This is a genomic window from Escherichia fergusonii ATCC 35469 (assembly GCF_000026225.1).
Lineage (GTDB): Bacteria > Pseudomonadota > Gammaproteobacteria > Enterobacterales > Enterobacteriaceae > Escherichia > Escherichia fergusonii.
In genome coordinates, this window is record NC_011740.1 from 3,456,105 (window position 1) to 3,917,477 (window position 461,373).

Sequence of the window (461,373 nt, forward strand, 5' to 3'; positions counted from 1 at the left end):
AGAGTAATAACAATTAGCTTACCGCTACCGAGACGTTTTTCCACCGCGCCGCCGAGATACCACCACCAGAGCAGGTTAAAAAGGATATGCATCAGCGAGAAGTGCATTAATGCATGAGTGAAGTAACGCCAGAACTCAAATTTCAGTGTCGGATCGAATGGCCAGGCCAGCCATAACATCACTTCCTGATCACCGAGAATTTGCATGGCGATAAACACCACCACGCAGGCGATCATCATCACCCAGGTCACCGGACCTGCGCGTTCACGCAAGGCAGCAAAGAAGGGATAACGGCGATAATGCAGGCCGCTGCCGGTATGGCCCGCCTGCCAGCTGGCCGCCAGATAACGAGGATCTGCCGGGTTTTCGAGAAAACGCGCCAGCTCCGACCGCACGCGTTCGGCCAGGGACTCATCCGCCAGCCAGACATCGCTTTGGTTATGTTGTTGAATCGTGAGGATAACACCCTGCGTCGCCATGTAATCAACAAACGCCTGCGCCACGCGGGGGTTAGCAAAAGAGGTAATCATCAACATCGTTGCTGTCGCTTATTCCACACAAAAGGGGACAGTATAAAGCGTTACGCGCCGTACGCCACCTCTGCTGGAAACTGACGCTGCCAGGCTTCAAATCCGCCATCAATGCTGTAGACCACATCGTAGCCCTGTTGTAGCAGATACTGCGCCGCGCCTTTGCTGCTATTACCGTGGTAACACATCACCATGACTGGCGTATCGAAGTCGTTATCACGCATAAACGCGCCCAATGTGTCGTTGGTTAAATGGAAAGCCTGCACCGCATGCCCCATTGCGAAACTCTGTGGATCGCGAATATCGACCAGCACCGCCTCTTTTTCCTGCAACTTCTGGTGCGCGTCGGCAACGTTAATACATTCGAACTGATCCATGCGTCTCTCTTTCTTTACAAACAAGTGGGCAAATTTACCGCACAGTTTACGTCGAAGCGGCAGATAAACGCCATAATGTTATACATATCACTCTAAAATGTTTTTTCAATGTTACCCAAAGCGCGATTCTTTGCTAATATGTTCGATAACGAACATTTATGAGCTTTAACGAAAGTGAATGAGGGCAGCATGGAAACCAAAGATCTGATTGTGATAGGTGGCGGCATCAATGGTGCTGGTATCGCGGCAGACGCCGCTGGACGCGGTTTATCCGTGCTGATGCTGGAGGCGCAGGATCTCGCTTGTGCGACCTCTTCCGCCAGTTCAAAACTCATTCATGGTGGCCTGCGCTACCTTGAGCACTATGAATTCCGTCTGGTCAGCGAGGCGCTGGCTGAACGTGAAGTGTTGCTGAAAATGGCCCCCCATATCGCTTTCCCGATGCGTTTTCGCCTGCCGCATCGCCCGCATCTGCGTCCGGCGTGGATGATCCGTATTGGTCTATTTATGTACGATCATCTGGGTAAGCGTACCAGCCTGCCGGGATCTACCGGTTTGCGTTTTGGCGCAAATTCAGTGTTAAAACCGGAAATTAAGCGCGGATTCGAATATTCCGACTGTTGGGTAGACGATGCGCATCTGGTACTCGCCAACGCCCAGATGGTGGTGCGTAAAGGCGGTGAAGTGCTTACCCGGACTCGTGCCACTTCTGCTCGCCGCGAAAACGGCCTGTGGATTGTGGAAGCGGAAGATATCGATACCGGCAAAAAATATAGCTGGCAAGCGCGCGGCCTCGTGAACGCCACCGGCCCGTGGGTGAAGCAGTTCTTCGACGACGGGATGCATCTACCCTCACCTTATGGCATTCGCCTGATCAAAGGCAGCCATATTGTCGTGCCGCGTGTGCATACCCAGAAGCAAGCCTACATTCTGCAAAACGAAGATAAACGTATTGTCTTCGTGATCCCGTGGATGGACGAGTTTTCCATCATCGGCACCACCGATGTGGAATACAAAGGTGATCCAAAAGCAGTGAAGATTGAAGAGAGTGAAATCAATTACCTGCTGAAAGTGTATAACACGCACTTTAAAAAGCAGTTAAGCCGGGACGATATCGTCTGGACCTACTCCGGTGTGCGTCCGCTGTGTGATGATGAATCTGATTCGCCGCAGGCCATTACCCGTGATTACACCCTTGATATCCATGATGAAAACGGCAAAGCTCCGCTGTTATCGGTATTCGGCGGTAAGCTGACCACCTACCGCAAACTGGCAGAGCACGCGCTGGAAAAACTGACGCCGTATTATCAGGGTATTGGCCCGGCGTGGACGAAAGAGAGCGTGCTGCCGGGTGGTGCCATTGAAGGCGATCGCGACGATTATGCCGCTCGCTTGCGCCGCCGTTATCCGTTCCTGACCGAATCGCTGGCACGTCACTACGCGCGCACTTACGGCAGCAACAGCGAGCTGCTGCTCGGCAATGCGGGGGCGGTAAGCGATCTTGGGGAGGATTTCGGGCATGAGTTTTACGAAGCAGAGCTGAAATATCTGGTCGACCACGAATGGGTCCGCCGCGCCGACGATGCCCTGTGGCGTCGCACAAAACAAGGCATGTGGCTGAATGCGGATCAACAATCTCGTGTGAGTCAGTGGCTGGTGGAGTATACGCAGCAGAAGTTGTCGCTGGCGTCGTAAGGATGATGCCCGGTTGTGAAGTGCAACCGGGCTATCGGGTTGCCGGTTGCCTGAATAACCGAAGCAACTCTTGCCTGTTCTTTTTTAATTTCAGTGTGTCGGGCCATGCTTCATAGAGTGCCAGTTGATATAACGACATATTGGATTCGGTAATCTCTCCTGCAAGCACGGCAATCATAAACTGAAGATGGTGATAATTTATCGCCCATATCCGCTGACCTTTAAATCCGCAGACATACCAGAACGTCCAGGCATCCGGTTGACGTGATTGCATTGGCGTCAGCTGGCGATTAAAACCACAGTGCATACAGGTAATTTGCGAGATGGCAAACCTTATTAACGGCCAGCGATAGGTGCCTTTAGTCCCATTTACTATGGTTTTTCCCGTCGCTTTTGCTGCGCATTTTGGGCAAACCACATCATAGTTTTCCTCATGAAATGCGTTTAAAGCGGATAAAGTCGTCATTGTTATCAATCCCTTCAATCCGCAATTTTGTTAGCACTTATATTTTACATTATCCAACCTGATGGGCTGTAAATTCGCGGTTACCCAAATAACGCTTAACTCAACCAAACGGTGCGGCTCCCCTTTCTTTTTCTTAAGTAGTGCAATAAGCAAGCGAGTTTCTTCCAACAATTGTTTCGGGAGCGCATTTCCCTGGCTGACATATTCCAGAAAGGCATCTGCCATTTTTTTATAATCGGCATCCCAGTTAATACCGCCATTACCGTCAAGTTCATAAATTATTTTTCCAGCAATACGAATAACTTCTCCCTGCAATGAATTGGCTGCGCCAATACCCGGTACGAGTTGCTGCCATAATGCGGCAAAAATATTCTCTTCTTGTGCATTAATTACAATGGGTGAAACACCGTCATGAACATATCGATGCGGTACAGGTTCAACATCAAAAATCTGGTACAGTCGATCCAGCGCGGCGCTGACTTTATCTACACTTTCCGGATTGTAATCTGCACGTAAAAATTCAAATTTCTCACCAATGCGGGTAACAAACTCACGCATACGTGGCGTTCTTTCCGCCCCAGCGTCCAGCAAAATTTCTGCCAGTTGTACCATTTCTTCAATATTAATAGTCCGACAGACACATAGCGCTGCCTCCAGCGGTGTATGCCGTTCAGCATTCAAGACATCGATCTGTGCCCCCCACTGAATAAGTTTCCTGACGTTTTCCGGTTTATGTGATTTCGCCGCGCTATGCAAGGCCGTTCCTCGATGACGGGAAACGGCGTTAACATCAGCGCCTAACTTAAGCAAAACGTCGACATTCTGCGTCCAACAGTGCGCCCAATTATGCAGCGGCGTTGCACCGTATTCATCTGTTGCAGTTAGATCTGCCCCCTGTTCTACCAGCCATTGCGCCCAACTCTCCGGGCATTGCCAGCATTTTGCCAGTGCGGGTTCTTTACCGTAGCCGCCATACGCGTTAACGTCGCAACTCTCAAAGACCGCTTTAAATGCTTCAAAATCCCCAGCCTGGAGAATTTCATCAAAATCTTTGGGTAATTTTTTCTTTTTTGCCTTCGCCATAGCGTGCTGATTCCTTATATTATCCCTTGAAAAAATAAAGAAAAAAATCGAAATGAACTAATCTTGCATATTAATGTTTTCATTTTTCAAAATTCTTTTTAACAGTGTTCATAATTGAGTACAAAGGCACATACCCCACATCCTGCACCAGTTGTTGACCTTGCGGACTTAAAAACCAGTCGACAAATTGCTGAGTTTCCGCCGTAGGGTTTTCGCGTGTCACCATATAGCCATTAATTGTATAGGGATACGTATCATTGCGAATATTATCTATGGTTGGCGAAACACCATTTATTGCCAGTAGTTTTATGTTTTTATCAGCATTCATTACCGTGGCATAATAACGAAACGTATATCCAATAGCACTTGATGTATTTTGATAATCAGCGACTCTTCGGATCACTCCGCCCATTCCTGTAGCCATTTCTGTTTCTTTTGCAGGCAGCATGGGAGTGTTTTTCATTACTTTTCCTAACATTACTGTTTGACTACCTGAGTCTTCCGGGCGCTGCCAAATTTGTATATCTTCATTGTTACCACCTACATCCTTCCAGCGAGTTATTTTTCCACTAAAAATATCACGGACCTGATTTTCAGTAAGTGAATTCACAGGGTTATCTGCATTAACGATAAAGACAAATGCCTCTTTAGCAAAAGGGGTATAATTTAATTTGACGCTTGCTGCTTCTGCATTTTGTTGTTGTTTTTTTGAGGGCATTGCAACAAAAATGAGATCGGCTTTATTTTCAATAAGTCTGTTATAAGCCTCAGGTGTGCGTGAAACTTTCAAACAGCAATGATTAATATTTTCCCTTGTGTTAGTTTCGGGAAATTCATTTAATGCATAAAATGCAGAAGCATAAAGTGGATAAAGTGCTGTGGCACCATCAAGTCGTGGGCGTTCTACTTTATATTGAAATGGCACATTTCCACGTAACGGTGTGAGTTTCTTATTGACGCTATTAGGGTGATAATCTGCATATATGTTGAAAGTTTCTGTGACACTTCGCTCTTTGGTTTCATATGCATATTTATCAGCACGTAATTTCGCTTGCCATGTGGCAATTAGGGCAAGAATAAAAATCACAAGAGTGATGATATTACGACCATACTGAGCATCGCCAGGGAATATATTCTTTCGCTGCGATATATAATATCCGAGTGTAAAAATAACTTGCGAACCCACAGGGATAATCAACATCCCCCAATACCATCCTGAAATAATAAATCCAATATTTAACCCCCACCAGGGTAAAGCCCAGAAAAGGAGATTTGCATAACCTTCACCACGGAAACTGAATTGAGCATTTTGTACAATCATTATCCATGCAATCAGCACCAGTAAAGCTGGTAGCAACATCAGGCAATAACGTAAAGAGGAGTTAAGTTCCGGCCTGGTACACCGTTTCCCCCATACGGCACCTTCAATAAACATTGCCAGGGCACCCAGGGAAAGCCCTCCATAGAGCTGTAAGTTTTGCCCTAATGTACCTAACGTATAATTTAGTGAATCACAGATAAATTCCGTCAGACCAAGAAGCATTAGTACGACTAATGCTACCAAATGGGTCATGATGGGAATAGCGATAAAAGCCAGTACAAACGAAGTAAAAATCCATTTATTGTTTTTCATATTCCATCTCATTTAACTTCACAAAAAAACACTTGCTGCTACATTGCACAATACACCTGTAACAGTAAAGTTTTAGCAGTTAACCCAGGCTGGTAACCTGATTACCATATATCTAATGGTTTTATTTTGTACCGACTATCACATATCACTGGTATTCCACCCTCAAAACAGCCAGAGCGTTATAATGGCCCGCAGCAGGTAGTCGCCCAGTGGTGCTGACGGGGAGAGACAGAAAAGTCACGTCTGCCGTCTGAGCTGACTCTGCCCTGTTTTCAACTAATTTAAATGGCACACCAACATGGGCAGCCAGTGCATTCAAGTCTACGGATTCCTGTTGGCTATCCATAATCATAATTCCAACGTCTGGGTTATCCTCCGCCTGAATAATACTTTGCCGACCATTAATGTCTCTCGTTGATGAAATATTGCCATCAAAAACTAGCGTCATTACGGCATCAACATCTTTATTCGTACAATTTATCGGAATAGTCGTTGCTACCGGAGAAACACCCGTTGGCTTCACTCCAGCCCCCGCCCGACTTAATTCACTGGCCCAAACATCTGGCATATTAACGGTAAAACTTGTACCCTCATTAATTGTGCAGCCTTGTGGAACCTCAATATTTAAGTTGCCAATATAAGCATTAAATACTGGAATTGGTCCATGCTCTGTTGGGAGCTGACTGACATACAAAGAAACCAGCAATACATTATTTATTGATATATCGGATATTATTTTTTTATCAAGTCTAATTTTTATATAACCTTCAGTACCTGACCCCCAACTCGATGGTTTACTTCTATCCAATGGATAATTAGTGCTATAATTGTCAAAAGGTACTGTCTTATCTGTCAGTGAGCCATTTTTATTATAGAGTTTTACATGTGTCGAGACAGATATTTCATGAGTTACAGGAATAAATATATCGCTCCCCTGATAATCACCTGACGCCCCCGACGGATCAATCCCAGACACACCAGAAAAATAAACTTCATAATCATCCAATGAATTACAGTAAGCCTTGTAAGTTCCTATTTTCCAGTTCTGTGAGGGTAGTACTTTTCCGGGTGAGTTATTATTAACATCTGAGATAGTGATAGTGCCAAAATTATAAGAAAACATCGCAGGAGTAGTATTATTACCTGGCGCACCAGGATAACAAAAAGCGCGATCCCGTCCCATATCTTCAGCATATACGATGTTATAGCAACTACAGATCGATAGAACAAACAATAAAATAATTTCTTTTATATGTCCACAAGAATAAGTAAGCATCATGCCTCCAAAGTTATCCATGTATTGCTACTGCACCCATTGCATTATTTTGAAAAACATTTAACTTTACGTTCCATTCAGGTAAGGCATTATTATAAAGATCCAATGTTTGCCAGCTAATCTCGCAATATCCTTGCCGCTGACACCAATTCTGTTGACGATGAGTAAATGGTGCGACCATGCCACCATTTATGCTTTTACCATCAATAGATAAATTATAGAGTGTCACATACCAGGGAGTCGGGTTAAAAATGGTGACAACTTCATTGTTTCGTGACCAGCGTAACTGTTGATAAGCTTCAAGTGCATTACCTGATAACTTCGCTGGGCGATAAAATATTTTCATCCGATTACGTACAGCTACCTGAAGTTGATTCTCGTTCTTAAGCTGTGAGTTTTGTTCCTGAGCAGGTAACGCTGCCACATTCAGTATAAATAAACTCTCACGATCTGCAGGTAATGAAGCACCCATGCCATTAATTCTTATTTTAGTATTTTTATCTTGTTTAAGTACCAATAATGGTGGTGTGACAATAAATGCCTTATCTGGAAGTAAAGGCTGAGATTCCAGCGTCCCTTTTAACTGACGGCCATCATCAGGTGTCACGGAGATTTTAACCAGCATATCTTTACTGGCAGTATTTTTAAGCTCGACCGAAATTGATGACTGCTTTTCTGGGTAAACAAAACGAGTACCGCCAACAACAACTCCTGCTTGCGCATTTGTGCAACATATTAAAATGCATATCAGCACATTAATCATAAGTGACGATAAAGGAAACTGATGCATTCGCATCTCCTGGTTGTACATCATTTTTTATAGCTTTATAAGCAGCAAAGAAATGCAATGTATTATCTACCAATGGTGTAAGGGCAAAACTTGTACTCTTTATACCATTACTAATACTTTGTCTGTTGTTATCAAAAATAGCCAGTGCTAACCCATCGACTGAGCCATCTTCCAGTTTATACAGGGCCGCGTCTTCACTCACTGATGTTCCATCAAACGTGACATTGGCATTACTGACATCACTGCCACAACGGGTTAACTTTACAGAGAAGCCAATTTTTTCAGTAACATTCCCTGAATCTCTCACCATATAGCTGGGAACATCAGGCATGTTAACTGTGAAATTTTTAGATTCATCGGCAACAATACACGTCTTTGCTGTTATTATTCCTTCTATACGTACAACACCTGCATGCGTTATATCATCAGCAATGGATGGCATTGATATCACAGAAATTAACAGAGCAATTAAATTACAGTAGCGTGTCATATCAACCTCACTGATAGTCTATATCAAAGTACAGCAGTGCGTTCGCCTGTCCCGCATGTACGTTTTGCTGAGTTGACTTATAGCGGAGTTTAAAGGTTAAACTGGCATCGCCATTATTATTTAAAATTAACTCTTTGAATCCTGACTCACTATTAATTGCTATAATTTTATCATTACTGTCTAAAATTTCGATGCCCACCCCAGTTGCACTATCGGCACTGGAAGTCAGGCGTAATAAAGTAGTATTTATAGCATCAGCATCCCCGGTAAACTGCACATTAGCACTTACTCCTGAACTATAAACAGTACTGGTTGTTGTAGGACACCCTTCCAGATTGATCGTAAATGTATGGCTGTCAGAAACGTCCCCTACATTCAAAAAATCATTGGCGTCATAAGTTCCCATATTTACTGGCTGATCTTTACTTCCAGCTGTAATGTCACAAGTTTTTGCTAATAATTGTCCTGTAAATGTAACTACTACGGTATCGTTAGCCAGTGCATCACATGAAATCACCATCATGGACAATGATGTAAAAATTAATAGAATAAATTTCTGTAATATATTCATTAGCGGCACTCCAGGTCTGCATAGCTAATAGCATTAGCTAGCTCGCTTTCTGGTAATTGATAGCTTGCCCGACATTGCTGATAAGAATTTTCTCCCCACTGTATATTTATTATGCCTTGTAAAGGCAAACCGGAGAGATATACCTGCCCACTGTCACCCACTATTCCTGTAATCTGAGTTGTCCCCTCAGTGGATACACTGGCCGTCGCACCAAATGGAACTGATTTACTACGATAGCGAATATTAAATAAACCACGAATACCAACATGTGCATTAAACTCAGCACGAACTAAAGCACCTTTGCTAGGTATCACTTCCATAGTAGTAGCATCTAATTCTGTATGCATACTCATAGACATAGGGTCTAAAGAGATATTATTACGCCGATATTCCGTGGCATAAGGTACGACAGCATAGCCACGCCAGTCTGTTTTAACCCCTGTTCCGCGTTCCACATTAACATTATTTGCCCCTGGCGCTTTTATCAGTATATTTGTTTCACCTAACGGCTGACTTAGCGTGAAACCATTTTCGTGAATAACCATGGCACCACTTAAACCATAGTTAAATTGCTGGTTACGATTATTATCGTAGCTGTATCCAGAATTTAGTGAACCATATGTACCACGGTAATTTAAACCTACCGAGCCATTTTCGCCATTATTCTGGTTGGCAAAATTTTGTTGAACATTATAGTTGAGATTATGTTGTTCCAGCAGCGATCCAGATACTCCGACATACTGATTTACATGACCGCTATTATCCTGATTGTAACCATAAGTCGCTGTCATAGAATTTGTCACAGTACGCCCATCGACTGCTGGTGATAACCAATTACTGATCGGCAATGAGACATTTACGGATAAGATTCTGTCCGCATCTGAACCTGGTGACTTGCTATAATTATAAGCAATATTTAAATAAATCCCATGTACGCTCGTATTATAGCCAACCTGATACAAGGTATCTTTATTATTCGTATTCCAGTAAGTTTGTTGACTTGCCGCCAAATACATAGAGCCATATTCGCCCAATGGTTGCGATATATTTGCCTGAAACTTTCCTCTTTTGTTATAACGTAAATTATAAAAATCATTCCAGTTATAAACATAGTCTTTTTCATTAAGGGTATCTGGATCGATAACCGTACCCGACATTTTTTTGTATGTGGTATCACTCAACGAATAAAATCCCTCCGTCGAATAGCGATAACCAATAATCTGAAACGCCGTACCTGTTTGTACTAACGATTTTGAGTATAGAAAACGGTACGATTGCCCTTGATGTTTACTGCCATCAGTAAGGGTGCTATTGGCTTGCGTCAAATCAAATGACGTCGCACCAAACATACCAAAGTTGAATCCAAGACCGAGTGCAATTGCCCGATAATTATTTGAGTATTGCATCCCTCCGTAGGCGGTAATATCCCAGGGTAACCCCCAAATCAAATCTCCTTGAAAGACATTCGGACTGTTTTGATTATAGCTATTGCTACGATATTTACCGACCGTTGCCGAATATTTAATATGCCCTTCTCGTTGAAGAATGGGAACAGCGGCGTAAGGAATGGTATAGATAGTTTCGGAATTATCAGACTCTTTGATCGTAACTTCCAAATCCCCAGCGGAAGACGTAGGGTTCAGATCATTGATTTCAAAAGGTCCGGGAGGAGTATATGTCTGATAAATAACATAGCCATTTTGTTTAATCGTTACCTGAGCATTACTTTTAGCAATACCGCGCACAGTGGGGGCAAAACCACTTTGGCTATCGGGTAGCATGTTTTCATCGGATTCAAGTTTAGCACCACGAATACTCACGCTGTCGAAAACATCCGATGAAGACCAGGTATCACCTAGTGTTAATTCACTTTTAAAAGGAATAATTACTCGTTGTAACGTACTACTCACATGTGCAATTTTACCCGGTGAATTACCTGAACGACTCCATGTAGAATAATCACGAAAACGCCACGCCCCTAAATTTAAACCTGAACGGAGATTTAAATAATAACTATCAGACGCATAGTCTCCACGATCACTGTTGCCAGAAAAATCATAATTAATAAGAATGGCCGGGATACCATTATCCCATTCCTCAGGCGGAATATAACCACGTGCTTCATGCTTTAATATTGCCTGCGGAAAGGTCAGTTTGAGTCGTTGCGCATCCAGTTCAGGAGTATATTGAACTTCTGCAAACCATATACGTAAATCGAGACAATTATTCCCCTCTGCTTGCGCCTGCTCCGGCAATGCACTTTTGTTAATTCCTAAAGTAACTAACTCATCGAGCGAAAAACAGGGGATCAACTGATTCTGCTCATCAGCGTTGAAAGTCACCTTACGTGATGTCAAAGGCGAATCATTGACCCATATTTCAACCTCATAGCTACCAGGCAGATATGTCATCCCTTTCTCAAAACGAGATAAATCAGCAACAGCTTCGGTATCACCCGACAGGAATGCAGGGTTAAAGCGCATACCCGCCACTGAACACGTAGGCAAAAGTGTCAGTAGAAGCAGCATACACCGCCTCATCTGCTTGTGCCTTGCCATCCCGTGTTCGAGTTTTCTGAGCTTTAGGTTCATATCCCTGACCTGAGTTACTTTAATGTTTTATCTTCCAGGTTTATTGCATCGTTCCCTTTTGCCTGGCCGTCGTAGCACCGTAATCATTAATTGTTTGATACGTAATTTCCCCCGCTAACGTCACCGGTGAAGTTACTGTGATGTCACTTTTCGGGGGAACAAACGTATTAGGTAATTTTGTCCCTTGCACCCTGATTCCAGTCACCGTCAGATAATAGGGAGAAGGGTTAATGATTTTCAGTTGTTTACCTTCGTATTTAAATCGCAGCATATCCCGCGCTTTACCAGCCTGGACAGGTAAATTTATTGGACGGTAAAATAATTTAATTCTGTTTTGTAACGCCAGTTGTAACGTGTTTTTCTGGGTATTCTTCTCATCCGTTGGCGGAATCGCTTTCACATTCATCCAGAATAATGTTTCGCGATCAGTCGGTAACTGTGATTTACCAATAAACATTATCCTCAATGATGCTTCTTTTCGCGTTGGCAACATAAATAAAGGAGGCGTAACCACAAAATCCTGACTTTTTTTACTGCTTTGATTGTCATCAACCCATGACTGGATTAAATAGCTGGTGTTAGCCCCACCATTCTGCACATTTAATGTAATTTGCTGACTGTCAGATGGATAAATCAGACGCGTGGAGCCGAGGCCGAAACCACCCGCAGCAATAGAGTTGACAGATATGGCAGACAGTAAAAATAGAGCACCGACCCTTATGACATATTGAGCATTCAGCAAAGAATTAATGTTTCTATTCGTAAAACATTTATTTTTTGAAATCCATCTCATACTGCATCCTTGTAGATGAAACTAATTTTAATTACTGATACGTGTCTATTTATTATAATTCAACACGTAATATTAATTTCAGGCTACAAATAACTGTAACCTGAAATTTTCTTGCGTAATTATTCGTACAGCACGACGAAACTTGCCGTAGATTTAACCAGACCGGGTGCAACGGTATTACCGTTCTGCGCATAGCCCGCAGTAAATGCCGCAGTAAAATCATGTTTGACTGCATCGCCGGGAATCACGTAAGCCGCCGAAGAACCACTACCCTGAGGAGTTTGTGTATTCAGTTTAATCAGACCATCAGCTGTCGTGTTTTTAGAATAAATACGAATCCCTACACCTGTTGCACCTGCTTCGCCATTACCATCAGCATCAGTGTCTCCTTCAACTTCATTGGCAAGCGTCTGATTAGCACTGTCTGCTACGCCAGTAAAACGAAATTCAATATTTTGACTGTCCGTATTGCTACAATCGGTCAGTTTAATGTTGAAGTCAGTCTGGTTACTGGCTCCCGTTGCCTCGGTATCAATGCCTGTGAAAGCGTTAGAAGGTACGACTGGCAGTACCACTTCAATCTGTTTCGATTCTGTAGCAACCTTGCATGTCGCTTTAACCACACGCCCCGTAAAGCGGATGTTTCCGCCCATCGCATCGGTGTTGCTATCCATATCGGTAAGTTTTGGATAATCAACGGTACTCCAGTCTGTATCCGCGCCACCAAATTTTGATGCATCGCCTGGCGCAGCGATTACCGCTGTTGACATCAGCATACCTGATGCCAGTAAAGCTACAGATAAATTAGATAAATGAAATTTCATTTATACCTTTCCTTTTGTTAAAAAATCCAAGTGATATAGGCAATTTTTCATATGTAACTATCATGGGTTACGATACAAAAAAGAATAAATGGGTACTGGTAACCCCACAGGAATGAATGAAGAGAAAGAATGATAGATAAATATTATATTTAGTGAGGATAATTTAACTCTAAAAAAACTGATTCGCAATCAATGGTTTTAAATTATAACCTATCCACTTGAAAAAAAAGAGAATTACATTCACCAGAGTAATTAAACCACGGCAACAACAATAATTAAAATGAATAATCTTCTCTTATTCATATAAAAATAATATCAAATCCTCTTGATTTAAATTAATTCTCACAATTAATTTTCAGAATACATTCACAATGCAAATTCAATGAAAATAATTATTCGTTTTACGTATTATACCAATACAAAAAAATGCCGTGTGTTCCATTAAAGATAATCTTTATGGAAACACCCGGCAGTGTCATTAGGTAATAATTACAATCTCACCGGATCGATATGCCAGATATGATCAGCGTACTCTTTGATAGTGCGGTCAGAAGAGAAATAACCCATATTAGCGATGTTCAGCATTGCTTTTGCAGTCCACTCTTCCTGGCGACCATACAGTTCGTCCACTTTATCCTGACAATCAACGTAACTGCGGTAATCAGCCAGTACCTGATAGTGATCACCAAAGTTAATCAGTGAATCCACCAAATCCCGGTAACGCCCCGGTTCTTCCGGGCTGAAAACACCGCTGCCAATTTGCGTCAGCACCTGATGCAGCTCTTCATCTTTCTCATAGTACTCACGCGGCTTATAGCCCTGACGACGCAGTTCTTCCACTTCTTCCGCAGTATTACCAAAGATAAAGATATTGTCAGCACCGACATGATCCAGCATCTCGACGTTCGCACCGTCCAGCGTACCGATAGTCAGCGCGCCGTTAAGTGCAAACTTCATATTACTGGTGCCGGAAGCTTCTGTGCCTGCCAGGGAAATTTGTTCTGACAGATCAGCCGCTGGAATGATCATCTGCGCCAGACTCACGCTGTAGTTCGGGATAAATACAACCTTCAGTTTGTCGCCAATCTGCGGATCGTTATTGATCACTTTCGCCACATCGTTGATCAGGTGAATGATGTGTTTTGCCATGTAATATGCTGAAGCAGCTTTCCCGGCAAAAATGTTCACACGCGGCACCCACTCTGCATCAGGATCAGCCTTAATGCGGTTGTAGCGGGTAATCACATGCAGCACATTCATCAATTGACGTTTGTACTCGTGGATACGTTTGATCTGCACATCAAACAACGCTTTCGGATTAACGACAACGTTGAGCTGTTGCGCGATAAAAATAGCCAGACGCTTTTTGTTTTCCAGCTTGGCATTGTGAATTGCCCGATTAACCAGCGGGAAATCGCAGTGCTGTTCAAGTTCGCTGAGCTGGCTTAGGTCGGTACGCCAGTTACGACCAATATTTTCGTCCAGCACTTTGGAAAGCGACGGGTTAGCCACAGCCAGCCAGCGACGCGGCGTTACGCCGTTCGTCACGTTGGTAAAGCGCCCAGGGAAAATCGTCGCGAAATCCGCAAATAGCGATTGCACCATCAGGTTTGAGTGCAGCTCGGACACACCGTTGACTTTATGGCTAACCACAACCGCCAGCCACGCCATCCGCACACGTCGGCCGTTCGATTCATCAATGATCGACGCACGCCCCAGCAGACCGGTATCGTTCGGATACTGCTCCTGCACGGTTTTCAGGAAGTAGTCGTTGATCTCAAAGATGATCTGCAAATGACGCGGCAGGATTTTACCCAGCATATCTACCGGCCAGGTTTCCAGCGCTTCACTCATCAGCGTGTGGTTGGTATAGGAGAAGACCTGACAACACACTTCAAACGCGTCATCCCAGCTAAACTTATGCTCATCAATCAACAGGCGCATAAGCTCTGGGATCGACAACACCGGGTGGGTATCGTTGAGGTGAATGGCGATTTTATCCGCCAGATTGTCGTAGGTTTTATGCAGCTGATAATGACGGCTTAGAATATCCTGCACGGTGGCGGAGACCAGGAAATACTCCTGGCGCAGGCGTAACTCACGACCTGAGTAGGTGGAATCATCCGGGTAAAGTACGCGGGAAACGTTCTCGGAGTGGTTTTTATCTTCCACTGCGGCAAAGTAGTCGCCCTGGTTGAATTTACCGAGGTTAATTTCACTACTGGCCTGAGCATTCCACAAACGCAAGGTATTGGTCGCGTCAGTGTCGTAGCCAGGGATAATCTGGTCGTAAGCAACTGCGAGGATCTCTTCGGTTTCAATCCAGCGAGTTTTCTTACCCTCCTGCTGGATACGCCCGCCAAAGCGAACTTTGTAACGGGTGTTGTGCCGTTTGAACTCCCACGGGTTGCCATATTCCAGCCAGTAGTCTGGAGACTCTTTCTGGCTGCCGTTGACGATGTTCTGCTTAAACATGCCGTAGTCGTAACGGATACCATAACCACGACCTGGCAGCCCTAAGGTTGCCAGTGAGTCAAGGAAACAGGCCGCCAGACGCCCCAGACCACCGTTGCCGAGGCCAGGGTCATTTTCTTCATCAATCAACTCTTCAAGATCTAAGCCCATTGCTTCCAGTGCGTTTTTAACATCGTCATAAATACCTAACGATAACAACGCATTGGACAGGGTTCGACCAATCAGAAACTCCATCGACAGGTAGTAAACCTGGCGAGTTTCCTGCGACAACTGCGCACGGTTAGAGCGCAACCAGCGCTCTACAAGGCGGTCGCGCACCGCAAACAGTGTCGCGTTAAGCCATTCATGTTTATTGGCAATGACAGGATCTTTGCCAATCGTAAACATCAGCTTATAGGCGATTGAATGCTTAAGAGCCTCAACGCTAAGTGTGGGCGATGCATAAGTAAATGGAGCATTCATATAGGTGATCCCTGGGATACTATTTCAAGCGATAGTAAAGCTCACGGTACGACTTCGCCGCGACATGCCAGCTGAAGTCCATTGACATCGCCTGACGTTGTACAAACCGCCAAAGAGAAGGTCGGGACCACAACACAAAGGCGCGTCGGATGGCACGAAGTAGTGACCAGGCATTGCTATCTTCAAATACAAACCCACTGGCGATGCCGTCCGCAAGGTTTTCCAGCGAACTATCAGACACCGTATCAGCAAGCCCACCAGTACGCCGCACCAGCGGTAACGTACCGTACTTCAATCCATAAAGTTGCGTTAAACCGCACGGCTCAAAACGGCTGGGCACCAGAATGACATCCGCGCCGCCCATAATGCGATGAGAAAACGCTTCGTGATAACCAATCTGTACACCTACCTGACCGGGATGTTCCGCTGCGGCTGCCAGGAACCCTTCCTGCAAAACGGGGTCGCCCGCGCCGAGAAGAGCGAGCTGTCCGCCTTGCTCAAGCAGGCCGGGTAATGCTTCCAGTACCAGATCCAAACCTTTCTGGCTGGTAAGGCGACTCACAACAGCAAAAAGCGGCGCTTTATCGTCAACCTTAAGCCCCATGGCGATCTGCAACTGACGTTTGTTCTCCGCTTTCTCTTCCAGTGTGTCACGGGTATAGCGTGATGCGAGCAATAAGTCTGTTTCAGGACTCCAGATTTTCTCATCAACACCATTCAACACCCCGGAAAGACGACCTTCCCGATGACGCTGCTGCAACAGACCTTCCATACCATATGCAAACTGAGGCTCGGTAATTTCACGCGCATAAGTCGGGCTAACCGCCGTAATGTGATCAGCGTAATACAGCCCTGATTTCAGGAATGAAATCTGACCGTTGAACTCCAGGCCGTTAATGTTAAAGAACGACCACGGCAACTGAATTTCATCCATATGATGGGCGTAAAACATCCCCTGATACGCCAGGTTATGTACGGTAAACACTGACTTCGCCGGGCGACCCCGCGCTGCCAGATAAGCAGGTGCCAGACCAGCATGCCAGTCGTGAGCGTGGACAACATCCGGACGCCAGAAAGGATCGAGTCCACAAGCCATTTCGCATCCTACCCACCCTAACAGAGCGAAACGGATGACGTTGTCAGTGTAAGCAAACAAGTTTGTGTCATGGTATGGGCTACCCGGACGATCATAGAGATGCGGGGCGTCGATCAGATAAATTCCGACCCCGTTGTAGTGGCCGAACAGCAACGTAATTGGCCCGGCGAACGTATCCCGACGGGTTACCACCTGCGCATCCGTAATACCACGACGAATGTCGGGGAAGGCAGGTAACAATACGCGCGCGTCCACGCCATCCTCGATTTGCACTGCAGGCAACGCACCGATGACATCCGCCAGACCGCCCGTTTTTAGCAACGGGAACATCTCAGAACAAACGTGTAAAACCTGCATTATCGCTCCTGTTTATGCCCTAACTTCCGCAGCATCTCACGGGTTACCAGCACGATGCCTTCCTCTGAACGGTAGAAACGACGTGCATCTTCCTCCGCATTCTCCCCAATCACCATCCCTTCCGGAATGACACAGGCACGGTCAATGACGCAGCGACGTAAACGACAAGAACGTCCTACCCATACTTCCGGCAGCAATACTGCCGAATCGATATTACAGAATGAATTTACACGGACTCTGGAGAAGAGAACGGATTGCACTACGACTGAACCGGAGATCACGCAGCCGCCGGAAACCAGCGAGTTAAGCGTCATACCATGGCTGCCTGAACGGTCCTGAACAAACTTCGCCGGAGGCAGAGATTCGTTATAAGTACGAATCGGCCAGTGCTGGTCATACATATCCAGTTCTGGCACAACAGATGCCAGGTCTAAGTTCGCTTTCCAGTAAGCTTCGAGCGTACCTACATCGCGCCAGTACGGTTCAGAATCAGGATCGGACTGTACGCAAGAGAGCGGGAATGGATGTGCATAAGCCATGCCAGCCTGGGTGATCTTCGGAATAATATCTTTACCGAAATCATGGCTGGAGTTTTCGTCGTTATCGTCTTCTTCCAACAGTTCATACAGGTAATCCGCGTCAAAGACGTAAATCCCCATACTGGCCAGCGAACGAGTTGGATCATTTGGCATTGAAGGTGGATTTGCTGGTTTTTCCACGAACTCAATAATTTTTTCGTCCTGGTCAACAGCCATTACACCAAATGCACTTGCTTCCTGAATAGGCACTGGCATACAAGCTACGGTGCAACGTGCACCTTTTTCGACGTGGTCGATCAGCATACGCGAGTAGTCTTGCTTGTAGATATGATCCCCGGCGAGGATTACCACGTACTCAGCTTTGTAACGACGAATAATATCCAGGTTCTGCGTAACCGCATCTGCCGTTCCGCGATACCAGTTTTCGCCTTTCATTCTTTGCTGAGCAGGCAGCAAATCGACGAACTCATTCATCTCTTCATTGAAGAATGACCAACCGCGTTGAATATGCTGCACCAACGTATGTGACTGGTATTGCGTAATCACGCCGATACGGCGAATACCGGAGTTAATACAGTTAGAGAGTGCAAAATCGATAATACGAAACTTTCCACCAAAGTGGACGGCAGGCTTTGCTCGCTTATTAGTTAAATCTTTCAGACGGGTTCCACGACCCCCTGCGAGAATGAGCGCAACAGATTTGATGGGCAGCTGGCGTGCCAACATCAGCGGATCATTTTTTTCTAGCCCAACCATAATTAACTCCTTTTTCTATGACTTTTGAAACACGCACAGCCCGTGCGCAGACCCATGCCAGACTTCCAAAACGACCGGATTATCCTCTCCGGCGAAAGGAGGAATAGCGCGCCATTCCCCCTCGGGCAGAACAATATCAACCAAATGTGGTGTAGCATTCAGTGCGATAAGCCAGCGGTCGGATAACATGATTTGCATACATGTCATACCATGTTGCCACTCTTCAACACTTAAAACCTGACCATCTTTATTTAACCAACGTACATTGCCATCATTCTCTTGCCACCACTGATTTCGTGTCAGTGCCGGAATTTGTTGCCGTAGATGAATCAATGCCGCTGTAAAATCGGTCAATCCATTGTTTGCCCGCTCCCAGTCCAGCCAGGTCAGCGCATTATCCTGACAATACGCGTTATTGTTTCCATGCTGGCTATGGCCATGTTCATCACCTGCCAGCAGCATTGGCGTTCCCTGTGAAAGCAAAAGCGTCGTTAACAGCGCGTGTACGCTGTCGCGTCGACGCTCAATCAGATCAAGTGATCCGCCTAATCCTTCTTTACCATGATTGTTACTATGGTTATTGTTGCTGCCGTCGCGATTTTCTTCTCCATTTGCTTCATTGTGTTTATTTGTGAAGCAGACACAGTCACGTAACGTGAAACCGTCATGCGCAGTGACCAAATTTATTGATGCGCCTGGCAAACGACCGTTACGATTAAATACGTCGCTGGAGCCAGCAAAACGCCCCGCAAAATCACCCAGTGACAAATTACGTTGCAACCAGAAACGCCGGGTTGCATCGCGGAAGTGATCATTCCACTCCGCAAACAACGGTGGGAAATTTCCCACCTGATATCCACCTTCGCCGATATCCCACGGTTCGGCGATAAGCTTCACCTGCGAAAGTACAGGGCAGTTCTGGATAGCAGTAAAAAGTGGTGCGTCCTGGCGAAACGCCGGAGTGCGCCCCATTACCGATGCCAAATCAAAACGAAAACCATCAACATGGCAGGTTTCAACCCAGTAACGCAGGCATTCGAGCGCATATTCCATCACGCCAGGATTACTCAGATTCAGCGTATTACCACAACCCGTCCAGTTGTGATAATCGCCATCCTCTTTGATCCAATAATAGCTACGGTTGTCAATTCCGCGCAGTGAGAACATCGGCCCGTCGAGATCCAGCTCTGCACTATGGTTGATGACGATATCGAGAATGACTTCGATTCCTGCTTTATGCAGCTCTTTAACGGCATCCCGGAACTCATCCAGCGCACTTTCTGGCGAACAGGCATACACCGGATGCAGCGCAAACATCGCCATCGGGTTATAGCCCCAATAGTTTGTCAATCCGAGTCGTTGCAGACGCGGTTCGCTGGCAAAATGGATAACAGGCATCAGCTCCAGCGCGGTAATCCCCAACCGTTTGAAATAGTTGATCATTACCGGATGGCCCAACGCTTTATACCGCCCACGGATCTCTGCCGGGATTTCCGGGTGCTGGTACGTTAAGCCTTTTACATGGGCTTCGTAGATGACCGTATTGCCCCACGGCGTGCGCGGCGGGGCGTCGTCTTCCCAGTTATAACTATCAGACACCACCACACATTTTGGTGCGATGGTGGCGTTATCCCGGCTATCTGGTGTTTCATAGCCCGCGTGGAATAGCGGGTTATCATGAAGATCACCTTCAACACGACGTGCGCAGGGATCAATCAACAGTTTCGCCGGGTTAAAGCGATGCCCTGCGGCAGGTTGCCACGGACCATGTACACGATAACCATAGCGCAAACCGGGTCTGGCATCTGCTAAATAGCCATGCCAGACATCTCCGCTGCGCCCCGGCAGGTCAAAACGTACCTCATTTCCCTGTGCATCAAAGACACACAGTTCTACGCGTTCGGCATGAGCAGAAAAGAGTGTAAAGTTAACGCCATGCCCGTCATACGTTGCACCATGAGGCGTCGCCTTGCCGGTTGTCAGTTGCGTCATTCCCCCTCCCGAACCAGCCAGACGGTAGCCAGCGGTGGCAGTGTGATGCTCAGAGAGTGCTGACGTCCGTGGCTGGCGATCTCATCGCTCTGTACCACGCCGCCGTTACCCGCATTACTACCGTGGTAGTGCATGGAATCGGTGTTCAAAATTTCACGCCATTTACCAGGTTGATTAATGCCAAAGCGATAATCATGACGCGGTACTGGCGTAAAGTTACTGGCAACTATGATTTCATTCCCGGCTTTGTCGCGGCGAACAAAGATCAGCACTGAGCGTTCTTTGTCATCTACCACCAGCCATTCAAAACCATATGGGTCAAAATCAAGCTCATGCAGTGCTTTGTGGTGACGATAAGTATGATTCAGGTCGCGCACCAGGCGCTGGACACCGTGATGCCAGTTGTCACCGCCTTCCAGAAGATGCCAGTCGAGGCTTGCGTCATGATTCCACTCACGCCCCTGAGCAAATTCATTCCCCATGAACAGCAGCTTCTTGCCCGGAAATGCCCACATCCAACCGTAATAAGCGCGCATGTTGGCAAATTTTTGCCATGCGTCGCCCGGCATCCGATCAAGAATCGATTTCTTACCGTGAACCACTTCATCGTGTGATAACGGCAGGACGAAGTTTTCAGTGTAGTTGTAGAGCATACCGAACGTCAGTTTATCGTGATGATATTGACGATAAACCGGGTCGAGCTTCATATAATCCAGGGTGTCGTGCATCCAGCCCAGATTCCACTTGTACCAGAAGCCGAGGCCGCCCATATCTTGTGGGCGAGAAACGCCTGGGAAGTCGGTAGACTCTTCCGCCATCGTCACCGCGCCCGATACTTGCTCACCGATAATACGGTTGGTGTTGCGAAGGAATTCAATCGCTTCGAGATTCTCGCGGCCACCAAACTCGTTCGGGATCCACTCGCCTTCTTTACGGCTGTAATCACGATAAATCATCGAAGCGACAGCATCGACTCGCAACGCATCGATACCAAAACGCTCGATCCAATACAGCGCGTTACCAACAAGGAAATTGCTGACTTCGCGACGACCATAGTTGTAGATCAGGGTATTCCAATCCTGATGGTAGCCTTCGCGCGGATCGCTATGTTCATACAGATTCGTGCCATCAAATTCGGCCAGGGCAAAGTCATCTGTCGGGAAGTGACCTGGCACCCAGTCGAGAATAACGTTCAAACCTGCTGCATGTGCGGCATCAATGAAATAGCGGAAATCATCGCGGGTGCCAAAGCGACGTGTCGGAGCATACAGGCCGGTTGGCTGGTAACCCCAACTGCCATCAAAGGGGTGTTCGTTAATTGGCAGCAGCTCAAGGTGAGTAAAGCCCATCCATTTAGCATATGGCACCAACTGGTCCGCCAGTTCGCGATAACTCAGCCAGAAATTGTTGTCGGTATGACGACGCCAGGAGCCAAGATGAACTTCATAAATAGAGATTGGTGCATCAAACTGATTCGCTTTTTTGCGCTCTTCGGTCTGTACGACCTTTTCAGGCAGCCCGCAAATAAGTGAAGCGGTTTCCGGGCGCATTTGCGCCTCAAAGGCATAAGGATCAGACTTCAGACGAAGATTGCCGTTAGCATCAATCATCTCGTACTTATAAAGCTGACCGTTATGGGCGCCAGGAATGAATAATTCCCAAATGCCGCTTTCTTTACGCAAACGCATCGGGTGACGGCGGCCATCCCAAAAGTTAAATTGCCCCACAACGGAGACACGACGAGCATTGGGTGCCCAAACGGAGAAGCGAGTTCCGGTCACGCCATCCATGGTATCTGCATGCGCGCCAAGTGTTTCATAAGGGCGCAAGTGAGTTCCTTCGGATAACAGCCAGGCATCCATCTCCTGAATAAGAGGACCAAAACGATAGGGATCATCGATCAGGTTTTGCTGTCCATGCCAGACAACAGCGAGTTGATAGCGGAAAAAATTTTTACGACGTGGTATTACACCACTGAAAAAACCACGAGAATCAAGACACTCAAGTTTAGCGAGTTTACGCCCCGTTTTTGGCTCGATAACCCAGACATCTGTGGCATCGGGCAATAGGGCGCGGACTTCCAACCCGGCGTTGGTTTTGTGCATTCCTAATACGGAAAAAGGATCCGCAAAATGACCTGCGATTAGCGCATTAATCACGTCTCTATCGATACGATCGGACATGGTTGTCTTCCTGTTTTATAGTGTCACCCCTTCCCACTGATTTTCGACATCAGGTAGTGACATTTTTGACCTGAACGGTGCAGCACTCTATGCATCCTCTCTGCGCCGTCCTACCTCCAGGCAATGCTGCAATACCTTCAGGTATTAAGCTGCCTTTCAAGAATAGCCAAACTTCTAAATGACTCCCGGTTTAATGCTTAACATCTGCGTCTACTCCTGTATTACGCAAAAAAAGGGGTGACCCGTCACCCCTGGAAAAGAAAGAAATTATTACGCCAGTTGACGAAGCATCCGACGTAATGGTTCTGCTGCGCCCCAAAGTAGCTGGTCACCAACCGTAAAGGCAGACAGGTACTCAGGCCCCATGTTCAGCTTACGCAGACGGCCAACCGGTGTAGTGAGTGTCCCGGTCACCGCTGCTGGCGTCAGTTCGCGCATGGTGATTTCACGATCGTTTGGCACCACTTTCGCCCACGGATTGTGTGCAGCCAGCAGTTCTTCCACGGTCGGGATTGACACATCTTTTTTCAGCTTGATAGTAAACGCCTGGCTATGACAGCGCAGAGCACCAACACGGACACACAAGCCATCCACCGGGATAGTGGAAGCGGTGTTCAAAATCTTGTTGGTTTCAGCCTGCCCTTTCCACTCTTCACGACTCTGACCGTTATCGAGTTGTTTGTCGATCCACGGAATCAGACTGCCCGCCAGCGGCACACCAAAGTTATCAACCGGCAGTTCACCACTGCGGGTTAAGGTCGTGACCTTGCGTTCAATCTCAAGAATTGCAGAAGATGGTGTTGCCAGCTCCTCAGACACATGACCATATAAGTGGCCCATCTGAGTCAGCAGTTCACGCATATGGCGCGCACCACCGCCAGACGCCGCCTGATAAGTGGCAACAGATACCCATTCCACCAGATCATTGGCAAATAATCCGCCCAGCGACATCAGCATCAGGCTAACGGTACAGTTACCGCCGACGAAAGTCCTGATGCCTTTATTCAGGCCTTCGGTAATGACATCCTGGTTAACAGGATCAAGGATGATGATGGCATCGTCTTTCATGCGCAGCGAAGAAGCTGCGTCAATCCAGTACCCCTGCCATCCGCTTTCGCGAAGCTTCGGATAAATTTCGTTGGTATAATCGCCGCCCTGACAGGTCACAATGATATCGAGCGCCTTTAGCGCTTCCAGATCAAAGGCATCCTGAAGAGTACCGGTCGTGGTGGAGCCGAACGTCGGCGCGGCCTGACCGAGTTGAGAAGTAGAAAAGAAAACAGGGCGAATGGCGTCGAAGTCGTTTTCTTCAATCATGCGCTGCATGAGAACGGAACCGACCATACCGCGCCAGCCGACAAAACCAACATTTTTCATAGCGTTTTTTTCCTGCTGAGATGTGTGCTGTATATATGTGCCGTAATCCTGGGCACATCCTTCACCATACAAAAAGCAGCCAAAGTCGCAAGTGAAATTAATCAATGATCGCTAAGCCATCAGTAATGCGACTAATCGTGCTTTGTTGGCACGCAGAAAGTCCGCGACAATTATCAGGGAATTTGAGTTATGAATGAAATCATTTCTGCAGCAGTTTTATTGATCTTGATTATGGATCCGCTCGGAAACCTACCTATTTTTATGTCCGTACTGAAACATACTGAGCCAAAAAGACGGCGGGCAATTATGGTCCGCGAGTTGCTTATTGCACTCTTATTGATGCTGGTGTTCCTGTTTGCGGGTGAGAAAATTCTGGCATTTCTGAACCTGCGGGCGGAAACCGTCTCCATTTCTGGCGGCATCATTTTGTTTCTGATCGCCATTAAGATGATTTTCCCCAGCGCTTCAGGAAATAGCAGCGGGCTTCCGGCAGGTGAAGAGCCGTTTATTGTGCCGCTGGCAATTCCGCTGGTCGCCGGGCCAACTATTCTCGCCACGCTGATGTTGTTGTCTCATCAGTACCCGAATCAGATGGGACATCTGGTGATTGCTCTGCTGCTGGCCTGGGGTGGCACCTTTGTTATCCTGCTGCAGTCTTCACTATTTTTACGTCTGCTGGGCGAGAAAGGAGTGAACGCACTTGAACGCCTGATGGGATTGATTCTGGTGATGATGGCAACCCAGATGTTCCTTGACGGCATTCGAATGTGGATGAAGGGGTAACGAGGAGAGTTTTTCGAAAAGAGCCCGGTAGCGTCACAACTACCGGGCGAACAAACTTAACTCAACAGCTGGAATGCAATCATCCCGACGATGGCACCAACAGTGCCGAGGATGGTTTCCATCATGGTCCAGGTTTTCAGCGTTTCGGCTTCGGTCGCGCCGGTAAATTTACCGAACAACCAGAAACCAGCGTCGTTAACGTGGCTGACAACAATCGAACCACCGGCGATACAAATCGACAGCGCCGCCATTTGCGCACCGGAGTAGTTCAGTTGTTCAATAACCGGCATCACCAGTCCCACCGCCGTTAAACAGGCAACGGTGGCAGAACCCTGAATGATACGCACCGCCGCAGCCAGCACAAAGCAGGTGATGGCAATCGGCAGGCCCATGCCGGTTAACGCTTCGCCCAGTGCCGGACCTACGCCAGAGTCAACCAGCACCTGTTTGAACACGCCGCCTGCACCAATCACCAGCAGAATGATCCCCGCCGGTTGCAGCGCGTGACCACAAATCTCCATCACTTTGTCTTTTGGCATACCCCGACGCATCGCCAGGCCATAAATTGCTACCAGACAAGCAACCAGAATCGCGGTAAACGGATGACCAATAAACTCGAACCATTCGTAAGCGGTAGAGCCTTCTGGCACAAAACGCGCGGCAATGGTTTTCAGCCCCACCAGCACCAGTGGCAACAGGATCAGCGACAGGCTGAATCCGAAGGACGGCATTTTGCCTTCGCCGAGATGCGGTTCGCTAATATCGTCAGGAATATGCAGCTCCACGTAGCGGCTGATGAAATTACCCCACAGCGGCCCGGCAATAATCATTCCCGGGATTGCCGCACACAGGCCAATCAGGATCATCCAGCCAAAGTCAGCATTCATCTGCGATGCCAGCAGCATTGGCGCTGGCCCCGGTAGTAAGAACGCCGCTGCTGCCGCCACGCCCGCGAATAACGGGATAACCAGCTTCACCAGGTTCGTGCCGGTATGGCGCGCCATTGAGAAAGCAACGCTAATCAGCAGGACAATCGCCACTTCAAAGAACAGTGGTAGCGCACAAACCAGGCCCGCAAGGCCAATGGCATAATGCGCGCGATTGTGACCGAAGGATTTGAGCATTTTGACGGCAATCTGATCGACCGCGCCGGTTTCATGTAAGATCTTGCCAAACATGGCTCCCAGGGCGACAACCACCGCCAGGAAGCCGAGGGTGCCTCCCATCCCTTTTTCCATTGTCGCTGCGATTTTATCGAGCGGCATACCGGAAAAAAGGCCAGCCCCCATAGACACCACCATCAAAGCCAGGAAAGCGTGCATACGCGCCTTCATGACTAAAAACAGCAGCAGTAAAACAGACCCTACTGCTGTTAAAACAAGCGTTAATGTAGTCACTACTTATTTGCCTTTTTTAATAACCTCAATGGTGCTTGCCACAACACCTTCCAGCGGTTGATCGATATCCACCACCAGTACATCGGTTTCGTCCGCACCCGGCTCCTGCAGCGTTTCAAACTGCGTCACCAGCATTTGGGTTTTAAAGAAATGGCCTTTGCGCGCTTTCAGGCGGCTTTCAATCACATCAAAATCGCCTTTCAGGTAGATGAAAGAGAGATTCGGATTGCCCTCGCGTAGCAGGTCGCGATAGTGCTTTTTCAGTGCGGAACAGACGATCAGCGACACTTTATTGGTACGCTGCATGGCAAATGCGGCGTCGTTCAGCGCCTGTAACCACGGTTTACGATCGTCGTCATTCAGCGGTTCACCAGACGCCATTTTTTCGATATTGCGGCGCGGATGGAGGAAATCGCCATCAAGAAACGCGGCATGAAGTTGATGCGCCACTTCACTGGCGACCGCAGATTTCCCGCTGCCCGATACGCCCATTAAGACGTAAATGTGGTGATCATGATTAGTCGTGCTCAAAGTGGTGCCCCCACAGTACAAGAATTAAGAATGTTACGGGTAACTGTTATCGGTAACATTGTCTAGCCGGACCAAAACAGAAGCAATATCCATCCGTGCCTTAAGTGTATAAGTGTGAGCTACTTCAAATTTGTGAGCTTAAATAGATCCGCCCGGTGACAAGGTGAAACCTAAATCTAACATTTTCGGTGTCACAGATTCGCCACGAATACGCGCCAGCAGGCGCTCAGCGCCAATGCTGCCCATCCGCTCACGCGGCGTCAGCACGCTCGCCAGCCGTGGCTCCATCACCTGACCAATGTCATGACCGTGGAAACCGGCAATCGCCATATCGTCAGGAACTTTCAGCCCCAGACGCTGACATTCAAATGCCGCACCGACCGCCAGGTCATCGTTAGTACAAAATACGCCATCCAGCTGCGGATATTCCCGCCGCGCCTGGCGAATCAGTTCAATACCGGAAGAGTAAGAAGAAGATTGCTCGACCATCACGCTATACGGCACCAGGCCTGCATCCAGCATCGCCTGTTCATATCCCTTCTGTTTGATGATAGTACGTTCGTCGAGGCGTGCGCCGAGATAGGCAATGTGACGATGCCCGCGGGCAATAATGGCGGTGGTCATCTGGCGTGCCGCTTCAAAGTTATCAAAACCGACGGCGATATCGAGGCACGGCGACTTACTGTCCATCAGCTCCACCACCGGAATACCCGCTACTTCAATCATCTTTAAGGTGCGGGGCGTGTGGGTACGTTCGGTGAGAATAAGCCCGTCGATATTCCAGGAAAGCATCGACTCGAGACGTTCTTGCTCCATTTCCGGTTTATAACCGTAGTGCGCCAGCATCGTCTGATAACCGTGTGCGTCGGTGACGCTTTCGATACCGCGTAATACTTCAGCGAAAACCTGGTTGGTGAGTGAAGGTAACAGGACGCCAATCGCCCGGCTGGTGGCGTTAGAGAGGATATCGGGCGCGCGATTGGGAATATAACCCAGTTCATCAAGAGCGGCGGCAATCTTGCCACGTAGAGCGACGGAAACCTGCTCCGGGTTGCGTAAAAAACGGCTGACCGTCATTTTGGTCACGCCTACACGGTCAGCCACATCCTGAAGTACGGGTCTTTTCTTTTTCATCGTCCTGAAAGGTACAAAAGGGATAGATTCCTTTAGTTTACCACGGACGCATCAGAACCTTCCCGATTCCTCAGGAAGGTTGTGAGATAAATTTATACTGGCGGTAAATCGAACAACAGAATTTCACTGTCGCTATCAGCATGGATGGAGATTGCCTGCTCATCCCAGATTGCCAGACCATCGCTGGTCGAGGCTTTCACGCCGTTAATGGTAACATTGCCTTTCACTACCTGAATCCAGACGCGGCGTTCAGCGGCAATCTGATGAATCGACTGCTCATCTTTTACCAGCGCCCAGCGGTACAGTTCCATATCCTGATACACTTTCAATGAACCATCACGCGCATCCGGCGAGAGCACCAGTTGTTTGCCCTGTACGGCATCGAAGCGACGCTGTTCATAACGCGGCGTAATACCGTTTTCTTCTGGCATGATCCAGATCTGATACAGATGCAGACGCTCGGTGCTGCTTGGGTTGTACTCTGAGTGACGAATACCCGTACCCGCACTCATAATCTGGAACTCTCCCGCCGGAACCTGCTCTTTATTGCCCATGCTGTCCTGATGCTCAACAGTACCTTCCAGCACGTAGGTCAAAATTTCCATATCTTTATGCGGGTGAGTGCCGAAGCCCTGCCCTGCTTCAATCACGTCGTCGTTAATCACGCGCAGCGCGGAGAAGCCCATAAAGTTCGGGTCGTAATAATTGGCAAAAGAGAAAGTATGCCAGGAGTCCAGCCAGCCATGATTTGCATGACCACGTTCATTTGCTTTGCGTAAGTAGATCATTTGTATTCGCCCCCTGAATGATTTCGATGGGCTTAGTGTGGACCCGATCCGCCTGGGATGATAGAGGGTGAAAATTGACCCCTCTGTTCAAAAAAATTGAACTATTTGAGGGGCCATCAAACTTACTTCGCGAGAGTCACTGTGGAGGGAGAGGCTTGCTCAAATCCGCGTTCAAGGATTTCAAGATTGGTAAGAACTTCAGATTCCTTGACGTAATTTGGCGCCCCGCTGGTGATGGTTTGGTACAACGCATCATAAACGCGTCCGTAATCGCCCATCTCCGGCTTCATCTCTTCTCTGACCGTAACGCCCTCGTCATTGACATACTCCAGCACACCGACCGAATCATCCGCTGCGAATCCCGGCTCGCCCGGCATAATATTAGCCTTCAGGCTGGTTTCCTGCTGGTCGATACCGTATTTAATAAACGAACCTTTCTTACCGTGAACGATAAATTTCGGATAATCGATTTTCACCAGATGGCTGGTTTTGACGATGGCTTTTAGATCGCCATAAAACAGCTGCGCTTCGAAGGTGTCGTCAGGATTGGCTTTATTACGCAGGCTGCGGATGTCATAAGCGACGTGATCCGGGCGACCGAACAGCGAGATAATCTGGTCGAGGGTATGCACACCAAGGCCATAGAACGCGCCATCCTGCGGCAGTCCAGGTTTGGTTTCTGCCACCGGGCGGTAATAGTCAAAATGGCTTTCCACTTCAACAATCTCTCCCAGCTTGCCGCTTTCAATCGCTTTTTTCGCCATCAGAAAACAGGAGTCAAAGCGACGATTCTGATACGGCGTAACGGTCAGCCCTTTGCTTTTCGCCAGCGCAAACAGCTCTTTCGCCTGCGCAAGTGTCGGGGTGAACGGTTTTTCGACCAGCACATTTTTCCCGGCTTCCAGCGCGCGCTTCGCGTACTCGAAGTGGCTGTCCGCGTGGGTGCAGACGACAATCAACTTAACGTCAGGATCGTTTAGCACTTCGTCGAGATCGCTGGTGAAATGAATATGGGAATAAATGGGAGCTTGTTCTTCCGGCTTCGCATGGCGGCGGAAAATATGCGCGACATGCCAGCTATCCTTGCGGTTAAGTACATACGGCAGATGGTAACGGGTGGTGCTTTTGCCGAAGCCAATAAAGGCGCAGTTGATGACCATGATTTCGTCCTTTTTAAGGTGGTTATCTACCACCTTAGCGCAAAGCGGACGCGGTTCCTACAGGAGTGCGCATAACGAACACAAGCACTCCCGTGGATAAATTGAGAACGAAAGGTCAAAAAAAAAGCCAGCACCCGGCTGGCTAAGTAATACTGGAAGCAATGTGAGCAATGTCGTGCTTTCAGGTTCTCCGCGAGGGTCTTCCTGATCGCGAGACAATAATAATCATTCTCATTCGCACTTGTCCAACACTTTTTGCAAAAAAATGCATTTGACTCGCATTTGAAAGTCAATGATGTTGAAAGGGACATTTACCCCAAAGAGGACAAAGGAATGAGTGAGATAGTAATACGCCATGCAGAAACACGGGATTACGAGGCCATCAGGCAGATTCACGCCCAGCCGGAGGTGTATTGCAACACACTACAGGTGCCTCATCCTTCCGATCATATGTGGCAGGAGCGACTCGCCGATCGTCCCGGCATCAAGCAGTTAGTCGCCTGTATTGATGGAATCGTCGTAGGCCATCTCACCATTGACGTGCAACAACGCCCACGCCGCAGTCATGTTGCCGACTTTGGTATCTGTGTCGACTCCCGCTGGAAGAACCGCGGCGTCGCCAGCACCCTGATGCGAGAGATGATTGCAATGTGCGACAACTGGTTGCGGGTAGATCGTATTGAACTAACGGTGTTCGTTGATAACGCGCCAGCAATTAAGGTCTATAAAAAATTCGGCTTTGAGATTGAAGGGACCGGTAAGAAGTATGCTTTGCGTAATGGCGAATATGTCGATGCGTATTATATGGCGCGGGTGAAATGAACATCATTAACTTATTGTAAATTACAATATTTTATTAAGGCTTTGTTGGATATGTTGCGCTTGAAAAAAAGCATGACCTAACTGCCCCATCGGAAAATCCAGAATCATTATGATTAATTATCAGGAAGCATTCGCGAAAGCGAACCATTACCTTGATGATGCAGATCTCGCCGTCGTCATTACTCTACATGGACGCTTTAGCCAGGGCTGGTATTTCTGTTTCGAAGCACGAGAATTTCTCGAAACTGGTGATGAGGCCGCGCGCTTAGCTGGTAACGCACCTTTTATTATTGATAAAGACAGTGGTGAAATTCATTCGCTGGGAACGGCAAAGCCGCTGGAAGAATATCTACAGGATTATGAAATAAAAAAAGCTACCTTCGGCTTGCCCTGACAATACGGCCCTCTTCCCACGAAGAGGGCCGCTAACCTTAGTACCCCGCCGTTAAATCATCCACCGAGCGCGGGTCGGATGCACCGTACAACTCACCGTCCGGCCCAACCATAATACTTTGCGTACTGCCCATCGCCTCTTTTAGCGCCACTTTCTGACCTTTTGCTTCCAGCAGCTTGAGCGTATCCGGGCTAAATCCTTTCTCGACACGCAGCTCGTCCGGCAGCCACTGATGGTGGAAACGCGGCACATTGGTCGCTTCGGCGACATTCATGCCATAATCGATGCTGTTCACCACCATTTGCAGCACAGTGGTGATAATCCGGCTACCGCCTGGGCTTCCGGTGACCAGCCAGGTTTTACCATCCTTGACCACAATGGTTGGTGACATCGACGACAGCGGGCGTTTATTCGGCCCGACGGCGTTGGCATCGCCGCCCACCAGCCCGTAAACGTTCGGTACGCCTGGTTTGGCGGAGAAATCATCCATCTGGTTATTGAGCAAAATACCGCTCTCGCCCGCGACAATGCCCGTACCGAAGGTGGTGTTCAGCGTATAGGTCACCGCCACGGCGTTACCGTCTTTATCCACCACTGAGTAATGGGTAGTTTGATTACTCTCATAAGGCGCAAGCTTGCCAGGACGAATTTCGCTGGATGGCTTCGCTTTATTGATATCGATTTGATCGGCAATAGATTTGGCATAGGCTTTATTGGTCAGCGCCTGCCACGGTACTTTGACAAAATCCGGGTCGCCAAGATATTCCGAGCGATCGGCGTAGGCATGTTTCTCCGCTTCTGCCATGATTTGCATCGCGTCGGCGCTGCCAAAGCCGTATTTCTGCATATCGAAGTTTTCCAGAATATTGAGGATCTGCACGATATGGATCCCGCCGGAGGATGGCGGTGGCATGGAGTAAACCTGATACCCGCGATAATCGCCACTTATTGGTGTACGTTCGACCGCTTTATAGGCCGCTAAATCTTCTTTAGTGATCAAGCCACCGTTTTTCTGCATCTCCAGGGCGATTTGTTCCGCTATCGTGCCTTTGTAGAATTCATCCGGGCCGTTTTCGGCAATCATCTCCAGGCTCTTTGCCAGATTCGTCTGTACCAGCTTGTCGCCCTTTTTCAGCGGTTCGCCCTCTTTCCAGAAGATAGCTTTGCTGTTTTCGTGATTTGGTAGCACTTCACTGCCGTAGGTTTTGAGATCGTCAGCCAGCGCGTCGTTAACAATAAAACCATCGCGTGCCAGTTTAAACGCCGGTTGCACCACTTTATTCAACGGCATGGTGCCGTATTTCTCCAGCGCCAACGAGAAGCCCGCTACCGTACCGGGTGTGCCGGAAGCCAGATGCGAAGTGAGTGATTTTTTGCTGTCCGGGTTGCCCTGGTCATCGAGGAACATATCGCGTGTTGCTTTGGCTGGCGCCATTTCGCGGAAATCGATAGCGGTGGTATTGCCATTTTTCGAGCGGATCAGCATAAAACCACCGCCGCCCAGATTCCCCGCCTGCGGATGCGTTACCGCCAGCGCATACCCCACGGCCACGGCGGCATCAACGGCATTCCCACCCTCCTTAAGGATATCTACCCCCACCTGAGTGGCAGTGGCGTCCACAGAAGCCACCATCCCCTGCTTCGCGCGTACCGGATGGAAGACATCCTCCTCCACACCATATGAAACGGGCGGCGGCGCAGGTGGCGCGGCGACAGCACTAAAACAACATCCTGAAAGCAAAGTAGCAATGGCCACCCGGCGTAAAAACGTCGGTTTTATCATCGTTATTCTCCAGTTATGAGTGGGGCAACCCCAGCTAAGCCTGGTATATAACTCTGAATTAATCATCGTTTTGCCGGGAAGCGAGTAAACTTAAAGGATATCTTCAGAGGAGGATACGCGATGAAACGACTTCTGCTTTTGACGGCACTCCTGCCGTTTGTCGGCTTTGCACAGCCCATTAATACTCTGAATAACCCCAACCAGCCGGGATATCAGATCCCCAGCCAGCAGCGGATGCAAACTCAAATGCAAACGCAGCAAATCCAGCAAAAAGGGATGCTGAATCAGCAACTGAAAACTCAGACGCAATTACAACAGCAGCATTTAGAAAATCAGATTAATAGCAACTCTCAGCGGGTATTGCAGTCGCAGCCGGGGGAGCTAAATCCCGCCCGGCAGCAAATGCTGCCCAACACCAACGGCGGGATGTTAAACAGCAACCGTAATCCGGATAGTTCGTTGAATCAGCAGCATATGTTGCCGGAGAGGAGAAACGGCGACATGCTGAATCCGCCCAGCACGCCGCAGCCTGATATTCCGTTGAAAACTATTGGGCCGTAAAGTTCGGGCCAATCACATCAATCGCATCGGTACAGATGCAATCCACGCCCCAGCGCAGCAACTCTGTCGCGCGCTGGGGTTTGTTGACGGTATAAACCAGAATCCGTAATCCAGCGTCTTTCAACTGCATCACTCGCGCTTTATCGAGCAACTTATGATTGAGATGAATAGAGACGCAGCCCAGCCGCGTGGTCAGTTCGCGCCAATCGTCGCGCCACTCATCCAGCAACAAACCGCGCGGCAGTTCCGGTGCAGCCTGTTGCGCGGCTTCTAAAGCATCAATCTCAAACGATGACAGCAGCGGCGGCGTCATACCAGCCCACAGTTCGCGCGCCGCCAGCGATACCATTTTGCCCGTTAATGGACCAGTGCCAGTGGTGGGTTTGATTTCGATATTTGCCATCATCCCATGTTCACGGCAGCGTTCCGCCACCTGCGAAAGCAACGGCAGCGGCTCACCTTTAAACGCTTTGCTGTACCAACTGCCTGCATCCACGCGCAGTAAATCCTGCCAGTTCAGATCGCCCGCGACGCCCCAGCCATTGCTGGTGCGTTCGAGATTGTCGTCATGAAGCAAGAAGATCTCGCCATCTTTCGATAACTTCGCGTCAAATTCGATCATCTTATGACCGTATTTTGCCCCAACGTCGATTGCCGCCAGGGTGTTTTCCGGGGCCAGCTTACCGCCGCCACGGTGGGCGACAATGCGGGGATAAGGCCAGTTACTCATACTCGTTGTCCTGTTTCACCATCAAAAAGATGTAGCTGATTTTCCGGCAGATGCAGCCACAGCGTGCTGCCTGCCGTCGGGCGCTCCTGATGCGCCAGTCGCACCACCAGCTTCTGTTCGCCCCAGCGTCCGTGCGCCAGGTTATCTGCGCCGAGGATCTCCAGCGTGTCCATCACCAGCGGTATGCCGCCTTCTGCCTGCGAGCTTAACGCAATATGTTCCGGGCGAATGCCAAGAGTCATTTTACGCCCGGCATACTGACGGTAGCCACCGTTTAGCGGTAGCGCCATCCCCCCGTCCAGTTCGAAATGCGTGCCATCGTTATTCACGCGGCCTGTCAGCAGGTTCATCGCCGGACTGCCGATAAAACTCGCCACAAACAGAGTGGCGGGCTTTTCGTAGACTTCAACTGGCGTGCCAATCTGTTCGGCAACGCCGCCGTTCATCACCATTACCCGCTGAGCGAGCGTCATCGCCTCAACCTGATCGTGAGTAACGTAGAGTGAAGTCGTTTTCAGGCGACGGTGCAGTTGTTGCAGCTCAAGGCGCATCTGCACGCGCAGCTTGGCGTCGAGGTTAGAGAGCGGCTCATCAAACAGGAACACCGCCGGATCGCGCACAATCGCGCGGCCCATCGCTACACGCTGACGCTGACCGCCAGAAAGCTCACGCGGACGGCGCTTGAGCAGGTCGTCCAGCTCCAGAATGCGCGCCGCTTCTTTAACACGCTCGGCTATTTGCTGCTTGCCCATGCCGCGAATTTTCAGCCCCCACGCCATGTTTTCTTCGACACTCATATGCGGATAAAGAGCGTAGTTCTGGAACACCATCGCAATCCCGCGATCTTTCGGCTCCATTTCGGTCACGCGTTGGTCGTTAATCCAGATATCGCCTTCGGTGACCCGCTCCAGCCCGGCAACCATGCGCAGCAGCGTGGATTTCCCGCAGCCAGACGGCCCGACCATCACTATAAATTCGCCATCCGCCACATCAAGGGTCAGCGGTTTAATGACCTGGGTTTTGCCATCCCAGCTTTTGGTTACTGCCTGTAATTTCAGTCCTGCCATCTTATTTCTCACTATCGACCAGGCCGCGCACGAAGGCACGCTGCATCACTAAAACAATCACCACCGGAGGGATAAGCGTTAACAACATCGCCGCCATCACTGAGTTCCATTCCGTGGTGCCTTCGCCTGTGGCGATAATCCCTTTGATCCCTGCCACAGTGGTGCCGAGATCAACGTCGGTAATAATCAACAACGGCCACAAATACTGGTTCCAGCCGTAAATAAAAGTGATCACAAACAGCGCCGCCAGATTGGTTTTCGACAGCGGGAAAACGATGTCGCAAAAGAAACGCATTGGTGACGCACCGTCGATCCGCGCCGCTTCCACCAGCTCATCCGGTAGCGTCATAAAGAACTGGCGGAACAGGAAGGTAGCGGTTGCCGAGGCCATCAGCGGCAGCGTTAAACCAGCGTAGCTGTCGAGCATATTCAGGTTGGCGATGACTTCTACTGTCGGGAAGATACGCACTTCAACTGGCAGCATCAGGGTGATAAAAATCATCCAGAAGAAGAGGTTACGCAGCGGAAAACGAAACCAGACAATGGCAAATGCCGAGAGCATCGAGACGGTAATTTTGCCGAGCGTAATGCTGAACGCCATCACGAAGCTGTTAAGCAACATCCGCCAGAACGGCGCGCTATTTGTGCCTACCCCGTTCACCCAGATGTTGTGGATGTTTTCCAGCAGATGCGTGCCGGGGATGAGCGTCATCGGCGCGGCGTAGACGGCCTGTTTATCCAGCGTCGCCGCGACAAACGCCACGTACAGCGGGAAGAGGATCACCGCGATCCCGAGGATCAGCATGGTATGGCTGAATATTGTCAGCCACGGACGGTTCTCAATCATTGGTAACGCACCTTGCTTTCAACATAGCGGAACTGCACCACCGTCAGCACGATGACGAGGAACATCAACACCACCGACTGCGCGGCAGACGAAGCCAAATCCAGCCCGGTAAAGCCTTCGCGGTAGATCTTATAAATCAGCGTCGTGGTAGCCTGTACTGGTCCGCCGGACGTGGCGGCGTCGATCACCGGGAAGGTATCGAAGAAGGCGTACACCAAGTTCACCACCAGCAGGAAGAAGCTCACCGGGGCGATAAGCGGCAACGCAATCTTAAAGAAGCGGCGAATTGGACCTGCGCCGTCGATGGCTGCGGCTTCAATCAACGAACGAGGAATGGATTGCAGCGCGGCATAGAAGAACAGAAAGTTGTAGCTGATTTGCTTCCATACTGAGGCAAACACCACCAGGAACATTGCCTGACCGCTGTTTTGCGCATGGTTCCAGTCGTAGCCGAACTCAGCGAGAAAATGAGTGATCAGCCCGCGACCAGGGTTAAACAGGAAGATCCACAATACGGCGGCAACGGCGGGAGCCACGGCATACGGCAGCAGCATTAAGGTTTGATAGAAACGGCTGCCGCGCACGATGTACTCCACCAGCGCCGCGAAGAACAGCGACACCAGCAAACCGCTGACCGTGACAAAGGTGCTGAATTTTATCGTCGTCCAGAAGGAGTCGAGATAGTAGCTGTCATGAAACAGCGTGACGAAGTTATCCAGGCCGACAAACTGGCTGGAAAAGCCAAACGGATCGACGCTTTGTAGCGAGTACCACAACGCTTCGCCCGCAGGCCAGATAAAAAAGATAACGGTGATGATGAGCTGCGGCGCGACCAACAAATAAGGCAGCCAGCGCGAGCGGAACACCGGACGGGATGATGACATTACGGTTAATTCCTGAACTGTGCCGGATGCGCTTCGCTTTTCCGGCCTACACGCGATGCCAGGTCAGATAAGCGAAACGCATCCGACATTTCACTGGTTAAGACTTCGTAGATTTCTCAAAGCGGCGCAGTAACTGGTTCCCACGCTCAACAGCGGTATCCAGCGCCTGCTGTGGCGTCTTCTTACCAGTCCACACGCTTTCCAGCTCTTCATCCACAATCACGCGGATCTGCGGCATATTGCCCAGACGCAGCCCTTTGGTGAACGGCAACGGCGGCTTGTTCAGCATCTGACGCGTCGCGGTATCCGCCCCGGGGTTTTTCTCGTAAAAGCCCTGCTCACGGGTCAGGTCATACGCCGCTTTGGTGATTGGCAGATAACCGGTTTTCTGATGCCACTCGGCAGCGTTTTCTGGCTTCGCGAGGAAGTCGAGGAACTTCGCCACGCCGGTGTAAGTTTCTTTATCTTTGCCCTGCATCACCCACAGGCTGGCCCCGCCGATAATGGCGTTTTGTGGCGCATCTTTCGCATCGGCGTCGTACGGCATCATGCCTACACCGTAGTTGAATTTGGCATACTCGCGAATGTTGGCAAGAGAACCGGAAGAAGCGGTCGTCATCGCGCAATCACCGTTATAGAACTTCTCGGTGGATTCATCCTTACGCCCGACGTAACTGAAATCGCCCTTCTTGTTCATCTCTTCGAGCATGGCGATGTGTTTCACCTGCTCCGGCTTGTTGAACTCAAGCACCGCGTCCGTGCCGTCAAAGCCGTTGTTTTTGCTGGCAAACGGCAGACCGTTCCAGGCGCTAAAGTTTTCCAGTTGGATCCAGCCCTGCCAGCCGCTTGCGTAGCCGCACTTCATGCCGGAGGCTTTCAGTTTTGCGGCATAGTCCGCCAGATCCTGCCAGGTTTTCGGCGGCTGTTCCGGGTCTAACCCCGCTTTCTTGAAGGCGTCTTTGTTGTAATAGAGAACGGGAGTCGAGCTGTTGAACGGCTGGGAGAGTAAGTGGCCGGTTTTGCTGTCGGAGTAGTAACCTGAAACCGTCGGCACAAACTGCGACTCATCGAATTGAATCCCCGCTTCTTTAAACACGTCATACACCGGTTTAATGGCTTTCGACGCCATCATGGTGGCGGTGCCAACTTCATAAACCTGCAAAATAGCCGGCGCGTTGCCGGTACGAAATGCGGCAATCCCCGCACTTAAATTCTGTTCGTAGTTGCCTTTATAGGTCGGTACAATTTTGTAATCCGGGTTTTCGGCGTTAAAACGTTGGGCCAGAGAATCCACCTCTTTACCCAGTTCCCCTTCCATAGAATGCCAGAACGGAATGGTCGTCACTGCCTGTGCATTCCCCATTAACGCCAGTCCGAGCGCCAGTGCTGAAGCTGTATAATGTAACGGTTTCATCGTTTATCTCTCTTGTTGTACCGAATGCGCGAATTCACGCGTTTTATGCTCGCGGGGTAACATGACATGCTCGAATTACAGAAAAATAACTTTTTTGTTACATTTGTAAGATAGTAAGGTGTCAGAAAGATGACAAGGCGGTGACGGTACGGGTGAGGGAAAATGGGAGATGGGGCACGGATAATGCTACGTTGGGAAAAATTAATGCGCCAGAGACTATCTGGCGCAGCACTTATCGAACAATACTCTGCTTCAGTCGGTCATTGGCGGTCTTAATCCATTCCCGGTGGTGTTTTCTATAATGTGGTCTTGAGCGTTTAGCCGTATCAACCACAGCAACATATTGCTCGTTGGCTTCACGTAGTCGACTCATTTTCGCCAGCAACTCCGCATAGTAAATACGCGCCTGCGGGCTGGGGTAATAAGAAACAAGCACCTCAAACTCGCTTTCCGCATCAGCGTATTTTTCTTGTGCGGCTAACGCTCTGGCAAATAACAAATGCCCGTCTGCCGACTGAAAATCGGGGTTATAACGCATCACATCTTCCAGCGTCTGCTGACAGGCGGCGAACTCCTGAATAGCAAATTGCGCCTGCGCCAGGCTTAACATCATTACCGCTTCATGGGCGAAAATTCCGCTTAACGCCTGCTGATAATGGGGAACGGCTTCGTGATAACGCCCAAGGCGCGCCAGTTCGTTAGCTAACGCATAATGGTTTTGATTGGTCTCGGCAATCGCCAGCTCTTCGGTTAATTTGTGCAGGTGGCGTTCCGGGCTGATTTTGTCCTGCAGGCGCATCAGCAAAGTACGCCCGTGACGGTCAGCGCCCGTTTCAGGCAGCATAACCATGACGAAATACGCCACGCAGCCAATCACCGGAAAACAGAAGATAATAAAAATCCAGTATCGCTCTTGTCCGGAGCGATAAGCGTGAATACAGCAAAGCAGTTCAAGCATGACGACAACGGCATAATGCATGGGAGGGAACCTTTCCGTGGCAAATAAGTGGTCTGGTTTTAATCCTCCCGGTCAGTTGAAACAAGTCTGTATACGGACAAAGAACCCGGCAGAACGTGACTACCGGGTTATTGATAATTTACCCACCTAAATACGCGCTTCTCACCGCTTCATTCGCCAGCAGCGCGTCGCCGGTATCGGAGAGCACCACATGACCGTTTTCCAGCACATAGCCGCGATCCGCCAGTTTTAGCGCCTGGTTGGCGTTCTGCTCGACGAGGAAGATGGTCATCCCCTGCTCGCGCAGTTGCTCGATGGTGTCGAAAATTTGCTGGATGATAATCGGTGCCAGTCCGAGCGAGGGTTCATCAAGCAATAGCAAACGTGGGTTACTCATCAAAGCGCGACCAATCGCCAGCATCTGCTGTTCACCGCCAGACATGGTGCCTGCCCGCTGAACACGGCGCTCATGGAGACGTGGAAACAGTTCATAGACCCACTTTATGCGCTCCTGGAACTGGTCGCGTTCAGCAAAAAAGCCGCCCATCGCCAGATTCTCTTCCACCGTCATGCGTGAGAAGACGCGACGTCCTTCCGGGACAATCGCCACCGCTTCGCGCATGATTTTCGCCGTCTGCCAGTCGGTAATGTCTTTACCATCAAACACAATTCGCCCGCTGGTGGCGCGCGGGTCGCCACATAACGTGCCGAGCAAGGTCGTTTTTCCCGCCCCGTTCGCGCCAATGAGGGTGACAATCTCGCCCTGATTGATATGCAGGCTCACCTCATGCAGCGCCTGGATTTTGCCGTAGTGGGCGCTGACTTTGTCAAAGGACAACATGACTTTTTCCATCTTATGCCTCACCTAAATAGGCACGGATCACGTCCGGGTTATTACGGATTTGCTCCGGTGTACCGTTTGCCAGTGGCGTCCCCTGATTGACCACGTAAATTCTGTCTGAAATCCCCATCACCAGTTTCATATCGTGTTCAATCAACAAAATAGTGGTGTTGTGATGGTTACGCAGTTCGGCAATCAGCTCATCCAGCTCTTTGGTTTCTTTCGGGTTAAGACCTGCCGCTGGTTCGTCGAGCATTAAAATCTCCGGCTGCGTTACCATGCAGCGGGCGATCTCCAGACGGCGCTGGTCACCGTAGGCCAGGTTACTCGCCTGACGGTTAGCGTGTTCGAGCAAACCAATGCGCTCAAGCCAGGTTGCGGCACGGTCGAGGGCTTCGCTCTGGGCGCGGCGGAAAGAAGGCGTTTTCAACAGGCCAGAGAACAGCCCGGTTTTCAGTTGCTGATGCTGCGCCACCAGCAGGTTTTCAATCACCGTCATTTCACGGAACAGACGCACATGCTGGAAGGTTCGCACCACGCCCATGCGGGCAATTTGCTGCCCCGGCAAACCTTCCAGATGCTGATCGCGCAGTAAAATGGTGCCGCCGGTGGGTTTGTAGAATCCGGTCAGACAGTTAAAAACCGTGGTTTTTCCGGCACCGTTAGGACCGATTAACGAGACGATTTCCTGCGGGTACAGTTCAAGATTGACGTTGTTCACCGCCAGCAGGCCACCGAAGCGCATCATCAGGCCGTTAACAGATAATAATGGCTGACTCATGCCTGCTCTCCTTTCGCTGCGCCGTTTTTCAGCTTGAGTTGCGGGCGCGTCATAGGCAGCAAGCCCTGCGGACGCCAGATCATCATCAGCACCATCAAACCACCGAGCATTAACATGCTGTATTCGTTAAAGTCGCGCATCAATTCGCGCGACACCACCAGCAGAACTGCCGCCAGAATCACCGCAAATTGCGAGCCCATACCACCGAGCACCACTATCGCCAGCACAAACGCCGATTCGGCAAAGGTGAAGGATTCCGGGCTGACAAATCCCTGACGTGCCGCGAACAGCGTTCCGGCAAAACCGGCAAACGCGGCACTGATGGTAAAAGCGGTCAGCTTGATACGACGCGGACTTAAGCCCAGCGAACGACAGGCGATTTCATCTTCACGCAACGCTTCCCAGGCGCGGCCCAGCGGCATCCGCAGTAAGCGGTTAATGACAAACAGGCTTAACACCACCAACAGTAACGCCACCAGGTAGAGGAAGATGACGCGATCGGACGGGTCGTATTTCAGGCCAAAGAAATTGCTGAACGTATCCCAGCCGCCTTCGCGGGCGGTGCGACTGAACTCGAGTCCGAAGAGTGTCGGTTTCGGGATCTGACTGATTCCGTTCGGACCGCCGGTGATTTCCGTGTTATTGAGCAGCAATATGCGCACAATTTCGCCGAAACCGAGAGTAACGATCGCCAGATAGTCGCCACGTAAACGCAACACCGGGAAGCCGAGCAGGAAGCCCGCCGCCGCCGCCATCAACCCGGCAATCGGCAAACAGGTCCAGAAGCCAAGACCGTAATAGTGATTGAGCAAGGCAAAGGTGTAAGCGCCGATGGCGTAAAAACCACCGTAACCCAGTACCAGTAAGCCAGACAGCCCCACCACCACGTTCAGCCCGAGGCCGAGGATAATGTAGATCATGGTCAGGGTGGCGATATCCACCGTCCCGCGCGACACCATAAACGGCCACGCCACCGCAAGCACCAACAGTGCGACGAGGAACAGCTTTTGCTTCACCGTGGAGCCATCAATCGCGGGCAGAATAAACTTCGGCCCGGAAACGTTTTTCAATCCTTTCTGAAATGCAGGTCGCACAAGCTGGAAGAAAAAGACCACCGCAGTGCCAATAAACACCCACTGCCAACGGATGTCCGAAGCCGTGTCGACCACCAGTTTGGTGCCGTCCAGCTCCAGTTGCACACCCATAAAGACGCCCGCGAGAACAAAGAACATGGCGGCAGAGAGCAGCGCCATTGCAATATGCATCGGTTTCATACTTTCTCTACCTCCGGGCGCCCCAGAATACCGGTCGGCATCACCAGCAGTACCAGAATCAGCAGGGCAAATGAAACCACATCCTTATATTCCGTACTCAGATAGGCAGAAGAGAGCGCTTCCGCAATCCCCAGGATCAAGCCGCCAATCATCGCTCCCGGAATACTGCCAATCCCACCGAGTACCGCAGCAGTAAAGGCTTTCATCCCGGCCATAAAGCCGATGTAGGGATTAATTACGCCGTAGAACTGGCCGAGCAACACGCCGGCCACCGCCGCCATCGCCGCGCCAATCACAAAGGTCAGCGCAATCACCCGGTCAGTGTTGATGCCAAGCAGGCTCGCCATTTTCAGGTCTTCCGCGCAGGCACGACAGGCGCGCCCCATGCGGGAATAGCGGATGAAAATTGTCAGCGCCAACATGGCGAGGAAGGTAACAATCCAGATCACCGCCTGCATGGTGGTAATAGAGGCAGAGAAGTTTTCACTATGGCCCACAACCCACTGACCGTTAAACAGGCTGGGTAGCGCCACGTCGCGCGAACCTTCGGTCAGGCTGACGTAGTTTTGCAGGAAGATAGACATGCCGATTGCCGAGATGAGCGCAATCAGGCGCTTAGAGTTACGCACCGGGCGGTAAGCCACACGTTCGATACTCCAGCCATAGGCGCTGGCAATGACGATTGCGCCGACGAATCCCGCCGCCACCAGCAGCCAGCCGGTATCAATGCCCAGCATCATCAGTGCGGCGATGATCATAAAGGAGACGTAGCTGCCGATCATATAAACCTCGCCGTGGGCGAAGTTGATCATGCCGATAATGCCGTAAACCATGGTGTAGCCGATGGCTATCAGCGCGTAGGTACTGCCCAGCGTGACGCCGTTAAACATCTGCTGCAAGAAATACAAAAACTGCTCAGACATAAGGTAACCTTTCTAAAACCGCCCGCATTTCACGGGCGGTGGGATGATCACTTGGCTGCCGTCGATGAACCGTCGGCGTGCCACTGGAAGACACCAAAATCAAATCCCTTAAGATCGCCTTTTTCATCCCAGTTCAGCGGCCCAATCACGGTGTTTGCACCGTTAGCTTTTAAATCTTTCACCAGCGCCAGCGGCTCATCGCTGCCGGTACGCTCAAGGGCAGTCGCCAGAGATTGCACCGCCGCGTAGGTGATCCAGACATATGGCCCGGACGGATCTTTCTTGTCTGCTTTCAGCGCATCAACGATGCCTTTGTTTGCCGGGTCCTGGTCATAGCGTTTTGGCATAGTGACCAACATACCTTCGGCGGCATCACCAGCAATGTTCGACAGCGACGCATTACCCACCCCTTCCGGCCCCATAAACTGAGTTTTCAGGCCAACGGAACGGGCCTGGCGCAGCATCTGCCCCATTTCCGGGTAGTAACCGCCGTAGTAAACGAAATCGATGTTTTCTTTTTTCAGGCGGGCGATCAGCGCGGAGAAATCTTTCTCACCAGCGGTAATACCGTCGAAGAAGACGACGTTGGCATTGGCTGCTTTCAATCCGTCCTGCACCGAACGCGCCAGCCCTTCGCCATACTGTTGTTTGTCGTGAATGATGGCGATGCGCTGGGGCTTCACCGTCTCAAGAATGTATTTTGCCGCTGTTGGCCCCTGGGAAGAGTCCAGCCCGGCAGTACGCATGATGTGTTGATAACCGCGTTGAGTCAGCTCCGGGTTGGTCGCCCCCGGCGAGATCATCAAAATACCTTCATCTTCGTAGATATCTGATGCAGGTTGGGTAGAAGAAGAACACAGATGACCAATAACGTATTTAATGCCGTCGTTAACGATTTTGTTGGCGACCGCAACGGCTTGTTTCGGGTCGCAGGCGTCGTCATATTCCACGCCCACCAGCTTATCGCCTTTAATTCCCCCTTTGGCATTAATGTCTTTAATCGCCTGACGCGCGCCGTTAAATTCCATATCGCCCCACTGGGCAATCGGACCGGACATCGCGCCGACAACGGCAACTTTAATATCGTCGGCCATAGCGGTGTGTGAAATTGTCAGTGCAATCATCCCTGCGATGATAGTTTTCGCATTCCGTTTCATAGTCAAAAATCCCCATTCGTGATGTTGTGTTGCTTTGTTTTTATGTGTTAACAAATCAGACTGTTCTTTTTTTATACTGCACTGTTTTTGCCTGTCTGATTAATGGTTTAGCGCAGTATTTTGTGATAATAGCGATTAAAACCCCTATTTTTCAGTCGATTAAGAACAGATAATATTCTGAATTTATTGATAGATAAACAGAAAAAAGTGCCGTTGTCAGCATAAAATAACGGCACAAAGGGCGGAATAATTCACTACCATTCAGGGGATTATGCTGGGTATTTTTCATTCTCTAATGTTTTAACTTTGTAATTATTGCTGAAAAAAAATTAATCACCTGCCAAAAGAAATAAAAAAGAGAAAGCCTCCGATTAAATTATTTCGCTACACTGGTTCCACTTTTGTGATTTACACGGGTTCCCCATGAAGCTGACCATCATTCGATTAGAAAACTTTAGCGACCAGGACCGGATTGACCTGCAAAAGATCTGGCCGGAGTATTCCTCTTCCTCTTTACAGGTTGACGATAACCACCGTATCTACGCCGCGCGTTTTAACGAGCGCCTGCTCGCGGCCGTGCGGGTAACCTTAAACGGCACCGAGGGGGCACTGGATTCCCTGCGCGTGCGGGAAGTCACCCGACGTCGCGGTGTGGGGCAATATTTGCTGGAAGAGGTTTTGCGTAACAATCCTGGCGTTTCAGGCTGGTGGATGGTGGATGCAGGCGTGGAAGATCGCGGCGTGATGACGGCGTTTATGCAGGCGCTGGGGTTTACGGCACAACAGGGCGGCTGGGAGAAGCGTTAATCGTCAAGTTTGATTTCAAAAGTGATGACCAACGAGAAATTGCCTGATGCGCTACGCTTATCAGGCCTACAATGTGTGCTGCAATTTACTGATTTCTTTGGATCTTGTAGGCCGGATAAGGCGTTTACGCCGCATCCGGCATGAAGCATGCGTACTCGATATTAGCAATTTGGCGGCAACCCAAAGTTGCCGATTAATGATTACTTCGCATCGGTCGCCGTGCCGTTGGCGTGCCAGTCAAATACGCCGAACTCAAAGCCTTTCAGATCGCCTTTCTCATCCCAGGTCAGCGGCCCCATCACGGTATCCACGGAGTTCGCTTTCAGGTATTTGGCGATTTCAGCCGGATCGTCAGACTGATTCAGGCCCGCCTGCAAAGATTGCAGCGCGGCGTAGGTGGTCCAGACGAACGCGCCGCTTGGGTCCTGTTTTTTCGCTTTGATCGCGTCAACAATTGGTTTGTTCGCCGGAACCTGATCGTAGTTCTTCGGCTTGGTCACCAGCAGCCCTTCCGCTGACTCGCCCGCAATGTTAGACAGCGAGACGTTAGCCACGCCTTCCGGCCCCATAAACTGGGTTTTCAACCCTGCCGCGCGTGCCTGACGCAGGATCTGCCCCATTTCCGGGTGGTAACCGCCGTAGTAAACGAAGTCGATATTCTCTTTCTTCAAACGCGCCACCAGCGTTGAGAAATCTTTTTCCCCGGCGGTGATGCCATCAAAGAACACCACGTTAGCATTGCCTTTCTTAAGGCCGTCCTGCACCGCTCGCGCCAGACCTTCGCCGTATTGCTGTTTGTCGTGGACGATAGCAATACGCTGCGGTTTCACCTTCTCAAGAATATATTTCGCCGCCGTCGGCCCCTGGTCGGAGTCCAGACCGGTGGTGCGCAGGATCAGCTGATAGCCACGGGCGGTCAGCTCTGGCGCGGTTGCCGCTGGGGTGATCATTAAAATGCCTTCGTCTTCGTAGATGTCAGACGCTGGCTGCGTTGATGAAGAACAGAGGTGGCCAATGACATATTTAATGCCGTCGTTAACGACTTTGTTCGCCACCGCGACCGCCTGTTTCGGGTCACAGGCATCGTCATATTTTACGATTTGCAGTTTGTTGCCTTTCACGCCGCCTTTAGCGTTAATATCCGCAACTGCCTGCTCTGCGCCAGTAAACTCCTGGTCGCCATACTGGGCCACCGGACCGGACATTGCGCCCACGACCGCGACTTTAATATCTTCTGCCAGAGCCATATTGCTGAATGCCAGCGCGATACATCCTGCCAGTAACGCTTTACCCTTTATATTCATCCTGAGAATCCCCATTCATCTGGTTATTACGTGTGTTGTGATGTTGTTGTTCAGCACTTTATTTCGTTTTATGCATGACTACCCGTGCTTTAGCAGCATACTCTGCTAAAACATACCCGATTTTTATGATATTGGAATAGCTATTTTGACAGTTTATTAACAATCTGCGTGGGGATTGGCGTTTTGCCGGAGGGGGTCATTGATTATTGCAGAGGCCCAAAAAATAAAAACCCCGGACTCTCATCCAGGGTTCTCTGCTTAACAGCGGTAATTACGCTTCAATAGCAGCGCGAAGTTTTTTCATCGCGTTCTTTTCCAGCTGGCGCACACGCTCAGCGGAAACACCGTAACGGTCAGCCAGTTCCTGCAACGTGGACTTGTTGTCTTCGTCCAACCAGCGTGCGCGGATAATGTCCTGGCTACGCTCATCCAGGCCCTGCATCGCGTCGGTCAGACGGTTTGCCGCCTGCTCTTCCCAGTTATCATCTTCAATGCCGTCGGCAAAGTTGGACGATTTATCCTGCAGATAAAGCACCGGAGCCATCGGCTGGCTGTCGGAATCGTCATCGGAAGACAGGTCAAAGGTCATGTCCTGTGCCGCCATACGCGATTCCATCTCACGTACGTCTTTGCTGGTTACGCCCAGTTCACGGGCCACCATTTCGACTTCATCCTGATTAAACCAGCCCAGACGCTGCTTGGTTTTACGCAGGTTGAAGAACAGTTTGCGCTGCGCTTTGGTGGTCGCAACTTTGACGATACGCCAGTTGCGCAGAACGTATTCGTGGATCTCTGCTTTGATCCAGTGAACGGCGAAGGAGACCAGGCGCACACCCACTTCCGGGTTAAAACGGCGCACTGCTTTCATCAGGCCGATGTTACCTTCCTGAATCAAATCCGCCTGTGGCAGGCCATAGCCCGCATAATTACGAGCAATATGAACAACAAACCGCAGGTGAGACAGGATCAGCGTTTTTGCTGCTTCCAGATCGCCATGGTAATGCAGCTTTTCAGCCAGCGCCCGCTCCTCGTCAGCCGACAACATCGGCCACGCGTTAGCTGCCCGGATGTAGGAATCCAGGTTGCCAACAGGGGCTAAAGCTAAACTTTGCATTTTGTCAGTCATTCAAATCCTCTCAATCGATATCTTCTGGCGCTTCAGTGGTAGCAACAACTGTGCCAGAGCTTAAGAGCAACGAGGTTATCATTCACTGTTTTATCAGACCGTGATTTTATCCACAAGTTCAATGCAACGCTGTGAATAAATTACGCACAAAATGTGACATAGAGATGAAATACCGGGAAGAGACAACGGGGTCTCTTTCCCTGCTACGGAACCCATTGCAGGGAAAGAGTATAACACGCTTTTATTATTCAGGCGTAAAGTGGCGTAAATGTTGTACCGTGGCAAGCCAGGCTGCCACCCAGCCAATCATCGAACACACCAGCAGCAAAAGCAGACATTCATCGAAAGATAAGCCATTGATATCAAACTTCGTTCCGAAAACCTGTGCCACTTCCGCAACCGCCGAAGACAAACGCAGTACCAGAATCTCTGACAAAATTAATGACAACAATGCGCCAGAAAATCCCAGCAATGCGCCACCGTACAGGAACGGGCGCAGGATGAAACCATCTGTCGCACCAATCAGTTTCTGTACGTTAATGGAGTCACGGCGAGCAAAGATACTCAGGCGCACACTGTTACCGATGACGAGGAACACTGCCGCCACCATCAATACGCCGATCATTGCCGAAACGCGCCCGACCAGCCCGGTCAACGCCGCCAGACGGGCAAACCAGCTGTCATCCATTCGCACTTCGTCAATGCCGTTGATCTGGGTGATACGATCACGCAGCGTATTGAGTGATTCCGTCCCCTGAAAATCGAGTTTCGGGATCACCACCGCCACTGCCGGAAGCGGGTTTTCTTCCAGCATATCCAGCGCACCACCAAAACCAGACCAGTTACGGAACTCGCCCAGTGCGTCTTCACGAGAAAGATAGTTTACTTTCTCTACGCCTTGCTCGGCCTGCAACTGTGCCACCACGCCCGCAGCGGCGTCATCGTCCAGCGTTTTTTGCAGATAAACAGTGATTTGCGGTGACGGATAATACTGCGTCGCCGCCTGATTAACGTTTTTGTACACCATATAACAGACGCTGGGCAGCGTCAGGGAGATGGCGATCACCATCACCGTTAAAAACGTGGCGAACGGTTTGCTTTTCAGATCCTGCAATGCGCCGTGGAAGGCATAGCGCACCTGTTCGTTGAAAACGTTGGTTTTGCGATTTACCGGTTTTGGAGAGGATTTCGCGCGTTTCGGCGCATTACGACCGCCGTCGCCAGAGCCGCCGACCGATTTACGGAAGCGATCCAGACGCCCGCCAAACTGCCGGATATGATTGATTGCATCGCGCTTATTCATGGCCCACGCCTCCATGCAAGTGACCATCGCTCAGGGTGAGCATGCGATAGGAACGCCGCGAAATCAGGTTGATGTCGTGCGTTGCCATCAATACGGTTACCCCAACGCGGTTAAATTCTTCAAACAGACGTAGAATTCCTTCTGACAACGCGTCGTCAAGGTTACCGGTCGGTTCGTCCGCCAGCAGTACCGCGGGCTTGTTCACCACCGCGCGGGCAATGCCAACACGCTGTTGTTCACCGCCGGAAAGCTGAATAGGGAAATTCTTCGCTTTGTCCAGTAGCCCGACTTTATCCAGCGCCGCCGATACACGACGACGAATATCGTCACCGCTGGCACCGGCGATAATCAGCGGGATCGCCACGTTATCGTAGACAGTACGGTCCATCAGTAGATGGTGATCCTGGAAAATCATGCCAATCTGGCGGCGCAGAAACGGAACTTCACGGTTTTTCAGACGCGTGATGTCATGGCCGCTAAACCAGATTTTCCCGGCGCTGGGCCGCTCAATCCCACAGATCAGCTTCAGGAGGGTACTTTTCCCTGCGCCGGAATGACCGGTCAGAAACGCCATCTCACCCGGCTGCATATGGAACGTAACGCCCTGCAGCGCCTGTCTCCCACCGAGATAAGCCTTGCTGACATGTTCAAAGCGAATCATTGTTAATCCTCTCGGGCAAAAAGTGCCTCTATAAAGTCGTCCGCTTTAAACGGACGCAAATCCTCAATACGTTCGCCGACACCAATGTAGCGGATAGGGATACCAAACTGGTCAGCCACCGAGAAAATTACCCCGCCTTTCGCCGTGCCGTCCAGTTTCGTTAGCGTGATGCCGGTTAAGCCAACGGCTTCGTGGAACAGTTTGGCCTGGCTTACTGCATTCTGCCCGGTACTGGCGTCGATAGTCAGCATAACTTCATGCGGAGCTTCAACGTCGAGTTTCTTCATCACGCGGACGATTTTCTTCAACTCTTCCATCAAGTGCGATTTGTTCTGCAGGCGTCCGGCGGTATCGGCAATCAGAACGTCGATGTTACGCGCCTTAGCGGCCTGAATGGCGTCGAAGATAACAGAAGCGGAATCCGCACCGGTATGCTGGGCAATCACCGGAATATTATTACGCTGACCCCAGACCTGAAGCTGTTCAACCGCTGCTGCACGGAAAGTATCGCCCGCCGCCAGCATCACTGATTTACCCTGCTGCTCAAACTGACGTGCCAGCTTACCAATCGTCGTGGTTTTACCCACACCGTTGACGCCCACCATCAGGATCACGAACGGCGTTTTACCTTCAACGTTCAGCGGTTCATCGACTTTCGCCAGAATCTCGCCCATCTCTTCTTTCAGAAGGCCATAGAGCGCCTCGGCATCACGAAGCTGCTTGCGGGTCGCACCTTCTGTCAGATTGGTGATAATTTTACGCGTGGTTTCCACGCCCACATCGGCGATGAGCAATTGCTCTTCCAATTCTTCAAACAGATCATCGTCGATTTTTTTACCGCGGAACAGGCTGATAAATCCGGAACCGAGGTTTTCTTTGGTTTTTAACAGGCTGCGTTTCAGGCGCGCGAAGAAACCTTCTTTGGTCGGTTTTTCCTGCTCCTGAGCGATTTCTTCCACCGGCTGCTCTTCTTCTGCCGGAGGAACCACCATCACCGCCTCTTCTGCCGCTTCGGCAGCCAGCGCCTGTGCTTCCAGCTCTTCGTCGGTGATTTCGTCTTTAGCCGCTTCTTCTTCCGCCGCTTCGACAATCTCTACGGTTTCCGCTTCGGCCTGCCACTCTTCTGGCGAAACCTCTTCGGCTTTGACGTCTTCCGGCAACGGCAGCTCTTCACGCTCGATAGCCACAGGCTCTGGCGTAACTTCAGGTTCAATGACTGACGCTGGCGTTTCTTCAACTATCGTTTCCGGCTCAGTAATAACTTCCGGTTCAGCAACAGCTTCAGGCTGCGCTTTTTCACTTTTAGCAACCTGTTCAGTGACTTCCACAACTTCGGCAGCAAAAGTTTCCGCCTCGGCTTCAGTATGCGCCTGCGGCTGCTCTTCAACGGCTTGTTCAGAAGCCTTCGCAGGATCTTGCGCCTGAACGATTTCTTCTACAACTGGTTGTTCGTTCTGGACTTCTGTCTCTTTTTCCGGGGTCTGCTCTTTTTGACCAAAGCCCAGCCAGGAAAAAAAGCCACGTTTTTTTTCTTTCGCCATTTGCGACTACACTCCTCGCTGTTGCTTCATGGCACAGCGTTAACGCTATGTACATAGCAGCTAAAAAAATGATGAAATAGTCTATCACTTAACTTAATTCACATCACCGCCTGCAAGTATGTGTTATCTGGCGGATTGAGCAATTTATCATGAAAAAACCGAATCATTCCGGCAGCGGCCAAATCCGCATTATTGGCGGGCAGTGGCGAGGCCGTAAACTCCCGGTTCCTGATAGCCCAGGTCTGCGCCCCACCACAGACCGCGTACGCGAAACGTTGTTTAACTGGCTGGCTCCGGTCATTGTTGATGCCCAATGTCTGGATTGCTTCGCCGGGAGCGGCGCGCTGGGGCTGGAAGCGTTATCGCGCTACGCTGCGGGGGCCACGTTGATTGAGATGGATCGCGCTGTTTCTCAACAGTTAATTAAGAATCTGGCGACACTAAAAGCAGGTAATGCACGCGTGGTGAACAGCAACGCGATGTCATTCCTGGCTCAAAAAGGCACTCCGCATAATATCGTTTTTGTCGATCCACCGTTCCGCCGTGGCTTGTTAGAAGAGACGATAAATTTACTGGAAGATAACGGCTGGCTGGCTGACGAAGCCCTGATTTATGTCGAAAGCGAAGTCGAAAACGGGCTACCCACCGTTCCGGCGAACTGGTCATTACATCGGGAAAAAGTGGCAGGTCAGGTGGCTTACCGCCTGTATCAACGCGAAGCACAAGGAGAAAGTGATGTTGATTAATATTGGACGTTTGTTAATGCTCTGCGTTTGGGGATTTTTAATCCTCAACCTGGTGCATCCCTTCCCGCGTCCGCTGAATATTTTCGTTAACGTGGCGCTGATTTTTACCGTGCTGATGCATGGTATGCAGCTGGCGCTGTTGAAATCCACTTTACCGAAAGATGGCCCGCAGATGACCACCGCCGAAAAGGTGCGCATTTTCCTTTTCGGCGTGTTTGAACTGCTGGTCTGGCAGAAGAAATTTAACGTTAAAAAATAACCTTATTGTTTGCTGACAAAGCTGACAAAGCGCGTTCCTTTATAGCTCAGCGTACCTTTATCGCCCACTGTCAGGGCATGGTACTGCTGGGCGTCGAGGCGAAACGTCTGCTCCATTCCTCCGCTTTGCGGTTTGAAGCTTGCCTCATAGCGCATACTGGTGCCTGCCGGAGTTACTTCCTGCTGGCGCGAACGGCGATCGTTAATCGGTTTTTCCCGCTTGTTGCTCACCACCACCAGCTTTTGCTGGAGCGGTGCCATATCATTATCAGCTTTTTCCCGTCGTTGTTGCATAAAACGAAACGATGCGGCGACGATGATTAAGCCAATGATAACAATAAAGAAAAGAGGTGGTTTGCTCATCTTAATCCCTCATCGGAAAATGCGGAAATAAGCATACCCTGCCAGTTATGGTGTTGTCATCCGTCCACCCTCGCCACTAAACTGGAAGCAAGACCGTAGGCATTCCGCTTACGAAAAAATAACGAATTCAAGGAACTAAGATGCTTTGGTCGTTTATCGCTGTCTGTCTTTCCGCATGGCTATCTGTGGATGCATCGTATCGTGGGCCAACCTGGCAACGCTGGGTATTTAAACCATTAACCCTTCTTCTCCTGCTGTTGCTGGCCTGGCAAGCGCCGATGTTCGACGCCATTAGTTATCTGGTGCTGGCGGGACTGTGCGCCTCACTGCTGGGCGATGCGCTAACCCTGTTGCCACGTCAACGTCTGATGTACGCCATCGGCGCATTTTTCCTCTCGCACCTGCTGTACACCATCTATTTCGCCAGTCAGATGACGCTCTCTTTCTTCTGGCCTCTGCCACTGGTGTTGCTGGTGCTGGGCGCGCTGTTACTGGCGATTATCTGGACGCGTCTGGAAGAGTATCGTTGGCCTATCTGCACGTTTATCGGCATGACGCTGGTGATGGTGTGGCTGGCAGGTGAACTGTGGTTCTTCCGTCCGACCGCTCCGGCGCTCTCTGCGTTTGTCGGCGCTTCGTTGCTGTTTATCAGTAACTTTGTCTGGCTGGGTAGTCACTATCGCCGACGCTTCCGTGCGGACAACGCGATTGCTGCGGCCTGCTACTTTGCCGGACATTTCCTCATCGTCCGCTCGCTGTATCTCTGATAAAACTTGACTCTGGAGTCGACTCCAGAGTGTATCCTTCGGTTAATGAGAAAAAACTTAACCGGAGGATGCCATGTCGACTCCTGACAATCACGGCAAGAAAGCCCCTCACTTTGCTGCGTTCAAACCGCTAACCACGGCACAGAACACCAACGACTGTTGCTGCGACGGTGCATGTTCCAGCACGCCAACGCTCTCTGAAAACGTCTCCGGCACCCGCTATAGCTGGAAAGTCAGCGGCATGGACTGCGCCGCCTGCGCGCGCAAGGTAGAAAATGCCGTGCGCCAGCTTGCAGGCGTGAATCAGGTGCAGGTGTTGTTCGCCACCGAAAAACTGGTGGTGGATGCCGACAATGACATCCGTGCCCAGGTTGAATCTGCGGTGCAAAAAGCGGGCTATTCCCTGCGCGATGAACAGGCAGCCGCAGAACAACAAGAATCACGCCTGAAAGAGAATCTGCCGCTGATTACGCTAATCGTGTTGATGGCAATCAGCTGGGGTCTGGAGCAGTTTAATCATCCGTTCGGTCAACTGGCGTTTATCGCGACCACACTGTTTGGGCTGTACCCGATTGCGCGCCAGGCATTACGGCTGATCAAATCGGGCAGCTACTTCGCCATTGAAACGTTAATGAGCGTAGCCGCCATTGGCGCGCTGTTTATTGGCGCAACGGCTGAAGCTGCGATGGTGTTGCTGCTGTTTTTGATTGGTGAACGACTGGAAGGCTGGGCCGCCAGCCGCGCGCGTCAGGGCGTTAGCGCGTTAATGGCGCTGAAACCAGAAACCGCCACGCGCCTGCGTAATGGCAAGCGTGAAGAGGTAGCAATTAACAGCCTGCGTCCGGGCGATGTTATCGAAGTTGCGGCAGGTGGGCGTTTACCTGCCGACGGTAAACTGCTCTCGCCCTTTGCCAGTTTTGATGAAAGCGCCCTGACCGGCGAATCCATTCCGGTGGAGCGCGCGACGGGTGATAAAGTTCCTGCAGGCGCCACCAGCGTAGACCGTCTGGTAACGCTGGAAGTGCTGTCAGAACCGGGTGCCAGCGCCATTGACCGGATTCTGAAACTGATCGAAGAAGCCGAAGAGCGCCGCGCGCCCATTGAGCGGTTTATCGACCGTTTCAGCCGTATCTACACGCCCGCGATTATGGCCGTCGCCCTGCTGGTGACGCTGGTGCCGCCGCTGCTGTTTGCCGCAAGCTGGCAGGAGTGGATTTATAAAGGTCTGACGCTGCTGCTGATTGGCTGCCCGTGTGCGTTAGTTATCTCCACGCCTGCGGCGATAACCTCCGGGTTGGCAGCAGCGGCACGCCGCGGGGCGTTGATTAAAGGCGGTGCGGCGCTGGAACAACTAGGTCGTGTTACCCAGGTGGCGTTTGATAAAACCGGTACGCTGACCGTCGGTAAACCGCGCGTTACCGCGATTCATCCGGCAACGGGTATTAGTGAATCTGAACTGCTGACACTGGCAGCGGCGGTCGAGCAAGGCGCGACGCATCCACTGGCGCAGGCCATCGTACGCGAAGCACAGGTTGCTGAACTCGCCATTCCCGCCGCCGAATCACAGCGGGCGCTGGTCGGGTCTGGTATTGAAGCACTGATTAACGGTGAGCGCGTGTTGATATGCGCTGCCGGAAAACATCCGGCTGTTGCATTTGCTGGTTTAATTAACGAACTGGAAAGCGCCGGGCAAACGGTAGTACTGGTGGTGCGTAACGATGAAGTGCTGGGTGTCATTGCATTGCAGGATACCCTGCGCGCCGACGCCGTAACTGCCATCAGCGAACTGAGCGCCCTGGGTGTCAAAGGGGTGATCCTCACTGGCGATAATCCACGCGCAGCGGCGGCAATCGCCGGTGAACTGGGGCTGGAATTTAAAGCGGGCCTGTTGCCAGAAGATAAAGTCAAAGCGGTGACCGAGCTGAATCAACATGCGCCGCTGGCGATGGTCGGTGATGGTATTAACGACGCGCCAGCGATGAAAGCTGCCGCTATTGGGATTGCAATGGGCAGTGGCACAGATGTGGCGCTGGAAACCGCCGACGCAGCATTAACCCATAACCACCTGCGCGGCCTGGCGCAGATGATTGAACTGGCACGCGCCACTCACGCCAATATCCGCCAGAACATCACCATTGCATTGGGGCTGAAAGGGATCTTCCTCGTCACCACGCTATTAGGAATGACTGGCCTTTGGCTGGCGGTGCTGGCAGATACGGGTGCAACAGTGCTGGTGACGGCGAATGCGTTAAGGTTGTTGTGCAGGAAGGGGTAGTTTTTCGGATTGCTGCCATCCTGACCATGATATACGGTGAGCCCTGCGAAGCTATCTAATACGGGCTTCGCAGGATCTCATTACATAACATATACATGGAATCAATGGATGATTACGTTAAATTCAAATTACTGGGGAAGGCTCGCTGTTGATGAGTCAGAGGGTTTCGCAGAATACGTAACAGTTACGCTTAACAATGAAAAGCGAACTGTCTGGCTAAATATTTTTGAAGATGTCCTGCCAAATACCCCCATTGAGAAAATCGTTCCACTCCTGGATAGCCTCCCTGCATGTACTGAAATTATCCGCAACGTACTTGCGCAAAAGAAAGGAACAAATGCGTTTGTTGATGAGTTTATTGAGTTTCATTTAGATGAACTCGATGCTGAAACATTACAATCTCTTGATATAACTCCACCTACGCACGAGGCCTGTGCAAAGCAACTCACTTTACGTGGCGTTCATCTCTGGTTAGCAGCTCCTGCTCCAGGCAGGTTAAAAATGACCGTGGATTATGGGATATCAAAGGATATCTCGGATCAGTTGCTGGTATTTAATTTTGATGAGCAGGGTGAGTTGCTGGATATTACCTGGGAAAGTTAAGTAATTCTGGGGGCGGTTTCATTTGCCCCTGTCGTTTAAGCTCCTGCACTTAACACGTTTGCTACCTTCCTGTACTTCAAATTTTTTTAGAGCATATAATCCCGAAGGGCAATTAATGCCCTTTGCGAATCAAATAACGATAAGGCAGTCCATCCGTTTCTTTAGCAACCAGTTCGTGTTCCATAAAGGTACAAAACCCAGGAATATCGCGTGTCGTCGCCGGATCATCAGCAATAATCAGCAACGTTTCGCCAGGTTGCATATTGCGCACAGTTTTGCGCACCATCATCACGGGTTCCGGGCAGCGCAGGCCGAGAGCGTCTAAAGTATGGTCAGGGCTGGAAAAGAGATCGGTCATTTTCTTCTCTGTCGCTAAAAAAACGGCGCTAGTTTACGCCCTGTTGTCCGTTAAGCCAATCAGGTTAACGATTGCGTATAAATTAGCCGTTGCAATGTCTTGGCAAAGCAGTATCATGCGGCGGCTTAAAAGTTTAGACGCGTTATTGCGGTAACTCGCTGCGCGTTGGGTTCCCTCACCCCAATTACCAAAAAGGTCACAATATGACGCATTTTTCTCAATCGCAGCGCGTAAAAGCGTTGTTCTGGCTATCGCTATTTCATCTGCTGGTGATCACCTCCAGCAACTATCTGGTACAGCTCCCGATTACTATTTTTGGATTTCATACCACCTGGGGCGCGTTTAGCTTTCCGTTTATTTTTCTTGCCACCGACCTGACCGTGCGTATTTTTGGCGCGCCGCTGGCCCGACGCATTATCTTCGCGGTAATGATCCCGGCGTTGCTGATCTCCTACGTCATCTCATCGCTGTTCTATATGGGTTCATGGCAAGGGTTCGGCGCTCTCGCCCACTTCAACCTGTTTGTCGCACGTATTGCCACCGCCAGCTTCATGGCCTACGCGCTGGGGCAGATCCTCGACGTGCACGTCTTTAACCGCCTGCGCCAGAGTCGTCGCTGGTGGCTGGCCCCGACAGCTTCCACGCTGTTTGGGAACGTCAGTGACACGCTGGCCTTCTTCTTCATTGCCTTCTGGCGCAGCCCGGATGCCTTTATGGCCGAGCACTGGATGGAAATCGCGCTGGTCGATTACTGTTTCAAAGTGTTAATCAGTATCGTTTTCTTCCTGCCGATGTATGGCGTATTACTCAATATGCTGTTGAAAAGACTGGCAGACAAATCTGAAATCAACGCATTGCAGGCGAGTTAAAGGTACGTTATCAGAGTTGTGATAAGATGGGTGAATGAGCCGTTATGGCCGTTTATCGAAAGGAAGAAGTCAATGCGCAATCTGGTTAAATATGTCGGTATTGGTCTGCTGGTTATGGGGCTTGCGGCTTGTGATGACAAAGACACCAACGCTTCAACTGAAGGCACCGTTGCTGAAAGCAATGCTGCCGGGCAATCAGTAAATTTGTTGGACGGTAAACTCAGTTTCCAGCTACCTGCAGACATGACTGATCAGAGTGGCAAGCTGGGCACTCAGGCCAATAATATGCACGTTTACTCTGATGCCAGTGGGCAGAAAGCTGTCATTGTCATTATGGGTGATGATCCTAACCTGGATCTGGCAGTGCTGGCGAAGCGTCTGGAAGATCAACAGCGCAGCCGTGACCCACAACTGCAGGTCGTCACGAACAAAACCATCGAAGTTAATGGGCACAAGTTACAGCAGCTGGACAGTATTATCTCCGCAAAAGGCCAGACAGCTTATTCTTCTGTTGTTTTAGGCAATGTAGATAAGCAATTGTTGACCATGCAAATTACGTTGCCAGCGGACGATCAACAAAAAGCGCAAACCGCAGCGGAAAGCATCATTAACACTCTGGAAATTAAGTAACGACTACGATGATGAAGCGGTCTCCGACAGTGGTTGCGGAGGCCGTTTTTTTAACCGCCATGTTAGTAGTAATGCAATAACCACCAGCCCCGCCGCAGCCAGATAAATCACGGATACACCTGCCCAGCTCATGACCAACCCGGCTAACGGTCCGGTAATACCAAGAGATAAATCCATAAAGACGGTATAAGTCGCCAGAGCCGCCCCCTGATTTTGCTGTGGCACTGCTTTTACTGCCACAACGCCCAACGCCGGAAAGACCAACGAAAAACCCGCACCTGCCAGCAAAACGCCCACTTTCGCCATCCAGGGTACCATCGCAACCCCGACCAGTAGCAAGCCGATTATCTCAACACTAAAGCAAATCATCGCTACGTTTAAGCCGCCGATACGGTTAATGCCGCCAGGGAATAACAATCGTGTACCGACAAACGCACAGCTAAATAGCGTCAGTGCGAAGGCCGCTCCGTCCCAACCTTTCGCGTCATAAAACAGCGTGATAAAGGTGGCGATAACGCCAAACCCGGCAGACGCCATTGCCAGCGCCATCCCATAAAGCCAGACTCGCCCCAGTACTGCACGAAACGGTAGCGGCTTCCCTTTGCTCGCTTTCACCGCTGGACGTGGGATCGCCAGCAGCAGTGCCACCAGGGCAACCGCCATAATAAAAAGTGAAAGTCCTTGTAGCCCAACCCAGTGATAGCACAGAACACCAAGCGGTGCGCCCATCGCCATCGCACCATACGTGACGATGCCGTTCCACGAAATCACCCGACCAATGTGAGTCGATCCCACCGCACCGACGCCCCACAAAGTAGAACCAGTGCCGGTAAAGCTTTGTCCAATTCCCAGAATCACACGCCCAAGACACAACAGTAACAAGCTGAGTACCGGCCAGCTGCTGGCACTCCCCGCCAGAAAATAGGCCCCACCACTGAGCAAACAGCCAGCCAGCCCAAACATCACAATCTTTTTGGGGCCTAATAGATCTGCATACCGCCCGGCATGTGGACGACTGAGCAAAGTGGCGAAGTATTGCAGGCTGATCACCAACCCCGCCCAGAAGGCGCTAAATCCCATCACATCATGGACATAGCCAGGTAATACCGCGAGCGGTAAACCGATAGTGAGATAGCTGGCGAAGTTAAACATGACAATTGAAACAATGCGCAGATTCAGACGCAGACCATTAAGTGCGGGCTCGGGCATCACGATTACCCCGTATTTAGAACAGAGTTTCATTTTTAACATGCAATGGTGTGAAAATCAGCAGGAAGAATCAGATTATTGCCCCGGAGAGTACCACTACACTTAATACAAAAAGTCACAGGAAATCACCGATGGAAACCTCTCAACCCGATAAAACGGGAATGCACATCTTACTGAAATTGGCCTCGCTGGTAGTAATCCTCGCAGGTATTCATGCTGCGGCAGATATCATTGTGCAACTGTTACTGGCGCTCTTTTTCGCCATCGTCCTCAACCCGCTCGTCACCTGGTTTATTCGTCGTGGAGTCCAGCGCCCCGTTGCCATTACGATCGTAGTAGTGGTTATGCTGATCGCACTTACCGCACTGGTCGGTGTGCTGGCGGCATCATTTAATGAATTTATCTCGATGTTGCCGAAGTTTAATAAGGAGCTGACGCGCAAGCTTTTTAAATTGCAGGAGATGTTACCTTTTCTCAATTTGCATATTTCACCAGAAAGAATGCTACAACGGATGGACTCGGAAAAAGTGGTAACCTTCACCACAGCGCTGATGACGGGGCTTTCCGGGGCAATGGCAAGCGTACTTCTGTTGGTGATGACCGTGGTTTTTATGCTGTTTGAAGTGCGCCACGTTCCTTACAAAATGCGTTTTGCGCTGAATAACCCACAGATTCACATCGCCGGATTACATCGCGCATTAAAAGGCGTTTCTCACTATCTTGCATTGAAGACGCTGTTAAGTTTATGGACAGGCGTAATCGTCTGGCTGGGGCTGGCACTGATGGGAGTTCAGTTCGCACTGATGTGGGCTGTACTGGCATTTTTGCTCAACTATGTGCCCAATATCGGCGCGGTGATCTCCGCCGTACCGCCGATGATCCAGGTGCTGCTGTTTAATGGTGTTTACGAATGCATTCTGGTCGGTGCGCTATTTTTAATCGTCCATATGGTTATTGGCAATATTTTAGAACCACGAATGATGGGCCATCGTCTGGGAATGTCGACACTGGTGGTGTTTCTTTCTTTGTTAGTCTGGGGCTGGCTGCTCGGCCCGGTCGGGATGTTACTTTCAGTACCCTTAACCAGCGTCTGTAAAATCTGGATGGAAACCACTAAGGGAGGCAGTAAACTGGCGATTTTACTGGGACCTGGTAGACCAAAAAGCCGATTACCAGGTTAATACGATTTACAGAATTATCGATTGCCACCGTGATGAATACGGTGGCAATTTGAGTTAAGCGCGATAAAAATCATTCGCCAAATGAATTGCAATAACACATTCCCTAAACCAAATATATAAAACCAGCGAATATCTAAGGGCGTTTAATGTCCGATAAGGCACGCTTAATCAGAGCTATTTTTTATTGCCATGCCACTCACCCTCGCATATAGTTGCTACCCGCTGGCTGCAAATTGTATTAGTTGAATATCTTATTTTGCATTTTCTTTCTTTGATTTATTGATTACAGAAATAGAAATTTGCTTTAAATAAAAATACGTTGTCTCACCGGGGCAATAATTTCTGTCAGCATTAAATTCATTCGAATAAACAATACCTTATCAGGGAGTTTTTGATGAAACACTACATGAAATGGTTTGCCGCAATTGCTGTTGTGGGTGCTTTAGCAGGTTGTGCTCGTACTGCACCAATTGACCAGGTCCACTCTACTGTCAGCGCTGGTCACACTCAGGATCAAGTGAAAAAAGCCATTCTTAAAGCAGGTGTAGAACGTCAATGGATAATGTCCGAAGCTGGACCTGGCGTAATTAAAGCACGTCAACAAAGCCGCGCTCACACTGCAGAAATTCGTATTAATTACACCGCATCCAGTTACGATATCAATTATGAAAATAGCCAGAATCTCCAGGCTTCCGGCGGTCAAATTCATAAAAATTATAATCGTTGGGTACGCAACCTCGATAAAGAAATTCAGTTGAATTTATCTGCGGGCGCAGGGCTGTAATTTTTTCTAAAGTCGGGCCGTTTCGGTCCGATAATCATTTAATTCCCCTCTTAACAGGTAGTGCCGAACATGTATCAACAGGATTCACTTAGCGCACTGGATGCGATTACCGAAGCTCAACGCATTGCCTTTGCCCCTATGCTTTTTCAAACTGCATTGTGTCTGCGTAACGCAGGTGTGCTGACTTATCTTGATAAACAAGGTAAATGTGGTGCCTCCCTGGCAGATATCACTGAAAATAGTCAAATCAATGAATATGCCGCCAGCGTTTTGTTAGATATGGGATTAAGCGGGCGAATAATTACCTGTAAAGAGGGAATATATTATCTGGCAAAGATCGGTCATTTCCTTTTGCATGACACCATGACCCGGGTAAATATGGATTTTACTCAGGACGTCTGTTATCAGGGGCTGTTCTTTTTGGCTGAATCTTTGAAAGAAGGGAAACCCTCTGGCTTAAAAGTATTTGGCGACTGGCCAACGATATATCCGGCACTTTCACAATTACCGGATGCCGCACGTGAAAGCTGGTTCGCTTTTGATCATTACTACTCTGATGGCGCATTTGACGCCGCATTGCCTTATGTATTCGCCAACAACCCTGCAACCCTGTACGATGTGGGCGGAAATACGGGTAAATGGGCCTTACGTTGCTGCCATTACAACGCAAATATCAACGTTACCCTATTAGATTTGCCACAACAAATTGCACTCGCGAAAGAAAATATTGAGAATGCAGGTTTTTCTCATCGCATAGATTTCCACGCGGTGGATATGCTAAGCGACGCGCCATTGCCAAATGGGGCTGATGTCTGGTGGATGAGTCAATTCCTGGATTGTTTTTCGCCAGAGCAAATTGTCGCCATTCTGACCAAAGTGGCAAATGTGATGAAACCCGGCGCAAAACTTTGCATTATGGAATTATTCTGGGATGCACAACGTTTTGAAGCCGCTTCATTTAGTCTGAATGCCTCTTCGCTCTACTTCACCTGCATGGCGAATGGCAATAGCCGGTTTTACAGTGCTGAAAAATTTTATGACTATCTGAATAAAGCAGGGTTCCAGGTAGAAGAACGCCACGATAATTTAGGCGTTGGGCATACTTTATTGATCTGCCAAAAGAAATAATTACTCCTTACTGAATTTACGGTTTACCGCGGGCGCGCGTTGATGAAATTTGCATTAAACATTCTCGACTGGCAGGCAAGAGCGCCTGGACTTAGTGAAACGCTGCAATGGCAGGAGTGGTCACGTCAGCCTCAGGCAATTGACCCGACAGCACCGTTGGCAAAATTAAGTGAACTGCCAATGATGACCGCCCGCCGCCTCAGCTCCGGGAGCAAACTGGCTGTTGAATGCGGTCTGGCAATGCTACGCCGCCATCAAATAGACGCCGTTTTGTATACCAGTCGTCATGGCGAGCTGGAGCGCAATTACCGCATTGTTCATGCACTGGCAACCGAACAGGCGCTTTCTCCGACGGACTTCGCGCTCTCCGTACACAACTCTTCCGTGGGTAACCTGACCATTGCGGCCAAACAGCCGATCGTTTCGTCATCGCTTTCGGCTGGTCGCGATAGTTTCCAGCAAGGTTTGAGTGAAGTGCTTAGCCTGCTACAAGCGGGATACCAGCGTGTGTTGATGGTCGATTTTGATGGCTTTCTACCTGAGTTCTATCATCCGCAGCTCCCAGCAGAAATGCCGACCTGGCCATATGCTGTTGCGCTGGTGATTGAAGCTGGCGATGAGTGGCAATGTGAAACACAGCCAGCCATTGCGGGCAATGAAACAACACTGCCGCAAAGCATGTTGTTTTTACAGCACTATTTACAAAATTCAGATGCTTTTTCACTTCCTGGCGAGCGCGTACAGTGGCGCTGGAGCCGTGGATGAGTAATCTGATGTCACGCCTGGAATGGACATGGCGACTGGTTATGACCGGGTTGTGTTTTGCCCTGTTTGGCCTCGGCGGACTACTACTCTCTGTGGTGTGGTTTAACGTACTGTTAGTTTTGGTGTGGAACACTTCCCGCCGCCGTCGTTTGGCGCGTCGCAGCATTGCCGCCAGTTTTCGCCTGTTTTTAACCGCCGCGAAAGGGCTTGGCGTGCTGGATTATCGTATTGATGGGGCTGAAATTTTACGTCAGGAACGCGGTTGCCTCGTCGTAGCTAATCATCCCACGCTTATCGATTACGTACTGCTGGCGTCAGTCATGCCAGAAACTGACTGCCTGGTGAAAAGCGCACTGTTAAAAAATCCTTTTCTTGGCGGCGTTGTGCGGGCGGCAGATTATTTAATCAACAGCGAAGCTGAAACCCTCTTACCCCGCTGCCAACAGCGACTGGCACAGGGTGACACTATTCTGATTTTCCCCGAAGGAACCCGAACTCGTCCCGGAGAAAAAATGACGCTACAACGTGGTGCAGCCAATATTGCGGTCCGTTGTGCCAGTGATTTACGCATCGTAACGATTCGTTGTAGCGAGCATCTACTTGATAAACAAAGTAAATGGTATGACGTTCCACCTGCTAAACCACTCTTTACCGTCGAAGTGGGTGAACGGATACAAATTAACCGTTTTTACGACGCAAACTCACAAGAACCGGCGCTGGCAGCAAGGCAGCTTAACCGGCATCTTTTGCTGCAATTACAACCAGGTACATTACCTCTCTCAGGAAAAAATGATGCAAGCGCTTTATCTTGAAATCAAAAACCTCATTATCTCTACTCTCAATCTGGATGAGCTTTCACCAGATGATATCGAAACCGAAGCGCCGTTGTTTGGTGATGGTTTAGGGCTGGACTCTATCGATGCCCTGGAACTGGGGCTGGCAGTGAAAAATGAATATGGCGTTGTACTTTCTGCGGAAAGTGAAGAGATGCGTCAGCACTTTTTCTCCGTCGCCACTCTGGCCTCTTTCATTGCTGCGCAACGTGCCTGAGGAAAGCCATCATGACAGAACAACAAACCGTCTATCAGGAAGTCTCAGCTCTGCTGGTTAAGCTGTTTGAAATCGATCCGCAAGACATCAAACCTGAAGCGCGCCTGTACGAAGATTTGGAGCTGGACAGTATCGACGCCGTTGACATGATTGTGCACCTGCAAAAGAAAACCGGTAAGAAAATCAAGCCGGAAGAGTTTAAAGCAGTGCGTACAGTCCAGGATGTCGTCGAGGCTGTAGAACGCCTGCTACAAGAAGCCTGATCTGATGTCGGGCATTCGCTCGCTACCGATGATTAAGCTGCTGACTGGATTATTGCTGCTCGCCTGGCCGTTTGTGATTTGGTTTGGCTTAGCGCATAACGGCCTGCACTGGTTGTTGCCGCTGATGGCGCTGCTGTTTTTGTTGCGCTTGCGCCAGACCCGTCGCCAGACCGGGCCACTACAAGCCGTCACGCAAATCGTCGCTGTCGTAGGCATCGCCTTGTGTGCCGCCAGCTTTCTGCTGAAAACGCACCAGCTACTGCTGTTTTACCCGGCAGTGGTTAACGCGGTCATGCTGGCGGTTTTTGGCGGTTCGCTGTGGTCGGCAATGCCAATTGTTGAGCGGCTGGCACGTTTGCAGGAGCCAGATCTCCCGGAAAAGGGCGTGCGCTATACCCGCCACGTCACGCAAATCTGGTGCGGCTTTTTCATCATCAACGGCGGAATTGCCCTCTTTACCGCGCTGCATGGCGATATGTCGTTATGGACTGCCTGGAACGGCATGATTGCTTATTTGTTAATGGGAACGTTAATGGCTGGTGAATGGCTGGTGCGCCGTCAGGTGATGAAAAGAGATCGCTCATGAAGCAGACCTTACCGCTTGCACGCTGGCTGACTGCGCCACGCCCTGATGACACGCCCATTGCGTGGCTGGACGAAAGCACCTGGACGCTGAGCGATTTGCGTCACGATGTCGCGCAACTTATCTGCCGCTTGCAGCAACAGCCAGGTGAACGCTGGGCGCTGTGCTTTGAGAACAGCTATCTGTTTATCGTTGCCCTGCTCGCCACGCTACACGCCGGAAAAACACCGGTGCTTCCGGGGCATAACCGCGTTATCCAGCTTAATGAGCAACGTGAACTTTTTGATGGTGTGCTTAGCGACAGCGAACTTAACTGGCAAGGTTCATTGCTGTTGGTAGCAAGCTCCCCACAAGTCGCGACACAATCATTCACCTTTGCCGCTATAGCGCCTGACGCTTATATCGAGCTGTTTACCTCTGGTTCCACAGGGCAGCCGAAGCGGGTGATTAAACCTGTTCGTTTGTTGGACCGTGAAGCAGAACTGCTGGCTGAACGATTAGGTGCACGTCTTGCCGGAAGTCGTGTCGTCGGTTCCGTATTGCCGCAGCATTTGTACGGCCTGACTTTTCGCGTTTTCCTGCCCATGGCGCTGGGATTACCGCTCCATGCCGCCATGCTCTGGTATGTCGAACAGTTTGCCGCGTTGAGTCATCAGCATCGCTATATCTTCATCAGCAGTCCGGCATTTTTGAAGCGTCTGGATACACAGCTTTCCCCGCCCCCCGTTCAGGTGCTTCTTTCTGCTGGTGGTGAGCTACCGTGGCAGGACGTACAACACACCGCGAGCTGGCTGCGCGTCTGGCCTGATGAAATCTACGGCAGCACGGAAACCGGCGTCATCGCCTGGCGTTACCGCGAACAAGAGCAACGCCGCTGGCGGCCCTTTCCAGGTATGCAGTTCCAGGCCGAAGATGATGCCTTTCGTCTCTTTTCACCTCTGATGGAGGAAGATAGCGGCCTGTTACTCGACGATATCTTGCAGTTTAGCGAAGACGGCCAGTTCCATCTGATGGGGCGTCGCGGACGCATCGTTAAGATTGAAGAAAAACGCATTTCACTCCAGGAAGTAGAACAACGTCTGCTGGCGCTGGACGGTATTCACGAGGCGGCGGCAGTTCCCGTTACGCGCGGCGGGCGTCAGAGTATTGGCGTTTTGCTGGTGCTGAATGACGAAGCTCGCCTGCAATGGCAAAACGGCGGCGGGCACAGCCAGGAAATGGCCTGGCGGCGATTACTGCGCCCGACGCTGGAGCCAGTTGCTATTCCGCGTTACTGGCGCGTTATTGATGAAATGCCAGTAAACAGTATGAACAAGCGTGTCTATGCGCAATTACAGGAGTTATTTCATGAAGCCCCATGAAATCGAGCGCCATCAGGCACAAGCGAATCACCTTGAGATTGTTTTGCATCTCAGGGCAGATCTGTTCTGGTTTCGCGGTCATTTTGCCGTACAACCATTACTCCCCGGCGTGGCACAAATCGACTGGGCGATGAGTTACGCGCTTGCCCTGCTCGCGCCCGGTTGGCGTTTTCACTCAATTCAGAACATCAAATTCCAGGCTCCATTGCTGCCGGATAACCGCGTCACACTCACGCTTAGCTGGCAGGAAGAACGCCAGATTCTGAGCTTTAGTTATCAGCGTCACGACGGTGACGCCCGCCACACCGCCAGTAGCGGGAAGATCCGCCTATGTCGGTAAACTTTTCTCCCTGCGTGTTGATCCCCTGCTACAACCACGGCGCAATGATGCCGGGCGTGCTGGCGCGTCTTAAGCCATTTAATCTGCCCTGTATTGTGGTGGATGACGGCAGCGATGCCGCCACGCAACAGCAACTGGATAATCTGGTTGCCGAACAGCCTGGCGTGACCTTAATTCGCCTGGCAGAAAACGCAGGCAAAGGCGCGGCGGTAATGCGCGGCTTACAGGCGGCTGCAGACGCGGGGTTCAGCCATGCGGTACAGGTAGATGCCGACGGTCAGCACGCGATTGAAGATATCCCCAAACTGCTGGCACTCGCTGAACAACACCCTGCGGCACTGATCTCCGGCCAGCCGATTTACGATGACTCCATCCCCCGCTCACGGCTGTACGGGCGCTGGGTCACCCACGTCTGGGTGTGGATCGAAACGCTCTCCCTGCAACTGAAAGACAGCATGTGCGGCTTTCGCGTTTATCCAGTCGTGCCAACGCTGCAACTGGCAAAACACGCCACCATCGGCAAGCGGATGGATTTCGACACCGAAGTGATGGTGCGCCTCTACTGGCAGGGAAACACCAGTTATTTCGTGCCGACCCGCGTCACCTATCCGCTGGACGGGCTTTCGCATTTTGATGCCCTGAAAGATAACGTCCGCATCTCGCTGATGCACACACGTCTGTTTTTCGGCATGTTGCCGCGTATTCCTTCACTGCTGATGCGCCACTCTTCCAGCCACTGGGCGCGGCAGAGCGAAGTGAAAGGATTATGGGGAATGCGCCTGATGCTGCTGGTCTGGCGTCTGCTGGGAAAAACAGCGTTTAGCGCGCTGCTTTACCCGGTGGTGGGCGTCTACTGGCTCACCGCCAGCCGGGCGCGCAAAGCATCGCAAGACTGGCTCGCCCGTGTGCGCCAGCATCAACCACAGGCAGCAAAACTCAACAGCTATCAGCACTTTCTACGTTTCGGCAACGCCATGCTCGACAAAATCGCCAGCTGGCGCGGCGAGCTACAACTCGGGCGTGATGTGCTGTTTGCACCAGGCGCAGAAGCGGCACTTAACGTCAGCGATCCGCGAGGCAAATTGCTGCTGGCCTCGCATCTTGGCGATGTGGAAGTGTGCCGGGCGCTGGCAAAAATTCAGGGCTACAAAACCATTAACGCGCTGGTGTTTAGCGAAAACGCCCAACGTTTTAAACAGATAATGCAGGAGATGGCCCCGCAGGCAGGCATCAACCTGCTCCCGGTGACGGATATCGGCCCGGACACCGCCATCCTGCTAAAAGAGAAGCTGGATAACGGCGAATGGGTGGCGATTGTTGGTGACCGCATCGCCATCAACCCGCAACGCGGCGGCGACTGGCGCGTCTGCTGGAGTTCGTTTATGGGCCAGCCTGCGCCCTTCCCACAGGGGCCGTTTATTCTCGCCTCTATTTTGCGCTGCCCGGTGAATCTGATTTTCGCCCTGCGCCAGCACGGCAAGCTGCATATTCACTGCGAAACCTTTGCCGACCCGCTGCTGTTGCCGCGTGGCGAACGCAAGCAGGCGCTGCAAAACGCTATCGATCATTACGCCGCGCGTCTGGAACATCACGCGCTCCAGTCGCCCCTCGACTGGTTTAATTTTTTCGATTTCTGGCAACTGCCGGAAGTCCAGGACAAGGAGTAAAGGGTGCTTAACGATCCCCGATTTACCGCTGAAGTCGAGCTGATCATTCCATTTCACGACGTCGATATGATGGGCGTGGCCTGGCACGGTAACTATTTTCGCTACTTTGAAGTGGCCCGCGAGGCGCTGCTCAACCAGTTCAATTACGGCTATCGGCAGATGAAAGAGTCCGGTTATTTGTGGCCAGTGGTCGATGCGCGGGTGAAATATCGCCACGCCCTCACCTTTGAGCAACGCATCCGCGTGCGTGCGCATATCGAAGAGTTCGAAAACCGTCTGCGGATTGGCTATCAGATTTTCGATGCCGAAACGGGCAAACGCGCCACCACCGGATACACCATTCAGGTCGCGGTCGACGAGCAAAGTCGCGAACTGTGCTTTGTCAGCCCCGATATTCTGTTTGAACGCATGGGAGTCAAACCATGAAATTTTTACCGCTGCTGGCGCTGCTGATTAGCCCGTTTGTGAGCGCCCTGACCCTGGACGATCTTCAGCAACGCTTTACCGAACAACCGGTGATCCGCGCCCATTTTGATCAAACCCGGACGATTAAAGATCTGCCGCAGCCGCTGCGATCTCAGGGTCAGATGTTGATCGCCCGCGACCAGGGGTTATTGTGGGATCAAACCTCACCGTTCCCCATGCAGCTATTGCTGGATGATAAACGCATGGTGCAGGTGATCAACGGTCAGCCGCCGCAAATCATCACGGCAGAAAACAACCCGCAGATGTTCCAGTTTAACCACCTGCTGCGCGCGCTGTTCCAGGCCGATCGCAAAGTGCTGGAACAAAACTTCCGCGTCGAATTTGCTGACAAAGGCGAAGGCCGCTGGACGCTGCGCCTGACGCCGACCACCACGCCGCTGGATAAAATTTTCAACACCATCGATCTCGCCGGGAAAACCTATCTGGAGAGCATTCAACTTAATGATAAACAGGGCGATCGCACCGATATTGCTCTTACCCAACATCAACTGACGCCAGCGCAACTGACCGATGACGAACGCCAACGTTTTGCCGCCCAGTAAACGCCCCGCGCTGTTATGGGGGCTAGTCTGCCTGGTCATGGCGGCGGCGTTGCTGATCCTGCTGCCGCAATCACGGCTGAACAGTAGCGTGCTGGCTATGTTACCCAAACAGGCGATGGGCGATATTCCCCCAGCGCTGAATGACGGCTTTATGCAGCGTCTGGACCGCCAACTGGTGTGGCTGGTCAGCCCCGGTAAAGAGGCTAATCCCAGGGTCGCTCAGGAGTGGCTGACGCTGCTGCAAAAATCCGCTGCGCTCGGCGACGTTAAAGGACCAATGGATGCCGCCAGCCAGCAAGCGTGGGGAGCGTTTTTCTGGCAGCACCGCAACGGCCTGATTGACCCCGACACCCGCGCCCGCCTGCAAAACGGCGGCGAAGCGCAGGCGCAGTGGATCCTCTCCCAGCTTTATTCCGCATTCTCCGGGGTAAGCGGCAAGGAGCTGCAAAACGATCCGCTGATGTTAATGCGCGGCTCGCAGCTGGCGATGGCGAAAAACGGCCAGCGTTTGCGGCTGATGGACGGCTGGCTGGTGACGCAGGATCCCCAGGGCAACTACTGGTATCTGCTGCACGGTGAACTGGCGGGATCGTCGTTTGATATGCAGCAAACCCACCAGCTCATCACGACCCTGAATACGCTGGAAAAGGATCTGAAAACGCGTTACCCACAGGCGCAGTTGCTCTCGCGCGGCACGGTATTTTACAGCGATTACGCCAGTCAACAGGCGAAGCAGGATATCTCAACCCTGGGCGTGGCAACGCTGCTGGGGGTGATATTACTGATTGTGGCGGTGTTCCGCTCTTTGCGCCCATTGTTGCTTTGCGTGATTTCCATCGGCATCGGCGCGCTGGCGGGAACGGTCGCCACTTTATTGATTTTCGGTGAATTACACCTGATGACGCTGGTGATGAGCATGAGCGTTATCGGCATTTCCGCTGACTACACGCTCTATTACCTCACCGAACGAATGGTGCACGGCAACGACGTTTCGCCGTGGCAAAGCCTGGCGAAAGTACGCAATGCCCTGCTGCTGGCGCTGCTCACAACCGTGGCGGCATATCTGATTATGATGCTCGCCCCCTTCCCCGGCATTCGCCAGATGGCGATTTTTGCCGCCGTCGGGTTGAGCGCCTCCTGTCTGACCGTCCTGTTCTGGCATCCGTGGCTGTGCCGTGGTCTGCCGGTGCGCCCGGTTCCGGCGATGGCGCTGATGCTACGCTGGCTGGCAGCGTGGCGGCGCAATAAAAAACTGTCGCGGGGTCTGCCCGTTGCGCTGGCGCTGTTTTCGCTGGCGGGGATGTCAATGCTGCGCGTCGATGACGATATCTCGCAGTTACAGGCGCTACCGCAGCATATTCTGGCGCAGGAAAAAGCCATTACCGCCCTGACCGGGCAGAGCGTCGATCAAAAATGGTTTGTGGTTTACGGCGACTCCCCACAGCAAACATTGCGGCGACTGGAGAAATATACCGCCTCACTTGAGTATGCGAAAAAAGAGGGGCTTATCAGCAACTACCGCACTATTCCGCTGAACTCCCTGGCGCGGCAGGAGGAAGACTTAGACCTGCTGAAAACGGCTGCCCCGACGGTAACAAAAGCACTGCAAAATGCAGGGCTGACGGCGGTGAAACCAGATCTCAACGCCATGCCGGTGAAGGTCGATGAATGGCTGGCAAGCCCCGCCAGTGAAGGCTGGCGTCTGCTGTGGCTGACGCTGGAAAACGGCGAAAGCGGTGTACTGGTGCCGGTTGAAGGGGTTAAAAGTAGCGCATTGTTGCAGGAAATCGCCAGCTATTACCCTTGCGGCATTGCCTGGGTTGATCGCAAAAGCTCCTTTGATGAATTGTTCGCACTTTACCGCTACGTCTTAACCGGCTTGTTGCTGGTGGCGCTGGCAGTGATTGCCTGCGGCGCAGTGGCCCGTCTCAGCTGGCGCAAAGGGATTATCAGCCTGGTGCCTTCGGTGCTTTCGCTGGGCTGTGGTCTGGCGGTGCTGGCGATGAGCGGGCAGGCGGTGAATCTCTTTTCGCTGCTGGCGCTGGTGCTGGTGCTTGGCATCGGTATCAACTACACGCTGTTTTTCAGTAATCCGCGCGGTACACCGTTAACTTCGCTACTGGCGATAGCGCTGGCAATGCTCACCACCTTGCTGACGCTGGGAATGTTGGTATTCAGCGCCACCCAGGCCATCAGCAGTTTTGGCATTGTGCTGGTGAGCGGTATTTTCACCGCCTTCCTGCTTTCGCCGCTGGCTATGCCCGATAAAAAGAGAACAAAAAAATGATCAAATCCACCTTCTGGCGAGCGTTCGCCCTGACCGCTACGCTTATCCTCACCGGCTGTAGCCACTCGCAATCGGAACAGGAAGGCCGCCCGCAGGCGTGGCTGCAACCTGGCACACGCATCACGCTGCCTGCGCCGGGGATATCGCCCGCCGTCAATTCCCAACAACTGTTGACTGGCAGCTTCAACGGCAAAACCCAGTCGCTGTTGGTGATGCTTAATGCCGACGACCAGAAAATCACCCTTGCCGGACTGTCATCAGTCGGCATTCGTCTGTTTCTGGTGACCTACGATGCGCAAGGGCTACGCGCCGAGCAATCCATCGTCGTCCCGCAACTGCCGCCCGCAAGTCAGGTGCTGGCTGACGTAATGCTCAGCCACTGGCCGATTAGCGCCTGGCAACCGCAACTCCCCGCTGGATGGACGCTTCGCGACAACGGTGACAAACGCGAACTGCGTAACGCCAGTGGCAAACTGGTCACGGAAATCACTTATTTGAATCGCAAAGGAAAACGCGTGCCAATCAGCATTGAGCAGCATGTCTTTAAATACCACATCACCATTCAATACTTAGGTGACTGATATGATTTATATTTCCGCCGTCGGCATGATCAACGCCCTGGGAAATAACCTTGATGAGATCGCAGCCAACCTGACTCGTGGTTCCGCTCCCGGCATGCGCCCACGCGCAGGCTGGTTGCAGGGGCATCCGCAGACGGTCCTGGCTGGCGTGGATGGCGAGCTTCCGCTTATCCCGGAAAAATTCGCTGCGCACCGCTCGCGCAACAATCAGGTCCTGCTGGCGGCGCTGGCGCAGATCCAGCCGCAGGTTGATGACGCTATCGCGAAATATGGCCGCGAGCGCATCGCGATTGTGCTTGGCACCAGCACCTCCGGCCTGCATGAAGGTGACACGCACGTTAACCTGCGCACCCACGGGCAGCCAAGCACCACATGGCACTATGCACAACAAGAACTCGGCGATCCGTCGCGTTTTCTCAGCCACTGGCTGGCGCTCGACGGCCCGGCATATACCCTTTCAACCGCCTGCTCTTCCAGCGCCAGAGCGATGATCAGCGGGCGCAGGCTTATCGAAGCGGGGCTGGTCGATGCTGCCATTGTGGGTGGCGCAGACACCCTGAGCCGGATGCCGATTAACGGTTTTCACAGTCTCGAATCGCTGTCGCCAACCTTATGTCAGCCGTTCGGCCGTGACCGTGCGGGCATCACCATTGGCGAAGGCGCGGGGCTAATGCTGCTGACCCGTGAACCGCAGCCCATCGCGTTGCTGGGCGTTGGTGAATCGAGCGACGCTTACCATATTTCGGCCCCGCATCCGCAGGGCGAAGGGGCAATCCGCGCTATTAACCAGGCGCTGACCGATGCGCAGCTTACGCCAGATGACGTCGGCTATATCAACCTGCACGGCACCGCCACACAACTCAACGATCAGATTGAATCAATAGTGGTTAACGCCCTGTTTGGCGAACGCGTACCGTGCAGCTCCACCAAACATTTGACCGGACACACGCTGGGCGCGGCGGGCATTACCGAGGCGGCAATCAGTATGTTGATCTTACAGCGTGATTTACCGCTGCCCGCTCAGGACTTCAGCCTGTCGCCACGCGATCCCACGCTACCACCGTGCGGCATTATCGAAAAACCACAGCCGCTGGCACGTCCGGTGATCCTGTCCAATTCTTTCGCCTTTGGCGGCAATAACGCCAGCATTCTGCTCGGGAGGGTTTCGTGAGCCACTATTTATCACCCGGCGCTTATCTGCCCCACGATGCGCCCATGTTGCTGCTGGAAGAAGTGGTGAGCGTCAGCGATGACAGCGCCGTGTGCCGCGTGACGGTTTCGCCCAGTGGTGTACTGGAACCGTTTCTCGACCCGGACGGCAATCTCCCTGGCTGGTTTGCCCTTGAACTGATGGCGCAAACCGTCGGCGTCTGGTCTGGCTGGCATCGCCACCAGCAGGGCAAAAACAGTATTGAGTTAGGGATGGTACTGGGCGCGCGTGAATTGCTTTGCGCCGCTGGCATTCTGCCCGCAGGCCAGACGCTGACCATTACCGTCAAACTGCTGATGCAAGATGAACGCTTCGGTAGTTTTGAGTGCAGCATCAACGACGGCGAGGCAACGGGCCGCATTAACACCTTCCAGCCGACCGCGGAAGAACTTACCACCCTGTTTTAACAAGGAGCGTCCTGATGAGTCGTTCAGTTCTGGTTACTGGTGCCAGCAAAGGCATTGGTCGCGCCATCGCCTGCCAACTGGCGGCAGACGGCTTTAATATTGGCGTTCACTATCACCGTGACGCCGCAGGCGCTCAGGAAACGCTGAATACCATTGTCGCCAACGGTGGTAACGGGCGTTTGCTCAGTTTCGACGTCGCAAACCGCGAACAGTGTCGGGAAGTGCTGGAGCACGAGATCGCGCAACACGGTGCCTGGTACGGCGTGGTTAGTAACGCCGGGATCGCCCGCGATGCCGCTTTTCCGGCTTTAAGCGATGACGACTGGGATGCGGTGATCCACACCAACCTCGACAGTTTCTACAACGTCATTCAGCCGTGCATTATGCCGATGATCGGCGCACGCCAGGGTGGACGCATCATCACGCTGTCCTCGGTTTCCGGCGTAATGGGCAATCGCGGCCAGGTGAACTACAGCGCTGCCAAAGCCGGAATTATCGGCGCAACAAAAGCACTGGCTATCGAACTCGCGAAGCGCAAAATCACCGTCAACTGCATCGCGCCGGGGCTTATTGATACCGGGATGATCGAAATGGAAGAGAGCGCTCTGAAAGAGGCAATGTCGATGATCCCCATGAAACGCATGGGCCAGGCGGAAGAAGTTGCCGGGCTTGCCAGCTATTTAATGTCTGATATTGCGGGTTACGTCACCCGCCAGGTTATTTCCATCAACGGAGGGATGTTATGACACGTCGCGTAGTGATTACAGGAATGGGCGGCGTGACTGCCTTTGGTGAAAACTGGCAGGACGTTTCTGCACGCTTACTGGCGTATGAAAATGCGGTGCGCAAAATGCCGGAGTGGCAGGTCTATGATGGTCTGCATACCCTGCTTGGCGCGCCTGTTGATGATTTCACGCTGCCGGAGCACTACACCCGCAAGCGTATCCGTGCGATGGGCCGCGTGTCGCAAATGTCGACCCGTGCCAGCGAGCTGGCGTTAGAGCAGGCAGGGTTGATTGGCGATCCGATATTAACCAGCGGTGAAACGGGCATTGCGTACGGTTCATCGACCGGCAGTACCGGTCCGGTGAGCGAGTTCGCCACCATGCTGACGGAAAAGCACACCAATAACATCACTGGCACCACCTATGTGCAGATGATGCCGCACACCACCGCCGTTAATACCGGGCTATTTTTTGGCCTGCGCGGACGGGTGATCCCAACCTCCAGCGCCTGTACCTCCGGCAGCCAGGCGATCGGCTACGCGTGGGAAGCCATTCGTCACGGTTATCAAACGGTAATGGTTGCTGGTGGCGCCGAAGAGTTATGCCCTTCAGAAGCGGCGGTGTTTGATACGCTTTTCGCCACCAGCCAGCACAATGACGCGCCGAAAACCACGCCGTCGCCGTTCGATGAAAACCGCGACGGGCTGGTGATTGGCGAAGGCGCAGGCACGCTCATTCTCGAAGAACTGGAGCACGCCAAAGCGCGCGGCGCGACCATTTACGGTGAAATCGTTGGCTTTGCCACCAACTGCGACGCGGCACATATTACCCAGCCTCAGCGTGAGACCATGCAATATTGTATGGAAAAATCGTTAAAAATCGCCGGGTTAAGTGCAAGTGATATCGGCTATATTTCGGCGCATGGTACGGCGACTGATCGTGGTGATGTAGCAGAAAGCCAGGCGACGGTAGCAATTTATGGCGATAACGTACCGATCTCCTCGCTTAAAAGTTATTTTGGGCATACCCTTGGTGCCTGCGGAGCACTCGAAGCCTGGATGAGCTTACAAATGATGCGTGAAGGCTGGTTTGCGCCTACGCTAAATTTGAGCCAGCCAGATGCGAACTGCGGTGCGCTGGATTACATCATGGGTGAAGCCCGCAAGATTGATTGTGAGTTTTTGCAGAGTAACAACTTTGCCTTTGGTGGCATTAATACCTCCATCATCATAAAACGTTGGCCCTGATATGTATCGAATCGTTCTGGGAAAAGTATCGACCTTAAGCGCAGCGGCACTGCCATCCGCGCTTATCGAGCAGGCACCGCAGGGTGCCCGCCGTGCACGCTGGCTTGCTGGCCGTGCACTGCTTTCCCATGCGCTTTCGCCACTGCCAGAAATTGTCTATGGCGAACAGGGCAAACCCGCCTTTTCCCCGGAGACTGCACTCTGGTTTAACCTCAGTCATAGCGGCGACGATATCGTGTTGTTGTTAAGCGATGAAGGCGAAGTCGGTTGCGATATCGAAGTCATCCGTCCGCGTGCACAATGGCGTTCGCTGGCGAATGCGGTGTTCAGCCAGGGCGAACATGAGGAACTGGAAGCAGAACATCCCGATCACCAACTCATGGCGTTCTGGCGTATCTGGACGCGAAAAGAAGCCATCGTTAAACAGCGTGGCGGCAGCGCCTGGCAAATTGTCAGCATCGACAGTACACAACAATCGGCGCTCTCAGTCAGCCATTGTCAGTTTGGTTCATTGATCCTCGCAGTCTGCACGCCCACACCATTTGCTCTTACTCATAACGTTCTACAGCAGGTAGAATCACTGTAATTCCTCTCTGACTGACCTGAACAATAAGGTGTAACTCAGATGCAACGTGTCACCATTACTCTCGATGACGATTTACTGGAAACGCTGGATAACCTGAGTCAGCGCCGTGGTTACAACAACCGCTCGGAAGCCATCCGCGATATTTTGCGCGGCGCCCTGGCGCAAGAAAGCACTCAACAGCACGGTACTGAGGGTTTTGCGGTTCTCTCTTATGTGTATGAGCATGAGAAGCGTGATTTAGCCAGCCGTATCGTCTCGACCCAGCACCATCACCACGATCTCTCTGTTGCCACGCTGCATGTACATATCAATCACGACGATTGCCTGGAAATCGCCGTGCTGAAAGGTGACATGGGCGACGTACAACATTTTGCCGATGACGTTATTTCCCAGCGCGGCGTACGGCACGGGCATTTGCAGTGCTTACCGAAGGAAGATTGAGTGAATTAGAGATCCTTTATTAAGTGATTAATAAAGGATCTCATTACAATTAACATGAAAGAGCACCGCAATAGAAAAAAGTTTACAGGGAAGACGCACGTTTATGGAAATAATCGATAAAAATAAAAAAAGAAGAGAGAACAGAGAAACTTTTTTGTATGCAAAATATAAAGCCTATACCCTTAATCAACTGATTCCTCTTTTATTTAAAAAAAATAGTCTTACACGGCAGGCTGCCATTTTTCGATTACAAATAATTGGAACAGATGAGGTTTTTACCTTTGCTGTTAATCTTTGTCAGTCAGAAGGTAAACAGGAAAGAAAGACAGGAATATCCATTCTAAGTCAACTTTCGATGTCTCCCGAGCACCTGACTCAATCTTTTAATTTAGTCGAAGCGTTATTAGAAAAGGAAACGTCCGCTAACGTAAGAGCTGCTGCGGTTAATGCAATAGGCCATTTTTGCAGAAGAAACCCATCATTCAACAGCCGGGCACCAGAACTACTGACTCGAACAACATATGATAAATCGGTCAATACACGTTGCGCGACTGCGGCAGCGCTATCTGAAATAAATAACATAAAAGCCATTCCGCTGCTCTTATCGTTACTTAACGACAGCAACGGAGATGTGAGAAATTGGGCTGCATTCTCTGTTAATACAAACGAATATGATTCGAAAGAGATACGAGAGGCATTCGTCAAAATGCTTTCAGATGATCATGAACATGCCAGGCTAGAGGCTATTTTTGGATTAGCTGAAAGAAAAGATAGTCGTGTGGTAAAAACAATAATTAATGAGTTAGAGAAAGATATAATTTTTGACGAACTTATTGTTGTCGCGGGAGATTTAGGGAGTAAAAGATTCCTTCCTGTTCTTAAAAAATTATTGTCTGAATTTAATGATGAAAAAACCATTGGGAAAATAAAAATAGCAATACAAAAAATTACAAGTCCCTATGAATTTTAAAACTTCATAAATATTTATGGATTTTTTTCATATATCTCTTAGAACACACCCAATAACGCAGTCATTGGGCAATGTTCTGTGCAGGTCGAAAGAATATAGACTGGAATCATCATGCTTAAAGGGGACACGGGCATTTGCAGTGCCTGCCGCCCCCTACCCACGCGCCGTTATTTCCTGACGGCGCAGTAAATTCCTGCCAAATATCGACTCACGTCACATTTTTTTGATCACGATTTGGTCCCTCAAAATGTGAGACGCTTCGATCCTCTTTTTCTCCCGTTCACCTACTATACGCTTGAAGTTGTCCATGATTGTCCATAGACAACTGTAAATGTTCAGGTGCGCGCCATGAAATCATTAAGTAAGTCGTCACAAATACCGCTCTATCAACAAGTGGTGGAGTGGATAAGAGAAAGTATTTATACCGGGGATCTGGTGGAAGACGATCGCATTCCTTCGGAATACCAGATTATGGATATGCTGGAAGTGAGTCGGGGAACCGTTAAAAAAGCAGTCGCCCAACTGGTAAAAGAAGGCGTGTTGATACAGGTCCAGGGGAAGGGAACATTTGTCAAAAAAGAGAACGTGGCATATCCGTTAGGTGAAGGATTATTGTCATTCGCGGAATCGCTGGAAAGCCAGAAAATACATTTTACCACTGAAGTTATTACGTCACGGATTGAACCGGCTAATCGTTATGTGGCAGAGAAATTAAGAATAACGCCCGGTCAGGATATTCTTTACCTTGAACGTTTACGTTCGATTGGTGATGAAAAAGCGATGCTGATAGAGAACCGTATCAATATTGAGCTATGCCCCGGCATCGTGGAAATCGATTTTAATCAACACAATTTATTTCCAACAATAGAAAGTTTGTCGCAAAGAAAAATTCGTTACTCGGAAAGTCGCTATGCCGCGCGATTAATTGGTAATGAACGCGGTCATTTTTTAGATATCAGTGAAGATGCACCCGTTTTGCATCTGGAGCAGTTAGTCTTTTTCTCCCGAGAGTTACCCGTTGAGTTTGGCAACGTCTGGTTAAAAGGCAATAAATATTATCTTGGCACCGTGCTGCAACGGCGGGAAGTGAGTTAAGTACACTTTTTTAAGAGGAATAAAATGCAAGGCATACAGTTTCAGGAAAATTATATTCAACGACTTCCGGCAGGGTTAAGCGTTGAACAGATCATCCGTCAGTTAGCGCAACCGTTGGTTGCCGCCGAGCTGGTGGTCCCTGATTTTGCCGATCACGTACTGGAACGTGAGGCGACGTACCCAACGGGGCTGCCTACCGAACCACCGTGCGTCGCCATTCCGCACACGGACCATAAACATGTCCGGCACAATGCAATTGCCGTCGGTATTTTGCCAGAGCCGGTAGAGTTTGCCGATATGGGCGGCGACCCTGATCCCGTGCCTGTCAGGGTGATTTTTTTGCTCGCCTTAAGCGAAAGTAACAAACAATTAAATGCCCTGGGCTGGATTATGGAGATGATTCAGGATACGCCCTTTATGCGCGCCCTGCTTACGATGGAAACAACAGAAATACACACAGTAATCTTAAACAAAATGAAAGAACGAGGTGAAATATGAGTCAAACCATTTTATTTGTCTGCGCCACGGGTATTGCCACATCCACGGCGGTAACAGAAAAAGTCATGGAATATTGTAAAGAGCACGGTCTTAACGTCAATTATTCCCAAACCAACGTTGCCTCTTTACCTGGAAATACTGACGGCGTAGCACTGGTAGTCTCAACGACTAAAGTGCCTTATGAACTCGACGTCCCGGTGGTTAACGGCTTGCCGATTATTACCGGTATTGGCGAAGAGAAAGTACTGGCGCAAATTGTTTCGATCCTTAAAAAGTAATTAATAATAATTAATTTCAACCCACTCCATCAGGCGCTAACGCGAGGTGCGCTCTCGCCTGAAAAAGAGGTTTATTATGAACGATATCGCGCATACCCTCTATAATATTGTGCAATATATATTGGGATTTGGCCCGACGGTAATGTTGCCGTTGGTGTTATTTATTCTTGCTCTCTGTTTTAAAGTAAAACCCGCTAAAGCCTTACGTTCGTCATTAACAGTCGGCATTGGTTTTGTCGGTATTTATGCCATTTTCGATATTCTTACCAGCAATGTCGGGCCTGCGGCCCAGGCGATGGTTGAACGCACCGGAATTAATTTACCGGTGGTGGATTTAGGCTGGCCGCCGCTTTCCGCTATTACATGGGGTTCCCCAATTGCCCCATTTGTTATTCCCCTGACCATTCTGATTAACGTGGCGATGCTGGCGTTAAATAAAACCCGCACCGTTGACGTAGATATGTGGAACTACTGGCATTTTGCCCTTGCTGGTACGCTGGTTTATTACAGCACCGGCAGCCTGTTCTTTGGTTTGCTGGCGGCGGCGATTGCCGCAGTGGTGGTGCTAAAACTCGCCGACTGGTCTGCGCCACTGGTACAAAAATACTTTGGCCTGGAAGGGATCTCATTGCCGACGCTCTCTTCGGTGGTGTTCTTCCCGGTCGGTCTGCTGGTCGACAAAATCATCGACCATATCCCTGGCCTCAATCGTATTCATATCGACCCGGAAACCGTACAGAAAAAGTTTGGCATCTTCGGCGAACCGATGATGGTTGGCACTATTCTGGGCATTCTGCTCGGCGTAATTGCCGGATACGATTTCAAAAAAGTCTTGCTGCTTGGCATCAGCATTGGCGGTGTGATGTTCATCCTGCCACGCATGGTACGCATTCTGATGGAAGGTTTATTACCGCTGTCTGAAGCCATTAAAAAGTATCTCAATGCCAAATACCCTGACCGTGACGATCTCTATATCGGCCTGGATATCGCCGTTGCCGTAGGTAACCCGGCGATTATCTCCACCGCCCTGCTGCTGACGCCAATCTCGGTCTTTATCGCGTTTGTCCTTCCGGGTAATGAAGTCCTGCCGCTTGGCGACCTTGCCAACCTGGCGGTAATGGCGTCGATGATCGCTTTAGCCAGCCGTGGCAATATTTTCCGCACCGTTCTGGCGGCGATTCCGGTGATTATTGCCGACCTGTGGATTGCTACCAAAATCGCGCCGTTTATTACCGGAATGGCGAAAGACGTTAACTTCAAATTTGCCGAAGGCTCCAGCGGCCAGGTTTCCAGTTTCCTTGATGGCGGTAACCCGTTCCGCTTCTGGCTGCTGGAAATCTTCAACGGCAATCTCATCGCCATTGGTCTGGTGCCGGTTATCGCCCTGGTACTGTATGGCATTTTCCGAATGACGCGGAGCACGGTTTATGCCTGATAACAGCGCAGCTATCGTTATCGATATTGGCACCACCAATTGCAAAGTCACCTGCTTTTCCTGCCTGGACGCAACGACGTTGGGCGCGCATAAATTCGTGACGGCAAAACAGATCTCCCCACAGGGCGATGTCGATTTCGATATCGACGCCCTCTGGCAGGAGGTCCGCCAGGCGATAGCACAACTGAACGCCGCTTCGCCGCTGCCAGTCAGGCGGATCAGCATTGCCAGTTTTGGCGAGTCAGGCGTGTTTCTTGACGAGCATGGCGAGATCCTGACGCCAATGCTGGCATGGTATGACCGTCGCGGTGAAGAGTTTCTGGCTACACTTAGCGAGGCAGACAGTGCGGCACTTTATGACATTTGCGGATTACCGCTGCACAGCAATTACTCTGCCTTCAAAATGCGTTGGTTGCTGGAACATTACCCACTGCGTAATCGCCGCGGCCTGCACTGGCTACATGCGCCGGAAGTACTGCTCTGGCGGCTGACCGGCGAACAGCGCACGGATATCACCTTAGCCAGCCGCACGCTGTGTCTGGACGTGCGCAAAGGCGAATGGTCAGCGAAAGCGGCGGCGTTGTTACACGTTCCCTGTTCGGCATTTGCGCCATTGGTGCAGCCAGGCGAACACGCCGGATGGGTCAGCGAGTCGCTCTGCAAAACGCTTGGGTTCTCGCAACCGGTCAGCGTGACGCTGGCCGGACATGACCATATGGTGGGTGCACGGGCGTTGCAGATGATGCCGGGCGATATCCTTAACTCGACGGGGACCACAGAAGGCATTCTGCAACTGGATACACAACCGACGCTGGATGAACAGGCCAAACGTGACAAGCTGGCAAACGGCTGTTATTCGCTTGCAAACCAGTTCACCCTGTTTGCGTCGCTGCCCGTGGGCGGTTTCGCTCTGGAGTGGCTGCGTAACACGTTCCGGCTAACCGATGAGGAGATCGCCGCATCACTTACTCGCGGACATGCGGATTACCTGGCGGGGAACTGGTCGCTCGATGACATTCCCCTCTTTATTCCACATCTTCGCGGTTCGGGTTCGCCCTATAAAAATCGCCATACCCGTGGATTATTTTATGGGCTTAGCGATACGTTAAATATTGACATGTTAATTGCCAGCGTCTCACTGGGATTAACCATGGAATTTGCCAACTGCTTCGCCTGTTTTAATGTGCCTGGCACCAGCGCGTTAAAAGTAATCGGCCCGGCAACCCATAATCCCCTTTGGCTGCAATTAAAGGCGGATATTTTACAGCGTCCGGTTGAGGCAATTGCATTTAACGAGGCGGTTTCTGTCGGAGCATTATTAACTGCCGCACCGGATATTCCACCGCCGCAAGTTACCATAGCCCAACGTTTGTTACCGAATCGGGCGAGATACCATCAATTACAGCGTTATCAGCACAAATGGAAAAGCTGGTATCAGTTGAAATTACAGCAAGAAGGCGTGATGCCATTACACCATCGGGAGGAGCACTATGTTGAGTAAAACCGTGGAGGTCAGAAACAGTACTGGCCTGCATGCACGTCCGGCGGCTTGTCTGGTGAAAGCCGCCAAAAAGTTTAGCTGTAAAGTGACGCTGCATTATGAGGGTAATGATATTAATGCCACCAGCATGATGAATATTATGCGCGCCGGAATAAAAGGCGGCAAAACGGTGGAAATACGCTGCGAAGGCGATGATGAAAATGAGGCAATACAAACTCTCACCGCCTTATTTCGTGACCGCTTCGGTGAAGCTGAATAATTAACTGATATTAAAAGATGAGGTTTTCAAATGCCATTAGTTAATGGACGGATACTGCTCGACCGCATTCAGGAAAAACGGGTATTAGCGGGCGCGTTTAATACCACCAATCTGGAGACGACGATTTCAATTTTAAACGCCATTGAGCGTTCAGGATTACCCAACTTCATTCAGATTGCGCCCACCAATGCACAACTCTCGGGATACGATTACATTTATGAAATCGTGAAACGTCACGCCGATAAAATGGATGTTCCGGTCAGTCTTCATCTGGATCACGGGAAAACTCAGGAGGATGTTAAACAGGCGGTGCGCGCGGGCTTTACCTCGGTCATGATTGACGGTGCCGCATTCTCTTTTGAAGAGAATATCGCTTTCACCCAGGAAGCTGTCGATTTCTGTAAATCCTATGGCGTACCGGTTGAAGCGGAGCTGGGGGCGATTCTCGGCAAAGAAGATGATCACGTCAGCGAAGCCGATTGCAAAACGGAACCGGAAAAGGTGAAGACCTTTGTCGAGCGCACCGGTTGCGACATGCTGGCAGTTTCTATTGGCAACGTTCATGGCCTGGACGATATACCGCGTATCGATATCCCCCTGCTGAAGCGCATTGCCGAAGTCTGCCCGGTGCCGCTGGTTATTCACGGCGGCTCCGGTATCGCCCCGGAGATATTGCGCAGCTTTGTTAATTATCGCGTCGCTAAAGTAAATATCGCCAGCGATCTGCGCAAAGCGTTTATCACCGCCGTCGGCAAAGCGTATGTGAATAATCACAACGAGGCGAATCTGGCACGAGTGATGGCATCAGCAAAAAACGCCGTCGAGGAAGATGTGTATAGCAAAATCCTGATGATGAATGAGGGTCATCGGTTGGTTAAATAAATCCTCGCCGGATGCGGCGTAAAACAACTACAATTCAATAAATTGTACCGATGCGTAGACCCTATAAGCTTACGCATCGGGCAACTGTATTTACGCCATTGTCCCAATCGTCTTCCTGAATCGCAGCAACGCGATGGTGAAAAACGCGCCGCCAATTGCCATCAACGTCAGGAACTGCGGCCAGACGATTTCGAATCCGGCACCCCGGTAGAGGATGGCCTGCGCAAGGCTAACAAAGTGTGTCGTCGGCATGGTCAGCATAATGTCCTGCACCATCTGCGGCATACTTTCGCGCGGCGTGGAGCCACCGGAAAGCATTTGCAGCGGCAGCAGCACCAGAATCACAAGCAGCCCCAGTTGCGGCATTGAACGCGCTATCGTCCCCATAAAAATGCCGATTGACGTGGTGGCAAACAGACTGAGCGCCACGCCAAGCATAAACAGCGGGATCGAGCCTTCAATCGGTACGCCCAGCACGCCTTTTACCATCAGCACCAGCGATAATCCCGATACCACCAGCACCACCAGCCCCATCGACCAGACCTTCGCCATCATGATCTCAAACGGCTTTATCGGCATCACCAGTAAGTGTTCCACCGTGCCGTGTTCACGCTCGCGGATCAGCGCCGATCCGGTCAGTACAATCGCCAGCATGGTAATGTTGTTGATGATCGCCATCACCCCGCCAAACCACGCGGGATCGAGGTTCGGATTAAAGCGCATGCGGGTTTCCAGCGATACCAACGGTTCGCTGTTATCACGGTAGCGCGCGACAAAGCTGTTCACTTCACCGTTGATAATATTCTGGATATAACCGTTGCCAGTGAATGCCTGGCTCATGCGCGTGGCATCGACGTTCACCTGAATATCCGGCTGGCGTCCTGCGAGGACATCACGCTGAAAATTAGGCGGAATATTTATCGCGAAGGTATAGCGCCCGGCGTCCAGCCCGGCATCCATCTCATCGGCGGTGATCATCTCCGGGGGCAAAAACCACGGGCGGTAGAAGCTGTTAACGATCCGGTTCGATAACTGCGATTGATCCATATCGGCAATAGCGATCGGTGCCAGGTTCAACGATCCTGGCGTGACGGTCGCTGATGAATAAACCGACACCGTAAACGAGAAAATAATCAGCGTCAGCATCGCTTTATCACCAAGCAGACTGCGCAACTCTTTGATACCCAGATTAAAAATATTGCGTAAATGGCGCATCATCCCTCCTGTTTTTTCAGCAGCAGGATGCTTAAGCCCATCACCAGTGGAATGGCTATCAGCAACGGGATAAAAAGTTGCCATAAATCCGTCAGATCCAGCGCTTTCGAGAACGTTCCGCGGGCGATAGTCAGAAAATGACTGGTCGGGTAAACCTCGCCGATCCAACGTCCTGGACCTTCCAGCGAAGCTACCGGATCGATCATCCCGGAAAACTGCGTCGCCGGAATCAACGTGATAATCGCCGTACCGAAAATGGCGGCAATCTGGCTTTTCATAAAAGTAGAGATCAGCAGCCCCATTCCGGTGGCAATGATGATATACAGCAACGCCGCCAGGGTGAGCGTCAGGAAACTGCCTTTATGCGGCACGCCAAACACAAACACCGACAGGGCGCAGAGCAGGAAAAAGTTCAGCATTCCCAGCCCGATGTACGGTAGCTGTTTGCCAAGTAAAAATTCGCTGCGGGTGGTGGGGGTAACGTAAAGGTTGATAATCGACCCCAACTCTTTTTCCCGTACCACGCTAAGGGCGCTTAACATCGACGGAATCATCATCAGCAACAGTGGGATCACCGCCGGAACAATCGCTGGCAGGCTTTTTACGTCCGGGTTATAGCGATAGCGTGTCTCAATATTCATCAGCCCGCTTTGGCTCGCGGGCGTGGATTGCCGACTCGCCACATCCTGTAACCAGCTCTGGTGCATGGCCTGCACGTAACCTTTTACCGTTTCGGCGCGACTCGGCATCGCACCGTCGATCCAGACACCGAGTTCCACAGGCGTACCACGCGCGATATCGCGCCCGAAATTGGGTGGAATCTCAATCGCCACGGTGATATCGCCCGCACGCATCCGGCGATCAAGCTCGTCATAACTGGTGAGCGGCGGCTGCTCGATAAAGTAACGGGAACCGGAGAGATTGAGCGTCCACGCCTGGCTACTGACGGTCTGGTCGCGATCAAGCACCGCAAAGCGCAGGTTTTCCACATCCATACTGATGCCGTAACCCATTATCAGCATCAGGATCACCGTTCCCATCAGCGCCAGCGTCGAACGTACCGGATCGCGGCGCAGTTCCAGTGCTTCGCGACGGCTGTAGCTAAACAGACGTCGCAGGCTAAATCCCTGACGCGGCGCGTGGGTGGTATCATGTACCACAGGCGGCGCTTCGGCTTCGTTGCTCTGCCCTGCCGCTTCCTGCAAATAGGCGATAAAAGCCTCTTCCAGGCTGGCGGCTCCGCGTTTCTCAACCAGTTCCTGCGGTGTACCGCTGGCGAGCACTTTTCCGGCGTGCATCAGTGAGATGCGGTCGCAGCGTTCCGCTTCGTTCATAAAGTGGGTGGAGATGAAAATGGTCACTTTGTCCTGGCGCGAAAGATCCACCATTAACTGCCAGAACATATCCCTCGCCACTGGATCGACGCCAGAAGTAGGCTCATCGAGGATTAACATTTCCGGGCGATGAATCACCGCCACCGCCAGCGAAAGCCGCTGGCGAATGCCGAGCGGCAATGACTCCGGCAGAACATCCTCAACGTCGTTGAGCTTAAAACGCTCGCTCATTTCAGCCACTCGCGCGGGAATTTCCGCTTCCGGGATGTGAAACAAACGGGCATGTAACTCCAGGTTTTGCCGCACGGTGAGCTCGTTATAGAGCGAAAACGCCTGCGACATATAGCCCACCCGACGGCGGGTATCGATATCTTTTGGATCAACCGGTTGCCCGAACAGCCACGCCTCACCTTCGCTGGCAGGCAGCAGTCCAGTAAGCATTTTCATGGTGGTGGATTTACCGCAGCCGTTCGAACCAAGGAATCCAAAAATCTCCCCACGTGGAATGCGGAAATTGACGTGATCAACGGCAACGAAGGAACCAAAACGCATGGTCAGATCGCGTGCTTCGATGGCAATGTCTGCTTTTTCAGATTGATACGGTGGGATCACTACCGCCTGATGCGCCTGGCGTTGCGCTTGCGGTAACAGATTTATAAATGCTTCTTCCAGCGTGGCGCTTTGCGTTTGCTGCCGCAGTTCTTCGGCGCTGCCAGTCGCCAGCACTTCTCCGGCATTCATCGCTACCAGCCAGTCGAAGCGTTCCGCCTCTTCCATATAGGCGGTGGCAACCAGCACGCTCATATTGCTCTGCCGCTGGCGAATGCTATCGATCAGATCCCAGAACTGGGCGCGGGAGAGCGGGTCAACCCCCGTCGTAGGCTCATCAAGAATCAACAGTTCCGGGTCGTGGATTAACGCACAGCACAGCCCCAGTTTTTGCTTCATCCCGCCGGAGAGTTTCCCTGCCGGACGATCGCGAAACGGTGCTAAACCGGTGCTGGTCAGCAGTTCATTAATTCGTACTTCCCGCTCTGCTTTGTCGTGACCGAACAGGCGGGCGAAAAAATCGACGTTTTCATACACCGACAAGGTGTGGTAGAGGTTTTTGCCCAGTCCCTGCGGCATCCAGGCAATGCGCGGGCAGACGTCACGGCGATGCCTCGGGTCGCGCATATCGCCGCCCAGCACGATCACGTTGCCCTGCTCAATGACGCGGGCACCGGAAATCAGTGACAACAAACTCGACTTCCCGACGCCGTCCGGGCCAATCAGCCCAACCATGCAGCGGGCCGGAATATCGAGAGTGATATTGTTCAGCGCAACAGTTTTTCCATAATGCTGGCTCACGCCCGCCAGTTGCGCGACAGGCGGGACGGGAACCAGTTCCAGATGCGTCATTGCGGCAACCTCACCGCAAGGTCGTCAGGCCACGGAAGTTCTTCATTCACCCGCACCCACGCCACGCCCGGCAAACCGGTTTTGACATATTCCAGATGCTGCTGGAGTAATTCCGGTGGGATACGCGCTTTGACGCGGAACATCAGTTTCAGCCGCTCATCGCTGGTTTCGACGGTTTTTGGTGTGAACTGGGCGACGCTGGCGACAAAGCTGATGGTCGCCGGAATACGCAGATCTGGCGCGGCATCGAGGATCAGCCGGGCTTCGCCGCCCAGTTTCAGCGTACCCGCCTGTTCGGTTGGCAGGAAGAAGGTCATATAGACGTCGCTGAGATCGACCATATTCAGCACCCGACCGCCTGCCGCCAGCACTTCCCCTGGCTCGGCAACCCGATACTGCACGCGTCCGTCACGCGGGGCTTTCAGTTCGCTGTCATCGATATCTGCGGCAATGCGCCGTTCAGTGGCTTGCGCGGCTTCGACGCGCGTTTGCGCCTGAATGATATTGGTACGTGCCGCTTCTATAGCCGCTTTAGAAGCCGAAACCTGGGCTTTTGCCGATTCCAGCGCAGCACGGGCGCTTTCGGCGGCGGCACGGTCGTCGTCCAGCTGTTGCGCAGAAATAGCCCCTCGATGGGCCAGTGAGCGAGAGCGCGTATGACGTTTGGCCACAGAGTCCAGTTCGGCCTGGCGTTGATTAACCAGTGACTGCGCGGCACGAGTTTCACTTTGCCGTTGCTCCAGCAAAGCCTGCGCGGCGGCAACGGCACTTTGTGCCTCTTTGATTTGCGCGATAGCTTCCAGTCGCTGTTCCTGCAACACGCGAGTATCCATCTTCGCCAATACTTCACCTTCACGAACAAACTGGCCTTCTTTCACCAGAATGGTGTCGATACGCCCGGCAATTTTGCTGGCGATATCCACTTCCGTCGCTTCAATACGCCCATTGCTGACGGCAAAGCCTTCCGGCACACCCGCCGGGCGCAACAGCCACCACGCCACGACAGCAGCCACCGCCAGTAACCCGACAACCCACCACGCCAGATGGCGCTTACTCTTATCCATAATCGACCCGCCATAATCCCTGTAAGCAAACGACGCGTGTTACAACTGCCGCCGAACGACGTTCAGCGGATTCATCCATCCGGGATAAGAAGGAAACGGCAAATACGACCAGCGCACAGAGCATTGAGCGCCAACGGGGAAGGCTTAGTGAAAACGGGTAGTAATGTTGTCATCATCAGCATTCCTGGCCGTAAATGAAACACGCATACTCATAATTGAAATCAATTAAATACTAACAGTTATATTCATGTTGTCTATTTGATTGCCATCAGCTTGTGATACATGGCGATGTTCTGCATTTTTATGCTCTTTGCCGCCTAAAAATGCCTTCACCTGTTATCAGATAATGGTGTCTGTTTTTTTACACAAAAGAATATGACTATCACATGGCGTTATTATCCCTTTTGAAACCAAACACATATCGGATATGTCGTTAAGATGCTGCTACTTAAAGGATGAATTAGATGAAAAAAGACAGCGACTTAAATAATTTAATCTTCATCATAGATCATATAAAGTAACAATTAATGAGAGACATTCAGAATTCATCTTAGGATAAATATTTATTTATCAGCATTAATTCTCCTCCAGGACTTGACACTCAGGGCAATAAATCAAGCTATAGTAAAGTTACTTTTTACATTTAGTGGTATCTCATTGTTATATTTAACTGACTAAAAATACTACTGATACGCTTTCTGATATTAGCAGAAGGTAAACATGGAGTTTAAAATGAACATATACATCGGATGGCTATTCAAGTTAATTCCTTTAGTTATGGGTATAATATGTATTGCGTTGGGTGACTTTGTATTATCAGGTTCCGGGCAAAGTGAATATTTTGTGGCGGGGCATGTTCTTATTTCACTTTCTGCAATATGTCTGGCATTATTCACTACTGCATTTATTATTATTTCGCAGCTAACGCATGGTGTGAATAAGCTCTACAATACCCTTTTTCCTGTTATCGGTTACGCTGGATCTGTTGCAACTATGATTTGGGGATGGTCACTGCTGGCAAGTGATAATGTCATGGCCGATGAATTTGTTGCCGGGCATGTTATTTTTGGTGTTGGAATGATTGCCGCTTGTGTATCGACTGTAGCCGCCTCCTCCGGTCATTTTCTGTTGATCCCGAAAAATGCTGCGGGCAGTAAGAGTGATGGTACGCCGTTGCAGGCTTATTCTTCACTCATTGGCAACTGTCTGATTGCCGTGCCGCTACTTCTGACCGTCTTTGGTTTTATATGGTCCGTTACTTTACTGCGAAGTGCTAATATCACACCACATTACGTTGCAGGCCATGTCCTATTGGGATTAACGGCAATTTGTGCCTGTCTCATTGGACTGGTTGCCACTATTGTTCATCAAACACGTAATACCTTCTCGGAAAAAGAGCATTGGTTGTGGTGCTATTGGGTTATTTTACTTGGCACACTGACGGTTATTCAGGGGATCTACGTTTTAGTCAGTTCTGATGAAAGTGCCAGACTGGCTCCCGGTATTATTCTTATTTGTCTGGGAATGATCTGCTACAGTATTTTCTCCAAAGTATGGTTATTGGCGCTGGTATGGCGACGCACATGCGCTTTAGCCAATAGAATACCCATGATTCCGGTATTTACCTGTCTGTTTTGCCTGTTCCTGGCTGCATTCCTTGCTGAAGTGGCGCAAGTCGATATGGCTTATTTTATTCCTTCGCGAGTACTGGTCGGCTTAGGTGCGGTATGTTTCACCCTGTTCTCTATTGTTTCGATATTAGAAGCAGGTTCTGCAAAAAAATAATATTTGCCGCCGGATTGTGCTATTAAGCCAACCCGGCGAACACATTAACAATTACCGTCAAACAGGTGACACGAAGTTCCTTAAATAAAGGTGATAAACACTGGGAAATATTCCAGTAATTGTCACAATGCTTATTTTGCTACTGTGTAGAAATAATAAAACTGTGCCCTTAAATCAGGAAAAGACTTTAAAGTTGTACCATTGCGCCTGTTTAACTATACAACAAAAAGTGAAGTACACATTAATCTATGTGGTAACAGTATCTATAACCCTACTCTTTTGATGCTCATTCCAGGGTTCGTCTGGTTAATGGAGATTAACCTGCACTGAGGCTAACAAAACTGGTCTGACGCCTCTACTCATTCTCCCCCCTGATGTCTGTTATCTCTTTCTATCTTCTGGCTATGCCCGTCATGACAAATGTTTATAAGATGATGCAAAGCATACAACCACAGAATTAATTATCGGATTTTGTATTCCATAACTGATTTGGGGACAATTAGCGATCTTATGTAGCCAGGAACAAAGTGTCTGACCGAAAATATATTCTTCTCACGCCTTGTTTAATTGGATTAAAAAGTCATCAGTATCTTCATCGAAAGAATAGGTTTTACTAATTGAAATCATTACTATTTTTCATAAAATCACAACGCTATCTTATATATTTAACATTAATTTTATAGTGCGAAATTTGCATAAATCTATCTTTCTGACTATATCATCTAATACAAAAGAACTAGTCCATTAAAATAAGACAGGACTTACAAATTAAAATCCAGCTCTCTGCGCCGCACGTAATTAATCGTGTCTAAAAAAATTCATCCAGGATGATGTATGGCATCGCTCGTCTGAAATTTAGACCTGGGCTAGTTGAAAACAGCTAATACGAGAGCAAATATCATCAGGAGTGAAGAAATGCAGCAGCTTACTGTTGTCTCAAAATTGACGGGTGTCTCCAGCGATGTCCAGGCTTCTGAAATTAATCTTAATGCACCGTCCATTATTAAACTTGCGGTATCTCGCGATGAAATCAGCAAACTGGCGCGGATAAATCAGGATCTGGTTATTACTCTCCATTCTGGTGAAACAATTGTTTTAAAAAACTTTTACGTAACCAACGATCAGGGGGCCAGTCAGCTTGTTCTGCAAGAGGATAACGGGACGCTGTGGTGGGTACAGGATACCGACGGGGTATTTCATTTTCAGCCCATTGATGATTTAACACCGCTCATGGCTGGTGAAAGCAGCCATGAAGGGGGAGCAGTTTGGCCGTGGCTTCTGGGTGGCGCAGCGGTCGCAGGAGGTGTGGCAATAGCAGCCAGCAGTGGTGGCGGCGGTGGAGGCTCTCATAATGATGATCCGGGCAACGGCACTCCTGGCGGTGGGAATGGTGGAGAGGATCCCGGAAATGGTAATCCAGGGGGTGGGGATGGTGGAACTGATGACGGTAGTGATCCGGGAAACGACTCTCCTGGCGAGGGAGGATCAGATGATGGAAATGGCACGACGCCTCCCAGTGCTCCAGAGATAACTGGCATTACAGATAATACGGGTTCGATTACAGGAGCAGTGCCTGCCAGTGGCGTTACCGATGACGCTACACCGACCCTGAGCGGTAGAGGCACTGCGGGTAATATCATTTCTGTTTATGACAGTAATGGCGTACTACTGGGTAAAACAGAAGTCGCCAGTAACGGTACCTGGAGTTTTACCCCGAACACCCCGTTAGGCGAAGGCGAACATAATCTGACAATTACCCAGACCGATGCTGACGGTAATGTCAGCACGGCAACGGCTGTTCCACCGTTTACCGTTGATACCACGCCCCCCTCGGCAGTCACTAATCCAACAATTAACAGCGAAGGTACAATAGTTTCCGGTACTACCGAACCGGGTAACACCGTAGTAATTGTCGATAGTAATGGCGATACCGTGGGAAGCGGCATCGCAAACTCAGACGGCAAATTTAACATTTCCATTACCCCGCCTCAGACGAATGGGGAAATACTGGCTATTATCGCCACCGATCCGGCGGGAAATATCGGTACCCCCACAGGTATAACAGCTCCCGACACAACCGCGCCTGCTGCGCCGGAAAACGTCGTGGTATCAGGAAATGGCACCTCAGTCAGTGGGAACGCTGAAGCGGGCAGCATCGTTATCATAAAAGACAGCAACGGCAATACGCTGGGCGAAGCGATAGCAAATGGTAACGGCAACTTCACCATAACCATTTCCCCTGCACAGACGAACGGTGAGAAACTCACGGCTACAGCGACTGATAATGCGGGTAACACCAGTGCTGGTAGTAATGTCATCGCTCCCGACACAACCGCCCCTGCTGCGCCGGAAAATGTCTTAGTCGCAGAAAACGGCACCTCCGTAAGCGGTACTGCCGAACCGGGCAGTACCGTGACCATTACCGACAGCAGCGGCAATAAACTGGGAGATGCGCAAGCGGATGGCGACGGTAATTTCACTGTTCCGCTGTTCCCTAACCAGACAACCGGCGATACGCTGACGGCTGTGGCAACCGATCCTGCGGGTAATAACAGCCCTGGCTCATCCGCCACCGCACCAACAATTGTAGATACTACCGCCCCTGCCGCGCCGGAAAATGTGCTGGTCGCGGTTGATGGTACTTCGGTGAGCGGTACTGCAGAACCAGGCAGCACGGTCCATATTAAAGACAGTGAGGGTAATGACCTCGGTGAAGCGATGGCCGATATTAATGGCAATTTCACCGTTGCGTTGACGCCTGCATTAACCGATGGCGAAACCGTTGAAGCCAGCGCTACCGACAGTAGCGGCAATACCGGGCCGGGAACCACGGCGACGGCACCGGATCTCACCGCACCGCCCGCGCCAGTTATTACCCAAATTACCGATGATGTCGCAGGCAATATCGGCCCGATCGCAAACGGCGGCCTGACCAACGACGATAAACCGCAAATCAATGGTACTGCGGCGGCAGGCTCGCTGGTGAAGATTTATGATAATGGCACCTTACTGACAACGGTCACCGCCGATGGCGATGGTAACTGGTCGTGGACACCGACAGCGGCACTCGCTCAGGGAAGCCACACCCTGAGCTTTACCGCCAGCGATGCCAGCAACAACACCAGTGGCAGCACTACCTGGAGTTTATTTGTCGATAGCGTGGCCCCCACGGCCCCAACCATTACACTGGTGAATGATGATGTCGGTTCGATTACCGGCAACGTGGCGAATAACAATGGGATCACCGACGATACCCGCCCGACCATTTCCGGAACGGGCGAACCCGGCTCGCTGGTAAGCCTTTATGATAATGGCATCCTGTTAACCACTGTACTTATCGGCACGTCTGGCTCCTGGAGTTACACTGTCGCGGCTAATCAGGCATTTACTCCTGGCGAACACCGGTTAACGGTTACTTCACTCGACGCCGCAGGCAACAGCACCGCACAGCCAGCCGTTATCACCATCAACGTTGATACCTCGAAACCCGACGCACCGACCATTGCCACCGCGACGGATGATGTCGGCAGCGTTCAGGGCAATCTCCAGACCGAAAGCCGTTCGGATGACAATCTGCCGGTGCTGAACGGTACAGGCCCGGAAGGGACGAGCATCACGCTGTATGATGGCGATATCCCCATCGCCACCTTTGCTGTTCCGACGGGCGGCAACTGGAGTTATCAACTGACTCAACCGTTGAGCGAAGGTTCCCATACGCTGACAGCCATCGCCACTAACGCCGCGGGAACGGCCAGCAATGCTGGCACCTTTATTCTGACCATCGATACCACGCCACCAACCGCTCCGGTGATCCTGGCGGCCGAAGGCCTTGTCGGCGATACCTCACTCTCTCTCAACAATGGCGGCAGTACAAAAAGCACATCGCCAGAACTCACAGGCAGCGGTGAACCTGGCGCTACCATCACTGTTTACGATAACGACACAGAAATTGGCACAGCCGTCGTTCAGACTGACGGCACATGGAGTTTCACGCCGCCAGAGGCCCTTGACGAGGGGCAGCATATTTTCACCACCACAGCAACTGACGTCGCAGGTAACACCGGCATCCTGTCGCCTGGCTTCACGCTCAATGTTGATAACACGGCACCGACGCAGCCTGGTGCGCCGACAATCAGCGACAATCGCGATCCGGTCATCGGCGTTGTCACTAATGGCAATACCAACGACACCACACCAACCTTTAGCGGAACAGGCACCGCTGGTGATGTCATTTCGGTTTATCTTGATGACAACACCACGCCGCTGGGGACGGCAATCGTCGATGCTGACGGCAACTGGAGCTTTACCCCACAAACTGACCTTCCTGAGGACAGCTATCAGATAACCATCACGGCAACCGATCCGGCGGGCAATATCAGCGAGCCGTCGACGGCAATTTCGCTCAATATCGATCTCACGCCACCTGCTGCGCCAACCATTGATACTGTCAATGATAATGCGGGCACCTACACGGGCAATCTGGCAAACGGGGCGATCACCGACGACAACACGCCGACCATCAATGGTCGCGGCATCGATGGCACAACAATCACCTTATACAATGGCACTACGGTTATCGGCACCGCCACGGTGACCGAGGGTCAGTGGAGTATTACCCCCACAACCCCGCTGACCGATGGCAGCTACACGCTGACCGCCAAAGCGACCGATGCGGCAGGCAACCCCAGCGGCGATTCCAACAGCGTATCGTTTAGCGTGAATACCACGCCGCTGCTGGTGACTGATATTGAGGATGATGTGGCGGCAATTACCGGGCCGTTAACCAATGGCGGCCTGACCAACGATACCTCGCCAACCGTGAGCGGCAGCGGGATCCCCGGCTCGACTATTGCGATTTATAACAATAATGGTCCCGTTCCCGTGGCGACGGTTACCGTCGGGGAAAATGGCACCTGGTCGGTCGATGTTCCATTAACGAACGGAGTAAACGCCCTCACCTTCATAGCCCAGGACAGCAACGGTAATGCCATTTCGTCGGCAACACCCGTCACGCTCAATCTCGATACCACACCACCTGATGCGCCAGAAGTGACATTGGTCGCCGATGATGGCACCAGAATCAGCGGTGTGGCAGAAGCAGGCAGTACGGTCATTATCTATAGCGGCGACACCGTGCTCGGCAGCACCGTGGCTAATGCAACAACGGGCGAATACAGCGTTACGCTCTCTCCGGCACAAACCTCTGGCGCGCCCCTGACAGCTATCGCACAGGATGCGGCAGGCAACCAGGGACCAGGCACACCGTTTACTGCGTCAAACTCGGGTCTGCCGTTACCGCCTACTCTTGAAGTGGTTGATGATGTGGCGCCAGGTCTGGGCGTTACCGGCAACGGAAGCGCCACTAATGATACGCTGCCGCTACTGCGGGGAACCGCCGAAGCGGGGGCTGTGGTGACGATTTATCAAAATGGTGATGAACTGACCACGGTCACCGCCGATGGCAGCGGCAACTGGAGCTACCAGCTAACCGAACCGCTGAGCGAGGGCGGCACTTACAACTTTACCGCCTCGCAGCTCACCAGCGATGGCAGTAGCGGTCAATCACCCAATTATGCCATCACCATTGATACCGTCGCGCCCGTTGCGCCAACGATCACCAGCATTACGGATGACGTTTCGCCAGATATCGGCACGGTCGCTGATGGCGAGGCGACGAACGATCCGCTGCCGACCCTGAACGGCACGGCAGAAGCGAACGCCATTATCACCATTTATGATAACGGCGTGGAAATAGGCACCACCAGCGCCGACGGCAGCGGCATCTGGCGCTTTACGCCGCAAACTACGCCGGGGGAAGGCGACCATACGTTTACTGTCCGCGCCAGCGACGGCGCGGGTAATCTGAGCGATCCTTCCGCACAATACACCATTACCATTACGACAGCGCTGCCGGACGCCCCGTTGATTAATTCGGTAACCGATAACGTCGGCGGCGAGCAAGTTCTGACCTACGGGCAGATTACCAACGACAATACACCTACCCTTGAGGGTACTACGGCAGCCAATGCGCTGGTGACCATCCGCGATAACGGCGCTGTCATTGGCACGACCACAGCCGATGAAAATGGCAACTGGAACTACACCCCCACGACACCGCTGGGTGAGGGCTTCCATGCGCTTACCGCGACGGTCACCGACGCGGCGGGTAACGTCAGCAATCCCACCTCTGCGTTTGAACTGGTCGTCGATACACTGCCACCTGCCATCCCGGTCATTACCACGGTGATTGATGACCAGCCGGGCAGCAGCCAACTCAGTAACGGGCAGCTCACTAACGACACGCAACCCACCCTGAACGGCACCGCTGAAGCCAACGCCACTATTACTATTTTTGATAATGGTACGGAAATTGGCACCACCCGTGCCGACGATGACGGCAACTGGAGCTTTACGCCTGATGAGGCGCTGAATCAGGGCGAGCATCGCTTTACGGTGGCAGCAACGGATAGCGCCGGAAATACCGGCGGAGAATCAACGCCATTCACGATTAGGCTGGATTCCGTGGCACCGCTGGCGCCAACGCTTGTGACAGTGCAGGACCATACCACGCCGGTGACAGGCATCATCGCCAACGGTCAAACCACCAATGAAACCCGCCCGGCACTCAGCGGCACCGGGGAAGTGGGCGCAACCATCACAGTTCTCAGCGATGGCGTCTCAATTGGCACCACCATCGTCAATGCTCAGGGCAACTGGAGCTTAACGCCGCAAACACCGCTGGGCGAGGGCTTCCATACGCTGACCGTTACCGCCACCGACAGCGCCGGTAATACCAGTCCGGCATCGCCAGACTTTACCCTGACAGTGGATACCGTCCTGCCGGCAGTACCAACACTTTCGTCCGTTGTGGATGATGTTGCCGGGGGTGTCTTTAATGGGCCGTTGGCTAACGGGCAAGCCACCAACGACGCGCGCCCTGAACTCAGCGGAACCGCCGAAGCGAACGCCACCATCAATATTTATGACAACGGCACTCTAATCACCAGCGTCACGGCAGATGAGAACGGGAACTGGACTTACACGCCAGCAGAAGATTTAGTCCAGGGGTCACATGCGTTTGCGATTTCCGCGACCGATGCCGCAGGTAATACCAGCGATATGTCGCTGGAAACCACCATTGTGGTTGATACCACACCACCACCCTCGCCCACGGCACAAATCAGTGCCGATGGCAGCACCATCAACGGTATTGCCGAAGCGGGAAGCACCGTCACCATCACCTTACCGGGTGGTACAACCGTCACGGCGACGGCAAACAATAATGGCGTTTACAGCGTAACGCTGCCGGTGCGGCAAATAGATGGCGAAGTGCTTTCGGTAAGTGCAACGGATGCGGCGGGCAACAGCTCTCCGGCCATTTCAGTAACCGCACCGATCGTACCACTGCTGGCTGAAGACAATGTGATTAACCTGGCACTGCAAACCAACGCCAGCATTACCAACGAACACCATAGCGATTACGGTTTCCTGCTGGTTAATGCCCTGGGGACGGTCGCAGATGTGCTGGGCACCGACACCGCAGCGGTGAATTTCAGTATTGATGAAGGCGGTAGCGGCGCTATCACCATCAATGCCGCCGCAACCGGTGTGGTGCTGTCGTTGTTAAGCACAATGGAGATTGTCATTCAGCGCTTTGATACCGAACTCAACGCCTGGGTCACCATTATCGATACCGCCAAACCGCAATTCGCTGATTTGCTCACTCTCGGCGCATCGGGCGTTACGCTCAACTACGACGGTCTCTCCGGTGGCGATTATCGGGTCGTTAGCTATAACACCAGCCTGCTGGCAACCGGTGCGTATACCAGTCTGGATGTTTCACTGGCGAAAACCAGCGCAGGAACGCTTACCGGCGAATTAACCGATACTGGCAACGTGATTACCGATATCGATCCCGGCAATGGTCAGGATAACGCCCCTGCCGGAACCTTAGTGACATCTGTCACCGATGCTACCGGTAATGTGATTACTGTACCTTCTGGCGGTATAGATGTGCAGGGGCAATTCGGCATCCTGCATATCAACCAGGACGGGAGCTACACCTATACACTCACCAATACCTCGGCATCGGTTTATGGGCGTAGCGAAAGTTTCACCTACACGCTCAGCCACGATGGCGCTCAGTCCTCAGCAAAACTGGTCGTGACGCTGGGAGACGCGCCAGCACCGGGTAGCGTCACCGCCGCCGATGACAGCGCCTCACTCATCTTTAATACTCAGGTGAGTGCAACCGACAACGGCCCGTCAGATCAAACGGGCTTTACGCTTGCAAGCGTAGGCCTTGGCAATCTGCTGGATGTCAGCCTGGTGGAAGGGCTGACCGATCCCATTATTTTCAACGTTGAGGAGGGTGAAACCCGCACCATTACGGTTCAGGCAAGCGTACTTGGCGTGACCCTTGGCGGTTTTGATCTCTACATCTATCGCTTTAACGATGCCATTCAACAGTATGAACAATACCGGGTAGAACCTCGCTGGGTCACGGCGCTGCTGGGCGGTGGCTCAACGCCGTTAACCATCACGCTACCGGGCGGTGACTATCTGTTCCTGCTCAACTCCTCCGGCGGTCTGGCGCTGGCGACGTTTTATAATCTCGATATTCAGGCCGATCACAGCTACGCCGTCAGTTCACTTGCCGGAACCACTCAGGGAGACATTCTGACTAACGACTCGGCGCCAGCAGGCACGGTCGTTACCGCCGTCAATGGCGTGGCGATAGCGGCAACGGGCACCACGGAAATTGAAGGGCAATATGGCACGCTGACCATCGACGCTGCCGGGAATTACAGCTATACCCTGCGTAGCGGTATTGGCGCAGACAGCATCAAAACACCAGACAGCTTTGTTTACACAGTAACCGCGCCGAACGGCGATACCAGCAGTGCTTCGCTGAATATCACCGCCACGCCACAGCCGCTGGATGCGGTGAACGACACCAGTAGCCTGATGCCGGTGACCACATTGCAGGATACCTCGCAGAGCTTTACGGATAACAGCGTGGGGAATGCCTCGTGGGCGGCAAAACTGTTATCCGCCACATCCGGCTCCGGTAGCGGAATCATTGAAGTCGCCGCCGGAACCGCCGTCCATAACGCAGTGTTGCACTTTAATGTCTCCTCACTCTTATCGCTGGGCGGTTTAACCGTTAACTGGACGCTGCTTGACAGCAACGGCGCACAGATAACTGCCGGCTCGTTTAACGGTGGTCTGCTACTCGGCGGCAATCTCGATATTCCATTGACCGGCATTGACTTACATGCGGGTAACTATCTGCTGCGTTATGAGGGGAATGTCGGCGCGTTAGGCGTAGGCCAAATCACCGTTACCCCGAGTCTGCGCGGCACGCTGGTTGATCTGGATAACTTCGAAACCAGCGGTAGCAACAGCGTCACGGGCAATATTTATGACGATGACCATATTGCCAGCGTCAATACCCTTCTCACGGTCACTGGCGCGGGCGGCAGTAGCGCAACGCTTGATCCCCAGAGCGGCAGTGAAGCAAACGCCACCATCAACGGTAAGTACGGCGTACTGACCATGGAGCTGGATGGTAGCTATACCTACCAACTCAACAGCGGCGTTTCACTGGCTAACATCACCTCGAAGGAGACCTTCACCTACACCCTCAATGACCAAAACGGGCATAGCGACAGCGCCATGCTAACCATTGAGATGAACCCGCAGGTGGTCAGCACCGCCGAAGCCGACCGCGTTATCGGCAGCGCCTACGGCGATACGTTGATCTATGAGCTACTTAATACCACCGATGCCACCGGCGGGAACGGCACCACGGATAGCTGGAGCAACTTCTCGCTGGCACAGGGCGACAAGATCGATATTGGCGATCTGTTAGTCGGCTGGAACGGCGATAACGCCACGCTTGGCAACTATCTCAGTGTCACCAGTAACGGCAACAACACGGTGATCGCTATTGATCGCGACGGTAGCGGCGCCACCTTCAACTCAACCAATCTGGTAACACTGGAAAACGTCACCACCACGCTCGATGAGTTAATTCAACAAAATCACATTGTGACCTGACAAAAACGCGAAACAGCCCCGGAGGCGATGACCACCGGGGCAACGGTAGTTATTTTGATTTTCAAAGGGATAGATTATGGGAAAAATGGCCTGCGTCGCGGCATTAGTGGCATTGGCGCTCAGTTGCGGGCATCTCAATGCACAAGAACTACCGATCTCCTCTGAAACCCTCGCCGCAGACCAGATGCTGCCTTCTCTCGATGGCTCGGCGGCGCAATTACCGCTCAGCCCGGCAGCACCAGGAACATTAATGCTTAATGAGGCGGTCGGTCGCGCGGTGAACTGGCATCCTTCAATCAGCGAAGCCGTCGGCAAATTGCTGTCGCAAAATGAACAGATTGAAGTGGCGAAAGCAAAATACTACCCACAGATTAGCGCCGGGGTGAACAACGGCTATAGCAATACCTATCTCGACCACGGCTACAGCCCCGCGCTGGTGTTGTCGATCTCCCAAATGCTCTATGACTTCGGCAAAGTCGCAAGCCAGGTGCGCGCCGAAAGCGCAGGCGCTGCCGAAGAGCAGGCCAACGTGTTGTTGAGTATTGATAGCGTGGCGCATGAAACGGCAAACGCCATTGTGCAGGTGCAGGCAGCGCAGCAGATGGTCGAAGCTGCGGAAGAACAACTGGTTGCACTTAACGGTATCGGCAAACTGACCCGGCAGCGCAACGATGAAGGCGCTACGTCGATGTCTGACGTGGTGCAAACCGATGCACGAATCGAGGCGGCACGCTCGCAACTGGCACAGTATCAGGCCGATCTCGACAGCGCCAAAGCCTCGCTGATGAGTATGCTTGGCTGGAACTCGCTCAACGCCATCAGCAATGATTTCCCCCACAAACTGGACGGTAGCTGTGAGCAAGCCAAACCCGACGATCGCTTAGTCCCTGCCGTGTTAGCGGCCTGGGCGCAGGCAAATGTGGCGCAGGCTAATCTCGATTACGCCAACGCACAAATGACGCCCACCATCTCGCTGGAACCGTCCGTTCAGCACTATCTCAACGACAAATACCCCAGCCACGATGTGCTCGATAAAACGCAATATACCGCAATGGTCAAAGTAGAGATGCCCATCTATCAGGGCGGCGGGCTGACCGCACGGCGCAATGCCGCCAGCCACGCGGTGGAATCGGCACAATCGGCAATTCAGCGCACCCGTCTTGAGGTGCGGCGAAAACTGCTGGATTCACGTAGCCAGTCAATGAGCCTCGCCAGCGCGTTACAAATTCTGCGCCGCCAGCAACAGCTCAGCGAACGCACGCGCGAATTGTATCAACAGCAATATCTCGACCTCGGTTCGCGCCCGTTGCTGGATGTACTCAACGCCGAGCAGGAGGTGTATCAGGCGCGTTTTGCAGAACTGCAAATCCAGAGCCAGCTTCGGCAGCTGCAACTGAACTGCCTGTATAACACCGGCACGCTGCGTCAGGCATTTGCCCTCAACAACCGCCGCATTCAGTCCGTGGAGATCCAGCCATGACCCGCACCGCGCCACCGTTTAACCAGACATGTGATGAACGCGTCCTCAGCCAGTGGGCGCGAGCCATCAGCCATACTGCCAGCCATTACCGCATCGCCTGCTCACCGGGAGCGATTCAGGCTAACGCTCCGTGGTTTGCCGGGAAAAATAAAACGCAGGCCCTGACCCAACTGGCGCGCCAGGGTGGCCTCTCCTTTCATCTTCTCGAGGCAGATAATCCCGATTTTAGTCAGTGGCGCTTGCCGCTGGTGGCCGAGTTAAAAAATGGGCATCTGATGGTTATCGAAAATTTTAACGGTGAAGATGTGCTGGATGTGTTTATCACTGGCGAAGAAGAAGGCCAACGCAACCGTCTCACTCTTAGCCAACTAATACCTGAGATCGGCACCCTCACGGCACTGCGCCCGCTCTCGGCGCTGAAAGACCGTCGCGTCGACAGCTATATTTCCCGCTTTAAGCCCGACTGGATGCGCGAACTGGTGATGCAGGATGTTCGCCCGTATCTGCCGGTGATGATTGCCGCATTTTTGATTAATGTTCTTTCGCTTGCCGGGATCGTCTTTTCCATGCAGGTGTACGATCGGGTGATCCCCGCGCAATCTTTTCCCACACTGTATGTGCTCTCGCTGGGTGTGCTGGTCGCGGTGATATTTGGCTTTTTGCTGCGCGAAGCGCGCACCCACATTATGGATGTGCTCGGCAAACGCGCCGATATGCGTATTTCTGACCGCGTATTCAGCCACGCCCTGCGGCTACGAAACAGCGCCATCCCCCGCTCCACCGGCAGCTTTATTTCCCAACTGCGCGAGCTGGAACAGATCCGCGAGATGATCACCTCCTCCACGCTTTCTACCATTGTCGATCTGCCATTTTTCTTCTTGTTTATCATCGTACTGGCGATTATAGCCCCACCGCTGGCGTGGATCGCCCCGGTCGCGGCCTTGCTGATGATTTTGCCGGGGCTTTTGTTGCAGAAAAAACTGGCCGTACTGGCGAATCAGGCGGCGCACGAAGCAACGTTGCGCAATGCCGTGCTGGTCGAGAGCGTACAGGGGCTGGAAGATATCAAACTGATGCAGGCAGAGAACCGTTTTTTGCAGCAATGGAACAGTTACATCCGTATCACGGGTGAGTCTGGTTTACGCACCCGACGACTGACGCAGGGGTTAATCAATTGGGGGATGTCGGTTCAAAGCCTGGTTTACGCGGCGGTGATTATGTTCGGCGCGCCAATGGTGATTGATGGCACCCTGACCACCGGGGCCGTGGTGGCGGCATCAATGCTTGGTTCGCGGATGATTGCGCCGATGGCAAATCTCTGCGGCGTGCTGGCCCGCTGGCAGCAGGTCAAAGCAGCCAAAACGGGTCTCGACAGCATTATGCAACTGCCCAGTGAAACCGGAGGCGACGAAAACCGGGTACATCAGGAGATCTTCCACGGCCACTATGTTTTTGAGAATGCGCAATTTCGCTACCACCATGAAGATCAACGCATTCCACTTCGGATCTCACATCTGGAAATCAGGCCCGGCGAGAAGATTGCGATCCTCGGTCGTAACGGTGCCGGAAAATCAACGCTATTACAGGCGCTGGCAGGCGGCATGGAGCTGGTTGAAGGGGATGTCCGTCTTGATTGTCTCAGTTTATCGCAAATCGATATGGCGGATTTACGCCGCAACATAGGCTTTCTCAGCCAGAACGCCCGCCTGTTTTATGGCACGCTGCGGGAAAATTTAACGCTTGGCGCTCCACATGCCAGCGATGCGCAGCTCTTCGAGGCACTGGAGATAAGCGGCGGTGCAACGTTTGTTAAGCGGCTGGCAAAAGGGCTGGATCACCCGGTGATGGAAGGCGGTAATGGCTTATCGGGTGGGCAGCGGCAGTCAATTCTGCTGGCACGTATGTTATTGCGATCGCCAAACATTGTCCTGCTGGATGAACCCAGCGCCGCGCTGGATGAGCATACCGAGCGGGAGTTTATCCAGCGGATGATCCCCTGGCTTGGCAACCGCACGCTCATCGTCGCAACTCATCGGGTGCCGATTCTTGAACTGGTTGAGCGCGTAGTGGTGCTAAAAGAAGGGCAACTGGTGATGGACGCACCGAAAGCACAGGCGCTTAGCGGCAGCCGGGCAAACGCAAAGGAGTGGAAGAATGAAAACCAGTCCGCATGATATTGCAATGGAAGATCTGGATATCCGCCGCGAGCGCGAGTTTTCCGGGGCCAGCCGGATTATTTTTCTCTGCACGCTATTGTTTGCCATTCTTGGCGTCTGGGCCTGGTTTGGTAAAGTCGATGAAGTCTCCACCGGCAATGGAAAAGTGATCCCCAGTTCCCGCGAGCAAATTTTGCAATCGCTGGATGGTGGCATTCTGGCAGAGCTCACTGTCCGCGAAGGTGACCGGGTAGAGGCGAATCAGGTCGTGGCTCGCCTCGATCCGACCCGCTCACAATCAAATGTTGGAGAAAGCGCAGCAAAATATCGTGCCTCGCTGGCTTCCAGTGCGCGTTTGACTGCTGAAGTGAACGATTTACCGCTCACCTTCCCGGCCTCGCTCAACAACTGGCCAGAACTGATCGCCTCTGAAACCCGCCTGTATAAAAGCCGCCGTGCGCAACTGGCAGACACCGAAGCCGAACTGCGGGAAGCCCTGGTTTCGGTCAATAAAGAGTTGCAAATCACCCAGCGGCTACAAAAAAGCGGTGCCGCCAGCCATGTTGAGGTGCTACGCCTGCAACGACAAAAAAGCGATTTAGGATTAAAGATCACTGACTTGCGCGCGCAATATTACGTTCAGGCGCGCGAAGCCTTATCGAAAGCTAATGCCGAAGTGGAAATGCTCTCGGCAATTATTAAAGGCCGGGAAGATTCCGTCACCCGCCTCACCGTGCGTTCCCCCATGCGTGGCATCGTAAAAAACATCAAAGTCACCACCATTGGCGGCGTCATTCCCCCCAACGGCGAGATGATGGAAATTGTCCCCGTCGATGATCGCCTGCTGATTGAAACGCGCCTCTCACCACGCGATATCGCCTTTATCCACCCCGGACAGCGAGCACTAGTCAAAATAACCGCCTGGGATTACGCCATCTATGGTGGTCTGGAAGGGGTGGTGGAAACCATCTCACCCGACACCATCCAGGATGAAGTAAAACCAGAAATTTTCTACTACCGCGTGTTTATCCGCACGCACCAGGATTACTTGCAAAACAAATCAGGGCGGCATTTTTCCATCGTGCCGGGGATGATTGCCACGGTAGACATCAAAACCGGCGAAAAAACCATCGTCGACTATTTAATCAAACCGTTCAATCGGGCCAGAGAAGCATTACGCGAGCGTTAAAAATCATGACAAAAAGCACGTTCGCAGGCTGGCTGCCATATTGATGCTGCACCGTGGGTAAATCACGTTGAGTGGCTGTGGCATGCACTTCACGACGCCATAGCCTCCCTATGTCACACGGCTTATTTTGCTACCAAATCCTGCGCACAGGCCCAGGCACTCGACCAGGCCCACTGGAAGTTATAGCCACCAAGCCAGCCAGTCACATCCATGACTTCACCAATAAAGTACAAACCAGGCACTTTACGTGCTTCCATTGTCCGTGATGAGAGTTCGTTAGTATCCACACCGCCGAGGGTAACTTCGGCGGTACGGTAACCTTCCGTACCATTTGGCTGTACACGCCATTCGGTGAGCGTGGGGATAAGTGCCTGCTGCTGACGAACATTCAACTGCTTTAAAGCCACATCCGGGATTTGCCCCAGCTGTTGCAGGCACTCTACCAGACGTTTTGGCAGATGAATCGCCAGCGTATTTTTCAGGCTTTGATTCGGATGCGCCTGACGTTGCTCATTGAGAAACGCATCGACATCGATATCGGGTAATAAGTTAACTGTCACAAACTCACCGGGTTGCCAGTAACTGGAAATTTGTAGCACTGCCGGACCAGAAAGGCCACGGTGGGTAAAGAGAAGATTTTCACGAAACACTTTGCCGTTTTCCGCCGTGATAACGGATGGCACCGAAACGCCTGCCAGAACGTGTAGTTGTTCAAGTAATGGCTTATGTAAGGTAAATGGCACCAGCCCGGCACGGGTCGGCAATACCTTAAGACCAAATTGCTCGGCAATTTTATAACCCAATGGCGAGGCACCAAGACCAGGCATCGAAAGCCCACCGCTGGCGATAACTAATTTATCTGCCGCCACGCTGGCACCGTTTAGTTCAATGATGAATCCATCTTCACCACGACAGACACTCAATACTTCACTGCGAAGTCGGAATGTCACGTTTCCCTGTTCACACTCTGCCACCAACATATCGACAATCTGCTGGGCGGAGTCGTCACAAAATAACTGACCAAGCGTTTTCTCATGCCACGCTATGCCATGCTTATTCACCAGATCGATAAAATCCCACTGGGTATAGCGTGCGAGTGCTGATTTACAGAAATGCGGGTTCTGGCTCAGATAAGCAGCCGGTTCGACATACATATTGGTGAAATTACACCGCCCGCCACCAGACATCAGGATCTTACGCCCTGGTTTTTTACCATTATCGATGAGCAGCACCCGGTTACCTGCTTGCCCTGCCTGAGCAGCACAGAACATGCCTGCCGCACCAGCGCCTATAATAACGGTATCAAACCTTTCCACGTTGCACTCCTCTTGAAAAACGGGGGCGAATTGTAAAGTTTCCTAAGTGGTCGCACCAGCAACAATATTGCTTAAATTTAGTATTTGTCTGAATTATATAAGATAATTCTTTAGTGGCAGGTAAATAAGGAGGAGACAAATCAAAAAAAGTCCAGATTTCACTTTGCCCGCGCCGCCAAAGTCCCTGATAATGCGCCGCGTTCATGTCCTCAAAATGGCGTAACGTCCTATGCTACATTTGTTTACTGGTCTGGATTTACATACCGGGCTTTTATTATTGCTTGCTCTGGCCTTTGTGCTGTTCTATGAAGCTATCAACGGCTTCCATGACACAGCCAATGCGGTGGCTACCGTTATCTACACCCGCGCGATGCGTTCGCAGCTGGCAGTAGTAATGGCGGCAGTCTTCAACTTCCTGGGTGTTCTGCTTGGGGGTCTCAGTGTGGCCTATGCCATTGTGCATATGCTGCCAACAGATTTGTTGCTCAATATGGGTTCCTCACATGGTCTTGCCATGGTGTTCTCTATGTTGCTGGCGGCGATTATCTGGAACCTCGGAACCTGGTACTTTGGTTTACCAGCATCCAGCTCCCATACACTGATTGGCGCAATTATCGGCATTGGTTTAACCAATGCGTTAATGACCGGCACCTCCGTTGTGGATGCACTCAACATCCCGAAAGTAATGAGCATTTTTGGTTCGCTCGTTTTCTCTCCTATTGTTGGTCTGGTGTTTGCTGGTGGCCTGATCTTCTTACTACGTCGCTACTGGAGCGGCACCAAGAAGCGTGCGCGTATCCACCTGACACCAGCAGAACGTGAAAAGAAAGACGGTAAGAAAAAACCGCCATTCTGGACGCGTATCGCGCTGATCCTTTCCGCTATTGGCGTAGCGTTCTCCCACGGAGCGAACGATGGTCAGAAAGGTATTGGTCTGGTTATGCTGGTACTGATTGGCGTTGCTCCGGCAGGCTTCGTGGTGAACATGAATGCCTCTGGCTACGAAATCACCCGTACTCGTGATGCCATCAATAACGTAGAAGCTTACTTTGAGCAGAATTCTGCGTTGCTGAAACAAGTGACAGGAACTGAGCAAATCGTACCTATTCCGCAAACGGGCACTGAACAACCTGAAGAGTTCCATTGTCATCCGGCTAATACCATCAACGCGCTGACTCGCCTGAAAGGCATGTTGACTACGGATGTGGAAAGCTACGACAAACTGACGCTTGATCAACGTAGTCAGATGCGCCGCATTATGCTGTGCGTGTCCGATACCATTGATAAAGTGGTGAAAATGCCGGGCGTAAGCCCAGACGATCAACGACTGCTGAAGAAACTGAAGGGCGATATGCTGAGCACCATCGAGTATGCGCCGATTTGGATCATCATGGCGGTCGCGCTGGCGCTGGGTATTGGTACAATGATCGGCTGGCGTCGCGTGGCAACGACCATCGGCGAGAAAATCGGTAAGAAAGGCATGACCTATGCTCAGGGGATGGCAGCACAGATGACAGCTGCAGTTTCCATCGGTCTTGCCAGTTACACCGGGATGCCGGTTTCCACAACCCACGTACTCTCCTCCTCGGTGGCAGGTACGATGGTCGTTGATGGCGGTGGTCTGCAACGTAAAACGGTGACCAGTATTCTGATGGCCTGGGTATTTACCCTGCCAGCAGCAATTCTGCTTTCCGGTGGTCTGTACTGGATTTCCCTGCAGTTTATCTAACAGGCAGTATTGAAATGAGCGGGTCAGGAAACTGGCCCGCTTTTTTTATCCTTAGTGCCAAATCAGCAATGCAATCAAACTAATCACCACCAGCCCACAAAGCGCACTGGTCAGAATGAACTGACGACGGACACGCTCGCAGCGGCGGATAAACTCTTCATCGTGGTGATCACGGTAACGTTGAGCGTAGATGTACCACACCAGCCGTACTTGTTTGTTAGGCTGACCATGTGAGGTGAAAAATCCCCCGCCATCAACATACTGGTAGAGCAATGGATCGCAACCACGAAGTACTACAAGTAGAGCACGTAGTGATGAGAAGTAACGCGCCATGTTGATGATGCAAACGACACATAAACCCCAGAATAATGCGACGGTGCTGATCATATCTCCTCCCCGGCGACCTACCCTCGGAGTCCCCTCTCCGGGGTTAACGCTCTCCGATAACTTTTCATAGAGTTCAGAAAGAGTACTTCCAAAAACCGCTCAATATTGAAGAAATATCCGAACGGCTTAATTAATAGTGTAGGAGATGAGGTAAAAATTTTTCCAGAAGGATAACTACTATCAATGCAATTTACTGGAAAATTTGTTTAACTGAAGGCCAGGCAAGGTTGATTGACGGATCATCCAGGTCACTATAATGTAAGGATGGTCTTATCAATATTGTTTACGGCTGGGCTAGCCCCGCGCTGGAAGTACGCAGGACGCGGGTGACGCGACGGCACAAGAAACGCTAGCTGGCTAGTCATCGACAACTTTATGGAAGGAGTAACACTATGGCTTATAAACACATTCTTATCGCGGTTGACCTCTCCCCGGAAAGTAAAGTTCTGGTAGAGAAAGCGGTCTCTATGGCGCGTCCTTATAACGCGAAAGTATCCCTGATCCACGTAGATGTAAATTACTCTGACCTATACACGGGGCTTATTGATGTTAACCTGAGTGATATGCAAAAGCGTATCTCCGAAGAGACACATCACGCGCTGACTGAGCTTTCCACCAACGCCGGTTATCCAATCACTGAAACCCTGAGCGGCAGTGGCGATCTGGGGCAGGTACTGGTCGATGCTATTAAAAAATATGATATGGACCTGGTGGTTTGTGGCCATCATCAGGACTTCTGGAGCAAGCTGATGTCTTCTGCTCGACAGCTGATCAATACCGTTCACGTAGATATGCTGATCGTCCCACTGCGCGACGAAGAAGAATAATCTTTCCTGCCATTCACTACGCCCGCATCTGCGGGCGTTTTTTTGTCGTAAAAGTCCTAATCAATTCAGTATTGCACTCTGTTTTTATATAAAAAATTAGTGTGATCAACTAATTATTTTGAGAAATAACAGAGCATCAATCTATTCACACATCCAATAACAACAGTCTATAGTAAACGCGACTTTTCGCGCGTTTTGGCTTACGCGTCCATACTTTCTGGATGGTTTTGGAAGGCAATAAATATGAATACAACAACTCCTACGGGCCTGATGCAGCAACCGCGCCCGTTCTTCATGATTTTCTTTGTTGAGTTATGGGAGCGCTTTGGCTATTACGGCGTTCAGGGCGTTCTGGCGGTTTTTTTTGTTCAACAACTTGGCTTTTCCCAGGAACAGGCATTTGTCACCTTCGGCGCATTCGCCGCCCTGGTGTATGGTCTTATCTCGATTGGTGGTTATGTCGGTGACCATCTGTTAGGAACAAAACGTACCATTGTTTTGGGCGCTATTGTTCTGGCACTCGGTTATTTTATGACCGGGATTTCCCTGCTCAAACCTGACCTGATTTTTATCGCCCTCGGTACTATCGCAGTGGGTAACGGTTTGTTTAAAGCTAACCCGGCGAGCCTGTTATCGAAATGCTATCCGCCAAAAGATCCGCGTCTGGATGGCGCTTTCACGCTGTTTTATATGTCCATAAATATTGGTTCTTTACTGTCGCTGTCTCTCGCGCCGGTTATTGCTGAGAAATATGGTTATTCCGCAACCTATAACGTATGCGGGGCAGGCTTGATAATCGCTCTGCTGGTCTATTTTGCTTGCCGTGGGATGGTGAAAAATATTGGTTCTGAGCCAGACTTCTTACCGCTGAGTTTCAGTAAGTTGCTTTATGTGCTGGTTGGCACGGTCGCGATGGTCTATGTCTGCGCCTGGCTGATGCACAACGTCGAAGTCGCCAATCTGGTATTGATTGCCCTGTGTATTGTGGTCACCCTTATTTTCTTCCGTCAGGCACTCAAGCTGGATAAAACCGGGCGCAATAAAATGTTTGTTGCCTTTGTCCTGATGCTCGAAGCGGTGGTGTTTTACATTCTCTACGCCCAAATGCCAACGTCGCTGAACTTCTTTGCCATCAACAACGTGCATCATGAAATTCTCGGCTTTTCCATCAACCCGGTCAGCTTCCAGGCGCTTAACCCGTTCTGGGTGGTGGTTGCCAGTCCTGTTCTGGCTGCGATCTATACCCGTCTTGGCAGCAAAGGCAAAGATCTCTCGATGCCGATGAAATTTACTCTCGGCATGTTTATGTGCTCGCTGGGCTTTCTTACTGCCGCCGCTGCGGGAATGTGGTTTGCTGATACACAAGGGCTGACATCGCCGTGGTTTATCGTGCTGGTTTACTTGTTCCAGAGCCTGGGTGAACTGTTTATTAGCGCCCTGGGGCTGGCGATGGTTGCCGCTCTGGTGCCGCAGCATTTGATGGGCTTTATTATCGGGATGTGGTTCCTGACGCAGGCTGCCGCGTTCTTGCTGGGCGGCTATGTGGCAACATTTACCGCAGTACCAGACAATATTACCGATCCACTTGAGACACTGCCCGTCTATACCAACGTGTTTGGTAAAATTGGCCTGGTTACACTAGGCGTTGCAGTAATGATGCTGTTGATGGTGCCGTGGCTGAAACGCATGATTGAGACGCCGGAAAGCCATTAATTATTCTTGCAGAAAACAGGGTAGCAATAACACTACCCTGCTTTACTTTCACACCGGCGTACCTGCATAAATATCAAAGCGATGTCCTTTGGTAACTACCGCGTTTGGCGTGGCGACATTCGCCAGCGGTGGCGCGTAGTCCGGGCGCTTTACCACCACGCGTTTGGTCGCCAGCAACCGAGCAGGCTCCAGCAACCCATCAGCGTCGAGATCCGGCCCCACCAGCGACTGGAACACGCGCATCTCTTTTTTCACCAGCGCACTTTTCTGCTTATGCGGGAACATCGGATCGAGATAGACCACCTGCGGGCGCGGGGTAATATCAGTCAGCGCCGTCAGGCTGGAAGCGTGAATCAACTGCAAACGCTCCTGCAACCAGCCGCCGATTTCCGCATCCGCATAACCACGCGCCAGTCCATCGTCGAGCAGCGCGGCAACGACTGGATTACGCTCCAGCATCCGCACACGACAGCCGACCGAAGCCAGCACAAAGGCATCGCGCCCCAGTCCTGCGGTAGCGTCCACCACGTCCGGGAGATAATCGCCTTTAATGCCCACCGCTTTCGCCACCGCCTCACCGCGTCCACCGCCAAATTTGCGACGGTGCGCCATCGTTCCGCCAACAAAATCAACAAAGATGCCGCCAAGTTTTGGCTCATCGCGCTTACGCAATTCAAGATGCTCCGGCGTTAACACCAGCGCCATCAGGTTGTCTTCATCGTGCTCCAGCCCCCAGCGGGACGCCAGAACAGATAAGGCGCCGTCTCCGGCGCCTGTTTCATCAATTAAACAGATTTTCACTGAATGATCAGCCCTTAATGCCGTAATGCTCCAGCATCGCATCCAGTTGCGGTTCACGCCCACGGAAGCGTTTGAACAGATCCATCGGCTCTTCTGAACCGCCACGGCTCAGAATGTTGTCGAGGAACGACTGCCCGGTTTCTCGGTTGAAAATACCCTCTTCCTCAAAGCGTGAGAAGGCATCTGCCGCCAGCACGTCAGCCCACAGGTAGCTGTAGTAACCTGCCGCATAACCACCGGCGAAAATATGGCTGAAAGCGTGCGGGAAACGGCCCCATGACGGAGACGGTACAACGGCAACCAGTTTCTTGATTTCTGCCAGAGTTTCGAGGATTTTCGCCCCCTGATCCGGACGGAATTCTGCATGTAGACGGAAATCGAACAGGCCGAATTCCAGCTGACGCAGAATAAACAGCGCCGCCTGGTAGTTCTTCGCCGCCAGCATTTTATCCAACAGTTCTTTCGGCAGCGGTTCGCCAGTCTCATAGTGACCGGAGATAAACGCCAGCGCCTCCGGCTCCCAGCACCAGTTTTCCATAAACTGGCTCGGCAGTTCGACCGCATCCCACGGCACCCCACTGATCCCGGATACACCGGCGGTTTCAATGCGGGTCAGCATATGATGCAGACCATGACCGAACTCGTGGAATAGCGTGATTACTTCGTCATGGGTAAACAGCGCCGGTTTACCATTCACCGGGCGGTTGAAGTTACATGTCAGGTAAGCGACCGGTTTTTGCAGCGAACCGTCGGCTTTACGCATCTGGCCTACGCAGTCATCCATCCACGCCCCGCCGCGCTTGTTCTCACGGGCATACAGGTCGAGGTAGAAGCTGCCGCGCAGTTCGTTGTTCTCGTCATACAGTTCGAAGAAACGGACATCCGGATGCCAGACATCAACATCTTTGCGCTCTTTAGCGGTGATGCCGTAAATACGTTTCACCACTTCAAACAAGCCGTTAACCGCTTTGTTTTCCGGGAAGTACGGACGCAGTTGTTCGTCGCTGATGCTGTAGAGGTGCTGTTTCTGTTTTTCGCTGTAGTACGCGATATCCCATGGCTGCAACTCATCGACGTCAAATTCGGCTTTGGCGAAGGCGCGCAGTTGCGCCAGCTCTTTTTCGCCCTGCGGACGTGCGCGTTTTGCCAGATCGGTTAAGAAATCAAGCACCTGCTGCGGGTTCTCCGCCATTTTGGTAGCCAGAGATTTAAAGGCGTAGTTTTCAAAGCCCAGCAGTTGCGCCAGTTCGTGACGCAGAGCGAGGATCTCTTCCATCACCTTGCTATTGTCCCACTTACCGGCGTTCGGGCCTTGATCGGAAGCGCGAGTGCTGTAAGCGCGATACATCTCTTCACGCAAGGCCTGGTTGTCGCAGTAGGTCATTACCGGCAAATAGCTTGGGATATCCAGCGTCAGCAAGTAGCCTTCCAGTTCTTTCGCTTCGGCCTGGGCTTTTGCCGCCGCCAGCGCGCTTTCTGGCATACCCGCCAGTTCCGCTTCGTCGGTAACGAGTTTGGTCCAGCCCATCGTCGCATCAAGGACGTTGTTGCTGTACTGGTTGCCCAGTTCGGAAAGACGGGTAGCAATTTCGCCGTAGCGTTGCTGTTTCTCTTTCGGCAGACCGATGCCAGAGAGTTCAAAATCACGCAGGGCGTTATCAACTGCTTTCTTCTGCGCCGTATTCAGCGTGGCGTAATGATCGCCATCGCGCAGATCGCGGTACGCTTTATACAGCCCTTCATGTTGCCCTACCCAGGTGCTGTATTCCGACAGCAGTGGCAGGGTTTGTTCGTAGGCTTCACGCAGTTCCGGGCTATTTTTCACCGAGTTCAGGTGGCTGACCGGGGAGAAGATACGCCCCAACACATCGTCCACTTCCGCCAGCGGCTGGCAGAGATTTTCCCAGGTGTACGGTGCCCCTTGCGCTACTACGCGCTCCACATTTTCGCGGCAGTCATTCAATGCCTTCGTCACGGCTGGAACGACATGTTCCGGGAGAATTTTAGAAAACGGAGGCAATTCAAAGGGAGTCAGTAACGGATTCGTCATTAGCGCAGTCCTGGTTAAAGAGGTTAAGGAAGCGCTCAACAGGCGCTTTACATAATGTGTGTAGCATGGGGTTAAGTGTAGTGAATTTCAATGAGAAACGTTACGCTTTCGCGGCGACGGCCTCTTTTCGGTATACTGTCCTGATAGGCTTTTGTGCGCCCCGAATACGGGCCAATTTTTACTTACCGGAACACCTTTACCCATGCTCAGTTATCGCCACAGCTTTCACGCTGGCAACCACGCCGACGTCCTTAAACATACCGTTCAGAGCCTGATCATCGAGTCACTGAAAGAGAAAGATAAACCGTTTCTCTATCTGGATACCCACGCGGGTGCGGGACGTTATCAGTTAGGCAGTGAACATGCCGAGCGTACCGGCGAATATCTCGAAGGTATCGCCCGTATCTGGCAGCAGGACGATCTGCCTGCGGAGCTGGAACCGTACATCAGCGTGGTGGAACATTTTAACCGTAGCGGGCAGTTACGTTACTACCCAGGTTCGCCGTTGATTGCTCGCCAGCTACTGCGCGAGCAGGACAGTCTGCAACTGACCGAGCTGCACCCGAGCGATTACCCGTTGCTGCGTTCTGAATTTCAGAAAGACAGCCGTGCGCGCGTGGAAAAAGCCGACGGTTTCCAGCAGCTTAAAGCCAAGCTGCCGCCGGTTTCCCGCCGTGGTTTAATCCTTATCGACCCGCCGTATGAAATGAAAACCGACTATCAGGCGGTGGTCAGCGGCATTAACGAGGGGTATAAACGTTTTGCCACAGGCGTCTACGCGCTGTGGTATCCAGTGGTGCTGCGTCAGCAAATCAAGCGCATGATCCACGATCTGGAAGCGACCGGTATTCGCAAGATTATGCAAATTGAACTGGCGGTATTGCCAGACAGCGATCGCCGTGGCATGACCGCTTCCGGCATGATTGTGATTAACCCGCCGTGGAAGCTGGAACAGCAGATGAATAACGTGTTGCCGTGGTTGCATAGCAAACTGGTTCCGGCTGGCACCGGGCATGCCACCGTAAGCTGGATCGTGCCAGAGTAATTGCAGCCATTGCTGGCACCTATTACGTCTCGCGCTACAATCGCGGTAATCAACGATAAGGACAATATGTCATGACTAAACACTATGATTACATCGCCATCGGCGGCGGCAGCGGCGGTATCGCCTCCATCAACCGCGCGGCTATGTACGGCCAGAAATGCGCGCTGATTGAAGCCAAAGAACTGGGCGGCACCTGCGTGAATGTTGGCTGCGTACCGAAAAAAGTGATGTGGCACGCGGCGCAAATCCGTGAAGCGATCCACATGTACGGCCCGGATTACGGTTTCGATACCACCATCAATAAGTTCAACTGGGAAACGTTGATCGCCAGCCGTACCGCCTATATCGACCGTATTCATACCTCCTATGAAAACGTGCTCGGTAAAAATAACGTTGATGTAATCAAAGGCTTTGCCCGCTTCGTTGATGCCAAAACGCTGGAGGTAAACGGCGAAACCATCACGGCCGATCATATTCTGATCGCCACCGGTGGTCGTCCGAGCCACCCGGATATTCCGGGCGTGGAATACGGTATTGATTCTGATGGTTTCTTTGCCCTTCCTGCTTTGCCAGAGCGCGTGGCGGTTGTTGGCGCGGGTTATATCGCCGTTGAACTGGCGGGCGTGATTAACGGCCTCGGTGCGAAGACGCATCTGTTTGTGCGTAAACATGCGCCGCTGCGCAGCTTCGACCCGATGATCTCTGAAACGCTGGTCGAAGTGATGAACAGCGAAGGCCCGCAGTTGCACACCAACGCCATCCCGAAAGCGGTAGTGAAAAATGCCGACGGCAGCCTGACGCTGGAGCTGGAAGATGGTCGCAGTGAAACGGTGGATTGCCTGATTTGGGCGATTGGTCGCGAGCCTGCCAATGACAACATTAACCTCGAAGCCGCTGGCGTAAAAACCAACGAAAAAGGTTATATCGTCGTCGATAAATATCAAAATACCAGCGTTAAAGGTATTTACGCGGTGGGCGATAACACGGGCGCAGTGGAACTAACACCGGTGGCAGTTGCAGCAGGCCGCCGCCTCTCTGAACGCCTGTTTAATAACAAGCCGGATGAGCATCTGGATTACAGCAACATTCCGACCGTGGTCTTCAGTCATCCGCCGATTGGGACTGTTGGTTTAACGGAACCGCAGGCGCGCGAGCAATACGGCGACGATCAGGTGAAAGTGTATAAATCCTCTTTCACCGCGATGTATACCGCCGTCACCACTCACCGCCAGCCGTGCCGCATGAAGCTGGTGTGCGTTGGACCGGAAGAGAAGATTGTCGGTATTCATGGCATTGGCTTTGGTATGGATGAAATGTTGCAGGGCTTCGCGGTGGCGCTGAAGATGGGCGCAACCAAAAAAGACTTCGACAATACCGTCGCCATTCACCCAACGGCGGCAGAAGAGTTCGTTACCATGCGTTAAATGTTAAAGGGCAAAGAGTGGTGTGCTCTTTGCCCTTAGCTACGTTTCCGCTATCAGTTCAGAAGCTGAAGCAGGAAGCGGATCAGTTCCAGCAGCGCAATTAACGCCCCAAGAACGATGATTGCTTTATCAATCACCCGTTTTCTCCATGCGATGGAGTGAGAATGCATCCGCTTACTCATCCACTGCCTGTGACGGTGCATGCCTCATTGTTAGATGTGGGCAATCTCACTCCGGCCAGAGCATCAGTTAACGGCACCACCCGTACCACTGATCAGGACTTTGAAAGCGTTTATGCGCATTGCCAGAGTGAAAATGCCTCAGAGCCAACTGGATAATCATACAGTACTTGCGGGTTATAAAACCAGCATGTCCTTGCAATAGTTTCAGTATGGTATTAGCATTGATGTGTTAGATGATGGCTATCTCACTCCAGCCAGAGCCACCAACTCAGGGCTGAAGAGTAAAAAAACCGACGCGAAGTCGGTTTTTTTACGTCCGGATTCGGACAAGGCTTGGTACGGCAGCGACCCGATGAAAGTATATCAATCCTCTTTCACCACCATGTATAGCAAACTGTCCCTTCGCCAGCTGAAGAAATCGCTAACGCTTGCAATGTTAGCCACTGGCTAATAGTATTGAACCGTTAGATGTGGGCATTCTCACTCCAGCCAGAGCCACCAACTCTGGCTGAAGAGTAAAAAACCGACGCAAAGTCGGTTTTTTTACATCCTGATTCAGACTTCCTTTCAAATGAACACCCAACGCTTAATTCACACCTATACCTTTCTCTACACTTACATATTCGTTAAGTCATATATGTTTTTGACTTATCCGCTTCGAAGAGAGACACTAAGTGCAACAATCAGGAGCGTAATATGTCATTTCTGTTACCCATCCAACTCTTCAAAATTCTTGCCGATGAAACCCGTCTGGGCATCGTTTTACTGCTCAGCGAACTGGGTGAGTTATGCGTCTGCGATCTCTGCACTGCCCTCGATCAGTCGCAGCCCAAGATCTCCCGCCATCTGGCATTACTACGTGAAAGTGGGCTATTGCTGGACCGCAAGCAAGGAAAGTGGGTTCATTACCGTTTATCGCCGCATATTCCAGCATGGGCGGCGAAAATTATTGAGCAGGCCTGGCGATGCGAACAGGAAAAGGTTCAGGTGATTGTCCGTAACCTCGTCAGACAAAATTGTTCCGCAGACAGTAAGAACATTTGTAGTTAAAAAATTTATCTAAACACATATGAATATTCGAATGTGTTTTATCCAGGAGGCATGATGTTACTGGCGGGCGCTATCTTTGTCCTGACCATCGTATTGGTTATCTGGCAGCCGAAAGGTTTAGGCATCGGCTGGAGTGCGACACTGGGCGCCGTACTGGCGTTAGTTACTGGCGTGGTCCATCCGGGCGATATTCCGGTGGTGTGGAATATCGTCTGGAACGCGACGGCTGCGTTTATTGCCGTCATTATCATCAGCCTGCTGCTGGATGAGTCCGGCTTTTTTGAATGGGCGGCGCTGCACGTCTCACGCTGGGGCAATGGGCGCGGTCGCTTGCTGTTTACCTGGATTGTCCTGCTCGGTGCTACCGTTGCGGCCCTGTTTGCCAATGATGGCGCGGCGCTTATTTTGACGCCGATTGTCATCGCCATGCTGCTGGCTTTAGGGTTCAGCAAAGGCACTACGCTGGCGTTTGTTATGGCGGCCGGATTCATTGCCGATACCGCCAGCCTGCCGCTTATTGTCTCCAATCTGGTGAATATCGTTTCAGCAGATTTCTTTGACCTCGGCTTTCGCGAATATGCCTCGGTGATGGTGCCGGTGGATATCGCCGCGATTGTTGCCACGCTGGTGATGCTGCATCTCTTTTTTCGCAAAGATATTCCGCAGAACTACGACATGGCGCTGCTAAAATCTCCCGCAGATGCGATTAAAGATCCTGCGACGTTCAAAACTGGCTGGGTTGTTTTACTGCTTCTGCTGGTGGGATTTTTCGTCCTGGAACCGCTCGGCATTCCGGTAAGCGCTATTGCGGCAGTAGGCGCGCTGATATTATTTGCCGTCGCTAAACGCGGTCATGCGATTAATACGGGTAAAGTGCTGCGCGGTGCCCCCTGGCAGATTGTCATCTTCTCGCTCGGCATGTATCTGGTGGTTTACGGCCTGCGCAATGCCGGACTAACGGAATATCTTTCTGACGTACTCAACGTGCTGGCGGATAACGGCCTGTGGGCCGCGACGCTCGGTACCGGATTCCTCACCGCCTTCCTCTCTTCTATTATGAACAATATGCCGACGGTACTGGTTGGCGCGTTGTCCATTGATGGCAGCACGGCGTCTGGTGTCATCAAAGAGGCGATGGTTTATGCCAACGTGATTGGCTGCGATTTGGGGCCGAAAATTACACCGATTGGTAGCCTGGCAACGCTGCTCTGGCTGCACGTACTTTCGCAGAAGAATATGACTATCAGCTGGGGATATTACTTCCGTACAGGGATTATCATGACCCTACCGGTGCTGTTTGTGACGCTCGCCGCGCTGGCGCTTCGTCTCTCTTTCACATCGTAATGAGATACTGATATGAGCAACATTACTATTTATCACAACCCGGCCTGCGGCACGTCGCGTAATACGCTGGAGATGATTCGCAACAGCGGTACAGAACCGACCATTATCTATTATCTGGAAACTCCACCCACACGCGATGAACTGATCAAGCTCATTGCCGATATGGGGATTTCCGTTCGTGCGCTGTTGCGTAAAAACGTTGAGCCGTATGAGGAACTGGGCCTTGCAGAAGATAAATTTACTGACGATCAGTTAATCGACTTTATGCTTCAGCACCCGATTCTGATTAATCGCCCGATTGTAGTGACGTCGCTGGGAACTCGCCTGTGCCGCCCTTCAGAAGTCGTGCTGGAAATTCTGCCAGATGCGCAACAAGGCGCGTTCACCAAGGAAGATGGCGAGAAAGTGGTTGATGAAGCGGGTAAACGCCTGAAATAACTAAAGGGGGATATGCCCCCTTATTTGTTCTTCGTGGCTCCTTCGCCATCTGTTTTGCTGTTTACGCAGCACTCCTCACGTAAAAATTCAATTATCGCTTCCAGCATTGCGTATTGCGAAACACACATCAGCGTCCGACTCTCACGGTTTTGTTTGACCAACCCTACCGATACCAGTGCTGAAATATGGTGACTGAGTGTAGAGCCGGGTATCCCAAGCTGCTTTTGCAACTCACCGACCGGCAAACCTTGTTCCCCCGCTTTGACCAGATGCTTAAATATGAACAAACGGGTCGGATGACCTAACTCTTTCAGTGCCTTAGCGACCTCTTCCAATTGCATGTGTCACCCCCTCTGTCTGGTTGATATTTCGATAATACCAGAAATATCTTGATCTGAATCTCATTTCGATTATTCTGGAAATATAGTTTTATTCAATGAGGTTACGTATGAGTAGTTGGCTTGCGATGCTGCAAGATGCCGCAGAGATGTTTGTGTTTCTCGCCGTCGAGCTTTCTTTGCTGTTTATAGTGATTAGTGCCGGTGTCAGCCTGATAAGACAAAAGGTGCCAGACCATAAAATCCAGCAGATGATGGGGGCCAGAAAAGGGAGAGGCTATCTCCTGGCTGCTCTGTTGGGAGCCGTTACCCCGTTCTGTAGTTGCTCGACAATACCCATGCTACGTGGATTGTTGTCAGCGAAAGCCGGGTTTGGTCCGACTCTCACTTTTTTATTTGTTTCACCGTTACTTAATCCCATTATCGTCGGGTTAATGTGGGTGACCTTTGGTTGGAAAGTTACCTTGTTGTACGCGATTATCGCCGCCGGCGTCTCCGTACTTGCCAGTATTATCCTGGATTCTCTGAGATTTGAACGTCATATCATTGCCAGTAAAAGCTCATCAGCAAATTGTTGCTCTCCAGCCAAAACTTCGCCGGGGACGACATATACGCCAATAAAAGTGAGTTGCTGTAGTCCAGCGGCTAAAGCCATTGAGAAACCTGTAGTAAACTGTTGCAGTACCAAAGCTGTGGTAAGTATTAATCCCATAAAACTAGCCACCAAAGATGCGTTGCAACAGTTTAAAGATGTACTGCCATATCTTTTGTTAGGGGTGTTAATAGGCTCTTTTATTTATGGCTTTATTCCCTCAGAGTGGATTGCCGCTCATGCAGGGGCAGATAATCCCTTCGCCATCCCATTGAGCGCCGTTGTCGGTATTCCGCTGTATATCCGGGCTGAGGCAGTTATCCCTCTGGCATCTGTTCTGATGACAAAAGGAATGGGTCTGGGGGCATTAATGGCATTAATCATCGGCAGTGCCGGAGCAAGTTTGACAGAAGTGATATTACTTAAATCTATGTTCAGAATGCCGATGATAGCTGCATTCCTGACGGTTATATTAGGTATGGCTATTCTTATGGGATATTTGACTCAAGCCCTGTTTTAAAACTGAAAAATTTTGCCAACGGCGTATCATTCTTTGGGCGGCATAAGGATTGAATTTTCTGAAAATAAATAATAGCGAGAGAATATTTTTTCATTAATGTCTATTTATATTAATGGGTTATATTTTTTACTCTGTCAGGAAACGTGATCCACCGCACGCTTTGTCCCCCCACCATCGGAGCGAATGACTACCCTTAAAGGAAAACCCGATTTTAAGTGATCAATTTCGGAGGTCGGATCCTTATGCTCAATCAGAAAATCCAAAATCCTAATCCAGACGAACTGATGATCGAGATCGATCTCTGCTATGAACTGGATCCGTATGAGTTAAAACTGGATGAGATGATAGAAGCAGAACCGGAGCCAGAGATGATTGAGGGGCTTCCTGCCTCCGATGCTCTGACACCTGCCGACCGTTATCTCGAACTGTTTGAGCACGTGCAGTCGGCGAAAATTTTTCCCGACAGCAAAACGTTTCCTGACTGCGCACCGAAAATGGACCCGCTCGATATTTTAATTCGCTATCGCAAAGTCCGTCGTCACCGGGATTTCGATTTACGCCAGTTTGTGGAAAATCACTTCTGGCTACCGGAAGTCTATTCCAGCGAGTATGTCTCTAACCCGGAGAACTCCCTGAAAGAGCACATTGACCAGCTATGGCCTGTACTCACCCGCGAACCACAGGATCATATTCCCTGGTCATCACTGTTGGCGCTACCGCAATCCTATATCGTTCCCGGCGGACGATTTAGCGAAACGTACTACTGGGATTCCTACTTCACCATGCTGGGGCTGGCGGAAAGTGGCCGCGAAGATTTGCTGAAATGCATGGCTGATAACTTTGCCTGGATGATCGAAAACTATGGTCATATCCCTAATGGCAACCGTACCTACTATTTAAGCCGCTCGCAGCCACCCGTTTTTGCTTTGATGGTGGAACTGTTTGAAGAAGATGGCGTACGCGGCGCACGCCGTTACCTGGACCATCTGAAAATGGAATATGCCTTTTGGATGGATGGCGCAGAGTCACTTATCCCTAATCAAGCCTATCGTCATGTGGTAAGAATGCCTGACGGCTCGCTGCTCAATCGTTACTGGGATGACCGCGATACCCCACGCGATGAGTCGTGGCTGGAGGATGTGGAAACGGCAAAACATTCTGGTCGCCCTCCTAATGAGGTGTATCGTGATTTGCGTGCAGGCGCAGCTTCCGGCTGGGATTACTCCTCCCGTTGGCTACGTGATGCCGGACGGCTGGCAAGTATTCGCACAACACAGTTTATTCCCATCGATCTCAACGCGTTTCTGTTCAAACTGGAGAGTGCTATCGCCAATATCTCAGCGCTAAAAGGCGATAAGGAGACGGAAACACTGTTTCGCCAGAAAGCCAACGCCCGCCGCGATGCGGTAAACCGTTATCTCTGGGATGATGAAAATGGTATTTACCGTGATTACGACTGGCGACGCGAGCAGTTAGCTCTGTTTTCTGCCGCTGCAATTGTGCCGCTGTATGTTGGTATGGCGAGCCATGAACAGGCAGATCGGTTGGGCGATGCTGTCCGCAACCGTCTTTTAACACCAGGCGGCATATTAGCGACAGAGTATGAAACAGGCGAACAGTGGGATAAACCCAACGGCTGGGCACCGCTGCAATGGATGGCGATTCAGGGCTTTAAAATGTATGGTGATGACCATCTTGGCGATGAAATTGCCCATAGCTGGTTACAAACTGTAAACCTGTTTTATCAACAGCATCATAAGCTTATCGAGAAGTATCACATTGCGGGCGGTACACCGCGTGAAGGGGGCGGTGGTGAATATCCATTACAGGATGGTTTTGGCTGGACAAACGGTGTTGTCCGGCGGTTAATCAGCCTCTATGGTGAACCTTAAAGCCAGGCAGTACCCGGCTTTAAGCCCAGGATTCAGGAAAGGTGATTTAACATCATCGCCGCCTGGGTACGATTTTTAACATCCAGCCGTCGGTACAGTGATTCCAGATGGGCTTTCACCGTTCCGGTGCTGATATTTAACGCCCGCCCAATCTCTTTATTGGACTCCCCGGCGGCAAGCATCGTTAATATTTCACGCTGCCGGACACTCAGTGTTTTAATATCCCGTGATTCGGTTTCGGGCATACTCAGCCAGTCACCGGGTAAAAACATCATGCCCATCACAACGCTGTTAAGCGCCAACGCAAAAGTTTCGGCACCGGAGTCTCGTGGCACGACTGCCAGCACATTAAACTGAGTGAGTTCAGCCAGGCCTTTTTTGCCGCAATCAGAAGCTGTAACTAACACTTTCAGTTGAGGAAATTGTTGCACAGTCTTCTCAAGTAACCAGTAACAAAACTCTATTTCCAGGTCACCATCAAGCATCATCAATGCCTCGGGGTTTTCTGTCAGTTTTTGCCAGAGCTCATCTGCCTGACTGACACCCTGGATACTTATACCTGGAATACGTTGCGATAAACTGATCTTCATTCCATGAATAAATATTGACTGCCTGTCAAACATTACGATTTGCATAACTCTTTCTCCACCGGGATGCGATAAATGTCTTAGAGAGTGGAAGGGTATTACCCGTGAGGTAAAATAAGAATTCGCCATTTGGCGGGGGCCATTCTACAGATAGTCACGCTGGAAAAAAGTAACGGTTATAAATAGTTACATGTCGTGTCGCAGAATTACATGTCAGGGCACAATCTGGCCTTTTAATTAAGGAATTCCTTATTTTTACCGAAAAAAGATAAGCTCTGATTTATATACGGTGACTGCGCCCAGCACAGGGTGTGTTTTCGCTAAATAATTCTGGTTGCAGCAAATGCTCTCGAATTATTTAGAATAGAGATATTATTCATGAAAATTTTGACTGTGTGGTACGTGTTGGTGCGGTGAATGAACCAGAACTGATGATCTCACTGCTCACGCCATGATCCGCTATATCGCGCAACTCTCTCCGCATCACCGCAATCTTTCCCGTCGTGTACATCTTTTTATGGATGTGGCTGGGCAAGTCAATGAAAAACGATGTGGATTGACCAGGCTATACTTTTTGCAAAATGAGCTACAAAAGGAACAACAACCTGATGACGCAGGAAAATGATCTAAAACGTCCGACTCAGGAACTGGAACATAAGCCGATTCACCCCGTGCAGAACGAAGCGCACTACGAAAATGAGGCGAGCAGTAAAGCCGGTGAAACGCTGAAAATATTGACTTCCACGGCAGAAAAAATTCAGCGCCAGCCAACCATCGCCCATCTAATCCGTGCAACTGAACGTTTTAACGATCGCCTTGGAAATCAGTTCGGTGCGGCGATCACCTATTTCTCATTTTTATCGATGATCCCCATTTTGATGGTGTCATTTGCAGCGGCAGGTTTTGTCCTCGCTTCTCACCCCATGCTGTTACAGGATATTTTTAATAAAATTCTGCTTAACATCAGTGATCCTGCCCTTGCCGCCACATTGAAAAATACCATTAATACCGCCGTGCAACAGCGTACGACTGTTGGTCTGGTGGGGCTGGCTGTCGCACTTTATTCGGGTATTAACTGGATGGGTAATCTGCGTGAGGCCATCCGTGCGCAGTCACGGGATGTCTGGGAACGTACACCGCAGGACCAGGAGAAGTTTTGGCTGAAGTACCTGCGTGACTTTATCTCATTAATTGGCTTGCTGATTGCTTTAATCGTGACACTGTCCATCACGTCAATCGCCGGTTCTGCGCAGCAATTGATCATTAACACACTGCATCTCAACAGTATTGAGTGGCTGAAACCGACATGGCGCTTAATTGGTCTGGCTATTTCGATTTTTGCCAATTATCTGCTTTTCTTCTGGATTTTCTGGCGCCTTCCACGCCATCGCCCACGTCGCAGAGCGTTGATCCGTGGAACATTTATTGCCGCCATTGGTTTTGAAGTGATCAAAATTGTGATGACTTACACTCTGCCATCGCTGATGAAATCCCCCTCCGGTGCCGCCTTTGGTTCGGTACTCGGTCTGATGGCGTTCTTCTACTTCTTTGCCCGCCTGACACTTTTCTGTGCGGCATGGATTGCTACCGCGCAATATAAAGACGATCCCCGAATGCCAGGCAAAAACCACGCATAATCTATTCATCGGGCTGATTAAAAACGTAAAATTCCAGCCCGATTCATCAAGTCAGAATATAAATCCAGTCCTTAACTTTTATTTAACTAAAAACCAGTTTTATTGACTATATTTTCAATTGTGTGAAGCATTTCATGGAAGTTATTATGCTCGCGCAAACATTATCCCCTTTTTGTCGGAATTTTGGCCGCTCACGTGTTTTGTTACACATTGAAATATCACTTTTGCTGTGCGTAATATGACCATTCGTTCGTCAAAAAATAAGAAAATATTATGCAAGCAACAGCCACAACACTCGAAAATAACCAGGAATTCACGCCGGTAAACTCGCGTAATAAAGTTCTGGTCGCCTCACTCATCGGTACTGCCATTGAGTTCTTTGACTTCTATATCTATGCCACTGCGGCAGTTATCGTATTTCCGCATATCTTCTTCCCGCAGGGCGATCCAACCGCCGCCACATTACAGTCACTTGCCACTTTTGCCATCGCCTTTGTGGCGCGACCGATAGGCTCAGCAGTGTTTGGTCACTTCGGCGACCGCGTGGGGCGTAAAACTACACTGGTAGCGTCTTTGCTGACGATGGGGATCTCCACGGTGTTAATTGGCCTGCTGCCAGGTTACGCAACCATTGGTATTTTTGCGCCATTATTGCTGGCGCTGGCGCGTTTTGGCCAGGGGCTTGGGCTGGGGGGGGAATGGGGAGGCGCAGCACTTCTGGCGACCGAAAACGCGCCACCGCGTAAGCGTGCACTGTACGGCTCTTTCCCGCAGTTGGGTGCGCCAATTGGCTTCTTCTTTGCTAACGGCACATTCCTGCTGCTTTCGTGGATACTGACCGATGAGCAATTTATGAGCTGGGGATGGCGCGTACCGTTTATCTTCTCCGCCGTGCTGGTCATTATTGGCTTGTATGTTCGCGTTTCACTGCATGAATCACCGGTGTTTGAGAAAGTCGCTAAAGCGAAAAAACAGGTGAAGATCCCGCTGGGTACATTGCTGACTAAACATGTTCGCGTAACCGTACTGGGTACGTTCATTATGCTGGCAACCTACACGTTGTTTTACATCATGACTGTCTACTCAATGACCTTCAGTACCGCAGCGGCGCCTGTTGGCCTTGGTTTACCGCGTAACGAAGTACTGTGGATGTTGATGATGGCGGTTATCGGTTTTGCAGTGATGGTTCCGTTGGCGGGTCTGCTGGCAGATGCTTTTGGTCGCCGTAAAAGTATGGTGGTGATCACTACGCTTATCATTCTGTTTGCCCTGTTTGCCTTTAACCCACTGTTGGGTTCTGGTAATCCGGCATTGGTGTTTGTTTTCCTGCTGCTGGGCTTGAGTTTGATGGGCCTGACCTTTGGTCCGATGGGGGCGCTTCTGCCGGAGTTGTTCCCGACGGAAGTCCGTTATACCGGAGCATCGTTCTCTTATAACGTATCGTCGATTCTCGGGGCGTCTGTTGCGCCGTATATCGCGGCCTGGTTGCAGACTAACTATGGGTTAGGCGCGGTGGGGTTATATCTGGCGGCGATGGCCGGACTGACGTTAATTGCCCTGCTGTTAACGCATGAGACGCGGCACCAGTCGTTGTAGTCGTTTTAACTGCCGGATGTCAGACATCCGGCAACTATCATCACTTCTTCATCTGCGACAAAATTGTCCGGCACTGATTAGCCTCCCCTTCGGAAGGTGAGATCAGTGCCAGCAATGCTGCCGCTGGCGTAACCAGCGTTGCCAGTGCCGCCGCAACAGCACCACGGGCAATCAACGGCCCGGCTTTCACCCCAGCCTGCGGATTTTTAAACGTCCCACGCACATACAGCGGCGAACGCAGCGTGATAATGCGAATCCCTTTACTTTCTGGATCGATAGTTAAATCCAGCTGTTCCGAAGCAAAACTTGCCGTGCCGGTAACATTGATCAACGCATTCTCGGTATCAAAAGCGAAAATCTGCGGACGCGCCACGCCGTTGGCAATATCCAGATTCGCCGCCGCGCAGTTCACCCGCACCTCATCGTCACCAAATATCGCACCGACAATGTAGTTGCCGACATTCAGCCCAACAATCTCCATCAGGTTGCGGCTCACCAGCCCGTCATTCATCAACAGTTTCAGGTTGCCGTTACTGTTGCCTAAAAGCGCCGCCACCGAGTTACCGCTACCGCGTAGTTCCGCGTCACCGTTCATTTCCCCCAGCGTCTTCTGCATCAGTTCCACATCGGGCATCAGTTCTTTCAATTTCAGCCGACGAGCCTGAATATCCGCCCGCCCCTGCATCGGTTTTTTATCGCCCTCCAGATGAATATTCGCCGCAATGCTGCCGCCCGCCATGCCAAATTTCAGCGGTTGCAGGCGCAGGTCAGCATTTTTGAGGATGATATGAGTAGAAAGATCGCTAATCGGCAGACTACTGCCATGTTCAATGCGTCGCCCTTTGAAGCGAACATCGGCATCCATAACGTCCCATTTATCGGTTTCGAAGCGGTCATAAGGCAGCACTTTGCCCGCAGGCTGAACGCTTTTTTCGCCCTTCTTCTGTTCAGACCGCTTTGATTTTTCTGCCCCTTTCCCGGAATCAACGCCAATTAACGGCCCTAAATCTGCCAGCCGCAATTGCCGCGACTCGACATCACCTGCCAGCTTTGGCCGTGGCTTGCCGGTGGTGTAGACCAGAGAACCGTGAATATCGCTATCACCAATGCGCCCGTTAAAGCCCCGATAATCAAAGACCGACGATTTTCCAGTGTCGATTTTCGCTACCAGCCGACCATCCGTTTCAAACGGCGGGGTATCGGGCAGCAGAACGCCCGTCAGTTCATAGAGATCACCCAGCGAATCGCCAGAAAATTTAAGCCGTAAATCGACCCCGCCCATTTTCATTGGATCATTCACGACGCCATCAAAAGCGACGCGAGTATTCCCGGAGCGAAAATCAGCCTGTACCGGAAACGGTGTACCTTCGCCGCGTAGTGCCAGCATACCGCCAATTTTCCCCTTACCCGTGAGTGGTTCGCCGTTATAACGTCCCTGCGCCTTCAGGCCAAAAACGTAATCGCCGACCTTCTCTTTGTCCGCGTTCCCTTTCGAACCGGTAACTTCGCTGAACGGCAGCGGCTTGCCTAACGGATCGACAAAAATTTCCAGATCCGCTTTGCTTACTTTGTCATCAATGGCGATCCGCCCTTGATCGAACAGAATATTATCCAGCCGAAACGACCACGCCGACGACTTTGCATTCGCGTCTTTGTTGTCATCGTTGGCGAGATTAAACGTCCAGTTATTGTTCTTTTCGGAGAGGCGAATCAGGCGCGCGTCGGGCTTTTCGAGTTTGACCCACGGCAGCCAGACCGTTTTAGTCAGCAGCGCCAGCGGTGCCAGTGTTGCCTCTACGCGTGGCAAATGCACCATTGTGACTTCGGGAATATCTGGTGGGTTGCCGAGAATGATGTCTTCCGCGTGTATATGGGGCCACGGCACCCAGCTGCGCCAGCCGGTTTCCTGTTTTTGCCGCTCCCATATCACGCCTAAATCACCCCGAATAGCGAACGGGCGATTCAGTTCAGTAGAGACTTTCTGGTTGATGGTCGGTTTAAGGCGATTCCAGTCAAAGGTCGCAATCAACACAATAGCCAGGACGATCAACAACAAGAAAGCCCCTACGATGCTGGCGGTTATTTTGCCTGCTCTTGTCATATTCGCTTCCTCAATTAATTCCTTGCCAGTCCTAAAGATAGACCAGCCAGGCAGAAAATGAGGCAGCTACAGCGACAGGATGGCGTCTTCCAGTGTATCCAGCGGGGCGGGGCGTGAAAGAAAATAACCCTGTGCAGCACAGGCTGGTGAACGCTGAACGTCTTGCCACTCTTCCTGCGTCTCGATACCTTCGACGATCACACCGCGACAGTAGCGATTCATCAGATGCAACAACATGTTAAACAAATTGCGCCCTTCGGTGGTCTGGCGCAGCATGATAAACAGCTCCCGCGCCACTTTGATGTAGTCATAACGTACTTCGCTCAGGGCTGAGAAATTCGCCATTCCTGTACCAAAGTCGTCCAGCCACAATGGGCCAAACTCACAGAGGGATGCCAGCGAGGCCTCTTTCGGCAGACGGATATGTTCAACAAGTTCAAAGCGTAGCCAGGGATGACGCTCCATAAATGCCAGTATTTCTGGATGCTGGCGAAGTGCCAGCAGTGTCGGGCCGTCTACATTCACCGAGGCCAGCAGATCGTTCTTTTGAAAAAACGACGCTTTTTGTTCCAGTGCTTGCAACTGTTCCTTTATGACATCTACGCGGTGACGGACGGCAACTTCTGCAAAATACCGATCCGGGGCGATACGTAAATCTGGATTATCTGGATGTGTAACTACCGTCAGTGGCTCAACAGCCATTAGTCGCCCATGAACATGGTAGATAGGTTGCCAGGTATAAGCGCGTTCACATTGCAGCCAAAAGCGCCGTTCCTGTAAGCTTTCAATGTTTGTATCAGGGATGCTGAGTTTCTGAATAACCTGCTTCATCAAATGTCCCGTGATTAAGTATTTGCGCCTGAACCCAACAATGGTTATCGGCGCGCATGTCCGGAACTTTACTCACCGTTATCAGTGAATTCATTGCAGAATCTGTACTGGTTCAAAAAAATAATAAAACAGCGTTTTAATATTGTTGACCATCCCCCTACCGCAGCGCACACTAGCGCTAATTTTCTTCTGAGCAGGTTGCACAACTATGTCTAAAAAAATTGCCGTCATTGGCGAATGCATGATTGAGCTTTCCGAGAAAGGCGCTGATGTACACCGTGGTTTTGGTGGTGACACTCTGAATACGTCTGTTTATATCGCTCGTCAGGTTAAAGCCTCGGATTTGTCCGTACACTATGTCACCGCACTTGGCACTGATAGTTTCAGTGAGCAGATGCTGACCTCCTGGCAGGGTGAAAACGTCGATACTTCACTGATCCAGCGTATGGAAAACCGCCTGCCGGGTCTTTATTACATCGAAACCGACAGCACCGGCGAACGCACCTTCTACTACTGGCGCAACGAAGCTGCGGCAAAATTCTGGCTGGAAAGCGAGCAATCTGCCGCCATTTGCCAGCAACTGGCAAAATTTGACTATCTCTACCTGAGCGGTATCAGCCTTGCGATTTTAAGTCCGGTGAGTCGCGAGAAATTGCTGACTCTACTGCGTGAATGCCGCGCCAACGGTGGCAAAGTTATTTTCGACAATAACTACCGTCCGCGCCTTTGGGCCAGCAAAGAAGAGACGCAACAGGTCTATCAGCAAATGCTGGAATGTACTGACATCGCCTTCCTGACTCTGGATGATGAAGATGCGCTCTGGGGTAACAAACCGGTTGAAGACGTGATTGCCAGAACGCATAAAGCTGGCGTGAAAGAAGTGGTTGTGAAACGCGGTGCGGACTCCTGCCTGGTTTCTATTGTTGGCGAAGCGTTGATTGACGTTCCGGCGGTGAAACTGCCGAAAGAGAAGGTCATTGACACCACCGCAGCGGGTGACTCTTTTAGCGCAGGCTATCTCTCTGTTCGCCTGACAGGCGGCAACGCTGAAGACGCTGCAAAACGCGGACATCAGACTGCCAGCACCGTTATTCAGTATCGCGGGGCGATTATTCCTCGCGAAGCCATGCCTCAGTAAACAACGCATCAATCATAGCGGAGATATTAATGGAATAATTTCTCCGCTAAATAGTTCCGCATTATACTTTCTGTTATTGATCACATGAATTGCGGGTTCAAATGCCCTCTCGCAAATGGATTTTTGCCATTTCACTCATCGTTTTTATCGGCTCTGGATATGGGCTGCTGACCCGGCTTATGCCGCAAAAAACACGCCCCCTCGATCAACAAGTCTATATCTGGCAGCGTTTGTGGACCGCGCAACATGAGGACGCACTAAAACAGAGCCGTAATCTGTTCTCAACACTACGCATTCTGGGGCTGCAAGTTCACCCTCAGGAAGGTATACGCTACACAGCCGTTAATAAAACACTTATAAAACAAGATGGTCGCCCCGTCTGGCTGGTTGCACGACTGGACGGTCAGCTCTCTCATATTAATCAACAAAATGTTGTGCAGAACATTGTACGGACAATGAATGAGTGGAAAGAGGCGGGTATTAAGCTGGCTGGCATTGAAATTGATTTCGATGCGCCAACGGCAAAACTGGTGGAATACCAACAGTTGCTAAGGACATTGCGCCAGAATCTTCCTGCAGAATTAAAACTCAGTATTACTGCGTTACCTGACTGGCTGAATTCACCACATTTGTCTGCGCTCCTGGCTGACGCCGATATTTCTGTTTTGCAGGTGCATACGGTGTTATCGCCGCAACAGGGATTATTCGACAGTAAACTGGCTAAGCGCTGGAGCACGCAATATGCACGTATTTCTCCCCATCCTTTTTACATCGCTCTGCCGGCTTACGGTTCTGCGCTGACGCGCGATAACCGTATTGAAAGCGAAGCCCCACTGTATATTGCACAAGAGTTGCAGGAGCTGAGTGTGGCGCCACAAACGTTGGCTGATTTTGCCCAACAGCTGGAGCAAAAACCGCCCTCAGGGGTACTGGGATTGATCTGGTTCCGCCTCCCGCTGGCAAATGATCGCCGTTCCTGGTCCCTGTCTACCCTGGATGCCGTTATTCACCATAAACCTCTGACGCCGCGCTGGTCTTTGATAATTTCGCCACAGGCTGACAAGCAACTTATTGATTTGGCCATTAAAAACAATGGTGATATTGACGCGCCATTGCCACAACAGATCGAGCTACCTGCTGCTCAATGCACATATGCTGATGGCGCAGGCCATTATCAGGCACAAACCAACGCATCCTCGTTACGTTTTATTCGCATCAGTACCAGGCAGTTGCGTGCTGGTGAAAGCAGTGCGCTGGGATGGGCGCGATGCACCCCAAATTTACAAGGAGAGTTCAATGTTATCCCCTAAAATATCGCGGCTTTCCGTTGTTGTATTTCTCTCGCTAATTAACGCCAACGTTAATGCCTGTGGACCATTTATTCCCAATCATCTGTTAACTGACCGCAATAGCGCACTGCTGGAAATGCCAAATGGCAGTTTTGTCTTTGAAGTACAACAGTTGGTTAAACGCGATCCTGGTTTACCAGTATGGCAAGAAAATACGCCTGAAGAGGCAACGCAGACAGATAATGATGCTGAACCTCCTGTGCAAAATCGGGCTCTGGAACTTTATTATTCAGGAGCTAAGGATTTCCATCAGGGAAAATACGATAGCCCATACTTTCAGCAATTATTAGCCTTGCCGAAAACAGAGCAAGGAGAATGGCGTCTTGCTGCGCTATATAGTCTGGCAAGGGGGGGATTTGATGCCTCTGACGACGAGCTCGATCTTATAATCAATAAAGGCGGCTTTAATCAACAACTTGCTGAGCAGGCCATACAGCGTTATCAGCAAATCATTGAAGAAGTGCGTAATGGAGCAGCCGATCCTGAATTGCTCTCTCTCGCCAGTCTCGGTCAGATTGGGCATTATTATCTGAAAAAAGGTGATGTCGCTGCGGCAGTAAAAATGTATGCCCGGCAAGCGGCCCAGGGTTCGCCCTCCGGGAAAGCGTCGCTACGGATGATTTCGCTGTATATAACCAGGGAGAAAAATTTACCACTGCTGGAGTCGGTTATTAATGATCCTATGGTTCAGCAACTGGTAATCGCAGAGCTCTTTATTCGTCATGACTGGGGGTATGTTAGCGAAGCCTGTACTGAGGACCTTGTAGATTATACCTGTCCAACGCATCGCGACCGTTTAATTAAGTTGCTGAGTCAGCACAGAGTTAAAGGATTTAGTTATAGCGATCGACTGGCAGCACTGGCGTATCGGGCAGGAAATTATTCGTTAGCACAAACGCTGTTGGAGGATGCGCCAGAAAGTGGATTAAGCGAATGGTTAAAAGCAAAAATGGCATTACGAGCCGGAGATATTCCACTGGCAACGCGTCACTATGCTCGCGCAGCCCCGCTGTTCCCGACCGATGAAGTGTGGGGAAGTATGGACCCGGAAAGTCCTTATTATCATGGAGATAAAGTTATTATCCCATCTTGCCGTATTGCCAGTGAGCAGGCGATTTTGGCATTAAAACGCGATGATTATCTTCAGGCCGCCGCATTGTTTTACCAGGCCAAAGATCTCTATTGGGCCGATTTAGCCTGGGTTGCAGAAAACGTTTTGACCTTGCCGGAGTTACAGGCATTTGTTGAAAAAAACGTACCGGCACCTCAGCACCCTTTAAAACCTGTAGATTTAAACAATAGCAGTTACGGTTATTATATTTCGCCAGATATCATTCCAACGGATGTTAAATTACGAGCGCTATTAGGTAGACGACTAATTCGTCATGGCCAGTACCAGCAGGCCATCAATTGGTTTGATATTCCCAATTATCGCCAGGCCGCACAAAAACTGGCTGATTTAATGGCGATAGCAAAAAATAAAAATATCCCTGATAAGCAACGCGCCCAGGCGCAATACGAAGCTGCGCGGCTTTTGCGTTTCAGTGGTATCGAATTAGTGGCTTATGAAATGTATCCCGATTATGCCATTACCAGCGGGCAGTATTCAGAACCCTTTGAATACAGCAATAACGATCAGTGGATAAGTCGTAAAGAAAAACAACGTATTCACCATGCCATCCCCACCGCTGATGAGCATTTTTTGCATTACCGCTGGCAGGCCGTAGCGTGGGCAGAAAACGCCGCTGATTTATTACATCCGAAAACTCAAGCCTGGGCCGCAATATTATGCAATGCTAATAGTTGGATAAAATTTCGCGACCCGGTATTAAACCATGCACTCTGGCAACGCTATGTGCAGAATGGAAAAGCATTTCCATGGGCAGCCAGTTTTGGTCAAGATTGTCCAGAACCTTTTTTTACTGCGCTAATAAAGAGATGAAATTGTAGGGTGCCGGATTTTTGACAAAGTGCGCTTTGTTTATGCCGGATGCGGCACCCAACTCCAACGATTTATCAGGTCTGGAAAATCGAGCAAAGTCTATTCGATTTATTTAGAGTATAGGACTTAAGTTTATTAAAATTACCATGTAAAAATCTTTCCATTACTAACAGGAAATATGTTGTCGATGAAAAACTTATGACAATGTTCAATTTCTTGTAAAAAGTACTTTTCACATTATGGAATAGAATTATATTTTCATAAGTGAATGCCGTCACTCGTTTTATCCCGTCATTATAAAAATAAAATACATCATCATTAAAGAAATAATTATGCCCCCAACACTTAAAACATGCCAGGCTTAATAAATAAGCATAATATTCACATAACATTATTTTAAAATCATCACCGACATTAATCAGCGAAACGGGCTGCAAATAAAGTTAATCAAGACATTTCAGATCGCCATTAATGTTAGTAGAATCATAATAATGGAATGCAATTTGATTGCATTCTCCAGTTAAAACATATGCTATATGCTTCCAGGTATCATCAGGCAAAAAAGGCCATGAAGATATACTTCCATCAGTATGGAATACTGGGTTGATGATAAGTGCAGTATCCATGTTTTTTAATCCAGTCATTTAGAAAAATCAAACCATCAGGAATTCACTCATTTGCCCCATTCCTACAACTCGTAATTATTTAGAATACAAACAGAATAATATATAGCAATGCAACATTTTTAAGATTAATGAATTATTATTTACATGCTACCGTCATGCAATGGAAAAATAAAACTCTGATAAAACGCTAACTGATTAATTACCATTAAACCCGGTAGCATGGGAAAATGCTACCGGGCTTGTTATTACTGTGCTGGCGGAATATCTGAAACTTCCGGATGCACGTCATCTGTCTCAACAGCGGCGGGAGCGGCTGCTGGTTTCGGTGCCATAATTTGATCCCACGTCGCTTGCAGCTCCTTCATGTTGTATTCCGGCTCACCTTTAGGTTGCAACAGAATCAATGCCATTTCTCGGGAGAGCTGCTGACGCAGATCCTGATTCAACATTTCAACAGTCAGGCTATTAAGGAAATCCTGGCGCAGTTTCTGATACTGCTCCGGCGCGATATCCACCACCTGGTTTTGCAGCGAACGCATCCGCTGACTCATTAAAATGTCGGTATCAGCACGCGCATAAGTAGCAAACAGCTTCTGCAGTTCAAGTTTCTTCTGCGCCACCAGCGCATTAAATTCCTCTTCTGGCAGACCATTGTCGCGTACTTTTGCCAGTTCGCGGGCAACCGTGTTCAGATTCGCATTCAGTTTATCATTGGGCGATTCAATATTGATTGCACACTGGGCGCGCAGGTAAAGCACCCGACAGTCAAAGCCCAGTCCGATATCTTTACTGTTGTTTTTGCTCAGCATTTGCTGAACATGCCAGAACAGCGCTTCACGGGCGAGATCCGCACGCCAGTAACGCTGTAGGGCCGAAGACTCACGGATCGGCTGCCATGGGTTATCCCACATGATCGACAACCGGTCATCGCGTACAGCATTGGTCATAATACTGACCGCTTCTGCCCGCAGAGGGGAAAGAGTCGGTACAGGGGCTGGGGTTTGACGTTTACCTTTCAGTTCGCCAAATGTCTTGTTGATTTGCTCCGCGACAGAACGCGCATCAACATTCCCCACCACAATGAGCGTCATCGCATCCGGGGTGTACCACTTTTGGTAGAACTCATGAATTTTCTCTGCATCAATCGGCTGTTTCAGCGGATCTGCCGGATCATGCCCTAACAGCGTTGATCCTTTAAGCCGATAGCGCCACCAACCTTCTTTGGTATCCAACGGCCAGGTTGCCACCATATCCTGGCTTTGCAGTGCATGTGCCACCGTTTCGGGCGTCACTTTTAAGTTGCCAGAGATATTCGCCAGATATGACAACGCTTCTTTCAGTAAGTCGTTGCGATTATTTGGCAGACTAAGATTAAACAGCGTGGAATCGTATGAAACGATTACCGGCGGCATGGGGCGTTTAGGATCAACCCCCTGCTGCCACAATGAACGGGCCTGTGCGGTTTCAAGACCGCCATTTTGTGTCAGCGCAATACGTGGAATGGCATGGCTATAACCGCTCTGTTGGGTACTTTCGGCGAGCGAACCGGTATTTACCAGCAGACGGACCTCAATGCGGTCACTTGGTCGCTGGGGCGTGGCTAACACTTGCCACTGTAAACCATTAGAGAGCGTCCCCTGTTGCCATGCCGGGTCAGGCTGGAGCGCATCTGCCTGCACATAGCCAGCAGTGGCCATCACCAGCAAACCGCCCGCTAAAAGTCGAATTTTTGTGCCCTGCATGTGAACCCCTGATCAACATTCCTGGTAATAAAAGACTGGCCGGATGTGGTCAGCCTGAATATGACGTTAAAAACACTTCGTGTTAGACCGCAAGAACATGAAAATGTCACGGAAGAAGTGAAATAAACCCGAATTCTCCCAGGAGGTGAATTCGGGCACAGGGGTCAATTATGCGCAAACACCCGCACTCGTGGAAGGGAATGCGGGCATAAGTGGTGAGATTAAGAGGATAATTCGTGCGTTTTGCCATCCGGCGCACGATTATTCAGCACATCGTCCAGTTTTTTGTGGTCCAGTTCTTTCACCCACTTCGCAACAACGATGGTTGCTACGCCGTTACCGACCAGGTTAGTCAGCGCACGAGCTTCTGACATGAAGCGGTCGATACCAAGAATTAGCGCCAGACCCGCTACCGGCAAATGGCCCACCGCAGAGAGCGTCGCCGCCAGCACGATAAAGCCACTGCCCGTTACCCCGGCAGCCCCTTTGGAAGAGAGCAACAACACAATTAATAGCGTGATTTGGTGGACGATATCCATCTGACTGTTAGTGGCCTGGGCGATAAACACCGCCGCCATTGTCAGGTATATCGATGTGCCATCAAGGTTAAACGAGTAGCCTGTCGGGATGACCAGCCCCACCACCGATTTCCGGCAGCCAAGTTTCTCCATCTTATCGAGCATACGCGGCAGCGCCGACTCGGAAGAAGAAGTCCCCAGTACAATCAGCAGTTCTTCACGGATGTAGCGGATAAATTTGAAGATACTGAAACCGGTCGCTTTGGCGATTGAACCTAATACCAGCACCACAAACAGGATACAGGTGATGTAGAAGCAGATAATCAGCTGCCCCAGTTGCACCAGTGTGCCGACGCCGTATTTACCGATAGTAAACGCCATTGCCCCGAACGCACCAATAGGTGCCAGACGCATGATCATATTGATGATGCCGAAAATGACCTGCGAGAAACTTTCGATAACGTTAAAAATCAGTTGGCCTTTGCTGCCCAGACGGTGAAGCGCAAAACCAAACAGTACGGCAAACAGCAGCACCTGCAGAATGTTACCGCTGGCAAATGCGCCAATGACGCTCGCCGGGATGACATCCATAATAAAGGCGACAATGCCCTGATCTTTCGCCTGATCGGCGTAAACCGCTACCGCTTTCGCATCAAGCGTTGCCGGATCGACGTTCATTCCGGCACCAGGTTGCACGACGTTAACGATGATAAGACCAATAATCAGCGCGATGGTACTGACAATCTCAAAGTAAAGCAGTGCAACGGCACCGGTACGGCCAACCGCCTTCATGCTTTCCATGCCTGCAATACCGGTTACCACAGTACAAAAGATGACAGGAGCGATGATCATCTTGATGAGCTTAACGAAGCCGTCGCCAAGCGGTTTCATTTGCTCGCCTATTTCAGGATAGAAATGGCCAAGGAGAATACCAATGGCTATCGCTGTCAGGACCTGAAAGTAAAGGCTTTTAAACAGAGAGGTTTTCATAGGGTGTCCTTTAGTAAAACCACAGGTCTTGTAAGGTTATGGGGTACCTGCGGCCCTAAAATAACACCAACACAACATATCAGAAATGTACCTGGATCATACTTGAAACAAGAATGTTAAAAAATTTGATCTGGCTCGCATAAGCCAGACCTTTTTAAAGTTTTGTAATTAGTCCAGGTAACGTTCAGCGAACAAATCTATTGGCACAGCTCGCGCAAACAGGAAGCCCTGAGCGATACCCACTCCCGCCTTCGCCAGCCAGTCGCGTTGCGCTTCTGTCTCCACACCTTCAGCAATCATTTCCAGGCCCAGGCTTTGCGCCAGCATAATGATGGCGCGGATCATGCTGTCATCATCAGGTAAGCCTTCAACAAACATCTTGTCGATTTTCAGGACATCGACAGGTAGTGATTTCATATGCTGTAACTGACGAAGCCCGGCGTAGCCCATACCAAAATCATCCAGCGCAATACGCACTCCGGCGTTACGTAACGGACGCAGGATAGCTACAGCAGCATGTGGGTCGTCAATACGGCGGCTTTCTGTCACTTCCAGAATTAACATGCCCGGTTGTACACGGTAGCGGCTCAGTAACCCAAGCAGCTCTGGCACCATATTCGGGTGCATTAATTGCAGAGCAGAAAGATTCACCGATAGCGGCATATTTATCCCGCGTTCCTGCCAGGCAGAAAGCAAGCGACAAGACTCCTCCAGCACCCACTGGCCCACAGTGACCATTAGCCCACAAGATTCAATGCGCTCAATAAGGCCATCAGGCAATTCCCAGCTTCCATCTGGCTGTTGCATCCGCAATAAAACTTCGGCGCTCAGCACCTTACCGCTGGTCATATCAACCTGCGGTTGTAACCAGAGAGCAAACCGATGATTTTCAAGAGCATTGAGAATATCGCTCTCTTCGGTCAGCCGTTGCTGGGCGGCTTCCATCTGTTCTGGTTCAAAGAACTGAATTTGGTTTTTGCCCTTACGCATTGCGGTAAATGCTGCCGAAACCGCATGACCATACAGTTGCTCAGCGCTTAAATCACCATGGAACATCGCCACACCGATGCTGCCGCTGGGGCGCAGTTGGATAGATTCAATCGGCAGGCGTTCATTCATGATAGTAAGTACTTGCTGACCTAAAGTAATAGCATGCCATGGCTCCTGTACACCGTTGGCGATCACCGCAAAGTCATAACCGCTGATTTGCGCCAGTACCATGCGTGGCGACAACACTGACTTCAACTTCTCCACCAGCGTGAGTAGCAGGATTTCCCGTTGCGCTTCTTTCAGCACACCCGCAGTATCACGTAGCGTTTCACAAGTGATAATCATCAGTGCGGTGGTTTGTTTACGCGCTACCACCTGTTCCAGCATTTCCATTAGCAACGCTTTGTTTGGCAAATCAGACACCGGGAAGCGCAGCGCGTTTTCGCTTTGCTCTTCATAATGGCGTTGCATAAGTTGCTGATTAAGGTTGTAACTGCGTACCAGTAAACCGATTTCATCGTCATGGTGAAGCCGTGGTAACGCCAACTGGTGACCAATCAGTTCCTGTGGCGGAATGGCGTTAAGTTCACGCGCGATATTACGTAAAGGATGTAAAATCAGTCGATTAATGCACCAGCTGATGGCGACGGTCAGGATAAGCGACAAAAGTAAGTAAATGGTCACTAACGTAGATAAGGTGCTCATCACAAACTTGTACATGCGGAAGGAGTCCGCCTGTAATACCAGATAAGCAATCGGCTGCGGGTTAGCCGGGCGTTCCAGCGAGTAAACGCCCAGCGAGATTTGTACCGGTAGCTCAAACAGGCGAGTGACCATTACCGGCACCGGGCGTTCAGGGATAAAGCTCTTACGCAGCGCCTGAAACTGATTAGGCAGCACCACATCAGCGCGACTGACCACGCCAGCAGGTTTGATACTTGAGAGAATGGCCTCCGCCTGGGGAATATCACCCTTGAGAATGGCGGAGGATAAAGGTTCGCGGACAGAGCGAGCAATGCTTTCCAGTTGCGTAGCCGTGTTATAGCGATTCTGCTGGACCAGGTGGAACAGCAAAACGGTGCAAAAAACAAAGACAAACACCAGGACAACGGCCGCAACCACTGCCATCTGCTTGATTGTTAACGAACGACTAACGCGCAAATTGTCTCCCTCCGGAAATCCCAGACTGCCGCCCGAGTATACCTGATCGTAGCGGCATTAAGAGAGGCGCTATCTGAAAACTTACCAGTCGGCGTAAGGTATCAGCGGCTGCGGCGGTAAATCCATGTCACCCTGCCATCCGGCGGCTGAATACCGCACGTAGAGCAGGAAGTGGCTGGGCGCGTAATCCTTCGCTTGCTGGATATCAATTGCCGTACCGATAAACCAGTTGGATGTGACGCGACGCTCAAGTAATGCCCGCGCCGTATAGCCAAAGCCCTGACTGCTGCCGCCACTGTTAGTCTGGTCAGCGGCATCGTCTTTCCATTCTGTCGGAATCAGGTTCATCAGCGGATAACGCGGCATGGTTTTGGTGCGCGAATGCGACCACGAGCCTGAAGCACCAAGTTCCCACGACCAGTTTTCCGTCCGCTCACGCCACATCACCGGCACTGCAAATGACAGGTATTCCTGTGGACTGTAGTAGCCGCCCTGACCAAGTGAGTACCCACTCAGGTCTTTGTCGTAATGCCAGATCATGTTGTTCAGGCCGATTGTCACACGGCGATTATTCTGGTTGATGATCTTATAGTAATAGCCCGTCATCCAGCGCACGCGCCAGTTATCTTCGACATTTTTACCGGTTAACTGGTCGCCGCTAAGCGATGCCCAGACGCCGTTTGCTTCACCTTTATCGTAGCTCAGGCTTAGTCCTACGCCGTCGGCACGCACGCCGCCCCATTTTTTCCCGGTATTGCTCGGGGAGTCTTTTTGCCCGCCAAAGGCCAGCAAAGAACTGGAGATGGGCCGACGATGGGCGTTAACGGTGTAACCCAGCGGCCCGATATCATCGCTGTAACTGATGCCGCCAACCACATCCACCACGTTGAAGCCCATCGGCGTGGTGCCGATATCCCAGCTCCAGGTGTCGTTGCGCCAGCCGACCGCCACGCTGGCACCGGAATCCGACTGGCTGCGGTTGCCACTACAGTCGTGCAACGTACAGGTGCCCCAGTTGTCATTCCATTTGCCATCGGCATTAGTGGAGAAACTGCCGACGTTCATATTGACGAAATCACTGCGAAAGAACATCCGCCCGTCAGAATATGGCGCGTCCACCTGCAACATAGTGGTGTGCGCTTTCAGATCGGAGTAACCACCGGTGCCGCTTGATCCCCAGTAATCGTGCTCGAGGGTGACGTTAAGATCCTGCTGGCGATAGAGGTCCGCTGCATCGCTGCGCACGCCGCGTTTCAGCCAGTCATCTTTCTCGTCGTTACGGGTCAGCCGGGTAAAGGTGTCGTTATCCTGCGGACGCGTCGTGGTCACACCGGATGCGACCATCGCGTCTTTGTAGGTTTCCAGCGCCTGCTTTGGATCGCCCGCCTGCGCTTCAAACTTCGCACCGTCGCGCAGTACCATCGCGCTTTCCATCGACGGAGGCTGAGATTTTGCCTGCGGGATCAGCTTGTTAAACGTCTGCTGCGCCGCTGCGGTATCGCCAAGCTGCGCCTGCGCCAGCGCCACGCGCCGCTGTGTGTTCAGAGAGGCGTTATCGGTGGCAGGCAGTTTCGCCAGCTGGCTACGTGCAGCCGCTTTGTCACCGGCAGCAATATCCACTTCCGTCAGACCAAGAATGGCATCGGCGTTAGTTGGCTCCCGCGTCAGGACATTCTGATATGCAGCACGGGCGGCGGCGTAATCACGTCGCTGCTGCGCCCAGTCAGCCAGCGTCAGATCAATACGCGAGGAAGGCGGTTGCTGGCGCAGCATCGCTTCCGCTTCTGCCTCTTTACCGTTTTCTCGCAGGCGATTAGCGGTTTCCAGCACCTGGTCGCTTTGCAGTCGATTAACCAGCTCCTGAATATTGCTATTCCACTGCGCACGCGGCAGGCTGTTGATATGCGCCAGCGCCGCTCTGTCCTGGTCGTGACCTGAGAGGTACAGCCCGTAAGCGTAAACCTGCTCCGGATCGTTCGGCTTCTGCTGCGCCAGATTGCGCATTAACGTATCGGCCTGGCTGCGTTGTCCGGCCTGCCAGAGATCCTGCGAAAGTCGGTAAGTAATCCACACGCTGCCGGGGTCCAGCGCCAGTCGTTGCCGCTGAAGTGCTGCTGCCTGCCCCCATTTGCCCTGGTTTTCCAGTGCCTCTGCCTGCTGTGCCAGACGATCGTTTTGCAGGCTACGTTCGATATCATCAATGCTGCGCCGCTGGCTGGCAGAGAGCGAGGCGATATACGCTTCGGCTTTTTCTGGCGACTGCTGGCGGTAAATATTCGCCAGCCCGCGCACGGCGTTAGTGTTGCCGCTGTCCATACGCAAGGTCTGCTGGTAATAACGTTCGGCGGCGGGATAATCTTTGCGCGCCATCGCCACATCGCCCAGCCCAAGCACTGCATAGCTGTCAGTATTATCAACGTTACGCGCCTGCTGGAACAGGCGTTCTGCCCGGTCAGGATTATTGGCTTTCAGCGCGGCATCACCCTGCTGGATCGCCAGCCAGTAGCGGTTTACTTTCAGCAGACTGTTCCATTTGTCGTTGTTGCTGCTGTGCGGGTCCAGTGCGAGGGCTTTTTCCAGATTCGCCACCGCATTGGCGCGATCGCCTTTCTGAGAATACGCCTGGCCCAGCGCCCCCAGTGCCTCACTGTCTTTCGGGTTCGCCCGCACTGCCTGTTGTAGTTCGGGAATGGCTTTACCCGCCATGCCAGAGTCCACCGCCGCTAAGCCTTGCACACGAGCGCGGAAAGCAGGATCGGCCAGTTGTTTTTGCTGTTCTGCCAGTTGCGATTGCGCAGCAGCTACGCTATCGCCATCACTAAAGATCGAGAGATATTTTTTCAGCGCCTGCACACTGGCATCGCTGACGGGCATGTCTTTAATCTGCCCGTACCAGATTTTAGAGGCCCCTTCGCGCCCGGCGTTAGATTTCGCCATCTGCTCCAGTACAGCAAAACCTTCATCACGGCGATCGCTACTAAACAGCAATAGCGCCAGATTGTTTTGCAGGCCCGTATTGCCCGGCGTATCCGCATTAATGCGTTTTAGCTGATTAATCGCTTCACTACGGCGAGCCGGAATTTTCGCCACCGTACTCCAGTACTCGACGGCAATATCACCTTCCGGCGGCGCACCGTTGAATAATTTGTTGTAACTCGCCACAGCTTCTTCTGCATGACCGGTAGTCGCCTGCAATCGAGCCTGTTGCAGTGCCTGACGACCATCCGGCGTAGACAGTAACATTGTGCTCCGCGACGATTTATACGCATTTGAACTCGGCGCTAACTGTGACAACCGATCAAGCTGTTTTTGCGCACCATCAATATCGCCCTGACGTAACAGAGAACGAAAACGGGCAGCAATCACTTCCGGGTTATTCGGATCGATAAGCTCCAGCCGATACAACGACTGCTGCACCAGGTCTTCACGATGTGTAGCTTCGCCCAACCGTACCTGTTCCAGTAACTGTTGTTGAGCGGTTGGTGCCGCCACTGCCAGCGGCATCAGCGTAAGACCAAGCGAAAGAGTGAGAAAATTTAGTGTGAATTTGCGCATTCCTGGCCCCAGTCAGGTAATAACTCACCTTTTGAAGAAAAACGAAAACGGTGCTGATCCCAGCCCTGTCCGAACAGAGTCAGCACATAGTTGTAATAGGCATCGCTGCCGGGAAAATTATCGGCGACACGTTGACGCTGAACAGACTGCGCATCGCGGTTTTGTAAAAAGGGCAGCATAGCGGCAGAAAAACCGACCGGTCCTTTACCCTGTGCTTTCCCCGTAGCTACATCGACTTTTTCCGGCGGATAACCATTTTTCTCAGTAAATGTCGCCATCGGTTTAAACCGGTTGAGCATCCGCGCTTTTTGCGGATCGCTGTCAGGCATCATGCCTACCCACATGTAAACGCGGATCGCGTCGTAGCTGCTGATCAATGTTTTTTCAGCTTTTAGCTGCCAACCTTTGTCTTTCTCATAACGCACCCAGTCTGGTGAAAAGCCTTTCGGGGCGGTTTCCAGCAATAAACGTTGATTGGTTTCGCGCAGCGTGGTCCACGGCGCACCAAAGCGGGTGAAATACTGCGCCAGCGTCGGCGGCAGGTAGCTGGGGTTAAAACGCCAGCTGTTATCCTCAGCAAATCCCACTTTGCCCGGCAACAACATGGAACCCAGCCCAGGCACCGTCACCACTTCCTCCCGCGCGATACGTTTTAGCAACGCGCTGCCGATGTCGGTATAACGCTGCTCTTTCCACAAACGCCCCGCCTCCAGCAATGACCAGGCCATCCAGACATCACCATCGGAGGCCGAATTACTGTCCAGCACTTCCCACTTACTGTTCTCTTTCTTGCCCCACAGCCAGGCGGGCAAACGTTCTTTTAAAGAACCCTGAGCGAGATTGTTCTGCGTCCAGTCGAGAAGATTATCGAAAGCTGCACGGTCGTTAGCCGCCAGGGCAAAGAACATGCCATAACTTTGCCCTTCGGAGGTGGTGATTTTGCGCGCGTCGCTGGGGTCAATGACGCGCCCTTCCTGACTGATATAATCCTTTTTGAACTGCTCCCAGGCAGGCCAGGTACAGGCTGCCTGAACACTAAAGGCAGCCAGCATCAGTATCATCACGATTCCACAACGCATAACTTTCATTTTCTATTACTCATGATCCGGGTTAAGACGACGACGGCTGATAATACGCAGCAAACGCCACAGTACCCAGGCCAGCAACACGACGCTGATTGCCGCCAGCACCGCCAGCAGAATCGGATGATTTGCCAGCGCATACCATAAGCGTTCGAACCACGGCAGATGACCAACGTAATAGACGTCGCCAACACGCAGGCTGTTCACACCAGATTCACGAATCACCGCTACCGAACCAAACATGGTGGCGCGTTTGCCGCTATCGTTCACCGCATCGTTAAGCATTTCATAACCGCGTGGGCTGTCTGCCAGTAGCGCAATCACGCTGCGCTGGTCGTTATACGGCGACTGGAAGCCAATCACCGCCGCCATCGCACCAGAAGAAGTCAGCGTTGACTGGGTTTCTGCCGCGCGATCACTCTCGTCCGGCACAATGCCGGGGAACGGGGTCTGGCGCATCGGCGTTTTCACCCAGCTTTCGGTAGCCTGCACCAACAGGTCGATCTGCTTGTCGTCTTTTAATTTGTCCGGGATACCACCGACGATCATGATGTCGGCATCTTTGCCCTGAATGGTGCTGCCATCATCGGTCACCGTCAGGTTAATCGCCGGGAAGCCCGTCTGTGCGCCGATAAAACCAACAGTATTCAGCAAGGTTTCCATCTGTGCTTCGTTTGGCGTTTTCGGCATCACGGTGATGGTTTGCGACAGATCCGCCATCCGGCTGAACGGGAAGCCCGCGTTAGCAAAGGCGCGCAGATCCGGCATCGGGATGAAGTGGTAATACTTCGAGAAGTCGATGGTGGAGTCATCACCAATCACCACATGATTCTGCACCGGCTGGAAGGTAATGCAGTTATCCACCGAACCGCCCGGCATCGGGTTCATATACTCAAAGTCGAAGCGCAGCTGGTTGGTCGCGCCCAGTTTCAGCGCCGGAATAGAGACATCCGTTTTGCCATCCAGCAGACCTTGTAATACCGGAATACGCAGCAGCAGGCGGTTCGCCTCCTGTTTGCTGCTCAGGTTGAAGGATTGCAGGAACTGGTTATTCAGGCTGATATCCATCCGCGAGCTGTCTTTCACCGGCGGCATGGTATAGCGGTAATTAATATCCATATCAATGCCGGTACTGCGCATCAGGTAGAGATCCGGCGGCAGGTTTAGCGAAACATTAATCGCTGCTGGCTCAAGACCGCTGGATTGTAACTGTTCTTCATAGGTTTTCAGTTCACCAAAGGTGACCGGACGATCGGTACGCACCCAGTTCGGCGCATCGTACGGCTTACGCGGTAGCAGCGGTTTCACTTCATTCACTACCACGCTTTCACCACGGAACAGAATGTTACCCTGAGCGATACCTTTCGCTGCCTGCAACAGGTCTTTGTCGTCACGACCAAACACCACCAGCAGTTTGACGTAAGGATTCTGCGGATGGTTAATCATCTCAATCACCGGGGCTTTTACCGCCGGATGATCGCGCAGGAAGTCCGGGCGTTTGTCATTAGTGGCAAAAACAATGGCATTGCGATCCGGCAGTTGGTTATAGAGCACCGGGAAGTTCTGTCCACGCCAACCAGAACGCGAACCAAACCACGAGGCGACAATAGCTGATGCTTGTTGCAATCCAGTATCTGGCGCACCCGCAAAGACCATCGGTAAGGTATTGGTGCGGTTATCACGCGGGTCAAAGAATGGCACCGGGAAGTGTGACAGGTCATTCTTCACATTCAGGGTCTGATAGGTCAGATCCAGTCCACTGCTACGTCCAACATCCAGCCAAAGCGTGGTGCTGGCCGGGTTTTCGCATACGTCCTGATAATGGCCGACAAACTCCAGCCGCACACGGTTGAAGTCGGTAATAAACAGAGGGTTAATGGGTATTTGCGCAAGCGTCTTTTTACCCAGCTGTTCTTTGGTCACTGGCAGCACGCCCATCAGTTCATCATTGAGATAAACTTTTAACTGTGACTGGACAGGCAGTAACGATGGCGATGGCGTGTATTCGAGGTTAAGCATCGCTTTCGTTACTACTTCATCGCTGCGCATACCAAACTCAATGCTGCCGTTCGGGTTGATACCACGTAGCACCATGCTACCCGGTGGCGGTGCTATTTGCGCGAACGACAATTTGACATCGCGCGACGGGCCGTTCTGCGCCACGATGGGGGTATCCGCTCCCTGCACACCTGGCATCACCTGCCCTACCTGCGGATTTTGCTCCGCCTGGGCGGGTACAGCTGGCTCAGCATTGATCAGTGGTTGCGTTGCTGGCATCGCCTGCGTCATGAAAGAGGGGAACGCACTCATTCCCATAGCCACTGCACAAATCCAGAATAGTTTTCTTTTCATCGCGTTATCATCATTGTTGAGCCAAAGCCTGATCCGATGGTTGTACCGTTTCGCTCCGCGCCGGGCGGCGCGGAATAAACGAAACAACCCAGGAAACCAGAGAAGTCAGCGCACGGAAAATGCCCTTCACCGAAGAAGGCGCAAACTCCGCCAGATGGCGGTAGCCACGGAAGCCGAGCTTCAGAATATCCAGCAGACTTTCCAGCGGTTTATCTTCCGGGTAGCTGTCCTGCCAGAGTGCCCATGTATCCGCACGGGCAAACGTACACTGTACAAAATCAATATGTTGCTGGGTGGTCAGTGGCATTAATTGCAGCCCAACTTCGTTGCCGATCACGCGTGCGACTTGCGTCGGAAAGACGTACTCTTGCTGACCACGTTTAAGCAGCAGATTCACCTTCTGCCCTTCCAGAACCTGCGCCTGACCGTTGATCTTGATCCCTAGCCCACCGTCAGAGAAGTCGTGAACGGTGCATGAGAAAAGATGACCATCTTCCCGCGCTATCGCTCCCGGCATGGTCATTTCTACACGGTGCGAACGACGTACCTGTTTACTTTCTACCGATACCGCTACCGCACCACCGAGAATAATCAGGTTGTAGAACACCCACACCATACTGACGATGACAGTGAGCATTTCAGTCGGAGGGCCGTAGAAGTAACGCCAGATACCGACCGCAATCCCAACCAGGTTGAGCAGTACCAGGAAAATATAGGGTCGTGAGATCACCCAGTCGACGTACTCTTCTTCCACCAGTCCACCTTTGGCGGTGACGTTAAATTTGCCTTTATGTGGGTTAATCAGCGCTACCAACGTCGGTGGCGCGATATACCACGCCAGTACCGTTTCGTAGATTTCACTCCAGAAGGAGTGGCGATATTTGCCCTGAATCTTCGAGTTGGTCAGGCTGGCGTGAATCATATGCGGCAGCACAAACAGAGCGATCATCAACGCTGGCGCGTAGATGATGTAGGCATGAAGTAGCAGGAAAGCCAGCGGCGCAGTCAGAAAGATAAGCCGTGGAATGCCCGACAAGAAATGGAACATGGCGTTGACGTAGCACAGTCGCTGGGCGAATTTCAGCCCTTTACCGGTAAGCGGGTTATCGAGACGGAAGATTTGCACCATCCCTCGCGCCCAGCGAATACGCTGACCGATATGCGCCGACAGACTTTCGGTCGCCAGCCCTGCCGCCTGCGGAATACGCATATATGCAGAGGTGTAGCCGCGACGGTGCAGACGCAGAGAGGTGTGCGCATCTTCGGTCACGGTTTCGACAGCAATGCCGCCAATCTCATCCAGCGGCTTACGGCGAATCACCGCACAGGAACCGCAGAAGAAAGTGGCATCCCACATATCGTTGCCATCCTGCACCAGCCCATAAAACAGCGTGCCTTCGTTCGGCGTTTTACGAAAACGCCCCAGGTTACGTTCAAACGGGTCCGGCGAGAAGAAGTGATGCGGCGTCTGCATCATCGCCAGTTGTTTTTCTTTCAGGAACCAGCCCATGGTCATTTGCAGGAATGAGCGCGTCGGCACGTGGTCGCAGTCGAAAATCGACACGAACTCGCCTTTGGCATATTTCAGCGCATTGTTGATGTTGCCCGCTTTCGCATGTTCATGAGTGGTACGGGCGATATATTTCACCCCCACGTTTTGCGCAAACTGGCGAAACTCTTCCCTGCCGCCGTCATCAAGGATCCAGATGTTCAGCTTGTCTTTCGGCCAGTCGATACCCAGCGAGGCGTAAATCGTATTTTTCACCACGTTAAGATCTTCGTTGTAAGTCGGGACAAAGATATCCACCGACGGCCATAGCGACATATCTTTCGGCAGTGGTACTGGCTGACGATTCAGCGGCCATACCACCTGGAAGTAGCCGAGCACCAGCACAATCCATGCGTACGTTTCAGCGAACAGTAGAATAAGCCCGCACACCAGGCTGACCGGATCATCCCAGTTCAACGTCGAAGTGTAGCGCCACCAGATATAACGACAAGAGACGGTCAGCGACAGCACAATCAGCATCAGCGCCGAGAAACGCCCTGGCATACGTCGAACCATCAGCGCTACGCCCCATAGCAGCATCAGGAAGATAAACTGCGACAGCGGGTTAAACGGCTGGGTGATGCAAATCAGTGCCAGAATCAGCGAGAAGGTGACGATTATTCCAAGAATAAAACGCCGCGCACCAGGGCTCAGATGCCCCAGTTCTTTTTTCTCATCAAGATGTTGCGTGTTATGACTGAAACGTTCAGGTAAATTATCCATCCACTGATGATAGCGTTCACGTAAACCTTTCAGATGCGAGAAACCTTGCCAGCGTGTTTTCTGGCGTGGAGTACGCGATGAACTGGCCATCAACCACAACGTCTGAATGGTATAACGCAGTGGATCTAATGGTCTCGGACGCGAAGCATTAATGTGAGGATAAAGCGTTTTGTGCTCAGCGCGGATCAGTTGCCAGCGCGGATGTTCCAGTGGAATAAAAATCCACGCCAGAATAACCCAGAAGCAGGCAAGTGCCGCGCTAAAGGAAGAAGCGCCATGTCGGCGATAATCCCGATAACGCTCAACCAGACGTGCGTTGACCGGCGGGATTAGCAACCACCGGGACAGGATACTCATGATACGCTCCCGACAGGCGTTTGCTGTCCAGCCGTTTTCAAACCGGAATAGTGCAATAAACACCAGTTTGCCAGGGTCATGATCTCTTCTGCAGCCAGTGAATCACTACGATATTCCCCAATGGGTTGTTTCGCCGCCATGCACTCTGCCATCGCTTCATCACGATGAATCACCATCGGCAATAAGCGACGCTGGCTCTGCAACCACACTTGATAGAGATCGTCCTGAATCTGGCTACCAACACGGAAATCATTAATCAAAATATGCGTACCGGTTGGCAGCTGCTGCTGATGCAGCCGAATATGACAGTTTGTGTCGACGTTAACGATCGCCAGTGTATGGTTGCACAAATGCACTAATTGCCGCGTTAATGGTGAGGCGTCATCGGGTAAATCGAGCAAAATCCATGAATAGCGACCACTCTCTTTAATTTGCTGGAGGCCAGCGATTATCCCCCCAAGGCGCTCTTGCCATGCCTGCGACGTTTCGCGCTCTTCAGCGCTCAGTTGTCCATAGGGCAACAGGTGTAATTGAGATGTGTAACGTAACCCGGCGTCACGCCAGTCCTGTCCGTCCAGCAGTGCCCTGGCCCAACCGTTACGATGAGCGAAATCAACATTAAATAGCAGGCGCAGTAAGTTATCAGGGCTGGCATCAATAACCAGTACATTTTCCCCGAGTGTCTGTAACGACCAGGCTAACGCCGCGGTGATGGATGTGGTGCCAACACCTCCCCGCACCCCCTGTAATCCCAGTACGGCCATTCACGACTCCCCTACTTTTGTTGCGCAAATTCAGCCAACAAAGGCCAACGCTTTAATGCCGCCGCCAACTGTTCCCGTTGGGAGATATCGGCGTAATCAATTTCTGGCAGAGAAAAAGCCTTACTTAGCGCCAGAAAATCATTTTGAAAGGTGTAGCCTAATGCGGAATCAGGCAGAGCATCCGGTTCGTTGTTATTCATTTGGGTCGTTCTCTTTGGAATATACTCGCCATGCTGTAGATAATTTCATCTTCCAGCAGTCCGCTCTTTTTAATGTATAACCGCGATTTGAAGGTTCGCTCGTTTTTTAACTTCAGTTTTGTAAAAAATAAAAGTTAAAAACAGAAAAGCAGGAACTACAAGGCTTCCTGCCTGCCGAATTGATTCACATGCTAAATCTGATAACTTTTAATTTCAATGGTAGGTTTATTTCTTAGCTTTCGCTAGTAAACTGATAATCAGACAAAATGGTGATAAGAGGGACGCTGTGAACCCCGTATTCTCTATAGGTATCTCATCTTTATGGGATGAACTACGCCATATGCCAACCGGCGGTGTCTGGTGGGTGAATACTGATCGCATTGAAGATGCCATCAGCCTGGCGAATCAAACGATTGTTTCTCAGACAGAAACCGCGAAAGTCGCGGCCATTAGCATGGGTAGCGAACCACAGAAATTATTCAAATTAGAAGAATCTCAAGGCCCGGAAAAAATAAAATTATTTTCCATGCCAAATTCAGAAAGGGGGCTATACTTTATGCCCCGCGATTTACTTTGTTCTGTTGATCCTCACAATTACCTTTTTATTCTTGTTTGCGCAAATAATGCCTGGCAAAACATTCCCGCAGAGCGTCTGAGGCTTTGGCTGGAGAAAATGAATAAATGGAGCAGATTCCATCAATGTTCACTTTTAATCTTTAACCCCGGAAATAATAACGATAAACAATTTTCACTGCTGATGGAGGAGTATCGCTCCCTTTACGGCCTCGCCAGTTTACGTTTTCTGGGCGATCAGCATCTGCTGGATATTGCTTATTGGTGTAATGAAAAAGGCGTGAGCGCCCGCCAGCAACTTACCGTTGAACACAAAAATGGTAAGTGGGAACTTGCGCAACAAGAAGAAGCAGCGATTCAACCGCGTAGCGATGAAAAGACTATTCTCAGTAATGTCGCAGTGCTGGAGGGTGCGCCACCGTTATCCGAGCACTGGAAAGTGTTCGACAACAACGAAGCCCTGTTTAACGAAGCGCGTACCGCGCAGGCCGCCACAGTTGTTTTCTCTCTACAGCAAAACAGTCAAATTGAACCGCTGGCACGTAGCATCCATACCCTTCGTCGCCAACGCGGCAGCGCCATGAAGATTCTCGTACGGGAGAATATCGCCAGTCTGCGAGCCACTGATGAACGTCTGTTACTTGGCTGTGGCGCTAATATGGTGATTCCGTGGAATGCCCCTCTTTCGCGCTGCCTGACAATGATCGAAAGCGTTCAGGGCCAGCAATTCAGTCGCTATGTACCCGAAGATATCACTACGTTGTTGTCGATGACGCAACCGCTGAAACTGCGTGGTTTTCAGAAGTGGGATGTGTTCTGCGAGGCGGTCAATAACATGATGAACAATACGTTGCTGCCAGCCCATGGCAAAGGCGTGCTGGTGGCTCTGCGTCCGGTACCGGGAATTCGTGTTGAGCAAGCGCTGACACTATGCCGTCCGAATCGTACTGGCGATATTATGACGATTGGTGGTAACCGACTGGTACTATTTTTATCGTTCTGTCGGGTCAATGACCTCGATACGGCCCTGAATCATATTTTCCCGCTACCTACGGGCGACATTTTCTCTAACCGTATGGTCTGGTTTGAAGATGACCAGATCACAGCCGAGCTGGTACAAATGCGGCTTCTGGCACCGGAACAGTGGGGAACGCCTCTGCCATTAACGCAAACATCCAGCCCGGTGATTAACGCTGAACATGACGGACGAAACTGGCGACGCATCCCGGAACCCATGCGCTTATTGGATGATACGGTGGAACAATCATCATGATGAATATCAGCGATATTATTGAAATTGTTATAGTTTGTGCGCTGATTTTTTTCCCGCTGGGTTATCTGGCGCGCCATTCATTACGCCGAGTGCGGGATACCGCACGGTTATTCTTTGCCCGACCTCGTTATGTCAAACCAGCCGGAACGTTAAGCCGCACGGTTAAAGTCAGGACCACCAAAAAATGACTCAACATACTCATAATGTAACCATGCCATCTTCCCTTTGGCAGTACTGGCGCGGGCTTTCTGGCTGGAATTTCTACTTTCTGGTGAAGTTCGGTCTGCTTTGGGCGGGTTATCTCAACTTCCATCCGCTACTCAACCTGGTGTTTGCCGCCTTTTTGTTAATGCCTATTCCACGCTATAGCCTGCATCGCCTTCGCCATTGGATCGCTCTTCCGATTGGTTTTGCGTTGTTCTGGCATGATACATGGTTACCAGGCCCGGAAAGTATTATGAGCCAGGGCTCACAGGTCGCGGGTTTCAGTACCGATTATTTGATTGACCTGGTTACGCGTTTCATTAACTGGCAGATGATAGGTGCGGTATTTGTGTTGTTTATCGCGTGGCTTTTCCTGTCACAGTGGATCCGTATTACTGTTTTTGTGGTTGCTATTCTGGTATGGCTGAATGTCCTGACACTGGCAGGCCCAAGTTTCTCCTTATGGCCTGCCGGTCAACCTACCACGACAGTAACCACCACAGGGGGTAATGCCGCAGCGACTGTCGCAGCCACGGGTGGCGCTCCGGTGGTCGGTGATATGCCAGCGCAAACTGCACCGCCGACAACGGCAAATCTCAATACCTGGCTGAATAATTTCTATAATGCCGAGGCGAAACGTAAATCAACATTCCCATCAGCGCTTCCGGCTGATGCTCAGCCGTTTGAACTGCTGGTGATCAATATCTGCTCGCTCTCATGGTCGGATATTGAAGCTGCGGGATTAATGTCACATCCGTTATGGTCGCATTTTGATATTGAGTTTAAGAATTTCAACTCAGCAACGTCGTATAGCGGCCCGGCAGCAATTCGTTTACTACGTGCCAGTTGTGGTCAACCGTCACATACCAATCTGTATCAACCAGCAAACAATGACTGCTATCTGTTTGATAATCTTTCGAAACTTGGCTTTACCCAGCACTTAATGATGGGACATAACGGTCAATTTGGCGGCTTCCTGAAAGAAGTCCGTGAAAATGGAGGGATGCAAACAGAGCTGATGGATCAAACTAATCTTCCCGTCATTTTACTGGGCTTTGATGGCTCGCCAGTCTATGACGATACAGCGGTACTTAATCGCTGGCTGGAGGTCACCGGGAAAGACAAAAATACCCGCAGTGCCACGTTCTACAACACACTGCCGCTACATGATGGCAACCATTATCCGGGCGTCAGCAAAACAGCAGATTACAAAGCGCGAGCGCAGAAATTCTTTGATGAACTGGATGCCTTCTTCACTGAACTGGAGAAATCGGGACGCAAAGTGATGGTAGTGGTGGTGCCGGAACACGGTGGCGCGCTGAAAGGGGACAGAATGCAGGTTTCAGGACTGCGTGATATTCCCAGCCCATCGATCACTGATGTGCCTGTTGGTGTGAAATTCTTCGGTATGAAATCACCCCATCAGGGTGCGCCGATTGTTATTGACCAACCGAGCAGCTTCCTGGCTATCTCCGATCTGGTGGTTCGCGTTCTTGATGGCAAGATTTTCACCGAAGACAATGTGGACTGGAAAAAACTCACCAGTGGCTTGCCACAGACGGCCCCTGTATCCGAGAACTCAAACGCAGTGGTGATTCAATACCAGAACAAACCGTATGTTCGTTTGAACGGCGGCGACTGGGTGCCTTATCCACAGTAATAACGAAAAAGGCCGCAGAGTTTTACCTCTGCGGCCTGGTCCGGGCGCAAATTGCCATTACGGCAGCATGACACCCGCATGACACGTTACTTCCGCTTGTTCAGCCAGTTCACGATCATACTGGCAAGAATGCCAGCAATGACCGGAGCCGCTAAATCATGCCAGAAGGCCATGCCCAGTTCTGCGAGCGTCATATAGCCGCCTGTGTTGTAATGACAACGTTTCGCGGCTATTCTTGTATTGTTTGGATGCAAGAATGGCCCCCGTGATGTTGTCAGGTGCATACCTGCAACGTGCGGGGGTTTTCTCTCTCCAGCAACCAATGCCACCAGGGATCAAGCCCCCGCAACATTGCGCCTCACCGGAACTCTTCCGGCTTGCCGCTGATTCTACGGCTGTTTCTGTGCTCCGGAATCCGTCACTTCTTCACTCTGTGCTGTGCATTCCGCAGAATATTATCCGCTTGCAACCGTTGCATTTTTCTTACGAAAAAGGCCGCAGAGTTTCACCTCTGCGGCCTGGTCCGGGCGCAAATTGCCATTACGGCAGCTGACGCCCACATGACACGTTACTTCCGCTTGTTCAGCCAGTTCACGATCATACTGGCAAGAATGCCAGCAATGACCGGAGCCGCTAAATCATGCCAGAAGGCCATGCCCAGTTCTGCGAGCGTCATATAGCCGCCTGTGTTGTAATGACAACGTTTCGCGGCTATTCTTGAGTTGTTTGGGTTCAAGATTAGCCCCCTCATATTGTCAGGTGCATACCTGCAACATGCGGGGGTTTTCTCTCTCCAGCAACCAATGCCACCAGGGATCAAGCCCCCGCAACATTGCGCCTCACCGGAACTCTTCCGGCTTGCCGCTGATTCTACGGCTGTTTCTGTGCTCCGGAATCCGTCACTTCTTCACTCTGTGCTGTGCATTCCGCAGAATATTATCCGCTTGCAACCGTTGCATTTTTCTTACGAAAAAGGCCGCAGAGTTTCACCTCTGCGGCCTGGTCCGGGCGCAAATTGCCATTACGGCAGCCTGACGCTCGTCCGACACGTTACTTCCGCTTGTTCAGCCAGTTCACGATCATACTGGCAAGAATGCCAGCAATGACCGGAGCCGCTAAATCGTGCCAGAAGGCCATGCCCAGCTCTGCGAGCGTCATATAGCCGCCAGTGTTGTAATGACAACGTTTCGCGGCTACTCTTGAGTTGTGTAGGTTCAAGAATGGCCCCCGTGATGTTGTCAGGTGCATACCTGCAATATGCGGGGGTTTTCTCTCTCCAGCAACCAATGCCACCAGGGATTAAGCCCCCGCAACATTGCGCCTCACCGGAATCTTTCCGGCTTGCCGCTGATTCTACGACTGTTTTTGTGCTGCGGAATCCGTCACTTCTTCACTCTGTGCGGTGCATTCCGCAGAATATTATCCGCTTGCAACCGTTGCATTTTTCTTACGAAAAAGGCCGCAGAGTTTCACCTCTGCGGCCTGGTCCGGGCGCAAATTGCCATTACGGCAGCATGACACCCGCATGACACGTTACTTCCGCTTGTTCAGCCAGTTCACGATCATACTGGCAAGAATGCCAGCAATGACCGGAGCCGCTAAATCATGCCAGAAGGCCATGCCCAGTTCTGCGAGCGTCATTTAGCCGCCTGTGTTGTAATGACAACGTTTCGCGGCTATTCTTGAATGGTCTAGAGTCAAGATTAGCCCCCGTGGTGTTGTCAGGTGCATACCTGCAACGTGCGGGGGTTTTCTCTCTCCAGCAACCAATGTCACCAGGGATTAAGCCCCGCAACATTGCGCCTCACCGGAATCTTTCCGGCTTGCCAGCGATTCTACGGCAGCGTTTTATTCCTGACAGCAGGCAATATTCTACTCTGCGTATCGCCTCGCAATTCCCTGTCATAAATACTCACACCCATAAATTCTGTTGGAAATTTTTTTGCCACTTGGCAAGTTTCCTGACAGCTGGTTGAAAATAATAAGCATTAACTCACTGATTAAAAACAAATACTCGTCTGGCACAGAGCTTGCTTAGCCAGTAAGACCTTTTTATTTTCGATGACAGGTGAGCAGATGAACCACAATCAAAATTATGGAATGAATACCCGAATCGTCCATGCTGGGCAGCAGCCTGATCCCTCAACAGGCGCTTTGAGTATGCCTATTTTTCAGACGTCTACTTTTGTCTTTGATAGTGCCGAACAAGGAGCTGCTCGTTTTGCGCTGGAAGAGCCAGGCTACATTTATACGCGTTTAGGCAACCCAACAGTCGATGCCCTGGAGAAAAAACTCGCAGTATTAGAACAGGGAGAAGCGGCACTTGCGACTGCATCAGGAATTTCAGCAATTACCACAACGTTGCTGACTTTATGCCAGCAAGGGGATCATATTATTTCCGCCAGTGCTATATACGGTTGTACTCATGCGTTTTTACAGCATAGCATTCCCAAATTTGGTATTAATGTCAGTTTTGTTAATGCCTCAAAACCAGAGGAAATTGTTGCAGCACTACGCCAGGAAACGAAAGTCATTTATATTGAAACACCGGCTAATCCGACACTGTCTTTGGTGGATATTGCGGCTGTTGCTGATATTGCCCATCAAAGTGGGGTTATATTAATTGTCGATAATACTTTTATGTCACCTTATTGCCAGCAGCCACTAACCCTGGGGGCAGATATTGTCATTCATAGTTTAACAAAATATATCAATGGTCATGGTGATGTTATTGGTGGTGTTATTATCGGCAAGCAGGAGTTTATCGATCAGGCTCGATTTGTCGGTCTGAAGGATATTACCGGTGGATGCCTGAGTCCTTTCGACGCCTGGCTAACGTTACGTGGGGTAAAAACCCTGGGAATACGTATGGAGCGCCATTGTCAGAATGCGTTGAGAATTGCCCATTACCTTGAGTCTCATCCGGCAATTACTCAGGTCTGGTATCCGGGTCTACCTTCCCACCCACAATATATATTGGGCAAAAAACAGATGAGTCTTCCGGGAGGCGTAATCAGCTTTGAAATCGCCGGAGGTCTTGAGACTGGCAGACGTATGATCAACTCTGTAGAATTATGCCTCCTCGCAGTCAGCCTCGGTGATACCGAAACCCTCATTCAGCATCCTGCGTCTATGACACATTCGCCTTTTGCACCAGAGGAACGGCTTGAAGCAGGTATTACCGATGGCCTTATTCGACTGTCAGTAGGTCTGGAGGATCCCGAAGATATCATTAACGACCTTGATCAAGCCATCAGAAAGGCAACTCACTGAATATTAGTCAATGAGGTTAATATATTCGTCATACTTCGAGTTGCAGGACAAGCGAGAGAATCCCCAGAAGCTTGACTTCAGTAAGTGGCAGGGATGAGTAACAAACCCGTCAAGGGTGAGGCCCATGGATGGACCGTGTACCCCGTAATCGCAGCACATGCAACTTGAAGCATGACGAGTATTTTTTAAATTTGAAGCATACATGCTCTCTTGTCTCAAAAAGAGCATGTATTTTAGACAGGGGGCTATATGCAGGATAAGGCAGTACCATTAAGCAGTAATACAACTACAACCCGATCATCGTTGAAGAAATTACCCTTCACCAAATATGATTTTGGCTGGTTACTATTATGCATTGGTATGGCAATCGGTGCGGGTACGGTATTAATGCCGGTACAAATTGGATTGAAAGGTGTTTGGGTATTCATTACTGCCGCGATTATTGCTTATCCCGCTACCTATATCGTACAAGAATTATACTTAAAAACCTTGTCAGAAAGCGAAACATGCAATAACTACACCGATATCATCAGTCATTACCTAGGGAAAAATTGGGGGATTTTTCTTGGTGTAATTTATTTTTTAATGATTATCCATGGAATATTTATTTATTCTTTATCAGTTATATTTGACAGTGCCTCTTATATAAAAACATTTGGGCTGGTGGATGCTGATCTGTCGCACTCCATTGTGTATAAAGTGGTAATTTTTTCTCTTCTTGTAGCAATTGCATCCTGTGGTGAAAAATTACTTTTCAAAATATCCGGTCCAATGGTGGTAGTAAAGGTTGGGATAATCATCATATTTGGTTGTGCCATGATCCCTTACTGGAATCTGAGTAATATCAGTGCATTTCCTGCCGCTGGTGTATTCTTCCGCGATGTTCTGTTAACAATTCCATTCTGTTTTTTCTCTGCTGTGTTTATTCAGGTTCTTAATCCGATGAATATAGCCTATCGTAAAAGAGAATCAGATCGGGTGCTGGCAACACGTATGGTGATTCGGGCGCACCGCATTAGTTATATTACCCTGATTACGATAATTTTGTTCTTTTCCTTTTCATTTACTTTTTCTATCAGCCATGAAGAGGCTGTTTCAGCATTTGAGCAAAACATCTCCGCGCTGGCTCTGGCGGCGCAAGTAATCCCTGGTAATATTATTCATATTACGTCTACAGTGTTGAATGTTTTTGCTGTGTTAACTGCTTTCTTTGGCATATATCTTGGATTTCATGAGGCGATAAAAGGCATTATTCTTAATTTATTAAGCCGCATCATGGATATAAAGAAAATTAATTCTCTGCTACTGACAGTAAGCATCTGTATTTTTATCGTGATTACCTTAGTGATTTGGGTATCATTCCGCGTTTCGGTGTTAGTTTTTTTCCAGTTAGGGAGCCCACTTTATGGTATCGTCGCCTGCCTTATTCCGGTATTCTTGATATACAACGTACCGCAACTCAAGAAACTGCGAGGCCTGAAAATTTGGCTTATTTTACTTTACGGTATCCTGCTCTGTTTAACACCTTTCCTGACTTTTATTGAGTGATATTAAATCGCGCCGTCAATCACTGGCGGCGCTGATGCCCTGTTGGTAGCGATGAATTTTATTGAGTACTGTCGTGTGTGAAACACCTAATGTTTTTGCTATTTCTCGCGAGGATACATTGTCAGCCAGCATTTTTTCTATTAACTGTCTCTCTGTATGAAGCACCTGATCTTTAAATGAATTTGGCGAGTTTATTGATACTGAAGACAAACTCTTATCCAGTCCCAAATCATCACTGCGAATAATATCGTTTTCACACATTAGCATCAGGCGGATAATGGTATTTTCCAGTTCTCTGATATTGCCAGGCCACGTGTGCTGACGCAAAGTTTCGTAGGCAGTTTTATCAAGAATGATATTCCGTTTAAATTCCTTAGCATATTTCTGTACAAAATAACGGATTAATAAGTTGAGATCATGTGGACGTTCACGCAATGGCGGTATAGTCAGAGAAAGCACATTGATACGATACCAGAGGTCGGCACGCAAGGTGCGATGAGCAATCATCTCTTCCAGATTAGCGTTAGTAGCGACAATAATACGCGTATTAATTGGAATTATTTGCGTACCCCCGACCCGTCGAATCCCACCTTCCTGTAGTACCCGTAAAAGTTTACCTTGTAAATTAAGCGGTAATTCCCCCAACTCATCAAGGAAAAGTGTTCCTTTGTCTGCCATCTCAAAAAGGCCTTTTTTACCCTGGCTATCGGCCCCACTAAATGCCCCTTTTTCATAGCCGAAAAACTCACTTTCCATCAGCGATTCTGGTAATGCTGAGCAGTTAACAGGGATAAAAGGATAAAAACGTCGGGAACCTGTATTATGAATTGCTCGCGCCAGGAGATCTTTACCTGTTCCAGTTTCACCCCGGATTAATACCGTATATTTGCTATCGACAATTTTTATAGCCTTATCAATAACGATTTTCATCGCAGGGCTATTACAAATAATGTCAGAAAAATACCGTGGGCGCGTTGAATCTGGAGAAGAAAGACTATTTTCCGTCTCAGAAAGATAAGCCACATTAACGATATCAGCATTCTGTTCCAGTCGTGTCTGGAGGACAGGAATATCCTGCACCTGGCGGCACCAGGATTTTATGAGAATTCGTCCTGGGGTGACTTTCATGGAAACTATATTAAGATCGCAACAGGAAAACTCCTTGAGAACATCCTCAACCATTGAGAGGCGATCAATTGTTTTTATATCCCAGCGGATCGTAACCACGCTTGCCTCCTGTCGTGAGCAATAACGAGGTGGTGATTTCTGCAATGGAAAAAGAGATACCCCTATTTTAGTCGCAACGGGAATTTCTTTTGTCTTCTGCTTCACACTCTGTGAGCGCAAACGAAAAAGTGGAACCGGAGCACAAGGCTCCGGTTTTGAACATTACCGCTGCGGATTTTCATCCTGATCAACAGCAAAACAAGCTACCAGTTGACCACCGTAGTCTTTTAGCTGCGGCTGTAACTGAGTGCAGGGGCCGAAGCGCCGACGACAGCGGGCGTTAAAGGCGCAGCCCGGCGGTGGATTGAGCGGGCTTGGCAGTTCACCGGTGAGCTTAATGCGCTCCCGGCGGTCGTCCGGGTTCAGGCGCGGCGTCGCGGAGAGTAGCGCCTGGGTGTACGGATGACGCGGGTTATTGAAGATTTGGTCCTTCGTCCCCTTCTCCACGCAGCGGCCCAGATACATCACCATCACTTCATCAGCAATGTGCTCCACCACCGACAGGTCGTGCGAGATAAAGACATAAGACAGCCCCAGTTCCTGCTGCAAATCCATCATCAGATTCAGCACCTGCGCACGTACCGAGACGTCCAGCGCGGAAACCGGTTCATCGGCAATCACCACATCCGGGTCGAGCATCAGACCACGGGCGATGGCGATACGCTGACGCTGACCGCCGGAGAACATGTGCGGATAGCGATCGTAATGCTCGGTTTTCAGGCCGACTTTCGCCATCATCGACAACGCTTTTTCCCGACGCTGTTCTTTGCTTAAACCGGTGTTGATCAGCAGCGGCTCTTCGAGAATTTGCCCGACTTTTTTACGCGGATTCAGCGAGCCATAGGGATTCTGGAAGACGATCTGGATTTTCTGCCGACGCAACTTCTGCGCCTGCGGATCGTGCTTGAGCAGATCCTGCCCCTGGTAATACAGTTCGCCGCCGGTGGGCGTTTCAATCATCGTCAGCAACCGACCGAGGGTCGATTTACCGCAGCCGGATTCACCTACTACCGCCAGCGTTTTGCCACGTTCAAGATTAAACGAAACGCCATCCAGCGCCTTTACCAGACGTTCCGGCGCGAACATGCCTTTCTTCACCGGATAATGTTTTTTCAGGTCGATAGCCTGCAACAGCGGTTGTTGCAGGGTGGCCTCTTGCGTACTCATAGTGTGGGCCTCCCGGCATCATCAAGTGGGTAATGGCATTTGGACTGACGCCCGTCAGCGAGCATATTCAACGCCGGTTCTTCAGCGCGGCATCTGTCAGTGGCATAGGGGCAACGCGGGTTAAGCAGGCAGCCATTCGGACGGTCGTATTTGCCAGGAACGACGCCAGGCAATGACGCCAGACGTTCTTTGTCCTGGGCAAATTCCGGCAGCGCGCGCAGCAATGCCTGAGTATACGGATGACGCGGTGCATGGAAGATGGCGTGGGCATCGCCCGTTTCCACCACCTGACCGGCATACATGACGATGATTTTATGCGCCGCTTCCGCCACCAGCGCCAGGTCATGGGTAATCAACACCAGCGCCATGTTCTCTTTCTGCTGCAGCTCCAGCAGCAGTTCGATGATTTGCGCCTGAATGGTCACGTCCAGCGCGGTGGTCGGCTCATCAGCAATCAGCAGTTTTGGCCGACAGGCAATCGCCATGGCGATCATCACACGCTGGCTCATGCCGCCAGAAAGCTGATGCGGGTAAACATCCAGACGCGAAGCCGGATCGGGAATACCGACCTGATTCAGCAGGTCAATCGCCCGCTGACGGCGGGTACTTTTGTTGCCCCCCTGATGCACCTTAATCGCTTCCATAATCTGGAAACCTACGGTGTAACACGGGTTGAGGCTGGTCATCGGGTCCTGAAAGATCATCGCCACTTCGGCACCCACCAGATTGCGGCGCTCTTTTTCTGAGATACGCTGCAAATCCTGGCCGTTAAACTCCAGCTTTTCTGCCATCACGCGGCCCGGATAATCAATCAGCCCCATAATCGCCAGTGAACTGACCGACTTACCGGAGCCAGACTCACCCACAATTCCGACCACTTCGCCTTGTTTCACGCTGTAGCTGATACGGTCTACGGCGCGGAACGGTGCGCTTTCGTCGCCGAAATGCACCGATAATTTATCTACATTTAATAACGCCATCTCGAACCTCTTACTGCTTCAGTTTGGGATCGAGCGCGTCACGCAGACCGTCACCCATCAGGTTAAATGCCAGCACCGTCAGCAGGATCGCCAGACCGGGGAAGGTTACGACCCACCAGGCGCTTTGCGCGAACTGCAACACGTCGGAGAGCATGGTGCCCCACTCCGGTGTTGGCGGCTGCGCTCCCATGCCGAGGAAACCAAGAGCAGCCATATCGAGAATGGCGTTAGAGAAACCGAGCGACGCCTGAACAATCAGCGGCGCAAGGCAGTTCGGGAAGATGTTAATAAACATCTGACGCATCGCCCCAGCACCTGCCACGCGAGACGCGGTGACGTAATCGCGATTCACCTCCACCAGCACGGCGGCGCGGGTTAAGCGCACATAGTGCGGCAGCGCAACGAAGGTTAGCGCCAGCGCGGCGTTACCAATCGACGGGCCGAAAATCGCCACCAGCACCAGCGCCAGCAGCAGACTTGGCAGCGCCAGCATGATATCGACCACGCGCATGATGATGTTATCGACCAGGCCGCCAAAGTAACCGGCGATCAGGCCGAGAATAACGCCCATAATCAGCGACAACACCACCACCAGACAACCAACCAGCAGCGACAAGCGCGCGCCATACATCAGGCGCGACAACACATCACGCCCTACGTCATCTGTACCCAGCAAGTGCGCCATACTGCCGCCTTCCTGCCAGGCTGGCGGGGCGAGCAGTGCATCGCGGAATTGTTCCGCCGGGTTATACGGCGCAATCCAGTTGGCAAAGATCGCGATAAACAACACGATGACGACGTAAACCAGCCCGACAACCGCGCCTTTGTTGCGTTTAAAATAGTGCCAAAACTCCTGTAACGGGGTCATCGGCACCGGCGCGCTAATCACTTTATTTTCAGTAACCTGTGACATGATGTCCCCTTACTTCTTATGACGAATACGCGGGTTCACCACGCCGTACAGCAGATCGACCAGCAGGTTGACGAGGATAATCATCGTCGCCACCAGCAATACGCCACCCTGCACTACCGGATAATCGCGGCGTTGCAATGCGTCAATCAACCAGCGCCCCAGACCGGGCCACGAGAAGATGGTTTCGGTCAGAATCGCGCCTGCCAGCAATGTTCCCACCTGCAGGCCGATAACGGTCACCACCGGCAGCATGGCATTACGCAGCGCATGGACGATAATCACCCGCATCCGGGTTAGCCCTTTGGCACGCGCGGTGCGGATGTAATCCTCGCCCAGCACTTCCAGCATCGAGGAGCGCGTCATACGTACAATGACCGCCAGCGGGATAGTACCCAGCACAATGGCGGGCAAAATCATATGGGCGACAGCATCAATAAAGTTGCCGTCTTCACCCCAGATGGCGGTGTCGATCAGCATAAAACCGGTTAACGGATTAGAATCATCGAGGAACACCATGTCGCTCACGCGACCAGAGACGGGCGTCAGGTTCCAGTGCACTGAAACCAGCATGATCAACATCATGCCCCACCAGAAGATCGGCATCGAGTAGCCGGTCAGCGCCAGACCAACCGCCGTGTGATCAAAAATAGAACCGCGTTTAACCGCAGCCAGCACACCAACCGGAATGCCGACTGCGGTCGCAAAAATCATCGCGCAGACGCCAAGTTCCAGCGTGGCCTGGAAGCGCGGCACGAACTCTTCCCATACCGGAATTCGGCTTTTCATCGAAATGCCTAAATCACCGTGCATTACGCCCCAAATGTAATGGAGATACTGCTGCCACATCGGTTTATCCAAGCCGAGTTCTGCCAGCAATTGCGCGTGACGCTCTGGGGAGATCCCACGTTCACCCGCCATGATCATCACCGGATCGCCAGGGATCATGTGGACAAAGGCAAATGTGAGAAGGGTAATACCGATAAACGTGGGGATGACGAGTCCCAAACGTCGGAGAATAAACTGCAACATAACCCGGATTCTCTGTAGTGACCCGCAGCCTGGAACTGCGAGTCTGTATTGCTCACAAATCAATTCCCGCCCTTATAGGACAGGGAATTAAGTATTGCTGCCGGATGGTGCTGTACGCAGAGGTACAGCGCCACCGGGTATGGCTTTTAATTATTCGATAGAGACGTTTTCGAAGTGATGTTTGCCTAATGGATCAACCACATAGCCTTTAACTTCTTTGCGTACCGGTTCAAACACGGTGGAGTGAGCGATGATCAGTGCCGGAGCCTGATCGTGCATCACGACCTGTGCTTGTTTGTACAATTCAACACGCTTGTTGTGGTCGTCGGTAGCACGCGCCGGTTGAATCAGATCTTCAAACGGTTTGTAGCACCATTTTGAGTAGTTGGAGCCTTGTTCAGAGGCGGCGCAGCTGAACAGGGTAGCGAAGAAGTTATCCGGATCCCCGTTGTCGCCAGTCCAGCCCATCATTACCGTCTGGTGCTCGCCATCTTTCGCACGCTTGAGGTACTCACCCCATTCGTAGGTAACGATTTTCGCTTGTACGCCGACTTTCGCCCAGTCTGCCTGAATCATCTCTGCCATGCGACGAGCGTTCGGGTTATACGGACGTTGTACCGGCATTGCCCACAGGTCGATGGAGAAGCCTTTTTCCAGACCCGCTTCTTTCAGCAAAGCTTTTGCTTTTTCTGGATCGTAGGTGTAGTCCTGAACATCATCGTTATAGCCCCACATGGTTGGTGGGATCAGGTTTTTCGCTGATACGCCCGCGCCCTGATAAACCGCTTTGATAATCGCGTCTTTGTTCACCGCATAGGTCAGTGCCTGGCGAACTTTCACGTCATCCAGTGGTTTTTTCTGCACGTTATACGAGAGATAGCCGACGTTCAGCCCCGGCATTTCCATCAGGTTGATGGATTTATCCTGCTTCATGCGGGCGATATCTGCCGGGTTCGGGTACGGCATCACCTGGCATTCATTTTTCTGCAATTTAGCGTAACGCACTGAAGCGTCAGGGGTAATAGAGAAGACCAGCGTATCGATCTGTGGTTTGGTGCCCCAGTAGCCATCAAACGCTTTGTAGCGAATACGGGAATCTTTTTGATACTGCTGTAACTGGAACGGGCCGGTGCCGATTGGGTTGAGATCCAGTTTTTCCGGCGTACCGGCTTTCATCATCGCGTCAGCATATTCTTTTGACAGAATAGAGGCGAAGTCCATTGCCAGGTCAGCAAGGAACGGCGCTTCCGGGCGAGTCAGCACAAACTGAACGGTGTTGTCGTCCACCTTTTTCACTTCGCTAATCAGCTCCGGCAAGCCCATACCTTCGAAGTATTCGTAGCTGCCGCCAGAAACTTTATGGTACGGGTTTTGCGCGTTTTTCTGACGATCGAACGAGAACACCACGTCATCGGCATTCAGTTCGCGCGTCGGTTTGAATTCTTTGTTGTTATGCCACTTCACACCTTTACGCAGATGGAAGGTATAGGTTTTACCGTCTTCGCTGACTTCCCACTTTTCAGCGAGGCCCGGAATCACTTCAGTGGTGCCGATTTTAAATTCAACCAGGCGGTTATAAAGCGGTACGGAAGAGGCGTCATAGGTGGTGCCGGAGGTAAACAGCTGCGGGTTAAACCCTTCAGGAGATCCTTCTGAGCAATAAACCAGAGTTTTAGCCTGAACACTTGCTGCGACGGTCATAGCCACCAGGCTGAGACCAAGCTTCAGCATCCCTGACTTTTTCAAGGAAATACGCATTATTCTGCTCCAATTGTGATGTTTGTTGTTTTAACCCTTTGCAGTGGGTTGTCGCTGCCTGACCTTTTTTGTTTTTTACCCGGTCGGGTCAACGTTATGAGGTGGGGATGCCGTACTAATTAACATCAGTGTAACAGTGCGGATCCTCCATAAAATGCCCCTCGTGACCTACAATCTGTCAACAGAATGTGAAAACGTCAATACAGCCAACCGGGATTTACACCAACGGTGAGAATCCACAAACAAAGATTAAAAAAACTTCAAACAGCTATTTGCAGCAGAGAAATTTGTGCTACGCCAACATAACCAGAACAATCAGCTTAATATTTAGCAACATTTGGTGATTAAGTTTTATGCATTTAATGAAAAAAATCTGAGGAAAAGATGGATATCTGAGCGATTAATACCATGAACGCTAAAACGCACAGCGGAAAATGCCAGCGCCAGCCATAAGTAACGCAAAAAAAGATTTAAGCAAATATAAAAAAAGACAATGGATTCTGTCACAAATCCGTTAATGGATAGTGAGATGTGGGGCGCAAATTTGGCAGGGAAATGGAGGTAGGTCAGATAAAACATTCACGCCGCATCCGACAATAAGTGCGATGGCGTTACCTGATGTGACGCTGCGGCGTCTTATCAGGCCTGGACGGGTCAACAGATGCAAAAAAGCCTGCTCACTGAGCAGGCTTTTTGAATTTGGTCGGTGATAGAGGATTACTCGCCACTTCGTGGCTCGCCCTGCGGGCCGTTGCTGGCGCAACGTTCTCTCGCTTCGCTCGAGTCGAACCTCCCTGCCCCCGGAGGTTCTCATCCTCTTCAGGCCGCAGAAAGCAAAAAACCAGCCCGTGGGCTGGTTTTTCTAAATTGGTCGGTGATAGAGGATTCGAACCTCCGACCCCTTCGTCCCGAACGAAGTGCGCTACCAGGCTGCGCCAATCACCGAATGCGGGGCGCATCTTACTGCGCAGATACGCCCTCGTCAATCCCTTAATAGCAAAATGCCTTTTGATCGGCGAGAAACTCAGCAGTGCATTTAGTTAGCTTCTGCTTTCTTCGCCTGAGGGATTCGACACCAGTTGTTGTTTTCGTTGATACCACCGTCCGGTGAAGTATAACCAAGGCAACCTAAAATGGTGTCGTACAGTTCCACATGACGGCGTGGCACTTTGATATCCGCCTCTTTTTTCAGTTGCGCAAATGCCTGCGCGTTGGCCGGATTCTCCAGATATTTATCCGACATCCAGACCATCATCGGTACGCGGAACTGCTCCGGTGGCGCATATTCACGTGGTGTACCATGCAAGTGCTCACGCTCGTTAATTGACTCACCGTGGTCCGCTGCATAGAAAATAATGGCCTTCTTATCGCGGAATTTGTCGATCACTGTATCGATAAAATGATCAACGTAGGTGATCGAGTTATCGTATGAGTTAATCATCGGCGCTCGTGGGCATTTGCGATCAATTGCATAGCACTCTGGCTGCCACTGGGCAAACTCACGCGGATAACGCTGCGTATAGTTGTAGTGCGACCCTTTGGTATGTAAGACAATCAGATGCTTACCTTCTGGCTTTTTCTCCAGAGAACGCTCGATTTCATTGACCAGCAACATGTCGTCCACCGCTTTCCCACGGTTACGTGGCTCAGCAGCGATTTGCTCACGATAGGCAATGTTGTCAGCCATGGTGTTGCTGTAGAACCACATCTCACTCTGCATGGCGTACAAATCAGAGCTAAAGCCCAACTGTTTGAGAACCGCAAATACGTTCTGCTCTTTAAGCGTACGTTGTGGGTTATCTTCCGTTCCACCTTCACGCACAAACATACAGCGTAGTGATAATTTAGTCGCAGTATCGCAAGAATAACCACGGTACATCACCAGGTTCTTCTCTTTCGCCAGCTTCGGCGTGGTATCACGCTCGTAGCCCAGCATCCCCATATGATCCCAACGCGTGGTTTCACCAATAATGAAAACCACATAGGTATCGTCGAGATTTTGTGTCGGAGTATAGGTGAATTTTTTTGCCGGATTCATCAGCGACCGATTGTCCGACGATTCATCCACTTGCGCCCAAGCGTACAGACCCAGCGCAGAAAGCCAGTTCGAGGGTAAATAAGAGTTCGCCAGCACCCCGCCATAACTTGGCATATCCACCCCAGCCATGCGGTCTGCACGCTTTTGTGCTATATCCATAAGACGGATTGGGCCCCATACCAGTAAACCCGCCAGCAGTACAGTAAGCGCACTACGCCAGCGTGTTTTCGGGGTACACAGCTGACGCCAGAAGGTGTCTTGTGAGCGGTTCATCCAGATAAATAGCAACGGGATAATACTCACCAGTACAACCCATGCGATAAGCGTCCAGCCAACCACTTCTTTCGACAGGTCAATGTCGGTGGTCATCACCGAAGCAACAATCCCGTAGCCAATCATGACATTCATAAATGTCATATAGTAGCTGGCTCCAGCAGAAATCAGCACCAGCAATGAAGCCAGCACTTTCCAGGCCGTTCTGCCAAAGAGTGAAATTAAACGTAAAAAGAAGAAGGTTGCCAGAACCGTCCCTGCCAGTTCGATAACCGCCGAGACGCCATTAAGAAAAGTGAAGTTATGCGCGTAACCGTCAAACCGACGGAAATAGACTGCGCAATTCATAAACAGACCGATATAGACAGCGAGCAAAAAGCTTAGCTTTTGCTGCGTTATCGTTTTGATATATCTCATGCAAACAAACCCTGGAAAAACAGGTGAAAAATCCCTGCGTGATGATCTATGTGACCTGGCAGGTGAAATACGCGGAGGTTGCCGATAGTAATGAAATCCACAGCGCAGGCTAGTAGACCACAGGTTAAAGAAAAAGTGTCTGGAAAGCGTGTGTCTGAAGCACAAATTTACAAAAGCGCAAGTATGAATTGAGACTTATGGTTTAGTGAGGCCGTTAAAAATGTGGGGGTCACCTGACTTGCAATTGATGGTAAATATTCAAGTGATCCCATGACGTTTAAACACGAGTAGTTTTAGTTAACAGGGGGAATTTTACGTCCCCCCTTATTCTATTGGTGAAAAATCGTTTTAAATATGTATCTCACGCAACACTTTCTGCTCAGGCTGACGAATGGTTGTTGAAAGCGCCAGAGAGAGAATCAGCAAGGCAAAAATAACGCAGAAAGTCACATAAAATCCGCCAAACAGTGAGGCGATAATCGAACCGCAAATGCTGCCGATACCAAAGCCGAGGTAAATCACGCCGTAGTTTTTTGCCAGGTTATTGAGGCCGAAGAATTCACTGACCAGTGACGGGAACACTGTGATGGTGCCGCCGAAGTTAAACGCCACGCAGGCAATCGCTGCAAAGAATGTCACTGCATTCAATGGTGCAAACAGCAGTGCCGCCATACCCACCAGCGAAATCACCTGACCAATGGTGATGACACGAATGCGCGAGATTTTGTCAGACAGAATACCCAGCACCAGACGACCGCTAAGGTTGGCGATGGAGATAACCGTTACTGCGTTGGCCGCGGAAATTGCATCAAGATGCGCCAGACTTTGAGCGATATCTTTCGCCACACCAATCACATACAGGCCGCTCATGCAGGCAGTCAGGAACATAACCGCTAACATCCAGTACTGCGGTTTACGCATGGATTGCGCCAGCGTGTAATCCTTCTCTACCACACCATTGCTGGTTTTTACTTCCTGCTTCGGTGCATCTTTCATTAAGGTTGCGCCAAAGACAATCATCACCAGCGCAATCGCCCCCCAAATCACAAAGGTTTTTTCCAGGCCGACCGTTTCCAGCAACTGCGTGTCGATAAATTTGAACCCCAGGCTGCCCAGACCATAAGAACCAATGGCGAATGCGGAGATGAGACCTTTACGCTCCGGGAACCATTTCACACAGTTAGAAAGCGTCAGCAGATAACCTGCGCCATCTGCCAGTCCCACCAGCACACCCGCACTTAGCCACAGCATCATCAGATTATTTGAGTGCGCGGTAAGGAAGAAGCCAAGCCCCAAAAGAATACCTGAGGCCATAGTGACGCGCTTAACGCCAAAACGCTCCTGTAATTTACCCGCCACAGAAGACGAGATAGCCAGCCCCAGGCTTAGTAAACCAAAAGAGAAAGCCACCTGACTAACTGGCTCATTCAGTTTGGCGGAGAGCGCGCCATTAAACAGGCTCCAGGTGTAAACCGACCCCAGTGCAAACTGGGTAATGATGGTGCCGATTAGTGTCAGCCAGCGAGTATGCTGATAGTTTGAAGTGTTCATGGCAGTCTTCCTGCAGTGATAAATGGAAATTCTCTGCCAGTCACAATAACGAAGCGCATTTCGCGCAGGGAGAAAACGGCATGAACTGCCGTCAGGATGGAATGAAATGCCTAATTTCAGGAATGAGTGACACGCAAAATATTCACATGACAAATACTAAATGTAAGTTAGCGCCTACTATCGCCACAAGTATTGTTATTGAACAAGATCATTAGTAAACATATTGTTAAAATTTGGCACTCACTCCCATGGTATAAAGATAGTCACTATTGTTAGTGCTGTTTTCTGCCTGAGACAAAGCCGCATACGCCGCAATATTGGTATTAAGCAGCATATCTGCTCCCACCGTGACATCCAGCCAATTGCCGTTTTGATTAGTGGCAATTATCCGGTTTAATCCCGATTGTGCCTTCCAGAGATTATCGCCAAATTGTTGGTTGTAACTGATCTGCGCCCAGGGCCGCAAATCACCATATTGCGAATTAACCCGCCAGCCTAAGGTGCTGACACTCGCGTGCCATAGCGGATCAGTTTGCACGATAGCGCTGTCGCCAAATTCGTTATAAACCGCTGCGGAAGTACCATCATAATGCAAAGCCGCAACCGGCCCGGTGGTCACCTGACCATACAAAGGAAAGTTCCAGCCAAGCGTTACACCGTGAGTGTCATCAAGGGGAGAATCTTCCGCCAGACTAACCGACAAACCAGGTACATTTTGGCTATGATGAATGCGCTGGGCCAATATTTCGTCGTAATCAGGTTGGTGGTCGCTATCCCATGTATAACGTTCAGAGTTATGCCCTGGCTGCGCATCAACGATATATTCTTGTTGCCAGGCATGAGCTGTGGTGCAAAAAACGGGCAGATCATCACGCTCGCCATGACGCGTAGCGCCCGGCGACCACTGCATATTTTTATAATCATCAACACGACTCCAGAGAAGAGCCGAATTCGGCATTATTATTGTCATTGTGTGATGGAGATCGGGCTGTTAGCCCTGTATTAAATATTGCCTTTTTAGCTGGCGCGTCAAGGCAAGCAGAACAAAATTTATACAAAACAACAAATACGAGGGAAAGTATGGAACGTTGTGGTTGGGTTACTCAGGATCCGCTCTACATCGCCTACCATGATCAGGAGTGGGGCGTACCGGAAACTGACGGTAAAAAATTATTTGAAATGATCTGCCTTGAAGGGCAACAGGCGGGATTATCCTGGATTACCGTGCTTAAAAAACGCGAAAATTATCGAGCCTGTTTTCATCAGTTCGATCCCGTTCGGGTTGCAGCAATGCAAGAAGAAGATGTCGAACGCCTGGTTCAGAACGCCGGAATTATCCGTCATCGCGGGAAAATCCAGGCAATTATTGGCAATGCGCGGGCATATCTGCAGATGGAGCAAAACGGTGAGCCGTTTGCGGATTTCGTCTGGTCCTTTGTGAATCATCAACCGCAGATTCGTAACGCCAAAACTCTCAGCGAAATTCCCACTTCAACACCGGCTTCCGACGCGCTATCGAAAGCGCTGAAAAAACGTGGCTTTAAGTTTGTCGGCACTACCATTTGCTACTCATTTATGCAGGCCTGTGGGTTGGTCAATGACCACGTTACAAGCTGTTTTTGCCATCCGGGAGGCCAAAATGATTCGTGAAGCGCAAAGTTCCGATCTGCCTGCCATTTTAGATCTGTGGATTGAAAGCACGACCTGGGGGCATCCTTTTATTGATGAACAATACTGGCATGACAGCCTGCAAGTGGTGCGGGATGTTTACCTTGCCAACGCAATAACTTCGATGTGGGAAGAGAAAGGCGAATTTCTGGGCTTTGTCAGCATCATAGAAGATCGCTTTTTAGCCGCGATGTTTGTCGCGCCGAAGGCTGCACGGCGCGGTATTGGCAGAGCGCTAATGCAACATGTGCAACAGCGTTATCCATTTCTGATGCTGGAGGTTTACCAGGAAAACCTGCAAGCACTGCGTTTCTACATGGCGCAGGGTTTCCGTGTTATTGACAGTGCATGGCAAGAACAAACCCAGCACCCAACCTGGATTATGAGCTGGCAGGTGGATCAAACGCCGTAAGTGGCAGTTCAGGACCGTTGTATTTTTCCAGCCACGCCAAAGCCGTGTTGCCTGCACAACCATTCCCCAGCCGCGAGCTGGGGAGGTCTTTAGTCAATACATTCACTGCGCCGTTTTTACAAATGCCGTCAGCGGTTAAATCCAGATCCGGCCATGCCCCTTCGTGAATGCAAATCACGCCAGGTTTAATTCCCTCGCTAATGACCGCTCCGGCAAGGATCTGCCCACGGGAGTTCCACACCCGCACTATATCCCCCTCTTTTATGCCGCGCGCCAGAGCATCTTCAGGATGTATGGTAATGGGTTCGCGGTTTGCCACCGCGTATAATTCGCGCAGAGAGCTGTAATTCAACTGACTGTGCAAGCGGTGCGCCGGATGGGCAGAAAGTACCTGCAACTGTTCTGGTTCGGCATTGCCCTGCCACTCATCCGGCTCCAGCCACATCGGATGCCCCGGGCAATCCGGATAAGCGTAATCGGCAATACGCTGCGAGAAGATTTCAATCTTACCGCTGACGGTTTTTAATGGATGTGCCTGCGGATCGCGGCGAAAATCAGCGAAGCGAATAAACCGCTCACCGTCCGGGTGTTCCGGCATCTCAATTAACTGGTTGGCTTCCCAGAACTCAGCAAATGGCGGCAATTCAACCTGCTGGCTTGCCCCACGTTGCCGGGCGACGTTATAAAACGTTTCAAGCCATTGCAGCTCACTTTTCCCTTCCGTAAACCGCGCAAAGCCGCCCTTCTCCCAGCGTTCACTCAACCCGGCAAAAACATCAAAATCATTACGCGCTTCATCACGTGGTGGCACCACTTGCTTCATCGGCACCAGATGCTGATTACTGTAATCGCCGGTCATGGTGAGATCATTACGCTCAAACGAAGTGGTCGCAGGCAGAACGATATCGGCGTGTTTCGCCGCTGCCGTCCAGAAGCACTCGGAGATCACCACCAGCTCCGGTTTTTGCCAGGCACGGATCAGGCGATTGGTATCCTGATGATGAGTAAAGTTGGCGCCGCCCGCCCACCAGATAAAACGAATATCCGGGAAGTGGCGGTTCATGCCGTTATGTTGATACGCGCCGCCAGGGTTTTCCAGTGCTTCAACAATACGGGCTACGGGGATTTTATCTACCGCATCGGTGCCACCTGGCAAGCTGCCCTGCATAGATGAAAGCACCGCAGCGCGGCGCGTGGGGTTACCACCATTGGCAAAATGGTAAGAAAGACCAAAGCCGCCGCCAGGCGTACCTATTTGACCTAACATTGCCGCCAGCGTGACGATCATCCAGTGTTTTTGCTCACCAAACTGTTGGCGCTGCATTCCCCAGCCAGCCATCAGCATGGTGGTATTTTGCTGGAAAATAGCCGCCAGTTCGCGGATTTTCTCTGCGTTAACCCCACAAATCTCTGCCGCCCATTCGGCAGTTTTCGCTATTCCGTCACTCTCGCCCAGCAGATAAGAGGAGAAGACGTCATAACCTGTGGTGCAACGCGCCAGAAACGCTTCGTCGTGCCAGCCATTTTCCACCAGCGTATGGGCGATCCCCAGCATCAGAGCAACATCGGTGCCCATATGCGGTGCTACCCACTCCATTTTATCGCCAAAGAAATCGACGGTTTCCGATCGCATTGGATCAATGCAGATCAGCTTTTTCCCGCTGTCACGCAGTGCGGAAAAGTAAGAAAGCCCCTGCTCATCGGATGCATTCCACGCAATTTTCAGCGTATTGAGAGGGTTAGCACTCCACAACACCACGACATCGCTATGTTCCAGCACCAGCGGCCAACTGGTCTGCTGTTGATAAACTTCGCTGCCCCCCACGACATACGGCATGATCGCCTGTGCGGCGCCGGTCGAATAATCCCCCAGATGCCCGGTATATCCACCCGCCAGCGCCATATAGCGTTGTAATAATGTCGAGGCCTTATGCAGCACGCCGTTTGAACGCCAGCCGTAGGAACCCGCAAAAATCGATGCCGGACCATAAGCCTCACGAATGCGTTTATGTTGTTGGTGAATAAGATCCAGCGCCTCATCCCAACTCACGCGAACAAATTCATCCTGCCCACGAATGCCTTGCGGGTTTTCCGGTGACGCAAGAAAGCCTTTGCGCACCATGGGAAATCGTACCCGCGTATTGCTGTGAACCTGGTCGCGAACCGCGCTCTGCAAGGAGTTATCCATTCCTCTGGCTAACGCGCCACGCGAGCTAAACACGGTTTCGCCGTCAGTTTCAACCAGCATGGGCCCCCAGTGGGCGGCAGTCAGAACGGAATATCGTGAGGATGAGTTGGCCAAACCAAAGGCTCCTGAAAGGTTAGATGTATTGAGCAATTAAATATTACTTACAAATTTCCGAGTAATCCCAGGAAAAATCTTCATGTTCACACGGCATAATCTCCCGCCACGGCAACCGTGGCAAAGAATAAAAAGGTTATTAAGGATTAACGATGAAGAAACGTGTTTATCTTATTGCCGCCATTGTGAGCGGTGCTCTGGCAGTATCTGGTTGTACAACTAACCCCTACACTGGCGAGCGCGAAGCGGGTAACTCTGCCATCGGTGCGGGTCTGGGTTCACTTGTTGGTGCAGGCATTGGCGCGCTCTCTTCTTCGAAAAAAGATCGCGGTAAAGGCGCACTGATTGGCGCAGCCGCTGGCGCTGCTCTGGGCGGCGGCGTTGGTTATTACATGGATGTGCAGGAAGCGAAACTGCGCGACAAAATGCGCGGCACTGGTGTAAGCGTAACCCGCAGTGGGGATAACATTATCCTCAACATGCCAAATAACGTCACTTTCGACAGCAACAGCGCCACTCTAAAACCGGCAGGTGCGAACACGCTGACCGGCGTTGCAATGGTACTGAAAGAGTACCCGAAAACCGCTGTAAACGTACTTGGCTATACTGACAGCACTGGTGGATACGACCTGAATATGCGTCTGTCTCAGCAACGTGCAGACTCCGTTGCCAGCGCATTGATCACTCAGGGTGTGGCGGCTAACCGTATCAACACGCGTGGTATGGGTCCGGCTAACCCAATCGCCAGCAACAGCACCGCAGAAGGTAAAGCACAAAACCGTCGCGTAGAAATTACCTTAAGCCCGCTGTAATTCCCCAATGTCGGATGGCGGTTTCGTCATCCGACATTTATCATCTTGCCAGCGCTAATTTTCGCGTTAAGGTGTTCTCACTTTCAGGCAAGGAATCCCCCTATGGCAGCAAAATCAACGCGCCCCACCATTAGCGATGTCGCAAAAGCCGCAAAAACCGGCAAAACCAGCATCTCTCGTTACCTCAACGGCGAAAAACATCTGCTTTCCGAAGCATTGCTGGCGCGGATTGAAAAAGCGATTGCCGATCTTGATTATCGCCCCAGCCTGATGGCCCGAAGCCTGAAACGTGGCCGTACCCGGCTGATTGGTCTGATTATCGCCGATATTACTAACCCCTACTCGGTAAATGTGTTAAGTGGCATTGAGGCGGCTTGTCGCGATAAAGGATTCACTCCCCTGGTGTGTAATACCAACAATGAAGTGAATCAGGAACAACATTATCTCGATTTGCTACGCAGCTACCAGGTGGAAGGTATTGTGGTCAATGCCGTAGGAATGCGTGAAGAAGGGCTAAATCGTTTGCAACAGTCGGCACTGCCAATGGTGCTTATTGATCGCAAGATCCCCGATTTTGCCTGTGATGTTGTTGGACTGGACAACACGCAAGCTGCAACTACCGCTACCGAGCATTTAATTGAGCAAGGGTTTGAAGCCATACTCTTTCTCAGCGAACCGCTGGGAATGGTAAACACGCGACGTGAAAGGCTAAATGCTTTTCACGCTACTCTGGCACGTTATCCGGGTGTTGTAGCGCAGAATGCAGAAGTTCCACTGGCTGAGAATACACTTCTGGAAAACACGCTTCGCCAGTTCCACCAGCAACATCGGGGAATGCGCAAAGCCGTGATGTCGGCAAACGGCGCACTAACGCTACAGGTAGCACGCGCGCTCAAACGTATTGGCCTGAACTGGGGCAGTGATATCGGCCTGCTTGGTTTTGATGAGCTGGAATGGGCCGAACTGGCAGGCGTGGGGATTACCACGCTCAAACAACCGACCTGGCAAATTGGTTATGCGGCTGTGGAACAGGTGGTACGCCGTATTGAAGGTGTTACAGAGCCTATTCGTGAGCACGTTTTCTCCGGCGAGTTGATTGTTCGCGGATCAACGGCACGTTAAATTCCTTCGTGATAGCGATCATAATTTCAACACAGCGCCCTTTTCTTTGGAACCGGTTCCAACTAGCGTTATATCAATCGCGCTAGCCAGGGAGTTCCCATGCAGAGAAAAATTTTCGTGGTCACCGCCGCTTACGGTTATGAGCACATTCAGGCAGCAGGCGGGCAGAAAGCACTTCTGCCGGTTATTGCAAAATCCGGTGCCGATGGCGTTGAAATTCGTCGAGAACTGTTTACTTCTACGGATTTACTGGCACTAGCGGAACTGGGCCTCGCCATTGAACATGCCGGACTTCAGGCCTGTTATTCCGCTCCCGAACCGTTATTTATAGAAAATGGCGATCTTAACCCGCAACTTCCTCAGTTGCTTCAGGAAGCGAAGGATCTGAAATCTCTGTGGCTGAAAGTCTCTTTAGGTCATTTTGGTCGCCCTGATCAACTCAATACTCTACGCGACTGGCTTGCCAGCAGTGATATGGCGTTAGTGGTTGAAAATGATCAAACCCCCTGCGGACGCTTGCAGCCAATGCTGCGTTTTAAGGGGATTTGTCAGCAATTTGAGCTGCCAGTCAAACTGACCTTTGATATGGGCAACTGGCTGTGGGTGGGGAATTCGCCAGAAGAAGCGGCGTATCAGTTAGCCAATTCTGTGGGCTATATCCATGTTAAAGCGGCCCTTCCTCACAAAGAGAGTTTTCGTGCCGTTCCCCCGGACAACGCCGACAGTCGCTGGCTGAAATTACTCACGATGCTTCCTGCCGATGTGCCACGTGGCATCGAATTTCCCCTGGAAGGGGCTGATTTGGCGGCCGTAACTCGCCGTTATGTCGATTTATTACGTAAGGAGTGAAGAGATGAAACACTCGCTGGATGTCATCACTATCGGTGAAGCAATGGCGATGTTTGTGGCTACGCAAACAGGCGATTTAGCTGAAGTAGAAAATTTTATCACGCGCGTGGCAGGTGCCGAGCTAAATGTGGCAACAGGCCTGGCACGTCTGGGTTTAAAGGTCGCATGGGTAAGTCGCGTCGGAAATGACAGCTTCGGTCGTATGGTTCTCAATACGTTGCAAAAAGAGGGGATTGATGCCCGTGGCGTCAGTTGCGATAGCGACCACGCAACCGGCTTTCAGCTTAAATCTAAGACTGAAAATGGAACCGATCCCATTGTGGAATATTTCCGTAATGGCTCCGCCGCCAGTTATCTCTCATTGGACGACTATGACGAGAGCTGGTTTGCCAGTGCACGTCATTTACACCTGAGCGGCGTTGCAGCGGCACTTTCTGCAAGCTCTTATGACTTACTTAATCACGCAGCTCATACGATGAAATCTCTGGGGAAGACTATTTCGTTCGATCCTAATTTGCGTCCGGTGCTGTGGAAGAGTGAAGCCGAGATGATTGAAAAACTAAACCACCTCGCTTTTCAGGCTGACTGGGTACTTCCGGGGTTGAAAGAAGGCATGATCTTAACCGGACAACAGACACCGGAAGGTATTGCCGATTTCTATCTTCAACATGGCGTCAAAGCGGTTGTACTGAAAACGGGTGCTGATGGCGCCTGGTATAAAACAGCCGATGGCGAGAAGGGCAGTGTTGCCCCGGTTAAAGTCGAAAACGTGGTCGATACCGTTGGGGCCGGAGATGGCTTCGCATGTGGTGTTATCAGTGCACTATTAGAAGGTCGCACACTACATCAGGCGGTCACTCGGGGGAATAAAATTGGCGCACTGGCGATTCAGGTACAGGGCGACAGTGAAGGGCTTCCGACACGTGAACAACTGGGAGAGTAATTCCCCTATAAAAATGAGTAACAAAACAATCTGATACGTACTCCTCTGTCCCTACCTACAGAGGCGCTCTAACCTGAAGCATAGAGGCAGGCCTATGAACAGCTCAACAAACGCAGCAAAACGTTGGTGGTACATCATGCCTATCGTGTTTATCACGTATAGCCTGGCGTACCTTGATCGTGCGAACTTTAGTTTCGCATCCGCCGCTGGCATCAACGAAGACCTCGGTATTACTAAAGGGATTTCGTCGCTGCTGGGGGCCCTTTTCTTCCTCGGTTACTTCTTTTTCCAGATCCCTGGAGCGGTATATGCAGAACGGCGTAGTGTCCGCAAACTGATTTTCGTCTGTCTAATCTTATGGGGCGGTTGTGCCTCGCTGACAGGGATGGTCAGCAACATTCCGGCACTGGCAGCAATTCGCTTTATTCTCGGGGTGGTAGAAGCTGCGGTCATGCCTGCGATGCTGATATATATCAGTAACTGGTTTACCAAATCTGAACGCTCACGTGCCAATACCTTTCTGATCCTTGGAAATCCGGTAACAGTGCTGTGGATGTCGGTTGTCTCTGGCTACCTGATTCAGGCGTTTGGCTGGCGCGAAATGTTTATCATCGAAGGTGTGCCGGCCATCATCTGGGCCTTTTGTTGGTGGGTGCTGGTAAAAGATAAACCTGCGCAGGCAGGCTGGCTTTCTGAATCAGAGAAAGCGGCGTTACAGGCACAGTTAGAGCAGGAACAACAAGGTATCAAAGCCGTTCGTAACTATGGTGAAGCCTTCCGCTCCCGTAACGTCATCTTACTGTGTATGCAGTATTTTACCTGGAGCATCGGGGTATATGGGTTTGTGCTCTGGTTACCATCAATTATCCGTAGCGGTGGTGAAAACCTGGGTATGGTTGAAGTCGGCTGGCTCTCTTCTGTCCCCTATCTGGCAGCGACAGCGGCAATGATTATTGTCTCCTGGGCATCGGACAAATTGCAAAATCGTAAGCTCTTTGTCTGGCCTTCACTGCTGATTGCCGCGATTGCCTTTATCGGCTCCTGGGCCGTGGGTGCTAACAATTTCTGGCTTTCTTATACCTTACTGGTGATCGCAGGCGCTGCAATGTATGCCCCGTATGGTCCGTTCTTTGCCATTATTCCAGAAATGCTGCCACGTAATGTTGCCGGTGGCGCAATGGCATTGATCAACAGTATGGGAGCGCTGGGCTCGTTCCTCGGCTCATGGTTTGTTGGTTATCTCAATGGGGTAACCGGTAGCCCATCAGCATCATTCATTTTCATGGGGGTAGCGCTTTTCGTTTCTGTATGGCTAACATTGATTGTTAAACCAGCAGCCAATCAACCGCTACCCGTTGGCGCGCGCCACGCTTAAATATTAATCACGGAGATTCGCATGAAGCCGTCCATTATTCTTTATAAAAAGTTACCTGACGTTTTACTGCAACGCCTTGAGGAACACTTTACTGTAACGCAGGTAAGCAACCTGAGCCCACAAACGGTAGAGCAACACGCAGAAGCGTTTGCGAATGCGGAAGGTCTGTTGGGTTCAAGCGAAAAAGTGGATGATGCATTACTGGAAAAAATGCCAAAGCTGCGGGCAACGTCAACGATCTCTGTAGGTTATGACAATTTTGATGTTGATGCCCTTAACGCCCGTAAAGTATTGCTGATGCATACTCCTACAGTGCTGACTGAAACTGTCGCGGATACGTTGATGGCGCTTATTCTCGCCACTTCTCGTCGGGTGGTGGAAGTCGCAGAACGCGTAAAAGCCGGTGAATGGACTGCCAGCATTGGGCCTGACTGGTTTGGTAGTGATGTACATCACAAGACCTTAGGGATTGTTGGCATGGGGCGCATTGGTATGGCACTGGCCCAGCGTGCACACTTTGGTTTTAACATGCCGATTCTCTATAACGCTCGTCGCCAACACCCGCAGGCAGAAGAGCGCTTTAACGCCCGCTATTGCGATCTCGATACGTTGTTGCAGGAAGCTGATTTCGTTTGTCTGATTCTGCCGTTAACCGAAGAAACGCATCATCTCTTCGGTGCTGAACAGTTTGCCAAAATGAAATCCTCCGCCATTTTCATTAACGCTGGTCGTGGCCCAGTGGTTGATGAAAAAGCCCTGATAAGCGCATTACAGAAGGGAGAAATTCACGCTGCCGGACTGGATGTGTTTGAGCGGGAACCACTGCCAGTAGATTCCCCTTTGCTTGCTATGCCAAACGTGGTGGCACTGCCACATATCGGTTCTGCCACTCATGAAACACGTTATAACATGGCGGCTTGTGCGGTGGACAACCTGATCGCAGCGCTACAGGGCAATGTCGATAAGAACTGCGTGAATCCGCAAGTCGCGAAGTAAAAAAATACCGGAGGGGTATATCCACTCCGGTATCAGATTGTTGAATAAATAGACTTAATTAATGCCCGAAGCATTATCGGGCATTAAAATTATTATTCAGTTGCGCTTTTTACTTTCGTCCAGGCTTGAATAAATTCCTGATGCTGAGTTGCCAGTGGCGCGATTAGCTTATTGTATTCACTTGCCTGTTGAGAGGTCGGGAATTGAATACCATTTGCCACAAAGCTAACCTGAGTACCCTGCTGAGCAATATAATCACCCACCTGCACCAGCTGCTGGGTAAAGGTCTGCGCTACCGGGATCATCGGCTGCAGTGCTTCGGCTGGAAGCGTCACCACTTTATTAAATGCCTTATCAAATACCGGTTTTAAATCTTCAGACTGCTTAAGTGCGCCATGAGCAGCATCCGCCTGCAATTTTGCATTCTGCAATTGCTGCGCCAGCACACCTAATGAACCATTCAGATCGCGCAGTGCAACACGCTGAGTCATATAGTCCTGCGGTACACGAATCGCATTTACACTATCGACGACCGGACGCAAACCAGAATCAATCGCCTGATTTACCTGCTGTGAGTAACCGTACAAAACGGCGTAATCATTAACAAACGGACCAAACTGCTTTTTCTGATCGGCAGTTAAAGTCGGTATCCGTTCATTACTACGCATGACTGTATTATCCAGGAAATCGATGAACGCTTTGCGCTGATCGCCTTCTTTATCAAAACACCCACTCAGGCTAATAACCATTAATAACGCCGCAATAGGCGCAAACCAGCGAGAGCAGGACTTACCTGTCGCCATTTTTATACTCCTTTCACCCAAAAATGCGCACAACGACACATGCGTGTCTGACGTTGACAAGGATAGTCCAGGTCAGGCTTGCAGGATACCCTTTCCGCATAATCTTGCAGGGAAAAATTCGTTTTCTGGCTGGCACTTTTAAATGTTATAAATTTGTTACTCTCATCACATTTAACACGATAAGAATAATGGCCATGAGTCATAACATCACTATGATTTATTTATCTTTTTCATCCTGCACTGCTCTACAAAGCGCTAAACAGTACGATAATCGCCCGGTATCGCCAGCAGGACGATTGCCCACCAGGAGTTTCAATGTTTTGATTAAATGAACGATTAACGGATAAAGGTTCGGTAATCGCACATTTGAATCACCAATGCGGTCGTGAAGATAAGAACACCCTCCGTTGCCCGCCTTGCTTTGCAGGAATAATCGCATGACAAACAGAACAACTGATATTCAGGCATTTATTAATCAGCATCCTTTTTCCCGCTACCAGTGGATGATCCTGGTACTGTGCTTTGTGACCGTCGCTATGGACGGTTTTGATACTGCAATTATCGGTTTTATTGCTTCCGACCTGGTGCAGGAATGGGGCGTAGAGAAGTCAGCATTAGGCCCGGTAATGAGTGCTGCACTGGTCGGGTTGGCTGTTGGCGCACTCACCGCAGGCCCGATGGCGGATCGTATTGGACGCAAGAAAGTACTGATTATGTCGATCCTGGTATTTGGTGGTTTTAGCTTATTAACCGCCTTTGCCAGTACGTTAAATCAACTTACTGCCCTACGCTTCTTAACCGGGCTGGGGCTGGGTGCGGCAATGCCTAACGCGGCAACCTTAATGAGCGAGTATGCCCCGGAGCGTCGTCGCGCCTTACTGGTTAACCTGATGTTTGTAGGTTTTCCGATTGGCTCTTCGATGGGCGGATTTATTTCAGCCTGGCTTATCCCCCATTATGGCTGGCAGAGCGTACTGATCCTCGGCGGTATAATGCCGTTGATTCTGGCTGTCGTTCTGATTTTCCTGTTACCGGAATCCGCACGTTACCTGGTGGTGAAAAATAAATCTCAGCAGCAAATCGGTACTATTTTACGCCGCATCGCCCCTGTTCCTGAGCAAACGTATTTTGTGTTGCGTGAGGCTGGGCTGGTAAAAGAGAAATCGGCGCTGGGTGTTATTTTCTCCCCACGTTACGCCGTGGGAACGGTGATGCTATGCCTGACCTATTTTATGGGCCTGTTGATTTTTTACCTGCTGACCAGCTGGCTGCCATTACTAATTCGTGAAACAGGCGCGACCTTAAGTCAGGCGTCTATTATCACCGCGCTATTCCCTCTTGGTGGTGGGATCGGTGTCCTGCTGCTTGGCGCGCTGATGGATAAACTGAACCCTAATAAAGTAGTCGCCGTTGGCTGGCTACTGACAGGCATCTTTGTTTGCCTGGTAGGTTTCTCCACCAGTAACCTGGTATTAATGGGAGTGATGGTATTTATCGCCGGAACCATTATGAATGGCGCACAATCATCAATGCCTGCTCTGGCTGCTGGTTTTTACCCTACCCAGGGCCGTGCGACAGGCGTTGCCTGGATGTTAGGCCTGGGCCGCTTTGGTGGGATCCTCGGCGCATTCAGTGGCGCGTTTTTAATGCAGGCCCAGCTGTCTTTCGAAACCATATTTACCTTCCTGGCAATTCCGGCGCTGGTATCAGCACTGGCGCTCATGGTGAAATATTGGGTTGGTAAGCGCCAGTTACCTCTGACGCAATCCGCTACGGAAGATCTGAGTAGCGCAACGCAAAAAGCCTGATTATGTCGCCTGGCGAGAGTTGTTTCGCCAGGCGATTAAGATTTGCGCAAGTTTACATTGGTTATGCAGAAAAAATAAATTTGCGTATATCAATTTGTTAGCGTCCTGGAAATCACGTCTGCGCCATCGCTGAAACGAATCTGCACAATTTGCGTGCAAAAATACCCGCCCGGCTTATCTGATTAAGGCTATTCTTAACTGGCTTCGATGAAATTCACGATCCCGCTGTGTGATTTAGAGGAGTTCTAAATGGAATATAAAGATCCAATGGTTGAGCTGCTCAGCAACCTTGAACAAATTGTTTTTAAAGAAGAAATTTCCAAAACAAACCTGACGAAGAAACCCTGTGCTTTTAATGAATTTGAGCAATTACGCAGAGGAACAGGGCTAAAGATTGATGATTTTGCGAGAGTTTTAGGCGTTTCAGTTGCCATGGTACGTGAATGGGAGTCCAGACGTGTAAGACCTTCCAGCACCGAACTAAAATTGATGCGACTGATCCAGGCCAACCCGGCGTTAAGTAAACAATTGATGGAATAGCATTTTATTTCTTTTTTTTAACATTCACGGTCCTGTTCGAAGGACCGTTTTACATACAATTAACCATAAGTTAGAAAAATAAAAGTTGCTTTTACATAAGTTACGTGGCTTAATGCACTCAACGGTTTGACGTACAGACCATTAAAGCAGTGTAGTAAGGCAAGTCCTCTTCAAGAGTTATCGTTGATACCCCTCGTAGTGCATTTCCTTTAACGCTTCAAAAATCTGTAAAGCACGCCATATCGCCGAAAGGCACAATTAATTATTAAAGGTAATACACTATGTCCGGTAAAATGACTGGTATCGTAAAATGGTTCAACGCTGACAAAGGCTTCGGCTTCATCACTCCTGACGATGGCTCTAAAGACGTGTTCGTACACTTCTCTGCTATCCAGAACGATGGTTACAAATCTCTGGACGAAGGTCAGAAAGTGTCCTTCACCATCGAAAGCGGCGCTAAAGGCCCGGCAGCTGGTAACGTAACCAGCCTGTAATCTCTGCTTAAAAGCACAGAATCTAAGATCCCTGCCAAATGGCGGGGATTTTTTTATTGGAAAAACCGCTTTATATGTAGAGAAGAACAGTCCCAGGAATAATCCAGATCCGGCACCGGGATGTGGCAATCACGACAGACCGCACCATCACACCCGGAACAATCACAATCATTATTCTTCTTTTTACTTATTACCTCGTTCAGGTGTTGCTTCTGCCTGATTGTCTGTGCTGCAAGTCGGCAATCTGCAAAACGCTGACGTATCTCACCCCAGCCTGCAATAACACCTTTCTGTTGAATAATCTCTTTGACTGCTCCCGAACATCCCTGCGTTTGGTACAACACACTGTAAGCACAGCGGTAGCCTTTGCGAGGAGAAAGATGTCGTTGATAAAGCATTATCAACAGTAAAAGCAGTTTATTCATGAAGGCTCCGAACCATTCCTGTTCCCGATTAAAAACTTATTTAATAGCCAAATTCATTCGTATTTTTAAAAAAAACATTCATTAAAGAAATAAATTAGGGTGCATTGAGAATACCCAACGCCATAAGAAAGGCGGGAATAACTTCCCGCCGAAGACTCTTACTCTTTCAATTTGCAGGCTAAAAACGCCGCCAGCTCATAACTCTCCTGTTTAATATGCAATTCACACAGTGAATCTCTTATCATCCAGGTGAAAAATAAAAGCGTGAAACAAATCACTATTAACGAAAGTAATCCGTATTTCTGCGGCATTCCCAGCCTCCTGTGTTGATTTCCAACGAGTAAGAGGCTAACCTTATGTTGTTGAAGCATAGAGGCAGCCTCACTTTGATTTATAGTCAGGTGGGGCTTTTCTCTGTCTGCCTTTCGGTGAATACCTGAGACAAACAGTCTCAAGCACCCGTGGCTATTCTAGCTTAATAAGTTCTTTTCTTCTCCTTTATATAATCCTAAAAAAAACTCATAAAATTAATATATGAGACAATCTTTATTCAGCAGAAGATTATTAAAGGTTGCTCTATTATTTAGCGATAAAAAAGCCTGCCAAATGGCAGGCTTTTTAATAACGACGTTATTACTGCAACAGCGAAATATCCGCAACGCGCAGGAACAGTTCGCGCAGTTTCTCCAGCATGGTCAGACGGTTGATACGCAATTCTTTGTCATCAACCATTACCATCACTTTATCGAAGAAAGCATCGACCGGTTCACGCAGCTCAGCCAGTTCGACCAGCGCATCCTGGTAACGACCTTCGGCGAAGTACGGCTCCAGTTTATCGCGCAGCACAACCACCTGCATCGCCAGTTTAATTTCTTCCGGCTCTTTCAGAGTAGAGGCATTCACGCGGTCGCTCAGCACTTCGTCTGATTTCGCCAGGATGTTAGATACACGCTTATTCGCCGCCGCCAGTGCTGCCGCTGCATCCAGCGTACGGAAGTGCGATACCGCTTTCATACGGGCATCAAAATCTGCCGGGCGAGTCGGACGACGCGCCAGTACCGCCTGGATGGTGTCAACGGTATAACCTTCGTCCTGATACCAGGCGCGGAAGCGACCGAGCATAAAGTCGATAACGTCATCAACCACGTTGGCATTAGTCAGCTTATCGCCATACAGACGCACCGCTTCTTCGGTCAGCGTTTGCAGATCAAGGTTGAGGTTCTTCTCAACGATAATACGCAGCACGCCAAGTGCGGCACGACGCAGCGCAAAGGGGTCTTTGTCGCCTTTCGGATGCTGACCGATACCGAAGATACCCGCCAGGGTATCCATCTTGTCAGCAATCGCCAGCGCACAAGCCACTGGGTTAGACGGCAGGTCATCACCGGCAAAGCGCGGCTGATACTGCTCATTCAGCGCTACGGCGACATCTTCCGCTTCACCATCGTGACGCGCGTAGTGCATACCCATAACGCCCTGAGTGTCGGTGAACTCGAAGACCATGTTGGTCATCAGGTCGCACTTGGACAGCAGGCCCGCACGGGTTGCGTGGTTAACGTCAGCGCCAATCTGTTCAGCAATCCAGCCAGCCAGCGCCTGGATGCGGTCAGTTTTGTCGCGCAGTGTACCCAGCTGTTGCTGGAACAACACGGTTTGCAGGCGCGGCAGGTTATCTTCCAGACGTTTTTTACGGTCGGTGTTGAAGAAGAACTCGGCATCCGCCAGACGTGGACGAACGACTTTCTCGTTACCAGAGATAATTTGCTGCGGATCTTTCGATTCGATATTGGCAACGAAGATAAAGTTCGGCAGCAGTTTGCCGTCGTTCGCATACACCGGGAAGTATTTCTGGTCACCTTTCATGGTGTAAACCAGCGCTTCAGACGGCACCGCGAGGAATTTCTCTTCGAATTTTGCGGTCAGCACAACCGGCCATTCCACCAGCGAAGCGACTTCTTCCAACAGGCTTTCGCTTAAGTCAGCGTTACCGCCAATCTTACGCGCGGCTTCTTCGGCATCGGCTTTAATCTTCGCCTTACGTTCTTCGTAATCGGCGATAACTTTCCCGCGCTCGCGCAGAATTTCCGGATACTGATCGGCATTGTCGATAGTAAATTCCGGCTCGCCCATAAAGCGGTGGCCGCGAATCACGCGATCGGACTGAATGCCCAGAATGGTTGCCGGAATGACTTTGTCGCCCAGCAGCAGGGTCACGGTGTGAACCGGACGCACGAAGTGCACGTCGCTTGCGCCCCAACGCATCAGTTTCGGAATCGGCAGCTTCGCCAGCGAAGTGGCTACCATATTCGGCAGCAGTGCTTCGGTGCTTTCGCCCTTCACATGAGCGCGATACAGCAACCATTCGCCTTTATCGGTGGTCAGACGCTCAGCCTGGTCAACGGTAATACCGCAACCACGCGCCCAACCTTCTGCCGCTTTACTCGGTTTACCTTCAGCATCGAACGCCTGAGCAATTGCCGGGCCACGTTTTTCGATTTCACGATCCGGTTGTGCTTCCGCCAGGTTAGCTACTTTCAGCGCCAGACGACGCGGAGCAGCAAACCATTGAACGGTGCCATGTGCGAGGCCAGCGTTATCCAGCTCCGCAGTAAAGTTCGCAGCAAAGGACTCAGCCAGGCTGCGCAGTGCTTTTGGTGGCAGCTCTTCAGTGCCGATTTCCACCAGAAAAGTTTTCTCAGACATAGCCGCCTCTTACTTATCTTTGTTGCACATCGGGAAGCCGAGGGCTTCACGGGAAGCGTAGTATGCTTCTGCCACTGCTTTGGTCAGGGTGCGAATGCGCAGAATGTAACGCTGACGCTCGGTGACGGAGATGGCTTTACGCGCATCCAGCAGGTTGAAGCTGTGGGCGGCTTTCAGAATACGCTCGTAGGCTGGCAGCGGCAGTGGATTTTCCAGCGCCAGCAACTGCTGCGCTTCTTTCTCGTATTGCTCGAAGCAGGTGAACAGGAAGTCCACATCCGCGTATTCGAAGTTGTAAGTGGACTGCTCCACTTCGTTCTGATGGAACACGTCGCCGTAGGTGGTTTTACCCAGCGGGCCGTCGCTCCAGACCAGGTCGTAAACGCTGTCTACGCCCTGAATGTACATTGCCAGACGTTCCAGACCGTAGGTGATCTCGCCGGTAACCGGTTTACACTCCAGACCACCAACCTGCTGGAAGTAAGTGAACTGCGTCACTTCCATGCCGTTCAGCCACACTTCCCAGCCCAGCCCCCAGGCACCCAAAGTCGGGTTTTCCCAGTTATCTTCCACGAAACGGATATCGTGGATAGTCGGGTCCATGCCCAGCTCTTTCAGAGAACCGAGGTACAGCTCCTGAATATTGTCCGGCGATGGCTTAATAACCACCTGGAACTGATAGTAGTGCTGTAAGCGGTTGGGGTTTTCGCCGTAGCGACCATCGGTCGGGCGACGAGAAGGCTGAACATAAGCAGCCGCCATCGGTTCTGGCCCCAGCGCGCGCAGACAGGTCATTGGGTGAGAGGTTCCCGCGCCGACTTCCATGTCCAATGGTTGAACAATGGTGCAGCCCTGGCGAGCCCAGTAATCCTGTAAGGTCAGGATCAAGCCCTGGAAGGTCCTGGTATCAAACTTTTGCATATTATTTCGTGCTGGATACGTGTGGATTTAAAGGAAGGGATCAGTATACCCGCTGGATGGAAGATATACAGTACGAAACGGGAAAAAGGCAGGCCTTAGCGCATGGAAAGATGCAAAAAATGGCCATCCGCGTCAAAAGAACAGACAAACTGCTCTTTCCGGAAGGTATAACCGCGCATTTCGTAGCTTCCCTGGAACTGTTCGAAGGCGGTGACGTCGATTTTTTGCGCACCTGTATTATAGCGTTTTGCCGCCTGATCTCTGCATAGCTCTTCCATATTCAATGACCGAATGGGATCAACCTTAACCCTTTGAGCTTTCTGTTCTGGTGGTGGTGTTGAACATCCTGCCATCAACATAAGTACTATTGCTGGAAAGCAATACTTCATCATCATCAAATTACCGTCTTTTGCAGGTGAGTCTTATTATTGAGTTCTGTATAGTGGCTGAGGGGTAAGATTTTACTCAAGCCATTATAATCTGTAGCCATAAAACTCAGATTAATCCAGTGCGATGCTTCAATGATTTATCGGTCAGAATTTTTTTAACCAGACACAGAGACACAGATGCCACCCAAAATTTATTGGATTGATAACCTGCGAGGAATAGCCTGTTTAATGGTGGTGATGATTCATACCACCACATGGTATGTCACTAATGCTCATAGCATTAGCCCTGAAAGTTGGGATTTGGCAAATGTACTAAACTCCGCGTCTCGTGTTAGCGTACCATTGTTTTTTATGATCTCAGGCTATCTCTTCTTTGGTGAACGAAGCGCTCAAACACGCCATTTTTTACGCATTGGATTGTGCCTGATTTTTTATAGCCTTGTGGCACTGTTATATATCTCGCTGTTCACATCGATTAATATTGAGTTATCACTCAAAAATCTGCTGCAAAAACCCGTTTTTTATCACCTGTGGTTTTTCTTCGCCATTATTGTGATATATCTCGTTTCCCCGATTATTCAAGTGAGAAACATAAGCGGTAAGATGTTATTGATACTGATGGTTATTATCGGAATCATTGCTAATCCAAATACAGTACCGCAAAAAATCGATGGAGTCGAATGGCTACCAATAAATTTATATATCAACGGTGATACTGTCTATTACATTCTGTACGGCATGTTAGGTAGAGCTATCGGCATGATGAATACCCAAAAGAGGTCGCTAACCTGGATAAGCGCAATACTGTTTGTTGCAGGAGTGTTTATCATCTCACGAGGCACACTGTATGAATTACAGTGGCGTGGCAACTTTGCGGATACCTGGTATCTTTACTGTGGACCGATGGTATTTATTTGTGCGGTGTCATTACTGACATTCGTAAAAAATACGCTTAATACCCATACAGTTCCGGGACTTAACTTAATATCCCGTCATTCTCTGGGAATATATGGCTTTCATGCTTTTATCATTCATGCCTTGCGTACCCGTGGTCTTGAATTTAAAACATCGCCATTGCTGGATATACTCTGGATATTTAGTATTACGCTGATCAGTAGCTTATTACTTTCTGTAATATTACAAAAAATTGATCGCAGAAGACTGGTCAGTTAGCAACCATTAGCCTGAAAAGTAGAATACCTTTCAGGCTTATACTCGAACCAGTGAGAATATAACATTACTCCGCACGCATTAACTTTATTTGACCAAATATACTGACGAAAAAAGCAACAGGATATATCACCATTTCATAAACATTAATGGGGGCATTCCTGACACCGAGAAACAACAGACCAACAGTAAGTAGTGCAACGAACTGGCAGATACGAGAAAATGTTTCATCTATATTGCTGAATCTTTCTGCACGTAGATATGAGTAAGTCACAAATGTGCCTGTCATTAACACGCCCAGAAAATAGCCTTTCCCACTCAACAGAGGGCATGAATACCATAGCCCCGCCAGGTAGACCAACGCACCAGTAAAAAATAATACTCTTGCTACTGCCTTTGAAATTTGCATTGTGACCTCCCTATCTCTATGACGGGGATACATTACGAGCAACTAACACAAGACAAAACTGAAAAATACCATTAACAAATGATTTTCAGAATACATTCATATTAAATTTTTATTGATTTAAAAAATATATAGATTGGATAAATTCCCCTGCCCGGACAGACAGGGGAATTTATTACCCCATAAGAGGCAGCAATTGCTGATAGAGACGACGGAAAGTGTCACGTTGTGGCTGATATGCCACATGACGTTGAGCATCTGGGGTATGGGTTTGCTCCAGTGGGAGTTGTGGTAGCAATTCTGCCAGCGACTTGTCTTTGCCGACGGCAATTTGTGCCAACCTGGCCGCGCCGAGTGCCGGACCAACATCACCGCCTGTACGATAATCCAGTTGCTGACCACTAATATCCGCCAGCATCTGACGCCAGTACGCACTACGCGCACCACCACCAATTAACGTTACGCTTTGCGGTTTAACACCACATGCGTGGACCACATCCATACCATCGGCCAGGGCATATCCCACTCCCTCAAGCACTGCTTTTGCCAGCTCCGCCGGACCATGCTGATGGGTTAGTCCAAAGAAAACACCCTTCGCCTGTGGATTATTGTGTGGCGTGCGCTCGCCAGAAAGATAAGGTAAGAACCAGACAGGATCGGCCTTTTCATCAGCCTGTTGTGCTGCGTTAATCAGTACCGGAACAGATTCCATACCGGTTAATTTCGCCGCCCAGTCCAGACATGATGCCGCACTCAACATCACTGACATTAAATGCCAGCGTTCCGGCAATGCGTGGCAAAAGCTATGCACGGCGCTTTCCGGCTTGCTCAAAAAGCCTTCGCTAACAGCAAAGTACACACCAGATGTTCCGAGCGACAACATCGCCTGGTTTGCGTCAATCATTCCCACGCCGACGGCCCCTGCGGCGTTATCGCCCCCACCCGCAACAACAGGTACAGATGGCATTCCCCATGCACGGGCAACTTCCGGTAATAACGTGCCGGTGATTTCACTGCCTTCGTAAAGCGCAGGCATATGATCACGGGTTAACTGACAGGCCTCCAGCATGACATCGCTCCAGTCACGCTTCGCCACATCCAGCCACATCGTTCCTGCGGCATCAGACATATCGCTGGCAAAATCGCCCGTCATACGCAGACGCAGATAATCTTTCGGCAGTAACACTTTTGCCACCCGGCTGAAAACCTCCGGTTCGTGACGCTGAACCCAAAGCAGTTTTGGCGCAGTAAAGCCAGGCATCATCAGGTTGCCGGTGATAGCCCGAGACTGTGGTACTTTTTGCTCCAGCAAAGCACACTCTTCACCGCATCGACCGTCATTCCACAAAATAGCCGGGCGCAGAATCTGATTTTGCGAATCAAGAAGCGTTGCTCCATGCATCTGCCCGGCAATACCTAACGCTTTAACACCCTGTAGTGAATGCAACTGCCCCAATGCTTTTACAGCACGGTCGGTTGCCTGCCACCACTGTTCTGGATCTTGCTCTGACCAGAGAGGATAGGGGCGTGATACGGTAAGTTTTTCTGTATGCGACGCGACAACCTCACCCTGTTCATTGAGCAGAATAGCTTTTACACCCGATGTACCAAGATCTATCCCGATATACATAGCGATCATTCCTTACAAAAATGCCCGGTATCGCTACCGCTTACCGGGCTCAGGGACTGTCTTTGTTAACGATTATTTATCGAACAAATAATGATTCACCAGACTTTCCAGTAATTCCTGGTGACCGCTCTGATGGACCGGAGACAGATTATGGTCCTGGGCATATTTTGCCAGGTCACTCAGTGACATCTGGCCTTTCAGAATTTGCTGACCCAGCTCGCTATTCCAGCCGGAGTAACGCTGCGCCACACGTTTGTCCAGTTCACCGTCTTCAATCATACGGGCAGCCACTTTCAATGCCAGCGCCATAGTATCCATTGCGCCAATATGACCGTAGAACAAATCGTATTTATCGGTGCTCTGACGACGAACTTTGGCGTCGAAGTTCAGACCACCGGTGGTAAAGCCACCCGCTTTAAGGATTTCATACATCACCAGCGCATTCTCTTCCACGCTGTTCGGGAACTGGTCGGTATCCCAGCCCAATTGCGCATCACCACGGTTGGCATCAACAGAGCCGAACAGCCCCAGCGCGATGGCGGTGGCAATTTCGTGGTGGAAAGAGTGACCTGCCAGCGTCGCATGGTTAGCTTCGATATTCAGTTTGATCTCTTTTTCCAGACCAAACTGTTTCAGGAAGCCATATACCGTGGCGGCATCGTAATCGTACTGGTGTTTGGTTGGCTCCTGCGGTTTCGGCTCAATCAGCAGTGTGCCCTGGAAGCCAATTTTGTGTTTGTGCTCAACAACCATCTGCATGAAGCGCCCAAGTTGTTCGCGCTCCTGACGCAGATCGGTATTCAGCAGGGTTTCATAACCTTCACGACCACCCCACAGTACATAGTTTTCACCACCCAAGCGTTTGGTTGCTTCCATCGCGGTAACCACTTGTGTTGCCGCCCAACTAAAGACTTCTGGATCCGGGTTAGTTGCCGCCCCTGCGCCGTAGCGTGGGTTAGTAAAGCAGTTCGCTGTACCCCATAGCAGTTTCACACCGCTTTGTTCTTGTTTCGCTGCCAGCACATCAACCATTTCAGCGAAGTTATTTTTGTACTCTTTCAGCGATGCGCCTTCTGGTGACACGTCAACATCATGGAAACAGTAGAACGGTACATTCAGTTTGTGGAAGAATTCAAAGGCTACGTCAGCTTTACGTTTCGCCAGCATTAGCGCTTCACCCGGCTGTTGCCATGGGCGATCAAACGCGCCAACACCAAACATATCCGCACCGTTCCAGCAGAAGGTATGCCAGTAGCAGGCAGCAAAACGCAAGTGATCTTCCATACGTTTACCCAGTACCAGCTCATCAGGATTGTAATGGCGGAATGCTAACGGGTTAGTGGTTTTCGGGCCTTCGTAACGAACACGGTCGAGTTGATCAAAATAAGCCTGCATATTGAACTCCCTAATCAGGTAATACGGCGAGTAACTTCGATGCCTTAATACTGGAATTTCCTGATTTGATGCTCAATTACGTTATTTCACACCCGAATTAAGAGAATACGCAATTGTGCGCTGGCTCGCAAAAACAACAAATTAAAAGCTGATCGCTGTCGAATATTAAAAAATAAACAAAAAACCATAACCCGAAGATAAAAAATGGGAATTGCTTTCCAGTTTTGAGTATGGTGAATTCGCAATGCATCATCGTAGTGATAATATCATTTCGCCCATATTTAGCCGTGCAGGATATGTTCACATGTTTGATAAACGTCACCGTATCACTCTGTTATTTAATGCCAATAAAGCCTACGACCGGCAGGTTGTTGAAGGCGTGGGAGAATATTTACAGGCATCACAATCAGAATGGGACATATTCATTGAAGAGGATTTTCGGGCCCGGATTGATAACATTAAAGACTGGCTCGGCGATGGCGTAATAGCGGATTACGACGATGAAGAAATTGAACACTTACTGGCCGATGTTCATGTTCCCATTGTCGGCGTTGGTGGTTCTTACCATCTGGCAGAAAATTATCCTTATGTACATTATGTCGCCACAGATAACCATGCATTGGTTGAAAGCGCCTTTTTGCATTTAAAAGAAAAAGGGATCAATCGTTTTGCTTTCTATGGTTTGCCTGCTGCCAGTGGCAAACGCTGGGCTGCCGAGCGAGAACATGCCTTCCGCCAGTTGGTTGCGAAAGAAAAATATCGTGGAGTGGTGTATCAGGGCCTACAAACCGCACCAGAAAACTGGCAACACGCCCAGAACAGACTGGCGGACTGGTTACAAACTTTGCCGCCGCAAACAGGCATAATTGCCGTCACAGATTCCCGCGCCCGACATATCCTGCAAGCTTGTGAGCATCTGCATATCCCGGTGCCAGAAAAATTAAGTGTTATTGGGATCGATAACGAAGAACTGACGCGCTACTTATCGCGTGTGGCACTCTCCTCCGTGGCTCAGGGAGCGCGGCAAATGGGCTATCAGGCGGCAAAATTGCTACATCGCTTGCTGAACAAAGAAGAACTGCCGTTACAGCGAATCCTTGTTCCTCCTGTTCGTGTCATTGAGCGCCGTTCCACTGACTATCGTTCCCTGACCGATCCCGCTGTTATTCAGGCGATGCACTTTATTCGTAATCATGCCTGCAAAGGGATAAAGGTTGATCAGGTGCTTGATTCTGTGGGAATTTCTCGCTCAAACCTGGAGAAGCGCTTTAAAGAGGAAGTGGGCGAAACCATTCATGCCGTCATTCACGCTGAAAAACTGGAGAAAGCACGTAGCCTGTTGGTCTCTACCACATTGTCGATCAACGAAATTTCGCAGATGTGTGGCTATCCTTCACTACAGTATTTCTATTCAGTGTTTAAAAAAGAGTACGACACGACACCCAAAGAGTATCGCGATCGGCATAGTGAAGTGTTGGTGATTTAAAAGATACAAAAAAGCCGGAGAGCGCATTGAGCGTGTTCTTCCGGCTTTTAGGGTTACATATGTGCGGCAATTAAGCGCTGGTTATCCTGGTACATCGCGTACAGATAGTTATTGTAGCTCTGCCCTTTTGTAGAATACCCCTTCAGCTTATGAATCATCGCGGTAGCGGTGATTTCCTGATCCGCTTTACGCAGCTGCGCACGTGATTTACGGAACGACGAGTAGGCTGGATGCGTATTCAAGTTAGTGACATAAGCACTCACCGACTCTTTGACAGAATCAAAGTGAGAATAGCCTTTCACTTTACCCGGACCATTATTACAACGACCTTTGCCACATTTCATGCCAAACAAGTTGTTGTTGCTACGTGCCAGTTTCGACGTACCCCAACCGCTTTCTGCTGCAGCCATCGTCGCTACCATGCTGGTAGGAATAATGTCTACACGTTCAAGCAGCGTATTCCACGGGATTTTTCGCGTATTGCCAGACCACTTCACCTTGTAGCGTTTGGCGATATCTTTCAAACGAGCCCGTTCTGAAGGCGACCATTTGCCCTGGTACTGTTTTGAAATCAGCCAGTTACGCTCCGCCGTGATAGCAGCATTTTGACTGGTAATATAAGGCATAACCGTCCGGAGAAACGCTTTTTTCCTTGGTGTTCCGGAAGGGTATTTTCGCAAATCAGGAAGTGAACTGCTCTTTACACTATTGCGAGAATACTCTTGTTTACTGCTTACCTGCTTATTACTAGCCTTAGTTATGTGGGACTTTTGACTCGTTGTTGTCGTGTGCGTCTTCGCTAACACCTCACTCGAAAATACCAAAGTGAGTAACATAAGAATCATCGCCCCATATCTTCGCATGGGAGTCAATATCATCAGGTCTCCTGGTCGGATTTAATCATTCCAACACCTTATCTTTTTCACAAATTTGAGAGTTGAATCTCAAATCATATCAAAAATAGCCCTCAAAAGCACCCCAAGGAATAGTCCAATTCTGAAACTATGTCACGTGCTAACGATTCAGATTGGCGCTAAATCGCAGAAAATGTGGGGTTTATCGCAAAAAATACGCTTAAATCCCGGGCCAAATACTCACCCTTTCGCCTCATCCTCGTGCAATGATTACCAGGGAGGAGTTTTACCGGACTTATCACTGGCAAACTGGTGAAATTCGCAGCAATAAGAGCTCATCCATTATGAAACTTGCCGCCTGTTTTCTGCTACTTCTGCCTGGCGTTGCCGTTGCCGCCACCTGGACTTCCGGGGGATTTCCCACCTTTGACGAACAAAGTACAGGTAAATATGCCAGTCACGCGCAGCTGACCAAAGGTACGCGCGCGTTAACGTTAAATTTTGACCAACAGTGCTGGCAACCTGCGGATGCCATAAAACTCAATCAGATGCTTTCCCTGAAACCTTGTGACAGCACGCCTCCCCAGTGGCGATTATTCCGCGATGGCGAGTACACCTTACAAGTTGATACACGCTCTGGCACGCCAACGTTGATGATTTCGGTGACCAGCACCGCACAACCAACAATAAATCTGATACGTGAATGCCCGAAATGGGATGGGCAACCGCTCACTCTGGATGTCAGTCAAACCTTTCCTGAAGGCGCTGCGATACGTGAATACTACAGTCAGCAAATCGTTACGGTGAAAAATGGCCATATCACCTTAAAACCGGTAACTGAAAGTAACGGCTTACTGCTTCTGGAACACGCAGAAACGCATACTTCCGCCCCTTTCGACTGGCATAACGCCACAGTTTACTTTGTACTGACAGACCGTTTTGAAAATGGTGATCCCGGCAATGACCAAAGTTACGGACGCCATAAAGATGGCATGCAGGAAATTGGCACCTTCCACGGTGGTGATTTACGCGGGCTGACCAACAAACTGGATTATCTCCAGCAACTGGGCGTCAATGCTTTATGGATCAGCGCCCCGTTTGAGCAAATTCATGGCTGGGTTGGCGGCGGTACAAAAGGCGACTTCCCGCATTATGCCTATCATGGCTATTACACCCAGGACTGGACGAACCTTGATGCCAATATAGGCAGCGAAGCCGAACTGCGGGCACTGGTTGACGGTGCGCACCAGCGCGGTATCCGAATTATTTTTGATGTGGTGATGAACCATACTGGCTATGCCACGCTGGCGGATATGCAGGAGTTTCAGTTCGGCGCGTTATACCTTTCCGGTGACGAGCTGAAAAAAACACTGGGCGAGCGCTGGAGTGACTGGAAGCCCGCTGCCGGGCAAACATGGCATAGCTTTAACGATTACATCAATTTCAGCGACAAAACAGGCTGGGAAAAGTGGTGGGGAAAAAACTGGATCCGTACCGATATTGGTGATTACGACAATCCCGGTTTTGACGATCTCACCATGTCGCTGGCCTTTCTACCGGATATAAAAACTGAATCCACTACCGCTTCTGGCCTGCCGGTATTCTATAAAAACAAACCGGATACTCACGCCAAAGCCATCGATGGTTATACGCCGCGCGATTATTTAACTCACTGGCTAAGCCAATGGGTACGCGATTATGGTATCGACGGATTCCGGGTGGATACGGCCAAACATGTTGAGTTGCCCGCCTGGCAACAACTAAAAACCGAAGCCAGTGCCGCACTTAACGAGTGGAAGAAAGCTAATCCCGAAAAAGCGTTAGATGACAATTCCTTCTGGATGACCGGAGAAGCCTGGGGTCATGGCGTGATGCAAAGCGACTACTACCGCAACGGCTTCGACGCGATGATCAATTTCGATTATCAGGAGCAAGCAGCGAAAGCGGTAGATTGCCTGGCACAGATGGACAACATCTGGCAGCAAATGGCAGAGAAATTGCAGGATTTCAACGTACTAAGTTATCTCTCCTCACACGATACTCGTCTGTTCCGCGAAGGTGGCAAAAAATCAGCAGAACTGCTTTTACTCGCTCCTGGTGCAGTGCAAATTTTTTACGGTGATGAATCCTTACGTCCGTTTGGCCCCACCGGTTCAGATCCGTTGCAAGGCACTCGTTCGGATATGAACTGGCAGGATGTCAGCGATAAATCCGCCGCCAGCGTCAAGCACTGGCAGCGCATCAGCCAGTTCCGCGCCCGTCACCTGGCAATAGGCGCAGGCAAACAAACCACGTTATCTTTGCCACAAGGTTACGGATTTGTTCGCGAACATGGCGACGATAAAGTGATGGTTATCTGGGCGGGCCAACATTAATGGTTTTGGCTTCCCGTGTGGCAAACTGCCGGGAAGCCTTATCAGAATCAAATTCTATTTAATAGACAGTACCCAGCATAAACCGCCAATCACGCCACTTACAGCTGATTTGCACCCCACCAAATGTAGCGTTATTGTTACCTTCCTTGATACTGAGTTCGACAGAAAATCCGCTATGACATTCTCACTTTTTGGCGACAAATTTACCCGCCATTCTGGCATTACCCAGCTGATGGAAGATCTTAACGACGGTTTACGTACACCTGGCGCGATTATGCTTGGTGGTGGAAATCCGGCGCAGATCCCGGAAATGCACGACTACTTCCAGACGCTGCTGACAGACATGCTGGCAAGTGGCAAAGCCACCGATGCCTTGTGTAATTACGACGGACCGCAAGGCAAGACAGAACTGCTGACAGCACTGGCCGGACTGCTACGTGAGAAGCTGGGTTGGGATATTGAACCTCAGAATATTGCACTAACAAATGGCAGCCAGAGTGCATTTTTCTACTTGTTTAATCTGTTTGCCGGACGACGCGCTGATGGTCGCGTCAAAAAGGTGCTGTTCCCGTTAGCCCCGGAATACATTGGCTATGCTGATTCCGGGCTGGAAGAGGATCTGTTTGTCTCTGCACGCCCGAATATCGAACTCTTGCCGGAAGGCCAGTTTAAGTATCACGTGGACTTTGAACATCTGCGTATTGGCGAAGAAACGGGGATGATTTGTGTCTCCAGACCAACTAACCCGACAGGGAATGTGATCACTGATGACGAATTGATAAAGCTGGATGCATTGGCTAATCAACACGGTATTCCATTAGTGATTGATAATGCCTATGGCGTGCCATTCCCCGGAATTATCTTCAGCGAAGCGCGTCCGCTGTGGAATCCCAATATCGTGTTATGCATGAGTCTCTCCAAACTGGGGCTACCCGGTTCCCGCTGCGGCATTATTATTGCCAATGAAAAGATCATCACTGCCATTACCAATATGAACGGCATTATCAGTCTCGCACCTGGCGGTATTGGCCCGGCGATGATGTGTGAAATGATCAAACGTAATGATTTGCTACGCCTGTCGGAAACAGTGATTAAGCCGTTTTACTTTCAGCGCGTTCAACAGACAATCGCGATTATTCGTCGCTACTTGCCAGAAGATCGCTGTTTGATTCACAAGCCTGAAGGCGCGATCTTCCTTTGGTTATGGTTTAAAGATTTACCCATTACCACCGAGCAGCTTTATCAACGCCTAAAAGCTCGTGGGGTGCTGATGGTGCCCGGTCACTACTTTTTCCCTGGGCTGGATAAACCGTGGCCGCATACGCACCAATGTATGCGCATGAACTACGTACCAGAGCCGGAGAAAATTGAAGAGGGCGTGAAGATTCTGGCAGAAGAGATTGAACGCGCCTGGGCGGAAAGTCATTAATCAAGCACCCCGGCACTGAAACAGGCCGGGGATGTTTTAAACAGGTTGTTGCCGCAGCCGCTGACGCTGTACTTGCATCGCATCCACGCACTGCAACGCATGTGTCGGGCAAGCTTCAACGCAGGCAGGCCCGTTATCCCGATGCCAACAGAGATCGCATTTAATCGCCTGCACCTGAGATTCCTGCGCAACAACTCTCATCGCCCCAAACGGGCAAGCCAACATGCAGCTCTTGCAGCCAATACAACGCGACTGTTCTACAAAGATATGCCCTCGTTCACGGCGAATCGCCTGTACCGGACAGACATTTGCACACGGGGCATCTTCGCACTGATGACAGGCAACCGCCGTGGTAAAGGCTTGATCTTTGATTACCCGAATACGCGACACCATTTCGGCAGGCGACAGTGCGGCACAATCCTGATTTTGTTGATGCGACACCGCACAAGCCACCTCGCAGGTGCGACAGCCGATACACTTACCAGCATCGGCCATAATAAATCGGTTCATTCCCTTCCCCCCGTCGTAAAACGCTAAGAGTGCCAGACGAAATATCATTCTCGCCTTGATCAAAAAAGGGGTACGAGAAAAATTTGTCAGAATTTCATCAAGTTTTGATCGTTCGCTCAATCACGTACCGTAAAGCCAAGCTCGCGGGAAATTGCCTGAGCGGTTTCCTGTAGCGGCTTAAGCAGATTGCTTTCGCCGATTTGTTTAAGACGTGACGTCGAAAGAGAGATAGAAACTGCGTACGGCACCCGCCCGTGAATATCAAATACAGGTACAGCAATACAGGAAACACCTATTTCATTCTCTTCCCGGTCCATCGCCATGCTGCTTTCACGAATTTGCGCTAACTCTTTATACATCTCAGGTAATTCAGTGATGGTATTGCGCGTCAATGGCTGGATCTCCTCCTGATGGCTTTCCCAGTAAGATTTCACATATTCCGGCTGACCAAACGCCATGTAGATTTTGCCCATCGCCGAACAGTAGAGCGGCATATGCTGACCAATATAAGCGCGGGTTCGCAGCATCCCGGTGGTGGGTTCCAGTTTATAAATCAAAATCGCGTGATCATCTTCGCGGCTGGAGAAATTAATCGTTTTACCGGTAGCAATATTCAACGCCTCAAGATGCGGAGCGGCAATATGAATGATATTCAGCGATGACAATGCTTTTTGCCCAACGGCGATAAATTTGGTGGTCAGGCGGTAGCTACCCGCTGCCGGAGCTGTTGTCACATAACCGCAGGACTGTAGCCCCTGCAATAAACGGTGGACGGTACTTTTGTTCAGCCCTGCCAGTTCAGAGAGAAGCGCCAGTGGACATCCGTTGGGATAGTTACTGAGGATCTCAATCAACATCAAACCGCGAAACAGGCTCTGACTTCCGGCTGGCCTTTCTTTTTCTTGCGTCATATCGCCCTCTTTTTTCCCCATATTCGGCTTCCCATTTTGTCGCGCCCTGATGGTAGCGCAAAGTGTGTCGCAGTTCACGATCTCGACAGATAATTTACAACATATTGATTTTGTTTATTTTTTAAAATCATGAATCAGATTGCTTTGTTAAATAGCGATCGATATATTTGAAATCAAATTTCGCATAGTGAAATTTAGCGATAAAAAAGCGATCACACAAAAATAAGGAATCCAGGGATGAAAGTGTCATTTGAACAGTTAAAAGCAGCCTTCAATCGGGTATTACTTTCCCGGGGAGTGGCTGTTGAAACCGCCGATGCCTGTGCTGAAATGTTTGCCCGCACCACCGAATCAGGCGTTTATTCTCACGGTGTTAACCGCTTCCCACGCTTCATCCAACAACTGGATAATGGCGATATCATTCCCGATGCCGAGGCCAAACGTATAACCACTCTTGGCGCTATCGAGCAATGGGATGCTCAGCGTTCAATCGGCAATCTGACGGCGAAAAAGATGATGGATCGCGCCATTGAACTGGCTGCCGATCACGGTATTGGTCTGGTGGCGTTGCGTAATGCCAACCACTGGATGCGCGGCGGCAGCTACGGCTGGCAGGCGGCGGAAAAAGGCTATATTGGCATTTGCTGGACCAACTCCATCGCCGTAATGCCGCCGTGGGGCGCAAAAGAGTGTCGCATCGGCACTAACCCGCTGATCGTCGCCATTCCTTCTACCCCAATCACCATGGTCGATATGTCGATGTCGATGTTTTCCTACGGCATGTTAGAAGTTAACCGCCTTGCAGGTCGTCAGCTCCCGGTCGATGGCGGCTTTGACGATGAAGGCAACCTCACCAAAGAACCTGGTGTAATCGAGAAAAATCGCCGCATTTTGCCGATGGGCTACTGGAAAGGTTCTGGTATGTCGATCGTGCTGGATATGATCGCTACTCTCCTTTCCGACGGCGCATCCGTTGCCGAAGTCACCCAGGATAACAGCGACGAATATGGCGTTTCGCAAATCTTTATCGCCATCGAAGTGGATAAATTGATCGACGGCCCCACCCGCGATGCCAAGCTGCAACGCATCATGGATTACGTTACTACCGCTGAACGTGCCGATGAAAACCAGGCCATTCGCTTACCCGGCCACGAATTTACCACCCTGCTGGCAGAAAACCGCCGTAACGGTATTACCGTTGATGACAGCGTATGGGCTAAAATCCAGGCGTTATAAGGAGATAAGCCATGATTTTTGGACATATCGCGCAGCCTAACCCGTGCCGTTTTCCCGCCGCCATTGAAAAGGCGCTCGATTTTCTGCGCGCTACCGATTTCAACGCCCTGGAGCCGGGCGTTGTCGAAATCGACGGCAAAAATATTTATGCGCAAATTATCGATTTAACGACACGTCCGGCGGAGGAAAATCGCCCGGAAGTACATCGTCGCTATATTGATATTCAATTTCTGGCGTGGGGCAAAGAGAAAATCGGCATTGCTATTGATACAGGAAATAATAAAGTCAGCGAATCACTATTAGAGCAGCGCGATATTATTTTTTATCACGATAGTGAACATGAATCATTTATAGAAATGATACCGGGTAGCTACGCTATTTTCTTTCCTCAGGATGTTCATCGACCAGGCTGTATTCTGCAAACAGCCTCTGAGATACGAAAAGTTGTGGTTAAAGTCGCATTAACGGCGCTAAATTAATCGAATAATCGTCTACGCCAGAACGCCTGGGTAATGTTATTGCTCTAACTATATTAATAATTCAGGTTGCTGCACATGCAACTTGAATTATGACAAACATAGCCTCAAGGAATAGCTATGAAAAAAATACTTGAAGCAATACTGGCGATTAATCTCGCCGTACTTTCCTGTATTGTGTTTATAAACATTATTTTAAGATATGGTTTTCAGACAAGTATTTTATCTGTAGATGAATTGTCGCGTTATTTATTTGTCTGGTTAACCTTTATTGGCGCGATTGTGGCTTTTATGGATAACGCCCACGTTCAGGTTACCTTTCTGGTGGAGAAACTCTCCCCCGCGTGGCAGCGGCGAGTCGCTCTGATCACCCATTCCTTAATATTATTTATTTGTGGCGCACTGGCCTGGGGCGCAACGCTAAAAACAATTCAGGACTGGAGCGATTATTCACCGATCCTCGGCTTGCCCATCGGCCTGATGTATGCCGCTTGTCTGCCCACCAGCCTCGTTATCGCATTCTTTGAGCTGCGCCTTTTATATCAACTCATCACGCGTAGCAATTCCCTAACGCCGCCACCGCAAGGAGCTTAATCATGGCTGTGCTGATTTTTCTGGGCTGCCTGTTGGGTGGCATTGCTATCGGTTTGCCTATTGCCTGGTCGCTACTGTTGTGCGGGGCGGCGCTTATGTTCTGGCTGGATATGTTTGATGTCCAGATCATGGCGCAAACGCTGGTAAACGGTGCTGACAGCTTCTCCCTGCTGGCGATTCCGTTCTTTGTACTGGCGGGTGAAATCATGAATGCGGGCGGCTTATCAAAACGCATTGTTGACCTGCCGATGAAACTGGTGGGGCATAAACCAGGCGGGCTGGGCTACGTCGGCGTGCTGGCGGCTATGATTATGGCGAGCCTTTCTGGTTCTGCTGTTGCTGATACCGCCGCCGTTGCCGCGCTATTAGTGCCGATGATGCGCAGCGCTAACTACCCGGTCAACCGGGCTGCGGGGCTGATTGCCTCTGGCGGCATTATCGCGCCAATTATTCCCCCTTCCATTCCGTTTATTATCTTCGGTGTTTCCAGCGGATTATCCATCAGTAAGTTGTTTATGGCGGGTATTGCCCCAGGCATTATGATGGGCGCAACGCTGATGCTCACCTGGTGGTGGCAGGCCAGTCGTCTTAATTTACCCCGTCAGCAAAAAGCAACGAAACGAGAAATCTGGCAATCTTTTGTTTCCGGTATCTGGGCGCTATTTCTTCCGGTCATTATTATTGGCGGCTTTCGCTCCGGTCTGTTTACCCCTACCGAAGCCGGGGCCGTTGCTGCTTTCTATGCGTTGTTTGTCGCCACAGTTATTTACCGTGAAATGACCTTCGCCACACTTTGGCATGTACTCATTGGCGCGGCGAAAACGACCTCAGTGGTGATGTTTCTGGTGGCCTCGGCACAAGTTTCTGCCTGGCTGATTACCATTGCTGAATTGCCGATGATGGTTTCTGATTTACTGCAACCGTTGGTCGATTCACCGCGTCTGCTGTTTATCGTCATTATGGTGGCTATCCTGATTGTCGGCATGGTCATGGATTTAACGCCGACGGTGTTAATTCTTACCCCGGTATTAATGCCTTTAGTTAAAGAGGCAGGAATCGATCCGATTTATTTCGGTGTCATGTTTATCATCAACTGCTCAATCGGCTTAATTACACCGCCTATCGGTAATGTGCTTAACGTTATTTCAGGGGTGGCTAAACTCAAATTCGATGATGCAGTCAGAGGCGTTTTCCCTTACGTCCTGGTTTTATATTCCTTATTAGCCTTATTTGTTTTTATTCCCGATCTCATCATCCTCCCGTTGAAATGGATTAATTAAAAGGAAAATATTATGAAATTACGTTCTGTAACCTACGCATTATTCATTGCTGGCCTGGCTGCATTCAGTACATCTTCACTGGCGACACAATCATTACGTTTCGGTTATGAAACATCGCAAACCGACTCTCAACATATTGCGGCGAAAAAATTTAATGATTTATTGCAGGAGAGAACCAAAGGCGAGCTGAAATTAAAACTGTTCCCGGACAGTACTCTCGGTAACGCACAAGCGATGATCAGTGGCGTGCGTGGCGGCACTATTGATATGGAGATGTCTGGCTCGAATAACTTTGCCGGATTATCACCTGTGATGAACCTGCTTGATGTTCCTTTCCTGTTCCGCGATACCGCCCACGCGCATAAAACGCTCGACGGCAAAGTCGGCGATGAACTGAAGGCCTCCCTTGAAGGTAAGGGACTGAAAGTACTGGCCTACTGGGAAAACGGCTGGCGCGATGTCACCAACTCACGCCAACCGGTTAAAACGCCTGGCGACCTGAAAGGGCTGAAAATCCGCACCAACAACAGCCCGATGAATATCGCCGCATTTAAAGTATTTGGCGCTAACCCTATCCCGATGCCGTTTGCCGAAGTCTATACCGGACTGGAAACACGCACTATCGACGCTCAGGAACATCCCATCAACGTCGTCTGGTCGGCAAAATTTTATGAAGTGCAGAAGTACCTATCTCTGACTCACCATGCCTATTCCCCGCTTCTGGTAGTGATCAACAAAGCGAAATTTGATGGCTTAAGCCCGGAGTTCCAGCAAGTGCTTATCTCATCAGCACAAGAAGCAGGTAACTACCAGCGCAAACTGGTCGCCGAAAATCAGCAAAAAATCATCGACGGCATGAAAGACGCTGGCGTGGAAGTCATCACCGAACTTGATCGCAAAGCCTTTAGCGACGCTCTGGGTACTCAGGTCCGCGACATGTTTGTAAAAGATGTTCCGCAGGGCGCTGACCTGCTGAAAGCCGTGGATGAGGTGCAATAAGCCATGACGCAATACTGGCTGGGGTTAGATTGTGGCGGTAGCTGGCTGAAAGCCGGCCTGTATGACCGCGAAGGCCGGGAGGCAGGCGTGCAGCGCCTGCCGCTGTGCGCATTAAGCCCGCAGCCAGGCTGGGCAGAGCGCGATATGGCAGAACTGTGGCAATGCTGCATGGCTGTCATTCGCTCCCTGCTTACCCATTCCAGCGTTAGCGGGGAGCAAATTGTCGGCATCGGTATCTCCGCACAGGGAAAGGGCTTGTTTTTGCTGGATAAAAACGACAAGCCGCTCGGTAACGCCATTTTGTCCTCGGATCGCCGGGCGATGGAAATCGTTCGTCGCTGGCAGGAAGATAGCATCCCGGAAAAACTCTACCCGCTGACCCGACAAACCTTGTGGACCGGGCATCCGGTGTCGCTGTTACGCTGGCTGAAAGAGCACGAACCAGAACGCTACGCGCAAATTGGCTGCGTGATGATGACGCACGACTACCTGCGCTGGTGTTTAACCGGTGTCAAAGGCTGCGAAGAGAGCAATATTTCCGAATCCAATCTCTACAACATGAGTCTTGGGGAATATGACCCGTGCCTCACCGACTGGCTGGGGATCAGTGAAATCAATCTCGCCCTGCCGCCTGTTGTCGGATCTGCCGAAATCTGCGGGGAAATCACCGCTCAGACAGCCGCACTGACCGGTCTGAAAGCGGGTACGCCCGTTGTCGGCGGCCTGTTTGATGTGGTTTCTACCGCACTCTGCGCCGGAATCGAAGACGAATTTACCCTCAATGCGGTGATGGGGACCTGGGCGGTGACCAGCGGCATAACCAGCGGTTTAGGTGACGGTGAAGCGCATCCGTATGTCTATGGCCGCTACGTTAACGACGATGAATTTATCGTTCACGAAGCCAGCCCTACGTCTTCCGGCAATCTCGAATGGTTTACCGCGCAGTGGGGAGAAATCTCGTTTGCTGAGATCAACCAGGCTGTTGTCAGCTTACCGAAAGCCGGTGGCGATCTCTTTTTCCTGCCGTTCCTGTACGGCAGCAACGCCGGACTTGAGATGACCAGCGGTTTCTACGGGATGCAGGCTATTCACACCCGCGCGCACCTGTTGCAGGCCATCTATGAAGGGGTGGTGTTCAGCCATATGACCCATCTCAACCGGATGCGCGAACGTTTTACTGATGTTCACACCCTGCGCGTGACTGGTGGCCCGGCGCACTCCGATGTCTGGATGCAAATGCTGGCGGACGTCAGCGGCTTACGTATCGAACTGCCGCAGGTGGAAGAAACCGGCTGTTTTGGCGCGGCGCTTGCAGCCCGCGTCGGCACCGGTGTTTATCGCGATTTCAGTGAAGCCCAGCGCGATCAACAGCACCCGGTGCGCACCCTGTTACCGGATATGACCGCCCATCAGCTTTACCAACAAAAATACCAACGCTATCAGCACCTCATTGCCGCACTACAGGGCTTTCATGCCCGCGTTAAGGAGAACACATTATGAGCAGACCACTTCTGCAACTGGCCCTCGACCACTCATCACTTGAAGCCGCACAGCGCGACGTTGCGCTGTTAAAAGACAGCGTCGATATCGTCGAAGCGGGCACCATTCTCTGTTTAAACGAAGGGCTTGGCGCGGTGAAAGCCTTGCGCGAACAGTGCCCGGACAAAATCATCGTTGCTGACTGGAAGGTCGCCGATGCTGGTGAAACGCTCGCGCAACAGGCGTTTGGCGCAGGCGCTAACTGGATGACCATCATCTGCGCTGCGCCGCTCGCGACGGTAGAAAAAGGCCACGCAATGGCGCAAAGCTGCGGTGGTGAAATCCAGATAGAGCTTTTTGGTAACTGGACGCTGGACGACGCCCGCGACTGGCATCGTATTGGCGTGCGGCAGGCCATTTATCATCGTGGCCGTGACGCGCAAGCCAGCGGGCAACAGTGGGGCGAAGCCGATCTGGCACGCATGAAGGCGCTTTCCGATATCGGCCTTGAGCTTTCCGTTACCGGCGGGATTACGCCTGCTGACCTGCCGCTGTTTAAAGATATCCGCGTGAAGGCATTTATTGCCGGACGAGCACTGGCAGGCGCAGCAAATCCGGCACAGGTAGCTGCCGACTTCCATGCGCAAATCGACGCTATCTGGGGAGGCGCGCGTGCGTAATCATCCGTTAGGGATTTATGAAAAAGCGCTGGCGAAAGATCTCTCCTGGCCGGAGCGGCTGGTGCTGGCAAAAAGCTGCGGTTTTGATTTTGTCGAAATGTCGGTGGATGAAACCGACGAGCGTCTGTCGCGCCTTGACTGGAGCGCCGCACAAAGGACTTCGCTGGTTGCCGCGATGATCGAAACGGGCGTTGGGATCCCGTCGATGTGCCTGTCCGCACATCGTCGTTTTCCTTTTGGTAGCCGTGACGACGCGGCACGCCAGCGAGCACGGGAGATCATGAGCAAAGCAATTCATCTGGCGCGCGATCTCGGTATTCGCACCATTCAACTGGCGGGCTACGACGTCTATTACGAAGACCATGACGAAGGTACCCGGCAACGTTTTGCTGAAGGGCTGACGTGGGCTGTCGAACAGGCGGCGGCATCACAAGTAATGCTGGCGGTGGAGATTATGGATACCGCGTTTATGAACTCCATCAGCAAATGGAAAAAGTGGGACGAGATGCTCGCCTCGCCGTGGTTCACCGTCTACCCGGACGTCGGCAACCTTAGCGCGTGGGGCAATGATGTTCCCGCCGAACTGAAACTGGGCATTGACCGTATCGCCGCCATCCACCTGAAAGACACCCAGCCAGTCACCGAGCAAAGCCCCGGACAGTTCCGCGACGTGCCGTTTGGCGAAGGCTGCGTCGATTTCGTTGGCATCTTCAAAACGCTGCATGAACTGAACTATCGCGGATCATTTCTGATTGAGATGTGGACCGAAAAAGCCAAAGAGCCGGTGCTGGAGATTATTCAGGCACGGCGCTGGATTGAAGCGCGTATGCAGGAGGCCGGATTTATATGTTAGAACAACTGAAAGCCGACGTACTGGCGGCAAATCTGGCGCTTCCCGCTCACCATCTGGTGACGTTTACCTGGGGCAATGTCAGTGCGGTAGACGAGACGCGGCAATGGATGGTAATTAAGCCTTCCGGCGTCGAGTACGACGTGATGACCGCCGACGATATGGTGGTGGTTGAGATAGCCAGCGGCAAGGTGGTGGAAGGTAGCAAAAAGCCCTCGTCCGATACGCCAACGCATCTGGCGCTTTATCGTCGCTATGCAGAAATTGGCGGTATTGTGCATACCCACTCGCGCCACGCCACCATCTGGTCGCAGGCCGGGCTGGATCTCCCCGCCTGGGGTACCACGCACGCCGATTATTTCTATGGCGCAATCCCCTGCACGCGACAGATGACCGCAGCGGAGATTAACGGCGAGTATGAATACCAGACCGGCAAAGTGATCATTGAAACCTTCGAAGAACGTGGCAGGAGTCCGGCACAAATCCCGGCGGTACTGGTGCATTCTCACGGTCCGTTCGCCTGGGGCAATAACGCCGCCGATGCGGTGCATAATGCCGTGGTACTCGAAGAGTGCGCCTATATGGGCCTGTTCTCGCGCCAGCTTGCGCCACAGCTCCCTGCGATGCAAAACGAACTTCTGGATAAGCATTACCTGCGTAAACATGGGGCCAATGCCTATTACGGGCAGTAACCATGCCTGAGTGTGCCCGGCAATACACGCCGGGCAGCTTTTCACATCAGAACAGACCCAACGGTTTATCTGAGTAGCTCACCAGCAGGCACTTGGTTTGCTGGTAATGCTCCAGCATCATCTTATGGGTTTCGCGCCCGATACCCGACTGCTTATAGCCACCAAACGCCGCATGTGCCGGGTAAGCGTGATAACAGTTGGTCCACACGCGCCCTGCCTGAATGCCGCGCCCCATCTTATAGGCCAGGTTACCATTGCGGCTCCAGACACCTGCGCCCAGGCCATATTGCGTGTCGTTCGCCAACTCCAGCGCCTCATCCATCGTTTTGAAGGTGGTTACCGCCAGCACCGGACCAAAAATTTCTTCCTGGAACACGCGCATATTGTTCTGACCAAACAGAATCGTCGGTTCGAGGTAGTAGCCGTCTTTCAGTTCGCCTTCCAGCAGCTTGCGCCGCCCACCGGTGAGCACGTCTGCGCCCTCTTTTTTACCGATATCAATGTAGTTGAGGATGGTTTCCAGTTGCCCGTGCGAAACTTGCGCCCCCATTTGCGTCACGCTATCGAGCGGGTTACCGCTGCGAATGCTTTCGACACGGCGGATGGCGCGCTCCATAAAGCGTTCGTAGATAGACTCCTGCACTAAGGCACGACTTGGACAGGTGCAAACTTCGCCCTGGTTAAAAGCAAACAGTGCAAAGCCTTCCAGCGCTTTATCGAAAAAGGCATCTTCTTCATCCATCACATCAGCAAAGAAGATATTTGGCGACTTGCCGCCCAGCTCCAGGGTTACCGGAATAATATTTTGCGTGGCGTACTGCATAATTTGTTGGCCCACTTCCGTTGAGCCGGTAAACGCCACTTTGGCGATGCGTTTCGAGGTCGCCAGATATTCGCCAATTTCCCCACCTGCGCCATTGACCACGTTCACCACGCCCGGCGGCAGTAAATCACCGACGATTTCCATTAGCAGCAGTACAGAAAGCGGGGTAAGACGTGCGGGTTTCAGCACAACGCAGTTGCCCGCCGCCAGCGCAGGGGCCATTTTCCAGCTCGCCATCAACAGCGGGAAGTTCCAGGGGATAATCTGCCCCACCACGCCTAACGGTTCGTGGAAGTGGTAAGCCACGGTTTCGCTATCCACTTCACTAATACCGCCTTCCTGCGCCCGAATACACGAGGCAAAATAGCGGAAATGGTCAATCGCCAGCGGCACATCGGCTGCACTGGTTTCGCGGATAGGTTTGCCGTTATCCCAGGTTTCAGCCGTCGCTAACAGCTCGAGGTTCTGCTCCATCCGATCGGCAATCTTAAACAGAATCGCCGCTCGATCCTGCACCGAGGTATGCGCCCATTTATCTTTCACTTTATGCGCAGCATCCAGCGCCAGATCGATGTCACGTTTGCCCGAAGACGCCACTTCGCACAGTAGCTGCCCGGTCACCGGCGTCAGGTTCTGGTAATACTCACCGTCGGCAGGCGCGACCCACTCGCCGCCGATAAAGTTATCGTAGCGTGCTTTTAACTTAAGAGGAAAACCATACTCGCCGGGCTGAACACGTGCTGAAGGGGGATTGTTGGTCATGATCGTCTCCTTGCGGTGTGAGGTATAACAAGGGTAGACGTGACTGGCCAAATCTTCGCCAGCTGGTGATAGCTTTACGACGGCTATCACGAATTTACGGGCAAGGATTACAGAGATAACTAAAACTCTCTCAAAAATCGCAAATTTTGAGAGAGTTGAAAAAATGGCTGACAATTAGCCAGCCATTGTGGGAATGATGATTACATCGCCGCGCGATAAATCGCCATAATTTCTTCGTGAGTTGCCTGGATCGGGTTAGTAAAGCCGCAGGCGTCTTTCAGGGCATTGGTTGCCAGCACCGGAATATCTTCTTCTTTCACGTTCAGGTCACGCAGGCCTGCCGGGATATTCACTTTCTTCGCCAGTTCACGGATGGCATTGATGCACGCTTCTGCACCTTCTGCGTCATTTTTACCTGTCACGTTAACGCCCATGGCAGCAGCGCAGTCACGCAGACGCGCAGCAGCGACTTTGCTGTTGAACACCTGAACGTGTGGCAGCAGAACAGCATTACATACACCGTGTGGCAGGTTGTAGAAACCGCCCAGCTGGTGCGCCATCGCATGAACATAACCCAGAGATGCGTTGTTGAATGCCATACCAGCGAGGAATTGAGCGTAAGCCATTGCTTCACGCGCTTTAGCATTGCTGCCATCTTCAACGGCTAACGGCAGGTTTTCGGCAATCATGGTCACCGCTTTCAGTGCGCAAGCGTCAGTGATCGGCGTTGCAGCAATTGAAACATACGCTTCAATAGCGTGTGTTAAAGCATCCATACCAGTGGCGGCGGTTAGTGACTTCGGCATACCGATCATCAGCGAGGAGTCATTGACAGAAAGCAGCGGAGTCACGTGCTTATCAACAATCGCCATTTTGATGTGACGTGCTTCGTCGGTGATGATGCAGAAACGAGTCATTTCTGATGCAGTACCCGCAGTGGTGTTGATGGCGATCATCGGCAGCTGCGGTTTTGCAGAGCGGTCAACGCCTTCATAATCACGGATATCACCACCGTTGGCCGCTACCAGCGCAATACCTTTTGCGCAGTCATGCGGAGAACCACCGCCCAGGGAGATTACGCTATCACAATTATTTTCGGTCAGCAGTTTGAGACCTGCAGCAACGTTTTCTGTCGTTGGGTTAGGCTGAGTACCATCATAAATAACGCTGAAAATATCACGCTCTTGCAATGCTTTTTGTACATCTCCCGCCATACCTAATTGAGTCAGCATGCTGTCAGTAACAATTAATGTCCGGCGAAAACCATATTCCGCCATCATATTCATTGCGTCGTTCAATGAATCAGCACCAATTACATTCACAGAAGGAATAAAAAAGGTTGAAGCTGCCATAACACTCTCCTGATTATTTATAATAAAGGAAGGGGAGCTTACAAGGTTGTATGACTCAAAAATATGATCAGCATTGTTATTTATGGAATGAGAAGAATAAAAAAGCACATTAGATTAAAAAATCTATTGTGCTTTATTCATATCAATAAGATATTTGTATTAATTCATTTTAATTTTGAATTAATTGTTTCATTCTTTTTCAGGAAATAATAACGCATCGCGTAATAAATGATCATTTCCTCGACGACGGGTAAATCCAATACGGTCAAAATATTCCAGAATCTGAATCGCCAGTTTTCGTCCAACACCTAAGCGATCACGGAAATCTGCCGCACAGGTTGATCCGGTTTGCTGATCGAGATCGCGGATCATATTGGCGAATTCAACAATCCGATCATTGCGGTAGTAACGATCTTTAACGATCGCAGTAATCATCCCTTGCTGCGCGGCCTGACGCAGCGTCAGACGCATTGCCTGCTCTTCTGTTCCGGTTTCTTTTGCCAGATCGCGTACCCACCATGGCTCATCGGCGAACAACGGTGCGGCTTTTTGCCAGATCACCTGCTGTTCATCGCTAAACCCGGCTTTGTGACTGGGCAGATGCAGCCAACCGTGGTGGCTATGGATATCCCCACTTTCGCGCATCTTTTCAATCAGCAACAGCACCAGAGCTTCATCTTCCATCGGCAGTGCCATGCGACGCAGACGCTCGCGTCCAGGGCCTGGCTCATCACGATGTTGTTCATGGTACGTTGCCAGCGTATCGAGAATTTTCCGTTGCCAGCGTGCAGCAACAGGAGCGTTTAACAAGCTATAACCGGCCTGAATAAAGCCCGGCTGCTGAATCAGGTGACGCAATCCTTCACCACTCAGCTGCCGCGCCCAGGTAAAATCAGGAAGATTAACCGCGCCGCGTTGCAGGTGAACGCTTAACGCTTCGCTATCATTCTGTGCCCCGGCGAGGGAAGCCAGCCATTGCAGATACTCTGGTTTACGCTTCCCACGACGCGGCGGGTTAAGCATCACGACGCGCGCTCCGGCCAGCGTGTTGCGGGCAGAGATATCGCGCAATACCAGGCGGTCGTTATCCGCCAGCCATAACGGGGTGTCGAAGACCAGTTCTGCAAGGTTATCTTCCAGCAGTGACACGCGCCCGGTAACGTGGCTGGCAGCATGATGAATATGCAGTGGCTGCCACTGGGTCAGCGGCTCGTGAGTGCGTAGCTCAACAATAATCCGGGTGAATGGTTCTGGCGGTGCATCGGTAAGTAACCAGTCACCACGGCTAATCTGATCTTTTTCTGCATCACCAGCAATATTCAGGGCAATACGCTGCCCGGCATGAGCGAATTCAGTAGGTTGATTTTGTGCATGAAGCGCACGCACACGCATCGGTTTATTCACTCCAGTCAGCCATAACGTGTCGCCGACTTTCACTTCACCGCTCAGTGCCGTGCCCGTCACCACCAGTCCTGCCCCTTTAACCGTAAAAGCACGGTCGATGGCCAGACGGAAACTTTGCTGACTGGCATGTTCGCGTTCCGGCAACTGGAGCAAATGTTCACGCAGGGCATCAATTCCCCGCCCTTCGGTTGCTGCGGTGACAAACAGTTTTGCATCAGCAAAACCATATTCCCGCAGCACCTCCTTTACCTGGCGTTCAACCTCACCAACACGCGCTTCATCTACGCGATCCGCTTTAGTGAGTGCCACCGTCAGTGTCGGATTTCCTGTTAACTGCAAAATAGCCAGGTGCTCACGGGTTTGTGCCATTACACCATCATCACACGCCACCACCAGCAACGCATGATCAATACCGCCCACACCAGCCAGCATGTTGGAGAGAAATTTTTCGTGACCAGGAACATCAATAAAACCTAACACGCGACCATCTGGCTGCGGCCAGTAGGCATAACCGAGATCGATGGTCATGCCACGCTTCTTTTCTTCTGGCAGGCGGTCGGCGTTAACTCCCGTAATTGCCTGTAATAGCGTGGTTTTACCGTGGTCTACGTGTCCGGCGGTAGCAATAATCATTTCAGCAACATCTCCAAAAACCGGGTCTCATCTTCGAGGCAGCGCAAATCCAACCACAGGCGGCCATCGTAAATCCGTCCGATAACCGGCACGGGCAATTCGCGCCAACGGGCAGCCAGAGTCTCCAGGCGGCTTCCGCGTCCGTCATGTGGGGTAAACGTTAATGCCGCACTGGGCAGGCGATCAACAGGCAGCGAACCGCTACCAATTTGCGACTGACACGGCATTACCGCAACCGCAAATTCCTCGCCATAATGTGCAAGTAAAGGTGCCAGTAACCGCTGCCCTTGTACCTGAATCTTCTCTTGCTGACGAGTCAGTAAACGTAATGTCGGTAATTTTTCGCTAAGCGCTTCTGGATGCAAATACAGACGCAGAGTGGCTTCCAGCGCGGCGAGTGTCATTTTATCTGCCCGTAGCGCTCGTTTCAGCGGATGGCTTTGCAGGCGGGCAATCATCTCTTTTTTCCCGACGATAATCCCCGCCTGCGGCCCGCCGAGTAACTTGTCGCCAGAGAAACTTACCAGGCTCACGCCTGCGGCGATAAGCTCCTGTGGCATCGGCTCTTTTGGCAAGCCGTACTGGCTGAGATCAACCAGCGAACCGCTACCCAAATCCGTGACCACCGGGATATCAAGCTCTTTACCAATACTCACCAACTCTGCTTCATCCACTGCTTTGGTGAAACCTTCAATGCTGTAATTACTGGTGTGAACTTTCATCAACAATGCCGTATTTTCATTTACGGCCTGTCGATAATCCTTTGCATGGGTGCGGTTGGTGGTACCCACTTCATGTAATGCGCATCCTGCCTGACGCATCACATCGGGAATGCGAAACGCACCGCCAATCTCCACCAACTCCCCACGTGAAACTACCACTTCTTTACCGCTGGCAGTTGCTGCCAACATCAACAGCACTGCAGCAGCATTGTTATTGACGATACAGGCATCTTCCGCGCCCGTAATGCGGCAAAGTAACTCCGCCAGAGCGCGATCACGATGCCCACGACCGGCACCATCCAGGTCATATTCCAGCGTCACTGGCGAGCGCATCGCCTGAGAAACGGCCGCTACCGCCTCTTCTGCCTGTAACGCCCTTCCCAGATTGGTATGTAATACCGTGCCCGTAAGGTTAATTACCGGACGTAACGCGCTTTGCGCCTCTTTTTGTAAGCGAGCATCTGCCTCACACGCCCAGTTATCGCACCAGGCGGGCAAGGCCTGGGTTGCACGAATCATCTCCCGCGCTTCGTCAACCATTTGACGTAGCAGGTCAACAACTCGGGTATGGCCGTAAGTTTCACGCAAAGTGAGAAATGCACTATCACGCAACAGACGATCGATAGCAGGAAGCTGGCTAAATAAAGAACGCGTTTCGGTAGTCATGACGAGGCCCGGCAGTTGGTGCCCTCTCCCCAACGGAGAGGGATTGCGACATGAAGGGGATTGTAACGTGAGATTGTTCAGGCGGACATATTACGCATCAAGCCTTTGGTGGTTCGGTGCGGGCAAAACTTTCGCGATTTAAGTGTATTTCAACCAGTTTTACCAGGTTCTGGCGATCCACACACCAGCCAGGGGCAACACGGCGGTAATTGAGATAGCTAATCGCACAGACAATGGCGATTGTCCCCAGATGAAACGAGTTGTGCCTCAATGTGCCATCCAGCAAATATCCTTCCAGCACATCCAGGCTACGGTTGATTTTATCGCGTTGGCGCAGCAGCTCGGCTTCCGACTGCTGAGCGGCAGGGCGCGCCTGCTCGCGTACAGAGACCAGCGCAGCCTCCATGATGCCATCTGCCAGTGCTTCGATTTGCCGAACTTTCAGAGCTTCTCGCGGTGAATCTGGCAGCATCGGCGGGGAAATATTCAAATGTTCGATATAGGCCGCAATAATGGGTGAATCAAACCAGTATTCACCGTCATCGGTCACCAGCGCGGGGACTTTTCCCAGCGGGTTGTACTGCGCCACGCCGTTTCCCTCGTTATAAGGCAGTTCGTTAACAAACTCGAACGTGATGCCCTTCTCTAACAAGAGAATGGAAATTTTGCGGACAAACGGACTGGTGTAACTACCGATGAGCTTCATTATGTTTCCTTTTTGTTAACAAAATATGAGTATGACTCAGGGTTAAAAAAAAGGCAGCCAATAAAATATCAATGATCTAAATAAAGATAGTGCATCCAACTGGTCATACGCAGGAGTACTTTGCGCATAACGGAAACGTGGCTGAAATGGTCTGAATAAACCGCAACCTGGGCGTAAATGCCGTCGGGCAGAGCATCAACCTCAGCATTAGGTTCCAGATCAATCAGCGCAAGTACGCCGTCTGTTCCTGGCACGACCGTCAGCGATTGCAATACCCCTTGCGCCTGATACGAGCCGCCAGGAACAACGGGCAGAATTTGCGTCAACTTGCCACGAAAGACTTGCCCTGGCAGCGCATTGAACACCACTTCGGCTTCATCGCCAGACTCCAGACGCAGCAGCGAGTTTTGCCGGAACTGAGCGACAATTTGCCGTTTCTGTTCAGGGATAAACACCATCACCGGGCGTAGGGGTAATGCAGCCGCGTAAGTACCAGGGCGAATCAGTACCTGGGTGACGTAGCCATTGCTCGGCGCCCGCACAACAGTTTGCGCCAGGTTATATTCCGCCTCCGCCAGCTGTGCTCTTAAGCTGACAATTTGCGATTGCTCACCATTGATCATGCTGTCTAACTGACTTTGAATTTGTGCCTGTTCCGCCACCGAACCTTTCACCAGGGCATCCTGAGCAAGAAAGTTTTGTCGGGCATCGTCAATATCTCGTTCTGAAAAAGGATTAACCACCGCCTGACTACCTTTCAGGTAACGCTGATAATTTTTATACAGACGATCGCGCTCTGCTGATACCTGCGTCGTGTTCGCCACGGCTTCCGCTAATTGTGCCCTTAGCGTTTTGATGTTGTGGGTTGCTGTCATCAGGTCAGCCTGAAGCCGTGTCACTCGCGCCTGATAACGCACCGGATCAAGCTTAAAGAGCACGTCTCCCTTGTGAATAAGTTGATTATTTTTGTCAGTGACTTCGCTGACGATCCCCGTTACCTGCGGCGTAATCGGAATTGAAATCACCGCTTTTTGTGCCGTAAAGGTGTAAGGATGGTTGTAGTTCATTAATAAAATTAAACCACTCACCAGAAACACACCGCCGAGCGCCGCGGTCGCCAGCGTCCACTGATTCACCGGAATGCGGAAGATTTTAAAGACCGCCCACGCCAGCGCCACGTAAGTTAAAACAATCAATAGATCCATAGTTAGATCTCCGGGAACGTGGAGTAATCAGGTTTTTTGTCAGTGGCGAGCTGCTGCTCCAGCCGGGAAATTCGCGCCGAAAGTGCGGCGATTTCCGGGTCTGGCTCGTTGCCTTGCGGCGTAACATGTGACTGCATACCCCAGCCGCGCTCCGGTTGGTAGAGCGTTGCCCAGATCCACAAAAACGGCCAGATAACATGCAGGGTAAACAAGCTTACCCAGCCCGCGGTATGAATAGCGTCGGCATGGGGATGGTTGCGCTTTTTGGCGATCAGATAGGGGATGTCATGAATGGCGATGATGCCGTAAAAAATCACCAGAAAGACGAATATCAGCACTCCCAACGCGAAATAGTTTAGAAACATATCTGCCTCAGATTCACGCTAATCAGGGTTGTTGTGGGCTGGCAGCCGGATGAAAGTCAGGCTGATAATTTGAACATAATTGCAGGCAGCAATTTTCGCCATCCAACGAAAGGATAATTTTTGCTGGCGAGAAGTTGCTCACTTTCAGAGCGAAAGAAACCAGTCAGCAAAATTTGCCGGGGATCACATTCGGATAATTGCAGGTAAAAATATCTTGTGATGCAGATCACAAACAATCAACAAACCTTCAAAATAAAAATGTGAGTAACTTCACATTTATATGCCATTTTTGGTCAAATTTAGCCGTTTGTGGTTTTCTTACACAGCATTATTGTGACGACGGTCACACCAAATACCTCTCTACCCCCTATATTTATGTGATCAAAATCACACAAAAGGCCGTCGACTGGACAGTTGATCGATTCAGTGCCAGATTTCGCACTATCAACAAGGTCCGGCTACCTCTGCCGCCACATTAACAAAAAACCTCGGGCTTCCAGCCTGCGCGACAGCAAACATAAGAAGGGGTGTTTTTATGTCATCCGATATTAAGATCAAAGTGCAAAGCTTTGGTCGTTTCCTCAGCAACATGGTGATGCCAAATATCGGCGCGTTTATCGCGTGGGGTATTATCACCGCATTATTTATTCCAACAGGGTGGTTACCGAACGAGACGCTGGCGAAGCTGGTCGGGCCGATGATCACTTATCTCCTGCCGCTGCTGATCGGTTATACCGGTGGTAAGCTGGTAGGCGGCGAACGTGGCGGCGTAGTCGGTGCCATCACCACCATGGGTGTTATCGTCGGCGCAGACATGCCGATGTTCCTCGGTTCTATGATTGCAGGTCCGCTGGGCGGCTGGTGCATTAAGCACTTCGACCGCTGGGTAGACGGTAAGATCAAATCCGGTTTTGAGATGCTGGTGAATAACTTCTCCGCTGGCATCATCGGGATGATCCTCGCCATTCTGGCATTCCTCGGCATTGGTCCGATTGTTGAAGCCCTGTCCAAAATGCTGGCTGCGGGCGTTAACTTCATGGTTGTGCATGACATGCTGCCGCTGGCGTCTATCTTTGTTGAACCGGCGAAAATCCTGTTCCTCAACAACGCCATTAACCACGGTATCTTCTCGCCGCTGGGTATTCAGCAGTCCCATGAACTGGGTAAATCCATCTTCTTCCTGATTGAAGCTAACCCAGGTCCTGGTATGGGCGTGCTGCTGGCGTACATGTTCTTTGGTCGTGGTAGCGCTAAACAGTCTGCGGGCGGTGCGGCAATCATCCACTTCCTCGGTGGTATCCACGAAATCTACTTCCCGTATGTGCTGATGAATCCGCGTCTGATCCTGGCCGTTATCCTCGGCGGTATGACTGGCGTGTTCACGCTGACTATCCTGGGTGGTGGTCTGGTTTCGCCGGCATCTCCGGGCTCTATCCTTGCGGTACTGGCGATGACGCCAAAAGGTGCTTACTTCGCTAACATCGCGGGTGTGTGTGCGGCGATGGCAGTCTCCTTCGTTGTCTCTGCCATTCTGCTGAAAACCAGCAAAGTGAAAGAAGAAGATGATATTGAAGCTGCTGCACGTCGCGTTCAGGAAATGAAAGCTGAGTCTAAAGGCGCGTCTCCGCTGTCTGCGGGCGATGTGACTAACGACCTGAGCCACGTACGTAAAATCATCGTTGCCTGTGACGCCGGTATGGGTTCCAGTGCGATGGGTGCAGGCGTGCTGCGTAAGAAAATTCAGGATGCAGGTCTGTCGCAGATTTCTGTTACTAACAGCGCGATCAACAACCTGCCGCCAGATGTGGACCTGGTCATCACTCACCGTGACCTGACCGAACGCGCTATGCGTCAGGTTCCGCAGGCACAGCATATTTCGCTGACCAACTTCCTCGACAGTGGCCTGTACACCAGCCTGACCGAACGTCTGGTTGCTGCCCAGCGCCACACTGCAAACGAAGAGAAAGTAAAAGACAGCCTGAAAGACAGCTTTGACGATTCCAGTGCTAATCTGTTCAAGCTCGGCGCGGAGAACATCTTCCTTGGTCGCAAAGCGGCAACCAAAGAAGAAGCGATTCGTTTTGCTGGCGAGCAGCTGGTGAAAGGCGGTTACGTTGAGCCGGAATACATTCAGGCGATGCTGGATCGTGAAAAACTGACCCCGACTTATCTGGGTGAGTCCATCGCAGTACCGCACGGTACGGTTGAAGCGAAAGATCGCGTACTGAAAACGGGCGTGGTGTTCTGCCAGTACCCGGAAGGCGTGCGCTTCGGTGAAGAAGAAGAAGATGACATTGCCCGTCTGGTGATTGGTATTGCTGCCCGTAACAACGAGCACATTCAGGTTATCACCAGCCTGACCAACGCACTGGATGATGAGTCTGTCATCGAGCGTCTGGCGCACACCACCAGCGTGGATGAAGTGCTGGAACTGCTGGCAGGTCGTAAGTAATCCAACCCTACCCTCTCCTCACGGAGAGGGTTTGGGTGAGGGAAAAGCCTCACCCCAGCCCTCTCGGGTAAAAACATTGATGAAGGTTAATACTATGAAAGCATTACATTTTGGCGCAGGTAATATCGGTCGTGGTTTTATCGGTAAACTGCTGGCAGACGCGGGTATCCAACTGACGTTTGCCGATGTCAATCAGGTGGTACTTGATGCCCTGAATGCCCGTCATAGCTATCAGGTTCATGTGGTCGGTGAAACCGAGCAGGTAGATACCGTTTCCGGTGTTAATGCCGTCAGCAGCATTGGTAATGATGTCGTTGATCTGATTGCTCAGGTCGATTTAGTCACTACCGCTGTTGGCCCGGTTGTGCTGGAACGTATTGCCCCGGCAATCGCCAAAGGGCTGGTGAAACGTAAAGAACAAGGTAATGAATCCCCACTGAACATTATCGCCTGTGAAAACATGGTACGCGGCACCACGCAGCTGAAAGGCCATGTGATGAACGCCCTGCCGGAAGACGCCAAAGCGTGGGTAGAAGAACACGTTGGCTTTGTCGATTCCGCGGTTGACCGCATCGTACCGCCTTCGGCTTCGGCAACCAACGATCCGCTGGAAGTGACGGTAGAAACCTTCAGCGAATGGATTGTTGATAAAACCCAGTTCAAAGGCGCGCTGCCGAACATTCCAGGCATGGAGTTAACCGACAACCTGATGGCATTTGTCGAACGTAAACTCTTCACCCTGAACACGGGTCATGCTATAACCGCGTACCTCGGAAAACTGGCGGGTCATCAGACCATTCGTGATGCGATTCTCGACGCGAAAATCCGCGCGGTGGTAAAAGGGGCGATGGAAGAAAGCGGCGCGGTACTGATTAAACGTTACGGTTTTGACGCGGACAAACATGCGGCGTACATCCAGAAAATCCTTGGTCGTTTTGAGAACCCGTATCTGAAAGATGATGTAGAGCGCGTAGGCCGTCAGCCGCTGCGTAAACTGAGCGCAGGCGACCGTCTGATCAAGCCACTGCTGGGTACGCTGGAATATGGTCTGCCACATAAAAACCTGATTGAAGGTATTGCCGCTGCAATGCACTTCCGCAGTGAAGATGATCCGCAGGCTCAGGAACTGGCAGCACTGATCGCTGACAAAGGCCCGCAAGCCGCACTGGCAGAGATTTCCGGGCTTGATGCTAACAGCGATGTCGTCATTGAGGCGGTACGCGTTTATAACGAAAAGCAATGATGTAAGACCAGGCCGCAGGGTAACCTGCGCCTGAAACATAGATTGTCAGATATGCAGGCAACAATGGAACAAACCCAGGCCTTTGAAAACCGTGTGCTGGAGCGTCTGAATGCTGGCAAAACCGTACGGAGCTTTTTGATCACCGCTGTCGATCTCCTGACCGACGCGGTGAATATTCTGGTGCTCCAGGTCTTCCGTAAAGACGACTACGCGGTGAAATACGCAGTTGAACCGTTGCTTGACGGCGACGGTCCGCTGGGCGATCTCTCCGTCCGCCTGAAACTTATCTATGGGCTTGGCGTAATTAGCCGCCATGAATATGAAGATGCAGAGTTGCTGATGGCGTTACGTGAAGAGTTAAATCATGACGGCAACGAATACGCGTTTACCGATGACGAGATTCTGGGGCCATTTGGCGAGCTACACTGTGTGGCGGCACTGCCGCCGCCACCGCAGTTTGAGCTTTCTGATCCCAGCCTGTACGCAATGCAGATTCAGCGCTATCAACAGGCGGTACGTTCAACGATGGTGCTTTCCCTGACCGAGCTGATTTCAACAATCAGCTTGAAAAAAGCCTTTCAGAAGTAAACAAACTCCCGCTTACAGTTTCTCTTCCTGTTTTGGTCGATAGAGCTGTCGATAATAATCCAGGCGTTGTAGATACACCTGCGCGTTTTCCTTCGGTACGCTGTCAGGAATGACATTACGCGGGGGCGTCTTGTTCAGATATTCCCGGAATGCCTGGCTTGATGCCATAAAATCGACAGCTTTATCAATAAGAAGCGGAACGTTTTCACCTAATTTTGTCATGATCGGGCCTCCGTGTTTCTCCGCGTCGGGATGCGCGGCCGCTGATTGTAGTGTAGATGGTAAAAAGTGTGACATTAAGGAAAACGTGCTTTATCTCCCCGTCTGAGGCTACGCCTTTTATCATCAGCTTTTTATGTTTAAATCCTTATCTATCATAAAATTACCAGGCTGATTAGTTAAAAGATGATTAACAAAAGCAATGGTTTTCAATCGATGAGTTGTGATTAAAGTCGCTCTGCGCGCATACTATGGATTGTTATTCTTATATCTATCAGAAGACACCACATGAAAGAAGTCGAAAAAAACGAAATTAAGCGCCTGAGCGATCGTCTTGATGCGATCCGTCACCAGCAGGCAGAGCTGTCGCTGGTTGAAGCCGCCGATAAATACGCTGAGCTGGAAAAAGAGAAAGCGACGCTGGAAGCGGAAATTGCTCGTCTGCGTGAAGTACATAGCCAGAAACTCAGTAAAGAAGCACAAAAGCTGATGAAAATGCCGTTTCGCCGGGCCATCACACGTAAAGAGCAAGCCGATATGGGCAAACTTAAGAAAAGCGTTCGTGGGTTGGTTGTCGTCCACCCAATGACTGCGTTAGGCCGTGAAATGGGCCTTGAAGAGATGACCGGTTTTTCGAAAACGGAATTCTGATTTACACCTTCCCGCATTCATATCCTCTACAGGTTAAGTGCGGGAACTCTCCTCCCCTCCGTATTCACCCCGAACTTTTGTCGCCTCCAGGCAAGCAAACTTTCATGTAATAAGCCATAATCTGAAAAATCATTTCAATCCCCCTCAAATCATATACCCCATCAATAATTTAATATTTCATCCTCTTAAACATATGCATATTCATTCACGATAATACTCTTTTTTTATTGAATGCTGCCGGGATATATTTAGATAATAAATAATTAGACCGTATACATGCCCGTCCAGGAATTAATTTTTTGACATCCTATACCCATAACTATTAGCATCCTGCAAAAATTTAATATTTTTAACTACAATCAGACATATTTTATTGTTTAAGTAACTTTTAATATTCGTAAAACAAATATTTTGTATGACTTCCTTCCCAATACATTCGAAGGATTTATAGCTCGTTGCTGAGCATTAATATCACGGACCTTTCATCTTGTGAGCATTCAACATGATGAATTTAGATAAGGAAATGTTGCCATGTCTGTTAATAAAATACTGACTTGTTTGTTAACTGTATCGTTGATGGGTACGTTAACAGGCTGTGATTATGTCGATAAAATCAAACGAATAGATGAATTACAACTACAGCAAGAAAAGCTAAGCGCAAGATTAGATATCATTGAAAAACAACAAACTACTAGCTTTTCAACAGTTGATAAACAGCAAACATTACTCATTAATAGCACCAAAGCACTAACTCAAATCGTTAAAGACATTAAAAGTCAGCAAGATACCTTTGTCTTCACAGAATTTAACCCAACACAAACAAAATACTTCATTTTAAATAACGGTTCTGTCGGTTTAGCAGGCCGAGTGCTGGCTATTGATGCGGTTGAAAATGGCAGTGTTATTCGTATTTCACTGGTCAACCTTTTAAGTGTTCCCGTATCAAATATTGGCTTTCATGCTACATGGGGCAATGAAAGACCCACCGATACCAAAGCGCTGGCAAAGTGGCAGCAATTACTTTTCAACACCACCATGAATTCCACCCTGCAATTAACACCAGGTCAATGGCAAGACATTAATCTGACATTAAAAGGAGTTTCGCCTAATAACCTGAAGTATCTGAAGTTGTCCATCAATATGGCCAATATCCAGTTCGACACTGTTCAACCTGCTGAAACTCAGCAGCGAAAAAACAAAAAATAAATGCAGCTTCTGCGCTTACTATCAAGGAATTGAGAGCATCAATAATGAACAAAATATTTAAAGTTATCTGGAATCCAGCAACGGGCAGTTACAGCGTTGCCAGTGAAACGGCGAAAAGCCGTGGTAAGAAGTCGGGGCGCAGTAAGCTGTTAATTTCTGCGTTGGTTGCGGGTGGGTTGTGGTCGTCGTTTGGGGCAAGTGCTACAGGTAACGCACCAGGTACCCCAGTTGGTTCTGGCGATAAATGGGTTGCTTTTGGGGAGAACTCAAAAGTAGATGCCAACACTACAAATACAAACGTAGAAAATCCATTAACGGGTGTCACAGAAGATGCCGCATCGGTAGCACTGGGCTATTATGCAGAAGCTCTGGGTTGGCGGAGTACCGCAATTGGCTCACGGAGCGAAGCAAGTGGTGAAAACTCAACCGCCATAGGGGTTGAAGCAAAGGCTACCGCTAAAAATACAACTGCTGTCGGAGATTTTGCTCAAGCAACGGGTAGTCACTCCATGGCTCTTGGCGGCTATAGTGTTTCATCCGGGGTGGAAAGTCTTGCTGTAGGCCACGTTGCCAAAGCTACTGGTGAGTACAATATCGCTATGGGTACGAATGCTACAACCGCAAATACGAATAGCATCGCTATTGGACGAGATACCGAGGCTGCGACACAAGGGGTAGGTGAATCAAATACGGGGTACGCCTTGGCTATCGGCTCTGGTACGAAAGCTTACAAAGATTACACTATCGCATTAGGACGCAATACGAAATCAAGTGCTGATTATGCAACTGCGATGGGATATATGGCAACTGCGTCCGGCACGAGCTCTTTATCATTGGGGCAAAATGCCAAAGCAACTAACACAAACTCTATTGCAATAGGGTTAAACAGTAACGCGTCTACAATAAATGCTCTCGCTTTGGGTACTGATAGCAAGTCTTCTGGAGACAGCACTATTGCAATAGGCTTCGGAAGTAAAGCAGGCGGAACGGGAAGCATTGCCTTAGGTAGTAAGTCTTCTGCAGGTGGTAATAACAGTATTGCGCTTGGTGCAGATTCTGAAGCAAGTGAAGATAATACTGTGTCGGTAGGCTCTAGCTTGCTACAGCGTCGAATCGTCAATATGGCGGCAGGTGCGATTTCGTCAGACAGTAAAGAAGCCATTAATGGTTCCCAGCTTTACGCCATCAGCCAATCGGTAGCAACAAGATTAGGAGGTGGAGCCGGTGTCGCCTCGAACGGAACTTTAACCGCTATAAGCTTCAAGCTTAAACGCAGTGAGTACAGCACCGTTGGTGATGCGCTTCAAGGAATTGACAATGACACTCTTCATTGGGATGAAAATAACTCAGCTTTTAGCGCCAGCTATATTGTCAAAAATGCCGATGGTACGATTACCAGCTCTGAAAAAGAAAACAAAATCATTAATGTGGAAGATGGCACCATTTCAGCCACCAGTACAGATGCCGTTAACGGCTCTCAACTGAACGCCACAAATACGCTCATTAACCAAATTGCCGGGAATACCAGCACAACCTATCTCCAGAATAATGGCGCAGGCATCAACTATGTTCGCACCAACGACACAGGCCTGACCTTTAAAGATGCCAGTGCTTCGGGAGCTGGCGCGACAGCTGTAGGATATAACGCTGTCGCCTCAGGCAAGAGTAGCGCGGCATTGGGCGACTCTTCACAAGCTACTGGCGAAGATGCTTTAGCGCTTGGGCGGAGTGCGCTGGCGAGCAGCGCCGACGCGATTGCGATAGGTGCAGAGACCCAAGCTGCTGAAAATGCTACCGCCATTGGCAATAGTGCGAAGGCAAAAGGGGCTAATAGCATAGCGCTGGGCGCTGGCAGCACCACTCAAGGTAATAACACCATCGCATTAGGTGTAAACAGTTTTGCATTGGGTAATCAATCTTTGTCACTGGGGACCGCAACGCAAGCTAAGGGGGTTAATTCTACAGCCTTGGGTAATGCAAGCCTGGCATTGGGTGATTCCAGCCTGGCACTCGGCGATGCCAGTGAGGCCGAATCTGAATATAGTATCGCTATGGGGGCAACCGCTATAGCATCTGGCATTGACGCCATTGCTATAGGTCATAATAGCAAAGCCAGCGATGCAAATACGATTGCGTTGGGCAATGGCAGCCAGTCAAGCGGCTTAAACTCTATTGCCTTAGGTAAGGCCAGTGCTGTATCAGGCGATAATAGTCTTGCACTTGGTAGTAATACCAGCGCTGTCGGTATTAACTCCGTCGCACTGGGGGCTGGCTCTATTGCAGATCTGGAGGATAGCGTTTCTGTCGGCAACGACTCATTAAAACGCAAGATCGTAAATGTGAAAAATGGCACGATCAAAGCTGACAGCAATGACGCCATTAACGGTAGCCAGCTTTATAGTGTAAGTAACTCAGTTGCAACCTCGTTTGGTGGCGGTGCCACAGTAAGTGATACCGGCGTATTTACCGGCCCTAAATATAATATTGGTGGCAATGAATACACTAATGTTGGCGCGGCCCTTACCGCACTGGATAACGACGCCCTGTTATGGGATGCAACCGCTAAATCCAATGCTGGCGCATTCAGTGCTGGACATGGAAAAGACAATACTCCGAGCATCATTACCAACGTTGCTGATGGTCAGATTAATGAAAACAGCTCTGACGCCGTGAACGGCTCGCAGTTGTATGACCTGAAACAAGATGCCTTGCTGTGGAATAGCACAGCATTCAGCGCCAAACACGGCACCAACGGTACTGACAGCAAAATCACCAACGTACTGGCAGGCACTGTATCTTCCACCAGCACCGATGCCATTAATGGTGGCCAGCTTTATAGTTTAGCCGATTCATTCACAACCTATCTCGGCGGTGGTGCCGATATCAGCGATACAGGAGCTCTCACCGGCCCGACCTACACCATCGGTTCGACGAAATACTACAACGTAGGTGATGCCCTGAATGCAATTAACTCATCGTTCAGCACTTCACTTGGTGATGCCCTGCTGTGGGACGCTACAGCGAAAAAATTCAGCGCCATGCATGACGGCAAAGCCAGCGTGATCACTAACGTTTCTGACGGTGCAATCTCTGAAAACAGTAGCGATGCTGTAAACGGCTCGCAACTCTATGACACGAGCAAGTACATTGCTGATGCCCTTGGTGGTGATGCAGAAGTTAACGCTGACGGTACTATCACTGCACCGACTTACACCATTGCTAATGCTGATTACGATAACGTCGGTGAAGCTCTGGAGGCAATTGACACCACTCTCGATGATGCTTTGCTGTGGGATGCAACAGCTAATGGCGGTAAAGGTGCATTCAGCGCCGGTCGTGGGGTAGATAACACTGACAGTAAGATTACTAACGTCGCAAATGGTGCAATTTCCGCCACCAGCAGCGATGCCATTAACGGCTCACAACTCTATACCACTAATAAATATATCGCAGATGCTCTGGGCGGTGATGCAGAAGTTAACGCTGACGGTACTATCACTGCGCCGACTTACACCATTGCGAATGCCGAGTACAACAATGTCGGTGAAGCTCTGGATGCACTCGATGATAACGCTCTGCTGTGGGATGCAACAGCCAATGACGGCAAAGGTGCCTACAACGCCAGCCATGATGGCAAAGCCAGCATCATCACAAACGTTGCTGATGGTAACATTGGTGAAGGCAGCACCGACGCAGTTAACGGTTCTCAACTGAATGCCGCTAACCTGCTGATCGAGCAAAATAGCCAAATCATCAATCAGCTTGCCGGAAACACCAATACGGACTACATCGAAGAAAACGGTGCAGGTATTAACTATGTGCGTACCAATGACACCGGTTTAACCTTCACCGATGCCAGCGCAGCAGGTATTGGCTCTACCGCTGTGGGTTATAACTCTGTTGCCAAAGGCGATAGCAGCGTAGCCATCGGTCAGGGCAGCTACAGCGACGTTGATACGGGTATCGCTCTGGGTAGCAGTTCAGTCTCCAAGCGCGAAATAGTTAAAGGTTCTCGTGACACCAGCGTGTCGGAAGAAGGTGTTGTGATTGGTTATGACACAACTGACGGTGAACTGCTTGGTGCGTTGTCTATTGGTGATGACGGTAAATATCGTCAAATCATCAACGTAGCCGATGGTTCCGAGGCCCATGATGCTGTTACGGTTCGACAGTTGCAGAATGCGATTGGTGCAGTCGCGACCACGCCGACTAAATACTTCCACGCTAATTCAACGGAAGAAGATTCACTGGCTGTAGGTACTGACTCGCTGGCAATGGGTGCGAAAACCATTGTGAATGGCGATAAAGGTATTGGTATCGGTTATGGTGCCTATGTGGAGGCCAATGCACTTAACGGCATTGCCATCGGTAGCAATGCGCAAGTCATTCATGTCAACAGTATTGCGATAGGTAATGGTTCTACGACCACTCGTGGCGCTCAAACCAATTACACCGCCTACAATATGGATGCACCGCAGAACTCTGTAGGTGAATTCTCTGTCGGCAACGAAGACGGTCAACGTCAGATCACCAACGTCGCAGCAGGTTCGGCGGATACCGATGCAGTTAACGTGGGTCAGTTGAAAGTCACCGATGAGCGCGTAGCGCAAAATACCCAGAGCATTACTAACCTGAACACTCAGGTTACTAATCTGGATACTCGCGTGACCAATATCGAAAATGGTATTGGCGATATCGTCACCACAGGTAGCACCAAGTACTTCAAGACCAACACCGATGGCGTAGATGCTAACGCGCAGGGTAAAGATAGCGTCGCAATTGGTTCCGGCTCCATTGCTGCCGCAGATAACAGCGTGGCACTGGGTACAGGCTCCGTGGCAACCGAAGAAAACACGATCTCTGTGGGTTCCTCCACCAATCAACGTCGTATCACCAACGTAGCCGCAGGTAAAAACGACACCGATGCTGTTAACGTGGCACAGTTGAAGTCTTCCGAAGCAGGCGGTGTGCGTTACGACACCAAAGCCGATGGTTCTGTTGACTACAGCAACATCACCCTCGGTGGTAGCAGTGGCGGTACAACGCGTATCAGCAATGTTTCTGCTGGCGTAAACAACAACGACGCAGTGAACTATGCGCAGTTGAAGCAAAGCGTTCAGGAAAACAAGCAATACACCGATCAGCGTATGGCTCAGATGGATCACAAACTGTCGAAAACCGAAAGCAAGTTAAGCGGTGGTATCGCTTCTGCAATGGCGATGACAGGCTTGCCGCAAGCTTACGAACCGGGTGCTAACATGGCCTCCATTGGTGGTGGTACATATAACGGTGAATCTGCCGTGGCATTAGGTGTGTCAATGGTCAGTGACAACGGTCGTTGGGTCTACAAATTACAAGGTAGTACCAATAGCCAGGGCGATTACTCAGCCGCAATTGGTGCCGGTATTCAGTGGTAATCATCCATTGAATGAGTGTGGCTAAGGGTAAACGCCAAATTACCTGAGACGTTACCTTATCAAGCCTGGAAGATGGTTCGCAAATACTTAAATTTGCACATTCTTGCAGGCAGGGTAAGGCGTTCACGTCGCCAACAATCCAGGGCAATTCTCTGATGAGAATTGCCCTTTTCTTTGCCAATCTTTTTCTTTATCAACCTTAACCCTCGCCCAAATTGGCCCTACCAATTACTCGCCTATCTGACCATTGGTTCACAATTCATTAATAATCATTGTTGTTAATGTTGCCAATGCATAACATTTGATTAACCATTCATTGTCATTATCCCTACAATACAATATTGGCAGGGCCACTTTTACACATAGTGTGACGAAGAAGTGAGCACAGACTCATTGCACTATGCGCACGGCCCTCAGGAGACCTGCAATGAATCTCTGGCAACAAAACTATGATCCGGCTGGCAACATTTGGCTTTCCAGCCTGATCGCATCGCTTCCGATTCTCTTTTTCTTCTTCGCGCTGATAAAGCTGAAGTTAAAAGGCTATATCGCCGCGTCATGGACGGTGGCTATCGCCCTTGCCGTCGCCCTGTTGTTCTACAAAATGCCTGTCGCTAATGCGCTGGCCTCGGTGGTGTATGGCTTCTTCTACGGGTTGTGGCCCATCGCCTGGATTATTATCGCTGCGGTCTTCGTTTATAAAATCTCTGTGAAAACCGGGCAGTTCGACATTATCCGTTCATCAATACTCTCGATAACACCGGATCAACGTCTGCAAATGCTGATTGTCGGTTTCTCCTTCGGCGCATTTCTCGAAGGGGCTGCTGGCTTTGGCGCACCAGTGGCGATAACCGCCGCTCTGCTGGTCGGACTGGGCTTTAACCCGTTGTATGCTGCTGGTTTGTGTCTGATCGTCAATACCGCGCCTGTCGCCTTTGGTGCGATGGGTATCCCGATTCTGGTTGCCGGGCAAGTGACCGGGCTGGACAGCTTTGAAATCGGCCAGATGGTAGGCCGCCAGCTGCCGTTCCTGACCATTATCGTTCTGTTCTGGATTATGGCGATTATGGACGGCTGGCGAGGTGTGAAAGAAACCTGGCCTGCAGTAATGGTCGCTGGCGGTTCGTTTGCTATCGCTCAGTATCTCAGCTCTAACTTTATCGGCCCGGAACTGCCAGACATCATCTCTTCGCTGGTATCGCTGGTTTGCCTGACACTGTTCCTGAAACGCTGGCAGCCAGTGCGTATTTTCCGCTTTGGCGATTTGGGTGCGTCGCAGGTCGATCAGACACTGGCTCGTACCGGATACACCGCAGGGCAAGTTGTTCGCGCCTGGTCACCATTCCTGTTCCTGACAGCAACTGTCACCTTATGGAGTATTCCGCCGTTCAAAGCGCTGTTTGCACCTGGCGGCGCGTTGTATGACTGGGTGATTAACATTCCGGTTCCGTTCCTCGACAAACTGGTTGCCCGTATGCCTCCGGTGGTACACGAAGCGACAGCCTACGCTGCGGTGTATAAGTTCGACTGGTTCTCAGCAACGGGTACTGCCATTTTGTTTGCCGCCCTGCTCTCTATTGTCTGGCTGAAAATGAAACCCTCAGCGGCTATCCAGACTTTTGGCAGCACGCTGAAAGAGTTGGCGCTGCCGATTTACTCCATCGGCATGGTGCTGGCGTTCGCCTTTATCTCTAACTATTCGGGACTTTCTTCAACGCTGGCTCTGGCTCTGGCGCATACCGGAAGCGCATTTACTTTCTTCTCGCCGTTCCTTGGCTGGCTGGGGGTATTCCTGACCGGATCAGATACATCATCAAACGCCCTGTTTGCTGCCTTACAGGCTACCGCAGCCCAGCAAATCGGCGTCTCGGATGTTCTGATGGTGGCAGCTAACACCACAGGCGGAGTTACCGGAAAAATGATCTCCCCACAGTCTATCGCTATCGCCTGCGCCGCGGTTGGCCTTGTTGGCAAGGAGTCAGACCTGTTCCGCTTTACCGTCAAACACAGCCTGATATTCACCTGCATGGTCGGCGTGATCACCACGCTTCAGGCCTATGTTTTAACCTGGATGATCCCGTAATGATTGTTATACCCAGACGCCTGTCAGACGAGGTCGCCTCTCGTGTGCGAGCGCTGATTGAAGAGCAGCAACTGGAAGCGGGTATGAAATTACCCGCCGAACGCCAGTTAGCGGCACAACTGGGTGTCTCGCGCAATTCCCTGCGCGAGGCGCTGGCTAAGTTGATTAGCGAAGGGGTGTTGCTTAGCCGTCGTGGTGGCGGCACGTTTGTTCGCTGGCAACATGAAGCGTGGTCTGAACAAAATATCGTCCAACCGCTGAAAAGCCTGATGGCAGATGATCCCGATTATGGCTTTGATATTCTGGAAGCCCGTCACGCCATTGAAGCCAGCACCGCATGGCATGCGGCAATGCGTGCCACAACTGCCGATAAAGAGAAAATCAAACTCTGCTTTGACGCAACGCTCAGCGAAGACCCGGATCTCGCCTCCCAGGCCGACGTTCGCTTTCATCTGGCGATTGCTGAAGCCTCACACAACGTGGTGCTTTTACAAACCATGCGCGGCTTCTTCGATGTGCTGCACTCATCGGTAAAACAGAGTCGCCAGCGTATGTACCTTGTTCCGCCCGTATTTTCACAACTCACGGAGCAACACCAGGCGGTGATGGAAGCCATTTTTGCTGGCGATGCCGATGGCGCGCGTAAAGCAATGATGGCGCACCTTAGTTTTGTCCACACCACCATTAAACGATTTGATGAAGACCAGGCCCGCCAGGCACGTATTACCCGTCTGCCCGGTGACCAGAATGATATTTCCAGGGAGAACGAAGCATGATTATTTCAGCAGCCAGCGATTATCGCGCCGCAGCGCAACGCATTTTGCCCCCTTTCTTATTCCACTACATCGACGGTGGCGCTTATGCGGAATACACCTTGCGCCGTAACGTGGAAGATTTATCCCAGGTGGCACTACGCCAGCGTGTTCTGAAAAATATGTCTGATTTAAGCCTGGAAACCACGCTGTTTAATGAAAAACTGTCGATGCCAGTTGCACTTGCACCTGTCGGATTATGCGGCATGTACGCGCGGCGCGGTGAAGTGCAGGCCGCAGGCGCTGCAGATGCGCACGGTATCCCCTTTACGCTATCGACTGTTTCGGTCTGCCCAATTGAAGAAGTTGCACCAACCATTAAGCGCCCGATGTGGTTCCAGTTGTATGTGCTGCGCGATCGCGGCTTTATGCGTAACGCGCTGGAGCGAGCAAAAGCAGCAGGCTGCTCGACGCTGGTTTTCACCGTGGATATGCCAACGCCTGGCGCGCGTTACCGTGATGCGCACTCCGGTATGAGCGGCCCGAACGCAGCAATGCGCCGTTACTGGCAGGCGGTGACGCATCCGCAATGGGCGTGGGATGTGGGCCTGAATGGTCGTCCACATGATCTCGGTAATATCTCGGCTTACCTCGGCAAACCAACCGGACTGGAAGATTACATCGGCTGGCTGGCTAATAACTTCGATCCCTCGATCTCATGGAAAGACCTTGAATGGATCCGCGACTTCTGGGATGGCCCGATGGTGATCAAAGGAATCCTTGATCCAGAAGATGCGCGTGATGCGGTACGTTTTGGCGCAGATGGCATTGTGGTTTCTAACCACGGTGGTCGCCAGCTGGACGGTGTACTCTCTTCTGCCCGCGCACTCCCTGCTATTGCGGATGCAGTGAAAGGTGATATCGCCATTCTGGCAGATAGCGGGATTCGTAACGGGCTGGACGTGGTACGCATGATTGCCCTCGGTGCCGATACCGTACTGCTGGGTCGTGCATATCTTTACGCCCTGGCGACGGCTGGTAAGGCGGGCGTGGCTAATTTACTCAATTTGATCGAAAAAGAGATGAAAGTCGCAATGACGCTGACAGGTGCGAAGTCGATCAGTGAAATTAGTCAGGATTCGCTGGTGCAGGAGTTGGATAAAGCACTGCCTGCGGCGCTGGCTCCACTGGCGAAAGGGAATGCAGCTTAAGGGTTAGATGAATATCTGCTATCCTGCCCCCGCACTAAGGGGGCAGTATGCTAAACATCGTACTTTACGAACCAGAAATTCCGCCAAACACTGGCAACATCATCCGTCTTTGCGCCAACACCGGCTTTCGCCTGCATATCATCGAACCGATGGGATTTGCCTGGGACGATAAGCGCCTGCGCCGTGCGGGGCTGGACTACCACGAATTTACCGCCGTTACGCGCCATCATAACTATGCCGCGTTTCTTAAGGCTGAAAACCCGCAGCGTCTGTTTGCCCTCACCACGAAAGGTACGCCTGCTCACAGCGCCGTAAGTTATCAGGATAGCGACTATCTGATGTTTGGCCCGGAAACGCGCGGCCTGTCCTCAAGCATTCTTGATGCCCTGCCCGCTGAACAAAAAATTCGTATTCCAATGGTACCGGACAGCCGCAGCATGAACCTGTCCAATGCGGTGTCGGTCGTGGTGTATGAAGCCTGGCGGCAGTTGGGGTATCCGGGAGCGGTGTTGAGAGATTAGTTACTGTATGCCGGATAGATGATTACATCGCATCCGGCACAATCACAGGACGTCAGATCCCATCCCCATACTCAAAGGTATGGTTAATACCGTTGAAATGTTGATCCATATCCATTGATGGCTTATCGCTGTCTGGTTTACCGACAATGCGTGCCGGAACGCCAGCGGCGGTGGTATGTGGCGGCACCGGTTGCAGCACCACGGAACCTGCGCCAATCTTCGCACCGCGACCAACTTCAATATTACCGAGAATTTTCGCACCTGCGCCAATCATCACGCCTTCACGAATTTTCGGGTGACGGTCGCCGCCAGATTTTCCCGTACCGCCAAGGGTAACGGATTGCAGAATCGACACGTCATTTTCAATCACCGCAGTTTCACCCACCACAATGCCCGTCGCGTGGTCGAGCATGATACCGCGACCAATTTTTGCCGCCGGATGAATATCCACCTGGAACGTCACAGAAACCTGGTTCTGCAGAAAAATAGCCAGTGCGCGACGGCCCTGATTCCACAGCCAGTGACCGATGCGATACGCCTGCAAGGCATGAAAACCTTTCAGATATAACAATGGGGTTGAGTATTTATCGACTGCCGGGTCGCGGGTACGCACTGCCTGAATATCACAGGCCGCAGAAGCAATCATTTCCGGGTCGGCGGCGTAGGCTTCTTCCACCACTTCACGGATAGCAATGGCAGGCATAATTGGCGATGACAGCTTGTTCGCCAACATATAACTCAGTGCACTGCCCAGGTTTTCGTGCTTGAGTAGCGTTGCGTGGTAAAAACTGGCCAGCATTGGTTCACAGTCCGCCAGCGTTCTGGCTTCGGCTTTAATATTGTTCCAGACAATTTCCAGTTCTTCACACGACATTGCTTACTCCACACGATAAGATAATGACCGGCCCGTTCTGCGCGGGCCGGGTCATAGCGGTAACAAAGGTTCCCTGGGTTTAGTGGCTGCTGCGCTCGTCCTTGCGTGCACGACCTAGTAAAGTCAATGCTGCCTCGCGCGCGTTTTTTCCGCAATATAATACTTGATAAATTTCCTCGGTTATTGGCATTTCAACGCCGAAGCGATGCGCCAGTTCGCGAACTTCTTTCGTATTACGGTAGCCTTCCACCACCTGACCAATTTTCTCCTGCGCGCTTTGTACATCCATGCCCTGACCGAGCATCATGCCAAAACGGCGGTTACGAGACTGGTTGTCAGTACAGGTCAGCACCAAATCTCCAAGCCCAGCCATGCCCATAAAGGTGGCAGGATCGGCCCCCAGCGCCGCGCCAAGACGCGACATTTCAGCCAGACCACGGGTAATCAGCGCCGTACGCGCATTCGCACCAAAACCGATACCGTCTGACATCCCCGCGCCAATGGCAATGACGTTTTTCACCGCGCCGCCAAGCTGCACGCCAATGAAATCCGGGTTGCTGTAAACGCGGAAACTTTTACCACAGTGCAGCAACTGCTGAAGATCATCAGCAAAGGTTTGGTCGGTAGAGGCCAGCGAAATAGCCGTCGGTAAACCTGCCGCCAGTTCTTTCGCAAACGTTGGACCAGAGATAACCGCCAGCGGAATTTGATCGCCTAACGCCTCACGCGCCACGTCCTGTAACAGACGTCCGGTTTCCGCCTCCAGACCTTTGGTCGCCCACACCAGACGCGCATCAGGACGCATCAGCGGTTTAATCTGGCGCAGCACTTCACCAAAGACATGGCTTGGCACGACGACAAGAATATTACGGCTGGCTGCCAGTGCGGTAGCGAGATCGCTTTCAAGATGGAGCGTATCGGGAAAAGGCACATCGGGGAGAAACGCGGCGTTACAGCGGTCGCGTTTAAGGGTTGCGATATGTTCAGGGTCATGGCCCCAGAGGACAACCTCGTGGCCATTTCTTGCCAGGGTAATGGCAAGAGCGGTGCCGTACGAGCCGGCACCGATCACAGTCATTGAAGCATTACGTTGGTTCATCAGGCATCCTGATGTTCTTCAGTACCTTCGCCAGCCTGCTGCTGCAAATAGTTCATGAACAGCGCATCGAAGTTAACCGGCGCAAGGTTCAGTTGCGGGAACGTACCGCGTGAAACCAGGCTGGTGATGCACTCACGAGCATACGGGAACAGAATGTTCGGGCAGTATGCGCCCAGGCAATGTGCCATCTGGGTGCCTTCGATACCCGCGATGGAGAAAATACCGCCCTGCTGAACTTCACACAGAAACGCAGTTTCTTCGCCCAAAGAGGCCGTTACGGTTACACGCAGTACCACTTCGTATACGTCATCTGCCAGTTGGGAAGATGCCGTATCCAGATCAAGTTTAACTTCTGGTTGCCAATCTTTCTGGAAAACATGCGGCGCGTTCGGCGCTTCGAAAGAGATATCCTTGGTATAAATACGTTGGATCTGGAAAGTCATTTCAGTGTTGTTTTGTTCTGACATGTTTGAAAAACCCTTTAGTGTTGTCCTTAAAACTACTCATTAATCTGTAAACGATAAGACGTTATTTCAGCAGGGGATCCAGTCCACCACGCGCATCCAACGCATACAAGTCATCACAGCCACCAATGTGCTGCGCATCAATAAAAATCTGCGGAACCGTTGTACGGCCACTGCGTTTGATCATCTCTTCACGTTTTACGGCATCACCGTCAATCGGAAGTTCCTGGAAGCTCACACCTTTGCTGCTCAACAGCGCTTTAGCACGATGGCAATAGGGGCAGGTAGCTTTGGTATAGATTTCAATGTTGGCCATGACTTCGCTCCTGTTGTTAATCTACAGCTTATTTTCCGCGCACCAGAGGCAAATTCTCGCCAGCCCAGCCAGCAATGCCTTCTTTCAGCACGAACACTTTCTCGAAACCGGCCTTGGTTAATGCATTTGCAGCTTCCTGACACTGCATACCAGAACCGTCGACCACAATAATCGGCTTATCTTTGTGCTTATCAAGTTCACCAACATTGTTGGCTTTAATCTCGGTCGGCAACAGGTTGGTGGAGCCCGCGATATGACCTTTACGGAAGTCATCTCGCTGACGCAAATCCACCACAACGGCATCTTCTTTGTTGATAAGACGCGTTGCTTCACCACGGGTAATTACCTTCACTTTTGAGGTCAGGCTTTTGAAGGTGGTGAATAAAACCGCCACCAGTAACGCAACCCAGGCGATACTCAGTATGGGATGACGGCTAACAAATTGCATAATTTCTTGCATGGGGGGTAACAACTCCCGACGTAGTGATTAAAAAAACCAGGACAGGAGTATACCTGCGCGGTGCGGCAAATACAGCCAGCGCGTTAACTGGATTGCATTTTTGCGGGGTGCCACGGAAAAAAAATCGCAAAAGAGTGGTTGCCGTTCCCCGAGCTTCTCCTTTATTTGATCTTCTGAGGCTATTTTATCGATTCAGCTGTAGTAAAATTACGCAAATTTTGACTCTTGAGTATGAGGTTGTCGCAATGTCGGTTTCTAAAAAACCTATGGTACTGGTGATTCTGGATGGCTATGGCTATCGCGAAGAACAGCAGGATAACGCCATTTTTAGTGCTAAAACCCCGGTAATGGATGCACTGTGGGCCAATCGTCCGCATACCCTGATCGACGCTTCCGGTCTGGAAGTCGGTCTGCCTGACCGTCAGATGGGTAACTCCGAAGTAGGTCACGTTAACCTGGGTGCCGGCCGCATCGTGTATCAGGACCTGACTCGTCTGGATGTTGAAATCAAAGATCGCGCTTTCTTTGCTAATCCGGTGTTGACTGGCGCGGTAGATAAAGCGAAAAACGCAGGCAAAGCAGTACACATTATGGGTCTGCTCTCCGCAGGTGGTGTACACAGCCACGAAGATCACATCATGGCGATGGTGGAACTGGCAGCGGAACGCGGCGCAGAAAAAATCTACCTGCACGCATTCCTTGACGGTCGCGACACCCCGCCGCGCAGTGCTGAATCCTCGCTGAAAAAATTCGAAGAGAAATTTGCCGCGCTGGGCAAAGGCCGCGTAGCGTCCATCATTGGTCGTTACTATGCAATGGACCGTGATAACCGTTGGGATCGCGTTGAAAAAGCGTATGACCTGCTGACTCTGGCGCAGGGTGAGTTCCAGGCCGACACTGCTGTTGCCGGTTTGCAGGCTGCTTATGCTCGTGACGAAAACGACGAGTTCGTGAAAGCGACCGTTATTCGTGCAGAAGGTCAGCCAGACGCGGCAATGGAAGACGGCGATGCTCTGATTTTCATGAACTTCCGTGCTGACCGTGCGCGTGAAATCACTCGTGCTTTCGTGAACGCTGATTTCGACGGCTTCGCGCGTAAGAAAGTGGTTAACATCGATTTCGTGATGCTGACCGAATACGCCGCTGACATCAAAACTGCGGTTGCTTACCCGCCAGCTTCTCTGGTTAACACCTTCGGCGAGTGGATGGCGAAAAACGACAAAACTCAACTGCGTATTTCCGAAACTGAAAAATATGCTCACGTCACTTTCTTCTTTAACGGTGGTGTAGAAGAGTCGTTCAAAGGCGAAGACCGCATTCTGATCAACTCACCGAAAGTGGCTACCTACGATCTGCAACCGGAAATGAGCTCCGCAGAGCTGACCGAAAAACTGGTTGCGGCAATCAAGAGCGGCAAATACGACACCATTATCTGTAACTATCCGAACGGCGACATGGTTGGTCACACCGGGGTGATGGAAGCGGCGGTTAAAGCGGTTGAAGCGCTGGATCACTGCGTGGAAGAAGTCGCGAAAGCGGTTGAGTCCGTGGGTGGACAACTGCTGATCACCGCTGACCACGGTAACGCTGAACAGATGCGCGATCCGGCAACGGGTCAGGCGCACACAGCGCACACCAACCTGCCTGTTCCGCTGATTTACGTTGGCGATAAGAACGTGAAAGCGGTTGAAGGCGGCAAACTTTCTGACATCGCGCCGACCATGTTGTCGCTGATGGGTATGGAAATCCCGCAAGAGATGACTGGTAAGCCGCTGTTCATCGTGGAATAATCCCTCCCCATGAGGGGAAAGGCGATTAATACCATGACACGGGCCGTGAAACCGCGCAGGTTTGCAATCAGGCCCATCATCTACGCCAGCGTTCTTAGCGCTGGCGTATTGTTGTGCGCCTTTTCCGCCCACGCGGATGATCGCGACCAACTCAAATCTATTCAGGCCGATATCGCCGCGAAAGAGCGCGCGGTACGCCAAAAGCAACAACAACGCGCAAGCCTGCTCGCACAATTGAAAAAGCAGGAAGAAGCGATCTCCGAAGCCACTCGCAAGCTGCGCGAAACGCAAAACACACTCAATCAACTGAATAAACAGATTGATGAGATGAACGCGTCGATTGCCAAACTGGAGCAGCAAAAAGCCGCTCAAGAACGCAGCCTCGCCGCGCAACTGGATGCCGCGTTTCGTCAGGGCGAGCATACCGGTATTCAGCTCATTCTCAGCGGTGAAGAAAGCCAGCGTGGTCAGCGTTTACAGGCTTATTTCGGTTATCTCAACCAGGCACGACAAGAAACCATTGCTCAGTTGAAACAAACGCGTGAAGAAGTCGCTATGCAACGCGCCGAGCTGGAAGAGAAACAGAGCGAGCAGCAAACGCTGTTATATGAGCAGCGCGCCCAACAGGCGAAGCTGACTCAGGCGCTGAACGAGCGTAAAAAGACGCTGACAGGGCTGGAGTCTTCCATCCAGCAAGGTCAGCAACAGTTGAGCGAGCTGCGCGCCAACGAATCTCGTCTGCGTAACAGCATTGCCCGTGCGGAAGCGGCGGCGAAAGCGCGTGCTGAACGTGAAGCGCGCGAAGCCCAGGCGGTTCGCGACCGCCAGAAAGAAGCGACGCGCAAAGGCACCACCTACAAACCTACCGAAAGCGAAAAATCGCTGATGTCCCGAACTGGTGGCCTGGGTGCACCGCGTGGTCAGGCATTCTGGCCGGTTCGCGGGCCGACGCTGCATCGCTATGGTGAACAGCTACAGGGCGAACTACGCTGGAAAGGGATGGTTATCGGTGCCTCTGAAGGTACTGAAGTTAAAGCCATTGCCGATGGTCGGGTGATTCTGGCTGACTGGCTGCAAGGCTACGGTCTGGTGGTAGTGGTTGAGCATGGTAAAGGCGACATGAGTCTTTACGGCTATAATCAAAGCGCGCTGGTGAGCGTTGGTTCGCAGGTTCGTGCGGGCCAGCCAATTGCACTGGTGGGCAGCAGTGGTGGTCAGGGCAGACCTTCACTCTATTTTGAGATTCGTCGCCAGGGTCAGGCCGTCAATCCACAGCCGTGGTTGGGAAGATAAGTTTTGTTTCCATTTCGTCGTAACATTCTTTCACTTGCCGCTCTGTTGGCGCTCTCCTCCCCCGTAATTGCTGGCAAACTTGCCATCGTCATTGATGATTTTGGGTATCGCCCGCACAACGAAAACCAGGTGCTGGCGATGCCCTCCGCTATCTCCGTCGCTGTATTACCCGATTCACCGCACGCCAGAGAGATGGCGACCAAAGCGCATAACAGCGGTCACGAAGTGTTGATTCATCTGCCGATGGCACCGTTGAGTAAACAGCCGCTGGAGAAAAATACGCTGCGCCCGGAGATGAGCAGCGACGAAATTGAGCGCATTATTCGTAGTGCGGTCAATAACGTGCCCTATGCCGTGGGGATCAACAACCACATGGGTAGCAAGATGACCTCTAACCTGTTTGGTATGCAGAAAGTGATGCAGGCGCTGGAGCGTTACAATCTTTACTTCCTCGACAGCGTAACCATCGGTAATACCCAGGCGATGCGCGCCGCGCAAGGTACTGGCGTGAAGGTTATTAAACGGAAGGTGTTCCTCGACGATTCGCAAAATGAAGCAGACATCCGTGTGCAGTTCAATCGCGCAATTGACCTGGCGCGTCGCAACGGTTCAACCATTGCCATTGGGCATCCTCACCCTTCAACGGTACGCGTGCTACAACAGATGGTTTATAACCTGCCGCCAGACATTACGCTGGTGAAAGCCAGCAGCTTGCTGAATGAACCGCAGGTTGATACGTCTACACCGCCGAAAAACACTGTGCCCGACGCACCGCGTAATCCGTTCCGTGGCGTGAAGCTCTGCAAACCGAAGAAGCCGCTGGAGCCGGTTTATGCTGACCGATTCTTTAGCGTGCTGAGCGAAAGCATCAGTCAGAGTACGCTGGTGAACTACATCCGCAATCAATGGCAAGGCTGGGGGAGGACACCCGCCAATACCGCAAACGCTAATTCAGATTAAGCGCTTTGCGTGCATTTTGTTGGTGCGACAATGTTTTGTCGCGCCATTGCCACAGACGCAAAGACCACAGCAAGACCTGATAACCGACCTTAGCGCTGCGCACATTAGTCACCATGCGTTTATACATACCGGAAGTAAAAATTTCGGCAATCATGCGCTGACGGGTAAAAAGATCGGGTTCTTTTCGTACTGCATGGCAAACACGTAATGCTTCATAACTTATTTGCTGATGGAATTCTGGATAAATCGGAATTTTATCAGCATAATCACGATTTAACTTTTCCAACAAGCGGGTAATTTTAATATAGTGCCGTTGATAATTAAGGTTTTTATTCCCTTGTCTTTTCAAACGACTTATTGAGTTATTATGTAAAAAGTACTTATATAAAGATTGTTCGGTATAACGTACACGCAAGGCATTAAACATGACCTCGGTGCTCCAGATAATATCCTGATGATGCAAACCGGGAATAAATTTAATATTGTTTTTAATAAGAATTTCCCGGCGATAAACGCCCATCCACACCACGTGTGTCCAGCGGCGAGAAGCAAGCGCTAATCGCAGCCATTCCGGGCCATTTAAAACGCCTGTTGAACGAATACGATCACCTGGAATAGATTGCCATGTTCTGCCCGTTTCACGTACGCACCAGTCGGCGTTACCTTGTGCCACATCGAGATCATCCTCTAACGCCATCGTCATCAGCGTTTCGTACATGGTGGGATAGACCTCATCATCAGCATCGACAAAAGCGACATATTTGCCCGTCGCTGCCTCGATCCCGCGATTACGCGCTACCGATGCGCCAGCATTCGCCTGATGCAGCAAACGAACATGCGAATAATTTTTTGCATAATATTTTGCTATTTCAACGGAATTATCTGTTGAACCATCGTTAACAATAATGATTTCCAGAGCAGTCCAGGTTTGCGCGATTAAAGATTCCATGCAGGCGTTAAAATCATTTCCCGCATTATATAACGGGATAATAACACTAAGTTTATTTGCACTGTTCATCATAAATTACCGACTACCTCTGAAGTAACCCTGTCTTTGTACAGACTTTGTATTAAGAAACTATTAAGTGGGCGAGATATTAATATTACGAATTAGCGTAACGTCAGATTAAAGAGAGAATGAGAACAGCAATATAAGAGAATAGAGTAATTACGAACTCTTTATTACACTGACAAGATTTTACATATTTAACAGATTATCCTCAGAGAAAAGAGCTGGGATTCCAGCTATGCAAGCCTGATACGCGTAGCGTACCTGGCAACTTTGTTCCCAGCACATTGATGGCGCTTTCGTTTTCTACCTTGTAAACGAAGCGCCATTCACTCTTTAAATCACCCGTGAGAACTGCTGCATCCGCGCTTTCTGACGCAGATAGGTATCAAAGCACATGCAAATGTTGCGGATCAGCAAGCGACCTTTCGCCGTCACCTGAATCCCCTTCTCATCCACATCCACCAGCCCATCTTTTGCTAACGGGGCAAGTAGTTTGAGATCTTCCGCAAAGTAATCAGCGAAGTGCAAATCCCACTGTTGCTCAATAGGGGCGTAATCCAGACGGAAGTTGCAGATGAGCGACTTAATCACATCGCGGCGAATACAGTCATCACGCGTTAGCGCAATACCACGCCACAGCGCATTGCCTTGTTCATCCACTTGCTGATAGTACTGCTTCAACTCTTTCTGGTTCTGCGCGTAGCAGTCGCCAATCATGCTGATGGCTGAAACGCCCATCCCCAGCAGATCGGTATCGCCCTGAGTGGTGTAGCCCTGGAAGTTACGATGCAGCACGCCTTCACGCTGGGCCACCGCCAGCTCGTCATCCGGGCGAGCAAAGTGATCCATCCCGATAAACTGATAGCCCGATTGCGTCAGGAAGGCGATGGTTTCCTGCAGGATATCGAGTTTTTGCTGCGGACTCGGCAGGTCAGCATCTTTGATTTTGCGCTGAGCAGCAAAAATGGTCGGCAGATGCGCGTAGTTAAAGACACTCAGACGATCGGGGTTAAGTTCCGCCACACGTTTCAGGGTAAAAGCGAAACTCTCCGGCGTCTGCTTCGGCAGGCCGTAAATCAGGTCGATGTTGGTGGAAGTAAAACCAATCTCACGCGCATGGTTAAGCAGTGCAAAGATGAACTCTTCATCCTGCTCGCGGTTAACCAGACGTTGCACTTCTTTGTTGAAGTCCTGCACGCCCATGCTCAGGCGATTAAAGCCTTCGGCGCGTAAATGATCGAGTACATCCAGTTCTATTTCGCGCGGATCGACTTCGATCGAAATCTCCGCATCAGTATTGAACTGGAAGTTTTCGCGCAGCAACTTCATCAGTCGGCTGATTTGCGCTTTGTTCAGATATGTCGGCGTTCCACCGCCCCAGTGCAGCTGGCTCACCTTGCGCCTGGTAAACAGCGGCGCACGATGGACGATTTCTTGCTCTAGTGCGTCCAGATACTGATCGGCCTTGTGCTGCTGGCGAGTAACAATCTTATTGCAACCGCAGAAGTAACAAAGTTTGTGGCAGAACGGGATATGTACGTAGAGAGATAATGGACGCTCAGGATAGCGCGCCACGGCTTGTAAAAACGCCTGTTCGCCGAAGTCTTCTGAAAACTCCAGCGCGGTCGGGTACGAGGTGTATCGTGGCCCGGAATAGTTATATTTCTGGATCAGGGCCAGATCCCAGTCGATTTGCTGTACAGACATGCTCACTCCTTCCGATGGCGTCTCTGGCGGCTACGGCGTACCGGCGGATGCCCGTTTCGAGTCATCAGCCGGTTGCGCAGCCACTTTTGTCGCCGCGACAACCGCTGTAGTTTAACGAATAACCACACCAGATAACATATAACCGGAAGGGTTATCAGCAGAACGGGAAGGCCCACGGCGGCAATCCGTTAGTTGCCCCGCAGCAGACGCATCATGTCTTCTTGCTTCTCGTCTTCTTCCTCTTCTTCGTCGTCGTCATAAGAGAGGCCGAGTTTCTGCATCAGCTCATCGATACGATCCAGTTTGGCATCAACCCAGGATTGCTCTTCAGCGCTCAAGGTTTCTCCTGCTTCCAGACGTTCCAGCAGCGCATCCAGACGCTCATCCGTTTCCAGTAACTCCAACTCCGCCTGCGGTGAAAGCATAGGTTTCTCACTCTTCGGTTTGTGCTGTTTGGTGACTTTTTCAGTCACGCCCAATGGAATAGGGGTTTTACTGCCAATACGTGGATCTTTCGGTGCGTTCTGGCCTTTGCTGCCCGACGTGGTGTTACCGCCCGCTGCGCGACTGCCCGGCGCATGGCCACGACGTTTTTTCTGACGCTTGCGGTCACGAGCTTCCTGATTCAGCTCTTCGCGCGTTTTGCGACGCGCTTTTGCATGACCTTTGCTGCGTGATGGTGAAGATGGTTTCATAATGGTTCGTCTTTTAGCCGTTTTATTCAGTATAGATTTGCGGCGGAATCTAACAGAAAGCAAGCAAAGAAAAAAGGCGACAGATTGCTCTGTCGCCTTTTTTCTTGACTCAAAACCCTCAGCGGGCCTTACAATCCCTGTTGGCTATCAACACGCCCTGTTTTTCCCTTAGCCTGGAACTTCCGTGTTATTTCCATTTCCCTTTTCTAACGTCTCCTGACGTTTGTCTTCCTGACCTTCCTGTGTCTTCGCCTCCTGGCGTTCCTGACCCTCGTCCTGAGTCATCATTCCTGTCTGCGTCCTCGCTCGATGGGTGTTACTCTACGCGATTCGCTAAAACTCACAAGAACCCTGGGGCTTTAAGCCCACATTTTAGGAATGAGATATAAAAGTAATCACATGATTTAACTAATATAAATTATGACTCAGCGTGATAATCACACCTAAATTTCGCATAAGTACAATGGTCAATGTCTTACAAAGTGCAGGGCTTTAACTTACACCAGCCCCTGGCCGAAAAACCAGTCTTTTGCTGCCGTTCAGGTATAATCGCCCCAAAGCTTTGACTGACGGAGACGACCGCTTTGAATAACTTGAATTATCAACAGACGCATTTTGTGATGAGTGCGCCTGATATTCGCCACTTACCTTCTGATACAGGGATCGAAGTGGCATTTGCTGGCCGTTCCAATGCGGGCAAATCCAGCGCACTGAATACACTGACAAATCAAAAAAGCCTGGCGAGAACATCGAAAACCCCTGGACGTACTCAATTAATCAACTTATTTGAAGTCGCGGATGGAAAGCGTCTTGTTGACTTACCGGGCTATGGCTACGCAGAAGTTCCGGAAGAGATGAAGCGCAAATGGCAGCGCGCGCTCGGCGAGTACCTCGAAAAACGTCAGAGCCTGCAAGGTCTGGTGGTGCTAATGGATATTCGTCATCCGCTGAAAGATTTGGATCAGCAGATGATTGAGTGGGCGGTAGACAGTAATATCGCCGTTCTGGTGCTGCTGACCAAAGCGGACAAACTGGCAAGCGGCGCACGTAAAGCGCAATTGAATATGGTGCGTGAAGCGGTGCTGGCGTTTAACGGTGATGTGCAGGTTGAAACGTTCTCTTCGCTGAAGAAACAAGGCGTGGACAAGCTGCGGCAGAAACTGGATACCTGGTTTAGCGAGATGCAGCCAGTAGAAGAAATGCAGGACGGCGAATAATTTTCTTGCCTTAATGCTTGTGCCGGATGTGGCGTATCCGGCTCTGGCATAGGCCTGATAAACATCAGGCATTACGATCTTTTCTTTCGCCCAATAAAAAACGCCCCAGTCATTACTGACTGGGGCGGCTAAAATATTCAGCCAAATCCGATTACGTGAAGTAAAAGGTCTGAAAGATAGAACATCTTACCTCTGTACCCTACGCGACTAACTTTACTCTTTTTTGTTCAGTTCAGAAAGCACTTTTTGTAATTTTTTTTCAGCTGTTGCATAGGAATTTCTAATACCCATCACAAAATGCGTCTGCTTATGTTGCTTACTTACGAAAAAAGGGCATGTTCAGGCGAATCTTAGTGCGCCTGATCCCAGTTTTCGCCACTCCCCACTTCCACCAGCAACGGCACATCCAGACGGGTACAGTTTTCCATCAGTTGATGAATCTGTTTCGCGACGGCATCGACATCATCTTTATGAACTTCAAATACCAGTTCATCGTGTACCTGCATAATCATACGCACACGCGGTTGCTCAGCCTGTAACCACGCATCAACGGCAATCATCGCCCGTTTGATAATGTCGGCGGCGGTTCCCTGCATTGGCGCGTTAATGGCTGCACGTTCAGCTGCTGCACGGCGCGCGCCGTTGCTGGATTTGATATCCGGCAGATAAAGACGACGACCATCAAGTGTTTCAACGTAGCCCTGCTCTTTCGCCTGCGCACGGGTGCGCTCCATATACTCCAGCACGCCTGGGTAGCGTTCGAAGTAAAGGTCCATGTACTTCTGCGCTTCTTTACGTGGAATGTTCAATTGTCGCGCCAGACCGAAAGCACTCATGCCATAAATCAGACCAAAGTTGATCGCTTTCGCGCTACGGCGTTGCTCGCTGGTGACGGTTTCCAGTGGCAAACCAAACACTTCTGCTGCCGTTGCCCGGTGGATATCTTTTCCTTCCGCGAATGCGGTCAGCAAGCCTTTGTCACGCGAGAGATGCGCCATAATGCGCAGTTCAATCTGCGAGTAGTCCGCCGAGACAATCACATAATCCTCTGGCGCAATAAACGCCTGGCGGATACGGCGACCTTCTTCGTTACGCACCGGAATGTTTTGCAGGTTAGGATCGGTTGACGATAAACGTCCCGTCGCAGTTACGGCCTGGTGATAAGAGGTATGTACACGCCCGGTTTTTGGGTTGATCATCAGCGGCAGCTTGTCGGTGTAGGTCGATTTCAGCTTCGCCAGACCACGATACTCCAGAATCACTTTTGGCAACGGATAGTCCAGCGCCAGCTCTTCCAGTACCTCCTCCGACGTTGACGGCGCACCACCCGGCGTTTTCTTCAGCGGTTTAATACCCTGTTTTTCAAACAGAATGGTTTGCAACTGCTTGGTGGAAGAAAGGTTAAACTCTTCACCTGCAATTTCATGCGCTTTCTTTTCCAACTCAGCCAGACGCAGAGTGAGCTCTTCAGAGTGATTATGCAGCACTTTCGGATCGATCTTAACACCGTTACGTTCAATGCGTGAAAGCACCGGCACCAGCGGCATTTCGATGTTCTCGAAGACGTTCAACGGCCCTTTGTTTTTTTGCAGATCCGGCCACATTTTCAGATGCAGCTGCAAGGTGACATCGGCATCTTCGGCTGCGTAACGTCCGGCCTCTTCGAGGGCAATCTGGTTAAAGGTCAGTTGATTTTTGCCTTTACCCGCAATCTCTTCAAAAGTGATGGTTTTGTGCTTCAACCAACGTTCCGCGAGGCTGTCCATATCGTGACGCCCGGCAACGCTATTGAGAATGTAGGATTCAAGCATGGTATCAAACGCAATCCCACGCAGCTCAATGCCGTAATTCGCCAGAATACCGCGATCGTATTTCAGGTTTTGCCCAACCTTCAGCGCCTTTTCATCTTCCAGCAGCGGTTTTAGCAACTCGAGTGCACGCTCGCGAGAGATTTGATCGGGCGCATCAAGATAATCATGAGCAACCGGAATATATGCCGCTACGCCTGGCTCGATAGCAAAAGAAAGCCCGACCAGGTTAGCAGAGATGTTATCGAGGCTGTCGGTTTCGGTATCAAAGGCAAATACCGGCGCTTTTTCCAGCTTCGCAATCCACGCTTTCAGTGTTTCTTCATCAAGGATGGTGACGTAGTTGTCATACGAAATCACCGTTGCCGTCACTTCTGGTGCTTCGTCTGCAACACTGGTTTCCTGCGGCCTGGCTGCGGGTTTCGCCCCTTTAGCCTGTAGCCATTTGCCCGCTTCGACATCAGCAGTCCAGCGTTTGAACTCATACTTTTTGAACAGCCCTAACAACTCTTCTGCCGCCGGTTGCTGCACTTCCAGTTGTTCACAGGTCAGCTCCAGTTCAACGTCGGTTTTAATCGTCGCCAGCTGGTAAGAGAGATAAGCCACTTCTTTGTTTTGCTCGAGCTTCGCCGCCATTGTTTTCGCGCCACGGAAGCTTAGGCCAGCAATTTTTTCCGGCTCGGCATACAGCGTATCCAGCCCGCCAAGCCCCTGCAGCAGTGCCTGCGCGGTTTTTTCACCAACGCCCGGTACGCCAGGAATGTTATCAGAGGAGTCCCCCATCAGCGCCAGGAAGTCGATGATCAGTTCTGGCGGCACGCCGTACTTATTCACCACCTCTTCCGGGCCGAGGATGGTATTCGTCATGGTATTGATAAGCGTAATATTTGGCGTCACCAGCTGCGCCATATCTTTATCGCCAGTGCTTATCAGCACCGGACGCCCCGCTTTTTCGGCTTCCCGCGCCAGAGTACCGATAACGTCGTCCGCTTCTACGCCAGAAACCGCCAGCAGCGGCAGCCCCATCGCTTTAACCATCGCGTGCAGGGGTTCGATTTGTGCTCGCAGATCGTCCGGCATTGGCGGGCGATGTGATTTGTAATGTTCAAACAGTTCATCACGAAAGGTTTTTCCCTTGGCGTCAAAGACCACCGCTGCATGCGTCGGTTTATATTGCATGATCAGACTGCGCAGCATGTTGAGGACACCATACATCGCACCGGTCGGCTCGCCTGCACTGTTAGTTAGTGGCGGAAACGCGTGGTATGCGCGATAAAGATAAGATGAACCATCTACAAGGATAAGGGGATTTTGCGGGATCTGAACCATAATGTCCGTGCCTGTTTATCAGATTATGGGTAAAGGATGCCACATACGGGGGCAAAACTTGAGTTTTTCACTCTCTTTAGGGCAAATCTTTTGCTATTCTCCGGCCCCGCTCGCAAAACATATTGTGGATAACTTTGTGCATAAATTATTTACATCTCATTTTTAATATTCTTATGATAGATGAATCACTCTATTTATCTCTATTTTTCAATTAATTATATAATTTCCTGCTTTCATCATTATCAATATTAATGATTACTGTAATGTGGATAGATATACTCCATGTTCCTGGTCACTAAGACCCATCATTTGCGCCGTTTTCTGTTAGAATCGGCCACTTGCGCGGCTTTCGCGCCTTGTCTATGGCTAACTTTTTGAAAAATAAAATTATGACGAGAATACTCGCTGCGATAACGATTTTGCTGAGTATCGTATTGACCGTCCTGGTCACTGTTTTCTGTTCCGTTCCCATCATCCTTGCAGGAATTGTGAAAATTTTGCTGCCTATACCGATTGTTTGGCGCAAAGTGTCGCTCTTTTGCAATTTCATGATGTATTGCTGGTGTGAAGGATTAGCAGCATTGTTGCACCTCAATCCCCATCTCCAGTGGAAGGTCGAAGGGCTTGAAGGGTTGAGCAAAAAAAACTGGTATTTGCTTATCTGCAATCACCGCAGTTGGGCAGATATTGTTGTGCTTTGTGTCCTGTTCCGTAAACACATTCCCATGAATAAGTACTTTCTTAAACAGCAATTAGCCTGGGTACCTTTTATCGGTCTCGCATGCTGGGCATTAGATATGCCTTTTATGAAACGTTATTCACGGGCATATTTACTCCGTCACCCGGAACGGCGCGGTAAGGACGTGGAAACCACCCGACGCTCATGTGAGAAGTTTCGCCTGCATCCCACCACAATTGTTAATTTTGTCGAAGGCTCCCGCTTCACTGAAGAGAAACACCAGCAGACACGTTCCCCCTATAAAAACCTGTTACCACCAAAAGCAGCTGGGATCGCAATGGCACTGAATGTGCTGGGCAAACAATTTGATAAATTGCTTAACATCACTCTCTGTTACCCAGAAAACAATCGTCAGCCTTTTTTCGATATGCTGAGTGGGAAGTTAACGCGAATTGTTGTAAAGGTTGAATTGCAGCCCATAGCTGAGGAATTACATGGCGATTATGTGAACGATAAAGCGTTTAAGCGCCGCTTTCAGCTATGGTTAAATACACTCTGGCATGAGAAAGATCAGTATCTGAATACGCTTATCTCTTCCGAACAGCGAGATTGACCATAGTTGCTCGCCCCGAAAATCCCCGAGGCGAGTAATAAATATTAAGGCATCAAACGTGCCATGCGCATGAAAAACTCCATATCCGTCATTTCTTTACCGTTAAAATATACTTTTCCTTGTCCATAGTGAATTTGCAATGACCCCGTATTTTCATCAAACTTAAGTAAATCGAGTTGTTGACCCACATCCTTAAATTCTGCGACCGCCTGTTCAGCCTTGATCTGTGCTGCTTCTCTACTGTGACCTTCTGATAAACGAATTTGTTTCGCTAATTCCCCGATAACGTTAAGTGGCAGAGAAATATTCAGATCTAACGACTTTATACTATTATCAACAGATTTAGCATCAGCCATCGCAATATTCAGATCACCTTTCAATTCCCCTACAGCATTTCTCCATTTAACAGGGATCTGGATAACAGGTTCACTTTTGAACAAGATTGGTAAACTCTCTGCAAGTACCCCAACCCGGAGATCATCCATCGCATTTTCATCTTTCATTACATCTGGATTATTTGCCAATTGCTTGCGTAATAAAATATTGTAGTGTTCAATAAAAACTCTAAAAGCGAGTGGATCAATAGCATTAAATTGCAACGACATATCTCCACTGCCAAAATTTTGATCGCCTTTTTTTAAGGTATCAATGCCGTAGGAGAAATTAGTATTGATATATTTTTTATCCTTAGCGCGTTCAAATATTATTTTTGAAGCAAAAGAATTAATTTTAGTAATGTCATCATCAAGTCCCTGAAGCGTAACCTGATTAAATTTTACATCACTTGTTCCTACTGGATATCTCATTTCCTCTATACGAGATAATGAATTAAGAGTCATCGAGTTTGCAGTAAGTTTGGTTATGGAGTCCAAATTTACAATGATATTATTCAGATATCCAGTTACTTCCATATTTGACGGCGAACTGTCATCACCACGAAACGTGAACTTACCATCTTTATAAGAGACTTCCTGAAAGGTTGCCGGAGTTATATTCACTTCAGTGGTTAGTGCCCCACCCAATGCAACCACGATATCAGCAACGAATGGTGACTTACCTTTCGTTGCAGTGTAGTAGGATTGTGTAACCTCATTCTTAGCCAGAGATACCTTTGCCGTTGCCATAGTTGGCTTTATATTACCCTTTGAAAGCTGACCCAGTGGAAATGGTCCATGATCAACATTTACATCCAGTATAATATTCTGACCCGGTTTAATTTCGCTATCTGTAATACCATTATTAAAGGTCAGAGCTACTTGAAAAGATGAACTAAAAAAACCTCTTTTATAATCTTTACAACTTAGCGTCATATCATGAGCGCCATTACTACTTTTATTAGCTTTATTAAAACCAACAATAAACTGCTCAACACTGGTTTGAGTTTTCATACCAGAAAACCATGTACCACCACCCAGAATGACAACAACAGCAATAACCGAACCAGCAATTGATTTACGTATCATATTTTATCCCTGAAGAGTAACGCGATTTGGTATATCGCTATGCGAATATCCTCTACAGAGTTTATATTGTCCAGCAACGACGTAAAATATCAGAATATATTTATATTTATTAAATAATAAAAAAGCCCGTGAATATTCACGGGCCTTATGTAATTCACAATGAATTATTTTTTCTCGGACAGATATTTCACAGTATCAGCATACTGCTGAACAAAAACATCCATATTGCTGGTATCCATACCCTGCGGATTCAGCTGATATTTACCGTTAACAAACATCGCCGGAACGCCACGCAATTGCACGTCGGCTGCGGCTTTTTCCTGCTGAGCCACCAGAGATTTCACCACGAAGCTGTTCCAGGCCGCGTCGTACTCTTCACCTTTAATACCTGCGTTGATAAATACATCGCGGATATCAGATGCAGAACGAATGGTCTGGGTTTTCTGTACGCCTTCAAACAGCGGAACAGTCACTTTGTCTTCCACGCCCAGCGCCATCGCCACTGCCCATGCCTGAGTCAGTTCTTTGCCCAGATCCCCACCCATGAAGTTGACGTGGTATTTAGTCATTTTCACGCCTTCCGGCAGTTTTTTCTTCACGTTCTCAGAAATATGCAGAACTTCTTCAAACTGATAGCAGTGCGGGCAGAAGAAAGAGAAAAACTCCAGCACTTGCGGCGCGCCAGCAACCGGTTTTTCCAGGGTGGTGTACTGTTTACCATCTTCATACTGCGCCGCCGATGCGCTAAACGCTAAAACTAAACCAGCCAGCGCCAGCCAAATCTTTTTCATGATCTACTCTCTCCGATTAATACATAGGTGTTAATTGCAAAGGGGGTTCTTGTAGAACTTTTGCCTGTTCTATAAAAGTCGCCGTCTGTCGCAGCCAGTAATCTTCCCCGGTTAACCACGGGAAATTTTTCGGGAACGCGGGATCAGCCCAACGCCGCATTAGCCAGGCAAGATAATAAACCAAACGCATGGCGCGTAAAGGTTCAATCAGTCCGATTTCAGCGATATCGAACTCGCTAAATTCTTCATAAGCCTCAATAATAGTTTCCAGTTGCATCCGCTGCTCAGCTTTATCGCCATTGAGCAACATCCACAAATCCTGAATAGCCGGACCATTACGTGCATCATCCAGATCAACGAACATTGGACCATCGCGCCAGAGAATATTCCCGGCGTGGCAGTCTCCATGTAGCCGCAGAACGGTGAAATCTTCCCGCCAGTGTGCTGTAACGGCGGCGATCAGCTCATCTGTCGCTTTCAGGAATGCCGCTTTTAACCCGGAAGGTATCAATGTAGCGTCCTCAAACAGCTTGCGTGGCTCAATGAGGTATTCATTCAGACCGATGGTCGGGCGATGGATAAAAAGCTGTTTACGCCCCGTCTGGTGCATACGCCCTAAATAACGCCCAACCGCTTCCATCTGATCGATATTATCAGCTTCGAACTGGCGACCACCGACGCTTGGAAAAACAGCGAAATAAAATCCCAGATGATTCAATAAAGTCTGACCATTAAAGGCCACAGGTGCTGCGACCGGAACTTCATCGTTAACCAGCTGCAACGCAAATTGATGTTCTTCGAGGATTTGATCGGCTGTCCAACGTTCAGGGCGATAAAATTTGACGACAAAACGTCGACGCTCTTCGTCCTGAAATTGATAGACACGGTTTTCATAGCTGTTAAGCGGGGTAAGACCGGAATCCACCCGGATCCCATGCTCAAACAGAGCGTCCATGATGGTATCCGGGTGTAGTGTCTGGAAAGTAAAAGCGCTGTTGTTCATCCCATCATCCGGAAAACATTACGAATGATGAAGGATATCATTTCACGATGATTTTGGTTGCGCCGCTTACAAGCTTTTACTCTTTAATTACGCCACGTGCGCGTAATAGCGCCGTTTTGAAATCTTCTTCATAATCTTTCTGCAAACCCGGGATCACCGCATCTTTCGCGGAATCACGCATTTTCAGGTGATAGATCAGAATGTCATCCGTCAAATCCGCCAGTTCGCCGTCAAAACCTGACTCTTTCGCCAGTTTCTGCAAAAATTGCAGCAGGTTAAGGTCTGGTTCTTTTTGCCAGGCTGGCTGGAGGAGTTCAATAACTTCATTCAGACGTTTACATTTCATAGTGATGCTCCTTACTCTTGAGACAGACACGTTAGCAGGGTCAATCCCACAATAAAAGAGGCGATATCGGTCAATCTGATGACGACGATAACAGGCGTTGTGCTGGCGGGCGGTAAAGCCAGACGAATGGGCGGCGTAGATAAAGGATTGCTTGAATTAAACGGCAAACCATTATGGCAACATGTCGCTGACGCGCTTATGACGCAGCTCTCTCACGTCGTGGTTAATGCTAATCGTCATCAGGAAATCTATCAGGCAAGCGGTCTGAAAGTGATTGAAGATTCACTGGCGGATTACCCAGGCCCTCTGGCAGGAATGCTTTCAGTAATGCAGCAGGAACCTGGTGAGTGGTTTTTGTTTTGCCCGTGCGATACGCCTTACATTCCCCCTGATTTAGCCGCCCGGCTTAATCATCAGCGCAAAGATGCGCCTGTCGTGTGGGTCCATGACGGTGAACGTGATCACCCGACTATTGCTCTGGTAAACCGCGCTATTGAGCCTTTATTACTAGAATATCTGCAAGCAGGAGAACGCCGGGTAATGGCATTTATGCGTCTGGCTGGCGGCCATGCGGTTGATTTCAGCGATCATAAAGATGCATTTGTTAACGTGAATACGCCAGAGGAGCTTGCCCGATGGCAGGAAAAACGATGATACCGTTACTCGCCTTTGCCGCGTGGAGCGGCACTGGAAAAACTACGCTGCTGAAAAAACTGATCCCGGCATTATGCGCCAGAGGGATCCGTCCAGGGCTGATTAAGCATACGCACCATGATATGGATGTTGATAAACCGGGCAAAGATAGCTATGAGCTGCGCAAGGCTGGCGCGGCACAAACCATCGTTGCCAGCCAGCAGCGATGGGCCTTGATGACGGAAACACCAGACGAAGAAGAGCTGGATCTACATTTTCTCGCAAGTCGAATGGATACCTCAAAGCTGGATTTGATTCTGGTCGAAGGGTTTAAGCATGAAGAGATCGCAAAGATTGTGCTGTTTCGCGATGGAGCCGGACATCGACCGGAAGAATTAGTGATAGACAGACATGTTATTGCTGTAGCCAGTGATGTGCCGCTTAATCTTGATGTCGCGTTACTGGATATTAATGATGTTGAGGGGCTGGCTGATTTTGTGGTGGAGTGGATGCAAAATCAGGACGGATAAGCAAGAGTAGGCTGGATAAAACGCGCCATGCGTTGCACCCGGCATTATTTTCTGCACCAATGCAAAAAGGCCATCCGTCAGGATGGCCTTCTGCTTGATTTGATGCCTGGCAGTTCCCTACTCTCGCATGGGGAGACCCCACACTACCATCGGCGCTACGGCGTTTCACTTCTGAGTTCGGCATGGGGTCAGGTGGGACCACCGCGCTAAGGCCGCCAGGCAAATTCTGTTTATCAACACGTCCCGTTCTGACCTGTCGATTTAATCTGTATCAAGCTTACTTGTCGATGTCTCTTCCGCCAAAACACCTTCGGCGTTGTAAGGTTAAGCCTCACGGTTCATTAGTACCGGTTAGCTCAACGCATCGCTGCGCTTACACACCCGGCCTATCAACGTCGTCGTCTTCAACGTTCCTTCAGGACCCTTAAAGGGTCAGGGAGAACTCATCTCGGGGCAAGTTTCGTGCTTAGATGCTTTCAGCACTTATCTCTTCCGCATTTAGCTACCGGGCAGTGCCATTGGCATGACAACCCGAACACCAGTGATGCGTCCACTCCGGTCCTCTCGTACTAGGAGCAGCCCCCCTCAGTTCTCCAGCGCCCACGGCAGATAGGGACCGAACTGTCTCACGACGTTCTAAACCCAGCTCGCGTACCACTTTAAATGGCGAACAGCCATACCCTTGGGACCTACTTCAGCCCCAGGATGTGATGAGCCGACATCGAGGTGCCAAACACCGCCGTCGATATGAACTCTTGGGCGGTATCAGCCTGTTATCCCCGGAGTACCTTTTATCCGTTGAGCGATGGCCCTTCCATTCAGAACCACCGGATCACTATGACCTGCTTTCGCACCTGCTCGCGCCGTCACGCTCGCAGTCAAGCTGGCTTATGCCATTGCACTAACCTCCTGATGTCCGACCAGGATTAGCCAACCTTCGTGCTCCTCCGTTACTCTTTAGGAGGAGACCGCCCCAGTCAAACTACCCACCAGACACTGTCCGCAACCCCGATAAGGGGCCAACGTTAGAACATCAAACATTAAAGGGTGGTATTTCAAGGTCGGCTCCATGCAGACTGGCGTCCACACTTCAAAGCCTCCCACCTATCCTACACATCAAGGCTCAATGTTCAGTGTCAAGCTATAGTAAAGGTTCACGGGGTCTTTCCGTCTTGCCGCGGGTACACTGCATCTTCACAGCGAGTTCAATTTCACTGAGTCTCGGGTGGAGACAGCCTGGCCATCATTACGCCATTCGTGCAGGTCGGAACTTACCCGACAAGGAATTTCGCTACCTTAGGACCGTTATAGTTACGGCCGCCGTTTACCGGGGCTTCGATCAAGAGCTTCGCGTTACCGCTAACCCCATCAATTAACCTTCCGGCACCGGGCAGGCGTCACACCGTATACGTCCACTTTCGTGTTTGCACAGTGCTGTGTTTTTAATAAACAGTTGCAGCCAGCTGGTATCTTCGACTGATTTCAGCTCCACGAGCAAGTCGCTTCACCTACATATCAGCGTGCCTTCTCCCGAAGTTACGGCACCATTTTGCCTAGTTCCTTCACCCGAGTTCTCTCAAGCGCCTTGGTATTCTCTACCTGACCACCTGTGTCGGTTTGGGGTACGATTTGTTGTTACCTGATGCTTAGAGGCTTTTCCTGGAAGCAGGGCATTTGTTGCTTCAGCACCGTAGTGCCTCGTCATCACGCCTCAGCCTTGATTTTCCGGATTTGCCTGGAAAACCAGCCTACACGCTTAAACCGGGACAACCGTCGCCCGGCCAACATAGCCTTCTCCGTCCCCCCTTCGCAGTAACACCAAGTACAGGAATATTAACCTGTTTCCCATCGACTACGCCTTTCGGCCTCGCCTTAGGGGTCGACTCACCCTGCCCCGATTAACGTTGGACAGGAACCCTTGGTCTTCCGGCGAGCGGGCTTTTCACCCGCTTTATCGTTACTTATGTCAGCATTCGCACTTCTGATACCTCCAGCATGCCTCACAGCACACCTTCACAGGCTTACAGAACGCTCCCCTACCCAACAACACTTAGTGTCGCTGCCGCAGCTTCGGTGCATGGTTTAGCCCCGTTACATCTTCCGCGCAGGCCGACTCGACCAGTGAGCTATTACGCTTTCTTTAAATGATGGCTGCTTCTAAGCCAACATCCTGGCTGTCTGGGCCTTCCCACATCGTTTCCCACTTAACCATGACTTTGGGACCTTAGCTGGCGGTCTGGGTTGTTTCCCTCTTCACGACGGACGTTAGCACCCGCCGTGTGTCTCCCGTGATAACATTCTCCGGTATTCGCAGTTTGCATCGGGTTGGTAAGTCGGGATGACCCCCTTGCCGAAACAGTGCTCTACCCCCGGAGATGAATTCACGAGGCGCTACCTAAATAGCTTTCGGGGAGAACCAGCTATCTCCCGGTTTGATTGGCCTTTCACCCCCAGCCACAAGTCATCCGCTAATTTTTCAACATTAGTCGGTTCGGTCCTCCAGTTAGTGTTACCCAACCTTCAACCTGCCCATGGCTAGATCACCGGGTTTCGGGTCTATACCCTGCAACTTAACGCCCAGTTAAGACTCGGTTTCCCTTCGGCTCCCCTATTCGGTTAACCTTGCTACAGAATATAAGTCGCTGACCCATTATACAAAAGGTACGCAGTCACCCCATAAAGAGGCTCCCACTGCTTGTACGTACACGGTTTCAGGTTCTTTTTCACTCCCCTCGCCGGGGTTCTTTTCGCCTTTCCCTCACGGTACTGGTTCACTATCGGTCAGTCAGGAGTATTTAGCCTTGGAGGATGGTCCCCCCATATTCAGACAGGATACCACGTGTCCCGCCCTACTCATCGAGCTCACAATATGTGCATTTTTGTGTACGGGGCTGTCACCCTGTATCGCGCGCCTTTCCAGACGCTTCCACTAACACACACACTGATTCAGGCTCTGGGCTCCTCCCCGTTCGCTCGCCGCTACTGGGGGAATCTCGGTTGATTTCTTTTCCTCGGGGTACTTAGATGTTTCAGTTCCCCCGGTTCGCCTCATTAACCTATGGATTCAGTTAATGATAGTGTGACGAATCACACTGGGTTTCCCCATTCGGAAATCGCCGGTTATAACGGTTCATATCACCTTACCGACGCTTATCGCAGATTAGCACGTCCTTCATCGCCTCTGACTGCCAGGGCATCCACCGTGTACGCTTAGTCGCTTAACCTCACAACCCGAAGATGTTTCTTGCGATTCATCATCGTGTTGCGAAAATTTGAGAGACTCACGAACAACTTTCATTGTTCAGTGTTTCAATTTTCAGCTTGATCCAGATTTTTAAAGAGCAAAACTTCGCAGTGAACCTTTGCAGGTACACTCTGAAGTATTTTTTATTTAATCACTACAGAGATGGTGGAGCTATGCGGGATCGAACCGCAGACCTCCTGCGTGCAAAGCAGGCGCTCTCCCAGCTGAGCTATAGCCCCATAACATGTAGTTAAAACCTCTTCAAATTTGCGGTGCAAATTTGGTAGGCCTGAGTGGACTTGAACCACCGACCTCACCCTTATCAGGGGTGCGCTCTAACCACCTGAGCTACAAGCCTGTAGAGGTTTTACTGCTCATTTTCATCAGACAATCTGTGTGAGCACTGCAAAGCACAGTTCTTTAAGGTAAGGAGGTGATCCAACCGCAGGTTCCCCTACGGTTACCTTGTTACGACTTCACCCCAGTCATGAATCACAAAGTGGTAAGCGCCCTCCCGAAGGTTAAGCTACCTACTTCTTTTGCAACCCACTCCCATGGTGTGACGGGCGGTGTGTACAAGGCCCGGGAACGTATTCACCGTGGCATTCTGATCCACGATTACTAGCGATTCCGACTTCATGGAGTCGAGTTGCAGACTCCAATCCGGACTACGACGCACTTTATGAGGTCCGCTTGCTCTCGCGAGGTCGCTTCTCTTTGTATGCGCCATTGTAGCACGTGTGTAGCCCTGGTCGTAAGGGCCATGATGACTTGACGTCATCCCCACCTTCCTCCAGTTTATCACTGGCAGTCTCCTTTGAGTTCCCGGCCGGACCGCTGGCAACAAAGGATAAGGGTTGCGCTCGTTGCGGGACTTAACCCAACATTTCACAACACGAGCTGACGACAGCCATGCAGCACCTGTCTCACGGTTCCCGAAGGCACATTCTCATCTCTGAAAACTTCCGTGGATGTCAAGACCAGGTAAGGTTCTTCGCGTTGCATCGAATTAAACCACATGCTCCACCGCTTGTGCGGGCCCCCGTCAATTCATTTGAGTTTTAACCTTGCGGCCGTACTCCCCAGGCGGTCGACTTAACGCGTTAGCTCCGGAAGCCACGCCTCAAGGGCACAACCTCCAAGTCGACATCGTTTACGGCGTGGACTACCAGGGTATCTAATCCTGTTTGCTCCCCACGCTTTCGCACCTGAGCGTCAGTCTTCGTCCAGGGGGCCGCCTTCGCCACCGGTATTCCTCCAGATCTCTACGCATTTCACCGCTACACCTGGAATTCTACCCCCCTCTACGAGACTCAAGCTTGCCAGTATCAGATGCAGTTCCCAGGTTGAGCCCGGGGATTTCACATCTGACTTAACAAACCGCCTGCGTGCGCTTTACGCCCAGTAATTCCGATTAACGCTTGCACCCTCCGTATTACCGCGGCTGCTGGCACGGAGTTAGCCGGTGCTTCTTCTGCGGGTAACGTCAATGAGCAAAGGTATTAACTTTACTCCCTTCCTCCCCGCTGAAAGTACTTTACAACCCGAAGGCCTTCTTCATACACGCGGCATGGCTGCATCAGGCTTGCGCCCATTGTGCAATATTCCCCACTGCTGCCTCCCGTAGGAGTCTGGACCGTGTCTCAGTTCCAGTGTGGCTGGTCATCCTCTCAGACCAGCTAGGGATCGTCGCCTAGGTGAGCCGTTACCCCACCTACTAGCTAATCCCATCTGGGCACATCCGATGGCAAGAGGCCCGAAGGTCCCCCTCTTTGGTCTTGCGACGTTATGCGGTATTAGCTACCGTTTCCAGTAGTTATCCCCCTCCATCAGGCAGTTTCCCAGACATTACTCACCCGTCCGCCACTCGTCAGCGAATCAGCAAGCTGATCCCTGTTACCGTTCGACTTGCATGTGTTAGGCCTGCCGCCAGCGTTCAATCTGAGCCATGATCAAACTCTTCAATTTAAAAGTTTGATGCTCAAAGAATTAAACTTCGTAATGAATTACGTGTTCACTCTTGAGACTTGGTATTCATTTTTCGTCTTGCGACGTTAAGAATCCGTATCTTCGAGTGCCCACACAGATTGTCTGATAAATTGTTAAAGAGCAGTGCCGCTTCGCTTTTTCTCAGCGGCGCGGGGTGTGCATAATACGCTTTCCCGCTACAGAGTCAAGCATTTTTTTGCTTTTCTCTGCCGAGATTCTCAGGAGAACCTCGCTGACCCGGCGGCGTGTATGCCGTTGTTCCGTGTCAGTGGTGGCGCATTATAGGGAGTTATTCCGGCCTGACAAGAGGAAATTTAAAATAATTTTCTGACCGCGCATTTTTTATTCTTTATGCTTATTTCAGCGTCGGTTTGTCGGTTAAATGGGCGATTTCTCGGGCGAAATTCGCCACCTGCTCCCAATCGGTATAGACAACTTCTTTGCGCGTATCCGTTTCACCGCCTGACATCTTCATAATCAGCTTGATCATAAAGCGGTCGTACCAGCGGTAACGTGGATAACGTAGCGCCCCGGCAATGACGGCACAGCGATCGGGACGCCATTGTGAACTCATCAGAAACTTCCGCGCGTAGCTATTGGTCTGTGGAGTACGCTTCTCCGGTTTGCGCGCCACCAGGTTTACGGAGTAAAAAGCGCTCGGCATCGAGTTCAGCCGCGTCGCATGCTTTTTGACAAATTCCTGGAACGCAGAATGGTAGTGACCGTAGCGAATAGAAGCGCCAATGACCACACGGTCGTAGTTTTCCCACTGTGGTTCTTCAATGCGGTGCACATTGGCGACATCCGCCTGGATCCCCAGTTCTTTCAGTTCCGAAGCCAGGTAGGAGGCAATCTCGCGCGTTTGTCCGTCCCTTGTTGAGAAAAGAATTAATGTTTTCACGTATTACTCCATCATTCACGCCAGAAAGTCGGGGTAAAGAGCACCAGCAATGTAAAGACCTCGAGACGACCAAACAGCATATTGGCAATCAGGATCCATTTAGCCACCGGGTTCATACTGGTAAAGTTATCAGCAACCACGCCAAGCCCTGGCCCCAGGTTATTCAATGTCGCAACAACCGAGGCAAAGGCAGAAAAGTCATCCACGCCCGTGGCGATAATCGCCAGCATACTGACAATAAACACCAATGCATAGGCGGAGAAAAATCCCCAAACGGCTTCGAGGATACGTTCCGGCAGTGCGCGATTCCCCAGCTTAATGCTATACACGGCGTTCGGGTGCACCAGTCGTTTCAGCTCACGGTTCCCCTGCTTAAACAGCAGCAGAATGCGGATCACTTTCAGGCCACCGCCCGTAGACCCGGCGCAACCGCCAATAAATGCTGAACATAAAAGCAGTACCGGCAAAAAGAGCGGCCAGCGGGCAATGCTATCTGTCGTAAATCCGGCGGTCGTCGCCATCGACACCACCTGAAAAAACGCCTGGTTAATTGTCATCAGCGCCGAACTGTAGACATTATGAAACCACAGCACGAGGGTACAAATAACCACCAGCGTAAACTGTACGCCGATAAACATGCGAAATTCCGGATCGCGCCAATAAACCTTCAGACTACGCCCACTTAACAGTGAAAAGTGCAGACCGTAGTTACAGCCGGAGATCAGCAGGAAGATAGCAATGATGGTGTTAATAGTCGGGCTGTCGAAATAACCGATACTGGCATCATGTGTCGAGAAGCCGCCAATAGCGATAGTCGCAAAGCTATGGCCGATGGCATCAAAGGCATCCATTCCGGCAAACCACAACGCCAGCGCACAGGCGACGGTCAGCAAGACATAAATCAACCACAGGGTTTTCGCCGTTTCCGCAATTCGCGGGCGCATTTTGTTATCTTTCAGTGGGCCGGGCATTTCCGCGCGATAGAGCTGCATCCCACCCACGCCGAGGATAGGCAGTATCGCAACCGCCAAAACGATGATCCCCATCCCGCCAAACCATTGCAGCATCTGGCGATAAAAGAGGATTGCGTGAGGAAGTGTATCCAGTCCCACCAGCGTAGTGGCCCCCGTGGTAGTCAGACCGGAGAAAGATTCAAAAAACGCATCGGTAATCGTGAGGTTTGGGCTTTCCGAAAAGATAAAAGGGAGCGCACCGACGCTACCCAACACGGTCCAGAACAGCACCACTATCAGAAACCCTTCACGGGATTTCAGTTCGCCCTTCTCTTTACGGTTCGGCCACCACAGCATAGAGCCAATGGCGAGGGCGACAAAAAAGGTCTGGGTAAAAGCGCGGCCCGCACCATCCCGGTAGATGAGTGCTACCAGTCCAGGGATAATCATGGTCCCTGAAAATAAGATGACCAGTAGTCCAACAATTCGGGTAATGGCGCGAAAATGCATCTCTGCCGCTTCCTTAGTTCTGCAAAATGAAGTGGGGATTATTCTTCAATCGCTAACAATTGCAATGAACCACGGCTAAAATCCGCCAGTTTTGCGGAAAATTCAGCCACTTTCGCCGCCGGAAGCGCCACCCGCAGCAGAACGAATGCCTGATAATCACTGTTGATAATTTTGCCGTCACAGTGCCCCAGCAACGCTTCAATGCCGGTTAACTGACTATATTCACATTGCAAAGTATATTCGGTTAATGGCGTCTTGCGTTGGGTCGTTAGCTGGCGCAGTGCCTGATTCACGCCGCCGCCATACGCTTTCACTAACCCACCGGTGCCCAGCAATATGCCGCCGTAGTAGCGCACCACCACGGCGGTAATTTCCCCGACGCCGCTGCCCATAAGTTGGGCGAGCATCGGTTTACCTGCCGTTCCCGCCGGTTCCCCGTCATCAGAGAAACCCAGTTGTTGAGAATCATCCGGTGCGCCAGCTACCCACGCCACGCAATGGTGGCGGGCATCAGGGTGTTCTGCCCGCACCGATTCAACAAACGCTTTCGCCGCCTCGACGCCATCGGTATGCGCCAACAGCGTAATGAAGCGGCTTTTTTTGATCTCTTCAACAACCGTGACCGGTGCCGCAGGAATTAACCAGCTTTCCATCACGCCAGTTTCAGATCCCGGGTCATGTTTTCCACGTTGTTTTCGTGGATCACCACGTTGTCTTCGATACGAATACCGCCGAACGGTTTCAGTGCTTCAATTTTCTGCCAGTTGAAGTGTTTGCTGAACTGCCCTTCACGCCACGGCGCCAGCAGCGATTCGATGAAGTAGATACCCGGTTCGATGGTTAACACCATGCCCGGCTGGAGAATACGAGTGCAGCGCAGGTACGGATATTTTGCCGGTGCCGCGAGGTGCGTACCGCTATCATCCTGCATAAAACCAGCGACGTCATGCACCTGCAGGCCCAGCGGATGGCCGATACCATGCGGCATAAACGGTCCGGTAAGATCATTTTCGACCATCGCCTCTTCACTCATATCAGTGATGATTTGATGTTTACGCAGCAGTTTGGCGATGCGCTGATGGAACTGGATGTGGTAATCCACATAGCTGACGCCTGCTTTCATGGTAGCGATCAGCGCCAGTTGTTCATCATTTACGTCTTTCACCAGCTGTGCATAGTCGTTGTCGCTTTTTGCCGACCAGGTACGAGTCAGGTCAGCCGCATAGCCGTTATATTCGGCCCCGGCATCCAGCAGGAAGCTGCGCATCTCTTCCGGTGCCTGATGGTCCAGTTTGGTGTAATGCAGTACCGCAGCATGTTCGTTGAGCGCCACAATGTTGCTGTAAGGTACGTCGGTATCACGATGACCGGTCGCGGTCAGATAGGCAATGTTGATATCGAACTCGCTCATGCCAGAACGGAACGCTTCTTCTGCCGCGCGATGACCGTTGACCGCCATTTTCTGCGCTTCACGCATACAGGCCAGTTCGTACTCAGTTTTGAAGGAGCGGTAGTAATGCAGGTAGTCGATAACCCCTTTCGGGTTGATATTGCTGGCCTCAATGCCCAGTTGCAGCGCACGTTCCGGCACCGGGCCGATATACCCGATATTGCCGCGCGCAGCTGGTAACAGGCTACCAATGCCATCGGCTTTCGGCAGCGCGATCACTTCTACGTCTTCAGTCCAGAAAGAGGTCGGCAAAGGTTCGACGTTGTGCCAATAATCAACCGGCAGATAGAACCACAGTTTCGGCTTATTCACGCCATCCACCAGCAACCAGCAGTTTGGCACCTGAGTTACCGGCACCCACGCTTTGAATTGCGGGTTCACTTTAAACGGATAGGGATGATCGTCGAGAAAAACGTTGAACAGTTCGCCGGAGTGAATAAGTAACGCATCCAGCTTGAAGCGCGCCAGCGCATCGCGAGCCCGTTTCTGCAAGGTAGCTATATGATTTTTATAGAGTGAGGCCAGTGATTCCATTTTTTACCCTTCTGTTTTTTTGACCTTAAGTCTCCGCATCTTAGCACATCGTTCATCCAGAGCGTGATTTCTGCCGAGCGTGATCAGATCGGCATTTCTTTAATCTTTTATTTGCATATTTTTAACACAAAATACACACTTCGATGCATCTGGTACGACCAGATCACCTTGCGGATTCAGGAGACTGACATGCTTTACAAAGGCGACACCCTGTACCTTGACTGGCTGGAAGATGGCATTGCCGAACTGGTATTTGATGCCCCAGGTTCAGTTAATAAACTCGACACTGCGACCGTCGCCAGCCTCGGCGAGGCCATCGGCGTGCTGGAACAGCAATCAGATTTAAAAGGGCTGCTGCTGCGTTCGAATAAAGCAGCCTTTATCGTCGGTGCTGATATCACCGAATTTTTGTCCCTGTTCCTCGTTCCTGAAGAACAGTTAAGTCAGTGGCTGCACTTTGCCAATAGCGTGTTTAATCGCCTGGAAGATCTGCCGGTGCCGACCATTGCTGCCGTCAACGGCTATGCGCTGGGCGGTGGCTGCGAATGCGTGCTGGCGACCGATTATCGTCTGGCGACGCCGGATCTGCGCATCGGTCTGCCGGAAACTAAACTGGGCATCATGCCGGGCTTTGGCGGTTCTGTACGTATGCCACGTATGCTGGGCGCTGACAGTGCGCTGGAAATCATTGCCGCCGGTAAAGATGTCGGCGCGGATCAGGCGCTGAAAATCGGTCTGGTGGATGGCGTAGTCAAAGCAGAAAAACTGGTTGAAGGCGCGAAGGCGATTTTACGTCAGGCCATTAACGGCGACCTCGACTGGAAAGCGAAACGTCAGCCGAAGCTGGAACCGCTAAAACTGAGCAAGATTGAAGCCACCATGAGCTTCACCATCGCTAAAGGAATGGTCGCACAAACAGCAGGGAAACATTACCCCGCACCCATCACCGCAGTAAAAACCATTGAAGCGGCTGCCCGTTTTGGTCGAGAAGAAGCCCTAAACCTGGAAAACAAAAGTTTTGTCCCACTGGCGCATACCAACGAAGCTCGCGCACTGGTCGGCATTTTCCTTAACGATCAATATGTAAAAGGCAAAGCGAAGAAACTCACCAAAGACGTTGAAACCCCGAAACAGGCCGCTGTGCTGGGCGCAGGCATTATGGGTGGCGGCATCGCTTACCAGTCTGCGTGGAAAGGCGTACCGGTTGTCATGAAAGATATCAACGACAAGTCGTTAACCCTCGGCATGACCGAAGCCGCGAAACTGCTGAACAAGCAGCTTGAGCGCGGCAAGATCGACGGTCTGAAACTGGCTGGCGTGATCTCCACGATTCATCCAACGCTCGACTACGCCGGGTTTGATCGCGTGGATGTTGTGGTAGAAGCGGTAGTCGAAAACCCGAAAGTGAAAAAAGCCGTGCTGGCAGAAACCGAGCAGAAAGTACGCCCGGATACCGTGCTGGCTTCCAATACTTCAACCATTCCTATCAGCGAACTGGCCAACGCGCTGGAACGCCCGGAAAACTTCTGCGGGATGCATTTCTTTAACCCGGTCCACCGGATGCCGTTGGTGGAAATTATTCGCGGTGAGAAAAGCTCCGACGAAACCATCGCGAAAGTTGTCGCATGGGCGAGCAAGATGGGTAAAACGCCAATTGTGGTTAATGACTGCCCCGGCTTCTTTGTTAACCGCGTGCTGTTCCCCTACTTCGCCGGTTTCAGCCAGCTGCTGCGTGACGGCGCGGATTTTCGCAAGATCGACAAAGTGATGGAAAAACAGTTCGGCTGGCCGATGGGTCCGGCATACCTGCTGGATGTCGTGGGCATTGATACCGCGCATCACGCCCAGGCAGTGATGGCAGCAGGTTTCCCGCAGCGGATGCAGAAAGATTATCGCGATGCCATCGACGCACTGTTTGATGCCAACCGTTTTGGTCAGAAGAACGGCCTCGGTTTCTGGCGTTATAAAGAAGACAGCAAAGGTAAGCCGAAGAAAGAAGAAGACGCCGCCGTTGACGACCTGCTGGCAGAAGTCAGCCAGCCGAAGCGCGATTTTAGCGAGGAAGAGATTATCGCCCGCATGATGATCCCGATGGTCAACGAAGTGGTGCGTTGTCTGGAAGAAGGCATTATCGCCACTCCGGCAGAAGCCGATATGGCACTGGTCTACGGCCTGGGCTTCCCTCCGTTCCACGGCGGCGCGTTCCGCTGGTTGGACACCCTCGGTAGCGCAAAATATCTCGATATGGCACAGCAATATCAGCACCTCGGCCCGCTGTATGAAGTGCCGGAAGGTCTGCGTAATAAAGCGCGTCATAACGAACCGTACTATCCCCAGGTTGAGCCAGCCCGTGCGGTTGGCGACCTGAAAACGGCTTAAGGAGTCACAATGGAACAGGTTGTCATTGTCGATGCAATTCGCACCCCGATGGGCCGTTCGAAGGGCGGTGCTTTTCGTAACGTGCGCGCGGAAGATCTCTCCGCTCATTTAATGCGTAGCCTGCTGGCGCGTAACCCGGCGCTGGAAGCGGCTGCCCTCGACGATATTTACTGGGGCTGTGTGCAGCAGACGCTGGAGCAAGGTTTTAACATCGCCCGTAACGCGGCGCTGTTGGCTGAAGTGCCTCACTCTGTCCCGGCGGTTACCGTCAATCGCTTGTGCGGATCATCCATGCAGGCATTGCATGACGCAGCACGGATGATCATGACTGGCGATGCGCAGGCATGTCTGGTCGGCGGCGTGGAACATATGGGCCATGTGCCGATGAGTCACGGCGTCGATTTTCACCCCGGCCTTAGCCGCAATGTCGCCAAAGCGGCGGGCATGATGGGCTTAACGGCAGAAATGCTGGCGCGTATGCACGGTATCAGCCGTGAAATGCAGGATGCCTTTGCCGCGCGGTCACACGCCCGCGCCTGGGCCGCCACGCAGTCGGGTGCATTTAAAAATGAAATTATCCCGACTGGTGGTCACGATGCCGACGGCGTCCTGAAGCAGTTTAATTACGACGAAGTGATTCGCCCGGAAACCACCATGGAAGCCCTCGCCACGCTGCGTCCAGCGTTCGATCCAGTCAGCGGCACGGTAACGGCAGGTTCGTCCTCTGCGCTTTCCGATGGCGCTGCCGCCATGCTGGTGATGAGTGAAAGCCGCGCCCGAGAATTAGGTCTTAAGCCGCGCGCCCGCGTGCGTTCGATGGCGGTCGTTGGTTGTGATCCGTCGATTATGGGTTACGGCCCGGTTCCGGCCTCGAAGCTGGCGCTGAAAAAAGCGGGGCTTTCTGCCAGCGATATCGGCGTGTTTGAAATGAATGAAGCTTTTGCCGCGCAGATCCTGCCATGTATTAAAGATCTGGGACTGATGGAGCAGATTGACGAGAAGATCAATCTCAACGGTGGCGCGATCGCACTGGGTCATCCGCTGGGCTGTTCCGGTGCGCGTATCAGTACCACGCTGCTGAATCTAATGGAGCGCAAAGACGTCCAGTTTGGTCTGGCGACGATGTGTATCGGTCTGGGTCAGGGTATTGCAACGGTATTTGAGCGGGTTTAAAAGCAACAGACTCCTGAAACGGCGCTTCGCTTGCCCGACCTGGCTACATGCAGGACGGGCAAGCGAAGCGCCCCTGGCTAAGAAGTTCGAACAGTTTATTTCAAAGCCATTGTTGCCAATGTCGATGAAAGAAAATTTAGTTGCCGTTCTTCCCGCCTGTCAGGGGCGGGTTTTTTATCTTCTTTATTCAGTGAATGCTTTAGTTAAACTGAAAGGCATTGCCTGATAACCACGAGTACCATGCAGTTGCATTTCAACGGCGGGTTCTTTTTCACCCCATTTGAACTCTTGCAAATATGGGTTCGGCAAGCTGGTGAATGCCCCAACTGTCAAATCAAATTCCCCACCGGCTGTTGCCGAGTAGACAAAAACGGAGTTTTTATCGTTCTGGAATTCGGTAATTGACGTAACCGGACTAAACCACTCATTGCCACGTTCTTTGCCGTATTCCCAGATTTGCTGCACCGTTTTATTCTTTTGGTCGATTTTATAGATCACCGAGCGACTGTATTTCATGCTCTGCATCGCAGGTTGTTCCAGGCCACGCCCGTCGCCGTTATCGAAAGCGGAGAGATAGAGAATGTCGCCTTTACTCTTACTGTCGATTTTGAACGCTGTGTGTTGCGTCCATGTCCAGTCAAAGTCGCCTTCGCAGGTGTTATTCTCACAAGCGATTTTTTGCCCTTTATCATCAACCGGCGTTAACACGGTAGCATCAAACGGTGCTTTCCAGCCTGCTGGTGTGCCCAGTATCCATTTCACTTTCTTGTCACGACCGATTTTTATGATCGCACTTTGGTGACGGGAACTAATAATAATGGAGTCATCTTCACTATCGTAATCGACGCTGTTTACATGCGCCCAGTTGCGGCCAGGGCCGCTACCTACGATATCGCCGAATTTATCTGAGGAGTCCAGTGCCGCGAGATCTTCTTCATTAAGCGTATGACCCGCCTGGCTGGCATCAATGTTCAGGCAAACAGCTCCCTGATCCAGGGTTTTCATAACCACATCGCGATAAGGATCAAGAATATCGAACAAACGCCATTCATCGACCACTACGCCGTTCTCATCTACTTCGGCAATAACATCGCGCACGGTACGCACATTTTTGCCATCAAGCCGCTTGTGGTTTGAACTGGCAACACGCAGGAAATAGTGCCCATTTGCGGCATTATCCATGGAGTGGGAGAAATCATTGTAGTTATCAGGTAAGCGACGATTAAATATCTCGCGTCCCATAATATCGTACTTCACGTAACGTTGACCGTAGCCCCAGGTAAGTGCGCCATCATGGTTTTGTTTAAAGCCCATCATTACGCCAGCGTTATAAATAGACTTTAGATCATAAATAGGGCTTGCGTTCATAAACCAACGAATATCGCCCTTCGAGTCAATAATTGCGTTGACAGGATAGAAGTTCCATTCCAGTGCGCCACCCACCGGGTTATTCCAGACAGTACGCGTTCCATTACCTGATTTATCTTTCAGATTGTTGAGTAAATACAGACGGTCCTGGAATTCTGGGGAGGTTTTCTTAACATCGACAGTAAAGAATGCGGAGGTTTCTTCTTTGGTTCCTGCTGATTCGTTATAGGCAGGCGGGGCGTATATCTTATAACTTTCTTTGATATTTTCGATCTTGCTGCCATATATTCGGGTGTATGCCACTTCAACAGTATTTAGATAGTCAGGGTAAAGACCGAAAACCGGGATACCGCCATAGGTTAAAAGGTATTTATTATTCACCTTATAGGCAATTTCCTGACCATTCTCTTTTGGCACGATACGCACTGATACATCACGCAGCTGATACCCACCATTACGAATCACAGCTGTCAGTGGCGCAATATCGTAGGGGTTCATAACGACTTCGCCAAGTTGCCCCTGGCGTTGATAATCAATTTTGGCGCCACTGGCACCACCAATTGCAAAAGCGGTATCAGGTATAGAGGTAATTGCTGCTACAGATAAAGCGAGAGAAGTTAACGCATATTTAAATTTCATAACACTCTCCATCAGTTTAATTAAAATACTTATTCCATTTTATTTTTCTGTCATAGCATCAGCGCTTTATTACAAGAATCCGTAAAATGAATTTTTTAAAACTAATATTATTGATTGGATGAATACAACCGGAGAGATTTCATCCCGTCTGGTATAACACAGGATGGTAGACATTGCGATTAAGAAATAATTAATAGAAAATTAAGCCACTCTACATTTTAAATAATTAGGATTGCAGACACAGGACATATATCAGGGGCAATATGCCCCTGATATATCATTTAAATAAACGCAAAAGCATCACCAAACAGGCGATCTTCTCGTGCATTGCGCTCATTACAGAACAGGTCACGAGCAATTTTCGCCATCTCGAAACGCCCGGCGATATAGATATCATGTTCCGCCAGCGTACCATGATCCTGCAACACTGCAGTTAACACCGTTCCGGTACGACCACGCCAGCCAGGCTCCGGTTGCTCAACAACAGGTTCGACGCGCAGACCTGGATACTGAAGCGATAACGCTTCCAATTCAGAGAGATCATAAAGGTGTTTTTCTTCCCGACCGCCCCAGTAGATAGTGACATCACGATTGGGATTACGCGCTAGTGCAGTCAGTAAAATAGAACGGGCGTAGGAGAATCCAGTACCACCGGCGATCAGAATCAACGGACGCTCTTCATCGTCACGCAACCATGCCTCACCGTGGGGAATATCTACCTCAATTTGACGATCTTTTAGAATTCGATCCATCACTGCCATGGCATAGAGATTGAGTTCCGAAGCGCCAATATGCAACTCAATAAACCCTTGTTCATTTGGTGTTGAGGCCATTGAGAATGGGCGCTTATCGCGCTCATCCATCACAACCATCAAATATTGGCCAGCACGAAAAGAAAAGGCCGCATCTGGCACTAAACGAACGCGGTATACGGTATCAGTGATAGCTTCTACCGAGGTCACTTTACAGCTTAAGGTTGTCATGCGCTTTCTCTGTCGGATCGATAAATAGGGCAAAACAAACGCGCATCAGGCGTTTTTACCGTTGTTGAAGATGGCCAGTTCATCCCAGATGGCGTCAATATGCGCGACAACATCCGGATCTTTTTTGATGGGACGCCCCCACTCACGCTGAGTTTCCCCCGGCCATTTATTCGTGGCATCCAGCCCCATTTTTGAACCCAGCCCGGAAACAGGCGAGGCAAAATCCAGATAATCAATGGGCGTGTTTTCGACCAACACCGTATCCCGCGCCGGGTCCATACGGGTGGTAATCGCCCAAATCACATCGTTCCAGTCGCGTGCGTTGACGTCATCATCACAAACGATCACAAATTTAGTGTACATAAACTGGCGTAAGAACGACCAGACGCCCATCATGACGCGCTTCGCGTGTCCGGCGTACTGTTTTTTGATTGTCACTACCGCCAGACGATAAGAACAGCCTTCCGGCGGCAGGTAAAAATCGACAATTTCCGGGAACTGTTTTTGCAGAATCGGCACGAACACTTCGTTCAACGCTACGCCCAGTACCGCGGGTTCATCTGGCGGACGCCCGGTATAGGTGGAATGGTAAATCGCATCTTCACGCTGGGTAATATGCGTCACGGTGAATACCGGGAAACTATCGACTTCGTTATAGTAACCGGTGTGGTCGCCATACGGCCCTTCCGGCGCCGTTTCGCCTTGTTCGATATACCCTTCCAGCACAATCTCCGCACTGGCGGGCACTTCAAGGTCATTGGAGATACACTTCACCACTTCGGTCTTGGTGCCGCGCAGCAATCCGGCAAACGCATACTCTGAAAGCGTATCCGGAACGGGGGTGACTGCACCGAGAATCGTGGCGGGATCGGCACCCAGCGCCACAGAAACCGGGAAACGTTCGCCCGGATGCGCCGCACACCACTCCTGATAATCCAGCGCGCCGCCGCGATGCGACAGCCAGCGCATAATCAGTTTGTTTTTACCAATCAGCTGCTGGCGATAAATGCCCAAATTCTGCCGCTCTTTATGTGGGCCGCGCGTTACGGTCAGCCCCCAGGTAATCAGCGGCGCGGCATCTTCCGGCCAGCAGGTCATAATGGGAATGCGATTGAGATCGACGTCATCGCCAGAGACGATTTTTTGTTGGCAGGGCGCACCACGCAGTCGCTTTGTCGGCATGTTCAATACTTGCTTAAACTGCGGCAGTTTATCAAACAGGTCGCGGAAACCTTTTGGCGGCTCCGGCTCTTTCAGAAACGCCAATAATTTACCCACTTCACGCAGCGCCGAAACATCTTCCTGCCCCATGCCCATCGCCACGCGCTTTGGCGTACCGAACAGGTTGCACAGCACCGGCATTGAGTAGCCTTTAGGGTTTTCGAACAACAACGCAGGCCCACCGGCACGCAAAGTGCGGTCAGCAATTTCAGTGATTTCCAGATGCGGATCCACCGGGAGCGTGATACGTTTTAGCTCACCCTGCTGTTCAAGCAGCGTCAGGAAGTCGCGTAAATCGTTATATTTCATGGCGTCCATTGTAGCCTCTTAATCTGCGCCCATTATACGGCGTTCATCTTTGCGATGCTGTAAATTTGTTAAATTAGCGTGAACTCTGACGGTATAACGCAAACCGGGGAATATAATTAACTTAGCGCAAAGCTTTTGCTATCCTTGCGCCCCGATTAAACGGATAAGAGTCATTATGCAATCCTGGTATTTACTGTACTGCAAGCGCGGGCAACTTCAACGTGCCCAGGAACACCTTGAGAGACAAGCGGTTAATTGCCTGGCTCCGATGATCACCCTGGAAAAAATCGTACGGGGTAAACGTACCGCAGTCAGTGAACCGTTATTCCCTAACTACCTGTTTGTGGAATTTGATCCAGAAGTGATTCATACCACGACTATCAGTGCTACACGTGGCGTCAGCCACTTTGTGCGCTTTGGTGCCTCACCTGCGATAGTCCCATCAGCGGTAATCCATCAGCTTTCTATCTACAAACCCGAAGGTATCGTTGATCCGGGAACGCCGTACCCAGGCGATCAGGTGATCATCACCGAAGGCGCTTTCGAAGGTTTTCAGGCCATTTTCTCCGAGCCTGATGGTGAAGCTCGTTCAATGCTATTGCTTAACCTTATCAATAAAGAGGTTAAACATAGTGTGAAGAATACCGAATTCCGCAAAATCTAGAACGAAATCCCAAACAGTGTTTTGACGTTTGTATCTGTTGTAGCGGCCAGACACGCGGCATCTTCTCCACGCCATTGCGCAATTCGTTGCAGAATATGGGGCAAATACGCAGGTTCATTGCGCCGGGATGTTGGCTTCGGCGTGAGATCACGTGGGAGCAAATAGGGCGCATCGGTTTCGATAAGCAATTTCTCCGCCGGAATCAACGGTAACAGCTCGCGCAATTCCAGCCCACGTCGCTCATCACAGACCCAACCGGTAATACCAATATAAATCCCACGCGCCACGCACGCCTGCATCTCTTCGCGCGTTCCGGTAAAACAGTGCAACACTGCACCAGGTAGTTTCTCCAGCCACGGTTCCAGCAAGGTGATAAATCGCTCGTGGGCATCACGACAATGCATAAATACCGGCATGTTTAATTCAGCGGCAATGCGCAACTGGGCGACAAAGGCACGTTCCTGCTCTTCCGGTGTAGAAAAGTTACGGTTAAAGTCGAGGCCACACTCACCAATCGCCACCACTTCTGGCTGCGCGGCAAGCTCAATAATTGCTTCTTCGGTCGCAGCTTGCCACTGGCTGCTGTCGTGAGGATGCACACCCGCTGTTGACCAACAGTGCGGGTAATGACGTGCCAGCTTTTGCGCCTGCTGGCTTTCACGCAGGTTAGTGCCGGTGATGAGCAGCCCATTAACGCCCGCAGCAAAAGCGCGCGTTACGATATCATCACGATCTTTCGCAAATTGCGAGCTGGTCAAATTAACGCCAATATCAAACATCCTGCTCTCCATATGACAACCGCCCTGACGGGCGGTTGAATTTATTCAGTTTTTTCGCTTTCTGCTTCAGCATCATTTTCTTCTTCCCGGTTTCGGCCTTTACCAACATAAAAGCGTGAGAAGAAGACACCAATTTCAAACAAGCAGTACATCGGGATCGCCAACAGCGTTTGCGAGAAAACATCTGGCGGTGTCAGCAGCATCCCGACGACGAATGCGCCAACCAGCACATACGGACGTTTTCTACGCAAGTCTTCTGGTGTGGTGATTCCCATCCAGCACAGCAGCACAATCGCCACAGGCACTTCAAAGGAAACACCAAACGCCATAAACAACGCCATGACGAAACTCAGATAGCTGGCGATATCGGTAGATACCTGTACCCCTTCTGGCGCGGTATTGGCGAGGAAGCCAAATGCCAGCGGGAAGACAACGAAATAGGCAAATGCCATACCGATATAAAAAAGCAGAGAGCTTGAAATCAGCAACGGCACCACCAGGCGTCGTTCATGCTTATACAGCGCAGGGGCAATAAATGCCCATACCTGATAGAGAATCACTGGCGCAGACAAGATCAGCGACACCATAAAGGTCAGCTTGATCGGCGTAAAGAACGGTGAGGCCACGTCGGTGGCGATCATCGTTGAACCTTGCGGTAACTGCTTGATCAGTGGCGCAGACACCAGGTGATAGATGTCATTGGCGAAATAGACCAGACACAGGAATATCACGATTACCGCGATAATGCAGTTCAGCAGACGCTTACGCAGCTCAATCAGATGCGTGATAAGCGGTTGAGTATCTTCTACAGACATGTTTACGGTTTATCACTCGACGAAGGGGAAGGCGCAGCGGTTTTCAGTTCAGCGTCCGGCGCATCCGCAGCAGATTTTACCTCTGGTGCAGGCTTTGTCTCAGGCTTTTGTTCCGGTGAACTGGCCTGATGCTCTGCAGCAGCTGGCGTGACGCCCTCGTGGGCAGTTTCATTGCCTTTCACCACCGGATTATGGATGGTATGCGCTTCATCGCTCGCCTTTTCAGGATCGTTAACGCTATAAGAACGTTTCATCGATTCCGCAGCCTGACGCAGTTCATCCATAGACGCTTTCAGTTCTGGCGTCAGGTTAGTCAGACTCGCTTTTTCAACCTTTTTCAGGCTGTCCTGAAACTCCTGGAGTTTTAACTCCTGGGTCAGTTCGTTCTGCACCGTCGTTGCCAGTGAACGCAACGCGCGAACCCAGCCCGCTACCGTTTTTACTGCCACAGGCAAACGTTGCGGCCCCAGTACCACGAGGCCGATGATGAATACCAATAGCAGTTCGCTAAAACCGATATCAAACACGGATTACACCTGCTCTTTATCGTGGCGCTTTGCGTCTTCTGTTTTAGCCTGTTCCTGTTTGACATCAGCCTGCTTATCAGTAATAGATTTTGCAGTAAAATCAGCGTCCTGACTGGTTTTGTCCTGCTTTGGCTCATCATCGCTCATAGCTTTTTTAAAGCCTTTGATCGATGCACCAAGATCGGAACCGATGGAGCCGAGCTTTTTGGTGCCAAAAAGCAGTACAACGATGACGGCAATAATCAACAACTGCCAAATACTGATACCACCCATACATGTTCCTCTGTGGTAGATGATGAATTAATAAAGCCGCATTATACGTTACACGGCCCGCCTTGAGCGATGAAAAAATCAGCGTGTTTTGCGCCAACCGACAAACCATGCGACCAGACCAGCTGCCATTAACCAGCCGGGCATCAGGCCCCATTCAGGTCGGCTAACCAGCAAAAATGTGCCACTTAATACTAAAGTCGCGCCAATCCCTAATAAATAGCGAGATTGCCCCTGACGCACATGATTGGACTGTAACTCGCGCGCAATCTTATCAACACTGTGCTGCAAATACTTGCCCTGGCGCAAACTGTCGTAAACCAGTTCAGGCAGTTCTGGCATTTTTTCGACCCAGAACGGTGCTTTTTCCTTTAATGCTCTCACCAGCGCAGGAATACCGACCTGATCTTTAATCCACGACTCCAGGAAGGGCTTCGCCGTTTTCCATAAATCGAGCTGCGGATAAAGCTGGCGGCCTACCCCTTCGATATAGAGCAAGGTTTTCTGGAGTAACACCAATTGCGGCTGCACTTCCATATTGAAGCGACGCGCCGTATTAAACAGATTTAACAGCACATGTCCAAACGAAATTTCGGCCAGCGGTTTCTCAAAGATAGGTTCACAGACCGTACGAATGGCAAATTCGAACTCTTCAACATTGGTATCTGGCGGCACCCAGCCAGAATCGACGTGTAGCTCTGCCACTTTGCGATAGTCGCGATTAAAGAAGGCGATAAAGTTTTCTGCCAGATAGCGTTTATCTTCTTTGTTTAGCGAGCCGACAATCCCGCAATCAATGCCGATATATTTTGGGTTTTCCGGGTGTTCATAGCTTACGAAGATGTTGCCAGGATGCATATCGGCATGGAAAAAGCTGTCGCGAAAGACCTGAGTGAAGAACACCTGCACGCCGCGTTCCGCCAGCAATTTCATGTTGGTGCCGTTTTTCTCCAGCGCCGCGACATCAGAAACCGGAATGCCGTAAATACGCTCCATCACCATCATCCCTTCACTGCAATAGTCAGGGTAAACTTCCGGGATGTAGAGCATCGGGCTGTCTTCAAAATTGCGCCGAAGCTGAATGGCGTTGGCAGATTCCCGCAGCAAATTCAGTTCGTCGATCAACGTTTTTTCGTACTCGCGCACCACTTCGGTTGGGCGTAGACGACGACCATCCGGCAGCAAACGCGGTACCCAACGAGCCAGACGGTAGATAAGTTTCAGGTCTGCTTTAATGACCGGCAAAATATCCGGGCGGATGACTTTAATTACCACCTCTTTGCCATTCGATTTCAGCCGTGCAGTATGAACCTGGGCAATAGAAGCCGAAGCCAGCGGCTTAATATCAAAATCATCAAACCAGGCTTCCACCGGCAGGCCGCCCATTGCTGCTTCAATCTGTTGCTTCGCCAGTCTGCCATCAAATGGCGCAACTTTGTCCTGCAATAACGCCAGTTGATCGGCAATATGTGGCGGGAACAGGTCGCGGCGGGTAGATAACATCTGCCCGAACTTAATCCACACCGGCCCCAGTTCTTGTAGAGCCAGTCGTAGTCGCTCACCTAATGGTTTGTCTTTATGCCGATTCGGCATCCAGAATAATGAGTATCGCCATAGCCGTAACGGCAGGGTGATACGCATTTTAGGGATCAGTTCATCAAGTCCGTAGCTTAAAAAAGTGCGAATGATGAAATATAGGCGCCGTACTTCACCTGGCGTCATTTAACCTCCAGTTTTTCCAGCCGTTTGGTCAGGGAATCCACGGCACGTTCAACGGCTGCCGTTTCTTCCGCAAACCAGGCTACTTCAAGTGGACCTGGCGCCATACGCCACTCTTCGGTAATGGCTTCCGCCACGTAACGTTGCTGGCGTTTAATGCCGTGATGCAAGAACTTCGCGCCTCCACGCAAGGCTTTGCTGATACCTTCAGCGGCGATATCACCGGTATAAGGCGCTAGCAATTCTGCTGGGTCAAACTCGGCCAGATCTGCCAGTGCAACGAAGTTCTGCACCACCTGAATATCGCCCTGTACTTCCAGCTCACCGCTGCGAATTAACGCGGCAAGCTGCTGGCGATCGCGAAGTTTCGGCAACACGCTGGCGTAGGCGATAACGGTGCAGTCAGCATCTCCTGCCCATTCACCCAGCACATCGACCTGGCGTTCGCTGAACACCAGAATCAATGACGTCGAAAAGCCTTTTACCTCCACGCGCAAAACTTTACCCAGCAGACGCGAGCGGGCCGTTTTCAGCGCGGGTGAGCGATACAGGAAGGTGTTGAGCAGACTTTCAATTCCTGCCGTCACTAAAGGTTTAAAAGGCATTTCCGGTCTCCTGTCAGAACTTATAACCACGATGCAGCGCCACAACACCTGCCGTCAGGTTGTAATAGTCAACGCTTTCAAAGCCTGCGTCTTCCATCATTGCTTTCAGAGTATCCTGATCAGGATGCATACGGATGGATTCCGCCAGATAACGGTAGCTATCGGCGTCATTTGCGACCAGCGAACCGATACGCGGCAGGATATGGAATGAATATGCGTCGTAGGCTTTGCTTAACGGTTCAATAATCGGTTTGGAGAATTCAAGCACCAACAGGCGACCGCCTGGTTTCAGCACTCGATACATGGAACGCAGCGCTTTCTCTTTTTCGGTAACGTTACGCAGCCCAAAAGAAATAGTAATGCAATCAAAGGTGTTATCCGGGAATGGCAGCGCTTCGGCGTTTGCCTGCACATATTCCACATTCCCAATTACACCGATATTGCGCAGCTTTTCGCGGCCCATTTTGAGCATCGATTCGTTGATATCGGCAAGGACGACTTTACCGGTTTCGCCCACCATGCGGGAGAATTTAGCTGTCAGATCGCCCGTACCGCCCGCCAGGTCGAGGACAGTTTGTCCACGGCGTACGCCACTGCAATCAATCGTGAAGCGTTTCCACAAACGATGTATGCCAAAAGACATCAAATCATTCATGACATCGTATTTCGATGCCACGGAATGGAAAACATGGGCGACCATATCCGCTTTTTGTTCCTTCGCGACGGTCTGAAAACCAAAGTGCGTCGTTTCTTGTGACTTATCCACCATCTCAGTGCCTGCTCATCAAAAAATTGTTCCAGAAGTGTAACAGATTGGGCGTCATTGCCCTACATTTCCGCCCGGCCTCACTACCCCCAAAGAGCTAGTGCGACTGTTGATTATATTCTTCATCGCGTTGATAAACTTCATCATTCGGCTGCTCCGGAACTGATCGTAAACGGTACTCCTCATCCTGGTTTACCGCCTGATCAGTCAATTCAGGATTAATCTCGCGTTTAATTTCTACCCCTAAACCGCGAAACGCTTCTGCCTGCGCCAGCACATTTCCGCGACCTGAAGAGAGTTTTTTCATTGCCTGACGATAGTTGTCCTGTGCTTTGTCCAGACTTTGACCGATCGCGGACATATCATCGACAAACAAGCGCATTTTGTCGTACAACTTGCTGGCGCGATCGGCTATTTTCTGAGCGTTGCGGCTTTGATGCTCATAGCGCCAGAGGTTGGCGATAGTGCGCAGCGCCACCAGCAGCGTGGTCGGGCTAACCAGCATGATATTGTTTTTCAACGCTTCGGTGATCAGCTCCGGCTGGCGGTCAAGCGCCAGTAAAAAAGCGGGTTCAACAGGGATAAACATCAGCACGTAATCCAGGGTTCGCAGCCCCGGCAGTTGTTGATAATCTTTGCGCCCCAGTAAGCGGATATGGTTACGCACCGACGCGATATGCTCCTGTAGCGCGCTTTCACGTGCGTAGTCATCTTCAGCGTTGAAATAACGTTCATAGGCAACCAGCGTCATTTTGGCGTCGATCACCACATCTTTGCCCTGCGGCAACCGCACAATGACATCTGGTTGCATTCGCGAACGCGTGTCGGTTTCGATGCTCACCTGAGTCTGATATTCATACCCTTCACGCAGACCAGACGCCTCCAGTACGCGGGTTAGCACCACTTCGCCCCAGTTGCCCTGGGTTTTATTGTCGCCTTTCAGGGCGCGAGTGAGGTTAATGGCTTCCTGGGCCATTTGCGCATTAAGCTGCTGGAGATTGCGGATTTCATGCGCCAGCGTATGGCGTTCTTGTGCTTCTTTACCAAAGCTCTCCTGAACCTGACGGCGAAAACCGTCCAGTTGTTCACGTAGCGGCGACAACAGGCTGTTCAGACTCTGACGGTTTTGCTCATCAACCCGGCGATTGCTGTGCTCGAAAATACGGTTGGCGAGGTTTTCAAACTGCTCACTGAGGCGCTGTTCGCTGTTGATCATTTGGCGAATTTTATCGTCAGCATGTTGCTGCGCAGCTTCCATCCGCGTGGTGACTTCACGCAGATCCGCCTCCAGCGAGGTGTTAATGCTTTGCAGACTGCGCACTTCATTATTGAGTAACTCGCACTCAGCACGCCAATGTTCGCTTTGGGTAATTTGTTGTTTTGCCGCACTTAACTCCGCGACCATCTCTTCACGTTCAGCGAATTGCTCGGCTTTTTGCTGCGCATGCTGATAACTGGCAATCAGCCAGCCAATCGCCACGCTCACCAACGCAATAACTGCGTAAACCATGATTGAGATATCCACAACGCCTCCAGCCTCATTACTTACCCGCACAAAATAGAATTGTGCTGTACAAACGTCCAGTTTGAAAGAAGTTTCCTGCGAGGCGCTACGCAAAACGATCGTTAATTTTCATTATTTTATCCCACAATATGAGATGAAGTTTATATTGTGGGATATATCACCTTTTCCCCACTTCATTATGTGGAACACTTCAGCAATATCATCAGGAGAAACGTATGGCAGAAACCTCTTCAACCACCGCAGGCGCACAAACGTTATTACGCGGACTGGCGGTTCTTAATGCTGTTTATAACGGCTGCCATGACCTGAAAAGTATCGGCGAGTTCACCGGCACGACCCGGAGCACAACCCATCGTTTAGTCACCGTTCTGGTGGAACAACGCTACCTGCGCCATGTCCCAACGCAGGGCTACCAACTGGGTGCCAAACTGATCGAATTCGGTGCCAGAGCACTGGAAAGCACCTCGCTGTACGAAGTTGCCCAGCCCGTTTTGCAACGCCTTGCCCGTTACACCCTGGACACCGTGCATCTGGGGATCGTTGAAGGCGACGAAGTGCTGTATCTGGAGAAGATCAACAGCCAGCGCGGGCTGGAAATGCGCTCACGCCCAGGCCATCGCATGCCACTGGCAATCACCGGCATCGGCAAGGCATTGATCCTCAACCGAACAGAAGAAGAGTGGCGCACGCTGTTTAAGACCTGTGGTGATGAAACAAAACTGGGCACATTTATTCAGAACATGCGTCGTTATGCCGCCAGTGGTTTTGCTTTTGATCTGGAAGAGAACGAGCCGACTATCCGTTGCGTTGCAGCGCCGGTATACAACGCCCGGGATGAAATTGTGGCGGCTATTTCTGTCGCCAGTACCACTACGTATATGTCACTGGCGCGTCTGGAAGAACTGGCACCTTACGTCAAATCCTGTGCAGAAGAGATATCCGCTGAACTGGGCTGGGGTAAGCACGTCCACAAAAATAAATAAACCATGACTAAAGGAAACGGCTAATGTCGGGAAACACCTCATTTATTGCCCTGGACTGGGGAACGTCATCGCTTCGGGCATGGCGTTTTGGTGACTCACCAAATCCACAAGAAAAACGTGAATTCCCGTGGGGGATCATGAAATTACCCTCCCAGGCAGCAACACGTGAGGACGCTTTCCACGATACGTTTTTACGTGTCTGCGGCGACTGGCTGGCACAATCCCCATGCCCGGTTCTGGCTTGCGGCATGATCGGCAGTGCGCAAGGGTGGCAACCAGCAGCTTATTTACCTTGCCCGGTCACTCTTGAGGGTCTGGCAAAGCAGTTGACGCCTGTTATCCACCAGCAGCAGACAATGCTGCACATCATTCCTGGCGTGATTAAAGAAGGTGAAATGCCCGAAGTGATGCGTGGTGAAGAGACACAAATCTTCGGTGCTATCTCGATGGAACCGGCCCTGCACAACGCAATCCATCAGGGTATGCCTGTGCTGATTGGCTTACCTGGCACACATGCGAAATGGGCTGTAGTTGAAAACAACACCATTACCGATTTCCGAACCTTTATGACTGGCGAGTTATTTGATGTTTTATCCCGCCATTCGATTCTCGGTGCCACCATGCGTTCGGGAGATGAACCGCACTGGGATGCCTTCGCCCACGGGCTGACAGCAGCACAAGAGCATCATCAGACCGGATTATTATCGACGCTATTTTCGACCCGTTCGCGCCTGCTGACCAGTAATCTTACGCCGTCCTCACAGGGGGATTATCTTTCAGGATTACTGATAGGCCATGAATTATGCGGTCTGGCATCCAGTTTGCTACGTGATTTACCCGCCACAACACCGATCGCCTTAATCGGTAGCGCCACTCTGAACAGCCGCTATTCACAAGCATTCAGCCACGTTTTTCCCGACAGACAGCTACACGCCATTCCTAATGCCACTGAACAGGGGTTATGGCGAATCGCCCACGCTGCCGGGCTACTCTCCACCAACGCCAGGGAATGTACTCATGCCATTTAATACGCTTTTGCAAAAAACCGGGTTAGTCGCCATTTTACGCGGCGTGAAACCGGATGAGATTGTCGCCATCGGTGAAAAGCTGTATGCCGCTGGATTTCGCCTGATTGAGATTCCCATGAACTCGCCGGAGCCGTTGCAAAGTATCAGTTTACTGCGCGACGCCCTGCCTAAGGACTGCCTGGTCGGAGCCGGAACTGTGCTTTCGGTGGAGCAAGTCGTCGCGGTTAAAGAGGCTGGAGGCCAGATTATCGTGATGCCGCATTGCGATACTGCGGTGATCCGTCGTGCCCGTGCGCTGGGTATGTATTGTGCGCCTGGCGTCGCTACGCCCACCGAAGCTTTTGCTGCCATTGAACATGGCGCCAATGCCATCAAGCTGTTCCCGGCTGAACAAATTACGCCTGAAGTCACCAAAGCCTGGCGTGCGGTTATTCCACAATCCGTTCCGATGTTACCGGTTGGCGGTATCACTCCAGACACAATGGCGCGTTATCTGAGCCACGGCGCAAACGGCTTTGGCCTCGGTTCTGCGCTATATCGCCCCGGCATGACGCCAGAGCAAGTCTATGAAAATGCAGTACTGTTTATGAATGCATGGAACAATTTAAATAGCAACTAACTGATAAATAAGGATATAAAAGCAATGATAAAACATCTTACCTTACCGAAAAAAATGGCTGCAATGGTACTTCTTGCCGGCGCTGCCCTCAGCACTGCGCCTGTGCAGGCGGCCTCCTGGCCAACCAAACAGATCGAGTTAGTCGTCCCCTACGCGGCCGGAGGCGGTACGGACCTGGTTGCCCGAGCCTTTGCAGATGCCGCCAAAAACCATTTACCCGTCAGCATCGGGGTTATCAATAAACCTGGCGGTGGCGGCGCTATCGGCCTGAGTGAAATCGCCGCTGCCCGCCCTAACGGTTACAAAATTGGTTTAGGCACGGTTGAACTGACCACCCTTCCCAGCCTCGGAATGGTGCGTTTTAAAACCAGCGACTTTAAACCCATTGCCCGTCTGAACGCGGATCCGGCTGCTATCACCGTCCGTTCTGATGCGCCGTGGAATAGCTATGAAGAATTTATGACTTACGCCAAAGCGAATCCCGGAAAAGTACGCATTGGTAACTCAGGCACCGGAGCTATCTGGCATCTGGCGGCAGCTGCACTGGAAGACAAAACGGGCGCAAAGTTTTCCCATGTCCCGTATGACGGCGCAGCTCCTGCCATTACAGGTCTGTTAGGCGGGCATATTGAAGCGGTTTCCGTAAGCCCAGGTGAAGTTATCAACCATGTGAAAGGCGGCAAGCTGAAGACACTGGTAGTGATGGCTGATGAGCGTATGAAAACCATGCCTGACGTACCGACGTTAAAAGAGAAAGGCGTTGATCTCTCCATCGGCACCTGGCGCGGTCTGATCGTGTCGCAAAAAACGCCGCAGGATGTGGTTGATGTTCTGGCTAAGGCCGCAAAAGAGACGGCTGAAGAGCCTGCATTCCAGGATGCACTGCAAAAGTTGAATCTCAACTATGCATGGCTTGATGGTGCCAGCTTCCAGACCCAAATCAACGAACAGGAAAAGTACTTTGACGAGTTACTAACTCGGCTGGGCTTGAAAAAATAATCCCGAGGTACGGTCGATGAACACAAAACAGTCTGTTGCTCAACTCGCCGTACCGCACCGCAAGCGCCTTTCATCCACTGTGGTGGTGGCGCTGTTACTTTGTGTGGTTGCTGGCGCGGTGATAATTAATGCCGCTGATTTTCCAGCAACTGCCATTGAAACGGATCCCGGTGCAAGTGCCTTCCCTACTTTCTATGCCTGCGCTCTGATTGTGCTCGCTGTCTTACTGGTGATACGCGATCTTTTGCTGGCAAAACCAGTCCCTTGCGCCAACGCACAGGAAAAACCGGCATTCAGGAAAACGGCAACAGGAATTGCGGCAACCGCGTTTTATATCGTGGCAATGAGCTACTGCGGTTATCTCATTACTACTCCTGTTTTCCTCATCGTCATTATGGCATTGATGGGCTACAGGCGATGGGTACTCACACCGGGTATTGCGCTGCTGTTAACGGCAATCCTCTGGTTGCTGTTTGTCGAAGCGTTACAGGTGCCATTGCCTGTCGGCACATTTTTCGAATAACAGGGGCCTGCAATGTTTGAAAGTGAACTTTTAACTCAGGGGTTTTCGACATTACTCAGTAATCCTCAGGCGCTACTGTTTGCCACGTTTGGAGTGATGCTGGGTATTATGATTGGCGCTCTGCCTGGCCTGACAGCGACCATGGGTGTGGCGATTTTGCTGCCTTTCACCTACGGCATGGAGCCTGTTTCTGGCTTGTTGATGATTTGCGGTGTCTTTTTTGGTGGTGTGTATGGTGGTTCTATCACCGCAATTTTGCTCAAAATTCCCGGTACACCTGCCGCCGCTGCCACCGCCATTGACGGTTATGAGTTAACGAAGCAGGGAAAAGCCGGGCTGGCGTTAAGTGCCGCCACGTTCTCTTCTTTTAGCGGTGGAACGCTCAGCATTATCGTATTGATGTTTCTCTCTCCGGTCCTTGCCAGTTGGGCGTTGAAATTTAGTGCCTCGGAGTCCTTCGCCCTGGCAACCTTCGGACTAAGCATTATTGCCAGTATTTCCGGTGAGTCGCTGATTAAAGGGCTGATTGCCGGGGTTGGCGGATTACTGATCGCAACGATAGGCCTTGATCCAATGGGCGGTTTTCCACGCTTTACAGGTGGATTTGTGGAGCTGATGAATGTGCCATTTATCCCGGTGATGATTGGTTTATTTGCTGCTTCAGAAGCATTCCGCTCTATGGAGCAAAACCAGCAAATTCGTCAGGGGGCGAAGGTGGCTATCGGCAGTCTGTTACTGCCCTGGCAAACACTACGCCGCATCGCATTAACCATTTTGCGCTCATCAGGATTAGGGGTTTTTATCGGCATGATCCCCGGTGCGGGGGCAGATATTGCAGCTTTTGTTGCCTATAACGAAACTCGTCGTTTCAGTAAGACGCCTGAAAACTTTGGTAAGGGTGAGATTAAGGCGGTGGCCTCCTGTGAGGCAGGCGCGAATGGCTGCACCGGTGGCGCATTGTTACCTATGCTGACGCTGGGGATCCCAGGCGATGCGGTAACTGCCATCATGCTGGGCGCGTTAACGTTACAAGGGATGCAGCCAGGCCCACTGATGTTTACCGACCACGGCGATATGGTTTATACGCTGTTTGTCGGCATGATCTTTTGTTACTTCATGCTGCTAGTTCTTGGACTGCTCTCTTTGAAAGTCATCGGTAACGTGGTGAAGATCCCCGGCAATATTCTCACGCCGATGATCCTCGCGCTTTGTGTTGTTGGGACTTATGCGCTGAACAACAGCCTGTTTGATGTTGGCATTATGCTGATTGCAGGCGTGGTGGGCTATTTCATGCAAAAAGGGGGGTATCCGGCGTCACCCGTAGTGCTGGCATTGATTATGGGGCCAATGGCGGAAAGTAATTTTCGCCGTGCGCTGTCGCTTTCAGGGGGGTCACTCGACTTCCTGTATACCCGACCGATAACCCTGGCATTGCTGACTCTGGCAGCCTTTACGCTACTGACGCCAATAATCCGCAAAATTATGCGCTTACGGCGTCAGTAACTGATATCGCTCCCCGACGTTGGGGAGCGTTTTTTTATTTCAGCAGACGACGCGCCGCTTCCACCACGATTTTCACCGCATGGCTTTCGGTTTGTTTCATCGTCTCAGCATTCGGGATCTCTTGCTGGGTACGATTGACGATAACGCCCGCCACCATACCCGCACGCAGGCCCTGGCTTGCACACATGGTCAGCAGGGTTGCAGATTCCATTTCATAGTTCATTACGCCCATCGCCTGCCACTCTTCCATCGAACCTTTAAAGTGGCGCACAACACGACCAGAGTAAGTGTCGTAGCGTTCCTGGCCTGGGTAGAAGGTGTCGGAAGAAGCCGTCACGCCAACGTGAGTGGTTGCACCAATTGACTTCGCCGCTTCAACCAGCGCGGTCGTACATTCGAAATCAGCCACAGCCGGGAACTCCAGCGGAGCGAAGTGCAGGCTCGCGCCATCCAGACGAACAGACGCAGTGGTCACCAGCACATCGCCGACATTGATATGCGGCTGAATTGCGCCCGTAGTACCAATACGCAGGAAAGTACGGATACCCAGCTGTGCCAGCTCTTCAACAGCAATAGAAGTGGAAGGACCACCGATACCAGTAGAACAAACAATGACAGGTTTACCATCCAGCTCAGCACGCCAGGTGGTGAATTCGCGGTGAGATGCCAGCTTAACTGGCTTTTCCATCAGCGTTGCAATTTTTTCCACGCGATCCGGGTCGCCAGGAACGATAGCCAGCGTAGCCCCTTGTAAATCGTTTTTAGTGAGGCCGAGATGAAAAACATCAGACTTGGACATAAACAACTCCTCTGTGAATCGGTTTAGTCAGAAGAAGCAAAAAGACACTTTACCGAAGGGTTTAACATTTTTTCGTGACACTCATCACCTTGATGTAAATGCGTTGCATAAATTTACCCACCAAAAGTGATGTGAATCACATAAATCACTCTTCATTCTGCATGACTGCATAAAAGATGAGCCGATTCAGGCAATGTGATTTGTTGCATGCTGACTATAGTTAACATTGCGCAACATTTTTATAAGGGTACGGAGAATACCATGGCAACAACACAACAATCTGGATTTGCACCTGCTGCATCACCTCTCGCTTCGACCATCGTTCAGACCCCGGATGACGCGATTGTAGCAGGTATCACCTCTATCCCTTCCCAAGGGGATAACATGCCTGCTTACCATGCCAGACCAAAGCAGAGCGATGGCCTACTACCAGTGGTCATTGTAGTGCAGGAAATTTTTGGCGTGCATGAACATATCCGCGATATTTGTCGCCGTCTGGCGCTGGAGGGGTATCTGGCTATCGCACCTGAACTTTACTTCCGCGAAGGCGATCCGAATGATTTTGCCGATATCCCTACGCTGCTTAGCGGTCTGGTAGCAAAGGTGCCTGACTCGCAGGTGCTGGCCGATCTCGATCATGTCGCCAGTTGGGCGTCACGCAACGGCGGTGATGTCCATCGTTTAATGATCACCGGATTTTGCTGGGGTGGGCGCATCACCTGGCTGTATGCTGCGCATAACCCGCAACTGAAAGCGGCGGTGGCATGGTACGGCAAGCTGACGGGCGATAAGACGCTAAATTCACCGAAACAGCCTGTTGATATCGCAACCGATCTTAACGCGCCAGTTCTCGGCTTATATGGCGGCCAGGATAACAGCATTCCGCAAGAGAGCGTGGAAACCATGCGTCAGGCGCTGCGGGCAGCAAACGCGAAAGCAGAGATTATCGTCTACCCGGATGCCGGGCATGCATTCAACGCCGATTATCGCCCCAGTTATCATGCTGAGTCGGCGAAAGATGGCTGGCAGCGAATGCTGGAGTGGTTTAAGCAGTATGGCAGATCAGTTAGATAACAAGTACAGAATTGCCCTATACGAAACTTATTACGCCGCATCCGGTGAGAAGTTTTGCACGCCTGCCTGCCGTTAATTACGGCAGGTTATTCCTGCTTACGATAGGTACTGTATTGAAATTCATACTCCTCACGGTACCAGGTTTCGCCCCAGAGAACAGGAGCATCATTACCCGTCAGGCAGGTATGCTGGCGCACCATCATCGGGCGCGTTCGTTTGCATTCCAGTGTCTGAGCGATTTCTTGCCCCGGTAGTGCCACACGGATCTGATTGTGAATCGTATGGATTACTACCCCAAGTTGTTGTTCAAAAAGCACCTGTAATGGCAGCATCTCCAGACCTTCCAGCTGCAATTTACGCGCGATATCACCTTTCAGATAGCGAATTTCAAGCGCTAAAGGTTTGTCCTGCACAAGACGTAAACGCATAAGGCGGTATATTTTATCTTGCGGTTCAGCTTTCAAATGCGCCTGTAGTTCCGCAGAAGAAGCACATTCATTAAATTGCAGTACTTTGTACCGCACGGATAAGTCGGCATCCTGGAGATCTTTTTCGAAGAAACCAATCTCCTGTGTGCTGACCCTGGAAATGATAGGTGAGGCCTTAACAAACGTTCCTTTCCCACGAATACGCTCAATTAGCCCCTCTACCAGTAACCCTTGCATGGCATGAACTACTGTCGCCCGAGTCGTTGAATACTGTTGGGCCAGTTCGTTTTCAGACGGTAGCTTTTCCCCCGGTTTAAACTCTCCGGTTTTTATATCACTACGCAGTTGTTCCTGAATCTGAACATAAAGCGGCAAAGTGTGAGCCATGTACAAAATTCTCTTTTCGATAAGTTGTATAGTCAACTACAGTTAAAGTTGACTATACAACTATGTATGATTTGAACGTTTCTACGTGAAAATTGGATTACGTTTTGCTGATAGTTTATCGCTATCGTGCTGAAAAAGGATAAATTTCATATGCGTTTTGATACCCATGCCCATGTTTTCCGCTTAGACCTACCGTTGGCAGAACAATGCCGCTACGTTCCTGAATATGATGCAACACCTGAACATTACCTCTCACATCTTGACCAGCACGGTTTCGATAAAGCGATTTTAATCCAGCCAAGTTTTCTGGGAACAGATAACCACTACATGCTTGAGGCTATTCGCCGGTATCCGGATCGTTTTTTCGGTGTCGCGGTGATCGATATCACAACTTCACTTTCAGCGATGGAAGAGATGAAACGAAACGGCATTGTTGGTATTCGCCTGAATTTAATTGGACAACCAATCCCCGATCTGACCTCTCCTTTATGGCGTCAATTTCTAATTCAAATTAAGAATCTGGGCTGGCATGTCGAACTTCATCGTCCGGTAGCAGATTTACGTCCTTTAATTGAAGCATTGTTACAGGCCGGGGTAAAAATCGTTATTGACCATTTCGGATTACCCAAAGATAAAGTGCAAGACAGCGGATTTAATTTTCTTCTCAAGCAGGCCAGCTCTCGAAATATTTGGGTCAAAATTTCCGCCAGTTATCGTAATGGTGATTATCTATTGCCTGCTGATAATGTTGGGATGCTTCTGTCGCCCTTGTTGAAGAATGTTGGCGCTGATCGCTTATTATGGGGAAGTGACTGGCCTCATACACGTTATGAAACTCGTATAACATATGAAAAAACTGTTCATGAATTTTTTAACTGGCCACTTTCGGAAAAAGAAAGAAACATGATTTTAGAAAAAAGTGTAGTAGATCTACTAACCCTATAATGGGAAATCATACATAATTCATATAAATAATCAGCATAATTTCTGTCACCCGACTGTGATAAAGATTATTGCGCGCATATAACATAATAATATTGAGCAGGCTGATGCTGTAAGTCTGTATTTTCAGATTTTATTAGCTGTATTTTCCGGTTACTAAACAAAAGGATTTATCATGAATATCAGCATGATAGTTGTTTTAGCTATCATTGTAGCGATTGCATTAGGCTACAAAACAAAAATTAATACAGGATTGTTTGCAATAGCATTTGCCTATCTTATCGGTTGTTTCTTATTAGATATGAAGGCTGGTGAACTGATAAAAACCTGGCCTGTTAGTATATTTTTTGTGATTTTTGCTGTGTCACTTTTTTACAACTTTGCCTTAATCAATGGCACATTAGAAAAAATGGCCATGTATCTATTATACCTCTGTCGCCATTTCCCTAAATTATTACCTCTAATTATCTATTTTGCCGCAAGTCTGGTGGCAGCGTTAGGTGCGGGTTTCTTCACGGTGTTAGCCTTTTTTGCACCATTAACATTGCTGTTATGCAGAAAGACAGGAATGAACAAACTAGTGGCAGCCGTCGCCGTAAACTATGGTGCACTTGGTGGCGCAAATTTTATGACCAGCGCAAGTGGTGTTGTATTTCGTAGCCTGATAGATAACGCAGGTTATAGCGCAAACTCATTTATTTACAGTTCAGCAATTTTCATTGTTTCCTTTGTACTTCCTGTGGTTGTCATCTCCTTACTTATTGCTGTTACAGGAAGGGATCAAAAAATGGCTACTGGTTCCTTACAAATCGAAAAGCCAGAGGCTTTTAACCATCAACAAAAAATAAACCTTATTCTGATTTGTACCATGTTGCTGGTAGTGCTCGTTTTCCCGGTTTTACATTTAATTGTGCCTCATTATGATGTTGTTAAATTTATAAATATCCGGGTTGATGTTGGGTTAGTCGCCATTCTCTTTACCGTTATTGCGTTATTACTCAATCTCGGTGATGAAAAAAGGCGGTGGCGCTGGTTCCCTGGGGCACACTGATTATGATTTGCGGCGTGGGTATGCTTATCCAGGTAGCGATTAAAGCGGGCACCATAGATATGTTAGCCAGCTGGGTGGGTACAAGTTTACCTACTGCAATAGTGCCCTTCGCTTTGGCTATTATTGGCGGGATGATGTCATTTTTCAGCAGTACACTAGGTGTAGTTTGTCCGGCATTATTCCCCATTATGCCTTCGATTGCCGAATCAACGGGAATAGACGCTATTATATTATTTACCGCAACTGTTATTGGTGCTCAGGCAACCGCTATATCTCCTTTTTCATCCGGAGGAAGTTTATTGCTCGGTTCATGTTCAAATGAAGAAGAGCGCAATGAAATGTTCCCGACCTTATTATTTAAAGCTGTTCCTGTTTGCGTAATATTCTCATTAATAAGTGTGGCTATTATGATGATCCTGTTTTAGGGACTAAGGCCCATGGATGGGCCGAATAATCCGCAAACGCAGCACATGCAACGTGAATATCAGTGCTTCCCGATATATTTATCCTCCAACTTTGCGAGTGTTCCGTCTTCTTTCCACGCGGCAAGCCAGCGACTTACCGCTGCATAATTTTGTGGGTCATTGCGTGGAACACAAAACGCCTGTTTGATTTGGCTGTAGCTGTCAGGTAACACCCGCACAGAGGCGTTGTCTCTTGCCGTCCGCTCCAGCACCTGGCGGATATTCGCCATCATGTCACCTTCACCAGCCAAAAAAGCCGCTAAAGCTTGCTGAGTGGTGGAGTACTCCTGTAACTGCGCATGCTGCAACTGGCGAACGAGTGGCAGTGAATAAGCGGAACCTTTGCCAACATTGATGACTGTTCCGGGGCGGTCCATCTCCTGCACTGTATGAATGTTGCTTTCATGGCGAACCAACAATGTACAGTCGAGTGTGAGATAAGGTTCGGTGAAACGCAGCTCCCCTTCACGGGCCGGATCAACCGCTAAAAAAGCGATATCCCAATGTCCTTTTTCGGCATCATCCACGATACGTTTCGCTGCCGGGTATGAGATCAACTCACATTGACGCTGACATGCTGCTGCCATTTTCTTTGCCAGTTCAACTGTAAACCCATGTAATTCTCCACCTGACGATTGCCCGGCCAGCATGGCATTACCTAAGTTAATGGCAAATCGCAGCGCAGAGTGTGATGACATGATTAATCCTTATTCTCTGAAAGGTGGGTGAAATTAAATGGAAGAAATTGAGTTACTCCCCGGTGCCGCTCCTGCGCATTTTGTTCCAGCCATGTCTCTTGCAATAAATTGACCAGTCGCTCAGCGGCGGGAGACAGCGGGATATCATTCCTCGCAATCAGGCCAATACTTCTGCGTATTACCGGCTCTACCAGTGGAATGGTGATTAAATTATGGCTATTGTTTTGCGACATCGCCAGGCACGGTAGCGCAGCAATACCCAGCCCGGCTTCCACCAGGCCAATTGCTGTCGAGTAATGCCGCACTTCATAAAACCATTCCAGCGTACCGACCGTCCGGGAAATTTCTTGTTCAATCAACATTCGGTTGCCACTGATACGCCGGACACCTATCAGCCGATGTGCCGCCAGGTCCCGCCACTCAACCAGTTTATTGTTGGCTAAAGGGTGGTCGCGACGACAAAGTAAAATATAAGGTTCATCAATTAATGGCGTAAAATTAATTTGTGGATGAACAACACGATTCATATTAATACCGAAATCTGTTTCGCTACTTAATACAGAATTAAGGCAATCGACAGTTGCCTGTTCATGAACATGGACGCGGATATTCGGGTAAAGTGTATTAAACTTCTTTAATATTTGCGGTAAGAAATAAAATGTTGCGGTCGGTATACAGGATAACTTAATAACGCCTTTTTGATGTACCGCCAGTTCCTGAACACTAAGAATGGCATCATCCATATAACCTAACAGTGCCCGGGCATGAGGTAAAAGAGCTTTACCTGCACTGGTCAGTGTGACTTTGCGTGTCGTCCGTTCAAACAAAGTCACTTTCAGGCTTTCTTCCAGTTTTTTCACACGGCGAGTCAGTGCGGGTTGCGATAAATTAAGTTCATCCGCAGCCCTGGTAAAACAGCCTAAATCAGCAATAGTCACAAAAGCTTTTGTACCTAAAAGTTCACTTTTCATCTCTGCTTTCCATAGTTAAAGGTCGGTACATTCTCGTTAAAAGATACTCACACCTGGTGACTTTACAATAATAATTTTGCGCGTATGTGCACAAAAAATTAATAATTGTTTACGCTCAAAAAATTAACACCGGATATCTTTGTGATGCGGCTCATCTTTTTAATCGCCGTTACCTTGCGTTAAAAAGGTAAAAATATAATCTAAAGAGAGATTTCCCTTGCTATTTACCCTGTTTGTTAACATTGAGAGTATAAAATTGAGCGGTTAATAACATATTTACTAAACAACCCAACAAAGTATACACATGATTATTTCGTTATGGTTATCAATCAAACCAGCAAAGTGATTTATAACCCTGAGATAAAAATGTCACCATGCTGGTTATTAACTACTGGTCACAAAATCATTCACCATAAGAATAAATAAGACCAGATATAGCCTAATTTTTTATCTTACAATGGAAAAAAATCATGACTGTATCCTACATTGGCACCCGAACTACTGCTTTACGTAACGCCAGAGGCAAAGGTTTAAGCGTCTGGAATATTAATGATGACACCGGGGAATGGACACAACTCCAGGTACTAAAAGAACAAGAAAATCCCTCTTATCTTACTTTCGATAACCAGCAACAATTTTTATATTCAGTACACGGTGACTATACCGACGTTACCAGCTATGCCATAGATGAAACGACAGGCACTCTTACGTTTATCAATAAAATCTCTTTGGAAGGTGGAAAAAACCCGGTTTTTATCACCGTTGATAAGAGTAATCGTTTCCTGTTAGTTGCAACCTTGCAGGGCGGTAAAATATTTGTGATCCGCAGAGAAGAAAATGGCGCATTAGGCGAAGTTATCTTTACCTGGCGTTTTGCTGGAAAAACGGATGACACTATTTCTCATGCTCATCAGTGCATTTGGGATCAAGATAAAAACTACCTGTTCGTGCCGCAACAGGGGCGTGTGGTAGGTTACGCAGGCGTCAGCGTACTGAAATTTGATCCTGAGAGTGGCAGGCTTATTGAAACAGATTATTTTCGTGCCAGGGAATATGCAGAACCACGCCATATGGCGGTCCATCCGAATAATGAATATTGTTATCTGGTTAATGAAAAAGATAACACCGTCACCTGGTTTTTCTTCGATCAGCACAACGGCACGCTACAGCCACAACAGATAATTCCTGTTCTTCCAGAAACATATACTGGTGAAGGGCAGTCCAGCGCCATTCTGGTTGATTGCAGCGGCAAATGGGTTATTGAGTCAACGCGTATTCATGAGTCACTGTCTATTTTCCGTATTAATCCTCTGACCGGTTATCTGACGCGTGTTGAAACGATGAAAGTTCCAGGTAAAACACCACGCTTTATGACCTTTAATAGTACAGGTGATCGCCTTTATGTCGCGAATGAGGACAGTGACACAATTATCCAGTATGCCTTCGATAGCACAGACGGTAGCCTGACGCAATTACAGCCGGTGATTACGACAGAAAGCCCGGTCTGTATTTTATTTAAATCACTGTAACCGGGGGAAAAATGCCAAATCTTGCTCTGGTTTCACTGCTTGCCATCGTGATTGCTATCGTCGTGGGTTTTTATAAAAAAACGAACGTTGGGATAATCATGGTCGCGTTTGCTTTTATCCTCAGCCTGGCGTATGGAATTTCAACCGCCAAACTGTTTAAGGGATTTAGTGTTTCCCTGTTTATGGCAATGCTGGGGGTAACTTATTTATTCAGTATTTTGCAAAGTAATAAAACACTGGAATTGTTATCCCGCAAAATTGTTGGCGCCGTAAATCACCGTAATTTACTTCCTGTAGCCATGTATGTTGTGGGTTTTGCTTTATGTGCTGTTGGCCCCGGTGCGATCCCAGTCCTGGCAATAATTCCGGTGATCGCTATTCCTGTTGCATTCCAGGCACGTATTAACCCGGTAATGCTGGCAGTTATTGGTCAGTGTGGTGTTTTTGGCGGTCGTATGACGCAAATCACACCAGAAGGCGTGCTGGTTATGGAATTAATGGAAAAACAGCACATCACTGCCGATTTATTCCCGGTTTGGTTATGTCTGTTTTCCACCTCCATTATTATGGCGATACTTTGCTACATCTGGTATCGCGGCTGGCGGGAAGACGATCTGCAAATAGAAACAACGGCAGTAACAGAAACACCTAAGTTTACCTTTATTCACTGGGCCTCTTTGGCGGGATTATTGGCATTAATTCTCTGCGCAGTTGTTTTCTCGTTAAATGTCGGGATGACGGCATTTGTCATTGGCGCATTGTTATCTGCACTGGGTGTCGGTGATGAAAACAAAGCGATTAAAAGTATTCCCTGGTCTGTTCTTATTCTGGTGAGTGGTGTTGGACTATTAATGAATATCGTCATGGAATCTGGCGGTATAAAACTCCTCTCGCAAACACTCACTACATTTATGAATGACAGTACCGCTGCTTCGGTGATGGTGATCACCTCTGCCATTATGTCCTTTTTTAGCTCAGGACTTGGGGTGGTCTTCCCGACATTAATTCCTGCCTGTCAAGGTATTGTCGAACAGCTCGGCGGAAATATTTCAGCGGTTGAACTGGTGGCAATGGTTGTTGTAGGTGGAACAGTTGCTGGTGTCAGCCCTATCTCCACCGCAGGGGCATTAATTATGTCAGGCGTTGCCACGAATAAGCAGGCTGAACAGAAATATACCGCCAGCAAAATGTTTATTGAGTTATTTGGCTGGGCTTTTGCCGCCATGATTCTTTGCTTTGTAATGGCGATTGTCGATATCTACAGCTTATTTTGCTAACAATTTTAAATACTGGAACAGACCATGATTGAAATCAAAAAACAAAATATAACGAGAAAAATCATCTCTCAACATTTGCTTGGCGGGAGAATGGTTGCCGGGGAAGAGATTAGTATCGAGATTGATCACACCTTAACTCATGATGTGACAGGTACACCTGCTTATCTGGCTTTCGAAACATTAGGGATTGCACAAGTAAAAACTAAACGGTCGGTCAGTTATATCGACCACAATATGCTGTATACCGATAATAAAAATCCAGATGACCATATTTATTTACAGACGGTGGCAAAAAAGCACGGGATTTATTTATCTAAAGCAGGCAACGGCATTTGCCACACAGTACATTTTGAGCGTTTCAGTCGTCCGGGGATCACGTTGTTAGGTTCAGACAGCCATACGCCAACGGGTGGAGCTGTTGGTGCGCTGGCACTGGGTGCCGGTGGTCTGGATGTCGCGCTGGCGATGGCAGGAGAACCAACCTGGTTAAAAATGCCACAGGTTATTAATGTGCGCCTGCATGGTCGTATGCAACCTGGTGTTTCGGCGAAGGACGTCATACTGGAAATGTTACGCCGTGAAACCGTGAAAGGCGGTCTTGGTAAAGTGTATGAATATACTGGCGATGGTGTTGCACATATTAGTATCCGTGACCGCTCAACTATCACCAATATGGGCGCAGAAATGGGTGCTACCACGTCCATTTTCCCCAGTGACGAAATCACCCGTGAATTCTTTATTAAAGAAAATCGCGAACATGAGTGGATTGCTCTGCAACCCGATGATGGCTGCGAATATGACGGTTATATCGATATCTACCTCGATAAGCTCGAACCTCTGGTCGCCATGCCGGATATGCCAGACAACGTGACCGAAGCGCGTAATTGCCGCGATGTGAAGATTAACCAGGTTTTCCTCGGCAGTTGTACGAACGCGTCATATACCGATTTCGCCAAAGCTGCGGCAGTACTTGAGGGGCGATTTGCCCATCCGGAAGTGAGCTTTGTTGTCGCACCAGGCAGTCGCCAGTTGTATATGATGCTGGTGCGCGACGGCATTATCGGCAAACTGATCGCTGCTGGCGCACGCGTAATTGACTGTGGTTGCGGCGCTTGCTGTGGCATCGGTCAGGCCCCTTCCACTGACGGTGTTTCTCTGCGCACCTCTAACCGCAACTTTAAAGGTCGCGGCGGGCATCTGAATGCCAAACTTTATCTTTCCAGCCCGGAAGTAGCTGCGGCATCAGCGGTGACAGGTTATATCACTGACCCACGTGATCTGGCTGATATGTTGCTATTGCAGGATATCGTTGAACCGCAGGACTACATCATTGACGACCGACTGATTCTTGCTCCAGCGGACAACGGTGAAGAGATAGAAGTCATTCGTGGGCCGAATATCAAACCGATGCCGATCAACGATCCACTGCCAGACTCGTTGACTATCCATGTTTCAGCCGTGCGTGGCGACAACATCACTACCGATGATATTACGCCTGCTAATGCGCATTTCTCCGCCCTGCGATCCAACATTCCAGAGATCAGCAAATACTGCTACGGGCGTATTGACCCGGAATTTCACGACCGCTGCAAGCAACTGGGTATCAGCATCATTATTGGTGGCGAAAACTATGGTCAGGGTTCCAGCCGTGAACATGCAGCTATCGCCCCTATGTATCTCGGCGTGAAGGCGGTTATTGCCAAATCGATGGCGCGTATCCACAAAAACAACCTGGTTAACCACGGTGTTGTGCCACTGATATTCGCCGACCCGGCAGATTACACCTGCTTCGATATGTTTGATGAATTACGTATCGAAAACTTCCATCAGGGGCTTCGTCAGCGGCGCGTATTGTTAAATAACGTCACCAAAAACAGGCAGATCGCGTTATCTGTTGATCTCACCGATCGAGAAATTGAGATCGTGATCGACGGCGGCCAGTTACGCCATGTCGCAAACAAAAATGCGTAATAACGGTTAGCGAAATGCAGGCGCTATGCCTGCATTAACGCCAGTTGAGGCATCCCTTATCTCTTTATCCAGGAATACTCATGCGAAAATTCAAAACAGTATTTATGCGTGGCGGCACCAGCAAGGGCTGTATGTTTTTAAAAGACTTCTTGCCTGCTGATCGTGCGCAATGGGACTCCATCTTCCTGCAAGTCATGGGCGATCCTGATCCTAAACAGATTGATGGAATGGGTGGTACAGTCTCCTCTAATAACAAAATCGTTATTGTCTGGAAGAGTGAATTACCCGGGGTCGATGTGGAATATCTGGTCGGCCAGGTGATCGCCGGAAAAAGTCAGGTCGATTACAAATCGAACTGTGGAAATATGACCGCTGCCGTCGGTCCATTTGCCATCGAAGAAGGGCTATTACCGGCTATTGCCCCAATAACTACCGTCAGAATGCTCAATCACAACACCGGTAAACGCATCGATATTACTGTTCCTTGTGAAAATGGTGGTATTGCCCTGGATGGTGATTGCCAGATCGCGGGTGTCGATGGCACCGCCCCGGAACTGAAAGTTAACTTTCTTAATCCCGCCGGTTCCAAAACCGGCAAGTTGCTGCCAACCGGAAACACGCTGGATGTATTAACTATTCCTGGGCTGGGTGAAATCGAAGCCACAATTCTCGATATCAGCAATCCGATGGTGTTGGTACGTGCCGAAGATTTGGGATTAACCGGGACAGAACTCCCGGAAGAGATTAATCAAAACAACGCCGTCTGCGAGCTGCTGGAAAACATCCGTGGCACAGCTGCGTGCATGATGGGCTTTGCTAATAACCTGGATGACGCACGGGAAAATAGCCCTGCTGTACCCAAAGTTGGCATGGTTACCGTGGCGAAAAGTTACCCCCACATCGCCAATGAACACGTTGATATGCAAGAGATGGATATCTGCGCACGTGTGATTTCCGTCTTCAAATGCCACAAAGCCTGTCCTCTTACCTCCGCCAGCGCTATCAGCGTAGCAGCTTTTCTGCCTGGCAGTCTGGTGCAGCAAATCATCCCCAATCGGGACTGGTTACAAGGTGTGCGTATTGGTCACCCCAGTGGCGTTATGAAGATGTATCCGTCATTTGCGCAGGAAGGCGACGACATTGTGATTCCCGGCGTTGCTGTACAGCGTACAGCCAGACGCATCATGGATGGAATGGTTTATATCCGTAGTTAAATCATTCAGTTATAACAGATTCGATAAGGAATATTTTAATGATTACGCTTTCTGACAGCGGTGTTTACTTACGCAACGGCAATGAGATTATTGATGAGCGCCATGCCCCGGCGACGTTCAACAAAGAAGAGGCGAAAAAAGGCACCATCGCGTGGTCTATTTTGCAGGCTCACAACACATCGGGTGATATGCGTCGACTGAAAATTAAATTCGATGCCCTTACCTCCCACGACATTACCTTTGTCGGCATTATCCAGACGGCGAAAGCCTCTGGCATGAACTGGTTTCCCGTACCGTACATCCTGACCAACTGCCATAACTCCTTATGTGCAGTAGGCGGCACAATCAATAGCGACGACCACATGTTTGGGCTTTCCGCCGCAAAGAAATATGGCGGAACATTTGTGCCACCGCATTTGGCGGTTATCCATCAGTACATGCGGGAAATGATGGCTGGCGGCGGCAAAATGATCCTCGGTTCTGACAGTCACACACGCTATGGCGCGCTGGGTACGATGGCGATTGGCGAAGGTGGCGGTGAACTGGTTAAGCAGCTGCTAAATGACACTTACGATATCGACTACCCGGAAGTGATTGCCATTCATCTGAGTGGCAAACCGCAACCAGGCGTTGGTCCACACGACGTGGCGCTGGCGATTATTGGTGCAGTATTTGCGAATGGCTATGTCAAAAATAAAGTGATGGAATTCGTTGGGCCGGGCATTGCGGAAATGGACACCGACTTCCGCAATAGCGTCGATGTGATGACCACTGAAACGACCTGCCTGAGTTCAATCTGGCGAACGGATGCTGACACCCACTGTTTCCTGGCGAAACATGGCCGCCCGGATGCTTATAAGCGTCTTGATCCTGCTGATATCACCTGGTACGACGGCTGCGTGCAGGTGAATTTAAGCGCTATTCAGCCGATGATTGCTCTGCCCTTCCATCCGGGCAATGTGTATACCATTAATACACTGAATGAAAACTTAAGCGATATTCTGCATAGTGTCGACCGCGAGGCGAAACAGATTGCCGGAGAAGAAACCTCATTTTCTCTGCTCAAACATATAGAGAATGGCAAACTGCGCGTACAACAGGGAATTATCGCGGGCTGTGCTGGTGGTAACTATTCCAACGTCTATGCCGCATCGCAAATGCTCCGTGGTAAGCAGTGCGGCAACGATGCCTTCTCACTCGCCGTTTACCCCTCTTCTCAACCCGTCTTTATGGATCTGGTGAAAAAAGGCGTGATTTCCGATCTGATGGCGTCCGGGGCTGTCATTCGCACCGCATTCTGCGGCCCTTGTTTTGGCGCAGGCGATACCCCGTGTCACGATGGCATAAGTATTCGCCATACCACGCGTAACTTCCCGAATCGTGAAGGTTCCAAACCCGGTGTAGGTCAGATGTCTGCCGTGGCGCTGATGGACGCCCGTTCAATTGCAGCAACGGCAGCCAACGGCGGCCTGCTCACTCCGGCAACCGATCTTCCGCCAGTAGAAATTGCCGAATACGAGTTTGATCCCACCCCTTACCATAGCCGTGTATATATCGGCACTCATCAGCCAGTCAAAGACGCAGAACTGGTCTATGGTCCGAATATTAAAGACTGGCCAGAGCTTGGCGCACTTACCGAGCATATTTTGCTTAAAGTTGTGTCGAAAATCATGGACCCGGTGACGACGACCGACGAACTGATCCCCTCTGGTGAAACATCGTCATGGCGCTCTAACCCATTGAAACTGGCTGAATTCACGTTATCCCGTCGCGATCCCCAATACGTTACCCGAAGTAAAGCCGTTCAGGCTCTGGAAAATGCTCGTGTAAATGGGGAAAACGTTGCCGAACTGGCCCCTATTTTTACCCGGATCCACGCACTGGCTGGTTTCGATACTGTTCGTCCACAAGACGTTGAAATTGGCAGCATGATCTACGCCGTGAAGCCCGGTGATGGCTCTGCCCGTGAGCAGGCAGCAAGTTGCCAGCGTGTACTCGGCGGCCTGGCGAATATCGCGGAAGAGTACGCCACCAAACGTTATCGCTCTAACGTCATCAACTGGGGAATGCTGCCCTTCCAGTTAACCGGAGAACCGACCTTTGAACCTGGCGATGCCATTTTCGTTCCTTACGTACGTGCAGCCCTGGATGCCGACGCCCTGACCTTCCCGGCTTTTGTCATCCGGCAAAACGGTCAGCCTGAAGAGATCGAACTGACGATGACTCCACTTACTCAGGATGAACGTGAAATTATTAAGGCTGGCTGCCTGATTAACTACAACAAAGCTCGTAACCATAAGTAAAAAATGGAGTTGTTATGACATTTATCGAAGAGGCTCAGGCGAAATTTGCAGAGTTGATCACCAGCGAACTGGCGCGTATTGCCACCATGAAACAAGCCGGAGAGGTAAAAGATTTCGCCAGCATGGAGCGGATCGTCGTCGGTATTTTGCCAGGCGATGGTATCGGCCCAATCATTATGGCTCAGGCATTACGGGTGCTGGCATTTCTGGCACAAGAGGAGATCGCCGCGGGTAAACTGGAGCTGCGCCCTGTTAGTGGAATGACCATTGAAGATCGTGCACGTCAGGGGCAAAGCCTTCCTGATGATGTTCTGCAGCAAGTTAAACAGTGTGATGTGTTATTAAAAGGCCCGATGGTGACACCGCGTCCGGGTGAAGAATGGCCCAATATGGTCAGTGCGAATAGCCTGCTGCGCCGTTCACTGGACCTGTTCGCCGCCGTGCGCCCGGTTGCTATTCCTGAGAAGAATATCGACTGGACCTTCTTTCGCGAAAATATCGAAGGCGAATATATCTGGGGTAACAAAGGGATTCAGGTGACAGAAGATCTGGCGGTGGATTTCAAAGTGCAAACCACACCAGGCACTGAGCGCATTGCACGTCAGGCATTTGAGTTTGCGAGAAAAAATGGCAAAACCAACGTCACGGTGATCACCAAATCCAATATCGTCAAACTGGCAGATGGTAACTTTCTGCAAGGAGTTCGTGAGGTAGGTAAACGCGAATACCCGGAAATTGATGTTCAGGATCGGCTGGTTGATGCCATGTGTGCTCGCATGGCGGACGAAACCTTCTGCAAAGGATTGCAGGTTTTTGTATTACCAAACCTGTATGGCGATATCGTCACTGATATTGCCGCCGAACTGCAGGGCGGATTGGGTACCGCGGCTTCCGCCAATATCGGCAACCGCTACGCCATGTTTGAGGCAATTCACGGCACGGCACCGGGTCTTATCAGCGAAGGGCGTGGCGAGTATGCCGACCCGTGCAGCCTCATTCGTGCGGTAGGCATGTTGCTCGCACATATCGGTTATGGCGATAAGAGCCGTAAGCTAAGCCAGGCGCTCCACCGTTGTACTGTCAGCGAACGAAAAAAAGTCGTTACCACATGGCCACAGGATGCCAGTGCGGCGGAGTTTACTGACTATCTGCTGGAAGTGTTGGCTGACCTGAACTAACGCACTCCCTCTCCTGGCGGCATTCGTCGCCGGGATAAACCAAAAGGAAAATCACCGTGCTGGATGAATACCGCCAACATCAGCGTGCCCGGGCAGCGGCTGGTCTGGTACCAAAGCCCCTGAATGCAGATCAGGTCCGTGCTCTGACAGATTTGCTGCAAAATCCCCTCTCTGCCGATGACGAAGCATTGTTATATGATCTGCTGGTGAATCGTGTTCCACCGGGTGTGGATGAAGCCGCTGAAGTCAAAGCTTCATTTCTGGCTGCTATCGCTCATGGCGAACTCGCTTGTGCGAGAATCAACAAACTACAGGCAATTACATTGCTGGGAACTATGGCTGGAGGCTATAATCTGCCACCCTTGATTGCCGCCCTTGATGACAACGAACTTGCCTCCACAGCGGTGACAGCTCTCGCCAACACCCTGTTAATCTTCGACTATTTTCAACCAATTGCCGACAAGGCAACCGCCAAAAACCCCTACGCCATGCAGGTACTACACGCCTGGGCAGCTGGCGACTGGTTTCTTAGCCGTCCGGCAGTGGCAGAAAAAATCACGCTAACCGTATTCAAAGTAGCCGGAGAAACGAATACCGATGACCTCTCCCCGGCGCAGGATGTCTGGTCTCGCCCGGATATTCCTCTGCATGCCCTGACGATGCTAAAGAATCCGCGTGAAGGCATTATTGCAGACAAACCAGGCGAAATTGGTCCGATGCGACAAATCGCCAGTTTGAAAGAGAACGGGTATCCATTAGCTTTCGTTGGCGATACCGTCGGGACAGGTTCATCACGTAAATCCGCAACAAACTCCTTACTCTGGCTCATGGGAGAAGATATCCCGTGGATCCCGAACAAACGCCGGGGCGGCGTGGTGCTGGCAGGGAAAATCGCCCCCATTTTCTTTAATACGCTGCAAGATGCCGGTGCTCTCCCCATAGAAGCGGATATTTCATCTTTGCAGATGGGCGATATCATCGATATTTACCCAATACGTGGCGAGATACGCGCTCATCATAACGACGAACTGCTGGCACGCTTTACGCTCAAAACCGAAGGGATGCTTGATGAAGTACGTGCCGGTGGACGCATTGCATTAATTATTGGTCGCGCGCTCACCGCCAAAGCCCGACAAGCGCTGAATCTGCCACCGTCTATGTTATTTCATTCACCGCAAACAGCTGTAGTAAGTTCCCAGGGATTTACTCAGGCGCAGAAAATAATGGGGCGTGCCTGCGGTGTTGAGGGTGTTCGCCCCGGCAGCTGGTGTGAACCTAAAATCACATCTATAGGTTCGCCAGATACCAGCGGTCCATTAACACGTGATGAACTCAAGGACCTGGCTTGCCTGCATTTTTCTGCTGATTTGGTCATGCAGTCCTTCTGTCATACAGCGGCATATCCTGAGCAAATCGATGTGGCAACACATCAAACACTGGCAGATTTTATGCGCCAACGAGGTGGTATTGCGCTGCGTCCTGGTGATGGCGTTATCCACTCCTGGCTTAACCGCATGTTGCTGCCTGATACCGTCGGAACGGGTGGCGATTCGCACACCCGTTTCCCTGTCGGACTCTCTTTGCCTGCGGGATCTGGGCTGGTGGCATTCGCTGCTGCAACAGGTGTGATGCCACTGGATATGCCAGAATCAGTACGGGTCCGTTTTCATGGTGAGCTGCAACCGGGGATCACCTTGCGCGATCTGGTACATGCCATCCCCTGGTATGCCTGCCAGAACGGCTTACTCACTCTTGAGAAACGTGGCAAGGTTAACGTTTTCTCCGGGCGAATCATTGAAATTGAAGGGCTGGAGCATCTCAGTGTCGAGCAGGCCTTTGAGCTGACCGCCGCCACTGCCGAGCGTTCTGCCGCTGGATGCACCATCGCGCTGAGTGAAGCCTCAGTAATCACCAATATGCAGTCGAATGTTGCCCTGTTGAAAGGGTTGATCGCCGACGGTTATGGTGACCGGAACACTCTGGAGCGTCGCATCAGGAAAATGGAAGCATGGCTGGCAAGCCCAAAATTGCTGGTTGCAGATGCTGATGCGCAATATGCCGCTACCCTGGATATTGATCTGAATAGCTTGTGTGAGCCATTACTTTGCGCACCTGACGATCCTGATGATGTACGCCCACTTTCTGCTCTTAGTGGTGTCTCTATAGATGAGGTGTTTATTGGTTCCTGTATGACCCGTGTTAGTCATTACCGGGCAACGGGAGAATTACTTCGTGGGCATAAAGGGCAACTGCCAGCACGCCTGTGGCTGACACCACCAACGCGGATGGATGCCAATAAACTACGGGAAGAGGGTTGGTTCAGTGTTTTTGGGCAACGCGGTGGCAGAATTGAGATCCCCGGTTGTTCATTGTGTATGGGCAACCAGGCGCGAGTTGCTAATAACGCCACAGTGGTGTCGACATCAACACGTAACTTCCCGAATCGATTAGGTAATGGCGCCCATGTTTATCTGGCCTCCGCAGAAGTTGCAGCGATTTGCGCCCGACTGGGACGATTGCCAACGAAGGAGGAGTATTTTGCTGCTGTTGCGTCTCTTGTTAGCTGCGAAAGACCTTGAGTGAATACTCCGTTCGTTAAGACTTTATCCTGACGATGCATTTTTCTCGCAAGAAGATAAACTGCCGAATCTGTTTGATATTGTATACAATATGGCGCTTCCAGTGTGGTGGCGTCATAACCACAATGGGCTTTTGACTGTAATACCCGAACTGCATGGATTGCTGATGACTACCGGGTTTCTGGCCCACCTTCCTGCAGATCTCCTGTTATCTGATGATTATCCCGTGAGCTATTAATGAAACTCGTTAGTTTTACCCACAATAACGCCCATCGTTATGGGATCCTCCAGGATAGCGGCGTGACGGATTTAACGCTGCATTTTCCACAATACCCAACCTTACGGTCATTTCTGGAAGTACTGGAAAATATTCCTCCTTCGACCCTGACCACACTGGAAATCAACTATCCGCTGGACGACATCACCTTTTTACCGCTGATACCCGATCCGCAAAAAATTCTTTGTGTTGGGATGAACTATCAGGAGAAGCGTCTGGAGTTTGATGAAGAAGATCCGGCACCGACGTTGTTTGTGCGTTTCCCTGATTCGCAATGTGGACATATGGGAAACATCATCAAACCCGCAGCCAGTCAGGAATTTGACTATGAAGGTGAGCTGGCACTGGTGATTGGAAAAGGTGGGCGCAATATTTCAGCAGACAATGCACTGCAACATATTGCGGGATATAGCTGCTATATGGATGGCTCTGCCCGTGACTGGCAACACGCCTGGTTTACCGCCGGGAAAAACTGGCCCTCAACCGGGGGATTCGGTCCGTGGTTGGTAACGCGTGACGAAATTAAAGATCCCAATACGCTTTGTATCAAAACGCGTCTTAATGGCGTGGAAGTTCAAAACGAAAACACGATCAATATGATACACAGCGTTCCAGAGCTGATTACCTATATCAGCACCTTTTGCCAGTTAGTCCCCGGCGACGTGATTTTAACGGGTTCTCCTGGCGGGGTTGGGAAGAAACGCACGCCACCGTTATTTTTAAAAGACGGCGATACCATTGAAGTGGAAATCGAAAAGATCGGTTGTTTATATAACCGGATTATTGATGAGATTCCTGAAAATATCGCCATTTGATCAATCACGGAGGCTTTCGCCTCCGTTCTTATTATCATCCCCGACGCAAATTCTGCGCCGCCTGCACCATGTTCGCCAGTGCCGCGCGGGTTTCTGGCCAGCCGCGCGTTTTCAGGCCACAGTCCGGGTTTACCCACAGACGCTCTGCCGGAATGCGTTTTGCCGCTTTCTTCAGCAGGGCTTCAATCCATTCCACGCTCGGTACGTTTGGCGAGTGAATGTCATAGACGCCTGGACCAATTTCATTTGGATAATCAAACTCTTCAAACGACTCCAGCAACTCCATGTCGGAACGCGAGGTTTCGATGGTGATGACGTCTGCGTCCAGCGCCGCAATCGAATCCATGATGTCGTTGAACTCGCAGTAACACATGTGAGTGTGGATTTGTGTGTCATCTTTCGCCACGGCGGCGTTGATACGGAAAGCCTCCACGCCCCACTGGAGATAGGCATCCCAGTCGCTGCGACGCAGCGGTAAACCTTCGCGTAGCGCCGGTTCATCAATCTGGATGATGCCAATTCCAGCCGCTTCCAGATCGGCCACTTCATCACGAAGCGCCAGCGCAATTTGTTTGGCGATGGTTTCACGGCTGACATCTTCACGCGGGAACGACCAGCAGAGAATGGTCACCGGACCAGTCAGCATCCCTTTCACCGGTTTGTCAGTCAGGGATTGCGCATATTTTGCCCACTCCACGGTAATCGGCGCCGGACGACTAACGTCACCAATAACAATCGGTGGCTTCACGCAGCGGGAACCGTAGCTCTGTACCCAACCGTTTTGCGTAAAGACAAAGCCATCCAGGTGCTCGCCAAAGTATTCCACCATGTCATTACGCTCGGCCTCACCATGCACCAGCACATCCAGACCCAGACGTTCCTGCTCAACAATGGCCTGCTTGATATGTTCTGCAATGCCCGTACGATAGTTGTTGGCGTCGAGATTACCCTTTTTGAAATCCAGACGCAGGGTACGGATTTCTGTGGTTTGCGGGAAAGAGCCAATCGTGGTGGTCGGCCAGGCTGGCAGTTTAAAACGCGCACGCTGGGCTTCAGCACGCACTTCATAAACGTTTGCACGCTGACTGTCCTGGGCAGTGATCGCCGCCAGACGCTTTTCTACCGCCGGATTATGTACACGAGTAGAGTGACGACGCGCCTGAATCGGAGCACTCCACTCTGCCAGAGCTGCCGTATCACCACTGTTCAGCGCATCGCGCAGCAATGCCAGTTCATGGCATTTTTGCAGAGCGAAGGCAAACCAGCTTTTCACTTCCGCATCAAGACGCGTTTCAACACTCAGGTCGATAGGGCTGTGCAGCAATGAGCAGGAAGATGCCACCCACAAATCGCGTTTGCCGACAATGTCCTTAATTTGCGCATATTTCTCGGTAAGATCGGCGCGCCAGACGTTACGACCATTGATAAGACCAGCAGATAGCAGCCAGTCAGAAGGCAGACGCTTGTGCAGTTCAGCAACGTCATCTTTACCATGTACGAGATCGACATGCAGACCCTGAACAGGCAGCGCAGTAATGGTGTCGAGATTTGGCGTTACGCCTTCAAAATAGGTAGTCAGCAGCAGTTTCACCTGGCCCTGGAGCGCGTCGTAAGCGGGTTTATAGGCGTCCAGCCACGCCTGCGGCAGTTCCAGTACCAGAGCCGGTTCGTCGATCTGTACCCACTCAATGCCACGTTTTGCCAGTTCTGCCAACACTTGCTGATAAACCGGCAGAATGTCGTTCAGCAGGCTCAGGCGATCAAACTGTTCACCTTTCACTTTACCCAGCCACAGGTAGGTAACCGGCCCCAGCAGCACGGGCTTGACCTTGTGGCCCAGCGCCAGCGCCTCGTCCACTTCCTCCAGCAGCTGCGTCCAGGTCAGTTTGAACTGTTGGCCTTTAACGAACTCCGGCACCATGTAGTGATAGTTGGTATTAAACCATTTGGTCATTTCCGCTGCCGCCGCAGGTTCGCCAGTCGGTGCACGTCCACGACCAATACGGAACAGGGTGTCGATATCTACCGAACCATCTTTGTTCTGGTGACGCGCCGGAACGTTACCCAGCAGCAGGCTGGTGGTCAGGACATGATCGTACCAGGCAAAATCACCCACCGGCAGCAGGTCGATACCTGCTTGCTTTTGTTGATCCCAGTGACGAGCACGCAGTTCACGCCCTACCGCCAGCAGTTCTTCACGCGTGGAGTTCCCCGCCCAATAACTCTCTTGCGCTTTTTTCAGCTCGCGACGCAGGCCAACGCGAGGGAAACCGAGGGTGTGATTAAGAATTGTCATTATATGCCCCTTATGGAATTTTTAGTATTTAGCCGTCCAGATGTTTACACATCCATAATTGGCGGTTACTGTATATTCCTCAAGCGCAAATTATTCATGCCGAAGTGAAGGACTTTCATGATCGAAGTAAAACACCTGAAAACGCTACAAGCGTTGCGGAACTGCGGCTCACTCGCAGCCGCTGCGGCGACGTTGCATCAAACGCAATCCGCCCTGTCTCACCAGTTTAGCGATCTGGAACAACGCCTTGGCTTCCGGCTATTTGTGCGTAAAAGCCAGCCGCTTCGGTTTACACCGCAGGGAGAAATCCTGTTGCAACTGGCGAATCAGGTGCTGCCGCAAATCAGCCAGGCACTGCAAGCCTGCAATGAACCGCAGCAGACGCGCCTGCGCATTGCTATTGAATGCCATAGCTGTATTCAGTGGCTGACGCCCGCGTTAGAAAATTTCCATAAGAACTGGCCGCAGGTGGAGATGGATTTTAAATCAGGCGTAACGTTTGACCCGCAGCCTGCATTGCAGCAGGGCGAGCTGGATCTGGTGATGACCTCCGATATTCTGCCGCGCAGTGGCCTGCATTATTCGCCGATGTTCGATTATGAAGTGCGTCTGGTGTTAGCACCTGACCATCCACTGGCGGCGAAAACGCGAATCACGCCGGAAGACCTCGCCAGCGAAACGCTGTTGATTTATCCGGTGCAGCGTAGCCGACTGGATGTCTGGCGCCATTTTCTTCAGCCAGCAGGCGTTAGCCCGTCGCTGAAAAGCGTCGATAACACCTTGTTGTTGATTCAGATGGTTGCCGCGCGGATGGGTATTGCCGCCCTGCCGCACTGGGTGGTGGAGAGTTTTGAGCGCCAGGGTCTGGTCGTAACCAAAACCCTGGGCGAAGGATTGTGGAGCCGACTGTACGCCGCCGTGCGCGATGGCGAGCAGCGTCAGCCGATTACAGAAGCGTTTATTCGCTCAGCGCGCAATCACGCCTGCGATCATCTGCCGTTTGTGAAGAGCGCGGAGCGACCCACTTACGATGTACCCACAGTGAGGCCAGGATCACCATCGCGCCTGTAATAAACGTTGGCCAGTGCGGCTGTTGGTGCCAGATAGCCAGGTTAACCAGCAGCCCTGCCGGAACGTGCATATTATTCATAATGCCCAGCGTTCCGGCGTCCACCTGAGTCGCGCCGTAGTTCCACATAAAGTAGCCAATACCGGAAGCCACCACGCCAAGAAACACCAGAATGCCCCATTGCAGCATGGTTTGCGGCATTTTCTGCGCATTTCCCAGCAAGAACCATGCAATCACCGCCACCAGGAACGCGCCAAGATAGAACCACGCAAAGGCGTTATGCTGCGGCATCGGGCGAGTTTCCATCAGGCGTTTGTAGCCCACCATGCCGATGGCAAAAGTGATATTGGAGAGTTGCACCAGCAACAGGCCGGTCCAGAAGTGGTCGGTGACCTGATCATAGCGAATAATCCCGGCACCAATCACCGCCAACAAGGCGCTAAAAGCATAGCCCCAGCGCAGACGGCGCTTACTCATGATGTCATAAATCAGCGTGATGTAGAGCGGAGTCAGTACGGTGAACAGCAACAGTTCGGAGACCGTCAGGTAGAGATAGGCGCGAAAACTCAGCATATACATCACGCCAAGCTGCATCGCGCCCACCAGCATATACAGGCCGACCGTTTTCAGGCTATTGCCACGGGTACGCAGAAACGGCAGAAAAACCAGTGCCGCCAGGCCAACGCGCACCAGCACTGCAAAATAGCTATCGACGTGCCCCGCAAGGTACTCGCCATAAAAGCTAAAGGAGAAGGCCCACAGAATCGTGGTGATGATAAGTAGCGCCACAATGGATGTCTCTTTGTTTATCGGGTATCCATTGTAGCGAAGTATCAGGTTGACAACTGACTAAATAAAGAACGATTACGATAAATAGAGCTTACGCAGATAATGCGGCACCGCATCTTCGGCGTTAGTACCAATCACTTCCAGCTCCGGATGCAGATCTTTCAGACGCTGGTGCGCACTGCCCATAATGCAGCCTTTACCTGCCATCGATAGCATTTCGGCGTCGTTCATCCCGTCACCAAAGGCAATACAATCTTTCAGACTGTAGCCCAGTTTCTTCGCCACCGCTTCCAGGGCATGGCCTTTTGAAACGCCACCCGCCATCACTTCCAGACAAGTTAGGGTAGAGAAGCTGACGTTGACGCGATCGCCCCAACGAGCGTTGATTGCCTGCTCCAGCGGCAGCAGTTGCTCATGAGAATCACAGGTGAAGAACACTTTGCTGACGCCTTCCGGCTCCAGTAATCCTGGCTCATACAGCGCATATTTGAACACCGCCTCTTTAAAAAAGCGCATCTCTTCCGGGCGGTGGCGATTCATAAACCATTCGTCGTCGCGATAAACGTTAGTAATGATGTCCGGGTTGTCGTTGACCACGCCAAACAGGTCGCTGGCAATGTCGCGATCCAGGTTATGAGCAAAAATCAGATTGCCATCCAGATCGTGAACACGCGCGCCATTGGAGGTAATCATGTAAGACTTAATCTCCAGATTATCGCGAATTTGCCCCACATCAACGTGATGGCGACCGGTCGCAAACACAAAGTTAATGCCGCGCGCGGTGAGCAGCTTCAGAGTTTCTTTGGCGTAAGGGGATAACGTATGGTCGGGAGAAAGTAACGTGCCATCTAAATCAGACGCAACAACCTGGTACATAAGAAATTTAAACCTCTGTAGAGCGGTTTCCGCTGGGTGAGTTATGCCTGTTGAAAAAATCAACAATGGCGTGGAGCGCGACTGAGCGCATTGCGTCCTTTTCAAAAAGGATCTCATGGTACGCACCTTTAATTACCAGCGGTCGTCCCCCTTCGACAGGATGGCCCGCAGCGGTGCGGAGTTCACAAAAACGGTCGTGCATGCGGTTATCCACCACGCGTTCCTCTTCAGCCTGTAAGAGAAGCGTTGGCGTGGCGTCATCACCCGCTCCGGCTAACACCTGTTCGCCAGCCAGAATACTTTCGCGTACCCAATGGTAGGTCGGCCCACCGACGCGAATCGTTGGGTCATCAGCATAGAAGCGTAAGTTACGTCGATATCGCTGTCTGCTGTGGGTCAGTACGTTGATAGCAAACGGCAACGCGCGCCAGCGCCCGGTGCCTATTGCATAGCCATCACGGAAACGTGGATGTGCTTCGGCCCAGTTAAGGATCTGCCGCGCCATAAATGACGGCATACGAATCACAATCCCAAACATTGGTGCAGTTAGCGCAATGGCGTCACATACACCTGGATGGCGTTGCAGAAATAACGTGGAGATCGCACCGCCCATCGAATGTGCCAGTATATAGCGCTGACGCCACGGACCGGGCTGGACCTCCTGTTGCCAGAATGCCGCCAGATCATCAACATAATCATTAAAGCGATTAACATGCCCAAGATGCGGATCGGCTAACAGGCGACCGGAACGTCCCTGCCCGCGATGGTCGATGATTAAGACATCAAACCCCAAATGGAACAGGTCGTAGGCCAGTTCCGCATATTTTACGTAGCTCTCAATACGCCCCGGGCAGATGACTATCACCCGGTCATGGTGCTGTGCGCGAAAACGGACAAAGCGCACCGGAATGTCATCTACACCAGTAAACTCTGCTTCATCACGCTGACGCCAGAAATCAGTCAGCGGTCCCATGGTAAAAGCAGCAAACGCGTTTTCTCTTGTTTCCCAGTCTTTTTGCTGCTGAAACATCGGGTAATCTGCCTCTTAAACCACGTAAAATCGTTTTTTTAAGCGTGCCTGACACAACGCTTCGACAGTAGCGTATTGTGGCACAAAAATAGACACACCGGGAGTTCATCATGACCTTAGAATGGTGGTTTGCCTACCTGCTGACATCGATCATTTTAAGCCTGTCGCCAGGCTCTGGTGCAATCAACACCATGACCACCTCGCTCAACCACGGTTATCGTGGTGCGATGGCGTCTATTGCTGGGCTTCAGACCGGACTGGCGATTCATATTGTGCTGGTTGGTGTGGGGTTGGGTACGCTATTCTCCCGCTCAGTGATTGCGTTTGAAGTGTTGAAGTGGGCAGGAGCAGCTTATTTGATTTGGCTGGGTATCCAGCAGTGGCGTGCTGCTGGCGCAATTGATCTTAAATCGCTGGCCTCTACTCAATCGCGCCGACATTTGTTCCAGCGCGCGGTTTTTGTGAATCTCACCAATCCCAAAAGTATTGTGTTTCTGGCGGCGCTCTTTCCGCAATTCATCATGCCGCAGCAGCCACAACTGATGCAGTATATCGTGCTCGGCGTCACTACCATTGTGGTCGATATTATTGTGATGATCGGTTACGCCACCCTCGCCCAACGGATTGCGTTATGGATAAAAGGGCCGAAACAGATGAAGGCATTGAATAAGATTTTCGGCTCGCTGTTTATGCTGGTAGGAGCGCTGTTGGCATCGGCGAGACATGCTTAAAACTGGAATAAAGCTCGCGTAAATTAATGTGCCTCGAGAGATTGTTACATCCGCGCTCGAGGCATCTCGTAATATGCGTAATCTATTAATTTATTTACTATTTACTTCTCTTTGTTAGTGCCAGAATGCCGCCAAATTTCACCCACGGATGATGAAAGATGACGGAAGCAACGACACCACATGACGCAATCTTTAAGGCTTTTTTATCCCGACCAGAAACGGCACGTGACTTTATTGAAATTCATCTGCCGCCTTCTTTAGTTAAACTCTGTAATCTTGATACGCTCCATCTCGAGTCCAGCAGTTTCGTAGAGGAAAACCTGCGCCAGTATTACAACGACGTACTTTATTCAGTAGAGACGACGAAAGGGTGCGGATATATCTATGTGTTGATTGAGCATCAAAGTTCACCTGATGAAAATATGGCGTTCCGTATGCTTCGCTATGCTATTGCCACCATGCAGCGGCATCTTGAAGCGGGACATGATTATCTGCCTCTGGTGATCCCCATTCTTTTTTACCAGGGAAAGCGTAGCCCATATCCATGGTCAACAAACTGGCTCGATGGTTTTCCGGATCCGGACGTTGCACGCGATCTCTATTTCCATGCTTTTCCGCTGGTTGATATTACGCTAATTCCTGATGACGAAATCATGCAACACCGCAGCATGGCCGCCTTTACGCTGGTACAGAAGCATATCCGTCAACGGGATATGACAACGCTGTTAGATAAGTTATCCCGCTTAATGATTCTGGGGCAGATGAGCGGACAGCAAATACGCATGTTGATAAACTACATGGCGCTGGTAGGTGAAGCACAGGATGTACGAACATTAGTACATGGTCTGGCACAACGAGTGCCTCAACAAGGAGAGGAACTGATGACTTTAGCGGAAGAACTTCGGCGCGATGCCCTTCTCAATGTCGCAAAAGCAATGCTACAGCGTGGCTTTGATTTGCAGTTGATTATGGAAATGACCGGGCTTTCTCAGGAAGACCTTTATCAATTGCAATCCTGATGTTATTCCCCCTGATAGCGTATCAGGGGGAAGTGCTTAACGCGAAATAATCAAATGAATGCCAAATCCGGCAAATAACGCTCCGGCAAAACCATCAATCCACTTCGCCAGACGCTGATAACTACGGCGCATTTGCGGTAGAGCAAACAGGCTGGCAACCACCGTAAACCACGCCAGCGTTTCGACAATAATCAACGCGAAAATGCCCCAGCGCTCGGTGGTGCCGACGTTATCGCCGACAAACAATGAGAATACCGAACCAAAGTAGATAATCGCTTTCGGATTGGCGAGATTGGTCAGTAAGCCTTTCAGGAAACTACGCCCGCTTTTCGCCAGCTCGACCTGTGGCGCAGGCGCAGAAACAGCCTCTTTTTTCAGCGCGCCACGCAGCATCTGGTAACCCATCCAGCAGAGATACAGACCACCGCCCACCATAATCAGCGTATGCAGCCAGGCCATTTTTTCGATAATCAAATGCAGGCCAAGCAGCGCGATACCTGCCCAGACCATTACGCCGCAGGTAATGCCCAGCACGCCCATCATCGCCTCTTTACGGGAACGACTGACAGCGGTCTGAGAAACAAAGAAGAAATCGGGACCGGGGCTCATAAGCGCCACAATGTGCACCATGGCAACGGTGAGGAATAACATCAACATACAATTGACTCGCGGGGAAATCGTTTACGGAGTCTTCATCCTGGCACTTTTTTATGCTGCTGACTACTCTTCGTCATCGCCATCGACATGCGCACGAATCAGCGCCATAAACGGTTTGCCAAAGCGTTCCAGCTTGCGCATCCCAACGCCGTTAACGCTGAGCATTTCGCTGGCGGTGATTGGCATCTGTTCCGCCATCTCAATCAAGGTCGCGTCGTTAAACACCACATACGGCGGGACATTACTTTCATCAGCAATGGATTTACGCAGTTTGCGTAATTTGGCGAACAGTTTGCGATCGTAATTGCCGCCGAACGATTTCTGCATCGCCTTCGGTTTAAGCGCCACAATACGCGGCACGGCAAGTTGTAAAGAGGATTCGCCGCGCAACACAGGCCGTGCGGCTTCTGTCAGTTGTAATGCCGAATGCTGGGCGATATTTTGCGTCACAAGGCCGAGATGAATCAGCTGGCGGATCACGCTGACCCAATGTTCATGGCTTTTATCACGGCCCATGCCATAGACTTTCAGTTTGTCATGACCATAGTCGCGGATTCGCTGGTTATTGGCGCCGCGAATCACTTCCACTACATAGCCCATACCAAAACGCTGATTCACACGACCAATGGTGGAAAGCGCAATCTGCGCATCGGTTGAACCGTCGTACTGTTTCGGCGGATCGAGACAGATATCGCAGTTCCCGCACGGCTCCTGCCGCCCTTCGCCAAAGTAGTTCAGCAGCACCAGACGACGACAGGTTTGCGCCTCAGCAAACGCGCCCATCGCATTGAGTTTATGGCGTTCGATATCCTGCAACTGCCCCTGCGGTTTCTCTTCCAGGCAACGGCGCAGCCACGCCATATCGGCCGGATCGTAAAACAGCATCGCTTCCGCGGGCAGGCCATCACGCCCGGCGCGACCGGTTTCCTGATAATAGGATTCGATATTGCGTGGAATATCAAAGTGAACCACGAAGCGGACGTTAGGCTTGTTGATGCCCATGCCGAACGCTACCGTCGCCACCACAATTTGCAGGTCATCACGCTGGAATTTTTCCTGCACGTCCGCACGGACATCGTTTTCAAGCCCGGCGTGATAAGCCGCTGCGCTGATACCCTTGCTTTGCAGACGCGCGGCGGTGTCTTCTACTTTCGCACGACTATTACAGTAAATAATCCCCGACTTACCGCGTTGTTCCTGCACGTAGCGCATCAACTGATCGAGAGGTTTGAACTTCTCCATCAGCATGTAGCGAATATTCGGACGGTCAAAACTGCTAATTTGAATCAGCGGATCGTTCAGCCCCAGCAGGCGCACGATATCCTGCCGCGTGGTGTCGTCGGCGGTGGCGGTTAGCGCCATAAACGGCAGAGTAGGAAAACGCTGACGCAGCTGACCGAGCGCGGCGTATTCCGGGCGGAAATCGTGCCCCCATTGGGAGATACAGTGCGCTTCATCAACAGCTAATAACACCGGATTCCAGTGCGCCAGATGCTCAAGAAAGTTATCCAGCATCAGGCGTTCCGGCGCGATATACAGCAGGCGGATTTGCCCGGTGCGGCAGCCTGTCATTACTTCAAGCTGCTGCTCGCGGGTTTGCGTCGAGTTAAGGCACGCCGCCGCCACGCCGTTGGCCTGTAGCTGATCCACCTGATCTTTCATCAACGAAATCAGTGGTGAAACAACCACGGTAAGACCGTTTAGCAGTAAGGCAGGAATTTGATAGCAAAGGGATTTTCCGCCACCAGTGGGCATGACGACCAGGCAATCGCGACCGGAAAGTACGGTGTCGATAATCTCTTCCTGGCCGGGGCGAAACTGTTGGTAGCCAAAGGTTTCTTGTAAAACCTGTTTAGCTCCGGACTCCAGATTCAACACTTCCGCCTGCGCCACATTAACCCCGATTGCCTGAAATAAAAACAGGCGCTATTTTCAGCGCCTGCGCGAGAAACTGCAATGCTTTTAGCGTCTGGCTGGATAATGTTGGATGTAAGATTCCAGTTTTGCCAGAATGTTGAAGAAATCATCCTCTGTCAGATCGAACCAGACACTCCATTCTTCACCATCCAGTTCTTCATCCAGCCACTCGTCGCGTCCTGCATCTCTTGCCCGGAGTAAAAATGGAGGGCGAAGTTCACAAGCAAGATTCACGGCAATTCTGACTCGCCCGTCCCAGTGCCCATAACATTCAAGTCCCAGACATGGTTCGGTGAACCACAACCGCACACTGGAGGGTAAACGGCGCTCAGACAATGCAGAGAACCATTCGTGGATCCTCTTAATATCAATGCACTCAAGTGCCGGATCGATTCTGTCGAAGCGTTTATCAGCCTGAGTCAGATTCACCTTCAATAAAAGCCAGTTATCGCTTGCCTCAGGAGACTCATATCCGACGACATCCAGTGTCAAAGTAACGGCCAGCTCACTATTGCTTAACGTAATCATAGCATTTGATTTTTAAACAAAAATTAGGTGCTGGCACTCTACCATGCATTAAAACAGGTCGTTCAGCATAACCCCCACACCCACACGGGTCTGGTTAAAGTTATAGTCGATGAGCGATTCGCCATAACCGCTGTAAACCTGGGTATAAAGGCGCACATGCCTGGTGATCGGGTAACTTAAGCCTAACTCCGCACCACCGTAACCGGTGTTCCAGTTGTACTGTCCTTTCGCACTCAACACCGCATCACCGAGGTGATAGCCGATTTTAAGCTGGTAATAACCCATATATTTGGTGATGTCCGGATTATCGTCCGTATTACCCACCACATACCACGGCTTCACTTCCACCAGCCAGTTGCCGTTTTCTGCCATCAGGCGGGTGTAGATACGGTTCCAGCTACGGGAAGTGGGATCAGAACGCCCGTTAGAGTCGTGGTTATACCCCATCTCCACATCGCGCAACGTCCAACCAGCAAAGCGGTAATCGGTGGCAAAACCGAGGAACAATTGCGGTTCGTAGTTGGTTTCACGAAACGGTGAAGACTCTTTACTGTTAGAAAGCTGCCACCACGATTTCTGCGTGTAAGACGCACCTAATACAGAGTTTGGCCCTAAAATTCCACGCCATAGAGGGAACGCCAGGCTCAACTGGAACTTAACTTCATCCTTACGCGCATTTTCCGACCAGTTATAACTGCTAATCGCTTCTTTATTCAGGTCGCTGGTATCGGTGTAGATGATGTAGTTAGTGTCATAAGGATAGAGCGTGAAAGGATTGTCATGCTCCTGCAACATATTGGCGATAACACTGCCTCGTACCGCTGGTGCATCATGCACTTCTTTCACTGTTGCCTCTTGCGCATTTGCCACCATCGGCAGCATACACACAGGCAACAAGCAGCCCAGTAGAGTCCGCATCGGTCGTGTTCTCCGTAACGAATGATTGAAGATATGAATATTTTATGCGGGCTATTCTACATACTTACCTTGAAGGACGTTAGTTATCCCGTCTTAAAGTAGAAAACCACAATTAAGAAGCATAAAATCAACATTTCATTAACCAATGAAGTGTAAGGATGATATGTCTGCCGTACTGACCGCTGAACAAGCCCTGAAATTAGTGGGTGAGATGTTTGTTTATCACATGCCATTTAACCGTGCGTTAGGGATGGAACTGGAGCGTTACGAAAAAGAGTTCGCACAGCTGGCCTTTAAAAATCAGCCAATGATGGTGGGTAACTGGGCGCAAAGCATTTTGCACGGCGGGGTTATTGCGTCGGCGCTGGATGTCGCCGCAGGTCTGGTGTGCGTGGGAAGTACCTTAACCCGCCACGAAACCATCAGTGAAGATGAACTACGCCAGCGGCTATCGCGGATGGGGACCATTGATCTTCGCGTCGATTATCTGCGCCCAGGCAGGGGCGAGCGTTTTACTGCTACCAGTAGTCTGTTGCGTGCAGGCAATAAAGTCGCCGTCGCCCGCGTTGAATTACACAATGAAGATCAGCTTTATATTGCCAGTGCCACCGCCACCTATATGGTAGGTTGATAACGTAAAAGCAGGTAAACTGCTTTTACCAATAAAAAATGAGCTTTTCCAATGGATATCAAACAAACGCGGCAGGGCGTATTACTCGCTCTTGCCGCTTATTTTATTTGGGGTATTGCACCCGCGTACTTCAAGCTGATTTATTACGTACCCGCTGATGAGATCCTGACACATCGCGTGATCTGGTCGTTTTTCTTTATGGTGGTGCTGATGAGCATTTGCCGCCAGTGGTCCTATTTAAAAACGCTGATTCAGACACCAAAGAAAATCTTCATGCTGGCAGTCTCTGCCGTGCTGATTGGTGGCAACTGGCTACTGTTTATCTGGGCGGTGAACAATCACCATATGCTGGAAGCGAGCCTTGGTTACTTTATTAACCCACTGGTGAACATTGTGCTGGGGATGATTTTCCTCGGCGAGCGATTCCGCCGGATGCAATGGCTGGCTGTGATTCTGGCGATATGTGGTGTATTGGTCCAGCTCTGGACTTTTGGTTCGCTGCCAATCATCGCGCTGGGGCTGGCGTTTAGTTTTGCCTTCTACGGCCTGGTACGCAAGAAAATTGCCGTTGAAGCGCAAACCGGCATGTTAATCGAAACCATGTGGCTGCTGCCCGTGGCGGCGATTTATCTGTTTGCTATTGCCGACAGCTCAACCAGCCATATGGGGCAAAACCCGATGTCGCTGAATTTGCTGCTGATCGCCGCCGGTATTGTCACCACCGTACCGCTGTTGTGTTTTACCGCAGCTGCTACACGCTTACGACTCTCAACATTAGGCTTTTTCCAGTACATTGGGCCGACGCTAATGTTCCTGTTGGCAGTGACGTTTTATGGTGAAAAACCGGGAGCCGATAAGATGGTGACTTTCGCCTTTATTTGGGTAGCGCTGGCAATTTTTGTGATGGATGCGATTTATACGCAGCGTAGAACGTCCAAATAAAAAAATAAATATATTCTGAAAAAATATGCCTGCTCTTGCATGAGAGTGGGCATATTGTCATGCTGACAGGAGACTCACACAAGGATGTAAAATTTATGTTGCGTATGTTTATCCCAACATCTAGCGGTAAGATTTCCAGACGCCGTTATATATTTTCATTTATTTTAACAAATTTCATTTTTGCCTTTCTTATTATCTTTTTTAACGATGGTGAAGCAGACTTTCTTGTTATAGTCTCTACTATCGTACTCCATTATCTCGTCATCAACATGAATTGCCAACGACTCCGTGATAGTGGTTTCATATATATAAAAACTTATGTTTTTGGTACATTAGCAGTATATATCATCTCTATCATCACAATGATAGCCGAACATTTTGATTGTTCAGGCAATGGTTCGATGATTTTTTTGATTTGTTATTTTTCTACTTTCAGTATGCTAATGCTTGCACCTACTGATTCATCAAAACAATAGTTATGGAGTATTTATGAGTAAGGAATATATGAACGATGGTTCATTAAGTGAAAAATGGAAATATCGCTTTAGTTTTTATGATCAACATGGCTTTCCTGGATTCTGGGGGGCAACACCAGAATATAAAGCAGCATTTAAAGCATTAAAAGTAAGACAACGATTAACTATTCAAATTAATTTCATTGCTTTCTTCTGTTCCTGGATCTATCTATTTGTTCTGGGTTTATGGAAAAAAGCAATTATAGTTCTATTACTTGGCATTCTATCTCTATTTGTTGGTGCACTAATTGGCGTTAACATTTTGGGAATTGCCGTAGCAGCCTATGTTGCTGTTAACACGAACAAATGGTTTTATGAGAAAGAGGTAAAAGGGTTAAATACCTGGAGCCTTTGAATAACTGGTGGCTTAGCCGGGCTAAACCACCACTCTCGTTTTTTACAACCAGTTCTTCCGTTTAAAGTACAGATACGGTGCCAGGCCTGCGAGGATCATAAAGATAATCGCTGCCGGGTAGCCGAAACTCCACTTCAACTCTGGCATAAACTCAAAGTTCATGCCATAGCTGGAAGCAACCAGCGTCGGCGGCAGGAACACGACGGATACCACCGAGAAGATTTTGATGATGCGGTTCTGCTCGATGTTGATAAAGCCCATAGCCGCCTGCATCAGGAAGTTCACCTTCTGGAACAGGGATTCGTTATGCGGCAGCAGGGATTCGATATCTCGCAGGATTTCACGCGCCTGCTCCAGTTGCCCACCCGGTAAGCGTGCTTTACGCACCAGGAAGTTGAGTGCACGCTGGGTATCCATCAGACACAGGCGAACTTTCCAGCCGATATCTTCCAGCTCCGCCAGTGTGGAGAGCGCCTCGTCGTACTCATCGCCCTGATGCCCTTCCATAATTACCCGGCTCAACTGCTCCAGGTCGCTATAGATATTTTCAATTTCATCTGCCAGCTGTTCGATTTTGGTTTCGAACAGATCCAACAGCAGCTCGTAGGCGTTACCGTCCACCATTGACTGGCTACGGGCGCGCATACGATACAGACGGAATGCAGGCAGTTCACGCTCACGCAGAGTAAACAGACGACCATCACGGATGGTAAATGCCACAGTGGAGTTACCGGCGTGATCTTCCGCATCTTCAAAGAAGAAGAAGGAGTGAATATGCAGGCCGTCATCGTCTTCAAAGAAACGTGCCGATGCTTCGATATCTTCCAGTTCCGGGCGGGTTGCCAGGCTCTGGCCAAGTTCAGATTGTACGCGCAGTCGCTCGTCGTCATCCGGTTCGACAAGATCAATCCATACTGCATTTACAAGGGGTTGTGACTCTTCGACTTCCAGCCGGGTCAGTCGGTTATTTTCCAGTTGAAATGCGCTCAGCATGACCGGGACTCCCAATGCTTAAAATATCGGACAGTTCGGTGGGCACACAGAAACAAATTGGGTTTCAGACCATTAAACAGCCTGACTCAGCGCGACGGGAAAAATTGAGGTCGCTGACAACCGCTAAGGCTATCAGCAAAAAGGGATAGCCTTAGGAGTTGATCCTGGATGACAGGATAGTGAGCCAGTATCTACTGGGTGTGTCCAAGGCGAATGTCCTCTTAGAGTGATCGTGCGCGCATGTTACGCCAGCAAAATTTTGCCGTCAACACGCAACAGAACACCACAGAACAATAGTTGAACTTCGCGCTTTTTGGTACTCGTCAAGGTCGCTAACAGGATAAAAAAATCCCACATCCAGGACCTATAATGGCGCATCGGCTACTCATTGGTAAAGGAATGATCACCTTGAATCTAAAACGGATTTTTCTCGCCCTCACCTTACTTCCCTTGTTTGCTGTTGCCGCTGATGATTGCGCACTCTCAGATCCGGCGCTGACCGTACAGGCGTATACCGTTAATCCTCAAACAGAGCGGGTGAAAATGTACTGGCAAAAAGCCAATGGCGAAGCGTGGGGAACGTTACATGCGCTGCTGGCGGATATTAATAGTCAGAGTCAGGTGCAGATGGCGATGAACGGCGGCATCTATGATGAAAGCTATGCGCCGCTCGGTTTGTACATCGAAAACGGTCAGCAGAAGGTGGCGTTAAATCTCGCTTCAGGTGAAGGGAATTTCTTTATCCGTCCTGGCGGTGTGTTTTATGTCGCGGGAGATAAAGTCGGCATCGTTCGTCTGGATGCCTTTAAAACCAGTAAAGAGATTCAGTTCGCGGTGCAGTCAGGGCCAATGTTGATGGAAAACGGCGTCATTAATCCGCGTATTCATCCCAACGTCGCCTCACGCAAAATTCGTAACGGTGTTGGGATTAATAAACAAGGGAACGCCGTGTTTTTGTTGAGCCAGCAGGCGACAAATTTTTATGATTTTACCTGTTATGCCAAAGCGAAACTGAACGTTGAGCAGTTGCTTTATCTTGATGGCACAATTTCACATATGTATATGAAAGGCGGGGCAATCCCGTGGCAACGCTATCCTTTTGTCACCATGATTTCCGTCGAGCGGAAAGGTTAAGTATTGTACACTCGAGGAGGCCAGACAAACTGGGACTGGCTACACAGCTGGAAAATCATCAGATAAATGAAGGGAAACAAAAATGAAAAAAACGCTCGCAACGTTATTTTTATTAACGTGTCTGGGATCATCATCCGCCTATGCGGATAACGCTTTGATTTTACAAACTGATTTTAGCCTGAAAGATGGTGCCGTCTCGGCGATGAAAGGGGTCGCATTCGGCGTTGACCATGATCTTAAAATCTTTGATTTAACACACGAAATTCCACCGTATAACATCTGGGAAGGCGCTTATCGCCTGTATCAGACTGCCAGTTACTGGCCGCAAGGTTCGGTGTTTGTTAGCGTGGTCGATCCGGGCGTAGGCACTGACCGTAAATCGGTGGTGCTAAAAACCAAAAACGGTCAGTACTTCGTTTCACCCGATAACGGTACGCTCACTTTGGTGGCACAAACTCTGGGTATTGATAGCGTCCGGGAAATCGATGAAAAAGCTAACCGCCTGAAAGGTTCTGAAAAGTCATATACCTTCCACGGTCGTGACGTGTATGCCTACACCGGTGCACGCCTGGCTTCCGGGGCGATCACGTTCGAACAGGTGGGGCCAGAGCTTCCTGCAAAAGTTGTCGAACTTTCTTATCAGAAAGCAAAAGCAACAAAAGGTGAAGTGAAGGGCAATATCCCGATTCTCGATATTCAGTATGGCAACGTCTGGAGCAATATCAGCGACGAGTTGCTGAATCAGGCGGGGATCAAACTCAACGATACGTTGTGTGTGACCATTTCCGAAGGTTCCCAGAAAAAATACGAAGGGAAAATGCCGTATGTCGCAAGCTTCGGCGATGTGCCGGAAGGCCAGCCGATGGTGTATCTGAACAGCTTGTTGAATGTTTCCGTGGCGCTGAATATGGATAATTTTGCGCAGAAACATCAGGTTGCGTCTGGTGCTGACTGGAATATTGATGTGAAGAAGTGCGCTAAGTAAGGTGCTGATGCGGGATGCGGTGTGGCGCACCGTATCCCACAACGGAATCGTAAATTACACCGTCTCCAGCCGGGCGTAAGCCGCCACCAGCCATTTAATACCCTGGCCCTGAAATGCCACCTGCAAACGACTATGTTCGCCGCTGCCTTCCATATTGACGATAGTCCCTTCACCAAACTTGGCGTGTCGTACGCGCTGGCCGAGTTTGTAACCGCTGTCGTTCTCAACCATCGGCGTACCCATACGCTGATGGCTGACCGGGCGGCTTACCGTAGCGCGTAAACGCACCTCTTCCACACACTCTTCCGGCAACTCGCCAATAAAACGCGACGGGCGATGGTAAACCTCTTTGCCATACAGACGCCGGGTTTCCGCGTAGGTCAGCGTCAGTTTCTGCATCGCGCGGGTTACGCCAACGTAGGCCAGACGGCGTTCTTCTTCCAGACGCCCGCCTTCATCCAGCGACATCTGGCTTGGGAACATGCCCTCTTCCATACCGACAATAAACACCTGCGGGAATTCCAGACCTTTCGCCGAGTGTAGCGTCATCAACTGTACCGCATCCTGCCAGGTATCCGCCTGCCCTTCACCCGCTTCCAGTGCCGCATGGGAGAGAAACGCCTGCAAAGGCATTAAGTCTTCGTCTTCTTCGTTGTAGCTGAACTGGCGCGTTGCCGTCACCAGTTCCTCTAAGTTTTCGATACGTGTCTGGCCTTTTTCCCCCTTCTCCTGCTCGTACATGGTGCGCAGGCCGGAGTCTTTAATTACCCGGTCAGTCTGTACATGCAGCGGCATATCGGCAGTTTCTTGCGCTAAGGCGTCGATCAGTTCCATAAACCGTTGCAAAGCGCTGGCAGCACGTCCGGCGAGGGCTTTTTCCTGCAACAGTTCACGACATGCCTGCCAGAGTGTTAACTGGCGATCGCGCGATGTCTGACGTACCACGTCCAGCGTCCGGTCACCAATACCCCGCGTTGGCGTATTGACCACGCGCTCAAAGGCCGCGTCGTCGTTGCGGTTGGCAATCAGGCGCAGATACGAGAGCGCATCTTTGATTTCCTGGCGTTCGAAGAAGCGCATCCCGCCGTAAATACGGTACGGCATACTCGCCTGCAATAACGCCTCTTCCAGCACACGCGACTGGGCGTTGCTGCGGTAGAGAATGGCGCACTCGGCAAGCGCCCCGCCGTTGTCCTGCCAGGTTTTGATGCGGTTAACCACAAAACGCGCTTCGTCGAGTTCGTTAAAAGCGCAATAGAGGGAAATAGGCTCACCGTCCGCGCCATCGGTCCACAGTTTTTTACCCAGACGCCCGTTATTGTTTTCAATCAGGGCGTTAGCGGCGCTCAGAATATTGCTGGTAGAGCGGTAGTTCTGCTCCAGACGGATAGTTTCAGCACCGGGGAAATCATTGAGGAAACGCTGAATATTCTCGACCTGCGCCCCGCGCCAGCCGTAGATTGACTGGTCGTCATCACCGACTATCATCACTTTGCCGGTGTCACCCGCCAGCAGGCGGATCCACGCGTACTGAATGTTGTTGGTATCCTGGAATTCGTCCACCAGGATATTGGTAAAACGTTCGCGGTAGTGTTGCAGGATATGCGGCTTGTTAAGCCACAGTTCGTGGGCGCGTAGCAGGAGTTCAGCGAAGTCTACCAGGCCCGCGCGGTCGCACGCTTCCTGATACGCCTGATACACCTTCTGCCAGGTCTGCTCCACCGGATTACCGTAGCTTTGAATATGATGCGGACGAAGGCCTTCATCTTTCTGGCTGTTGATGTACCACATTGCCTGGCGCGGCGGCCACTGCTTCTCGTCGAGGTTCATGGCTTTGATCAGACGCTTAAGCAGGCGCAGCTGGTCTTCGCTGTCGAGGATCTGGAAATCCTGCGGCAGGTTGGCGTCCATATGGTGCGCACGCAGCAGACGGTGTGCCAGCCCGTGGAAAGTGCCGACCCACATACCGCCCTGGCTGGTACCCATCAGTTGCCCGATACGATGGCGCATTTCCGCCGCCGCTTTGTTGGTAAATGTCACCGCCATAATCGAGTACGGCGAGCAGTTTTCCACGCTCATCAGCCAGGCGATACGATGCACCAGTACGCGCGTCTTACCACTGCCCGCGCCCGCCAGCACCAGAAGGTTGCTGCGTGGCGCGGCCACCGCTTCGCGCTGTTTGTCATTAAGGCTGTCGAGCAGGTAAGAAACGTCCATTGGCACCGCCGCGTAAAAATAGGTTGGGCGGAAAAGCGCGACGCCCTCCGCCAAAAAGCTGGGTATATATACAGATTTGCTGATTATATCAGCGAGGTCAGAGATGCCAACCGGGAAATTTCCAGATGCGGCAGTAAACGGCTGTCCCAGGTTTGCATCAGATCGCCATTTTCCGGTCTGATCCAACAGGCCTGCATTCCGCTGCGAATTGCCCCACCCACGTCAGTGGTGAGATCGTCCCCGACATGTAAGATCTCGCCGATCGGCACGTTGAGTTTTTCCGCCGCCAGAAAGTACATATCGCTGAACGGTTTCGAGCGCCCGTGCGGACCAGCGCGCAGCACAAACTCAAAATAATCCCCCAAACCAAACAGTTCCGGCTGGGCGTTGCCGTTGGTGATCGCCACCAGCGGCCATTTCTTCGCCAGCTGTTTTAAGGTGTCGTGCGTTTGCTGCGGAACGTCGATCCGGCTACGCCATTTGGCAAAGTTGATCATTGCCGCGTGTGCGCCTGCACTGGCTTCTTCTGCGCTCAGCCCGGCGTCGAGCATCGCTTGTTCTATTGAGCGAAAACGCCAACGCGTCACATCATGATAAATCTCGGGTTCCGCTTCCCGTACCGCCTGACGCAGACGTTGCAGATCTTCATTCTGGAAGCTGCGCAGCGCCGGATGGTAATTTTGCACAAAGATAAGCGCCTCCTGCTCAGTGCGCAAAATCACCGGACGGTTATCGTAAAGGGTATCATCCAGGTCAAAGGTGAGCGCCGAGATGCGCCCCAAAGGCCGGTAAAAACGCATTATTTCCCCCGTTTGGCGCGTGGATGCGCCGCATCGTACACCGAGGCAAGGTGTTGAAAATCAAGATGAGTATAGATTTGCGTGGTGGAGAGGTTGGCATGACCCAGCAGCTCCTGCACACCACGAAGATCGCCGCTCGACTCCAGCATATGGGTAGCGAACGAGTGACGTAATTTATGCGGGTGAACGTGATTATTCAGCCCTTGTTTTATGCCCCATTCGGCAAAGCGTTTCTGCACATTACGCGCGGAGATGCGTTTGCCCAGTTTCGACAGAAAAAGCGCGTCGTCTTCACTACCAAACAGGTCGCGCAAATCAAGCCAGTGCTCAATCCACGCCACGGCGTTGCGACCAATCGGCAGGCGGCGCTCTTTGCTGCCTTTCCCCATCACCCACACTTCGCCGGACTCCAGGTCGAGGTGTTTGATATCGAGCCCCACCAGCTCGGAAAGACGCAGACCCGCGCCGTACATCACTTCCAGCATTGCCCGATCGCGCACGGCGAGAGGATCGTTGATATCAATATCCAGCAGCCGATTCATATCATCGACGTCGATGTTTTTCGGCAGATGACGCGGCGCTTTCGGTGCCGAAACACCTTTCGCCGGGTTAGCTTTGAGTTCGTTCTGGCTGACCAGCCAGTCAAAAAAGCTACGTAGCGCAGAGAGGCGTAATGCGAGGCTTGCCGCACCCAGCCCTTTACGGCGACTGCGTACAGCAAAATTACGCACCATCGTCACATCACATTGCTGCCAGCTTTGCAGGCCGTTTTCGCTGGCAAAATTGATGATCGCCTCAAGCTGACGCTGGTAGTTAAGCAGGGTTATCGGGCTAAGCTGACGCTCCACGCTCAGATAACGTAGGTAGCGTTCTACATCGGTGTGTAAATCGGTCATACGCGTTCAATCCAACGCTCCAGAAGCTCCGGCAACATCAGCGCAATTTCATGCAGTAACTGCGTTCCCTGCCCTTGTTGATAGTGACTGGCATCACGGCTGGTGAACAGCACCACGCCTAAATCAGCATCGCTTCCCAGCATCGACATCGCCACCGATCCCACCGCTTTCGCTTCCGGTAGCACCACCAGCAACTCCGGTCCGTTAAGCGGCCCCAGATAGTGCTGTTCCTGCCCCAGACGCTGAATACGCAGCGGTTCGAAAGACTGACGGCTTAATGCGAGATGAGTGTAGTTCGACGGCGCACCTAAGCGCCAGCGATCCGGAAACAGACGCAGACTCGCACCTGCCAGGCCGAGATCGCGTGCCCAGCGGTGAAAACGCATCAGCATATCGTCGAGACTGCTGGCGGCGGTGAGACTACGCTGCAGGTAAAGTAAGCGATAGAACAAGCCTTCGTTGGCGATAGCCTGTTCCATCAACAGCGCCATGTTCTCTTCCAGAACATGAATATGATTACGTGCGCGGGCCATGTGCCACTCGACCAACGAAACGGTGCCGCGTACCGGATGCGGCACACGTATCGCTTCTACTGCGCGCGCATTGCGGATAAAAAACTCAGGATTTTTAATCAGATAATCGACAACCGCCCGGTCATCTAGCTCCGTGAGTGTTTCCTGCAGTTCTTCCCCTGGTTGCTTCATAGATGAATAAATCCGTCGTAGACATGTACCGCCGGCCCCGTCATATATAACGGGTGACCCGGACCTTTCCAGGCGATATCAAGACGACCGCCGGGGAGTTCCACGCGTACTTCTTCGGCCAGCAAACCTTGCTGAATCCCTACCGCCACCGCCGCACACGCGCCGCTGCCGCAGGCCTGGGTTTCTCCTGCCCCACGCTCATAAACGCGTAAACGAATATGCTCGCGTTTAACCACTTGCATAAAACCGATATTGGCGCGCTCCGGAAAACGTTCGTGGCTTTCCAGAACAGGACCAAGCGTTTCTACCGCTGCAGTATCGACATCATCAACCTGAATCACGCAATGCGGATTTCCCATCGACACCACGCCGCATAAGATTGTCTGCTCGGCGGCGCGCATAATATAGGTCTTTTCCGCTTTGTTAGCGCGAAACGGCACGGCGGAAGGTTCGAAGTTGGGTTCGCCCATATTTACGCGGACCAGATCATCATCGGTGACGGTCAGAACCATCCGCCCGTTGGCGGTGCTGACGCGGATATCGCGCTTATTGGTCAGCCCTTTCAGGCGCACAAAACGGGCAAAGCAGCGCGCACCGTTGCCGCACTGCGCCACTTCACTGCCATCAGCATTGAAAATGCGATAGTGGAAGTCCAGTTCGGGATCGTAAGGTGGCTCTACCACCAGCAGTTGGTCAAACCCTACCCCCAGGTGCCGATCCGCCAGGCGACGAATCAGTTCCGGTGAAAAAAAGACATTCTGCGTTACCGCGTCGACGACCATAAAATCGTTGCCAAGGCCATGCATTTTCGAGAACTGCATCATTTACTCCAATCACGCGGGTACAGAAACTGACTTTTAGTAATTCACCTGGGATGGACCATCGCCAGTGGCGCGGTCGTTTTTATCCGGCACCGTGGATTGCGTTTGCGTCTCTACCGGTTTGGTCGGCGGCGGTGCGTTTTTATCTGCAGGCGGGAAATAGAGCGGACCTTTCAGACCGCAGCCCGTCAGGCTGAAGAGAGTAAGTAATACAGTGAGTGCCTTAAACACGTTTTTCATTATGGATTGCCTGTAAAGTTCATCGCTTTCTGCTTTCTATCATCGCAGGAGAAGACGTAAAAGCAAGCGTTTAGCGACTCTTTATGAAGTCTGAAAAGTGAGTAAATGCTGCGAGTATAACGCTTACACGTGGGGATTTATGTTTTGCTGGTAGTTTCGTGATCGGCACCTCGCGCCAGGATGGCTTTATGCACTATCGCAACGTGGTTTGTTTGTTGTCTTGTTCGTTATTCTTATCCCCGGCATGGGGATGTCGGCTTTCCGCGCCTGAACATAATATTTACCAGAAACAGGGAAAAGGCGTGGTGTACCTGCGCCCTTATAAAGAAACAAATCTTTCTCTACCTGACGTGAATTACAAGAGTTTGCGTCGTTTACCTAATTTATTAATAGACGCAACAACACAAGATGAATGGAATAAAGAACCACCTCTGACTGATCTAACAACTGACAACCTCTATGAGGGCGCACAAGCCTGGTATCCCCATTACTCCTGGCATAGCGATGGTCGCTATATCCTCTACGCGGGTGAAGTAGTGCAAAATCCTCACGACGCACCACCCGTCGATATCGCCTCATTCAAGGCATGGGGAGATTTTGCCGCGGATAAACACAGTCTCTATTTTGAAGGCAAGCGCACCGATAACAATGGCGGGGGAAATCGCTTAGATATCAAAACACTGCATCAGGTGGAATTCCGGCCTCCCTGGGATCCTGACTTACTGGGGCTGATATTACGTGACGCTAATTTCTTGTATATCAATGGGCATCGCCTCGCAGATCCCGATAGTTTCCGTGTGCTGGCACAAAAGTCATGGGATCAGCGAGGAAAGTTTTCTACCGCGTTTAATCCCTGTGTGGCTATGCCATTTGGCCCCTGGGATACCCTGGCTCGTACACGGACCAAAATCCTGATCAACGGCGAACAGCTTGATGCCGACCCGGACACCTTTTCCGTCGTGCGCTGGATGCCCGGCTCACTCTTGACCTGGCGTGATAAAAACGGGCTACAGCGTAAAGTCCTCGACAAGGAAAATCTGGCGTGGGATGAAGATTTAACAAAGCACTGTCTGGATTTTTCTCTGCTGGAAAAGAAAGTGTTCTGGCGTAAAGGGCCTGCTTGTAAACAGGAAGAATTACCGGGGCTCGATCCTGAACAGTTCCACCCCATCAGTGATGCTGTCGCCCAGTATCAGGATTCGCTTTATACCATCATCGAAACAGAGTCTGGTGACCGCAAGCTGGAGATCGTGAAACTTGATGATCCCAATCTTATTATCAACAAACGTTTCAACGCCGGGAAACGCCACGGCTATTTACTTACGCGTGCCGAAGGGTGGCCATACCATTCCGGTTTACACGTGTTTGAATCTGACGGACCGCTGATCTTACTGGATAACCGCTCTCCGGATGAACGCGAAGCCCATCTTAATGACCATCCCTTTTTGCGCAGATGGTATGCCCGCGATAACCGCTACGTTTACAGCTTTGATGGCGCGCAGCTCTGGCGATACCGCACTGCGGATCCGAAACAAGTTCGCTTAATCTGGAAGGAACAACATTCGGGATATGGCTACGGGGTAAATTACAAAACGGGATATCTGGACGGAAAAATTACCGATGACGGCGAATTTATTCCTGCCCCGCGCAATGAGGCGACAAAATGAATGGTCAAATAATCACAGTTGCACTCATCCTGTTGGGGCACATATTTCTGACGCCTGCTGTACAGGCCATAGGGTTCGACTATTACAATGATCACGGTGTTATGTCTTACGGTAAAGGTTATGGGGAGGATGAGAAAATCATTGCCCAATTTCCGAAGATGAACAGAGCCGATTTGCGCCTTGTGACAAATATATCCGGGGAGCGGGAGTTGGTGGAAGGCTATATACCCACCGATGAAATAAGCATAAAAAATGAGGAATACCACTGGGTGACAGACGGCCGCGTTATTCTCTGGCGTGGCAAAATCGTTAGCAATCCACCGGGAACACCCACTGTCGATATTGCCAGCTTTCAGGCTATGGGCCGCTTCGCGGTCGATAAATATAGCCTCTATTTTGACGGACAGCGCACCGAAAGTAATAGCGGCGCGTCACGTGTTGATCTGGCGACACTAAAAGCTATCGAAGGTAACTCTACCACGCTGGTGGATAGTAAAAATCTCTACTTGTCTGGTCGACGTCAGGGGAGCAGCAGTAATGTTACTGTATTAGAAAAAAGATGGTGGGGTATTAATCCACGTCTTATGAGTGTAAACAGAAATTCGTATGCCAATGATCTACTTATCCGCAGTGGGCAGAACATTTATTTAAATGGCGTTCGCCTTGCAGCGAATGCAGATTCATTTGAGATAATTCGCTGGATACCCCATTCACTGCTGGTTTTTCGCGACAACAAGGGTTTGCATCGTTATCCCTTTGGTCAATTATCAGGCAAGGCAATACCCGTAGATGATGACGTCTCTTTTGAAGTAGGGGAAAGTCGCGTTCGCTGGCGTAAACAGCTCACGCCCGACCGTCAGTGGAGCCAGTGGATAGACCTACCAGGTATTGAACCTGAACAATTTCATCTGATTACTGACAATATTGCGCAGTATAAAGATCGGCTGTATGTAACAAAATTATCGACTTTTGGTGAAGACCAGCTTGAAATAATCCCGCTGGATTCGCCAGACCTGGTCATTGATCACTCATTTAATCGCGGCAAACAGCATGCTTACTTTATCCACCTATTACGGTCACGCAAGAGCGTGCAAATTATTCCAGTTAACGGTCCGCTAACTAAAAACGATCGCTTCGCTTATGACGATCGCAATGTTTATACATGGACCGATACAGAGGTAAGGATTACACCCTCCCCCTGCCCAGCGAAAACATACGTCAGAGAAAAGAATGTCCGTGAAATTCATAACAGCGACATTATTATTCCGGTGACGGAGGAATCGTGCCGGAACGCAGCAGCAGACGGGTAAACTTTGAAGCCCTGACACCATGCCGCTATACTGCCGCCATCACCTAAAAACAGGAAACAACAATGAACGACAGTGAATTTCATCGCCTGGCCGATACCCTGTGGCTGACCATTGAAGAACGTCTGGACGACTGGGATGGCGACAGCGATATCGACTGCGAAATCAACGGCGGTGTGCTGACCATTACCTTTGAAAATGGCAGCAAAATCATTATCAACCGTCAGGAACCGCTGCACCAGGTGTGGCTGGCAACCAAACAGGGCGGCTACCATTTTGATCTGAAAGGCGATGAATGGATTTGCGACCGTAGCGGCGAAACCTTCTGGGATTTGCTGGAACAGGCGGCAACGCAGCAAGCGGGTGAAACAGTCAGTTTCCGCTAAGATTGCATGCCGGATAAGCCTCGCTTTCCGGCACGCTCATCACGAAAAATACTGCTGTAATAGCGGCGTGTCGTGATCCTGATTGGCAGGCGGCATGTTGCCGATAGATTTGGTGCGGAACGGAATCACCTGTTCACGACCATCAACCTTCACAATCTGATAGAACTGCGGCAGGTTGAAGTTGATGAAGCTTGAGCCGTAGGTGAAGCGGTCGTGCGATGACGAATAGAAGCGACTGACGTCACGCACCAGCTCCTCTTTGCTGCCTTCGCAGTGGTGATACACCTCAACCCGGTTGCTTTCGTCGAGAATGTAGATATTAAAGCCATTCTCGTCTTGCGTTTCTTCGAAGAAGAACTGGATGATCCCTTCGCTGGCAAAGCCGTCCACCACCGCCGGTAATTTGACGTGATTGGTTTCAACCTGCACTGACAGGCCGTGCAGTTTGTTATGCGAAATAGCGCCATAAAACTCGATGGCATTTTCCAGTTTCTGTACCGATACATTCAGGCGTTCGAAGAATAAGCCCCAGGTTTGACCAGAAACGCGCAGCGCCTTGAAGCGCCCGGTTTCCTGGCGGGTGCTGGAAAGACGCAGTTCAATGCACTCAGAAACCAGTTGCTGCACGCGAGTACGGATTAATCCGCGCAGATGCTGGCTGTAGCAGAAGACTTCCACGCTATCTGGCGGTGCGGCGTCCTGATGCATTTTGCCGAGAATAGTTTTCAGGGCTTCGATCATCGATTGCTCGCCGTTGAAGTGCAGCGTACGCACTTCGTTCCACGAGTTGCGGTACAGCAGGTCCACGCTACCTACCAGGCAATTTTGATTCTCGCCAAAGCTGAAGACATCCAGCTTACGGAAATCAAAATGCACCACCTGATTGCGGAACGCAGCTGTAGGGTCATATTCCAGGTTAACGATAATCGCCAGATGGCGAATCTCACATGGGCTGTAGAGCGCTTTTGGTGTCGGTGCAGGCAGGCGCAGCGGGAAATGGTGTGACACATCGGCGACCATCTCCTGCAACTTCGGCAAGTCAACAATGCCATTGCCCTTAATATACAAGCGAGTGCGCGAGGTCAGCAGGCCGTTAAACCAGGCCCATGCCACCAGTTTATTCAGGTAGCGGTTATATTCCAGCGGCTGATGGCTGATGATCGATTCAATCGTTGGCGCACGGTTGTACAGATACCAACCTGAACGGTTAGCACGACCCGGCGGCACATAAATAAAGGTCAGATTCGGTTCCGAGAGATCGGGTGAAATCTGCGGATTTACCAGCGTCACTTTACCTGGCAATGCTTCAAACGCGGCATACAGTTTACGCGTCAGCACGCCGATATCCTGCGGACTGGCAGAGACGCTAAGGTTATTGCGACGCGCAAAGCGGATCAGATTGCGGTAGCTCTGCATCATTGCATCGAGCAGTTCGTTGTGCGCCTCGCGCACCTGATCAATCTTCCAGTTAGCGCGGTTATCGAGCATTGCCAGACGAGCATCGTCCCATTCCCACTCTTTCACTAACTGGGTTAACACTTCACGACGCCAGCCTACGCAAGCGCGTTCGCGACTGAGTTTTTCGCACACTTTTAAATAGAAGCAGCGGCGTACTAAATCCAGACGGGTGAAATCTTCAATCGCCGTCAGGTACTCAGTAACACGCTCCAGCATCATGCAGTACGGATCGAGGCCAAACGACACAATCTCGCCGTCGTGCAAACGCTGTTTGATATCTTTCGCCAACAGGCGTGGATTTGGATATTCCCAGGAATAGGCTTCCAGCAGCAGTGTTTTCAGCACCGCTTTGTAGGGAGAATCGATACTCTTATAGAGCTGCCAAAGGCTGGCACCAAAATACTCTTCAGCAGAAAGCGAGCTTAAGCCACCGAGATCCAGCCATTCATTAGGAGTGAGCACACCCTGCGCATAGAGCGTCATCACGTAGTCATCGTAATGCTCTTCTTCGTCGCACGGCACCATATTCCACAGAATACGCTTACCGGCGAGACGCACGGCGGTACGATAAAATTCGTCAAGCAGCAGCATATGCTGGGTGGAGCCACAATCTTCGCCCCCCAGACTGCCACTTTCATTATGGCGGAAACGGTTTTCATCAATCAGGAAGAAGCTAACTTCCACGCCCAGCGAGGCGGCCCAGCTTTCCAGCAGGCTGCATTTACGTTGTAGTAACTGGCGCTCTTCACTATCAAGCCAGGATTGATGGCAGACCCAGATATCGAGATCAGAAGAACAGCTTTGCCCAACCGAAGAGGTACTACCCATGGAATAAACGCCAGTAATGGGAAGCTCACCTTTCGGCGGCTCCTGTGGCGACATTCCCCGGTAGAGTTCGAGTTCGTTCAGGTAGTGGCGTTGAGTTTCATCAGGCGTGTAGAGGCAGATGCCTCGTGGAACGTTACCTTCAAGGTAACCCGGCATCAGCGGATGGTGATAGTGCAGTAATGTCGGCAGCAGACTGTATACCTGCTGGAAAGCAGGTCCCATTGCAGCAAGCGCGCGATCCACGCGCAGTTGGTTAATGGCATCCAGTCGCTGTTTCAGAGTCTCAATATAGAGGTACAAGACATATCGCCTGATGTTGCTACCCGTCATGATGATGTTTCCGGCAATATCACTGGAAACACGTAGCATTCGGGATATTTTATATATAAAAAATAGCCATTCCCCATTTTCGATCAGATATTTTTACAGATATCCGCCGAAAAAATGGTCTAAAACGTGATCAATTTAACACCTTGCTGATTGACCGTAAAGAAAGATGCACTACATACCAGTGTAGCACTGATTGTCGCGTCGAATTTTCTTATCATTAAGTCACTCAGAGCTGGGTATTATCTTGCCCTCTCCCTCACCTTCGACCGTAACACTGACATCCCAGTTGTAAGAATGTTAGGATGGTTCACGGAAGATAACGACGGTAACAAGCATGTTAGACAATGTTTTAAGAATTGCCACGCGGCAAAGCCCTCTTGCACTCTGGCAGGCACATTACGTTAAAGATGCGCTGATGGCCAAACACCCTGGATTGACAGTGGAACTGGTGCCAATGGTCACTCGTGGCGATGTCATTCTGGATACACCGCTGGCAAAAGTTGGCGGTAAAGGTTTATTCGTAAAAGAGCTTGAAGTCGCATTGCTGGAAAACCGTGCGGATATTGCTGTGCATTCGATGAAAGATGTGCCGGTCGAATTCCCACAAGGTCTGGGCCTGGTCACAATTTGTGAACGCGAAGATCCCCGCGATGCGTTTGTTTCGAACAAATATGCCAGTCTGGATGAGCTGCCAGCAGGCAGTATCGTTGGAACGTCGAGTTTACGCCGTCAGTGCCAGTTGGCGGAACGCCGCCCGGATCTGATTATCCGTTCACTGCGTGGCAATGTCGGTACACGCCTTAGTAAGCTGGATAACGGCGAATACGATGCCATTATTCTTGCCGTAGCCGGATTAAAACGTTTAGGGCTGGAATCACGCATTCGTGATGCGCTGCCGCCTGAAGTATCACTACCCGCGGTAGGACAAGGTGCGGTAGGTATTGAGTGTCGCCTTGATGATACGCGCACCCGCGAGCTACTCGCCGCGCTTAATCATCCTGAAACCGCGCTGCGTGTCACCGCCGAACGCGCTATGAACACCCGTCTTGAAGGTGGTTGTCAGGTGCCGATTGGTAGCTATGCGGAGCTAATTGGCGGTGAGATTTGGTTAAGAGCATTGGTTGGCGCACCGGATGGTTCGCAGATGATTCGTGGTGAACGCCGTGGTTCGCCGCAGGACGCCGAAAAAATGGGTATTTCGCTGGCAGAAGAACTGCTCAATAACGGCGCACGGGCGATTCTCGCTGATGTATATAACGGAGATGCCCCCGTATGAGTATTCTGGTCACCCGCCCGTCTCCCGCCGGGGAAGAATTAGTGAGCCGTCTGCGCACACTGGGCAAGGTGGCCTGGAGCTTTCCACTGATTGAATTTACCCCTGGCCGGGAGCTGCCTACGCTCTCCCGCCATCTGGAAACACTTGGCGATAACGATCTGCTCTTTGCACTTTCTCAACATGCAGTGTCATTCGCCCATGCGCAGTTGCAACAGCAGGGGCTAAACTGGCCATCACTTCCGCATTATTTCGCTATTGGCCGTACTACCGCTCTCGCCCTGCACACCGTAAGCGGACATAAGATTCGCTATCCACAAGATCGGGAAATCAGCGAAGTCTTGCTACAATTACCGGAATTACAAAGTATTGCGGGAAAACGCGCACTGATTTTGCGCGGTAACGGCGGCCGTGAATTGATCGGTCAGACGCTGACATCACGTGGTGCCGACGTTACTTTTTGTGAATGTTATCAACGCAGTGCGAAGCATTACGATGGTGCGGAAGAAGCAATGCGCTGGCAGTCTCGCGGCGTAACAACCGTCGTTGTAACCAGCGGTGAAATGCTGCAACAACTCTGGTCGCTGATTCCACAGTGGTATCGTGAGCACTGGTTACTACGCTGTCGGCTACTGGTCGTCAGTGAGCGTCTGGCGATCCTTGCCCAGGAACTGGGTTGGCAAGACATTCAGATCGCTGATAACGCCGACAACGATGCGCTACTACGCGCATTACAATAACTCTCATAATGGGAAGCCATAATGACGGAACAAGAAAAATCCTCCGCCGTGGTTGAAGAAACCAGGGAGAACGTGGATACCCCACCACAGCCAGTAGTTGCTGAGAAAAAAAGTAAAAACAGTACCGCGCTGGTCCTGAGTGCTGTGGCTATTGCCATTGCACTGGCGGCAGGCGTTGGGCTTTATGGCTGGGGTAAACAGCAGTCTGTTAATCAAACTGCCACCAGCGAAGCACTGGCTTTGCAGGTTACAGCGTTACAAAAAGCGCAGGAAAGCCAAAAGGCAGAACTGGAAGGTATCATCAAACAGCAAGCAGTTCAGCTGGCGCAGGCGACTCAACAGCAACAAGTGCTGGAAAAACAGTTGGCTGAAGTTCAGCAAAAAGTGGCCACTATTTCTGGTAGCGATGCGAAAACCTGGCTGCTGGCGCAAGCAGATTTTCTCGTCAAACTCGCCGGGCGGAAATTGTGGAGTGATCAGGATGCCACAACTGCCGCAGCACTGCTTAAAAGCGCAGACGCCAGCCTGGCCGATATGAATGATCCAAGTTTGATCGCTGCTCGCCGTGCGATTACTGATGATATCGCCAGCCTCTCTGCCGTTGAACAGGTGGACTATGATGGCATCATCCTCAAACTGAATCAGCTGTCTAATCAGGTAGATAACTTACGTCTCGCAGATAAAGACCCTGATGGTTCGCCAATGGACTCGGACGATAGTGAGCTTTCCAGTTCCATTAGCGAATGGCGCATTAACCTGCAAAAAAGCTGGCAAAACTTTATGGACAGCTTTATTACCATTCGTCGCCGTGATGACACAGCTGTACCTCTGCTCGCGCCAAATCAAGATATCTATTTGCGTGAAAATATTCGTTCTCGCCTGCTGGTTGCCGCACAGGCCGTACCACGTCATCAGGAAGAAACCTACCGCCAGGCGCTGGAGAATGTCTCCACCTGGGTGCGGGCGTATTACGATACTGATGACGCTACCACCAAAGCGTTCCTTGATGAGGTGGATCAGTTAAGTCAGCAGAATATCTCAATGGATGTGCCGGAAACCCTGCAAAGCCAGGCAATTCTGGAAAAACTGATGCAAACGCGCGTACGTAACCTGCTGGCACAACCTGCTGCTCCAGCAACGGAACCGACTCCTGCTCCACAAGTCGATACTCCGGCAGCTGCGCCGCAAGGAGAATAACCATGTTAAAAGTGTTATTGCTCTTTGTGTTGCTGATTGCGGGGATCGTGGTCGGCCCGATGATTGCCGGGCATCAGGGTTATGTACTGATCCAGACCGATACCTACAATATCGAAACCAGCGTCACTGGCCTGGCGATTATTTTGATTCTGGCGATGGTGGTGCTGTTTGCCATTGAGTGGCTACTGCGACGGATCTTCCGCACCGGCGCACACACCCGCGGGTGGTTTGTCGGACGTAAGCGTCGCCGTGCGCGTAAGCAGACCGAACAGGCGCTACTGAAACTTGCTGAAGGTGATTATCAGCAAGTTGAAAAACTGATGGCGAAAAATGCCGATCACGCTGAACAGCCGGTGGTGAACTATCTGCTGGCTGCCGAAGCCGCGCAACAACGTGGTGATGAAGCGCGCGCCAATCAGCATCTGGAACGCGCCGCAGAGCTGGCAGGTAACGACACCATCCCGGTGGAAATCACCCGTGTGCGTCTGCAACTGGCCCGTAATGAAAATCACGCCGCTCGCCACGGTGTGGATAAGTTGCTGGAAATTACGCCACGCCATCCAGAAGTGCTGCGTCTGGCGGAACAAGCGTATATCCGCACCGGTGCATGGAGTTCGCTGCTGGATATTATCCCATCGATGGCGAAAGCCCACGTTGGCGATGAAGAACATCGTGCAATGCTGGAACAACAGGCATGGATTGGCCTGATGGATCAGGCGCGTGCCGATGACGGTAGCGAAGGTTTGCGAAACTGGTGGAAAAACCAAAGCAGGAAAACGCGTCAACAGGTGGCGTTGCAGGTGGCAATGGCGGAACATCTTATTGAGTGTGACGATCATGATACTGCCCAGCAAATTATCATCGACGGCCTGAAACGCCAGTATGACGATCGCCTGCTGCTGCCGATCCCGCGCCTGAAAACCAATAACCCGGAACAGCTTGAAAAAGTGCTGCGCCAACAGATCAAAAACGTGGGCGATCGTCCGCTGCTGTGGAGCACACTGGGTCAGTCGCTGATGAAGCACGGAGAATGGCAGGAAGCATCGCTCGCCTTCCGCGCAGCGCTGAAACAACGTCCGGACGCCTACGATTACGCATGGCTTGCCGACGCGCTGGACAGACTGCACAAGCCGGAAGAAGCCGCAGAAATGCGCCGCGATGGCTTGATGCTGACGTTGCAGAACAACCCGCCACAGTAATTTATATCGCCTCGTTCAGAGGCGATATTTTTTACAAGGATGTCAAAATGCGTATGCCGTCCCACTCGCTTTTCCGCTTGCCATCGCCTGAAATTAATCCTGTTCGGGCAAGGTTGTTGCTTTGCTTTTTGATATGCGCTGCTCTGGCTGGCCTAAGCTGGTTGATTATTTCCTTCGTGCGTACGGGCAACACCTTAATTTTCTGGTTAACACTTTTTATTGTGTTTCTGATAGCCGCTGCGAAACAGGAGAAAATAAAGCTCCTCGAGAAGCGGCGAATCATGGCCGATAAACGTCAGGGACTTTCCATTTGTCAGTTCGCACGCCAGTTTGACCCCCGAACCGTAGATACATGGATCATTCGGGCTGTGTGGAATACCTTGCAAGAAAACGGCTATATCGGTTACCCACTGCCACTTAAAGCCGACGATAAACTGGACGAAGATCTGGATTTGGTAAACGATGTCGTTGAGTTAGAAGAGCTGGTCGAAGATATCGCCGCTCGCTGCGGACGCGATTTAACAGGACTAGAGACTAATCAGTTTCTTCCCATCGTCACGGTAGGCTCTCTTGTAAGGGTGCTAAATGCACAACCAATGACACAGGAGCGACGTAGCCTGTTGTTTATTCAGCCATAAAAAAACGCCTGCTCTTATTACGGAGCAGGCGTTAAAACAGGTCTGTTTGACAACAATTGGGTGCTTCACTCAACGTTATGTCCATGGTGTTTGATGAGGCATAAGCGACATCTGTCAGTGGACGATAAGCACCGTAAACGGCTCTGCGTCATTCCTGAGTTTATGAGGCACTAAGGCGAACATAAGAGATGGAATGAGCATCTACTCTTATATTATGACATATCATTCAGAAGAATAACATCCCTTTACCCAGAAATGAGATGACTCTGAACCGTACGTATTCCTGACATCTTTCGGAAAAAGTTGCTGATTATTCATAAACGAAATGAATATTTTTATAGCAGACAAGATAAATATAATTATTAATATGGATTAATCAACAAATAAATATAAATTAAATAAATACATCTACTCCGGAAAAGCAAAAGTGCATGAATAATCAACAAGATAATTAATCCGATGCTTACTAAATTCATGCCATCAGCGTAGGATAAAAAATGTTCTCACGCCATTAGTAATTATTCATTATATATATATTTATAGATTATATATTTTTGTATGAAATGGAATGCTGATGTCGTGATGAATTATTTCAGTAATGTTTATTTACGCCATATTCTGGATGACATGAAACCGGAGCATTTTGCATGGAAATTTCCTTTTCACCCAAACTTATTGTGGTCGCAGTCGCTGCGGCTATTCCTTTACTGGCCAACGCTGCAGATACCCCGTCAACCGCCACCGCGCGTGAGGGTTTTGCTGGTTACGATCACCCAAACCAGTATCTGGTTAAACCTGCAACCAAAATTGCCGACAACATGATGCCGGTAATGCAGCATCCCGCACAAGACAAAGAAACCCAGCAGAAGCTGGCAGAACTTGAGAAAAAAACCGGTAAGAAGCCCAATGTGGTTATCTTCCTGCTGGATGACGTGGGCTGGATGGATGTCGGCTTTAATGGCGGTGGCGTGGCGGTAGGTAACCCAACGCCAGATATTGACGCCGTTGCCAGCCAGGGATTGATTTTAACCTCTGCGTATTCTCAACCAAGTTCTTCCCCTACCCGCGCCACCATTCTCACCGGACAATACTCCATCCACCACGGCATTCTGATGCCGCCAATGTACGGGCAACCGGGCGGTCTGCAAGGGTTAACCACCCTGCCGCAATTGCTGCACGACCAAGGTTACGTCACCCAGGCTATCGGAAAATGGCATATGGGGGAAAACAAAGAGTCGCAGCCGCAGAACGTCGGATTTGATGATTTCCGTGGCTTCAACTCAGTGTCCGATATGTATACCGAATGGCGCGATGTTCACGTCAACCCGGAAGTCGCCCTGAGTCCGGACCGTTCTGAATACATCAAGCAATTACCATTTAGCAAAGATGATGTTCATGCCGTGCGCGGCGGCGAACAACAGGCCATTGCTGACATTACGCCAAAATATATGGAAGACCTGGATCAACGCTGGATGGAATATGGCGTTAAGTTCCTCGACAAGATGGCGAAGAGCGATAAGCCTTTCTTCCTCTACTACGGCACTCGCGGCTGTCACTTCGATAACTACCCAAATGCGAAATATGCGGGTAGCTCTCCGGCGCGCACCTCTTACGGCGACTGCATGGTGGAGATGAACGATATCTTCGCCAATCTGTATAAAGCACTGGAGAAAAACGGTCAGCTTGATAACACGCTGATTGTGTTCACCTCTGATAACGGTCCGGAAGCCGAAGTTCCGCCGCACGGTCGCACACCGTTCCGCGGTGCGAAAGGTTCTACATGGGAAGGCGGCGTTCGCGTACCAACTTTCGTTTACTGGAAAGGCATGATCCAACCGCGTAAATCTGACGGTATTGTCGATCTGGCGGATCTCTTCCCAACCGCGCTGGATCTGGCAGGACATCCTGGAGCGAAAGTGGCGAATTTAGTGCCGAAAACCACCTTTATTGATGGTGTGGACCAGACATCTTTCTTCCTGGGAACAAATGGTCAGTCTAACCGTAAGGCCGAGCACTACTTCCTCAATGGCAAACTTTCTGCTGTGCGTATGGATGAGTTTAAATATCACGTACTAATCCAACAGCCATACGCTTATACCCAGAGCGGATATCAGGGTGGATTCACCGGCACGGTTATGCAAACGGCGGGATCATCGGTATTTAACCTGTACACCGATCCGCAGGAAAGCGATTCTATAGGCGTGCGCCATATTCCGATGGGTGTACCACTGCAAACGGAAATGCACGCGTATATGGAGATCCTGAAAAAATATCCACCACGCGCGCAGATTAAATCTGATTAATTCAGCACTATCGCTCTGCTCTGCCTTTGCCGGATGCGATGCTGACACATCCGGCAATCAACCACAGGCGGCCTCCAAACGGCCGCTTTTTTACTTATTCACCACCATCAAATGCGCCTGCATAATGTCGCTGGCCGGGCGACCGTGCGCCAGCAAATCAGCCATGGCTTTAAGATATGGCGGTAGATGGCGGAAATAACGCTGATACCCGGCACACAAATAATTCAGCCCCGGTTTACCGCTGGTATCGAGCATGAAGCGGTGTTTCGGACAGCCTCCCCAACATGCTTTTAACACGTTACAACTGCGACACTGCGCCGGTAACTGCTTAAATTTATCTTCACCAAACACCTGCTGTTGCGGGGAATCTACCATTTCTGCAATTGTCTGCTGAAGCATATTCCCCAGTCGATATTGCGGATAAACATAGTGATCGCAGGCGTAAACGTCGCCGTTGTGTTCGACAATCACCGAGCGTCCACAGGTCGGCTGATGATGGCAAACCGCACCCGGCGCATCGACAAAATTGGCAAACGCCCATTCGATATTCATCACGAAAATCTTGCCGACGTCACGTTTGATCCAGTGGTCAAAAATTGCCACCAGAAACTCACCGAATTCATCGGGGCGCACCGACCATTCTGTCAGCTCACCCTGAATATCGCCAGGCGCATGTAATTTCAGTCCATGGCGGGCGGCTGTTTCATCAGCCAGACGCTCCACCACCGGAATAAACTGGATGAACTCCACGCCTGCATCGCACAAAAAATCATAAACCTGTAACGGTTGCTGCACGCTGGTGCAGTTGACACAAACCAGCACGTTATAGTCGACATGATGTTTTTGCAGGAGCGTCAGGGCACGCATCACCAGCTTATGCGTGGGTCTGCCACCTTTGGTCACGCGATATTGATTGTGGATCTCAGCCGGACCGTCCAGCGATAACCCAACAAGAAAATGATTTTCTGCCAGAAATGCACACCACTCATCATCAAGCAGCACACCGTTAGTCTGGAAGCTGTTACTTATCTTCCTGTCAGCACCATATTTCGCCTGTAGCGCCACGGCACGGCGGTAAAAATCCAGCCCGAGTAACGTTGGTTCGCCGCCCTGCCAGGTAAAAGCCACTTCGTTTTGGGGTTCGCTGGCAGCGATATAGTGACGGACATACGCTTCCAGCGTGTCATCGTCCATATGCGCAACTGGCTTTTCGCGGTAAAGGGATTGTTTTTCGAGATAAAAACAGTAGTCACAGTTCAGATTACAATCGGAACCGCTTGGTTTCGCCATCACATGAAAAGCACGCGTTGGAACCTGTTGCAGCATGGTCGCTCCTTGCCTGAAGTCATCCTTCAATACGTTAAGGGCGAAATCATACCGTGTAGCAATGAGTGACTACGGGCGTTTCTTGCGAAGGGAGAGTGATGAAATGCACAGAAAACAAAAAACCCCGCCGAAGCGGGGTTCAAAATTGGTCGGCGAGAGAGGATTCGAACCTCCGACCCACTGGTCCCAAACCAGTTGCGCTACCAAGCTGCGCTACTCGCCGAAATACTGCTTTTTGAATTTTTAGTTCAATTCTTTAAAGTCGTGGTGCGAGGGGGGGGACTTGAACCCCCCACGTCCGTAAGGACACTAACACCTGAAGCTAGCGCGTCTACCAATTCCGCCACCTTCGCATTGTCACAACTTCTAATAATGGGGTGGCTAATGGGATTCGAACCCACGACAACTGGAATCACAATCCAGGGCTCTACCAACTGAGCTATAGCCACCACTACAAATCTTGTTACGCGGTATTACTACCACCGCAGCTCAAGCGCCGGGACTAAATGGCGCGCCCGACAGGATTCGAACCTGAGACCTCTGCCTCCGGAGGGCAGCGCTCTATCCAGCTGAGCTACGGGCGCTTAGCGCCGTTGCGGGGGTGGATAATACGGACTTCCCACCCCTCTGTCTAGTCCCTTTTTAAATAAATTGCGCGTTTGGTTACGGTTTGTGCGTTTTGCCGATTATTCATCCAGCTTATGCGCTTTACCGTGGCGATTAAGTCCAAAAACTTTATAAATTGCCGTCACCGCCAGCATAAAGATGATGCCGACAAACAGTGACATACGCGTATCTTCATTAAAGTACATGCCGATCAAAACGCAAATCAGGAATGCCATTGTTACGTAGTTGGCCCACGGGAACAGGATTGAGCGGAACGGATGGCTGGCAATCGCCGCTTTGTGCGCTCGACGAAAACGCAACTGGCTTATCAAAATCACAAACCATGGCACCATCCCCGGAAGCACGCTGGCACTGTAGACATAGACAAACACACGCTGTGGATTGGGAATGATATAGTTCAGGCATGAGCCAATTAACAGAATAGCAATTGATACCGCCACGCCTGCAACCGGAACACCTTGACGGGAAACTTTCGCCATCGCCGCCGGTAACTGACGGTTTTTCGCCAGCGCGTAGAGCATACGTCCGCAACTGTACATGCCGCTGTTACAGCCAGAGAGCGCAGCCGTCAGCACCACAAAGTTGATAATACCCGCCGCTGCGGTAATGCCGATTTTGGCGAAAGTCAGTACGAACGGGCTGCCGTTGCTGCCAATTTCATTCCACGGGAAGATGGTGACAATAACGAAAATCGCACCTACGTAGAAAATCAGGATTCGCCACAGCACTTTGCCAACGGCACTACGCAGTGTCACCTGCGGATTCTTCGCTTCACCGGCCGTAATGCCAATCAGCTCCACGCCCTGGTAGGACGCCACCACAATACACAATGCGGTCAGGAACCCTTTCCAGCCACCCGCAAAGAAACCGCCATGCTCTGTGAGATTGCTAAAACCAATCGACTGCCCGCCATTGCCAAAACCAAAGAAAATTACGCCCAGGCCAATGACAATCATCACGATAATCGTGGTGACTTTGATCATCGCGAACCAGAATTCGATTTCGCCGTACAACCGCACTGCCGCCAGATTCGCCAACGCTACCAGCGCCACCGCGATCAATGCGGGTATCCACTGCGCCATCTCCGGGAACCAGAACTGGACATAAACGCCAATGGCGGTGATTTCTGAGATCCCCACCGCCATCCACATAAACCAGTAAGACCAGGCGGTGAGATAGCCAAAAAACGGGCTCATATAACGATGCGCATAAACGGCGAACGAACCGGTAACCGGTTCGAGGAACAACATTTCGCCCATTGAACGCATGATGAAAAAGACGAACAGCCCGGCGATGATATAGGCCAACAATACGGATGGCCCGGCCCATTTCAGGGTACTGGCGGCCCCCATAAACAGGCCGACGCCAATGGTGCCCCCCAGGGCGATGAGTTCGATATGTCGAGCTTCCAGCCCACGCTGTAGCTCTGGTTTGTTATCTGCCATAAATCCTCGTGTTGTGTTTGCATGCTTTCCGGTGTTACCGGTTATCGTTATGGGTACATCGAGTGTTGCGAATGTTTTCGTAATTCAGGAGAAATGGCAAATAAAGCATTAAAAATTTGAATGCTTTGTGTAATAAAAAGACAGGCAGGCGACGAAGTGACCACTCCGTCGCTTTACAGAGAGAGGAAAATCAGAGGTTGCCGGTGTAATGCCAGCGTAAATAACGCAGCAAACGAAGCTGACGCTTAATGCGGCTCGGCTGCGAAAGCAGGCGGTAGAGCCACTCCAGCCCCAGCGTTTGCCAGATTTTCGGTGCGCGTTTCACGTGACCGGTGAAAACATCGTAAGTCCCGCCAACGCCCATATACAGCGCATCCGGATGCACCAGACGGCAGTCGCGCATGAAGATCTCCTGCTTTGGCGATCCCATCGCAACGGTGACGATTTGCGCTCCGCTGGCATGAATGCGTTCAAACAGCGCCTGACGCTGCTCGGGTTTAAAATAACCATCCTGACTGCCAACGATATTCACATTCCACTGATTGCGCAGTTTAGCTTCAGTTTGCGCCAGCACTTCAGGTTTACCGCCCACAAGAAATACCGGCGTCCCTTCTTTGCCTGCGCGCGCCATCAGCTCTTCCCAGAGATCGGCCCCGGCAACGCGGGAAACCTGTGCCTGCGGGTACTTTTTACGTACTGAACGTACAACGCTGATGCCATCAGCATATTTAAATTCGGCAGCATTAATTAACGCCCTGACCTCGGCGTTATCTTCAATGGTCAGCATTTTTTCGGCATTAATGGCAACCAACGTTCCCTGCTTAAGCTGCCCGTCAGCAAACAGATAATCGAGAGCGTGCTGCATATCACGCCAACCGATTAACTGCAAGCCACGCAACGTATAGGTCGGTGCTGTGGTGTTGTTATTCATTGTTATCCTTCAACCTGCGTCCGGAGCGATGATTTTGTACGTTTATGAATGAGTCCGGCGCTTTCAAAAAGCCAGTACAACAGTTTTGCGATCATCAGACATGCGCCGAAGACCACGATAAAAAAGACCACGCGTGAGACAAACGAGTCCAGCCCTTCACGCGCCAGTACGATCATATTGAAGATCGCCCCGAAGCAGAAACTGTGCAATATCGCAGCCTTATAGCGATTAGTTTCGCGGTTACCCAGCTCATACAGCCAGTCGAACCATTTGATGATCAGACCAACCACGATCGCCCCCAGAGGAATAAACAGCGCGCCGCCCATCACCACTAGTGAACCAATAAGCGTAGGCGAGATCGCCAGACCAGAGTGGTTATTCAGAACTTCCCAGGTAAAGTAGTTGGCGGAGTTCAGCACCATACTCGGGCGACCCGGCCACAGCCAGGAAGGGATAAAGACATAGAAATCGCGGACAATGGGAGCCAGGCCCTGGAAGTCGATGTTGTCGTAGTTCTGCAACAGCAACGCCAGATTCTCCCACGGCGAGAAGGTGTCGCGAGTGAGATAGAGAAACGTATAGAACGCTTCATCGCCGCTCACATTCATTCCATAGCGTTTTAGCGCCAGCCAGAACATGCCCACAATCCCCAGCACGCCCGCCGCCGCCAGCATCCACAACGAAATCCAGCCGCGAATAATGCCAATAAACAGGAAGATAGCAAATGCGATGATAATATTGGCGCGAGTGCCGCCGACAATCATGTAAGTCAACAAGCCAAACGCTACCGTGCTGACGAGGAAAAACAGCCACGCTTTGCTGTCCTGGCGCAGAAAGTAGACCACCAGCATCGCCGGGATGAAAAAGTAAAAGAAGCGCTTTAACGCCACGCCGGAGACTTCACTGGAGAAGATCTGACTGTAGGAGTTAAGCCGGAACAGCAAAAATCCGTTGTGCATGAAGAAGATGCCGACGCTTACCAACGCAATGCCCATCAGAATCACCCATGTGAGATTGGTCTCCACGCGGTTCATGGTAAACAATGGGCGGCGCGGTACATCGGTAGTGCGTTTGCGTAGGCGGGTTTTGTAAGTGACGTAGTAAACCGCATAGAAGCAGCCCGCAGAAAGCAACGCCTGTAACAAGATTTCTGGCGGCGCGACACCAACATCAAAGCGAAATACCAGCACGCTGGTCAGCGGAAAGCCGAAGAAAAAGGTGAGCAAAAACAGCAATGAAAAGAAGACATTGAAGTTAAAGCGCACACGGCGAAACTCAAACCAGGTCAGCGTGGCAATAAACAGCGTGCAGAGCAGCCAGACAACAAACAGGCCACTGAATTGCAGCAGACTCATGCGACCTCCCCGGCGGCAATCGCCAACGCCCGCTGCCAGCCTTGCAGATAGTTCGGGCTAAAGAAGGCAATGGTGTTTTTATCCACCGACGCAAGCTGGCGCTGCGCTTCACGCACAATATCCTCGTTGAGATCGTCGGTAGTAAACAGCACCGGCAAATGCTGTTCCGTCATATCCTGCCAGAACGGATTTTCCCGGTTAAGCACACAAGGAATACCCGCCTGAATAAGTAAGCACAGCGTACCAATGCCCTGCTGGCGGGCAAAAATAAAGTAACCGAGATCGCACTGACGAAGTAGCGTCAGATAGGCGTCAAATTCCAGTTTTTCGCTCAGAACTTGCAGATTTTCTTCGCTGAATAACGCCAGCCCCGCCTGACGAACTTCCTCGATGTACGCTTCGTTATTAGGCGGATATCCCATCGGTACAACCACTTTTACAGTATCGCCAAATTGCTGATGAACGGCGCGTAAGGCGGCGACATGCTCATTGCTGCGGTCGCCGGAGTTCCCCACCAGAATGGTCATTTTCCCTTCACGTTGGCGATCGTTCGCCATCGTATTGAGAGAAGGGTCCATCCGCGTCGGGAAGTACAGCAGTTCGCCCCGCACCTTTGGATGCGTTTTGGCAAAAAAACTCAAATCACCGCGAGTGGCAAATACACAGCCGACTCGCTTTTGCGCCAGACGGCGCAGCGGATAAAAAAGCTTATATCTCAAGCCACTGGAAAGCTCATACAGGTCTGCCCCCCAGATATGCCAGTAAAACTGGCTGGGCTTAATGCCCCCACTCAGCAGGGCCAGCCACAGTTTGGGATTGAACTGACCGTGGAAGAAAAATCGCTGCTGACGGTTAGCTTTTGCTTTCGCAATGACCGCTTCCGCCAGCGATTTTTTCCCAGGGAAAAATTGCACAGAAAGCGCCGGACAGCTATCAATTAGGCCGTCGTCCTTGCCAACAACCATAAACTCGCGCGCATTCTCGCTCGTCGCGGCCAGCACGTCGTTGAAAAACCGCAGAACGGTTTGGTTATGGTGAGGGATATCCGATCCCAGTACGTGAATCAGTACAGTCATGCCCGCCTACGCCAGAGTAAAAATACTCCACAACAAAGAGAAAAATAGACGATATAGGTTGCCATGTAGGCCTGCGCCGCGCCCAGTGCGCCATGCGCGGGGATTAGCCAGTGGGCAAATACCATCAATAAAGTGAACTGGCTGACTTCCGCCAGAATATAAAACCGCAGTGACGCTTTGGCGATCACCAGATAACCAAAGACATAAGCGCCCACTTTTAATACATCGCCCACCAACTGCCAGGCAAAGAGATCGCGCATAGCGGTAAATTTATTCGACAACAGCAGCCAGATAGCAAAATCACGCAGCAACCAGACGGTAAAACTCGCCACAGCTACCGCCGGTAAGACGAATTTCAGCGATTTAACCACTTCCCGGGTGATATCGCGCTTTTCCGTTAGCCGCGACAACGTGGGCAGCAAATATACGCTGAACGATGCCGTAATAAATTGCAGGTAGGCATCGGAAATACTGCTCACCCCTTGCCAGATACCCACTTCATCCCAGCTATACTGCGCCGCCAACAGTTTACGCATCATGATGTACGCAACGGGCAAGGTCACCGACGTAATCAACGCCATGAGCGTAAATTTGCTCAACTGCCCAGCCAGGCCGTTATCCCAGCTGGGTTTCAGATAGCTTAACGGGATGGCACCACGTTTGATCAACATGATGACGGCAGGAATCACCACCAACGCGGGAATCAGCGCCAGCCCCAGCAATGCCCCTTCATAACCGCCCAAACGGTAACTGACATAATAAGCAATTACGCCAATCAGGCTGCCGACAATCAGCGATAACGCATTACCTGCAGCATCGCGAAAGCCTTTCATCAGCGCCAGCAACAGGTTGCCCCAGGCGATCCCCATTTGCACCAGCGCCACTAAACGCACCAGCCCCACATAGTCGGTATTACCAAACAATCCCTGGCTAATTGGCGCTGCCGCCAGCACAAAAACCAGCGCCATCAGCGTAGAGAAGCCAAGCACCATCGCTGATGAAGTGCCGACCACGCGGCGCAGCTGCTGCGGATTATCATGGTACTGGGCAACGTATTTGGTTACGCCGTTAAAGATGCCTGCCCCAGCAAGCACACCGAGCACGGTAATCAACTGGCGGAAATTTGCCGCCAGCCCAAGCCCCGCCGGACCAAATGACACCGCCAGCAACTTACCGACCAGTAACCCGGCACCAATCTTGACCAGTGTACTGGCCGCCGTCCATAAGGACGCTTTTGCCAACGACATATCAGGAGAAGTAATTCAACAAGGTCGCAATTACCGTACGCTGATTGACGGGCGACAGGTTGTAGAACAGCGGCAGGCGCAGCAGGCGCTCGCTCTCTTTGGTGGTGTAGCGATCTTCACCGTGGAACTCACCAAAGCGTTCCCCCGCAGGGCAACCGTGCAGCGGAATATAATGGAACACCGCCATGATTTCCGCTTCTTTCAGAAAGTTAATCAACGCGCTCCGGTCATCAATATCCCGCAGTTTAATGTAGAACATATGCGCATTCTGCACGCAGCCATCCGGAATCGATGGTAGCTCGATACGCCCGGCTTTCGCCAGAGGCGCTAACGCATCGTAGTAGTTTTGCCACAGCGCCAGACGTTGCTGGTTGATACGATCCGCAGCTTCCAGTTGCGCCCACAGGTACGCGGCTTGCAGATCGGACATCAAATAGCTGGAGCCAATATCGCGCCAGGTATATTTATCAACCTGACCACGGAAGAACTGGCTGCGGTTAGTCCCTTTTTCCCGGATGATTTCGGCTCGTTCGATCAATGCCTTATCGTTGATCAGCGTCGCGCCGCCTTCACCGCCCGCCGTGTAATTTTTGGTTTCATGGAAGCTAAAGCAGCCAATATGACCAATGGTTCCCAGCGCACGCCCTTTGTAAGTGGACATCACGCCCTGAGCGGCATCTTCCACCACAAACAGGTTATACTTTTTCGCCAACGCCATAATGGTGTCCATTTCACAGGCCACGCCTGCGTAATGCACCGGCACGATAACGCGCGTTTTGTCGGTGATCGCCGCTTCAATCAGCGTTTCGTCGATATTCATGGTGTCCGGGCGAACATCCACAAAGACGATTTTCGCGCCACGCAGCACAAAGGCATTGGCGGTGGAGACAAAGGTGTAGCTCGGCATGATCACTTCATCGCCAGGCTGGATATCGAGCAGCAGCGCCGCCATCTCCAGAGAAGCGGTGCAGGACGGCGTCAACAGCACTTTGGCGCTGCCAAAACGTTGTTCCAGCCACTGCTGACAGCGACGGGTAAAACCGCCATCGCCACACAGTTTGCCGCTACCCATTGCCGACTGCATATAGTCGAGTTCGGTTCCCACCACCGGCGGTGCGTTAAATGGAATCATGTGATCACCTGTATAACCAGTACGCGGTGCTTTCTACATTCGCACCACTTTGTATGTATCGTTTAAGCGCGGCGGTGTTGCCCATCTGGGTCGCCACCCGCAAAGTTGTTTTACCGCGAGCATACGCCCAGTTTAGCGCTGTTTGCATCAGCTCAGCACCTGCACCGCGTCCAGCCAGCAGGCCAATTCGCGCATCTGTCGCATTGAGTTCCCGTAAAGAGACATAGCCGCGAATATCGCCGGACGCCGAACGTAAAATGAGGCATTGATGATCAAAGGTGCCGCGCACGGCATTTTCAACCCACTGCGCATAAAAGCGACCGCTGGCGTCAGGCGCATACCACGGCGCACGAAAACGGCTTTGCGCAAATGCGGCGCTGGCTAACTGACGTAATGCGGGAATATCTGTCTCTTGTGCCACTTCTGCGCCGCTATCACTGACATTGTTCACGGGTAGCGCCAAATCAACTTCACCTTCAACCAGGCAGAATCCCAGCTGTTGCAAGGCATCCAGCTCAACAGTATTTGATGCAGTAATTTTGGCCTGTACTCGTGACCACGGCGCTAAAGCGTCTGGCGTCAGGAGTGGCGCATCAGGAGTGATGCGCACGATAGCGCTGTTAACGCCAAAGAAGGCATTTTCCCAGGCTAGTGGTTCAATACTGGCGCGGACGGGCACGGAGTAACTCCAGCAGATATTGGCCGTAGCCAGTTTTCGCTAATGAACTGGCAGCACGCTTCACACCTTCGTCATCGAGCCAGCCGTTACGCCAGGCAATCTCTTCCAGGCAGGCAATCTTAAAGCCCTGGCGTTTTTCCACCGTCTGTACAAAGGTACTGGCTTCAATCAGGCTGTCGTGTGTGCCGGTGTCCAGCCAGGCAAATCCGCGCCCGAGGAGTTCAACGGTCAGGTTGCCTGCCTCAAGGTACATCTGGTTGATGGAGGTAATCTCCAGTTCACCACGCTCCGACGGCTTCACCTGCTTTGCGTACTCCACAACTTTACTGTCGTAGAAATAAAGCCCGGTCACCGCCCAGTTTGATTTTGGCTGTTTTGGCTTTTCTTCCAGAGAGATAGCGCGGAAATTGTCGTCAAACTCCACGACGCCAAAGCGTTCTGGATCCATTACCTGATAGCCAAATACCGTCGCCCCTTGCGTGCGCGCCGCAACATGGCGCAGCTTCGGACTGAAGCCCTGACCGAAGAAGATGTTATCGCCCAGCACCAGACAAGATGGCTCACCATTAAGGAAGGTTTCACCGATGATAAATGCCTGTGCAAGACCGTCCGGGCTGGGCTGTTCGGCATATTCCAGCTGGATACCGAACTCACTACCATCGCCCAGCAGGCGCTGGAAATAACCTTTATCTTCCGGCGTGGTGATGATGAGAATTTCGCGGATACCGGCCAGCATCAGCACCGACAGCGGATAGTAAATCATTGGCTTATCGTAAATCGGCAATAGTTGCTTCGATACGCCGCGCGTAATCGGATGCAATCGGGTGCCGGAACCGCCCGCCAGGATAATACCTTTCATGTTTGCCTCCGCTGAGAATTAGCCGTTCAGACCTAAACGCTCACCCTGATAGCTGCCGTCCTGCACCTGCTTCCACCAGCTTTCATTAGCCAGATACCACTGCACTGTTTTACGCATTCCACTTTCAAAGGTTTCCTGCGGCAGCCAGCCAAGTTCACGGGCAATTTTCGCAGCATCAATGGCATAGCGTAGGTCATGCCCTGGACGGTCAGCGACAAAGGTAATCAGATCGCGATAGTGCGCCACACCGTGCGGTTTATTCGGGGCCAGTTCTTCCAGCAGCTCGCAAATGGTTTCCACAACCTCGAGATTCTTACGCTCGTTGTGACCACCAATATTATAGGTTTCACCGACTTTCCCGGTGGTCACCACGCAATACAGCGCGCGGGCATGATCTTCAACATATAACCAGTCACGGATTTGCTGCCCATTGCCATATACCGGCAGCGGTTTACCCGCCAGCGCGTTGAGAATCATCAGCGGGATCAGCTTTTCAGGAAAGTGGTAAGGACCGTAGTTATTAGAGCAGTTGGTGATTAACGTCGGCAGGCCGTAGGTCCGCAGCCAGGCGCGCACCAGATGGTCGCTGCTGGCTTTTGAAGCAGAATAAGGGCTGCTCGGCGAATACGGCGTGGTTTCGGTGAAGAAATCATCTGTGGAATGTAGGTCACCGTATACTTCATCGGTGGAGATATGATGAAAACGGAACGCCGATTTTTTGTCTTCTGCCAGCGCATTCCAGTAAGCCCGCGCCGCTTCAAGCAGTGTATAAGTCCCGACAATGTTGGTTTCGATAAACGCTGCCGGGCCGTCAATAGAACGGTCAACATGGCTTTCAGCTGCCAGATGCATGACGCAGTCTGGCTGATGTTCTGTGAAAACACGCGCCAGTTCTGCCCGATCGCAGATATCAACTTTCTCAAAGGCAAAGCGATCGCTTTGCGCGACTGGTGCCAACGACATCAGGTTTCCGGCGTAAGTCAGCTTATCGACCACCACCACCGCATCGTTCGTCTCGTTGATGATATAACGCACCAGCGCCGAGCCAATAAACCCGGCACCGCCTGTTATCAGAATCTTTCTCATTAGCGCCAGACTCCTTTGGCATCGACGACATACTGCTGATGAACGTTGTCGCCATTGATAACTTTGAACTGACTATGATCGACCAACATCACCAGCACATCTGCCGTTGCCAGCGCCTCGTCAAGCTGCGCCAGAGTACAAAGCCCATTCAGTTTGTTCGGCAACTGGTGAATGTTAGGCTCAACAACCAGCGTTTCGCCGCTGTGCCACTGAGCGATCAATTCAGCGATTTCCATCGCCGGACTTTCGCGCAGGTCATCAATATTCGGTTTAAACGCCAGACCAAAACAGGCAATTTTCAGCTCACTGGCGCGTTTATCGGTAGCGGCCAGGCAGTCGGCAACCGCCGCTTTGACCTGATCAATCACCCAGAACGGTTTGTGATCGTTCACTTCACGCGCGGTACGGATAAGCCGCGCCTGCTGCGGATTCTGTGCCACGATAAACCACGGATCAACAGCGATGCAGTGACCACCCACGCCAGGGCCAGGTTGAAGAATATTGACGCGTGGGTGGCGATTCGCCAGGCGAATCAGTTCCCAGACGTTAATCCCCTGATCGGCGCAAATCAGCGACAGTTCGTTAGCAAAAGCGATATTCACATCGCGGAAGCTGTTCTCGGTGAGTTTACACATTTCCGCCGTCCGTGAGTTAGTGACGACACACTCACCTTCGAGGAAAATTTTGTACAGTTCGCTGGCACGGGCCGAACAAACCGGCGTCATACCACCAATCACGCGATCGTTTTTAATCAGCTCGACCATAACCTGGCCCGGTAACACGCGTTCCGGGCAGTAAGCAATGTTGACGTCCGCTTGCTCGCCCACCTGCTGTGGGAAAGTCAGGTCCGGACGCATCTCTGCTAACCATTCTGCCATCTTCTCGGTTGACCCCACCGGCGAGGTGGATTCAAGGATCACCAGCGCGCCTTTTTTCAGCACTGGCGCAATGGAGCGAGCAGCCGATTCAACGTAGGTCATATCTGGCTCATGATCGCCTTTAAACGGCGTGGGTACAGCAATCAGCCAGGCATCCGCTTCAACCGGCGTCGTGCTCGCTCGTAAAAAACCGCCTTCTACGGCAGTTTTTACTACGCTCGCCAAATCAGGCTCGACGATATGGATTTCGCCACGATTGATGGTATCAACTGCGTGTTGGTTGATATCGACACCAATCACCTGTTTTTGCCGTGAGGCAAACGCTGCCGCCGTTGGCAGCCCGATATAACCCAGTCCGATAACAGAAATGGTCGCAAAACTCATAGTGATATCCGATTATTTTTTAACGCTTCCAGAATGCGAGAGCATGCCTGACCATCACCATACGGGTTATGGGCACGGCTCATAGTTTGATATTCGTTTTCATCTTTTAAAAGACGCGTCACTTCCTCGACAATTCGCTGCTTATCCGTGCCTACCAGACGCACCGTACCTGCCGTCACCGCTTCCGGACGCTCGGTGGTATCGCGCATCACCAGCACCGGTTTCCCCAGCGAAGGCGCTTCCTCCTGAATGCCGCCTGAGTCAGTCAAAATCAGCCAGGCGTGGTTCATCAGCCAGACAAACGGTAAATACTCCTGAGGATCGATCAGAATGACATTTTTCACGTGCCCCAGAATGCGATTGACCGGCTCTCTGACGTTCGGGTTGAGATGCACCGGATAGACAATCTGGATGTCCTGGTGCGTGGTGGCGATGTCTGCCAGTGCATGGCAGATTTCTTCAAAACCACGACCAAAGCTCTCACGCCTGTGACCGGTCACCAGAATCATCTTTTTATCAGGGTCGATAAACGGATAATTTGCCGCCAGTTCTGAACGCAGCGTATCGCTGCTCATCACCTGGTCACGCACCCATAACAGTGCATCAATAACGGTATTACCGGTAATGAAGATTCGGCTGTCAGCAACGTTTTCACGCAGCAAGTTTTGCCGGGAAGTTTCGGTTGGAGAGAAGTGATACATCGCCAGATGCCCGGTCAATGTACGGTTAGCCTCTTCCGGCCACGGCGAATAGAGATCGCCCGTGCGCAGACCAGCCTCAACGTGACCAACAGGAATACGCTGATAAAACGCTGCCAGGCTGGTTGCCAGCGTCGTCGTCGTATCACCGTGAACCAGCACGACGTCTGGTTTGAATTCGGCAAGAATTGGTTTTAGCCCTTCCAGAATCCGACAGGTTATCTCTGTCAGGCCCTGTCCTGGCTGCATTATGTTGAGATCGTAGTCAGGTACAATGGAAAAGAGTTTCAGCACCTGATCGAGCATCTCCCGATGCTGCGCAGTGACGCAAACTTTAGCCTCAAAAAAAGGATCTTTTGCCAACGCATGCACCAACGGCGCCATCTTGATGGCTTCCGGGCGCGTACCAAATACAGTCAGTACTTTCACATCGATTCTCTTCGAATAAGCGGCGAGCGCCTTTGCGCTCACCGCAGCAGTGTTGCTATTTCGAGCAACGGCGGGTTAATGCGACACCAGCCCCGATCAGACCCCCGACAATGCCCCACATAATCATCAGGAAGGCACGACGTGGGCTATCGCGTTTTACCGGTTCTTCCGGCGTACGCAAATAGCGATAGGTCTGAAAACGCGGATCCAGGGTTGGACCAACATTCAGGGTGTTTAACATGGCCCGATTCTGATCATAGTCGAGATCAAAGGCCGGACCGACGGCCTGTAAATTTTCCAGTCGCGCCTGGAGCATCGGACGACCCAGTAAAAATAACTCAGAATCAGGCAGTTCCTCCGCTGGCACATCTGTCGCACTGCGAGAGATGTTATGCTGCTCGGCAATTTTCAGCGCCTGTTCAATACTGTTCAACCGGCGGTCGTAGATGGCTTTCGCCACCTCTTCCTGACGCTTCACCTGAGCTTTCATCTGGATGGTGCGCGCCGCCCATGCGCCTTTCAGCTCATCATTCAGATGGCTGGCTGCACGCTGGCTGGCAAAAGCAACATACTGACGTAACAGGTTATTAGCGTCAGGCGCAGTTTCGGCAATCAGCTTAACGCTGTCGTTGACCGCGCGAGTGAAGTCACCGGGAATAAACACGATATTGTTGATCATTTCATCCAGCAACGCCGCATCGGCTTTGCTGTTCCCGACCATCCGCTGTTTGTAATAATCTGTCTGCAACCAGAAATCGCGGCGGGTATCCCACGAGGCCAGTTGCATAACAAACTCTTTATAGGCTTCGTCCATGACCGAAGGTTGGTCGACAGAAGCCATGTTTGAACGGACGTCGAGATTACGCAAAAATTGCTGCTGCGAGTAGTATCCCCCCAGCATATTCACTGTTGGACGATCAGTAATCGCCGTCGCGCTCCACTCCTGTCGGGCAAAAAAAGTATACGCCAGCGCGATTAACGCAAACGCCAGCCCCATGCCAATAATCCACAGCTTCCCAGCCCACAAGGTACGAAACAACCCACGAATATCCAGTTCATTTTCAGCATTTTCGGCTGGTTTCCCAGGCATTGGTTGCGTCATTACATCCTCATTTATTTGGTTAAATTGGGGCTGCCACCACGATTTCTACGCAGTCTGCGTTTTACGCGCTTAATAAAGCGAGCAACTTTCCAGGCACGCTTAATGCAATATCCATAGAGGAAGAATGCTAGCAAAAAGAGCACCAGCATGACCCATTCCGGGACAAAATGAGAGTATTCTGCCAGCACGCCAATAGAAGCGAGCAGTGCTGCGGCAAGGGTAATCAGCACAAATGCCTGGCGGGAAGTAAACCCGGCACGCATGATCAAATGGTGAATATGCTGACGGTCAGGAGAGAATGGGCTCATGCCTTTACGCAGGCGACGGTACATAATCGCCACCATATCCATTAGCGGAATGGCGATAATCCATAATGCAGTAACCGGGCTTATTGGGTGCGTTTTTCCCTGAGTCGTTTCCAGCAGGATCCAGATAACGGTAAAACCAATCAGCGTACTGCCCGCATCACCCATAAAGACTTTGTAGCGGCGACCCAGGATACCAAGGTTAAGCATGATGTATGGCAGAATGGCGGCGATCATCGCAAAGCACCAGATTGCGAGGCTGGTTTGCCCGTCGAACCACAAAATCATCCCGATTGCTGCAAACGAGACGCAGGATAACCCGCCCAGCAAGCCATCAATGCCATCGACCATGTTGAACGCATTAATTGCCGCCCAGACGGCAAATAGCGTCAGGAAGTAACCAAACGGTCCGAGCACCATCTCCCAGGAGCCAAAGATATAACCCAGACTACTGAGATAAAGTTTGCCGAACACCATCATAACAATGCCAACAGCGGCCTGTATGGTGGCACGGATTTTTACGCTGATATCAAAACGGTCATCCAGCGCGCCAATGAACACAAGCACACCGGCACAAGCGAGATAGAGAGATGCATGCGGAATATAGTAATCGACGATTCCGAACGTGAAGCAAATCCCTGCGTAAACCGAAATCCCCCCAACGAGAGGTATCAATCCCTGGTGACGTTTGCGGAAGTTTGGTTTATCCACTAAACCGACTTTTTTTGCCACCTTACGGGCAAAAAACAGAAACAGTGTCGTGAATAAAAAAATACTGATGAGATCAGTACTCACTGTCAGTAAATTCACAATGCATGCTCTCAGAGAAAAATATTAGCAGAAGTATAACCACGAAGGCCTTTATTCAGAAGGGAAACTCTGCTCTGAACCCACCGACCTTGTGCAAAAAACAACCACGTGATTCGTGTTATGCGCAATAAACAAACATAACTCGTATTTGTTATAACGCCGTTAAGATTACAGATATAAAAGTAAAACGCCACGTAAATACGTGGCGTTTTTGGCATAAAACAAATTTATGAGCGTTTCATCATCTCGAAGAAATCGTCATTGGTCTTGGTCATTGCCAGTTTATTAATGAGGAATTCCATTGCATCGATTTCGCCCATCGGGTGAATGATTTTGCGCAGGATCCACATTTTCTGCAGTTCTTCCTGAGTAGTGAGCAGCTCTTCTTTACGGGTACCGGAACGGTTGTAGTCGATAGCCGGGAAGACGCGTTTTTCAGCGATCTTACGAGAGAGGTGCAGTTCCATGTTGCCTGTACCTTTAAACTCTTCGTAGATAACTTCGTCCATCTTGGAACCGGTATCGATAAGCGCGGTGGCGATGATGGTCAGGCTGCCGCCCTCTTCCACATTACGCGCCGCCCCGAAGAAGCGTTTCGGGCGATGCAGGGCGTTGGCATCCACACCACCGGTCAGCACTTTACCTGACGCCGGAACAACGGTGTTATAAGCGCGCGCAAGACGAGTGATGGAGTCGAGCAGAATGATAACGTCTTTCTTGTGCTCAACCAGGCGTTTCGCCTTCTCGATCACCATTTCCGCAACCTGAACGTGGCGAGAAGCGGGTTCGTCAAAGGTAGAAGCAACAACTTCACCTTTTACCAGACGCTGCATCTCGGTTACCTCTTCCGGACGTTCGTCAATCAGCAGAACCATCAGCACACAATCCGGGTGGTTGTAAGCAATGCTCTGGGCAATGTTCTGCAGCAGCATGGTTTTACCGGCTTTCGGCGGTGCCACAATCAGACCACGCTGACCACGACCGATAGGTGATGCCAGATCCAGTACGCGAGCGGTTAAATCTTCAGTAGAACCGTTGCCACGTTCCATGCGCAGACGAGAGTTTGCGTGCAGCGGGGTTAAGTTCTCAAAGAGGATTTTGTTGCGGGCGTTTTCAGGTTTGTCGAAGTTAACTTCGTTAACTTTCAGCAGCGCAAAATAGCGTTCACCTTCTTTCGGCGGGCGAATCTTACCAGAGATGGTATCACCAGTGCGGAGGTTGAAACGGCGGATTTGGCTAGGGGAAACGTAGATGTCATCAGGACCGGCGAGGTAGGAGCTGTCTGCGGAACGGAGGAAACCAAATCCATCCTGCAATATCTCCAGTACGCCATCACCAAAGATATCTTCGCCACTCTTTGCGTGCTGCTTCAGGATGGCAAAAATAATGTCCTGCTTACGCATACGAGCCAGGTTTTCCAGCCCCATATTTTCGCCGAGAGTGATCAGCTCAGAAACCGGCGTATTCTTTAATTCGGTAAGATTCATAATGGTGTGAGTTCTTAAACTTGGGGTAAATCTCGAACTTAATGTTGTGAATGGTATGGCAGGATCATCCATGCCTGTTTACGGTCATCATCTCATGTCTTTTCGCTGCCTGGTCACAGGAGAGTACGCAGAACTGAAACGACAAGACGGATTGAGTGACAAACCAGAAATCTGTTCACTTCGCATTAGATAAAACGGGAAGCGTTGGATATTACAAGATTCAAACTTAATAAGGTAAGTTTAATACGAAGTCAACATTAAGTTAGCATGGCTCACGCCGGGCGTCCAGTTTTTAGCGACGGGGCACCCGAACATGAAATTCCCTTACGCCAGGTTAGCGTCGAGGAACTCTTTCAACTGACCTTTAGACAGTGCGCCCACTTTGGTTGCCGCCACTTCACCGTTTTTGAACAGCAGCAGAGTCGGGATACCACGGATGCCATATTTCGGCGCAGTGCCAGGGTTTTGATCGATGTTCAGTTTTGCAACGGTCAGTTTGCCCTGATATTCGTCAGCGATTTCATCCAGAATCGGGGCGATCATTTTGCACGGACCGCACCACTCTGCCCAGAAATCAACGAGGATCGCCCCGTCCGCTTTGAGTACATCCGTGTCAAAACTGTCGTCAGTCAGGTGAATAATTTTATCGCTCATATATAACTCCACAGGAATAAGCCTGGCGTGTTGGTTTCGTTGTTGGTGTAACATTAACCAACTAAAGGTTGACTTTATTTCACCGGATACGCTTTCGTAAAGCAATAGTAAGCTGATATTCTACCACACTATGAGCAAAACACATTTAACAGAACAGAAGTTTTCCGACTTCGCCCTGCATCCGAAGGTTGTAGAAGCCCTTGAAAAAAAAGGGTTTCATAACTGTACGCCCATTCAGGCACTGGCCCTTCCGCTGACGCTGGCGGGTCGTGACGTAGCCGGGCAGGCGCAAACCGGTACCGGGAAAACGATGGCGTTTCTTACGTCAACGTTTCATTATCTTCTCTCTCATCCCGCGATTGCCGATCGCAAGGTGAATCAGCCGCGTGCCTTAATTATGGCACCGACGCGTGAACTTGCCGTGCAGATCCACGCCGATGCGGAGCCACTGGCGCAAGCTACCGGCCTGAAGCTGGGTCTGGCTTACGGTGGTGATGGCTACGACAAACAGCTGAAAGTGCTGGAAAGCGGCGTTGACATTCTGATTGGCACCACGGGTCGTTTAATTGACTACGCCAAGCAGAACCACATTAACCTCGGTGCCATTCAGGTGGTGGTACTGGACGAAGCCGATCGCATGTACGATCTGGGCTTTATTAAAGATATCCGCTGGCTGTTCCGCCGTATGCCGCCTGCAAACCAGCGCCTCAACATGCTGTTCTCCGCCACGCTTTCGTACCGGGTACGCGAACTGGCATTCGAGCAGATGAACAATGCCGAATATATTGAAGTGGAACCGGAACAGAAAACGGGCCACCGTATAAAAGAAGAGCTTTTCTACCCTTCTAACGAAGAAAAAATGCGTTTGCTGCAAACGCTGATTGAAGAAGAATGGCCAGACCGAGCGATTATTTTCGCCAACACCAAACATCGTTGTGAAGAGATCTGGGGCCACCTGGCGGCAGATGGTCATCGTGTCGGTTTGTTGACAGGCGATGTCGCGCAGAAAAAACGTCTGCGTATCCTTGATGAATTTACCCGTGGCGATCTGGATATTCTGGTTGCCACCGACGTTGCTGCGCGTGGTTTGCATATTCCGGCAGTGACGCACGTCTTTAACTACGATTTACCCGATGACTGTGAAGATTACGTTCACCGTATTGGTCGTACAGGTCGCGCAGGAGCAAGCGGTCACTCTATTAGCCTGGCGTGTGAAGAGTATGCATTGAATTTGCCTGCTATTGAGACCTATATTGGTCACTCAATTCCAGTAAGCAAATACAATCCGGACGCATTGATGACCGATCTGCCAAAACCGCTGCGCCTCACGCGCCCGCGCACAGGCAATGGTCCGCGTCGTACTGGCGCTCCGCGTAATCGTCGTCGTTCAGGTTAAATAAAAAATGTCATACTCAAAATCATTCAAACTGTATCAAGATGGCAAGAGAGTTAATCCCAATGAGCTTACTGTAGTAAGTGATTCGGATGAAAGAACGCAGCCAACGCAGAGACAGATTGAAGGATGAAGAGTATGGGTTCCACCTCGTCATTATATGCAGCCATTGATCTCGGTTCGAATAGTTTTCATATGCTGGTTGTGCGCGAGGTGGCTGGAAGCATCCAGACGCTGACGCGAATTAAACGCAAAGTGCGTCTGGCTGCGGGCCTGAACAGCGAAAATGCCCTGTCTAATGAAGCAATGGAGCGCGGTTGGCAATGTTTGCGCCTGTTTGCTGAACGTCTGCAAGATATCCCTCCCTCGCAAATTCGCGTTGTCGCCACGGCGACATTACGCCTTGCCGTCAATGCCGGTGATTTTATTGCCAAAGCGCAGGAAATCCTCGGTTGTCCGGTACAAGTGATCAGCGGTGAAGAAGAAGCTCGCCTGATTTATCAGGGCGTTGCTCACACCACTGGCGGTGCCGATCAGCGCCTGGTGGTGGATATCGGCGGCGCCAGTACTGAACTGGTAACCGGCACGGGCGCACAAACCACCTCGTTGTTCAGCCTGTCGATGGGCTGCGTCACCTGGCTGGAACGCTATTTTGCCGATCGTAATCTGGGGCAGGAAAATTTTGATGCCGCAGAAAAAGCGGCACGCGAAGTGTTACGTCCGGTTGCCGATGAATTGCGGTATCACGGCTGGAAAGTATGCGTTGGTGCTTCCGGCACTGTGCAGGCCTTACAAGAAATCATGATGGCACAGGGGATGGATGAACGCATTACCCTGGAAAAGTTGCAGCAATTGAAACAGCGCGCCATTCATTGCGGTCGGTTGGAGGAACTGGAGATTGACGGGCTGACGCTGGAACGTGCGTTAGTGTTCCCGAGTGGTCTGGCGATCCTGATAGCCATTTTTACCGAACTGAATATTCAGTGTATGACCCTGGCTGGCGGTGCACTGCGTGAAGGCCTGGTCTACGGCATGTTGCATCTGGCCGTCGAGCAGGATATTCGCAGCCGTACGCTGCGTAATATTCAACGCCGCTTTATGATCGATATTGATCAGGCTCAGCGAGTAGCCAAAGTTGCGGCTAACTTCTTCGATCAGGTGGAAAACGAATGGCATCTTGAAGCAATAAGCCGTGATTTGCTCATCAGCGCCTGTCAGCTTCATGAAATCGGTCTGAGCGTTGATTTCAAACAAGCGCCGCAACATGCTGCTTATCTGGTGCGTAATCTGGATCTTCCCGGTTTTACGCCTGCACAGAAAAAATTACTGGCGACGCTACTACTCAACCAGACGAACCCAATAGATCTCTCCTCGTTGCATCAACAAAATGCCGTACCGCCACGCGTCGCAGAACAACTCTGCCGTTTACTACGCCTGGCCATCATTTTTGCCAGCCGTCGCCGTGACGATCTCGTGCCAGAGATGACATTAAAGGCCAACCATGAACTGTTGACCTTGACGCTTCCGCAAGGTTGGCTAACCCAACATCCGCTGGGTAAAGAGATTATTGATCAGGAAAGCCAGTGGCAAAGCTATGTTCACTGGCCGTTGGAAGTGCATTAAAGAGTAATATGCTGGGTGCGATGCTCGCGCATCTTACCCGGCCTTGATTATTTCCCTCGTTTTGCTGCCATCATCGCCTTCAGATTTGCCAGATGGTTTTGGCCTTTCTGCATTCGTTCTTCGGCGCTGACAACTTTGCGCTCCTGTTCCCATACCAAATCATCCTGCGGCAGCTCCAGCAGGAAGCGACTCGGCTCCGGGCGCACAAGTTCGCCGTACTGACGGCGTTCTTTACACAGCGTAAAGGTCAATTCCTTCTGGGCGCGGGTGATGCCAACATAGGCCAGCCGACGCTCCTCATCAATATTGTCTTCATCGATGCTGCTCTGGTGAGGCAAAAATCCTTCTTCCATACCGACCATGTAGACATAAGGAAACTCCAGCCCTTTTGACGCGTGCAGAGTCATCAGTTGTACCTGATCCAGCTCTTCCTCGCTCTCGCCGCGCTCCATCATGTCTCGCAGAGTAAAGCGCGTCACCACCTGAGTGAGCGTCATCGGCTCATCCAGTTCACTGCCTTCCAGCATCTCCGTCATCCAGCTAAACAGTTGGTTGACGTTCTTCATGCGCATTTCGGCAGCTTTCGGGCTGGGCGATGTTTCATACAGCCAGGATTCATAATCCATGCCGTGGATCAGATCGCGTACTGCGGCAATCGGTTCCCGCTCCGCCAGGCGCTGGATTTCTGCCAACCAGTGAGTGAAGCGGGTCAATGCTTCATAACCACGTCCACTAAGCGTCTGACTCAGGCCCATATCAAAGCTGGCGGTAAACATACTTTTATTGCGCGTCATCGCCCACTCACCCAGCTTTTTCAGCGTAGCCGGGCCAATCTCTCGCTTCGGCGTGTTAACGATACGCAGGAACGCACTATCATCGTCCGGGTTAGTCAGCACGCGCAGATAAGCCAGCAAATCCTTGATTTCAGGACGGGAGAAAAACGACGTACCACCAGATATTTTGTACGGTATGCGGTTTTGCATCAGGAATTTTTCAAACACCCGCGACTGATGGTTACCGCGATAAAGAATGGCGTAATCTTTGTACTGCGTTTTATTGACGAAGTGATGGGCGATCAGCTCGCCAGTAACGCGCTCGGCCTCATGTTCCTCGTTATTCGCGCTTAAAACTTTTAGCTCTGTGCCGTAACCCAGTTCAGAAAAAAGACGCTTTTCAAAGACGTGCGGGTTATTGGCGATAAGGATGTTCGCCGCTTTCAGAATACGCCCGGAAGAGCGATAGTTCTGTTCGAGTTTAATCACCTTCAACGCAGGGAAATCCTGGCTCAACAGCACCAGGTTTTGCGGACGGGCACCGCGCCAGGAGTAGATCGACTGGTCATCATCGCCTACCACGGTAAAACGTGCGCGGCTGCCCACCAGCAGTTTCACCAGCTCATACTGACTGGTGTTGGTGTCCTGATATTCATCCACCAGCAGATAGCGAATTTTGTTCTGCCAGCGCTCGCGTACTTCTTCATTACGTTGCAGCAGCAACGTCGGTAATAAAATCAGATCGTCGAAGTCGAGAACGTTGCACGCTTTCAGGTGTGAATCATACAGCCCATAACAATGGGCAAAAATACGGTCCCGCTCGCCCTTTGCCTCTGCCGCCGCCTGCGCCGGAGTTTTGAGATCGTTCTTCCAGTTAGAGATGGTCGAAATCAGCTGTTGCAGAAGAACTTTGTCATCTTCAATCAGCCCCTCGGTCAACTCTTTAAGCAAAGCAAGCTGATCGGTATCGTCAAACAACGAGAAGTTCGCTTTCATCCCAAGCGCCGCATACTCACGCTTGATGATATCCAGCCCCAGCGTGTGGAAGGTGGAAATCATCAGCCCACGCGCCTCTTTACGCCCCAGCGTCTGCCCGACACGCTCTTTCATCTCGCGCGCCGCCTTATTGGTAAAGGTCACCGCCGCGATATGTCGCGCCTGATAACCGCAACCGCGGATCAGATGGGCGATTTTATTGGTGATAACACGAGTTTTACCGGAACCCGCGCCCGCCAGCACCAGGCAGGGGCCGGTAACGAATTCGACAGCTTGTTGTTGGCCGGGGTTTAGACGCATAGGAAAATCGCTCAATGAAAGTCGGGAGGGGAAAATAACAGCGTGGTAGTATAGCCAGCCTCATCCTTACCACTCAAGGCACGATCATGGCAAAAACAGCAGCAGCACTGCATATCCTTGTAAAAGAAGAGAAACTGGCTCTGGATCTTCTCGAGCAGATTAAGAATGGTGCCGATTTCGGCAAGCTGGCGAAGAAACACTCCATTTGCCCGTCAGGGAAGCGCGGCGGTGATTTAGGTGAATTCCGCCAGGGTCAGATGGTTCCGGCGTTCGATAAAGTGGTTTTCTCTTGTCCGGTACTGGAGCCGACTGGCCCGCTGCATACCCAGTTCGGTTACCACATCATTAAGGTGCTGTACCGTAACTAACAGCAAGGCCTTCTCCAGGAGAAGGCCTTGAACTCTGAATCTCTATTAACCCGCAACAGCAATGCGTTTCATATCTGTCATATAGCCGCGCAGTTTCTTACCTACTTGCTCAATCGCATGGCTGCGAATCGCTTCGTTCACATCACGCAACTGCGCGTTATCCACTGCACCTTCCGGAATAGCTTTACCCAGGTCGCCCGGTTGCAGCTCTGCCATAAATGGTTTCAGCAACGGCACACAAGCGTAAGAGAACAGATAGTTACCATACTCGGCGGTATCAGAGATAACCACGTTCATTTCGTACAGACGCTTACGGGCGATGGTGTTGGCAATCAGCGGCAGTTCGTGCAGTGATTCATAGTAAGCAGATTCTTCGATGATGCCGGAATCAACCATGGTTTCAAACGCCAGCTCAACGCCTGCTTTTACCATCGCGATCATCAGTACGCCTTTATCAAAGTACTCCTGCTCGCCGATTTTGCCTTCATACTGCGGCGCGGTTTCGAACGCGGTTTTGCCGGTTTCTTCACGCCAGGTCAGCAGTTTCTTATCGTCGTTGGCCCAGTCAGCCATCATGCCGGAGGAGAATTCGCCGGAAATGATGTCGTCCATATGTTTCTGGAACAGCGGTGCCATGATCTCTTTCAGTTGTTCAGACAGCGCATAAGCACGCAGTTTCGCCGGGTTAGAGAGACGGTCCATCATCAGGGTGATGCCGCCCTGCTTCAGGGCTTCGGTGATGGTTTCCCAACCGAACTGAATCAGTTTTTCTGCATATGCCGGGTCGGTGCCTTCTTCCACCAGCTTGTCGAAGCACAGCAGAGAGCCAGCCTGCAACATACCGCACAGAATGGTTTGCTCGCCCATCAGGTCAGATTTCACTTCCGCAACAAAGGACGATTCCAGCACGCCAGCACGGTGACCACCAGTTGCTGCCGCCCATGCTTTAGCGATCGCCATGCCTTCGCCTTTCGGATCGTTTTCCGGGTGAACGGCAATCAGTGTCGGTACACCGAATCCACGTTTGTACTCTTCACGCACTTCGGTGCCAGGGCATTTCGGCGCAACCATTACTACGGTGATGTCTTTACGGATCTGCTCGCCCACTTCGACGATGTTGAAACCATGCGAGTAACCCAGCGCCGCACCGTCTTTCATCAGTGGCTGTACGGTGCGCACCACGTCGGAGTGCTGCTTGTCCGGCGTCAGGTTAACCACCAGATCTGCCTGCGGGATCAGTTCTTCGTAAGTACCCACTTTAAAACCGTTTTCGGTCGCTTTACGCCATGATGCGCGCTTCTCGGTAATCGCTTCTTTACGCAGAGCGTAGGAGATATCCAGACCAGAATCACGCATGTTCAGGCCCTGGTTCAGACCCTGTGCACCACAGCCGACGATGACCACTTTTTTACCCTGAAGGTAGCTCGCGCCATCGGCGAATTCGTCGCGGCCCATAAAGCGACATTTGCCCAGCTGTGCCAATTGCTGGCGCAGGTTCAGTGTATTGAAGTAGTTAGCCATGGTGATTCCTCGTGATGTTGTGCTTCTTATTGTTCGGTTCGCGTTTGCGAGATTGAATTCACTATATGACAGGAAATTTATTGCGGAAATTGATATATTCACAACGTCACATTGCAATTTTTGCAACGTCAACATTGAGGGCTGCGCCATTGGATTTACGCGATCTGAAAACCTTCCTGCATCTGGCGGAAAGCCGCCATTTTGGCCGTAGTGCGCGGGCGATGCACGTTAGTCCATCCACGCTCTCACGGCAGATTCAGCGCCTGGAAGAAGATCTCGGTCAGCCGCTGTTTGTGCGCGATAACCGCACGGTAACGCTGACCGAAGCGGGCGAAGAACTGCGCGTTTTCGCCCAGCAAACACTGTTGCAGTATCAGCAGCTGCGCCACACCATCGACCAGCAAGGGCCGTCCCTCTCTGGCGAATTACATATCTTCTGCTCGGTGACCGCTGCCTACAGCCATCTACCGCCGATTCTGGATCGCTTCCGCGCGGAACACCCGTCGGTGGAGATTAAACTCACTACTGGTGATGCGGCGGACGCAATGGAAAAAGTTGTAACGGGGGAAGCGGATCTGGCGATTGCCGGGAAGCCGGAGACGCTGCCAGGTGCGGTGGCATTTTCGATGCTGGAGAATCTGGCGGTGGTGCTGATCGCGCCAGCCTTACCGTGCCCGGTGCGTAATCAGGTTTCGGTAGAGAAGCCGGACTGGTCTACAGTGCCGTTTATCATGGCCGATCAGGGACCGGTACGCCGCCGCATTGAACTGTGGTTCCGACGCAACAAAATCAGCAACCCGATGATTTACGCCACAGTCGGTGGGCATGAAGCGATGGTATCGATGGTGGCGCTCGGCTGCGGCGTGGCCTTGTTGCCAGAAGTGGTGCTGGAAAACAGCCCGGAACCGGTGCGTAACCGCGTGATGATTCTGGAGCGTAGCGATGAGAAAACGCCGTTTGAACTGGGCGTGTGTGCACAAAAAAAGCGGCTGCATGAGCCGCTGATTGAGGCTTTCTGGAAGATTTTACCGAACCATTAACCCGCCAAAAAGAACCTGAACGCCGGGTTATTGGTTTCGTCGTGGCAATCGTAGCCCAGCTCATTCAGCCGGGTTTCGAAATCCGGTTCATGATCGCCAAGCTCGAACGCCGCCAGTACGCGCCCGTAGTCGGTGCCGTGGCTGCGATAATGGAACAGAGAGATGTTCCAGTGCGTGCCCAGCGTATTGAGGAAGCGCAGCAGCGCGCCCGGTGATTCCGGGAATTCGAAGCTGTAGAGACGTTCCTGCAACGGATGCGATGGACGCCCGCCAACCATATAGCGCACGTGTAGCTTCGCCATTTCGTCGTCGGAGAGATCAACCACGCTGTAGCCGCCATCGTTGAGCATCTGCAAAATTTCTTTACGCTCTTCGAGCCCTCGACTTAAGCGCACGCCGACAAAAATGCAGGCGTTTTTCGCATCGGCAAAGCGGTAGTTGAACTCGGTGACCGAACGCCCGCCAAGCAACTGGCAGAACTTCAGGAAGCTGCCTTTTTCTTCCGGAATGGTCACCGCCAGCAATGCTTCACGTTGTTCGCCCAGTTCGCAGCGTTCCGAGACGTAGCGCAGGCCGTGGAAGTTCACGTTAGCACCGGAAAGAATATGCGCCAGCCGTTCACCGCGAATGTTGTGCTGAGCGATATATTTTTTCATCCCTGCCAGTGCCAGCGCGCCGGAGGGTTCCGCCACCGCGCGCACATCTTCGAATAAATCCTTCATCGCCGCACAGATAGCATCACTATCGACGGTGATGATGTCGTCGAGATACTCCTGGCACAAACGGAAGGTTTCGTCGCCAATGCGTTTTACCGCAACGCCTTCAGCAAACAGCCCCACGCGCGGCAGATCCACAGGATGACCCGCATCCAGCGCCGCTTTCAGGCAGGCAGAATCTTCCGCTTCTACGGCGATCACTTTGATTTGCGGCATCAGTTGTTTGATCAACACCGCCACACCCGCCGCCAGACCGCCGCCGCCGACCGGCACAAACACGCGGTCAAGATGGGCATCCTGCTGGAGCAGTTCCAGCGCCAGCGTGCCTTGCCCGGCGATCACCATCGGGTGGTCGAACGGTGGCACCCAGGTGAAGCCCTGCTGCTGTGACAGTTCGATCGCTTTCGCTTTTGCTTCGTCAAAGTTCGCGCCATGAAGCAACACTTCGCCGCCAAAGCCGCGTACCGCATCAACTTTGATATCGGCGGTGGCGGTTGGCATGACGATCAGCGCCTTCACGCCTAACCGTGCGGAAGAAAACGCGACGCCCTGCGCGTGGTTACCCGCCGAGGCAGTGATCACGCCATGCGCTTTTTGTTCTTCCGTCAGGCCCGCCATCATGGCGTATGCACCGCGCAGCTTAAAGCTGTGTACCGGCTGGCGATCTTCGCGCTTCACCAGAATCACGTTATCAAGACGCGACGAGAGCTTTTCCATTTTTTGTAGCGGCGTGACCAGCGCCGCCTCGTAAACCGGTGCACGTAGCACCGCTCTTAAATATTCGGCGCCTTCCGGAGCACCAGACAGGGGTTGTGAGTCTGCCATCATTAACCCCCCAGTTTCGATTTATCGCGCACCGCGCCTTTGTCGGCGCTGGTTGCCAGGCTGGCGTAGGCGCGCAGGGCAAAGGAAACCTGACGTTCACGGTTTTTCGGCGTCCAGGCTTTGTCGCCACGGGCTTCCTGCGCTTCACGACGGGCCGCCAGTTCGGCATCGCTTACCTGTAACTGAATGCCACGGTTCGGTATGTCGATGGCGATCAGGTCGCCGTCTTCAATCAGGCCAATGCTGCCGCCGCTTGCTGCTTCCGGCGAGACGTGGCCGATGGAAAGACCAGAGGTGCCGCCGGAGAAGCGTCCATCGGTGATCAGCGCACAGGCTTTGCCGAGACCCATTGATTTCAGGAAACTGGTTGGGTAGAGCATTTCCTGCATCCCCGGACCGCCTTTCGGGCCTTCATAGCGAATTACTACCACATCTCCGGCGACAACTTTACCGCCGAGAATCGCTTCTACCGCGTCGTCCTGGCTTTCGTATACTTTCGCCGGGCCGGTGAATTTGAGGATGCTGTCATCGACGCCTGCGGTTTTAACGATGCAGCCGTTTTCTGCGAAATTACCGTAGAGCACCGCCAGACCGCCGTCTTTGCTGTAGGCGTGTTCCAGCGAGCGGATACAGCCATTGGAGCGATCGTCGTCCAGCGTATCCCAGCGGCAATCCTGCGAGAATGCCTGTGTAGTACGAATGCCCGCCGGGCCAGCGCGGAACATATTTTTTACCGCATCATCCTGGGTCACGACGATGTCGTATTGTTCCAGTGTTTGCGGCAACGTCAGGCCAAGTACGTTTTTCACATCACGGTTCAGTAACCCCGCGCGATCCAGTTCGCCGAGAATACCGATAACACCACCAGCACGGTGAACATCTTCCATATGGTATTTCTGGGTGCTCGGCGCGACTTTACACAGCTGCGGTACTTTGCGGGAGAGCTTATCGATATCACTCATGGTGAAGTCGATTTCCGCTTCCTGTGCCGCCGCCAGCAGGTGAAGTACGGTGTTAGTCGATCCGCCCATCGCGATATCCAGCGTCATGGCGTTTTCAAACGCCGCCTTACTGGCGATGTTACGCGGCAGTGCGCTTTCATCATCCTGTTCGTAGTAACGTTTGGTCAATTCAACAATGCGTTTACCGGCATTGAGGAACAACTGCTTACGGTCAGCGTGGGTTGCCAGCAGCGAGCCGTTGCCCGGCTGCGACAGGCCCAGAGCTTCGGTCAGGCAGTTCATCGAGTTAGCGGTGAACATCCCGGAACACGATCCGCAGGTTGGACAGGCGGAACGTTCAACCTGATCGCTCTGGGAGTCAGAGACTTTCGGGTCTGCGCCCTGGATCATCGCATCAACCAGATCGAGCTTGATGATCTGATCGGACAGTTTGGTTTTCCCGGCCTCCATCGGGCCGCCGGAAACAAAGATCACCGGAATATTCAGGCGCAGGGAAGCCATCAGCATCCCCGGGGTGATTTTGTCGCAGTTAGAGATGCAGACCATGGCGTCGGCGCAGTGGGCATTGACCATATACTCAACGGAATCAGCGATCAGTTCGCGAGATGGCAGTGAATAAAGCATCCCCCCGTGGCCCATAGCGATCCCATCATCCACCGCAATGGTATTGAACTCTTTGGCAACGCCGCCAGCCGCTTCAATTTGTTCGGCGACCAGTTTACCGAGATCGCGCAGATGAACGTGACCCGGTACAAATTGGGTGAACGAGTTCACAACCGCGATAATCGGCTTACCGAAATCGGCGTCGGTCATTCCGGTGGCGCGCCACAGCGCACGAGCACCCGCCATATTACGACCATGAGTGGTGGTGGCGGAACGGTACTTAGGCATACTTTATTTACTCCCAGTGTCTGTCTCGTAAATGGGACGGTGCGTGCCGTCCCATTTTTTGTATTTATTGATTAACTTGATCTAACCAGCCCCATTTATCTTCGGTTTCACCAGTGAAGAGGCCGAAGAAGGCTTGCTGGATGCGTTTGGTAACCGGGCCACAACGGCCTTCGCCTACCTGGATACCATCTACACTGCGCACTGGCGTGATTTCAGCCGCTGTACCAGACATAAACACTTCATCCGCCAGGTACAGTGATTCGCGCGACAGCACCTGCTCACGCACTTCAATTCCCAGTTCTTTCGCCAGTTTGATGATGGCGTCACGGGTAATACCCGGCAGCGCGGATGAGGTGAACGGTGGGGTGAACAGCACACCATCTTTCACTTCAAACAGGTTTTCGCCCGCACCTTCAGAGATATAACCATTCACATCCAGCGCGATACCTTCCTGGTAACCGTGGCGGCGCGCTTCGCTACCCACCAGCAGAGAAGAGAGGTAGTTACCACCGGCTTTTGCCGCGGTTGGGATGGTGTTTGGCGCTGCGCGGTTCCAGGAGGAAACCATTGCATCGATCCCCTGCTCCAGCGCTTCTGCACCCAGATACGCTCCCCACGGGAAAGCGGCGATAATCACGTCGGTTGAGTATCCCGCTGGCGGGTTTACGCCCATGCCAACATCACCGACGAAGATCAGCGGACGGATATAGGCGCTGGTGAGATTGTTTTTGCGGATCACGTCACGACACGCTTCCATCAGCTCATCAATGCTCTGCGAAACCGGGAAGCGATAGATTTTGGCGGAGTCATGCAGACGCTGCATATGCTCACGATGGCGGAATACAACTGGTCCTTTGTGCGAATCATAGCAACGGATACCTTCAAAAACTGAGGTACCATAGTGCAGCGCGTGCGACATCACATGCACCTTCGCGTCTTCCCAGCGAACCATTTCCCCATTGAACCAAATGTAATCAGCTTTCTTCGTGGTCATTTTTATATTCCTTTTGCGCTCAGGCGCGGATTTGTTGTGATGTGGTTGTGCTCTGGCAGATGGCAACGTGTGCGACGTCCACCAGTTTATTTAACTGACTAAACAGTAAGTCGACCGACCGTGGGCTGGCAACGGTCAATTCGATATTTATATTTTGTGCATCGCTGGCGGCGGCCATATTCATTGAGCAGACGTGGAAACCACGATGACGCACCACGCGTAAAACACGTTCTAAGGTTTCCGGATTGAAGCGAGCCGATACATTGACCTGATGTTGCATCATGATAATTTCTCCAACATTTCTGAATTACTGGCGCCAGGCGGCACCAGCGGCCAGACGTTCTCAAGTTCGTCGATTGAGACATGAAGCAGGTATGGCCCATCACTGTTCAGCATGGTGTCGAGTGCCGCTTCAACCTGGTCTTTACGGGTGATGTGTTGGCCAGGGATGCCGAAGGCGCTGGCTAACATGAGGAAATCGGGATTATCGGTAAGGGTGGTTTCGCTATATCGTTCCTGGAAAAACAGTTGCTGCCATTGTCGAACCATCCCTAACCGTTGGTTATCGAGTAAGACGATTTTCAACGGTAACTGCTTGCGTTTTACGGTGCCCAGCTCTTGCACATTCATCATGAAAGAGCCGTCACCGGAGATACAGACGACGGTATCGTTCGGTCGCGCAACTTGCGCACCAACCGCTGCCGGTAAACCAAACCCCATGGTGCCTAATCCGCTTGAAGTGATGAAATTTTCCGGGCGAGTGTGGACGATGTGCTGCGCGGCCCACATCTGGTGCTGCCCTACATCTGTGGTTACTACACAATCTTCAGGTTTACGATCCGACAGTTGTTTTAACAACAACGGCGCGTAGATAGCATCACCGGGATGGTTGTAACGCCATGCATGTTCATCACGCAGCTGCGCGCAGTGTTGCTGCCAGTCATTGATATTCAACGGCTGTCGTAATGCCGGTAACAGAGCATTTAAATCACCCTGCAATGCCACATGCGCCTGACGCAGCTTGTTCATTTCTGCCGGGTCGATATCCATATGGATAACACTGGCGTGTGGTGCGAAGGTGTTCAGTTTGCCAGTTACCCGGTCATCAAAACGTGCACCCACGGAGATCAACAAGTCACATTCCTGCACCGCAAAGTTCGCCGCTTTGGTGCCGTGCATCCCCAGCATGCCCAGATAGTACGGATAATCCGCATCAACTGCGCCAAGTCCTTTCAGCGTGCAGGTGGCAGGCATTTTTGTGGCAGCGAGAAATTCACGCAAAGCCGAAACTGCCTGCGCCATGCCCACGCCACCGCCAACGTACAGCATCGGTTTTTGCGCTTTTGCCAGCATCTGACGCGCTTGCTCGACTTCGGCATGTGGGAAAGTCACTTCGTTTTCAACAGTGGTGAACCACGGTTCCAGATCGCCGCTGGCTAACTGGATATCTTTTGGGATATCGACCAAAACCGGACCGGGACGACCTGAGCTGGCAACTTCGAATGCTTCAGCCATGATGCGCGGCAACTCTTCCAGAGACTGTACGAGGAAGCTGTGTTTGGTACAGGCTAATGACAATCCCAGGACATCAACTTCCTGAAATGCGTCGGTGCCGATGAAGGGAGCGGACACCTGACCGGTGATGGCAACAACAGGGATGGAATCTAACAGTGCGTCCGCAAGCCCGGTTATCAGGTTGGTTGCGCCCGGACCAGATGTGGCGATACATACGCCAGTTTTGCCGGTAGCACGGGCATAACCGATAGCCGCCATTGCCGCGCCCTGCTCATGCCGGCACAGCAAGTGCTCCACGCCGCCGTCATACAATGCATCGTAAACCGGCATAATTGCGCCACCCGGATAACCGAAAACGGTATTCACACCTTGTGCCCGCAACGCATGTACCACCCACTGTGCGCCATTCATAGTTAGTTCCCCGTCCTGAATCTTGAGAAACAGAATTTTGTGCTGTTATTCATTGTCTGCTCCTCAGTTATGTTTTTAAGGTCAAAAAAAAACCCCCGGACCTTTCGGTGCGGGGGTCTTAGTTCGTTAAGGCTTGATCTCTAAGCCTTTCCTCGTCCAAGTGCAGCCCCGCACGGTGGGATAATAATCACCACCACGCTAATCACGACCAGGCTAATCACTCGTAGAAGGGCTGTCATTTTGTCTTTTCTTGCATCTTGTTCGAAGGAATGCCTAAAGAGTTACCATAGATTTTGCGAATAGCACAAGATATTTTTTGGCCGATTTTTATGATGTCTTTAATAATTTCAAGAGAAATTGTTGTTTTTTAAAAAGAAAATAGTGAGTGAAAAAAATTCAATTTCAGTATGAATGTTGTACCCTTCCTCGTAGTTCATCCTTTGCCCGCTGCATTTTTGCGAGCATCATTCCACCGCCAGAACAACTCAACTTCACTTGCACAAATAAACAGGAATCAGCCACTAAAATTCACGAATTAGCGGGCTACAGCAGCGATATCTTATGCACATAATGGTGACTCAAGGAGGGCTTATGTCACTGTCAATTGTTCATACCCGCGCAGCCCTGGGAGTAAATGCGCCCCCAATCACTGTTGAGGTACATATCAGTAAAGGTCTACCAGGCTTAACGATGGTGGGCTTACCAGAAACAACGGTAAAAGAAGCTCGCGATCGCGTGCGCAGCGCCATTATCAATAGCGGATATGAATATCCGGCGAAAAAAATCACCATCAACCTTGCTCCAGCCGATCTGCCAAAAGAAGGGGGACGATATGATTTGCCTATCGCTATTGCGTTACTGACGGCCTCAGAACAGCTTACAGCCAATAAGTTAGATGAATATGAATTAGTCGGAGAACTGGCGCTTACAGGCGCTCTGCGTGGCGTTCCCGGCGCAATCTCCAGTGCAACTGAAGCTATTAAGTCGGGCAGAAAAATTATCGTCGCGAAAGATAACGAAGATGAAGTGGGGCTAATTAACGGTGAAGGATGCCTGATAGCCGATCATCTGCAGGCTGTCTGCGCGTTTCTGGAAGGTAAGCACGCTCTCGAACGCCCGAAACCAACTAATGCAGTATCCCGGGCGCTACAACATGATCTCAGTGATGTTGTCGGTCAGGAGCAAGGAAAGCGAGGACTGGAAATTACCGCCGCTGGCGGGCACAACCTTTTACTGATTGGACCGCCGGGAACAGGTAAAACAATGCTCGCCAGCCGTATTAATGGCCTGTTGCCAGATTTAAGCAATGAAGAGGCACTGGAGAGCGCTGCGATATTAAGTCTGGTAAATGCTGAATCAGTACAAAAACAATGGCGGCAGCGCCCGTTCCGCTCACCTCATCACAGTGCGTCGTTAACTGCGATGGTGGGCGGTGGTGCAATTCCAGGGCCTGGTGAAATTTCGCTGGCGCATAACGGCGTGCTTTTTCTTGATGAGCTACCTGAATTTGAACGACGTACACTGGATGCCTTGCGGGAGCCGATTGAATCCGGGCAGATCCATCTTTCACGCACGCGAGCAAAAATAACCTACCCGGCCCGTTTCCAGCTTGTTGCGGCGATGAACCCCAGCCCTACTGGACATTATCAGGGAAACCATAACCGCTGCACACCAGAGCAAACGCTGCGTTATCTCAACCGACTCTCTGGTCCCTTTCTTGACCGATTCGACCTCTCACTGGAGATCCCACTACCGCCACCCGGTATTTTGAGTAAAGCGGTTGTTCAGGGGGAAAACAGCGCCACCGTTAAACAACGCGTAATGGCCGCCAGAGAGCGCCAATTTAAGCGGCAGAATAAACTGAATGCCTGGCTGGATAGTCCGGAAATACGCCAATTCTGCAAGCTTGAGAGCGAAGACGCCCAGTGGCTGGAAGAAACGCTGCTTCATCTGGGGTTATCGATTCGTGCCTGGCAACGATTACTGAAGGTATCGAGAACTATTGCTGATATTGATCAGTCTGACGTCATCACACGCCAGCATTTACAGGAGGCAGTTAGCTATCGAGCTATCGATCGCTTGCTTATTCATTTACAAAAACTACTGACATAAAAAAAGGGCATTTCGCCCTTTTTATTAATCGTCGGAATCGGTGTAGTCTTCAGCACCTTCAACCTGCGGTTTACCACCGGAAAGGGTGTGAAAACGTTTTGGACGCTTGATACGCGTCATATACTTGGACCACACGCGTTCTGCTTCTGTCACTGGCTCACGTTCGCCACGGCATACTGCTACGAAGAGTTTCTCTTCCTCGGTAACCGGCTCGCGTTTGCCGAGATCCAGCTCATTGAAGGCATAACCATGACGTTCAAGCAGTTGTGCCTCTTTGATGGTGAAATCACCATGACGAGAGAATCCACGTGGATAATGTTTATTGTCGAAATATCGATTAGTCGTCGTAAAGCTTTCCGCCATCCTGCACGCTCCTAATTCTTTGACCGAGCTAGTTATGGCGCGGAGTATTAGTTACGCTTGACAGAGTGTAAAACAAAACATTTAAATCATAACGACAAATAATTTTGCGGAGAGCACTGTGGATACGGAATTGTTAAAAACTTTCCTGGAAGTTAGCCGAACGCGTCACTTTGGTCGAGCGGCTGAATCGCTCTATCTGACCCAGTCAGCAGTGAGCTTTCGAATCAGACAACTGGAAAATCAACTGGGTGTGAACCTTTTCACCCGCCACAGAAACAATATCCGTTTAACCGCTGCCGGTGAAAAGCTACTGCCCTATGCAGAAACGCTCATGAGTACCTGGCAGGCCGCCCGTAAGGAGGTGGCGCATACCTCACGACATAATGAGTTTTCTATCGGTGCCAGCGCCTCGTTGTGGGAATGTATGCTTAATCAGTGGTTGGGACGCTTGTATCAAAACCAGGATACCCATACAGGTTTACAGTTCGAAGCGCGAATTGCCCAACGGCAGTCTCTGGTAAAACAGCTGCATGAACGCCAGCTTGATCTTCTTATTACTACTGAAGCACCCAAAATGGACGAATTTAGCAGTCAGTTGCTGGGGTATTTCACTTTAGCGCTTTATACCAGTGCACCTTCTAAACTAAAGGGAGATCTAAATTATCTGCGATTAGAGTGGGGGCCAGATTTTCAACAGCATGAGGCAGGTTTGATCGGTACTGACGAAGTTCCCATTCTGACAACGAGTTCAGCTGAACTGGCACAGCAACAGATTGCGATGCTTAATGGTTGCACCTGGCTACCAGTCAGCTGGGCGCGTAAAAAAGGCGGCCTGCATACCGTTGTCGATAGCACAACACTTTCACGCCCGCTCTATGCCATATGGCTGCAAAATAGCGATAAACATGCGCTGATTCGCGATCTATTGAAAATTAACGTGCTGGATGAAGTGTATTAATCAGAATGACTGGCAAGGATGCTGGTGGAAAGATTTACTTCGGAGAGGGTTATTACAAACAAAAAAAATCCTTAGCTTTCGCTAAGGATGATTTCTGGCAGGGGCGGAGAGACTCGAACTCCCAACACCCGGTTTTGGAGACCGGTGCTCTACCAATTGAACTACGCCCCTAATTAGGGTGGCGGAACGGACGGGACTCGAACCCGCGACCCCCTGCGTGACAGGCAGGTATTCTAACCGACTGAACTACCGCTCCACCGAATTCTTTTACAACCACCGGTTTTATGACCGGCTTACTGCTTAATTTGATGCCTGGCAGTTCCCTACTCTCGCATGGGGAGACCCCACACTACCATCGGCGCTACGGCGTTTCACTTCTGAGTTCGGCATGGGGTCAGGTGGGACCACCGTGCTAAGGCCGCCAGGCAAATTCTGTTTATCAACACGTCCTGTTCTGACCTGTCGATGTCATCTGTATCAAGCTTACTTATCGATGTCTCTTCCGCCAAAACATCTTCGGCGTTGTAAGGTTAAGCCTCACGGTTCATTAGTACCGGTTAGCTCAACGCATCGCTGCGCTTACACACCCGGCCTATCAACGTCGTCGTCTTCAACGTTCCTTCAGGACCCTTAAAGGGTCAGGGAGAACTCATCTCGGGGCAAGTTTCGTGCTTAGATGCTTTCAGCACTTATCTCTTCCGCATTTAGCTACCGGGCAGTGCCATTGGCATGACAACCCGAACACCAGTGATGCGTCCACTCCGGTCCTCTCGTACTAGGAGCAGCCCCCCTCAGTTCTCCAGCGCCCACGGCAGATAGGGACCGAACTGTCTCACGACGTTCTAAACCCAGCTCGCGTACCACTTTAAATGGCGAACAGCCATACCCTTGGGACCTACTTCAGCCCCAGGATGTGATGAGCCGACATCGAGGTGCCAAACACCGCCGTCGATATGAACTCTTGGGCGGTATCAGCCTGTTATCCCCGGAGTACCTTTTATCCGTTGAGCGATGGCCCTTCCATTCAGAACCACCGGATCACTATGACCTGCTTTCGCACCTGCTCGCGCCGTCACGCTCGCAGTCAAGCTGGCTTATGCCATTGCACTAACCTCCTGATGTCCGACCAGGATTAGCCAACCTTCGTGCTCCTCCGTTACTCTTTAGGAGGAGACCGCCCCAGTCAAACTACCCACCAGACACTGTCCGCAACCCCGATAAGGGGCCTACGTTAGAACATCAAACATTAAAGGGTGGTATTTCAAGGTCGGCTCCATGCAGACTGGCGTCCACACTTCAAAGCCTCCCACCTATCCTACACATCAAGGCTCAATGTTCAGTGTCAAGCTATAGTAAAGGTTCACGGGGTCTTTCCGTCTTGCCGCGGGTACACTGCATCTTCACAGCGAGTTCAATTTCACTGAGTCTCGGGTGGAGACAGCCTGGCCATCATTACGCCATTCGTGCAGGTCGGAACTTACCCGACAAGGAATTTCGCTACCTTAGGACCGTTATAGTTACGGCCGCCGTTTACCGGGGCTTCGATCAAGAGCTTCGCGTTACCGCTAACCCCATCAATTAACCTTCCGGCACCGGGCAGGCGTCACACCGTATACGTCCACTTTCGTGTTTGCACAGTGCTGTGTTTTTAATAAACAGTTGCAGCCAGCTGGTATCTTCGACTGATTTCAGCTCCACGAGCAAGTCGCTTCACCTACATATCAGCGTGCCTTCTCCCGAAGTTACGGCACCATTTTGCCTAGTTCCTTCACCCGAGTTCTCTCAAGCGCCTTGGTATTCTCTACCTGACCACCTGTGTCGGTTTGGGGTACGATTTGATGTTACCTGATGCTTAGAGGCTTTTCCTGGAAGCAGGGCATTTGTCGCTTCAGCACCGTAGTGCCTCGTCATCACGCCTCAGCCTTGATTTTCCGGATTTGCCTGGAAAACCAGCCTACACGCTTAAACCGGGACAACCGTCGCCCGGCCAACATAGCCTTCTCCGTCCCCCCTTCGCAGTAACACCAAGTACAGGAATATTAACCTGTTTCCCATCGACTACGCCTTTCGGCCTCGCCTTAGGGGTCGACTCACCCTGCCCCGATTAACGTTGGACAGGAACCCTTGGTCTTCCGGCGAGCGGGCTTTTCACCCGCTTTATCGTTACTTATGTCAGCATTCGCACTTCTGATACCTCCAGCATGCCTCACAGCACACCTTCACAGGCTTACAGAACGCTCCCCTACCCAACAACACTTAGTGTCGCTGCCGCAGCTTCGGTGCATGGTTTAGCCCCGTTACATCTTCCGCGCAGGCCGACTCGACCAGTGAGCTATTACGCTTTCTTTAAATGATGGCTGCTTCTAAGCCAACATCCTGGCTGTCTGGGCCTTCCCACATCGTTTCCCACTTAACCATGACTTTGGGACCTTAGCTGGCGGTCTGGGTTGTTTCCCTCTTCACGACGGACGTTAGCACCCGCCGTGTGTCTCCCGTGATAACATTCTCCGGTATTCGCAGTTTGCATCGGGTTGGTAAGTCGGGATGACCCCCTTGCCGAAACAGTGCTCTACCCCCGGAGATGAATTCACGAGGCGCTACCTAAATAGCTTTCGGGGAGAACCAGCTATCTCCCGGTTTGATTGGCCTTTCACCCCCAGCCACAAGTCATCCGCTAATTTTTCAACATTAGTCGGTTCGGTCCTCCAGTTAGTGTTACCCAACCTTCAACCTGCCCATGGCTAGATCACCGGGTTTCGGGTCTATACCCTGCAACTTAACGCCCAGTTAAGACTCGGTTTCCCTTCGGCTCCCCTATTCGGTTAACCTTGCTACAGAATATAAGTCGCTGACCCATTATACAAAAGGTACGCAGTCACCCCATAAAGAGGCTCCCACTGCTTGTACGTACACGGTTTCAGGTTCTTTTTCACTCCCCTCGCCGGGGTTCTTTTCGCCTTTCCCTCACGGTACTGGTTCACTATCGGTCAGTCAGGAGTATTTAGCCTTGGAGGATGGTCCCCCCATATTCAGACAGGATACCACGTGTCCCGCCCTACTCATCGAGCTCACAGTATGTGCATTTTTGTGTACGGGGCTGTCACCCTGTATCGCGCGCCTTTCCAGACGCTTCCACTAACACACACACTGATTCAGGCTCTGGGCTCCTCCCCGTTCGCTCGCCGCTACTGGGGGAATCTCGGTTGATTTCTTTTCCTCGGGGTACTTAGATGTTTCAGTTCCCCCGGTTCGCCTCATTAACCTATGGATTCAGTTAATGATAGTGTGACGAATCACACTGGGTTTCCCCATTCGGAAATCGCCGGTTATAACGGTTCATATCACCTTACCGACGCTTATCGCAGATTAGCACGTCCTTCATCGCCTCTGACTGCCAGGGCATCCACCGTGTACGCTTAGTCGCTTAACCTCACAACCCGAAGATGTTTCTTTCGATTCATCATCGTGTTGCGAAAATTTGAGAGACTCACGAACAACTTTCGTTGTTCAGTGTTTCAATTTTCAGCTTGATCCAGATTTTTAAAGAGCAAATATCTTAAACATGACTCGTAAGTCATCTTTAACGATATTAAGGTCGGCGACTTTCACTCACAAACCAGCAAGTGGCGTCCCCTAGGGGATTCGAACCCCTGTTACCGCCGTGAAAGGGCGGTGTCCTGGGCCTCTAGACGAAGGGGACGTATCAGTCTGCTTCGCAAGACGCCTTGCTTTTCACTTTCTATCAGACAATCTGTGTGAGCACTGCAAAGCACAGTTCTTTAAGGTAAGGAGGTGATCCAACCGCAGGTTCCCCTACGGTTACCTTGTTACGACTTCACCCCAGTCATGAATCACAAAGTGGTAAGCGCCCTCCCGAAGGTTAAGCTACCTACTTCTTTTGCAACCCACTCCCATGGTGTGACGGGCGGTGTGTACAAGGCCCGGGAACGTATTCACCGTGGCATTCTGATCCACGATTACTAGCGATTCCGACTTCATGGAGTCGAGTTGCAGACTCCAATCCGGACTACGACGCACTTTATGAGGTCCGCTTGCTCTCGCGAGGTCGCTTCTCTTTGTATGCGCCATTGTAGCACGTGTGTAGCCCTGGTCGTAAGGGCCATGATGACTTGACGTCATCCCCACCTTCCTCCAGTTTATCACTGGCAGTCTCCTTTGAGTTCCCGGCCGGACCGCTGGCAACAAAGGATAAGGGTTGCGCTCGTTGCGGGACTTAACCCAACATTTCACAACACGAGCTGACGACAGCCATGCAGCACCTGTCTCACGGTTCCCGAAGGCACATTCTCATCTCTGAAAACTTCCGTGGATGTCAAGACCAGGTAAGGTTCTTCGCGTTGCATCGAATTAAACCACATGCTCCACCGCTTGTGCGGGCCCCCGTCAATTCATTTGAGTTTTAACCTTGCGGCCGTACTCCCCAGGCGGTCGACTTAACGCGTTAGCTCCGGAAGCCACGCCTCAAGGGCACAACCTCCAAGTCGACATCGTTTACGGCGTGGACTACCAGGGTATCTAATCCTGTTTGCTCCCCACGCTTTCGCACCTGAGCGTCAGTCTTCGTCCAGGGGGCCGCCTTCGCCACCGGTATTCCTCCAGATCTCTACGCATTTCACCGCTACACCTGGAATTCTACCCCCCTCTACGAGACTCAAGCTTGCCAGTATCAGATGCAGTTCCCAGGTTGAGCCCGGGGATTTCACATCTGACTTAACAAACCGCCTGCGTGCGCTTTACGCCCAGTAATTCCGATTAACGCTTGCACCCTCCGTATTACCGCGGCTGCTGGCACGGAGTTAGCCGGTGCTTCTTCTGCGGGTAACGTCAATGAGCAAAGGTATTAACTTTACTCCCTTCCTCCCCGCTGAAAGTACTTTACAACCCGAAGGCCTTCTTCATACACGCGGCATGGCTGCATCAGGCTTGCGCCCATTGTGCAATATTCCCCACTGCTGCCTCCCGTAGGAGTCTGGACCGTGTCTCAGTTCCAGTGTGGCTGGTCATCCTCTCAGACCAGCTAGGGATCGTCGCCTAGGTGAGCCGTTACCCCACCTACTAGCTAATCCCATCTGGGCACATCCGATGGCAAGAGGCCCGAAGGTCCCCCTCTTTGGTCTTGCGACGTTATGCGGTATTAGCTACCGTTTCCAGTAGTTATCCCCCTCCATCAGGCAGTTTCCCAGACATTACTCACCCGTCCGCCACTCGTCAGCGAATCAGCAAGCTGATCCCTGTTACCGTTCGACTTGCATGTGTTAGGCCTGCCGCCAGCGTTCAATCTGAGCCATGATCAAACTCTTCAATTTAAAAGTTTGATGCTCAAAGAATTAAACTTCGTAATGAATTACGTGTTCACTCTTGAGACTTGGTATTCATTTTTCGTCTTGCGACGTTAAGAATCCGTATCTTCGAGTGCCCACACAGATTGTCTGATAAATTGTTAAAGAGCAGTTGCGACGCGGCTTTCAGCTCACTGTCGCGAGGTGGCGTATATTACGCTTTCCTCTTTCAGAGTCAACCCTGAGTTTCAGGATTTTTCTCTTCAACCGAACCGGCTGTTTGTGTGAAGTGATTCACATCCGCCGTGTCGATGGAGGCGCATTATAGGGAGTTCTCCGCAGGCCGCAATAGAAAAATTGCAGAAAAATGACTGACTGCTGCATTCCCCAGCAAAACCCCGCTTTATACCTTTTTACGCACAGAGTTATCCACAATCATCAATATAATTTCTGTATTTTTCCCACGGTAACCACAGTCAAAATTGTGATCGCTATTGAAAGAGAAAAATTCGCGAGCGTTGCGCAAACGTTTTCGTTACAATGCGGGCGAAAAATAAGGATGCCCCGTTAGGGGCGTTAGCTGAGTTTTTCGCGAAAAATTCAGCTAACGCTCTCTGTAATAGTCAAATCCAGGGGATTTACCATGCAACAACGTCGTCCAGTCCGCCGCGCTCTGCTCAGTGTTTCTGACAAAGCCGGTATCGTCGAATTCGCCCAGGCACTTTCCGCACGCGGTGTGGAGCTGCTGTCTACAGGGGGTACTGCCCGTCTGTTAGCAGAAAAAGGTCTGCCGGTAACCGAAGTTTCCGATTACACCGGTTTCCCGGAGATGATGGATGGACGCGTGAAGACCCTGCATCCGAAAGTGCATGGTGGCATTCTGGGCCGTCGCGGCCAGGACGATGCCATTATGGAAGAACATCAGATCCAGCCTATCGATATGGTGGTTGTTAACCTGTATCCGTTCGCCCAGACCGTTGCCCGTGAAGGCTGCTCGCTGGAAGATGCGGTTGAGAACATCGATATCGGCGGCCCAACGATGGTGCGCTCCGCTGCCAAGAACCATAAAGATGTCGCTATCGTGGTGAAGAGCAGCGACTACGACGCCATTATTAAAGAGATGGATGCCAACGAAGGATCGCTGACGCTTGCAACCCGTTTCGATCTCGCTATCAAAGCCTTCGAACACACCGCCGCCTACGACAGCATGATTGCCAACTACTTCGGCAGCATGGTTCCGGCTTACCACGGTGAAAGCAAAGAAGCCGCCGGTCGCTTCCCGCGCACGCTGAACCTGAACTTCATTAAGAAGCAGGATATGCGCTACGGCGAGAACAGCCACCAGCAGGCTGCCTTCTATATAGAAGAGAATGTGAAAGAAGCCTCCGTTGCCACCGCAACCCAGGTTCAGGGTAAAGCCCTCTCTTATAACAACATCGCCGATACCGATGCGGCGCTGGAGTGCGTGAAAGAGTTCGCCGAGCCAGCATGTGTGATTGTGAAGCACGCCAACCCATGCGGCGTGGCTATCGGCAATTCCATTCTTGATGCTTACGATCGCGCGTATAAAACCGATCCTACCTCGGCGTTCGGCGGCATTATCGCCTTTAACCGCGAGCTGGATGCTGAAACCGCACAGGCCATCATTTCTCGTCAGTTTGTCGAAGTGATTATTGCGCCGTCCGCCAGCGAAGAAGCGTTGCAAATCACCGCTGCTAAACAGAACGTACGTGTCCTGACATGTGGTCAGTGGGCCGAGCGTGTTCCAGGCCTTGATTTCAAACGCGTGAACGGCGGTCTGCTGGTTCAGGATCGTGACCTGGGGATGGTTGGTGCAGAAGAACTGCGCGTCGTCACCAAACGTCAGCCGACCGAACAGGAGCTGCGTGATGCGCTATTCTGCTGGAAGGTGGCGAAGTTCGTGAAATCTAACGCCATTGTCTACGCCAAAAACAATATGACCATCGGTATTGGCGCAGGCCAGATGAGCCGCGTGTACTCCGCGAAAATCGCCGGTATTAAAGCTGCCGATGAAGGCCTGGAAGTGAAAGGTTCGTCAATGGCTTCTGACGCATTCTTCCCGTTCCGCGACGGTATTGATGCCGCGGCCGCTGCGGGCGTGACCTGCGTAATCCAGCCTGGCGGTTCTATCCGTGATGACGAAGTGATTGCCGCCGCCGACGAGCACGGTATTGCGATGCTCTTCACCGACATGCGCCACTTCCGCCATTAATGGAGCGACAGATGAAAGTATTAGTGATTGGTAATGGCGGGCGCGAGCACGCGCTGGCCTGGAAAGCGGCCCAGTCGCCGCTGGTTGAGACTGTTTTTGTTGCTCCGGGTAACGCAGGCACTGCGCTGGAACCTGCGCTGCAAAACGTCGCTATTGGCGTGACCGACATCCCGGCACTGCTGGATTTCGCGCAAAATGAAAAGATCGACCTGACCATCGTCGGCCCGGAAGCGCCGCTGGTGAAAGGCGTGGTCGATACCTTCCGCGCCGCCGGGCTAAAAATCTTCGGCCCAACCGCAGGCGCCGCGCAACTGGAAGGCTCGAAAGCGTTTACCAAAGATTTCCTGGCCCGCCATAAGATCCCTACGGCGGAATACCAGAACTTCACCGAGGTAGAACCTGCACTGGCGTATCTGCGTGAGAAAGGCGCGCCAATCGTCATTAAAGCGGACGGTCTGGCTGCCGGGAAAGGCGTTATCGTAGCGATGACGCTGGAAGAAGCCGAAGCGGCCGTTCACGACATGCTGGCAGGCAACGCTTTTGGCGACGCGGGTCATCGTATTGTTATCGAAGAGTTCCTCGACGGCGAAGAAGCGAGCTTTATCGTGATGGTGGACGGTGAGCATGTGCTGCCAATGGCCACCAGCCAGGATCACAAACGCGTAGGCGATAAAGATACCGGGCCGAACACGGGCGGTATGGGCGCTTACTCCCCTGCGCCAGTGGTGACCGATGAAGTTCATCTGCGCACGATGGAACGTATCATCTGGCCAACCGTGAAAGGTATGGCGGCGGAAGGCAACACCTACACCGGTTTTCTCTATGCGGGCCTGATGATCGACAAACAGGGTAATCCGAAGGTTATCGAATTTAACTGCCGCTTTGGCGATCCTGAAACTCAGCCGATTATGCTGCGCATGAAGTCCGATCTGGTTGAACTCTGCCTGGCAGCCTGTGAAGGCAAGCTGGACGAGAAAACCTCCGAGTGGGATGAACGCGCTTCTCTTGGCGTGGTGATGGCTGCGGGTGGGTATCCGGGTGATTACCACACCGGCGATGTGATTCACGGCCTGCCGCTGGCAGAAGTGGAAGGCGGTAAGGTGTTCCACGCGGGCACAAAACTGGCGGATGACGAGCAGGTGGTAACCAGCGGCGGGCGCGTACTGTGCGTCACCGCGCTGGGTCATACCGTGGCAGAAGCGCAGAAACGCGCTTATGCCTTAATGACCGATATCCATTGGGACGATTGCTTCTGCCGGAAGGATATCGGCTGGCGCGCCATCGAACGCGAGCAGAACTAACGCGACAGTTTTGCCAATAGCGTTTTGCGCGTAATCCCTAACTGACGGGCGGCTTCGGTTTTGTTGCCGCCCGTTTTCTCCAGTGCCGCCAGAATCACTTCTTTTTCGACTTCCACCAGCGGCTGAATATCCTGACTTTGTACCAGCGGGATCGGTGTACTGGCAATCGCCAGCGGCAGCTCGCGTTCGGAAATATATTCCCCGGTCAGCAGTACCACCGCCCGTTCCACCGCGTTTTCCAGTTCACGAATATTTCCCGGCCAATCGTAGTGAATCAGCAGATCCATCGCCTGGGGCGTAAAACCTTTTACCGCCTTGCGATTACGCTCGGCAAAGCGCTGAAGAAAATGGCCAGCCAGCAGAGGAATATCTTCCCGCCGCTGACGCAGCGACGGAACTTCAATCGCCACCACATTCAGGCGATAGTAGAGATCCTGGCGAAAACGCCCGGCATTCACCTCAGCGGCAAGATCGCGATGAGTCGCCGCAATCAGCCGGACATCAACCGAGATAGTCTGATTGCTACCGACACGCTGTACTTCGCGCTCCTGAATCGCACGCAGTAGACGAACCTGCATCATCGGTGAGATATCGCCAATTTCATCGAGAAACAGCGTGCCGCCGTCTGCTTCCACAAAGCGCCCTTCCCGCCGTTTGTCGGCTCCAGTAAACGCCCCTTTTTCGTGACCGAACAATTCAGATTCCAGCAAGGATTCGTTGAGTGCCGCACAGTTGAGCGTCACCAGCGGTTTTTCGCTACGTGCGCTACTGGCGTGAATCGCCCTGGCGACCAGCTCTTTACCGGTGCCGGAATCGCCGTGGATCAGCACCGTGGCTTCCGATGGCGCGACAAGGGCGATTTCACTGAGCAGGTGCTGCATCGCCGGGCTTTTACCGACCATACCGAACTGGCTGGCAGACACCGCAGGCGTTTCAGCATCAACACTGTGCGTATGCGCAAGCGCCTTTTCCAGGGTTGCCTGCAGGTTATCGAAATCCAGCGGCTTGATGAGATAATCCAGCGCCCCGGTTTTCAACGCCTCTACCGCCGTCTCGACGCTGGAGTACGCGGTCATAATCAGTACCGGAATTGCCGGATTTAACGCTTTGATCTCTTTCAGCGTGGCGATGCCATCCATCTCTGCCATTCGCACATCACAAAGCACAAGATCAAAAACCTGTTCCCGCACTTGCTCCAGCGCTTGTCGCCCGCTGTTCGCCAGCGCGACGTTATAGCCCCAGCCGCGCAGCAATGCCTGCAAGATAGTGCAGTGGCTAATGTCATCATCCACCACCAGAATATCGATATTATCGTGCGTCATCCTTGTGGGTCCTTACGCGTAATATTGACCGGAAGCCAGAGGGTGAACGTTGCACCTTTCCCCTCCTGGCTTACGACCTGAATTGTACCACCGTGTTGTTCAACAATATTATGCACAACCGCCAGCCCCAGTCCGGTGCCTTCGGCTTTGGTGGTGAAGTACGGGGTGAAGATGGCTTCAAGCTGATCCGCCGCAATTCCCTTACCGCTGTCGGTTACGCTTATTTTAACGCCTGCGCTGCTTTCGCTGGCCGTCACGCTAATCACGCCATGCTGACCAATAGCCTGAATAGCATTGAGATAGAGATTCAACAGGACCTGAGTCAGCCTGTCCGGATCGGCCTGTATCTCCGGCAATGCGTCGTTGGCGGTAAAGCGTAATTGGATCTCCCTACTGTTTGCATCCTGGCTTACCAGTTGTAATGAGTGGTTAATCAGCGTGTTGAGATCCACCGCCTTCAAAGCAAGATGCGTTGGCTTAACCAGCTCCAGCAGCTCGCTTACCACGCGGTTTAAACGGTCGGCTTCTTTCGCCATCACCTGCGCCAATTGATGCGCTTCTCCTCCTGCTGGTGCGCGTTCGGCAAAATATTTCGCCAGCCCTTTAATCGAGGAAAGCGGGTTACGGATTTCATGGGCGACGCCTGCGGCCAGATGTCCCAGCGCCACCAGCTTCTCTTTGCGCTTCATTTCATCCTGTAACAGCTGGCGCGAGCGAAGATAGCGGCGATACCAGAAGAATGACAACACGCTTGCCAGCAAGACCGTCGCCAGGGCGAAGAGGATAATCAGGGTGTTTCTCTGCTCACGCTCTTCGGCACTCACAATGTTACTGGCGTCGAAAGCGATAAAAATTGCTTGTGGTGTCGCGGCATACTGCTGCATATGGCGCATCTGGTGCATTCCAGCAGCAAACATCGGTTGAAATTGGCGATAAATTTCCAGAACAGGCTCGCCGTCTGCACTATCGATCCGCCGCCACGCTTCTTCATCTCCCGGATGTAAACGCTGCATTTCCTGCGGGGAATAAAGCTGTTTTCCCACCATGCCGGAGTTGCTATGCATCACGATTGTTCCTTGTTCATCCGTGACCGCAAACCAACATACACCAGGCTGCCCGGCCATTTCTTCCAGTAAAGCCTGCTGCTGCGCATGATGCATGCGCATCCCCATACCGACGCGCGAGCCGGATTCGAGAGCGCGGATAAGTACACTGCCTTTTTCCAGCAGAGTTTGTCTGGCGGCGGCAGTCTCGCGCCCATAATCGCGAATCACGGTCACCGCAAACAACCCCACCAGTCCAACAATGACTACGGGAAGGATCGCGCTTAACCATTTTGCTAAGGCATCTTTTGATCGCTGCATAAAACGCATCTTCTTCTTTGCCTGTTCATCCCTTTTTGACAGCAGAAATCATGCCATCTTTTATTAGCACTTACCCTGCGCTTTAACACAAAGGCTTAAGTTTCAATGAGTAAAAATGACTCGCTACACACAGCAGGCGAGTCATTTTTACTCGTTTATCATGTCATATTGCCCGTCATATCAGCGTTTCGCCGTTGGCACGAAAGATGCAATACCCAAAGTAAGACAACTACTGGAGGATTAACCATGAAACGGAACACGAAAATTGCCCTGGTAATGATGGCGCTTTCAGCAATGGCGATGGGATCGACATCTGCATTTGCTCACGGCGGACATGGTATGTGGCAGCAAAATGCCGCGCCTTTGACCAGCGAACAACAGACAGCGTGGCAGAAAATCCATAATGACTTTTACGCTCAAAGCAGCGCACTACACCAGCAACTGGTGACGAAGCGTTATGAATACAATGCCCTGTTAGCCGCTAACCCACCGGATAGCAGCAAAATTAACGCGGTCGCCAAAGAGATGGAGAATTTGCGTCAGTCGTTAGATGAGTTACGGGTGAAACGAGATATTGCGATGGCTGAAGCGGGTATTCCGCGCGGTACCGGAATGGGCATGGGTTACGGCGGCTGCGGTGGTGGCGGTCATATGGGGATGGGCCACTGGTAAATCAGAACGTTTTCTCGTTGGGTTGCCAGCGACAGAAATCAGAGTTTGCCACCAACAGTAATTGCGAACCTTCGGGCGCTTCCAGCCATGCCACGCTGACATCAACAGAAGAGCGGCTCTGGCGGCGCTCGATATGCGCTATCGCCTGCGAATCTAAATCAGGTTTAATGGTTTGCCCTTCGCAGGTGGTCACGGTCTGTTCCATCGCATGCCAGCGCCCCTGGCGCAGAATCACTCTCCCCTGCCGTAAGGCATCGCTAATCTGGCGGATCTGATCAGCTCGATAACGGTATAAATCGATTTGGTCGTTAGAAAGCTGCTGTTTTTCCCCGTCGGATTCACGCTGCATAAAGCTCAGATCGCCGCGATCGTCAAAACGCGCGCGAATATTCACCGGCGGTTTGCTGTAAACATTGATATTGATGAGCGTGAGGTTATCGCCCTGCCAGCGATACTCTCGTGTCGTGGTATCGCCACTGCGCCACGGGCTAAACACAGCAAGCAGATGCACATTATCGCCACTGTCTTTTCGCCAGATACGTACCGCGCCCTGATCTTCAGCAAATCCACTGGCGGTAAAGGGAGGAAGTGAAGAGTTGTGACTACAGGCAGTGAGAAACAGAGCGCCCGCCAGCATCAATGATCGACGCCAGAAAGACAAAAGGGGTGAAACCACCCCTTCGTTAAAACTGTTCACTGCCACGCAATCTTACTTAACTGCGTCTTTCAGTGCCTTGCCAGAAACAAATGCCGGCACGTTAGCTGCGGCAATTTTGATTTCTTTACCGGTCTGCGGGTTGCGGCCAGTACGCTCAGCGCGGTGGTTCACTTTGAAGGTACCGAAACCAACCAGTTGTACAGCATCGCCTTCTTTCAGAGACTCAGTAATTGCAGCCAGAGTGGACTCCAGAGCAGCTTTAGCCTGGGTTTTGGACAGTTCTGCTTTCTCTGCAATTACATCAATCAGTTGAGTCTTGTTCATAAGTTATCCTTACAATGTGTTTATCGCTTGCTAAGCATCGAGTGCGACGGAAATGCCAGAATAGCACTCTCCTGCATACACGCACCGATAGCCACTTTTTTTCGCCCCCCAAATGTAGACCAGACGGGGGGCGAAAGGGAAGACTCCAGGTATGACAAATCAGGCGTTAAATCACGTTTTCTGGTCTTATTGCTGAAAAATTATACCAATATTGCTCTCGCCCGCCTCACGCAGGTCTGCCCTAAGGCCTTTTATCAGCTCGATATCGCGTTCTTCGCACTCAGCTAAAAGTCGGAATATTTCCCACTGAATGTCCCACTCTTGCTCTACAGCTGGGTTTTCTTTGAGCTCTTCATCGCTCATTTCACGGCCAGCCTGAGTCATTTCCAGCATCGCCACGGTCGTGATGGAGGTCTTACTCACTTCTACCGCGTGTTCGAGCGTTTCGCCACTTAAACGCGAATGGATCAGTTCACTTAACGCCACGCAGGCATCGATTGCCGGATAAACGCCGTACAGATCGAAATCGTCCGCTGAAGGAATCGCTTCTTCAAATTTCTCCAGTTGGCTATCGAAATTCACTTTTGCGTCTTTGACGGTCAGTGTTTCCCAGATGAGATCGAGAATGCGGCGGTAAATTTGCCCATCACCAAAACCGGTTTGCTGGCAGAACATGGCGTAATTGGGGTACATGCGTTCGCATAAGCAAGCCATGAAAGTGACGTGCTGCCAGCTTTCCAGGCGCTCCAGACGCAGATGAATTGGGTTTTGTAACATGTTGAGTTCTCAAATACGGAAATTATCCGCAGTTTACCTGAATTAGGGCTGATTTGCTGTATAGCGCACGAACGCCGGACGTTCCGAGGCCACCGCGTCTGCCCAGCGCGTTGGCTCCGGCAGACGATAGCCTTTCATGCAGCGTTGTACCCACGCCAGCGCGCTGTCCACGCTGACCCGATGACCGGTAGCGATAAACAACGGGTTACAGCGCGCTTTGCTGCGCCAGACCCATGCCAGCTGCTCGCCTTTATCCATCAGTGGGGCCAGCGCGCCCGGTTCGCTGGAGAGCGGTTCGAATTTACCGCAGAGCCGTTTTTTCGCTACGCCAATGGTCGGCACATCCACCAGCAAACCAAAGTGGCTGGCGACGCCAAGACGGCGAGGATGCGAGATCCCATGACCATCGACAAACACTAAATCCGGCTTTTGCGACAGCATCTCCCACGCTGCCAGCAGCGCAGGATATTCGCGGAAGGAAAGAAAACCTGGAATGTAAGGCATGGTGGTGGCGATGCGTGCCACTTTATACTCCACCAGCTCAAGAGAGGGGTATTTCAGCAGCACCATCGCCGCTCGCGTCACTTCTCCGCCCTGCTCAAACCCGACATCGGCTCCGGCGATCAGATCCGGCGGATCTTTATCGAGTCGATCCTCACGGATCACAGAAGAAGCCAGTTCGATTTGTTGAGCGCGTAATGACGCGAGATCCATAATCACTCCTTAGCGGTGATATTGTTCAGACAAACGATGCACAGCCTCCACAAACACGCCAGCATGTTCTGGCGGCACATCCTGATGAATACCGTGACCAAGGTTAAAGACATGACCTTCGCCGTGACCGAAACCTGCAAGTATAGTCGCGACTTCTTCTTCAATGCGGGCAGGTGGCGCGTACAGCATCGACGGATCCATATTACCCTGCAGCGCGACTTTATTGCCCACGCGGCGGCGCGCATCAGCGATATCCGTTGTCCAGTCGAGGCCCAGCGCATCGCAACCCGTTTCCGCCATAGCTTCCAGCCACTGTCCACCGCCTTTGGTAAACAGGGTGACCGGTACACGGCGACCATCGTTTTCACGCAGTAAACCATCAACTATTTTATGCATGTAATAGAGCGAGAACTGTTGATAATCGCGCCCGGTGAGCACCCCGCCCCAGGTATCGAAAATCATCACGGCCTGAGCACCAGCTTTAATTTGCGCATTCAGATACAAAGTGACGCTTTTCGCCAGTTTATCGAGCAGAGCGTGCAGCGCCTGTGGATCGGCATACATCATCTTTTTGATCACGGTGAACGCTTTGCTGCTGCTACCTTCCACCATATAGGTCGCCAGCGTCCACGGGCTGCCGGAAAAACCAATCAGCGGCACTTCGCCTTTCAGTTCGCGGCGAATAGTACGCACCGCGTTCATCACATAACCCAGCTCATCTTCCGGGTCCGGAATTGGCAGTTTATCAACGTCAGCTTTGCAGGTGACTGGCGAGGTAAAACGCGGACCTTCTCCGGCTTCAAAATAGAGCCCTAACCCCATCGCGTCCGGCACGGTGAGGATATCGGAAAAGAGGATCGCCGCATCCAGCGGATAGCGACGCAGCGGTTGCAAAGTCACTTCGCACGCCAGCTCTGCATTTTTGCACAGCGACATAAAATCGCCCGCCTGGGCGCGCGTGGCTTTATATTCCGGTAGATAGCGACCCGCCTGGCGCATCATCCATACTGGAGTGACATCAACGGGCTGGCGCAGCAGCGCCCGCAGATAACGATCGTTTTTGAGTTCGGTCATTTTGGCTGTTCCTTAGTGCGTCAGGCGGTCAGTGTATCATCACTCATACTCTGCCCGACACATCGCCACCGTATCTTCTATCAGACGGCGCGCCACGGTGCCGGGCGGCGGAAGTAACGGTAAATCATCGTAGCGATACCAGTTCGCCTCGAGCAGCTCTTTCGGATCAATCACGATGTCGCCGCTATCATATTCCGCCATAAATGCGGTCATCAGCGACTGGGGAAACGGCCACGGCTGGGAAGTCACGTACCGCAAGTTTTTAACTTTAATTCCGCTCTCTTCCATCACTTCCCGCGCGACCGCCTGCTCGAGGGTTTCGCCCACTTCGACGAATCCGGCAAGCACCGTATGGACACCGTTACGATGGCGGGTATGCTGGGCGAGGAGGATCGAATCATCGCGACGGATGGCAACAATAATGCAGGGTGCGATTTGCGGGTAGTAACGCTCACGACAATGGCTGCACAGCATCGCCCATTCGGTTTTGCTCGGATACATTTCATGCCCGCAGTAACCACAGTATTTATGCGATCGGTAAAACTCCGCCAGTTGCACGCCACGTCCGGCCAGTTGAAACAGCCTAACATCGAGATCAATGACCTGACGTACCGACCCCATATCGTGACGCCGCTGCTGTTGTACTAACCAAACAGGTTCCCCCTGCCATTCGCCGATTTGTAGTGCGCGCTGACCCACAAGATCGAAATTTGCCGCTTCGCCATATGGCAATTCTCCCTTCGGCAACCATAATTTTTGTTCATGGCTGACGACCCACCAGCCGTGATCTAATTTTTCAATTATACGATCCATAGCTCTTGCACTACCTTTGCATCACTGGCATGTTTAACATGGTTTTTACATTTCTCACTGAGCAGTTTTTGAATACAAACTTGCGGAGTCAATCATGCTTAACCAGCTCGATAACCTGACGGAGCGCGTCAGAGGAAGTAACAAACTGGTTGATCGCTGGCTACATGTACGTAAGCATCTGCTCGTGGCTTACTACAATCTGGTTGGCATTAAGCCTGGCAAAGAATCGTACATGAGGCTAAACGAAAAAGCCCTTGATGATTTTTGTCAGAGCCTGGTCGATTACTTGTCTGCCGGACATTTCAGTATTTATGAGCGCATTCTTCATAAACTGGAAGGCAATGGGCAACTCGCACGCGCCGCGAAGATTTGGCCACAACTCGAAGCCAATACCCAACAGATTATGGATTACTACGATTCCAGCCTGGAAACCGCTATCGATCATGATAATTACCTTGAGTTTCAACAGGTTTTATCTGACATCGGCGAGGCCCTGGAAGCGCGCTTTGTGCTGGAAGATAAGCTGATTCTGCTGGTGCTTGACGCCGCCCGCGTCAAATATCCTGCTTGAGTTCTGCGCTGTTAACGCGTAATTTACATTCAACGCCCCGTTTGCGGGGCTAATTTCTTGTCGGAGTGCCTTAACTGGCTGAGACCGTTTATTCGGGATCCGCGGAACCTGATCAGGCTAATACCTGCGAAGGGAACAAGAGTTAATCTGCTATCGCATCGCCTTTGCGGCGATCGTCTCTTGCTTCATCCGTCGTCTGACAAGCCACGTCCTTAACTTTTTGGAATGAGCTATGTCTGCAACAAAACTGACCCGCCGCGAACAACGCGCCCAGGCCCAACATTTTATCGACACCCTGGAAGGCACCGCCTTTCCCAACTCAAAACGTATTTACATCACTGGCACACACCCCGGCGTGCGCGTGCCGATGCGTGAGATCCAGCTTAGCCCGACGCTAATTGGCGGCAGCAAAGAACAGCCGCAGTACGAAGAAAACGAAGCGATTCCGGTCTACGACACCTCCGGTCCGTATGGCGATCCACAGATCGCCATTAACGTGCAGCAAGGACTGGCAAAACTGCGCCAGCCGTGGATCGATGCGCGCGGCGATACCGAAGAACTTACCGTGCGCAGTTCCGATTACACTAAAGCGCGACTAGCAGATGATGGCCTCGACGAGCTACGTTTTAGCGGCGTATTAACCCCAAAGCGCGCCAAAGCAGGACGCCGCGTCACCCAACTGCACTACGCCCGCCGGGGCATCATCACGCCCGAAATGGAATTCATCGCCATTCGCGAGAATATGGGTCGCGAGCGCATACGTAGCGAAGTTTTGCGCCACCAGCATCCGGGAATGAGCTTTGGCGCACGTCTGCCGGAAAATATCACCGCGGAATTTGTCCGTGATGAAGTTGCTGCCGGACGTGCGATTATCCCGGCCAACATTAATCATCCGGAATCGGAGCCGATGATTATTGGTCGCAACTTTCTGGTGAAGGTTAACGCCAATATCGGCAACTCGGCAGTCACCTCTTCCATCGAAGAAGAAGTGGAAAAGCTGGTATGGTCTACGCGCTGGGGGGCGGATACAGTGATGGATCTTTCCACCGGTCGCTATATTCACGAAACTCGCGAATGGATTTTGCGTAACAGCCCGGTGCCGATTGGTACAGTGCCGATCTACCAGGCGCTGGAGAAGGTTAATGGGATCGCTGAAGATCTTACCTGGGAAGCGTTCCGGGACACGCTGCTGGAACAGGCCGAGCAAGGTGTGGATTACTTCACTATCCATGCGGGCGTGCTACTTCGCTACGTGCCGATGACCGCGAAACGCCTGACCGGTATCGTCTCTCGCGGCGGTTCGATTATGGCGAAATGGTGCCTCTCCCATCATCAGGAAAATTTCCTCTATCAACACTTCCGCGAAATTTGTGAAATCTGTGCCGCTTATGATGTTTCGTTGTCGCTGGGCGACGGCCTGCGCCCCGGTTCTATTCAGGACGCCAACGATGAAGCGCAGTTTGCCGAGCTACATACGCTGGGCGAACTGACCAAAATCGCCTGGGAATATGACGTGCAGGTGATGATTGAAGGTCCTGGGCATGTACCGATGCAGATGATCCGCCGCAATATGACCGAGGAGTTAGAGCACTGCCACGAAGCTCCGTTCTATACCCTCGGGCCGCTAACTACTGATATTGCGCCGGGTTATGACCACTTCACGTCGGGGATTGGCGCGGCGATGATTGGCTGGTTTGGCTGCGCGATGCTCTGTTACGTAACGCCAAAAGAGCATCTGGGTCTACCTAATAAAGAAGATGTTAAGCAGGGGCTTATCACCTATAAGATTGCCGCCCACGCCGCCGACCTGGCGAAAGGGCATCCGGGCGCGCAAATTCGCGATAACGCCATGTCGAAAGCCCGCTTCGAATTTCGCTGGGAAGACCAGTTTAATCTGGCCCTCGACCCGTTTACCGCCCGCGCTTATCACGATGAAACCCTGCCGCAAGAGTCCGGCAAAGTCGCCCATTTTTGCTCCATGTGTGGGCCGAAATTCTGCTCGATGAAAATCAGCCAGGAAGTACGTGATTACGCCGCCGCGCAAACCATTGAAGTGGGAATGGCGGATATGTCGGAGAACTTCCGTGCCAGAGGTGGAGAAATCTACCTGCGTAAGGAGGAAGCGTGATGTATCAGCCTGATTTTCCTCATGTACCTTTTCGTTTAGGACTGTACCCGGTAGTGGATAGCGTACAGTGGATCGAACGTCTGTTGGATGCAGGCGTGCGTACTCTCCAGCTGCGCATCAAAGATCGGCGCGATGAAGAGGTTGAAGCCGATGTCGTGGCAGCAATTGCGCTGGGCCGCCGCTATAACGCACGGCTGTTTATCAACGATTACTGGCGGCTGGCGATTAAGCATCAGGCATATGGCGTCCATCTGGGACAGGAAGATTTGCAAGCCACCGATCTCAATGCCATCCGTGCAGCGGGCCTGCGGCTGGGCGTTTCGACTCATGATGACATGGAAATCGACGTCGCGCTGGCAGCTCGTCCTTCTTATATCGCGCTAGGACATGTGTTCCCGACGCAAACCAAACAGATGCCTTCTGCACCGCAGGGGCTGGAACAGCTGGCACGACACATTGAGCGTCTGGCAGCTTATCCCACCGTGGCGATTGGCGGTATCAGCCTGCCGCGCGCGCCTGCGGTGATGGCGACAGGTGTTGGCAGTATCGCCGTCGTCAGTGCCATTACCCAGGCCGCAGACTGGCGTTTGGCAACGGAACAGTTGCTGGAAATTGCAGGAGTTGGCGATGAATGACCGTGATTTTATGCGTTATAGCCGTCAAATCCTGCTCGACGATATCGCTCTTGACGGGCAGCAAAAACTGCTCGACAGCCAGGTGCTGATTATCGGTCTGGGTGGGTTGGGTACACCTGCTGCGCTATACCTGGCGGGAGCTGGTGTCGGGACGCTGGTACTGGCAGATGACGACGATGTGCATTTGAGCAATCTGCAACGACAAATCCTCTTTACCACTGAAGATATCGATCGCCCGAAATCGCAGGTCAGCCAACAACGACTGACACAGTTGAATCCCGACATTCAACTGACAGCATTACAACAACGGTTAACGGGTAAGGCGTTAAAAGATGCGGTAGCACGGGCCGATGTGGTTCTCGACTGTACCGACAACATGGCGACTCGCCAGGAGATTAATGCCGCCTGCGTAGCACTTAACACACCGCTTATCACCGCCAGCGCGGTCGGATTTGGCGGTCAGTTGATGGTACTGACGCCGCCCTGGGAACAGGGGTGTTACCGCTGCCTGTGGCCGGATAACCAGGAGCCAGAACGCAACTGCCGCACGGCGGGCGTGGTTGGCCCGGTGGTCGGGGTTATGGGCACGTTACAGGCACTGGAAGCAATTAAGCTATTGAGTGGTATAGAGACCCCTGCGGGATATCTTCGACTGTTTGACGGTAAATTAAACCAATGGCGCAACCTGGCGTTGCGCCGCGCTACAGGTTGCCCGGTATGCGGAGGAAGCAATGCAGATCCTGTTTAACGATCAACCGATGCAGTGCGCCGCCGGGCAAACTGTTCACGAGTTGCTGGAGCAACTCAATCAACAACAAGCAGGTGCGGCACTGGCAATTAATCAGCAAATCGTCCCGCGGGAGCAATGGGCGCAACATATCGTGCAGGATGGCGACCAGATCCTACTTTTTCAGGTTATTGCAGGGGGTTGAGATGTTACGTATTGCGGACAAAACGTTTGATTCACATCTGTTTACCGGCACCGGGAAATTCGCCTCTTCACAATTGATGGTGGAGGCGATCCGCGCTTCCGGCAGCCAACTGGTGACGCTGGCGATGAAACGCGTCGACTTGCGCCAACACAACGATGCTATCCTCGATCCACTTATCGCGGCGGGTGTGACACTGCTGCCAAATACTTCCGGGGCGAAAACCGCGGAAGAAGCCATTTTCGCCGCTCATCTGGCACGTGAAGCGTTAGGCACAAACTGGCTAAAATTAGAGATTCACCCTGACGCCCGCTGGCTATTGCCCGATCCCATCGAAACCCTGAAAGCCGCCGAAACGTTGGTGCAACAGGGATTTGTCGTGCTGCCTTACTGCGGTGCCGATCCAGTGTTGTGCAAACGTCTGGAGGAAGTGGGCTGTGCAGCAGTAATGCCGCTCGGCGCACCAATTGGCTCTAATCAGGGACTGGAAACCCGCGCCATGCTGGAGATTATTATCCAGCAAGCCACGGTTCCGGTGGTCGTTGATGCTGGCATTGGCGTTCCCAGCCATGCCGCGCAGGCGCTTGAAATGGGAGCCGATGCGGTGTTAGTGAATACGGCGATTGCCGTCGCGGACGATCCCGTCAACATGGCGAAGGCATTTCGTCTGGCGGTAGACGCCGGCCTGCTGGCACGTCAGTCCGGGCCGGGCAGTCGCAGTCATTTTGCTCATGCCACTAGCCCGCTGACCGGATTTCTGGAGGCATCGGCATGAAAACCTTCAGTGATCGCTGGCGACAACTGGACTGGGACGACATCCGCCTGCGAATCAACAGCAAAACGGCAGCTGACGTAGAGCGGGCGCTCAATGTTTCGCAACTCACTCGCGACGATATGATGGCATTGCTATCACCTGCCGCCGGTGAATACCTGGAACCACTGGCTCAACGGGCGCAGCGCCTGACCCGCCAGCGATTTGGCAACATCGTCAGCTTCTACGTCCCGCTTTATCTCTCTAATCTTTGCGCTAACGACTGCACTTACTGCGGATTTTCCATGAGCAATCGCATCAAGCGTAAAACGCTGGATGAAGCGGATATCGCCAGGGAAAGCGCCGCTATCCGGGAGATGGGCTTTGAACATCTATTGCTGGTCACTGGTGAACATCAGGCGAAAGTGGGGATGGATTACTTTCGTCGTCATCTCCCTGTCCTGCGTGAACAGTTCTCTTCACTACAGATGGAAGTACAGCCACTGGCGGAAGCGGAATACGCCGAGTTAAAGCAACTTGGTCTGGATGGGGTGATGGTTTATCAGGAGACATATCACGAGGCGACATACGCCCACCATCATCTGAAAGGGAAAAAACAGGACTTCTTCTGGCGGCTGGAAACGCCGGATCGGCTGGGCCGTGCGGGGATAGATAAGATAGGCCTCGGCGCGCTAATCGGCCTTTCCGACAGCTGGCGCGTTGACTGCTATATGGTTGCCGAACATTTGCTATGGCTGCAACAACATTACTGGCAAAGCCGTTACTCTGTCTCCTTCCCGCGCCTGCGCCCGTGTACTGGCGGAATTGAGCCAGCGTCGATTATGGATGAACGCCAGTTAGTGCAAACTATCTGCGCCTTCCGCCTACTTGCGCCGGAGATTGAACTGTCACTCTCCACGCGGGAATCACCGTGGTTTCGCGATCGCGTTATTCCGCTGGCGATCAATAACGTCAGCGCCTTCTCGAAAACGCAACCTGGTGGCTATGCCGACAATCATCCGGAGCTGGAGCAATTCTCACCGCACGACGATCGCAGGCCGGAAGCCGTTGCTGCTGCATTAACTGCTCAGGGTTTGCAGCCGGTATGGAAAGACTGGGACAGCTATCTGGGACGCGCCTCGCAAAGGACATGAGACAGAATGTAAGAACGTAAATTTATTCCGAGCAGCTACGGAAGATGAAAAACGCAAGGTTGTTGAAAGCGTTGCGTTTTTTTATGTTAGTACCGTCAGCAGGAATGTTGTCCAGGGCGAAAAGCTTCTTCCTCGTTTCGCCCTGCCTTTCTTAATATTTCCCATGAAGAATTTGCCCTCTGAATAACACCCATAAAAAAACCCGCCGAAGCGGGTTTTTACGTTATTTGCGGATTAACGATTACTCGTTATCAGAACCGCCCAGACCTGCGTTCAGCAGTTCTGCCAGGCTGGCAGATGCGTCTTCTGCAGTCACCTGCGGTGCAGCCGGAGCTTCACCTGCAGCACGGCGACGCATACGATCCTGGTGGTACGCGTAACCGGTACCTGCCGGGATCAGACGACCTACGATAACGTTCTCTTTCAGGCCGCGCAGTTCGTCGCGTTTGCCCGCAACGGCTGCTTCGGTCAGCACGCGAGTGGTCTCCTGGAACGATGCCGCGGAGATGAAGGACTCGGTTGCCAGAGACGCTTTGGTGATACCCAGCAGATCGCGGGAGTAAGTTGCACCCACTTTGCCGTTCGCTTCCAGTTCGCGGTTTGCGATCTTGACGCGAGAGTATTCAACCTGTTCGCCTTCCAGGAAGTCGGAGCTGCCCGCGTTAACGATGGTAGCTTTACGCAGCATCTGACGAACGATAACTTCGATGTGTTTATCGTTAATCTTAACGCCCTGCAGACGGTATACGTCCTGTACTTCGTTAACGATGTAACGAGTCACAGCATGAACACCACGCAGACGCAGAATGTCATGCGGCGCTTCCGGACCGTCGGAAATTACGTCACCACGTTCTACACGTTCACCTTCGAACACGTTGAGCTGACGCCATTTCGGAATCATCTCTTCGTACGGCTCGCTACCGTCTACCGGGGTGATAACCAGACGACGTTTACCTTTGGTTTCTTTACCGAAGGAAACCACACCGCTGATTTCAGCCAGGATTGCCGGCTCTTTCGGACGACGTGCTTCGAACAGGTCCGCAACGCGTGGCAGACCACCGGTGATGTCCTTGGTACCGCCAGATTCTTGCGGAATACGCGCCAGGGTGTCACCAGAGCTGATCTGTACGCCATCTTCCAGCTGAACAATCGCTTTACCCGGCAGGAAGTACTGCGCAGGCATGTCGGTACCCGGGATCAGAACGTCGTTACCCTGAGCATCAACGATTTTCAGTGCCGGACGCAGATCTTTACCACCTGCGGTACGTTCTGCGGAATCCAGAACCACCAGCGAAGACAGACCAGTCAATTCGTCGGTCTGACGAGTAATGGTCTGGCCGTCGATCATGTCAGTAAAGCGTACAAAACCGCTTACTTCGGTGATAACCGGCATGGTGTGCGGGTCCCAGTTTGCAACGGTCTCGCCGCCAGCAACCTGTTCGCCATCGCCTTTCGCCAGTACTGCACCGTAAGGCACTTTATAGCTTTCTTTGGTACGACCGAATTCGTCGATCAATTTCAGTTCGGTGTTACGGGAAGTGATAACCAGTTTACCGCTGGAGTTCACAACCGACTTCACGTTGCTGAGCTTGATGCTACCTTTGTTTTTCACCTGGATGCTGGATTCAGCAGCCGCACGAGATGCCGCACCACCGATGTGGAACGTACGCATGGTCAGCTGTGTACCCGGTTCACCGATGGACTGTGCCGCGATAACACCGATTGCTTCACCTTTGTTGATGATGTGGCCACGCGCCAGGTCACGACCGTAGCAGTGCGCACATACACCAAAGTCGGTGTCACAAGATACAACAGAACGTACTTTTACCGCGTCGACAGAGTTCTCTTCCAGCAGGTCACACCACTGTTCGTGCAGCAGCGTGTTGCGCGGAACGAGGATATCAGCAGTACCCGGCTTCAGAACGTCTTCAGCAGTTACACGACCCAGTACGCGATCGCGCAGCGGCTCTTTAACATCACCACCCTCGATAACCGGCGTCATCATGATACCTTCATGGGTACCACAATCGTCTTCGGTTACCACCAGGTCCTGCGCAACGTCAACCAGACGACGAGTCAGGTAACCGGAGTTCGCCGTTTTCAGTGCGGTATCCGCCAGACCTTTACGAGCACCGTGGGTTGAGATGAAGTACTGGAGTACGTTCAGACCTTCACGGAAGTTCGCGGTGATTGGCGTTTCGATGATGGAGCCATCCGGCTTCGCCATCAGACCACGCATACCCGCCAGCTGACGAATCTGTGCCGCAGAACCACGCGCACCGGAGTCGGCCATCATGTAGATGCTGTTGAAGGAAACCTGCTTCTCTTCCTGACCGTCACGGTTAATAACGGTTTCAGTTTGCAGATTATCCATCATCGCTTTGGATACACGATCGTTCGCCGCAGCCCAGATATCGATAACTTTGTTGTAGCGTTCGCCCGCAGTTACCAGACCAGACTGGAACTGCTCCTGAATCTCAGCAACTTCAGCTTCTGCCTCGGAGATGATTTCGTGTTTCTTCTCCGGGATGACCATGTCATCGATACCAACAGATGCACCAGAACGCGCTGCATATGCAAAGCCGGTGTACATGATCTGGTCCGCAAAAATAACGGTCGGTTTCAGACCGAGAATGCGGTAGCAGGTGTTCAGCATTTTGGAGATTGCTTTCTTACCCAGCGCCTGGTTGACAATGGAGTAAGGCAGACCTTTCGGTACAATCATCCACAGAATGGCACGGCCAACGGTCGTATCTTTCAGGCTGGTTTTCGCTACTAATTCACCGTTAGCATCTTTTTCATACTCGGTGATACGCACTTTAACGCGCGCATGCAGAGAAGCCAGACCAGAGCGATACAGACGTTCTGCTTCTTTCGGGCCAGTCAGTACCATGCCTTCGCCTTTGGCGTTAACACAGTCACGGGTCATGTAGTACAGACCCAATACAACGTCCTGAGACGGAACGATGATTGGTTCGCCGTTCGCCGGGGACAGGATGTTGTTGGTAGACATCATCAGCGCACGCGCTTCGAGCTGGGCTTCCAGTGTCAGCGGTACGTGAACAGCCATCTGGTCACCATCGAAGTCGGCGTTATATGCCGCACAAACCAGCGGGTGCAGCTGGATAGCTTTACCTTCGATCAGTACCGGTTCAAATGCCTGGATACCCAGACGGTGCAGAGTCGGTGCACGGTTCAGCAGTACCGGGTGTTCGCGGATAACTTCGTCCAGGATATCCCAAACGACAGCTTCTTCGCGCTCAACCATTTTCTTCGCAGCTTTAATGGTGGTAGCAAGACCACGCAGTTCCAGCTTGCCGTAGATGAACGGTTTGAACAGTTCCAGTGCCATTTTCTTCGGCAGACCGCACTGATGCAGACGCAGGTATGGACCTACGGTGATTACAGAACGACCGGAGTAGTCAACACGCTTACCGAGCAGGTTCTGACGGAAACGACCCTGTTTACCTTTGATCATGTCGGCCAAAGATTTCAGAGGACGCTTGTTAGAACCAGTGATCGCACGACCACGACGACCGTTATCCAGCAGGGCGTCTACCGCTTCCTGCAGCATACGTTTTTCGTTACGTACGATGATGTCCGGCGCAGCCAGATCCAGCAGACGTTTCAGACGGTTGTTACGGTTAATGACGCGACGATACAGATCGTTCAGGTCAGAAGTCGCGAAACGACCACCATCCAGCGGAACCAGCGGACGCAGGTCTGGCGGCAGTACCGGCAGAACGGTCAGGATCATCCACTCTGGTTTGTTACCAGACTGAACGAACGCTTCCAGCAGTTTGATACGCTTGGTCAGCTTTTTACGCTTGGTTTCGGAGTTGGTTTCGTTCAGCTCTTCACGCAGCTGTTCGCACTCTTGCTCCAGATCCATGCTCTTCAGCAGAGCCTGGATTGCTTCCGCACCCATTTTCGCGTCGAATTCGTCACCGAACTCTTCCAGCGCGTCCAGATACTGCTCTTCAGTCAGGATCTGCTGACGCTCCAGGTTGGTCATACCGCCTTCGATAACCACATAGGATTCGAAGTACAGTACGCGTTCGATATCGCGCAGCGGCATATCGAGCAGCAGGCCGATACGGGACGGCAGCGATTTCAGGAACCAGATGTGCGCGGTCGGGGAAGCCAGTTCGATGTGGCCCATACGCTCACGGCGTACTTTAGTCTGGGTCACTTCAACGCCGCACTTCTCACAGATGACGCCACGGTGTTTCAGGCGCTTGTACTTACCGCACAGGCACTCGTAATCTTTTACCGGCCCAAAGATACGGGCGCAGAAAAGGCCGTCACGTTCTGGTTTGAACGTACGGTAGTTGATGGTTTCCGGCTTTTTAACTTCACCGAAAGACCATGAACGGATCATGTCTGGCGAAGCCAGAGCAATTTTGATCGCATCAAACTCTTCGGTTTTAGTCTGCGCTTTCAGAAACTTTAATAAATCTTTCACGGATTTGCTCCCGTCGGAGTTAGCACAATCCGCTGCCGGGTTTTACCCCGACAGCAGTGACCTGTTTGAGCGAGAATTACTCGTCTTCCAGTTCGATGTTGATACCCAGCGAACGAATCTCTTTCAACAATACGTTGAAGGATTCTGGCATGCCCGGCTCCATCTGATGGTTGCCGTCCACGATGTTTTTATACATCTTGGTACGACCGTTCACGTCATCAGACTTAACGGTGAGCATTTCCTGCAGGGTGTATGCTGCGCCGTATGCTTCCAGCGCCCACACTTCCATCTCCCCGAAACGCTGACCACCGAACTGTGCCTTACCACCCAGCGGCTGCTGAGTAACCAGGCTGTAAGAACCGGTGGAACGCGCGTGCATCTTGTCGTCGACCAGGTGGTTCAGTTTCAGCATGTACATGTAACCAACGGTTACCGGACGTTCGAACTGTTCACCAGTGCGACCGTCGTACAGGCGGATCTGACCAGAAGTCGGCAGGTCGCCAAGTTTCAGCAGTTCTTTAATTTCTGCTTCTTTCGCACCGTCGAAGACCGGCGTTGCGATTGGCATACCTTTGCGCAGGTTTTCAGCCAGACGCATAACTTCTTCATCGCTGAAGGTACTCAGGTCAACTTTCTGACGAACGTCAGCGCCCAGATCGTATGCACGCTGGATGAATTCGCGCAGTTTCGCGACTTCTTGCTGCTGTTTCAGCATGGCGTTGATCTTGTCGCCGATACCTTTCGCAGCCATACCCAGGTGGGTTTCGAGGATCTGACCGATGTTCATACGAGACGGTACGCCCAGCGGGTTCAGTACGATGTCTACCGGCGTACCGTTTTCATCGTAAGGCATATCTTCGATCGGGTTGATCTTAGAAATTACACCCTTGTTACCGTGACGACCTGCCATCTTGTCACCAGGCTGGATACGGCGTTTAACCGCCAGATATACCTTAACAATCTTCAGCACGCCCGGTGCCAGATCGTCACCCTGGGTGATTTTGCGGCGTTTCGCTTCGAGTTTCTTCTCGAACTCGTGTTTCAGTTCGTCATACTGCTCAGCCAGCTGTTCCAGCTGATTTTGTTTCTCTTCGTCGGTCAGGCCCAGCTCCAGCCAGCGATCGCGCGGCAGTTTGTCGAGCTTCTCAGCTTCAACGCCACCGGCTACCAGCACAGCACGGATACGGCTGAACAGACCCGCTTCGAGGATCTGCAGTTCTTCAGACAGGTCTTTCTTCGCCTGTTTGAGCTGCATTTCTTCGATTTCCAGCGCACGTTTGTCTTTTTCTACGCCATCGCGAGTAAAGACCTGAACGTCGATAACCGTACCGGATACACCGTTTGGTACGCGCAGAGAAGAGTCTTTAACGTCAGACGCTTTCTCACCGAAGATCGCACGCAGCAGTTTTTCTTCTGGAGTCAGCTGGGTTTCACCTTTCGGCGTTACCTTACCAACCAGAATGTCGCCACCGGTCACTTCCGCACCAATGTAAACGATACCGGATTCATCCAGTTTGGAGAGCGCAGCTTCCCCCACGTTCGGGATGTCAGCGGTGATCTCTTCTGGCCCCAACTTGGTGTCACGGGACACACATGCCAGTTCCTGAATGTGAATGGTGGTGAAACGATCTTCCTGAACAACACGCTCGGATACGAGGATGGAGTCTTCGAAGTTGTAACCATTCCACGGCATGAACGCTACACGCATGTTCTGACCGAGCGCCAGTTCACCGAGGTCGGTGGACGGGCCGTCTGCCAGCACGTCGCCACGTTCTACCGGTTCACCCAGAGACACACACGGCATCTGGTTGATACAGGTGTTCTGGTTAGAACGGGTGTACTTGGTCAGGTTGTAGATGTCGATACCTGCTTCACCCGGATACATCTCATCTTCGTTAACTTTGATAACGATACGGGAAGCATCCACGTACTGAACGACACCACCACGTTTAGCAACCGCAGTTACACCGGAGTCAACGGCAACAGCACGTTCCATACCCGTACCAACCAGCGGCTTATCAGCACGCAGAGTCGGAACGGCCTGACGTTGCATGTTCGCACCCATCAATGCACGGTTGGCGTCATCGTGTTCAAGGAACGGGATCAGGGACGCACCGACGGATACCACCTGCTGGGTGGATACGTCCATGTAGTCAACCTGGTCGCGGCTGAACAAGCTGGATTCGCCTTTGCTACGGCAAGTTACCAGGTCTTCTACAAAGTGGCCTTCTTCATCCAGGTTGGAGTTCGCCTGGGCGATAACGTAGTTGCCTTCTTCGATAGCAGACAGGTAGTGAATTTCGTCGGTTACAACACCGTCAATCACTTTACGGTACGGCGTCTCAAGGAAGCCATATTCGTTAGTCTGTGCGTACACGGACAGGGAGTTGATCAGACCGATGTTCGGACCTTCAGGGGTTTCGATTGGACATACGCGACCGTAGTGAGTCGGGTGTACGTCTCGAACTTCGAAGCCTGCACGTTCACGGGTCAGACCGCCTGGGCCGAGTGCGGAGATACGACGCTTGTGTGTAATCTCAGACAGCGGGTTGTTCTGGTCCATAAACTGAGACAGCTGGCTGGAACCAAAGAACTCTTTCACTGCTGCAGAAATCGGCTTGGCGTTGATCATATCCTGAGGCATCAGGGTATCCAGATCGCCCAGAGACAAACGCTCTTTCACCGCACGCTCTACACGTACCAGGCCAACGCGGAACTGGTTTTCCGCCATTTCGCCAACGGAACGGATACGACGGTTACCGAGGTGGTCGATATCATCGACTTCGCCTTTACCGTTACGGATATCGATGAGCTTTTTCATAACATCAATGATGTCGTCTTTGCTCAGGATACCGGAACCTTCGATTTCGTCGCGCAGCAGAGAACGGTTGAACTTCATACGACCAACCGCAGACAAGTCATAGCGGTCTTCGGAGAAGAACAGGTTCTCGAACAGGCTTTCAGCGGCTTCACGAGTCGGCGGCTCGCCAGGGCGCATCATGCGGTAGATTTCTACCAGTGCGCTCAGACGGTCGTTAGTTGGGTCGACACGTAAGGTTTCAGAGATATACGGGCCGTGATCCAGATCGTTGGTGAACAGCGTTTCGATACGCTTGTGACCAGACTGGCTCAGCTTAGCCAGCAGATCCAGGCTCAGCTCCATGTTCGCAGCACAGATCAGCTCACCAGTAGACTCATCAATGTAGTCTTTAGCAACCACTTTACCTGCGATGTACTCAACCGGGACTTCGATCAGTTTGACGTCGTCTTTTTCCAGCTGGCGAATGTGGCGCGCAGTAATGCGGCGGCCTTTTTCTACGTACACTTTACCGTTAGCTTCGATGTCAAAAGATGCGGTTTCACCACGCAGGCGTTCCGGCACCAGTTCCATCTGCAGCTTGTTATCACGGATTTCAAAGATAACTTTTTCAAAGAACAGGTCGAGGATCTGCTCTGTGGTGTAGTTCAGGGCACGCAGAATGATGGTCGCAGGCAGTTTACGGCGACGGTCGATACGTACGAACAGGTTGTCCTTCGGATCGAATTCGAAGTCCAGCCAGGAACCACGGTAAGGGATGATGCGCGCGTTATACAGCACTTTACCCGAAGAGTGGGTTTTACCTTTGTCGGAGTCAAAGAAGACGCCCGGACTACGGTGCAGCTGGGAAACGATAACACGCTCAGTACCGTTGATAACAAAGGTACCGTTGTCCGTCATGAGCGGAATTTCGCCCATGTAGACTTCTTGTTCTTTAATGTCTTTTACGGTGCCTTCCGGCGCTTCGCGCTCATAGATCACCAGACGCAGTTTAACGCGCAGCGGTGCGGAATAGGTCACGCCACGGATTTGACATTCCTGGACGTCAAACACCGGTTCGCCAAGGCGGTAGCTGACGTATTGCAGCTCGGAATTACCGCTGTAGCTCTGAATCGGGAATACGGAACGGAAAGCAGCTTCCAGACCATACTGCCCTTCAGGATCTTGCTCGATAAATTTCTGAAACGAGTCAAGCTGGATAGAAAGGAGATAAGGTACATCCAGAACTTGTGGACGTTTACCAAAATCCTTACGAATACGTTTTTTCTCGGTATAGGAGTAAACCATAGGGTTCCTCAGCTCGCTGACAAGTCGACCCATCTGTCCATTGAGCGGACAGTTTGTGCAACACTATTTTGTTGACCGGAAAATGGAACACTTTCCGCAATGCCTGTTGCTATCACGCTTAAACCATTTCATTGCGATTTACACAGAACGGGCGTCCTGTCGCAGTATATTAAGTCGTCGATAGAAACAAGCATTGAAAGGCACAGCAGTAGTCAAACAGTGTGAAACGCTACTGGCGCCTTACAGCGCAAAAAGGCTGGTGACTAAAAAGTCACCAGCCATCAGCCTGATTTCTCAGGCTGCAACCGGAAGGGTTGGCTTATTTAACTTCAACTTCAGCGCCAGCTTCTTCCAGAGCTTTTTTCAGTGCTTCTGCGTCGTCTTTGCTCACGCCTTCTTTCAGAGCAGCCGGTGCAGATTCTACCAGGTCTTTAGCTTCTTTCAGACCCAGGCCAGTTGCGCCACGTACTGCTTTGATAACAGCAACTTTGTTAGCGCCAGCAGCTTTCAGAATTACGTCGAATTCAGTTTTTTCTTCAGCAGCTTCAACCGGGCCAGCAGCTACAGCTACAGCAGCAGCAGCGGAAACACCGAATTTTTCTTCCATTGCAGAGATCAGTTCTACAACGTCCATTACAGACATAGCTGCAACTGCTTCAATGATTTGATCTTTAGTGATAGACATTTAAATTGTTCCTGAATATCAGAATAAGTTTATACGTAAGCGAATGCGTTAAAAAGATAACTGCGATTAAGCAGCTTCTTTCGCATCGCGTACAGCAGCCAGAGTACGAACCAGTTTGCCAGCCGAAGCTTCTTTCATGGTTGCCATCAGGCGTGCAATTGCTTCTTCGTAGGTCGGCAGAGTTGCCAGGCGGTCGATCTGAGACGCCGGGATCAGCTCACCTTCAAAGGCAGCGGCTTTGACCTCAAATTTTGCATTCGCTTTCGCGAACTCTTTGAACAGACGAGCAGCTGCGCCCGGGTGTTCCATAGAGTATGCAATCAGGGTCGGACCAACAAACGCGTCTTTCAGGCACTCGAACGGAGTACCTTCAACAGCACGGCGCAGCAGGGTGTTACGAACAACACGCATGTATACGCCAGCTTCGCGACCTGCTTTACGCAGTTCAGTCATTTTATCTACAGTTACGCCACGGGAATCCGCAACTACTGCAGACAGCGCGCCTTTGGCTACTTCGCTGACTTCAGCAACAATCGCTTGTTTGTCTTGAAGATTTAAAGCCATTAGCTTTGCTCCTGGATGTTTGCCAGAGAAAATCTCTGGAACTCACTTCACTCCTCCAAACGGAGAGAGCGTCTTAATTACGGTGAGCAGAAACAAGCCAGAATATAAAAGAATAATCTTAGCGTTCTGTCACCGTCTACGCAGGGGATTAAGTTTCTTGCGAAACTCCTGCGGTCTTCGACGGAGGCCTGGATAGGCCAGGCTCCAACGAACAAATCTTTTCTATCCGTCGCTATTCAGCTTGTAGCGGCGTTGGCTTCCTTCGTTCGCACCAGTCACATAGTTAGCTATGCTCCTGGCGACTCACTCAGTTGCCGCCTTGCTACAATCCGAATATCTCGGATATACGTCTGCATTAAGCATTATACGTGGGGGTAAGATTGTAGACAAAATCACCGCCCACGTAAAGGCATTAGTTTACAGAAGCGCTCAGGCCAGCCTGGTCAACTGCAACACCTGCACCCATGGTGGTGGAGATGCTAACTTTCTTGATGTACACGCCTTTAGCCTGAGTCGGTTTTGCTTTTTTCAGCGCAACCAGCAGAGCTTCCAGGTTTTCTTTCAGTTTGTCAGCGTCAAAGTCCACTTTACCGATGGTGGTGTGGATGATGCCGTTTTTGTCGTTGCGGTAACGAACCTGGCCAGCTTTAGCGTTTTTAACCGCTTCAGCAACGTTCGGCGTAACAGTACCCACTTTCGGGTTTGGCATCAGGCCGCGCGGACCCAGAACCTGGCCCAGCTGGCCAACAACGCGCATTGCATCCGGAGAAGCAATAACAACGTCAAAGTTCATTTCGCCTTTCTTGATCTGGTCAGCCAGATCTTCCATACCTACCAGTTCAGCACCTGCAGCTTTAGCAGCTTCAGCATTTGCACCCTGGGTAAATACGGCTACGCGAACGGAACGGCCAGTACCGTGCGGCAGTACAGTTGCACCACGTACGTTCTGGTCAGATTTACGAGCGTCGATGCCGAGGTTAACAGCTACGTCCACGCTTTCTACGAATTTAGCAGTCGCCAGCTCTTTCAGCAGAGCGATAGCTTCGTTGATGTCGTATTGTTTGGTCGCATCAACTTTCTCGCGGATAACACGCATGCGCTTGGTCAGTTTAGCCATTTCTTAGTCCTCCACTACCAGGCCCATGGAACGTGCAGTACCTTCGATGGAGCGAGTCATCGCTTCAATGTCGGCACCAGTCATGTCGGCAGCTTTGGTCTGCGCGATTTCCTGCAGCTGAGCGCGGGAAATTTTACCCACTTTGTCTTTGTTCGGCTTACCGGAACCAGACTTGATACCAGCCGCTTTTTTCAGCAGAACTGCTGCCGGCGGAGTCTTGGTAACGAAAGTGAAAGAACGGTCAGCGTAAACGGTGATTACTACCGGAATCGGCAGACCTTTTTCGATGGAATCAGTTTTTGCGTTGAACGCTTTGCAGAATTCCATGATGTTTACGCCCTGCTGACCCAGAGCCGGACCTACTGGCGGACTCGGGTTAGCCATACCAGCTGCAACCTGCAGCTTGACATAGGCTTGTACTTTCTTAGCCATTATAAATTCCTCAAGTTGGGTAATAACGCCTCTGAGAGGCTCCCCGTGATATAAAAAATCGTTTTACGGGCAAGGCCCATAAAAACAAAAGGCGCGAAATTGTATTCCAATCTCGCGCCTTGTGCAACGATTAAATCGCCGCTTTTTTGATCGCTGGGTTAGGCTTTTTCAACCTGGCTGAAGTCCAGCTCTACCGGGGTCGCACGACCGAAGATAGAAACAGACACTTTCAGACGAGATTTCTCGTAATCCACTTCTTCAACAACACCGTTGAAGTCAGCGAACGGACCATCATTAACACGGACCATTTCACCCGGTTCAAACAACGTTTTCGGACGCGGCTTATCACCAACCTGCTGCAGGCGGTTCATAATCGCATCGACTTCTTTATCGCTGATTGGCGCAGGACGATCGGAAGTACCGCCGATGAAGCCCATCACACGCGGTACGCTGCGCACCAGGTGCCAGCTCGCGTCGTTCATCACCATCTGAACGAGGACGTAGCCAGGGAAGAATTTACGTTCGCTTTTGCGACGCTGACCGCCACGGATTTCAACCACTTCTTCGGTTGGTACCATGACTTCACCAAACAAATCTTCCATGTTGTGTAATTTGATATGCTCACGCAGCGACGTTGCTACGCGGCCTTCAAAACCGGAAAACGCCTGAACGACGTACCAGCGCTTTTTAGGAGCTTCAGACATCTCAGAACCTCAGGCCAGTGATAAAGGATACCAGGCGAACCAGAATACCATCCAGTCCCCACAGGATCAGTGACATTACTGCGGTAACCGCAGCCACAATCAGCGTGGTGTGCAATGTTTCCTGGCGAGTCGGCCAAATGACCTTACGGACTTCGGTACGCGCTTCACGGGCAAAAGCAACGGTAGCTTTACCTTTTGTCGTTAACAGCGCGACACCACCCGCTGCAGCAATCAGAATTACTACGGCCAGCGCACGCAGCGGCAGCATAATGTCGCGATAAAGATAGTTGCCGACAATCGCCACCAGGAGCAATGCCACCACAACGACCCACTTCATCGCTTCCAGGCCGCGCCCGCTTCCTTGAGCTTCGGTATTCGCACTCATAAACCAACCTGTCAGAAGTATTCTACAAACATTTTCACCCCGCGATCGCGAGGCAAACCAAATCGAAACGCGTATTAGCTTTTCGGATTATACGCCCTCAACAGAGCCTGTCTCAGCAATGATTATGACAAAGAAAATCACTGATGAGCCAGGTTCTGGTACGAAAGCGTGCAAAAAGGGCATCAAATGATGCCCTTTTAGTGCGCATTGCGTCAAATGTTATCGGCAATTAGCTCAGAACTTTTGCTACAACGCCCGCGCCAACGGTACGGCCGCCTTCACGGATTGCGAAACGCAGACCGTCGTCCATCGCGATCGGGTGGATCAGGGTAACAACCATTTTGATGTTGTCGCCCGGCATTACCATCTCTACGCCTTCCGGCAGTTCGATGGTACCAGTCACGTCAGTAGTACGGAAGTAGAACTGCGGACGGTAGCCTTTGAAGAACGGAGTATGACGACCGCCTTCATCTTTGGACAGAATGTACACTTCAGATTCGAACTTGGTGTGCGGCTTGATGGTGCCCGGCTTAGCCAGTACCTGACCACGTTCGATTTCTTCACGTTTGATACCACGCAGCAGAACACCTACGTTCTCACCAGCACGGCCTTCGTCCAGCAGTTTGCGGAACATTTCAACGCCAGTACAGGTAGACTTCTGAGTCTCTTTGATACCAACGATTTCAACTTCTTCACCAACTTTGATGATACCGCGTTCTACACGACCGGTAACAACGGTACCACGACCGGAGATGGAGAACACGTCTTCGATCGGCAGCAGGAACGGCTTGTCAATCGCACGCTCTGGTTCCGGAATGTAAGAATCCAGGAAGCCAGCCAGTTCCAGGATTTTCGCTTCCCACTCTGCGTCGCCTTCCAGCGCTTTCAGAGCAGAACCACGAACGATCGGAGTGTCGTCGCCCGGGAAGTCGTACTGAGACAGAAGTTCACGAACTTCCATTTCAACCAGTTCCAGCAGCTCTTCGTCATCAACCATGTCGCACTTGTTCAGGAACACGATGATGTACGGAACGCCTACCTGACGACCCAGCAGGATGTGCTCACGAGTCTGCGGCATCGGGCCGTCAGTCGCAGCAACTACCAGGATCGCGCCGTCCATCTGGGCAGCACCGGTGATCATGTTTTTAACATAGTCGGCGTGCCCCGGGCAGTCTACGTGTGCGTAGTGACGGGTCGGGGTGTCGTATTCAACGTGAGAAGTGTTGATGGTGATACCACGAGCTTTTTCTTCCGGCGCGTTATCGATCTGGTCGAATGCGCGAGCAGCACCGCCGTAGGTTTTAGCCAGTACGGTAGTGATTGCAGCGGTCAGCGTTGTTTTACCATGGTCAACGTGGCCGATAGTACCGACGTTAACGTGCGGTTTTGTACGTTCAAACTTTTCTTTAGACATCGATTGTCCCTCTAAGACACGGATAAATCGGTGATATCACCACATCAACCAGGCAACATGCCCGACTTGTTGAATGCAATAAACAGAAGGAAAAAACAGGGAGGAGAAAAGAAGTGGTGCTGATAGGCAGATTCGAACTGCCGACCTCACCCTTACCAAGGGTGCGCTCTACCAACTGAGCTATATCAGCACATCTTGGAGCGGGCAGCGGGAATCGAACCCGCATCATCAGCTTGGAAGGCTGAGGTAATAGCCATTATACGATGCCCGCATCCTGGAACTCGGCTACCTGATTTTCATTCTGCACTGAATATCGAGAGAAGCTCTCTTTATTCGAGCCGGTAAGCGAACTTATCGTCTCGGGCTACGCCATCGCGTGGCCGAAATTGGTGGTGGGGGAAGGATTCGAACCTTCGAAGTCTGTGACGGCAGATTTACAGTCTGCTCCCTTTGGCCGCTCGGGAACCCCACCGGACTTGATGGTGCCGACTACCGGAATCGAACTGGTGACCTACTGATTACAAGTCAGTTGCTCTACCTACTGAGCTAAGTCGGCATCAAGTAGCGCGCATTCTATGGAGACATGCGAGTTCATGCAACTAAAAAATTGCATAATTTGTTTTATTGGTCACATTTTATGCGACACGATGAAGAAACAGTCGAACAGAGGGCAAATTAGCACACTTTTTCAACATCATTGTTCTCAACAATGCGCTCCTTCTAAAGCGCAATTCTTTTTATCAGATGGAATATCTGTCACATTGCTTTTCAACGATAGCTTCCTGGGAGAGATTTTTTCTTATTATTCCTCCCCATCTGGTGTTACCCTCCTGCCCATTAACCCATTCAACAGAACTGTGACGCGCCATGGCAAATATCGTTTTGCCGATAGAGCTATGACCGCCAGAAACATGCTTATGAGTATAAAAGAGCAAACGTTAATGACGCCTTACCTACAGTTTGACCGCAACCAGTGGGCAGCTCTGCGTGATTCCGTACCTATGACGTTATCGGAAGATGAGATCGCCCGTCTCAAAGGTATTAATGAAGATCTCTCGTTAGAAGAAGTTGCCGAGATCTATTTACCTCTGTCACGTTTGCTGAACTTCTATATAAGCTCGAATCTGCGCCGTCAGGCAGTTCTGGAACAGTTTCTTGGTACCAACGGGCAACGCATTCCTTACATTATCAGTATTGCTGGTAGTGTCGCGGTGGGGAAAAGTACAACCGCCCGTGTATTGCAGGCGCTATTAAGCCGTTGGCCGGAACATCGTCGTGTTGAACTGATCACTACAGATGGCTTCCTTCACCCTAATCAGGTTCTGAAAGAACGTGGTCTGATGAAGAAGAAAGGCTTCCCGGAATCGTATGATATGCATCGCCTGGTGAAGTTTGTTTCCGATCTCAAGTCCGGCGTGCCAAACGTTACGGCACCAGTTTACTCGCATCTTATTTATGATGTGATCCCGGATGGAGATAAAACGGTTGTTCAGCCTGATATTTTAATTCTTGAAGGGTTAAATGTCTTACAGAGCGGGATGGATTATCCACACGATCCACATCATGTATTTGTTTCTGATTTTGTCGATTTTTCGATATATGTTGATGCTCCGGAAGACTTACTTCAGACATGGTATATCAACCGTTTTCTGAAATTCCGCGAAGGGGCTTTTACCGACCCGGATTCCTATTTTCATAACTACGCGAAATTAACTAAAGAAGAAGCTATTAAGACTGCCATGACGTTGTGGAAAGAGATCAACTGGCTGAACTTAAAGCAAAATATTCTACCTACTCGTGAGCGTGCCAGTTTAATCCTGACGAAAAGTGCTAATCATGCGGTAGAAGAGGTCAGACTACGCAAATAATTTGCAGGGGAGCTAATGCTCCCCTTTCTTATTTTTCTGCACTACGCAGGGATATTTCACCGCCCATCCATGGTTTTATTATTCCATCCTGCTCAAGCAATAAAGCACCCTGTTTGTCTATTCCGCGTGAAATGCCAAATATTTCTTTATCACCAATGATAAGTTTCACTGGGCGATTAATAAAATTATCCAGCTTTTCCCAGCGCGAAAGATAAGGTGCCAATCCTTCTTGTTCGAAGAGTTCCAGCGCCGCGCGTAATTCACGTATTAGCATGGCCGCCAACGTATTACGATCGAGATTGATCCCCGCTTCTTGCAGCGTGATCCACCCCTGATTAACAACACTCTCTTCAACACGACGCATTGCCATGTTGATCCCGGCTCCAATGACTATTTGCGCCGCATCGCCGGTTTTGCCAGTCAGCTCCACAAGAATGCCTGCCAGCTTGCGATCCTGCAGATAGAGGTCATTAGGCCATTTAACACGAACTTTATCTGCACCCAGCTTGCGTAATACTTCCGCCATCACGATACCGATAACCAGACTTAAACCAATCGCCGCCGCCGGGCCTTGTTCCAGACGCCAGAACATAGACAAATACAAGTTTGCGCCAAAAGGCGAAAACCATTTCCGACCCCGGCGACCACGACCAGCCTGCTGATATTCTGCAACGCAGGCATCGCCCGATTTAAGCTCTCCGATACGATCAAGAAGGTACTGATTCGTGGAGTCAATAACTGGCAACACGGCTACACTGCCGCCATCCAGCTGACTCAATATCTTTTCGGCATTAAGTAACTGGATTGGCTCGGGCAAGCTGTATCCTTTACCCGGAACGGTAAAGACATCAACGCCCCAGTCACGCAGTGTTTGAATATGTTTATTAATGGCCGCCCGGCTCATTCCTAACGTTTCACCCAGCTGCTCACCAGAGTGAAATTCGCCATTCGCTAACAGGGCGATCAATTTCAGCGGCACGGTGTTATCCTTCATGAAATTGTCTCCACTGCGCTCACTTCACCTGATGCGCCAATAAAGCGGACTTCAGGCTCAAGCCAGACATTAAATTTTTCACCAACTTTCTGTCTTACATGATGCGCCAGCTGTACAACATCTTCGCTTTTTGCGTTGTGCTCATTTATGAGAACCAGCGCCTGTTGACGGTGTACCGCAGCACCACCAATTTGCGTCCCTTTAAGCTGGCACTGATCGATAAGCCAACCTGCTGCCAATTTTACTGAACCGTCTGTCTGGGGATAATGTGGTGCTGTTGGAAATTGTGCCAACAACGCGTTAGCCGCTTCGGCAGAAACAACAGGATTTTTGAAGAAACTACCCGCATTACCGTTCACTTTTGGATCGGGAAGTTTTGTAGTCCTCATATGACACACTGCATCAAATACTTGCTGTGGCGTTACCGTTGAAGGGTCCAGGCGAGTTAAGTCACCATACGTTAGTACAGGTTGCCAATCTTTTGGCAGACGCAGACCTACAGCTACAATAGCGAAGCGATCCTGGTATTCATGCTTAAAAATACTGTCGCGATAGCCAAAGCGGCATTCTTTAGCTGTTAAGCGCTCTTGCTTGCCTGTCGCCAGTTCAACACAGTCAACATAAGCGCAAACTCGCTGTAATTCTACGCCATAAGCCCCAACATTCTGGATAGGTGATGAACCGACACAACCAGGAATTAATGCCAGATTTTCCAGACCAGGCATACCTTCCTGCAAAGTGTATTTTACCAGGTGATGCCAGTTTTCTCCGGCCCCTACATGTAAATACCACGCATCAGGTTTATCATGAATTTCGATACCTTTGATCCGGTTGATGATCACCGTGCCGCGATAGTCTTCCAGAAAAAGTACATTACTTCCTTCACCCAGAATAAGAACGGGTTGCCCTTCTGCGGTTGCATGCTGCCAGGCATTGAGTAGTTGTTGTTCGTCTTCGGCACATACAATGTGCTGAGCATTATGATCAATGCCAAATGTGTTCCAGGGTTTTAAGGAGTGGTTCATAGCTGCTTTCCTGATGCAAAAACGAGGCTAGTTTACCGTATCTGTGGGGGGATGGCTTGTAGTTATGACGACAGGGAGAGTTTGTAGAAACGCAAAAAGGCCCAGTCTTCCGACTGGGCCTTCTGCTTTATTTGATGCCTGGCAGTTCCCTACTCTCGCATGGGGAGACCCCACACTACCATCGGCGCTACGGCGTTTCACTTCTGAGTTCGGCATGGGGTCAGGTGGGACCACCGCGCTAAGGCCGCCAGGCAAATTCTGTTTATCAACACGTCCCGTTCTGACCTGTCGATTTAATCTGTATCAAGCTTACTTGTCGATGTCTCTTCCGCCAAAACACCTTCGGCGTTGTAAGGTTAAGCCTCACGGTTCATTAGTACCGGTTAGCTCAACGCATCGCTGCGCTTACACACCCGGCCTATCAACGTCGTCGTCTTCAACGTTCCTTCAGGACCCTTAAAGGGTCAGGGAGAACTCATCTCGGGGCAAGTTTCGTGCTTAGATGCTTTCAGCACTTATCTCTTCCGCATTTAGCTACCGGGCAGTGCCATTGGCATGACAACCCGAACACCAGTGATGCGTCCACTCCGGTCCTCTCGTACTAGGAGCAGCCCCCCTCAGTTCTCCAGCGCCCACGGCAGATAGGGACCGAACTGTCTCACGACGTTCTAAACCCAGCTCGCGTACCACTTTAAATGGCGAACAGCCATACCCTTGGGACCTACTTCAGCCCCAGGATGTGATGAGCCGACATCGAGGTGCCAAACACCGCCGTCGATATGAACTCTTGGGCGGTATCAGCCTGTTATCCCCGGAGTACCTTTTATCCGTTGAGCGATGGCCCTTCCATTCAGAACCACCGGATCACTATGACCTGCTTTCGCACCTGCTCGCGCCGTCACGCTCGCAGTCAAGCTGGCTTATGCCATTGCACTAACCTCCTGATGTCCGACCAGGATTAGCCAACCTTCGTGCTCCTCCGTTACTCTTTAGGAGGAGACCGCCCCAGTCAAACTACCCACCAGACACTGTCCGCAACCCCGATAAGGGGCCAACGTTAGAACATCAAACATTAAAGGGTGGTATTTCAAGGTCGGCTCCATGCAGACTGGCGTCCACACTTCAAAGCCTCCCACCTATCCTACACATCAAGGCTCAATGTTCAGTGTCAAGCTATAGTAAAGGTTCACGGGGTCTTTCCGTCTTGCCGCGGGTACACTGCATCTTCACAGCGAGTTCAATTTCACTGAGTCTCGGGTGGAGACAGCCTGGCCATCATTACGCCATTCGTGCAGGTCGGAACTTACCCGACAAGGAATTTCGCTACCTTAGGACCGTTATAGTTACGGCCGCCGTTTACCGGGGCTTCGATCAAGAGCTTCGCGTTACCGCTAACCCCATCAATTAACCTTCCGGCACCGGGCAGGCGTCACACCGTATACGTCCACTTTCGTGTTTGCACAGTGCTGTGTTTTTAATAAACAGTTGCAGCCAGCTGGTATCTTCGACTGATTTCAGCTCCACGAGCAAGTCGCTTCACCTACATATCAGCGTGCCTTCTCCCGAAGTTACGGCACCATTTTGCCTAGTTCCTTCACCCGAGTTCTCTCAAGCGCCTTGGTATTCTCTACCTGACCACCTGTGTCGGTTTGGGGTACGATTTGATGTTACCTGATGCTTAGAGGCTTTTCCTGGAAGCAGGGCATTTGTCGCTTCAGCACCGTAGTGCCTCGTCATCACGCCTCAGCCTTGATTTTCCGGATTTGCCTGGAAAACCAGCCTACACGCTTAAACCGGGACAACCGTCGCCCGGCCAACATAGCCTTCTCCGTCCCCCCTTCGCAGTAACACCAAGTACAGGAATATTAACCTGTTTCCCATCGACTACGCCTTTCGGCCTCGCCTTAGGGGTCGACTCACCCTGCCCCGATTAACGTTGGACAGGAACCCTTGGTCTTCCGGCGAGCGGGCTTTTCACCCGCTTTATCGTTACTTATGTCAGCATTCGCACTTCTGATACCTCCAGCATGCCTCACAGCACACCTTCACAGGCTTACAGAACGCTCCCCTACCCAACAACGCATAAGCGTCGCTGCCGCAGCTTCGGTGCATGGTTTAGCCCCGTTACATCTTCCGCGCAGGCCGACTCGACCAGTGAGCTATTACGCTTTCTTTAAATGATGGCTGCTTCTAAGCCAACATCCTGGCTGTCTGGGCCTTCCCACATCGTTTCCCACTTAACCATGACTTTGGGACCTTAGCTGGCGGTCTGGGTTGTTTCCCTCTTCACGACGGACGTTAGCACCCGCCGTGTGTCTCCCGTGATAACATTCTCCGGTATTCGCAGTTTGCATCGGGTTGGTAAGTCGGGATGACCCCCTTGCCGAAACAGTGCTCTACCCCCGGAGATGAATTCACGAGGCGCTACCTAAATAGCTTTCGGGGAGAACCAGCTATCTCCCGGTTTGATTGGCCTTTCACCCCCAGCCACAAGTCATCCGCTAATTTTTCAACATTAGTCGGTTCGGTCCTCCAGTTAGTGTTACCCAACCTTCAACCTGCCCATGGCTAGATCACCGGGTTTCGGGTCTATACCCTGCAACTTAACGCCCAGTTAAGACTCGGTTTCCCTTCGGCTCCCCTATTCGGTTAACCTTGCTACAGAATATAAGTCGCTGACCCATTATACAAAAGGTACGCAGTCACCCCATAAAGAGGCTCCCACTGCTTGTACGTACACGGTTTCAGGTTCTTTTTCACTCCCCTCGCCGGGGTTCTTTTCGCCTTTCCCTCACGGTACTGGTTCACTATCGGTCAGTCAGGAGTATTTAGCCTTGGAGGATGGTCCCCCCATATTCAGACAGGATACCACGTGTCCCGCCCTACTCATCGAGCTCACAATATGTGCATTTTTGTGTACGGGGCTGTCACCCTGTATCGCGCGCCTTTCCAGACGCTTCCACTAACACACACACTGATTCAGGCTCTGGGCTTCTCCCCGTTCGCTCGCCGCTACTGGGGGAATCTCGGTTGATTTCTTTTCCTCGGGGTACTTAGATGTTTCAGTTCCCCCGGTTCGCCTCATTAACCTATGGATTCAGTTAATGATAGTGTGACGAAACACACTGGGTTTCCCCATTCGGAAATCGCCGGTTATAACGGTTCATATCACCTTACCGACGCTTATCGCAGATTAGCACGTCCTTCATCGCCTCTGACTGCCAGGGCATCCACCGTGTACGCTTAGTCGCTTAACCTCACAACCCGAAGATGTTTCTTTCGATTCATCATCGTGTTGCGAAAATTTGAGAGACTCACGAACAACTTTCGTTGTTCAGTGTTTCAATTTTCAGCTTGATCCAGATTTTTAAAGAGCAAATATCTTAAACATGACTCGTAAGTCATCTTTAACGATATTAAGGTCGGCGACTTTCACTCACAAACCAGCAAGTGGCGTCCCCTAGGGGATTCGAACCCCTGTTACCGCCGTGAAAGGGCGGTGTCCTGGGCCTCTAGACGAAGGGGACGTATCAGTCTGCTTCGCAAGACGCCTTGCTTTTCACTTTCTATCAGACAATCTGTGTGAGCACTGCAAAGCACAGTTCTTTAAGGTAAGGAGGTGATCCAACCGCAGGTTCCCCTACGGTTACCTTGTTACGACTTCACCCCAGTCATGAATCACAAAGTGGTAAGCGCCCTCCCGAAGGTTAAGCTACCTACTTCTTTTGCAACCCACTCCCATGGTGTGACGGGCGGTGTGTACAAGGCCCGGGAACGTATTCACCGTGGCATTCTGATCCACGATTACTAGCGATTCCGACTTCATGGAGTCGAGTTGCAGACTCCAATCCGGACTACGACGCACTTTATGAGGTCCGCTTGCTCTCGCGAGGTCGCTTCTCTTTGTATGCGCCATTGTAGCACGTGTGTAGCCCTGGTCGTAAGGGCCATGATGACTTGACGTCATCCCCACCTTCCTCCAGTTTATCACTGGCAGTCTCCTTTGAGTTCCCGGCCGGACCGCTGGCAACAAAGGATAAGGGTTGCGCTCGTTGCGGGACTTAACCCAACATTTCACAACACGAGCTGACGACAGCCATGCAGCACCTGTCTCACGGTTCCCGAAGGCACATTCTCATCTCTGAAAACTTCCGTGGATGTCAAGACCAGGTAAGGTTCTTCGCGTTGCATCGAATTAAACCACATGCTCCACCGCTTGTGCGGGCCCCCGTCAATTCATTTGAGTTTTAACCTTGCGGCCGTACTCCCCAGGCGGTCGACTTAACGCGTTAGCTCCGGAAGCCACGCCTCAAGGGCACAACCTCCAAGTCGACATCGTTTACGGCGTGGACTACCAGGGTATCTAATCCTGTTTGCTCCCCACGCTTTCGCACCTGAGCGTCAGTCTTCGTCCAGGGGGCCGCCTTCGCCACCGGTATTCCTCCAGATCTCTACGCATTTCACCGCTACACCTGGAATTCTACCCCCCTCTACGAGACTCAAGCTTGCCAGTATCAGATGCAGTTCCCAGGTTGAGCCCGGGGATTTCACATCTGACTTAACAAACCGCCTGCGTGCGCTTTACGCCCAGTAATTCCGATTAACGCTTGCACCCTCCGTATTACCGCGGCTGCTGGCACGGAGTTAGCCGGTGCTTCTTCTGCGGGTAACGTCAATGAGCAAAGGTATTAACTTTACTCCCTTCCTCCCCGCTGAAAGTACTTTACAACCCGAAGGCCTTCTTCATACACGCGGCATGGCTGCATCAGGCTTGCGCCCATTGTGCAATATTCCCCACTGCTGCCTCCCGTAGGAGTCTGGACCGTGTCTCAGTTCCAGTGTGGCTGGTCATCCTCTCAGACCAGCTAGGGATCGTCGCCTAGGTGAGCCGTTACCCCACCTACAAGCTAATCCCATCTGGGCACATCCGATGGCAAGAGGCCCGAAGGTCCCCCTCTTTGGTCTTGCGACATTATGCGGTATTAGCTACCGTTTCCAGTAGTTATCCCCCTCCATCAGGCAGTTTCCCAGACATTACTCACCCGTCCGCCACTCGTCAGCAAATCAGCAAGCTGATTCCTGTTACCGTTCGACTTGCATGTGTTAGGCCTGCCGCCAGCGTTCAATCTGAGCCATGATCAAACTCTTCAATTTAAAAGTTTGATGCTCAAAGAATTAAACTTCGTAATGAATTACGTGTTCACTCTTGAGACTTGGTATTCATTTTTCGTCTTGCGACGTTAAGAATCCGTATCTTCGAGTGCCCACACAGATTGTCTGATAAATTGTTAAAGAGCAGTGCCGCTTCGCTTTTTCTCAGCGGCGCGGGGTGTGCATAATACGCTTTCCCGCTACAGAGTCAAGCATTTTTTTGCTTTTCTCTGTCGAGATTCTCAGGAGAATCTCGCTGACCCGGCGGCGTGTTTGCCGTTGTTCCGTGTCAGTGGTGGCGCATTATAGGGAGTTATTCCGGCCTGACAAGAGGAAATTTAAAATAATTTTCTGAATGCGCAACATTCAACCAAATCAGCCTGAAACTGCCAGTTTTTCGAGCGTTTTGAAGCCGTAACGCTGTAAAACGGGTAATAACTGTTCAGCTTCTGGCGTCATGTCCATGCAAAAGGCAATATTCGCATCGGCGGATTTTGCATCCGGGGCTTCATGTTCTAACAACCATGCCGTTCGGCGAGCAATCGCTGCGCCAGAATCCACCAACCGTGTTCCCTCTGGCAGCACCTGTAACAGTTCTTCTTGTAGTAGAGGGAAATGGGTACACCCTAGTACAACGGTATCTGGCGGCTCTTTCATTCTTAACCACGGACGCAAGATACGTTTTAGCGCATCCAGAGAAACATCTTCGCCATGCAGCTTCGCTTCAGCCAACTCAACCATCTCTGCCGAGCCCAGCATTTCTATCTGGCATTCATTAGCGAAACGCGCGATCAGCTCATGAGTATAAGAACGTTTAACTGTTCCGCGGGTTGCCAGTAATCCGACAATGCCATTAGCTGTCAGACGTGCCGCTGGCTTAATTGCCGGAACGACACCGACAACCGGGAACGCAAACTTCTCGCGTAATGCAGGAAGTGAGACGGTACTGGCGGTGTTGCAAGCAACAACAGCCAGCGCAAGGGGATAACGCTCTTGCACCGCAGTGACAATTTCCACCACTCGCTCAACAATAAAGTCTTCGTTTTTTTCGCCATAAGGGAAAGCGACATTATCGAAAGCATAAATGTAATGGAGATCCGGTAAGAGATGCCGGATCTCATCATAGACCGACAGCCCACCGACGCCGGAGTCAAACACCAGCACGGTGGGACGTGGTTCAGAAGGTGTAGCTGCCAGACAAGGTGTATTCCCGTCCTGCAGTTTGGTAGCCATAGACTGTCTCATAATCTTTGTCGAACAGGTTGGCTATTTTACCACGAACTGTCAGGTGAGAGGTGACCGGATACGCAACCGCAAGATCCCACAAGCCCACACCGCCCATTTTGACTGACTTATAGGGCCAGGATGAGTAATCCGAATCGTATCGCGATCCCAGATATTGATAAGTTACACCCCAGTCAAAATCGAACACTTGCCAGTCGAGCTGATACTTTACTTGCTGTTTAGGACGACGTTCTAACGGTTTGTCAGTTAAGGCATTTCTGGCATCCGTATAATCGTAGCTAACGGTATGCGCCAGTGGTCCAGTATCAAAGTTTGCTGTAGCCTCAATTCCCTTAATGCGTACTTTTCCGTCGTTGTAATAACGAAGGGTATGTGGATCATAGTTAATCATTTCACTGATATCATTACGATATCCTGAAATACGCCAATTTACGCCTGCTGTTAAACCTTCAAATGCCCCTTCCCACTGTTTGCTTTTTTCCGGGTCCAGATTCGGATTACCATACATGCCATATAACTGCCCCAAATTTGGCGCTTTGAAAGCAGTTCCATAGGAAGCGATAAAGCGATAACCCTCAATAAACTCCCATCCCACACTGGATTGCCATGTTGTGTGGCGATCAAATTGCGAGTTGTCGTCATTACGCACCGCGCCTTCTAACGTAAAATCGCCAAGTTTTTGCAATCCAGTCAGATAAATCCCCGTGTTACGCTGATCGTAACCTTTTGGCAAATATCCAGTTCCAGGAGTAGTGGATTGTTTTTGCCAGTCGATACCAGCTCCAACATCACCGTGACCGACTGTGACGCTATTTGTCCACTGGAGATTGTATTGTTTCATCTCATCCAGGTTAGCTGATGCGTCATAGCGTCCATAATGTGGATCGTAGTTGTAATCTTTACTATGGCTATAACTGGAAACAAGTTGAGATTGCAGTGTTTCGCCAGCGTAGCGAAGACCCGCATCCCAGCTTTGACTATAAAGTTTTCGTGTATCAATCAGCGGAGAACCGGGAGAGTACCAGGCGTCATATTTAGTTCGGTTATCATAGCCGTAGCCACGAACAAATCCGCTCCACGTATCAGAGAAGTTATGTTCAAGTTTGCCGTAGAGTGTTTTACTTAAAAAACCGTCTCTGTCTGACTGTGGCTGCATCCCAGTGTTGCCATAGGCAACGACATCAAATCCCTTGGTATAGGCATAATCACCAAGAAGTGTTACTCGAGTATTTTCGCCAATTTGTTGCTGAGTGGAAATATCGTAATTTTGATAACTATTACTTCCCCATCCTGCTGAAATTTCAGTACCAGTATTCTCACGGGAGGTAATAATATTTATCACACCGCCAATGGCATCTGAGCCATAAATCGCTGAACGTGGCCCACGGATATATTCGATACGCTGCACCAACGCGATCGGAAACTGACTCAGGTCAGCCGCTCCACTGACACCTGCTAAATTCAGACGTACACCATCAATTAAAACCAGAGCATGGTTAGAGTTCGTTCCACGAAGGAAAATAGTTGAGAGCTGACCTTCTCCTCCATTTTGTGCAATTGCCACACCAGGCAAACGGCGGAGAACATCATTTACAGAGGAAACTTGCCATCGATCAATATCCTCACGTGTCACGACAGTGACAGGAGCGAGCACGGCACTTAATGGTTCCTGAAAACGGTTAGCAGTAACGACGAGAGTATCCGGGCTGGTATCCTGTGCCCAAGCAGAAAATGCCGTGACGGAAAACGCCGTCAGCAGCGAAGCTTTTTTAATCATTGTAAAGCATCCACAATAGAAGAAGGATGCCGCAGGCTTCATCAATATTACGCGATGATGAGAACCAGATGCGACGTTAGCCGGCAGGTCTTCGGGCTTGGAGGGGTATATAAAATACTAAGAGATGATGACTTCCCACCGGATGGCAGTGTCCGCATAACGCAATCATCGCACCTTTCCTTACCGCTGCGCGTCAGCTCCAGATTTGCACTGGATTCCCTATTAACTCACAGGACCGGCGAGTGGATGCTACAGGTTGTAACAAGTTGCTGTCCAGACGTAGCTCACAAATAGGAATACATCAAGATCTGGACATCTGATGAGCAATCCCTACAATCGCCGCGTACATTTCATTTTCAGGATACATCATGACCCCCGAACACCTTCCAACAGAACAGTATGAAGCGCAGTTAGCCGAAAAAGTGGTACGTTTGCAAAGTATGATGGCGCCGTTTTCTGACCTGGTTCCGGAAGTGTTTCGCTCGCCGGTCAGTCATTACCGGATGCGTGCGGAGTTCCGCATCTGGCACGATGGCGATGACCTGTACCACATCATTTTCGATCAACAAACCAAAAGCCGTATCCGCGTGGATAGCTTCCCCGCCGCCAGTGAACTTATCAACCAGTTGATGACGGCGATGATTGCGGGTGTGCGTAATAATCCCGTTCTGCGCCACAAGCTATTCCAGATTGATTACCTCACTACGCTGAGCAATCAGGCGGTTGTTTCCCTGCTGTACCATAAAAAGCTGGATGATGAGTGGCGTCAGCAGGCGGAAGTCCTACGTGATGCACTGCGCGCGCAGAATCTGAATGTGCATCTGATTGGTCGGGCAACGAAAACCAAAATCGAGCTGGATCAAGATTACATCGACGAACGTCTGCCGGTTGCAGGGAGAGAAATGATCTACCGTCAGGTGGAGAACAGTTTCACCCAGCCGAACGCGGCGATGAATATTCAAATGCTGGAATGGGCGCTGGACGTGACCAAAGACTCAAAAGGCGACTTACTGGAGCTGTACTGCGGCAACGGTAACTTTTCATTAGCGCTGGCACGCAATTTTGATCGGGTATTAGCTACCGAAATCGCCAAGCCGTCGGTCGCTGCCGCGCAATACAACATTGCCGCTAACCATATTGATAACGTACAAATTATTCGTATGGCGGCAGAAGAATTTACTCAGGCGATGAATGGTGTGCGCGAGTTTAACCGCCTGCAAGGGATCGACTTAAAGAGTTATCAGTGCGAAACCATTTTTGTCGACCCACCGCGCAGCGGTCTGGACAGTGAAACCGAGAAAATGGTGCAGGCGTATCCGCGTATTTTGTACATCTCCTGCAATCCGGAAACGTTATGTAAGAATCTGGAAACATTAAGCCAGACGCACAAGGTTGAACGTCTGGCTCTGTTTGATCAATTCCCCTACACGCACCATATGGAGTGCGGCGTATTACTGACGGCGAAGTAAAATCCATGCCGGATAGCATCGCATCCGGCATGCCACCTATTATTCTGTAACTTCCTGCTTACGGTTACGCACTTTAGTGCCAATCCAGAAGACCAGAATTACCGACAGTACAGCCGGGAAGAAATTCGAGCCAATAGCCGGATATTCCGCACGAACCACAGTGCTATAAAGCAGAACACCGAGAATAAAACAGGCAGCAGCCAGTCCAGGCAACCCAACCGGCATAGTGCGATTAAGGTAACGTTGATGCAGGCAGTAAACTGTCAACACCAGGGAAATAATCGGAAATACTGAAAATGGCACAATCGAGCTAAACAGCGCCGAAAACGTGCCATTAATTGACAGGCCAGCCACCAGCGCCAGCAGTAGCGTACCTTTATCCTGATTAGATTGTTTCATTACTCGTCCTTCACATTTCCCGGAATAATTGCGGTTTTATCTTGCTCACGGCGATACCAGTAATAAGCCCCTTTCGAAATCATTCGCAGTTGCAGTACCAGTCGCTCTTCTAATTGCCGACGTTGCTCGACGCCGACATCCAACGCCTCGGCCCCCGCACTGAAGACAATCGTCACCATTGCTTCGGCTTGCGCTTCAGTAAACGCACGCGGCATATGGTTTTCGAGTTCCAGATAGTCCGCAAGTTCCGCAATGAAGTGCTGAATTTCACGCGCAACCGCAGCACGAAACGCGGCGGAGGTGCCGGAGCGTTCCCGCAATAATAACCGGAAGGCGTTAGGATTATTACCGATGAACTCCATAAATGTGGAGACCGAGGTACGGATCACACTCCCGCCTTTGGCGATACGCTGACGCGCCTGGCGCATGAGTTGGCGCAGCATCAAACCGCTTTCATCAACCATGGTCAGACCAAGCTCGTCTACGTCGCGGAAATGCCGATAAAAAGAGGTGGGAGCAATACCGGCTTCACGCGCCACTTCACGCAAACTCAGGCTGGCGAAGCTGCGTTCAGCACTTAATTGGCTAAATGCGGCTTCCACCAGCGAACGGCGGGTTTTTTCTTTTTGTTGCGCTCTTACGCCCATCACGATGTTTGAATCCTTGCCAATAGTACTGCGGGCACTATACCAGAGAATAAACTGACTGGATTGATTCAGTGTCGTTAATGAATGTTGAAGTCATAAAACATTGCTACTGCAATTCCTTAGTCGGTTCTTTCACGAACAGCAACGCCAGCATAGACAGCAATGTTCCCCCGCCCAGATACCACGCCGGAGCCGTCAGACTATCCAGCAACACGATAGATTGCGTAGCGAAATATTGAGCAAAACCGCCAAAGATTGCCACACCAATGCTATAAACCAGCGCAAAACCCAATGCCCGAATACGCTTAGGTAACAGTTCGGAGATCAACAACATCACTGGTACACCGCCAAGAGTGGTAAAGCTGACCATCACAAAAACCACCGACAGCAACATGCCAGGACTTGGGTAATTCACCAACAGCCAGAACGAAGGCCAGCTACAAATCAACACCATCACACGTGAGATTAAAATCAACTTTTTACGTCCAACCGAGTCACACAGCATCCCCACTAACAGCGCCCCCGCAAACGTAATACCCCCTGCCAGTAACATCGCTGCATGAGAATAGTTTTGATTCATTCCTAAATACTTCGCTGCCCATGTACCGTAATAAAAGAGGGAGATATAGGTTGCGACTGTACTACCAATAGCGAGCAAGATACCGTTAGCGATAGTCGCTTTATGTTGCATAAGTAAGGAGAAGGCACTTTCGCTGGCTGCGGCCTTCTTATTATGTGCTGGCTCTGGAGCATCATTTTCCAGGCTCAGACGCAACCAACAGCCGACAGGCGCTAATAACACGCCAATAAAAAACGGCACACGCCAGCCCCATTCGGCCATTACGGTTTCTGAACCTGTCGCAAAGGGTAGCCATGCGCTTAAACCTAAAGCGACAACACCTCCAAAAGTTGTTGCCAGGCCCTGGGTCGCCAGCGACCAACTGCTGTAAAAACCGCGACGATTTGCCGGAGCTGACTCCACCAGTAGCGACATTGAAGCCCCAACTTCACCGCCTGCCGCAACGCCCTGAATCAAACGCGCCAGTACCAGAGTTGCCGTTCCCCAATAACCCGCCGTTTCATACGTCGGTGCGATGCCTATCATCAGTGTACCGAGGCTCATCAGGGCAATGGTGAACACCATCGCGGGTTTGCGTCCGAAGCGATCGGCCCAGGCGCCAACAATAATCCCACCGAGCGGACGCATAAAAAAGCTCACGCCGAAAGTGGCAAATGCCAGCAGAAGCGCGACGTTTTTATCAGCGCTGGGCGGGAAAAATAGTGTACTGATATAGACCACAAAAAAGTTGTAAACGCCAAAATCAAAAAATTCGAGCGCATTGCCAAACGCCGAGGCAAAAATCACCCGCCTGCCACTGGGCTTTTTCTTCACACTCACGGTTTCATTTACGATCGCCGTCATTCCATATTCCTTGCCATAAAGAGTTGTTGTGTTGTTTTTTTATTTATTGCAGCCAGGCTTCAACCAGTGCGCCCCAGTAGCTGCTTGCCGGGACCAGGCTTGCATCGTTGAAGTCGTAACCTGGGTTATGCACCATGCAGGAACCTTCTCCAACGTCGCCATTACCGAATAACAGGAAACCGCCTTTTGGTTGGGCTTCCAGCATGAAAGAGAAATCTTCACTGCCCATCAGGGGCTTGATGCCAAACTCGGCCCGCTCTTCACCAAACGTTTTACACGCCACCTGCCAGGCGAAGCGCGCCATCTCCTCGTCATTCACTAATACCGGTGTACCGTTAACATGCGTAACCTCAGCCGTAGCGCCAAAGCTGACAGCCTGGGCCTGTGCCAGAGCAGGAATACGGGTCAGAAGAAGTTGCCGGGTGTCGCGGCTAAGAGAGCGAACGCTGATTTTCATCTCAGCACTGTCAGGAATGACGTTAGCCGCCTCACCCGCAACAATGCTGCCAACGGTAATTACCGCCGCTTCCAGCGGATCGACATTGCGCGACACAATGCTTTGTAATGCGGTGGTGATATGTGCCGCGACCAGCACCGGATCGATGGCTTTGTGCGGGATCGCACCGTGTCCGCCACAACCACGAACCGTAATATGGAACTGATCCATTGACGCCATTAGCGCCCCAGGCTGGAAATAAAACTTACCCACCGGCAGACCGGGCATGTTATGCATGCCGAAAATGACATCGCAGGGGAAACGGTCAAAAAGCCCCTCTTTAACCATGATCTCACCGCCGTTAATCATCTCTTCCGCAGGCTGGAAGATAAGACGTAACGTGCCGTTAAAACGGCGGGTTTCGGCCAAATAACGCGCGGCACCCAGCAGTATGGTGGTATGCCCGTCATGCCCGCAGGCGTGCATTAAACCAGGATGTTTACTGGCCCAGGGCTTGCCACTATTTTCATAAATCGGCAACGCATCCATATCTGCCCTCAGGCCAATACTTTTCTCTCCGTCGCCCACTTTTAACGTGGCCACTATCCCCGTCGTCGCCAGTTCTTGCTCTACTTCATAGCCCCACTGGCACAGCTTTTCCGCCACCAACGCACTGGTTTTAAATTCCTGTAATCCCAGTTCCGGGTTTTCGTGGATCTGATGGCGGATCTCGCGCAGTTCTTCCTCAAACCCACGAATATAGTGTTCGATCATCGGCTATTCCTTTATTTACTTATAAACAGGCTAATTAACGGATTTTATTGATGGTATAAATACAAATATTCCATCAATATAAAATACTTATATATTTGTTTTATAAGAATATTTCATAAAGACAATAACAAAAAAGCACGCTTCGGCAAGATAAAACCATCAGCTATAAGAAAAAGCGATTAATAGGGAATTAATAAAATAAGAAGGAGGAAGACAAAGCAAAGGTCGCTCACGATATAGCCAGATAAATGACGGGGATCAATTGGCTTACCCGCGATAAAATGTTACCATTCTGTTGCTTTTATGTATAAGAACAGGTAAGCCCTACCATGCCACATTCCTACGATTACGATGCCATAGTAATAGGTTCCGGCCCCGGCGGCGAAGGCGCTGCAATGGGCCTGGTTAAGCAAGGTGCGCGCGTCGCAGTTATCGAGCGTTATCAAAATGTTGGCGGCGGCTGCACCCACTGGGGCACCATCCCGTCGAAAGCTCTCCGTCACGCCGTCAGCCGCATTATAGAATTCAATCAAAACCCACTTTACAGCGACCATTCGCGACTGCTCCGCTCTTCTTTTGCCGATATCCTTAACCATGCCGATAACGTGATTAATCAACAAACACGTATGCGTCAGGGATTTTACGAACGTAATCACTGTGAAATATTGCAGGGGAACGCTCGCTTTGTTGACGAGCATACGTTGGCGCTGGATTGCCCGGACGGCAGCGTCGAAACACTAACCGCTGAAAAATTTGTTATTGCCTGTGGTTCTCGCCCTTATCATCCAACAGATGTTGATTTCACCCATCCACGCATTTACGACAGCGACTCAATTCTTAGCATGCACCACGAACCGCGCCATGTACTTATCTATGGTGCTGGAGTGATCGGCTGTGAATATGCTTCGATCTTCCGCGGTATGGATGTAAAAGTGGATCTGATCAACACCCGCGATCGTCTGCTGGCGTTTCTCGATCAAGAGATGTCAGACTCTCTCTCCTATCACTTCTGGAACAGTGGCGTAGTGATTCGTCACAACGAAGAGTACGAAAAGATCGAAGGCTGTGACGACGGTGTGATTATGCATCTGAAGTCGGGCAAAAAGCTGAAAGCCGACTGTCTTCTCTATGCCAACGGTCGTACCGGTAATACCGATTCGCTGGCGTTACAGAACATTGGGCTGGAAACTGACAGTCGCGGACAGCTGAAGGTCAACAGCATGTATCAGACCGCGCAGCCGCACGTTTACGCGGTGGGCGATGTGATTGGCTATCCGAGCCTGGCGTCGGCGGCCTATGACCAGGGGCGCATTGCCGCACAGGCGCTGGTGAAAGGTGAAGCCACTGCACATCTGATTGAAGATATCCCTACCGGTATTTACACCATTCCGGAAATCAGCTCTGTGGGCAAAACTGAACAGCAGCTGACCGCGATGAAAGTGCCGTATGAAGTGGGCCGCGCCCAGTTTAAACATCTGGCACGCGCACAAATCGTCGGCATGAACGTGGGCACGCTGAAAATTTTGTTCCATCGGGAAACAAAAGAGATTCTGGGCATTCACTGCTTTGGCGAACGCGCTGCCGAGATTATCCATATCGGGCAGGCGATAATGGAACAGAAAGGTGGCGGCAACACTATTGAGTACTTCGTCAACACCACCTTTAACTACCCGACGATGGCGGAAGCCTATCGGGTAGCTGCGTTAAACGGCTTAAACCGCCTGTTTTAACACTTTATCGAAATGGCCATCCATTCTTGCGCGGATGGCCTCTGCCAGATGCTCATAGCGGCTGCGCAGCGGTGAGCCAGGACGATAAACCAGGCCAATAGTGCGGCGTGGTTCCGGCTTAATGCACGGCAGATAAACAACCCCATCGCGTTTGCGCTCCGGCGGCACAGCCAACGCAGGCAGTAAAGTAATCCCGCTACCTGCCGCCACCATGTTGCGCAGAGTTTCCAGGCTGGTCGCGCGGAAGTGTGTATCTTCATCCGCCCCGGCTTCAAAGCAGAAACCCATTGCCTGATCGCGCAAACAGTGACCATCTTCAAGCATCAGCAGCTTTTCCCCTGCCAGATCGGCCATCGGTACGCATTCGCGGTTCGCCCACGGGTGATCTTCATAGATGGCCAGCAACATTGGCTCATCAAACAACGGCACTTCAATAAATGCTTCACTCTCTTTCACCAGCGCGAGGATCACGCAATCGAGTTTGCCACTGTCCAGTTGCGCCAGTAACTGGTGGGTCTGTGCTTCATGCAGATACATTTCCAGCTTTGGAAAGGTCTGGTGCAGCATCGGGATAATATGCGGTAACAGGTAAGGCCCAACCGTTGGAATCAAACCAATATGCAGCGGCCCGGACATTGTCTCGCCCTGCTGGCTTGCCATCTCTTTAAGGACTTTCACCTCACGCAGCACAGTACGCGCCTGATCCACCAGCAGCATTCCCGCCTGGGTGAATAACACTTTACGGCTGGTCCGCTCCAGCAACATCACGCCCAGCTCATCTTCCAGCTTACGAATTTGCCCGCTAAGCGTCGGCTGGCTAACGTGGCAGGAATCTGCCGCACGCCGAAAATGACGGTGTTCAGCCAATGCCACCAGGTACTCAAGATCACGAATATTCATTATCCATCCTCCATCGCCACGATAGTTCATGGCGATAGGTAGCATAGCAACGAACGATTATCCCTATCAAGCATTCTGACTGATAATTGCTCACAGAAACGGAGCGGCACCTCTTTTAACCCTTGAAGTCACTGCCCGTTTCGAGAGTTTCTCAACTCGAATAACTAAAGCCAACGTGAACTTTTGCGGATCTCCAGGATCCGCTTTTTTTTGCCATAAAAAAGCCCGGCGATAAGCCAGGCTCAAATTGGTACATATAATTGTTCTTACCCCAACCGCGCCTGCGCAAAAGCAATCGCCTGCGCCACCTGCTGCGGGGAGACGCCGCCTTTTGCTGCACGCTTGTCGAGGCACGATTGCAGCGACAGAATCGGATAGACATCTTCACCAATCACCTGGCTGAATTTCTGCAACTCACTGAGCGGCAGCTCTTCCAGCGGTTTGCCCTGACGAATGGCTTCCACCACCGCTTCACCAACAATATGGTGCGCCTCGCGGAACGGCACACCTTTCGCCACCAGGTAATCCGCCAGTTCAGTGGCGTTCGCATACCCCTGCTGCGCCGCTTCCTGGCAACGCGGACGTTTCACCTGAATCCCGTCCAGCACCAGCGCCGCCATATGCAGGCAGTCCAGCCAGGTATCGAGCGCGTCGAACAGACCTTCTTTGTCTTCCTGCATATCTTTGTTATAGGCCAACGGCAGACCTTTCAGCGTCATCATCATGCCGGTCAACGCGCCCTGAACACGACCGCATTTACCGCGAATCAACTCCAGCGCATCCGGGTTTTTCTTCTGCGGCATTAATGATGAACCGGAAGTCACACGATCAGAAAGCTCCACAAAACCCGCTTCGCCGGTGTTAAAGAAAATCAGATCTTCGGCAAAACGCGACAAATGCACCATACCGATAGCGGCAGCAGAAAGCAGCTCCAGTACGTGGTCGCGGTCAGAAACGCTGTCGAGACTGTTACGGGTCGCCGAAGCAAAACCCAGCCAGCCTGCTAACTGTTCACGGTCGATTTCATAGGCCGTTCCCGCCAGTGCGCCACAGCCTAATGGACTGACATCCAGACGCTTGAGTGCGTCCTGCAAACGGCTTTCATCACGCGCCAGCATCTCAACATAGGCCAGGCACCAGTGAGCGAACGTCACCGGCTGGGCGCGTTGCAGGTGGGTATAGCCCGGCATTACCGCGTCCTGATTGTTTTCCGCCGTTTCCACCAGCGCCGATTGCAGCTGACGGTTAGCCGTCAGCAACTCACTAACGGTATCTTTGCACCACAGTTTCAGATCGGTCGCCACCTGATCATTACGGCTACGCCCGGTATGCAGTTTTTTGCCTAACTGGCCCACTTTGTCGATAAGTTTGCCTTCTACCCAGCTATGGATATCTTCGGCGTCGCTTTCAAGGATTTGTTGTGGCCTGGCGCGAACATCTTCCAGCAGCACGTTCAGCGCCTCTTCCAGTTGCACTTGTTCTTCTGCGGTTAACACGCCTACCGTTACCAGGGCTTTAGACCAGGCCACAGAGCCAACAATATCCTGCTCCGCCAGACGGTAATCAAAGCGCAGTGAGTCGTTGAATTGTTTGAACCGTTGATCTGCTGCCTGGGTAAAACGCCCGCCCCAAAGTGCCATAACTCTGTTTCCTTATTTTGAAATTCAATGCCGGAAAGCTACGTCTCCGGCCAACAAAACTTAAGCTAAAATCCGTGTACCAATAGGCATACCGTTAAACAGTGCCGGAAGCTGTTCCGCATGACGCCAGGAAGCGATATCTACCGGGCGGCCCAGCGTGCGCGCAGCATCCAGCGCCGCGTTCACTTTCACTATCATGCCGTCAGTAATAATGCCCTGCTCAATCAGTTGTTCTGCTTTCGCTGCGGTCATTTCGGCAATACGTTGCCCTTTGCCATCGAGAATACCGCTGACATCAGAGAGCAAAATCAGATCTGCGCCCAGCGTTGCCGCCAGCGCCGTCGCCGCCTGGTCGGCATTGACGTTCATCAGTTGCCCTTCGTCTGTTACGCCAATGGAGCTGACCACCGGCAGATAACCGTTCTCCAGCAATGTGTTGATAAGCTTAGGCGAACCTGGCTGCGCCAGTCCAACATGGCCTAACTCTTCATCGAGCTGGGTCACTTTTACGCTGTCGCCGTCACCGAGAAACAAACCTACGGCTGCAATCTGATGTTTCTTCGCCCACGCCAGCAAGGTTTTATTTGCCGTTCCCGCCAGCGCCCCGGTGATAATGTCTATCTGATCCGCAGGCGTCACCCGCAGGCCATTTTTCTTTTTCACCGGCAGATTCAGCCCTTTCATCAGCTCATCCACCACGCAACCGCCGCCGTGGACAATCACCAGCGGACGCTGATGTGACTCGCGATAGTTCACCAGTGCGGTAAACAGACGTTCCAGTGCCTCTTCACTATCCAGCAGTACGCCGCCCAGTTTGATAATTAATGGATTCATCATTGCACCCCTAAATAAGAGACTGCGTTTCCGCATAGCCGAAACGAATATTGGCGCACTGCATCGCTTGCGCCGCTGCACCTTTCAATAAGTTGTCCTCGGTCGCCACGATAATCAGATGTTCCCCCTGAACGGCAAAACCGATATCGCAGAACGGCAGTCCGACGACATTTTTTAGCGCCGGAACGCCTTTGTCATACAGCCGCACCAGCGGTTTATGGGCATACGCCTGCTGTAACGCTTGCGCGACTTGCGCCTGGGCCACACCCGGTTTCAGGCGGCAGGTAATGGTTTCGAGAATGCCGCGCGGGAAATTGCCCAGATGTGGGGTGAAGATAACGTCAGCACCGAGGTGTGTGGCGATCTCTGGTTGATGGCGATGAGTAAAGACGCCATACGGTTGCAGGCTCACTTCACAAAAGCTGTTTGAAATGGCCGCCTTACGTCCTGCACCGCTCACGCCGCTGGTGGCGTTGATGACCGGCCACTGATTGAGGTCAAGAAGATCGGCATCAATTAATGGTTTCAGCGCCAACTGTGCCGCCGTCGGATAACAGCCCGGCACCGCAATCAGATTCGCTTCTTTTAATTTATTGCCACACCACTCCGCAAGGCCATAGACCGCCTGCTCAAGCAATGCAGGGTATCGATGTGTAAAGCCGTAATATTTTTCATAGAAGGTGGCGTCGTTAACACGAAACGCGCCGGAAAGGTCGAACACCACACAGCCTGCTTCAAGAAATTGTGGGGCCAAATCATGGCTAACTTCATGGGCGGTGGCGAGAAACACCACGTCCACCCCTGAGCTAAACTCGCTGATATCCGACATCGGCTGTAACGGCAGATCAACGATGCCTTTTAGCTGCGGATGTAAATCGGAGATTAATTTTCCTGCATCATTGCTTTGCGCTGAGACGGTCAAAGCGGTTATGTTCATATGAGGATGGCGATTTACATAGGTCACTAGCTCTGCGCCAGCGTAACCACTGGCACCCACAATCAGCGTATTCAACATCGGGGCTATTCACCTTCTTATGTCTGTTTGCCTGGCTAAACGTAAAACATTCACCTTACGGCTGGTGGGTTTTATTACGCTCAACGTTAGTGTATTTTTATTCACAAATAATGCATGAATATTGATACTATCATGACCTGAGGTGTGTCAACAATGAAAAACAAATTACCGCCATTTATCGAGATTTACCGCGCTCTGATTGCCACACCATCGATTAGCGCAACGGAAGAAGCGCTCGATCAAAGTAATGCGGGTTTAATCACTCTACTGGCGGACTGGTTTAAAGATCTGGGCTTCAATGTGGAAGTACAGCCAGTACCCGGCACACGTAACAAATTCAATATGCTGGCAAGTACCGGACAAGGCGCAGGCGGCTTGCTGCTGGCCGGTCATACCGATACCGTGCCATTTGATGATGGGCGTTGGACGCGCGATCCATTCACCCTGACCGAGCATGACGGCAAGCTCTATGGTCTGGGTACGGCTGATATGAAAGGTTTCTTTGCGTTTATTCTTGATACGCTACGCGACGTTGACGTTACGAAACTGAAAAAGCCGCTCTATATTCTGGCGACCGCCGACGAAGAAACCAGTATGGCGGGTGCACGTTACTTCTCGGAAACCACCTCCCTGCGTCCGGATTGTGCCATTATCGGCGAGCCAACATCACTGCAACCTGTTCGAGCGCATAAAGGTCATATCTCCAACACGATTCGAGTAATGGGGCAGTCGGGGCACTCCAGTGATCCTGCTCGTGGTGTAAATGCTATTGAACTGATGCATGATGCCATCGGTCATATCCTGCAACTGCGTGACACTCTTAAAGAACGCTATCACTATGAGGCATTTACCGTGCCTTACCCCACGCTTAACCTTGGTCATATTCACGGCGGCGACGCAGCTAACCGTATCTGCGCTTGCTGTGAGTTGCATATGGATATTCGCCCTTTACCGGGAATGACGCTCAACGATCTCAATGGGTTACTCAACGAAGCGCTGGCTCCAGTGAGTGAACGCTGGCCGGGTCGCCTGACGGTAGAAGAGTTGCATCCTCCTATTCCGGGTTATGAATGCCCGCCGGACCACCAACTGGTTGAAGTGGTTGAGAAATTACTCGGCACACATACCGAAGTAGTGAATTACTGTACCGAAGCGCCTTTTATTCAAACGTTATGTCCGACGCTGGTGTTAGGACCGGGTTCAATCAACCAGGCCCATCAGCCTGATGAATATCTGGAGACGCGTTTTATCAAGCCGACCCGTGAGCTGATCACTCAGGTTATTCACCATTTCTGCTGGCATTAAAAAAACGAGTGATGCCCAATTGTAGTCGGATAAGGCGGTCCAGCCGCAGTAATGTCGGATAAGATGTTGACGCATCTTATCCGACCTACTGTCATTCATATTTTGGTGATAATCGGAGCGTTTTTTTAACATTTCCATAAGTTACGCTTATTTTATTCGTCGTGAATGAAATGGCGTAAATTCTTACTGTTCATTCATTTGCTGAAGCGATTTCGCAGCAATTGACGTTCCTGGTTTTACGTGGCTTTATAAAAGACGGCCTATAGCAAAGTCCTGGATTTTTCCTGCCGCTACGGCGTGAAAAGTACCGGACATATACAAAATAGATGGGGTGTCTGGGGTAATATGAACGAACAATATTCCGCGTTGCGTAGTAATGTCAGTATGCTCGGCAAAGTGCTGGGAGAAACCATTAAGGATGCGTTGGGAGAGCACATTCTTGATCGCGTTGAAACAATTCGTAAGTTGTCCAAATCTTCACGCGCTGGCAATGACGCCGATCGCCAGGAGTTACTCACCACATTACAAAATTTATCGAACGACGAGCTATTGCCCGTCGCCCGCGCTTTTAGTCAGTTTTTGAATCTGGCTAATACTGCTGAGCAATACCACAGCATTTCGCCAAAAGGCGAGGCTGCCAGCAACCCGGAAGTGATTGCCCGCACCCTGCGTAAACTGAAAAATCAACCAGACCTCAGTGAAGCTACAATCAAAAAAGCTGTCGAATCACTGTCGCTGGAACTGGTCCTCACCGCACACCCGACTGAAATCACCCGTCGTACACTGATCCACAAAATGGTGGAAGTGAACACCTGTTTAAAGCAACTGGATAACAAAGATCTCGCTGATTACGAACGTAACCAATTGATGCGTCGTCTGCGTCAGTTAATCGCCCAGTCCTGGCATACGGATGAGATTCGAAAACAACGACCAAGCCCGGTAGATGAAGCCAAATGGGGCTTTGCAGTAGTGGAAAACAGCCTGTGGCAAGGTGTACCAAACTATCTGCGCGAGCTGAACGAACAACTGGAAGAAAATCTTGGCTTTAAGCTGCCGGTAGATTTTGTTCCGGTCCGTTTTACTTCGTGGATGGGCGGCGACCGCGACGGCAACCCGAACGTAACCGCCGATATTACCCGTCATGTGTTGTTGCTCAGCCGCTGGAAAGCAACCGATCTGTTCCTGAAAGATATTCAGGTGCTGGTCTCTGAACTGTCGATGGTTGAAGCAACCCCTGAACTGCTGGCGCTGGTTGGCGAAGAGGGCGCCGCAGAGCCGTATCGCTATCTGATGAAAAATCTGCGCTCCCGCCTTATGACTACTCAGGCCTGGCTGGAAGCACGTCTGAAAGGGCAAAAACTGCCGAAGCCGGAAGGTTTACTGACACAAAACGAAGAGCTTTGGGAACCACTTTATGCGTGTTACCAGTCGTTGCAGGCTTGCGGTATGGGCATTATTGCCAACGGCGATCTGCTCGACACTCTGCGCCGCGTAAAATGTTTCGGCGTACCGCTGGTACGTATTGATATCCGTCAGGAGAGCACCCGTCATACCGAAGCGCTGGGCGAACTGACCCGCTACCTCGGCATCGGCGACTACGAAAGCTGGTCAGAGGCCGACAAACAGGCGTTCCTGATCCGCGAACTGAACTCCAAACGCCCCCTTCTGCCGCGTAACTGGCAACCGAGCGCCGAAACTCGCGAAGTACTTGATACCTGTCAGGTAATTGCTGAAGCACCGCAAGGTTCCATTGCCGCCTACGTGATCTCGATGGCAAAAACGCCGTCCGACGTACTGGCTGTACACCTGCTGCTGAAAGAAGCGGGTATTGGGTTTGCGATGCCGGTTGCTCCGCTGTTTGAAACCCTTGATGACCTGAACAACGCCAACGATGTCATGACCCAGCTGCTGAATATCGACTGGTATCGCGGTCTGATTCAGGGCAAACAGATGGTGATGATTGGCTATTCCGACTCAGCAAAAGATGCGGGCGTGATGGCGGCTTCCTGGGCGCAATATCAGGCACAGGATGCATTAATCAAAACCTGCGAAAAAGCGGGTATTGAACTGACGCTGTTTCACGGTCGCGGCGGTTCCATTGGTCGCGGCGGCGCACCTGCCCATGCGGCGCTGCTGTCACAACCACCAGGAAGCCTGAAAGGCGGCCTGCGCGTGACCGAACAGGGCGAGATGATCCGCTTCAAGTACGGTCTGCCTGAAATCACCGTTAGCAGCCTTTCGCTGTATACCGGGGCGATTCTGGAAGCCAACCTGCTGCCACCGCCAGAGCCGAAAGAGAGCTGGCGTCGCATTATGGATGAGCTTTCGGTTATCTCATGCGATGTCTACCGCGGCTACGTGCGTGAAAACAAAGATTTTGTGCCTTACTTCCGCTCTGCCACGCCGGAGCAGGAACTCGGCAAACTACCGCTGGGTTCACGTCCGGCAAAACGTCGCCCGACCGGTGGCGTTGAGTCACTGCGCGCTATTCCGTGGATTTTTGCCTGGACACAAAACCGCCTGATGCTCCCCGCCTGGCTGGGCGCGGGTACGGCGCTACAAAAAGTGGTGGAAGATGGTAAACAGAGCGAGCTGGAAACCATGTGCCGCGACTGGCCTTTCTTCTCAACGCGTCTGGGAATGCTGGAGATGGTCTTCGCCAAAGCGGATCTGTGGCTGGCGGAATATTATGATCAGCGGCTGGTCGCAAAAGAGCTTTGGCCGTTAGGCAAAGAGCTACGCAATCTGCTGGAAGAAGATATTAAAGTGGTGCTGGCAATTGCTAACGACTCCCACCTGATGGCTGATCTGCCGTGGATTGCCGAGTCAATTCAGTTGCGTAATATCTACACCGACCCACTGAACGTACTACAGGCAGAGCTGCTGCACCGCTCACGTCTTACCGAACAAAACGGCAAAGAGCCTGATCCACGCGTTGAGCAAGCCCTGATGGTCACCATTGCCGGGGTTGCTGCTGGTATGCGTAACACAGGTTAACAGCACTGCCTCTATAAACCCTCGTGCAATCGCACGAGGGTTTCTTGAAATACTGCTGTCATATCCATGTAGTTTTCAATATATTTCTGTCTGCATTTTATTCAGCTTTTGGATATCTGTTGATGTACTCAGGTTTCAGATCTCCTTAAGGTTATTTCGCTACTGTTGGCGTTATTTTTGAAGACAGGTTTCTATTATGCATTCCACTCAACTCCAGGCTAAAGCCCCTTTTAGCTGGAAAGCCCTGGGCTGGGCATTACTCTATTTTTGGTTTTTCTCCACACTTCTTCAGGCCATCATTTATATCACCGGCTACAGCGGCACCACTGGTATCCGTGACTCCCTGTTGTTCAGTTCCCTTTGGTTAATCCCCGTTTTTCTCTTCCCTAACAGAACAAAAATTATCGCTGCGGTGATTGGCGTAATGCTCTGGGCGGCCTCGCTGGCAGCACTCAGTTATTATGTGATTTATGGTCAGGAATTTTCGCAAAGCGTCCTGTTCGTCATGTTCGAAACCAACGCCAACGAAGCCAGCGAATATTTAAGCCAATATTTTAGTCTGAAGATTGTGCTGATTGCGCTGGCTTATACGGCGGTGGCAATCCTGCTCTGGACACGTCTGCGCCCGGTCTACATTCCTTCGCCCTGGCGTTATCTCATTTCGTTTGCCCTGCTTTACGGCTTGATCCTGCATCCGATCACCATGAACACCATCATCAAAGGCAAACCGATTGAAAAAACGCTGGATAGTCTGGCATCGCGCATGGAACCCGCAGCACCATGGCAATTTATTACCGGCTACTACCAGTACCGCCAGCAACTTAACTCGCTGACCAAATTACTCAACGAAAACAACGCGCTGCCGCCACTGGCTAATTTCAAAGATGAATCGGGTAACGAACCGCGCACCCTGGTACTGGTGATTGGCGAATCAACCCAGCGTGGCCGCATGAGCCTGTACGGTTATCCGCGTGAAACCACGCCGGAGCTGGATGCGCTGCATAAAACCGACCCGAATCTGAGCGTGTTCAATAACGTGGTCACATCGCGTCCGTATACCATTGAAATCCTGCAACAAGCGCTGACCTTTGCCAATGAAAAGAACCCGGATCTGTATCTGACGCAGCCGTCGCTGATGAACATGATGAAACAGGCAGGTTATAAAACCTTCTGGATCACCAACCAGCAGACGATGACCGCCCGCAATACCATGCTGACGGTATTTTCGAAGCAGACCGACAAGCAGTACTACATGAACCAGCAACGTACGCAGAGTGCGCGTGAATACGACACCAACGTGCTGAAGCCGTTCCAGGAGGTGCTGAAGGACCCTGCGCCGAAGAAACTGATCATCGTTCATCTGCTGGGTACGCATATCAAATACAAATACCGCTACCCGGAAAATCAGGGCAAGTTTGATGGCAATACCGATCATGTTCCGCCTGGATTAAGCGCAGAAGAGCTGGAGTCATATAACGATTATGATAACGCTAACCTGTATAACGATCATGTGGTTGCCAGCCTGATTAAAGACTTTAAAGCAGCAGACCCGAACGGTTTCCTGGTTTACTTCTCTGACCACGGTGAAGAGGTTTACGACACGCCACCGCACAAAACTCAGGGGCGTAATGAAGACAATCCGACGCGCCACATGTACACCATTCCGTTCTTGCTGTGGACGTCAGAAAAATGGCAGGCCACGCATCCGCATGATTTCTCGCAGGATGTTGATCGGAAATACAGCCTGGCGGAACTGATCCACACCTGGTCAGATTTGGCAGGCTTATCTTACGACGGTTACGACCCAACCCGCTCGGTGGTAAACCCGCAGTTCAAAGAAACCACCCGCTGGATTGGTAACCCGTACAAGAAAAACGCGCTGATCGATTACGACACTCTGCCGTATGGCGATCAGGTGGGTAATCAGTAATTATCAGCCTGGTGCTATTTGCCGGATGCGACGCCTGAATGAAGCGTCTTATCCGGCCTACAGATCGCGGCAGTAGGCCAGATAAGGCGTCTACGCCGCATCCGGCAATACAAGGCGACTGAAACCGCCGCAATGTTTACATCGAACTCCCATCAGGCCACACTTTTCAGGTGGCCTTTTTTCATAATGCCAGTTACTGTTTTCCCGTCTACATACCTAAGGGAATAACATGTATCACGACGTCAGCTATCTGCTCTCCCGCCTGATAAACGGCCCGCTGTCGCTGCGCCAGATTTACTTTGCCAGCAGCAACGGTCCGGCGCCCGATCTTGCGTATCAGGTCGATTTTCCACGGCTGGAAATAGTGCTGGAAGGTGAATTTGTTGATACCGGCGCTGGCGCAACGTTAGTTCCCGGCGATGTGCTGTACGTTCCCGCTGGCGGCTGGAATTTCCCACAATGGCAAGCCCCCGCGACCACCTTTAGCGTGCTGTTTGGCAAACAGCAACTCGGTTTCAGCGTCGTGCAATGGGATGGCAAACAGTATCAAAATCTGGCGAAGCAACACGTCGCCCGACGCGGCCCGCGCATTGGTTCTTTTCTGCTACAAACGCTCAATGAAATGCAAATGCAGCCACAGGAGCAGCAAACAGCAAGGCTTATCGTCACCAGCCTGCTTAGCCACTGCCGCGATTTGCTCGGTAGCCAAATACAGACCGCCTCACGTAGCCAGGCACTATTTGAAGCTATTCGCGATTATATCGACGAACACTATGCCACCGCGCTTACCCGCGAATCTGTCGCACAGGCGTTCTATATTTCGCCAAATTACCTCTCGCACCTGTTTCAAAAAACGGGGGCCATTGGATTTAACGAATACCTGAATCACACGCGACTGGAACACGCTAAGACGTTATTGAAAGGCTATGACCTGAAGGTAAAAGAAGTGGCGCACGCCTGCGGCTTTGTTGACAGCAACTACTTCTGCCGTCTGTTTCGTAAAAACACCGAACGCTCGCCGTCGGAATATCGTCGGCAATACCATAGCCAACTGACAGAAAAACCGACTACTCCAGAATAAGATGGGTTTGCTGCGGCGCAGAAAGCACTTTACGCACCGCGCTCATCACCCGCTGCGGCTCACGCAGGAACGCGTAGATGCTGCATTGCACGTAGCGGCAATGTTCAAATCGCTCAGCACCGGCAAGTTCAATATCCGTAATCAACAGCGCAACATCCGCCCGGCGGATATCCTCGTCCGCTAAACGATTCTCCGTTCCCAAAGCACCCTGAGTTTCAATGCTGACGCCCCACTTCTCTAACTGGCACAACTTTTCCAGCCGTTCCGCCGCCATATAAGTATGCGCCACGCCGCTTACGCAGGCGGTTACTGCCACCAGGTACGCCATTTTAACCTCCCACGGTAACCTGAAATCCGGCCCGTTCTGCCATTTCGCGCATCGTTGTCACATCGGCTGACGACGGCGCAGGCACCTCTTTCATCGACCATGTTTTCCCCAGCAGGCGGTATTTCGGTTCGCCGTACTGGTGAAACGGTAACAGATGGATCTGCCTGATATTCAGCGGGATCAGTACGTCCAGCGCCTGCTGCATATTCTCCCGACTGAGCGTGAAACCAGGGATCAGCGGTAAACGCGGTATCACGTTGACACCCTCACTCACCAGCAAACGCAGGTTCTCCAGCACGCGCGGCAGGTTCATCTTCACCACATCCCGCGCCTGAGTTGCATCCATTATTTTTAAATCGAACAACACTTCATCGCACAATTTCGCCAGCGGTAACAGCTTGCTGGCTGGCGCGTCCCCGGCAGTTTCGATGGCGCATGACACGCCCCACAGACGAAGTCGCTGTAAAAAACGGGTAGCAAACTCCGCCTGCATTAACACTTCGCCGCCAGAAAGCGTGACGCCACCGCCGGACGCGCGAAAGAAAATGTCATCTTTCATCACTTCCCGCTCCAGCGCGTCAAGGCTGATATCACGACCAATCCGTTCAAACGCGCCGGAGGGGCATTCATCCGCATCACGCAAACATTTTGCGCAGTGCAGGCATTTCGCCTCTCTGCGCACCGTCTGGATTTTGCCGGAGATCGACTCCGGATTAGCACACCACGGGCAAAGATGCGGGCAGCCTTTAAAAAAGACCTCCGTACGAATGCCCTCGCCGTCATTCAGTGAATAACGCTGAATGTTGAAAATGCGCGCCACATCATCTCGGCGCGTTTCCACAACGTTACAGCTGATGCGCTGTCCGGCGGATGATGTCATCCTGTATCTCCTTCGACAGTTCGACAAAGAAGGCGCTGTATCCGGCAACGCGCACCACCAGCCCGGCATAATCTTGTGGGCGCTGTTGCGCTTCCCGCAACGTGTCGGCGTTCACCACGTTAAACTGAATGTGTTGTAACTTAAGCTGGGTAAATGCCCGTAAGAAGTCAGCCAGTTTGCGTAATCCCGCTTCACCTTCCAGGGTCGCCGGAGTGAATTTCACGTTCAGCAACGTACCGTTAGAAAGCAGCGTGTTATCGAGCTTGCTGACTGATTTCAGTACCGCCGTTGGTCCTTGTGCATCCTGGCCCAGCATGGGAGACAAGCCACCGTCTGCCAGTTGTTCCCCGGCAAAACGACCGTCTGGCGTCGCACCAACCACCGCTCCCAACGGGACATGAGCAGAAACGGTATACGATCCTGGCGTGAAGTAGCCGCCGCGCGGGTTCTGGTATTTTTCCACTTCTTTGCAGTAATGACGCAGGAGTTCGGCGCTAATGTTATCCACCTCGTCGATATCGTTACCGTATTTCTCAAAGCGGTTAATTAAGCGAGCGCGGACTTTTTCGCCTTCTGGCGTTGCGAAGTTGGCTTTTAATACCGACAGCAATTCGTCAAAACTTAAACGCTGTTGCTCAAAAACCATCCCTTTCAACGCATGGAGAGAATCGCTCAGGTTGGCGATACCGATCCCCTGTACGCCGGAGAAGTTATAACGCGCGCCGCCATCGGTAATATCGCGGCCTTTTTCCAGACAATCGCTGATAAACGACGAGAGCAGCGGTACAGGAGCCCAGTCACGGTGACCGATATCACAAATATTGCTGCCTTCAACCATCAGGGTGATGTAGTGGCTGATCTTGGCGCGGATCTGTCCCAGCAAACCTTCATAACTCAGCGCGGCATTACCTTCATTTTCATGCAGGCAGATTTCCATCACTTTCAGCAGGTTAAACATCGCGATGTCATGCAGACCATAGGTTCTGCCAGGAATAGATAACTCCACGCAACCCACTACGGAATAATCGCGCGCATCTTCCAGCGAAACGCCACGATTGAGGAACGCTGGCACCACCACTTCATCGTTGAAGATTTGCGGAATACCCGTGCCGAGGCGAATGGTTTCTGCGGTTTTCATCAGGAACGGCGTGTCGATCAAGGCGTTAGTGCGCACACCCAGGTTCGGTTGCGGTAATTGCACGCTTTGATAGGCATCGAGGCAAAGGAACGAAAGCACGTTCACCGCGCTACGTCCGTTTTCGGTTAAACCGCCGAGCAGTGCGGTATAGCCGGTCGGGAAACCTGCGAAATAGCGCGCGCTGCTGGTGGAACGTAACAGCACGATGTCATTGCATTTCACCCATAAAGATTCGAGCAGTTCTTTCAGGAACGCCGGATCTTCGCCCTGGGTTAATGATGCCTGATAGAAAGGCAACATATACTGGTCGAAGCGCCCTAAAGACAGCGAGCTGGCGTTGGATTCGTATTGCAGAATGATGTTCATGTACCAGAACAACTGGCACGCTTGCCAGAACGTCTGCGGCTTATGTTCGGCGTTATGGCGGGAGATCTCCGCGATAGTCAGCAGTTCTTCGCGACGCTGGGCATCAGTGCAATTTGCCGCCATCGTTTCCGCCAGTTCGGCGTAACGCAAAATGTGTTTCTGCGAGGCTTCGAGCAATAACAGCGCAGCCTGATAAAAGTGATTCTCCGGCTGTTGCTGGCAATGTTGCTGCATCTGCGCCACCAGCTCACCCAGCCCGTGATTCAGCAGGCGCGGGTAATCAATAATGATGTGCCCCTGGCCTTTATCTGTCTGGTTGATACTGAAAATCTGCGTGCTGGTCGCGGCTTTTACTTCATCCGTCATCTGCCCGTTAATGAAATCTTTCATCGAACGTTTTTCCCAGTATGGGAACAGTTCTTCGCGGTAGATACGTTTATCTTCTTCACTAATGGCGAAGCGGTCCTGCGGTCGCGTCGGAAATTGATCCAGCTCTTTCAGCAGCCAGTAAGGGTCCATTTCCGGCGACATAATCCCGGCGCGCGGTTTTACGGTACGGTTACCAGCAATCAGTTCTTCATCACGAATCGAAATTTCAACATGTTCAAGGATATACGCTGTTGCTTTCGCCCGGCGCAATATCACTGGTTCGCCTTCGGTTTGCCGATGGCTGGCGGTATAAAGCAGCGCCCGCTCCAGCGAGATTTCACGGGTATTGGCAAACAGTGCAGTTTTGAGGCGAGAGATACGATTCGTCATGAGGAACTCCTGTGGGAAAGCGACCCCGCCCTTGCGAGCGGGATAAGAACTTAAGCGGTTTGCGCCAGGTGAGCTTCAATTTTGCTCATAATGGCGTCAGCGCGTTTTACCGCGTCGCTGATGTTGACACGCACGATGGTCTTGCCAGCAAAACGCTCTTCAAACTTGATGCCGATATCTTTGGTCAGAATCACCATATCGGCGCTCGCCACGTCTTCCGCTGTCAGTTCATTTTCCAGACCAATTGACCCCTGGGTTTCTACTTTCACTTCCCAGCCTTTCGCTTTCGCGGCGCTTTCCAGTGCCTCTGCTGCCATATAAGTATGGGCAACACCTGAAGGACATGCGGTTACTGCAATAATTTTCGTCATGGCTCGTTCCTCAATTAATTTCAAAATCCAAATCCAGGTCGTCTTCTTTTTCATCAGATGAAGACCCATTTTTACGCGCCAGACTTTTCAGCACGTTCACACAAACTGCTGTCACTACTGCCCCGACAGCCACTGCTGCGATATAACCCAGCTTGCCTTCAACCACAGGCAGCACAATCAGACCACCCCAGCCTGCATAGCACTGCGCACCGACCAGCGCCGCAGTTACCGCACCACAAACAGAACCGACCATGATGGAAGGAATGACTCGCAACGGATCGGCAGCGGCGAAAGGAATCGCCCCTTCGGTGACACCAACGCACCCCATCACCAGCGCCGCTTTGCCGGTTTCACGCTCTTCTGCAGAGAAATTTTTACGACCAATCAGCGTCGCCAGCCCCATACCCAGCGGTGGAACACAGATCCCCACGGCAGCAATGGCCACCACGGTATAAACGCCCTGAGCCACACAGATCAGCATGAAGGCATAGGCCACTTTGTTAACCGGGCCGCCCATATCAAAGGCCAGCATCAATCCCATGATCACCGCCAGCATCACTACGCTGCCTTGTTGCATGCCCTGAAGCCACTGGGTCAGGCTGTTGGTCAACGCCCCCACCGGCTCGCCCAGTCCCCACATCATGACACCAGCAGTAATCAGTGTGCCGACGATCGGAATGATGAAGATTGGCATCACCGAGCGCAGAACTTTATGCACCGGAATTTTCTTCAGGTAATGCACCACGATGCCGCCGATAATCCCGGCGATCAGCGCGCCAAAGAAGCCCGCACCAAAGCTGTTACCAACCCAGGCACCGATAGCGCACGGAGCCAGCGCAGAGCGTTCTGCAATGGAATAGCCGATGTAAGCGGCGAGGAAAGGCACCATCAGCGTCAAGCCTGCAACGCCGATATCAAACAGTTTTTTCAGATTCGGATCGGCTACGGCATCCGGCACTGCACCTTTGCCATACAACATGACGGAAACCGCCAGCAAAATACCGCCCGATACCACGAAGGGAATCATGTGTGAAACGCCCGTCATTAAATGCTGACGGGTATTTTTCAGGATCTGCACCAACTCATTCATAAGCTGCTCCCGGGCTTGCGAAAGCCCATGTCCATATTTTTGATGAAGGAAACAATAGGCAATCGCAGGCAGAGCAAACAGTGGATAAAAAGGCCATTTACTGGACTTTTGTAATATCAGTACAAAAATGCGATCCGCCTCATAACTTGCGATAACCCGGAAGCCTGCCGCAAAACGGCGTCTTGTGAGACGCGTCGCAAATTGACGGTTACATTACATTTGTCCAGCTTTTGGCAGTTTTGTCACATGGCAGGCCGTTGCCGTGCGCTCTTATCCTGTAAACAGAAAACCGTACCGGGAGAGAGGCAATGGCCCTGATTGTGGAATTTATTTGTGAGCTGCCTAACGGCGTACATGCACGTCCGGCAAGCCACGTTGAAACGCTGTGTAATACTTTTTCATCACAAATTGAGTGGCATAACCTGCGCAGTGACCGTAAGGGCAACGCCAAAAGCGCTCTTGCGCTGATTGGCACCGATACGCTGGTGGGCGATAAGTGCCAGTTACTGATTTCCGGGGCCGATGAACAGGAAGCGCACCAGCGTTTAAGCCAATGGCTGCGTGATGAATTTCCCCACTGCGATGCGCCACTGGCAGAAGTTAAATCTGACGAACTGGAGCCGCTGCCGGTTTCACTGACCAATCTGAATCCGCAAATTATCCGCGCTCGCACCGTGTGCAGCGGTAGCGCAGGCGGCATTCTGACGCCGATCTCTTCTTTAGATCTCAATACGCTGGGTAACCTCCCCGCAGCCAAAGGCGTTGACGCCGAGCAATCCGCGCTGGAAAACGGCCTGACACTGGTACTGAAAAACATTGAGTTTCGTCTGCTGGATAGCGACGGTGCTACCAGCGCGATTCTGGAAGCGCACCGATCCCTGGCTGGCGATACTTCCCTGCGCGAACATTTACTGGCAGGCGTCAGCGCCGGATTAAGCTGTGCCGAAGCAATTGTTGCCAGCGCGAATCACTTTTGTGAAGAGTTTTCCCGTTCCAGCAGCAGCTACCTGCAAGAACGTGCGCTGGATGTGCGCGATGTCTGCTTCCAGTTACTCCAGCAAATCTACGGTGAGCAACGCTTTCCGGCACCGGGCAAGCTGACGCAGCCCGCCATTTGTATGGCTGATGAACTGACCCCTAGCCAGTTCCTCGAACTGGATAAAAATCACCTCAAAGGTCTGTTGCTGAAAAGTGGCGGCACTACCTCACACACGGTGATCCTTGCCCGTTCGTTCAACATTCCGACACTGGTTGGTGTGGATATTGATGCCCTTACTCCGTGGCAGCATCAAACGATTTATATCGACGGTAATGCCGGGGCGATTGTAGTCGAACCGACAGACGCGGTGGCGCGTTATTATCAACAAGAAGCCCGCGTGCAGGACGCACTGCGTGAGCAACAACGTGTCTGGCTGACCCAACAAGCCCGTACCGCTGACGGTATCCGCATTGAAATTGCCGCTAACATCGCTCACTCCGTCGAAGCGCAGACCGCATTCGGCAATGGTGCGGAAGGCGTTGGTTTGTTCCGCACTGAAATGCTCTATATGGATCGCACCAGCGCACCGGGCGAAAGCGAGTTGTACAACATTTTTTGTCAGGCGCTGGAATCCGCCAACGGACGCAGCATTATTGTGCGCACTATGGATATTGGCGGTGACAAACCCGTTGATTATCTGAATATTCCCGCAGAAACTAACCCGTTCCTCGGTTATCGCGCCGTGCGTATTTATGAAGAGTACGCGTCGTTATTTACCACGCAGCTACGGTCGATCCTCCGTGCCTCCGCTCATGGCAGCCTGAAAATTATGATCCCGATGATCTCTTCAATGGAAGAGATCTTATGGGTGAAAGAAAAACTGGCGGAAGCTAAACAGCAGCTGCGTAACGAACACATTCCGTTTGATGAGAAGATCCAGCTCGGCATTATGCTGGAAGTGCCGTCAGTGATGTTCATCATCGATCAATGCTGTGAAGAGATTGATTTCTTTAGTATTGGTAGTAATGACCTGACGCAATATCTGCTGGCAGTGGATCGCGATAACGCTAAGGTAACTCGTCACTACAACAGCCTGAATCCGGCATTCTTACGAGCGCTTGATTACGCCGTGCAGGCAGTGCATCGCCAGGGCAAATGGATTGGTCTGTGCGGTGAACTGGGGGCGAAAGGTTCCGTGCTGCCGTTGCTGGTCGGTTTAGGGCTGGATGAACTGAGCATGAGTGCACCGTCAATTCCAGCGGCGAAAGCGCGGATGGCGCAACTTGATAGCCGTGAGTGCCGCAAGTTGCTCAACCAGGCGATGGCCTGCCGCACTTCGCTGGAAGTGGAACACCTGCTGGCGCAATTCCGCATGACGCAACAGGACGCACCGCTGGTCACCGCCGAGTGCATCACGCTTGAAAGTGACTGGCGCAGCAAAGAAGAAGTGCTCAAAGGCATGACCGATAACCTGCTGCTGGCGGGCCGCTGCCGCTATCCGCGTAAACTGGAAGCCGACTTGTGGGCGCGTGAGGCCGTTTTCTCTACCGGTCTGGGCTTTAGTTTTGCCATTCCCCACAGCAAATCGGAACATATTGAGCAGTCCACCATCAGCGTGGCGCGTCTGCAAGCGCCGGTGCGCTGGGGAGATGATGAAGCGCAATTCATCATCATGTTAACACTGAACAAACACGCCGCAGGCGATCAACATATGCGCATTTTCTCGCGCCTCGCTCGCCGCATCATGCACGAAGAATTCCGTAACGCGCTGGTTAACGCCGCCTCTGCCGACGCTATCGCCAGCCTGCTGCAACATGAACTGGAACTTTAAAAGGAAACATCATGGAACTGTATCTGGACACCGCTAACGTCGCAGAAGTCGAACGTCTGGCACGCATATTCCCGATTACCGGGGTGACAACTAACCCGAGCATTATCGCTGCCAGCAAGGAGTCCATCTGGGAAGTGCTACCGCGTCTGCAAAAAGCGATTGGTGATGAGGGCATTCTGTTTGCTCAGACCATGAGTCGTGACGCGCAGGGGATGGTGGAAGAAGCGAAGCGCCTGCGCGACGCCATTCCGGGCATCGTGGTGAAAATCCCGGTGACTTCCGAAGGTCTGGCCGCCATTAAGATGCTGAAAAAAGAGGGTATTACTACACTTGGCACCGCTGTATATAGTGCCGCTCAAGGGTTACTGGCCGCACTGGCAGGGGCAAAATACGTTGCTCCGTATGTTAACCGCGTAGACGCCCAGGGCGGTGACGGCATTCGTACGGTTCAGGAGCTGCAAGCGCTGTTGGAAATGCACGCGCCAGAAAGCATGGTGCTGGCTGCCAGCTTTAAAACACCGCGTCAGGCGCTGGATTGTTTGCTGGCAGGATGTGAGTCCATCACCCTACCTTTAGATGTAGCGCAACAAATGCTCAATACGCCTGCGGTAGAGTCAGCTATAGAGAAGTTTGAACACGACTGGAAAGCTACATTTGGCAATATCAATCTCTAAGGGAACTATTATGGACCGTATTATTCAATCTCCAGGTAAATACATCCAGGGTGCTGATGTCATTAATCGTCTGGGCGAATACCTGAAACCACTGGCAGAACGCTGGTTAGTTGTTGGTGATAAATTTGTATTAGGATTTGCTCAGGCTACCGTAGAGCAAAGCTTTAAAGATGCCGGGCTGGTTGTTGAAATCGCACCGTTTGGCGGCGAATGTTCACAAAATGAGATCGACCGTCTGCGCGGCATCGCGGAGACTGCCCAGTGTGGCGCAATTCTCGGTATCGGTGGTGGTAAAACCCTCGATACCGCTAAAGCACTGGCTCACTACATGAGTGTACCGGTTGCAATCGCACCGACCATCGCCTCTACCGACGCACCGTGCAGTGCGTTGTCTGTTATCTACACCGACGACGGCGAGTTTGACCGCTACCTGTTGCTGCCAAACAACCCGGAACGCGTTATTGTTGATACCAAAATTGTTGCTGGCGCGCCTGCACGTCTGTTAGCAGCGGGTATCGGTGATGCGCTGGCAACCTGGTTTGAAGCACGCGCCTGTTCCCGTAGCGGCGCTACCACTATGGCGGGCGGTAAGTGTACCCAGGCAGCTCTTGCGCTGGCTGAACTGTGCTACAACACTCTGCTGGAAGAAGGCGAAAAAGCGATGCTTGCCGCCGAACAGCATGTAGTAACCCCTGCGCTGGAACGCGTGATTGAAGCGAACACCTATTTAAGCGGTGTAGGCTTTGAAAGTGGAGGTCTGGCTGCGGCGCACGCAGTACATAACGGCCTGACCGCTATTCCAGATGCGCATCACTATTATCACGGTGAAAAAGTGGCATTTGGTACACTGACGCAGCTGGTACTGGAAAATGCTCCGCTGGAAGAGATCGAAACTGTTGCCGCCCTGTGCCATTCCGTTGGCCTGCCGATCACGCTGGCGCAACTGGATATTAAAGAAGATATCCCGGCGAAAATGCGCATTGTTGCGGAAGCATCTTGTGCAGAAGGTGAAACCATCCACAACATGCCTGGCGGCGCAACACCAGATGAAGTATATGCCGCGCTGCTGGTAGCCGACCAGTACGGTCAGCGTTTCCTGCAAGAGTGGGAATAATCCACACCAAACTCCCGCGTCAGCGGGAGTTTTTTATCCGCTTCCGGACATTTCCCTCACAGAACATTCAAACGCTCTGAAGGTCGAATCTGTGAATATTTTTTCACGGACGAAACAGATGAAAGCTTCACTGGCGTTGTTCAGTCTTCTGACGGTATTTACCAGTTACTCCTTAAAATCTCCCGCTGTTCCACCAACCGTGGTACAAATCCAGGCCAACACCAATCTTGCCATCGCAGACGGTGCCAGACAGCAAATTGGCAGCACGCTATTTTACGATCCGGCGTATGTGCAGCTTACTTATCCTGGCGGTGATGTCCCACAAGAACGCGGTGTATGTTCCGATGTGGTGATCCGTGCTCTGCGCAGCCAGAAGGTCGATTTGCAGAAACTGGTTCACGAAGATATGGCGAAGAATTTTGCCGATTATCCGCAAAAGTGGAAGTTAAAGCGCCCGGACAGCAACATCGATCACCGTCGGGTGCCTAATCTGGAAACCTGGTTTACCCGCCACGATAAAACGCGCCCCACCAGCAAAAACGCCAGTGACTACCAAGCGGGCGATATTGTCTCCTGGCGATTAGATAATGGGCTGGCACATATTGGGGTGGTTTCAGATGGCTTCGCCCGCGACGGTACGCCGCTGGTGATACATAACATTGGCGCAGGCGCGCAGGAAGAAGACGTGCTGTTTAGTTGGCAGATGGTGGGGCACTATCGGTATTTTGCTAAATGAGCGCTCGCCCCACCTGTAAAAAATTCAGATCCTTTTTACGCTGACGGCTTCTTTTTTCTTACGGCTCACCAGCGCCAGTGCCAGCACAATCAGCACAATGCCGCTACCTTCAACGGCCCCCGGATTTTCACCGAGCAGCCACCAGGAAAAGAGTACGCCGCAAACAGGAACTGCTAACGTGCTTAGGCTGGCGATACTGGCGGGTAAGTTTTTCAATACAAACAGCCATAAGCTCCAGGCCAGCGCTGTCGCCAGAATCGCACTGTAGGCCAGCGCCCAGAACACGGTGGGCTGCCAGTCAATTTCACGTTGCGGCACCAGTGAAGCGACCACACTCATCACCAGCGCCGCATACAGCATCTGCCAGGATGTTAACGACAATAAATCCACGCGCGGATGACGGGCGTAAAGGCGTTTAGCGACAATGGCACTCGCCCCCCAACTGACACCAGAGAGGATCGCCAGCATGGCGCTTTTCATCGAAGAGAAATCGAGTTGCCACGGCTGCAACACCAAAAATAAGCCGAAAGCGGCAATCAGAATCGCCAAATATTGCCCGCGTCGCAGGCGTTCACCGAGAAACAACGCGGCGAAAATCACCACCCAGAACGGCATGGTATAGCTCAGGATCGCCACCTTCCCCGCTCCGCCGCTCACCAGCGCCCACTGCGCCAGGCCAACCATCCCGCAGGTTTGTAACAGGGCAATGGCTAAGGTGTATTTAAAGGGCGTCGGGCGCATTCCGCGACCACGTAATAAAAGGACGATGAATAAAACGAGAGTGCCGAAAATGCAGCGTAAAGCGGTAAAGTCGAAGGCACCGATGTAGCTGGTGACTTGCTTCATGAAAATCCAGCTATAACTCCAGATAAGTGTGAGCACAACCAGGCCACTGATTGCCAGTGGGTTGCTCTTTCCTGCGGCAGACATGAGAGATCCAGTGTGTAGTTTTCCTGTGGACACTATACGCCGGTAAAAAAACTTCAGCGACTGCCAGACAGACAGTCGCTGAAGAAGGTCAGATTACAGCAGGTCGAAACGGTCGAGGTTCATCACTTTCACCCATGCCGCCACGAAGTCTTTAACAAATTTCTCGTGAGCATCACTGCTGGCATAAACTTCCGCCACCGCACGCAGGACTGAGTTAGAACCAAAGACCAGATCCGCACGGCTGGCCGTGTATTTCACTTCGCCGGTTTCACGGTCACGACCTTCGAACAGCTCTTTCGATTCGTCAGTCGCTTTCCACTCGTAACGCATGTCCAGCAAGTTCACGAAGAAGTCATTGCTCAATACACCAACGCGGTCAGTGAAGACGCCATTTTTGCTGCCATCGAAGTTGGCACCCAGTACGCGCATCCCGCCCACCAGCGCGGTCATTTCCGGCGCGGTCAGCGTCAGTTGCTGGGCTTTATCAATCAGCAGTGACTCGGTTGTGGAAACATCCAGACGAGCGCGGTAGTTACGGAAACCGTCAGCAATCGGCTCCAACAGCTCAAACATTTCAATGTCAGTTTGATCCTGACGCGCATCAACGCGGCCCGGCGTAAACGGTACATGAATGCTCAAACCTGCGGCGCTTGCGGCTTTCTCTACGCCAACCACACCAGCCAGCACAATGATATCCGCCAGCGAAGCTTTGCCAGACTCTTTCTGAATTTTCTCCAGAACTGGCAGGGCACGAACGGCTGCGGCGTTCACGTCCCAGTCACGTTGCGGCATTAATGCCAGACGCGCACCGTTGGCACCACCGCGTTTGTCTCCACCACGGAAGGTTGAAGCAGACGCCCAGGCCACCGACACCAGTTCGCTGACAGACAGACCAGAATCCGCAATCGCGAATTTCAGATCGATAATGTCCTGCTCGGTCGGGTTGTAGATCGGCTGCGGCAGCGGATCTTGCCAGATCAGATCTTCTTTCGGTACTTCCGGCCCGATGTAGCGAGATTTCGGTCCCATATCCCTGTGCGTCAGTTTGAACCAAGCACGGGCAAAGGCTTCGTTGAACGCCTGCGGATCGTTGAGGAAGCGACGAGAGATCTTCTCGAACTCCGGATCAAAACGCAGCGTCAAGTCAGTCACCAGCATTGTCGGTTTACGTTTCTTCGACGGATCAAACGGATCCGGGATAATTTCCGGTGCGTCTACCGCTTCGAACTGGATTGCGCCAGCCGGGCTGCGGGTCTGTACCCACTCATATTTGAACAGGTTCTCGAAGAAATAGTTGCTCCACTGGGTCGGTGTCTGAGTCCAGACCACTTCCAGACCAGAGGTGATGGCATCTGCGCCAACGCCGCTGCCGTAAGTGCTCGCCCAGCCTAAACCTTGTTCTTCAATCGGTGCAGCTTCTGGATCAGGACCTACGTTAGAAGTCGGACCGGCACCGTGGGTTTTACCCAGTGTATGACCACCCGCAATCAGCGCCACGGTTTCTTCGTCGTTCATGCCCATGTTGCCGAAGGTCGCGCGGATGGCCGCAGCCGCAGAGAGCGGTTCACCGCTGTGATCCGGGCCTTCCGGGTTAACGTAAATCAGGCCCATCTCGGTTGCGCCCAGCGGTGCTTTCGCCAGCGCTTCCGGATGACGGTGAGTCAGCCAGGCTTTTTCATCACCCCAGTTAACGTCCAGATCCGGTTCCCAGACGTCTTCACGACCGGCACCAAAACCGAAGGTACGGAAGCCGGAGTTTTCCAGCGCCACGTTACCCGCGAGGATAAACAGGTCGGCCCAGGAGATTTTCTGACCATATTTCTGTTTGATTGGCCACAACAGGCGACGCGCTTTATCGAGGCTTACGTTATCCGGCCAGGAGTTCAGCGGTGCAAAACGTTGCTGACCACGACCCGCGCCGCCGCGACCGTCGATTGAACGGTAAGTACCCGCGCCGTGCCAGGCCATACGAATAAACAGACCGGCGTAGCTGCCCCAGTCGGCGGGCCACCACGGTTGAGATTCTGTCAGCAGGGCTTTCAGATCTTTTTTCAGGCCGTAGTAATCTAATTTGCTGAATTCTTTGCGGTAGTCAAAGTCCTCACCCAGCGGGTTAGAACGATTAGAATGTTGGTTTAACAGGTCAACACGGAGTTGATTTGGCCACCAGTCGCGCGTGGTTGTGCCCCCACCCGCGCTCTGGTCGTGACCGCCCTGATGGAACGGGCATTTGCCAGTGGCTGTCGTGTTATGGATATCGTCTGACGTGCTCATCAATGTGCTCCCCTCTACAGTGTTACCGTTACGATACACAGCGTTAGAGAGAAGTTATAATTGAATTAATCCACGGATGCGATAGTTGAGATCTTACATATTGTTGGTTAAAGAGATGTAGATCAAATTGATCGTAATTAAGACTTTTTGATTATGTCCGATTTCGGACAAATGCTTTATAAAAAAGGTTTTAGCTTCGTATTCTTCAAGAAATGAGGGAGAAAACAAGGCTGACTACCTTATTTTCTCACTCACATTTCGAGGCAGCATTTTGTGCTCTGTTTAAAATTTGTGATCACAGTGTGATTTTCACAAAAGGCACACTATTTATAAACCAGGACGAACACCCAGCGTATGGCAAATCGCATAACTCATTTCAGCGCGGTTAAGCGTATAGAAGTGGAAATCTTTCACTCCTTCACGGCTTAAAATCTTCACCATATCCATCGCGATATTTGCGCCCACCAGCTTGCGGGTTTCAGCATCGTCATCCAGGCCGTCGAACATTTGTGCCATCCACGCCGGAATACGCACGTTAGTCATGTCGGCAAATTTCTTCGCCTGTTTAAAGTTCGAAACCGGCAAAATGCCCGGAATAATTTCCACATCAATGCCTGCCGAGACGCAGCGATCGCGAAAACGCAGGTAGCTCTCAACATCGAAGAAGAACTGAGTAATGGCGCGGTTGGCTCCGGCATCCACTTTTCGTTTCAGGTTAAGCAAATCTGCCTGGGCGCTTTTCGCTTCCGGATGCACTTCCGGATACGCCGCCACGGAGATATCGAAATCCGCGACCTCTTTTAACAACGTCACCAGGTCAGAAGCATACATTTCTGGCTTACCACTTCCCGGCGGCAGGTCGCCACGCAGCGCCACGATATGGCGAATACCGTTGTTCCAGTAGTCGCGTGCAATGGTGCGCAGCTCGTCGGGCGTCGCATCAATACAGGTAAGATGTGGTGCTGCTTCCAGACCAGTGCGATCTTTGATGCCTTTAATAATGCTGTGCGTACGGTCGCGCTCGCCGGAGTTCGC

General features: G+C 51.0%; 388 protein-coding genes, 15 tRNA genes, 9 rRNA genes, 1 other RNA gene, 2 pseudogenes and 2 riboswitches (2 of these 417 running past the window's edge). Of the genes and pseudogenes, 175 read left to right on the forward strand and 240 right to left on the reverse strand.

What is annotated here, in order from left to right; genetic code table 11:
- Together glpG and glpE are read right to left on the reverse strand one after the other, a co-directional pair.
- Nucleotides 1–536, reverse strand: the 5' portion of a protein-coding gene (glpG, locus tag EFER_RS17035) for a rhomboid family intramembrane serine protease GlpG (protein WP_000928711.1). It extends 295 nt beyond the left edge of the window; 536 of the gene's 831 nt are visible here — the first part of the coding sequence; its start codon is at nt 534–536; its stop codon lies off the left edge, out of view.
- A 44-nt stretch (nt 537–580) separates the two neighbouring features.
- A complete protein-coding gene (gene glpE, locus EFER_RS17040; RefSeq protein WP_000371928.1) occupies nt 581–907 on the reverse strand; it encodes a thiosulfate sulfurtransferase GlpE in 327 nt (108 codons plus the stop codon).
- A 189-nt stretch (nt 908–1,096) separates the two neighbouring features.
- On the opposite strand from glpE, the gene glpD reads away from it, so the two are divergent.
- Entirely contained in the window at nt 1,097–2,602 is a 1,506-nt protein-coding gene (gene glpD, locus EFER_RS17045) for a glycerol-3-phosphate dehydrogenase (RefSeq protein WP_000448111.1), read from the forward strand.
- Nucleotides 2,603–2,633: 31 nt separating this feature from the next.
- Here glpD and EFER_RS17050 read toward each other — a convergent pair whose 3' ends face one another.
- From EFER_RS17050 to asd, 16 genes are all read right to left on the reverse strand, one after another.
- Entirely contained in the window at nt 2,634–3,068 is a 435-nt protein-coding gene (locus EFER_RS17050; protein WP_000209824.1) for a hypothetical protein, read from the reverse strand.
- Between the two features lie 30 nt (nt 3,069–3,098).
- A complete protein-coding gene (locus EFER_RS17055) occupies nt 3,099–4,151 on the reverse strand; it encodes an ankyrin repeat domain-containing protein (protein WP_001029629.1) in 1,053 nt (350 codons plus the stop codon).
- 79 nt (nt 4,152–4,230) lie between these two features.
- A complete protein-coding gene (locus EFER_RS17060; RefSeq protein ID WP_000794539.1) occupies nt 4,231–5,784 on the reverse strand; it encodes a PstS family phosphate ABC transporter substrate-binding protein in 1,554 nt (517 codons plus the stop codon).
- A 145-nt stretch (nt 5,785–5,929) separates the two neighbouring features.
- A complete protein-coding gene (locus EFER_RS17065) occupies nt 5,930–7,060 on the reverse strand; it encodes a fimbrial protein (RefSeq protein WP_024256542.1) in 1,131 nt (376 codons plus the stop codon).
- 13 nt (nt 7,061–7,073) lie between these two features.
- Complete coding sequence (locus EFER_RS17070; protein WP_024256543.1) at nt 7,074–7,850, reverse strand: fimbrial biogenesis chaperone; 777 nt, start codon at nt 7,848–7,850, stop codon at nt 7,074–7,076.
- On the reverse strand, nt 7,816–8,340 hold the full coding sequence (locus tag EFER_RS17075; RefSeq protein ID WP_000199135.1) for a fimbrial protein: 525 nt from the start codon (nt 8,338–8,340) through the stop codon (nt 7,816–7,818). The genes EFER_RS17070 and EFER_RS17075 overlap by 35 nt, the downstream gene beginning before the upstream one ends.
- A gap of 7 nt (nt 8,341–8,347) precedes the next feature.
- Entirely contained in the window at nt 8,348–8,863 is a 516-nt protein-coding gene (locus tag EFER_RS17080; RefSeq protein WP_046077101.1) for a fimbrial protein, read from the reverse strand.
- 47 nt (nt 8,864–8,910) lie between these two features.
- Nucleotides 8,911–11,502, reverse strand: a complete 2,592-nt coding sequence (locus EFER_RS17085; protein ID WP_001049812.1) for a fimbrial biogenesis usher protein — start codon at nt 11,500–11,502, stop codon at nt 8,911–8,913.
- Nucleotides 11,503–11,542: 40 nt separating this feature from the next.
- Nucleotides 11,543–12,295: a fimbria/pilus periplasmic chaperone gene (locus EFER_RS17090; RefSeq protein ID WP_001267302.1), complete on the reverse strand. Its 753-nt coding sequence runs from the start codon at nt 12,293–12,295 to the stop codon at nt 11,543–11,545.
- A gap of 119 nt (nt 12,296–12,414) precedes the next feature.
- A complete protein-coding gene (locus EFER_RS17095) occupies nt 12,415–13,119 on the reverse strand; it encodes a fimbrial protein (protein ID WP_000668511.1) in 705 nt (234 codons plus the stop codon).
- Nucleotides 13,120–13,608: 489 nt separating this feature from the next.
- Nucleotides 13,609–16,056 (reverse strand): glycogen phosphorylase, encoded by a 2,448-nt coding sequence (glgP, locus tag EFER_RS17100; protein ID WP_000993433.1) that lies wholly within the window; start codon nt 16,054–16,056, stop codon nt 13,609–13,611.
- 19 nt (nt 16,057–16,075) lie between these two features.
- On the reverse strand, nt 16,076–17,509 hold the full coding sequence (gene glgA / locus EFER_RS17105; RefSeq protein WP_001197677.1) for a glycogen synthase GlgA: 1,434 nt from the start codon (nt 17,507–17,509) through the stop codon (nt 16,076–16,078).
- Nucleotides 17,509–18,804 (reverse strand): glucose-1-phosphate adenylyltransferase, encoded by a 1,296-nt coding sequence (glgC, locus tag EFER_RS24515; RefSeq protein ID WP_000232912.1) that lies wholly within the window; start codon nt 18,802–18,804, stop codon nt 17,509–17,511. The genes glgA and glgC overlap by 1 nt, the downstream gene beginning before the upstream one ends.
- 15 nt (nt 18,805–18,819) lie before the next feature.
- The gene (gene glgX, locus EFER_RS24520; protein WP_000192867.1) at nt 18,820–20,796 is read right to left on the reverse strand and encodes a glycogen debranching protein GlgX; all 1,977 of its coding nucleotides are present in this window, start codon (nt 20,794–20,796) and stop codon (nt 18,820–18,822) included.
- Nucleotides 20,793–22,979, reverse strand: coding sequence for a 1,4-alpha-glucan branching enzyme (gene glgB / locus EFER_RS17120; protein WP_001283694.1), 2,187 nt, complete (start codon nt 22,977–22,979; stop codon nt 20,793–20,795). The genes glgX and glgB overlap by 4 nt, the downstream gene beginning before the upstream one ends.
- Before the next feature lie 270 nt (nt 22,980–23,249).
- The gene (gene asd, locus EFER_RS17125) at nt 23,250–24,356 is read right to left on the reverse strand and encodes an aspartate-semialdehyde dehydrogenase (RefSeq protein ID WP_000799974.1); all 1,107 of its coding nucleotides are present in this window, start codon (nt 24,354–24,356) and stop codon (nt 23,250–23,252) included.
- 189 nt (nt 24,357–24,545) lie between these two features.
- Between asd and yhgN the strand changes: the two genes are divergently transcribed.
- Nucleotides 24,546–25,139 carry an NAAT family transporter YhgN gene (gene yhgN, locus EFER_RS17130; RefSeq protein ID WP_001002535.1) on the forward strand — a complete coding sequence of 198 codons (594 nt, stop codon included), beginning with the start codon at nt 24,546–24,548 and terminating at the stop codon, nt 25,137–25,139.
- Nucleotides 25,140–25,195: 56 nt separating this feature from the next.
- Here yhgN and gntU read toward each other — a convergent pair whose 3' ends face one another.
- The 5 genes from gntU to EFER_RS17155 all read right to left on the reverse strand — a co-directional run bounded on the left by gntU (nt 25,196) and on the right by EFER_RS17155 (nt 30,149).
- Nucleotides 25,196–26,536: a gluconate transporter gene (gene gntU / locus EFER_RS17135; RefSeq protein ID WP_000210092.1), complete on the reverse strand. Its 1,341-nt coding sequence runs from the start codon at nt 26,534–26,536 to the stop codon at nt 25,196–25,198.
- Nucleotides 26,537–26,539: 3 nt separating this feature from the next.
- Nucleotides 26,540–27,067, reverse strand: a complete 528-nt coding sequence (gntK, locus tag EFER_RS17140) for a gluconokinase (RefSeq protein WP_000108330.1) — start codon at nt 27,065–27,067, stop codon at nt 26,540–26,542.
- Nucleotides 27,068–27,205: 138 nt separating this feature from the next.
- Nucleotides 27,206–28,201, reverse strand: coding sequence for a gluconate operon transcriptional repressor GntR (gene gntR, locus EFER_RS17145; RefSeq protein WP_000730252.1), 996 nt, complete (start codon nt 28,199–28,201; stop codon nt 27,206–27,208).
- Between the two features lie 92 nt (nt 28,202–28,293).
- Nucleotides 28,294–28,989 carry a quercetin 2,3-dioxygenase gene (yhhW, locus tag EFER_RS17150; RefSeq protein ID WP_000639820.1) on the reverse strand — a complete coding sequence of 232 codons (696 nt, stop codon included), beginning with the start codon at nt 28,987–28,989 and terminating at the stop codon, nt 28,294–28,296.
- Nucleotides 28,990–29,111: 122 nt separating this feature from the next.
- Complete coding sequence (locus tag EFER_RS17155) at nt 29,112–30,149, reverse strand: oxidoreductase (RefSeq protein ID WP_000236269.1); 1,038 nt, start codon at nt 30,147–30,149, stop codon at nt 29,112–29,114.
- A gap of 333 nt (nt 30,150–30,482) precedes the next feature.
- On the opposite strand from EFER_RS17155, the gene yhhY reads away from it, so the two are divergent.
- The gene (yhhY, locus tag EFER_RS17160; protein WP_015953791.1) at nt 30,483–30,971 is read left to right on the forward strand and encodes an N-acetyltransferase; all 489 of its coding nucleotides are present in this window, start codon (nt 30,483–30,485) and stop codon (nt 30,969–30,971) included.
- Nucleotides 30,972–31,080: 109 nt separating this feature from the next.
- Entirely contained in the window at nt 31,081–31,365 is a 285-nt protein-coding gene (locus EFER_RS17165) for a YrhB family protein (RefSeq protein WP_000611634.1), read from the forward strand.
- A 37-nt stretch (nt 31,366–31,402) separates the two neighbouring features.
- Here EFER_RS17165 and ggt read toward each other — a convergent pair whose 3' ends face one another.
- On the reverse strand, nt 31,403–33,148 hold the full coding sequence (ggt, locus tag EFER_RS17170; protein WP_000595143.1) for a gamma-glutamyltransferase: 1,746 nt from the start codon (nt 33,146–33,148) through the stop codon (nt 31,403–31,405).
- Between the two features lie 120 nt (nt 33,149–33,268).
- Between ggt and EFER_RS17175 the strand changes: the two genes are divergently transcribed.
- Nucleotides 33,269–33,709: a DUF2756 family protein gene (locus EFER_RS17175; RefSeq protein ID WP_000826136.1), complete on the forward strand. Its 441-nt coding sequence runs from the start codon at nt 33,269–33,271 to the stop codon at nt 33,707–33,709.
- Here the strand turns inward: EFER_RS17175 and ugpQ are convergent.
- The 11 genes from ugpQ to livK form a co-directional block, all read right to left on the reverse strand.
- The gene (gene ugpQ / locus EFER_RS17180) at nt 33,696–34,439 is read right to left on the reverse strand and encodes a glycerophosphodiester phosphodiesterase (protein ID WP_000073569.1); all 744 of its coding nucleotides are present in this window, start codon (nt 34,437–34,439) and stop codon (nt 33,696–33,698) included. The genes EFER_RS17175 and ugpQ overlap by 14 nt on opposite strands.
- Entirely contained in the window at nt 34,436–35,506 is a 1,071-nt protein-coding gene (ugpC, locus tag EFER_RS17185; RefSeq protein WP_000907774.1) for a sn-glycerol 3-phosphate ABC transporter ATP binding protein UgpC, read from the reverse strand. Before ugpC ends, ugpQ begins: the two co-directional genes overlap by 4 nt.
- A gap of 1 nt (nt 35,507) precedes the next feature.
- Nucleotides 35,508–36,353, reverse strand: a complete 846-nt coding sequence (gene ugpE, locus EFER_RS17190) for a sn-glycerol-3-phosphate ABC transporter permease UgpE (protein ID WP_000572171.1) — start codon at nt 36,351–36,353, stop codon at nt 35,508–35,510.
- Nucleotides 36,350–37,237 (reverse strand): sn-glycerol-3-phosphate ABC transporter permease UgpA, encoded by an 888-nt coding sequence (ugpA, locus tag EFER_RS17195; RefSeq protein WP_000099289.1) that lies wholly within the window; start codon nt 37,235–37,237, stop codon nt 36,350–36,352. The genes ugpE and ugpA overlap by 4 nt, the downstream gene beginning before the upstream one ends.
- A 97-nt stretch (nt 37,238–37,334) precedes the next feature.
- Nucleotides 37,335–38,651 carry a sn-glycerol-3-phosphate ABC transporter substrate-binding protein UgpB gene (ugpB, locus tag EFER_RS17200; RefSeq protein WP_000803190.1) on the reverse strand — a complete coding sequence of 439 codons (1,317 nt, stop codon included), beginning with the start codon at nt 38,649–38,651 and terminating at the stop codon, nt 37,335–37,337.
- A 232-nt stretch (nt 38,652–38,883) separates the two neighbouring features.
- Nucleotides 38,884–39,630 carry a tetratricopeptide repeat protein gene (locus EFER_RS17205; RefSeq protein WP_000558836.1) on the reverse strand — a complete coding sequence of 249 codons (747 nt, stop codon included), beginning with the start codon at nt 39,628–39,630 and terminating at the stop codon, nt 38,884–38,886.
- 118 nt (nt 39,631–39,748) lie between these two features.
- Complete coding sequence (livF, locus tag EFER_RS17210; protein WP_000416903.1) at nt 39,749–40,462, reverse strand: high-affinity branched-chain amino acid ABC transporter ATP-binding protein LivF; 714 nt, start codon at nt 40,460–40,462, stop codon at nt 39,749–39,751.
- Nucleotide 40,463: 1 nt separating this feature from the next.
- Entirely contained in the window at nt 40,464–41,231 is a 768-nt protein-coding gene (gene livG / locus EFER_RS17215) for a high-affinity branched-chain amino acid ABC transporter ATP-binding protein LivG (RefSeq protein WP_000082101.1), read from the reverse strand.
- On the reverse strand, nt 41,228–42,505 hold the full coding sequence (gene livM, locus EFER_RS17220; RefSeq protein WP_000803805.1) for a branched chain amino acid ABC transporter permease LivM: 1,278 nt from the start codon (nt 42,503–42,505) through the stop codon (nt 41,228–41,230). Before livM ends, livG begins: the two co-directional genes overlap by 4 nt.
- Nucleotides 42,502–43,428 (reverse strand): high-affinity branched-chain amino acid ABC transporter permease LivH, encoded by a 927-nt coding sequence (gene livH, locus EFER_RS17225; protein WP_001295097.1) that lies wholly within the window; start codon nt 43,426–43,428, stop codon nt 42,502–42,504. Before livH ends, livM begins: the two co-directional genes overlap by 4 nt.
- 47 nt (nt 43,429–43,475) lie before the next feature.
- Nucleotides 43,476–44,585: a high-affinity branched-chain amino acid ABC transporter substrate-binding protein LivK gene (gene livK, locus EFER_RS17230; RefSeq protein ID WP_001353622.1), complete on the reverse strand. Its 1,110-nt coding sequence runs from the start codon at nt 44,583–44,585 to the stop codon at nt 43,476–43,478.
- Between the two features lie 423 nt (nt 44,586–45,008).
- On the opposite strand from livK, the gene panM reads away from it, so the two are divergent.
- Nucleotides 45,009–45,392 (forward strand): aspartate 1-decarboxylase autocleavage activator PanM, encoded by a 384-nt coding sequence (panM, locus tag EFER_RS17235; protein WP_000778815.1) that lies wholly within the window; start codon nt 45,009–45,011, stop codon nt 45,390–45,392.
- Between the two features lie 200 nt (nt 45,393–45,592).
- Here the strand turns inward: panM and livJ are convergent, their stop codons facing one another.
- The 5 genes from livJ to ftsY all read right to left on the reverse strand — a co-directional run bounded on the left by livJ (nt 45,593) and on the right by ftsY (nt 51,327).
- Nucleotides 45,593–46,696, reverse strand: a complete 1,104-nt coding sequence (gene livJ / locus EFER_RS17245; RefSeq protein WP_001022009.1) for a branched chain amino acid ABC transporter substrate-binding protein LivJ — start codon at nt 46,694–46,696, stop codon at nt 45,593–45,595.
- Between the two features lie 271 nt (nt 46,697–46,967).
- On the reverse strand, nt 46,968–47,822 hold the full coding sequence (gene rpoH / locus EFER_RS17250; RefSeq protein ID WP_000130217.1) for an RNA polymerase sigma factor RpoH: 855 nt from the start codon (nt 47,820–47,822) through the stop codon (nt 46,968–46,970).
- 244 nt (nt 47,823–48,066) lie between these two features.
- Nucleotides 48,067–49,125: a permease-like cell division protein FtsX gene (gene ftsX / locus EFER_RS17255; RefSeq protein ID WP_001042003.1), complete on the reverse strand. Its 1,059-nt coding sequence runs from the start codon at nt 49,123–49,125 to the stop codon at nt 48,067–48,069.
- On the reverse strand, nt 49,118–49,786 hold the full coding sequence (ftsE, locus tag EFER_RS17260; RefSeq protein ID WP_000617723.1) for a cell division ATP-binding protein FtsE: 669 nt from the start codon (nt 49,784–49,786) through the stop codon (nt 49,118–49,120). Before ftsE ends, ftsX begins: the two co-directional genes overlap by 8 nt.
- A 2-nt stretch (nt 49,787–49,788) precedes the next feature.
- Entirely contained in the window at nt 49,789–51,327 is a 1,539-nt protein-coding gene (gene ftsY, locus EFER_RS17265; RefSeq protein ID WP_001040625.1) for a signal recognition particle-docking protein FtsY, read from the reverse strand.
- Between the two features lie 149 nt (nt 51,328–51,476).
- Here ftsY and rsmD point away from each other — a divergent pair, with 149 nt between their 5' ends.
- Together rsmD and EFER_RS17275 are read left to right on the forward strand one after the other, a co-directional pair.
- Complete coding sequence (rsmD, locus tag EFER_RS17270; protein WP_000743195.1) at nt 51,477–52,073, forward strand: 16S rRNA (guanine(966)-N(2))-methyltransferase; 597 nt, start codon at nt 51,477–51,479, stop codon at nt 52,071–52,073.
- Nucleotides 52,063–52,332, forward strand: a complete 270-nt coding sequence (locus tag EFER_RS17275; RefSeq protein WP_001353621.1) for a DUF1145 family protein — start codon at nt 52,063–52,065, stop codon at nt 52,330–52,332. The genes rsmD and EFER_RS17275 overlap by 11 nt, the downstream gene beginning before the upstream one ends.
- Before the next feature lie 2 nt (nt 52,333–52,334).
- Here EFER_RS17275 and EFER_RS17280 read toward each other — a convergent pair whose 3' ends face one another.
- The gene (locus EFER_RS17280) at nt 52,335–52,694 is read right to left on the reverse strand and encodes a DUF2500 domain-containing protein (RefSeq protein ID WP_000042888.1); all 360 of its coding nucleotides are present in this window, start codon (nt 52,692–52,694) and stop codon (nt 52,335–52,337) included.
- A gap of 140 nt (nt 52,695–52,834) precedes the next feature.
- On the opposite strand from EFER_RS17280, the gene EFER_RS17285 reads away from it, so the two are divergent.
- The 3 genes from EFER_RS17285 to EFER_RS17295 all read left to right on the forward strand — a co-directional run bounded on the left by EFER_RS17285 (nt 52,835) and on the right by EFER_RS17295 (nt 56,339).
- Nucleotides 52,835–53,461: a lysoplasmalogenase gene (locus EFER_RS17285; RefSeq protein WP_000964718.1), complete on the forward strand. Its 627-nt coding sequence runs from the start codon at nt 52,835–52,837 to the stop codon at nt 53,459–53,461.
- A 73-nt stretch (nt 53,462–53,534) separates the two neighbouring features.
- The gene (zntA, locus tag EFER_RS17290) at nt 53,535–55,736 is read left to right on the forward strand and encodes a Zn(II)/Cd(II)/Pb(II) translocating P-type ATPase ZntA (RefSeq protein WP_000106502.1); all 2,202 of its coding nucleotides are present in this window, start codon (nt 53,535–53,537) and stop codon (nt 55,734–55,736) included.
- A gap of 108 nt (nt 55,737–55,844) precedes the next feature.
- Nucleotides 55,845–56,339, forward strand: coding sequence for a DUF2004 domain-containing protein (locus EFER_RS17295; RefSeq protein WP_000631640.1), 495 nt, complete (start codon nt 55,845–55,847; stop codon nt 56,337–56,339).
- A gap of 112 nt (nt 56,340–56,451) precedes the next feature.
- On the opposite strand, the gene tusA is transcribed toward EFER_RS17295, so the two are convergent.
- Entirely contained in the window at nt 56,452–56,697 is a 246-nt protein-coding gene (tusA, locus tag EFER_RS17300) for a sulfurtransferase TusA (RefSeq protein WP_000130622.1), read from the reverse strand.
- Between the two features lie 203 nt (nt 56,698–56,900).
- Between tusA and EFER_RS17305 the strand changes: the two genes are divergently transcribed.
- A complete protein-coding gene (locus EFER_RS17305; RefSeq protein ID WP_000148728.1) occupies nt 56,901–57,566 on the forward strand; it encodes a 7-cyano-7-deazaguanine/7-aminomethyl-7-deazaguanine transporter in 666 nt (221 codons plus the stop codon).
- Nucleotides 57,567–57,638: 72 nt separating this feature from the next.
- Nucleotides 57,639–58,196, forward strand: coding sequence for a DcrB family lipoprotein (locus EFER_RS17310; protein WP_001245285.1), 558 nt, complete (start codon nt 57,639–57,641; stop codon nt 58,194–58,196).
- Nucleotides 58,197–58,199: 3 nt separating this feature from the next.
- Here EFER_RS17310 and EFER_RS17315 read toward each other — a convergent pair whose 3' ends face one another.
- A complete protein-coding gene (locus tag EFER_RS17315) occupies nt 58,200–59,438 on the reverse strand; it encodes an MFS transporter (protein ID WP_123059579.1) in 1,239 nt (412 codons plus the stop codon).
- A gap of 98 nt (nt 59,439–59,536) precedes the next feature.
- Between EFER_RS17315 and EFER_RS17320 the strand changes: the two genes are divergently transcribed.
- The 29 genes from EFER_RS17320 to EFER_RS17460 all read left to right on the forward strand — a co-directional run bounded on the left by EFER_RS17320 (nt 59,537) and on the right by EFER_RS17460 (nt 83,957).
- Complete coding sequence (locus EFER_RS17320; RefSeq protein WP_002431778.1) at nt 59,537–60,586, forward strand: AI-2E family transporter; 1,050 nt, start codon at nt 59,537–59,539, stop codon at nt 60,584–60,586.
- A 406-nt stretch (nt 60,587–60,992) separates the two neighbouring features.
- Nucleotides 60,993–61,370 (forward strand): hypothetical protein, encoded by a 378-nt coding sequence (locus tag EFER_RS17325; RefSeq protein ID WP_024256545.1) that lies wholly within the window; start codon nt 60,993–60,995, stop codon nt 61,368–61,370.
- A 69-nt stretch (nt 61,371–61,439) separates the two neighbouring features.
- On the forward strand, nt 61,440–62,498 hold the full coding sequence (locus tag EFER_RS17330; protein ID WP_000284720.1) for a methyltransferase: 1,059 nt from the start codon (nt 61,440–61,442) through the stop codon (nt 62,496–62,498).
- A gap of 42 nt (nt 62,499–62,540) precedes the next feature.
- Nucleotides 62,541–63,263 carry a beta-ketoacyl synthase chain length factor gene (locus EFER_RS17335; protein ID WP_002431779.1) on the forward strand — a complete coding sequence of 241 codons (723 nt, stop codon included), beginning with the start codon at nt 62,541–62,543 and terminating at the stop codon, nt 63,261–63,263.
- Nucleotides 63,260–64,075 (forward strand): lysophospholipid acyltransferase family protein, encoded by an 816-nt coding sequence (locus EFER_RS17340; RefSeq protein WP_002431780.1) that lies wholly within the window; start codon nt 63,260–63,262, stop codon nt 64,073–64,075. The genes EFER_RS17335 and EFER_RS17340 overlap by 4 nt, the downstream gene beginning before the upstream one ends.
- The gene (locus EFER_RS17345; RefSeq protein ID WP_001148682.1) at nt 64,056–64,313 is read left to right on the forward strand and encodes a phosphopantetheine-binding protein; all 258 of its coding nucleotides are present in this window, start codon (nt 64,056–64,058) and stop codon (nt 64,311–64,313) included. Before EFER_RS17340 ends, EFER_RS17345 begins: the two co-directional genes overlap by 20 nt.
- Before the next feature lie 11 nt (nt 64,314–64,324).
- Nucleotides 64,325–64,576 (forward strand): acyl carrier protein, encoded by a 252-nt coding sequence (locus tag EFER_RS17350; RefSeq protein WP_000139646.1) that lies wholly within the window; start codon nt 64,325–64,327, stop codon nt 64,574–64,576.
- A 4-nt stretch (nt 64,577–64,580) separates the two neighbouring features.
- Complete coding sequence (locus EFER_RS17355) at nt 64,581–65,162, forward strand: COG4648 family protein (protein WP_000014368.1); 582 nt, start codon at nt 64,581–64,583, stop codon at nt 65,160–65,162.
- Nucleotides 65,159–66,520: an AMP-binding protein gene (locus EFER_RS17360; protein WP_000815054.1), complete on the forward strand. Its 1,362-nt coding sequence runs from the start codon at nt 65,159–65,161 to the stop codon at nt 66,518–66,520. The genes EFER_RS17355 and EFER_RS17360 overlap by 4 nt, the downstream gene beginning before the upstream one ends.
- Nucleotides 66,507–66,860: an ApeI family dehydratase gene (locus EFER_RS17365; protein ID WP_002431781.1), complete on the forward strand. Its 354-nt coding sequence runs from the start codon at nt 66,507–66,509 to the stop codon at nt 66,858–66,860. The genes EFER_RS17360 and EFER_RS17365 overlap by 14 nt, the downstream gene beginning before the upstream one ends.
- Complete coding sequence (locus EFER_RS17370; protein WP_000115627.1) at nt 66,851–68,527, forward strand: glycosyltransferase family 2 protein; 1,677 nt, start codon at nt 66,851–66,853, stop codon at nt 68,525–68,527. Before EFER_RS17365 ends, EFER_RS17370 begins: the two co-directional genes overlap by 10 nt.
- A 3-nt stretch (nt 68,528–68,530) precedes the next feature.
- On the forward strand, nt 68,531–68,953 hold the full coding sequence (locus EFER_RS17375; RefSeq protein ID WP_000930889.1) for an acyl-CoA thioesterase: 423 nt from the start codon (nt 68,531–68,533) through the stop codon (nt 68,951–68,953).
- On the forward strand, nt 68,950–69,555 hold the full coding sequence (locus tag EFER_RS17380; RefSeq protein ID WP_000670562.1) for a LolA family protein: 606 nt from the start codon (nt 68,950–68,952) through the stop codon (nt 69,553–69,555). The genes EFER_RS17375 and EFER_RS17380 overlap by 4 nt, the downstream gene beginning before the upstream one ends.
- Nucleotides 69,524–71,842, forward strand: a complete 2,319-nt coding sequence (locus EFER_RS17385) for an MMPL family transporter (protein ID WP_000180190.1) — start codon at nt 69,524–69,526, stop codon at nt 71,840–71,842. Before EFER_RS17380 ends, EFER_RS17385 begins: the two co-directional genes overlap by 32 nt.
- Complete coding sequence (locus tag EFER_RS17390) at nt 71,839–72,423, forward strand: DUF3261 domain-containing protein (RefSeq protein WP_000597704.1); 585 nt, start codon at nt 71,839–71,841, stop codon at nt 72,421–72,423. The genes EFER_RS17385 and EFER_RS17390 overlap by 4 nt, the downstream gene beginning before the upstream one ends.
- Nucleotide 72,424: 1 nt before the next feature.
- Complete coding sequence (locus EFER_RS17395; RefSeq protein WP_024256547.1) at nt 72,425–73,594, forward strand: beta-ketoacyl-[acyl-carrier-protein] synthase family protein; 1,170 nt, start codon at nt 72,425–72,427, stop codon at nt 73,592–73,594.
- The gene (locus tag EFER_RS17400; RefSeq protein WP_000020252.1) at nt 73,591–74,040 is read left to right on the forward strand and encodes an ApeP family dehydratase; all 450 of its coding nucleotides are present in this window, start codon (nt 73,591–73,593) and stop codon (nt 74,038–74,040) included. Before EFER_RS17395 ends, EFER_RS17400 begins: the two co-directional genes overlap by 4 nt.
- Nucleotides 74,041–74,054: 14 nt before the next feature.
- Nucleotides 74,055–74,786: a 3-ketoacyl-ACP reductase FabG2 gene (locus tag EFER_RS17405; protein WP_000091663.1), complete on the forward strand. Its 732-nt coding sequence runs from the start codon at nt 74,055–74,057 to the stop codon at nt 74,784–74,786.
- Nucleotides 74,783–76,012: a beta-ketoacyl-ACP synthase gene (locus EFER_RS17410; RefSeq protein ID WP_000198471.1), complete on the forward strand. Its 1,230-nt coding sequence runs from the start codon at nt 74,783–74,785 to the stop codon at nt 76,010–76,012. The genes EFER_RS17405 and EFER_RS17410 overlap by 4 nt, the downstream gene beginning before the upstream one ends.
- A gap of 1 nt (nt 76,013) precedes the next feature.
- Nucleotides 76,014–76,598 (forward strand): 4'-phosphopantetheinyl transferase AcpT, encoded by a 585-nt coding sequence (acpT, locus tag EFER_RS17415; protein WP_000285758.1) that lies wholly within the window; start codon nt 76,014–76,016, stop codon nt 76,596–76,598.
- A gap of 39 nt (nt 76,599–76,637) precedes the next feature.
- Complete coding sequence (gene nikR, locus EFER_RS17420; RefSeq protein WP_001190054.1) at nt 76,638–77,039, forward strand: nickel-responsive transcriptional regulator NikR; 402 nt, start codon at nt 76,638–76,640, stop codon at nt 77,037–77,039.
- Nucleotides 77,040–77,142: 103 nt separating this feature from the next.
- Nucleotides 77,143–78,009 carry a HEAT repeat domain-containing protein gene (locus EFER_RS17425; RefSeq protein ID WP_000402507.1) on the forward strand — a complete coding sequence of 289 codons (867 nt, stop codon included), beginning with the start codon at nt 77,143–77,145 and terminating at the stop codon, nt 78,007–78,009.
- A 348-nt stretch (nt 78,010–78,357) separates the two neighbouring features.
- The gene (locus EFER_RS17430; RefSeq protein WP_001329803.1) at nt 78,358–79,104 is read left to right on the forward strand and encodes a GntR family transcriptional regulator; all 747 of its coding nucleotides are present in this window, start codon (nt 78,358–78,360) and stop codon (nt 79,102–79,104) included.
- A gap of 24 nt (nt 79,105–79,128) precedes the next feature.
- Complete coding sequence (locus tag EFER_RS17435; protein WP_001161649.1) at nt 79,129–79,602, forward strand: PTS sugar transporter subunit IIA; 474 nt, start codon at nt 79,129–79,131, stop codon at nt 79,600–79,602.
- Entirely contained in the window at nt 79,599–79,880 is a 282-nt protein-coding gene (locus tag EFER_RS17440; protein ID WP_000084021.1) for a PTS sugar transporter subunit IIB, read from the forward strand. The genes EFER_RS17435 and EFER_RS17440 overlap by 4 nt, the downstream gene beginning before the upstream one ends.
- 76 nt (nt 79,881–79,956) lie before the next feature.
- Nucleotides 79,957–81,315, forward strand: coding sequence for a PTS galactitol transporter subunit IIC (locus EFER_RS17445; RefSeq protein ID WP_001302220.1), 1,359 nt, complete (start codon nt 79,957–79,959; stop codon nt 81,313–81,315).
- A complete protein-coding gene (locus EFER_RS17450; protein ID WP_002432831.1) occupies nt 81,308–82,816 on the forward strand; it encodes an FGGY-family carbohydrate kinase in 1,509 nt (502 codons plus the stop codon). Before EFER_RS17445 ends, EFER_RS17450 begins: the two co-directional genes overlap by 8 nt.
- Entirely contained in the window at nt 82,806–83,075 is a 270-nt protein-coding gene (locus tag EFER_RS17455) for an HPr family phosphocarrier protein (protein ID WP_000949583.1), read from the forward strand. The genes EFER_RS17450 and EFER_RS17455 overlap by 11 nt, the downstream gene beginning before the upstream one ends.
- A 30-nt stretch (nt 83,076–83,105) precedes the next feature.
- Nucleotides 83,106–83,957, forward strand: a complete 852-nt coding sequence (locus EFER_RS17460; protein ID WP_001131787.1) for a class II aldolase — start codon at nt 83,106–83,108, stop codon at nt 83,955–83,957.
- Between the two features lie 90 nt (nt 83,958–84,047).
- Here the strand turns inward: EFER_RS17460 and EFER_RS17465 are convergent, their stop codons facing one another.
- The 4 genes from EFER_RS17465 to yhiY form a co-directional block, all read right to left on the reverse strand.
- On the reverse strand, nt 84,048–85,172 hold the full coding sequence (locus EFER_RS17465; protein ID WP_002431784.1) for an ABC transporter permease: 1,125 nt from the start codon (nt 85,170–85,172) through the stop codon (nt 84,048–84,050).
- Entirely contained in the window at nt 85,172–87,907 is a 2,736-nt protein-coding gene (gene rbbA / locus EFER_RS17470; protein ID WP_000149117.1) for a ribosome-associated ATPase/putative transporter RbbA, read from the reverse strand. The genes EFER_RS17465 and rbbA overlap by 1 nt, the downstream gene beginning before the upstream one ends.
- Complete coding sequence (locus EFER_RS17475; RefSeq protein ID WP_000361504.1) at nt 87,904–88,971, reverse strand: HlyD family secretion protein; 1,068 nt, start codon at nt 88,969–88,971, stop codon at nt 87,904–87,906. The genes rbbA and EFER_RS17475 overlap by 4 nt, the downstream gene beginning before the upstream one ends.
- A gap of 71 nt (nt 88,972–89,042) precedes the next feature.
- Nucleotides 89,043–89,147 (reverse strand): hypothetical protein, encoded by a 105-nt coding sequence (gene yhiY / locus EFER_RS24640; RefSeq protein ID WP_213054493.1) that lies wholly within the window; start codon nt 89,145–89,147, stop codon nt 89,043–89,045.
- A gap of 556 nt (nt 89,148–89,703) precedes the next feature.
- Here yhiY and EFER_RS17480 point away from each other — a divergent pair.
- The 5 genes from EFER_RS17480 to EFER_RS17500 all read left to right on the forward strand — a co-directional run bounded on the left by EFER_RS17480 (nt 89,704) and on the right by EFER_RS17500 (nt 105,643).
- On the forward strand, nt 89,704–90,756 hold the full coding sequence (locus EFER_RS17480; RefSeq protein ID WP_015953802.1) for a DUF2776 family protein: 1,053 nt from the start codon (nt 89,704–89,706) through the stop codon (nt 90,754–90,756).
- 915 nt (nt 90,757–91,671) lie between these two features.
- A complete protein-coding gene (locus EFER_RS17485) occupies nt 91,672–100,818 on the forward strand; it encodes a BapA/Bap/LapF family large adhesin (RefSeq protein WP_001186813.1) in 9,147 nt (3,048 codons plus the stop codon).
- Between the two features lie 76 nt (nt 100,819–100,894).
- Complete coding sequence (locus EFER_RS17490; protein ID WP_000517541.1) at nt 100,895–102,298, forward strand: TolC family outer membrane protein; 1,404 nt, start codon at nt 100,895–100,897, stop codon at nt 102,296–102,298.
- On the forward strand, nt 102,295–104,472 hold the full coding sequence (locus tag EFER_RS17495) for a type I secretion system permease/ATPase (RefSeq protein WP_000198634.1): 2,178 nt from the start codon (nt 102,295–102,297) through the stop codon (nt 104,470–104,472). Before EFER_RS17490 ends, EFER_RS17495 begins: the two co-directional genes overlap by 4 nt.
- A gap of 7 nt (nt 104,473–104,479) precedes the next feature.
- Nucleotides 104,480–105,643 (forward strand): HlyD family efflux transporter periplasmic adaptor subunit, encoded by a 1,164-nt coding sequence (locus EFER_RS17500; protein ID WP_104917745.1) that lies wholly within the window; start codon nt 104,480–104,482, stop codon nt 105,641–105,643.
- Nucleotides 105,644–105,765: 122 nt separating this feature from the next.
- Here EFER_RS17500 and EFER_RS17505 read toward each other — a convergent pair whose 3' ends face one another.
- Entirely contained in the window at nt 105,766–106,959 is a 1,194-nt protein-coding gene (locus EFER_RS17505) for a BaiN/RdsA family NAD(P)/FAD-dependent oxidoreductase (protein WP_000439245.1), read from the reverse strand.
- Between the two features lie 229 nt (nt 106,960–107,188).
- Here EFER_RS17505 and pitA point away from each other — a divergent pair, with 229 nt between their 5' ends.
- The gene (gene pitA / locus EFER_RS17510) at nt 107,189–108,688 is read left to right on the forward strand and encodes an inorganic phosphate transporter PitA (RefSeq protein ID WP_000902801.1); all 1,500 of its coding nucleotides are present in this window, start codon (nt 107,189–107,191) and stop codon (nt 108,686–108,688) included.
- A gap of 51 nt (nt 108,689–108,739) precedes the next feature.
- Here pitA and uspB read toward each other — a convergent pair whose 3' ends face one another.
- Nucleotides 108,740–109,075 (reverse strand): universal stress protein UspB, encoded by a 336-nt coding sequence (gene uspB / locus EFER_RS17515; protein ID WP_000626190.1) that lies wholly within the window; start codon nt 109,073–109,075, stop codon nt 108,740–108,742.
- Between the two features lie 392 nt (nt 109,076–109,467).
- On the opposite strand from uspB, the gene uspA reads away from it, so the two are divergent.
- The gene (uspA, locus tag EFER_RS17520) at nt 109,468–109,902 is read left to right on the forward strand and encodes a universal stress protein UspA (protein WP_000323573.1); all 435 of its coding nucleotides are present in this window, start codon (nt 109,468–109,470) and stop codon (nt 109,900–109,902) included.
- A gap of 243 nt (nt 109,903–110,145) precedes the next feature.
- The gene (gene dtpB / locus EFER_RS17525) at nt 110,146–111,615 is read left to right on the forward strand and encodes a dipeptide/tripeptide permease DtpB (RefSeq protein WP_001098669.1); all 1,470 of its coding nucleotides are present in this window, start codon (nt 110,146–110,148) and stop codon (nt 111,613–111,615) included.
- A gap of 48 nt (nt 111,616–111,663) precedes the next feature.
- Here the strand turns inward: dtpB and rsmJ are convergent, their stop codons facing one another.
- On the reverse strand, nt 111,664–112,416 hold the full coding sequence (gene rsmJ, locus EFER_RS17530) for a 16S rRNA (guanine(1516)-N(2))-methyltransferase RsmJ (protein ID WP_000686614.1): 753 nt from the start codon (nt 112,414–112,416) through the stop codon (nt 111,664–111,666).
- Nucleotides 112,417–112,423: 7 nt separating this feature from the next.
- On the reverse strand, nt 112,424–114,466 hold the full coding sequence (gene prlC / locus EFER_RS17535; protein WP_002432833.1) for an oligopeptidase A: 2,043 nt from the start codon (nt 114,464–114,466) through the stop codon (nt 112,424–112,426).
- A gap of 202 nt (nt 114,467–114,668) precedes the next feature.
- Here prlC and rlmJ point away from each other — a divergent pair, with 202 nt between their 5' ends.
- Both rlmJ and gorA read left to right on the forward strand, forming a co-directional pair.
- Complete coding sequence (gene rlmJ, locus EFER_RS17540; protein ID WP_002431787.1) at nt 114,669–115,511, forward strand: 23S rRNA (adenine(2030)-N(6))-methyltransferase; 843 nt, start codon at nt 114,669–114,671, stop codon at nt 115,509–115,511.
- A 71-nt stretch (nt 115,512–115,582) separates the two neighbouring features.
- Nucleotides 115,583–116,935 (forward strand): glutathione-disulfide reductase, encoded by a 1,353-nt coding sequence (gene gorA / locus EFER_RS17545; protein ID WP_000160818.1) that lies wholly within the window; start codon nt 115,583–115,585, stop codon nt 116,933–116,935.
- 53 nt (nt 116,936–116,988) lie between these two features.
- Here gorA and dinQ read toward each other — a convergent pair whose 3' ends face one another.
- The gene (dinQ, locus tag EFER_RS17550; protein WP_001295215.1) at nt 116,989–117,072 is read right to left on the reverse strand and encodes a damage-inducible type I toxin DinQ; all 84 of its coding nucleotides are present in this window, start codon (nt 117,070–117,072) and stop codon (nt 116,989–116,991) included.
- Nucleotides 117,073–117,813: 741 nt separating this feature from the next.
- Between dinQ and arsR the strand changes: the two genes are divergently transcribed.
- The 3 genes from arsR to arsC are packed head-to-tail and all read left to right on the forward strand — an operon-like array spanning nt 117,814 to nt 119,949.
- Nucleotides 117,814–118,167: an As(III)-sensing metalloregulatory transcriptional repressor ArsR gene (arsR, locus tag EFER_RS17560; protein WP_000008962.1), complete on the forward strand. Its 354-nt coding sequence runs from the start codon at nt 117,814–117,816 to the stop codon at nt 118,165–118,167.
- Nucleotides 118,168–118,221: 54 nt separating this feature from the next.
- Nucleotides 118,222–119,511 (forward strand): arsenite/antimonite:H(+) antiporter ArsB, encoded by a 1,290-nt coding sequence (gene arsB / locus EFER_RS17565; protein WP_000922640.1) that lies wholly within the window; start codon nt 118,222–118,224, stop codon nt 119,509–119,511.
- 12 nt (nt 119,512–119,523) lie between these two features.
- Complete coding sequence (gene arsC / locus EFER_RS17570; RefSeq protein ID WP_000065781.1) at nt 119,524–119,949, forward strand: glutaredoxin-dependent arsenate reductase; 426 nt, start codon at nt 119,524–119,526, stop codon at nt 119,947–119,949.
- 20 nt (nt 119,950–119,969) lie between these two features.
- Here the strand turns inward: arsC and EFER_RS17575 are convergent, their stop codons facing one another.
- A complete protein-coding gene (locus EFER_RS17575) occupies nt 119,970–120,290 on the reverse strand; it encodes an ArsR/SmtB family transcription factor (RefSeq protein ID WP_001175590.1) in 321 nt (106 codons plus the stop codon).
- Nucleotides 120,291–120,397: 107 nt separating this feature from the next.
- Between EFER_RS17575 and EFER_RS17580 the strand changes: the two genes are divergently transcribed.
- Both EFER_RS17580 and EFER_RS17585 read left to right on the forward strand, forming a co-directional pair.
- On the forward strand, nt 120,398–121,399 hold the full coding sequence (locus tag EFER_RS17580; RefSeq protein ID WP_000100286.1) for a permease: 1,002 nt from the start codon (nt 120,398–120,400) through the stop codon (nt 121,397–121,399).
- 242 nt (nt 121,400–121,641) lie between these two features.
- The gene (locus tag EFER_RS17585) at nt 121,642–123,291 is read left to right on the forward strand and encodes an alpha,alpha-trehalase (RefSeq protein WP_000934198.1); all 1,650 of its coding nucleotides are present in this window, start codon (nt 121,642–121,644) and stop codon (nt 123,289–123,291) included.
- Nucleotides 123,292–123,323: 32 nt separating this feature from the next.
- On the opposite strand, the gene EFER_RS17590 is transcribed toward EFER_RS17585, so the two are convergent.
- Nucleotides 123,324–123,926, reverse strand: coding sequence for a response regulator transcription factor (locus EFER_RS17590; protein WP_001167682.1), 603 nt, complete (start codon nt 123,924–123,926; stop codon nt 123,324–123,326).
- A 560-nt stretch (nt 123,927–124,486) separates the two neighbouring features.
- Between EFER_RS17590 and yhjD the strand changes: the two genes are divergently transcribed.
- Together yhjD and EFER_RS17600 are read left to right on the forward strand one after the other, a co-directional pair.
- On the forward strand, nt 124,487–125,515 hold the full coding sequence (gene yhjD, locus EFER_RS17595; RefSeq protein WP_000191226.1) for an inner membrane protein YhjD: 1,029 nt from the start codon (nt 124,487–124,489) through the stop codon (nt 125,513–125,515).
- 273 nt (nt 125,516–125,788) lie between these two features.
- Nucleotides 125,789–127,111: an MFS transporter gene (locus tag EFER_RS17600; protein ID WP_001149028.1), complete on the forward strand. Its 1,323-nt coding sequence runs from the start codon at nt 125,789–125,791 to the stop codon at nt 127,109–127,111.
- Nucleotides 127,112–127,151: 40 nt separating this feature from the next.
- Here EFER_RS17600 and EFER_RS17605 read toward each other — a convergent pair whose 3' ends face one another.
- Together EFER_RS17605 and pdeH are read right to left on the reverse strand one after the other, a co-directional pair.
- Complete coding sequence (locus EFER_RS17605; protein ID WP_000196187.1) at nt 127,152–129,212, reverse strand: AsmA family protein; 2,061 nt, start codon at nt 129,210–129,212, stop codon at nt 127,152–127,154.
- 66 nt (nt 129,213–129,278) lie between these two features.
- Complete coding sequence (pdeH, locus tag EFER_RS17610; RefSeq protein ID WP_000977658.1) at nt 129,279–130,046, reverse strand: cyclic-guanylate-specific phosphodiesterase; 768 nt, start codon at nt 130,044–130,046, stop codon at nt 129,279–129,281.
- Nucleotides 130,047–130,251: 205 nt separating this feature from the next.
- On the opposite strand from pdeH, the gene kdgK reads away from it, so the two are divergent.
- From kdgK to EFER_RS17625, 3 genes are all read left to right on the forward strand, one after another.
- Nucleotides 130,252–131,181 carry a 2-dehydro-3-deoxygluconokinase gene (gene kdgK / locus EFER_RS17615; protein ID WP_000037559.1) on the forward strand — a complete coding sequence of 310 codons (930 nt, stop codon included), beginning with the start codon at nt 130,252–130,254 and terminating at the stop codon, nt 131,179–131,181.
- A 101-nt stretch (nt 131,182–131,282) separates the two neighbouring features.
- On the forward strand, nt 131,283–132,491 hold the full coding sequence (locus EFER_RS17620) for a DUF3142 domain-containing protein (RefSeq protein ID WP_001140110.1): 1,209 nt from the start codon (nt 131,283–131,285) through the stop codon (nt 132,489–132,491).
- Nucleotides 132,478–134,472: a hypothetical protein gene (locus EFER_RS17625; protein WP_000950831.1), complete on the forward strand. Its 1,995-nt coding sequence runs from the start codon at nt 132,478–132,480 to the stop codon at nt 134,470–134,472. Before EFER_RS17620 ends, EFER_RS17625 begins: the two co-directional genes overlap by 14 nt.
- Before the next feature lie 443 nt (nt 134,473–134,915).
- Here EFER_RS17625 and EFER_RS24250 read toward each other — a convergent pair whose 3' ends face one another.
- From EFER_RS24250 to bcsR, 10 genes are all read right to left on the reverse strand, one after another.
- Nucleotides 134,916–135,098, reverse strand: a complete 183-nt coding sequence (locus tag EFER_RS24250; protein ID WP_147590752.1) for a hypothetical protein — start codon at nt 135,096–135,098, stop codon at nt 134,916–134,918.
- A gap of 245 nt (nt 135,099–135,343) precedes the next feature.
- The gene (locus EFER_RS17630) at nt 135,344–136,840 is read right to left on the reverse strand and encodes a M16 family metallopeptidase (protein ID WP_001163169.1); all 1,497 of its coding nucleotides are present in this window, start codon (nt 136,838–136,840) and stop codon (nt 135,344–135,346) included.
- Nucleotides 136,841–137,061: 221 nt separating this feature from the next.
- Complete coding sequence (dctA, locus tag EFER_RS17635; RefSeq protein WP_000858214.1) at nt 137,062–138,348, reverse strand: C4-dicarboxylate transporter DctC; 1,287 nt, start codon at nt 138,346–138,348, stop codon at nt 137,062–137,064.
- A gap of 168 nt (nt 138,349–138,516) precedes the next feature.
- A complete protein-coding gene (gene hmsP, locus EFER_RS17640; RefSeq protein WP_001266373.1) occupies nt 138,517–140,499 on the reverse strand; it encodes a biofilm formation regulator HmsP in 1,983 nt (660 codons plus the stop codon).
- Between the two features lie 81 nt (nt 140,500–140,580).
- Nucleotides 140,581–144,054, reverse strand: coding sequence for a cellulose synthase complex outer membrane protein BcsC (bcsC, locus tag EFER_RS17645; RefSeq protein WP_001225058.1), 3,474 nt, complete (start codon nt 144,052–144,054; stop codon nt 140,581–140,583).
- On the reverse strand, nt 144,036–145,142 hold the full coding sequence (bcsZ, locus tag EFER_RS17650; protein WP_000867111.1) for a cellulose synthase complex periplasmic endoglucanase BcsZ: 1,107 nt from the start codon (nt 145,140–145,142) through the stop codon (nt 144,036–144,038). The genes bcsC and bcsZ overlap by 19 nt, the downstream gene beginning before the upstream one ends.
- A gap of 6 nt (nt 145,143–145,148) precedes the next feature.
- A complete protein-coding gene (gene bcsB / locus EFER_RS17655) occupies nt 145,149–147,488 on the reverse strand; it encodes a cellulose biosynthesis cyclic di-GMP-binding regulatory protein BcsB (protein WP_015953813.1) in 2,340 nt (779 codons plus the stop codon).
- A 10-nt stretch (nt 147,489–147,498) separates the two neighbouring features.
- Nucleotides 147,499–150,117: a UDP-forming cellulose synthase catalytic subunit gene (gene bcsA / locus EFER_RS17660; RefSeq protein WP_000025817.1), complete on the reverse strand. Its 2,619-nt coding sequence runs from the start codon at nt 150,115–150,117 to the stop codon at nt 147,499–147,501.
- The gene (bcsQ, locus tag EFER_RS17665; RefSeq protein ID WP_000279501.1) at nt 150,114–150,881 is read right to left on the reverse strand and encodes a cellulose biosynthesis protein BcsQ; all 768 of its coding nucleotides are present in this window, start codon (nt 150,879–150,881) and stop codon (nt 150,114–150,116) included. The genes bcsA and bcsQ overlap by 4 nt, the downstream gene beginning before the upstream one ends.
- An 11-nt stretch (nt 150,882–150,892) precedes the next feature.
- Nucleotides 150,893–151,081 (reverse strand): cellulose biosynthesis protein BcsR, encoded by a 189-nt coding sequence (gene bcsR / locus EFER_RS17670; protein ID WP_001063310.1) that lies wholly within the window; start codon nt 151,079–151,081, stop codon nt 150,893–150,895.
- A 286-nt stretch (nt 151,082–151,367) separates the two neighbouring features.
- Between bcsR and bcsE the strand changes: the two genes are divergently transcribed.
- The 3 genes from bcsE to bcsG are packed head-to-tail and all read left to right on the forward strand — an operon-like array spanning nt 151,368 to nt 154,791.
- Nucleotides 151,368–152,927 (forward strand): cellulose biosynthesis c-di-GMP-binding protein BcsE, encoded by a 1,560-nt coding sequence (gene bcsE / locus EFER_RS17675; RefSeq protein WP_001070267.1) that lies wholly within the window; start codon nt 151,368–151,370, stop codon nt 152,925–152,927.
- Nucleotides 152,924–153,115, forward strand: a complete 192-nt coding sequence (bcsF, locus tag EFER_RS17680) for a cellulose biosynthesis protein BcsF (protein WP_000981122.1) — start codon at nt 152,924–152,926, stop codon at nt 153,113–153,115. The genes bcsE and bcsF overlap by 4 nt, the downstream gene beginning before the upstream one ends.
- Nucleotides 153,112–154,791, forward strand: coding sequence for a cellulose biosynthesis protein BcsG (gene bcsG / locus EFER_RS17685; RefSeq protein ID WP_000192007.1), 1,680 nt, complete (start codon nt 153,112–153,114; stop codon nt 154,789–154,791). Before bcsF ends, bcsG begins: the two co-directional genes overlap by 4 nt.
- Nucleotides 154,792–154,877: 86 nt before the next feature.
- Here bcsG and EFER_RS23330 read toward each other — a convergent pair whose 3' ends face one another.
- The 4 genes from EFER_RS23330 to EFER_RS24275 all read right to left on the reverse strand — a co-directional run bounded on the left by EFER_RS23330 (nt 154,878) and on the right by EFER_RS24275 (nt 156,432).
- On the reverse strand, nt 154,878–154,985 hold the full coding sequence (locus EFER_RS23330; RefSeq protein ID WP_001295224.1) for a type I toxin-antitoxin system toxin Ldr family protein: 108 nt from the start codon (nt 154,983–154,985) through the stop codon (nt 154,878–154,880).
- A 374-nt stretch (nt 154,986–155,359) separates the two neighbouring features.
- Nucleotides 155,360–155,467: a type I toxin-antitoxin system toxin Ldr family protein gene (locus EFER_RS24260; protein ID WP_001295224.1), complete on the reverse strand. Its 108-nt coding sequence runs from the start codon at nt 155,465–155,467 to the stop codon at nt 155,360–155,362.
- A 374-nt stretch (nt 155,468–155,841) separates the two neighbouring features.
- The gene (locus EFER_RS24270) at nt 155,842–155,949 is read right to left on the reverse strand and encodes a type I toxin-antitoxin system toxin Ldr family protein (protein ID WP_001295224.1); all 108 of its coding nucleotides are present in this window, start codon (nt 155,947–155,949) and stop codon (nt 155,842–155,844) included.
- Between the two features lie 375 nt (nt 155,950–156,324).
- A complete protein-coding gene (locus EFER_RS24275) occupies nt 156,325–156,432 on the reverse strand; it encodes a type I toxin-antitoxin system toxin Ldr family protein (protein WP_001295224.1) in 108 nt (35 codons plus the stop codon).
- 435 nt (nt 156,433–156,867) lie between these two features.
- On the opposite strand from EFER_RS24275, the gene megL reads away from it, so the two are divergent.
- Both megL and EFER_RS17710 read left to right on the forward strand, forming a co-directional pair.
- On the forward strand, nt 156,868–158,064 hold the full coding sequence (gene megL / locus EFER_RS17705; RefSeq protein WP_001016304.1) for a methionine gamma-lyase: 1,197 nt from the start codon (nt 156,868–156,870) through the stop codon (nt 158,062–158,064).
- Between the two features lie 249 nt (nt 158,065–158,313).
- Nucleotides 158,314–159,612: an SLC5/6 family protein gene (locus EFER_RS17710; protein ID WP_001152710.1), complete on the forward strand. Its 1,299-nt coding sequence runs from the start codon at nt 158,314–158,316 to the stop codon at nt 159,610–159,612.
- Nucleotides 159,613–159,627: 15 nt separating this feature from the next.
- Here EFER_RS17710 and EFER_RS17715 read toward each other — a convergent pair whose 3' ends face one another.
- The 11 genes and pseudogenes from EFER_RS17715 to EFER_RS17770 all read right to left on the reverse strand — a co-directional run bounded on the left by EFER_RS17715 (nt 159,628) and on the right by EFER_RS17770 (nt 171,889).
- Entirely contained in the window at nt 159,628–160,839 is a 1,212-nt protein-coding gene (locus EFER_RS17715; RefSeq protein ID WP_024256550.1) for a sigma-54 interaction domain-containing protein, read from the reverse strand.
- Between the two features lie 162 nt (nt 160,840–161,001).
- A complete protein-coding gene (gene dppF, locus EFER_RS17720; protein ID WP_000107013.1) occupies nt 161,002–162,006 on the reverse strand; it encodes a dipeptide ABC transporter ATP-binding subunit DppF in 1,005 nt (334 codons plus the stop codon).
- Nucleotides 162,003–162,986 (reverse strand): dipeptide ABC transporter ATP-binding protein, encoded by a 984-nt coding sequence (gene dppD, locus EFER_RS17725; RefSeq protein WP_001196486.1) that lies wholly within the window; start codon nt 162,984–162,986, stop codon nt 162,003–162,005. The genes dppF and dppD overlap by 4 nt, the downstream gene beginning before the upstream one ends.
- Before the next feature lie 10 nt (nt 162,987–162,996).
- The gene (gene dppC, locus EFER_RS17730) at nt 162,997–163,899 is read right to left on the reverse strand and encodes a dipeptide ABC transporter permease DppC (protein WP_000084677.1); all 903 of its coding nucleotides are present in this window, start codon (nt 163,897–163,899) and stop codon (nt 162,997–162,999) included.
- Nucleotides 163,900–163,908: 9 nt separating this feature from the next.
- Complete coding sequence (gene dppB / locus EFER_RS17735; protein WP_000938855.1) at nt 163,909–164,928, reverse strand: dipeptide ABC transporter permease DppB; 1,020 nt, start codon at nt 164,926–164,928, stop codon at nt 163,909–163,911.
- 150 nt (nt 164,929–165,078) lie between these two features.
- Nucleotides 165,079–166,686, reverse strand: coding sequence for a dipeptide ABC transporter substrate-binding protein DppA (gene dppA, locus EFER_RS17745; RefSeq protein WP_001222892.1), 1,608 nt, complete (start codon nt 166,684–166,686; stop codon nt 165,079–165,081).
- A gap of 700 nt (nt 166,687–167,386) precedes the next feature.
- A non-coding RNA gene (locus EFER_RS22535) (RtT sRNA) lies at nt 167,387–167,521 on the reverse strand.
- A 33-nt stretch (nt 167,522–167,554) separates the two neighbouring features.
- Nucleotides 167,555–167,631 (reverse strand) — tRNA-Pro (locus EFER_RS17755).
- A gap of 91 nt (nt 167,632–167,722) precedes the next feature.
- Nucleotides 167,723–169,414 carry a kdo(2)-lipid A phosphoethanolamine 7''-transferase gene (gene eptB / locus EFER_RS17760; protein ID WP_001269270.1) on the reverse strand — a complete coding sequence of 564 codons (1,692 nt, stop codon included), beginning with the start codon at nt 169,412–169,414 and terminating at the stop codon, nt 167,723–167,725.
- 348 nt (nt 169,415–169,762) lie between these two features.
- Nucleotides 169,763–170,965: an L-lactate MFS transporter gene (locus EFER_RS17765; protein ID WP_001098076.1), complete on the reverse strand. Its 1,203-nt coding sequence runs from the start codon at nt 170,963–170,965 to the stop codon at nt 169,763–169,765.
- Nucleotides 170,966–171,191: 226 nt separating this feature from the next.
- A pseudogene (locus EFER_RS17770) lies at nt 171,192–171,889 on the reverse strand (autotransporter domain-containing protein).
- Nucleotides 171,890–172,045: 156 nt separating this feature from the next.
- Between EFER_RS17770 and tag the strand changes: the two are divergent.
- Complete coding sequence (gene tag, locus EFER_RS17775) at nt 172,046–172,615, forward strand: DNA-3-methyladenine glycosylase I (RefSeq protein ID WP_000438973.1); 570 nt, start codon at nt 172,046–172,048, stop codon at nt 172,613–172,615.
- On the forward strand, nt 172,605–173,045 hold the full coding sequence (locus EFER_RS17780) for an N-acetyltransferase (RefSeq protein WP_000617495.1): 441 nt from the start codon (nt 172,605–172,607) through the stop codon (nt 173,043–173,045). Before tag ends, EFER_RS17780 begins: the two co-directional genes overlap by 11 nt.
- On the opposite strand, the gene bisC is transcribed toward EFER_RS17780, so the two are convergent.
- On the reverse strand, nt 173,014–175,347 hold the full coding sequence (bisC, locus tag EFER_RS17785) for a biotin sulfoxide reductase (RefSeq protein ID WP_000013921.1): 2,334 nt from the start codon (nt 175,345–175,347) through the stop codon (nt 173,014–173,016). The two genes, EFER_RS17780 and bisC, sit on opposite strands and share 32 nt — an antisense overlap.
- 152 nt (nt 175,348–175,499) lie before the next feature.
- Here bisC and EFER_RS17790 point away from each other — a divergent pair, with 152 nt between their 5' ends.
- The 6 genes from EFER_RS17790 (at nt 175,500) to ghrB (ending at nt 181,444) form a co-directional block, all read left to right on the forward strand.
- Nucleotides 175,500–176,159 (forward strand): OmpA family lipoprotein, encoded by a 660-nt coding sequence (locus tag EFER_RS17790; protein ID WP_000747615.1) that lies wholly within the window; start codon nt 175,500–175,502, stop codon nt 176,157–176,159.
- A gap of 102 nt (nt 176,160–176,261) precedes the next feature.
- Nucleotides 176,262–177,281 (forward strand): LacI family DNA-binding transcriptional regulator, encoded by a 1,020-nt coding sequence (locus EFER_RS17795; protein WP_000729229.1) that lies wholly within the window; start codon nt 176,262–176,264, stop codon nt 177,279–177,281.
- A 99-nt stretch (nt 177,282–177,380) separates the two neighbouring features.
- A complete protein-coding gene (locus EFER_RS17800; protein ID WP_001189056.1) occupies nt 177,381–178,130 on the forward strand; it encodes a sugar phosphate isomerase/epimerase family protein in 750 nt (249 codons plus the stop codon).
- Between the two features lie 4 nt (nt 178,131–178,134).
- Nucleotides 178,135–179,073 (forward strand): sugar kinase, encoded by a 939-nt coding sequence (locus EFER_RS17805; protein ID WP_000682867.1) that lies wholly within the window; start codon nt 178,135–178,137, stop codon nt 179,071–179,073.
- A gap of 94 nt (nt 179,074–179,167) precedes the next feature.
- Entirely contained in the window at nt 179,168–180,448 is a 1,281-nt protein-coding gene (locus tag EFER_RS17810) for an MFS transporter (protein ID WP_001089078.1), read from the forward strand.
- Nucleotides 180,449–180,469: 21 nt separating this feature from the next.
- A complete protein-coding gene (gene ghrB / locus EFER_RS17815) occupies nt 180,470–181,444 on the forward strand; it encodes a glyoxylate/hydroxypyruvate reductase GhrB (protein WP_000804667.1) in 975 nt (324 codons plus the stop codon).
- 92 nt (nt 181,445–181,536) lie between these two features.
- Here the strand turns inward: ghrB and EFER_RS17820 are convergent, their stop codons facing one another.
- A complete protein-coding gene (locus EFER_RS17820) occupies nt 181,537–182,247 on the reverse strand; it encodes a DUF3053 domain-containing protein (RefSeq protein WP_000190514.1) in 711 nt (236 codons plus the stop codon).
- A 437-nt stretch (nt 182,248–182,684) separates the two neighbouring features.
- Between EFER_RS17820 and EFER_RS17825 the strand changes: the two genes are divergently transcribed.
- The 3 genes from EFER_RS17825 (at nt 182,685) to cspE (ending at nt 185,089) form a co-directional block, all read left to right on the forward strand.
- Nucleotides 182,685–184,055 (forward strand): MFS transporter, encoded by a 1,371-nt coding sequence (locus EFER_RS17825; RefSeq protein ID WP_000184983.1) that lies wholly within the window; start codon nt 182,685–182,687, stop codon nt 184,053–184,055.
- Between the two features lie 249 nt (nt 184,056–184,304).
- Nucleotides 184,305–184,595: an HTH-type transcriptional regulator gene (locus tag EFER_RS17830; RefSeq protein ID WP_000455800.1), complete on the forward strand. Its 291-nt coding sequence runs from the start codon at nt 184,305–184,307 to the stop codon at nt 184,593–184,595.
- A gap of 281 nt (nt 184,596–184,876) precedes the next feature.
- Nucleotides 184,877–185,089 (forward strand): transcription antiterminator/RNA stability regulator CspE, encoded by a 213-nt coding sequence (cspE, locus tag EFER_RS17835; protein WP_000014594.1) that lies wholly within the window; start codon nt 184,877–184,879, stop codon nt 185,087–185,089.
- A gap of 53 nt (nt 185,090–185,142) precedes the next feature.
- Here cspE and yidD read toward each other — a convergent pair whose 3' ends face one another.
- Nucleotides 185,143–185,514 (reverse strand): membrane protein insertion efficiency factor YidD, encoded by a 372-nt coding sequence (gene yidD, locus EFER_RS17840; RefSeq protein ID WP_001037804.1) that lies wholly within the window; start codon nt 185,512–185,514, stop codon nt 185,143–185,145.
- A gap of 110 nt (nt 185,515–185,624) precedes the next feature.
- On the opposite strand from yidD, the gene EFER_RS24655 reads away from it, so the two are divergent.
- Complete coding sequence (locus tag EFER_RS24655; protein ID WP_216665726.1) at nt 185,625–185,696, forward strand: hypothetical protein; 72 nt, start codon at nt 185,625–185,627, stop codon at nt 185,694–185,696.
- Here EFER_RS24655 and hokA read toward each other — a convergent pair.
- The 4 genes from hokA to EFER_RS17860 all read right to left on the reverse strand — a co-directional run bounded on the left by hokA (nt 185,673) and on the right by EFER_RS17860 (nt 189,533).
- The gene (hokA, locus tag EFER_RS17845) at nt 185,673–185,825 is read right to left on the reverse strand and encodes a type I toxin-antitoxin system toxin HokA (protein WP_001135723.1); all 153 of its coding nucleotides are present in this window, start codon (nt 185,823–185,825) and stop codon (nt 185,673–185,675) included. The two genes, EFER_RS24655 and hokA, sit on opposite strands and share 24 nt — an antisense overlap.
- Nucleotides 185,826–186,147: 322 nt before the next feature.
- Nucleotides 186,148–188,217, reverse strand: coding sequence for a glycine--tRNA ligase subunit beta (glyS, locus tag EFER_RS17850; protein WP_001291786.1), 2,070 nt, complete (start codon nt 188,215–188,217; stop codon nt 186,148–186,150).
- A 9-nt stretch (nt 188,218–188,226) separates the two neighbouring features.
- A complete protein-coding gene (gene glyQ, locus EFER_RS17855) occupies nt 188,227–189,138 on the reverse strand; it encodes a glycine--tRNA ligase subunit alpha (protein ID WP_001168544.1) in 912 nt (303 codons plus the stop codon).
- Nucleotides 189,139–189,233: 95 nt separating this feature from the next.
- Nucleotides 189,234–189,533: a YsaB family lipoprotein gene (locus EFER_RS17860; protein WP_024256552.1), complete on the reverse strand. Its 300-nt coding sequence runs from the start codon at nt 189,531–189,533 to the stop codon at nt 189,234–189,236.
- Between the two features lie 171 nt (nt 189,534–189,704).
- Between EFER_RS17860 and EFER_RS17865 the strand changes: the two genes are divergently transcribed.
- Entirely contained in the window at nt 189,705–190,700 is a 996-nt protein-coding gene (locus EFER_RS17865; RefSeq protein ID WP_015953832.1) for an acyltransferase, read from the forward strand.
- Between the two features lie 64 nt (nt 190,701–190,764).
- Here EFER_RS17865 and yiaB read toward each other — a convergent pair whose 3' ends face one another.
- The 3 genes from yiaB to xylA all read right to left on the reverse strand — a co-directional run bounded on the left by yiaB (nt 190,765) and on the right by xylA (nt 194,128).
- Complete coding sequence (yiaB, locus tag EFER_RS17870) at nt 190,765–191,106, reverse strand: inner membrane protein YiaB (protein WP_001167262.1); 342 nt, start codon at nt 191,104–191,106, stop codon at nt 190,765–190,767.
- Nucleotides 191,107–191,278: 172 nt separating this feature from the next.
- Entirely contained in the window at nt 191,279–192,733 is a 1,455-nt protein-coding gene (gene xylB, locus EFER_RS17875; RefSeq protein ID WP_000275332.1) for a xylulokinase, read from the reverse strand.
- Between the two features lie 72 nt (nt 192,734–192,805).
- Nucleotides 192,806–194,128, reverse strand: coding sequence for a xylose isomerase (gene xylA / locus EFER_RS17880; protein WP_001149554.1), 1,323 nt, complete (start codon nt 194,126–194,128; stop codon nt 192,806–192,808).
- 304 nt (nt 194,129–194,432) lie between these two features.
- Between xylA and xylR the strand changes: the two genes are divergently transcribed.
- Complete coding sequence (gene xylR, locus EFER_RS17885) at nt 194,433–195,614, forward strand: D-xylose utilization transcriptional activator XylR (RefSeq protein ID WP_000459815.1); 1,182 nt, start codon at nt 194,433–194,435, stop codon at nt 195,612–195,614.
- A gap of 53 nt (nt 195,615–195,667) precedes the next feature.
- Here xylR and EFER_RS17890 read toward each other — a convergent pair whose 3' ends face one another.
- Nucleotides 195,668–196,492 carry a protein bax gene (locus tag EFER_RS17890; protein ID WP_002431798.1) on the reverse strand — a complete coding sequence of 275 codons (825 nt, stop codon included), beginning with the start codon at nt 196,490–196,492 and terminating at the stop codon, nt 195,668–195,670.
- Nucleotides 196,493–196,812: 320 nt separating this feature from the next.
- On the opposite strand from EFER_RS17890, the gene malS reads away from it, so the two are divergent.
- Both malS and avtA read left to right on the forward strand, forming a co-directional pair.
- Nucleotides 196,813–198,843: an alpha-amylase gene (malS, locus tag EFER_RS17895; RefSeq protein ID WP_000761196.1), complete on the forward strand. Its 2,031-nt coding sequence runs from the start codon at nt 196,813–196,815 to the stop codon at nt 198,841–198,843.
- Between the two features lie 175 nt (nt 198,844–199,018).
- A complete protein-coding gene (gene avtA, locus EFER_RS17900; protein ID WP_000144372.1) occupies nt 199,019–200,272 on the forward strand; it encodes a valine--pyruvate transaminase in 1,254 nt (417 codons plus the stop codon).
- A 36-nt stretch (nt 200,273–200,308) separates the two neighbouring features.
- On the opposite strand, the gene EFER_RS17905 is transcribed toward avtA, so the two are convergent.
- Nucleotides 200,309–200,782: a 4Fe-4S dicluster domain-containing protein gene (locus tag EFER_RS17905; RefSeq protein ID WP_001078806.1), complete on the reverse strand. Its 474-nt coding sequence runs from the start codon at nt 200,780–200,782 to the stop codon at nt 200,309–200,311.
- Nucleotides 200,783–200,898: 116 nt separating this feature from the next.
- Nucleotides 200,899–201,714: an IclR family transcriptional regulator YiaJ gene (yiaJ, locus tag EFER_RS17910; protein WP_000516594.1), complete on the reverse strand. Its 816-nt coding sequence runs from the start codon at nt 201,712–201,714 to the stop codon at nt 200,899–200,901.
- A 216-nt stretch (nt 201,715–201,930) separates the two neighbouring features.
- On the opposite strand from yiaJ, the gene yiaK reads away from it, so the two are divergent.
- The 9 genes from yiaK to araD all read left to right on the forward strand — a co-directional run bounded on the left by yiaK (nt 201,931) and on the right by araD (nt 209,979).
- A complete protein-coding gene (gene yiaK / locus EFER_RS17915) occupies nt 201,931–202,929 on the forward strand; it encodes a 3-dehydro-L-gulonate 2-dehydrogenase (RefSeq protein WP_000868495.1) in 999 nt (332 codons plus the stop codon).
- Between the two features lie 11 nt (nt 202,930–202,940).
- Nucleotides 202,941–203,408 carry a NanQ anomerase/TabA/YiaL family protein gene (locus EFER_RS17920; protein WP_000576064.1) on the forward strand — a complete coding sequence of 156 codons (468 nt, stop codon included), beginning with the start codon at nt 202,941–202,943 and terminating at the stop codon, nt 203,406–203,408.
- A 117-nt stretch (nt 203,409–203,525) separates the two neighbouring features.
- Nucleotides 203,526–203,999 carry a 2,3-diketo-L-gulonate TRAP transporter small permease YiaM gene (yiaM, locus tag EFER_RS17925; RefSeq protein ID WP_000721660.1) on the forward strand — a complete coding sequence of 158 codons (474 nt, stop codon included), beginning with the start codon at nt 203,526–203,528 and terminating at the stop codon, nt 203,997–203,999.
- 2 nt (nt 204,000–204,001) lie between these two features.
- A complete protein-coding gene (gene yiaN / locus EFER_RS17930) occupies nt 204,002–205,279 on the forward strand; it encodes a 2,3-diketo-L-gulonate TRAP transporter large permease YiaN (RefSeq protein WP_000279617.1) in 1,278 nt (425 codons plus the stop codon).
- A gap of 12 nt (nt 205,280–205,291) precedes the next feature.
- Nucleotides 205,292–206,278: a 2,3-diketo-L-gulonate TRAP transporter substrate-binding protein YiaO gene (gene yiaO, locus EFER_RS17935; protein ID WP_000776908.1), complete on the forward strand. Its 987-nt coding sequence runs from the start codon at nt 205,292–205,294 to the stop codon at nt 206,276–206,278.
- A 3-nt stretch (nt 206,279–206,281) separates the two neighbouring features.
- Nucleotides 206,282–207,778 carry an L-xylulokinase gene (gene lyxK, locus EFER_RS17940; RefSeq protein ID WP_000196096.1) on the forward strand — a complete coding sequence of 499 codons (1,497 nt, stop codon included), beginning with the start codon at nt 206,282–206,284 and terminating at the stop codon, nt 207,776–207,778.
- Nucleotides 207,775–208,437 (forward strand): 3-keto-L-gulonate-6-phosphate decarboxylase UlaD, encoded by a 663-nt coding sequence (ulaD, locus tag EFER_RS17945; protein WP_000089466.1) that lies wholly within the window; start codon nt 207,775–207,777, stop codon nt 208,435–208,437. The genes lyxK and ulaD overlap by 4 nt, the downstream gene beginning before the upstream one ends.
- Nucleotides 208,430–209,290 (forward strand): L-ribulose-5-phosphate 3-epimerase, encoded by an 861-nt coding sequence (locus tag EFER_RS17950; RefSeq protein ID WP_015953839.1) that lies wholly within the window; start codon nt 208,430–208,432, stop codon nt 209,288–209,290. Before ulaD ends, EFER_RS17950 begins: the two co-directional genes overlap by 8 nt.
- On the forward strand, nt 209,284–209,979 hold the full coding sequence (gene araD, locus EFER_RS17955) for an L-ribulose-5-phosphate 4-epimerase (protein ID WP_000893137.1): 696 nt from the start codon (nt 209,284–209,286) through the stop codon (nt 209,977–209,979). The genes EFER_RS17950 and araD overlap by 7 nt, the downstream gene beginning before the upstream one ends.
- Nucleotides 209,980–210,025: 46 nt before the next feature.
- On the opposite strand, the gene aldB is transcribed toward araD, so the two are convergent.
- The 7 genes from aldB to EFER_RS17990 form a co-directional block, all read right to left on the reverse strand.
- A complete protein-coding gene (aldB, locus tag EFER_RS17960) occupies nt 210,026–211,564 on the reverse strand; it encodes an aldehyde dehydrogenase AldB (protein ID WP_015953840.1) in 1,539 nt (512 codons plus the stop codon).
- Nucleotides 211,565–211,764: 200 nt separating this feature from the next.
- A complete protein-coding gene (gene yiaY, locus EFER_RS17965) occupies nt 211,765–212,916 on the reverse strand; it encodes an L-threonine dehydrogenase (protein ID WP_000741513.1) in 1,152 nt (383 codons plus the stop codon).
- A gap of 189 nt (nt 212,917–213,105) precedes the next feature.
- A complete protein-coding gene (gene selB, locus EFER_RS17970) occupies nt 213,106–214,953 on the reverse strand; it encodes a selenocysteine-specific translation elongation factor (protein ID WP_000582380.1) in 1,848 nt (615 codons plus the stop codon).
- On the reverse strand, nt 214,950–216,341 hold the full coding sequence (gene selA / locus EFER_RS17975; RefSeq protein ID WP_000206226.1) for an L-seryl-tRNA(Sec) selenium transferase: 1,392 nt from the start codon (nt 216,339–216,341) through the stop codon (nt 214,950–214,952). The genes selB and selA overlap by 4 nt, the downstream gene beginning before the upstream one ends.
- Before the next feature lie 97 nt (nt 216,342–216,438).
- The gene (locus EFER_RS17980; RefSeq protein ID WP_000766678.1) at nt 216,439–217,047 is read right to left on the reverse strand and encodes a glutathione S-transferase; all 609 of its coding nucleotides are present in this window, start codon (nt 217,045–217,047) and stop codon (nt 216,439–216,441) included.
- Between the two features lie 68 nt (nt 217,048–217,115).
- Complete coding sequence (locus EFER_RS17985; protein WP_000364954.1) at nt 217,116–218,252, reverse strand: HlyD family secretion protein; 1,137 nt, start codon at nt 218,250–218,252, stop codon at nt 217,116–217,118.
- Nucleotides 218,253–218,254: 2 nt separating this feature from the next.
- Nucleotides 218,255–218,617: a DUF3302 domain-containing protein gene (locus tag EFER_RS17990; protein ID WP_000479634.1), complete on the reverse strand. Its 363-nt coding sequence runs from the start codon at nt 218,615–218,617 to the stop codon at nt 218,255–218,257.
- Between the two features lie 535 nt (nt 218,618–219,152).
- Between EFER_RS17990 and mtlA the strand changes: the two genes are divergently transcribed.
- The 3 genes from mtlA to mtlR all read left to right on the forward strand — a co-directional run bounded on the left by mtlA (nt 219,153) and on the right by mtlR (nt 222,900).
- Nucleotides 219,153–221,069 carry a PTS mannitol transporter subunit IICBA gene (gene mtlA / locus EFER_RS17995; RefSeq protein WP_000093243.1) on the forward strand — a complete coding sequence of 639 codons (1,917 nt, stop codon included), beginning with the start codon at nt 219,153–219,155 and terminating at the stop codon, nt 221,067–221,069.
- 94 nt (nt 221,070–221,163) lie between these two features.
- Nucleotides 221,164–222,312 (forward strand): mannitol-1-phosphate 5-dehydrogenase, encoded by a 1,149-nt coding sequence (gene mtlD, locus EFER_RS18000; protein WP_000645443.1) that lies wholly within the window; start codon nt 221,164–221,166, stop codon nt 222,310–222,312.
- A gap of 51 nt (nt 222,313–222,363) precedes the next feature.
- Nucleotides 222,364–222,900 carry a mannitol operon repressor MtlR gene (gene mtlR, locus EFER_RS18005; RefSeq protein ID WP_002431803.1) on the forward strand — a complete coding sequence of 179 codons (537 nt, stop codon included), beginning with the start codon at nt 222,364–222,366 and terminating at the stop codon, nt 222,898–222,900.
- A 12-nt stretch (nt 222,901–222,912) separates the two neighbouring features.
- On the opposite strand, the gene EFER_RS18010 is transcribed toward mtlR, so the two are convergent.
- Complete coding sequence (locus EFER_RS18010; RefSeq protein ID WP_000163642.1) at nt 222,913–223,122, reverse strand: hypothetical protein; 210 nt, start codon at nt 223,120–223,122, stop codon at nt 222,913–222,915.
- A 285-nt stretch (nt 223,123–223,407) separates the two neighbouring features.
- On the opposite strand from EFER_RS18010, the gene EFER_RS18015 reads away from it, so the two are divergent.
- The 7 genes from EFER_RS18015 to trmL all read left to right on the forward strand — a co-directional run bounded on the left by EFER_RS18015 (nt 223,408) and on the right by trmL (nt 234,960).
- Nucleotides 223,408–223,770: a YibL family ribosome-associated protein gene (locus EFER_RS18015; protein WP_000665685.1), complete on the forward strand. Its 363-nt coding sequence runs from the start codon at nt 223,408–223,410 to the stop codon at nt 223,768–223,770.
- 531 nt (nt 223,771–224,301) lie between these two features.
- Nucleotides 224,302–224,976 (forward strand): SadB/YajI family lipoprotein, encoded by a 675-nt coding sequence (locus EFER_RS18020; RefSeq protein WP_000115724.1) that lies wholly within the window; start codon nt 224,302–224,304, stop codon nt 224,974–224,976.
- Between the two features lie 44 nt (nt 224,977–225,020).
- Entirely contained in the window at nt 225,021–230,393 is a 5,373-nt protein-coding gene (locus EFER_RS23880) for a YadA-like family protein (protein ID WP_001033279.1), read from the forward strand.
- 427 nt (nt 230,394–230,820) lie between these two features.
- Nucleotides 230,821–232,476, forward strand: coding sequence for an L-lactate permease (gene lldP / locus EFER_RS18030; protein WP_001055290.1), 1,656 nt, complete (start codon nt 230,821–230,823; stop codon nt 232,474–232,476).
- Nucleotides 232,476–233,252: a transcriptional regulator LldR gene (gene lldR, locus EFER_RS18035; RefSeq protein WP_000635462.1), complete on the forward strand. Its 777-nt coding sequence runs from the start codon at nt 232,476–232,478 to the stop codon at nt 233,250–233,252. Before lldP ends, lldR begins: the two co-directional genes overlap by 1 nt.
- Nucleotides 233,249–234,439 (forward strand): quinone-dependent L-lactate dehydrogenase, encoded by a 1,191-nt coding sequence (gene lldD, locus EFER_RS18040; protein ID WP_000586937.1) that lies wholly within the window; start codon nt 233,249–233,251, stop codon nt 234,437–234,439. Before lldR ends, lldD begins: the two co-directional genes overlap by 4 nt.
- 47 nt (nt 234,440–234,486) lie before the next feature.
- Entirely contained in the window at nt 234,487–234,960 is a 474-nt protein-coding gene (gene trmL, locus EFER_RS18045) for a tRNA (uridine(34)/cytosine(34)/5-carboxymethylaminomethyluridine(34)-2'-O)-methyltransferase TrmL (RefSeq protein ID WP_000932364.1), read from the forward strand.
- Between the two features lie 52 nt (nt 234,961–235,012).
- Here the strand turns inward: trmL and cysE are convergent, their stop codons facing one another.
- The 5 genes from cysE to EFER_RS18070 all read right to left on the reverse strand — a co-directional run bounded on the left by cysE (nt 235,013) and on the right by EFER_RS18070 (nt 238,173).
- Nucleotides 235,013–235,834, reverse strand: coding sequence for a serine O-acetyltransferase (gene cysE, locus EFER_RS18050; protein WP_001277561.1), 822 nt, complete (start codon nt 235,832–235,834; stop codon nt 235,013–235,015).
- 79 nt (nt 235,835–235,913) lie between these two features.
- Complete coding sequence (gene gpsA, locus EFER_RS18055; RefSeq protein WP_001076206.1) at nt 235,914–236,933, reverse strand: NAD(P)H-dependent glycerol-3-phosphate dehydrogenase; 1,020 nt, start codon at nt 236,931–236,933, stop codon at nt 235,914–235,916.
- Nucleotides 236,933–237,400, reverse strand: a complete 468-nt coding sequence (gene secB / locus EFER_RS18060; protein ID WP_000003375.1) for a protein-export chaperone SecB — start codon at nt 237,398–237,400, stop codon at nt 236,933–236,935. The genes gpsA and secB overlap by 1 nt, the downstream gene beginning before the upstream one ends.
- Before the next feature lie 61 nt (nt 237,401–237,461).
- Entirely contained in the window at nt 237,462–237,713 is a 252-nt protein-coding gene (gene grxC, locus EFER_RS18065; protein ID WP_001273797.1) for a glutaredoxin 3, read from the reverse strand.
- Nucleotides 237,714–237,741: 28 nt separating this feature from the next.
- Complete coding sequence (locus tag EFER_RS18070) at nt 237,742–238,173, reverse strand: rhodanese-like domain-containing protein (protein ID WP_002431804.1); 432 nt, start codon at nt 238,171–238,173, stop codon at nt 237,742–237,744.
- A gap of 245 nt (nt 238,174–238,418) precedes the next feature.
- Between EFER_RS18070 and gpmM the strand changes: the two genes are divergently transcribed.
- Genes gpmM through EFER_RS18085 form a run of 3 tightly spaced genes read left to right on the forward strand, consistent with a single transcriptional unit; the run spans nt 238,419 to nt 242,216 of the window.
- On the forward strand, nt 238,419–239,963 hold the full coding sequence (gpmM, locus tag EFER_RS18075) for a 2,3-bisphosphoglycerate-independent phosphoglycerate mutase (protein ID WP_015953845.1): 1,545 nt from the start codon (nt 238,419–238,421) through the stop codon (nt 239,961–239,963).
- Between the two features lie 33 nt (nt 239,964–239,996).
- Complete coding sequence (envC, locus tag EFER_RS18080; RefSeq protein ID WP_000196245.1) at nt 239,997–241,256, forward strand: murein hydrolase activator EnvC; 1,260 nt, start codon at nt 239,997–239,999, stop codon at nt 241,254–241,256.
- Between the two features lie 3 nt (nt 241,257–241,259).
- A complete protein-coding gene (locus EFER_RS18085; RefSeq protein WP_000483818.1) occupies nt 241,260–242,216 on the forward strand; it encodes a divergent polysaccharide deacetylase family protein in 957 nt (318 codons plus the stop codon).
- Here the strand turns inward: EFER_RS18085 and EFER_RS18090 are convergent.
- The 4 genes and pseudogenes from EFER_RS18090 to EFER_RS24290 form a co-directional block, all read right to left on the reverse strand.
- Nucleotides 242,203–243,237, reverse strand: coding sequence for a glycosyltransferase (locus tag EFER_RS18090; RefSeq protein WP_000982037.1), 1,035 nt, complete (start codon nt 243,235–243,237; stop codon nt 242,203–242,205). The genes EFER_RS18085 and EFER_RS18090 overlap by 14 nt on opposite strands.
- A gap of 324 nt (nt 243,238–243,561) precedes the next feature.
- On the reverse strand, nt 243,562–244,935 hold the full coding sequence (gene hemN / locus EFER_RS18095; RefSeq protein ID WP_000116116.1) for an oxygen-independent coproporphyrinogen III oxidase: 1,374 nt from the start codon (nt 244,933–244,935) through the stop codon (nt 243,562–243,564).
- A gap of 188 nt (nt 244,936–245,123) precedes the next feature.
- Nucleotides 245,124–245,630 carry a Der GTPase-activating protein YihI gene (gene yihI / locus EFER_RS18100; RefSeq protein WP_001300530.1) on the reverse strand — a complete coding sequence of 169 codons (507 nt, stop codon included), beginning with the start codon at nt 245,628–245,630 and terminating at the stop codon, nt 245,124–245,126.
- A 118-nt stretch (nt 245,631–245,748) separates the two neighbouring features.
- Nucleotides 245,749–245,918, reverse strand: a pseudogene (locus tag EFER_RS24290) (hypothetical protein).
- A 296-nt stretch (nt 245,919–246,214) separates the two neighbouring features.
- On the opposite strand from EFER_RS24290, the gene yihA reads away from it, so the two are divergent.
- A complete protein-coding gene (yihA, locus tag EFER_RS18105) occupies nt 246,215–246,847 on the forward strand; it encodes a ribosome biogenesis GTP-binding protein YihA/YsxC (RefSeq protein WP_001061529.1) in 633 nt (210 codons plus the stop codon).
- Nucleotides 246,848–246,984: 137 nt separating this feature from the next.
- Here yihA and spfP read toward each other — a convergent pair whose 3' ends face one another.
- Nucleotides 246,985–247,032, reverse strand: a complete 48-nt coding sequence (gene spfP, locus EFER_RS24925) for a small protein SpfP (protein ID WP_071892919.1) — start codon at nt 247,030–247,032, stop codon at nt 246,985–246,987.
- Between the two features lie 165 nt (nt 247,033–247,197).
- Nucleotides 247,198–249,984, reverse strand: a complete 2,787-nt coding sequence (polA, locus tag EFER_RS18110) for a DNA polymerase I (protein WP_000250023.1) — start codon at nt 249,982–249,984, stop codon at nt 247,198–247,200.
- A 362-nt stretch (nt 249,985–250,346) separates the two neighbouring features.
- Between polA and EFER_RS18115 the strand changes: the two genes are divergently transcribed.
- The gene (locus EFER_RS18115; RefSeq protein WP_001273375.1) at nt 250,347–251,276 is read left to right on the forward strand and encodes an acyltransferase; all 930 of its coding nucleotides are present in this window, start codon (nt 250,347–250,349) and stop codon (nt 251,274–251,276) included.
- Nucleotides 251,277–251,320: 44 nt separating this feature from the next.
- On the opposite strand, the gene EFER_RS18120 is transcribed toward EFER_RS18115, so the two are convergent.
- The 4 genes from EFER_RS18120 to EFER_RS18135 all read right to left on the reverse strand — a co-directional run bounded on the left by EFER_RS18120 (nt 251,321) and on the right by EFER_RS18135 (nt 254,879).
- A complete protein-coding gene (locus EFER_RS18120) occupies nt 251,321–252,739 on the reverse strand; it encodes a YdgA family protein (RefSeq protein ID WP_000619861.1) in 1,419 nt (472 codons plus the stop codon).
- Between the two features lie 164 nt (nt 252,740–252,903).
- Nucleotides 252,904–253,530, reverse strand: a complete 627-nt coding sequence (dsbA, locus tag EFER_RS18125; protein ID WP_000725353.1) for a thiol:disulfide interchange protein DsbA — start codon at nt 253,528–253,530, stop codon at nt 252,904–252,906.
- 16 nt (nt 253,531–253,546) lie between these two features.
- Nucleotides 253,547–254,533, reverse strand: a complete 987-nt coding sequence (srkA, locus tag EFER_RS18130; protein WP_001065506.1) for a stress response kinase SrkA — start codon at nt 254,531–254,533, stop codon at nt 253,547–253,549.
- A gap of 76 nt (nt 254,534–254,609) precedes the next feature.
- Nucleotides 254,610–254,879 (reverse strand): YihD family protein, encoded by a 270-nt coding sequence (locus EFER_RS18135; RefSeq protein WP_001295263.1) that lies wholly within the window; start codon nt 254,877–254,879, stop codon nt 254,610–254,612.
- A gap of 78 nt (nt 254,880–254,957) precedes the next feature.
- Between EFER_RS18135 and mobA the strand changes: the two genes are divergently transcribed.
- Both mobA and mobB read left to right on the forward strand, forming a co-directional pair.
- Entirely contained in the window at nt 254,958–255,533 is a 576-nt protein-coding gene (gene mobA, locus EFER_RS18140; RefSeq protein WP_000207934.1) for a molybdenum cofactor guanylyltransferase MobA, read from the forward strand.
- Nucleotides 255,515–256,042, forward strand: coding sequence for a molybdopterin-guanine dinucleotide biosynthesis protein MobB (gene mobB / locus EFER_RS18145; RefSeq protein ID WP_000907615.1), 528 nt, complete (start codon nt 255,515–255,517; stop codon nt 256,040–256,042). The genes mobA and mobB overlap by 19 nt, the downstream gene beginning before the upstream one ends.
- 104 nt (nt 256,043–256,146) lie before the next feature.
- Here the strand turns inward: mobB and rrf (EFER_RS18150) are convergent.
- The 9 genes from rrf (EFER_RS18150) to pepQ all read right to left on the reverse strand — a co-directional run bounded on the left by rrf (EFER_RS18150) (nt 256,147) and on the right by pepQ (nt 265,623).
- Nucleotides 256,147–256,262: ribosomal RNA gene (gene rrf, locus EFER_RS18150) — 5S ribosomal RNA — on the reverse strand.
- A gap of 100 nt (nt 256,263–256,362) precedes the next feature.
- Nucleotides 256,363–259,266 (reverse strand): 23S ribosomal RNA (locus tag EFER_RS18155).
- A gap of 183 nt (nt 259,267–259,449) precedes the next feature.
- Nucleotides 259,450–259,525, reverse strand: a tRNA-Ala gene (locus EFER_RS18160).
- Between the two features lie 42 nt (nt 259,526–259,567).
- Nucleotides 259,568–259,644 (reverse strand) — tRNA-Ile (locus tag EFER_RS18165).
- Between the two features lie 68 nt (nt 259,645–259,712).
- Nucleotides 259,713–261,254 (reverse strand): 16S ribosomal RNA (locus EFER_RS18170).
- Together the 16S, 23S and 5S rRNA genes with 2 tRNA genes alongside form the textbook arrangement of a ribosomal RNA operon.
- 376 nt (nt 261,255–261,630) lie before the next feature.
- Entirely contained in the window at nt 261,631–262,176 is a 546-nt protein-coding gene (hemG, locus tag EFER_RS18175) for a menaquinone-dependent protoporphyrinogen IX dehydrogenase (RefSeq protein ID WP_000853963.1), read from the reverse strand.
- Between the two features lie 11 nt (nt 262,177–262,187).
- A complete protein-coding gene (gene trkH / locus EFER_RS18180) occupies nt 262,188–263,639 on the reverse strand; it encodes a Trk system potassium transporter TrkH (protein ID WP_000545683.1) in 1,452 nt (483 codons plus the stop codon).
- Nucleotides 263,640–263,677: 38 nt separating this feature from the next.
- Nucleotides 263,678–264,292, reverse strand: coding sequence for an IMPACT family protein (locus EFER_RS18185; RefSeq protein WP_002432881.1), 615 nt, complete (start codon nt 264,290–264,292; stop codon nt 263,678–263,680).
- A complete protein-coding gene (pepQ, locus tag EFER_RS18190) occupies nt 264,292–265,623 on the reverse strand; it encodes a Xaa-Pro dipeptidase (protein WP_000444587.1) in 1,332 nt (443 codons plus the stop codon). Before pepQ ends, EFER_RS18185 begins: the two co-directional genes overlap by 1 nt.
- Nucleotides 265,624–265,812: 189 nt before the next feature.
- On the opposite strand from pepQ, the gene fadB reads away from it, so the two are divergent.
- Complete coding sequence (gene fadB, locus EFER_RS18195) at nt 265,813–268,002, forward strand: fatty acid oxidation complex subunit alpha FadB (RefSeq protein ID WP_000965931.1); 2,190 nt, start codon at nt 265,813–265,815, stop codon at nt 268,000–268,002.
- Between the two features lie 9 nt (nt 268,003–268,011).
- Nucleotides 268,012–269,175 carry an acetyl-CoA C-acyltransferase FadA gene (fadA, locus tag EFER_RS18200; protein WP_000438734.1) on the forward strand — a complete coding sequence of 388 codons (1,164 nt, stop codon included), beginning with the start codon at nt 268,012–268,014 and terminating at the stop codon, nt 269,173–269,175.
- Between the two features lie 183 nt (nt 269,176–269,358).
- Here the strand turns inward: fadA and EFER_RS18205 are convergent, their stop codons facing one another.
- The 3 genes from EFER_RS18205 to ubiD all read right to left on the reverse strand — a co-directional run bounded on the left by EFER_RS18205 (nt 269,359) and on the right by ubiD (nt 273,704).
- The gene (locus EFER_RS18205; RefSeq protein ID WP_000669881.1) at nt 269,359–271,182 is read right to left on the reverse strand and encodes an aryl-sulfate sulfotransferase; all 1,824 of its coding nucleotides are present in this window, start codon (nt 271,180–271,182) and stop codon (nt 269,359–269,361) included.
- 281 nt (nt 271,183–271,463) lie between these two features.
- The gene (gene fre, locus EFER_RS18210; RefSeq protein WP_002431889.1) at nt 271,464–272,165 is read right to left on the reverse strand and encodes an NAD(P)H-flavin reductase; all 702 of its coding nucleotides are present in this window, start codon (nt 272,163–272,165) and stop codon (nt 271,464–271,466) included.
- 45 nt (nt 272,166–272,210) lie between these two features.
- Nucleotides 272,211–273,704, reverse strand: coding sequence for a 4-hydroxy-3-polyprenylbenzoate decarboxylase (gene ubiD / locus EFER_RS18215; RefSeq protein ID WP_000339803.1), 1,494 nt, complete (start codon nt 273,702–273,704; stop codon nt 272,211–272,213).
- Between the two features lie 166 nt (nt 273,705–273,870).
- On the opposite strand from ubiD, the gene rfaH reads away from it, so the two are divergent.
- Nucleotides 273,871–274,359 (forward strand): transcription/translation regulatory transformer protein RfaH, encoded by a 489-nt coding sequence (gene rfaH / locus EFER_RS18220; RefSeq protein WP_001192402.1) that lies wholly within the window; start codon nt 273,871–273,873, stop codon nt 274,357–274,359.
- Here the strand turns inward: rfaH and tatD are convergent.
- The 8 genes from tatD to rmuC all read right to left on the reverse strand — a co-directional run bounded on the left by tatD (nt 274,356) and on the right by rmuC (nt 281,365).
- Nucleotides 274,356–275,138: a 3'-5' ssDNA/RNA exonuclease TatD gene (gene tatD, locus EFER_RS18225; protein ID WP_015953849.1), complete on the reverse strand. Its 783-nt coding sequence runs from the start codon at nt 275,136–275,138 to the stop codon at nt 274,356–274,358. The genes rfaH and tatD overlap by 4 nt on opposite strands.
- 41 nt (nt 275,139–275,179) lie before the next feature.
- Entirely contained in the window at nt 275,180–275,953 is a 774-nt protein-coding gene (gene tatC / locus EFER_RS18230) for a Sec-independent protein translocase subunit TatC (protein WP_000109935.1), read from the reverse strand.
- A 2-nt stretch (nt 275,954–275,955) separates the two neighbouring features.
- On the reverse strand, nt 275,956–276,480 hold the full coding sequence (gene tatB, locus EFER_RS18235) for a Sec-independent protein translocase protein TatB (protein WP_000459608.1): 525 nt from the start codon (nt 276,478–276,480) through the stop codon (nt 275,956–275,958).
- A 3-nt stretch (nt 276,481–276,483) separates the two neighbouring features.
- Nucleotides 276,484–276,753 carry a Sec-independent protein translocase subunit TatA gene (gene tatA, locus EFER_RS18240; protein ID WP_000508966.1) on the reverse strand — a complete coding sequence of 90 codons (270 nt, stop codon included), beginning with the start codon at nt 276,751–276,753 and terminating at the stop codon, nt 276,484–276,486.
- A 78-nt stretch (nt 276,754–276,831) separates the two neighbouring features.
- Entirely contained in the window at nt 276,832–278,472 is a 1,641-nt protein-coding gene (gene ubiB / locus EFER_RS18245) for a ubiquinone biosynthesis regulatory protein kinase UbiB (RefSeq protein WP_000187549.1), read from the reverse strand.
- Nucleotides 278,469–279,074 carry a ubiquinone biosynthesis protein UbiJ gene (gene ubiJ, locus EFER_RS18250; protein WP_015953850.1) on the reverse strand — a complete coding sequence of 202 codons (606 nt, stop codon included), beginning with the start codon at nt 279,072–279,074 and terminating at the stop codon, nt 278,469–278,471. The genes ubiB and ubiJ overlap by 4 nt, the downstream gene beginning before the upstream one ends.
- Nucleotides 279,075–279,087: 13 nt before the next feature.
- Nucleotides 279,088–279,843 carry a bifunctional demethylmenaquinone methyltransferase/2-methoxy-6-polyprenyl-1,4-benzoquinol methylase UbiE gene (ubiE, locus tag EFER_RS18255; protein WP_000227963.1) on the reverse strand — a complete coding sequence of 252 codons (756 nt, stop codon included), beginning with the start codon at nt 279,841–279,843 and terminating at the stop codon, nt 279,088–279,090.
- 94 nt (nt 279,844–279,937) lie between these two features.
- Nucleotides 279,938–281,365, reverse strand: a complete 1,428-nt coding sequence (rmuC, locus tag EFER_RS18260) for a DNA recombination protein RmuC (protein ID WP_000355275.1) — start codon at nt 281,363–281,365, stop codon at nt 279,938–279,940.
- Nucleotides 281,366–281,580: 215 nt separating this feature from the next.
- Here rmuC and EFER_RS18265 point away from each other — a divergent pair, with 215 nt between their 5' ends.
- Genes EFER_RS18265 through EFER_RS18290 form a run of 6 tightly spaced genes read left to right on the forward strand, consistent with a single transcriptional unit; the run spans nt 281,581 to nt 287,020 of the window.
- The gene (locus EFER_RS18265) at nt 281,581–282,348 is read left to right on the forward strand and encodes an IclR family transcriptional regulator (protein ID WP_000852400.1); all 768 of its coding nucleotides are present in this window, start codon (nt 281,581–281,583) and stop codon (nt 282,346–282,348) included.
- Between the two features lie 23 nt (nt 282,349–282,371).
- Complete coding sequence (locus EFER_RS18270) at nt 282,372–283,376, forward strand: 2-dehydro-3-deoxygalactonokinase (protein ID WP_000016459.1); 1,005 nt, start codon at nt 282,372–282,374, stop codon at nt 283,374–283,376.
- Nucleotides 283,366–283,995, forward strand: coding sequence for a 2-dehydro-3-deoxy-6-phosphogalactonate aldolase (locus EFER_RS18275; protein WP_001116475.1), 630 nt, complete (start codon nt 283,366–283,368; stop codon nt 283,993–283,995). Before EFER_RS18270 ends, EFER_RS18275 begins: the two co-directional genes overlap by 11 nt.
- Before the next feature lie 24 nt (nt 283,996–284,019).
- Nucleotides 284,020–284,994: a Bug family tripartite tricarboxylate transporter substrate binding protein gene (locus EFER_RS18280; protein WP_000589810.1), complete on the forward strand. Its 975-nt coding sequence runs from the start codon at nt 284,020–284,022 to the stop codon at nt 284,992–284,994.
- 16 nt (nt 284,995–285,010) lie between these two features.
- On the forward strand, nt 285,011–285,517 hold the full coding sequence (locus tag EFER_RS18285) for a tripartite tricarboxylate transporter TctB family protein (RefSeq protein WP_001093397.1): 507 nt from the start codon (nt 285,011–285,013) through the stop codon (nt 285,515–285,517).
- 12 nt (nt 285,518–285,529) lie between these two features.
- Nucleotides 285,530–287,020 carry a tripartite tricarboxylate transporter permease gene (locus EFER_RS18290; protein ID WP_000463035.1) on the forward strand — a complete coding sequence of 497 codons (1,491 nt, stop codon included), beginning with the start codon at nt 285,530–285,532 and terminating at the stop codon, nt 287,018–287,020.
- 34 nt (nt 287,021–287,054) lie between these two features.
- Here the strand turns inward: EFER_RS18290 and udp are convergent, their stop codons facing one another.
- Nucleotides 287,055–287,819: a uridine phosphorylase gene (udp, locus tag EFER_RS18295; RefSeq protein ID WP_000045186.1), complete on the reverse strand. Its 765-nt coding sequence runs from the start codon at nt 287,817–287,819 to the stop codon at nt 287,055–287,057.
- Nucleotides 287,820–288,080: 261 nt separating this feature from the next.
- Here udp and EFER_RS18300 point away from each other — a divergent pair, with 261 nt between their 5' ends.
- Complete coding sequence (locus EFER_RS18300) at nt 288,081–288,893, forward strand: dienelactone hydrolase family protein (RefSeq protein WP_024256553.1); 813 nt, start codon at nt 288,081–288,083, stop codon at nt 288,891–288,893.
- A gap of 86 nt (nt 288,894–288,979) precedes the next feature.
- Here EFER_RS18300 and EFER_RS18305 read toward each other — a convergent pair whose 3' ends face one another.
- Nucleotides 288,980–289,708 (reverse strand): GntR family transcriptional regulator, encoded by a 729-nt coding sequence (locus EFER_RS18305; protein WP_000951466.1) that lies wholly within the window; start codon nt 289,706–289,708, stop codon nt 288,980–288,982.
- 150 nt (nt 289,709–289,858) lie between these two features.
- Here EFER_RS18305 and EFER_RS18310 point away from each other — a divergent pair, with 150 nt between their 5' ends.
- The 3 genes from EFER_RS18310 to EFER_RS24660 all read left to right on the forward strand — a co-directional run bounded on the left by EFER_RS18310 (nt 289,859) and on the right by EFER_RS24660 (nt 292,126).
- Nucleotides 289,859–290,653, forward strand: a complete 795-nt coding sequence (locus EFER_RS18310; RefSeq protein ID WP_001209869.1) for an amidohydrolase family protein — start codon at nt 289,859–289,861, stop codon at nt 290,651–290,653.
- A 172-nt stretch (nt 290,654–290,825) separates the two neighbouring features.
- Nucleotides 290,826–291,701, forward strand: coding sequence for a transporter permease (locus tag EFER_RS18315; RefSeq protein ID WP_015953855.1), 876 nt, complete (start codon nt 290,826–290,828; stop codon nt 291,699–291,701).
- A complete protein-coding gene (locus EFER_RS24660) occupies nt 291,674–292,126 on the forward strand; it encodes a hypothetical protein (RefSeq protein WP_015953856.1) in 453 nt (150 codons plus the stop codon). Before EFER_RS18315 ends, EFER_RS24660 begins: the two co-directional genes overlap by 28 nt.
- A gap of 59 nt (nt 292,127–292,185) precedes the next feature.
- On the opposite strand, the gene EFER_RS18320 is transcribed toward EFER_RS24660, so the two are convergent.
- Both EFER_RS18320 and EFER_RS18325 read right to left on the reverse strand, forming a co-directional pair.
- Complete coding sequence (locus EFER_RS18320; protein WP_000094745.1) at nt 292,186–292,863, reverse strand: transporter substrate-binding domain-containing protein; 678 nt, start codon at nt 292,861–292,863, stop codon at nt 292,186–292,188.
- A 2-nt stretch (nt 292,864–292,865) separates the two neighbouring features.
- Nucleotides 292,866–293,834 (reverse strand): LysR family transcriptional regulator, encoded by a 969-nt coding sequence (locus EFER_RS18325; protein ID WP_000834296.1) that lies wholly within the window; start codon nt 293,832–293,834, stop codon nt 292,866–292,868.
- A gap of 470 nt (nt 293,835–294,304) precedes the next feature.
- Between EFER_RS18325 and EFER_RS18330 the strand changes: the two genes are divergently transcribed.
- The 8 genes from EFER_RS18330 to EFER_RS18365 all read left to right on the forward strand — a co-directional run bounded on the left by EFER_RS18330 (nt 294,305) and on the right by EFER_RS18365 (nt 306,977).
- Nucleotides 294,305–295,363, forward strand: a complete 1,059-nt coding sequence (locus EFER_RS18330; RefSeq protein WP_000218946.1) for a lactonase family protein — start codon at nt 294,305–294,307, stop codon at nt 295,361–295,363.
- Between the two features lie 11 nt (nt 295,364–295,374).
- Nucleotides 295,375–296,640, forward strand: a complete 1,266-nt coding sequence (locus EFER_RS18335; RefSeq protein ID WP_001133077.1) for an SLC13 family permease — start codon at nt 295,375–295,377, stop codon at nt 296,638–296,640.
- 24 nt (nt 296,641–296,664) lie between these two features.
- Complete coding sequence (locus EFER_RS18340) at nt 296,665–298,611, forward strand: aconitate hydratase (protein ID WP_000569793.1); 1,947 nt, start codon at nt 296,665–296,667, stop codon at nt 298,609–298,611.
- Nucleotides 298,612–298,691: 80 nt separating this feature from the next.
- Complete coding sequence (locus EFER_RS18345) at nt 298,692–299,825, forward strand: 2-methylaconitate cis-trans isomerase PrpF family protein (protein ID WP_001224684.1); 1,134 nt, start codon at nt 298,692–298,694, stop codon at nt 299,823–299,825.
- Nucleotides 299,826–299,863: 38 nt separating this feature from the next.
- Nucleotides 299,864–302,128: a hydratase gene (locus EFER_RS18350; RefSeq protein WP_000631812.1), complete on the forward strand. Its 2,265-nt coding sequence runs from the start codon at nt 299,864–299,866 to the stop codon at nt 302,126–302,128.
- Between the two features lie 14 nt (nt 302,129–302,142).
- Nucleotides 302,143–303,306 (forward strand): isocitrate/isopropylmalate family dehydrogenase, encoded by a 1,164-nt coding sequence (locus tag EFER_RS18355; protein ID WP_000142753.1) that lies wholly within the window; start codon nt 302,143–302,145, stop codon nt 303,304–303,306.
- A 56-nt stretch (nt 303,307–303,362) separates the two neighbouring features.
- Nucleotides 303,363–305,885 carry a bifunctional aconitate hydratase 2/2-methylisocitrate dehydratase gene (gene acnB / locus EFER_RS18360; protein ID WP_015953858.1) on the forward strand — a complete coding sequence of 841 codons (2,523 nt, stop codon included), beginning with the start codon at nt 303,363–303,365 and terminating at the stop codon, nt 305,883–305,885.
- Nucleotides 305,886–306,122: 237 nt separating this feature from the next.
- Complete coding sequence (locus EFER_RS18365; RefSeq protein ID WP_015953859.1) at nt 306,123–306,977, forward strand: fumarylacetoacetate hydrolase family protein; 855 nt, start codon at nt 306,123–306,125, stop codon at nt 306,975–306,977.
- A gap of 34 nt (nt 306,978–307,011) precedes the next feature.
- On the opposite strand, the gene metE is transcribed toward EFER_RS18365, so the two are convergent.
- Nucleotides 307,012–309,273 (reverse strand): 5-methyltetrahydropteroyltriglutamate--homocysteine S-methyltransferase, encoded by a 2,262-nt coding sequence (gene metE, locus EFER_RS18370; protein ID WP_000153917.1) that lies wholly within the window; start codon nt 309,271–309,273, stop codon nt 307,012–307,014.
- Nucleotides 309,274–309,390: 117 nt separating this feature from the next.
- Between metE and metR the strand changes: the two genes are divergently transcribed.
- Nucleotides 309,391–310,344 (forward strand): HTH-type transcriptional regulator MetR, encoded by a 954-nt coding sequence (gene metR, locus EFER_RS18375; protein WP_000573619.1) that lies wholly within the window; start codon nt 309,391–309,393, stop codon nt 310,342–310,344.
- On the opposite strand, the gene bioP is transcribed toward metR, so the two are convergent.
- From bioP to pldB, 3 genes are all read right to left on the reverse strand, one after another.
- Nucleotides 310,232–311,131 (reverse strand): biotin transporter, encoded by a 900-nt coding sequence (gene bioP, locus EFER_RS18380; RefSeq protein WP_001196232.1) that lies wholly within the window; start codon nt 311,129–311,131, stop codon nt 310,232–310,234. The two genes, metR and bioP, sit on opposite strands and share 113 nt — an antisense overlap.
- Before the next feature lie 75 nt (nt 311,132–311,206).
- Nucleotides 311,207–312,007 (reverse strand): sugar/pyridoxal phosphate phosphatase YigL, encoded by an 801-nt coding sequence (gene yigL / locus EFER_RS18385; protein WP_000285353.1) that lies wholly within the window; start codon nt 312,005–312,007, stop codon nt 311,207–311,209.
- Between the two features lie 7 nt (nt 312,008–312,014).
- Complete coding sequence (pldB, locus tag EFER_RS18390) at nt 312,015–313,037, reverse strand: lysophospholipase L2 (protein ID WP_000487645.1); 1,023 nt, start codon at nt 313,035–313,037, stop codon at nt 312,015–312,017.
- 110 nt (nt 313,038–313,147) lie between these two features.
- Here pldB and rhtB point away from each other — a divergent pair, with 110 nt between their 5' ends.
- On the forward strand, nt 313,148–313,768 hold the full coding sequence (gene rhtB / locus EFER_RS18395) for a homoserine/homoserine lactone efflux protein (RefSeq protein WP_000171696.1): 621 nt from the start codon (nt 313,148–313,150) through the stop codon (nt 313,766–313,768).
- Between the two features lie 158 nt (nt 313,769–313,926).
- Nucleotides 313,927–314,787, forward strand: a complete 861-nt coding sequence (locus tag EFER_RS18400) for an Rpn family recombination-promoting nuclease/putative transposase (protein WP_000133650.1) — start codon at nt 313,927–313,929, stop codon at nt 314,785–314,787.
- Between the two features lie 36 nt (nt 314,788–314,823).
- Here the strand turns inward: EFER_RS18400 and rhtC are convergent, their stop codons facing one another.
- The 4 genes from rhtC to pldA form a co-directional block, all read right to left on the reverse strand.
- A complete protein-coding gene (gene rhtC / locus EFER_RS18405; RefSeq protein ID WP_000928830.1) occupies nt 314,824–315,444 on the reverse strand; it encodes a threonine export protein RhtC in 621 nt (206 codons plus the stop codon).
- 63 nt (nt 315,445–315,507) lie between these two features.
- Complete coding sequence (gene recQ, locus EFER_RS18410; protein ID WP_000035580.1) at nt 315,508–317,337, reverse strand: ATP-dependent DNA helicase RecQ; 1,830 nt, start codon at nt 317,335–317,337, stop codon at nt 315,508–315,510.
- A gap of 69 nt (nt 317,338–317,406) precedes the next feature.
- Nucleotides 317,407–317,889: a WapI family immunity protein gene (locus EFER_RS18415; RefSeq protein ID WP_000631826.1), complete on the reverse strand. Its 483-nt coding sequence runs from the start codon at nt 317,887–317,889 to the stop codon at nt 317,407–317,409.
- 48 nt (nt 317,890–317,937) lie between these two features.
- On the reverse strand, nt 317,938–318,807 hold the full coding sequence (gene pldA, locus EFER_RS18420; protein ID WP_001259599.1) for a phospholipase A: 870 nt from the start codon (nt 318,805–318,807) through the stop codon (nt 317,938–317,940).
- A gap of 163 nt (nt 318,808–318,970) precedes the next feature.
- Between pldA and yigI the strand changes: the two genes are divergently transcribed.
- The 4 genes from yigI to EFER_RS18440 all read left to right on the forward strand — a co-directional run bounded on the left by yigI (nt 318,971) and on the right by EFER_RS18440 (nt 321,250).
- Nucleotides 318,971–319,438 carry an acyl-CoA thioesterase YigI gene (yigI, locus tag EFER_RS18425; RefSeq protein ID WP_001353700.1) on the forward strand — a complete coding sequence of 156 codons (468 nt, stop codon included), beginning with the start codon at nt 318,971–318,973 and terminating at the stop codon, nt 319,436–319,438.
- 51 nt (nt 319,439–319,489) lie between these two features.
- The gene (rarD, locus tag EFER_RS18430) at nt 319,490–320,380 is read left to right on the forward strand and encodes an EamA family transporter RarD (RefSeq protein ID WP_000351953.1); all 891 of its coding nucleotides are present in this window, start codon (nt 319,490–319,492) and stop codon (nt 320,378–320,380) included.
- Between the two features lie 95 nt (nt 320,381–320,475).
- On the forward strand, nt 320,476–320,856 hold the full coding sequence (gene yigG / locus EFER_RS18435; RefSeq protein ID WP_024256555.1) for a protein YigG: 381 nt from the start codon (nt 320,476–320,478) through the stop codon (nt 320,854–320,856).
- 13 nt (nt 320,857–320,869) lie between these two features.
- A complete protein-coding gene (locus EFER_RS18440; protein WP_000032591.1) occupies nt 320,870–321,250 on the forward strand; it encodes a DUF2628 domain-containing protein in 381 nt (126 codons plus the stop codon).
- Nucleotides 321,251–321,292: 42 nt separating this feature from the next.
- On the opposite strand, the gene corA is transcribed toward EFER_RS18440, so the two are convergent.
- A complete protein-coding gene (corA, locus tag EFER_RS18445; RefSeq protein ID WP_000947155.1) occupies nt 321,293–322,243 on the reverse strand; it encodes a magnesium/cobalt transporter CorA in 951 nt (316 codons plus the stop codon).
- Between the two features lie 151 nt (nt 322,244–322,394).
- Nucleotides 322,395–322,451, reverse strand: a complete 57-nt coding sequence (gene ysgD / locus EFER_RS24665) for a protein YsgD (protein ID WP_211180520.1) — start codon at nt 322,449–322,451, stop codon at nt 322,395–322,397.
- A gap of 161 nt (nt 322,452–322,612) precedes the next feature.
- Here ysgD and EFER_RS18455 point away from each other — a divergent pair, with 161 nt between their 5' ends.
- Together EFER_RS18455 and EFER_RS18460 are read left to right on the forward strand one after the other, a co-directional pair.
- A complete protein-coding gene (locus EFER_RS18455) occupies nt 322,613–323,377 on the forward strand; it encodes a phosphodiester glycosidase family protein (protein WP_000951153.1) in 765 nt (254 codons plus the stop codon).
- An 82-nt stretch (nt 323,378–323,459) separates the two neighbouring features.
- Entirely contained in the window at nt 323,460–324,362 is a 903-nt protein-coding gene (locus EFER_RS18460) for an SAM hydrolase/SAM-dependent halogenase family protein (protein ID WP_000751608.1), read from the forward strand.
- A gap of 54 nt (nt 324,363–324,416) precedes the next feature.
- On the opposite strand, the gene uvrD is transcribed toward EFER_RS18460, so the two are convergent.
- The 6 genes from uvrD to lptM all read right to left on the reverse strand — a co-directional run bounded on the left by uvrD (nt 324,417) and on the right by lptM (nt 330,040).
- Nucleotides 324,417–326,579, reverse strand: a complete 2,163-nt coding sequence (gene uvrD / locus EFER_RS18465; RefSeq protein WP_000383407.1) for a DNA helicase II — start codon at nt 326,577–326,579, stop codon at nt 324,417–324,419.
- An 83-nt stretch (nt 326,580–326,662) separates the two neighbouring features.
- Nucleotides 326,663–327,379 carry a 5-amino-6-(5-phospho-D-ribitylamino)uracil phosphatase YigB gene (gene yigB / locus EFER_RS18470; RefSeq protein ID WP_001213565.1) on the reverse strand — a complete coding sequence of 239 codons (717 nt, stop codon included), beginning with the start codon at nt 327,377–327,379 and terminating at the stop codon, nt 326,663–326,665.
- A complete protein-coding gene (gene xerC / locus EFER_RS18475; RefSeq protein ID WP_000130691.1) occupies nt 327,379–328,275 on the reverse strand; it encodes a tyrosine recombinase XerC in 897 nt (298 codons plus the stop codon). Before xerC ends, yigB begins: the two co-directional genes overlap by 1 nt.
- Nucleotides 328,272–328,979: a DUF484 domain-containing protein gene (locus EFER_RS18480; protein ID WP_000812803.1), complete on the reverse strand. Its 708-nt coding sequence runs from the start codon at nt 328,977–328,979 to the stop codon at nt 328,272–328,274. Before EFER_RS18480 ends, xerC begins: the two co-directional genes overlap by 4 nt.
- On the reverse strand, nt 328,976–329,800 hold the full coding sequence (gene dapF / locus EFER_RS18485) for a diaminopimelate epimerase (RefSeq protein ID WP_001160654.1): 825 nt from the start codon (nt 329,798–329,800) through the stop codon (nt 328,976–328,978). Before dapF ends, EFER_RS18480 begins: the two co-directional genes overlap by 4 nt.
- A 36-nt stretch (nt 329,801–329,836) precedes the next feature.
- On the reverse strand, nt 329,837–330,040 hold the full coding sequence (lptM, locus tag EFER_RS18490) for an LPS translocon maturation chaperone LptM (RefSeq protein WP_000799889.1): 204 nt from the start codon (nt 330,038–330,040) through the stop codon (nt 329,837–329,839).
- Between the two features lie 188 nt (nt 330,041–330,228).
- Here lptM and EFER_RS18495 point away from each other — a divergent pair, with 188 nt between their 5' ends.
- From EFER_RS18495 to cyaY, 3 genes are all read left to right on the forward strand, one after another.
- Nucleotides 330,229–331,707, forward strand: a complete 1,479-nt coding sequence (locus EFER_RS18495) for a hypothetical protein (RefSeq protein WP_024256556.1) — start codon at nt 330,229–330,231, stop codon at nt 331,705–331,707.
- The gene (locus tag EFER_RS18500; protein WP_001014273.1) at nt 331,704–333,017 is read left to right on the forward strand and encodes a hypothetical protein; all 1,314 of its coding nucleotides are present in this window, start codon (nt 331,704–331,706) and stop codon (nt 333,015–333,017) included. Before EFER_RS18495 ends, EFER_RS18500 begins: the two co-directional genes overlap by 4 nt.
- Nucleotides 333,018–333,079: 62 nt before the next feature.
- Nucleotides 333,080–333,400 (forward strand): iron donor protein CyaY, encoded by a 321-nt coding sequence (gene cyaY, locus EFER_RS18505; RefSeq protein WP_000999963.1) that lies wholly within the window; start codon nt 333,080–333,082, stop codon nt 333,398–333,400.
- Between the two features lie 39 nt (nt 333,401–333,439).
- On the opposite strand, the gene cyaA is transcribed toward cyaY, so the two are convergent.
- The gene (gene cyaA, locus EFER_RS18510) at nt 333,440–335,986 is read right to left on the reverse strand and encodes a class I adenylate cyclase (RefSeq protein WP_000281725.1); all 2,547 of its coding nucleotides are present in this window, start codon (nt 335,984–335,986) and stop codon (nt 333,440–333,442) included.
- A gap of 364 nt (nt 335,987–336,350) precedes the next feature.
- On the opposite strand from cyaA, the gene hemC reads away from it, so the two are divergent.
- The 6 genes from hemC (at nt 336,351) to aslA (ending at nt 343,366) form a co-directional block, all read left to right on the forward strand.
- Nucleotides 336,351–337,292: a hydroxymethylbilane synthase gene (gene hemC / locus EFER_RS18515; RefSeq protein WP_000886612.1), complete on the forward strand. Its 942-nt coding sequence runs from the start codon at nt 336,351–336,353 to the stop codon at nt 337,290–337,292.
- Entirely contained in the window at nt 337,289–338,029 is a 741-nt protein-coding gene (hemD, locus tag EFER_RS18520) for a uroporphyrinogen-III synthase (RefSeq protein ID WP_000026044.1), read from the forward strand. Before hemC ends, hemD begins: the two co-directional genes overlap by 4 nt.
- 21 nt (nt 338,030–338,050) lie before the next feature.
- The gene (hemX, locus tag EFER_RS18525; RefSeq protein ID WP_000138979.1) at nt 338,051–339,226 is read left to right on the forward strand and encodes a uroporphyrinogen-III C-methyltransferase; all 1,176 of its coding nucleotides are present in this window, start codon (nt 338,051–338,053) and stop codon (nt 339,224–339,226) included.
- 2 nt (nt 339,227–339,228) lie between these two features.
- Complete coding sequence (hemY, locus tag EFER_RS18530) at nt 339,229–340,425, forward strand: protoheme IX biogenesis protein HemY (RefSeq protein ID WP_000921812.1); 1,197 nt, start codon at nt 339,229–339,231, stop codon at nt 340,423–340,425.
- A gap of 47 nt (nt 340,426–340,472) precedes the next feature.
- Nucleotides 340,473–341,063 (forward strand): hypothetical protein, encoded by a 591-nt coding sequence (locus tag EFER_RS18535; protein WP_001242765.1) that lies wholly within the window; start codon nt 340,473–340,475, stop codon nt 341,061–341,063.
- A gap of 647 nt (nt 341,064–341,710) precedes the next feature.
- Complete coding sequence (aslA, locus tag EFER_RS18540; RefSeq protein WP_000406035.1) at nt 341,711–343,366, forward strand: arylsulfatase AslA; 1,656 nt, start codon at nt 341,711–341,713, stop codon at nt 343,364–343,366.
- A gap of 90 nt (nt 343,367–343,456) precedes the next feature.
- On the opposite strand, the gene EFER_RS18545 is transcribed toward aslA, so the two are convergent.
- The 21 genes from EFER_RS18545 to trxA all read right to left on the reverse strand — a co-directional run bounded on the left by EFER_RS18545 (nt 343,457) and on the right by trxA (nt 361,876).
- The gene (locus tag EFER_RS18545; RefSeq protein ID WP_000941503.1) at nt 343,457–344,692 is read right to left on the reverse strand and encodes an anaerobic sulfatase maturase; all 1,236 of its coding nucleotides are present in this window, start codon (nt 344,690–344,692) and stop codon (nt 343,457–343,459) included.
- A gap of 146 nt (nt 344,693–344,838) precedes the next feature.
- Nucleotides 344,839–344,915: transfer RNA gene (locus EFER_RS18550), tRNA-Pro, on the reverse strand.
- 42 nt (nt 344,916–344,957) lie between these two features.
- Nucleotides 344,958–345,045 (reverse strand) — tRNA-Leu (locus EFER_RS18555).
- 20 nt (nt 345,046–345,065) lie between these two features.
- Nucleotides 345,066–345,141, reverse strand: a tRNA-His gene (locus EFER_RS18560).
- Nucleotides 345,142–345,199: 58 nt separating this feature from the next.
- A tRNA-Arg gene (locus EFER_RS18565) sits at nt 345,200–345,276 on the reverse strand.
- 102 nt (nt 345,277–345,378) lie between these two features.
- The gene (gene thrP, locus EFER_RS18570; protein ID WP_000774736.1) at nt 345,379–346,764 is read right to left on the reverse strand and encodes a bifunctional threonine/serine APC transporter ThrP; all 1,386 of its coding nucleotides are present in this window, start codon (nt 346,762–346,764) and stop codon (nt 345,379–345,381) included.
- A gap of 190 nt (nt 346,765–346,954) precedes the next feature.
- On the reverse strand, nt 346,955–347,695 hold the full coding sequence (wecG, locus tag EFER_RS18575; RefSeq protein ID WP_001064029.1) for a lipopolysaccharide N-acetylmannosaminouronosyltransferase: 741 nt from the start codon (nt 347,693–347,695) through the stop codon (nt 346,955–346,957).
- A gap of 2 nt (nt 347,696–347,697) precedes the next feature.
- Nucleotides 347,698–349,050 (reverse strand): ECA oligosaccharide polymerase, encoded by a 1,353-nt coding sequence (wzyE, locus tag EFER_RS18580; RefSeq protein ID WP_000055118.1) that lies wholly within the window; start codon nt 349,048–349,050, stop codon nt 347,698–347,700.
- Complete coding sequence (rffT, locus tag EFER_RS18585; RefSeq protein ID WP_000217211.1) at nt 349,047–350,126, reverse strand: TDP-N-acetylfucosamine:lipid II N-acetylfucosaminyltransferase; 1,080 nt, start codon at nt 350,124–350,126, stop codon at nt 349,047–349,049. Before rffT ends, wzyE begins: the two co-directional genes overlap by 4 nt.
- Nucleotides 350,123–351,373 (reverse strand): lipid III flippase WzxE, encoded by a 1,251-nt coding sequence (wzxE, locus tag EFER_RS18590; RefSeq protein WP_000050278.1) that lies wholly within the window; start codon nt 351,371–351,373, stop codon nt 350,123–350,125. Before wzxE ends, rffT begins: the two co-directional genes overlap by 4 nt.
- A gap of 1 nt (nt 351,374) precedes the next feature.
- The gene (gene rffA / locus EFER_RS18595; protein ID WP_000612062.1) at nt 351,375–352,505 is read right to left on the reverse strand and encodes a dTDP-4-amino-4,6-dideoxygalactose transaminase; all 1,131 of its coding nucleotides are present in this window, start codon (nt 352,503–352,505) and stop codon (nt 351,375–351,377) included.
- A gap of 4 nt (nt 352,506–352,509) precedes the next feature.
- Nucleotides 352,510–353,184, reverse strand: coding sequence for a dTDP-4-amino-4,6-dideoxy-D-galactose acyltransferase (gene rffC, locus EFER_RS18600; protein ID WP_001145145.1), 675 nt, complete (start codon nt 353,182–353,184; stop codon nt 352,510–352,512).
- A complete protein-coding gene (rfbA, locus tag EFER_RS18605) occupies nt 353,162–354,043 on the reverse strand; it encodes a glucose-1-phosphate thymidylyltransferase RfbA (protein ID WP_000676063.1) in 882 nt (293 codons plus the stop codon). Before rfbA ends, rffC begins: the two co-directional genes overlap by 23 nt.
- 18 nt (nt 354,044–354,061) lie before the next feature.
- Nucleotides 354,062–355,129 carry a dTDP-glucose 4,6-dehydratase gene (gene rffG / locus EFER_RS18610; RefSeq protein WP_001226577.1) on the reverse strand — a complete coding sequence of 356 codons (1,068 nt, stop codon included), beginning with the start codon at nt 355,127–355,129 and terminating at the stop codon, nt 354,062–354,064.
- A complete protein-coding gene (wecC, locus tag EFER_RS18615) occupies nt 355,129–356,391 on the reverse strand; it encodes a UDP-N-acetyl-D-mannosamine dehydrogenase (RefSeq protein ID WP_000006623.1) in 1,263 nt (420 codons plus the stop codon). The genes rffG and wecC overlap by 1 nt, the downstream gene beginning before the upstream one ends.
- Nucleotides 356,388–357,518, reverse strand: coding sequence for a non-hydrolyzing UDP-N-acetylglucosamine 2-epimerase (wecB, locus tag EFER_RS18620; protein WP_000866672.1), 1,131 nt, complete (start codon nt 357,516–357,518; stop codon nt 356,388–356,390). Before wecB ends, wecC begins: the two co-directional genes overlap by 4 nt.
- Nucleotides 357,519–357,573: 55 nt before the next feature.
- A complete protein-coding gene (wzzE, locus tag EFER_RS18625) occupies nt 357,574–358,620 on the reverse strand; it encodes an ECA polysaccharide chain length modulation protein (RefSeq protein WP_000193463.1) in 1,047 nt (348 codons plus the stop codon).
- Nucleotides 358,621–358,631: 11 nt separating this feature from the next.
- Nucleotides 358,632–359,735, reverse strand: a complete 1,104-nt coding sequence (gene wecA, locus EFER_RS18630; RefSeq protein WP_001050960.1) for a UDP-N-acetylglucosamine--undecaprenyl-phosphate N-acetylglucosaminephosphotransferase — start codon at nt 359,733–359,735, stop codon at nt 358,632–358,634.
- A 227-nt stretch (nt 359,736–359,962) separates the two neighbouring features.
- The gene (gene rho, locus EFER_RS18640) at nt 359,963–361,222 is read right to left on the reverse strand and encodes a transcription termination factor Rho (RefSeq protein ID WP_001054527.1); all 1,260 of its coding nucleotides are present in this window, start codon (nt 361,220–361,222) and stop codon (nt 359,963–359,965) included.
- Nucleotides 361,223–361,309: 87 nt separating this feature from the next.
- Complete coding sequence (gene rhoL, locus EFER_RS18645; RefSeq protein WP_032243086.1) at nt 361,310–361,408, reverse strand: rho operon leader peptide RhoL; 99 nt, start codon at nt 361,406–361,408, stop codon at nt 361,310–361,312.
- A gap of 138 nt (nt 361,409–361,546) precedes the next feature.
- Nucleotides 361,547–361,876, reverse strand: coding sequence for a thioredoxin TrxA (trxA, locus tag EFER_RS18650; protein ID WP_001280776.1), 330 nt, complete (start codon nt 361,874–361,876; stop codon nt 361,547–361,549).
- 130 nt (nt 361,877–362,006) lie between these two features.
- Between trxA and rhlB the strand changes: the two genes are divergently transcribed.
- On the forward strand, nt 362,007–363,272 hold the full coding sequence (rhlB, locus tag EFER_RS18655) for an ATP-dependent RNA helicase RhlB (protein ID WP_000047508.1): 1,266 nt from the start codon (nt 362,007–362,009) through the stop codon (nt 363,270–363,272).
- Between the two features lie 135 nt (nt 363,273–363,407).
- Nucleotides 363,408–364,892: a guanosine-5'-triphosphate,3'-diphosphate diphosphatase gene (gene gppA / locus EFER_RS18660; protein WP_001355380.1), complete on the forward strand. Its 1,485-nt coding sequence runs from the start codon at nt 363,408–363,410 to the stop codon at nt 364,890–364,892.
- A gap of 47 nt (nt 364,893–364,939) precedes the next feature.
- Here gppA and rep read toward each other — a convergent pair whose 3' ends face one another.
- Nucleotides 364,940–366,961 carry a DNA helicase Rep gene (gene rep / locus EFER_RS18665; protein WP_001238880.1) on the reverse strand — a complete coding sequence of 674 codons (2,022 nt, stop codon included), beginning with the start codon at nt 366,959–366,961 and terminating at the stop codon, nt 364,940–364,942.
- Nucleotides 366,962–367,047: 86 nt separating this feature from the next.
- Between rep and ppiC the strand changes: the two genes are divergently transcribed.
- On the forward strand, nt 367,048–367,329 hold the full coding sequence (gene ppiC, locus EFER_RS18670; protein ID WP_001140251.1) for a peptidylprolyl isomerase PpiC: 282 nt from the start codon (nt 367,048–367,050) through the stop codon (nt 367,327–367,329).
- 45 nt (nt 367,330–367,374) lie between these two features.
- Here ppiC and ilvC read toward each other — a convergent pair whose 3' ends face one another.
- On the reverse strand, nt 367,375–368,850 hold the full coding sequence (gene ilvC, locus EFER_RS18675) for a ketol-acid reductoisomerase (protein WP_002431880.1): 1,476 nt from the start codon (nt 368,848–368,850) through the stop codon (nt 367,375–367,377).
- A gap of 149 nt (nt 368,851–368,999) precedes the next feature.
- Between ilvC and ilvY the strand changes: the two genes are divergently transcribed.
- On the forward strand, nt 369,000–369,890 hold the full coding sequence (gene ilvY / locus EFER_RS18680) for an HTH-type transcriptional activator IlvY (RefSeq protein ID WP_000365790.1): 891 nt from the start codon (nt 369,000–369,002) through the stop codon (nt 369,888–369,890).
- On the opposite strand, the gene ilvA is transcribed toward ilvY, so the two are convergent.
- From ilvA to ilvL, 7 genes are all read right to left on the reverse strand, one after another.
- Nucleotides 369,887–371,431, reverse strand: a complete 1,545-nt coding sequence (ilvA, locus tag EFER_RS18685; RefSeq protein WP_015953863.1) for a threonine ammonia-lyase, biosynthetic — start codon at nt 371,429–371,431, stop codon at nt 369,887–369,889. The genes ilvY and ilvA overlap by 4 nt on opposite strands.
- A gap of 2 nt (nt 371,432–371,433) precedes the next feature.
- Entirely contained in the window at nt 371,434–373,284 is a 1,851-nt protein-coding gene (ilvD, locus tag EFER_RS18690; protein WP_001127376.1) for a dihydroxy-acid dehydratase, read from the reverse strand.
- Nucleotides 373,285–373,348: 64 nt separating this feature from the next.
- Nucleotides 373,349–374,278, reverse strand: a complete 930-nt coding sequence (gene ilvE / locus EFER_RS18695) for a branched-chain-amino-acid transaminase (protein WP_000208520.1) — start codon at nt 374,276–374,278, stop codon at nt 373,349–373,351.
- A gap of 19 nt (nt 374,279–374,297) precedes the next feature.
- A complete protein-coding gene (gene ilvM, locus EFER_RS18700) occupies nt 374,298–374,561 on the reverse strand; it encodes an acetolactate synthase 2 small subunit (protein ID WP_000983255.1) in 264 nt (87 codons plus the stop codon).
- Complete coding sequence (gene ilvG, locus EFER_RS18705; protein WP_001012637.1) at nt 374,558–376,204, reverse strand: acetolactate synthase 2 catalytic subunit; 1,647 nt, start codon at nt 376,202–376,204, stop codon at nt 374,558–374,560. The genes ilvM and ilvG overlap by 4 nt, the downstream gene beginning before the upstream one ends.
- A gap of 2 nt (nt 376,205–376,206) precedes the next feature.
- Complete coding sequence (ilvX, locus tag EFER_RS24300) at nt 376,207–376,257, reverse strand: peptide IlvX (RefSeq protein WP_001387183.1); 51 nt, start codon at nt 376,255–376,257, stop codon at nt 376,207–376,209.
- 87 nt (nt 376,258–376,344) lie between these two features.
- The gene (ilvL, locus tag EFER_RS18710) at nt 376,345–376,443 is read right to left on the reverse strand and encodes an ilv operon leader peptide (RefSeq protein WP_001311244.1); all 99 of its coding nucleotides are present in this window, start codon (nt 376,441–376,443) and stop codon (nt 376,345–376,347) included.
- A gap of 352 nt (nt 376,444–376,795) precedes the next feature.
- Here ilvL and EFER_RS18715 point away from each other — a divergent pair, with 352 nt between their 5' ends.
- On the forward strand, nt 376,796–378,316 hold the full coding sequence (locus EFER_RS18715) for a YifB family Mg chelatase-like AAA ATPase (protein WP_000059005.1): 1,521 nt from the start codon (nt 376,796–376,798) through the stop codon (nt 378,314–378,316).
- Nucleotides 378,317–378,340: 24 nt separating this feature from the next.
- On the opposite strand, the gene maoP is transcribed toward EFER_RS18715, so the two are convergent.
- Entirely contained in the window at nt 378,341–378,679 is a 339-nt protein-coding gene (gene maoP, locus EFER_RS18720) for a macrodomain Ori organization protein MaoP (RefSeq protein ID WP_000841001.1), read from the reverse strand.
- A 118-nt stretch (nt 378,680–378,797) separates the two neighbouring features.
- Here maoP and hdfR point away from each other — a divergent pair, with 118 nt between their 5' ends.
- A complete protein-coding gene (hdfR, locus tag EFER_RS18725; protein ID WP_000379255.1) occupies nt 378,798–379,637 on the forward strand; it encodes an HTH-type transcriptional regulator HdfR in 840 nt (279 codons plus the stop codon).
- A gap of 95 nt (nt 379,638–379,732) precedes the next feature.
- On the opposite strand, the gene EFER_RS18730 is transcribed toward hdfR, so the two are convergent.
- The 6 genes from EFER_RS18730 to EFER_RS18755 all read right to left on the reverse strand — a co-directional run bounded on the left by EFER_RS18730 (nt 379,733) and on the right by EFER_RS18755 (nt 384,964).
- Nucleotides 379,733–379,808 (reverse strand) — tRNA-Trp (locus EFER_RS18730).
- Nucleotides 379,809–379,816: 8 nt separating this feature from the next.
- Nucleotides 379,817–379,893: transfer RNA gene (locus tag EFER_RS18735), tRNA-Asp, on the reverse strand.
- 54 nt (nt 379,894–379,947) lie between these two features.
- Nucleotides 379,948–380,063, reverse strand: a 5S ribosomal RNA gene (gene rrf / locus EFER_RS18740).
- A 100-nt stretch (nt 380,064–380,163) separates the two neighbouring features.
- Nucleotides 380,164–383,067 (reverse strand): 23S ribosomal RNA (locus tag EFER_RS18745).
- Between the two features lie 194 nt (nt 383,068–383,261).
- Nucleotides 383,262–383,337: transfer RNA gene (locus tag EFER_RS18750), tRNA-Glu, on the reverse strand.
- An 85-nt stretch (nt 383,338–383,422) separates the two neighbouring features.
- Nucleotides 383,423–384,964, reverse strand: a 16S ribosomal RNA gene (locus tag EFER_RS18755).
- A gap of 616 nt (nt 384,965–385,580) precedes the next feature.
- Here EFER_RS18755 and purH point away from each other — a divergent pair.
- Both purH and purD read left to right on the forward strand, forming a co-directional pair.
- Nucleotides 385,581–387,170: a bifunctional phosphoribosylaminoimidazolecarboxamide formyltransferase/IMP cyclohydrolase gene (gene purH / locus EFER_RS18770; protein ID WP_001187552.1), complete on the forward strand. Its 1,590-nt coding sequence runs from the start codon at nt 385,581–385,583 to the stop codon at nt 387,168–387,170.
- An 11-nt stretch (nt 387,171–387,181) separates the two neighbouring features.
- Nucleotides 387,182–388,471 (forward strand): phosphoribosylamine--glycine ligase, encoded by a 1,290-nt coding sequence (gene purD, locus EFER_RS18775; RefSeq protein ID WP_000866803.1) that lies wholly within the window; start codon nt 387,182–387,184, stop codon nt 388,469–388,471.
- Here purD and zraR read toward each other — a convergent pair.
- Together zraR and zraS are read right to left on the reverse strand one after the other, a co-directional pair.
- Nucleotides 388,468–389,793 carry a sigma-54-dependent response regulator transcription factor ZraR gene (gene zraR, locus EFER_RS18780; protein WP_000148523.1) on the reverse strand — a complete coding sequence of 442 codons (1,326 nt, stop codon included), beginning with the start codon at nt 389,791–389,793 and terminating at the stop codon, nt 388,468–388,470. The genes purD and zraR overlap by 4 nt on opposite strands.
- Complete coding sequence (gene zraS, locus EFER_RS18785) at nt 389,790–391,166, reverse strand: two-component system sensor histidine kinase ZraS (RefSeq protein WP_001211880.1); 1,377 nt, start codon at nt 391,164–391,166, stop codon at nt 389,790–389,792. Before zraS ends, zraR begins: the two co-directional genes overlap by 4 nt.
- 237 nt (nt 391,167–391,403) lie before the next feature.
- Here zraS and zraP point away from each other — a divergent pair, with 237 nt between their 5' ends.
- Nucleotides 391,404–391,829 carry a zinc resistance sensor/chaperone ZraP gene (gene zraP, locus EFER_RS18790; RefSeq protein WP_015953865.1) on the forward strand — a complete coding sequence of 142 codons (426 nt, stop codon included), beginning with the start codon at nt 391,404–391,406 and terminating at the stop codon, nt 391,827–391,829.
- A gap of 1 nt (nt 391,830) precedes the next feature.
- Here the strand turns inward: zraP and EFER_RS18795 are convergent, their stop codons facing one another.
- The 6 genes from EFER_RS18795 to nudC form a co-directional block, all read right to left on the reverse strand.
- On the reverse strand, nt 391,831–392,526 hold the full coding sequence (locus EFER_RS18795) for a DUF1481 domain-containing protein (protein ID WP_015953866.1): 696 nt from the start codon (nt 392,524–392,526) through the stop codon (nt 391,831–391,833).
- Nucleotides 392,527–392,538: 12 nt separating this feature from the next.
- Nucleotides 392,539–392,811 carry a nucleoid-associated protein HU-alpha gene (hupA, locus tag EFER_RS18800; RefSeq protein WP_001044513.1) on the reverse strand — a complete coding sequence of 91 codons (273 nt, stop codon included), beginning with the start codon at nt 392,809–392,811 and terminating at the stop codon, nt 392,539–392,541.
- Nucleotides 392,812–392,997: 186 nt separating this feature from the next.
- The gene (locus EFER_RS18805; protein WP_000940101.1) at nt 392,998–393,588 is read right to left on the reverse strand and encodes a YjaG family protein; all 591 of its coding nucleotides are present in this window, start codon (nt 393,586–393,588) and stop codon (nt 392,998–393,000) included.
- 42 nt (nt 393,589–393,630) lie between these two features.
- Nucleotides 393,631–394,302 carry a deoxyribonuclease V gene (nfi, locus tag EFER_RS18810; RefSeq protein ID WP_000362388.1) on the reverse strand — a complete coding sequence of 224 codons (672 nt, stop codon included), beginning with the start codon at nt 394,300–394,302 and terminating at the stop codon, nt 393,631–393,633.
- 9 nt (nt 394,303–394,311) lie between these two features.
- A complete protein-coding gene (gene hemE / locus EFER_RS18815; protein WP_000137668.1) occupies nt 394,312–395,376 on the reverse strand; it encodes a uroporphyrinogen decarboxylase in 1,065 nt (354 codons plus the stop codon).
- A 39-nt stretch (nt 395,377–395,415) separates the two neighbouring features.
- The gene (gene nudC, locus EFER_RS18820; RefSeq protein WP_000373945.1) at nt 395,416–396,189 is read right to left on the reverse strand and encodes an NAD(+) diphosphatase; all 774 of its coding nucleotides are present in this window, start codon (nt 396,187–396,189) and stop codon (nt 395,416–395,418) included.
- Nucleotides 396,190–396,283: 94 nt separating this feature from the next.
- Between nudC and rsd the strand changes: the two genes are divergently transcribed.
- From rsd to thiH, 7 genes are all read left to right on the forward strand, one after another.
- Complete coding sequence (gene rsd, locus EFER_RS18825; protein WP_000934303.1) at nt 396,284–396,760, forward strand: sigma D regulator; 477 nt, start codon at nt 396,284–396,286, stop codon at nt 396,758–396,760.
- A gap of 51 nt (nt 396,761–396,811) precedes the next feature.
- Nucleotides 396,812–396,912, forward strand: a riboswitch (TPP riboswitch).
- An 80-nt stretch (nt 396,913–396,992) separates the two neighbouring features.
- Entirely contained in the window at nt 396,993–398,888 is a 1,896-nt protein-coding gene (gene thiC / locus EFER_RS18830; protein ID WP_001276893.1) for a phosphomethylpyrimidine synthase ThiC, read from the forward strand.
- Nucleotides 398,888–399,523 (forward strand): thiamine phosphate synthase, encoded by a 636-nt coding sequence (gene thiE, locus EFER_RS18835; protein ID WP_000284577.1) that lies wholly within the window; start codon nt 398,888–398,890, stop codon nt 399,521–399,523. The genes thiC and thiE overlap by 1 nt, the downstream gene beginning before the upstream one ends.
- Complete coding sequence (thiF, locus tag EFER_RS18840; RefSeq protein WP_000999744.1) at nt 399,516–400,271, forward strand: thiazole biosynthesis adenylyltransferase ThiF; 756 nt, start codon at nt 399,516–399,518, stop codon at nt 400,269–400,271. The genes thiE and thiF overlap by 8 nt, the downstream gene beginning before the upstream one ends.
- Entirely contained in the window at nt 400,255–400,455 is a 201-nt protein-coding gene (thiS, locus tag EFER_RS18845) for a sulfur carrier protein ThiS (protein ID WP_001166235.1), read from the forward strand. The genes thiF and thiS overlap by 17 nt, the downstream gene beginning before the upstream one ends.
- A gap of 1 nt (nt 400,456) precedes the next feature.
- Nucleotides 400,457–401,227: a thiazole synthase gene (gene thiG / locus EFER_RS18850; RefSeq protein WP_000944087.1), complete on the forward strand. Its 771-nt coding sequence runs from the start codon at nt 400,457–400,459 to the stop codon at nt 401,225–401,227.
- Nucleotides 401,224–402,357: a 2-iminoacetate synthase ThiH gene (gene thiH / locus EFER_RS18855; protein ID WP_000847477.1), complete on the forward strand. Its 1,134-nt coding sequence runs from the start codon at nt 401,224–401,226 to the stop codon at nt 402,355–402,357. Before thiG ends, thiH begins: the two co-directional genes overlap by 4 nt.
- 241 nt (nt 402,358–402,598) lie before the next feature.
- Here the strand turns inward: thiH and rpoC are convergent, their stop codons facing one another.
- From rpoC to EFER_RS18920, 13 genes are all read right to left on the reverse strand, one after another.
- The gene (gene rpoC / locus EFER_RS18860) at nt 402,599–406,822 is read right to left on the reverse strand and encodes a DNA-directed RNA polymerase subunit beta' (RefSeq protein WP_000653947.1); all 4,224 of its coding nucleotides are present in this window, start codon (nt 406,820–406,822) and stop codon (nt 402,599–402,601) included.
- A 76-nt stretch (nt 406,823–406,898) separates the two neighbouring features.
- Entirely contained in the window at nt 406,899–410,927 is a 4,029-nt protein-coding gene (gene rpoB, locus EFER_RS18865; protein WP_001353730.1) for a DNA-directed RNA polymerase subunit beta, read from the reverse strand.
- Between the two features lie 319 nt (nt 410,928–411,246).
- Nucleotides 411,247–411,612, reverse strand: coding sequence for a 50S ribosomal protein L7/L12 (gene rplL, locus EFER_RS18870; RefSeq protein WP_000028878.1), 366 nt, complete (start codon nt 411,610–411,612; stop codon nt 411,247–411,249).
- A 66-nt stretch (nt 411,613–411,678) separates the two neighbouring features.
- A complete protein-coding gene (gene rplJ, locus EFER_RS18875; RefSeq protein WP_001207201.1) occupies nt 411,679–412,176 on the reverse strand; it encodes a 50S ribosomal protein L10 in 498 nt (165 codons plus the stop codon).
- A 412-nt stretch (nt 412,177–412,588) separates the two neighbouring features.
- Nucleotides 412,589–413,293: a 50S ribosomal protein L1 gene (gene rplA / locus EFER_RS18880; protein WP_001096684.1), complete on the reverse strand. Its 705-nt coding sequence runs from the start codon at nt 413,291–413,293 to the stop codon at nt 412,589–412,591.
- A 3-nt stretch (nt 413,294–413,296) separates the two neighbouring features.
- Nucleotides 413,297–413,725 (reverse strand): 50S ribosomal protein L11, encoded by a 429-nt coding sequence (gene rplK, locus EFER_RS18885; protein WP_001085926.1) that lies wholly within the window; start codon nt 413,723–413,725, stop codon nt 413,297–413,299.
- A gap of 158 nt (nt 413,726–413,883) precedes the next feature.
- Complete coding sequence (gene nusG / locus EFER_RS18890; RefSeq protein WP_001287516.1) at nt 413,884–414,429, reverse strand: transcription termination/antitermination protein NusG; 546 nt, start codon at nt 414,427–414,429, stop codon at nt 413,884–413,886.
- Between the two features lies 1 nt (nt 414,430).
- Complete coding sequence (secE, locus tag EFER_RS18895) at nt 414,431–414,814, reverse strand: preprotein translocase subunit SecE (RefSeq protein WP_001275702.1); 384 nt, start codon at nt 414,812–414,814, stop codon at nt 414,431–414,433.
- 229 nt (nt 414,815–415,043) lie between these two features.
- Nucleotides 415,044–416,228, reverse strand: a complete 1,185-nt coding sequence (tuf, locus tag EFER_RS18900; RefSeq protein WP_000031784.1) for an elongation factor Tu — start codon at nt 416,226–416,228, stop codon at nt 415,044–415,046.
- Between the two features lie 114 nt (nt 416,229–416,342).
- Nucleotides 416,343–416,418, reverse strand: a tRNA-Thr gene (locus tag EFER_RS18905).
- Nucleotides 416,419–416,424: 6 nt separating this feature from the next.
- Nucleotides 416,425–416,499 (reverse strand) — tRNA-Gly (locus EFER_RS18910).
- Between the two features lie 116 nt (nt 416,500–416,615).
- Nucleotides 416,616–416,700, reverse strand: a tRNA-Tyr gene (locus EFER_RS18915).
- A gap of 8 nt (nt 416,701–416,708) precedes the next feature.
- A tRNA-Thr gene (locus EFER_RS18920) sits at nt 416,709–416,784 on the reverse strand.
- A 361-nt stretch (nt 416,785–417,145) separates the two neighbouring features.
- On the opposite strand from EFER_RS18920, the gene coaA reads away from it, so the two are divergent.
- Complete coding sequence (gene coaA, locus EFER_RS18930; RefSeq protein WP_000023081.1) at nt 417,146–418,096, forward strand: type I pantothenate kinase; 951 nt, start codon at nt 417,146–417,148, stop codon at nt 418,094–418,096.
- A gap of 28 nt (nt 418,097–418,124) precedes the next feature.
- On the opposite strand, the gene birA is transcribed toward coaA, so the two are convergent.
- The 8 genes from birA to btuB form a co-directional block, all read right to left on the reverse strand.
- Complete coding sequence (birA, locus tag EFER_RS18935; protein ID WP_000654602.1) at nt 418,125–419,090, reverse strand: bifunctional biotin--[acetyl-CoA-carboxylase] ligase/biotin operon repressor BirA; 966 nt, start codon at nt 419,088–419,090, stop codon at nt 418,125–418,127.
- Nucleotides 419,087–420,115: a UDP-N-acetylmuramate dehydrogenase gene (gene murB, locus EFER_RS18940; protein ID WP_001016680.1), complete on the reverse strand. Its 1,029-nt coding sequence runs from the start codon at nt 420,113–420,115 to the stop codon at nt 419,087–419,089. The genes birA and murB overlap by 4 nt, the downstream gene beginning before the upstream one ends.
- Before the next feature lie 136 nt (nt 420,116–420,251).
- Nucleotides 420,252–420,367, reverse strand: a 5S ribosomal RNA gene (rrf, locus tag EFER_RS18945).
- Between the two features lie 100 nt (nt 420,368–420,467).
- Nucleotides 420,468–423,372: ribosomal RNA gene (locus EFER_RS18950) — 23S ribosomal RNA — on the reverse strand.
- 194 nt (nt 423,373–423,566) lie between these two features.
- Nucleotides 423,567–423,642 (reverse strand) — tRNA-Glu (locus EFER_RS18955).
- A gap of 85 nt (nt 423,643–423,727) precedes the next feature.
- Nucleotides 423,728–425,269: ribosomal RNA gene (locus tag EFER_RS18960) — 16S ribosomal RNA — on the reverse strand.
- A gap of 372 nt (nt 425,270–425,641) precedes the next feature.
- Nucleotides 425,642–426,499: a glutamate racemase gene (murI, locus tag EFER_RS18965; RefSeq protein ID WP_000201816.1), complete on the reverse strand. Its 858-nt coding sequence runs from the start codon at nt 426,497–426,499 to the stop codon at nt 425,642–425,644.
- Nucleotides 426,444–428,288, reverse strand: coding sequence for a TonB-dependent vitamin B12 receptor BtuB (gene btuB, locus EFER_RS18970; RefSeq protein ID WP_000591390.1), 1,845 nt, complete (start codon nt 428,286–428,288; stop codon nt 426,444–426,446). Before btuB ends, murI begins: the two co-directional genes overlap by 56 nt.
- Before the next feature lie 65 nt (nt 428,289–428,353).
- Nucleotides 428,354–428,543: riboswitch (cobalamin riboswitch) on the reverse strand.
- 113 nt (nt 428,544–428,656) lie between these two features.
- Here btuB and trmA point away from each other — a divergent pair.
- A complete protein-coding gene (trmA, locus tag EFER_RS18975) occupies nt 428,657–429,757 on the forward strand; it encodes a tRNA (uridine(54)-C5)-methyltransferase TrmA (RefSeq protein ID WP_000187029.1) in 1,101 nt (366 codons plus the stop codon).
- 39 nt (nt 429,758–429,796) lie between these two features.
- On the opposite strand, the gene EFER_RS18980 is transcribed toward trmA, so the two are convergent.
- The 4 genes from EFER_RS18980 to EFER_RS18995 all read right to left on the reverse strand — a co-directional run bounded on the left by EFER_RS18980 (nt 429,797) and on the right by EFER_RS18995 (nt 433,436).
- Nucleotides 429,797–430,156 carry a YijD family membrane protein gene (locus EFER_RS18980; protein ID WP_000814368.1) on the reverse strand — a complete coding sequence of 120 codons (360 nt, stop codon included), beginning with the start codon at nt 430,154–430,156 and terminating at the stop codon, nt 429,797–429,799.
- Nucleotides 430,156–430,806: an HTH-type transcriptional repressor FabR gene (gene fabR / locus EFER_RS18985; RefSeq protein WP_015953867.1), complete on the reverse strand. Its 651-nt coding sequence runs from the start codon at nt 430,804–430,806 to the stop codon at nt 430,156–430,158. Before fabR ends, EFER_RS18980 begins: the two co-directional genes overlap by 1 nt.
- A 103-nt stretch (nt 430,807–430,909) precedes the next feature.
- Entirely contained in the window at nt 430,910–432,226 is a 1,317-nt protein-coding gene (locus EFER_RS18990; protein WP_000125470.1) for a citrate-proton symporter, read from the reverse strand.
- Between the two features lie 43 nt (nt 432,227–432,269).
- Nucleotides 432,270–433,436 (reverse strand): M20 aminoacylase family protein, encoded by a 1,167-nt coding sequence (locus EFER_RS18995; protein ID WP_000569556.1) that lies wholly within the window; start codon nt 433,434–433,436, stop codon nt 432,270–432,272.
- Between the two features lie 329 nt (nt 433,437–433,765).
- Here EFER_RS18995 and sthA point away from each other — a divergent pair, with 329 nt between their 5' ends.
- Nucleotides 433,766–435,166, forward strand: coding sequence for a Si-specific NAD(P)(+) transhydrogenase (gene sthA / locus EFER_RS19000; protein WP_001120810.1), 1,401 nt, complete (start codon nt 433,766–433,768; stop codon nt 435,164–435,166).
- Here sthA and oxyR read toward each other — a convergent pair.
- The 4 genes from oxyR to argC all read right to left on the reverse strand — a co-directional run bounded on the left by oxyR (nt 435,149) and on the right by argC (nt 439,555).
- A complete protein-coding gene (gene oxyR, locus EFER_RS19005; protein ID WP_001025935.1) occupies nt 435,149–436,066 on the reverse strand; it encodes a DNA-binding transcriptional regulator OxyR in 918 nt (305 codons plus the stop codon). The two genes, sthA and oxyR, sit on opposite strands and share 18 nt — an antisense overlap.
- A 266-nt stretch (nt 436,067–436,332) precedes the next feature.
- Nucleotides 436,333–437,706, reverse strand: coding sequence for an argininosuccinate lyase (gene argH, locus EFER_RS19010; RefSeq protein ID WP_001230108.1), 1,374 nt, complete (start codon nt 437,704–437,706; stop codon nt 436,333–436,335).
- A gap of 60 nt (nt 437,707–437,766) precedes the next feature.
- Nucleotides 437,767–438,543: an acetylglutamate kinase gene (gene argB, locus EFER_RS19015; RefSeq protein ID WP_002432931.1), complete on the reverse strand. Its 777-nt coding sequence runs from the start codon at nt 438,541–438,543 to the stop codon at nt 437,767–437,769.
- 7 nt (nt 438,544–438,550) lie between these two features.
- Nucleotides 438,551–439,555, reverse strand: a complete 1,005-nt coding sequence (gene argC, locus EFER_RS19020; RefSeq protein WP_000935384.1) for an N-acetyl-gamma-glutamyl-phosphate reductase — start codon at nt 439,553–439,555, stop codon at nt 438,551–438,553.
- Between the two features lie 153 nt (nt 439,556–439,708).
- Here argC and argE point away from each other — a divergent pair, with 153 nt between their 5' ends.
- The 4 genes from argE to EFER_RS19040 all read left to right on the forward strand — a co-directional run bounded on the left by argE (nt 439,709) and on the right by EFER_RS19040 (nt 446,868).
- Nucleotides 439,709–440,860 carry an acetylornithine deacetylase gene (gene argE, locus EFER_RS19025; protein ID WP_000791753.1) on the forward strand — a complete coding sequence of 384 codons (1,152 nt, stop codon included), beginning with the start codon at nt 439,709–439,711 and terminating at the stop codon, nt 440,858–440,860.
- A gap of 345 nt (nt 440,861–441,205) precedes the next feature.
- Complete coding sequence (ppc, locus tag EFER_RS19030) at nt 441,206–443,857, forward strand: phosphoenolpyruvate carboxylase (RefSeq protein WP_001005537.1); 2,652 nt, start codon at nt 441,206–441,208, stop codon at nt 443,855–443,857.
- 196 nt (nt 443,858–444,053) lie between these two features.
- Entirely contained in the window at nt 444,054–445,787 is a 1,734-nt protein-coding gene (locus EFER_RS19035) for a phosphoethanolamine transferase CptA (protein ID WP_000556353.1), read from the forward strand.
- Between the two features lie 229 nt (nt 445,788–446,016).
- The gene (locus tag EFER_RS19040; RefSeq protein WP_000274611.1) at nt 446,017–446,868 is read left to right on the forward strand and encodes an AraC family transcriptional regulator; all 852 of its coding nucleotides are present in this window, start codon (nt 446,017–446,019) and stop codon (nt 446,866–446,868) included.
- Here EFER_RS19040 and EFER_RS19045 read toward each other — a convergent pair.
- From EFER_RS19045 to EFER_RS19065, 5 genes are read right to left on the reverse strand one after another with little or no spacing between them, the layout of a single operon-like run.
- Nucleotides 446,855–447,196: a PTS fructose-like transporter subunit IIB gene (locus EFER_RS19045; RefSeq protein WP_000323849.1), complete on the reverse strand. Its 342-nt coding sequence runs from the start codon at nt 447,194–447,196 to the stop codon at nt 446,855–446,857. The two genes, EFER_RS19040 and EFER_RS19045, sit on opposite strands and share 14 nt — an antisense overlap.
- Before the next feature lies 1 nt (nt 447,197).
- A complete protein-coding gene (locus EFER_RS19050; protein WP_000204091.1) occupies nt 447,198–448,076 on the reverse strand; it encodes a [formate-C-acetyltransferase]-activating enzyme in 879 nt (292 codons plus the stop codon).
- The gene (locus EFER_RS19055; protein WP_000184819.1) at nt 448,042–450,339 is read right to left on the reverse strand and encodes a formate C-acetyltransferase; all 2,298 of its coding nucleotides are present in this window, start codon (nt 450,337–450,339) and stop codon (nt 448,042–448,044) included. Before EFER_RS19055 ends, EFER_RS19050 begins: the two co-directional genes overlap by 35 nt.
- A gap of 50 nt (nt 450,340–450,389) precedes the next feature.
- On the reverse strand, nt 450,390–450,710 hold the full coding sequence (locus EFER_RS19060) for a PTS fructose-like transporter subunit IIB (RefSeq protein WP_000161265.1): 321 nt from the start codon (nt 450,708–450,710) through the stop codon (nt 450,390–450,392).
- Nucleotides 450,711–450,720: 10 nt separating this feature from the next.
- Complete coding sequence (locus EFER_RS19065) at nt 450,721–451,800, reverse strand: PTS fructose transporter subunit EIIC (protein WP_001004472.1); 1,080 nt, start codon at nt 451,798–451,800, stop codon at nt 450,721–450,723.
- Between the two features lie 308 nt (nt 451,801–452,108).
- Between EFER_RS19065 and ptsP the strand changes: the two genes are divergently transcribed.
- From ptsP to EFER_RS19085, 4 genes are all read left to right on the forward strand, one after another.
- On the forward strand, nt 452,109–454,610 hold the full coding sequence (gene ptsP, locus EFER_RS19070; protein ID WP_001174058.1) for a phosphoenolpyruvate--protein phosphotransferase: 2,502 nt from the start codon (nt 452,109–452,111) through the stop codon (nt 454,608–454,610).
- A gap of 11 nt (nt 454,611–454,621) precedes the next feature.
- Nucleotides 454,622–455,284 (forward strand): fructose-6-phosphate aldolase, encoded by a 663-nt coding sequence (gene fsa / locus EFER_RS19075; RefSeq protein ID WP_000424876.1) that lies wholly within the window; start codon nt 454,622–454,624, stop codon nt 455,282–455,284.
- A gap of 10 nt (nt 455,285–455,294) precedes the next feature.
- Complete coding sequence (gene gldA / locus EFER_RS19080; RefSeq protein ID WP_000373980.1) at nt 455,295–456,398, forward strand: bifunctional L-1,2-propanediol dehydrogenase/glycerol dehydrogenase; 1,104 nt, start codon at nt 455,295–455,297, stop codon at nt 456,396–456,398.
- A 118-nt stretch (nt 456,399–456,516) separates the two neighbouring features.
- On the forward strand, nt 456,517–457,134 hold the full coding sequence (locus tag EFER_RS19085) for a DUF1287 domain-containing protein (protein WP_000647863.1): 618 nt from the start codon (nt 456,517–456,519) through the stop codon (nt 457,132–457,134).
- Between the two features lie 24 nt (nt 457,135–457,158).
- Here EFER_RS19085 and yijE read toward each other — a convergent pair whose 3' ends face one another.
- The 3 genes from yijE to metF all read right to left on the reverse strand — a co-directional run.
- Entirely contained in the window at nt 457,159–458,064 is a 906-nt protein-coding gene (gene yijE, locus EFER_RS19090) for a cystine transporter YijE (RefSeq protein WP_001271264.1), read from the reverse strand.
- A gap of 93 nt (nt 458,065–458,157) precedes the next feature.
- Nucleotides 458,158–460,338: a catalase/peroxidase HPI gene (gene katG / locus EFER_RS19095; RefSeq protein WP_002431808.1), complete on the reverse strand. Its 2,181-nt coding sequence runs from the start codon at nt 460,336–460,338 to the stop codon at nt 458,158–458,160.
- Nucleotides 460,339–460,665: 327 nt separating this feature from the next.
- Nucleotides 460,666–461,373, reverse strand: the 3' portion of a protein-coding gene (gene metF / locus EFER_RS19100) for a methylenetetrahydrofolate reductase (RefSeq protein WP_000007523.1). The gene runs 183 nt beyond the window's last position; the window shows 708 of its 891 coding nt (coding positions 184–891); its start codon lies off the right edge, out of view; its stop codon occupies nt 460,666–460,668.

What these genes read in the sequence shown, in the direction of transcription:
- glpE (WP_000371928.1), bottom strand. Translation starts at nt 907, where the DNA reads ATGGATCAGTTCGAATGTATTAACGTTGCCGACGCGCACCAGAAGTTG.
- glpD (WP_000448111.1), top strand. Translation starts at nt 1,097, where the DNA reads ATGGAAACCAAAGATCTGATTGTGATAGGTGGCGGCATCAATGGTGCT.
- EFER_RS17050 (WP_000209824.1), bottom strand. Translation starts at nt 3,068, where the DNA reads ATGACGACTTTATCCGCTTTAAACGCATTTCATGAGGAAAACTATGAT.
- EFER_RS17055 (WP_001029629.1), bottom strand. Translation starts at nt 4,151, where the DNA reads ATGGCGAAGGCAAAAAAGAAAAAATTACCCAAAGATTTTGATGAAATT.
- EFER_RS17060 (WP_000794539.1), bottom strand. Translation starts at nt 5,784, where the DNA reads ATGAAAAACAATAAATGGATTTTTACTTCGTTTGTACTGGCTTTTATC.
- EFER_RS17065 (WP_024256542.1), bottom strand. Translation starts at nt 7,060, where the DNA reads ATGCTTACTTATTCTTGTGGACATATAAAAGAAATTATTTTATTGTTT.
- EFER_RS17070 (WP_024256543.1), bottom strand. Translation starts at nt 7,850, where the DNA reads ATGCATCAGTTTCCTTTATCGTCACTTATGATTAATGTGCTGATATGC.
- EFER_RS17075 (WP_000199135.1), bottom strand. Translation starts at nt 8,340, where the DNA reads ATGACACGCTACTGTAATTTAATTGCTCTGTTAATTTCTGTGATATCA.
- EFER_RS17080 (WP_046077101.1), bottom strand. Translation starts at nt 8,863, where the DNA reads ATGATGGTGATTTCATGTGATGCACTGGCTAACGATACCGTAGTAGTT.
- EFER_RS17085 (WP_001049812.1), bottom strand. Translation starts at nt 11,502, where the DNA reads ATGAACCTAAAGCTCAGAAAACTCGAACACGGGATGGCAAGGCACAAG.
- EFER_RS17090 (WP_001267302.1), bottom strand. Translation starts at nt 12,295, where the DNA reads ATGAGATGGATTTCAAAAAATAAATGTTTTACGAATAGAAACATTAAT.
- EFER_RS17095 (WP_000668511.1), bottom strand. Translation starts at nt 13,119, where the DNA reads ATGAAATTTCATTTATCTAATTTATCTGTAGCTTTACTGGCATCAGGT.
- glgP (WP_000993433.1), bottom strand. Translation starts at nt 16,056, where the DNA reads ATGAATGCTCCATTTACTTATGCATCGCCCACACTTAGCGTTGAGGCT.
- glgA (WP_001197677.1), bottom strand. Translation starts at nt 17,509, where the DNA reads ATGCAGGTTTTACACGTTTGTTCTGAGATGTTCCCGTTGCTAAAAACG.
- glgC (WP_000232912.1), bottom strand. Translation starts at nt 18,804, where the DNA reads ATGGTTGGGCTAGAAAAAAATGATCCGCTGATGTTGGCACGCCAGCTG.
- glgX (WP_000192867.1), bottom strand. Translation starts at nt 20,796, where the DNA reads ATGACGCAACTGACAACCGGCAAGGCGACGCCTCATGGTGCAACGTAT.
- glgB (WP_001283694.1), bottom strand. Translation starts at nt 22,979, where the DNA reads ATGTCCGATCGTATCGATAGAGACGTGATTAATGCGCTAATCGCAGGT.
- asd (WP_000799974.1), bottom strand. Translation starts at nt 24,356, where the DNA reads ATGAAAAATGTTGGTTTTGTCGGCTGGCGCGGTATGGTCGGTTCCGTT.
- yhgN (WP_001002535.1), top strand. Translation starts at nt 24,546, where the DNA reads ATGAATGAAATCATTTCTGCAGCAGTTTTATTGATCTTGATTATGGAT.
- gntR (WP_000730252.1), bottom strand. Translation starts at nt 28,201, where the DNA reads ATGAAAAAGAAAAGACCCGTACTTCAGGATGTGGCTGACCGTGTAGGC.
- yhhW (WP_000639820.1), bottom strand. Translation starts at nt 28,989, where the DNA reads ATGATCTACTTACGCAAAGCAAATGAACGTGGTCATGCAAATCATGGC.
- EFER_RS17155 (WP_000236269.1), bottom strand. Translation starts at nt 30,149, where the DNA reads ATGGTCATCAACTGCGCCTTTATTGGCTTCGGCAAAAGCACCACCCGT.
- yhhY (WP_015953791.1), top strand. Translation starts at nt 30,483, where the DNA reads ATGAGTGAGATAGTAATACGCCATGCAGAAACACGGGATTACGAGGCC.
- EFER_RS17165 (WP_000611634.1), top strand. Translation starts at nt 31,081, where the DNA reads ATGATTAATTATCAGGAAGCATTCGCGAAAGCGAACCATTACCTTGAT.
- ggt (WP_000595143.1), bottom strand. Translation starts at nt 33,148, where the DNA reads ATGATAAAACCGACGTTTTTACGCCGGGTGGCCATTGCTACTTTGCTT.
- EFER_RS17175 (WP_000826136.1), top strand. Translation starts at nt 33,269, where the DNA reads ATGAAACGACTTCTGCTTTTGACGGCACTCCTGCCGTTTGTCGGCTTT.
- ugpQ (WP_000073569.1), bottom strand. Translation starts at nt 34,439, where the DNA reads ATGAGTAACTGGCCTTATCCCCGCATTGTCGCCCACCGTGGCGGCGGT.
- ugpC (WP_000907774.1), bottom strand. Translation starts at nt 35,506, where the DNA reads ATGGCAGGACTGAAATTACAGGCAGTAACCAAAAGCTGGGATGGCAAA.
- ugpE (WP_000572171.1), bottom strand. Translation starts at nt 36,353, where the DNA reads ATGATTGAGAACCGTCCGTGGCTGACAATATTCAGCCATACCATGCTG.
- ugpA (WP_000099289.1), bottom strand. Translation starts at nt 37,237, where the DNA reads ATGTCATCATCCCGTCCGGTGTTCCGCTCGCGCTGGCTGCCTTATTTG.
- ugpB (WP_000803190.1), bottom strand. Translation starts at nt 38,651, where the DNA reads ATGAAACCGTTACATTATACAGCTTCAGCACTGGCGCTCGGACTGGCG.
- EFER_RS17205 (WP_000558836.1), bottom strand. Translation starts at nt 39,630, where the DNA reads ATGCATTATGCCGTTGTCGTCATGCTTGAACTGCTTTGCTGTATTCAC.
- livF (WP_000416903.1), bottom strand. Translation starts at nt 40,462, where the DNA reads ATGGAAAAAGTCATGTTGTCCTTTGACAAAGTCAGCGCCCACTACGGC.
- livG (WP_000082101.1), bottom strand. Translation starts at nt 41,231, where the DNA reads ATGAGTCAGCCATTATTATCTGTTAACGGCCTGATGATGCGCTTCGGT.
- livM (WP_000803805.1), bottom strand. Translation starts at nt 42,505, where the DNA reads ATGAAACCGATGCATATTGCAATGGCGCTGCTCTCTGCCGCCATGTTC.
- livH (WP_001295097.1), bottom strand. Translation starts at nt 43,428, where the DNA reads ATGTCTGAGCAGTTTTTGTATTTCTTGCAGCAGATGTTTAACGGCGTC.
- livK (WP_001353622.1), bottom strand. Translation starts at nt 44,585, where the DNA reads ATGAAACGGAATGCGAAAACTATCATCGCAGGGATGATTGCACTGACA.
- panM (WP_000778815.1), top strand. Translation starts at nt 45,009, where the DNA reads ATGAAGCTGACCATCATTCGATTAGAAAACTTTAGCGACCAGGACCGG.
- livJ (WP_001022009.1), bottom strand. Translation starts at nt 46,696, where the DNA reads ATGAATATAAAGGGTAAAGCGTTACTGGCAGGATGTATCGCGCTGGCA.
- rpoH (WP_000130217.1), bottom strand. Translation starts at nt 47,822, where the DNA reads ATGACTGACAAAATGCAAAGTTTAGCTTTAGCCCCTGTTGGCAACCTG.
- ftsX (WP_001042003.1), bottom strand. Translation starts at nt 49,125, where the DNA reads ATGAATAAGCGCGATGCAATCAATCATATCCGGCAGTTTGGCGGGCGT.
- ftsE (WP_000617723.1), bottom strand. Translation starts at nt 49,786, where the DNA reads ATGATTCGCTTTGAACATGTCAGCAAGGCTTATCTCGGTGGGAGACAG.
- ftsY (WP_001040625.1), bottom strand. Translation starts at nt 51,327, where the DNA reads ATGGCGAAAGAAAAAAAACGTGGCTTTTTTTCCTGGCTGGGCTTTGGT.
- rsmD (WP_000743195.1), top strand. Translation starts at nt 51,477, where the DNA reads ATGAAAAAACCGAATCATTCCGGCAGCGGCCAAATCCGCATTATTGGC.
- EFER_RS17275 (WP_001353621.1), top strand. Translation starts at nt 52,063, where the DNA reads ATGTTGATTAATATTGGACGTTTGTTAATGCTCTGCGTTTGGGGATTT.
- EFER_RS17280 (WP_000042888.1), bottom strand. Translation starts at nt 52,694, where the DNA reads ATGAGCAAACCACCTCTTTTCTTTATTGTTATCATTGGCTTAATCATC.
- EFER_RS17285 (WP_000964718.1), top strand. Translation starts at nt 52,835, where the DNA reads ATGCTTTGGTCGTTTATCGCTGTCTGTCTTTCCGCATGGCTATCTGTG.
- zntA (WP_000106502.1), top strand. Translation starts at nt 53,535, where the DNA reads ATGTCGACTCCTGACAATCACGGCAAGAAAGCCCCTCACTTTGCTGCG.
- EFER_RS17295 (WP_000631640.1), top strand. Translation starts at nt 55,845, where the DNA reads ATGATTACGTTAAATTCAAATTACTGGGGAAGGCTCGCTGTTGATGAG.
- tusA (WP_000130622.1), bottom strand. Translation starts at nt 56,697, where the DNA reads ATGACCGATCTCTTTTCCAGCCCTGACCATACTTTAGACGCTCTCGGC.
- EFER_RS17305 (WP_000148728.1), top strand. Translation starts at nt 56,901, where the DNA reads ATGACGCATTTTTCTCAATCGCAGCGCGTAAAAGCGTTGTTCTGGCTA.
- EFER_RS17310 (WP_001245285.1), top strand. Translation starts at nt 57,639, where the DNA reads ATGCGCAATCTGGTTAAATATGTCGGTATTGGTCTGCTGGTTATGGGG.
- EFER_RS17315 (WP_123059579.1), bottom strand. Translation starts at nt 59,438, where the DNA reads ATGAAACTCTGTTCTAAATACGGGGTAATCGTGATGCCCGAGCCCGCA.
- EFER_RS17320 (WP_002431778.1), top strand. Translation starts at nt 59,537, where the DNA reads ATGGAAACCTCTCAACCCGATAAAACGGGAATGCACATCTTACTGAAA.
- EFER_RS17325 (WP_024256545.1), top strand. Translation starts at nt 60,993, where the DNA reads ATGAAATGGTTTGCCGCAATTGCTGTTGTGGGTGCTTTAGCAGGTTGT.
- EFER_RS17330 (WP_000284720.1), top strand. Translation starts at nt 61,440, where the DNA reads ATGTATCAACAGGATTCACTTAGCGCACTGGATGCGATTACCGAAGCT.
- EFER_RS17335 (WP_002431779.1), top strand. Translation starts at nt 62,541, where the DNA reads ATGAAATTTGCATTAAACATTCTCGACTGGCAGGCAAGAGCGCCTGGA.
- EFER_RS17340 (WP_002431780.1), top strand. Translation starts at nt 63,260, where the DNA reads ATGAGTAATCTGATGTCACGCCTGGAATGGACATGGCGACTGGTTATG.
- EFER_RS17345 (WP_001148682.1), top strand. Translation starts at nt 64,056, where the DNA reads ATGCAAGCGCTTTATCTTGAAATCAAAAACCTCATTATCTCTACTCTC.
- EFER_RS17350 (WP_000139646.1), top strand. Translation starts at nt 64,325, where the DNA reads ATGACAGAACAACAAACCGTCTATCAGGAAGTCTCAGCTCTGCTGGTT.
- EFER_RS17355 (WP_000014368.1), top strand. Translation starts at nt 64,581, where the DNA reads ATGTCGGGCATTCGCTCGCTACCGATGATTAAGCTGCTGACTGGATTA.
- EFER_RS17360 (WP_000815054.1), top strand. Translation starts at nt 65,159, where the DNA reads ATGAAGCAGACCTTACCGCTTGCACGCTGGCTGACTGCGCCACGCCCT.
- EFER_RS17365 (WP_002431781.1), top strand. Translation starts at nt 66,507, where the DNA reads ATGAAGCCCCATGAAATCGAGCGCCATCAGGCACAAGCGAATCACCTT.
- EFER_RS17370 (WP_000115627.1), top strand. Translation starts at nt 66,851, where the DNA reads ATGTCGGTAAACTTTTCTCCCTGCGTGTTGATCCCCTGCTACAACCAC.
- EFER_RS17380 (WP_000670562.1), top strand. Translation starts at nt 68,950, where the DNA reads ATGAAATTTTTACCGCTGCTGGCGCTGCTGATTAGCCCGTTTGTGAGC.
- EFER_RS17385 (WP_000180190.1), top strand. Translation starts at nt 69,524, where the DNA reads ATGACGAACGCCAACGTTTTGCCGCCCAGTAAACGCCCCGCGCTGTTA.
- EFER_RS17390 (WP_000597704.1), top strand. Translation starts at nt 71,839, where the DNA reads ATGATCAAATCCACCTTCTGGCGAGCGTTCGCCCTGACCGCTACGCTT.
- EFER_RS17395 (WP_024256547.1), top strand. Translation starts at nt 72,425, where the DNA reads ATGATTTATATTTCCGCCGTCGGCATGATCAACGCCCTGGGAAATAAC.
- EFER_RS17405 (WP_000091663.1), top strand. Translation starts at nt 74,055, where the DNA reads ATGAGTCGTTCAGTTCTGGTTACTGGTGCCAGCAAAGGCATTGGTCGC.
- EFER_RS17410 (WP_000198471.1), top strand. Translation starts at nt 74,783, where the DNA reads ATGACACGTCGCGTAGTGATTACAGGAATGGGCGGCGTGACTGCCTTT.
- acpT (WP_000285758.1), top strand. Translation starts at nt 76,014, where the DNA reads ATGTATCGAATCGTTCTGGGAAAAGTATCGACCTTAAGCGCAGCGGCA.
- nikR (WP_001190054.1), top strand. Translation starts at nt 76,638, where the DNA reads ATGCAACGTGTCACCATTACTCTCGATGACGATTTACTGGAAACGCTG.
- EFER_RS17425 (WP_000402507.1), top strand. Translation starts at nt 77,143, where the DNA reads ATGGAAATAATCGATAAAAATAAAAAAAGAAGAGAGAACAGAGAAACT.
- EFER_RS17430 (WP_001329803.1), top strand. Translation starts at nt 78,358, where the DNA reads ATGAAATCATTAAGTAAGTCGTCACAAATACCGCTCTATCAACAAGTG.
- EFER_RS17435 (WP_001161649.1), top strand. Translation starts at nt 79,129, where the DNA reads ATGCAAGGCATACAGTTTCAGGAAAATTATATTCAACGACTTCCGGCA.
- EFER_RS17440 (WP_000084021.1), top strand. Translation starts at nt 79,599, where the DNA reads ATGAGTCAAACCATTTTATTTGTCTGCGCCACGGGTATTGCCACATCC.
- EFER_RS17445 (WP_001302220.1), top strand. Translation starts at nt 79,957, where the DNA reads ATGAACGATATCGCGCATACCCTCTATAATATTGTGCAATATATATTG.
- EFER_RS17450 (WP_002432831.1), top strand. Translation starts at nt 81,308, where the DNA reads ATGCCTGATAACAGCGCAGCTATCGTTATCGATATTGGCACCACCAAT.
- EFER_RS17455 (WP_000949583.1), top strand. Translation starts at nt 82,806, where the DNA reads ATGTTGAGTAAAACCGTGGAGGTCAGAAACAGTACTGGCCTGCATGCA.
- EFER_RS17460 (WP_001131787.1), top strand. Translation starts at nt 83,106, where the DNA reads ATGCCATTAGTTAATGGACGGATACTGCTCGACCGCATTCAGGAAAAA.
- EFER_RS17465 (WP_002431784.1), bottom strand. Translation starts at nt 85,172, where the DNA reads ATGCGCCATTTACGCAATATTTTTAATCTGGGTATCAAAGAGTTGCGC.
- rbbA (WP_000149117.1), bottom strand. Translation starts at nt 87,907, where the DNA reads ATGACGCATCTGGAACTGGTTCCCGTCCCGCCTGTCGCGCAACTGGCG.
- EFER_RS17475 (WP_000361504.1), bottom strand. Translation starts at nt 88,971, where the DNA reads ATGGATAAGAGTAAGCGCCATCTGGCGTGGTGGGTTGTCGGGTTACTG.
- yhiY (WP_213054493.1), bottom strand. Translation starts at nt 89,147, where the DNA reads ATGATGACAACATTACTACCCGTTTTCACTAAGCCTTCCCCGTTGGCG.
- EFER_RS17480 (WP_015953802.1), top strand. Translation starts at nt 89,704, where the DNA reads ATGAACATATACATCGGATGGCTATTCAAGTTAATTCCTTTAGTTATG.
- EFER_RS17485 (WP_001186813.1), top strand. Translation starts at nt 91,672, where the DNA reads ATGCAGCAGCTTACTGTTGTCTCAAAATTGACGGGTGTCTCCAGCGAT.
- EFER_RS17490 (WP_000517541.1), top strand. Translation starts at nt 100,895, where the DNA reads ATGGGAAAAATGGCCTGCGTCGCGGCATTAGTGGCATTGGCGCTCAGT.
- EFER_RS17495 (WP_000198634.1), top strand. Translation starts at nt 102,295, where the DNA reads ATGACCCGCACCGCGCCACCGTTTAACCAGACATGTGATGAACGCGTC.
- EFER_RS17500 (WP_104917745.1), top strand. Translation starts at nt 104,480, where the DNA reads ATGGAAGATCTGGATATCCGCCGCGAGCGCGAGTTTTCCGGGGCCAGC.
- pitA (WP_000902801.1), top strand. Translation starts at nt 107,189, where the DNA reads ATGCTACATTTGTTTACTGGTCTGGATTTACATACCGGGCTTTTATTA.
- uspB (WP_000626190.1), bottom strand. Translation starts at nt 109,075, where the DNA reads ATGATCAGCACCGTCGCATTATTCTGGGGTTTATGTGTCGTTTGCATC.
- uspA (WP_000323573.1), top strand. Translation starts at nt 109,468, where the DNA reads ATGGCTTATAAACACATTCTTATCGCGGTTGACCTCTCCCCGGAAAGT.
- dtpB (WP_001098669.1), top strand. Translation starts at nt 110,146, where the DNA reads ATGAATACAACAACTCCTACGGGCCTGATGCAGCAACCGCGCCCGTTC.
- prlC (WP_002432833.1), bottom strand. Translation starts at nt 114,466, where the DNA reads ATGACGAATCCGTTACTGACTCCCTTTGAATTGCCTCCGTTTTCTAAA.
- rlmJ (WP_002431787.1), top strand. Translation starts at nt 114,669, where the DNA reads ATGCTCAGTTATCGCCACAGCTTTCACGCTGGCAACCACGCCGACGTC.
- gorA (WP_000160818.1), top strand. Translation starts at nt 115,583, where the DNA reads ATGACTAAACACTATGATTACATCGCCATCGGCGGCGGCAGCGGCGGT.
- arsR (WP_000008962.1), top strand. Translation starts at nt 117,814, where the DNA reads ATGTCATTTCTGTTACCCATCCAACTCTTCAAAATTCTTGCCGATGAA.
- arsB (WP_000922640.1), top strand. Translation starts at nt 118,222, where the DNA reads ATGTTACTGGCGGGCGCTATCTTTGTCCTGACCATCGTATTGGTTATC.
- arsC (WP_000065781.1), top strand. Translation starts at nt 119,524, where the DNA reads ATGAGCAACATTACTATTTATCACAACCCGGCCTGCGGCACGTCGCGT.
- EFER_RS17575 (WP_001175590.1), bottom strand. Translation starts at nt 120,290, where the DNA reads ATGCAATTGGAAGAGGTCGCTAAGGCACTGAAAGAGTTAGGTCATCCG.
- EFER_RS17580 (WP_000100286.1), top strand. Translation starts at nt 120,398, where the DNA reads ATGAGTAGTTGGCTTGCGATGCTGCAAGATGCCGCAGAGATGTTTGTG.
- EFER_RS17585 (WP_000934198.1), top strand. Translation starts at nt 121,642, where the DNA reads ATGCTCAATCAGAAAATCCAAAATCCTAATCCAGACGAACTGATGATC.
- EFER_RS17590 (WP_001167682.1), bottom strand. Translation starts at nt 123,926, where the DNA reads ATGCAAATCGTAATGTTTGACAGGCAGTCAATATTTATTCATGGAATG.
- yhjD (WP_000191226.1), top strand. Translation starts at nt 124,487, where the DNA reads ATGACGCAGGAAAATGATCTAAAACGTCCGACTCAGGAACTGGAACAT.
- EFER_RS17600 (WP_001149028.1), top strand. Translation starts at nt 125,789, where the DNA reads ATGCAAGCAACAGCCACAACACTCGAAAATAACCAGGAATTCACGCCG.
- EFER_RS17605 (WP_000196187.1), bottom strand. Translation starts at nt 129,212, where the DNA reads ATGACAAGAGCAGGCAAAATAACCGCCAGCATCGTAGGGGCTTTCTTG.
- kdgK (WP_000037559.1), top strand. Translation starts at nt 130,252, where the DNA reads ATGTCTAAAAAAATTGCCGTCATTGGCGAATGCATGATTGAGCTTTCC.
- EFER_RS17620 (WP_001140110.1), top strand. Translation starts at nt 131,283, where the DNA reads ATGCCCTCTCGCAAATGGATTTTTGCCATTTCACTCATCGTTTTTATC.
- EFER_RS17625 (WP_000950831.1), top strand. Translation starts at nt 132,478, where the DNA reads ATGTTATCCCCTAAAATATCGCGGCTTTCCGTTGTTGTATTTCTCTCG.
- EFER_RS24250 (WP_147590752.1), bottom strand. Translation starts at nt 135,098, where the DNA reads ATGGATACTGCACTTATCATCAACCCAGTATTCCATACTGATGGAAGT.
- EFER_RS17630 (WP_001163169.1), bottom strand. Translation starts at nt 136,840, where the DNA reads ATGCAGGGCACAAAAATTCGACTTTTAGCGGGCGGTTTGCTGGTGATG.
- dctA (WP_000858214.1), bottom strand. Translation starts at nt 138,348, where the DNA reads ATGAAAACCTCTCTGTTTAAAAGCCTTTACTTTCAGGTCCTGACAGCG.
- bcsC (WP_001225058.1), bottom strand. Translation starts at nt 144,054, where the DNA reads ATGCGCAAATTCACACTAAATTTTCTCACTCTTTCGCTTGGTCTTACG.
- bcsZ (WP_000867111.1), bottom strand. Translation starts at nt 145,142, where the DNA reads ATGAAAGTTATGCGTTGTGGAATCGTGATGATACTGATGCTGGCTGCC.
- bcsB (WP_015953813.1), bottom strand. Translation starts at nt 147,488, where the DNA reads ATGAAAAGAAAACTATTCTGGATTTGTGCAGTGGCTATGGGAATGAGT.
- bcsA (WP_000025817.1), bottom strand. Translation starts at nt 150,117, where the DNA reads ATGAGTATCCTGTCCCGGTGGTTGCTAATCCCGCCGGTCAACGCACGT.
- bcsQ (WP_000279501.1), bottom strand. Translation starts at nt 150,881, where the DNA reads ATGGCCGTACTGGGATTACAGGGGGTGCGGGGAGGTGTTGGCACCACA.
- bcsR (WP_001063310.1), bottom strand. Translation starts at nt 151,081, where the DNA reads ATGAATAACAACGAACCGGATGCTCTGCCTGATTCCGCATTAGGCTAC.
- bcsF (WP_000981122.1), top strand. Translation starts at nt 152,924, where the DNA reads ATGATGAATATCAGCGATATTATTGAAATTGTTATAGTTTGTGCGCTG.
- bcsG (WP_000192007.1), top strand. Translation starts at nt 153,112, where the DNA reads ATGACTCAACATACTCATAATGTAACCATGCCATCTTCCCTTTGGCAG.
- EFER_RS23330 (WP_001295224.1), bottom strand. Translation starts at nt 154,985, where the DNA reads ATGACGCTCGCAGAACTGGGCATGGCCTTCTGGCATGATTTAGCGGCT.
- EFER_RS24260 (WP_001295224.1), bottom strand. Translation starts at nt 155,467, where the DNA reads ATGACGCTCGCAGAACTGGGCATGGCCTTCTGGCATGATTTAGCGGCT.
- EFER_RS24270 (WP_001295224.1), bottom strand. Translation starts at nt 155,949, where the DNA reads ATGACGCTCGCAGAGCTGGGCATGGCCTTCTGGCACGATTTAGCGGCT.
- EFER_RS24275 (WP_001295224.1), bottom strand. Translation starts at nt 156,432, where the DNA reads ATGACGCTCGCAGAACTGGGCATGGCCTTCTGGCATGATTTAGCGGCT.
- megL (WP_001016304.1), top strand. Translation starts at nt 156,868, where the DNA reads ATGAACCACAATCAAAATTATGGAATGAATACCCGAATCGTCCATGCT.
- EFER_RS17710 (WP_001152710.1), top strand. Translation starts at nt 158,314, where the DNA reads ATGCAGGATAAGGCAGTACCATTAAGCAGTAATACAACTACAACCCGA.
- dppF (WP_000107013.1), bottom strand. Translation starts at nt 162,006, where the DNA reads ATGAGTACGCAAGAGGCCACCCTGCAACAACCGCTGTTGCAGGCTATC.
- dppD (WP_001196486.1), bottom strand. Translation starts at nt 162,986, where the DNA reads ATGGCGTTATTAAATGTAGATAAATTATCGGTGCATTTCGGCGACGAA.
- dppC (WP_000084677.1), bottom strand. Translation starts at nt 163,899, where the DNA reads ATGTCACAGGTTACTGAAAATAAAGTGATTAGCGCGCCGGTGCCGATG.
- dppB (WP_000938855.1), bottom strand. Translation starts at nt 164,928, where the DNA reads ATGTTGCAGTTTATTCTCCGACGTTTGGGACTCGTCATCCCCACGTTT.
- dppA (WP_001222892.1), bottom strand. Translation starts at nt 166,686, where the DNA reads ATGCGTATTTCCTTGAAAAAGTCAGGGATGCTGAAGCTTGGTCTCAGC.
- eptB (WP_001269270.1), bottom strand. Translation starts at nt 169,414, where the DNA reads ATGAGATATATCAAAACGATAACGCAGCAAAAGCTAAGCTTTTTGCTC.
- EFER_RS17765 (WP_001098076.1), bottom strand. Translation starts at nt 170,965, where the DNA reads ATGAACACTTCAAACTATCAGCATACTCGCTGGCTGACACTAATCGGC.
- tag (WP_000438973.1), top strand. Translation starts at nt 172,046, where the DNA reads ATGGAACGTTGTGGTTGGGTTACTCAGGATCCGCTCTACATCGCCTAC.
- EFER_RS17780 (WP_000617495.1), top strand. Translation starts at nt 172,605, where the DNA reads ATGATTCGTGAAGCGCAAAGTTCCGATCTGCCTGCCATTTTAGATCTG.
- EFER_RS17790 (WP_000747615.1), top strand. Translation starts at nt 175,500, where the DNA reads ATGAAGAAACGTGTTTATCTTATTGCCGCCATTGTGAGCGGTGCTCTG.
- EFER_RS17795 (WP_000729229.1), top strand. Translation starts at nt 176,262, where the DNA reads ATGGCAGCAAAATCAACGCGCCCCACCATTAGCGATGTCGCAAAAGCC.
- EFER_RS17800 (WP_001189056.1), top strand. Translation starts at nt 177,381, where the DNA reads ATGCAGAGAAAAATTTTCGTGGTCACCGCCGCTTACGGTTATGAGCAC.
- EFER_RS17805 (WP_000682867.1), top strand. Translation starts at nt 178,135, where the DNA reads ATGAAACACTCGCTGGATGTCATCACTATCGGTGAAGCAATGGCGATG.
- EFER_RS17810 (WP_001089078.1), top strand. Translation starts at nt 179,168, where the DNA reads ATGAACAGCTCAACAAACGCAGCAAAACGTTGGTGGTACATCATGCCT.
- ghrB (WP_000804667.1), top strand. Translation starts at nt 180,470, where the DNA reads ATGAAGCCGTCCATTATTCTTTATAAAAAGTTACCTGACGTTTTACTG.
- EFER_RS17820 (WP_000190514.1), bottom strand. Translation starts at nt 182,247, where the DNA reads ATGGCGACAGGTAAGTCCTGCTCTCGCTGGTTTGCGCCTATTGCGGCG.
- EFER_RS17825 (WP_000184983.1), top strand. Translation starts at nt 182,685, where the DNA reads ATGACAAACAGAACAACTGATATTCAGGCATTTATTAATCAGCATCCT.
- EFER_RS17830 (WP_000455800.1), top strand. Translation starts at nt 184,305, where the DNA reads ATGGAATATAAAGATCCAATGGTTGAGCTGCTCAGCAACCTTGAACAA.
- cspE (WP_000014594.1), top strand. Translation starts at nt 184,877, where the DNA reads ATGTCCGGTAAAATGACTGGTATCGTAAAATGGTTCAACGCTGACAAA.
- yidD (WP_001037804.1), bottom strand. Translation starts at nt 185,514, where the DNA reads ATGAATAAACTGCTTTTACTGTTGATAATGCTTTATCAACGACATCTT.
- hokA (WP_001135723.1), bottom strand. Translation starts at nt 185,825, where the DNA reads ATGCCGCAGAAATACGGATTACTTTCGTTAATAGTGATTTGTTTCACG.
- glyS (WP_001291786.1), bottom strand. Translation starts at nt 188,217, where the DNA reads ATGTCTGAGAAAACTTTTCTGGTGGAAATCGGCACTGAAGAGCTGCCA.
- glyQ (WP_001168544.1), bottom strand. Translation starts at nt 189,138, where the DNA reads ATGCAAAAGTTTGATACCAGGACCTTCCAGGGCTTGATCCTGACCTTA.
- EFER_RS17860 (WP_024256552.1), bottom strand. Translation starts at nt 189,533, where the DNA reads ATGATGATGAAGTATTGCTTTCCAGCAATAGTACTTATGTTGATGGCA.
- EFER_RS17865 (WP_015953832.1), top strand. Translation starts at nt 189,705, where the DNA reads ATGCCACCCAAAATTTATTGGATTGATAACCTGCGAGGAATAGCCTGT.
- yiaB (WP_001167262.1), bottom strand. Translation starts at nt 191,106, where the DNA reads ATGCAAATTTCAAAGGCAGTAGCAAGAGTATTATTTTTTACTGGTGCG.
- xylB (WP_000275332.1), bottom strand. Translation starts at nt 192,733, where the DNA reads ATGTATATCGGGATAGATCTTGGTACATCGGGTGTAAAAGCTATTCTG.
- xylA (WP_001149554.1), bottom strand. Translation starts at nt 194,128, where the DNA reads ATGCAGGCTTATTTTGATCAACTCGACCGTGTTCGTTACGAAGGCCCG.
- xylR (WP_000459815.1), top strand. Translation starts at nt 194,433, where the DNA reads ATGTTTGATAAACGTCACCGTATCACTCTGTTATTTAATGCCAATAAA.
- EFER_RS17890 (WP_002431798.1), bottom strand. Translation starts at nt 196,492, where the DNA reads ATGATATTGACTCCCATGCGAAGATATGGGGCGATGATTCTTATGTTA.
- malS (WP_000761196.1), top strand. Translation starts at nt 196,813, where the DNA reads ATGAAACTTGCCGCCTGTTTTCTGCTACTTCTGCCTGGCGTTGCCGTT.
- avtA (WP_000144372.1), top strand. Translation starts at nt 199,019, where the DNA reads ATGACATTCTCACTTTTTGGCGACAAATTTACCCGCCATTCTGGCATT.
- EFER_RS17905 (WP_001078806.1), bottom strand. Translation starts at nt 200,782, where the DNA reads ATGAACCGATTTATTATGGCCGATGCTGGTAAGTGTATCGGCTGTCGC.
- yiaJ (WP_000516594.1), bottom strand. Translation starts at nt 201,714, where the DNA reads ATGGGGAAAAAAGAGGGCGATATGACGCAAGAAAAAGAAAGGCCAGCC.
- yiaK (WP_000868495.1), top strand. Translation starts at nt 201,931, where the DNA reads ATGAAAGTGTCATTTGAACAGTTAAAAGCAGCCTTCAATCGGGTATTA.
- EFER_RS17920 (WP_000576064.1), top strand. Translation starts at nt 202,941, where the DNA reads ATGATTTTTGGACATATCGCGCAGCCTAACCCGTGCCGTTTTCCCGCC.
- yiaM (WP_000721660.1), top strand. Translation starts at nt 203,526, where the DNA reads ATGAAAAAAATACTTGAAGCAATACTGGCGATTAATCTCGCCGTACTT.
- yiaN (WP_000279617.1), top strand. Translation starts at nt 204,002, where the DNA reads ATGGCTGTGCTGATTTTTCTGGGCTGCCTGTTGGGTGGCATTGCTATC.
- yiaO (WP_000776908.1), top strand. Translation starts at nt 205,292, where the DNA reads ATGAAATTACGTTCTGTAACCTACGCATTATTCATTGCTGGCCTGGCT.
- lyxK (WP_000196096.1), top strand. Translation starts at nt 206,282, where the DNA reads ATGACGCAATACTGGCTGGGGTTAGATTGTGGCGGTAGCTGGCTGAAA.
- ulaD (WP_000089466.1), top strand. Translation starts at nt 207,775, where the DNA reads ATGAGCAGACCACTTCTGCAACTGGCCCTCGACCACTCATCACTTGAA.
- araD (WP_000893137.1), top strand. Translation starts at nt 209,284, where the DNA reads ATGTTAGAACAACTGAAAGCCGACGTACTGGCGGCAAATCTGGCGCTT.
- aldB (WP_015953840.1), bottom strand. Translation starts at nt 211,564, where the DNA reads ATGACCAACAATCCCCCTTCAGCACGTGTTCAGCCCGGCGAGTATGGT.
- yiaY (WP_000741513.1), bottom strand. Translation starts at nt 212,916, where the DNA reads ATGGCAGCTTCAACCTTTTTTATTCCTTCTGTGAATGTAATTGGTGCT.
- selB (WP_000582380.1), bottom strand. Translation starts at nt 214,953, where the DNA reads ATGATTATTGCTACCGCCGGACACGTAGACCACGGTAAAACCACGCTA.
- selA (WP_000206226.1), bottom strand. Translation starts at nt 216,341, where the DNA reads ATGACTACCGAAACGCGTTCTTTATTTAGCCAGCTTCCTGCTATCGAT.
- EFER_RS17980 (WP_000766678.1), bottom strand. Translation starts at nt 217,047, where the DNA reads ATGAAGCTCATCGGTAGTTACACCAGTCCGTTTGTCCGCAAAATTTCC.
- EFER_RS17985 (WP_000364954.1), bottom strand. Translation starts at nt 218,252, where the DNA reads ATGGATCTATTGATTGTTTTAACTTACGTGGCGCTGGCGTGGGCGGTC.
- EFER_RS17990 (WP_000479634.1), bottom strand. Translation starts at nt 218,617, where the DNA reads ATGTTTCTAAACTATTTCGCGTTGGGAGTGCTGATATTCGTCTTTCTG.
- mtlA (WP_000093243.1), top strand. Translation starts at nt 219,153, where the DNA reads ATGTCATCCGATATTAAGATCAAAGTGCAAAGCTTTGGTCGTTTCCTC.
- mtlD (WP_000645443.1), top strand. Translation starts at nt 221,164, where the DNA reads ATGAAAGCATTACATTTTGGCGCAGGTAATATCGGTCGTGGTTTTATC.
- mtlR (WP_002431803.1), top strand. Translation starts at nt 222,364, where the DNA reads ATGCAGGCAACAATGGAACAAACCCAGGCCTTTGAAAACCGTGTGCTG.
- EFER_RS18010 (WP_000163642.1), bottom strand. Translation starts at nt 223,122, where the DNA reads ATGACAAAATTAGGTGAAAACGTTCCGCTTCTTATTGATAAAGCTGTC.
- EFER_RS18015 (WP_000665685.1), top strand. Translation starts at nt 223,408, where the DNA reads ATGAAAGAAGTCGAAAAAAACGAAATTAAGCGCCTGAGCGATCGTCTT.
- EFER_RS18020 (WP_000115724.1), top strand. Translation starts at nt 224,302, where the DNA reads ATGTCTGTTAATAAAATACTGACTTGTTTGTTAACTGTATCGTTGATG.
- EFER_RS23880 (WP_001033279.1), top strand. Translation starts at nt 225,021, where the DNA reads ATGAACAAAATATTTAAAGTTATCTGGAATCCAGCAACGGGCAGTTAC.
- lldP (WP_001055290.1), top strand. Translation starts at nt 230,821, where the DNA reads ATGAATCTCTGGCAACAAAACTATGATCCGGCTGGCAACATTTGGCTT.
- lldR (WP_000635462.1), top strand. Translation starts at nt 232,476, where the DNA reads ATGATTGTTATACCCAGACGCCTGTCAGACGAGGTCGCCTCTCGTGTG.
- lldD (WP_000586937.1), top strand. Translation starts at nt 233,249, where the DNA reads ATGATTATTTCAGCAGCCAGCGATTATCGCGCCGCAGCGCAACGCATT.
- trmL (WP_000932364.1), top strand. Translation starts at nt 234,487, where the DNA reads ATGCTAAACATCGTACTTTACGAACCAGAAATTCCGCCAAACACTGGC.
- cysE (WP_001277561.1), bottom strand. Translation starts at nt 235,834, where the DNA reads ATGTCGTGTGAAGAACTGGAAATTGTCTGGAACAATATTAAAGCCGAA.
- gpsA (WP_001076206.1), bottom strand. Translation starts at nt 236,933, where the DNA reads ATGAACCAACGTAATGCTTCAATGACTGTGATCGGTGCCGGCTCGTAC.
- secB (WP_000003375.1), bottom strand. Translation starts at nt 237,400, where the DNA reads ATGTCAGAACAAAACAACACTGAAATGACTTTCCAGATCCAACGTATT.
- grxC (WP_001273797.1), bottom strand. Translation starts at nt 237,713, where the DNA reads ATGGCCAACATTGAAATCTATACCAAAGCTACCTGCCCCTATTGCCAT.
- EFER_RS18070 (WP_002431804.1), bottom strand. Translation starts at nt 238,173, where the DNA reads ATGCAAGAAATTATGCAATTTGTTAGCCGTCATCCCATACTGAGTATC.
- gpmM (WP_015953845.1), top strand. Translation starts at nt 238,419, where the DNA reads ATGTCGGTTTCTAAAAAACCTATGGTACTGGTGATTCTGGATGGCTAT.
- envC (WP_000196245.1), top strand. Translation starts at nt 239,997, where the DNA reads ATGACACGGGCCGTGAAACCGCGCAGGTTTGCAATCAGGCCCATCATC.
- EFER_RS18090 (WP_000982037.1), bottom strand. Translation starts at nt 243,237, where the DNA reads ATGATGAACAGTGCAAATAAACTTAGTGTTATTATCCCGTTATATAAT.
- hemN (WP_000116116.1), bottom strand. Translation starts at nt 244,935, where the DNA reads ATGTCTGTACAGCAAATCGACTGGGATCTGGCCCTGATCCAGAAATAT.
- yihI (WP_001300530.1), bottom strand. Translation starts at nt 245,630, where the DNA reads ATGAAACCATCTTCACCATCACGCAGCAAAGGTCATGCAAAAGCGCGT.
- polA (WP_000250023.1), bottom strand. Translation starts at nt 249,984, where the DNA reads ATGGTTCAGATCCCGCAAAATCCCCTTATCCTTGTAGATGGTTCATCT.
- EFER_RS18115 (WP_001273375.1), top strand. Translation starts at nt 250,347, where the DNA reads ATGGCTAACTTTTTGAAAAATAAAATTATGACGAGAATACTCGCTGCG.
- EFER_RS18120 (WP_000619861.1), bottom strand. Translation starts at nt 252,739, where the DNA reads ATGATACGTAAATCAATTGCTGGTTCGGTTATTGCTGTTGTTGTCATT.
- dsbA (WP_000725353.1), bottom strand. Translation starts at nt 253,530, where the DNA reads ATGAAAAAGATTTGGCTGGCGCTGGCTGGTTTAGTTTTAGCGTTTAGC.
- srkA (WP_001065506.1), bottom strand. Translation starts at nt 254,533, where the DNA reads ATGAACAACAGCGCTTTTACTTTCCAGACACTACACCCGGATACCATC.
- EFER_RS18135 (WP_001295263.1), bottom strand. Translation starts at nt 254,879, where the DNA reads ATGAAATGTAAACGTCTGAATGAAGTTATTGAACTCCTCCAGCCAGCC.
- mobA (WP_000207934.1), top strand. Translation starts at nt 254,958, where the DNA reads ATGACGACGATAACAGGCGTTGTGCTGGCGGGCGGTAAAGCCAGACGA.
- mobB (WP_000907615.1), top strand. Translation starts at nt 255,515, where the DNA reads ATGGCAGGAAAAACGATGATACCGTTACTCGCCTTTGCCGCGTGGAGC.
- trkH (WP_000545683.1), bottom strand. Translation starts at nt 263,639, where the DNA reads ATGCATTTTCGCGCCATTACCCGAATTGTTGGACTACTGGTCATCTTA.
- EFER_RS18185 (WP_002432881.1), bottom strand. Translation starts at nt 264,292, where the DNA reads ATGGAAAGCTGGTTAATTCCTGCGGCACCGGTCACGGTTGTTGAAGAG.
- pepQ (WP_000444587.1), bottom strand. Translation starts at nt 265,623, where the DNA reads ATGGAATCACTGGCCTCACTCTATAAAAATCATATAGCTACCTTGCAG.
- fadB (WP_000965931.1), top strand. Translation starts at nt 265,813, where the DNA reads ATGCTTTACAAAGGCGACACCCTGTACCTTGACTGGCTGGAAGATGGC.
- fadA (WP_000438734.1), top strand. Translation starts at nt 268,012, where the DNA reads ATGGAACAGGTTGTCATTGTCGATGCAATTCGCACCCCGATGGGCCGT.
- EFER_RS18205 (WP_000669881.1), bottom strand. Translation starts at nt 271,182, where the DNA reads ATGAAATTTAAATATGCGTTAACTTCTCTCGCTTTATCTGTAGCAGCA.
- fre (WP_002431889.1), bottom strand. Translation starts at nt 272,165, where the DNA reads ATGACAACCTTAAGCTGTAAAGTGACCTCGGTAGAAGCTATCACTGAT.
- ubiD (WP_000339803.1), bottom strand. Translation starts at nt 273,704, where the DNA reads ATGGACGCCATGAAATATAACGATTTACGCGACTTCCTGACGCTGCTT.
- rfaH (WP_001192402.1), top strand. Translation starts at nt 273,871, where the DNA reads ATGCAATCCTGGTATTTACTGTACTGCAAGCGCGGGCAACTTCAACGT.
- tatD (WP_015953849.1), bottom strand. Translation starts at nt 275,138, where the DNA reads ATGTTTGATATTGGCGTTAATTTGACCAGCTCGCAATTTGCGAAAGAT.
- tatC (WP_000109935.1), bottom strand. Translation starts at nt 275,953, where the DNA reads ATGTCTGTAGAAGATACTCAACCGCTTATCACGCATCTGATTGAGCTG.
- tatA (WP_000508966.1), bottom strand. Translation starts at nt 276,753, where the DNA reads ATGGGTGGTATCAGTATTTGGCAGTTGTTGATTATTGCCGTCATCGTT.
- ubiB (WP_000187549.1), bottom strand. Translation starts at nt 278,472, where the DNA reads ATGACGCCAGGTGAAGTACGGCGCCTATATTTCATCATTCGCACTTTT.
- ubiJ (WP_015953850.1), bottom strand. Translation starts at nt 279,074, where the DNA reads ATGCCTTTTAAACCTTTAGTGACGGCAGGAATTGAAAGTCTGCTCAAC.
- ubiE (WP_000227963.1), bottom strand. Translation starts at nt 279,843, where the DNA reads ATGGTGGATAAGTCACAAGAAACGACGCACTTTGGTTTTCAGACCGTC.
- EFER_RS18265 (WP_000852400.1), top strand. Translation starts at nt 281,581, where the DNA reads ATGGCAGAAACCTCTTCAACCACCGCAGGCGCACAAACGTTATTACGC.
- EFER_RS18270 (WP_000016459.1), top strand. Translation starts at nt 282,372, where the DNA reads ATGTCGGGAAACACCTCATTTATTGCCCTGGACTGGGGAACGTCATCG.
- EFER_RS18275 (WP_001116475.1), top strand. Translation starts at nt 283,366, where the DNA reads ATGCCATTTAATACGCTTTTGCAAAAAACCGGGTTAGTCGCCATTTTA.
- EFER_RS18280 (WP_000589810.1), top strand. Translation starts at nt 284,020, where the DNA reads ATGATAAAACATCTTACCTTACCGAAAAAAATGGCTGCAATGGTACTT.
- EFER_RS18285 (WP_001093397.1), top strand. Translation starts at nt 285,011, where the DNA reads ATGAACACAAAACAGTCTGTTGCTCAACTCGCCGTACCGCACCGCAAG.
- EFER_RS18290 (WP_000463035.1), top strand. Translation starts at nt 285,530, where the DNA reads ATGTTTGAAAGTGAACTTTTAACTCAGGGGTTTTCGACATTACTCAGT.
- udp (WP_000045186.1), bottom strand. Translation starts at nt 287,819, where the DNA reads ATGTCCAAGTCTGATGTTTTTCATCTCGGCCTCACTAAAAACGATTTA.
- EFER_RS18300 (WP_024256553.1), top strand. Translation starts at nt 288,081, where the DNA reads ATGGCAACAACACAACAATCTGGATTTGCACCTGCTGCATCACCTCTC.
- EFER_RS18305 (WP_000951466.1), bottom strand. Translation starts at nt 289,708, where the DNA reads ATGGCTCACACTTTGCCGCTTTATGTTCAGATTCAGGAACAACTGCGT.
- EFER_RS18310 (WP_001209869.1), top strand. Translation starts at nt 289,859, where the DNA reads ATGCGTTTTGATACCCATGCCCATGTTTTCCGCTTAGACCTACCGTTG.
- EFER_RS18315 (WP_015953855.1), top strand. Translation starts at nt 290,826, where the DNA reads ATGAATATCAGCATGATAGTTGTTTTAGCTATCATTGTAGCGATTGCA.
- EFER_RS18320 (WP_000094745.1), bottom strand. Translation starts at nt 292,863, where the DNA reads ATGTCATCACACTCTGCGCTGCGATTTGCCATTAACTTAGGTAATGCC.
- EFER_RS18325 (WP_000834296.1), bottom strand. Translation starts at nt 293,834, where the DNA reads ATGAAAAGTGAACTTTTAGGTACAAAAGCTTTTGTGACTATTGCTGAT.
- EFER_RS18330 (WP_000218946.1), top strand. Translation starts at nt 294,305, where the DNA reads ATGACTGTATCCTACATTGGCACCCGAACTACTGCTTTACGTAACGCC.
- EFER_RS18335 (WP_001133077.1), top strand. Translation starts at nt 295,375, where the DNA reads ATGCCAAATCTTGCTCTGGTTTCACTGCTTGCCATCGTGATTGCTATC.
- EFER_RS18340 (WP_000569793.1), top strand. Translation starts at nt 296,665, where the DNA reads ATGATTGAAATCAAAAAACAAAATATAACGAGAAAAATCATCTCTCAA.
- EFER_RS18345 (WP_001224684.1), top strand. Translation starts at nt 298,692, where the DNA reads ATGCGAAAATTCAAAACAGTATTTATGCGTGGCGGCACCAGCAAGGGC.
- EFER_RS18350 (WP_000631812.1), top strand. Translation starts at nt 299,864, where the DNA reads ATGATTACGCTTTCTGACAGCGGTGTTTACTTACGCAACGGCAATGAG.
- EFER_RS18355 (WP_000142753.1), top strand. Translation starts at nt 302,143, where the DNA reads ATGACATTTATCGAAGAGGCTCAGGCGAAATTTGCAGAGTTGATCACC.
- EFER_RS18365 (WP_015953859.1), top strand. Translation starts at nt 306,123, where the DNA reads ATGAAACTCGTTAGTTTTACCCACAATAACGCCCATCGTTATGGGATC.
- metE (WP_000153917.1), bottom strand. Translation starts at nt 309,273, where the DNA reads ATGACAATTCTTAATCACACCCTCGGTTTCCCTCGCGTTGGCCTGCGT.
- metR (WP_000573619.1), top strand. Translation starts at nt 309,391, where the DNA reads ATGATCGAAGTAAAACACCTGAAAACGCTACAAGCGTTGCGGAACTGC.
- yigL (WP_000285353.1), bottom strand. Translation starts at nt 312,007, where the DNA reads ATGTACCAGGTTGTTGCGTCTGATTTAGATGGCACGTTACTTTCTCCC.
- pldB (WP_000487645.1), bottom strand. Translation starts at nt 313,037, where the DNA reads ATGTTTCAGCAGCAAAAAGACTGGGAAACAAGAGAAAACGCGTTTGCT.
- rhtB (WP_000171696.1), top strand. Translation starts at nt 313,148, where the DNA reads ATGACCTTAGAATGGTGGTTTGCCTACCTGCTGACATCGATCATTTTA.
- EFER_RS18400 (WP_000133650.1), top strand. Translation starts at nt 313,927, where the DNA reads ATGACGGAAGCAACGACACCACATGACGCAATCTTTAAGGCTTTTTTA.
- rhtC (WP_000928830.1), bottom strand. Translation starts at nt 315,444, where the DNA reads ATGTTGATGTTATTCCTCACCGTTGCCATGGTGCACATTGTGGCGCTT.
- EFER_RS18415 (WP_000631826.1), bottom strand. Translation starts at nt 317,889, where the DNA reads ATGATTACGTTAAGCAATAGTGAGCTGGCCGTTACTTTGACACTGGAT.
- pldA (WP_001259599.1), bottom strand. Translation starts at nt 318,807, where the DNA reads ATGCGGACTCTACTGGGCTGCTTGTTGCCTGTGTGTATGCTGCCGATG.
- yigI (WP_001353700.1), top strand. Translation starts at nt 318,971, where the DNA reads ATGTCTGCCGTACTGACCGCTGAACAAGCCCTGAAATTAGTGGGTGAG.
- rarD (WP_000351953.1), top strand. Translation starts at nt 319,490, where the DNA reads ATGGATATCAAACAAACGCGGCAGGGCGTATTACTCGCTCTTGCCGCT.
- yigG (WP_024256555.1), top strand. Translation starts at nt 320,476, where the DNA reads ATGTTGCGTATGTTTATCCCAACATCTAGCGGTAAGATTTCCAGACGC.
- EFER_RS18440 (WP_000032591.1), top strand. Translation starts at nt 320,870, where the DNA reads ATGAGTAAGGAATATATGAACGATGGTTCATTAAGTGAAAAATGGAAA.
- corA (WP_000947155.1), bottom strand. Translation starts at nt 322,243, where the DNA reads ATGCTGAGCGCATTTCAACTGGAAAATAACCGACTGACCCGGCTGGAA.
- EFER_RS18455 (WP_000951153.1), top strand. Translation starts at nt 322,613, where the DNA reads ATGGCGCATCGGCTACTCATTGGTAAAGGAATGATCACCTTGAATCTA.
- EFER_RS18460 (WP_000751608.1), top strand. Translation starts at nt 323,460, where the DNA reads ATGAAAAAAACGCTCGCAACGTTATTTTTATTAACGTGTCTGGGATCA.
- uvrD (WP_000383407.1), bottom strand. Translation starts at nt 326,579, where the DNA reads ATGGACGTTTCTTACCTGCTCGACAGCCTTAATGACAAACAGCGCGAA.
- yigB (WP_001213565.1), bottom strand. Translation starts at nt 327,379, where the DNA reads ATGCGTTTTTACCGGCCTTTGGGGCGCATCTCGGCGCTCACCTTTGAC.
- xerC (WP_000130691.1), bottom strand. Translation starts at nt 328,275, where the DNA reads ATGACCGATTTACACACCGATGTAGAACGCTACCTACGTTATCTGAGC.
- EFER_RS18480 (WP_000812803.1), bottom strand. Translation starts at nt 328,979, where the DNA reads ATGAAGCAACCAGGGGAAGAACTGCAGGAAACACTCACGGAGCTAGAT.
- dapF (WP_001160654.1), bottom strand. Translation starts at nt 329,800, where the DNA reads ATGCAGTTCTCGAAAATGCATGGCCTTGGCAACGATTTTATGGTCGTC.
- lptM (WP_000799889.1), bottom strand. Translation starts at nt 330,040, where the DNA reads ATGAAAAACGTGTTTAAGGCACTCACTGTATTACTTACTCTCTTCAGC.
- EFER_RS18495 (WP_024256556.1), top strand. Translation starts at nt 330,229, where the DNA reads ATGCACTATCGCAACGTGGTTTGTTTGTTGTCTTGTTCGTTATTCTTA.
- EFER_RS18500 (WP_001014273.1), top strand. Translation starts at nt 331,704, where the DNA reads ATGAATGGTCAAATAATCACAGTTGCACTCATCCTGTTGGGGCACATA.
- cyaY (WP_000999963.1), top strand. Translation starts at nt 333,080, where the DNA reads ATGAACGACAGTGAATTTCATCGCCTGGCCGATACCCTGTGGCTGACC.
- hemC (WP_000886612.1), top strand. Translation starts at nt 336,351, where the DNA reads ATGTTAGACAATGTTTTAAGAATTGCCACGCGGCAAAGCCCTCTTGCA.
- hemD (WP_000026044.1), top strand. Translation starts at nt 337,289, where the DNA reads ATGAGTATTCTGGTCACCCGCCCGTCTCCCGCCGGGGAAGAATTAGTG.
- hemX (WP_000138979.1), top strand. Translation starts at nt 338,051, where the DNA reads ATGACGGAACAAGAAAAATCCTCCGCCGTGGTTGAAGAAACCAGGGAG.
- hemY (WP_000921812.1), top strand. Translation starts at nt 339,229, where the DNA reads ATGTTAAAAGTGTTATTGCTCTTTGTGTTGCTGATTGCGGGGATCGTG.
- EFER_RS18535 (WP_001242765.1), top strand. Translation starts at nt 340,473, where the DNA reads ATGCGTATGCCGTCCCACTCGCTTTTCCGCTTGCCATCGCCTGAAATT.
- aslA (WP_000406035.1), top strand. Translation starts at nt 341,711, where the DNA reads ATGGAAATTTCCTTTTCACCCAAACTTATTGTGGTCGCAGTCGCTGCG.
- EFER_RS18545 (WP_000941503.1), bottom strand. Translation starts at nt 344,692, where the DNA reads ATGCTGCAACAGGTTCCAACGCGTGCTTTTCATGTGATGGCGAAACCA.
- thrP (WP_000774736.1), bottom strand. Translation starts at nt 346,764, where the DNA reads ATGGCAGATAACAAACCAGAGCTACAGCGTGGGCTGGAAGCTCGACAT.
- wecG (WP_001064029.1), bottom strand. Translation starts at nt 347,695, where the DNA reads ATGAATAACAACACCACAGCACCGACCTATACGTTGCGTGGCTTGCAG.
- wzyE (WP_000055118.1), bottom strand. Translation starts at nt 349,050, where the DNA reads ATGAGTCTGCTGCAATTCAGTGGCCTGTTTGTTGTCTGGCTGCTCTGC.
- rffT (WP_000217211.1), bottom strand. Translation starts at nt 350,126, where the DNA reads ATGACTGTACTGATTCACGTACTGGGATCGGATATCCCTCACCATAAC.
- wzxE (WP_000050278.1), bottom strand. Translation starts at nt 351,373, where the DNA reads ATGTCGTTGGCAAAAGCGTCCTTATGGACGGCGGCCAGTACACTGGTC.
- rffA (WP_000612062.1), bottom strand. Translation starts at nt 352,505, where the DNA reads ATGATTCCATTTAACGCACCGCCGGTGGTGGGAACCGAACTCGACTAT.
- rfbA (WP_000676063.1), bottom strand. Translation starts at nt 354,043, where the DNA reads ATGAAAGGTATTATCCTGGCGGGCGGTTCCGGCACCCGATTGCATCCG.
- rffG (WP_001226577.1), bottom strand. Translation starts at nt 355,129, where the DNA reads ATGAGAAAGATTCTGATAACAGGCGGTGCCGGGTTTATTGGCTCGGCG.
- wecC (WP_000006623.1), bottom strand. Translation starts at nt 356,391, where the DNA reads ATGAGTTTTGCGACCATTTCTGTTATCGGACTGGGTTATATCGGGCTG.
- wzzE (WP_000193463.1), bottom strand. Translation starts at nt 358,620, where the DNA reads ATGACGCAACCAATGCCTGGGAAACCAGCCGAAAATGCTGAAAATGAA.
- rho (WP_001054527.1), bottom strand. Translation starts at nt 361,222, where the DNA reads ATGAATCTTACCGAATTAAAGAATACGCCGGTTTCTGAGCTGATCACT.
- rhoL (WP_032243086.1), bottom strand. Translation starts at nt 361,408, where the DNA reads ATGCGAAGTGAACAGATTTCTGGTTTGTCACTCAATCCGTCTTGTCGT.
- trxA (WP_001280776.1), bottom strand. Translation starts at nt 361,876, where the DNA reads ATGAGCGATAAAATTATTCACCTGACTGACGACAGTTTTGACACGGAT.
- rhlB (WP_000047508.1), top strand. Translation starts at nt 362,007, where the DNA reads ATGAGCAAAACACATTTAACAGAACAGAAGTTTTCCGACTTCGCCCTG.
- gppA (WP_001355380.1), top strand. Translation starts at nt 363,408, where the DNA reads ATGGGTTCCACCTCGTCATTATATGCAGCCATTGATCTCGGTTCGAAT.
- rep (WP_001238880.1), bottom strand. Translation starts at nt 366,961, where the DNA reads ATGCGTCTAAACCCCGGCCAACAACAAGCTGTCGAATTCGTTACCGGC.
- ppiC (WP_001140251.1), top strand. Translation starts at nt 367,048, where the DNA reads ATGGCAAAAACAGCAGCAGCACTGCATATCCTTGTAAAAGAAGAGAAA.
- ilvC (WP_002431880.1), bottom strand. Translation starts at nt 368,850, where the DNA reads ATGGCTAACTACTTCAATACACTGAACCTGCGCCAGCAATTGGCACAG.
- ilvA (WP_015953863.1), bottom strand. Translation starts at nt 371,431, where the DNA reads ATGGCAGACTCACAACCCCTGTCTGGTGCTCCGGAAGGCGCCGAATAT.
- ilvD (WP_001127376.1), bottom strand. Translation starts at nt 373,284, where the DNA reads ATGCCTAAGTACCGTTCCGCCACCACCACTCATGGTCGTAATATGGCG.
- ilvE (WP_000208520.1), bottom strand. Translation starts at nt 374,278, where the DNA reads ATGACCACGAAGAAAGCTGATTACATTTGGTTCAATGGGGAAATGGTT.
- ilvM (WP_000983255.1), bottom strand. Translation starts at nt 374,561, where the DNA reads ATGATGCAACATCAGGTCAATGTATCGGCTCGCTTCAATCCGGAAACC.
- ilvG (WP_001012637.1), bottom strand. Translation starts at nt 376,204, where the DNA reads ATGAATGGCGCACAGTGGGTGGTACATGCGTTGCGGGCACAAGGTGTG.
- ilvL (WP_001311244.1), bottom strand. Translation starts at nt 376,443, where the DNA reads ATGACAGCCCTTCTACGAGTGATTAGCCTGGTCGTGATTAGCGTGGTG.
- EFER_RS18715 (WP_000059005.1), top strand. Translation starts at nt 376,796, where the DNA reads ATGTCACTGTCAATTGTTCATACCCGCGCAGCCCTGGGAGTAAATGCG.
- maoP (WP_000841001.1), bottom strand. Translation starts at nt 378,679, where the DNA reads ATGGCGGAAAGCTTTACGACGACTAATCGATATTTCGACAATAAACAT.
- purH (WP_001187552.1), top strand. Translation starts at nt 385,581, where the DNA reads ATGCAACAACGTCGTCCAGTCCGCCGCGCTCTGCTCAGTGTTTCTGAC.
- purD (WP_000866803.1), top strand. Translation starts at nt 387,182, where the DNA reads ATGAAAGTATTAGTGATTGGTAATGGCGGGCGCGAGCACGCGCTGGCC.
- zraR (WP_000148523.1), bottom strand. Translation starts at nt 389,793, where the DNA reads ATGACGCACGATAATATCGATATTCTGGTGGTGGATGATGACATTAGC.
- zraS (WP_001211880.1), bottom strand. Translation starts at nt 391,166, where the DNA reads ATGCGTTTTATGCAGCGATCAAAAGATGCCTTAGCAAAATGGTTAAGC.
- zraP (WP_015953865.1), top strand. Translation starts at nt 391,404, where the DNA reads ATGAAACGGAACACGAAAATTGCCCTGGTAATGATGGCGCTTTCAGCA.
- hupA (WP_001044513.1), bottom strand. Translation starts at nt 392,811, where the DNA reads ATGAACAAGACTCAACTGATTGATGTAATTGCAGAGAAAGCAGAACTG.
- EFER_RS18805 (WP_000940101.1), bottom strand. Translation starts at nt 393,588, where the DNA reads ATGTTACAAAACCCAATTCATCTGCGTCTGGAGCGCCTGGAAAGCTGG.
- nfi (WP_000362388.1), bottom strand. Translation starts at nt 394,302, where the DNA reads ATGGATCTCGCGTCATTACGCGCTCAACAAATCGAACTGGCTTCTTCT.
- hemE (WP_000137668.1), bottom strand. Translation starts at nt 395,376, where the DNA reads ATGACCGAACTCAAAAACGATCGTTATCTGCGGGCGCTGCTGCGCCAG.
- nudC (WP_000373945.1), bottom strand. Translation starts at nt 396,189, where the DNA reads ATGGATCGTATAATTGAAAAATTAGATCACGGCTGGTGGGTCGTCAGC.
- rsd (WP_000934303.1), top strand. Translation starts at nt 396,284, where the DNA reads ATGCTTAACCAGCTCGATAACCTGACGGAGCGCGTCAGAGGAAGTAAC.
- thiC (WP_001276893.1), top strand. Translation starts at nt 396,993, where the DNA reads ATGTCTGCAACAAAACTGACCCGCCGCGAACAACGCGCCCAGGCCCAA.
- thiE (WP_000284577.1), top strand. Translation starts at nt 398,888, where the DNA reads ATGTATCAGCCTGATTTTCCTCATGTACCTTTTCGTTTAGGACTGTAC.
- thiF (WP_000999744.1), top strand. Translation starts at nt 399,516, where the DNA reads ATGAATGACCGTGATTTTATGCGTTATAGCCGTCAAATCCTGCTCGAC.
- thiS (WP_001166235.1), top strand. Translation starts at nt 400,255, where the DNA reads ATGCAGATCCTGTTTAACGATCAACCGATGCAGTGCGCCGCCGGGCAA.
- thiG (WP_000944087.1), top strand. Translation starts at nt 400,457, where the DNA reads ATGTTACGTATTGCGGACAAAACGTTTGATTCACATCTGTTTACCGGC.
- thiH (WP_000847477.1), top strand. Translation starts at nt 401,224, where the DNA reads ATGAAAACCTTCAGTGATCGCTGGCGACAACTGGACTGGGACGACATC.
- rpoB (WP_001353730.1), bottom strand. Translation starts at nt 410,927, where the DNA reads ATGGTTTACTCCTATACCGAGAAAAAACGTATTCGTAAGGATTTTGGT.
- rplL (WP_000028878.1), bottom strand. Translation starts at nt 411,612, where the DNA reads ATGTCTATCACTAAAGATCAAATCATTGAAGCAGTTGCAGCTATGTCT.
- rplJ (WP_001207201.1), bottom strand. Translation starts at nt 412,176, where the DNA reads ATGGCTTTAAATCTTCAAGACAAACAAGCGATTGTTGCTGAAGTCAGC.
- rplA (WP_001096684.1), bottom strand. Translation starts at nt 413,293, where the DNA reads ATGGCTAAACTGACCAAGCGCATGCGTGTTATCCGCGAGAAAGTTGAT.
- rplK (WP_001085926.1), bottom strand. Translation starts at nt 413,725, where the DNA reads ATGGCTAAGAAAGTACAAGCCTATGTCAAGCTGCAGGTTGCAGCTGGT.
- nusG (WP_001287516.1), bottom strand. Translation starts at nt 414,429, where the DNA reads ATGTCTGAAGCTCCTAAAAAGCGCTGGTACGTCGTTCAGGCGTTTTCC.
- secE (WP_001275702.1), bottom strand. Translation starts at nt 414,814, where the DNA reads ATGAGTGCGAATACCGAAGCTCAAGGAAGCGGGCGCGGCCTGGAAGCG.
- tuf (WP_000031784.1), bottom strand. Translation starts at nt 416,228, where the DNA reads ATGTCTAAAGAAAAGTTTGAACGTACAAAACCGCACGTTAACGTCGGT.
- coaA (WP_000023081.1), top strand. Translation starts at nt 417,146, where the DNA reads ATGAGTATAAAAGAGCAAACGTTAATGACGCCTTACCTACAGTTTGAC.
- birA (WP_000654602.1), bottom strand. Translation starts at nt 419,090, where the DNA reads ATGAAGGATAACACCGTGCCGCTGAAATTGATCGCCCTGTTAGCGAAT.
- murB (WP_001016680.1), bottom strand. Translation starts at nt 420,115, where the DNA reads ATGAACCACTCCTTAAAACCCTGGAACACATTTGGCATTGATCATAAT.
- murI (WP_000201816.1), bottom strand. Translation starts at nt 426,499, where the DNA reads ATGGCTACCAAACTGCAGGACGGGAATACACCTTGTCTGGCAGCTACA.
- btuB (WP_000591390.1), bottom strand. Translation starts at nt 428,288, where the DNA reads ATGATTAAAAAAGCTTCGCTGCTGACGGCGTTTTCCGTCACGGCATTT.
- trmA (WP_000187029.1), top strand. Translation starts at nt 428,657, where the DNA reads ATGACCCCCGAACACCTTCCAACAGAACAGTATGAAGCGCAGTTAGCC.
- EFER_RS18980 (WP_000814368.1), bottom strand. Translation starts at nt 430,156, where the DNA reads ATGAAACAATCTAATCAGGATAAAGGTACGCTACTGCTGGCGCTGGTG.
- EFER_RS18990 (WP_000125470.1), bottom strand. Translation starts at nt 432,226, where the DNA reads ATGACGGCGATCGTAAATGAAACCGTGAGTGTGAAGAAAAAGCCCAGT.
- EFER_RS18995 (WP_000569556.1), bottom strand. Translation starts at nt 433,436, where the DNA reads ATGATCGAACACTATATTCGTGGGTTTGAGGAAGAACTGCGCGAGATC.
- sthA (WP_001120810.1), top strand. Translation starts at nt 433,766, where the DNA reads ATGCCACATTCCTACGATTACGATGCCATAGTAATAGGTTCCGGCCCC.
- oxyR (WP_001025935.1), bottom strand. Translation starts at nt 436,066, where the DNA reads ATGAATATTCGTGATCTTGAGTACCTGGTGGCATTGGCTGAACACCGT.
- argH (WP_001230108.1), bottom strand. Translation starts at nt 437,706, where the DNA reads ATGGCACTTTGGGGCGGGCGTTTTACCCAGGCAGCAGATCAACGGTTC.
- argB (WP_002432931.1), bottom strand. Translation starts at nt 438,543, where the DNA reads ATGATGAATCCATTAATTATCAAACTGGGCGGCGTACTGCTGGATAGT.
- argC (WP_000935384.1), bottom strand. Translation starts at nt 439,555, where the DNA reads ATGTTGAATACGCTGATTGTGGGTGCCAGTGGTTACGCTGGCGCAGAG.
- argE (WP_000791753.1), top strand. Translation starts at nt 439,709, where the DNA reads ATGAAAAACAAATTACCGCCATTTATCGAGATTTACCGCGCTCTGATT.
- ppc (WP_001005537.1), top strand. Translation starts at nt 441,206, where the DNA reads ATGAACGAACAATATTCCGCGTTGCGTAGTAATGTCAGTATGCTCGGC.
- EFER_RS19035 (WP_000556353.1), top strand. Translation starts at nt 444,054, where the DNA reads ATGCATTCCACTCAACTCCAGGCTAAAGCCCCTTTTAGCTGGAAAGCC.
- EFER_RS19040 (WP_000274611.1), top strand. Translation starts at nt 446,017, where the DNA reads ATGTATCACGACGTCAGCTATCTGCTCTCCCGCCTGATAAACGGCCCG.
- EFER_RS19045 (WP_000323849.1), bottom strand. Translation starts at nt 447,196, where the DNA reads ATGGCGTACCTGGTGGCAGTAACCGCCTGCGTAAGCGGCGTGGCGCAT.
- EFER_RS19050 (WP_000204091.1), bottom strand. Translation starts at nt 448,076, where the DNA reads ATGACATCATCCGCCGGACAGCGCATCAGCTGTAACGTTGTGGAAACG.
- EFER_RS19055 (WP_000184819.1), bottom strand. Translation starts at nt 450,339, where the DNA reads ATGACGAATCGTATCTCTCGCCTCAAAACTGCACTGTTTGCCAATACC.
- EFER_RS19060 (WP_000161265.1), bottom strand. Translation starts at nt 450,710, where the DNA reads ATGACGAAAATTATTGCAGTAACCGCATGTCCTTCAGGTGTTGCCCAT.
- EFER_RS19065 (WP_001004472.1), bottom strand. Translation starts at nt 451,800, where the DNA reads ATGAATGAGTTGGTGCAGATCCTGAAAAATACCCGTCAGCATTTAATG.
- ptsP (WP_001174058.1), top strand. Translation starts at nt 452,109, where the DNA reads ATGGCCCTGATTGTGGAATTTATTTGTGAGCTGCCTAACGGCGTACAT.
- fsa (WP_000424876.1), top strand. Translation starts at nt 454,622, where the DNA reads ATGGAACTGTATCTGGACACCGCTAACGTCGCAGAAGTCGAACGTCTG.
- gldA (WP_000373980.1), top strand. Translation starts at nt 455,295, where the DNA reads ATGGACCGTATTATTCAATCTCCAGGTAAATACATCCAGGGTGCTGAT.
- EFER_RS19085 (WP_000647863.1), top strand. Translation starts at nt 456,517, where the DNA reads ATGAAAGCTTCACTGGCGTTGTTCAGTCTTCTGACGGTATTTACCAGT.
- yijE (WP_001271264.1), bottom strand. Translation starts at nt 458,064, where the DNA reads ATGTCTGCCGCAGGAAAGAGCAACCCACTGGCAATCAGTGGCCTGGTT.
- katG (WP_002431808.1), bottom strand. Translation starts at nt 460,338, where the DNA reads ATGAGCACGTCAGACGATATCCATAACACGACAGCCACTGGCAAATGC.